The sequence below is a fragment of the Streptomyces sp. AC512_CC834 genome (assembly GCF_019049325.1).
In the GTDB taxonomy this organism is placed as follows: Bacteria; Actinomycetota; Actinomycetes; order Streptomycetales; family Streptomycetaceae; genus Streptomyces.
On the sequence record NZ_JAGMUO010000065.1, the window covers coordinates 337,583 to 787,381 of the forward strand.

Below are 449,799 nucleotides of genomic sequence, written 5' to 3' on the forward strand. Positions count from 1 at the left end.
GGTACCCGTGGGTGTCCGCGTCGGCCAGCGACTTCATCAGCTGCCAGCCGCTGAAGTTCGAGACACCGGTGTAGCGGAGCTTCCCGGCCCGTACGAGGTCGTCGAGCGTGGCGAGCACCTCGTGGACCGGGGTGCCCGCGTCGAAGGCGTGCAGTTGGAAGAGGTCGATGTAGTCCGTGCCCAGCCGGCGCAGGGCCTGGTCGACCACCTTGATCAGACGTGCCCGCGAGGTCCCCGCGTCCGCCGGGCCGTCTCCCGTCGGGAGGCCCGCCTTCGTGGAGATGAGCACCTGGTCACGGCGTCCCTCGAGGGCGGCGCCGAGCACTTCCTCCGACGCCCCGGCGGAGTAGACGTCGGCGGTGTCGAACATGGTCACCCCGGCTTCCAGGCAGATGTCGACCAGTCGGCGTGCCTGCGCCGCGTCCGTGTCGCCCCAGGCGCCGAAGAGCTCTCCGCGCCCGCCGAAGGTACCCGCGCCGAAGCTCAGTGCCGGGACCATGAGCCCGGACGTGCCCAGTCTCCTGAATTCCACAACCGCATCCCCTCGTCAAGACTTTAACGGGACTGTAGTACCGTTACGGTGTTCGCAGAGTAACAGAGACCAGCCCTCTAATGGAACCGGAGTACCGTTATGACGTCCGAGAGCGTAGGCCCCGGCACCCTCCGCCCCGGTGGCCGCACCGCCCGGGTGCGGTCCGCCGTACTCCGGGCCGCCGGGGACGCACTGTCGGAGCACGGCCTGGCCGGCCTCGACCTCGCCGACGTGGCCCGCCGCGCCGATGTGGGCAGGACGACGGTCTACCGCCGCTGGGGCACCCCGGCCAACCTGGTCGCCGACCTGCTCATGGACATGGCCGAGCAGTCGCTGCCCCGCACGGAGACCGGTTCGCTCCTCGGCGACCTGCGCGCGAACGCCCGGCTGGTGCGGCACACGCTGGCCGATCCGCGCCAGGGCGCGCTGTTCAAGGCGGTGATCGCCGCCGCGACGTCCGACGCGCAGGCCGCCGCCGCCCTCCGCCGGTTCTACGACGTCCGCGTCTCGGAGTGGGAGCCCTGCGCCCGGCAGGCCGTGGAGCGGGGCGAGCTGCCCGAGGGCACGGACACGCGCGAGGTGATCCGCGCCGTCTCCGCCCCGCTCTACTACCGCCTGCTGACCACCGACGACCCGCTCGACGAGGCGACGGCGGACCGTGCCGCCGAGGCCGCGGTGGCGGCGGCACGGGCGGGAGTCTTCACCCCGGCGGCGGGGCAGCGGTGACCCGCCGTCCGGCACCCCCTTCCTCGCGAAGTCCTGCCCGAACTCTTGCCCGAACTCTTGCCTGATTGATGCCTCACCACTTAAATCACACCTTGAACTAAGTGACCGCGCAGGCTTGTTCGTTTCCTGCGCGCATGTCCGGCACCGGCACCCGGCCAGGCAGGCCGGGTGCTCCCCTGTCCGCACCCGCAGAAAGCTCACGTATGAGACTCAGATCCTTGGGTGTCGCGCTCGTCGCCACGGCGGCGCTCGTCACCCTGCCCACGCCCATGACGGCCACCGCGGCCGACACCCCCCTCTCCCAGGGCCGGACGGCCACGTCGTCGTCGGCCGAGAACGCCTCGACGTCCTCCGCCAACGCCGTCGACGGCGACACGAACACCCGGTGGTCGTCGGCCGCGAGCGACGACCAGTGGCTCCAGGTCGACCTCGGCGCCACGGCCTCCGTCACCCGGGTCGAACTCGACTGGGAGGCCGCCTACGGCAAGGACTACAAGATCCAGCTCTCCCAGGACGGAAGCACCTGGTCCGACGCGAAGACGGTCACCGGCGGCGACGGCGGTACCGACACGCTGGACGTCTCGGGCCAGGGCCGGTACGTCCGCATGCAGGGCGTGCACCGGGCCACCCCCTGGGGCTACTCCCTGTGGGAGTTCCAGGTCTTCGGTACCACCGGCCCCACCACGCCCGGCGGCTCCTGCGACACCGCCAACGCCGCCCTGGGCAAGCCCGCCTCCGCCTCCTCCGTCGAGAATGCCGGGACGCCGGCCGCCGCGGCCTTCGACGGTGACGCCGGCACCCGCTGGTCGAGCCAGGCCTCCGACCCGCAGTGGGTGCGGGTCGACCTGGGCGCAGTACGCGACCTGTGCGAGGTGGACCTCGACTGGGAGGCCGCCTACGCCAAGGACTTCCGGATCGAGGCCTCCTCGGACGGTCAGAACTGGCAGACCCTCAAGAGCGTCACCGGCGCCACCGGGGGCAAGGCCTCCTACGACGTCAGCGGCTCGGGCCGCTACGTACGCGTCCACGGCACGGCCCGCGCGACGGGCTACGGCTACTCGCTGTGGGAGGTCGCCGTGCACACCGGTACGACCGGCACTCCCCCGGTCGAGGGCGGCGGTGACCTGGGACCGAACGTCATCGTCGTGGATCCCTCCACGCCGAACCTCCAGCAGAGGTTCGACCAGGTCTTCGCCCAGCAGGAGTCCAACCAGTTCGGCAGCGAGCGCTACCAGTTCCTGCTGAAGCCGGGCACCTACAACGGCATCAACGCCCAACTCGGCTTCTACACCTCCATCTCCGGCCTCGGTCTCAACCCGGACGACACGCAGATCAACGGCGACATCACCGTGGACGCCGGCTGGTTCAACGGCAACGCCACCCAGAACTTCTGGCGTTCGGCGGAGAACCTCGCCATCAGACCCGTCAACGGCACCAACCGCTGGGCGGTGGCCCAGGCGGCCCCGTTCCGCCGGATCCACGTCCAGGGCGGCCTCAACCTCGCCCCCAACGGCTACGGCTGGGCCTCCGGCGGCTACATCGCCGACTCGAAGATCGACGGCACGGTCGGCCCCTACTCCCAGCAGCAGTGGTACACCCGGGACAGTTCCGTCGGCGGCTGGACCAACGGCGTCTGGAACATGACGTTCACGGGTGTCGAGGGCGCGCCGGCGAGCAACTTCGAGACCGGTCCGTACACGACGCTCGACACCACGCCGATCTCGCGCGAGAAGCCCTTCCTCTACCTGGACGGCACCGAGTACAAGGTGCGGGTGCCCGCCAAGCGCACCAACGCCCGCGGCGTCTCCTGGCCCGCCAACGCCGGGGGGACGTCCCTGCCGCTCAGCCAGTTCTACGTGGTCAAGCCCGGCGCGACGGCGGCGACCATCAACGCCGCCCTCGACCAGGGCCTCAACCTGCTCTTCACGCCCGGCGTGTACCACATCGACCAGACCATCGAGGTCGACCGCGCCAACACCGTCGTGCTGGGGCTCGGTCTGGCCACGATCATCCCGGACGGCGGCGTGGACGCCATGCACGTGGCCGACGTCGACGGAGTGCGGCTCGCGGGCTTCCTCATCGACGCGGGTCCGGTGAACTCCGACACGCTGCTGCGGATCGGGACGCCGGGCGGGAACGCCGACCACTCCGCCAACCCCACCACCATGCAGGACGTGTTCATCCGCGTCGGCGGCGCGGGACCGGGCAGAGCCACCGACTCCGTCGTGGTCGAGAGCGACGACGTGATCATCGACCACACCTGGATCTGGCGGGCCGACCACGGCGAAGGCGTCGGCTGGGAGACCAACCGCGCCGACTACGGTCTGCGGGTCAACGGCGACGACGTCCTCGCGACGGGTCTGTTCGTCGAGCACTTCAACAAGTACGACGTCTACTGGAGCGGTGAGCGCGGCCGGACGATCTTCTTCCAGAACGAGAAGGCGTACGACGTCCCGAACGAGGCGGCCGTCACCCACGACGGCATCGTCGGCTACGCGGCCTACAAGGTCGCCGACTCGGTGAACGTGCACGACGCGGTGGCGCTGGGCAGTTACTGCAACTTCACCGCCGACCCGACCATCGTCCAGCACCACGGGTTCCAGGTGCCGGTCAAGCCGGGCGTCAGGATGCGCCACCTCCAGGTGATCTCACTCGGCGGCATGGGCCAGTACCGCCATGTCATCAACGACACCGGCGCGGCCACGTCGGGGACGGACACCGTGCCGTCCAAGGTCGTCCAGTTCCCCTGAGGGACGACGCGCCCCGCAGCGGTGCGGGGCGCGTCACCCACCGTGAGCCAAAGCGCTCAGGAATCAGGCGAGTTGCACGAGGAGGTCGCCGCCCTCGACCTGCTGGATGCGGTTGATGGCGAGCCTGGTCACCGTGCCGGACTTCGGGGCGGTGATCGAGGCCTCCATCTTCATCGCCTCGATGGTCGCCACGGTGGCACCGGCCGCCACCTCGTCGCCCTCGGCGACGGCGAGGGTCACCACGCCGGCGAACGGCGCCGCGACATGGCCGGGGTCGGCCCGGTCGGCCTTCTCGGTCACCGGGACGTCGGAGGCGGCCGACCGGTCGCGGACCTGGATGGGGCGGAGCTGGCCGTTCAGGGTGGACATCACCGTGCGCATGCCGCGCTCGTCGGCGTCGCCGACCGCCTGCAGCTCGATGAGCAGCCGGACGCCGGGGTCGAGGTCGACCGTGTACTCCTTGCCCGGGCGCAGCCCGTAGAAGAAGTCCTTGCTGTCGAGGACGCTGGTGTCGCCGAACGAGGCGCGGTGGGTGTCGAACTCGCGCGCCGGCCCCGGGAACAGCAGCCGGTTGAGCGTCGCCCGGCGGTCCTTGTCCAGACCGGTGCGGTCGTCCGGGGACAGCTCGGCGAGCGGCTTCGCCTCGCCGCGGCCCCGCAGCGCCTTGGTGCGGAACGGCTCGGGCCAGCCGCCGGGCGGGGTGCCCAGCTCGCCGCGCAGGAAGCCGACGACGGAGTCGGGGATGTCGAACCGGTCGGGCTCGGCCTCGAAGTCCGCCGGGGAGACGCCGGCGCCCACCAGGTGCAGGGCCAGGTCGCCGACCACCTTGGAGGACGGGGTGACCTTCACCAGGCGGCCCAGCATCCGGTCGGCGGCGGCGTACATCGCCTCGATGTCCTCGAAGCGGTCGCCGAGGCCGAGCGCGACGGCCTGGGTGCGCAGGTTGGAGAGCTGGCCGCCGGGGATCTCGTGGTGGTAGACGCGGCCGGTCGGGGCGGCCAGGCCCGCCTCGAAGGGCGCGTAGACCTTGCGGACGCTCTCCCAGTACGGCTCGAGGTCGCCGACGGCCTGGAGGTCGAGGCCGGTGGGGCGCTCGGTGTGGTCGGTGGCGGCCACGATCGCCGAGAGCGACGGCTGCGAGGTGGTGCCCGCCATGGAGGCCACCGCTCCGTCGACGGCGTCCGCGCCGGCCTGGATCGCGGCGAGGTAGGTGGCGAGCTGACCGCCGGTGGTGTCGTGGGTGTGCAGGTGCACCGGCAGGTCGAACTCCCGGCGCAGCGCGGAGACCAGCGTCGCGGCGGCCCGGGCGCGCAGCAGCCCGGCCATGTCCTTGACCGCCAGGACGTGGGCGCCGGCGTTGACGATCTGCTCGGCGAGCCGCAGGTAGTAGTCGAGCGTGTAGAGCCGCTCGGACGGGTTGGACAGGTCGGCGGTGTAACAGAGCGCGACCTCGGCGACGGAGGTGCCGGTCTGTCGTACGGCCTCGATGGCGGGCCGCATCTGCTCGACGTCGTTGAGGGCGTCGAAGATGCGGAAGATGTCGATGCCGGTGGCCGCGGCCTCCTGCACGAAGGCGTCGGTCACCTCGGTCGGGTACGGGGTGTAGCCCACGGTGTTGCGGCCGCGCAGCAGCATCTGGAGGCAGATGTTGGGCGCCGCCTCGCGCAGGGCGGCCAGCCGCTCCCACGGGTCCTCGGCGAGGAAGCGCAGGGCGACGTCGTAGGTGGCGCCGCCCCAGCACTCCAGGGACAGCAGTCGGGGCAGGGTGTGGGCGACCTGCGGGGCGACGGCGAGCATGTCCTTGGTGCGTACCCGGGTGGCCAGCAGCGACTGGTGGGCGTCGCGGAACGTGGTGTCGGTGACGCCGATGGTGGGCGAGGCTCGCAGCCACCGGGCGAAGCCCTCGGGGCCCAGCTCCGCGAGCCGCTGCCGGGAGCCGGCCGGGGGTTCGCCGGCGGGCACCGTCGGCAGCTTGGTCAGCGGGTCGACGAGTTCGGGGCGCTCGCCGTGCGGCTTGTTCACGGTGACGTCGGCGAGATAGGTCAGCAGCTTGGTGCCGCGGTCGGCGGAGTGGCGGGAGGTGAGCAGGTGCGGGCGCTGCTCGATGAACGAGGTCGTGACCCGGCCGGCCTGGAAGTCCGGGTCGTCGAGGACCGCCTGGAGGAAGGGGATGTTGGTGGCGACGCCGCGGATGCGGAACTCGGCGACCGCGCGCCGGGCCCGGTTCACGGCGGTGGTGAAGTCGCGTCCCCGGCAGGAGAGTTTGACCAGCATCGAGTCGAAGTGCGCGCTGATCTCCGTACCGGCGTGGGTGGTGCCGCCGTCCAGGCGGATGCCGGAGCCGCCGGGCGAGCGGTAGGCGCTGATCTGCCCGGTGTCGGGCCGGAAGCCGTTGGCCGGGTCCTCGGTGGTGATGCGGCACTGCAGCGCCGCGCCGCGCAGGGTGATGTTCTCCTGGGCGAGGCCGAGGTCGGCCAGGGTCTCGCCGGCGGCGATGCGCAGTTGGGACTGGACGAGGTCGACGTCGGTGACCTCCTCGGTCACCGTGTGCTCGACCTGGATGCGGGGGTTCATCTCGATGAAGACGTGGTTGCCCTCGCGGTCGACGAGGAACTCCACGGTGCCGGCGTTGCGATAGCCGATCTGCCGGGCGAAGTTCACGGCGTCGGCGCAGATCCGCGTCCGCAGGGCCGGGTCGAGGCCCGGCGCGGGCGCCAGCTCGATCACCTTCTGGTGACGGCGCTGCACCGAGCAGTCACGCTCGAAGAGGTGGATGACATTGCCTTCGCCGTCGGCGAGGATCTGCACCTCGATGTGACGGGGCTCGACGACGGCTTTCTCCAGGAAGACGGTGGAGTCGCCGAAGGCGGAGGCCGCCTCCCGGGACGCGGCCTCGATGGCCTCGCGCAACTGGGCGGGTTCCTCGACGCGGCGCATGCCGCGCCCGCCGCCGCCCGCGACGGCCTTGACGAACACGGGGAAGCCGACGTCGTCGGCGGCGCGCACGAGTTCGTCCACGTCGGTGGAGGGCGCGGAGGAACCGAGGACCGGTACGCCCGCCTCCCGCGCGGCGGCCACGGCGCGGGCCTTGTTGCCGGTCAGTTCCAGGATGTGGGCGCTGGGTCCGACGAAGGTGATCCCGGCCTCTTCGCAGGCACGGGAGAGCTCGGGGTTCTCGGACAGGAATCCGTAACCCGGGTAGACGGCGTCGGCTCCCGCTCGGCGGGCCGCGCGGACGATCTCCTCCACGGAGAGATACGCGCGCACCGGGTGCCCCGGCTCCCCGATCTCGTAGGCCTCGTCGGCCTTCAGCCGGTGCAGCGAGTTGCGGTCCTCGTGCGGGAAGACGGCGACGGTGCGCGCGCCGAGCTCGTAGCCCGCCCGAAACGCACGGATCGCGATCTCACCGCGGTTGGCGACCAGCACCTTGCGGAACATTCTTGATCCCTTCAGCCTGCCGGGTGACCTGACCATCGTGTCGGTGCCACCTCCGGTACGCCATGTGAGCCGGGCCACTCTCCGCCCGGCCCTCCCGGCCGGTTTCACACGTAGCTCTTCCCTACCCCGCGACCGGCTTCTCACCTCAGCGGACTTTGGCGGCTCTTTTAAGGCTTCCTGAAGACGACCTTCGAACGGCCGTTTAAACGCCGAAGGCGCCCTAGGCTCTCGAACACCCCCCACAGTCCCGGTGGGCGCGGTCGCGTCCACCGGGTACGGGGTTCCGTCAGCCGACCGACAAGCCGAGGTGTCCTGCGTATGGGTTCCCGCCGAGCCGCTCGCCCGTCCCGCTCCCACGCCCGCCCCCGCAGCGGGCTCCGGAGCCGCGGTGCCGCGCTGGTGCTCGGCGCCGTCACCGTGACGGCGGGCGTCGGGATCACGCTGGCCGTCGCCGACGGTGACGACGGCGGCGCCTCGGACCGGGTCGCCGCGGACTCCGCCGTCCCGACGCCGAACGCCGAGGACGCGGCCGGCGGTGCGTCCCCGCTGGCGTCCCCGTCGGCGAGCCCCAGCACGTCGGCGAGCGGCTCGCCGAGCGCGAGCGCCGAGCCGACGAAGAAGCCGAAGAAGACGGCGAGCGCGACCACCGGCGCGGCCAAGGCCCCCGCGCCGACGTCCAAGGCTCCCGTCAAGGTCACCCCGAAGAGCGGCACCGACGATCGTTCGGGGAGCGGTGGCGGCGGCGACTCGGGGTCGGGTACCGGCTCGGATTCGGGATCGGGCTCGGGCTCGGGTTCCGGTGGGTCGGACGGGGCCGAGGCACAGGTCCTCGCGCTGGTGAACAAGGAGCGGGCCGCGGCGGGCTGCTCACCGGTCACCGCGAACGACAAGCTGACCCGGGCCGCGGACGACTACAGCGATGTCATGGCGAGCAGCGGTGTGATGTCCCACACGGGCCCCGACGGCTCCACCATGGCGGGCCGGGTGGAGGCCGCCGGTTACCAGTGGTCGACGCTGGGCGAGAACATAGCCCGGGGCCAGGCGGACGCCGCCTCGGTGATGGACTCGTGGATGAACAGCGAGGGCCACCGCGCGAACATACTCAACTGCTCCTTCAAGGAGCTGGGCGTCGGCGTCCACTTCGGCGACGGCGGCCCCTGGTGGACCCAGGACTTCGGCGCGGGCCGCTGACGCCCGTCACCGCCTCTGGGCACCCTCGGGGGCGTCGGCCAGGGCGAACGACACCCGCACCCGCGCGCCTCCCAGCGGCGCGCGGCTGATCGTCAGTTCGCCGTCCGCCGTGCGGGCCGCCCGGGCCACGATGTCCAGGCCGAGCCCGGTGGAACCGCCGACGCTGACGCCCCGGGTGAGCGCCGCCCCGGGGTCCGCCACGCCCGGTCCGGCGTCGTCGACCGTGAGGTGCACGTGACGGCCTTGGCGCTCCACGCGGACGGCGAAGGCCGTGCCCTGCGGGGTGTGCCGGAAGACGTTGCCGATCAGGGCGTCGACGACGGCCGCGAGGTCGTCCTCGGAGAAGGCCACGGGCGTCGGCCGCGGCGTGAAGGAGCGCTCGCACAGCCGCTCCTGCTGGGTGGCGAGGACCGACCAGAACTCCAGGCGCATGGCGACCACCTCGGCGACGTCGCACGGTTTCCCCGTGCCCGCCCCCGCTGTCCCTGTCCCTGCCCCGCCGAGGTGTGCCGACGCCAAGGGCGTACGCGCCGCCGCGATGATCGAGTCGAGCTCGTTCTCGAGCTGTCCGGCCGCCTCCGTGACCCGCCGGGCGCTCGGCGTCGTACCCATCCGGTCGGCCTCCAGATAGAGGGCGGTCAGCGGGGTGCGCAGCCGGTGCGAGAGGTCGGCGACGAGTTCGCGTTCGACGGCCAGCAGGTCGACGACCCGGTCGGCCATGGTGTTGAACGCCACTCCGGCCTCCTGGAGCTCGGGCGGGCCGTCCGGTTCCACCCGTACGTCGAGGTCGCCGGAGCCGAGGGCGAGCGAGGCGCGCTTGAGGCCCCGGGAGGAGCGGACGACGCGGGCGCCGAGCCGGTCGGCGACCAGCACCGAGCCGCCCACGAGGCCCAGCGCCAGCAGCGCCATCACACCCCATGAGGCCGCCACGCCCCGGGTGAGGTCCGCGGCGGGCACATAGGCCTCGACGACCGCGACCCTCTCGCCCCGCAGAACGACGGGCTGGAGGTAGGCCCAGCCGTCCGACGTGTCGACGGCGAGTGTCTCGCGCCCCCGCACGGCCCGGTCGAGCGCCTCCTCGGACGCGTGCGGGGTCCCGACGAAGCCGCCGTCGGGCAGCCGTACGACCAGTTGGTCGGAGGAGCCCAGTTCCGCGACGGCCTGCTGCACGTCCGCGCGCCGGGTGGTGAGGGCGAGCACCGGCGAGAGGGCCGAGGCACGCTGCTCGGCGGCGGTGGTGACCCGGTCCCGGGCCTGTTCGCGCACGAGGAGGGCGAGCGGGATGAGGAACGACAGCGCCACCATCGAGGTGACGGCCAGGGCGATCCCGGCGAGCGCGCGTCTCATGGCGAGCTGACCAGCTTGATGCCGATACCGCGCACAGTGTGGAGATAGCGGGGCTTTCGCGCCTTCTCGCCCATTTTGCGGCGGAGTGCGGAGAGGTGGACGTCCACCGTCTGGTCCTCCACATAGGGCTGCTGCCACACCTCGGCGAGTATCCGCTGTCGCGATATGACCTGGTCGGCGTTGGCGGCAAGGTAGGCGAGCAGGTCGAACTCGCGGCGGGTGAGGGGAAGCTCCCGGCCGGCGAGGAGTGCGGTGCGCGCGGTGGGGTCGATGCGGAGGTCGGCGACCTGGAGGACGGAGCGCCGCGTGGCCCTGAGGTCGGCGGGCACGGAGCGGCGCAGCACGGCGGCGAGGCGGGCCGCGAGCTGGCCGCCGGAGAACGGCTTGACCATGTAGTCGTCGGCCCCCGCGTTGAGCAGCCGGATGACCTCGGTGTCGTCGTCGCGGGCGGTGGCGACGAGCACCGGGACGCGGGAGATGCCCCGGATCATCCGCAGCACGTCGAGGCCGTCGAGGTCGGGCAGTCCGAGGTCGAGCACGACGATGTCCGGCGGGCTCTGGGTGATGTCGCGCAGCGCCTCGAAACCCTGGTGCGCGGTCTTCACCGCGTAGCCGTGTCCGGTGAGGACCTCGATCAGCGCGGCCCGGATCACGGGGTCGTCCTCGACGACAAGTACGGAGGCCATGGGCAGGCACGTTAGCCGGTCCGTCACTATGGTGTCGTGTCCCGCCTCCTGCGCTACCTGATCATCTGGCTGTCCTGCACGGCGGCCAGTGTCACGGCTGTCATCATCACGATCCACTTCGTGGTGGGCTCGACCCGGCCGACCGCGCCGGTCGCGCAGACGGCGCCGAAGGAGCTGCCGACGTCCCCCCGCCCCACGGTCACCAAGACCGAGAAGCCCTCCCCCAGCCCGTCGCCGACCAGCCGCAAGCCCAGCCCGTCGCCGTCCCGTACGAGCGCGAAGCCGCCCGAGCCGACTCCGACACCGACGCCGAGCCGCCGCACCACGCCCCCGCCGCAGCCCACGGGCGGGGGCGGGGACGGGGGCGACCTGGGATGCGAGGAGGGCGGGGCCGGTGTGTACACGGTGCCGTCCGAGGGCGGCAAGGCGACCGTGCGGTTCGGCGGCGGCGGGGTGTGCCTGATCTCGGCGGTGCCGAACCAGGGATTCACGGTGAGTACGGAGCAGAGCGAGCCGGGGACGCTGACGGTGACGTTCGCGGCGAGCCGCCACCGCTCGGAGATCACCGCGACGACGCGGCCGCAGAGCCGGGCCGACGTCCGCGAGGTGTCGTGGTGACGTCCCTCACCGCGTTCACGTCGTCGTGCAGGATGCCCCGTTGAGGCTGAACGCGGTCGGGGCGGTGTTGGTGGCGCCCTTGCCCCCGGTGAAGCCGAGGGTGACCGTGCCGCCGGCCGGGATGGTGGAGGTGTAGGGGGCCGGGGCGACGCTCACCGCTCCCGCGTTCTGGGTGGCGGTGCCTCCCCACATGTTGGTGATGGTCTGGCCGTCCGCGAAGGCGAAGGCGAGCGCCCACGGGCCGATGGAGGCGGTCCCGGTGTTGCGCACGGTGATCTCGCCCTGGAAGCCGCCCGGCCACTCGCCCACGACGCGGTATCCGACGGAGCAGGCGCCGCCGGGGGTACCGCCGCCCTCGTCGGTGGTGACGTCGACGGTGGCGGAGCGGGCGGACCGGTTGCCCGCCGCGTCACGGGCGTAGACGGCGAAGGTGTACGGGGTGTCGGCGGTCAGGCCGGTCACGGTGGCGGTGGTGGTCGTCGTCGCGGCGACCACGGTCTCGGTGCCGTCGCCCACCCGGACGACGTCGTAGCCGGCGACCGCGGTGTCGTCGGTGGCGGCGGCCCAGCCGAGCGTGACGGAGGTGTCCGTGACGGCGGAGGCTCTCGGGGTGCCGGGAGCCGTCGGGGCCCGGGTGTCGTCCGGGGCGTCGTCGCCGTAGACGGTGGCCTCCTCGGAGGTCTGGGCGATGCCGTTGACGCCGTGGAAGATGCGTTCGCCCCAGGAGCTGAGCCTGCCGGGGTCGAAGTCGATCGCCAGGTCGAGGATCGGGTCGGTGTTGCCGCTCCAGGACCAGGCCAGGTAGCCGAGGCGGAGCTGCTCGGCGGTGGCCATCATGGTGTCCTCGTCCGGGTCGCCGTACTGGTCGGCGGGGCCACCGAACTCGCCGATGAGGATGGGCAGTTCCGCGTCGACGAAGGCGTTCAGGTAGTCGGTGATCTCCTGGGCGGTGTCGAAGACGCTGTACATGTGGATCGAGAAGATCAGGTTGCCGGTGGGGTCGGCGTCGTAGACGGACTGCGCGTTGGCCCGCATGACGCCCTGCCAGTCCTGACCCCAGTTGGGCGCGTCCACCATGATCGTGTGCTGGAGGCCGGCGTCGCGCAGCTTCTTGACGGCCGCGACGGTCGGCTCGGTCCAGCCGGCGGGGTCGGTGTTGCCCCAGGGCTCGTTGCCGATGTTGACGACGACGTAGTCCTCTTCGCCTGCCAGCACGTCCTTGAGGCCGATCCAGTAGTCCGCGGCGTGGTCGAGCGTGCCGGCCGCGGCATCCTCGCCGTAGCCGGTGGTGTCGTGCACCTCCAGTACGCAGATGAGCCGGTTGGCCTTGCACTGGTCGATGACGGCGGCCACGTCCTCGGGGCTGTTCTCGCTCCAGCGGTACCCGTCGGACAGGACGACCCGGACACTGTTCGCGCCCAGCGCCTTCACGTCCGCCAGCGACTGCGTCTCGCCGGGGTACCAGGTGTGGGCGTGGTTGACCCCGCGCATGACGAAGTCGTTGCCGTTGCCTTCCAGCAGCCGGCCGTCACTGATGTGCAGGCCGGCCGCCTGGAGACCGGGCGACTGGGCCACGGCGGCGGCCGGGCAGAGGGCACCGACGACGGCCAGCCCGAGCAGCGCGGCCAGGCCGGTCAACAGGCGGGCCAAGGGGGACTTCGGTGTATCGCGTCTTGCTGTGCGCACGGCGACTCCAGGACTGAGTAGTGCGGACAGGATGGAGAATGAGGGCGTGGGAGCGCTCCCATACGGAGGGCTCCCATACACTCATTGCGCCGCGTACACGTCAAGACATCGAACAGAAAACGCTTGCCGTACGTCCTGGACCGCACTGCCGTCGCATGACGCCCCGTGCAGGTGCCTGCCGGTGCTCTACTCGGTGTCGGTGTCGGTGTCGGTGAGCGTGGCGTACACGACGATGTTGTCGGCGTACCGGTGCTCGGCCGTGGAGTAGTCGCCGGCACAGGTGATGAGCCGGAGCCCGGCGTGGTCCAGGTCGCGGTAGACCTCGACGGTGGGGAACTCGTCCTTCGGGTACTGCTCGACCCGGTCCACGGTGAAGGTCGCCGTGCGGCCGTCCTCCCGGTCGACGGAGACGGTGTCGCCGGGGGCGAGTTCGCCCAGGCGGTAGAAGACCGAATGGTCGCCGTTCCAGGTGACGTGCCCGGCGATGACGGCGGGGCCGCGCTGCCCCGGCGCGGGGCCGGGCGTGTACCAGCCGGCCAGGTCGGGATCGCGCGGGGTCCGCATCTCACCGTCGCCGTCCAGTCCCAGGTCCTCCAGCGCGGAGGAGACGCCGATGGCGGGGACGGTCACCTTGGTCGGCGCGGACCGGGGAAGGGCGGCGGCCGTCGGACTGTGTCCGGCGTCGTGCCGGTGCCCTTGCGACGGGGAGGCGGTGGGGGCGCCGGTCCCCGGCCCGGCCGGTGCGGTGACCGACGGGGCCGGAGGTACCGCGCGGGACTCTCCGGCGCCGCGCCACAGGCCGACGGCCAGGGCGGCGGCGGAGAGCACCGCGATCACCGCGCAGAGGACCAGCAGCAGACGCCGCCGGGAAGGCCCGCGGTTCATCGGGCGACCCGGTCAGCGCTCACCGGTACGCCGCCACACGACCACCGCTCCGACGGCGGCCGCCATCACGCCGGCTCCGCCGAGGGCCATCATCTGCGCCGAGTCGCCGCCGCCGGTCGCGGCGGTACCGGTCTCGACTCCGCCCTCGGGCATCTCGCCGATGGAGGCACCGCGCACCATGCCGCAGTTGGTGGGGGCGGTCGCCTCCAGGGGGAGCTTCGGGTCGAGCTGGCTCTTGCCGGCGTCCGTGTCGTACTTGCCGTTGTCGTTGACGTCGATGCCGTGCTGCACGATGTGCAGGTCCTTGAAGTGGTCGGCGACGTCCTGCGAGACGGTGAGGGTGCGTTCGTAGGACAGCTTGCCGTCCTTGTCGGCGGTGGGCATCCGGTCGACCGCGAGGCCGCTGTCCTTGCTGGTGTCCCCGCCGGTGGTCAGCGAGATGTTGATGTCTCCGTAGGCGGGCAGCCCTTCTGCGGTGGAGACGATTCCGTCGCCGTCCTTGTCGGCGCTCGCGTCGGGACAGTGGAAGTCCATGCCCTTGGTCGAGCCGTGGATGTGCTGGGCGTGCGGCGCTCCCGGCGTCAGGCCCTCGGCCTGGATCTTCACCGTCAGCTTCGTGCCCTCCAGGCTCACCATGGCGGTGCCGCTCGCGCCGGAGTCGTTGAGCTGCTCGAGGTTGATCTGGTACGCCTGGCTGTCGGCGGCGAGTGCGGGAGCCGCGGCTCCCAGGGCCACCGCTGCGGGCAGTGCGGTGAGTGCGGCTATCCGTGCTGTGCGTCGGTTCCTCACGCGATCACGTCCTTCCTCACGGCCCACCCGGAGGTGGACGGCTTCGGGGCGGTGCCCGGAACGGGGCCCGGGCGGCCGCTTGTACGGGGAATCCGGAGCGCGCGAGTGGCCGGATTGGTCGCAGGGCGGCCCGGTTCGGACGATCCGCATCCGCCGGGACCGCGGCTACGAACAACCAGTGAGGGTCCGTCCCGCCGCTCGCTCACCCGGTCTCACGCGGACGGCTCCTGACCACGTGCGCTCCGCGCCGAGAGCGACCAGTGTCGAGCAGAGCCGAGGAGCGACGATGGATCACTCAAGCGCCGCGGACACGGAGAGCGACGCGGCACCGGGCCCGGGGCGGTCCCCCCGTGATGCCCGGGTGGACCGACTGCTCACCCGTGCCGCCGCCGGGGACGAGCAGGCGTTCGCCGGTGTCTACGACGCCCTGGCGTCGCCGGTCATGGGGCTGGCCTGCCGGGTGCTGAGGGACGAGGCGCAGGCGGAGGAGGTGACCCAGGACGTGATGGTGGAGGTGTGGCGTACCGCCGACCGCTTCCGCCCGGAGCGGGGCGGCGCCCGGAACTGGGTGCTCACCCTCGCGCACCGTCGGGCCGTGGACCGCGTGCGGTCCGTCTCCGCGGGCCGGGCCCGCGAGCTGCGCACCGGGGTCCGGGACCAGGACCGGCCCTTCGACTCGGTCGCCGAAGAGGTCGAGGAGCGGGAGGAGCAGCGCGTGGTCTTCCGCTGCCTGGCCGAACTGTCCGGGCAACTGCGGCTGCCCCTGGTGCTGGCCTACTACGAGGGACTGACGTACGCGGAGGTGGCCGATTCGCTGGCCGTTCCGGCGGGCACCGTCAAGTCGCGGATGCGTCAGGGGCTGCGGCGCCTGCGCGAGTGTCTGGAGACGGGATCATGAAGGTGGGCGACGACGCACACATCGATGTCGGTGCCTATGTGCTGCACGCTCTGCCGCCCGACGAGGAGGCCGCCTTCGAGAACCATCTGGCGAGCTGCGCGGACTGCCGGCGCGAGGCCGACGAACTGACCGGGACGGCGAGCCTGCTGGGCGCGGCCGAAGCCCGTACGCCGTCCCCGGAGCTGCGTCACCGGGTGCTCGGCCAGATCTCGGCCGTGCGGCAGGAACGCCCGGAGCATCCGGAGCCCTCGAAGCGTCACCGGCGGCGCCGGCGGGCTCTGAGGCTGGCGCTGGCCGCTTCACTGGCGGCCGCGGCGGCCCTCGGCGGCGTCGCCTGGTGGCAGCACACCGAGGCCGACAGCGCCCAGGAGGAGGCCACCGACGCCCATTCCGGCGCCGAGGCGCTCGCCGATGTGCTGGCCGCGCCGGACGCCACGATCAGCACCGCGGAGCTTACGCACGGCGCGACGGCGAGCGTGATCGCCTCACGGACCCGGGGCCGGGCCGCGTTCGTCGCGTCGGACCTGCCGCCGCTCACCGACGGCCAGGTCTACGAACTCTGGTATGCGCGGGCGGGAACGTTTCGCCCGGCCGGCCTGCTGTCCGGCACGGGCGGCCGTCAGGCGTACGTCCTCGACGGGCCGCTCGAAGGGGCCACCGCCGTGGGCATCACCGTGGAACCCGCCGGCGGGTCGCAGCAGCCCACGACCGACCCGCTCGGCCTCGTCTCCGTCCCCGTGTGAAGCGCGGGGACTCAGACGCCGACAGGAGACGCCGACGGCTACGACGCCGAAACCCCACGGCGGGGCGGCCCCTGCGGCGCGAGCGCCTCGTCGCCGTAGACGCCCTGTACCCAGTTGGTCTGGTAGACGGTGTCGAGGTAGCGCTCGCCGAGATCCGGGGCGATCGCCACGGGGGTCAGCCCACGGGTGTCGTGCCGGGCCAGCCAGCTCGTCGCGCCGCTGACCACGGTGCCGGTGGACCCGCCGAAGAGGAAGCCGCGCCTCGCCAGGCTGCGGCAGGTGCGGATGGTGTCGGTCTCCTCGACGCGCACCACCTCGTCCACGTACTCCTCGTCGAGGAGCGGCGGCCGGACGCTCATGCCCAGTCCCGGGATCATCCGGCGGCCCGGCGGGTCGCCGAAGATGGCGGAGCCGACGCTGTCCACCGCGACGATCCGCACCGGGCGGTGCCAGGAGCGGAACCAGCGGGCGCATCCCATCAGCGTGCCGGTGGTGCCGACACCGATGAACAGCACGTCCAGTCGCGGGAACCGGCGGGCGATGGCCGGAGCAGTCCTGAAGTAGTGGGCCTTCCAGTTGTCGTCATTGGTGTACTGGCTCAGCCAGACGTGGCGGTCGTCCGAGGCGCACAGGCCGCGCACGTACGCCAGCCGGGCGCCCAGCAGGCCCCCGGCGGCGCCTTCGTCGGAGACGACGTGCACCTGGCTGCCCAGGGCCTCCATCATCAGCCGGGTGGTCAGGTTGCAGCGGGAGTCGGTCACGCAGACGAACCGGTGGCCCTTGCTCGCCGCGATCATGCTCAGGGCGACGCCGAGGTTGCCGGAGGAGGACTCCACCAGGATCGAATCCCGCTTCAGGGTGCCGCTCCGCTCGGCGGACTCCACCATCTCGGTCGCGGCCTTCAGTTTGATCGAACCGGCGAAGTTGAAGCCCTCGCACTTGAGGAAGAGCCGGTGCCCGGACATGGACGCGAGGTCGACGTACAGGTCCTCCTCGTTGAAGGCCTGGGGAACGGATATGACTGGCACGATGGTCTCCTCGGGTGGGAGCGGAACGGTGGACGGCGGGCCGTCCTCAGCCGTGGCGCCGCAGTTCGTGGAAGAAGTCGTCGATGACACGCAGTTCACCGGACCGGGCCACCTCGTCGTAGACGAACTTGCCGACGGCGAGGTCGAGGACGCCCAGACCGAACGGCGAGAAGACCACCGGCCGGTCGGCCGGCACCGTCACCCGGCCCGCCGTCACGTCGTCGAGCGTGCCGAGCAGGAAGTCACGGCCGCCGGTGAGGCGTTCGGTGAGGTGCGGTGAGGTGTCGGCCCGCAGGCAGTGGTCGATGTCGTCGACGACGTTGGTGGCGGACAGCAGCACCTCGGGCGCCAGGTCGCGCAGGGACACGTGCAGCACCACCGGGTTGTGGCGGAACCAGGACGGGTCGTCGATGTGCGGCCGGTCGGCGACCGTGGCGAAGACGATCAGGTCGCTGTTGCGGACCAGTTCCTCGGCACTGTGGTGCACGGTGACGCGGCCGACGGCTCCGGACTGCTCCAGGTACATTCGGAAGCCGGCCGCGCTTTCGGCGGACACGTCGTGCACGCCGATGGCGTCGAACGACCAGCCGGTGCCTTCGAGATAGGTGTGGATGTATCGGGCGATCAGGCCCGCCCCGACGAAGCCCAGCCGGGCGGGGCGCGTTCGTCCCCGGCTGAGTCGGTCGGCCGCCGACGCGGCGGACGCGGCGGTCCTGGCGGCGCTGACGATCGAACTCTCCATGCAGACGAAGGGGTAGCCCGTGACGTGGTCGTTGAGGACGAGCACGGCCGACGCCCTCGGGATGTCCGACGCGACGTTGGTGGGGAAGCTGGAGATCCACTTCACGCCGTCCACGCCGTCCACGCCGTTCTCGCCGTTCTCGCCGTTCTCGCCGCCGAGGGACGCGGGAAGGGCGATGATCCGCGACCTCGGCCGGTCGGTGAAGCGCAGGAAGCAGGACGGCGGGTTGACCGAGCGACCGGCGCCGTGCAGACGGTAGGTCTCCTCGACCACCTCGACGACGGTCTTCTCCCGCCCCTGGAGCACGTCCTTGACCTGGCTGCCCGGGATGACGGCGAAGGGCGGCACGGTCGGAGCGCCGGCGCGGGCGGTCTCGGCCGTGGCGGGCCGTACGGTGGTCATGTCGCTGCCCTCCCGGCGAAGTGCGGGCGTACCGGATCGCCCATCGCCACCAGCACCTCGCGCGGTCCCTCGTACGCCTCCCGGCTGTGCGCGGTGCGGATGTTGTCGACGACCATCAGGTCACCGGCGGACCAGGGCCGGCGTACGGTGTGCGCTTCATAGGCCTTGTTGATCTGCTCGACGGCGTCCCGGGGCACCGGGTCGCCGTTGCCGTAACGGGTGTTGAAGGGCAGGCCGTCGGCGCCGTACTCCTCGACGAGGAACTCGCGCACCTCCGGGGCCATGGTCCACTCGTTGAGGAACGCGATCTGGTTGAACCAGCAGCGCAGGCCGGATGCGGAGTGGCGCACCACGGCGGGGCGGTGCTGCCGGGTGCGCAGCGAACCGTCCGGCTGCCAGGACCAGTCGATGGCGCCCGCGCGGCAGTACGCTTCGACGGCACCGCGGTCCTCGGTGCCGAACGACTGGATCAGCGTGGCGCCGATCTCGTCGTGGTAGCTGCGGGTGAGCAGCCAGCCCTCCCGCTCGAAACGCTCGGCGAGTTCGGCGGGCAGCGACCGCAGTACGGCGGCGGAGTCGGCCACGGCGGTGGCGCCTCCCGCGGTGGGCGGCCGGAGGCAGGCGAACAGCAGCAGGCCCGGACACCGCGTCGCGTAGCTCAACTCGTGATGCATGCACATGGGTTGGTTCGGCGGCCAGACCGACGACGAGTAGACGCCCTCCGCGTGGACGTCGCGGGCAGCGAACGCCTCCCGTTCGGTCGCGGGGCGGTCGGCCAGTCCGTGGAGGACCGCCTCGACGTCGGCCGGGGTGCGCAGACCGAGGCCGTGGACCGTGAGCGCGCCGTGCTCGGTGGCGAAGTCGAGCAGCGTGTCCCGGTGCTCGGCGACCCAGGTCGCCGGGTCGGGGGCGCCCCGGGCCTCGATGACCAAAGGGCCGTCGGTGTCCGGTGATGCGGGGTTCCCGGTGGGCGCGGCCCATGCGTCGGGTGCGGCCCACGCGGCGGGTGCGTCGGGTGCGGCGGGTGCCGCGTGCTTGCGGAACAGTGCGGACAGCATGGCTTCTCCTCAAGAGGTGTCGTCTTCGGGGCCCGGCCGGGACGCGGTGGCGCCCGTGTCGGTGCGGGTGTCGAGCAGGCGGGCCAGATCGGCGAGTGCCGAGTGGCGGGTGAGGTCGCGCGGGCAGACCACCCGGTCCAGACAGACCGCGAGCCGTACGGCCGACAGGGAGGTGCCGCCCAGGGCGAAGAAGTCGTCGCCCCGGCCGATCCGTTCGAGCGGCACGCCCAGTACCGCCGCCCATGCCGCCGCGAGCCGCCGCTCGGTCGCGGTGCGCGGGGTCCTGTGGTCGTCCTCGGCCGTGCCGAGTTCGTCGGCGAGTGCGTCGGCGAGTGCGGTCAGCGCCTTCTTGTCGGTCTTGCCGTTGGCCGTCAGCGGCAGGTGTTCCAACTGCCGGAAGGAAGCCGGAACCATGTAGTCGGGCAGCAGGTCTCCGAGGCGTTCGCGCAGGCGGTCGGGGGTCAGGGTTGCGCCGCTCGTGCAGAAGGCGGCCAGTTGCCTGCGGTGACCCTCCGCACCGGTCACCACGACCGCGCCGTCGCGGACGCCGGGCAGCCGCAGCAGCGCGTTCTCGATCTCGCCGAGCTCGATTCGGAACCCGCGGATCTTGACCTGCGCGTCCTCGCGGCCGAGGAACTCCAGCTTCCCGTCCGGCAGCCAGCGGCCGAAGTCGCCGCTCCGGTACAGCCGTTGGCCCGGCCGGTGCGGGTCTGTCCGGTAGGCGAGCTGGGTGCGTTCGGGATCGTTGACGTAGCCGCGACCGACGCAGACGCCGGAGAAGACGATGGCACCGGGGGCGCCGAGCGGCACGGGTTCGAGATGGTCGTCGACGACGTAGACGTGCACGTTCTGCACGGGGTGACCGAGCGGGACCCGATCGGCGGCCGGCATCTCGTCCATCACCTCGTGGTTGGTGTCGTCGGACGTCTCGGTCAGTCCGTAGGCGTTGACCAGCCGGACGCCGGGCCCGCCCTCGAACCACCGCTGGACGAGCTCCGCCTTCAGCGCCTCACCGGTGACCGACACGCAGCGCAGGTCCGGCAGATCACGCGGGCCGCGTTCCAGTGCGGTCAGGAGGACGTCGAGGTACGAGGGCACGAGCTGGAGGACGTTGACCCGGCCCTCGGCGATCGTGTCGAGGAACCGGTCGGCGTCGAGGACGGCGTCCTGGTCGACCAGCAGGGTCCGCCCGCCGGTCAGCAGGCCGGCGAGCAACTGCCACAGGGAGATGTCGAAGCACTGCGACGCGGTCTGCGCCACGGCCGTCCCTTCGCCGATGCCCAGGTCGGCGATCTTGGCTTGGAGGTGGTTGAGCAGGCCCGCGTGCTCGCACATGGCACCCTTGGGCTCTCCGGTGGAGCCGGACGTGAAGAACACGTACGCGAGCCGGTCCGCCGGTATGCGCAGTCCGACGCGCGTGCCGTCGCCGGCCTGTTCGGCGAGGTCGGGAACGCAGAGCTTGTGGATGCCGGGCAGGGAGGTGAGGGCCCGGTCCAGGCCGGCCGTGCTGCCGGGCTCGGTGAGTACGAGGGAGCAGCCGGCGCGGGTGAGCATCGCGGTCACGCGTCCGGGCGGGTACTGCGGGTCGACGGGCAGGTAGGCGCCGCCGGCCTTGAGAACGGCGAGCACGGCGGCCGTCCAGTTCAGGTCGCGCTCGGTCACCACGGCGACCGTGTCCTCGGGCCGCAGTCCTTCCGCGAGCAGGGCGCGGGCCAGCCGGTTGGCCCGTACGTCGAGTTCCCGGTACGTCCACTGCCTGTCGCGGTGCACGGCCGCGACGGCGTCGGGGTGCCTGCGCACGCGCTCCTCGAACAGTTCGTGGACGCGGCGGTCCGGCAGTTCTCGGGACGGTCCGGCGAGTCCGTCGAGCTGATGGCGGATCTCCTCGGGGGACAGCAGGCTGCGCCGGTCGTGCGGCGCGTCCGGGTCGGCGGCGATCTGTTCGAGCGCGGCCAGGTGGTACCCGCCGATCCGGGCGGCGCAGTCGGCGTCCAGGACATCGGTCCGGTAGCGCAGGCGCAGGACACGCCCGCCGTCCTCCTCCCCCACCGTGACTTCGAGGACGGTGCCGTCCGCGAGGGGGGTCGGCTCATGTCCGGTCGGGTGGAACACGACCTCCGGACCGCGCGCTTGTGGTGCGGTCGTCGGGCGTGCGGGCGTCGGCGCCTGCCGGGCCGCCGCGACGATCAGTCGGCGCCACGCGCCGGGGCCGACCGTCACTTCCCAGGGCAGTGGCCCGGTACCGGCGCCGGACAGGTGGCCGATGCGGACGGCGGGGTCACCGGAGAGCAGGGCGAGCACCTTCGCGTGCGCGGCCAGGAGGGTCGCGGTGAGCGGCACGCCGAGTTCGCCGGCCCGCCGGTGCAGCGCCGCGGTCAGTCCGCCGGGGAGCCTGACGAGGTGCTCCGCGGTGCCGGGCACGGGTGCGAGGGTCCAGCGCGGTACGGTCGTGCGGCCGCCCTCGGTTTCCGGTGTCCCGGCTCCCGGGGCGTGTCCGCGGGTCACAGCCGTCGCCATCACAGTCCACCTCCATCGCCGTCGTTGCCGTCGATGCCGTCGTTGCCGTCGGATACGGGGCGGGCGGGATTCCCCGTCCAGCGAGCGTGTTCGGGGACGGTCTCGCCCTTCATCAGGAAGACGTCCGCCGCCAGGACGGCCCCGTCGCCGACCGTCACGCCGTAGTGCACGAGCGCGCCGACTCCGAGGGTGCAGCCCGCGCCGATCGCGCTGCGGTCCGACTTGAACGTGCCGTCCTCCTGCGAGTGGCACTGCACGGCACTTCCCGCGTTGAGCGTGCAGCCGTCGCCGATGGTGACCATCGGACGTTCGGTCAGGCTGCACCCGTCGTCGAACACCCGGGCTCCGACACGGACACCGAGGAGCCGCCACACGCCGGTCTTGAACGGTGTGCCGTTGAGGACCTGGACGTACGTCTCCGACGGGACCTTCCAGTACCGCTCACGGAGCCAGAAGCGGCGGTCGTAGATCGAGCAGAACAGCGGTCCGGGGGCATGGCGGACCGTGACGGCCCGCTCCACCGCGACGAAGTACAGCAGGCCGAACGGCAGCAGGACCGCGTTGGCGAGCGCGATCGTCATCGTTCCCCACTGCGGGTACAGGCTCGCCGCGCACGCGAAGAGCACGGTGACGCAGAAGAAGAACAGCCAGCCCGTGCACAGGTGCCAGATCATCGTCAAGGCGTTGTGGCGGTTCTTGGCCGCCAGGCGGCGGCGCAGTCCGTCGCCCTCCCGCAGTGCGTCGAACGTGCTGTCCCGCGCCACCGACCGAGGGATCTCGAAGGAGGGGGAGCCGAGCAGTCCGACGTCGTGCCGCAACGGCCCGTCGACGGGGATCATCACCTTCGTCGCCAGAAGGCAGTTGTCACCGGTCCTGCCGCCCGGAGGGTAGGCGATCCGGTTGCCCAGGAAGTTGTGTGCGCCCAGCGAGGTCCGGGACAGGCGGAAGGAGGTGCTGGAGTACTCGGCGTTCATCAGCGACAGGCCGTCGGCGACCATGGTGCCGGTGCCGACCGTGCTGACGAAGGGACTCTCGTGCTTGACCCGGGTGCCGAAGTTCGAACCGGTCTGCTCCACCCGGCAGAGGTCGTACCCGATCCAGCGCAGGTAGTGCACGATGCACGTGCTGTCGCCGAACAGCCGCGTGAGCGAAGCCCGGTTGCTGATCAGCAGGGTCGCCCGGTGCAGGGCGTGGTGGAGCCCGAAGAGCGGGTACGTCCGGCCCGGAGTGACGCATCGGCTCAGCAGGCGCGGAACGGTGCCGACGAGTACGAGGGCGACGAGCATCGCGCCGAAGAAGGCCACGGCCGTGATGACCAGTACGTCGATGTACAGCGCCCAGGCGCCCGGCGTCGCCCGTCCCTGGTTCAGCACCGTGGAGCCGTCCAGGATCGGGGAGAGCAGCACGTCCAGGCAGCCCACCGCGAGCGGTATGTGGACCAGCAGTGTGGTGAGCAGCAGGAGGGTGCCGTTGACCGCTCTGCGTACGGTGCCGCAGCGGGCGGGCTCCACCGGCTGGAAGTCGGCGCCGGTGGGCTGGGCCGGTGAGCCGTGCCAGTGCTCGCCGTCCGGGACCGTTTGGCCGGGGTGCAGGGAGGACGCGTGGCCGAGTTGGGAGCCTTCGCCGAGGGCGGTGCCGATGTCCAGCACCGTCGCCTCGCTGACGACCGCGTTCCGGCCCAGGGCGACCGGTCCCGTCTCGATCACCCCGTCGTGGGCGTGGTAACAGTTGACCAGGGAGTCCTTGCGGACGACGGCGCCGTCGCCGATCGTCAGCAGGTCGGCGCAGACGGGCACACTGCGCGAGAGGATCGTCACTCCTCGTCCGATCCGCGCGCCGAGCGCTCTGAGGTAGAGCGGGTAGAGGGGCGAACCCGCGAACAGCACAAGGGGGCTCGACCGGATCAGCGCCTTGACCAGCCAGAAGCGGACGTAGGCGAGGCTCCAGACGCGAAACCGCCGCGGTGTCCACCGGCCGATCAACAGCCACTTCGCGATCACCGGCAGGGCGCACAGGACCACGAGCAGCACGGCGCCGAAGGTCGCGGCCCGCAGGTAGGCGTCGAGCAGGCCGGTACCGGCGGAAATCCAGTCGTAGCCGCGCGCGCCGACGAAGGCGAGGAGCAGGGCGTAGCCGAGGTAGCTCAGCAGTTGCAGGGCGCCGCAGAGCACGTAGTGGGGGCGGCCCGTAGGCGCAGGCGCCCGCTTCTCGGGGTTCTCCCGCGGGATCGTCCGGGGCGCGGGAGCGGGCGACGGTGTCTCCGCGAAGGCCGCCGCCAGCGCGCCGACGGTCGGATGCCGGTAGATGCCGCGCATGGACACCGACGGCAGGTCCGGCCGCTTCCTGATCCGCGCGCAGAAGTGCGCCATGACGAGGGAATCGGCACCCAGATCGTTGAAGAAGTGGCTGTCCAGTGGCACCTCGTCGACGTGGGCGACGTCCGCGAGGAGCTGGGCGAGAGGCTCGGCCATGCCGGGGGCGGGGGGTTCCGCGAGTACGTCGTGGTGGTGAGGGGTGGTCTCGAGGCAGGTGTTCCGCACCTCGAGTTGCTGTCCCGTCATGAGGACTCCCTGGGCTGCTGCCGGTCGAACGTCCTGCTGTCCTGACAGGGATTCGTCGCCGGAGAGCCGAGGTATGAGGAGACCGCGCGACTTCTTGCCTGGTGAACGACCGTCTCACCAGGTGGCCGCCGCGTTCGGGGCCGCCGCCTCGTTCACGGTGGTACTCCCGAAGCTGAAGATGTGACACAACACGGTCGAATCGAGCGCTGGACGGTGGCAACAATCGGTCCGTCTTCGGGCGGAGTGCGCTCACGCCTATGATGTCCACAACGGCTGAGGATGAGAGGAACACATGGTCTCGGGAACTCGTGCGGCGCACAATGTTGAGATCACCGCAGAGAGCCTTCAGGAGGACCTGGCCCGCCTTGAGGCCCAGAAGCAGGCACTGGAGCGGGAATTGGCGGCGGTCGTGGCCCACCTCGGCTCCGTCCAGCGGGCCCTGAGTGCCCTCGAGGTCCTGATGCTCGGCCCCGCTGTCACCAACGCCCCGGAACGCGCTGCCGCCGCGCCCGCCGACGCCGGGCCCGGGGCCGCGGGGTCCCCGAAGGCGCAGGGCGACGCCTCCGCCGAGTCCGCCGGTGCCGGCCCCCGGGCGAAGTCCCGCGCGGAGCAGCCCAGGCGCCGGCAGGCGACGGCGAAGCGGACCTCCCGCGCACCTCGTGCGGAGGAGCAGCAGCAGCGGAACTACGGCAGGCTCACCGAGCAGATCCTCGAGTACTTCGCCAGTGTCGGCGAGGCGGATGTGCGCGCCCGCGACGTCGCGGCGGCGCTGGGCCGCGACGGCGACAGCGGGAGCATCAACGCCGTGCGCAGCACGCTCGACCGGCTCGTCGGCAGCTCCCGCATCCGTCGGGCGGGACGGGGCCTCTACCGCGCCCAGCAGTCCTGACGACAGGCTCGGGAACTTGTTCCGCACTGCTGTCACGGCGATCGTGTCTCACAGTGTCGGAACACTGTGCACACTGTCGTCAGTCCACCGTCACCACGACGGAGTGCCAACCACTCGCGCCGTCGGGAACGGTGGGGGTGCGCTTCTCGGTCTGCACCTCGCCCGTCCGGTCGGTCGCCCGCACGGTGAGGGTGCGGCTGCCCTTGGTGGCCTGCCAGGCGTAGGACCACTGGCGCCATGTGTCGCGTGAGTCCTCGGCGGCGAGGGTGGCCTCCTGCCAGGGGCCGTCGTCCACGCGGACCTCGACCTTCTCGATGCCTCGGTGCTGGGCCCAGGCGACACCGGCGATCATCACCGTGCCCGCCTTCGGACGGGCGAAGGGCTTCGGCGTGTCGATCCGGGACTGGGTCTTGATCGGGGCCTCGCGGGCCCAGTCCCGTTTGACCCAGTAGGAGTCGTAGGCGTCGAAGGTGGTCAGCTCGAGGTCCTCGATCCACTTGCAGGCCGAGACATAGCCGTAGAGACCGGGCACGAGCATGCGGACGGGGAACCCGTGGTCGAAGGGCAGGGGTTGGCCGTTCATGCCGACGGCGAGCATCGCGTCGCGGCCGTCCATGACGTCCTCGACGGGGCTTCCGATGGTCATGCCGTCCACGGAGCGGGCCACGAGCTGATCCGCCGGGCCGCCCGCGGACGGCGGCCGGACGCCGCACTCCTCGAGCAGGTCGGCCAACCGGACGCCGATCCAGCGGGCGTTGCCGACGTAGGGGCCGCCGACCTCGTTGGACACGCAGGTGAGGGTGATGTCGCGCTCGATCAGCTTCCGCCGCAGCAGGTCGTCGAAGGTCAGGGTCTTCTCCCGGGTGACCCCGTCGCCGTGGAGGCGCAGCCGCCAGGTGGTGGCGTCCACCTTGGGGACGACCAGTGCGGTGTCGACCCGGTAGAAGTCGCTGTTGGGGGTGACGAAGGAGCTGATCCCGTCCACCCGGACCTGTGCGCGCCTGGGCACCGCCGGGGCGCGTGAGGCGGGTGGTGGCAGGCTGACGTTCTTGCGGGAGGCGACCGCTTCCCGGCCGTGCGCACCGTTCAGGGCCCGGCCCAGGGCGCCGGCCCCGGCCGAGGCGGCGGCAGCGGCGCTCGCCGCGATCACGAAGCGGCGCCGGTCCCAGCCCTCGTCCCGGCCCGCATCCCAGCCCTCGTCCCGGTCCTCGTCCCGGCCCGCATCCCAGCCCTCGTCCCGGTCCTCGCCCGGTGTTGCCGCCGCCGGTGACCGGTCCCGGCGCGGTGCCGGGAGGAGGCCGACGAGGACGTACAGGAGCGCGGCGCCGGCGACCGCCCCGAGGACCGAGGGGAGGGCGTCCGTGACGCCGGTGGAATCGGGCCTGCCGAGGGCCGCTGCCGCGCCGACGACGCCGAAGACCAGGACGCCCGCGGCGCCGGTGCGCCGGTGGCGGACGGCGAGCGTGCCGAGGGCCAGGGCCAACAACGCCAGCACGGCGAGGATGCCGAGCTGGAGCACGAGCTTGTCGTTGGTGCCGAAGTTGCGGATCGCCCAGTCCTTCACGGCGGTCGGCGTACGGTCGATGGCGGCTCCTCCGACCGCGACGACCGGGCCGGCCTGTGGGCGTACCGCCGCCGCCACCAGCTCGGCGACGGCGAGCGCGGCGCCGCCGGCCAGGAGACCGCTCAGTGCGCCCAGCGCGAGGCGGGCCCATGTCCTGGCCGACGGTTTGCGTGGGGTCTTGTCTTCGTCGCTCACGTCGGTAATCCGGGGCCGGGCGGCGCGCGGATTGGTGACCGGCGCGCCCGGCCGCACGGCGTCAGGGGGCCTCGTCCGGGCCGGTGAGTGCGAGCACCGTACGCATGGCACGGCGCACCGCGGCGCGCCACTCGTCGGTCCGGTCGATCGTCTCGAAGGCGTGGTGGCCGTGCGGCACGTCGATCACCTCCACGTCCGCCCCGCAGTCCTTGGCCGCGGTCAGGAACTCCTCGACAGTCGCGGCGATCTCGGGCATCTCCAGTCCCACCCGGGTGAGTACGACGGGCAGGGCGCCCGCGCCGGCCACCGCGCGCGCCGGGCGGAACCGGGTGCCGGACAGTCCCCAGTTCGGCAGTGGGGCGAGGATCGGGTACGTCGCCGCCAGGCAGCGCAGCCACGCCGGGGGTGTGTCCAGCCAGTCGGCGGCGAGCAGGCCGCCGCCCGAGAAGAACCACAGCGCGATCCGGTCGGCGTCCACCCGGGGGTCCGCCCGGACCAGTTCCACGGCGGCGGCCACGTCGGCGGCGGCCCGCGGATAGTCGGTCAGGTCGTGCAGGCGGTGGTCCAGGACCACGCCCACCGCCCCGCCCTCGGCCGCGAGGCGGGCGTACCCCGTCAGGGTCGGCCAGTCCCGCGGGGTCGGCCGGGCGTCGGCGGGGACCGGGCCGCCGTGCACGAACACCACCGCCGGTCGCGGCTCCTCGGCGTCCGGCAGGTGGAGATCGACGGTCCCGTGCCGCTCCCGGGGGACTTCGGGGACGTCCAGCAGGAACGGCCCGAGGTGTGCGGGCGGTGCCGTGGCGTCGACGGGCTCCAGCCGGTGTCCCTCGCCGGCCGCGGCTCGCAGCAGTACGTCCGTGAGCTCGGCGGGGCAGGACAGCATCGGCCAGTGTCCGGTGGGGAGTTCGAAGAAGGTCACCCGGGGGTCGGTCAGGGCCCGCAGCGCGGGGTCGCCGAGGCCCACCAGCATCTGGACCATCTCGATGCTCGAGCCGTTGCCCGTGCACAGCACGCCGGTGGTGGGCACCGAGTCCACGGCGCCGGTCAGGCGCAGCGGCTGGAGCAGGGTGCCCAGCGGCTGCGGGGCGGCGAGGGCGGTGAGCCGGTCGAGGGCCGTGCCGGGAACGCCCGCGGTGCTGCCCCAGCGCGGCCACTCGTCGTGGGCCGGGGGTGGCAACACCCCGTCGGACGCCTCGTCCGCGTCCCCGTTCGTGTCCCCGCCTGCGTCCCCGTCCGTCGCTTCCCACCCGGCGTACTTCTCGCGCAAGGGCTGGTCGGGCAGGGCGGCCAGGGCCGGGACGCCGTTCCGCGGCAGGCCGGAGTCCAGGTGGACGACCCTGTCGACGCGCCGCGCACGCCGGTCGGCGGCTCCGATCGCCGGGTGGATGCCGTAGTCGTGGCCGACCAGCACGATCCGCTGGTCCGCCGCCGTGTCGAGCGCGTCGATCGCCGCGAGTACGTCCGCGATGTGTGTCTCCAGGTCGATGCCGCCGGTCCCCGTCGCCGCGCGCGGTCCGTCGAGCCCGGTGAGGGCGACGCTGTGCGCCTGCGCACCGGCAGCGGTCAGGCGCGCGGCCGTCTCCTGCCACACGTGTGTGCCGGTGAACATGCCCGACACCAGGATGAACGCGGTCATGGTCTCTCCTCCGTACATGGTCCGGGCCGGTCACCGGCCCGCTCTCGCCGGTACGGTAGAAACTCCCCCTGAGGGAGGTTCAAGTGTTCACGTCGTACGACGGTCTGTGCGGCATCGGGGAACTGGCCGAGCGGGCGGGTGTCACGGTCAAGACCGTCCGCTTCTACTCCGATCGCGGTCTGCTGCCGGAGGTCTCCCGCAGCGCCGGCGGGCACCGCAGGTACGGTCCCGAGGCGCTCGACCGGCTGCGTCTGATCCGCTCCCTGCGCGCTCTCGACCTGTCCGTGCCCGAGGTACGGCGCGTTCTCGAGGACGAGGACGCAGACGCGGACGCGGACGCGACCGGCGGCGGGGGTGGCGGGAGCGGCGTGCTGGAGTCGGCGGTGGCGGGGCGGCTGCGCGAGCTCGGCTCCGAACTGCGGGCGTTGCGCTGGCGGGAGGCCGCGCTGCGGCTGGTGCAGGAGTGTCCGCCCGGGGAACGGGCGGGCCGGCTTCGGCTCATCGGTGCCGTGCCCCTGCCGCCCAGCACGGACCCACTGGTCCGGTTCTGGCGCGGCTGGCTGCCCGCGCGGATGCCGGCCCGGTCGGCCGGAGCGTTCCTGGACGTGGCGGTTCCGCTGCCGCCCGACGATCCCGCCCCTTCCCAGGTCCTCGCCTTCGCCAGGCTGAACGCCCTCACACTCGCCCCGTGCCGCCCCGGCACGGCCCAGCCCCAGCCCGAGGCGCACCGGGCCGCCGGGGCCCGGGGGGCGGCCGTGCTGTACGCCGGGCTGGCGGAGGCGTACGAGCTGGCCGGTGTGCACCTGCGCCGGGACCGGGATCCGCACCCGGGTGAGGCACTGGACGGTTTCGTGGCGGCGTACACGGGCGCGTACGGGGTCCGGGACACCCCGGACTTCCGGCGCCGGCTGGCCGGGCAGCTCGCCGCCGACCCCCGGCTGGACGGCTACTGGGAGCTGGTCGCCGAGGTGCTGACGGTGCCGGGCGGGCGGCCGGAGCCGACCCCCGGGTCCGCGCACGACTGGCTGCTCGCGGCGCTGGTCGACGAGACGGGGGCGCCCGGGTGGGATCAGGGCACGTCGCCCCGCCAGTCGAAGCGGCGCGGATCACCCGGCCTCGGACCGTACGCGCAGCGGCCGCCCGGGCCGTAGCGGCCTATCTCCGTCGCCAGTGACACCCCGCGGGCGCGCTCGTGTTCCGTGAGGTCCGTGACGTCCAGGAGCAGACCGTCCAGGGGGCCGCCCACCAGATGCGCGTAGACGCGTCCGGCACGCGGCCCGGGGTTGTCGTGGTCGGCGCCGTAGACCCTGCCCCGCATGAACTCCACCTCATCCATGACCAAAAGCCTCGCATCCGCCACTGACAACGGCCCGCGCGCCGGGACGAGGCGCCTCTAGAGCGGTGGGTCGTCCAGCAGTTCCAGCAGGCAGCGCGCGCCTGCAGCGGCCACGGCCGTGGCCGCGCCGGCGGTGCCGACGGTGCCGGTCGCGGTGAGGAAGAGCCTGCCGTAGGCGGCGGCGCGGCTCAGGGCGCTGAGCCGCCAGGCGAGGCGCACCGCGCGTCGCAGTTCCGCCGTCGTCCGGCCGTCGCCGGTCCACGGCTCCAGGTAGGCGTCGCGCAGGCGTGGCAGTACGTGGGGTCCGTACCGGTCGAGGGCCCGGCGGGCGGGGACCGGCAGGCTGCAGAAGGGGTGGGAGACGACGGCGTCACCCCAGTCGAAGAAGGTGAACCTGCCAGGACCGGGGTGGAAAAGCTGGCCGTCGTGCAGGTCCGCGTGGTCGAGGGTGTCCGGGACGCCCACGGCCGCGAGTTCGGCGCACCAGTCCAGGAGGCGGGGGCGGAGTTCCCCGAGTCTCCTTCGTTCCTCCGGCCGCAGCGGGGTGTCGTCGAGCCGGTCGAAGACGCCGGGCAGTGCGGTGGCGGGCACGGCGGGAACGCCCAGCCGTTGGATCTCGGGTGCGCGCGCGGTCAGGGCGTGCTGCATGGCCGCGTACTGGCGCAGGAGTTCTTCCCACGCACCGGGTCCGACCGTCTCCCGTGCGAGTACCTCCCGGAAGAGCGGCCCTCCGTCGGGCAGCAGCGACCAGCCGCGGCCGGTGTCCACCGCCAGCGGCTCCAGTACGTGCCGGGGGACCCAGCGGGCCAGTGCCGCGGTCAGCGCGCCCTCGAAGGCGCTGGCCGGCGGGTTGGCCTTGAACCAGACCGGGTCGCGTCCCTCGACGCACAGCCGCAGCAGGACGGACCACGGCCGCAGCCGCACCCGCCACTCCCCCGTCGGCCGCAGGCCCCGTGCGGTCAGCCCGGCCTCGACCCAGCCGAGGACGGCGGTCCGCCAGACGTCGTCGTCCCAGGGGGTCACCGCGTCCGGGTAGCGGCCACGGTCCACGACGGCGGGCACATCACTGAGCATCACGCCATCCCAGCATCGTGCGCCATGCGTGGCCACCGGATTTCGTCCCCTCCGGCCACCGGATCGTCCCCTCCGGACCGGCCGGTGCCGGCCGGTCCGGAGGTCGCCGGCTCAGGCCAGGTCGAAGCGGTCGAGGTTCATGACCTTGACCCAGGCGGCGACGAAGTCGTGCACGAACTTCTCCTTCGCGTCGTCGCTCGCGTAGACCTCGGCGAGCGCCCGCAGCTCGGAGTTGGAGCCGAAGACCAGGTCGGCGCGGCTGCCCGCCCACTTGACCTCGCCCGTGGCGGCGTCGCGGCCCTCGAACGTGGTCTGGTCCTCGGACGTCGACTTCCACGTGGTGCCCAGGTCGAGCAGGTTGACGAAGAAGTCGTTGGTCAGCACCCCGGGCGTCCTGGTGAACGCACCGAGCTGGGACTGCTGGTGGCCCGCGCCCAGCACCCGCAGGCCGCCGACCAGGACGGTCGTCTCGGGCGCGCTCAGGGTGAGCAGGTTCGCCCGGTCGAGCAGCAGGAACTCGGCCGGCAGGCGGTTGCCCTTGCCGTGGTAGTTGCGGAACCCGTCGGCGGTCGGCTCCAGCGCCTCGAACGACTCGGCGTCGGTGTGCTCCTCCGTCGCGTCCACGCGGCCCGCGGCGAAGGGGACCTCCACCTGGAAGCCCGCTTCCTTGGCAGCCTTCTCGACGGCGGCCGAGCCGCCGAGGACGATCAGGTCGGCCAGGGAGACCTTCTTGGCGCCCGCGCCGGAGTTGAACTCCTGCTGGACGCCCTCCAGGACCCGCAGGACCTGCGCCAGCTCGTCGGGCTCGTTGACCTCCCAGCCGCGCTGCGGCTGCAGGCGGACACGCGCGCCGTTGGCGCCGCCGCGCTTGTCGCTGCCGCGGAAGGTGAACGCCGAGGCCCACGCGGTGGAGACGAGCTGGGAGACGGACAGGCCGGACTCGAGGAGCTTGGTCTTGAGGGTCGCGACGTCCTCGGTGTCGATGCCCTCGCCCTCGGGCTCGGGCAGCGGGTCCTGCCAGACCAGGGTCTCCTCGGGGACCTCCGGGCCGAGGTACAGCGACTTCGGGCCCATGTCACGGTGGGTCAGCTTGTACCAGGCGCGGGCGAAGGCGTCGGCGAACTCCTCGGGGTTCTCGTAGAACCGTCGGGAGATCGGCCCGTAGACCGGGTCGAGGCGCAGCGACAGGTCGGTGGTGAGCATCCTCGGGCGGTGCTTCTTCGACGAGTCGTGCGCGTCCGGAACGATCTCCGGGGCGTCCTTCGCCACCCACTGGTTGGCGCCGGCCGGGCTCTGCTCCAGCTCGTACTCGAACTCGAAGAGGTTCTTGAAGAAGCCCTCGCTCCACCGGGTCGGGGTCGTCGTCCAGGTGACCTCCAGGCCGGAGGTGATGGCGTCCCCGCCCCTGCCCGTGCCGTGCGTGCTCTTCCAGCCCAGGCCCTGCTGCTCCATGGAGGCGGCCTCGGGGTCGTCGCCGACGGCGTCGGCGGGGCCCGCGCCGTGGGTCTTGCCGAAGGTGTGACCGCCGGCGATCAGCGCGACGGTCTCCTCGTCGTTCATCGCCATGCGGCGGAACGTCTCACGGATGTCGCGGGCGGCGGCGATCGGGTCCGGGTTGCCGCCCGGACCCTCCGGGTTGACGTAGATGAGGCCCATCTGGACCGCGCCGAGCGGGTTCTCCAGCTCGCGGTCGCCGGTGTAGCGCCGGTCGTCGAGCCAGGTGGTCTCGGGGCCCCAGTAGACGTCCTCCTCGGCCTCCCAGACGTCCGCGCGGCCACCGGCGAAGCCGAAGGTCTCGAAGCCCATCGTCTCCAGGGCGACGTTGCCGGTGAGGACCAGCAGGTCGGCCCAGGAGATGTTCTGGCCGTACTTCTTCTTGACCGGCCACAGCAGACGGCGGGCCTTGTCGAGGTTGCCGTTGTCCGGCCAACTGTTGAGAGGGGCGAAGCGCTGCTGTCCGGCGCCCGCGCCGCCGCGGCCGTCGCTGATGCGGTAGGTGCCCGCGCTGTGCCAGGCCATCCGGATCATCAGCGGGCCGTAGTTGCCGAAGTCGGCGGGCCACCAGTCCTGCGAGGTGGTCAGCACCTCGGCGATGTCCCGTTTCACGGCGGGCAGGTCGAGGGCCTCGAAGGCCGCGGCGTAGTCGAACTCCTCACCCAGCGGGTTGGCGACCGCGGGGTTCTTGGCGAGGATCTTCAGGTTGAGCCGCTCCGGCCACCACTGACGGTTTCCGCCACCCTGGGTGGGGTGCGGGGCGCGTCCGTGGGCGACCGGGCAGCCACCCGTCTCCTCGGTTTTCGCGTCGGTCACGATGGCATCGTGGTTCTCGGACATGGGAATCCTTCCGAACGGGGCGGATCAAGGTGCTGGGGAACTGCCGGGGGTGGAGCAGTCGGGGCACAGGCCCCGGTAGATGACCTCGGCCTCGTCTATCGAGAAGCCGTGGTTGTCGGACGCGGTCAGGCAGGGCGCCTCGCCGACGGCGCAGTCGACGTCGGCGAGAGCACCGCAGGACCGGCACAGGACGTGGTGGTGGTTGTCCCCCACCCGTCCCTCGAAGCGCGCCGGGCTGCCGGGCGGTTCGATACGGCGCACGAGGCGTGCCGCGGTGAGCGCGTGCAGGGCCTCGTACACGGCCTGGAGGGAGACGTGCCCGACGCGTCGGCGCACCCCGGAGGCGAGGGCGTCGGCGTCGAGGTGGTCGCCCTCCCGGACGGTCTCGAGCAGCGCGACACGGGCTGCCGTCACACGCAGCCCCGCCTGACGCAGCTCTGCGGCGGTGGCCGGGTTCCGGACGTTCCGGGATGCCGTCATGGCGGCGAACCTACTCCCTGTGGCACGAACCACTCAAGGAAACGAACGATTCCAGTCTTGACCGCCGTCCGGAACACGCCCTGCGGGGCGGGGACGGACGACCGTGGTAGACAACATGCGTGGCGGGCACCGGCGCGGGAAGCCGGATCCCGCACGGTGCGACGACAGGAATGAGTGACCGGTGCTGCTGAAGACGTTCCGCTGGGCTTTCGCCGTCACCGCCCTCGGCCTGGCCGCGGGCGTGCTGTACGACGGCTGGACCGCCCTCGGCATCGTGGCGATCCTCTCCGTCCTGGAGATCTCGCTGTCCTTCGACAACGCCGTGATCAACGCCGGGATCCTGAAGAAGATGAGCGCCTTCTGGCAGAAGATCTTCCTCACCGTCGGCATCGTGATCGCCGTTTTCGGGATGCGGCTGGTGTTCCCGGTCGTGATCGTGGCGGTCAGTGCCCGGCTGAGTCCCTGGAGCGCGGTGCACCTCGCGCTCACCGACAAGGACCGGTATCAGGAGCTGGTGACGGACGCCCATCCGTCGATCGCCGCGTTCGGTGGCATGTTCCTCATGATGATCTTCCTCGACTTCGTCTTCGAGGACCGGGAGATCAAGTGGCTGGGGTGGCTGGAGCGTCCGCTGGCCAAACTCGGCAGGGTCGACATGCTGTCGGTCTGCATCGCCCTGATCGTGCTGCTGGTCTCCTCCGTCACCTTCGCCGCCCACGCCCACCAGCACGGCGGCACACACGCCGACAAGGCGGAGACGGTCCTGCTGGCGGGCATCGGCGGCCTGATCACCTACATGGTCGTGGGCGGCCTCTCCGGCTTCTTCGAGCAGCGGCTCGAGCACGAGGAGGAGCGCGAACACGAGGCGGAGCAGGAGGCGGAACGCTCGGGGCGGGCCGGATCGCCCGTCAAACTGGCGGGCAAGGCCGCGTTCTTCATGTTCCTGTACCTGGAGGTCCTGGACGCGTCCTTCTCCTTCGACGGTGTCATCGGCGCCTTCGCCATCACCAACGACATCGTGCTGATGGCCCTCGGCCTCGGCATCGGCGCCATGTACGTCCGGTCGCTGACCGTCTATCTGGTCCGCCAGGGCACCCTCGACGACTACGTCTACCTGGAGCACGGCGCCCACTACGCCATCGGCGCCCTGTCGGTCATCCTGCTGGTCACCATCCAGTACCAGATCAGCGAGATCATCACCGGCCTCGTCGGTGTCGTCCTGATCGGCGCCTCCTTCTGGTCCTCGGTGCGCCGCAACCGCGCACTGCGGACCGCTGCTTGAGAGTCCGGCCGGGTGCGCTAGATTTTGCAGCGCCTTGACCACGATCATCCGTGATCCCTCACGCTACGGAGCCGGCAACGCCATGAGCGACATCGTCAACGGACTCGGCCGGGCCGCCGCCTACGGCGGCCTGGGTCTGGTCCTCCTGGTCCTCGGTATCGTCCTCGTGGACGTGCTGACTCCCGGAAAGCTCGGCCGGCAGATCTGGGAGCAGCGCAACCGCAACGCCGCCATGGTGCTGAGCTCCGCGCTGCTCGGCATCGGCGGCATCGTCTTCACCTCCATATGGACGACGTACGAGGACTTCGGCAAGGGCCTGGTGTCCACGGCGGTGTTCGGGCTGCTGGGGCTCGTGATGATGGCGGTGGCCTTCCTGGTGGTCGACCTGATCACCCCGGGGCGGCTGGGCGAGACGCTGGTGGAGCAGGAGCCGCACCCGGCCGTGTGGGTGACGGCGTCCTGCAATCTCGCGGTCTCCGCCGTCATCTCGGCCTCCATCGCCTGACGCCGCTCACCCGCCCCTGCATCTCACTGCACGTCACATCACGTCACCGCAGGCGCCTGATGTCCCCGCGCACCCGGTAGAAGCCGCCCGACGCGGCGTGCAGCGCGTCGACCACGTACCGCGCGCCGGGTTCCCGGATGGCCCTCGGGAACTGGACGTTCCACGACGGGTCGTACCCTTCCGACACCACGTGGATCCGGGTGCGGCCGTTGTCCTGGACGCACTCGACGACGACGGAGCCCGCGGGCGCCGCGGTCACGGTCGTCACGGCGGCGACCGCGGTGGCGGGCGCGTACGTGGGCAGGGTGGCCGCGAGTTTGACGTCGCGGGCGACGGGCACCGAGCCCTGCTGTGCGGCGGTGACCGCCGCGTCGCTCGCGTCCACGCACACCAGGGAGCCGTCGGTGGTGACCAGGAAGAGCCGCTCGTCGCGGTACTGCATCGACAACGCGGATCCGCCGCCCGTGCCCAGCTTCCACAGCCGCGTGCCGTCCCGGTCGAAGCAGTACACCGAGGACGCCGAGTCGCCGGCGAAGACGTACCTGCCGCCGGGCGAGGTGGCGCACGAGTACACCGGGCTGTCGCACTGGTACGTCGCCTCGACGGCGCCGGTCGCCTTGGACAGCCGCTGGACGGTGTGACGCGCGGTTCCCGCGTACACCGCGTCGTCCTCCTGCCAGCCGAAGAGCACGGCGCCCCGGGTGGGTGTGTGCCACAACTCGGTGCCGCCGTCCGGGGAGTGGGCCGTCACACCGTGCGTGTGCCCGTGGTAGACGGCCCGGTCGTCGGCGCGCACCATCCAGGCGTGCTCGCCGCGTCCGCCGCGCGCCCACTGGTGCTCGTCCTCGTGGTCGATGACGGTGAGCCGCCCGGCGCGGTCCGCGACGTTGAGCACGCCCTCGTGGATGTCGAGCCAGAAGATGTCGACGTCGGACGCGATGTCGTAGGCGGCGAAGGGCAGTTTGGACGACAGGTCGTACACGCGGCCGTCGTCGCAGCCCGCGTAGATCCAGAAGTCGTCGGCGACCAGGCACTTGACGCCGTCCGGCAGTTGATAGCGGGCGAGGACCTCGCCGCCGTGCGCGAGGGTGTAGACGTCGCCCGCCTGGTTGCCCACCCAGCAGCGGTCCTCGTCGATGTGGATGCCGAACGCCGCGGAGCCGGTGCGAAAGCGCCACAGGACCGGTGCGACGGCGCGTGCCGTGGACGGCGCGGAGGCCACCTGCCGGCGGGAGACCGCGCGGGGCGCGCGCTGCCCCTGCACGGCGGGCGCGTAGCCCTTGCGCACCTTCTCGCTTATCTTCTTGGCCGCCGCGGCCTCGGCCTTCTGCGCGGTGGGGAAGGTCGAGGTCTGGGTCTGTCCGGCGGCGCCGATCCTGCCGTAGCGCACGGACACGACCTGTCCCTGGACGGTGACTTCGTAGAACTTGTGCGCGCTCCCGTCGTCCTGCGAAAGCTCCAGGTACGTCCTCGACATGGCAGACCTCTCCCCGGTCGGTCCCCGCGGCGTGTCCGCGGCTCCCACTGATCACACAGTAGAAGGCCCCACTGACAACCGGCCGGGGTCAGCCGGCCCGCTCGACGCTCCACCGCGGCAGCCGCTCGAAGAAGGCGACCGCGTCCTCGCGCCACCGCGGGCGCCAGCCTGCCGCCACCAGGCGTGCCTGCTCGGCGTGGTGCCGCATGTCGGCGCGCATCCGGTCGGCCACGCCGCGACGCTCCCCGATGGCGCGGATCGCGGCGATGGTCTCCGCGGTGCAGGCGGGGTTGCCCAGTGCCTCCTCCACGACGGCACGCTCGGAGCCGCTCAGGAGGGACAGGAGCCGGACGACGGCGTAGGTGTGCCTTCCCTCGCGGATGTCGGTGCCCGTCGGCTTTCCCATCTCCTCCGCGTCACCGAACACGTCCAGGTAGTCGTCGCGCATCTGTCCGCAGATGCCGAGCAGTCGCGCGTAGCTGCGCAACTCGGTTTCGTAGGAGGCAGGTTGCTCTCCCGCAGCCAGCAGTCCGAGGTGCAGAGGGGCGAGGACCGAGTAGCGGGCCGACTTGTGGTCGGCGACGGCGTGCAGGACGTCGTCGTCCGGGGGCGAGGCGGCGAAGTCGCGCTCCAGGTCGACGATCTGGCCCACGAAGGTGTCGGCCGCGGCCCGGGTCTGGACCTCGACCATGGCCTGCCGCACCCCGACGGGCAGGGCTGCGTCCAGGAGCACGCGCAGCGAGAGGGCGAGCGCGAGGTCCCCCGCCAGTACGGTCAGGCCGAGAGCCGCCCGGGGACGGTCGGGAAACCTCTCCCGGTAGGCGTAGTACGTGGTGGGGCCGCCCCGGCGGGTGGCGCTGTCGTCGATGAGGTCGTCGTGCACCAGGCCGTGGGTCTGGAGCAGTTCGACGCTCAGGGCGGCGGCGTCCAGCCCTTCGACCGGCTCGGGGGTCACCAGCCGCGCGGCCTCGTGCAGCAGCACGACCCGCATCCGCTTGCCGCCGCGCAGCGACAGGTCGCGCAGCAGTTCGATGCAGTCCGGAGTGAAACGGCTGAAGGACGGGGCGTCCAGCGTCGCGCGCAGCGTGTCGAAGTACTCCGCGAAGAGCGTGTTGAACCGGCGCTGGTGGCGGGCGGCGCGGTCCAGCGGCTGCTCGGTCATGGCGAAGTCCTCCTGAGGGCGGGGCGGGTGGCGCGCTCAGCAGTGTGTCAGGAGGTTCCGGGGTCGAGCCGCGCGGATCGATGCAGCGACAAAACGGGATCAATGGGCATTCGAGTTGTAGGAGTTGTGGATATGCCTCCATTCTTTCTCCATGTCTCTCGCGTCCACCGCCTCCGATCTGTCCGACCTGCGCGACTACGCCTTCGAATGGGCGTTGGTCGACGTGGAGACCTCCGGTCTCGTACCGCGCCGCGACCGGGTGCTGTCCGTGGCCGTGGTGACACTGGGCCCGGACGGCGAACAGACCGGGGAGTTCTCGACCCTGCTGGACCCCGGCTGCGATCCCGGGCCGGTGCACGTGCACGGCCTGACGGCCGAGCGGCTGCGCGGGGCGCCGGACTTCGGGCAGGTGGCCGAGCGGATCGGCGCCCTGCTGGAGGGCCGGGTGCTGGTCGCCCACAACGCCCAGTTCGACTACGACTTCCTCGCCCACGAGTTCGCGCGGGCGCGGCTGCGGCTGCCCGTCGCCAGGCGGCTGTGCACCCTGGCTCTGAACCGCCGCGTCGACCCGCCCACCGACGACCTGAGGCTCGGCACCCTCGCCGCGCACTACGGCGTGCCGCAGGTGCGGGCGCACGACGCGCTGGACGACACGCGGGTCCTGGCGGGGGTGCTGCGCGCCTCGCTGCGGGAGGCCGCGCAACTCGACCTGCCGCTGCCCCTGGTGGCGTGCCCTCCCCGGCAGGACTCGCAGTTCGCGCCGAAGCCGCCGAAGACGCCGTGCGCCTTTCGCAACCCGGGACGGCTGACCGCCGGCGGCTCCCTCGTGCAGGGCATGAAGGTCGCCGTCACCGGGGAGACCCGGACCGCCCGGGCGGAGCTGGTGCTGCGGGGTGTCGCGGCGGGGCTCAACATGGTGGGCTCGGTCGGCAGGCACACCAGCGCCCTGGTCACCAACGACCCCTCCGGGGACTCGGCCAAGGCGCGCCGGGCACGTGCCGAGGGCGTCGCGGTGATCGACGAGTCGGCCTTCCTGCGGCTGCTCGGCGACGTCCGCCCCGGCACCTCGCACGAGGGCGCGGCCCCGGATCCCGCGACCGCGCCGTCCTCCTGCTCGCCGTCCCCCTCGCTGCCCGGGGTGCCGACGCCGCGCGGACCCGCGGCGTCCGAGGCCGCCGTTCCTGGCGTACGGACGGAACCGGCCCCGGCGGCCCCCGGCCCGAAGCCGGGCAGTCGCTCCGCGAAGCCGCGTGGGCCGCTCTCGGGACGGCGGGTCCTCGTGCTGGGCGGCACCCACCCCGACGCGGTGGCAGCGCGCACCCGCGTCGTCGAGCTGGGTGGGGCCGCGGCCATCAACCTCTCGGCCGGCGTCACCGACGTGGTCGTCCTCGACGGCGGCCGCGCCGACCGCCGGCTGCCCAGGATCACGGCGCTGCTCCTGCCGACGTACGACGCCGCATGGCTGGTCGCACCGGTGGTCACGGAGACACCCGGGGCGGGGCGCAGGCGCGCGGCCGCGCATGTGCTGCCGCGCGGTGGCGTCGTCGACCTGCCCCTGCCCGACGGACGGGAACCGGCGCACCGCTGGACCGTCACCGCGTCGTGGGCGCAGCAGACGGCGTGCGAGATCGACGTGGTGGCGTTCGTGCTGGACGGGGACGACCAGGTCTCCTTCGACGAGGACTTCGTCTTCTACGGTGCCCCGGAGAACCCGGGCGGGACGGTGCGGCTGCTGAGCGACGGCCCGACCGAGCAGACCGTCGGCGTGGACCTCGCCGCGCTGCCGCCCTCGGCCCGCAGGGTCGTCGTAGCCGCCGCGATCGACGGCTCCCCCACGTTCGGCGACGTCGGCGCCCTGCACATCGTCTCCGGCCCCGGCAGCAGCGCGGCGGCGCTCGCACAGGCCACGCTGGACGCCGCCACCACCGAGCGCACGATGCTCCTGGCGGAGATCTACCGACGTGGGCGGAGCTGGCGGCTGCGGGCCGTCGGCCAGGGCTACGACCACGGTCTCGGCGCCCTCGCCCGGGGCTACGGTGTCGACGTCGTCGCCGACTGACTGCCGAAGCGCGGTCCACACCGCGCCCGGTCCCGATCCCGGTCCCGAGCCGCGTCACCCCGCCGCCCCCGCCGCGCACATCGATCACTCCAGTCGCCCGCCGCGCACCATGCCGCGTTCAGCTCGCCGTCGACCCACGGTCACGGCCGCTGACCACCGTGAGCCGGGCATGGGGAACTTCCGGATTCTGGAGGGCAGATGAGCACGGCGGAACAGCACGACGGCCCGGGCAGACGCACGCTGCTGAGAGCGGCCGTGGCCGGCGGCGCGGCCACGGCCGCGGTCGGGTCCGTGACGGCGGCGGCAGCGGCAGCGGCACCCGCACAGGCCGCGGCGGCGGGCGGCGGGCGCTTCGACACCGACAGTCCGCGTTTCACGCTGGCCGTCCTGCCGGACACCCAGTACCTCTTCGACGCCGACAGCGCCGACCCCGCTCCGCTGCGGGAGACCTTCCGCCATCTCGTCGCCGACCGGTCGGCGTCGAACATCGCCTTCATGACCCACCTCGGCGACGTCACCGAACACGGCACCGAGGACGAGATCAGGCGGGCCGCCCGGACCTTCCGCACCCTGCACGGCAAGGTGCCCTACAGCGTGCTGGCCGGCAACCACGACATCGCCTCGTCGACGGACGACCAGCGGGGCGAGACGGCGTACCTGCGGGAGTTCGGACCCCGGCGCTACGCCTCGATGCCGACCTTCGGGGGTGCCTCGCCGGACGGCTACAACAGCTACCACGTCCTGCGGGCCGCCGGCCGCGACTGGCTGGTCCTCGCCCTGGACTGGCGGACCTCCGACAAGGGCCTGAGCTGGGCGCAGGGCGTGCTCGACGCCCACCCCGCCCTGCCCGCCGTGCTCACCACGCACGACCTGGCCTTCGCCCGGGAGGACGGCTCGGCGAGTCTCTCCGGCAACGGGCAGCGCCTGTGGGACGGCCTGATCCGGGCCAACGACCAGATCTTCCTGGCGCTGGGCGGGCACTACTGGCCGCCCGGCCGGACGGTGCTCACCAACGACGCCGACAACGATGTCCACATCCACATCACCAACTACCAGGACCGCTACTACGGCGGCGCCGGGATGATCCGCACATACGGGTTCGACACCGTGCGCGGGGTGATCGACGTGGAGACGTTCGCACCGTGGTTCCTGGCCCGTGACCCGGCGCGGCGCACGCCGCTGGAGGCGGAGACCGTCGAACTGACCGGCCCCGCCGACCGGTTCAGCCTGAGCGTCGACTTCGACGCGCGCTTCTCCGGCTTCTCGCCCGTCGTGCCGCCCGAGCCGCGGCCCGCCTCCGCGGTGATGCCGCGCGGCACGGTCGCCTACTGGCGGTTCGACGCCTCCGGCATGACGACGGTCCCGGACGGCGATCCGGTCGCGGACGGCTCCGTCGTACGCGACCTGTCCGGACACGGCAACGACCTCACCGTCCGCCGCCTGCACTCCAGCGGCCCCGACGCGCTCACCTGGTCGGCCGACCACCACCCCGGGCAGCCCGCACACGCCGGCCTGCGCTTCGGCGGCGGCAAGGCGCCGGATCGCGGGGCCGTCCTGCGTACCGGCCCGAGGGCGCCGCTGAACAGTGAGAAGTTCCTCCGCGGGTACACCGTCGAGACCTTCGTGCGGCTCCCCGATCCGTTCGAGGGCGACCACAACTGGATGGGCATCCTCAGTTGGGAGGGGCGCAACGGGGACGCGGGCAAGACCACCGGCTGGTCCCCGCTGGAACCGACGTGCAGCCTCAACCTGTCCCCGGAGCGGTTCCTGCAGTTCGTCGTCTACCCCCACCGCCAGGACGCGGACCCCACCTCGTGGAGCCACGCCGTGCCGGTGGGGCGCTGGATGCACATCGCGGTGGTCAACGACGGGCGCCACAGCGTCATGTACGTGGACGGCTCGAAGATCGCCCGCAATCCGACGGCACCCTCCACCGGCATCGCCACCCTCGGCAAGCCCTTCGTCCTCGGTGCCACCCAGTTCGACGAGGCCTTCGGGCAGGGCTTCTACGGATGGATCGGCGACACCCGCATCGTCGGCCGGCCGCTGCGGCCCCGGGACTTCCTCACCCCGTTCGACTGACGCCCGGCCGTCCGGCGCAGGTCAGGCGACGTGGCCGTCGGGACGCACCAGCACCCTGCGCACGGCGCTCCACCGAGGACCGGCGTCCACCGGGCGCACGGCGTGGCGGCGGGTGCCGTGCGGCAGCGGGCGGCCGGCCGGCACCGCGTCGGCGCCTTCGTGGCCGTCGAGTTCGAGCAGCAGGTGCCTGCCGTCCCGCAGCAGTGCGAAGAGACCGGTGCCGTCCGCGAAGGCCAGGTCCGGGGCCCGGCTGCCGCTCAGCGGGTGGGCGGCGCCGGGATCGGCCGGCGGGTAGTGCACGGCGAGGGCGCTGAGGCGTTCGGCGAGGGCGCGCGAGAACTCCGGGACGGTGCCGATCAGTTCGGACAGGACTTCGCGCAGCGCCTGGCCGTCGGGCGAGTAGCCGGTCATGAGGGCGGTCTGCGCCCGGGTGGAGGCGAGCAGGTCGGCGCCGACGGGATGGCGTTCGGCGTGGTAGGTGTCCAGCAGCCCTTCGGGGGCGGTGCCGAGGACCGTCGCGGCCAGCTTCCAGGCTAGGTTGGTGGCGTCCTGGAAGCCGACGTTGAGTCCCACGCCCCCGGCGGGGAAGTGCATGTGCGCCGCGTCACCGGCGAGCAGCACGCGATCCTTGCGGTAGGCGACGGCCTGGCGCGTGGCGTTGCCGAACCGGGAGAGCCAGTGGGGGTCGCGCATGCCGAAGTCGTCGCCCAGGACGCGTCGGGTCCGGTCGCGCAGCTCCTCCAGGGTCAGCTCTCCCGGGTGGTCGACGCCCCGGTCCTGCGGGGCGTGTCCCACGAAGCGGGTGACCCCGCCCGGCATGGGCACCGCCATGAGCCCGCCGTCCGGCCCCGAGGCGCTGAGCGGCAGCGCCGGGGCCCGGTCGAGGACGACGTCGCCGAGCCAGCCCCAGACGGTCGCGTCCGTGCCGGGGAAGTCGATGCCGGCGGCCCCGCGGACCCGGCTGCGGGTGCCGTCGCAGCCCACGACGTAGCGCGCCCGCAGGACGTACGCCCCGTCCGGCCCCTCCGCCGCCACCCGTACGGCATCCGGCCCCTGCTCCAGGTCCGTCACCCGGTGCCCGCGCAGGACGCGGGCGCCCAGGGCCAGCGCGTGGCCCTCGAGGAGGGCCTCGGTGCGCGCCTGCGGCAGGAACAGGGTGAAGGGGTAGGGAGTGTCCAGGACCTGGAAGTCCATACGCGAGTCCAGGGAGCCGAAGTGGCCCGTGGGCACCGGCATGCCCTCCTCGACGAAGGTGGCCGCGAGGCCTCGCATTCCCAGGATCTCCAGGGTCCGGGGGTGCAGGGTGAGTGCCTTGGAGTGCGGGTCGCGTTCCGTACGGGTCTCCAGCACGGTCACCGGGACGCCCTGCAGCCTCAGTTCCGCCGCCAGCCACAGCCCGGTGGGCCCGGCTCCGACCACGACGACCTCTTCGGTCTTCTCCATGCTCTCCCTCTCCTTCACGGCTTCTCCACGGCTTCTCCACGATGGGCCTTCTTGGTCACTGACCAATGCCACTCCTCGAACTAAACTAGGTCAGTGACCAAGAAGCAAACGGATCCCGCCCCCCGCACCCGCCTGACCCCGGCCGCCGTCGTGGACGAGGCCCTGCGGCTGCTCGACGCGTCGGGTCTTGAGGCCGTCACCACGCGCGCCGTCGCCGACCGGATCGGCGTCCGCATGAACACGGTGCTGTGGCACGTGAAGACCAAGACCCGGCTGCTGGAACTCATGGCCGACGCCGTCGCCGGCACGATCGGCTACGAGGGGCTGCCCGAGGACGCGGGCGAGCGGGCCCGCGAGCTGATGCGCCGCTACCGCCGGTCCCTGCTCGCCCACCGCGACGGCGCCGCGCTGGTGGCCGGCACCTATGCTCCGGATCCGCACACCCTGCGCTTCGCCGACACCCTCGTCGGCACCCTGGCGGACCACGAGGCCACCGGGGACACGGCGGCCTGGACCCTGTACGCCCTCGTCTACTTCACCCTGGGCCTCACCCAGGAGGAACAGGCCGCCGGCCGGGCGGACGAGCACCGCCTGCGCGAAGCCGTCGCGTCCGGCCCGTATCCCGCCCTCGCCGCGACGCTCGACACCCTGACCAGCCACACCTTCGATGCCCGCTTCGAGGACGGCATCACCCGCATCCTCGGCGGCGGCACCGGTTCCGGACGGCCATGACGCCGCGCGGTCTGTCGCGGGCGCGGCCTCGTCAATAGCCTGGTGGCGCAAGGCCGTTGTCGACCGAGGAGTCCCATGTCCACCGCGCAGCAGCTCCCCGACATCCTCTCCCCCGAGTTCGCGGCAAACCCGTATCCCGTCTACCGGATGATGCGGGACAGCGCGCCCCTCATCCGGCACGAGGCCACGCAGAGCTGGATCGTCTCGCGCTACGAGGACGTGGAACGCGTCTTCAAGGACCGGGGCGGGCAGTTCACGACCGAGAACTACGACTGGCAGATCGAGCCCGTGCACGGACGGACGATCCTTCAGCTCAGCGGCCGGGAGCACGCGGTCCGGCGCGCGCTGGTCGCTCCGGCCTTCCGCGGAGCCGATCTCCAGGACCGGTTCCTGCCGGTGATCGAACGCAACTCCCGTGAGCTGATCGACGTGTTCCGGCACACCGGCCGCGCCGACCTGGTCGCCGACTACGCGACCCGGTTCCCGGTCAACGTCATCGCGGACATGCTGGGCCTGGACAAGGCCGACCACGACCGGTTCCACGGCTGGTACACGTCGGTCATCGCGTTCCTGGGCAACCTCTCCGGTGACGCCGGGGTCGCGGAGGCCGGTGCGCGCACCCGGGTGGAGTTCGCCGAATACATGTTCCCGATCATCCAGGAGCGCCGCGAGAACCCGGGCGAGGACCTGCTGTCCACCCTGTGCGCCGCGGAGGTCGACGGGGTCCGGATGAGCGACGAGGACATCAAGGCGTTCTGCAGCCTGCTGCTCGCGGCGGGCGGCGAGACCACGGACAAGGCGATCGCGAGCATCTTCGCCAACCTGCTGGCCCACCCCGGGCAGTTGGCGGCCGTGCGTGCGGACCGGAGCCTGATTCCCCGTGCCTTCGCCGAGACGCTCCGCTACACCCCGCCCGTCCACATGATCATGCGGCAGACGGCGACCGAGGTCACGCTCAGCGGCGGCACCATACCGTCCGGTGCCACCGTCACGTGTCTGATAGGCGCGGCCAACCGGGACGAGAGCCGCTACCGCGACCCGGACCGTTTCGACATCCTCCGCGACGACCTGACCACGACGACCGCTTTCTCCGCCGCCGCCGATCATCTCGCCTTCGCGCTCGGCCGGCACTTCTGCGTCGGGGCGCTGCTGGCGAAGGCCGAGGTGGAGACCGGGGTGGGTCAGCTCCTGGACGCCCTGCCCGACCTGCGGCCGGACGACGGGTTCGACGTGGTGGAGCGGGGCGTGTTCACCCGGGGCCCGCAGTCCCTGCCGGTGCGGTTCACACCCACGGCCTGACACCCGGCGTGGCCCGTCGGGGCACGACGGGCGTGCGTCAGGGCACGACGGGCGTGAAGAGGGCGGGCAGGGTGGTCAGCCCGCGCATCCAGATGGACGGACGCCAGGTCAACTCCCCCGGCTCCACCGCGAGTACGAGGTCGGGGAGGCGTTCCAGCAGGGTCTCGACCGCGGTGCGGGCGACGACGTCGGCCAGCAGCGGGGCCGGGTACGGACACCGGTGCTCGCCGTTGCTGAAGGACAGGTGCGCGGAGTTCTCGGCGCCGGCGTGCGCCTCGGGCCACAACTGCGGGTCCGTGTTGGCGGCGGCGAGGCCGAGGACGAGGCAGTCGCCGGCCCTGATCTGCCGGCCGCCCAACTGGATGTCGTTGACGGCCCAGCGGCCGATGAAGTTCTGCGTGGGCGTGTCCAGCCACAGGACCTCGTTGAGTGCCTCCCCCACGCTGAGCCGGCCGCCCGAGACGTTCAGGGCGAAGCGTTCGTCGGTGAGCAGCAGCCTGAGCGTGTTGCCGATCCAGTTGGCGGTGGGCTGCTGGGCGGCGGCGATGACGGAGATCAGGTCCTGGACGGTCTCCTCGTCGCTCAGCCCGGCCGGGTGGGTCAGCATCCGTGAGGTGACGTCGGGTCCCGGCCGCTCGCGCTTGTGCCGGACCAGCCGGTGGATGCGCTCACCCACGCGCGTGTACGCCGCGACCGGGTCGTCCCCCTCGGCCGCGTCGAGGGAGATGCGCAGGTCCTCGACGAGCGCTTGCGTCTCGGCGCCGCTGTGCGGCATCCCGCACATGCGTACGGCGGCACGCATCGGCAGGGGGTGCGCGTAGCCGCTCATCAGCTCGGCCCGGCCGCTGCCGGCGAAGGAGGCGATGAGCCGGTCGGCGAGCTGCCGGCAGTCCCGGGCAAGCTCGAACTGGTCGATGCCCGAAAGCGCCTGGGTGATGACGCCGGCCCGTCGCCGGTGTTCTGCGCCTTCGGTGAACAGAACCGACGGCTGGTGGCCGACGTAGGGCATCAGTGGCCAGTCGGGCGGGATGCGGTCCCACTGGTTCCAGCGGCGCGAGTCGCGTGCGAACAGCTCGTCGTGGCTGGTCACATAGCTGACCTCGGGGTAGCCGAGGACCAGCCAGGCGGGGACGCCCCCGTCGAGGAGTACGGGCGCGACGGCGCCGTGCTCGCCCCGCAGCCCGCGGTACAACTCCGACGGCGTCTGCTGGTACTCCAGTCCGGCCAGCGGTACGGCGTCCGGGTGCGCGGGGCAGACCGGGCCGGCGGTGCGGTGGGGTGTGGGGTCGAGGTCGGTCACGATGCGCTCTCCTGGGCCAGGGCCAGTTGGTAGAGGTGGTCCACGAGGGTGACCAGCACGTTCTTGCCCGACGTCCGCACCCGCGCGTCGCAGTCGATCAGCGGCACGCGGTCGGGCAGTGCGAGTGCCAGTCGGATGTCGTCCAGGGAGTGCCGGGCGGAGTCGTCGTCGAAGCGGTTGACGGCGACCACGAACGGGGTCCGGTGGTGTTCCAGCCGGTCTATCGCGTACCAGGAGTCGTCCATCCGGCGGGTGTCGACGAGGACGACCGCGCCCAGGGTGCCGGCGAACAGCCGGTCCCACAGGAACCAGAAGCGTTGCTGGCCGGGGGCGCCGAACAGGTACAGCACCATGCGGTCGTTGAGGCTGATCCGGCCGAAGTCGAAGGCCACGGTCGTGGTGGTCTTCGCGGTGACCCCGCCGGTCTCGTCGACGCCGACTCCGGCCTGGGTCATCACCTCTTCGGTGTTGAGCGGCCGGATCTCGCTGACGGAGCGGACGAGGGTGGTCTTGCCGACCCCGAAGCCGCCCACGACGACGATCTTCAGCCCGGTCTCCGCGGCGTCGGTCAGGGGCTTGCGGCCGGAGGGCGTGGTGGTTTCGGAGCCTGTCGTGTCAGAGGTTGCGGAGCCCATGGAGCACCTCCTGGAGAAGGGCGGTATCGGGGTGCGACGCGGTGGACTGCCCCAGGCGCGGGTGGCGGGCGGTGATGGTTCCGGTGGCGAGCAGGTCGCCGAGCAGGATGCGGACCACCGTGATCGGCAGTGCCAGCTCGGCGGCGAGTTCGACGACGGCCGTGGGGTGCCGGCACAGGTCGAGGATGCGGACGTGTTCCGACTGCATGCCGGCCGACGGCCGGCACTCGGCGACCACCAGGGTGACGAGGTCGAACGAGTCGTCGGCGCGGCTGCGTCCGCCGGTGACCGTGTAGAGCCGGTCGGGTGCGCCGGTGTCCACGAGCCTGCGCGTCACGGCGTACTGCTCCCGGGGGCGGCGTGGCGCGGCTCGGCCCGCAGGTGCTCACCGATCTGGTCGACCATCTCGGTCATCTGGTGGCCGACCACGCCCGGGTCGGCGTCCTCCACCGCGACGACGGCGAGGTGCGCGCCCTCGCCGGCCTCCACGATGAACAGCAGCCCGCCGTGGAACTCGGTCATGGAGTGCCGGACGCCGCCGGTTCCGTTGCCGAACTCGACGGAGGCGCCCTGGGCGAGGGCCTGGATGCCCGAGCAGATCGCGGCGAGCTGGTCGGCCCGGTCCAGGGTGAGGTGTTCGGTCCAGCAGAGCTTGAGGCCGTCGCGGGAGAGGACGAGGGCGTGGCGGGTGCCGGGGGTGCGGTCCAGGAGGTTCTGCAGGAGCCAGGTGAGGCTGTTGTCGGTGGTCTGCATGATGGGTGAGGGGACGGTGGTTCCTGGTGCTGCGGTCACCGGCCCGTTCCTCCAATCTCACGAGCGACACGAACGGAAGGGGGCGAGGCGGCGCCGATACGCGCCGTGCGGTGGGGGCGCGGGCTAGCCCGAGGGGGGTGGTTCGGGCGCCGGCGCCCCGCCGGCCGCCCCGGACCGGCGCCCGCGGTGGAAGGCGCCGAAGCTGGCCCCGGCGTCACGTGGGGCGGTCGCCGTCCGGTCGGCGGGCTGCGGGTGCTGGTCCCGGCGTTCGCGCTCGGCCTCGGCCTCGGCCTCGGCCATCGTGCGGCCCGGGGAGCGCATCGGCAGCCCGCCCGGCGTGGCGGGCGCGGCGCCCGGGCGCGCCGCTTGTTCCGGGAGGCTGGTCCGCTCCACCGGCCGGGCGCCCGGGACGTGCCGCGTGCGCGCCGGGGCTTCCGCGGCGGGGGCGGGGCCGGGCACGGCGGAGGCTCCGCCGAAGGTACGGCCGGTCATGGCGGGTGAGGGGTCCCGCTGCTGGGCGAGCAGTTGGGGCGGCACCAGGACGACGACGCCGGTGCCGCCGCGCGAGGAGGGCCGGTAGCTCACGCCGACGCCGTACTTGGCGGCCAGCCGTCCGACCACGGCGAGGCCGAGGCGCGTGCCCTGCAGCGAGGCCAGGTCGGTCGTCCGCCCCGACACCGCCTGTTCGGCGTGGCGCATGGCCGCGTCGGCCATCTTCAGTCCGCTGTCCTCGATGGTGATGACGATTCCGGCGGTACGTTCCTCCACGTAGACGTGGACCTCGTCGATGGGCGGCGAGAAGTTGGCAGCGTTGTCCATGAGTTCGGCGAGCAGGTGCATGACGCCCTCCGCCGCGTAGCCGGAGATCGCGGCGCCGGTGGAGCAGTGCATCCGGACCCGCTGGTAGGCGGCGATCCGGCCGACGGCACCGCGCAGGATGCTCTCCATCACGATGGGTCTGTTCCAGGCCCGGCTGGAGCGTCCGCCCATCAGGAGGGCCAGGCGGTCGGTGATGAGGCCGAGCTGCGAGGTGCTGTGGTCGAGCCGCAGCAGATCGCCGAGGACGTCCTCGCCGTGACGATCCTGCATGTCCCTCAGGTCGGCGAGCATGCTGACCGCTTTGGCCTGGACGCGGCTGAGGGACTTGGCGGAGGCGGCCTGCGCGGCGGCGGTGCGCCGTTCGCTGTGGGCCAGTTCCCGGACGAAGAGCTCGGCGCAGGCGCGCGGTTGGGGTCCTCGTGGCCACTCCAGCTCGGCGAGGACGATGTCCGCCGAGGTCCCGTCCCGCAGCTTCTCCACGGCGGCGGGCAGGGTGCTGCCCGTCAGGTGTTCCAGTTCGGCGGCGCTCCGGCGGGTCTCCTGAAGCGCGTGGCGACGCCGGGACTCGGCGTCCGCCGCGTGCCGTACGGCGTCCTCCACCAGGAGGGCGAAGCCCTGTGCGACCTGACGCAGGTGTGGACCGGAGGCGGGCGCGGTGTTGGCGACGGCCTCGTCGGCGCCGGTGCCGTCGCGCACCTGCTGTGCGATGCCCGGCAGCGCGACGTTGACGAGGTGCGCGAGGGCGGCGTTCTCCTGCGCGAGCCGTGCCTTGAGGGCGCTGATCTCCGTCCGCCGGTCCGCCGCGGTCCGGCGCGCCCGCCCGACCAGGTGGGAGCCGAGGACGACGGACACGGCGACGCACAGCCAGGACGTCACCGCGAGGGTCGCGGTCCAGCTCCGGGCGGCCTCGGGGGCCGCCGCCCAGGCGGCGCCCGCCGCCGCGGCGGCGGTCGGCAGCACGAGCAGGGGGATGGCTGGGGTGGAGCGGCGGGGTTTCTGCGTCCGGGGCGGGGTGGGGGGTGCAGACACTGACATTCCGCGGTCCCTCGGGTCCTTGAGAGCGGGGAAAAGGCCGGTCGACATGGGTCGGCCACGGGCCGGAGCCGTCCCACCGAGTGAGTGGTGATCACTCCGGCGGGCTTGCGGCTCATGCTAGTCATCGCGTGGGGCACGCATGCCGGACCGACCACAGACCCCACCGAGGAGCGAACTTCGCCGCCATCCCGCCAATCGAACGCATCGATGTGGTACAGGCGTTCTGGGTGAGACGGGTGGTCCAGTGCCAGTGCCAGTGCCAGTGCCAGTGCCAGTGCCAGGGCCGTTGCCGGTACCGTTCAGCCGGCCAGTTGCCGCACGAGGGCCTGCGCGACCTCGCGCGCGGCCGGTGCGGTCCATCGCCGACGATGCCGGGCGAGCCGTACCGGCACGTCGGGGAAGCGGGGTCCGTCGACCGTCACCAGGCGCCCGCGCCGCAGTTCCTCGGCCACCGTGATCAGCGGCAGCAGGGTCAGTCCCAGACCGGCCGCCACGCAGTTGCGCGCCGCGTCCACGCTGCCGAACCTGGTCAGCCTCGGCCGCGCGTCCGGCACGTCGAGCAGCCGGTGTGCCAGCGCGTCGCTGTAGGAGCAGCCCTCCTCCAGCAGGAAGAAGCTCTCCACCGCGAGTTCCGGCCAGCTCGCCGCCCGCTCCCGCGCGGCCAGGGGGTGTTCGGGTGCGGAGACGAGGGCGAGCGGCTCGCGGCCGACCGGTTCGGTCGTCACGTCGCGGAAATCCGTCTCCTCCTCCAGCAGCAGTGCCAGGTCGAGGCGTCCGGACCGCAGTCCCCCCACGCACTCCTCGGTCCCGGCCGCGTAGAGGTGGACGTCCACCTCGGGGTGGCTCGTGCGCAGGGCGGCGACGACCGCGGGCAGCCGGCTCGCGCACAGGGACTCCGGGCTGCCGACCACCACCCGTCCCGACACCACGCCGGCGTCCTCGCTCCCGGCCCGCAGCCGTGCCACGGCGTCGAGTACCTCCTCGGCCCGCTCCAGGAGCCGGCTGCCGGCGTCGGTGAGCAGCGCGCCGGTGGGCAGGCGGTCGAAGAGCCGGACGCCGAGGTCCCGTTCCAGGGTGCGGATGTGCACGGTGACCGTGGACTGGGCCAGGTGCAGTTCGGCCGCGGCGGCGGTGAAGCCGCCCGTGCGGGCGAGCGCGGTGAAGGTCGTCAGCAGTCGGGTGTCCACGCGGCCAGTCTATTCGGAACCCCGATGGAGGGCATCGGAATCGATCGTTGGACACGATCGGTGCCGGGTGGCAGCGTGTCCGCCATGACCACCGACGCGACGGGAACGAGCCTCGTGGAAGACCGAGAAGAACGATCCGAGCCGACGACCGGGATCCTGCGCTACTCGGCCTTCACCCATGCCCCGGCGGGCGGGAATCCGGCGGGGGTCGTCCTGGACGCCTCCGCACTCGACGCCACGCGGATGCGGGCGATCGCCGCCGAGGTCGGCTACTCCGAGACCGCCTTCGTCACCGGCGGCGACGTGGCGAGGCGGCGGTTCGGGGTCCGGTACTTCAGCCCGCTCGCCGAGGTGGCGTTCTGCGGGCACGCGACGGTCGCGCTGGCAGTCGCCCTCGCCGAGCGGCTGGGGCCCGGCGAGATCGTCCTCGACACGCCCGCCGGCGAGATCCCCGTGTCCACGACGGCCGACGGGACCGGAGCGGTGCGGGCCACTCTCACCAGCGTGCCGACGCGTTCGCGTCCGGCTCTCGCCTCGGAACTCGAGCCCGCGCTCGGGGAGCTCGGCTGGGCTCCCACCGATCTGGATCCCGCTCTGCCCGCCCACGTGGCGTTCGGCGGCAACGACCATCTCGTACTGGCCGCGGCGTCCCGGGCCCGGCTGGCGGACCTCGACTACGACTTCGACGCTCTCGCCGAGGTCATGCGGCGGCACGGCTGGACGACGGTGGACCTGGTGTGGCGCGAGTCGGCGGACCGCTTCCACGCCCGCAACCCGTTCCCCGTCGGTGGCGTCGTGGAGGACCCGGCGACGGGAGCGGCGGCCGCCGCGTTCGGCGGGTACCTCCGCGAGCTGGGTCTCGTCCCCCGCCCCGGCACGATCGCGATCCGCCAGGGTGAGGACATGGGCCGCCCCAGCGACCTGCTGATCGACGTGAGCCCGCGGGATCCGCGCACCCGGGTCACCGGACAGGCGGTGCCCATCCCGTAGGCGTCAGGGCGTCGATCCCGTCGATCCCGTCGCTTCCGTCGCTTCCGGCAGTGGTGTGCGCAGGGTGCCGTCGAGCAGCATGCGCAGGGCCCAGGTGCGGCGCAGCTCCGGCGTGCCGGAGAGCAACTGGTCGGCCCGTGCGGCGATGTTGGGGTGGTCCCGCGGTGAGGCGTCGCGCAGTGCTCCGGTCAGCTCGCTCCACTCCTCGTCGGCGTGGGGCGACTGGGCGCGGGTGGAATGCTCCGCCGCGCCGGCCGTGGCGACGAGGAGCAGGACGTCCACGCCCCAGGCCGCCTGGCCGTCCGGGACGCCGCCCTCCTTCAGCAGGGACAGCAGCCCTTCGAGCAGGTTGAGGAAGTTCGGTCCGGACGGGCGGGCGGAGACCGCGCTGCGGGCGAGGCCGGGGTGCTGGTAGAGGACGTCCTCGTAGGAGCCGAGGACGGCCTCGACGCGCTCGCGCCAGTCGCCCGCCGCGCGCACCGGGCCCAGGTCGACCTCGCCGAGGAACTCGTCCAGCACCGCGGCGTGCAGCTCCGCGGTGCTGGCGACGTACACGTACAGCGAGGCCGGCCCGGTGTCGAGTTCCTGGGCCAGGCGCCGCATCGTCACCCGCTGCAGGCCCTCGGCACGCAGGACACGCACCGCGGTCGCGACGATGCCCGCACGGGTGAGGGCGGGTTTGGCGGGGCGTTCCCGGCGGCTGGGCCGGGGGTTCTGGGCAGCAGGCATGCGCTCACGCTAGCGAACACGTTCGGCCACGGGCAAAGGCCGCCCGGATCCGGCCCGAGCAGCGGCGAACTTGTTCGTAACGAACACGTTCGTTACGCTGAAGGTGCAGAGCGGGAGCAGAAACGACACCAGGAGGCGGATCGTCATGAAGGACCACCAGCCCGTATCGATCATCGGAGCCGGCCTCGGGGGGCTCACCCTGGCCCGGGTGCTGCACACACACGGCATCACGGCCGTCGTCCACGAGGCGGAGGCCTCGCGGCGGGTCCGCACCCAGGGCGGCATGCTCGACATCCACACCGAGAGCGGCCAGGCCGCACTGCGCGCGGCCGGGCTGTACGAGGAGTTCCGCGCACTCGTCCACCCCGGCGGCGAGGCCGTCCGGGTCCTCGACAAGCACGGCACGGTGCGCTGGGAGGCGGCCGACGAGGGCACCGGCGGCCGGCCCGAGGTCGACCGGGGCCACCTGCGCGACCTGCTGCTCGACTCACTGCCCGAGGGCACCGTCCGCTGGGACCACAAGGTCACCGGCGCCCGGCCGCTGGGCGGCGGCCGCCACGAGGTGGCCCTGGCCGACGGCTCCTCGTTCACCACCGGCCTGCTCGTGGGGGCCGACGGCGCCTGGTCGCGCATCCGCCCGCTGCTCTCCCCCGCCGGGCCCGGGTACACCGGTGTCTCGTTCGTCGAGGCGGACCTGCGGGACGCGGACGTCCGTCACCCGGGCAGCGCGGCCGTCGTCGGCGGCGGCATGCTGTTCGCGCTGGGCGACGGCCGGGGCTTCCTCGGCCACCGCGAGACGGACGGCAGCCTGCACGTCTACATCGCGGTACGGACCGGCGAGCAGTGGCTGGACTCCATCGACTTCTCCGACTCCGAGGCTGCCAAGGCGGCCGTGGTACGGCAGTTCGAGGGATGGGACGAGAGCCTGACGGCCCTTGTCGGGCAGGCGGACGGCCCGCTGGTCCCCCGGAAGCTGCACGCGCTCCCGGTGGACCACCGCTGGCAGCGCGTCCCGGGCGTGACCCTGCTCGGCGACGCCGCACACCTGATGTCGCCGTTCGCCGGTGAGGGCGCCAACCTGGCCATGTTCGACGGCGCCGAGCTGGCGCGGGCCCTCGTCGAGCACGGCGAGGACACCGAGAAGGCCCTCGCCGCGTACGAGCAGGACCTGTTCCCGCGCAGCGCGGAGATGGCCGAGGGGTCCGCGGCGAGCCTGGAGCTGTGCTTCGGTCAGGCGGACCCCATTGCCGGCCTGCTCGCGCTCTGGTCGGACGGGCCGGGCGGGGACGGCCCCGCCTGAGACCCCCGGGCAGCCCCGCACCGAGTGCCGCGCCAACCGTGGGGAGGGCACCGGCAACACCGTCTGGGCCACTGTGAGATGCGGTCGGGCCCGACACCGGATCGGATGGGTGCCATGCGCAGACCCATAGCCGTGGCATCACGCCACTCACGCCTGCTCACGTCAGGCGTCCTCCTCGCCGCCCAGTCACTCCTCCTGACCCTGTCCGCGGTCCCGGCCTCGGCCTCGGACTCGGACCCGGGCACCGCCGGCGACACCCGGACTCCGGTCCGCGGTTCCGCCCACATGGGCGAAGGTGTTCTCGCCCACGAAGGGATCCAGGGCCGGCCCGTCGGCACCCGGGTCGCCCAGACCGAAGGTGTGGACGTCTCCAGCCATCAGGGCAACGTCGCCTGGCCGACCCTCTGGAAGAGCGGAGTGAAGTGGGCCTATGTGAAGGCCACCGAGGGAACCTCCTACCGCAACCCGTACTTCGCCCAGCAGTACGGCGGTTCCTACGACGTCGGCATGATCCGCGGCGCGTACCACTTCGCGACGCCGGACACCGCCGGCGGTGCCGCCCAGGCCGACTACTTCGTCGACCACGGCGGCGCCTGGTCGAAGGACGGCAAGACGCTGCCGGGCGTCCTCGACATCGAGTACAACCCGTACGGCGACACCTGCTACGGCCGGACGTCGAGTCAGATGGTGAGCTGGATCAGGAACTTCCTGAACCGGTACAAGGAGCGCACCGGCCGCCACGCCACGATCTACACCTCCACCAACTGGTGGGCGCAGTGCACCGGGAACTACAGCGGATTCGGCGCGAGCAACCCGTTGTGGATCGCCCGGTACGCCTCGACCGTGGGCCCCCTCCCGGCCGGCTGGGACTTCCACACGATGTGGCAGTACACCTCGACCGGGCCGACCGTCGGGGACCACGACAAGTTCAACGGAGCACTGAACCGCGTCAAGGCCCTGGCCAACGGCTGACGCGGACGCGTGGAGCGCCGGCCGCCCGATCAGCGGCCGGCGAGGGGGCCCAGGATGTCGGCGACCTGCTCGCGCACCACGTCCCGGGCTCCGGGCGGCAGCGCGCCGATGTCCGTCCCCTCCAGCGTGCCGAGCGCCCCTTCGGCACCCGCGTCGCACGTGGTGGTCTCGCTGAGCACCTCGTAACCGTCGCGGACGGCGACGCGCAGCCGGCGCCGGCCCTCTCCGTCGGCGTGCACGGCGGTGGCGACGACCAGGGGCGGGGGCCCGCCCGCCGCGGCGGGCTGCTTGCGGTAACCGCTGGCCAGGGGGGTGTGCCAGCGCAGGCCGAGCAGCAGGTGACGCTTCGCCATCACCTCGGCCAGATCGGTCTCGTAGGCCCGGTCGGGGCCCAGCACCGTGGCGCGGGCTTCCAGTACGAGGGCCGCGGGCAGCAGGCAGCGCAGGCTGCTGCCGACGAGGTTGCCGCCGACCGTGGCCGTCCGGCGTACGGCGCCGGTCCCCACCGAGCCCGCCGCCTCGCGCAGTACCGTCGGCACGCGGTCGTCTATGCGGTGCAGCACGACGGCCGCGCCCATCGACTCGGGTTCGACGGCGGTCGCCTCCGGCAGGTCGCGCAGCGACATGGCCAGCTCCGGGAAGCCGTCGCGTTGCCAGGTGGCCCACACGAGGGTGGCCCCGCCGATGGGCACCGCCCCCTGCGCCATGCACTCCTGTGCTTCGGACACGGACGTGGGCAGACGCAACAGCATGGCTCGACCTGCTTCCCGGGAAGCGGCGGTCGGACGACGCCGCGTCTCCCGCCGCGTGATCACGGCCACTGGGATTGTCCGTACCGCCAAGGGGGCGCGTACAGGGCTCACGCAATTCTCGTATGCGCCCTTCGCGCGCCGGTCCGCGCGCCCGCCCTTGCGCCGGCCCTTGCGTCGACCCGTCATCCGAGCGCGGCGAGGAACTCCAGCAGCGCGGCGTTGAAGCGGTCGGGCTGCTCGGCGCCGGGGAGATGGCCGGCCTTCTCGACGACGGTCAGGGTGGAGTGCGGGACCAGGCGGTGGATGGACTCCGCCTGAGCCACGGGGGTATAGACGTCGTCCGCCCCGACGACGACCAGGACGGGCGCCTCCACGGTGGCCAGGACGTCCCGGTAGTCGGCGCGTTCGGCCCGGCCGCGCAGGGCCGCCGCCGCGCCGCGGGGGTCGGTGGCGCACATCATCTCGAGCACGCGGGCGGCCACGTCCGGCATCCCGGTGACGTTGTAGGCGGCGAGCATCTTGTCGATGACCTCGTGCGCGTAACCGTCCATGCCCTCGGCGAGGAGCCGGTCGGCCAGGCGGTTGCGGACCTCCTTGCCCTCGGCGGTCTCGGCGGGCGCGGAGGTGTCGGACAGGACGAGCGCGCGGACCCGCCGCGGGTGACGGCGCTGGAACTCCATGGCGATCTGCCCGCCCATGGAGACGCCGCCGACCACCGCGCGTTCGATGCCCAGGTGGTCGAGGAGCGCGGCGAGGTCGTCGGCGAAGTCGGCGAGCAGCACCTTGCCGGTGCTCACGCCGCTGCGGCCGTATCCGCGCAGGTCGGGGGCGACGAACCGGTGGCCGGCCGCCGTCAGTGCCGCCGCCTGTGGGGCCCACAGGGTGCGGTTGAAGGGGTGACCGTGGATCAGGAGAACCGGGAGCCCGGTGGTGGGCCCGAGGTCGTCGTAGTCGATCGTGGCGCCGCGCACGGTGATCGGGTTCATTGGGCGACCCTAGCGGGAGGGCGGCCGGCCTCGGGGGGCGGCGTACGGCCGTCTCACGGTCCGAGCAGGGCGTCGGCCAGCTCGGCGCCCAGTTGCTCGCCCTCCTTGCGGACCAGTGCGGGGACCTCCGCGTTCCACGCCACCGCGGCGCGGTCCAGGGACTCGGCGAAGGCCCGCCGGGCCCGGCGTCCCAGGACCGCCGTCGCGACGGGGACGAGCGGGCGGGCGAAGGAGCGGCCCCTGGCCCGTGCCTTCACCGTCACCCGCCAGCGTCCGTCCGGGGCGGGGCGCGGCACGACCGTCACGGTGACGCGGGCCAGCGCGTGCGTCAGGGTCCCGCTCAGTGGCGCGCGGGAAGGGCCGCGGCGGTGGCTCGTCGCCTGCGGCCACCACCGGTCGAGGTCGAGGTGGAGCTGCCCGGTGCCGCCGAGGTATTTCGCCCGCTTGCCGCCGCTCGACCGCAGGGTCGTCGACAGCGACGCCTCGCGTGGCCGTGCGGCGTTCGTGAGCCGCAGGACGCAGACGCAGACCAACTGTGCCCGGTGGGCCGGGTCGTCGTCGCGGGTGACGACCTCCAGCGCCGTCTCCCGGCGGCGGTCCCAGGCGAGAACGGTGACGCTCTGGCCGGCGTCCGGTTCCCCGTCCTTCTCGTTCACGGGCCGGTACTGCGCGCCCGGCCGCAGATGCCGCCCCCGGGCCAGCACCAGGCCGGGCAGCGGACGTCCGTCGGGCAGCCTGAGACCCGCTTCCCCGACGTCCGTGCCCTCCGCCAGGTCGTGCAGCGCGGCGACGCACGACTCCAACCAGCGACGGGGCACGGGGGCGAGGGTCACGGTGTGCTGGAAACGGGCCATGGGGCCCAGGATGGACGCCGGAAGGGCGCCGGGTCATGGGTGCGGCCGGGCAGTGAGGGGGCGGTGCTGGTTGCCGGTTTCCGGAGTTCTCCGGCGCGTGGGAGGCGTCGGGGTCGCTACGCCCGGGGACGCCGCGCGACGAAGACGAACTCGCGGCCCTCGCGGTCGGGGGCGCCGCGCACCTCCCGTACGGCGAAACCCTGTTCGACCAGATCCGCCTCCACCTCCTCCCGCTCGCGAAAGCGCAGCGTCGAGTCGGAGGTCAGCACCTCGCCGTCCGCGCCGAAGACGTAGGTCCACCGGAAGGTGACCAGCGGGCCGCTCACGTCCAGCAGCCGGCACCAGCTCTCGACGGTGCCCGTACCGGGGAACTCCGCGACCTGGTGCGTGTGCTCGCGGGTCCACTCCTCCCAGGCGCGCCGGGCCGGGTCCCGTGTCTCGAAGACCAGGTGACCGCCGGGCCGCAGGGCCTCGTACGCGCCGCGCAGCGTCCCCTGCCAGGAGGGCCGGTCGGTGATCGCCTGGGCGACGTTCGCCGTCATGGTCGCGAGGTCGACGCGCAGCCTGGGAAGCGAGGTGGCGTCGCCCTCGATCCAGCGCACCCGGTCGGCGCCCGTCCTGGCCCGGGCCACGCCGAGGCTGGCCGCGGCGGGGTCGACGCCGACGACGTCCACGCCGCGGCCGGCCAGCAGCAGGGCGAACACCCCGGTTCCGCAGCCGATGTCCAGCACGCTCCGTGCGCCGAACTCCTCGGCCATGCGCAGATACGGGTCGAGGTCGCCGCGATCGGTGTCGAACACGTCGTAGAGCGCCGCGAGCCGCGGATGTCGGAAGCACTCGTCAGCCATACGGCCGACGATAGCGGCGGGCCTGCCGGGGAAAACGGGTAGGCATGCGCGCACTCGTCGTCAACTGCACTCTCAAGCCCTCCCCCAAGCCGTCGAACACGGAGGCCCTCGCCGCCACGGTCATCGCGGCGCTCAAGGGCCACGGGGCGGAGGTGGACGTCGTACGGGCCGTGGACCTGAACCTGAGACCGGGGGTCGAGACCGACATGGGCGACGGTGACGACTGGCCGGACGTGCACGAGAAGCTGCTGGCGTCGCAGATCCTGATCATCGCGTCGCCGACCTGGCTCGGCCGCCCCTCCTCCGTCGCCCAGCGGGTCCTCGAGCGCATGGACGCCATGCTCGGTGAGACCGACGACGAGGACCGCCCCGTCGCCTACAACCGCGTCGCCGGTGTCCTGGTCACCGGGAACGAGGACGGCGCCCACCACGTCATCAGCGAGATCGGCGGCGCACTCGCGGACATCGGCTACACCATTCCGGGCCAGGCCTGGACCTACTGGCACCTCGGCCCCGGACCCGGCCCCGACTTCCTCGACGACGAGCGCGGCCACGACTGGGCGGTCTCCACCGGCCGGGCCATGGCGTCCAACCTCGTGCACGCGGCGCGTGCCCTCGGTGCGATGCCGCTGCCGGCTCCGCCGTCCTGATCCCGGCGCCGTCCCGGTGCCGCCCGCACATGTCTGCCGGAGCCGATACGGGGCATTCGTGCACGAGCAATGACGTACGAAACGCATGAGGAGCTGAGGTCCGCCATGACGCACGACCTGACCCCGAAGTACACGGTTCCCGGCATCGAGCGGGAGGCCGCCGGACGGCTGATCGGTGTGCTGCGGATGCGCCTGCACGCCCTCAACGACCTGCACCTGACCCTCAAGCACGTGCACTGGAACGTCGTGGGCCCGCACTTCATCGCCGTGCACGAGATGATCGACCCGCAGGTCGACCAGGTGCGCGAGATGGCCGACGAGGTCGCGGAGCGCATCGCCGCCCTCGGCGGGGTGGCCCAGGGCACTCCCGGCGCGCTGGTGGCCGAACGGAAGTGGGACGACTACTCCATCGGGCGGGCCGATGCCATCGCCCACCTCGGTGCGCTCGACGTCGTGTACACCGGCGTGGTCGAGGGCATGCGGGAGGCGGTCGCGGAGGCCGGCAAGATCGACACGGCCACGGAGGATCTCCTGATCGGCCGGCTCAGGGACCTGGAGCAGTTCCAGTGGTTCGTGCGGGCCCATCTGGAGAGCGCCGGCGGCACGCTGGCGACGGGCAGCGCGACGTCCGAGACGGAGGCGGCGGCACGCGGCGCGGAAGTCGCCTGAGGGGCGCGGCGGCGTTGTGACAGGGCACGAGGCCGACCGGACGCCTTGACAGTCCGGTCGGCCCAGGCCCGAGGCCCGGCCCCGCCCCGCTCCCGAGGAGGCCCGTCGGCGGGTTCGGCGAGTTCGGTAGGTTCAGCGGCGGCCGAGGCGGCGTTCGCCGCGGCTGCCCGGCTCGTAGGGCAGGTGGTAGTGGGCGAAGACCGCGCCTTCGTCCTCGGCGGCCAGTTCACCGTCCGGGTCGATCCCGGGCGCGTCCTTGACCAGCGACTTGTCGTAGGTCACCTTCAGGTGGGCCGGTGCGACGGTGGCCTTGTCCACCGGGACGAAGACGAGACGCCGGCGGGTCGGCAGACCGATCGTGACCGTGGCGAAGGCGGGCCGGTCGGTGAGGGTGTCGAAGTAGATGGACTCCAGAGTCCCGATTTTGCGGCCGTCGTAGTCCACGACGTCGAGGCCGCGCCAGTCACGAATGTTCTCGGCTTCAAACATGCCCACTCTTCCCTTCCGAGGACGTGCTCACTGTCTGGTTCCCCACTTCGCGCGCCTGTCGCCTGTTTGTCCCCTCCCCGGCGTACGGAATCCGGGCGCGATAGGCTGCCTGGCCGGAAGTGGCGCCCGAATGGGGGACGGACACCCGGCGGAGTTCCGAAGGGGATCGAGTTGTGGATGGCACAGGCGCGATGGGCGGCCCGGCCCGCGTGCGCGGTGGTGCCGTACTGGAAGTGGGGCCGCTGGCCGGCCGTCCCGGTTTCCGTGCCGGCGGAGAGATCGGCGTGACCACCCGGCTGTCCTGGGAGAACGCTCTCACCGAACTGTCCCGGCAGCACACGGACGTGTCCTACGTCGAACTGTCCGGCGTGCGGTTCGTCGACGTGGCCGGGGTGGCGGCACTCGCCGTCACGGCCATGAACCTTCCGTCCGGCCGGGTCGTGGTGGAGCGGCCGCCGCCCCAACTGCCGCGGGTGCTGGACCTGTTCTGGCCCGCCCTGCACCGGATCGAGGTGGCGCCCCGATGACCACGGTGACCACGCCGACCACCGACGGGACATTCACCCATCCGGCGCTGTTCTACCGCTCGCAGCGCGAGTACGCCGACCGGACGGTGACGTTCGTACGGGAGGGGCTGGCCGCGGGCGAACCGGTAGCGGTTGCCGTCCCCGGCCCCAACCTGGAGCTGATCAGGACGGGGCTGGGCACGGACGCGCGGGACGTCACCTTCCTGGACATGACCGAGGCCGGGCGCAATCCGGGGCGGATCATCCCCGGCGTGCTCAGGGCCTTCGCCGACGCGCACGTGCGGGAACGGGTGCGGATCATCGGCGAGCCGGTCTGGGCGGGGCGCAGCGCCGCGGAGTACCCGGCGTGCGCCCAGCACGAAGCGTTGATCAACGCGGCCTTCGCGGGCCGCCGCGCGACGATCCTGTGCCCGTACGACGAGACCCGGCTGGACGCGGACGTCCTGGCCGACGCCCTGGTCACCCACCCCACGGTCATCGCCGGGGGGTCCGAGCGGGCCAGCGAGGCGTACGACTGGCGTGCGGTCGTCGCCCGTTACAACGAGCCGCTCGGGCCGGCACCCGACGCCGACGTCCTCGCCTTCGGGGCCGGGGAGCTGCCCGAGGCGCGGCGCTTCGCGGTCGGCCGGGCGGCGGCGATCGGGCTGGCCGGGCGGCGGCTGCAGGACGCGGAACTGGCGGTGGCCGAGCTGACCACCAACAGCGTGGTCCACGGCGGCGGCAGCGGAACGCTGGCGGTCTGGGCCGAGGCGGGAAAGCTGGTGTGCGAGGTCCGCGACACGGGCCGGCTCACGGATCCGCTGGCCGGCCGCCGGCCCCCGGAGCACGGGCAGATCGGCGGCCGCGGCCTCCTGCTCGTCCATTACGTCGCCGATCTGGTGCGGATGCACACGACGGACGAGGGCACCACCATCCGCTTCTACCTGGGCATCTGATGCCCTGTCGGGGACTTCGCCGACCACGGCGTCGCTTCGGCAGGTGTGCGGGGTCTGACCCGGGGTAGGCGACCTGTCGTCGGCCGACAAGGTGACAACGACGACCGATCGACCGGGAGGGCACATCATGACGACGACGACCGCACAGACCACCGAGCACGCCACCACGGACATGCCGGAGATCGCGGACCCGTCCAAGGTGGCGCCCAAGGACGCACGGGAGTTGTCGAAGCTGTTCTTCCAGCAGCTTACGGTGCTGGAGGAGGGCACGCCCGAGCACCAGTACGCGCGCAACACCCTGATCGAGATGAACATGTCCCTGGTCCGCTTCGCGGCCGGCCGGTTCCGCAGCCGTGGGCCGGAGGAGATGGAGGACATCGTCCAGGTCGGCATGATCGGCCTGATCAAGGCCATCGACCGGTTCGAGCTGACCCGCGAGGTCGAGTTCACCTCCTTCGCGGTGCCGTACATCGTCGGTGAGATCAAGCGGTTCTTCCGGGACACCTCGTGGGCCGTGCACGTGCCCCGGCGCCTTCAGGAGGCCCGTGTCCAACTGGCCCGGGCCACCGAGGAGCTGCGCAGCCGGCTGGGCCGCAACCCCACCACCCAGGAGCTGTCGGAGCTGATGTGCCTCCCGGAGGACGAGGTCGTCGAGGCGCGGCTGGCGGCCAACGGCTACAACTCGGCCTCCCTGGACGCGGCCATCAGCGGCAGTGAGGACGGCGAGTCGGCGCTGGCGGACTTCATCGGTGCCGACGACGCCGCCCTGGGGCTGGTGGACGACTTCCAGGCCCTGGCTCCGATGATCGCCGAGCTGGACGAACGCGACCGTCGGATCATCCACTGGCGGTTCGTCGAGGAACTCACCCAGAAGGACATCGGCGAGCGGCTCGGTGTCTCCCAGATGCACGTGTCCCGGCTGATCTCGCGACTGCTGACCCGCCTGCGGGAGGGCATGCTCAGCACGGCCTGAGCCGCGAGCCGCCTGAGCCGCGCCCGGCTCAGGCGGCGGTCGTCTTCCTGGGCCGGCCCCGGGTGCCGCTGAGCGCGTCGACGAGTTGCTCGCGGCTCATCTTCGACCGGCCGGGGATGTCCTGCTCGGTGGCCCGCCGGTACAGCTCGGTCTTGCTCAGCTCCCGCAACTCGCCCCGCTCGGCGGGCGTCCGCCGGGAGGGGGCGGTGGCTTTGTTCCGCGATGCGGGAGCCCGCTCGCCGCCCTTCGCCTGCTCCAGGCTGCCGCGCAGGACCTCCATCAGGTCGACGACGTTGGTGGCCTGCGGCGCCTCCTCGGCGACGGCGGCCTCCTCGCCCTCGGCCTTGGCGCGGACCAGCTCGCGGACCTTCTCCTGGTACGTGTCGCGGTAGCGGGTGGGGTCCCCCTCGCCGCTGAGCGCGTCGACCGGGCTCAGTGCCGTGTCCGGCTCCTTGCCGCGGCCCACCCGTCCCGACCTTGTCCTCGGCGCGCAGCGCGGTCAGGTACTGCCGGTTGAGGTACTCCGTCCAGTCCTGCCACGCTGCCACCCGGCCCACGGCCCCGCGCGCCGGACGGGGCACACGGGTGGGCGGCCGGGTGACAGCGCGCGGATCGGCCGTGGTCGTTGTTCCCTGTGAGGTGCGGGACGGCACGCACGCCTTAAGGACTCGGCCGTCCGCGCGTCCGTCGAGCGAAGCCGAACAGAGGGACACACGCCCATGAGCTGTCACCTGAAGCCGATCACCCGCGAGGAGCATCTGCGCTTCGTCACGGCACGGCCTTCCGTCAGTCACCTCCAGGTCCCCGCGTGGGGTGACGTGAAGCCTCAGTGGCGGGCGGAGAGCCTGGGCTGGTTCGACGAGGGCGGTGAGCTGGTGGGGGCCGGTCTTGTGCTGCTGCGGCCGCTGCCGAGGCTGAAGCGGTACCTGGCCTATCTGCCGGAGGGGCCGGTCATCGACTGGTCCGCGGCGAACCTGGAGCGGTGGCTGGAGCCGATGCTCGCGTACCTGAGGGGCCGCGGCGCGTTCACGGTGAGGATGGGGCCGCCGGTGGTGGCAAGGCGTTGGAGCGCCGACGCGGTCAAGGCGGCGATCGCCGATCCGGGGGCCCGGCGCCTTGGGGACGTGGAGGCCACCGTGCGGGAACCCGGGGCCGACGACGTCGCCGAGCGGCTGCGCCGGATGGGCTGGCGGCGGACCGAGGCGGGCGGCGGCGAGGAGGGCTTCGCCGCGGGACAGCCGCGCCACGTGTGCCAGGTGCGGCTCGCCGGGCGGTCGCTGGAGCAGATCCGGAGCGGCTTCAACCAGCAGTGGCGCCGCAACATCAAGAAGGCGGAGAAGGCCGGCGTCAAGGTGGTCCGGGGCGACCGGGAGGACCTGTCCGTCTTCTACGAGCTGTACGTGGAGACCGCGGAACGGGACCGGTTCGTCCCGCGCCCCCTCGACTACTTCCGGCGCATGTGGACCGCGCTGACGGCCGAGGACCCGGACCGCATGCGCCTCTACCTCGCCCATCACGACGGGGAGGTGCTCGCCGCGGCCACGATGCTGACGGTCGGCGACCACGTCTGGTACTCCTACGGCGCGTCCACCGACCGCAGGCGTGAGGTGCAGCCGGGCAACGCCCTGCAGTGGCGGATGATGTGCGACGCCCACGAACTGGGCGCCGCCGTCTACGACTTCCGCGGCATCACCGACACCCTGGACGAGGACAATCACCTGCTGGGACTGCTCAGGTTCAAGGTGGGGGCGGGCGGAGAGGCCGTGGAGTACCTCGGCGAGTGGGATTATCCCTTGAACAAGGTGCTGCACAGGGCTCTGGCCCTGTACATGTCGCGCCGCTGAGGGCGCGAGGCAGGGGGTGGGTGATGTCGCGGCTGTTGGTGGTGCAGAACCATCGGGGCGGCGGGGCGGGCCGGTTCGGCGACTGGCTGGCCGCGGACGGGCTGTCGTTGGACGTGGTGCACGCGTACGCCGGAGAGCCGCTCCCTGGGCGTTCGGAGCACGACGGCGTCATGGTGCTCGGTGGTGGCTATCTGCCGGACGACGACGCGCGCGCTCCCTGGCTCGCGCCCACCCGGGCACTGGTGGCCGACGCTGTGGAGCGGGGTACCCCGGTCTTCGGGATCTGCCTCGGCGGGCAGTTGCTCGCCCGGGTCGCGGGTGGCACGGTCCGGGGTGAACACGGCGAACCCGAGTTCGGCAGCACCTCGCTGACCCTGCGGTCCGAGGCCGGGGCCGATCCGCTCTTCGGAGGGCTGCCGGCGCGGGTGACGGCGGTCGAGCACCACGTGGACGCCGTCACCGCCCTGCCGCCCGGTGCCACCTGGCTGATGGCGAGCGAGCGGTGCCCGTACCAGGCGTTCAGGGTCGGCGAGCGGGCGTGGGGCGTCCAGTTCCACCCCGAGGCGGGGGCGGACCGGGTGAAGTCGTGGGACGCCGGTCGGATGCGGGCCCGTGGGCTGGACCCGGTGGAACTCACCCGCCGGGCGGAACTCGACGAGCCCGCGGCCGAGCCGGTCTGGCGGGAGGTCGCCCGGCGCTTCGCCGCGGTGGTCTCGGTCGTCGCGACCTGAGGGTCAGCCCTTGAAGGCCCCCTGTCCGGCGAAGGCGAGCCTGGCGAAGCGTTCGCCCATGAGGCGGTGGGTCGCCGCGTCCGGGTGGATGGCGTCGGGCAGGGGCAGGTCGGCGGCGTCGGCCTCCCCGTAGAGCTCGCGGCCGTCGAGGTAGTGCAGGTTCGGGTCGTCCACGGCCCGCACGGCCACGATCCGGGCCAGCTCGTCCCTGATGATGTTCAGGGTCAGCTTCCCGCTCGCGCGCTGCGCCGGGTCACCCGTGGCGACGAACCGCACTCGCCCCTCCGCGAGGCCGGCGAAGTCCGGAGCGAGGGGGCCGGGGGTGTCCTCCTGGACGGGGCACAGGACGGGCGCGACGACCAGCAGCGGGGCGGTGGGGTGGCCCTCGCGGATGGTGTCGAGGAAGCCGTGCACGGCGGGGCCGAAGGCACGCAGGCGCATGACGTCGGCGTTGACCACGTTGATGCCGATCTTGACGCTGATCAGGTCGGCGGGGGTGTCGCGCATGGCCCGTGCGGTGAACGGGTCGAGCAGGGCGCCGCCGCCAAAGCCCAGGTTGACCAGTTCGACGCCGCCGAGTGAGGCGGCGAGCGCGGGCCAGGTGGTGGTGGGGCTCGCCGCGTCGGAGCCGTGGCTGATCGAGCTGCCGTGGTGCAGCCAGACCCTGCGGCCCGGGTCCGGGGCGGGGCCGACGGGGGCGTTGGTGCGCAGGGCGACGAGTTCGGTGGTCTCGTTGTGCGGCAGCCAGATCTCGATGTCCTTGCCGCCCTCGGGCAGGTCCGCGAAGCGGAGGGTGCCGACCGGGCCGGGCTCGACGACCGCGGTGCCGGCGGCCATGTCGATGGTGAGGGTGTTGCCGCCCGTGACACTGCCCCCGCCCGCCGGACGGCCGTCGACGAGCAGGTCGTACACGCCGTCCGGGCGCGGCGGCGCGCCGACGTAGTGACGCTTGGTGGGCAGGGTGTCCAGTTCGAGGGCGGTGGCCCGGGTGCGCAGCACCAGGCGTACGCCGGAGGGCTGGGACTCTGCCATGGCCAGTTGCCCGTCGGTGTTCTGCGCGCGGGCCCGGGCGGGCAGCCGGTGGGGCAGCAGGCCGTGCTCGGTGCGCTCCAGGTCGAGGGCGCCCCGCAGGAGGTTCGGGGTGAGGGGCGTGGTGATCCAGTCGTCCTCGGTGTTCATGTCGCCTCCGGCGGTGGTGCGTCTCGCTGCGTCGCGTCTTCCTTCACCGATTGTGCATTAGCCTAATCGCATTAGGCAAATCACTCGCGCCGACAGGAACCCGGTTCAGCTTCATGTGGCAGGAGTGACGGCTTTCAACGGGAAAACGCCACAGCCGCGGATCGGCGTCCCGCGGCGAGGTACTTTCCGGCCATGCACACCGTCGCCGTTCTCGCGCTCGACCGGGTGATCCCGTTCGACCTATCCACCCCGATCGAGGTCTTCACCCGGACCCGGCTCCCCGACGGCCGCCCCGGCTACCGGATCCGCGTGTGCGCCGAGCGGCCCGAGATCGACGCGGGCGCGTTCACGCTGCGCGCGCCCTGGGGACTGGAGGGGCTGCGGGACGCGGACACGATCATCGTGCCCGGTACGGCCACCGCCACCGACTCGCTCTCCCCCGCTGTCCACGACGCGCTGCGCACGGCCGCCGGCAACGGCACACGCATCGCGTCCATCTGCTCGGGCACCTTCCCACTGGCCGCCACCGGGCTGCTCGACGGTCTGCGCGCCACCACCCACTGGATCGCCGCCGACGCCCTGGCCGGCGCGCACCCGGAGGTCGAGGTCGACCCGGACGTCCTGTACGTCGACAACGGGCAGATCCTCACCTCGGCCGGGGCCGCCGCGGGTCTTGACCTGTGCCTGCACATGATCCGGCGCGACTACGGCTCGGCGGTCGCCGCGCACGCCGCCCGGCTGTCCGTCATGCCCCTCGAACGCGAAGGCGGTCAGGCGCAGTTCGTCGTCCACGACTACACGCCCGTGCCCCGCGGATCCGCCCTCGAACCCCTGCTCACCTGGCTGCGCGAGAACCTGGCCCGCGACCTCACCCTCGCCGACATCGCCGCCCACGCCGGGGTGAGCACGCGGACGCTGATCCGCCGCTTCCGGGAGCAGACCGGCAGCACCCCGCTGCAGTGGCTCCACCGTGCCCGGGTCCGCCAGGCACAGCACCTGCTGGAGACGACACCGCACTCCGTGGAGCGCATCGCCGCCCAGGTCGGCTTCGGCTCACCCACGGCCTTCCGCGACCGCTTCAAGCGCACCACCGGTGTCAGCCCGCACGCCTACCGGCGCACCTTCGCCTGACGGCAGAGGCATGAGCGCAGGCAACACGGGGACCCCGACCACATGTCCCAGCCTCATCTGGTCACGTTCGGGCACGGCGCCGCCGGCCGCGCGGAGCTGGCCGGACTGCTGCGCGGTGCCGGTGTCACCTCCGTGGTCGACGTCAGGACCGCCCCCGGCAGCCGCCGCGACCCCGACCTGCTGCGGGACCGGCTGCAGGAGTGGATGCCCGAGGAGGGCCTCGCCTACCGTTGGGAGAGGCGGCTGGGCGGGTTCCGCAAGCCGGCGCCGGACTCGCCCGACGTCATCTGGCGCAACACGTCGTTCCGTGCGTACGCCGGACACACCCGCTCGCCGGAGTTCGTCGCCGCCATGGACGAGTTGCTGGCGCGGGCGGCACTGGAACGCACCGCGGTCATGTGCGGGGAGGCCGTGTGGTGGCGCTGCCACCGACGCCTCATCGCCGACTTCGCCGTGCTGGCCCGTGACATGCCCGCGGACCACCTGATGCACGACGGCCGCCTGACGGCCCACTCCCCCACCCCGGGCGCCCGGCTGCGGACGGACGGCCTGCTCGTCTACGACGACGAGGAGGCGGCGGCGCGGTCGCCCGCGCCGAAGTCCGGGCGGTCGTAGCGGTCGTAGGGGGCTCAGTGAACGTGGTGATCGCAGTGATCGTGGCGAGGACGGAGGCGGAGAGTCATGCAGCGCAAGGGCGGGCGCCGTCGGGAGACCGGCGGGCACGAGGCGGGAGCGGTCGAGCAGGTCCTGGACGAGCTCTACAGCACGCCGCCGTCCGGCTTCGTCTCCCGCCGTGAGGAAGGGGCCGCGGCCGCCAGAACGGCCGGTCGCGAGGAGGACGCCCGCCGTATCCACGCCGCCCGCCGGCCCACGCTCGCGGCCTGGGCGGCGAATCTGCTGGCGCGCGCCCGGCCGGAGGAGACCCGGGGGTTCCTGGAGCTGGGGCAGGCACTGCGCGAAGCCCACCGCACCCTGGACGCCGCAGGACTCAAGGAACTCTCGGCGCAGCGCAGGCGCATCGTCTCCGCCCTGTCCCGGCAGGCCGCACAGCTCGCGGACGAGGCCGGGCACCGGCTCTCGCAGGCGGCACAGCGGGAGGTCGAGTCGACCCTGCGCGCGGCACTCGCGGACGCCGGCGCCGCGGACCAGTGGGCCGGGGGCCGCCTGGAGGTCTCCCTCACCCCGCCCTCGGCCTTTCCCCCGGGCACCGCACCGGCCGACCCCGCACCACCCGAATCGGCTCCGCCCCGGAAGTCCCCCCGCCCCGCGTCCGGCACCCGGGCCGGGGACGAACTCGCCGAGCGGCGCCGCAAGCGGCGGGAGGAACTCGCGCGGGCCGAACAGGAGGCCGAACGTGCCTCGCGGCAACTGCGCGACGCACACGCGGAGCAGGCGGACGCGCGGGAGTCGCTCCGGCGGGCCGACGACGAACTCGGCCGCTTCCGTGAGGCGGTGGCCGCCGCCGAGGAGCGGCTGCGTGCGGCACATGAGGACCTGGACCGGGCCGAACGGGAACGGCGGGAGGCCGGGGAGCGGGACCGTACGGCCGCGGACGCGGTGTCCGGGGCCGAGCGTGAGGCGCGGGCGGCCGCGCGCCGGGTGGACCGTTCGGCCGCCCGTGCCGGGCAGTAGGGCTCGTCCGATTGAGTACCCGTACTCATGAAGGGCTTCCCCCCGTCGGGGGAGGATTGCCATACCAGCCATCCACAGGGAGCCAACCGTGCGTACCAGCAAGCGAGTTCACCGATCGTCGAGCGTGCGCGCCGGCCGCACCACACCGTCCGTCCGCGGCCTCGTCCTGGCCTGCGTGGCCGCCTCGGCGGTCCTGGCCGGCTGTTCCATGCAGGAGGCGAGCTGCGGCGGTGGCGAGTACCCGGTCATGACCATCGGCGGCACCGGCAGCGCATGTGTGCCCAACGACGAGGACCCGCCGGAGGGTTACACCCGCTACCCCGAGGGCAAGGTCCCGGAGCACGTCGGTGACGAGTGGGACACCTACTGGCAGACACACACCGTCGACAAGGACGGCAAGGTCGTGGAGGTGCCCGAGGGCGGGTGACCGCCGGGTCCCCGTGCTCCGAACACACGCACTGGGTTGCGGCGGCACATACCATGGTGGCGGCCATACGTGGTATACCGGCTCGGCAGCGAACAGGACAACAACTGGGGCTGCCCGTCTGCCTTCACGGCCGCGAATCGAGGAGAGTCAACACCATGTCCGAGAGCACGATGCAGTCCGCCACCGAACTGGCGTCGCAGTACAGCGTCCAGGTGACCGACGACCTGGAGCGCAACGTCAAGGAGCAGGAACGTGTCAGCGCGGAGATCACCGCCCTCCAGCAGCAGTTGGCCGCGCTCCAGCACGACCACGGCCTGCTGGTGAACATGCAGCAGGCCCTCGGCATCACCTCCCCGCCGACCCAGTCCGTCACCGCACCGGAACGCGCTCCCGTGACCGGGACGGCCGCAGTGCCCGCGCCGCGCGACAGCGCCGCCGCGGAAACGGCGACGGGCAGGCGGACGCGGAACAAGAGGGCCGCCGCCGCGCCCAAGCGTGCCGCCGCCCCGAAGCCGGGCGCCAAGCCCGCGTCGAAGCCCGCGGCGAGGAAGGCCACGAAGACGGACGCGAAGCCGGCCGCCAAGTCCGTCGCCAAGACGGACGCGAAGCCGGAGGCGAAGAAGGCCACCAAGACGGACGCGAAGGCCGCCGGGAAGCCGGCGGCGAAGAAGGCGCCGGCACCGGCCGCCGCCCGGCCCACCCTGGTCGAGCTGGTGCGCAACCACCTCACCGAGCAGAGTGAGCCGCGCTCCGCCGCCGAGGTCACCACGGCGCTGGGCGAGGCCCACTCCGGACGCACCGTCAAGACCACGGTCGTGCGCACCACGCTCGAGGGACTCGTCGCCAAGAACCAGGCCCAGCGCACCAAGCAGGGCACCTCGGTCTACTACACCGCCACCGCCACCGACGCCACCGCGCCCAAGCCGAAGCCGGACACCGCGGCCGAGGCGGCCCCGGCCGCGCGGAGCGGTAGCTGAGCACACCCGTACCCCGGACGCGGTGCGGCGCGCGGCCGGGGGGAAACGGGGTGAGTATCGGTGGATGGGTGTCGTCCTGCCGGTCCTCTTCGCACTCCTCGCCGCGTTCAGCAACGCGCTGGCCACCGTGCTCCAACGGCGTGCCGCGCTGAGCGTGCCGCAGTCCCAGGGGTTCCGCCCGGGGCTCGTCCTCGACCTGTTGCGGCGGCCCGTGTGGCTCGGCGGCATGCTGGCCGTCGTCGTGGCCGGCGTGGGGCAGGCGGTCGCGCTGGCGACGGGGCCGCTGTCACTCGTACAGCCGCTGTTCGTGCTGGAGCTTCCGCTGGCCCTGCTGCTGGCCTCGCTGCTGACCGGCAACCGGCTGCCGGAGGTCATGTGGCTCGCCGTCGGCGCGGTGGTCGTGGGGCTCGGTGTCGCGCTGGCCTCCGCCGCGCCGGGGGGCGGCAAGGCCGACGTGCCCCTGGACCGCTGGGTGCCCGCGCTGGCGGCCTGTGGCGGGGCGGCCGTGCTGCTGGCCGCGGCGGGCCTCAGGCGCCCCGTCGGCAAGGCCCGCGCCGGGTGCATCGGCGCGGCCACCGCGGTGTGCTACGCGCTGACGGCCGCTCTGATGAAGGACTCCATGCGCGTCCTGAGCGCCGACGGCGTGCTCGGCTTCCTGACGGCCTGGCAGACCTACGGCTTCGCCGCGGTGGGTGTGTGCGCCGTGCTCCTGCTGGAGCACGCCATGCAGGGCGGCCCGCTCGTCGCCTCCCAGCCGGCCCTCACCCTGGGCGACGCGACGGTGAGCCTCCTGCTCGGTGTGGTGCTGTACCGCGAGGACGTGCGCGGCGGCTGGTGGGTCGTGCCGCAGTTGCTCGGTGTGGCACTGATCGTCGTGGGGGTCCTCAACCTGGCCCGGCGCGGCGCGGATCTGCGCACCGCGCAGTGAGCGTCCCGCGGGCCGGGTGGCGAAGTGCACGCCGCTCCCAACGAACCCGCAGGTCAGTCGTTTTCGCAGGTCAATGAGGGTGGCGTAACGTCGGCGAAACATGGTTCGGGCTACCGTGGGCGGCATGGACCACCACGTGGGACGGCCGCGCGCCGAGCGGGCCCGGCAACTGGCCGATGTGCTGCGGCAGCAGATCACCGACGGCGCCTTCGCCGACGGCGTGCTGCCGGACGAGCGGCTGCTGGGCCGCCGGTTCGGCGCTTCGCGCAACGCCGTACGGGACGCGCTGGCCCTGCTGTGCCAGGAGGGGCTGATCACCCGGCGGCGCGGGGTCGGGACGACGGTGGCGCTGTCGAAGTACGGTCACGGTCTTGACCGGCTGACCGGCCTGGGCGAGGAGCTGACCGGGCGCGGCACCGTGACCAACGAGGTGCGGGCCGCAGAGGAGGTGCCCGTCCTGCCCGCCGCGATCGCCGCCCGGCTGGACGTGCCGGCCGAGGCGGGCGGCGTGTACGTGGAGCGGCTGCGATGGCTCGACGGACTGCCGTTGTCGCTGGACACCAGCTATCTGACCGCGGACATCGGCCGTGCCGTGCTCGTCGGCGACCTGGCGGACCGGGATGTGTTCGGCCTGATCGAGGAGGCCGCGGGGGCCCGGCTCGGGCGTGCGGAAGTGGCCGTGCACGCGGTCAACGCGGACCCCGGCACGGCTGAGCTGCTGGGGATCGGGGCGGGGGCGGCGGTGTTCGCCCTGGAGCGGTTGACGCGACTGGCGGACGGCCGGCCGGTGGACGTGGAGTCGATCCGCATCCGCGCGGACCGGATGACCCTGCGCTCCACGCTCCACCGTGGAGGGCCGGTGTGAGCGTGCCCGTGCTGATCGCTCTGGGGCTGCTGGGGCTGGTCGGCGGGGTCGGCATCACGGCCGTCGGGCCGGGCGGGGTGCTGCCCACGATCGGTCTGTTCGCCCTCACCGGCCTGACACCGGCGGAGGTCGCCGGGACGGCCGTCGTCACCCATGTCGCCACCGGGGCCCTCGCCAGCGCCGCCTACACGCGCTCCGGGCAACTGCGCGAGCCCCGGACCCGGCGCACGGCGCTGGTCCTGGCCGTGAGCGCCGTCGCCGGTACCCCGCTCGGCGTCATGGTCAACTCGTACGTGTCCAAGCGGATGTTCGGGCTGGTGCTCGGTGTGTTCGTGGCGACAGTGGCGGGCCTGGTGTGGTTCCGCGAGCGCCGCGGCACGGCCACTTCGCGGGCACACCCCACTACGGCGGTGGTGGCCGGGCTGGGGTTCGCGGTGGCCGTCGCGGCCGGGATCGTCGGGATCGGCGGACCGATGCTCACGGTCCCGCTGCTGGTGGCTCTGGGCGTGCCCGTACTGGAGTCCCTCGCCTCGGCCCAGGCGCAGTCCGTCGTCATCGCCGGTGTGGGGACGCTGGGTTACGTGGCCCACGGGGCCGTCGACTGGCCGCTTGCGGTGCTGGTCGGCGTCCCCGAGCTGGCCGGGGTGCTGCTGGGCTGGCGGATCGCGCACGCGCTGCCCACGCGCCATCTCAAGTACGCCCTGATCACGACGCTGTTCGCACTCGCCCCGTACCTCGCCCTGCACGGCTGACCGCGAGGGCGTGCTCCGCTCCTTCCCTCCGGGGCCGGGGCGAGGGCCGGGTGCTGGACGCCGACGAACCGGGGCTCGGACAAGATGCCCGAAGCCACCTCGTGATGCACAGTGGTCACAATCGCTCAGCCATCCGGAGGGACGGCATGTCGCAGGCCGCTGCTTCCGACACCGACAGCACGTCACCGCACACCGCGAAGCTGCCGCTGTTCACCCTGACCGCCATGGTCGTCGGTTCGATGGTGGGCGCCGGTGTGTTCTCGCTGCCGGCGCGGTTCGCCGAGGAGACCGGCGTCGCGGGCGCGCTGATCGCCTGGGCGGTCGCCGGCACGGGCATGCTGATGCTGGCCTTCGTCTTCCAGTCCCTCGCCGTGCGCAGACCCGACCTCGACGCCGGTGTGTACGCGTACGCCAAGGCGGGCTTCGGCGAGTACCTGGGCTTCTTCGCCGCCTTCGGCTACTGGGCCAGCACCTGTGTGGGCAACGTGACCTACTGGGTCCTGATCATGTCGACCGTCGGGTCGATCTGGCCGGGCCTCGGCGACGGGGACACCGCCCTCGCGGTCGTCCTGTCGTCCGTCGGGCTGTGGGCGTTCTTCTGGCTGATCCGGCGCGGTGTGAAGGAAGCGACGGCCATCAACAAGGTCGTCACGGTGGCCAAGCTCATCCCCATCGTGTTCTTCGTCGTCCTGGCCCTGGTGTACTTCGACCCGGGTGTGTTCGCGGACAACTTCGGCGGCACCGACTACGCCGGCTCCCTGTTCTCGCAGGTGCGCGGCACCATGCTGGCCACCGTCTTCGTGTTCCTCGGCGTCGAGGGCGCCAGCGTCTACTCCCGGCACGCCAAGCGACGGTCCGACGTGGGCAGGGCGACGGTGCTCGGCTTCCTCAGCGTGTTCGCGGTCTTCGCGTCGGTCACCATCGTGTCGTACGGAATCATGCCGATGGCCGAGATCGCCGGCCTGCGCCAGCCGTCCATGGCGGGCGTGCTGGAGGCGGCCGTCGGCACCTGGGGCCGGGTGTTCATCAGCGTCGGTCTGATCGTGTCGGTGCTGGGCGCCTACCTGGCCTGGACGCTGATGGCGGCGGAGGTGCTCTTCGTCGCGGCCAAGGACGAAGACATGCCGCGCTTCCTGCGCCGCGCCAACGCCGTCGACGTGCCGGTGCCCGCGCTGCTGATGACCTCGCTGCTCACCCAGGTGGTGCTGATCGCCACCAGTTTCTCGGACGACGCCTTCAACTTCGCGCTCAATCTGACCAGTGCCCTCTCCCTGATCCCGTATCTGCTGGCGGCGGCCTTCGCGGTGCGGATCGGCGGCCGGGAGGACCCGCGCACCGAGGGCGGCCGCACCTCGCGGCGCGAGCTGGTCGTCGGTGTGGTCGCCACCCTGTACACCGCTTTCCTGCTGTACGCGGCGGGCCTGAAGTTCGTCCTGGTGTCCTTCATCCTCTACGCCCCGGCGACCGTCCTGTTCGTGATGGCCCGCCGGGAACAGGGCCGGCGGTTGTTCTCGCCCGGGGAACTCGTCGTCCTGGCCGTCTCCGTGGTGGGTGCCGTGCTCGGTCTCGTCGCCCTGGCGGCCGGGTGGATCAGTCTGTGAGTCGTCCTTCAAGGAGGCCGTGTGACCAGCAACGAGACCGTCGTCAAGCCCGCGCTCGGCGTCCATTCCGAGGTCGGCAGGCTGCGCAAGGTGCTGGTGTGTTCCCCCGGACTCGCGCACCGGCGGCTGACCCCGACCAACTCCGACGACCTGCTCTTCGACGACGTCATGTGGGTGGAGAACGCCCAGCGCGACCACGCCGCCTTCGTCGGTGAACTGCGCCGGCGCGGGGTGGAGGTGGTGGAGCTGCACGACCTGCTGGCCCGGATCATGGGCATCCCGGAGGCGAAGGACTGGCTCCTGGACCGGAAGATCGTGGCCAACCGGGTCGGCATCGGCCTCATCGACGCCACCCGCGCCTACCTGGAGACCCTCTCGCCCAGGGAACTCGCCGAGTACCTGGTCGGCGGGCTCGCCACCAGCGACCTGCCGGAGGACTTCCGCTCCCCGCACTTCGCCCTGGCCCGCGAGTCCACCGGTGCGCGCGAGTACCTGATGCCGCCGCTGCCCAACACCCTGTACACGCGGGACACCACCTGCTGGCTGTACGGCGGTCTCACCCTCAACCCGCTGTACTGGCCCGCGCGGCACGACGAGACCCTGCTGATGAAGGCGATCTACACCTTCCACCCCGACTTCAAGGGCTCGACGGTGTGGTGGGGCGACCCCGAACTCGACTGGGGCCAGGCCACCCTCGAGGGCGGCGACGTCATGCCGGTGGGCAACGGAGTCGTCCTCATGGGCATGAGCGAGCGCACCTCGCGGCAGGCCATCACCCAGGTCGCCGCCGCCCTGTTCCGCAGCGGGGCCGCCGAACACGTCGTCGTCGCCGGGATGCCGAGGCTGCGGTCCGCCATGCACCTGGACACGGTCTTCACCTTCGCCGACCGCGACGTGGTCACCCTCTACCCCCGCATCATGGACGCGGTGCACACCTTCTCGCTGCGCCCCGGCGACCGGGCTCCCGGCTTCGACATCGTCGACGAGGGCGCGACGCCCTTCGTCGATGTCGTCGCCAAGGCGCTCGGGCTTTCGTCGCTGCGGGTGGTGGAGACGGGCGGTGACGCCTACGCCTCCGAACGCCAGCAGTGGGACAGCGGCAACAACGCCGTCGCGGTGGAACCCGGCGTGGTGTTCACCTACGACCGCAACACCCTGACCAACGCGCTGCTGCGCGAGGCCCGGGTCGAGGTCGTCACCATCGTGGGCGCGGAGCTGGGCCGGGGGCGCGGCGGCGGGCACTGCATGACGTGTCCTCTGGTGCGTGACCCCGTCGAGTTCTGATCTCAGCGGCAGAACCCGTAGGCCTGCTCCAGCCAGCGGTGAAGTGCCGTGTGGACGCTGCCGGGGAGTTCGCTGAGCTGTTCGATGGCGGCGCGGTCCCCGGCGGAGGGCGCGATACCGGCGGCGGTCAGCAGGGCGAGCAGGTCGAGGCGGCGCAGGTCGACGGGGTCGACGCGGCACGGGACGCGCTCGGCGGGGTTGGGCGGCTGGAGCAGGAAGTCGCCCCGGGTGTCGCGGGAGCGCGAGCACGTCGGGGCGGCGGTGGTCGGAGCAGTCGTCGTAGGCATACCGCGGTCCTCCACTGGATGGGTCGCCTTGTTGGGGCGCCGTTCTCGACGGCATGAGACACCGGGGCGGCGACGGCGGTTGCGGACCGCCGCGAGGACCACACGGCGGATGCAATCGGCGTCTTGTCGCACGAACCGGGTGACCGGGGAACGGCCAGGTCCGGGCCCCGGTGTCCCGGTCACTGCTCCGTACGAGTGGTGCGTTCGTGGTCACGGTCGTACGGTCGGTACGGGGAAACGGGAAGCGGAGACAAGCGACCCCGAGACGGCCGGGAGCAGACATGGGCAGAAACCCGATGAGGGCGGCGGTCACACTCTGTGCCGCCGCCGCGCTCGCAGTACCCCTGGGCACGGCCTCGGCCGCACCGTCGGCGCCGGCCGCGGCACGCACCCAGCAGACGCAGGATCCGGTACTGACCGACTGCGCCGGGCAGCCGCAGGTACGCCCCGAGGCGTACATACTGGCCTGCGGGGACGGCAACAGCCGCCTGGTCTCGATGCACTGGTACCGCTGGGACGCGAACGCGGCGGTGGGCCGGGGCACCAACGCCGTCAACGACTGCGACCCCTACTGCGCCGCGGGCGCCTTCCACTCGTATCCCGTGACCGTCCGGCTCGACCGGCCGCGGGCCGGGGAGCAGGACACGGGCCAACGGCACTACACCCGGATCACCCTCACCTACACCGACGGCAGGCCGGACGGAGCCCCCCGCACGGTGACCTATCCCCTGGCGGGCTGACGGTTCCCGCACTCAGTCCGGGAGCGCCAGCCGGCAGGTGTCGCCCGGCCTGAGCCGCACCTCGCGGTCCGGCAGCCGGACGTCGATGGGCAGCGGACCGGCCGCGGGCACGGCGATCTCCAGTCGCCCGTGCTCCAGCCGGAGCCGTACCCCCCAGTGGCCCTGGTAGCGGATGGCGAATCCGTAGGAGGACAGCTCCGGCAGCGGCACCGGGTCCAGCCACAGGGCGCCGGCGCGGGTCTCAAGGCCGGTCAGTCCGCGCTGGACGAGGTCGAGGGTGCCCGCCATGGCCCCGAGGTGGATGCCCTCGCCGGTGGTGCCGCCCTGGAGGTCGGCGACGTCGCCCTTGAGTGCCTCCTGGAAGTAGGCCCAGGCCTCGGCGCGGCGGGCGCGGGCCAGGATCCAGCCGTGCACGAGTCCGCTGAGGGTGGAGCCGTGGCTGGTGCGGGCCAGGTAGTGGTCGACGGTGCGCTGCCAGGTCCGCTCCTCGAGGCGGTACCCCAGCCGCTCGAAGAGCGAGTGGAGCTCGGCCGGTGAGAACAGGTAGCCGAGCATCAGGACGTCGGCCTGTTTGGACGCCTGGTAGTTGTTGACGCTGTCGCCCTCGGCCTCCAGGATCCGGTCGAGGCGCCGGATGTCGGCGTACCGCTCGCGGTAGCCCTCCCAGTCGAGTTCGGCGAGGTCGCCGTACCCGTCGAACTGGCTGACGACGCCGTTGTGGAAGGGGATGTGGAGGGTGCGGGAGACGCTGTCCCACTGTTCGAGTTCGTCGTCGCCCAGGGCGGTGCGCTCGACGAGTTCGCGGCGGCGGGGTTCGGGCAGGTCGCCGAGCACCTCCAGGGTGCGGGTCAGCACCCAGGCGGCGGTGACGTTGGTGTACGCGTTGTCGTCGAGGCCCGGCCGCTCGGCGCCGGGGTAGCCCTCGTGGTACTCGTCGGGGCCGACGACGCCCCGGACGCGGTAGCGCCCCAGTTGCTCGTCCCAGGTGGCGGAGTCCGCCCAGAAGCGAGCGATCTGGAGCAGCATCTCGGCGCCCTTGGTGTGCAGGAACTCGGCGTCGCCGCTCGCCTCGCAGTACTGCCACACGTTGTACGCGATCGCCGAGCCCACATGGTGCTGGAGGTGCGAGTGGTCCGGGAGCCAGCGGCCGGAGCGCGGGTTGAGGTGCAGTTGCTGGGTCTCCTCGCGGCCGTCGCTGCCGCTCTGCCAGGGGTACAGCGCGCCGCGCCTGCCGATCGCGCGGGCGGCGTGCACGGCCCGTTCCAGGCGGCGGTGCCGGTAGTGGAGCAGGGCCCGCGACACCTCGGGGAAGTGCAGGTTCAGGTAGGGCAGCACGAACAGCTCGTCCCAGAAGACGTGGCCGCGGTAGGCCTCCCCGTGCAGTCCGCGCGCCGGTACGCCCACGTCGAGGTCTGCGGTGTGCGGGGAGAGGGTCTGGAGCACGTGGAAGAGGTGCAGGCGCAGGATGCTGCCCGCCTCGCCGGGTACGTCGAGTTCGGCGCGGCGCCAGAGCTGAGCCCAGGCCCTGCGGTGCGACACCATCAGCTCGTCGAAGCCGGGGGCGTCGGCCACCCGGTCGACGGCGGCCTGGAGCGGATCGCTGATCGCCGGGTCGCGTGAGGTGTGCAGGGCCACGACCTTGTCGACGGTGACGGTGCGCCCCGGTTCGGCGCGCAGGGTCGTGCGCTGGGTGACGCACAGGTGTTCCCGCGCCGCGGTGACCGGCGCGTCGGCGGTCGTGCGGGCCGCCATGCCGACCCGGATGTCGGAGGTGCGGGTGCGGCAGCGCAGCCACACGGTGTCGTCGGCCGCGCTGTCGGTGTGCACGTGGGTCAGGTGGCGGCCGTCCAGGTCCCGGTAGCGCGGCACCCCGGAGTTGGTGACGCCGCCGTCCAGGGCCGCCTCCACCTCGAGGTCGACGGCGCCGGTGTCGATCGTGAACTGCGTGCGCAGGGCGGCGAGGTGCGGGTCGGCCATGTGCACCAGGCGCAACTGGCGCACGGACAGCACGCGTCCCCCCGCGAGCCCGAAGCTGGTGCGCCGCTCCAGGACGCCCGTGTCCAGGTGCACGGTCTGGCGGTGGTCGAGCACCTCGGCGGTGTCCGGCGTGAGCCAGTCCCCTGCGACGGGCCTGAAGCGCAGCGGCAGCCAGTTGGGGAGGTTGACCATGTCCTCGTTCTCCACCTCTCGTCCGGAGACGGCGGAGGTGAGCCGGTTGTAGCAGCCGGCCACATAGGTGCCCGGGTAGTGCGTGTCGTCCGCGTCGCACTCGGGCAGGGCGCCGCGGGTGGCGAAGTAGCCGTTGCCGAGGGTGCACAGGGATTCACGCAGCCGCTCCTCCGAGGCGTTGTAGTGGTCGTAGTCCCAGGTCGACGGGGTCGCGGTCATCGCGAGCCCTCCCAGGTCCAGTCGGCGACCTCGGGCAGGTCCACGCCGTGTTCGCGGATCCGGTCGTGGTGCCGCAGCCGGACGTCCTCCCTCCGCTGCCGTACGGCCGCCGCGCGCACGGCGAGGCCGGGTGAGGTGCCCCAGTGGCCGAGCAGGCGCGGCTTGACGTCCGGGCCGGCCAGCTCCTCGTCGGCGAGCTCGCCGGCCGCCTGCTGCGTGTCGACGGACATCGGTGGTCCTTCCGTGTCGGGACAGCCGGTCGGGGCGCGCGGGCACGGGGTGCCCGTGCACATCCCAACCCCGCGCCGACCGGGCAGGTACCCGGGAGGGCCGTCCGGGTCACGTCGCGTCCCGAACGGGTCACGGAGCGGCCGGCGCCCCGGGGACGGCAGGCGGCGGTGTGTGGCGCGGGCAGCACGGCCGTCACCGGCGCCGACCCTGGTGCCGACCGTGCCGGTGCACCGTGTACCCCAACTTTGGTGTCATACGCAGGAGTTGCCCAGAACCCGCGGCACGGCGCCGGGCCGGCGGTGCGACGGGCCACGGCGTCGCGATCACCTACCGAATACCCAAGAATACCCCCAGGGGTATATCTGTTACGGTGGCCGGGAGAGATATACCCCTGGGGGTAATTACGGAAAGAGAGTGTGCCGTGTTCTTTGTCGACGTCCTGGAGACCGAGTCGCTGGGCAACCGCAGCTACCTGGCGGGAGGTACCCGCTCGGCCGTGGTCGTGGACCCGCCGCGGGACATCGACCGCGTCATCACCGCGGCCGCCCGGCGCGGGGTGCGGATCGCCGCCGTCGCCGAGACCCACGTCCACAACGACTACGTCACCGGCGGCCTGGAGCTGGCCCGCCTGACCGGCGCGCGCTATCTGGTGCCGGCCGGGGCCGAGGTGGCGTACGCGCGCGTGGCGGTGGCCGACGGCGACGTGGAGGCGCTCGACGAGGGGCTGGGGCTCCGCGCGGTGGCCACGCCGGGCCACACCCCGCACCACACCGCGTACGTCCTCCAGGAGGCGGGGCGGGCCGTGGCCGCGTTCACCGGCGGTTCGCTGCTGATCGGCACCGTGGGCCGGCCCGACCTCGTGGAGCCGCGGCTGACCGGGGAGCTGGCCCGCGCGCAGCACGCCTCGGCGCACCGGCTCGCGGATGAGCTGGACGACGGGGTGAGCGTGCTGCCCACGCACGGCTTCGGCAGCTTCTGCTCCTCCTCCGCCGCCTCCGGCGGCGAGCGCAGCACCGTCGGCGCCGAGCGGGCCGCCAACCCGGCGCTGGTCCAGGACGTGGAGACCTTCGTCCGGGAGCTGCTGGCGGGGCTGGACGACGTGCCCGCCTACTACGCCCACATGGCGCCGGTGAACACCGAAGGACCCGCTCCCCTGGACCTGACCGAGCCCCGGCGTGCCGACGCGGACGAGATCGCCCGGCGCCTGGCCGCCGGGGAGTGGGTCGTGGACCTGCGCTCCCGGGTGGCCTTCGCCGCCGGTCACGTCGCCGGGTCGGTCAACTTCGAGGTCGCGGGACAGCTCGCGACCTATCTGGCCTGGCTCATCCCGTGGGGCAGGCCGGTGACGCTGCTCGCGCACAGCGCGGACGACGTGGCCCGCGCCCAGCGTGAACTGGCCCGGGTGGGCATCGACCGGCCGGTCGCGGCGGCGGTCGGCTCCCCGGCCGACTGGATCGTGGACGGGGCCCGGCCGGCCTCGTTCCGGCGTGCCACGTTCGCCGGGCTGGCCGCGGCGCGGCGGGACGGCGAGGAGGTGGTGGTCGTCGACGTGCGCCGGGCCGCCGAGCGCGCCCACGGGTGGGTCCGGGGCAGTGTGCACCTGCCCGTCCACGAGATACACCGACGCCTCGACGAGGTGCCGCCGGGCACGGTGTGGGTGCACTGCGCGGGCGGGATGCGGGCGGCCGTCGCCGCGTCCGTGCTGGACGCCGCCGGACGCGAGGTGGTCGCGGTCGACGACGGCTTCGCCGCGGCGGCCGAGGCCGGTCTCCCGCTCGTGACGTCCCCGGACGCCACCGCCGCATGACGCCGCTGATCCTGGCCCTGCTCGCCGGTGCCGTGGCCGGCGTCGCCCTGGGCGCGCTGGGGGCGGGCGGCAGCATCCTCACCGTGCCCGCGCTCATCTACCTGCTCGGCTTCACCCCGGCGGCGGCGACCACCGCGAGTCTGGTCGTGGTGATCGTCACATCGGTCACCGCGCTGGTGGCCCACGCCCGGGCGGGGGCCGTGCGGTGGCGGGCCGGACTGCTGTTCGCCGCCGCGGGTGTACTGCCCGCCGCCGGGGCCGGCGCCCTGTCCTCGCGGGTCCCGGAGGCGGTGCTGACGGTGCTGTTCGCGGCCCTGGCCGCGCTGGCCGGCCTGCACATGCTGCGCCGGCGCACACCTCGCGGGGACGGCACCGTGTCGGGGGCCGGGGCGGTCGGTGCCGGTGCCGGTCTCGGCGCCGTGACCGGGTTCCTCGGCGTCGGCGGCGGATTCCTCGCGGTTCCCGCGCTGGTGACGGTGCTCGCGGTGCCGATGGGCGCGGCGGTGGGCACGAGCCTCCTGGTGGTCGCGGCCAACGCGCTGGTGGCGCTCGCGGCCCGGGCGTACACCGCCGTACACCTGGACCTCGCACTGCTCCTGCCGTTCCTCGCCACCGCCGTCCTCGGCGCATGGGACGGCAGGCGGCTGGCCGCGAAGGTCTCCGCCGGGACGCTGCGGCGCGTCTTCGGTGCCCTGCTGCTCGCCGTCGCCGTGGCGATGGGCGCGACGGCGGTACTGTGACCCGCCGGGCGCGCACGGCGGGCGTCAGGCCAGCGAGAGGAAGAGCTTCTCCAGCCGGGCCCGCATCTGCGCCGAGTCCCGCACCTCGGGGTCCTCACTGGTCATGCACTGCTGCAGTCCCGTGGCGATGATCGAGAAACCGGCTCGGTCCAGGGCCCGTGAGACGGCGGCGAGCTGGGTGACCACGTCCTCGCAGTCGCGGCCCTCCTCGATCATCCGGATGACTCCGGCGAGCTGCCCCTGGGCGCGCCGCAGGCGGTTCAGCGCCGACTTCAGTTCGTCGGCCGACATGTCGAGTTCCACGCTTCCGCTCCTCCTCCACCCGAATCCCTCACCGATGCCCCACCGCTCCTCACATACCCCCGCAGGTATCCTACCGTGCGGGGGACGAGCAACGAGAAAGGTCTCCCACCGTGATCACTCCCATCCGGCCGGCCACCACCCTGACCACGGGGCAGGCCGCGGCCCGCCTCGCCGAGTTCACCGTCGTCGACGTCCGCTCCCCGGGCGAGTACGCCGGCGGACATCTGCCCGGCGCGCACAACATTCCGCTGGAGCGCCTCGACGAGGCCGCCGACGCCCTGGCGGCAGCCGCCGCGCGCGGGCCGGTACTGCTCGTGTGCGCCTCGGGCAACCGGTCCGCCAAGGGCTGCACGCGACTGGCGGCGCGGGACGTCGAGGCGGTCACGCTCGACGGCGGCACGAGCGCCTGGGCGGCGGCCGGGCACTCCGTCGAGCGTCCGGCCGGGACGCGTACGGCATGGCCCATGGACCGGCAGGTGCGCCTCGCCGCCGGGTCGCTCGTCGCCGCCGGTTTCGTGGCGGGCCGCTTCTGGCGCCCCGCGCACTGGCTGTCCGGCGCGATAGGCGCGGGACTCGTCTTCTCCGGGGTCACCAACACCTGCGGCATGGCCGCAGCATTGGCCCGACTGCCCCACAATCGCCCCACCGGGGACGCGGCCTCCTTCGAGGAGACGCTGGCACGACTGGCGGCCTGAACCGCGACGGTGACGGCGGGCGCCGATCCCTTTCCGGGGTCGGCGCCCGCCAATTTTGCATGCCGTGCATCTTTGCATACCATGCAACTCATGTCGGAGAAGAGTTCCGCGGGGGGCGGTCTGCGGGAGCGGAAGAAGCGGGCCACGCGTGCCGCTCTGGCCGAGGCCGCGGTACGGCTCGCCGCCGAACACGGGGCGGAGAAGGTCACCGTCGAGGCGATCAGCGCCGCGGCCGGGGTGTCCGTACGGACCTTCTTCAACTATTTCGACACCCGCGACGACGCCTTCGTCGTGATCGACGCGGAGGCGGGCGCGCGTATGCGGCGCGCCGTCCTGGACGCACCGGCCGAACTCTCCCCGCTGGCGGCCCTGCGCGAGGCCATGGCGGCGGAACTGGCCGAGGCGGAACAGCAGCACGAACTCTGGCGGCTGCACGCCGAGGTGCTGCACGCCTCGCCGCATCTCCTGGCGCGCGGTGTCGGGGCACACATGGCGGCCGAGGCCGACCTGTCCGACGCCGTTGCCGAACGCCTGCGCGGAGCCGGCGCCACAGAAGACGACACCGGTCCCGGGCTGTACCCGCGACTGCTGGCCGCCGTGGCGGGTGCCGCGGTGCGCACCAGCGTGGACCACTGGTCCGCCCATCAGGAGGAGGCAGCCTTCCTGGACGTCTTCCACGAGGTGTTCACCCTCCTCGCCGCCGGTCTCCCGGCACCCTCCGCGTAGCCTCCGCGCCGGGCTCGCGAACCACCGGACCACCACCGAAAGAGATGTCGTGACCGCAATCCAGGCGCCCGCCGACGCGCCTCCCACCTCCATGAGCCACCGGCAGATACTCCAGGCCATGTCCGGCCTAATGGCCGGCATGTTCGTGGCGATCCTGGCGGGCACCGTCGTGTCCAACGCACTGCCCACGATCATCGCCGACCTGGGCGCCAGCCAGTCCGCCTACACCTGGGTCGTCACCTCCGAACTGCTGGCGATGACCGCGACGGTGCCCCTGTGGGGCAAGCTGTCCGACCTGTTCAACAAGAAGCTGCTGCTCCAGCTCTCACTGAGCATGTTCGTGGTCGGTTCGCTGCTGGCCGGCTTCTCGCACGGCGTCGGGCTGCTGATCTTCAGCCGGGTGGTGCAGGGCATCGGCGCGGGCGGTCTGACCGCCCTCGCGCAGGTCGTGATGGCCTCCGTCATCCCGCCGCGGCAACTGGGCAAGTACGCGGGCATCTTCGGTGCGGTCTTCGCCGTGGGCACGGTCGCCGGACCGCTGGTCGGCGGTGTCCTGGTGGACACCTCGTGGCTGGGCTGGCGCTGGTGCTTCTTCATCGGTGTGCCGTTCGCGCTGCTCGCCATCGTCCTGCTGCAGCGCACCCTGCGCCTGCCCACCGTGAAGCGCCAGGTGCGCATCGACTGGCTCGGTGCCTTCCTGATCGTCGCCGGTGTCTGCGCGCTGCTCATCTGGGTGTCCCTGGCGGGCAACGAGTTCGACTGGGCGTCCTGGCAGACCGCTGCCCTCGCGGGCGGCGGTGTGCTGGTGCTGGTCGCGGCGGTGTTCGTCGAGGCCCGTACCGCCGAGCCGGTCATCCCGCTCGGCATCTTCAAGAACCGCACGGTCACCCTGACCACCGTCGCCAGCCTCCTGGTCGGTGTCGCCATGTTCGGCGGGACCGTCTTCCTCTCGCAGTACTTCCAGGTCTCCCTCGGCAAGTCGCCGACCGTCGCGGGTCTGATGAGCCTGCCGATGATCCTCGGTCTGCTGGTGTCGTCCACCGTCGCCGGACAGGTGATCAGCCGGACCGGCGTGTGGAAGCGGTACCTGGTGGCGGGAGCACTCACCATGGCCGTCGGCCTCGGGTTGCTGTCCACGATCGACGACCGGACGAGCTTCGGCCTGCTCAGCCTCTACATGGCGGTCCTGGGTGTCGGCGTCGGCATGCTGATGCAGAACCTGGTGCTGGCCGCCCAGAACGACGTGCCCGCCTCCGAACTGGGCGCCGCGACCTCCGTGCTGTCCTTCTTCCGCAGCATGGGCGGCACCATCGGTGTCAGCGTCCTCGGCGCGATCCTCGCCAACCGGGTCACCGACGAGATCGCCGACGGACTCCGCGACGCGGGCGTCAACACCTCGGGCGGCGAGGGTTCGGGCAGCAGCGGCGTTCCCGACATGTCCACCCTGGCCGGACCGATGCGGACGATCGTCGAGCACGCCTACGGTGTCGCCACGGCCGACCTGTTCCTCATGGCCACACCGTTCGCGCTGCTCGCGCTGGCGGCCGTGGTGTTCATCAAGGAGAAGCCGCTGAAGACCACCAGCGGCATGGAGCGCCTGGCCGAGGAGTCGGGCGAGGGCCCCGCCGCGCCGACCGGCAAGGACCCGGCGCCGGTCGCCTGAGGCACCCGGCGATAAGACAGTGGGGCCGCCCGTCCGATCCGGACGGGCGGCCCCACTGTCGTGCGCGGCGGCGAACCGGGTGCCGTCAGCCGCGGGCCATCGCGATCGAACCCGCCAGGCGCTCCCCCGCCTCGTAGATCATGTAGGGGACGCCGTGGTCGGTGCCGAAGGACGGCGCGGCCGCACGGCCGTTCTCCGGCGCGGAGCCACGGGAGTTGTAGAAGACGCCCAGGTGCCTGCGGAGCGAGAAGTCGTTGCCGACCTCGGTGATCATCAGGTCGCCGCCGCTCTCCTTGTCCTTGTTGTAGACGACGTACGTGCTGTCGTTCCGGTGCAGCAGGTGCGGGCCGCCCACGTTCACCGCGCCGACGTCGCTGTGACGCACGAGGGGCTCCTGGGAGAACGTCCAGTCGCGGCCGTCCGCGGACCAGCCCCAGCCGATGTCGCGGTGGTCGCTCTTGTTGTTGAGCATGAAGACCATGACGTAGTGCGCGCCGCGCGAGGTCAGTTCGTGCGGGAAGACCCGCGCGTAGGAGGTCTCCGTGGTGCCGGACGGCAGCATCGAGGTGTTCAGGACCACCTTGTCGTACGTGAAGTGGATGCCGTCGCCGGAGCGGGCGAGCCTGGTCGTGGTGTTCTCGCCGTGGAAGTACAGCCACATCTCCTTCTCGCCGGCGTGCCACATCACGTGCGGCGAGGAGACGTGGCTGACGGAGTAGTGCGGCGACCACTTGTTCGACACGATCGGGTTGTCCGGGTACTCCGTGAAGGGGCCCTCCAGCGAGTCCCCGTAGGCCAGGCAGATGCCGCCGGGCGCGTCGTGCGGGGCGTAGTACAGGTAGTACCGGCCGAGCCGGCCGCTCGCGGGCAGCCGGTCGTAGACGCCCCGGACGGTGGGGAAGATGATCTCGCCGGTGGGGTTGTAGGCGAGCTGGGACGGGGTCAGCAGGGTACGGACGTACTTGTAGTCGGGGAATCCGCCGGGCGCGGCGGACGCGGTGGGCGCGGTGGTGGCGCCCAGGGCGAGGGCGGCGCCCGTGACGGCCGTGCCCTTCAGGAAAAGACGGCGGTCGAGGTGCGGCTCGTGCACGTCGACTCCTTGGGAAAGAGGGATGTCACACGTACAGGGCGGCGGTGACGCACATGCCGCCCAGGGCGACCAGCCACACGTAGGGCAGGGTGCGGACCATGACCTGCTGCGGACTGACGCCCGCGTACTGCGCCGCCCACACGGTCTGCGTGCTGGTCGGGTCGGCGACGCCGAAGACCTGGTTGTACGAGGTGGCCATGCCGAGTACGGCGACGGCCGGGTAGATGCCGGTGGCGATGAGGACGCCCGCGATGCCGGCGCCGAGACCGAACACGTTGAGCGGGCCGCGGTACAGGCACAGCGGCACCAGCAGCGTGAAGACGACGACGAACAGCACCGGGTTGTGCGGGCTGACGGCCTTCATCAGCGGCTCCAGCGCGTCGACGGCACCGGGGAGTTTGACGGCCGCGAGCAGGATGCCGATCGCCACGAACAGGGCGAGCGGCGGCGCGGCCACCTCGAACCCGCCGTACAGGGTGCGCAGCAGCCGCTTGTTCATCTCACCGGGCCGCGTGGTGGTGACCAGCGCGTAGAGCACGCCGGCCAGCATGGAGGGGATGATCGCCACTTCCAGGCCGAGGGCCAGGACCAGCGGGATCACGGGCGCGAGCAGCGCGTACCAGGGTGCGTCGCCGAGGCGTTCGCGGCGCGAGGCGGGGCGCGCGGCCACCGACTTGAGGGACCAGGCGTGCTCGGTGCCGCGCCGCCGGTTCTCGATCACCACGTAGGCGACGGCGGCGACCAGGGCGAACGGGAACAGCTTCACCATGAAGTCGCGGACGGTGTCGATCGGCAGGTCGAGCGCGGTGGAGAAGAACTGCCAGACGGGCAGCTCGAAGGGGACTCCGACCGCGATACCCATCAGCACGGTGCCCGCGGCCGTCACCTTCGGCACGCCGACGGCGACCATGGCGGGGATGCCGATGATGCCGGCCAGCATCGCGGCGGGCGCCGAGCCGGTGACCGTGCCGACGAGCGCGGAGACGGCCAGCACACCGAGGGCGACGACGGTGGGCCGGTCGCCGCCGAACTCGACGATCTTGCGGACGAGGGTCCCGGCGATGCCGGTCTCGTCGAGCAGCTTGCCCAGCCAGGAGCCGAGGATGATGGCGACCATGGTCGCCGCGAGCGCCGGTGCGCCCTCCTGGAGCACCGTGTCCAGAACGCTGTTCTCACCGGTCAGGGGCGCGCCGGAGACGAAGGCGATGACCACGGCCAGCAGGACCAGCGCGAAGGCGGTGGGGAGCTTGCGGGTGAGCATCGCGGCGACGCCGGCCGCCATGACGAGGAGGATGACGACACCCATGGGTCAGTTCTCTCTTCTTGCGTCACGTGCAGGTGATGGGACGGTCCCGGCTTCGGCTTCCGCTTTCGCTTTCGCTTCGGCTTCGGCTTCGGTGGCCAGGGCTGCGGTCAGCAGCAGGGGGCTGCGGCCGAGTCCGCAGACGGTACGGGCGTAGGCGTGCGCGGCCACCTCCTCGGCGCCGGCGACGTGGCCGGGTACGCGCAGCCGGCCCAGCCGGAGGGCGGTGTGGCCCAGGGCCCGCTTCAGGTCGGCCCGCGCGGTCCCGTGGTGGAGGTGGACGTGCACCGCCTCGTGGGCGAGGGCGGCGGCCCGTACGGAGCCGGGCGGGTACCAGGCCCGCCAGCCGCGCGCGTCGACGACCCGTTCCGCGAGTTCGATCGTGTCGGTGAACAACTCGACCGTGGGCGGTCTGGAGGTGTACCGGGCGAGCAGCCCCAGTTCGAGACCGCCGTCGCTCTCCACGATGCTCGCCTCGCACGCGACGGGCGCGAGGGCGGCGCCGAACGCGTCGGCCGCCCGCGCCCACCGGCGCAGCAGCTCCGGGTCGCGGTGCTCGTGGGTCGGGGTGGCGGCCAACAGCCGTACGGCCCACCCGATGTCGTCGGTGGCGGCGAGGTCCGCCTGTGCGGGAGCTTCCCGGACGGTCATTCGCGCACCTCCAGTACGGCCACGACGGGTTCGTCGGCGGCGCGGGAGCGCAGCTCGCTGCGGGCCAGGGCGAGCAGCGGCTGCGGGTCCAGGACGCCGGAGAGGTCGGCGATGCGGGAGCCGAGCAGCAGCCGCACGGCGGGGGCGCGGACGCCTCCGTCGCCGTAGGAGGTGTTCTCGGTGACCAGCTTCGCCAGGACCTCGGGGGCGCCGGAGACAGTGGTCGCCTCGACCCGGGCGTCGGGCGCGTGGTGGCGTACGACGCCGTCGGCGTCCACGACCCGCACCGGGTGCCGGACGGGCCGGAAACGGCGGTGGACCTCCGCGCCGTAGACGGTGTGCGCGGGGGTGGCCGCGAGCACGTGGACCTTCGACGGGTCGGTCTTGAGGCTGGTGGCGGCCAGCCGCAGGCGCTCCGCGTCGTCGGCCCGGTGGGCGCGGTCCTGGGTGCGCAGTTCGGTGGCGCCGGTGGCGATGGCGCGTACGACGTTGGTCTGCGGGTCGACGGTGACCTCGACCTCGACGCCGTCGGCGGCGGCGCCCTGTTCGACCACGGCGCGCTCGGCCTCGGCGCGCACGGCGAGGATCTGCTCCTGGGTGGCGCCGGGCACGATCCGCTCGACCTGCTCGCGGACGAGGGCGAGGGCGACGCCGATGGGGCTGATGACCTCGTTGTGCTGGGCGATGCGGCCGGTCATCCCGGTCCGGGCGGCCAGGTGCGGGGTGACGGAGGCCGCGCCGCCGCCTCCGCCGACCAGGACGGCGGTGTCGGTGTCGAGACGGTACTCGCCCACGAGGTCGTCCACGACGCTCTTCACCTGGTCGGTGCCCGCGTCCAGGAGCCGGGCGGCGGCGGTGGGCACGTCGGTGCCGAGGGCGGCGGCGAGCGGGGCCAGCGCGGCGCGGGCGGTGTCGGGGTCGGCGTGGGCGAAGTCGCCCTCGGGGACCCGGCCGAGCGCGTTGGCCGCGCAGGTCATGGTGAGGGCGAACCGGCCGCCCGCCGCGTCCAGGACCGCGTAGTCGGCGGGGTCGCCGGGCAGCGGGCTGATCGTGGCCAGCTTCGCGTCCCGCAGGTCGGCCGGGTCGGCGTAACAGGCGTACGGCAGGCCCGCGATGTGGGCGCTGCGCGGCCCGGTGCCGGTGACCCGGTCTCCGGAGACGCGCACCATGGAGCCGCCGCCGACGCCGACGGTGCGGACGTCGAGGGCGTTGAGGTAGGAGGTCTGGCCGAGCAGGACGGCGTGCCGTACCGCGACCTTGCCGCGCTTGACGACGCTGATGTCGGTGGAGGTGCCGCCGGTCTCCAGGAACACGCCCTCGCTGACGCGTTCCTGCATCAGCGCGCCGGCGACTCCGGCGGCCGGGCCGGACAGCACGGTCAGCAGGGGCCTGCGGCGCATCTCGTCCAGGGACATCACTCCCCCGTCGCAGCGCATCACCATCAGCGGCGAGGTGACGCCGGCCTTGGTGATGGAGGCGTCGACGAGGTCGGCGGTGGCCAGCATCCGGGGCAGGATCGCCGCGTTGACGACGGCGGTGCGGGTGCGTTTGCGCAGCCCGTACAGGGAGGTGATCTCGTGCGCGGCGGTGGTCGGCAGGCCGGTGGCGCGGCCCGCCCCGGCGACCGCCTCCTCGCCCTCGGGCCGGTCGACGCCGAAGGGTTCGCTGGCAACCAGGGCCTGGGCGCCGGCGGCCGTGAGCTGTTCGACGGCGGCCCGTACGGCGGGGGCGTCCTCGGGGTCGGGCACGTGCGCGTAGTGCAGCGGCAGCCGCTTGCCGGGGGTGAGTTCGAGCTTGGCCAGCGAGGCGAGCTTGCGGGTGAAGAACGTCCCGGCGCCGGTGCCGATGCCGAGCAGGCCGACGGTGGCGACGTCGCCCTCCAGCAGGGCGTTGGTAGCCTGGGTCGTGCCGTGCGCCAGGAAGGCCACGTCGGCGGGCGCGTGCCCGGTCTGCTTCAGCAGCCGGTCGAGTGCCTCGACGATGCCGTGCGCGACACCGTCCTCGTGATGGTGGCTCGTGGGGACCTTCACCTGGCCCACGAGCCTGAGCGTCGTGGCGTCGACCGCCACGGCGTCGGTGAAGGTTCCGCCCACGTCGATGCCGACGCGGATGCGGTGGGTGGTCATGTCCGGGCACCTCCTTGTGCTGGGTCGGTCCACGCGGGCGGTCACCGGGCGGGGCAGGTGGTGCTGCCCCGCCCGACTCCCGCCGCGCGCGGGGTCGTTCAGTAGCCCCTGATGTCGGGCCAGTGACGCTGTACGCCGTCGCGGTCGAGCACCTTGGCGAACTCCGCGAACCGCTTGTCCTCGGCCTGCACCTGGTGCGGCTCGACGTCCTCGGCGAGGCAGTGGGCGGCGAGGGCGCCGGCGACCTCGCCGACGTTCCACTCCACGGGGTGCAGGCGGTAGCAGCCGTTGGTGATGTGCGTGGTGGCGAGGTTCTTGCCGGCCGGCAGCAGGTTGCGCACCCGGCGCGGTACGAGGGCGCCGAGCGGTATCTCGAAGGGCACGGAGCCGATGTCGACGTAGTTGTCGCCGCCGGTGGAGGGGTGCAGGTCGATGCGGTAGTTGCCGACGCCGACGGAGTCGCGGTGCCGGGTGCCGCCGTAGGGTCCGACCAGGTCGATGGCGACGTCCTGCTCGGTGACGGTGGTGACGGCCTTGATACGGCGGGACTCACGGACGTACGCCGCCTTGGCGAGGCCGTCCGAGGTGCCCGTCACGTCGGGGCGGGGGCGCAGGCCGGGGAATCCGGTGCCGCCGTCCGTGCGCGGCGCCTCGGTCTGCAGCCAGTAGAGCACCGAGAGGGACAACTGCCGTGCCTCGCGCAGGGCTTCGGCCTCCTGGCCGATGTAGGGCTTGAGCCAGTAGTCGTTGAGCGGCCAGTTGGCGAGGGTGATGTCCGAGTCGAAGGCGCCGTCGGTGTGCAGCTTGCGGGCGAGGATGCGGCGAAAGCCCCACAGTTCCTTGTCGCCCGCGTCGGCGCTCTGGTCGGCGCTGACGGCGAGCGGGTCGAGTTCGGGGTTGGGTTCGAAGGTGCGCGGCACCGGTTCCAGGGTGCGCGGGTCGGGGGCCTCGAAGCCGAGCAGCGGGCCGGGCCAGAAGTCGGGCTTGTAGTCCCGCCAGAAGTCGTAGTCGGCGGGGCGCTCGATGGTGTGGTCCTCGCCCTCGTGGTGGGAGACGGCGAAGCAGACGGTGATGCCCTGCTGGTTGTCCGGCTGGGCCCGGTCGGGGGCGTGCGGTTCGTCGAACTCGGCCCGGGACTCGGCGCCGTTCGCGTGCTCGACGCCGGCGAGGTGGAGCAGTTCGCCGGTCTCGGTGGCGTCCAGGACGTAGCGGGCGGGGACGGTGCGGCGGCTGCCGTCGCGGAGGTTCTCCAGGGTGACGGCTCGTACGACATCGTTGTCGGCGTCGGCGGCCACCGGTCGGTGCTCGGTGAGGACGATGAGCCGTCCGGCCGCCCGGTGCGGGGCGAGCATGCCCTCCAGGACGGCGAGGGCGACGCGCGGCTCGTGGCAGAGCTTGCTGACCCGCCCGGCGCCCGGGTTGAGGTCGGTGAGCGCCAGGGCCTCGGCGCGCAGGGGGTACCACTGGCGGTAGTAGCCGCGGATGCCCTCGCGCAGTCGCCGGTAGGTGGCGGTGGTGCCGAACTGTTCGACCCACGGGTGTTCGTCGGGTGGCACGGCCTGGCTGGTGAGCTGGCCGCCGATCCAGTCCGTCTCCTCGGTCAGGACGACGCTGCGGCCGGCCCGGCAGGCGGCGAGGGCCGCGGCGACGCCGCCGAGGCCGCCGCCGACGACGAGGATGTCGGGTTCCGGTATCACGCTGCTTGCTCCTCTGGTGGTGCGGTGGGTTCTGGTGGGGTGGTGGCGTGTGGGGTGGTGGGGTGGTGTGGTTCAGGGGGTGGCCGGTGGGCCCGCGGTCGCGCCCGGTCTGAAGGCGCAGGCGACGAGCGTGCCCACGGCCGGCCCGCCGGCGATGCGGGCGGCGAGCAGTCGTACGGCCTCGGCGCCCAGCGCGGGGCGCGGGATGTCGAAGCCCATGGGCGCCGGCTGGTCGGCGAGGTCGGCGGGCGGGCTGCCGAGCAGCGCCAGCGACACCTGGCCGGGGCAGTCCAGGCCCGCCTCGTCGACGGCGGCCCGCAGGGCCCGCCAGGCGGCTCCGGTGTCGGTCTCCTCGGCGACGAAGGCGGTGAAGCCGTCGGCCAGCCAGGCCCGGACACGGTCGGCGGTCAGCTCGCCGCGCGGGTCGCCGGAGCGGAACACGGCACCGGAACCGGGACCGGCACCTGCACTCGCACTTGCACCGGTGGGCAGGCCGTTGCTCGCGAGCCCGTCGAGGAAGCCTCGTTCACGGTCGGTGGAGGCGGGCGCGTCGTCGTCTTCGCGGACGAGGAGGACGCGCCGGTGGCCGAGCCCGGCGAGCGCGGTCACGACCTCGCGGCTGGCACTGACGTAGTCGGCACCGACCCAGGCGAGGCCTTCCGGTTCGTCGCGGCGGCCGACGTGGACCACCGGGAAGTCGTCGGCCACCAGGCGGCGCAGCCCGTCGGCGGGGGCATGGCGGCCCAGGAAGAGACAGCCGTCCGCCAGCCGTACCCGGTTGAGCGCGCCGGTCCCGTGCGTCGCGCCCGCTCCCCCGCTGCTGGACCCGGTGAAGAGCACCAGGTCGTAGCCCTGCGCGGCGGCCTCCTGCTCCACGCCGACGAGGAACGGGTAGTACGAGTGCCGGACGTCGGTCGGGAAGGTCGCGGTGAAGCTGAAGACGCCGAGCAGGTTGTTGCGGGCGGCGGCGAGGCGACTGGCGGCCGGGTCCGGGACGTAGCCGAGGCTGTGGGCCGCGTCCAGGACCTTCCTGCGGGTCTCCGACGAGATCGGACGCCCGGTCGCGATGTCCCGTCCGGACAGCACCAGGGACACCGTCGCCTGCGAGACACCGGCGAGCCGGGCCACCTCGGCCTGCCTCGGCCGGGCCCGCCGGCCGTCCGGCGCGGGGGCCCGCCCCGGCCTCGCCCGCCCTGCGGCTTCCTTCGCCACCCCTGCTCCCCTCGATCTGTTAATGCGCATTACCTAATGCGCATTAACCAGTAATGTGAAGGACCGCGGGCCTCAGGTCAAGGGTTTCGGCCAAGGAAATCGGCCACGGAAGACGCCGTGTGCCGGCGGGAGAGGCTCCCGCCGGCACACGGCGTGTCGGTTCAGCCGCGAAGCGGATGCCGGTCGGCGCGGATCAGATGCCGAAGGGCGCCGCGTACCGGACGGTGCCGGCGGGCAGCGGGTGGGCGGCGTCCAGGGTGAGGGCCATCAGGGCCTCGTCCGGGACGTCGATGGTCAGGCCGATGCCGTGGGCGGAGGCCCGGGTGAAGCCGAAGCGGGGGTAGTACTCCGGGTGTCCGAGGACGACCACGTGGTGCTCGCCGAGGCCCTCGGCCGCGATGATCGCGGCCCGGACGGCGGCCGTGCCGGCGCCGCTGTTCTGCCGCTCGGGCCGGACGGCGACGGGTGCCAGGCACAGCGCCGGGCTGTCCCCGATGTGGCAGCGGGTCAGCAGGGCGTGACCCACGGGACGGTCGTCGTCGTCCACCGCGACGAGGGAGAGTCCGGCGATCCACGCCTCGGGGTCGGCGCGCAGCGCGTCGACGAGGGCGGCCTCCTCCGGTGTGGGGAAGGCGGTGCGGACGATGTCACGGATGGCCGGGATGTCGGCGCCGGTCTCGGCGCGGGTGTTCCAGGTGTGGGACATGACGGGATGAGGATCCGTTTCCGGGTTGCGTTCGACTGGGGCGGCGGTCAGGCCGTGGCCCGGGACGCGAGGGAGACCCGGGCGTCGCGAGCTACGGCTTCGAGCGCGGTCATCAACCTCACCTCCCTGTGGTCCTGGTCTTCGTGGTCCTGGTCTTCCCGATCTGAATCGAGCGCGAACGGCGTCACTGTACCTGATGAGCCTGGAACCGGCGTCCTACGTGATGGGGAAATCGAAGTAGGTGTCGGGATAAGGCTCGTCGGCGAGCGTGTAGTGCCACCACTCGCACTCGTACGCGCGGAAGCCGCACGTCTCCATGAGGGAACGCAGGTGCTGCCGGTTCCGCGCTTCGGCGGGTGTGATCCCTTGTGCGCCATGATGTGAGAGGGAATCCATCAGGTCATGGCCGCCGCCCATGGGAACGAGTTCACCGGTGGCCAGGTCGTAGAGCGTGAGGTCGACGGTGCTGCCCCGGCTGTGGCCCGACCTGGCGGCCACATATCCCTTCTCGAACATCTCGGCCCTGCGGATATTCGGATAGTGCCGCGACTTGGTCCGGCCGTCCTCCGGCTGCCGCGACCAGCGCAGAAAGCAGTCGACGGCGTGCTGCGGGCGATAGCCGTCCCAGAGCAGCAGGCCGAACCCCCACGTTTCGGCCTTCTCCCGCGCCCGTTCCAGGGCCGCGCACAGAGCCCTCGTACCGACGACTCGGTTGGCCAGGTATCCGTCGACCGGTTTGCCGGTGAAGTTGTCCCACGTGGCGTACTTGGCATCCCAGCGTATTCCGGATGCCAGCTCGTCCACGAAGACGAAGTCGTCCTTCATCGGGTTTTTCCCGTCAGGGCGAGGGACACCGTCCGGTCGATCACTTCGGAGAGCGGCAGGCCCGCGGCCGCCATCATCCTCGGGTAACGGCTGTACGAGGTCATGCCGGGGAAGGTGTTGACCTCGTTGAGGACGACTTCTCCGTTCTCCTTGAGGAACATGTCCACCCGCGAAAGGCCGCTGCATCCCAGGGCGCGGTACACGGCCTTGGCCGTCTCCCGCACGAGGAGCCGTGACTCCTCCGGAATGTCGGCGGGAACGATTGCCGTGGCGTTCTCGGAACCCGTCTCGGGGGCATCCTCCTGGTGGATCCTGAAGAAGCCGTGCGAGAGGTCGATCCGGTCCACCTCGCCCGCGGTCGGATCCGCCGCGTCTCCGAGGATGGCGCAGCCGATCTCGCTGCCGGTGACCGCCTCTTCGATCAGCACCTTCGAGTCGTACTGCCGTGCCAATTCGACTGCGCCCGGCAGTTCCTCTGCCCGGGACACCTTGGTGACGCCGAAGGACGATCCCGAACGGGCCGGCTTCACGAAGACCGGATAGGTGGGCTGGGCCGGATCGACGGTTTCGTCCGCCGTGACGGTCCAGAAGTCCGGCGTGGCGATTCCGGCGCCTCTGGCGACGACGTAGGCAAGGGACTTGTCCATGCACAGAGCGGAACTCTGGATGTCGCAGCCGATGTAGGGGATGCCGGAGAGTTCCAGCAGGCCCTGGATCGCGCCGTCCTCGCCGAGTGTGCCGTGCAGCACGGGGAGCACGACGTCCAGACGGATCGTCGCGTAGCGCCCCTGATCCAGAGTGAGCAGTCCGTGTACGTTGCTGTCCGGCGACAGCACGACGGGGCGGCCGTGGCCGTTCTCCCACTCCGTGTCGGGGCCGTCGCAGAGCCTCCAGGCGCCACTCTTCGTGATCCCGATGTAGAAGGGTTCGTACTTCTCGAGGTCGAGGTTCCGGGCCACCTCGCGCGCCGACTTGACGGAGACGGGGTGTTCCTCGGAACGGCCACCGAAAATGATACCGACCTTAAGCTCAGCCATGCTGGTTCCTGCTTTCGAATGTCAGACAGTTGGTGAGGGAGTTCTCCACGGTGTCGCGCAGGGCGTGGTCCGTGTAGTAGGCGGTGTGCGGACTGATGAGTGCGTTCGGCAACTCCTGCAGCCGCAACAGCGTTTTGCTTTCCATGGGTTTGTCCCGGCAGTCGGCGTAGAAGACGCCTTCCTCGCCTTCGACGACGTCCAGCGCCGCACCGCCCAGCCTGCCGCTTTCCAATTCCCGCAGCAGTGCCTCGGTGTCGATGAGCGCGCCACGTCCGGTATTGACGATCAGCGCGCCGTTCTTCAACTGCGCCAGGCGCCGCCGATTCAGCAGATGGTGCGTCTGCGCGGTGAGCGGCGCATGCAGCGTGACGAGGTCGCTCCGGCGCAGCAGTTCGTCGAGCGGAACGTGCTCGACAGCGGTCCCGGGACGATCGACGGGGCGATTGTCGTGGGCCACGATTCGGCAGCCGAAACCCCGCAGCCGGTCCATGACCGCCGCGCCGATACGGCCTGTGCCGATCACCCCGACGGTCAGATCGCGCAACTCTCTTCCACGCACATCGCTGAGCCGGTAGTCGTGCACGTCGGTGCTCCGGACGGTGGCTTTCGCGTCCCGCATCGCCATCAGCATGAGCATGAGCGTGTAGTCGGCCACGCTGTCCGGAGAGTAGGAGACGTTTTCGACAACGATGCCGATGCCGACCGCGTATTCCACGTCGATGTGGTTGTAGCCGATGCTCCGCGTGGAGATGTAGCCCACGCCGGTTCGGCCGAGCGCACGCAGAGTGGCGTGGGTGATGGGCGTCTTGTGGCCGACGCTGACGCACCGGCCGCCGGCGGCCAGTTCGGCATTGGCTTCACAGACCGGTGCGTCGGTGATGGCCGGACGCACACCGAGGCGGGGTGCCAGCTCGCGGAACAGAGCGACTTCGTCCGGGTCGCACCCGTACATGGTGATGCGGGTCGTTTCGCTGTGGGTCATGCCTCCACTCAAGGCGGCGTGCTGTTGCCGGAACGTATGTGGTTTTCGATACGCCCGCGATACGTCCCACTGCCTTGACTGGAGGCATGACTGACAAAACACTCGACATGACGTCCGGGGAGTCGACGTGATCCCGCTCGCCCTCGCCGAGATCGCCGAGATCGTCGGCGGAAGGGCCGAGGGCGACAGCTCCGTGACCGTGACCGGACCGGCCGTGCTCGACAGCCGGCAGGCCGGTCCCGGGGGCCTCTTCGTCGCCTTCTGCGGCGAGCACGCCGACGGCCACGACTACGCCGAACAGGCCGGCCGGGCCGGTGCGGTGGCCGTGCTCGGCTCCCGGCCCACGCCGCTGCCCACCGTTGTCGTCGAGGACGTCAGGGCCGCGCTGCAGTTCCTCGCCACCCATGTCGTGGCCCGGCTGCGGGACGGGCTGACCGTGGTCGGGGTGACCGGCTCGCAGGGCAAGACCGGCACCAAGGACCTGCTGGCGGCCGTTCTTTCGAGCGCCGCGCCGACGACCGCGACGATCGGCTCGCTCAACAACGAACTCGGCGTGCCGCTCACCATGCTGCGCGCCCAGCCCTCCACCCGGTTCCTCGTCCTGGAGATGGGAGCCCGCCATGTCGGCGACATCACCGCACTCACCGGCCTGGTCGCGCCCGACGTCGCCGTCGTCCTCAACGTCGGCGTGGCGCACCTCGGCGAGTTCGGGTCGCGCGCCGCCATCGCCAGGACCAAGGGCGAACTGGTGCGGGGTCTCGCGCCCGGCGGCACCGCCGTCCTCAACGCCGACGATCCCCGGGTGGTCGCCATGCGCTCGCTCACCGACTGTCCCGTGCTGACCTTCGGCCGGACGGTCCACGCCGACGTACGGGCCCACGACCTGGCCCTCGACCGGCTCGGCCGACCGTCCTTCACCCTGCGGACCGCCGAGGCCTCGGCTCCCGTCGCGCTGCCGCTCGTCGGCGCCCATCAGGCGCTCAACGCGTCGGCCGCCGCGGCGGCGGCACTCGCGGCCGGGGTTCCCCTCGACCTGGCGACGGCGGCGCTGGCCACCGCCTCGCTGTCGCCGTGGCGGCTGGAGCCGCGCGACCTCGCCTGCGGCGCGGCGCTGCTCAACGACTCCTACAACGCCAATCCCGACTCGGCCCGCGCCGCCCTGGACGCCCTGGCGGCCATCGAGGGCGGGCGCCGCATCGCCGTACTCGGCGACATGCTCGAACTCGGCGACGACAGCGAGGCCGAGCACCGCGCCGTCGGGGCGTACGCCGCCGCCCGGGCCGACGTGGTGGCCGCCGTCGGCAAGGCCGCCCGGCCGATCGCCGACGGCGCGGGCGAGCGAGCGGTGCTCCTCGCCGACAACGACGCGGCCGTCGACTGGCTGCGCGGCCACCTCACGACCGGCGATGTGGTGCTGGTCAAGGCCTCCCGCGGGGCCCGCCTCGACGAAGTCGCCACCGCACTCGCCTAGTTCAGCGCCTGCGCCGCCTCATGTAGAGGTCGAAGGCCCGGTAGACCATCGGCCGCAGCGGCAGGTCCCACTCGCCGACGTACCGCACCGCCCGGCCGCCGGTGCCGACCTTGAACCGGACCAGGCCGACGTGCGGGTCGTCGGCGTCGAGGGTGGGGGTGATGCCGCGCAGGTCGTACACGTCGCAGCCGGCCGCGAGCGCGTCGCGGATCATCGCCCACTGGCAGGCGTTGGAGCCGCGCACCTCACGCTTGTCGGTGGCGGATGCGCCATAGGCGTACACCGCGTGGGCCCCGACGCGGACCAGGACGGTGGCGGCGACCAAGTCGCCCTGGTGGCGGGCCAGGTAGAGGGTGATCCGCTGGGGGTCCTCGGCCCTCAGCGCCGCGAACATGGTCTCGAAGTAGCGCAATCCCCTGGGTGTGAAGCGGTCGCGCTCGGCGGTGTGGACGTAGAGGTCGTGAAACGCCTTGAGGTCTTCCGGACTCCCGTCTCCGGCCGTGACCTCGACGCCCTCCTTGGCCGCCTTCTTGATGTTGCGGCGCCACTGCTGGTTCATGCCCCTGAGCAGCTCGCCCTCGGTCCTGCCCGCCAGCGGGACCTCGTACTTGAACTGCGGATGCCCGACGCCGAACCCGTCCCGCGGGTTCTGCGGCAGCCAGCCCGCGTCCTTGAGCCCGCCGCTCACGCGGGCGCCGACCGGGTCGCCCCACCAGCCGGGCAGGTCGGTCAGCCGCCGGATGTCCGGATCGGCGACGCCCTCCTTGACCTGGGCGGCGCTCCAGGTGTCCGTGGCCACCGGCGGGCCGAGCCGGATCGCGAACGCGCCGTGCGCCTTGAGATACGCCGCCAGCGGATCGAGCCACGTACGGATGTCGCCGCTCCAATCGATGACCGGGCCCTCGGGCAGATACGCCAGTGTGAAGCGGTCCAGCCGCGGCACGGGGCGATGCAGGACGAGCCCCGCACCGACCAGGCGCCGGCCGTCGAACCAGCCGAGGGACTCGCTGCGCCACTCGGTCTTGACACGGCCCCACGCCGGGGTCTGCAGAAAGCTGACCGACCGCTGGGCCCGCACGAACGCCGCATGCTCGGCGGCGCTGATCGGCCTGACGACCGGGTTCCCGGCTGCTGCTCGTACTGGTTCGCTGTAGGACATGCCGCCAGTCAAGGCGGCGGAGTGTTGCCCGGGCGTATGCAGTTCTCGATACGCCGACGATATGCCACCACCGGGCGGCTCACCCGTACGGAACCCGGCTGCGCCACGTAGACCGCCGGCGGCGTGCCCTGCACGGTGTGGTGCGGCTACGAAAGAAGCTCAGTCCGGTATTCCGGCGAACGCCGGCCGTCTGCTGAGGCAGAATGAGGGCTGGGTTCGACACATACCGCCAGTGAAAACAACCGGGTGTTGCCGGCACGTAGGCGATTTTCGATACGCGGACGATATATACGGACCCTTATCCTTCGTATATGCGTGTCTTGATTGTCGAGGACGAGCCCTATCTGGCCGAAGCGATCCGTGACGGCCTGCGCCTGGAAGCGATCGCGGCCGATATCGCCGGTGACGGCGACACCGCTCTGGAACTGCTCGGCGTCAACACCTACGACATCGCAGTCCTCGACCGTGACATCCCCGGCCCCTCCGGCGACGAGATCGCCAAGCGCATCGTCGCCTCCGGCAGCGGCATGCCGATCCTCATGCTCACGGCCGCCGACCGTCTCGACGACAAGGCATCCGGGTTCCACCTCGGCGCCGACGACTACCTCACCAAGCCCTTCGCACTCCAGGAACTCGTGCTCCGTCTCCGAGCCCTCGACCGCAGACGGGCCCACAACAGGCCCCCCGTGCGAGAGATCGCCGGTCTGCGCCTGGACTCGTTCCGCCGCGAGGTCTACCGCGACGACCGCTACGTCGGGCTCACCCGCAAACAGTTCGCGGTCCTCGAAGTCCTCGTCGGCGCCGAAGGCGGTGTCGTCAGCGCCGAACAGCTCCTGGAGCGCGCGTGGGACGAGAACGCCGATCCGTTCACCAACGCCGTGCGCATCACGGTCTCCGCCCTGCGCAAACGCCTCGGCGAACCCTGGATCATCGCCACCGTGCCGGGCGTCGGCTACCGCATCGACACGACGTCCGGCGCCGGGCGTGCGGGGGGTGACCGTGGATAGGCGGCCCGGCCTGAGCATCCGCCTCAAACTCACCCTCAGCTACGCCGGATTCCTCACGCTCGCGGGGGCCCTGCTGCTCGTCGCCATGGGAGTGTTCCTCCTGCGATCGGGGTGGTTGCGAACCAACGAATCGGGGGCGGTGCGAGAAAATCCGGTCATCCAGTTCGTGCGCGCCTTCGTCCCAACGGCAGCAGCAGTCATGGTGTTCCTCCTGGTATTCGGCCTCGTGGGGGGTTGGTTCCTCGCCGGGCGCATGCTCGCCCCCCTGGACCGCATCACCCACGCCACCCGCACGGTCGCGGACGGATCGCTGTCCCACCGGATCCGGCTGCCGGGCCGCGAGGACGAGTTCCGCGAACTCGCCGACGCCTTCGACATGATGCTCGCGCAGCTCGAAGCACACGTCGCGGAACAGCGGAGATTCGCGGCCAACGCCTCGCACGAGCTGCGTACCCCGCTGGCGATCTCGAAGACGCTCATCGACGTCGCCCGCGCCGATCCGAACCACGACACCGGCGAACTCGTCGACCGTCTCCACACCGTCAACACCCGGGCCATCGACCTCACCGAGGCGCTGCTCCTGCTCAGCCGCGCCAACCAGCGGTCCTTCACCCGGGAGCACGTCGACCTGTCCCTCGTCGCGGAGGAAGCAGCCGAAACGCTCCACCCGCTCGCGGACAAGCACGGGGTCACTCTCGAGACCAGCGGCGACATCGCCCCCACGACCGGTTCGCCCGCGCTCCTGCTGCAGCTCATCACGAACCTCGTCCACAACGCGATCGTCCACAACGTGCCGCGAGAGGGCACCGTCCGGGTCCACACCGGCGTTCGCCCCAGGACCGTGGTGCTCACCGTCGAGAACACGGGTGAGCGGCTCACCCCCCAGTTGGTCGCGACCCTCACCGAACCCTTCCAGCGCGGCACCGAGCGCACCCACGCCGACCAGGCGGGCGTCGGCCTGGGCCTGGCCATCGTCAAGACCATCACCGAGGCACACGACGGAACCCTCACGCTGACCCCGCGCCGGGCCGGCGGGCTCCGCATCACCGTGGAACTGCCCGCGGCGTCAGGAGCCTGAACCCCGCGCCGCCGGGGCACCGGGTGAGGGACACGCAGGGCCGACGGCACCCCGACCAATCCGCGAGCCGCGCGGCCTCGGATTACCCGGGGACATCCCCGCCCGTCGCATTCTCCGGGAGCAAACGTTGGAGCAACCGTTGGAGCAACCGTCGTGAAGGAAGCCGTACACATCGGCAGAAATCCATCGGCCCAGCCCGATCTGCAGCAGCTCATTCGTGAGGTGGCCCTGGGCGACCAGGACTCCTTCGCCGCCGTGTACGACGCGGTGGCGGGGTCCGTGCTCGGGGTCGCCCGGGGGGTGCTGCGCGACCAGGCGCAGTCGGAGGAGGTCGCACAGGAGGTGCTGGTGGAGGTGTGGCGCACGGCACCCCGCTACCGGCCCGAACGCGGCACGGTGGTCAACTGGATCCTGACCCTGGCGCACCGGCGGGCGGTGGACCGGGTGCGGTCGGTGGAGGCCGCCGCGGCCCGCGACCACAAGGCCGCCCTGCTCGACCGCACGCCCGAGTACGACGAGGTGACCGAACAGGTCGAGACCCGCCTGGAGCGGGAGCAGGTGCGGCGCTGTCTGCGCACCCTGACCGACATACAGCGCCAGTCCGTGAACCTCGCCTACTACCGCGGCCTGACCTACCGGCAGGTGGCCGAGGCGCTCGCGCTGCCGCTCGGCACGGTCAAGACGCGGCTGCGCGACGGTCTCATCCGGCTCCGTGACTGCCTGGGGGTGAGCGCGTGACGCGCACCGAGGACCTGCACAGCTTGACGGGCGCCTACGCCCTGCACGCGCTGCCCGACGACGAGCGCAACGCCTTCGAACGCCATCTGGCGGACTGCGGCACCTGCGAGCAGGAGACCCTGGAGTTCGCCGCCGCGACGGCCCGGCTGGGGCTGGCCGCGACACTCGTGCCCGGGCCCGCCCTCAAGGACCGGGTGCTGCACCGCATCACGAGCGTGCGCCAGGTCCCGCCGGGCGGCGGCACGGTGGAGAAGGCACGCCGCGTCGTGCCCCGCGGGCGCGGCCCGGCCCGCTGGGCGCTGGCCGCCTGCCTGGCCGCCGCGGCGGGCCTGGGCGGCACGGCGGCGTGGCAGTACGAACGCGCGCAGGACGCCGGGCAGCGGGCCACGCAGGCCGAGCGGCGGGCCGAGACCCTGGCCGGAGTGCTGGCCGCGCCGGACGCCGAGTCGCGTACCGCGCGGCTGGCCGGCGGGGCGAGCGGGACGCTGGTCGTCTCCGAGGGCCAGGACCGGGCGGTCTTCCTGGCCTCGGGCATGGCCGAACCGCCGCGAGGCAAGGTGTACCAGCTCTGGTTCGACGACCACGGCACGATGCGGTCGGCGGGCCTGATGGATCCCGGCAGCACCAGTCAGGCGGTGCTGATGGAGGGCGCCGTCGACGGTGCGGCGGGCGTGGGCATCACGGTCGAGCCGGCCGGTGGGTCGAAGCAACCGACCTCCGACCCCATCGCCCTGCTGAGCATGCCGGCCTGAACGGGGTGAGGGCCCCGGCCCCGGTTCGGGCCCTTGTCTCTGTCAGCCGCCTTCCGCCCCGTGGGGGCCCGCGCGGCGGGCGCGGGTCACAGGAACCGGCTCAGCGGCCTGACGGCCAGCTCACGCGCGCGCTGGGCGAGCGGGCGTCTCTTCCATCTGCCCGGCCCGATCAGGTCACTGACCGCCGTGTCCGCCTCGAAGTGCTGGTCCAGGGTCGCGGTGAACTCCTGGTCCAGTACGGCGAGCATGACCTCCTCGTCATGGTCGAGCGAGCGGCGGTTGAAGTTGGTGGAGCCGATCAGGGCGGCGACCCTGTCGACGGTGATGACCTTGGCGTGCATCATCGTCGGCCGGTACTGGTAGATCCTCACCCCGCACGCGGTGAGGTCGTCGTAGTGGTGCTGGCCGGCCAACTGGCAGACCCGCTTGTCGGTGTGCGGGCCGGGCAGCACGATCTCCACCTCGACGCCGCGCCGGGCGGTGGCGCAGAGCAGTTCGACGAAGTACGCGTCCGGGGCGAAGTACGCGGTGGACAGGCGGAAGCGTTCCTCGGCCGACTCCAGCATCACGCGGATCAGGGTCTGCATGTCCTGCCAGCCGAAACTGGCCGAACCCCGCACCACCTGCACCACGGAACCGCCCTGCGCACGGTGTTCGACGAACCGGTCCCGGTCGTCGAAGAGTTCGTCGTGGCACTCGGCCCAGTTCTGTGCGAACGCCGCGGCGATGCCGTCCACCGCGGGCCCCCGGACCTCGACGTGGGTGTCACGCCACTCGTTCTCGTCGCGTGCGTCGCCGCACCACTCCTCGGCGATGCCCACGCCGCCGGTGAAGGCGGTCTCCTCGTCGACGACGAGCACCTTGCGGTGGCAGCGGTGGTTCTGCTTGAGGGGCGAGAGGTGGAGCGGCTTGCGGAACCACGCCACCTGCACCCCGGCCCGCTCCATCGTCCGCAACTGCTCGCCCTCGATCAGCCGGCTGCCGAACCCGTCCAGCAGCAGCCGCACCCGTACCCCGGCGCGGGCCCGCTCGGCGAGGGCCTCGGCGAAGCGGCGGGCGATGTCGCCCTTCCAGTACACGAACGTCATCATGTCCACCGTGTGCTCGGCACGGTCGATCCCGGCCAGCATGGCGGCGAAGATCTCGTCACCGTTGCGCAAAACGGTGAGTGCGTTGCCCTCGGTCGCCGCGATGCCGATCAGTCGCTCCAGCCGCCGCCGTATGCGGGTGACCCGCTGCTCGACGAGGGCGGCGGGGAGAGGGGCGGGGTCGGGGGGTGCGCCCGGTGCCTCGGGAGCCCCCGGGGTCGGCTCCGGCGGTTGCTGCGTACTGGTCATGGCGTTCCCTGGCCGGAACACGACGAGGAAACGTCGGGCCGCGGCGCCCGGTCCGGCACGGGCTGAGCGGCGTGGCGACTGTACCGGTGATACCGGTGCCCCGGCGGACCCGGCTGCTACGCTGGCGGAGACGTTGATCGTGTATCGAGGAGTCGCAGACATGGTGGGTGACGACGACATCTCCGGGTGAGGCCCGGGTGTGATCGGCCACCGGCGGGCGCAGGAGCGCCGCCGCAGTGGCCTCGTCGTCGTTCCCTTTTCCCTGTCTGCCCGGGCAGAGGTCTCTTTCCTGCCCCTCACCTCCATGAGGTCGTCTCCATGTCCGACGCCGCCATTCGCTGCTCGAACCTGTCCTTCTCCTGGCCCGACGACACCCCTGTCTTCGAGGACCTGTCGTTCACCGTGGGCGCGGGCCGTACGGGCCTGGTGGCCCCCAACGGTGCCGGCAAGTCCACCCTGCTCGGACTGATCGCCGGGGAGCTGCGCCCCACCGCCGGCTCCGTGTCGGTGTCCGGTGTCCTCGGCCATCTGCCGCAGACCCTCCCCCTGACCGGCGGCCTCACGGTGGCGGAGGTGCTCGGTGTGGCCGCCGTGATCCGGGCCATCGACGCCGTCGAGTCCGGGGACGTGGCCGAGGAGCACTTCACGGCCATCGGCGACGACTGGGACATCGAGGAGCGCACCCGTGCCCAGCTCGACCGCCTGGGCCTGGCGGGCCTCGCCCTGGACCGGCGGCTGAGCACGCTCAGCGGAGGTCAGGTCGTCTCCCTCGGGCTCGCCGCCCAACTGCTGAAGCGGCCCGAGGTACTCCCGCTCGACGAGCCCACCAACAACCTCGACGCGGACGCCCGCGGCAGGCTCCACGACGTGCTGGCGGACTACAGCGGCTGCCTGGTGCTGGTCAGTCACGATCGGGAGCTGCTCGACCGCATGGAGCGCATCGCCGAACTCGGCCGCGGTGAACTGCGCCTGTACGGCGGCAACTTCACCGCGTACGAAGAGGCCGTCCGTGCCGAGCAGGAAGTCGCCGAGAAGAACGTCCGCAACGCCGAACAGGAGCTGAAGCGGGAGAAGCGGGAGCTGCAGCAGGCCTGCGAGCGCGCCGACCGCCGGGCGAGCAACGCCGCCCGCAATCTCAAGAACGCCGGTCTTCCCCGGATCTTCGCCGGCAATATGAAGCGCGGCGCCCAGGAGTCGGCCGGCCGGGCGGGCCAGACCCACGCCAACCGGGTCGGCGAGGCCAGGGCGCGGCTGGACGCGGCGGAGCGGTCGCTGCGCGAGGAACAGCGCATCGCGCTGGACCTGCCGGAGACCCGCGTGCCCGCCGGACGCACCCTCTTCCTCGGGGAGCGACTGCGGATCCGGCTCGGTGACACGGACGTGTTCACGGGCGAGGGCGTCGACCTGACCGTCCGGGGGCCCGAGCGCATCGCGCTGACCGGCGCCAACGGCACGGGAAAGAGCACGCTGCTGCGTCTGGTCAACGGCGACCTGGACCCGCAGGAGGGCGGGATCAGGCGCGCCGACGGGCGCGTCGCGTACCTCTCCCAACGGCTGGACCTGCTGGATCCCGACCGCACCGTCGCCGAGAACTTCGCCGCCTACGCCCCGGACCGGCCGGAGGCCGAGCGGATGAACCTGCTCGCGCGCTTTCTCTTCCGGGGCGCGGGCGCCCAACTGCCCGTCGGCCTGCTCTCCGGCGGCGAGCGGCTGCGGGCCACGCTGGCCTGCGTCCTGTGCGCGGAACCCGCCCCGCACCTGCTGCTCCTGGACGAGCCGACGAACAACCTGGACCTGGTCGGCGCGGGTCAGTCGGAGAGTGCCCTGAACTCCTACCGGGGGGCCTTCGTGGTGGTCAGTCACGACCGGCGGTTCCTGCGCGAGATCGGCGTCGGCCGGTGGCTGCGGCTGGCCGACGGCGAGCTGACGGAGACGGGGGTTCCCGAGGTGTGATCCGCCGGCGTGCCGACCTGGCCCGCGTCCGAGGCGTGCCGCCCCGCGGGCCGAGCACCGACCACGCTGAACGGATTCACCATGCCCCGACCCGCCCTGCTCGCCCACGACCTCGTACGCACCCTCGGCGCCCGGCGCGTACTCGACGGTGTGTCCCTGACCGCCTCCCCCGGCCACCGCGTCGGACTGATCGGGGAGAACGGCGTCGGCAAGTCGACGCTGCTGCGGCTGCTCGCCGGCGCCGACGAGCCCGACGCGGGGAGTGTCACCCGCCCGCCCGACCTTGGTTTCCTGCATCAGGAGATGCCGTACGAGGTCGACGTCACGCTCGCCGACGTCCTCGACGACGCCCTGCGCGAGGCCCGCGAGGACCTGGCCGAGCTGGAACACCTCACCGCCCGGCTCGCCCGGACCCCGCAGGACTCCCCCGAGTACGCCGGACTGCTCGACACCTACGGCGCACGCCTCGAGCGGGCCCGGGAACGGGAGGCCTGGGACGCCGACCGGCGTGCCGCCCTCGTGCTGGACGGCCTCGGTCTCGGCGCGGTCGGGCACGACCGCACGCTCGGCTCGCTGTCGGGCGGGCAGCGCGCCCGGCTGGCGCTGGCCGCGCTGCTGGTCCGCAGGCCGTCGGCGCTGCTGCTTGACGAACCGACCAACCACCTGGACGACGACGCCGTCGCGTTCGTCGAGGAACAGGTGCGCGCGCTGCCCGGGGCCGTCGTGGTGGCCGGCCACGATCGCGCCTTCCTCGACGCCGTGTGCACGGACCTGATCGACCTGGACCCCTCGATGGACGGTCCGGTCCGCCACGGCGGCGGCTACAGCGACTACCTGGCCGCGAAGCGCGCCGAGCGGGCCCGCTGGGAGCGACGCTGGGCCGAGGAGCAGGAGGAGCTGGCGGCGCTGCGCCGGTCGGCCGGGGTCACGGCCCGCCGCGTCGCCCCGGACCGGGGCCCGCGCGACAACGAGAAGATGGGCTACGGCCGCCGCGCCGGCCGGGTGCAGAACCAGATCTCCCGGCGGGTGCGCAACGCCACCCGCAGGCTGGAGGAACTGGAGCGCGCCCGGGTGGGTGAGCCGCCGCGGCCGCTGCGGTTCGCGGGCCCGGCGCTCACCGCGCCGGCCGCGCCGGACGACGGTCCGCTGGTGGCCCTGCGCGACACCAGGGTGCCGGGACGGCTCTCGCTGGACCGCCTGACGGTGCCGGCCACCGACCGGCTCCTGGTCACCGGGGGCAACGGCACCGGGAAGTCGACCCTGCTGGCCGTGCTCGCTGGCCACCTCGCAGCCGGGGGCGAGGTGCGGCGGCGGCCCGGGCTCACGGTGGGGCTGCTCGCCCAGGACACCGTCTTCGACCGCCCGGAGCGGACCGTGCGGGACACCTACGAGGGGACGCTGGGCGTCGAACGGGCCGAGGCGGTGCCCCTGCGGTCGCTGGGCCTGCTGCACGAGGCGGACCTCGGCCTGCCGGTCGGCCGCCTCTCGGCCGGGCAGCGCCGCCGCCTCGCCCTGGCCCTGCTGGTGGCGTGCCCGCCCCAGTTGCTGCTGCTCGACGAGCCCACCAATCACCTCTCCCCCCGGCTGTGCGACGAACTGGAGGAGGCGCTGGGCAGCGGGCCCGGCGCGGTCGTCGTGGCCAGTCACGACCGGTGGCTGAGGAGAGGCTGGAAGGGCCGGGAGGTCCGCCTGCACGGCGAGAGCGGGTAGGGGGTGTCGTTTGCGGTCGGAGGGTGCCGGGCGGCAGGCTTCGGGGGTGGCCACTTTGCTGATCGTGCATCACACGCCGTCGCCGAACTGCCAGGCGATGCTGGAAGCCGTCGTGTCCGGGGCGACCGCACCCGAGATCGAGGGGGTGCGGGTGGTCCGGCGGGCGGCGCTGGCGGCCACGGCGGTCGACGTGCTGGAGGCCGACGGGTATCTGCTGGGCACCCCGGCCAACCTGGGCTACATGTCCGGGGCGCTCAAGCACTTCTTCGACCAGGTCTACTACCCATGCCTGGACGAGACCCGGGGCCGGCCCTTCGGCTACTACGTGCACGGCGGCAGCGACACCACCGGCGCGGTGCGCGGCATCGAGTCGGTCACGACCGGCCTCGGCTGGCAGCGCGCGGCGCCCGCGGTGAACGTGGCCGGTGAGCCCGCCAAGGCCGACCTGGAGGCCTGCTGGGAGCTGGGGGCCGCGCTCGCCGCCGGGCTGATGGACGACTGATGCCGGGCCGCTCGACGGTGCCCGCCCGCGTCAGCTCTTGGGCATGAGGACGGTGTCGATGATGTAGACGTTGGCGTTGGCGGTCTTCACGTTGCCGCAGACGACCTTGGCGGAGTCGTTGACCGTGTAGGACTCGTCGGAGCCCGAGGTGGTCAGCTTCGACTTCTGCAGGGTGTCGAAGGAGCCGTTCTCCAGGTCCTTGGGGGCGAGCTTCTGGCCCACGACGTGGTAGGTCAGGATGTCGGTGAGCATCGCCTTGTCGTTGAGGACCTTGTCCAGGTCGGCCTTCGGGATCTTGGCGAAGGCGTCGTTGGTGGGCGCGAACACGGTGATGTTCTCGGCGTTGTTGAGGGTGTCGACCAGGCCGGCCTTCTTCACCGCGGTCACCAGCGTGGACAGGGCCGGGTTGTTCGAGGCGGCGGTGGCGACCGGGTCCTTGGCCATGCCGTCGAAGGAACCGGCGCCCTCCTTCGGCACCGTGGAGCAGGCCGGGCCGAACGGCTCGTCCATTCCCGCCATGTCGCCGGAGGTGTCGGAGGACTGCTCGTCGCCGGCCGCGGGCGCCGAGGACTCGGCCTGGGCGGAGTCCGAGGAGCCGCTGTCGCCGTCGTCCGAACAGGCGGCCAGGGACAGGGGCAGGACGGCGGCCGCGACGACGGCGACGGCGGAGCGGCGAATGCGGGCGTTCATGGAATCTCCTGGGAAAAGGGCAGCCCGAAGACTGCGTTGGTGCGGAATACGGTGAAGTGGTGATCGGCGGGATCCGGGTCAGCCCGGCGTGTGGGCGGGCCGTTGTCGGTGTGTTCTCGCTTCTTCCCTCACACGGGGAATCCGGAGCCGGGCGGGCTCCGGATTGCCCGATCACCCGATCGAGTGAGGATGAGGTGCCGACACCCCTGTGACCTGGAGCTTTCCTCGGAGATGAAAGGCGCTCAGATAGGCGTCGCGGCTCGGAGGATGAGGAACATCGTGACGGCGGCGTTGGCGGACGACATCGCCGAGACGGCGGTTCCGGCGGCCGCGGCCCACGCCGCCAGGCCCGCCGAGGTGAACACCGGCGGCCACGCGCGGACCGCGGGAGCGGGCCCCAGCAGGGCCGCCACCCGGCGCGGTACCGGTCCGGGGGCGGCCAGGCCGGCGAGGGTGGCGACGGGCGTGGCCCGGGAGACGAGGGCCGCCTTGCCGATCGCGGTGGCCACCGAACGGCGGTCGCCGACCGCCCGCGCCGCCGCCTCGTCGGCCCAGCGCTCCGCCGTGAAGGACACGGCGGTGCGCAGGGGCCGCAGGAAGGGGTTGGCCAGCGCGGCGAGCCGGACGGCGAGCAGGAAGCGGTGGTGCCGGGCCGCGAGATGGGCGCGCTCGTGGGCGAACAGCGCGCGTCGTTCGCCCGGTTCGAGGCAGTCGAGCAGGGCCGTACTGACCACCACGCGGTCCCGGCGTCCGCCGGGCAGCGCGTACGCGTACGGCACGTCGTCCGGCAGTACGGCCACCCCGGCGCCCGGCAGTCCGGCCAGTGCGCGGTGGGCGCGGCGGCGCACCCGGCCGTGCCGCCACAGGGCTCGTGCCGAGGCCGCGACCACCAGGCACAGCGCGGGAATCGCCGCCTTGCCGACGATCTCGTCGTAGGGCACCGCCGCCCGCACCTCGGGGTCGGACCAGCCGTCGGGCAGTGGGTTGCCCGGCAGTTGTGCGGTGCCGACCACCATCACCAGGGCCAGGCACAGGGTGCTGCACAGGGCCATCACGGCGGCGACGACGGTGAGCAGCCCGGTCGCGGTCCGTGGGTGCAGGTGCTGCTCGGCCAGCCTGGCGATCGGCCATGCCGTGAGCGGCAGGACCAGGGGCAGGAAGACGAAGACTCCCATGCGGTGTCAGCCGTCCTCCGGGGCACGCGTGTGCCCCAGCAGGTCGCGCAGCAGCCGCTCGTCGTCCGGGGCGAGGCCGGTGACGAAGCTGGCCAGTACCGCTTCCCGGTCGCTCTCGGCGTCCAGGACCTTGCGCATCTTGCGCGCGGCGAGTCCCGCCTGGTCCGAGGCGGGGGTCCAGGCGAAGGAGCGGCCCGCGCGCTCCCGGCTCACCGCGCCCTTCTCCAGCAGCCGGGTCAGGATCGTGATCACCGTGGTGTAGGCGAGGTCGCCGCCGAGGTGCTCCTGCACCCAGCCGGCCGTCGCGGGTCCGCCCGCCTCGCGCAGCGCGGCCAGCACCAGTGCTTCCAGCTCGCCCTGCCCCCGCCGCCGCGGACGCCGGTCACCCGTCACCGCCCGCCTCCTTCCGCCGCCGATCACTTTCCGAAGCGACATCGTATAGAAGCGTTTCCTTTGAAGCCTTTGAAGCCTTCCTTCTACAGTGTTGTAGATTGGCGGGCGGGCACACGGACGTGACCAGCAGACGTGATCAGAAGACGCGACGAAGGAGAACGCAGTGGGAGTTTCCCTGGCCAAGGGCGGCAACGTCTCGCTCAGCAAGGAGGCACCCGGCCTGACCGCCGTGCTGGTCGGTCTGGGCTGGGACGTGCGCACCACGACCGGCACCGACTACGACCTCGACGCCTCCGCGCTGCTCCTGGACGCGGCGGGCAAGGTGCTCTCGGACGGGCACTTCGTCTTCTACAACAATCTCACCAGCCCGGACGGCTCGGTCGAGCACACCGGCGACAACCTCACCGGTGAGGGCGAGGGCGACGACGAGGCGGTCAAGGTGAACCTCGCCGGGGTCCCGGCCGAGGTGGACCGGATCGTCTTCCCGGTCTCCATCCACGACGCGGAGAACCGCGGGCAGAGCTTCGGCCAGGTCCGCAACGCCTTCATCCGGGTCGTCAACCAGGCAGGGAACGCGGAACTCGCCCGCTACGACCTCTCCGAGGACGCCTCGACCGAGACCGCGATGGTCTTCGGCGAGCTGTACCGGCACGGCGCCGAGTGGAAGTTCCGGGCGGTCGGGCAGGGGTACGCGTCGGGCCTCGCGGGCATCGCCGCGGACTTCGGCGTCAGCGTCTGACCCGCCTCCGGCTCCGGGCCGGATCGGTGTCGAGGCGGCAGTAGCAGGACGCCTCGACCGGTACGTCCGCCAGAGCGGCGGCAAGCTTCAACTGCTGTGCCAGGATCCGCGCCTCCGCCGCCCTGCCCAGCCGCACCAGGCACTCGTGGAGCCCGTGCAGGGCCCAGACGTTGTTCGGGTGCTGGAGCGGGCGGGGCAGGGTGTCGTCCAGGCCCAGGTCGGCCCGGTAGACCGCCTCGGCCTCGGTGATCCGGCCCTGTTCCAGGAGCAGGGCGCCGTAGGCGTGCCGGGTGGGCTGCATCCAGCCCCAGGGCTCGTCGTAGGGGAGGTCGCCGTCCAGCTCGATCGAGCGTTCCAGGGCGGCGAAGGCGGCGGCGTGGTCGCCCCTGCGGTACTCCAGTTCGCCGTCGAGCATGGCCGAGGCGATGGCCAGGATGTCGGCGCAGGTGTTGTTGAACAGCGTGCGGGACTCCGGCACCCGGACGACCGCCTCGCGGAACAGGTCGCGTTCGGCCTGCGCCTGCGCGACCCGGCCGGTGGCCGAGAGGGCGACGCCGCGGGCGTAGTGCAGCATCGCGGTCGTCACGCAGTACAGGCGCGGGTCGGCCGGCAGCCGCAGGGCGAGGATGTCCGTCCAGCGGCCGAACCGGATCAGCACGTGCACCCGCATGGCCAGGAAGCCCTCGAGCCAGTCGGCCATCGGCGGGCTCTCCACCCGCAGCAGTTCCTCGGGAACGGAGGCCTCAAGCCGGGCGGCGGTGTCGAGGGCGACCTCGTACTGCCCCAGGAACATCGCGCCGTAGATCCTGAAGTGGTAGTTGTGCGAGCGGTAGAGGGTGTAGAAGTTCATCGCCCCAGCACGCGCGCGGTACTTCTCGTCGGCGGCGATCGCGGCGTCGTTGTCCGACACCACGCGGCGGTAGTCGCCGCACAGCACTTCGAGGTGCGACGGCATGTGCAGGAGGTGCCCGGCGTCGGGCACCAGGCCGCGCAGCCGGTCGGCGACCCTGAGGGCCGCCTCGGGGGTGGGGGACATCTCCATCAGGTGGATGTAGAGGTGCAGGACGCCGGGGTGGTCGCGGCCGCCGTCGGCGGCCAGGGCCCGGTCGAGCACCTCCTTCGCCGCCAGGGTGCGCGCCCCCTCCGCGGGCAGTCCCGTGCGCAGGTCCCACAACTGCCAGGGCGTCAGGTTCATCAGGGCGTCGGCGTAGAGGGTGGCCACGTCCGGGTCGTCGGGGGCCCGTTCGTACACGGCGCGCATGCTGTCGGCGTACGGCGCGTTCCACACCGAGCAGTCCTCGACGGCACCCGCCTGCGGGTAGCGGGCGCGCAGGGCGCCGATCAGGGCGCGCTCGACCGGGGTGGCCCGGGTGGCCAGGTCGTGGGCGCGTTCGACGGCGGCGTGGGTGCGGTCCACGGTCCGGGTCAGCTCCTCGGCGCCGAAGGCCTCCCACGGCTTGTTGTAGTTGGGGCCGAGTGCGTATGCGATGCCCCAGTGGGCCATGGCGCAGTCCGGGTCCGCCGCGGTGGCGGCCTCGAAGCACGCGACGGCCTCCTCGTGGTGGAAGGCGTACGTCCACACCAGCCCGCGGTCGAACCACCGCTGGGCCTCGGGCGACGAGGTCGTCACCGGGCGGCCGTGGCTGCCCAGGTCGTAGTAGTCCATGTAGGGACGTATACCGCACGCGGGATGGTCGCGGAGCACTTCGGCGGACGGCCGCACCGGCCGGTGTCCCCGCCGGACGCGGCGCGCCCGGCGGGGGGTGGGGGGACGGGGGTGGCGTGGGTCAGCCGAAGTCGACGTCGCTGCACAGGAAGTACGTCTGGTCCATGTGCGACGCCTGCCAGATCGTGTAGACGACGTGCCGGCCGCTCAGGCCCGAGGTACTCACCGGGATCTCGTAGTTCTGGCTGGGCGCGTAGCTGCCGGTGCGCGCGACCTGCTGAAGGTCACCCCAGGTCAGGGGCTGCGTGGTGGGGTCGAACCCCTGCCGGGTGACGTAGACCAGGAAGTAGTCGGCTCCGTGGCTGGCCTGGTCGTAGAGCTTGACGGTGAAGTCGTCGGTGATGTCCGTGGTCTGCCACGCGCCCACGGCGTCGAGCGAGTTGTAGCGTCCGCCCTCGGTCCGGCCGCCGCTGCAGAGCTGACCGTCGGGGACGACGGCCTGGAAGTCGCCGGCGGAGCCGTTGCGGTACAGGCCGTTCCAGTTCCACATGGCGTTGGGGTTGTCCTGCCACGCCTGCCAGCACATGGGGTCCTGGTCGGCCATGGCCGGGTTCTGGAAGTCGTCTCCCCAGCGCTCCCAGCAGCCGTAGTTGCGGGACGCGGGGTCGACGACCGAGCCGTGGGCGACGGCGGTACCGCTCCAGGGGATCAGGGTGAGCAGGGCCGCGGTCAGGGTGCTGAGGGCGAGGGTCGTCGCTCGTCGGATTCGCTTGGTTTTGATGTGATCATGACAAGTCATGATGTCCTTCTTCCACGTGGGGGGACAACGGAGAGCAAGGGACCCGAGGTGCGAGTGGGGATGCCAGTGGGAGCGCTCCCAAGGTCCCGTCGGAGACCAGGCTGCGCCCGGGTGGGCGGATTGGCAACATTCGAATGAGCCAGTTCCCGCCCCGCGATGGCGTGTTCGTTGCGTTCGATTTGTTCGATTCGTTTGACACGGCGGGCGGGCGGGGTGGTTCCCCCGCCCGCCCGTCGTCATGCCGGTGTCACAGCGCGCGCCGCCTGGAACGGATCAGCAGCACACAGCCGCCGGCGAAGAGGACGCCGCCGAGCGCCGCGGGCCACAGACCGAGTCCGGATCCCGTCTCGGCGAGCCCGCCCTGCGCCTGCGGTTCGTTCGCCGACCCGGCGCCGCCGCCGTTGCCGTTGCCGTTGCCGTTGCCGTTGCCGTTGCCGTTGCCGCCATCGCCGGTGTTCCCGGTCGCCTCGGGTGCGGCCACGGCGCCGCTCACGTCGTCGTCCGGGGCGTCGGCGGGTGTCGTCGCGGCCCTGGGCTCGGCGCTCGCGGAGGCGTCGGCGTCCTGCCCGTCGTTCTGACCGTCGTCCTTCCCGTCGTCCTTTCCGCTGGCCTGCTCGTCCTGGCCGTTGTCCGCGGGTGCCGAGGCCGTGGCGGTCTGCTCGGCGGGGGGCTCCTCGCCCTTGCCGTCGTCCGGCGCCTCGGACGCGTCGGGGGCCTCGGACGGCTGCTCCTGCGGGTCCTCGCCCTGGCCCGGCTCCGACCCCGGGGGCGTGTCGGGACCGCACTCGCGGCCGGAGTTGATGCAGTCGACCATGTCCCGCATCAGGTCCTCGTCGAAGACGTTGATGAAGTCGCTGTGGTCCGTGACCGGCTTGTGCAGTTGCTCCGGGAAGGAGTCGACGGCGAACAGCGGAACGGTCTTCCCCCCGTCCTCGAGGCTGGGCGCGTCGACGTCGTACACGACCCGCTGCACGAGTCGCGGAACGGGCTCGAACCCTTCCGGGCAACTGCCGTCGGCGGCGGGGAACGCCATGTGGGTGCGATGGTTGGCGCTGTCGATGTTGCGGCCGTCCCAGCAGCTCTGGAAGGTGAAGGTGCGCACCACGTCGCTGCCCGAGGGGCAGAGCGGGTACTTGTCCTTGAGCTGCCGGTCCTCGAAGCCGGTGCAGCTCCAGGAGGAGTTCGCGTTGGTATCGCCGTTGACGAACGCCTTCGCGTCGCCGGTGATGATGCGCAGCAGCCGGGGCATCTCCGTGACCTTGCCGCGTTCGTTCCCCTCGAACGTCAGCGTCACTTCGGCCGGTGTGACGATCTCGCCGACGTTGCCCTCGATGCCGCCTCCGGGCGACTGGGCGTCCTGTGCGACGGTGCCGTTCTGCAGCCTGAGCACGGGCCAGTAGTACGAGGACTTGTCGCCCTGGTCCGCGCAGCTCGTGCCGGCGGCGGCCAGGTCCTCGTCGCTGGCGAACGCGTCGTTGTCCTGGTTGCCGACGTAGTCGTGGAAGTGGTGCGCGCCGTTGCTGACGCCGGGGGCGGCGATCAGGTTGTCCGAGTTGAACAGACCCTCGGCGTTGACACCGCAACTGGTGACGAAGGAGCCGGTCGAGGCCTTCTTCTGCCGGGGAGCCCGGACCACGTTGGGCTGGACGGACTTGATGTCGGCGTAGTCCGCCGCCACGGGTCCGTTGCCCGCCTGTCCGCCGTTGCCGGGTTCTTCGCCCTTGTCGTCCTGCTGCCCCTGTTGCTGCTGTTGCTGCCCCTGTTGCTGCTGGTCCGGGCTGCCGCTTGCCGCGTCCGCCGTCGCGATCTCGGTGCGGCGCAGCGTGCACTTCGCCAGCGTGTCCAGGCCCTCGGGGCGGTCACCGGCCTTGTCGATGGCGGCGGCGATGCGCTCGATCGTGGCCGCCCGCTGCTTCTGCAACGGGTCGAGGACGGCGCCCTCGTCGAGGGTGCCGTCGTCCGCGGTGCGGGCCGCTTCCTGGAGCTGGCGGTAGGCCGCGGCGATCTGCTCGTCGAGTTGGGCGAGTTCGGTGTCGACGTCCGGCCGCGCCTGCTCCGGAACGGCCGTGAGCCGCTCGGTCAGGTCGGGGCAGTCGACGGTGGCCGCGACTCCGGAACTGCCCAGGGGAACGGCGTTGTCGCCGGATTCGGTCGCGGAGGCGAAGACGTTCACGGCCACCAGGCCGCTGCCCCCCAGTATCAGCGCGACCGCTCCGAAGGTCGCGCGCCGCGCCCCGGTCGGGCGTCTGCGCCTGTTGTGTCCCAAGGCGTGCTCCTGTGTCGTGACGGACTCGGACATGAAATGCCCCCGGCTCCATACGGAACCGGGGGCCGGAGCGTTCAAACGCCTCAGGAATTCTCAGCGATCCCTCACCTGGCGGGCACGGCATCAGCCGGATCGAGTCGCCGCTTCCCTCCCGGGCCACTCGCCCGAAGGGCCCCTTGTCGGCCGCTCGCTCCTGGTGGAACGATGACCACGGCACCGGCTCACCGCACCGAAGGGACCGCCGTGACCAAGGACGACCAGCACCGGCCGGAGGCCGCCGCCGCGTTCGACGCGCTGGGCGCCGAGTACGAGAAGGCGTTCGCCGGGTCGAAGACGCACCGCCGCTCGCTGGAGTGGCTGCTCGCGCGGCTCGCGCCCGGCAGCCGGGTGCTGGACGTGGGCAGCGGCACGGGCAGGCCCACCGCCGAGACCCTCGCCGCGGCCGGGCACGAGGTGCTGGGCATCGACATCTCCCCCGTCATGGTGGAGCTGGCCGCACGGCAGGTGCCGGCCGCCGCCTTCCAGTGCGCCGACATCCGTGACGTACCGCTCGCGGACGCCTCGTTCGACGCCGTATGCGTGTACTTCTCGCTGCTCCAACTGGACCGGATGGAGCAGAAGGCACTCGTCCGGCGTCTGGTGCGGCTGCTGAAGCCGGAGGGGCACCTGGTCCTGGCCACGGTGCCGCTGGACGTGGAGGGCGTCGACGCCACCTTCATGGGGCAGCCCGTGCGCGTGACCAGCTTCCCCGCACAGGACCTCACCGCCCTGGCCGAGGAGGCAGGCCTGGAGGTGCTGGCGCAGGAGGCGTCGCTCTTCACCCCCGCACACCCGGACGCCCGGCCGGAGCCGCACCTCTTCCTGCACTGCCGACGCCGGTCCACCACCGCGCCGCACGCCTGACACACCTCCCCTCGGGCGGTGTACGCCCGGGGCGCCCCCCGGATGGGGTAACTGCGCACGCGAGGACCGGGACCCCACGGTCAGAGTGGGCAGCATGACAGAACCTGGCGAGCGACGGCGCCGCACGACGTCCACGACGTCCACGACCACGCGCGAGCGTGCCGTGCAGGGTGCTCAGGACGCCGCGCGACGTGCCGCCGACGCCCTGTCCGAGCTGATCCGGCACCACCTGGAGGGGGTCTCCGCGGTGTGCCGGAGCGAGGACGGCGGCTGGATCGTCAACGTGGACGTGCTGGAGGTGGCCCGCATCCCCGACACCACCAGTCTGCTGGCCACCTACGAGGTCGAGCTGGACCATGCCTGCGACCTGATCCAGTACCGCAGGATCGCGCGCTACCGACGCGGTGCCCAGGACCAGTGAGCGGACCGTGAGGCCCGCACCCGGAAGGACCACCGCATGATCCCCTACGACGACGAGATCGTCTGCGCACCCCGCGCGGGAACCCTTTACGACGTCCTCGAACTCATCCTCGACCGCGGCATGGTGATCGACGTCTTCGTGCGCGTCTCCCTCGTCGGCATCGAGATCCTCAAGGTGGACGCACGCATCGTGGTCGCGAGCGTCGACACGTATCTGCGGTTCGCCGAGGCCTGCAACCGCCTGGACCTCGAGCACGACGTGCGCTCCACGACCGTTCCCGAGCTGCTCGGCGGTCCGGTCGCCAAGAGCGTGGGCAGGGCGGGCGCCAGGCGGACCGCGCGCTCCCTGACCGACAAGGTGCGCGACGTCCTCACGCCCGAGCACGAACCCGAGCAGGAGGCGGAGGAGGAGGAACCCCTTCCCCGCGAGCGCCCGGAGCGTGGCAGGAGCGCCCAGCGGCCCCGCGGCCGACCGGCCGGCCGCCCCCGCAGGCGCACTGAGACGGAGGACGAATGACCGCGCCCGTCACCACCACCGCCACCAGCACCACCAGCACCACTGACCCCGCCCCCGCCTCCGCGCAGAAGGCCCTGTACGTCTACGGCATCACCCCCGCCGGGGTTCGCACACCCCGCTCCCCCGGTGTCGACGGCGCCCCGGTGCGACTGCTGACCGAGTCCGGTCTGTGCGCCGCGGTGTCGGCCGCACCCCCACGGCTCCGGCCCCGGCGCCGTGACCTGCTGGCCCACCAGGCCGTCCTGGACGAACTGGCGGCACAGGGCCCCCTGCTGCCCATGCGGTTCGCGGTCCTCAGCCCCCGGACCGACACCCTGACCTCCCAACTGCGCACCGACGCAGCCCACTTGGCCGGACAGCTCGACGGCGTACGCGGATGCGTGGAAATGAACGTCAAGGGCACGGTGGTGCCCGGCCACTTCGCCGATCTGGTGCGCCGGGACGATAATCTGCGGAACCTGGCCCTGCGCACCCGACGCCGGCCCGACTACGAGGCCAACGTGCGGCTGGGTGAGGCGATCGCCCTCGGTGTGCGCCGCGAGGCGCGGCGTGCGGCCCGGGAGGTCATCGACCACCTGGCCCCGCTCGCCGTGCGTACGGTCCAGGGCGCGACGGACGACGAGCAGGTGCTCAGCGCCTCGTTCCTGCTGCGCTCGGCGGACGAGACGCGGTTCCGGGAGGCGGTGGCTGCACGGGCACGTGCTTGCGGGGGCCGGCTTGCACTCGGCGTGACCGGGCCGCTGCCGTGCTACAGCTTCGTCGACCCGCGCCCCGCGCCGAACGGCCGGTGAGCGCGTGGGCATCGTGAGCGGTCTCCTCCTGCTGCCCCTCGCACCGGTGCGCGGCACGGCGTGGATCGCCGACCACCTGCTCGAGGAGGCCCGGCGCCAGGTCCACGACCCACGCGCCGTACAGGCGCGGCTGGCCGCACTCAACCGGGCCCTGGACGAGGGTGCCATCGGCGAGGCGGCCTTCGAACGGGAGGAGGAGCGTCTGCTCACCCTCCTCGAACGCCCGGCCCGGCCCGCCGGCCGGACGACAACCACGCGACGAGCACGGAGAAGACACGTATGAGCGACAGTAAGACGGCCCTGGCGGCCGCCATGGCGGGCGGATATCTCCTGGGCCGCACGAAGAAGGCCAAACTGGCCTTCGCGGTCGGCTCCTACCTCGCCGGGCGCCGCATCGGCCTCTCCCCCGGCCAGGTGCTGTCCCAGGGCCTGGGCGACCTGCAGCAGATGCCGCAGGTCCGGGAACTGACCGAGCGGGTGCGCGGCGAGCTGCTGACCGCCGGACGCGCGGCCGTCACCGCCGCCGCGAACCGCAGGCTCACCGGCCTCGCGGACACCCTCCGCGACCGGACCGAGGCGCTCACCGGGGAGAGCCTGCGGGACAACGCGGACGACACGGACGACGCGGCCGACGACGCCCGGGAGGAAGACCGCGAGCCCGCGCCCGCACCGCCGCGCCACCGGACTGCCAAGAAGGCCGCGAAGAAGGCCGCGAAGAGGCCGGCGAAGCACGCCGCGAAGAAGCCCGTGCCCGCGAAGAAGGCGGCCACGGCCCCGGCCCGGCGCGGAGGTGGGCGCGGATGACCCCCGACCGGCAGGACGAGGGTGCGCCGTCCCCCCTCGGCGAACTCAAGGACGCTCTCGGCGGATACCTCTCCGCCACCGGCCACAGCCTCGTCGGCAAGGCGGGGAAGCGGATCGGGAGCCTGACGGACAGCCTGACCACATCCGCCGGCGGCGGCTCCGAGAACGGCGGCTCCCACAACGGCGGCTCCAAGGGCGGCGGCAGTTCCAAGACCGGCGGCGGCAGCGTCAAGGCGACGCACATCATGGAGGTCGTCGACATCGGCGTCCCCCTGCGCCGTGTCTACGACCAGTGGACGCAGTTCCAGGAGTTCAGCGACTTCACCAAGGGCGTCCGCAGTGTCAACGCCGAGGACGAGGTGACGTCGAACTGGAACGTCAAGGTCGGTCCGTCCAGCCGAAGCTGGAAGGCGACCGTCGAGGAGCAGGTCCCGGACGAACGGATCGTCTGGACGTCCGAGGGCGCCAAGGGCAGCACCCGCGGGGTGGTCAGTTTCCACGAACTGGCGCCCCGGCTGACCCGGGTGGTCGTGGTCGTCGAGTACTACCCGGCGGGCTTCTTCGAGAAGACCGGCAACCTCTGGCGGGCGCAGGGCCGCCGACTGCGCCTGGACCTCAAGCACTTCGCGCGGCACGTGACCCTGATGGGCGACGAGGAGGAGATCGAGGGCTGGCGCGGCGAGATCCGCGACGGCGAGGTCGTCAGGAGCCACGAGGAGGCGCTGGAGGAAGAGGAGAACGCCGAGGACGGCGACGAGAACGACACCGAAGACGAGTACGAGGACGAAGAGGACGAAGAGGACGGTGAGTACGACGACGAGGACGAGGAGGAGGAAGAGGCGTATGAGGACGACGAACGCGCCCGCCCGTACCGCTGACGCCGCGGGGAGCACGCGGTGACGGACCTCGACCACCGGTACACGGGCCCGGAGACACAGCTCTGCGCACCTGCCACCGGCAGCCTCGCCGACCTCCTCGAACGGGTCCTCGACAAGGGCATCGTCATCGCCGGCGACATCAAGATCGACCTGCTCGACATCGAGCTGCTCACGATCCGGCTGCGGCTGTTCATCGCCTCGGTGGACACCGCGAAGAAGGCGGGCATCGACTGGTGGGAGACCGATCCCGCGTTGTCGTCCCGGGCCGCGCGGGACGCGCTCGCCGAGGAGAACGCGCGGTTGCGGGAGCGCCTCGACGCCCTGGAGGGGGCCGCCGAGGAGACGACGGGAGCCGTGCGATGAGCACGTACGCCGGCCCACCGGCGGCCCCCGGCGTCGTCTGCGCCTTCGCCGTCACCCGCACCCCGCCGGACCCCGCGGGGCTGGCCGCGGCGACGGGACACGAGGAGGGCGGTCCGCTGCGCGTACTGAGCGCGGGCCGCGGCCTGTGCCTGATCGTCCAGGACGTGCCCGCCGCGTTGTTCGACGAGGAGGCGCTGACGGAGCGGCTCAACCGGCCCGCCGACCTGGAACGCTGCGCGCGCGCCCATCACCGGGGCGTCGAGGCCGCGGCCGGGCGGGGTCCCGTGGTGCCGCTGCCGATGGCGACGCTGTACCGGGGCGACCCGACCGCCGCTCGGGCCGTCGCCGCCCGGCAGCAGGTGCTGGACACGCTGCTCGACCGCCTCCGGGACCGTACGGAATGGGCGGTGAAGGTGCATGCCGCGGAGGCCTCGCAGGACGCCCCAGCGGACGCGGGGACCGGCTCCGCCCCCGCCACCGGCTCCGTCCCCGGCGCCGGCGCCGCTGGACGGGCCTATCTCAGCCGGGCCAGCGCGCGGCGGCGCGACCGGCAGCACGCTCACGGGAAGGCCCTCGCCGAGGCGGAGGCCGTCGACGCGGAGCTGCGGCGCTACGCCGTCGCCGCGACGCGGCACCGCCCGCAGAGCGAGCGGCTGACGGGCCGCCGTGCCCCGCAGTTGCTCAACGTCGCCTACCTGGTGGAGGACGCGCGTCGCACCGAATTCACCCGCGCCCTCGCCCGGCTCACCGCCGACGGCCGGCACCCGTCGGTGCGGGTCGACGCCTCGGGCCCGTGGATCCCGTACTCCTTCGCCCGCTGGGACGAGGACCCCGACCCGCAGGCCGGCCCGGATCAGGAGGTCCGTCCATGACCGTCCCGGACGCCCGTACGCCGGGCCCGGCTCCCGTGCCCTGGGGCGGACCGGAGCCGTACGCACCGGTCGGGGTGCCCCTGGTCGACCTGCTGGACCGGGTGCTGGCGACCGGTGTCGTGGTCAGCGGCGATCTGGTCCTGGCCGTCGCGGACGTGCCGCTGGTGCGGATCTCCCTGCACGCACTGCTGTCGTCGGTGAACGAGCGAGTGCCCGCCCCCTGGCCGGACAGTGGGCCGCTGTGACCGCGCCCCGGGCCCACGCCCTCGATCTGGACCCCGAGCGGGTCACGAACGACCTGGCCGCCCTGGTCCTCACCGTCGTGGAGTTGCTGCGCCAGCTCATGGAACGCCAGGCGGTGCGCCGTTTCGACGAGGGCACGCTGAGCATCCAGCAGGAGGACCGGCTCGGCACGGCGCTCATGCTGCTCGACGAGCGCATGGACGACCTGTGCGCGCAGCACGGTCTGAGCCGCTCCGACCTCAACCTCGACCTGGGCCCGCTCGGCCCACTCCTCTCAGACCCGGACCCGGACCCGTAGCCGTAGCCGTAGCCGTAGGGAAACCCCGGACGTGGGGAAAGGCGCGGGCACCCGGCGCGAGCGATCGTTATGATGGCGCTGAATCGCTCAAACGAACATTCTCGGGTGGGGAGCCCTGATGCGGGAGCCGGTCGATCTCAGGCGCCAGCGGATACTGGCGGCGGTCCAGGCGCGCGGTTTCGCGCGGGTGCGTGACCTTGCCGACGAGTTGCAGGTCTCGGTGGTCACCGTGCGCCGGGACGTCGAGGAGCTGACGCGGGAGGGAAGGCTGCGCCGCGGCCACGGCGTCGTACGGTCCACGCTGCCCGCCCAGGAGACGAGCGTCGACGCGGCCCCCGCGGCCGGGGACCGGGTGGCCGTGGTCGTGCCCGTACGGCACTCGTACCTCAACGAGACCCTGCACGGGGCCCGCACGGTCCTGGAGCGGGCCGGGGTGCGCATGGCCCTGCATCTCTCGCCCCAGGCCTCCGGTGCCGAACGCCCGTTGGTGGAGCGGGCGCTGGCGGACGGCGCGGACGGGCTGCTGATCGCTCCGCGCTGGCGCGGCCGGGCCGACGAGGAGGCCGACCACGAGTGGCTGGCCGGGATCGGGGTGCCGACGGTGCTGATGGAGCGCCGCCCGTGGCGCGGCAGCGCGCTGCACGCCCTGGACTCGGTGTGCTCGGACCACTGGTACGGAGCGCGGCTGGCGGTGGAGCACCTGGTGGGTCTCGGCCACCGGCGCATGGTGTTCGCCACCCGCCACGACAGCCCCACGGCGCGCTCGCTGCGGGCCGCCTTCGCCGAGATCGCCGGGGCGCATCCGCTGGTGGAGCAGTGGGCGTGGACGCTGATCGCGCCGGAGGCCGGGGCCGACGGGCCGTACTCCGCGGACGAGACGGCCGAGTTGCCGGCGCTGATGCGCAAGGTGGGCGCGACCGCGATGGTGCTGCACGGTGACGTGGACGCGCTGATGGTCGTGCAGCGGCTGGCGGAGGAGGCGGTGCGGGTGCCGCAGGACTGCTCGGTCGTGGCGTACGACGACGTCGTGGCCGGTCTTGGTTCGCCTCCGCTGACGGCCGTGTCGCCGCCGAAGGCGGAGGTCGGGCAGGCGGCGGCGGAGCTGCTGCTCCAGCGGCTGGCCGAGGCGCCCGGCAGCCGGACGGGCCGGCGCGTGGAGCTGCTGCCTCGGCTGATGGTGCGGGGTTCGACGGACCGCCTGGCGGAACCGCTCGACGAATGAGCGTTTGAGCGTTTTATTTTCTTCTGATCGATCTATTGACCGTTTGAGTCAGGGCGTTCAGGATTCCGGTGTCCCGAACAGTCGGGTCCGCGCCCCGCGGACCCGCAGGAGCCGCGGAGGCGCCATGCCCGGACGACCCAGCCGTCGGTCCGTGCTCGCCGCGATGGCCGCCCTACCCCTGGCAGGAGCCGTGAGCGCCTGCAGCGGGGGGAACGGCGCATCGTCGGCGCGCACGGGCACCACCACGCGCATCACCTTCTGGTCCGCCCTGCGCGGCAGCCAGGAGGTGGTCGACGCGTTCAACCGCACGCACCGCAGCATCCAGGTGGAGTTCCAGCAGATCCCCTCCGGCGGGCAGGGCGGCTACGCCAAGCTCAGCAACGCCGCCCGGGCCGGGAACGCGCCCGACGTCGCCACCCTCGAGTATCCGCAGGTGCCGGGGTTCGCCATCGACGGCGTCGCCCGGGACGTCACCGACCTGGTGAGTGACGGTCTGCGCCGCAAGCTGCTGCCGCAGGCGCTCGGCCTGACCACCTTCGAACGCCGGGTGTTCGCCGTGCCGCTGGACGTCGAGCCGATGGTGATGCACTACCGCGCCGACCTGTTCGACCACTACGGGCTCGAAGCCGCCCGCACCTGGGACGAGTTCGCCGAGCAGGCCGCGACCGTGCACCGCGAGGCACCCGACCGCCGGCTGGTGCTCTTCCCCACCGACGGCATGACGCAGTTCGCCTGCTACGCCTGGCAGGCGGGCGCCCAGTGGTTCGACACCTCGAAGGGTGCCTGGAACGTCTCCCTCGCCGACGCGCCCTCGCGGCGGGTCGCGGAGTACTGGCAGGGGCTGATCGACCGGGACGACGTCTTCATGAACGCCGTCGAGAGCAGGCGGTCCGACGCGCAGATCGGCAACGGTCTGGTCCTCACCCGGCTCAGCGGCGCGTGGGACGCAGGCGCGCAGATGAACGCGCGGCCCGGGCAGAAGGGCCAGTGGCGGATCGCGCCGCTGCCGCAGTGGGACACCGGCGACCCCTCGGCCGGCACGCACGGCGGCTCGACCTTCGCGATCACCGAGGACAGCGAGCACCCCGAGGCCGCGATGGAGTTCATCGAGTGGCAGGTCTCGCACCCCGACTCCCTGCGCGCCCGGCTCTCCAGCGGCACCAGCAGCCAGTACCCGGCCGCACCCGGCCTGGTCTCCGTCGGCCGCGACGCCTTCGACCGGTCGTACTACGGCGGACAGGACATCTACACCCTGTTCGAGCAGGAGGCCGAGAAGATCGGCGACCAGTGGCTGTGGGGCCCGCGGATGAGCGCCACGCAGAAGGTCATGCAGGACTCCTTCGCCCGCGTCGGCGGCGGCCAGGGCAGCCTCGTCGAGTCGCTGCGCACCGCCCAGGAGGGCACCATGCCCGACCTCAGGGCCCTGGGCCTGTCCACCACCCAGCACAGCACCTGAGCCGACGAAAGGCAGGTGACACACCCATGACCACGACAACCCACTCACGGGTGCCGGCCGGCGCGTCCCGCGCCGCCTCTCCGGCGCCCTCCGCCTCGGGACTGCGCGCCCGCAGAACGGCCAAGCGACGTCAACTGACGGCCGCAGGCGTCCTCATGACGCCGTTCTTCGCCCTGCTGGTCACCGTCTTCCTGATCCCCGTCGGCACCGCCGTCTACCTCAGCTTCTTCAGTGACGACCAGCCCGGCCTCGGCTTCGGCCCCGAGCGCCAGGTCTTCGTCGGACTGCGCTCCTATTCGGCCGTGCTGACCGACCCCACCTTCCTCGGCGGGCTCGGCACGGTCGCCCTGTACTGCCTGATCTACATCCCGTTGATGGTCGTCGCCGCGCTCGCCCTCGCCCTGCTGCTCGACTCCGGAGCGGTCCGGCTGCGCGCCTTCGCCCAGCTCGGCCTCTTCCTGCCGCACGCGGTGCCCGGCATCATCGCGGCGCTGATCTGGCTGTACCTGTACACGCCCGGCATCAGCCCGGTCATCGAGCTGTTCGCGAAGGGCGACATCACGATCGACTTCCTGGGCATCCACACGGTGATCCCGTCCATCGTGAACATCGCCCTGTGGAGCAACCTCGGCTACAACATGGTGGTCTTCTACGCCGCCCTCCAAGCCGTGCCCCGCGAGGTGATCGAGGCGTCCGTCGTGGACGGCGCCGGGCCGGTGCGCACCGCGCTCCAGGTCAAGACGCCGCTGGTGCGCGCCTCGATCGTCATGGTCGCCATCTTCACCCTGATCTGGGCGCTGCAGCTCTTCACCGAGCCGATGCTGCTCAGCCAGTCCTCCCCCATGATCAGCTCGCGGTTCTCGCCCAGCATGTACATCTACGACGCGGCCTTCACCCGCAACAACTACAGCCTCGCGGCGGCCGCCTCGGTCGTCCTGCTGGTGTGCACCATCGCCCTGTCCTACGGCGTCACCCGCTTCACCAGCCGCGCCGACGCCGAGGAGGTCCGATGAGCGCCACCGAAAGCTCCCTGCTCCGCCCGAAGCTGCTGGGCCGCGCGACCGTCAACGTGGTCGTCGCCGTCTCCGTCCTGTACACGCTGCTGCCGGTGCTGTGGCTCGTGCTCGCCTCGGCCAAGAATCGCGACGCGCTGTTCAGCAGCGACCTGCTGTCCCTGAGCGACTTCTCCTTCCTGCAGAACCTCAGGGACCTGTTCGCCATGGACGGCGGCCTGTACGGCCGCTGGTACGTCAACAGCCTGCTGTACGCGGTGATCGGCGCCGCCGTCGGCGCGCTGGTGAGCGTGGCCTGCGGGTACGCCTTCGACAAGTACCGCTTCCGGCACAAGGAGAAGCTGTTCGGTCTGGTGCTGGCGGCGGTCATGGTGCCGCAGACGGTGCTCGCGCTGCCGCTGTACCTGATGGCCTCGGAGGCCGGCCTGGTCAACACCTTCTGGGCGGTGTTCATCCCGGTGCTGTTCAACCCGTTCGGTGTCTACCTCGGCCGCATCTTCAGCCGGGGCTACGTGCCCGACGAGGTGCTGGAGGCGGCCCGCGTGGACGGTGCGGGCGAGCTGACCACATACGCCCGGGTGTCGCTCAGGATGCTCGGCCCCGGACTGATCACCGTCTTCCTCTTCCAGCTCACCGCGATCTGGAACAACTTCTTCCTGCCCATGGTGATGCTGTCCGACCAGGACCTGTATCCCGTCAGTCTCGGCCTGTACCAGTGGAACAGTTCGGCGTCGGTCTCCCCCGAGTACTACCCCGTGGTGATCATGGGTTCGCTGCTCGCCGTACTGCCGCTCATCCTCGCCTTCGTGCTGCTGCAGCGTTTCTGGCGCAGCGGCCTGACCGCCGGAGCCGTCAAGTGACCGTGCACGCCCCCGGACCCGGCTACCGGCCCCGTGCCGCCGTGGCCATGTCCCCGGACGCCGCCTCGGCCGTCCTCGATCCCCAGTCCCTCCGTGCGTTCCGCCGGGTCTGCGACCTCGCGCCGTTGCCGGTGCTCGACGACCTGACCACGCCCCGGGCCGCGTCCGTACTGGCCGACGTCGACCTGCTGATCACCGGCTGGGGCTGTCCGCCGCTCGACGCGCGGGTGCTGCGGGCGGCGCCCCGGCTGCGGGCCGTGGTGCACACGGCGGGCAGTGTCCGGGGCCATGTCACCGACGCGTGCTGGGAGCGGGGCGTCGAGGTCTCCTCGGCCGCCGCGGCCAACGCGCTGCCGGTGGCCGAGTACACCCTGGGCATGATCCTGCTCACCGGCAAGCGGGTACTGGAGCGGGCCCGGGACTTCCGGGTGTCCCGGACCCGCGGCAACTGGCTGCGCACCTCGCGCGGCGTCGGCAACCACCGCCGTACGGTCGGCATCCTGTCGGCCTCGCTGATCGGCCGCCGGGTCATCGAGCTGCTGCGCCCGCACGACGTCGAGGTCCTCCTGCACGACCCGTTCGTCGGTGCGGCACAGGCCGCCGAGCTGGGGGTCGAGAGCGTGGGGCTGCCGGAACTGTTCGCGCGCTGCGACACCGTCAGCGTGCACACCCCGCTGCTGCCCACGACCCGCCATCTGGTCGGCCGTGCGCTGATCGACGCGATGCCGGCCGACGCGGTGCTGATCAACACCTCCCGGGGGGCGGTCGTCGACCAGGACGCGCTGACCGACGCCGTCCTGACGGGCCGGATCCGGGCCGTGCTGGACGTCACCGAACCCGAGGTGCTCCCGCCGGACCACCCGCTGTGGGACTGCGAGCACGCCCTGATCACCCCGCACCTCGCCGGCTCCGAGGGCAACGAGTGGCGCCGCCTGGCCGACCTCGCCCTCGCCGAGACGACCCGCTGGGCGTCCGGCGCCGGCTTCCTCCATCCCGTACGACGCGAAAGGCTGGCGTTCCTGGCATGAGCATCCCGTTCGAACTGCCCACCGAGGACCGGGTGTCGAGCCCGTACACCGGTTACACCCGGGCCCACTGGGAGGCCGTCGCGGACGGGCTGCTGACGGCCGCCTGGCAGTGGGGCACCCCGGGGGGCGCCCTGCTCGACCTGCCGGGACGGCCCTCGCGCTCGGGTGTGCGCTCCGACGGTCTCGAGGGCTTCGCGCGGACGTTCCTCGCGGCCGCCTTCCGGGTGGCGGGCGCCTCGGGAGCCGATCCGCACGGCTGGCTGGACCGCTACGCGCGCGGCCTCGCCTCGGGCACCCGCTCCCCTGGCCGCGACGACACCGAGTCCTGGCCGCTGATCCTCGACCACGACGTGCGGGGCCAGCCCATGGTCGAGTCGGCGTCGGTCGCGCTCGGACTGCGGCTGACCGCGCCGTGGCTGTGGAAGAACCTCGACGCGGGGGTCCAGGACCGGGTGGAGGAGTGGCTGCGCGGGGCGCTGCGGCACGTGCCGGCGCCCAACAACTGGTACCTGTTCCCGTACACGGTCGCCGGGTTCCTGGAGTCGGTCGGCCGCGGTGACGCCGAGACGGCCGCGGCCCGGCAGCGGGTGCTGGAGCTCATGGAGGGCTGGTACCGGGGCGGGGGCTGGTACGCCGACGGCGACGGACGCGCCTTCGACCACTACAACGGGTGGGCGCTGCACCTGTACCCGGTGCTCGACGCCCGCCTCGGCGGCGACGGCGACGCTCTCGCCCGGTACGGGGACCGGCTGCGCACGCACCTCGAGGGCTTCGCGCTGATGTTCGGCGCGGACGGGGCGCCGCTGCACTACGGCCGCTCACTCGCGTACCGTTTCGCCGCCTCGGCCGCCGTGGGCCTGGGCGCGGTCACCGGCCACACCCCGCTGACGCCGGGTGCCTCGCGGCGGCTGGTGAGCGGCAGTCTGCGGTACTTCCTGGAGCGCGGCGCGCTGACCGGCGACGGGCTGCTGAGCCTGGGCTGGCACGGCCCGCACGAGGCCACGCTCCAGTCCTACTCCGGTCCGGCCTCCCCCTACTGGGCGTCGAAGGCGTTCGTGTCCCTCCTCGCCCCGGCGGACCACCCGCTGTGGACGGCGCCGGAGGAGCCCGCACCGGTGGAGGAGGGCGACCGCGTACTGGCCCTGACCGCGCCGGGGCTGCTGGTCCAGGCGACCCGCGGCGACGGGATCGTACGGCTGCACAACCACGGCAGCGACCATGTCCGGCCGCACGAGGGCGAGTCGGCGGCCGAGGACGATCCGCACTACGGCCGGCAGGCCTACTCGACCCGGACCGGTCCCACGGCGTCCGACAACGTCGCGGACAACCACCTGTCGGTCGAGGTGAACGGCCGGTCCAGTGTGCGACGCCGCGTCCGTCCGCTGGGCGCGGGGCACGGCGACGGCTGGGGCTGGGCGGCGTCCTGGCACCGGCCCGTCTTCGCCGGCGGGCCGCCGATGGTGCCGGGGCTGCGGGTGGAGAGCGTGACGGTGGCCCGGGGGCCGTACGAGCTGCGGGTGCACCGGGTGGTAGGGGCGCCTGCCGGGGCCCGGCTCACCCACACCGGCTGGGCCACCGGCCCCGAGCAGCCCCTGGTCTCGGCGCTGCACGGCCTGCACGGCTGGCACCCCGGGACGGAGACCGTCCGCGCGCCGCGGGGCACCGCGTACGCTCCGTGGGCCGAGCTGCCCCGGCTGTCCGGCGAGGCGGGCGGCGGCACCACCGTGCACGTCTGCCTGGCCGCGCTCACCGGCCAACCCGGCCCAGGGTCGCCCGCGGAGGCCGTGACGGGGGCCGTGACGGAGGTCGCGGCGGACGAGCACGGCGTCGAGGTGGTCTGGGCGGCCGACGGCGCGCGCACCCGGGTCTCGTTCGAGCCGGTGGGGGTGACGCACACGGCGGGCTAGATCCTGTCTGACAATTCCCGTCGTCGCCCGGAGGGCGGCCTCGCGGCGTCAGGTGCGTGCTCTGGGGGTCCCCCCGGCCGGAGACTGGGGGGAGTGCCGGGCGTAGAGCCTCGTACTGGATGTACTTGGCTCTGCGCCCGGTGCGGCGAGAGTGCGTGCATGGCGTCGCGAGGCAGACGGGAATTGCTAGACAGGTCCTGGGCGCGGGCCAGGCGGCGCGGCGGTTCGAGGGCTCCGGCCGGCGCTCAGGGGCGGAGCCCTCCCCCGAGCGCGTGCCCCCGGTGGCGTCCCGCACCCGGGCCGGTGACGCTGGTCTGGCACCGGACCTGAGCCGACCGCCTCCGTTCCTCGCGCGTCCTCGCGCGCCCATGCCTTGACTCCCGAAGCCTGGGTACGCGGTCACGGCCCACCACGGCAGTCGGTACTCGAACACGACCGGGCGCGTGCAGCGGCCCGCCCAGAACGGAGAAAGGCCGATGAGCGAGGCCAACCCGATCGAGCGAGCGGTCCGCAAGGTGACCGAGGGCCTGCACGGGGAGGCGGGCGGACCGCCGGACGGGATCCCCGGCCGGCCCGGTCCCGAGTCGCCCGCTGTCGCCGAGCCCACCGAGCCCAGGGAGCCGCTGCCCCCGAAGCCGGACCAGAGCGGCCCGGACACCGTGTCGCCGACCGGTCAGCCCACGGGCGCCGACCAGGCGCGGGTGGCGCAGTCCGGAAGCCGTCTGACGAACGCTCAGGGCACGCGGCTGTACGACACCGATCACTCGCTGAAGGCCGGGCCGCGCGGGCCCGTGCTGTTGCAGGACCATCATCTGCGCGAGAAGGTCATGCACTTCGACCACGAGCGGATTCCGGAGCGTGTGGTGCACGCCCGGGGCGCGGGTGCGCACGGGGTGTTCCAGAGCTACGGCACGGCGGCGTCGGTGACCAAGGCCGGGTTCCTGGCGGCGGACGTGGAGACGCCGGTGTTCACGCGGTTCTCCACGGTGGTCGGCTCGCGGGGGTCCGCCGACACCGTGCGGGACACCCGCGGTTTCGCGACGAAGTTCTACACCAGCGAGGGCGTCTTCGACCTGGTCGGCAACAACATCCCGGTCTTCTTCATCCAGGACGCCATCAAGTTCCCGGACGTCGTGCACGCCGCGAAGCCGCACCCCGACCGGGAGATCCCGCAGGCGCAGAGCGCGCACGACACCTTCTGGGACTTCGTCTCGCTGCACACCGAGGCGACCCACCACACCCTCTTCTTCATGGGCGACCGCGGCATCCCGCGTTCCTTCCGGATGATGGAGGGCTTCGGCGTCCACACCTTCCGGCTGGTGAACGCGGAGGGCGCCACGACGCTGGTGAAGTTCCACTGGAAGCCCAGGCTGGGCGTGCACTCGCTGGTGTGGGACGAGGCACAGATGATCAACGGCATCGACCCGGACTTCCACCGCCGGGACCTCGCCGACGCCATCGAGGCGGGCGCGTACCCGCAGTGGGAGCTGGGCATCCAGACCTTCCCCGACAACCCGGAGCAGACCTTCGAGGGCATCGACCTGCTGGACCCGACCAACATGGTGCCCGAGGAGCTGGCGCCGGTGCAGCCGGTGGGGCTGCTGACCCTGGACCGCAATCCGTCCAACTTCTTCGCCGAGACCGAGCAGGTCGCCTTCCACGTCGGCCACCTCGTACCGGGCATCGACATCACCGACGACCCGCTGCTCGCGGGGCGGCTGTTCTCGTACCTGGACACGCAGCTCACGCGCCTGGGCGGCCCCAACTTCCCGCAGCTACCGATCAACCGGCCGCAGGCGCCGGTCAACGACATGCTGCGCGACGGCATGCACCAGAGCGCCGTGCACCGGGGCGTGGCGCCCTACCGGCCCAACTCCCTGGACGGCGGCTGCCCGTTCACCGCGAGCGCGGACACGGGCGCGTTCGTCGAGGCGCCGGTGCGGGTGCCCGAGGCGACGAAGGTCCGCGAGGCCCCGGAGTCGTTCGCGGACCACTTCAGCCAGCCGCGCCGCTTCTGGCTGAGCATGAGCCCGGTGGAGCGCGAGCACATCGTCGGCGCCTACACCTTCGAGCTGGCCAAGTGCTACGAACAGGCCGTCAGGGAGCGGACGCTCCAGGTGCTGGCCAACATCGACCCGGAGCTGTGCGCGGGCGTCGCCGAGGGTCTCGGCCTGCCCGCCCCGCAGCCCACCGTGCCCCTGGCCGACGTCGAGCCGAGCCCGGCGCTGTCCCAGGTGGGCGGTGTCTGGCCGCTCGACGGCCGGGTCGTCGGCATCGTGACCGGCGGGGCGGACCTGGAGGGCGTGACGGCCGTACGGGAGGCGGTGCTGAACGCCGGGATGGTGCCGCTGGTCGTGGCGCCGACCGGCGGAACCCTCGGCTCCGGCGACGCCGCGCTGACCGTGCAGCGCAGCTATGTCACCGCGCGGTCGGTCGAGTTCGACGCCGTACTGCTCGCGGGGACGCCCGACATGGGCGGCGACGCCTACACCCCGCGGGACTACAAGGCCGCTCCCGCGCCCGCCGGGCAGGGAACGACGATCGACCCGCGGGTGAGCCTGCTGCTGTCGGAGGCGTTCCGGCACGGCAAGGCGATCGGCGTCTGGGCGGGCGGTGAGCCGGCGCTCGCGGCGTCGGGGGTGCCCGCCGACGCCGCGGGGGTGGTCGTCGCCGACTCCGGCACCGCGGCCCTGGAGCGGGTCACGGAGCTGATGGGTTCGCACCGGGTGTGGGAACGCTTCACCACTCCCCGGGGCTGATCAGCACAGGACGCGCAGCGCTCCGGGCAGCACCTTCGCCGTGACCGGGACGACGGCCTCGACCTCGCCGTCGGCGCCGTAGGGCACCGGCCGGTCGGCCTCGATGCGGACCTCCCGTCCGCGCAGGACGCGTACTTGGGGCCGGTGGATGTGGGCGCCCGTGGCGAGTTCGTTCATCAGGGCGAAGAAGAGCAGTCGCGGCGCCTCATGGATCATCACCACGTCCAGCAGTCCGTCGTCCACGCGGGCGGAGGGGGCGATGAGCCGGTTGGAGCCGTAGTAGCCGGAGTTGGCGGCCACCGCGGTGTAGCCGGTGAAGGTGTGCTCCTCGCCGTCGACGGTGACCCGGTAGCGGGTGGCCCGCCAGGCGGCCACGGCGCGCAGCGCGCCCGCGTAGTAGGAGGCGGTGCCGCGCAGCAGGCGGGCGTTGTTGGCGTGGTGGTTGGCGAGCGCGTCGACTCCGGCGTAGACGCTGCCGAGGACGACGGTTCGGTCGTGGACGGCCGAGGTGACCTCGACGGTGTCGACGGGGCGTGGGTCACCGTGCAGCAGCACCCGGGCCAGCCCGGCCGGTTCGGTGGGCAGCTTCAGCGCCCGGGCGAAGTCGTTGCCGCGCCCGGCCGGGACGAGTCCGAGCACGGTCCCGGTGCCGCTGAGGGCGCCGCCGATCCCGCCCGCCATGCCGTCGCCGCCGACGGCGAGCACCACCCGTCCGCGCTCCCCGGCCGCGCGGGCGAGTTCCCGGGCGTGCGCGAGGCTGCTGCTGTACGCGGTCTCGAGACCGGCGCCCGCCTCCCGCAGCAGCCGGGCCACCCCGAGGAGCGCGGCGGCCGAGGTGGCGCCGCCCGCGGTGGGGTTGACGACGGCGGTGAACTGTCGCATCGAGGTGCCTCCGGGCTGGCGGGTGGTGCCGGACTGTTGTCTCACGGGGGTGGGGGCGCGCTGCCCGGCGGGGTCAGTCCGCGGGCAGCAGGACGCCCGGGCTGAGCAGCCCTGCGGGGTCCAGGCTCCGCTTGACGGCGCGCAGGGCCTCGACACCGAGGGGGCCCGCCTCCCGGACGTACCAGTCGCGGTGGTCGGTGCCCACCGCGTGGTGGTGGGTGATGGTGCCGCCGGCGGCGAGGATCGCCTCGTTGGCGGCGTGCTTGGCCCGGGTCCAGTGCGCCACGGCGTCCTCGCCCTGCGCGGAGACGACCGTGAAGTACAGGGAGGCGCCGTTCTCGTAGACGTGCGAGATGTGGCACATGACCAGGGGCGGGGTGCCGGACTCGGTGAGGGTGCCGGTGAGCACCTCGCGGACGGCGGCGTACAGGGCGGGGAGGCGGGACCAGTAGGCCGCCGTCTCCAGGGTCTCGGCGAGCGCCCCGGCGTCGAGCAGGGAGTCGCGCAGGTACGGCGCCGAGTAGCGGCCGTGGGCCCAGCGCTGTCCCGCGTCCTCGCCGGCGAAGGTGCCGCCGCTCTCGCGCAGGACGGCGGCGGCGCCCTCGCGGCGGTGCGCGGTGTCCTCCTCGGTGCCCTCGAAGCCGACGACCGCGAGGCACCCGGCGTCCTGCTTCTGGAGGGAGGCGCCGATGGCCTCGGGCTGGGCCAGGCCGATCAGGGTCTCGGTCTCGTCGGACAGCCGGAGCACCGTGGGACGCGGGCCGTCCTGGGCGAGCCGGCGCAGGGCCGCGGTGCCCTGTTCGAAGGAGGCGAAGCGCCAGCCCTCGTAGTGGCGGACCCGGGGCACGGGCCGCACGCGCACGGTGACCGACGTGATGACGCCGAAGGCGCCCTCCGAGCCCAGGACGAGCTGGCGCAGGTCGGGTCCGGCCGCCGAGCGCGGGGCGCGGCCCGTGTCGAGGGTGCCTTCGGGGGTGGCGAGGGTGAGGCCGAGGACCATCTCGTCGAAGCGGCCGTAGCCGGCGGAGGCCTGTCCGCTGGAGCGGGTCGCGGCGAAGCCGCCGATGGTGGCCCACTCGTAGGACTGGGGGAAGTGGCCGAGGGTGTAGCCGTGCTCGGCGAGCAGCGCCTCGGCCCGCGGGGCGCGCAGACCGGGCTGGAGGGTGGCGGTGCGGGAGACCTCGTCGAGGTCGAGCAGGCGGTTCAGGCGCCGCAGGTCGAGGGCGGCGAAGACGCCGTCGCGCTGCGGGGCGAGGCCGCCGACGACGGAGGTGCCGCCGCCGAAGGGGACGACGCTCAGCCCGTGCCCGGCGCAGGCCGCCAGTACGGCGAGCACCTCGTCGTGGCTGTCCGGGAGGACGACGACGGCCGGGGTGTCGGTGACATCGCCGGTCCGCATCCGCAGCAGGTCGGGGGTGGACTTGCCGCGGGTGTGCCGGATGCGGCTCTCGGCGTCCGTGCGTACGTCGTCCGCGCGTTCGCCTACGGCTGCCTCCAGGGCGCGGCGGGCGGCCTCGTCCAGCGGCGACTCGGGTACGTCGACGTCCTCCAGCGGGAGGGGTGCGGCGGCGCGGGGTGTGACGCCGAGCAGGTCGCGCAGCAGTCCCGTCACGGTGTCGGGCAGCGGCGTCGCCCGGGCGGGGTCGCCCCAGCCGTTCCACAGCATGTCCATCGCCTGTCGTCCTCACGGTCGCTTCGGGGAATGCCGTCCGCACGACCCCAGTGGCGTTACACTGTTACACATGACGCCCAACCGTCACAACCACTCGAGCCGGCCGAGCACCTCGGACAACGACACGGTGCTGGACGCCGTACGCGACTGCGTGCTGGCCGTCGGGGTCCGCCGCACGACGATGACCGACGTCGCCCGCCGCGCCGGCGTCTCGCGGATGACCCTGTACCGACGCTGGCCGGACGTGCGGTCCCTGGTCGGCGACCTGATGACCCGGGAGTGGATCGCCGTTGCCACCGGCGCCATCCCAGGGCCCCGGGCGGACACGGGCACCCGCCCGCGCGTCGTCGAGGGCCTGGTGGCGGGGGTGGAGGCGTTCCGCGCCCACCCGCTCTTCCGCAAGATCGTCGACGTCGATCCCGAGCTGCTGCTGCCCTACGTGCTCGACCGGCGCGGGGCGAGCCAGGAGGCCCTGCTGGGACTGCTGGCCGAAGCGCTCGAGGAGGGACACGCCGACGGGTCGGTGCGCCGGGTGCACACCGGGCGGCAGGCACGGTCGGTGCTGCTGATCGTGCAGTCCTTCGCCCTGTCGCTGCGGACCATGACCGACGAGGACGACACCGAGCTGACCCCCGAGGCCCTCCTCGCGGAGCTGCGCACCGTCCTGGAGAGGATCCTCACGCCATGAGCCCCACCCGTCACCCCGCCGCCGGGGCCTCAGCCTCCCTGTCCGCCGCACGGCGCTCGCGCGAGCTGACCGACACCGTCGGCGGACCCGTCGTGGACGTCCTGGTCGTCGGCCTCGGCGCGACCGGCGCAGGCGTCGCGCTGGACGCCGCGGCCCGGGGCCTGAGCGTCGTCGCCGTCGACGCCCACGACCTGGCCTTCGGCACCTCCCGCTGGAGCTCCAAGCTCATCCACGGCGGCCTGCGCTACCTCGCCTCCGGCCAGCTCGACGTCGCCCACGAGAGCGCGGTGGAGCGCGGGGTGCTGATGGAGCGCACGGCGCCCCACCTGGTGCGCGCCCAGCCCTTCGTGCTGCCGCTGACACCGCTGGTCTCCCGCGGCCAGGGCGCGCTGGCGTGGGCCGGGTTCCGGGCCGGCGACACCCTGCGCCTGGCGGCGCGCACCGCCCGGGCCACGCTACCCGCGCCGCGTCGGCTGTCCGCGGTGGAGACCCGCCACCTCGCCCCGGCGCTGCGCTCCGACCGGCTGCGCGGCGGCCTGCTGTCCTGGGACGGCCGGCTCACCGACGACGCCCGGCTGGTCACGGCACTCGCCCGGACCGCCGCGGCGCGCGGCGCCCGGATCCTGACCCGGGTCAGGGCGCTGGAGCTGACCTCCTCCGGTGCCCGGATACGCGACGAGCTCACCGGTGAGGAGGGCGTGATCCGGGCCCGCTCGGTGGTCAACGCCTCCGGGGTGTGGGCCGGCGGCCTCGTGGACGGCATCCGGGTCCGCCCCTCCCGCGGCACCCACCTCGTCCTGCGCTCCGAGACCCTCGGTCCACTCCCCGCGGGCCTGCACGTACCGGTCCCCGGGGAGACCAACCGCTTCGTCCTCGTCCTGCCCCAGGGCGACGGCCGTGTCTACGTCGGGCTGACCGACGAGCCCGTGGACGGTGACGTCCCCGACGTTCCCGAGGTGCCGGAGACCGACGTGGGCTTCCTGCTCGACGTGCTGGGCTCCGTGCTGGAGGTGCCCGTCCACCGCGAGGACGTGGTGGGGGCCTTCGCGGGGCTGCGTCCCCTGCTGGACACCACGTCCGCCGACCGGCACGGCAGCGGGCCCCGCACCGCGGACGTCTCGCGCCGGCACGCCGTGCTCACCTCGTCCCAGGGCGTGATCACCGTGGTCGGCGGCAAGCTCACCACGTACCGGCGCATGGCCGAGGACGCCGTGGACGCCGCCGTCGCCGCCCGCGGCCTGGCCGCCGGCCCGTCCCCCACCGCCGCGCTGCCCCTGGTCGGCGCCGCCGCCCCGCGCACCCTGGCCGAGGTGCGGGCGCCGCGCCGCCTGGTGCGGCACTACGGCACCGAGGCACAAGACGTCCAGGCCCTCGCCGCCCGCGACCCCCGGCTCGCCGAACGCGTGCTGCCGGGCCACCCCGTCACCGGGGCCGAACTGCTGTGGGCGCTGCGCCACGAGGGCGCCCTCGACGAGGCCGACCTGCTCGACCGGCGCACCCGCGTCGGCCTGGTCCCCGAGGACCGGGCGGCGGCCCTGGACGCCGTACGCGACCTCGTCGGCGAGGTCACGGCGGGACAGGGCTGAGACCGGCGGGGGCCGGGGCGGAGTCAGTGCGGTCCGGGCCCGGTCAGGTGCCGGGTCAGGTGCCCGGTCAGGTGCCCCGCCCGTCGTCCTGGACGGCCTTGCGGACCTTCGCCTCGATCTTGTGCCGGGACTGGCCTCCCTCCTTGACGTACTCCGACATCGCGGTCCGCGCGTCCCGGTCCAGGTCGCGCCACGCCCGTACGGCGGTCTCGTAGGTGTCCGACTGCCGCGGGGTCCACTGATGCTGCGTGGGAGGCCCGTACGAGTCGCGCAGTTCCTCGACCCGGTGCTGTGCCAGGTCCGCCGCGCGACGCTTGTGCACGAGCTCCTCGAATGTGTGAGCCACCACACCCTCGACCGTAGTCAGCGGAGCGCCGTCGCGCGCGTCGGGGCCGACGCCCCGGGTCCGGTCGGCCCGGTCCGCACAACGGGTCCACGTGGGCCCGGAAGAGCCTTAACATCTAGCCACCGACGACGGCCGGGCACCTGCGAGAAGTGAGGACAACGTGGTGGACATCGAGGGAGCGGCAGTACCGGAGCGGCTGCTGATCACCCGTACCACCACGGGCGACGACGTCAGCATCGTGACACTCGCCGGAGAGGTCGATCTCGACGGCAGCAGCCGGCTCCGCGACGTCCTGCTGTCCTCGGTGCAGTCCGCGCCGGGCACGGTGGTCGACTTCGGGGAGGTGGGCTTCCTGGACTCCAGCGGCATCAACGTGCTCATCTCGGCGCACCGGGCCGCCGAGTCCCGCGGCGTCTGGTTCCGGCTCGCCGCGGCGCGCGACGCGGTCGAGCGCGTGCTGCGGCTGGTGGGTGTCGACGCGCTCATCGACTGCTACCCGAGCGTGGAGCGGGCCCTGACCGCCTGAGAGGGGTCAGCGCAGCGGCAGGCGCGCGTACACCGTCTTGCCCGTCGTGTGCGGCTTGGTGATGACCTCGTCGCACAGCCGCGTCACGATCTCCAGACCGTGCCGGCCGAGCCGCAGGGGATCGCGGGGCAGGAACGTGGGAAAGCCCTCCCCCGTGTCCGACACCGCGATCTCGACGCGGTCGTCCACCAGCGTCAGCTCCAGCTTGCAGGGGCCGGGCGCGTGCCGCAGCGCGTTCGTCACCAGTTCGCTCGCGACCAGGCGGGCGGAGTCCGGGAAGGTGTCCGCCAGGTCCACGCCCCGCTCGGCGAGTCGCGTGACGAAGCCGTGCACGACGTCCCTGGAGGCCGGGATCATCGCCGATCCGCCCCTGAACTCCACCACCGCGGACACGACGGAGGCGTCCGCGGTATCGGGTCCGTGCGCCGGAGTCATACAGAGCCTCACCGTCCGGTCCGGGGCCGAGTGGGAGGAGCGAAGGTCCCCGGCCCCTCACGATACGCACCGGGGCCCTTCGCACGATCCCTTTGCCCTGACTTCCGCCGGACGCGCCCTTTTTGGACGGACCCGGACCGACCGCGTCAGGCGTACGGACGGGTCAGGAAGCGGTGCAGGTGCCGACCGAGGGCGCGGCGTCGCTGCCGTTCTTCGCCACGGTGAACCCGAAGCTGGTCGACGCGCCGGCCGCCAGCGTGCCGTTCCAACTGGGCCGCACCGTCATGACGTTGCCGCTCCAGGTGGGTGTGCCGTTCCACAGGGACGAGACGGACTGCTGCGCGGGCAGGGTGACCGTCGCGGTCCAGGAGCCGATCGGCTCGCTGCCCGCGGTGACGGTGACCTGGCCGTTGTAGCCGCTGCTCCAGTCCGCGGTCCTGGTGTACGTGGCGGTGCAGCTCACGGTGCCGTCGCCCGGGTCTCCCGGGTCCCCGGGGTCGCCCGGATCGCCCGGGTCTCCCGAGCCGCCCAGGGCGGACAGGACGGCGTCGTAGGCCGGCTTCTCGTTGTAGTCGCCGTCGAACAGCAGCGGGGTGCCGCCGCTGCGCCACGAGTACTTGTCGGTGACACCCCAGACGGTGATGCCGGTGCAGCGGTCCACCGCGAGGCAGGCCTCGACGACCTTGGTGTAGTTGGCCGCCTGGGCCGAGCCGGAGCCCTCGATGTCGAGTTCCGTGATCTGCACGTCGACGCCGAGGTCGGCGAAGCGCTGGAGGTTCTGCCGGTAGTCGGAGGGGACCGGGGAGTTGCTGTTGAAGTGGGACTGGAAGCCGACGCAGTCGATGGGCACGCCGCGGGACTTGAAGTCCTTGACCATGTCGTAGACGGCGTTGCTCTTCGCGTTGACGCCGTCGGTGTTGTAGTCGTTGTAGCAGAGCTTGGCGGCCGGGTCGGCGGCGCGGGCGGTGCGGAACGCCTCCTCGATGAAGCCGTCGCCCAGCTTGTCCTGGAAGGGCGAGCTGCGCCGGGCGCCGCTCCCGCCGTCCTGGAACGCCTCGTTGACGACGTCCCAGCTATGGATCTCTCCCTTGTAGTGGCCCATCAGGGCGTTGATGTGGCTGTTCATGGCGGTGCGCAGGTCCGAGGCGCCCAGGGAGCCGACCCAGGAGGGCAGTTGGGAGTGCCAGACGAGGGTGTGGCCGCGCACGTCCATGCCCTGGCTCTGCGCGTGGTTCACGACCTGGTCGGCGGCGCCGAAGGTGAAGGTGCCGCGGCTGGGCTCGGTGGCGTCCCACTTCATCTCGTTCTCGGGCGTCGCCGAGGTGAACTCGCGGTCCAGCGTGGAGACGTAGTCCGCCTCGCCGAGGTGGCTCGCCGCGACGGCGGTTCCGAAGTAGCGGCCCTGACCGGCCGCCGCGGAGCCGAGCGTGTCGGCGGCTTGAGCGGCTTCGGCGGCTTCGGCGGAGTGGGCGGCTTCGGCGGAGTGGGCCGCGGTGGTCAGCGCGGCCGCGGCCACCAGACCGGCGGTGGCCGCCCTCGACAGGCGTCTCAGAATCATGCTCATGTCATCCCGTTCCTTGAATCGGTGTGCGGGCCGTTCGGAAGGGCGGAAATCGCCGAACACCGGTGCCGTAGATCGGTCGAAAGTTTCGGGCTGATTTCCGAATGTCGGGAGGAGGTTACGGACTCCCGTCCGCGAGGTCAACGCCCGGCGCCGTCACCCGTGCGGCCCGACCGCGTGCGCGATCCGAGGGTGGTGGCGCATTCTTGCTGTGTCGCCCGCGCGGCGGCGCACGGACGAGGTGGGGCCGATGAGTACAGGCGCCGAGAACCCCGAGAACCCCGGGAACGCTGCCCGGATGCCGGGACGGCTGACGGCGCCGCTGATCGACGCGTCCACCCGGGCGATCGGCGCGGCCGGCGGTCGGGTGGGCGGCGTGTACCTGCGGTCCTCCGCCCCCGGCCTGCTGCGGCTGGCCGTCCTCGCCGGACTGCCCGGCCCGCTGTTCCGCCCCTGGTGGCGCCTGCACGCGGACAGTCCGTTCCCGGTCGCCGACGCCTACCGGCTGGGCGTCCGCGTGGTGCTGCCCAACGCCGCGGAGACCATGCGCCGTTACCCGCAGTTCGCGGCCGGTCTGCCCTTCCCCTTCGGGTCCCTGTACGTGCCCGTCGCCGGGTCCGGCGGGACGTACGGCGTCCTGACCGTGCTGCGTCCCCCCGCCGCCGACGCCGCCGAGCTGCTGGAGGGCGCGGACCGGATGGCCGGGCCGGCGCAGGAGCTGGGCGCTGTCCTGGAGCGGCTGGACGCCGACCGTGACGCGCCGGCGGTCGTCTGGGAGGGCGAGCCGCTGTGTGTGCGGCCGCCCGCCTCGGGGCGGCAGCCGCGGCGCGCCGGAAGTTTCGGCTGGGATCCGGCCACCGGTGCCGTCACCCTCGACGGGCCGCTGTGCGCCCTGCTCGGCATCGCGGCCGACGTCGCCGGAGCCGCCGGGGCACTCGAGACGCTCACCGGTGCCCTGACTCCCGACGACGGACACCGGGTCGCCGCCGCGCTGCGCGACACGGCCGCGGGCCGGCCGCCGCGGCTTCCCCTGTACGTGCGTGCCGCGGACGGTTCGCCGCGCCTGGTGGAGCTGTGGCGGCCGCAGGGCGCACCGCCCGCCGGGGGCCCGGTACGGGGTGTCGTCCGCGATCCCTTCGCCGACGCGGTGGCCGACGCCGCGGCCGACCTGCTGCCGGAGGGCGTCTTGTGCGTGGACCGGCTCGGCGCGGTCGTCTACGCGAACCCGCGCGCCGCCGAGCTGCTGGGAAGGCCACGGGCGGGGCTGCTCGGCCGTTCCCTGTGGGAGGCCGTGCCCTGGCTGGACCAGGCCGCCTACGAGGACCATCTCCGCGGCGCGCTGCTCTCCCCCGAGCCGGTCCGCTTCCACGTCCGGCGACCGCCCGACGACAGCCGCGGGACGGCGCCGCGGCCCTACGAGGGGGACTGGCTCGCCGTCCGGGTGTATCCCGGGCCGGACTTCCTGACGGCGACGCTCCGCCCGGCCAACCGGGTGGCCGAGGCGTCCGCCGGGCCGAGCACCGGGCACGACGAGCCCCAGGACGCGCCCGGGGCGGACGACGCGCCGCCGGCCGCCTCGACGGCGGCGAAGTACCGCCCCATCGTCCTGGCCGTCGCCCTGACCGAGGCCGTCACCGCCCGCCAGGTGTCCGCCGTGGTCGTACGGGAACTGCTGTCGGCGTTCGGCGGCCGCCGGCTCGCCATCTACCTGCTCCAGGACCGCCATCTGCATCTGGCGTGGGAGACGGGCTTCCCGCCCGGCTTCCTCGCGCCCTTCGAAGGGGTGCCGCTGGACGCCCGGCTGCCCGGGGTCGAGACGCTGACCAGCGGCCGGCCGCTCTTCTTCGACTCGATGCGGGCACTGGCCGCCGCGTACCCGGGCATCCCGCTGGACGCCACGGAGGGCGCCCGCGCCTTCCTGCCGCTGATCGCCTCCGGGCGCCCGGTCGGCTCCTGCATCCTCGGCTTCGAACGTTCCCGGGGCTTCAGCACCGAGGAGCGCTCGGTGCTCACCGCCCTGGCCGGGCTGATCGCGCACGCCATGGAGAAGGCCCGGCGCTACGAGTCCGAGACCGCGCTCGCCCGCGGGCTCCAGGAGGTGCTGCTGCCCCGGCGGCTGCCCGCGCACCCGCTGCTGGAGACCGCGGGCCGCTACCTGCCCGGGACCCAGGGCATGGACGTGGGCGGGGACTGGTACGACGTGGTGGCCTCCGGGGACGGCATGGCCCTGGTCATCGGCGATGTGCAGGGGCACGGCGTGCAGGCCGCGGCGACCATGGGGCAACTGCGCAGCGCCGTGCGCGCCTTCGCCCTCGGCGACCGTCCGCCCGACGAGGTGATGAGCGGTGTCGACCACCTGCTGGCCGATCTGGACCCGGGCCTGTTCGCGAGCTGCTGCTACATCCGGCTCGACCCGGCGACCGGACGGGCCCGCGCCGCCCGTGCGGGGCACCCGCCACCGCTCCTGCGTCACCCGGACGGACGCACCGAGACACTCGACCTGCCCGGCGGGGTGGTGCTCGGGGTGGACCCGGGCGCGCCCTACCCGCTGACCGAGTTCCGGGTCGAGCCGGGTGCCGTCCTCGCCCTCTACACGGACGGTCTCGTGGAGCGGCCCGGCACCGACATCGACGACGGCATCACCGCCCTGCGCCTCGCGCTCGCCAGGTCGGGGGCGCCCGCCGCGCGGCCGGGGAGCCGTTCGCTGGCGGGCGTCGCGGACCGGATCGTCGTGACCGCCCGCCACACCACGGACCGCCTCGACGACATCGCCCTGCTGCTCGCCACCCGCCGCGCACGCCCCGGCGGCCCCCGGTGAGGGCGCACCACGGCCCCCGCCGGGCGGGCCGCCCCGTCCCAGGGGTCGCCCCTCGCCTCCTGGAGCCCGGCAGTGTAGACATGGGCACATGGTCCGACTGATGGGTCGATCGGGAGAGCGGTCACCCCGTCGTCCCGGCGGCCCGCACGCCCGACACCGGGAGGACGCGGACCGGTCACGGCGGGGAGCGGACGCGGGGCGGCATGCCTCGGCGCTGCGCTCGGCGCTGTCCGGGCGCAGCGTGGCCGGCCAGGTCTTCGTCATGAACGTGGTCATCGTGCTGCTGCTCGTGGTGGCCGCGGCGGTCGCGCTGGTGCTCCAGGTACGGCACGACAGCGGTGTGGAGGCGCGCAACCGGTCCGTCTCCGTGGCCGCGACGCTGGCCAACTCCCCCGGCATCCGCGAGGCGCTGCGCAGCCCCGACCCCACGGCGGTGCTCCAGCCCCGGGCCGAGGCGGTGCGCAAGGCCACGGGCGTGGACTTCGTGGTCGTCACCAACGCCGACGGCATCCGCTACACCCACCCCAAGCCGGACCGGATCGGCAAGAAGTTCGTCGGGAACATCGCCCCGGCGCTGGCCGGAGAGACGGTGACCGAGCAGATCGACGGGACCATCGGCCCGCTGGTCCAGGCCATCGTGCCCGTCGAGGCTCCCGACGGCACGGTCGTGGGTCTGGTCTCGGCCGGCATCACCACGGAGAACGTGGGCGGTGTCGCCGACCGGCAGTTGCCGCTGGTGCTGAGCGCGGCGGCCGTCGGGCTGGCCCTGGCGACGGGCGGCACGGCACTCGTGAGCCGCCGGCTGCTGCGGCAGACGCACGGCCTGGGACCGCACGAGATGACCCGGATGTACGAACACCACGACGCGGTCCTGCACAGCGTCCGCGAGGGCGTGCTCATCGTCGGCGGGGAGGGCAGGCTGCTGCTCTCCAACGACGAGGCGCGGCGCCTGCTCGACCTGCCCGGCGACGCCGACGGCCGGCACGTCCTCGACCTCGGGCTGCCGGCCGACACGGCGGAGCTGCTGGCCTCCGGACAGGCCGCCACCGACGAGGTGCACCTCGTCAAGGACCGGTTGCTGGCGGTCAACCAGCGGCCGACGGACGTACGGGGCGGCCCGGCCGGCAGCGTGGCCACACTCCGCGACTCCACCGAACTGCGGGCACTGTCCGGCCGCGCCGAGACCTCCCGGGAGCGCCTGGACATCCTGTACGCCGCCGGTGTGGGCATCGGGACCAGCCTGGACGTCACCCGCACCGCCGAGGAACTGGGCGAGCTGGCCGTGCCCCGGTTCGCGGACTACGTCTGCGTGGACCTGTTCGACGCCGTGCTGGCCGGCGGCCAGCCGAACGGTGTGACGCCGCTGCGCCGCACCGCGCTCAGCGGCATCCGCGAGGACGTCCCGCTCTATCCGGTGGGCCGGCAGATCCGCTACGTGGACTCCTCCCCGCAGGGCCGCGCCCTGCACGGCGGGCGGCCCGTCCTGGAGCCCCGGCTCGGCGAGGCTCCGGGCTGGCGCGCACAGGACTACGAGCGCTCCGCGCAGGTGGTGGAGTACGGCGTCCACTCGCTGATCACCGTCCCACTGCGCGCGGGCACCCTGGTGCTCGGGGTGGTGAGCTTCTGGCGTTCCGAGAAGCCCGAGCCGTTCGACGAGGACGAGTTGGCCCTCGCCGAGGAACTGGTCGCGCGGGCCGCGGTCTCCATCGACAACGCGCGCCGCTACACCCGCGAGCACAGCATGGCGGTGACGCTCCAGCGCAGCCTGCTGCCCCGCAGGATGCCCGATCAGAACGCCCTGGACGTCGCCTACCGCTATCTGCCCGCGCAGGCCGGGGTCGGCGGGGACTGGTTCGACGTGCTGCCGCTGTCCGGGGCCAGGGTCGCGCTCGTGGTCGGTGACGTCGTCGGGCACGGGCTGCACGCCGCGGCGACCATGGGGCGGCTGCGCACGGCGGTGCACAACTTCAGCGCCCTCGACCTGACGCCCGACGAACTGCTCGGGCTGCTGGACGAGCTGGTCGGCCGTATCGACCAGGACGAGGCGGCCGACGACAGCACCGCCCCGGTCACCGGCGCGACCTGCCTCTACGCGATCTACGACCCGGTCGCCGGAAGCTGTGTGATCGCCCGGGCCGGTCATCCGCCGCCCGCCCTGATCCGGCCCGACGGCACCGTCGACTTCCCCGAGGTGCCCGCGGGTCCCCCGCTGGGCCTGGGCGGCCTCCCGTTCGAGACGACGGAACTGCGGCTGGCGGAGGGCAGCCGGCTCGTGCTGTACACCGACGGGCTGGTCGAGGACCGGGAACACGACATCGACGTCGGTCTGGAACATCTGCGCCGCGCGCTGGAGACGGCCGGCGAGACGCCCGAGGACACCTGCCGGACGGTCCTGGACGCCCGGCTCCCGGACCGGCCGGGCGACGACATCGCCCTGCTGGTCGCCCGCACCCGGACGCTCGGTCCGGACCAGGTCGCCGAGTGGGACGTCCCGAGCGATCCGGCGGCGGTCGCCGAGGTGCGTTCCCAGGTCACCCGGCGGCTGGCCGAGTGGGGTCTCGACGAGCTGGCGTTCACCACGGAGCTGATCCTGAGCGAGCTGGTCACCAACGCCATCCGGTACGGCGGCGAGACCGTCCACGTCCGGGTGCTGCGCGACCGCAGCCTGATCTGCGAGGTGTTCGACAGCAGCAGCACCTCGCCCCATCTGCGCTACGCGGCGATGACGGACGAGGGCGGGCGCGGACTGTTCCTCGTCGCGCAGCTCGCCGAGCGCTGGGGCACCCGCTACACGCCGGCCGGCAAGGTCATCTGGGCGGAGCAGCCGGTGCCCTGACGGACGCGGGGGTCGCCCTCGGTCCGTACCAATTTCGTGCCGGGCGGGTGCCCAGGACGCCGATTGTCTGGTAGGAAACTTTCCTATCAGTGCCCGGCATTCCCAACCCCCCACCACACCTGGAGATTCCGTGAGGCACCCGTTCCCCGACCCGGCGCGCCCCGCAGGCACCTCGCGCCGTACCGTGCTCGCCATGGCATGCGCGTCCCTGGTGACAGCCCCCCTCCTCGCCCCCTCGCGGGCCGCGGCGACACCCGCGCGCGCGGCGGGGCTCGACGACCCGGCGAAGAAGGAGATCGCCATGCAGCTCGTGTCGAGCGCGGAGAACTCCTCGCTCGACTGGAAGGCGCAGTACCAGTACATCGAGGACATCGGTGACGGCCGCGGCTACACCGCGGGCATCATCGGTTTCTGCTCCGGCACCGGCGACATGCTCGACCTGGTGGAGCTCTACAGCGACCGCAGCCCCGGCAACGTGCTCGCCCGCTATCTGCCGGCGCTGCGCGAGGTCGACGGCTCCGACTCGCACGAGGGCCTCGATCCCGGCTACCCGGACGACTGGCGCCGGGCCGCGGGCGACCCGGAGTTCCGCCGGGCGCAGGACGACGAGCGCGACCGCGTCTACTTCGACCCGGCCGTACGGCGGGGCAAGGAGGACGGGCTGCGGACGCTGGGGCAGTTCGCGTACTACGACGCGATCGTCATGCACGGCGACGGCGGCGACCCCGCGAGCTTCGGCAGCATCCGGGACCGGGCCCTCGGCAATGCCAGGCCGCCGGCCGAGGGCGGCGACGAGGTGGCCTACCTGCACGCGTTCCTCGACGCGCGGGTGTGGGCCATGAAGCAGGAGGAGGCGCACAGCGACACCAGCCGCGTCGACACGGCGCAGCGCGTCTTCCTGAACGAGGGCAACCTGGACCTCGACCCGCCGCTGGACTGGCACGTGTACGGGGACAGCTACCACATCGGCTGACCCCGGGCCGCCGGACCCGACGCGGGCCGCGGAACCGGCCGTATGCCGGGTTCCGCGGCCCGTGTGCGCCGGCTCCGTACCTGTCAGTACTGGGGTGTCAGTGCCGGTGTCAGTGCCGGAACGCGTCCTTGCCCTTCTCCTTGGCCTGCCGGGCGTCGCCCTTGGACTGCGCGGCGCGGCCCTCGGCCGTCATCCTCTCGTTGCCGACGACCCGGCCGACCGCTTCCTTGGCCTTCCCCTTGGCCTGTTCCATCTTCGCCTTGGACTTCTGATTGCCGGCCACGGTGGCTCACCTCTCGGCGTTCGTCTGCGATGTCCTGCCCTGCGGGTCGCCCGGCGCGGCGAGCCCAAACCCGCGGGCGGCCGGCGGGGTGTTCGGCACGCCCCGGGGTACGAGCACGGACAAGGCAGGTCCGTCGTCGACTCGGAGGAACGTCATGGCCGGAGTACTGGACCGGATCAAGCGGTTCGCGCGCAGCCCGCAGGGCCGCAGGGCGACCGAGCAGGTGCGCCGGGCGGCCTCGGACCCGCGTCGCCGCGCGCAGGCACAGAAGATGCTGCGAAAGTTCGGCAAGCGCCGCTGAGCGCTGGCGGGCAGTCAGGCAGGCAGGCAGGCGGAGGGTGCGGAGGCTGGTGAGCCACGCCGGTCAGTGCTGAGGTCAGTGCTGACCGGCGTGGGTGTGGCTGTGGGACACCTCCGGCGGGCAGCGCGGGTCGCCGTCGCGGTCCCGCCGCCAGTCGCGGACCGCGACGGTCAGCGCGCACAGCATGGCGGCGACGCCGGTGCCCACCGACAGGGCCACGGCCTCGTGGTAGTCGTCGTGGGTGGCGCTCAGTGTCAGGTAGAAGAGTCCCGGCAGCACCGCGGTGCCCACCGCGCCGCCCAGCCGCTGCCCGGTCTGCAGGGCGCCCCCGGCGGCGCCCGCCATCCGCACCGGCACGTCGCGGAGCGTCATCGTGATGTTCGGGGAGATCACACAGCCGCTGCCGAGCCCGCCGAGCAGCAGGGCCGGAGCCGCGATCCAGGCGGCCGGGCCGGGGGGCGCGAGCCAGAGCAGCAGCGCGGTCGTGCCGAGGCCGACCATCACGGCGACCAGTCCCCAGACCGTCAGCAGCCGCCCCAGCCGTTCCACCAGCCGGCCCGCCACGGCCGCGGCGACGGCCGAACCCGCGGCGAACGGCGTCACCGCCAGTCCGGACATCAGGGGGGAGAAGCCCAGCCCGTTCTGGAAGAAGAGCGCGAACACCAGCCACACCCCGCTGAACCCGACGAAGTACAGGGCGGCCAGGCCCGCGCCGGTGGCGTAGCCACGGGTCTCGGTGAGCAGTCCCGGCTCGAGGAGCGGCTGCCCGCCCCGGCGGGCGACGCGGCGCTCCCACCGCGCGAAGGCGAACAGCACGAGCAGCCCCGTCGGGAACAGCCACCACACCCTGGTCAGGCCGCCGCTCTCGGCGAGCACCAGCGGCGTCATCAGGGTCAGGATCCCGGCGCCGAGGAGCACCACCCCCACCGGATCCAGCCGCCCCCGGCCGCCGGGCGCCACCCGGGGCAGCAGGCGGAAGCCGAGCAGGAGCGCGAGCACGCCGACCGGCACGTTGACGTAGAAGATCCACCGCCAGCCCTCGGGGCCGGCCAGCGCCAGGATCACACCGCCGACGACCGGACCCACGGCGCTGGAGACACCCACGGTGGCGCCGAAGAGCCCGAAGGCGCGCCCGCGTTCCGCGCCCCGGAACAGTTGTTGGATCAGTGCCGAGTTCTGCGGTGCGAGGCTGCCCGCGGCGACTCCCTGGGCGAGCCGGGCGGCCACCAGCAGCTCGATGCCGGGCGCGGCCCCCGCGGCGGCGCTGCAGAGCACGAAGGCGGCCAGGGCGAGGAGGAAGACGCGGCGTCTGCCGAACGCGTCGCCGATCCGGCCCGCGGTCACCAGGGTCAGGGCGAACGCGAGCGCGTAGCCGGAGACGACCCACTGCACGGACGCCGGCGAGGCGTGCAGTCCCCGTTGCATGGACGGCAGGGCCACGGCGACGATCGTCACGTCCAGAAGCGTCATGAAACCGGCGACCAGCGTGACCCACAGGGCCCGCCACCGGTTCGGATCGGGGCTGTCGTCCGGGCGCTGCACGCGGACTCCCCTCGTGAGGCGGCACGGGACGCGCCACCGCGCCCCACGCCTGCGTCACCCGTGACCGGGGCTTCAAACCCGCGCCCCGCCCATGCCACACCCGTGCCACACCCATGCGCCACCCGCACCCAAACCCGAACCATGAGATCCCATAAGATATCCTTATGACCTCATAGACCGGACCCGCGTACCGACTTAGGCTTGCCTCAGTTTAGGCTTCCCCATGAGTCGATCTGTTGCCGCTCGAAGGGAACCTGAACATGCCCCGCCCTCTGCGGGTAGCCATCGTCGGATCCGGCCCGGCCGGGATCTACGCCGCCGACGCCCTGCTCAAGTCCGAGGTGGCCGCCGACCCCGGTGTGTCCATCGACATCTTCGAGCGCATGCCCGCACCGTTCGGCCTCATCCGTTACGGCGTCGCGCCCGACCACCCGCGGATCAAGGGCATCATCACGGCCCTGCACCAGGTGCTCGACAAGCCGCAGATCCGTCTCTTCGGCAACGTGAACTACCCGACCGACGTCAGCCTGGACGATCTGCGCGCCTTCTACGACGGTGTGATATTCGCCACTGGCGCCACGGCGGACCGGGACCTGTCCCTGCCCGGCATCGACCTCGACGGCTCGTACGGCGCGGCCGACTTCGTCTCCTGGTACGACGGTCACCCGGACGTGCCGCGCACCTGGCCGCTGGAGGCGGAGAAGGTCGCGGTCCTCGGTGTCGGCAACGTCGCCCTCGACGTGGCCCGAGTCCTGGCCAAGACGGCCGAGGAGCTGCTGCCGACCGAGGTTCCGCCGAACGTCCACGAGGGCCTCAAGGCGAACAAGGCGCTGGAGGTCCACGTCTTCGGCCGTCGCGGCCCGGCGCAGGCGAAGTTCAGCCCGATGGAGCTGCGGGAGCTGGACCACTCCCCCAACATCGAGGTGATCGTCGACCCCGAGGACATCGACTACGACGAGGGCTCGATCGCGACCCGGCGCGGCAACAAGCAGGCCGACATGGTCGCCAAGACCCTGGAGAAGTGGGCGATCCGCGACGTCGGCGACCGGCCGCACAAGCTGTTCCTGCACCTCTTCGAGTCGCCCTCGGAGATCCTCGGCGAGGACGGCAAGGTCGTCGGCCTGCGCACCGAGCGCACCGAGCTGGACGGCACGGGCAACGTCAAGGGCACCGGCGAGTTCAAGGACTGGGACGTGCAGGCGGTCTACCGGGCCGTCGGCTACCTGTCCGACCAGCTCCCCAAGCTGCCCTGGGACCTCGACTCGGGCACGGTCCCGGACGCGGGCGGCCGGGTCGTCCAGGAGTCCGGCGAGCACCTGCAGTCGACGTATGTCACGGGCTGGATCCGGCGTGGCCCGGTCGGTCTGATCGGCCACACCAAGGGCGACGCCAACGAGACGGTGTCCAACCTGCTGGACGACTACGCGAACGGCCGTCTCCATACGCCCGCCTCGCCGGCTCCGCAGGCCGTGGACGCCTTCCTCGCCGAGCGGAACGTCCGCTTCACCACCTGGGACGGCTGGTACCGCCTCGACGCCGCGGAGAAGGCGCTGGGCGAGCCGCAGGGGCGTGAGCGCGTGAAGCTCGTCGAGCGCGAGGACATGCTCAGGGAGAGCGGCGCCTGAACCGTGGCGCACGAAGTCGGACGCGCCGTCCCGGCCGTCCAGCGTGCCGTCGCCGAGCGGCCGGCGGGGAGGCGCCCCGCCGGGCCCGCGACGGATGGACGTGCGGTCGGGGTCAGACCTCCAGTTCGTTCTCGATCCGGCGCAGTTGGTGGCGGGCCATCGCCAGGTTGGCGCGGCTCGCGTCGAGCACCAGGTAGAGGAACAGGCCGTTGCCGCCGCGGCCCTTGAGGAGGCGGATCATGTGGTACTGGGTGTTCAGGGTGATCAGGATGTCCTCGATCTCCTCCTTCAGACCGAGGTGCTCCATCGTGCGCAGCTTGGACCGCACGACGTCGGTGTTGCCGGCGGCGGCGACCTCCAGATTGAACTCCTTGCCGCCGCCCAGGGTGCCGAGGGCCATCCCGCTGGTGTAGTCGACCAGCGCGGCGGCGGTCGCTCCGTCGATGGAGCTGAGGCATTCCTTGAGCGAGGTCTCCAGGTTGGCCATGGTGGTTCCCTTCCGGACGTGATCGGTGGGTCGGATCGGTGGGTCAGATCGGCCGGCGGTGGCCGCCGGCCCGGGGAGTGGGTTGGTGTGCGGGCCGCTGCGGGGTGCGCACCGGCAGGGTGCCGATACGGCGTTCCGTGTCCGCCGGGAGCGTCGCGAGGTGTTCGGCGGCCGCGGGACGGCCGGGGTCCTGCCCGACGTGGGTGGCGACCAGCTCTCCGATCCGCGCGCCGCTGCGCCGACCCTCCAGGTGCAGCCGGCCCACGTTGACCCGGCCGTCGGCGAGCAGGGTGAGCACGGCCGCCGGACCGGCGGCGTACGTGGCGACGTAGCCGTCGGCCCCGCGCAGCAGCAGTTCCCGGAAGCCGCCGCGCGCGGTGGCTTCGGCCATGCGGTGCGCGACGCCGAGGGCGGCCGCGGTGAGCGCGGCGAGGCCCTCGGGTTCGGTGCCCGGCGCGTCGTGGGCGAGGACCAGCCCGTCCACGGTGGCCGCGAGCGAGCCGGTCAACTGGGGCACGCGGTTGCGCAGTCGGTGCAGTTCGTCCAGGACGTCGCTCTCGACGGCCATGAGCAGTCTCCTTTCGTCACGCCGGCGGCGCGCGCGGATCACAAGGCCTCCAGGGCGTCTCGGAGCCGTCGCAGCAGGGCCGTGTCGGGGTCGTGCCACACGACCGCGCCCGGGTCCGGGCCCGGGTGCCGGGACAGGGACGGGGCCGGGGCCGGGGACGCGGGTGGTGCGGCCCGGACCAGGCCGTCGGCGGCCAGGCGGCGCAGTTCGACGAGGGTGTGGTAGGTGCGGCAGGCGAGCGCCGAGGCGATCTCCGCGGCGGTGCGGACACCGTCGACCTGCGTCAGGGTCCGGCCGCGCCGCACGGGCAGGTCGACGGTGTCGGTGCCCGGCACCCGGGTGAGGGGGGCGGTGTCGATCGCGGGGTCCGGCCAGATGCGGTCCAGCAGCGCGCGGCGGCGTCCGGATTCGCGGACGACGACGTCGACGGCGACCGACCGGACCGCGCCGAGCCAGTGCACCGCGCCCGGGCGGAAGCGCTGCGCGCGTGCGTCGTGGGCGAGGACGAAGTACGCGGCGTCGAACAGCGCGCCCAGGTGGCAGACCTCCAGCGCCCCGGCGGTGAGCCGGCCGCTGTCCACGAGCCGGTGGCCGACCCGGTGCTGTGTCCCGCCCCGGTCGACCGCGTCCCACCAGCCGTCGGGCGGGACGGCGCCGCTGCGGATGAGCAGCGCGCCGAGGTCGGGGGTGAAGGCCGACTCCACGTGCACGACGCGGCCCGCCGAGAGGTAGACGATCCCCCGCTCGCCCGACAGGGCACCGGACGCTCCCTCGGTCGCGAGGGCGCCGAGGGCGGCGGACGTCGTCTCGAGCGTGGTCCAGGTGGTCGTCACCCGGGTCATCCGAGCACCAGGCGATCTGCCATCTCGGCCAGCCGGATGCGGGCCAGGGCGAGGTTTCCGTCGTTGCGGTCCAGCCACAGGTGGAGGAAGACGGTGCTGTCGAACGGGGTACTGACGAACCTGAGCAGGTGGTAGGCGTCCGCGGTGGTGGCGATCATGTCCTCGACCGCCGGTTCCTTACCCGGCTCGGCACCCGGTCCGGCACCCGGTTCGGCGGCACCGGGAGCGGCGCCGGCCGCCAGGGAACCGCTCTCCGCGACGTACCGGCCCAGCTCCGCCGTCTCCGCCGCCGTCGCCTCCCAGTCGCCGCCCGGCGCCTCGCCGACGGCGCCCAGCGCGAGCCCGCTGATCCAGTCGACCAGCGAGGCGCCCCGAGCGCCGGGCAGTCGCATGGCTTCCAGCAGACTCTCGTCGATTCCGGGCACGCCGGATCCCCTCCCCTGCACGGCTGTACCGCGAACGTGACGACGACACTACGGAAAGTGCACGCATCCGGTGAGCGCTTTGGCATTTTCCAGAGGAACGTGCCCGCGCTGCGGCATACTGCGGTATTTCGGCCGTGCCGGGGCTGCCCGCGGACCCCCATGGCGGGGAGGTGAGGCCGCGAGGGCTACGGGAGGATCGAGTCGACGTACCCGCCGTCGACGCGGACGGCCGCACCGGTGGTGGCGGAGGCCTGGGGCGAGCTGAGGTACACCACGAGGCATGAAGGCGCGCTGTGCCTCGTCCCAGGGCAGGTCACGGTCGACGAGCTGGTACACGAAGTCCTCGACGCCCTCGGTGTGCGTGGGTCCCGCGACGACGCAGTTCACCGTGACGCCGCTGCCCGCCGCCTCCTTGGCAAAGCCGCGGCCGACGCCGAGCAGTGCCGTCTTGGAGACCCCGTAATGGATCATCTCGGCCGGGATCACGACGGCCGAGTCGCTCGCGATGTACAGCACCCGGCCCCAGCCGCGTTCCCTCATCCGGGGGAGATGGCCCGCGTCAGCCTGATACCCGCCAGGACGTTGATCTCGAAGTGGCGGCGCCACTCGTCGTCGCTGATCTCCAGCGCGGGCACGGCGCCGAAGACGCCGAGGTTGTTCACGAGGATGTCGACGTCGGGCAGCGTCCGAAGGGCCCGCTCGGCGCCCTCCTCGGTGCCGAGTTCGGCCGGGACCGGAACGAACACGCCTTCCGGTCGCGCCCGTTGACGCCCACGGTGGCGCCGGCCCGGGCCGGCCCCGCGGCGATCGCCGCCCCGATGCCCTGCGAGGAGCCCGTCACCAGTGCGGTACGTCCGCCGAGGCGAGGTTCATCAGGTCACTCCTTCTCGTGCCGTACGGTCGGTCGGGTTGCTCCTGCCCACCCTCGCCCACGACGCGTCCAGGACCCCGTCGGCCGCACTGTGCGCCGCGCCGCGGCACGCCCGGTCGGCGGACCCCGGGTACTCTCGGCTGACCTGCGGCGACGATACTTGCCTACGTCCGTGCCCCTGCTTCCCGATGGACTCATGCCGACCTCTCCCACCGCCCGCCCCACGACTCCGCCCACGCTGTGGGCCGCTCGCGGCCGCCACGTCGGCTCCGCGGCCGAGGAGACCGTCCGGCACACGCTGCAGCGGCTCAAGGACGACCACGTCCTCGACGACTTCCTGGAGCCGCCCGACGAGCGGCCCGACGTGCCGCCGACCGGGGCACCGGCCGACGCGGCCGCCGGCCCCCGGATCTTCGAGGCCCGCTGGAAGGCCCCCGGGGCGGTGACCGTGCGGGCCAGGCTGATCCTGGAACCCGGGTCTGCGGGCGGGCAGGAGTGGACCCTGCTGGCGGAGGCCGAGGAGGCCTGGGACGTCGCCTGGCCCTCCCCCGCCACCATGTTCTGGCCCGACGACCCGGACGTCACCTGGGACCGGGACGCCGCCACGGGCCTGCGGCTGCGGGGCCTCAACACCGTGCCGGAGGACGACAAGGCCGTGCGCCGGCTGTTCAGGGAGGCCGGGCGCAGCCCGTGGAACATCCACGTCGTCGTGCACGAGGCGATGACCCCCGACCACCGGGGCCGGGTGCCGCTGGCGCAGCGTCTGCCGCCCGGTCTGCGGCACCGGGTGGTCGAGCACCGCGCCGCGCCGCAGCAGTTGCGGGTGGTCAACTGGGCCCTTGGGGACCTGGGCGTCCAGGTGCCGCGCGGCGGCGCCGTGGTGCTGCCCGGCAACCCGGCCCCGGCCGACTACGACGCCGGGGACTTCTCCGTGCGCAGCGTCTTCCTGGACGGCTCCGAGCCCACCGGTCTGATCGCGGCGGTGACGTCCTTCGCCGCGCTGCCCAGGCCGCTGCCCGACGACGCGGTGGCGGCCCTCGCCTCGCTCCGGGAGGACTGGCGGCTGCTGACGCAGGCGGAGGAGCTGGAGCGCGCGCGCAGGCTGGTGGCGATGTACGCCGAGGCGCTGGAGGCCATGACCCAGTCCAGGGACCTCTACCGGGAGGCGGCCGAACGCGCCGCCGAGGCCCTCGCCGTGTACCGCGAGTCCGCCGCGGCCGCCCCGGCCGGACCACCGCCCTCCGCCGCGCCCCCGGCGTCCCCCTTGCGGAGTCTGACCCGCACGCTGGACCGATTCCGGGGCTCCTCCCGGCCACCCCGCCCGGACCCGCCCGGCCGGGACACCACCGGAGCGCCGGACCAGCCGGGCGACTGACGGCTGCACGGCCTTCGGTCACCGGCCGATGACCGGCCGGCGACCGAACACGGCGATCCGGGTCCGGACCGGTGCCGGGTCCGGACCGGTGCCGGGCCAGTGCCGGTGCCGGACCGGTGCCGGGCCAGTGCCGGTGCCGGACCGGTGCCGGGTCCGGACCGGGGCCGCGTCTCGGACCCGGACCGGGGCCGCCTCCGGACCGGGGCCGCCTCCGGACCGGGGCCGCCTCCGGACCGGGGCCGCCTCCGGGCGGCCGCCTCCGGGCCGGACGCGGACGGCGGGCGGCGGACGGCCGGGCGCGGACGGCGGGCCGCCGGGTCCCGGCCAGTGCCGGGTCCGGACCGGGGCCGCGTCTCGGACCCGGACCGGGGCCGCCTCCGGGCCGGACGCGGACGGCGGGCGGCCGGGCGCGTCCGGGCCGGGGCCGGTGCCGGGTCCGGACCGGGGCGGCGTCCGGGCCAGGGGGGGGCCGGGGCTGCGTCCGGGCCGGGCGCGGACGGCGGGGCGGCCGGGCGCGTGCCGTGTGGGCTTCGGGAGCCGCCGTCGCCCGGCCGGTTCCGCGCACCATGTGGGCGCGGGGGCCGAGGAGCCCACTGAGGGCACCCTCACGTGTCATCCGGCGCGAGGTGGATACGCGGACGGCACAGCAGCGGCCCGTCCCGGAAGGTCATCGACGCCATGGACAGCCAGCACCCCAGCCCCCCGGTTTCCCGCCCACCGGAGTCCTCCCGTTCACAGACCACGCTCCGCGTCAACGGCAAACCGCACACCCTCACCGTCGACCACCGCCGTGTCCTGCTGGACCTCCTGCGGGAGGATCTCGGGCTCGCGGGTGCCAAGAAGGGCTGCGACCACGGGCAGTGCGGCGCCTGTACGGTCCTGGTCGACGGGCGGCGGGTCAATAGCTGCCTGCTGTTCGCGGTCGCCCTGGACGGTTGTGAGATCACCACCGTCGAGGGTCTCGCCGGGGACGGCGAGGAGCTGCATCCGGTGCAGCGTGCCTTCCTGGAACGCGACGCCTTCCAGTGCGGGTACTGCACCCCGGGCCAGATCTGCTCCGCGGTCGGCGTGCTCGCCGAGGCCGCGGCCGGGCACCCGTCCCACGTCACCGACCCCACCGCGCCCTCCGGTGAGCCCGTCGCGCTGGGCCGGGAGGAGATCCGGGAGCGGCTGAGCGGCAACCTGTGCCGGTGCGGCGCGTATCCGCGTATCGCCGACGCGGTCGAGGACGTGATCCCGTGAAGCCCTTCGCCTACGTACGCGCCGACAGCGTCGAGGAGGCCACCGACGCGTTCGCGGCCCACCCCGGCGCCCGCTACCTCGGCGGCGGCACCAACCTCGTGGACCTGATGAAGCTCGGCGTGGAGACGCCCGCCGCGCTCGTCGACGTCACCCGGCTGCCGCTGGACGGGGTGGAGGAGCTGCCCGACGGCGGGCTCCGGGTCGGCGCGACGGTCCGCAACAGCGACCTCGCGGCCCACCCCGGTGTGCGCGACCGCTACCCCGCGCTGTCCCAGGCGCTGCTCGCGGGCGCCTCCGGGCAACTGCGCAACGCCGCCACCACCGGCGGCAACCTGCTCCAGCGCACCCGCTGCCCGTACTTCCAGGACGTCTCCAAGCCCTGCAACAAGCGGGAGCCCGGCACCGGTTGCGGCGCTCTGGAGGGCGTGCACCGGGACCACGCGGTGCTCGGCCACTCCGACCAGTGCATCGCGACGAACCCGTCGGACATGGCGGTGGCGCTCGCCGCCCTCGACGCGCGCGTGGAACTGCACGGCCCCGAGGGCACCCGCAGCGTGCCCGCCGCCGACTTCCACCGGCTCCCCGGGCTGCATCCGGAGCGGGACACGGAGATCCACCCCGGTGAGCTGATCACCGGCGTGACCCTGCCCGCGGCCACGGCCGGGCTGCCCTCGGCGTACCGCAAGGCCCGCGACCGGGCGTCGTACGCCTTCGCACTGGCCTCCGTCGCCGCGGTGCTGCACATGACGGACGGGGTGGTGGACCGGGCCCAGATCGCCTTCGGAGCGCTGGCGCACCGGCCCTGGCGGGCCCGGCGGGCCGAGGACGCGCTGGTGGGCGCCGCGCCCACGACGGCCGCGTTCGAGCACGCCGTCGACCTGGAGCTGGCCGCCGCCGAACCGCTGCGGGACAACGCCTACAAGGTGCCGCTGGCCCGTCGGCTCGCCCTGGACGTACTGGGCCGGCTCGCCCCGCCCGCCACGACCTGAACCCCGGCGTCCACGACGTCCACGAGGAGGACTCCCATGACCGCCACCGATGCCGTCCTGGGCGCTCCGGTCGAGCGCCGGGAGGGGCGGGAGAAGGTCACCGGCACCGCCCGGTACGCCGCCGAGTACGACTCTCCGAGCCGCGCCCAGGCGTGGCCCGTGCCGGCGACGGTCGCGCGGGGCAGGGTGACCGGCGTCGACACCGCGCCGGCGCTCGCCCTGCCCGGGGTGCTCGCGGTGCTCACGCACGAGAACGCGCCGCGGCTCGGCGATCCCGACGACCCGACCCTGGCCGTGCTGCAGAGCCCGCACGTCCCGCACCGGGGCTGGTTCGTGGGCCTGGTGGTGGGCGAGACGCTGGAGGCGGCCCGCGCCGGTGCCGCCGCTGTCCGGGTCACCTACGAGAGCGAGCGCTTCGACGTGACGCTCAGCGCCTCCCATCCCGAGGCGTACGTGCCGGAATCGGCCAACGGAGGGTTTCCGGCGGTCACCGAACACGGCGACCCCGACGGCGCCTTCGCCTCCTCGGCGACCCGGCTGGACGTCGAGTACCGGGTACCGCCGCTGCACAACCACCCGATGGAACCGCACAGCAGCACCGCGCACTGGGACGGCGAGCGGCTGACCGTGTACTCGTCCAGCCAGGGCACCACCGCCGTACGCGCGGAGCTGGCCCGGCTGTTCGGCCTGCCCGGCGACCGGATCGAGGTGCGCGCCGAGCACGTGGGCGGCGGCTTCGGATCGAAGGGCACACCGCGTCCGGACGTGGTGCTGGCCGCGCTGGCGGCACGCGAGACGGGCCGGCCGGTCACCGTCGCGCTGCCGCGCCGCCACCTGCCCGCCGTCGTCGGACACCGCGCGCCGACCTTGCACCGGCTGCGCCTGGGCTCCGACGCCGGCGGCCGGCTCACCTCCCTCGTGCACGAGGTGACCACGCAGACGTCCCGGGTGAAGGAGTTCGTGGAGCAGGCTGCCGTCCCCGCGCGCGTCATGTACGGCGCTCCCGCGCTGCGCACGCTGCACCGGGTGGCGGCCCTTGACGTGCCCACACCGTCCTGGATGCGCGCCCCGGGTGAATGCCCCGGCATGTACGCCCTCGAGTCCGCCATGGACGAACTGGCCGCCGAAGTCGGGGTCGACCCGGTGGAGCTGAGGATCCGCAACGAACCGGAGGCGGAGCCCGACAGCGGCAGGCCCTTCAGCAGCAGGCATCTGGTGGAGTGTCTGCGCGAGGGCGCCCGCCGCTTCGGGTGGGAGGGCCGCGATCCGCGTCCGGGCTCCCGCCGTGCCGGGCCCCTGCTGGTCGGCAGCGGGGTGGCCTCGGCCACCTATCCGGTCCTGGTCGCCCCGTGCGTCGCCGCGGCGCGGGCGCTGCCCGACGGCGGCTTCCTCGTACGGGTCAACGCCACCGACATCGGCACGGGCGCCCGGACGGTGCTGGCGCAGATCGCGGCCGACGCCCTCGGCGCCCCGCTGGACCGGGTCCGCGTCGAAGTCGCCGACAGCGGCATCGGGTTCGCCCCGATGGCCGGCGGCTCCTGCGGCACCGCCTCCTGGGGATGGGCCGTGCACGAGGCGTGCGAGCGGCTCACCGGTCTGCTCGCCGAGCACTCCGGGCCGCTGCCCGAGGGCGGTCTCACGGCCGACGCCGACACCTCCGGCACCGCCGACGCCGAGAGCCCCTTCGCCCGTCACGCGTTCGGCGCGCACTTCGCCGAGGTCACCGTCGACACCGTCAGTGGTGAGGTACGGGTGACACGGCTGCTGGGCGTCTTCGCCGCGGGGCGCATCCTCAACGCCCGTACGGCGCGCTCCCAGTTCATCGGGGGCATGACGATGGGCCTCGGCATGGCACTGACCGAGGACAGCACCATGGACCCGGCGTTCGGCGACTTCGTCGAGCGCGACCTGGCGTCGTACCACGTGCCCGCGCACGCCGACGTGGCGGACGTGGAGGCGTACTGGGTCGACGAGGAGGACGACCGTCTCAACCCCATGGGCAGCAAGGGCATCGGCGAGATCGGGATCGTGGGTTCGGCTGCGGCCGTCGGCAACGCCGTCCACCACGCCACCGGTATCCGTTTCCGCGAACTGCCGCTCACTCCGGACCGGGTGCTCACCGCTCTGCTCGAACACGGGCATCCCGCGGGCATGCTGGGGGTCTGAGAGCGGACGCGTGGTCCGCGCCGGACGGTGTCCTTCCGTCCGGCGCGGACCACATGGCGTACGGGAGTGGGCGGCGCTCAGTCCGCGGCGGTGCGGCCCGCCACGGCCACCGGGCGGGCCGGGCGGCGCCGCGCGGAGTCCCGCGACGCCACCGCCACCCGCACGCACAGGCCCGTCAGCGCGACGAGCGAGGCCGTCGCGGCCACGGCGGCCGCGATCCAGGTGGGGGCCAGGGTGAGGTCCGTGACCGGGGAGACCCGCGCCGAGGGGGTGGCGCTGCCGTAGAGCTTGGCCGCGGCCAGGGCCGCGGGTCCCACGACCGCGGCGGCGAGCAGCGCCGCGGCGGGCCGCACGGTCAGCAGCAGGGCCAGCACCAGGCAGAGTGCCGACAGGCCGAGGGCCACTCCGTAGGCGCTCGCGGAGGCGTCGGCGCGGCGCAGCGGGAAGTAGGCCACGCCGCACCCGGCCAGGACCGCGACGGTGAGCCAGGCCGGCCAGGCGGGTCCCCGGGCGGCCCGGCGTGCCGCCCGGTCGCGCTCGCGCGAGACGCGGGCCCGGTCGTGCTCGCGCGGGGCCCGGTCCTTGTCCCTGTCCTTGTCCTTGTCGCTCCCGCGCCGCAGGCGGGAGGGGCGGGGCGGCCTGCGGCGCTCGCGGCCACGACCGCGGCGGTCCGCTCCGGGGAATGCCCCGGGGAACGCTCCGGCGAGGCCTGCCGGTCGGCCGGCGGGCTCCCGCCCTTCGTTCTCGCCGGCCGCATCCTCGGCGGCAGGCGACGGCCGTGCGTCGGGCCGCTGCGCGCGTACCCGTCCGTCCTCGGCGAGCCGGCCGATCAGTTCGACCAGGTCCTCGACGGGCCGGCCGGTGGCGGCGGCCCGTACGGCCTCCTGCCCGCAGTGCGGTTCCAGGGGCGTGCGGTGCAGCAGTGCCATCAGCCGGGTCACGTCCTCCACGGAGCGGCACTCCGCCGCGGCCCGGATCGCCTCGTCCGCGCTGTCCGCGTGGCGCGGCGGCCGGGTCAGCAGGCCGACCAGCCGGGTGACGTCCTCGACGGACCGGTTCACGCCGACCGCGCGGAGCGCGTCGATCGTGGCCTGCGCGTACCGCGGGGACTCCTCCAGCGTCGTGATCAGGTCGACGACGTCTTCCAGCGGCCGGTCGGCGACCGCGGCGCGCACCAGGTCGCCGACGGGGTCGCCGTACGCGTGCGCCGCTCCGGCGTCGGGGTCTTCGGGGTGGTCGAGGTCGTCGAGATCGTCGAGGTCGACGTCCCAGACGTCGGCCTCCGGGTCGGGCGAGGGCCGTCCGGCGGAGGGCCGGGCAGCCGGACGCGCACCGGGCGGTCGCGCCGTGCCGATGGTCGTGGTCGTCTCCCCGGTGGGCAGGTCCAGGGCGGATATGGCGTACTCGGGCGAGCGGGGTGAGGAAGAGCCGGTGGTCATGATCTCTCCGTGTGATGGGGGTGCGGCCGCCCTGCGTCCCCGACATGCGACTCGCGCTGTGTGCTGCCATTACTAGGCACGTCCTCCGGGCCGTGCCACTGGAGTGGGCCACCGGGATGAGAGACCCCGCCCGCCGGTCTTGCCGCCGCCGCGAACGGGCATCCGGGTAACGAGGCGCGTGCCGCACGCCGCGTGCCGTGCCACAAGGAGGAGACCGTGGATACGACCACAGTGATCGTCGGGGCGGTGCTGCTCGCGGCGCTCGTCCTCGCGGCGGCGGTCGCCGTCCTGGTGCGTCTGGTCCGCACCCGACGGGACCTCAGGCGGGCCGGCCTTCCGACGGGCCCGCGCTGGGTGTTCTGGGGCGCCGTCCTCTACTTGGTGCTTCCGGCGGACCTGTTGCCCGACCCGGTCTACCTGGACGACGTGGGTGTGCTGCTCCTCGCGCTGCGCTCCGCGCGCGGTCCGCTCGGCGGTCGGCGGGGGGCCGCGGACCGGCGGCGGGCCACGAGCCCGCCCGGTGACTACGCAGCGTAAGGAAACCATTCACCCGTTCGATTCGTATAAGTCACTGGAAGCCGAAGGAAGTCGGCGGACCAGGTGACGTCGCAAACGGGATCGTCGCCTGATCGGCGCAGCACCGACTAGGGAGAGACGATGCAACCGTTCGCGCTCAACTACGCACGGCCCGCAGTGGTGTTGGAAGCCGCCACTCCGTACGTCTACGACTCCGGGCTGCAGTTGAACGTGCTCCTCGACGGACGGGTGGCCGCCGGTGACCACGCGCTGCTGAGAGAGCTGGGGACCACGACCTCCACCGCGGGGTCGAAGACTCACTTCGACGACTGAACACGGGCCGTCGAATATGACCGTGTTGATCCTGACCAGTGAAGAGGACGTCACCGCGGACATGGTGGTGGTGCACCTGAACGCGTCGGGAGTACCCGTGGTCCGCCTGGACCCCGCCGACCTGACCGACTCCGTCGCGCTCTCCGGCGAGTTCGCGCACGGCTCCTTCAGGGGCCATCTGTCCTCGGGGGGACGCCTGGTGAGCATCGGCGGGCTGCGGTCCGTCTGGGTGCGCAGGCCGGGCGGTGCGGCCACGCGGGCCACCGAACCGTCCCCGTGGCTGACCGAGGAGGCCGGACAGGCGCTCTACGGCATGCTCCGCGGCTCGGGCGCACGCTGGATGAACCAGCCGGACGCCGCACACCGGGCCAGGTACAAGCCCTGGCAGTTGCGTCTGGCCCAGCAGTGCGGGCTGCCCGTGCCGGCGACGCTGATCACGACGTTTCCACGGGCGGCGCGCGAGTTCGCCGAGCGCTACCCGGATCTGGTGGTCAAGCCCGTTTCCGGGGCGCACCCGCAGGATCCGCCGCTGGCGGTGCCGACCAGCCGGGTCCCGCCCGAGGCCGACTTCTCCGCGGTCGCCCACGGCCCGACGCTGCTGCAACGCCGGGTCACCAAGCGTGCCGACATCCGGCTGACCGTCGTCGGCGACACGTTGCTGGCCGCCCGGAAGACGGCGCTCGCGGGCCTGGACCCCGACGAGGTGGACGTGCGTTTCACGGCGTCCGGCGAACCGTGGCGGCCCGCCGGGGTGCCACCGTGCGTCGCCGAGGGGGTCCGCGCCTATCTCCGGGCGGCCCACCTGGCCTACGGCGCGCTCGACTTCGCCGAGGACGGCGACGGCACCTGGTGGTTCCTCGAGTGCAACCAGTCGGGGCAGTTCGGCTTCGTCGAGGTGGACACGGGTCAGCCGATCGCCCGCACCATCGCCGAGTGGCTGGCGCGGTCCGGCTCCGCGGACCCGGTGGACGCGGGCGGTCCGGGCACGGCGGCCGCCGGGTGAGTCCGGTGCGCCCGACCCTCGCGGTGCCGCCCGCCCGTCAGTGCGGGCGCGGGCCGGGCAGCAGGGCGGTGCGCTGCCAGCCGGCGCCCGGGGAGGCCCGGCGTTCGTCGCCGGGCAGGTGCCCGGGGGCGTGCAACGGACGCATGACGACCTCCAGCTCCCTGCTCACACGCTCGGCGTCCCGCCGCACCTGCTCGGGGACGTCACCGCGTTCGGCGACGAGTCGGTCGTAGATGGGAGAATCCTGGAACACCCGTCAACGTGCCTTTCGTGTCGTCCGCCCCCGCACGGAGGCGCGACTGAGCAGTCTAGGCGCCCGTCCACCCGGTGGTGCACATTCCGCCCAGGAGGTGACCTGCGCTCAGGAGGCGACCTGCGCTCAGGCTCCGGTCGTGGAGCCGGGCCGGACGATCATGAGGATGGTCACCGTGGCCCACAGCAGGTTGAACAGGCCGGTGAACATGGCGAGCCGGGCCGTGCGGGCCCGTTCGACGGGCTGCCCGCCGGTCAGTTGCTCGAGGAGCTCCTCCTGGCGGGGCAGGACGAGGGCGACCAGGATCCCGGCGGCGGCCGCGGTGAGGGTGATGGACGCGATGAGCCAGGCGTCCCCGAGGACACCCATCGCGGACGCGGTGGCGAAGCCGAGGACCGGGACCGCGATGCCGAGAGCGGCGTAGACCCGGCAGATGCGGTGCAGCAGCCGGACGGTGCCCACGTCCCCGGCGTCCGTCGCGTCCCCGGCCCCTCCCCCGGCCGGCAGCGCCACCGGCACCCGGCGGGCCGCCGCCGGGAACATGCTGGCCGCGACGGTGACGGGCCCGACCGCGATGATGGCGGCCAGGACGTGGAGGGACAGAAGGATCTTGGTCATCGGTCGGGCTCCGGAAGGCAGGATCGGGTGATGCGGTGCGGTGATCGAAATCCACGGTAGGAAGCCCGCGGGTGATCGCACAGGGGCTGAAATGACAGCTTCCGACGGAATCTCGCCAGTGCCTGCGACAGGGGGTGTTCCCGGTGGACCCGGGCCTGGCACGGGCTTCTGCGCCCGGCGGGAACCCGCCTATGGTGGCGCCCATGCACTCGGTCGCGATCCTGGTCCTGGACGACGTGGTGCCGTTCGACATGGCGGCCCCCATGCAGGTGTTCGACTGGACGCGGCTGCCCGACGGGCGCAGTCCCTACCGGGTGAGTCTGTGCGCGGAGTCGGCCGAGGTGCGCACCGAGGGCCTCACCCTCCGAATCGAGCGGGGTCTGGAGACGCTGGAGACCGCGGACACGATCATCGTGCCGGGGCGCTTCGAGGAGTCCGGCCCGCCCTCCGACCGCGTCCTGGACGCGCTGCGCCGGGCGGCCGGTGCCGGTACGCGGATCGCGTCGGTGTGCGTGGGAGCCTTCGTGCTCGCCCGGGCCGGGCTGCTGGACGGGCTGCGGGCCACCACCCACTGGATCGCCGCGGCGGAACTGGCCCGCCGGTACCCGCGGGTGCAGGTGCGGCCGGACGTGCTCTACGTCGACAACGGGCAGATCCTCACCTCGGCGGGCGCCGCCGCCGGTCTGGACATGTGCCTGCACATGATCCGCCGCGACCTGGGGTCGGCCGTCGCCGCGCACGCCGCCCGGATGTGTGTCGTACCGCTGGAACGGGAGGGCGGACAGGCCCAGTTCATCGTGCACGAGCATCCGCCCGTGCCCCGGGGTTCGGATCTGGAGCCGCTCCTGGAGTGGATCGAGGACAATCTGGCCGGGGAGGTCACCCTCGGCGCGATGGCGGCGCGCTCGGGGTTGAGCGAGCGCACCTTCAGCCGCCGGTTCCGCGAACAGACGGGCACCACTCCGCTGCAGTGGCTGCTGCGGGCGCGGGTGCGGCGGGCCCAGTACCTGTTGGAGAACGGCGAAGGCTCCGTCGAACGGATCGCCCGCCAGGCGGGGTTCGGCTCCCCGACGGCCTTCCGGGAGCGGTTTCGCCGGGTGGTCGGCACCACTCCGTACGCCTACCGCGCGGCGTTCCGGGGGCGGGCCTCGGCATCGAGCGGCCGCTCGTAGGGGCCCGCGTCGCGGGCCCCTGGGCACGGCGGTGTCACACGGCCAGCGACAGGCCGCTCTCCCCGTCGGCGCCCACCGGGCGGGCCTGCCGCACCGCACGCCCCTTGGCGAGCAGCAGCGCGTCCGCCTTGGCCACCGCGTCGTGGACGCCGGTCGTCGCCATCATCACGCACAGGGTGTAACTGACGTCCGCCAGCTCCCCCGCCGTCGCGGACCGCTCCCTCTCCGCCGACGCGATCCGCAGTGACGCGTACCGCGTCAGCAACTCCCTGACGATCTTCGGGTCCGGTTCCAGCACGAAGCGCTCCTCTCTGGATTCTCGCTGCGTATGCCCGGACCCGGTCGAAACAGTCGCACCACACCTGCCCCTGCTCGCAATTGACCGAATTCTGACAGTCGCCACCTGTCGTGCGTCTTTCAACTCCTGCCCCACTCCCGCGCCACCACCTCCCGGAAGCCGTGCGGCGGGCGGCCGGTGACGCGTTCGACGGTGTCGGTGGTGCGGTCCTCGGCTCCCTGGGCGATCGCGTGGTCCATGTCGGCCAGCATCGCGGCGAAGTCCGGCGGCACCAGGCTCGCGAGGCGGGCGCGCGACTGCGCCGGTGTCAGGGCGTGGTGGACGACCGGCCGGCCGCCGGCCCGGGTGAGGTTCGCGGCGACCTCGTCGTGGGTGAGGGACTCGGGGCCGGTGAGGACCAGGTCGGAGTCCGGGGCGCGGTCGTCGGTGAGGGCGTGCAGGGCGACGGCCGCGATGTCGTCGGCGTCGACGAAGGCCACCCGGCCGCTCCCGGTGGCGGTCAGGATGGTGCCGTCCTGCCGGATGCCGACGGCGTGGGCGTGGTCGCCGGTGAAGTTCTGCATGAACCAGGAGGGACGGAGCACCGCCCACTGGTCGAACAGGCCGGGCAGTTCCCGGTGCACCGCACCCACCGCCGGGCCGCCCTCGGGTATGGCGGAGGAGCTGAGCAGCACGGCGCGGCGCACGCCGGTGGCGCGGGCACGGCGCAAGAAGGGCAGCATGACCGCGGCCGGGTCCATGTCGCCCACGGGCGGCACGAGGTAGACACGGTCCACTCCCTCCAGGGCCGCGTCGTGCGTGGCGGGGTCGTGCCAGTCGAAGCGGACCGGCTCCGCGCCCGGCACGGGGGCCGCGCGTCGCCCGGCGGCCTTCACGTGGTGACCGGCGGCGACCAGCCGTGCGGTGGTGCGGCTTCCGGTCGTGCCGGTGGCCCCGACGACCAGCGTCGTGCCGATGCCGGTCATCGGGCGGTCCCGGTGAAGTCGGCACCCGGCTCCAGCAGCGCCAGCGGGTTCCAGTAGTCGCGGTAGGACGTGAACCGGCCGTCCTCGGCGGTCACGACGGCGATGTACGTCATGTCGAAGGGGGCGCCCGTCTGCACCAGCCGGCCGACGCCGCGCATCTCCACCACGACGGTCCGCGTGTCGGTCGTCTCGTGGATGTGCAGGTCGGGGAAGTCGTGCAGGTCGATGTGGTCGGGGTAGTGCCGCATGTAGGCGGCGACGGCCTCCCGTCCCTCCAGCCGCCGCGGCCGGCCGTCGGGGGCGAAGGGGAACTCCATGACCCCGTTGTCGGCCCACAGACCGACCCAGCCGTCCATGTCTTTGTCCAGCAGCAGGCGCAGGCCGTGCCTGAACAGGTCGGGCGCCGGGGTGTGTGCGGGCATGGGTGTGCTCCTCTTCGTCGCGTCTTGGGGGACTACCATTCGGACCGCGGGTCCGCTTCAAACAATACGGACCGACGGTCCGCTTTGCAACGCGCACCGCCCGCCGAGGCCCGACGACGCCCGCCGACGCCCCACGACGGAGGAGACCCCTGTGACCGAGCGCAAGCCCCGCAAGGACGCGGCCCGCAACCGGGCGGCCGTCCTCGCCGCCGCCGACGCCCTCTTCGTCCGCTGCGAGAGCCCCGACGACGTCACCATGGCCGATGTCGCGACGGCGGCCGGCGTCGGGAAGGGAACCCTCTTCCGGGCCTTCGGCGACCGCGTCGGGCTGGTCGGGGCGCTGTACGAGGCGCGGCTGGAGCCGATCGAGCGGGCCGTCGAGACGGGACCGCAGCCGCTGGGACCGGGCACCCCGCCGCAGCAACGCGTCACCGCCCTGCTCGACGCTCTCCTGCGCTTCAAGCTCGACAATCGCGGCCTGGCGCTGGCGCTGGAGGCCGCGGGGCGCGACAGTCCGTACGGAGCGGGACACTACGAGCGCTGGCACACCCTGCTCCGTACGGTCCTGGAGCAGGTCCCCGGCCTGAGCGACGGGGAGTTCGCCGCCCACGCGCTGCTCGCCGCCGTCCGCGCCGACCTCGTCGAGCATCTGGCGGGCGTACGGGGCCTGCCCCACGACCGGATGCGCGCCCAACTGGCCGACTACGCCGGGCGGGTCCTCGACACTCCCCCGCCACGGCCCTGAGACCCGGACGGCACGGACGCGGGCACGGTCAGGCGACCTGGCCGCTGTGGAGTGCCGTGTACGCCCCTCCCCTCGCCAGCAGTTCCTCGTGGGTGCCGATTTCCTGGACGCGGCCCTCGCCCATGACCACGATCCGGTCCGCGCCCCGCACGGTGGACAGCCGGTGCGCCACGACGAACGTGGTGCGCCCGCGCAGCAGCCGTGCGAGCGCCTGCTGGACCAGGGCCTCCGAGCGGGTGTCCAGCGCCGAGGTGGCCTCGTCGAGGATCAGCACCCGGGGGTCCCGGATCAGGGCGCGGGCGATGGCCAGGCGCTGGCGCTGCCCGCCGGACAGCCGGGCGCCGTGCTCTCCGACCAGGGTGTCGGCGCCCCGCGGCAGCCGGTCGACGAACTCCAGCGCGTTGGCGTCGCGCAGGGCGCCGCGCACCGTCTCCTCGTCGGCGTCGTCCATGCCGTAGGCGACGTTCTCCCGGATCGTGCCGTCGAAGAGGATGGACTCCTGCGGCACCACCGAGACGAAGCGCCGGTAGGTGCGCAGGTCGAGCGTGTTCATGTCGGTGCCGTCGAGCAGCAGCCGGCCCGAGGTCGGGCGCAGGAAGCCGATGACCAGGTTGAGCACGGTGGACTTGCCGGCGCCGGACGCGCCCACCAGCGCGACGGTCTCGCCGGGTTCCACGGCGAGGGTGAAGTCCTGCACCGCGGGCCGCCCGTCGCTGTCGTAGAGGTGCCCGACGCCCTCGAAGGCGACGGCTCCGCGCAGCGATGTGACTTCCGTCTTGCCCTCGTTGTCCTCCAGTTCGGGGGCCTGGAGCACTTCGCCGACCGAACGGACGGACTCCAGGCCCTTGGTGATGACCGGGGCCAGGTTCGCCAGCGTGGTCGTGGAGTTGGTGAGAGTGGTCAGGAAGGCGCTGAGCATGACGACGTCGCCGGCGGTGACCCCCCAGACGTCGTAGTACGAGATCAGCGCGGCACCCGCCAGCACCAGTACGCCGACCACGTTGAGCACGACCCAGGACAGCGAGCCGAAGCGGCCGTTGACCAGGTCCAGGCGCATCCCGGAGGTGAGCAGCCGGTCCAGGGTGCCGTCCATGCGGCGCAGCGCCTTGCCCTCCAGGCCGTGGGCGCGGGTGACCGGGATGAGCCGGGTCATCTCCGTGACCCGTGAGGACAGGGTCTCGACCTCGTGGCGGAAGTGCTCGTTGTGGGCGCGCAGCCGGGCCCTGAGCCGGGCCACGAGGAGGGAGGCGGCGGGGACGACGACGAGGAAGACGGGCAGGAACTCCGGGGTGCGCACCGCGATGATGACCAGGCCGCCGGTGAGCACGGTGAACGCGCCGAGCCCCGTCTCGGCGGTCTGCTGCACCATCTGTTCCACCGTCTCCACGTCCCGCACGACCTTGGCCTGGAGGACGCCCGCGCTGACGCGCGAGTGGTAGCCGATCGAGAGTTGCTGCATGCGTGTGCACAGTGCGGAGCGCAGGGCGGTGCCCATGCGGCGCACGCTGCCGTACAGGAGGCGGACGTAGAGCAGGTGCAGCGGGTAGTTGACCAGCAGGATGAACATGATGATCCCGGTGCTGGTCCACAGGTTGCCGATCGGGCCGTGCTGGACGACGGTGTCGATGATGGACGCGGTGATGAGGGGCAGCAGCCATATGGGGCTGTGCTTGACGGTGAAGACGGCGACCGCGCCCGCCAGCGGGCGGCGGTCGGCCCGGAACAGGTAGACGAGTGTGCGTATCGGGTGTTCGCCCCGGTAGCGGTGATCGAGCGGCTTTTCGGGCGACGCCATCGGCGTGGTCCTCCTGGTGACCGAGTGGGGCAAGCGCTTACTTCCCGCGCTTTCCTACCCCGTCGGCAAGGAGTACGCCACACCGTTTCACGCCTTGGAAGGAGAGACCCGCGCCTTCTCCCCCGTGGAGGGCGCGGGTCTCAGTCTCCGAGGCTGCCGGCTCCGAGTGTGCGGGCGAGTTCGGTGGTGGCCCGCGTGATCTCGCTGTCGTCCTCGGTCAGCAGCCGCTCCAGTTCGCCCCGCCGGGCGCGGACCGCCTGCCGCGCGGCACGCTCCCACGCCACCGGGTTCTCCCGGTGGTTGAGCAGCTTGGGATACGCGGTGGCGGTGGTCTCCCACTGGCGGGCGTCGGCGATGTTCTTGAGTAGCTGGATGATCTGCGCCCGGCAGCTCACCTGGGGCCGCTGCGCCAGCTCCCACAGGAAGGGGACGGTCGCGGCGGTGGCCTGTTCGACGACGAAGCCGTACTGGCAGATGCGCCTGCGCAGGTCGCCGAGGGCGGCACGGGCGGTTTCGGCGTCCCCCCTGGCGACCTTGCGCAGCAGTCGGGGAATGGCCGCCGCCGAGCCGCTGGAGTCCTGGATCTCGCTCCAGGGCACGCCGTCGAGGCCCGCGAGGAGGGCGGTGGTGCCGGGCACGCCGGGCGGCTGCGCCCGGCGGTCGGTGCGCTCGGTGCTCGGCTCGGGTGTCGGAGCGCTGCGCATGGTGTGGGGCCCTTCCGCGGCAGTCGGGTCAGGTGAGGGGGCGGGTCGACAACGTGGCCCAGAACGTGCACAGGGCGCGGCCGTGCTCCTGGAGTGCGGAGCCGTCGGACGGGTGGAACACGGGCGTGTTGTCCCCGGAGTCGGAGAGTCCGGTGATCACGAGGGTGACGAGGCTTGCGAGGGTTACGAGGCTTGCGTCGTCACCGCGGCGGCCGAGGGGCCACCCGCGCGGTGTCTCCCGCGCCGTGCGCGGCAGCCCTCCGGACCGGCTCGTCGCGCCTGCCCCCGACACGGGTTCGCCGGGTGACCGGAGCGTTGGATGCGCAGGTGACGGCACAGCATCTCCCTGATGCGACGTCAGAACGAGGCGTCGACCAAGGGGTTGACGCCACGGCTATTATCCACGCTTAGAGCGCTCGCGTGCAATTGCACGAGAAATTGCGCGAAAAAAATCGGATGGGAGCGCTCGGGGACCGACGGAACTCGGTCCGCTCCCCCGAACGGCAAGGAGACCGCGGTGCCATCAGTGCGCAACGGAGTGCAGGCCAGCTCGTTGGACGCCTGCTGGAAGAAGAGTCGGCACAGCAACGCCGAGGGCAACTGCGTGGAGGTCGCCCTCGTGGACGGAGGCATCGCGATGCGCAACTCCCGTGACCCGGACGGCCCCGCGCTCGTCTACACCTCCGCGGAGGTGGCCGCCTTCCTGGCCGGGGCGAAGGAGGGCGAGTTCGACCACCTGCTGTAGGCGGGGCGACGCGCAAGCGGAGTCCAACTACCCGATTTCTACCGGCGGATGCGGCGGACACCGATGGGATGAGATAGTCTTTCCCTCAAGTCTGCCGGTCTGCTGGGAGTCAGGATGTCCGCCGCGCCGCATCGCATCTCCCGTCTCGAACCCTATCTGGACCGGGCCGAGCCGGCGCCGACTCTGCTGAAGATGCTCGTCGGCGTACAGCTCGCGGGTTTTCGCGAGGACGCCGGCCTCTCCCAGGACCAGGCCGCACGCGACCTCGGGTTCAGTGCGGCGAAGCTCTCGCGCATCGAGTCGGGCAAGGGCCGCAGGCCCCCGACGGAGCACGACGTCCGTGCGCTGCTCGAGCGGTACGGCACCGACGCCTACGAGGCCTCGGTGCTGATCAAGCTGTTGCAGCGCGCGGGCGAACCGGGCTGGTGGCAGCGGTACGACAAGCGCCTGATGCCCGAGTGGTTCGACCGCCTGGTCGGTCTCCAGGAGGCCGCGGCCACCATCCGTACCTTCGAGATCCAGTACGTCCCCGGTCTGCTCCAGACCGGGGACTACACCGAGGCCGTGGTCGAGCGCGGCCTGCCGAACGCTCCCGCGGGCGAGGTCCGGCGCCGTGTCGAGCTGCGCAAGCGCCGGGCGCAGTTGCTGGACCGCCAGGACGCGCCGCAGCTCTGGGCGATCATCGACGAGTCCGTCCTGCTGCGCGTGCTCGGCAGCCGTGACGTCATGCGCGAGCAACTCGCGCACCTCGTCGAGATGGCGGGGCAGCCCCATGTGACGCTGCAGATCGTGCCACTGGACGTGACGAACGCGTCGGCGCCCGCGATCCCCGTCACCTATCTGCGTTTCGGCGGCACCGATCTGCCGGACGTGGTCTATCTGGAGCACATCAAGAGCGCCAACTTCCTCGAGGACCGGGACGAGACCGAGGAGTACCGGGTCGCGCTGGACCGGCTGGCCGACGAGGCGCTGACTCCGCGCGAGTCACTGGACCGGCTGCGCGAGACGATGGCGACGCGCTACGCCGACAAGTAGCGGCAAACGCGGAGGGGCCACGCGCAATCGCGCGTGGCCCCTCCGCGTTGTACGGGCTCCGCGTTGTACGGGCTCCGCGTTGTACGGGCTCCGCGTTGTACGGGCTCCGCGTTGTACGGGCTCCGCGTGGTGCGGATGATCTGCTCGTCAGCGGTCAGCGCAGCCGGCCAAGACCGCCGAACTCGATCCACTCGTCGGAGAGCTGGCGCGGCGCCACCTCGGTGTCCGGGCGCCAGGTGGAGACCTCCACCAGGCCAGGCTCCAGGATGTCCATGTCCTCGAAGAACGCCTCGACGTCCCTCGGCTCACGGACCCGGCCCCAATGCCCCTGCGTCGCCTGGTCCATGAAGTCCGTGACGAACTTCCGTACCTCGGCGTCCTCGCTGACCAACTGGCACATCACGGCGAAGCTGCCGGGCACGAGCCGCTCGGTCACGCGACGGATCACGGCCTTGGGGCCGTCGGTCTCGCTGTCCGGGATGCAGTGGAAGACCGAGTTGAACAGCACGGCGACCGGCTGTGAGAAGTCGATCAGGCGCTGGGTGTCCGGGTGGGAGAAGATCTCCTCCGTCGCACGCATGTCGGCGTGGATGACGGCGGTCTGGTCGTTCTGGTCGAGCAGCGCCCGGCCGTGGACGAGGACCATCGGGTCGTTGTCGACGTAGACGACGCGGGAGTCGGGCGCGATGCGCTGGGCGATCTGGTGCACGTTGTCCTGCGTGGGCAGGCCGGATCCGTGGTCGAGGAACTGGCGGATGCCGTAGTCCTCGACGAGGGTGCGGACGACCCGCTGAAGGAAGCGCCGGTTGTTCAGCGCCAGCCGGCGCGTGCTGGGGACGACCTTGTCGAGCTCTCCGACGGCCGTCCGGTCCGCCGCGTAGTTGTCCTTGCCGCCCAGATAGAAGTCGTACATACGTGCCGCTGTGGGCACATTGGCGTCGATCTCCGTGGACAGCCGCTTGTCGGCTTGCATCGTTCCCCCAGCTCCGTACCCGCGCCAACTGGACTGGCATGACAGACAGTACATCCTAAGGACCCGGTGGGCAGCGAAACCAGAGGGAGGATCAGTGGCCGTCAAACCGATTGCCATGCGGGCGAGTTGACGGCCACTGGCCCGGTCAGCCGCGGCCGGCCAGGTACGCGTCCACTCCGGGCGCCTTGTGGGCCTCCTCCACGCCGACCAGACCGCCGACCGCCTTGGCGTCGGGCTTGAGCACGTAGGTGGACCGGCTCGCCGGCGCGGTCACGTAGGTGAAGTTCTGCGGGGTGCCGAGGCCGGTGTCGGCGTTCTTCTGCGAGCGGTGCGCCTTGACCACGGCCTGGCGGGTGAGGCTGCCGCCCTCGCATGCCTTCTTCAGGTCGGCGCCCATCAGTTGGGCGGCGTTGTATCCGGAGAGCACGCCGGAGTCGACCGGCTCGCCGGGGTACGCCTTCTTGTAGGAGGCCACCATCTTCTTGACGCCCGGCAGGTCGGAGCTGACCGCCGGTGCCGCGCTGACCACGTGGACCATGGCTTCCAGCGCCGCCGCCGCGGGCGTCTTCAGCAGCTGCGGGGCGTAGCCGGGTGCGCTGCTGACGATCGGCACCTTCAGGCCGCGGGCGGCGGCCAGGCCGGCGAGGGAGGCGGTCTGGGCGGGGCCCGCGCTGATCAGGATCGCCTTCACCCCGGCCTTGCTCAGCGCGGAGACCTGCGCGGTCAGGTCGGTGTCCGTGGCCTTGATCTTCTGCCCGGCCACCTTCATCCCCGCCTGCTCGGCGGCCCACTCGGAGCCCTCGAGCGCGTTGGCGCCGTAGTCGCCCTCGAAGTACACGTGGCCGATCGTGTCGCCCTTGGCGATCTTCTTGGTGCGGGTCAGGAAGTCGACGGCGGCGATCATGTCGAGGTCGTAGGTGGTGCCGAGGACCTGGACGGCGTCGTGGCCGAGCAGCGAGGCGGCCCAGGCCTGCGGGAAGGTCAGCATGTGGTCGCGCTCGATGTCGTCCAGCAGGGCCGCGACCACCGGGGAGCCGATGACCTGCGGCAGGGCGACGACGTCCGGGGAGATGTCGGCGTAGGCGGTGACCGCCTTCTGCACGTCGTAGCCGTGGTCCTTGACGACGATCTCGACCTCTCTGCCGCAGATCCCCCCGGCGGCGTTGGTCTCGTCGGCCCACATCTGCTGGGCCTGCACGATGCTCTTGCCGAGGGTGGCGTAGGGGCCGGTGAGGTCGGTCAGCGCGCCCAGCGTGATGGTCTTGTCGCTGACTCCGGGGCCGGCCTTGATGCCGTCGGCGGCGGCGTCGTCGGTGCTCCCGCCGTCCGCCTTGGAGCTGCAGGCGGTGCCCGCGAGCAGCACGGCGGCCAGCGCCGCGGCCAGGGCCGCGGTCCGGGTGGTCCGGGCACTGCGGGCGGTCCGGGCGGTCCGGGCGGTCCGGGCGGTCCGGGCGGTCCGGGCGGTGCGAGGCCTGGGGTGCGTGACGTTCACGGGGTGTGCTCCTTGGCTCGTGCGGTGGTGGCGGGGGTGTCGGAGGATGCGGAGGTCGCTCCGGGCGAGGGACCGGTGCCGGGAGGGCCGGTGACGGATGCCCCGCGGCGCAGGCGCAGGCGCGCGCGGGTGCGGCGGGCCAGGCCGTGCAGGCCGTCGGGGGCGTAGAGGAGGATCACGACGATCGCCGCGCCGTAGAGGTAGCGGGAGGCCTCGGTCGGGCCGATCGAGCCGTCGCCGGACCCCGGCGTCGCCACCAGGGGCAACTGGTCGGCGTAGCGGGTCATCAGGAGGGGCATCGCGGTGACGAAGACGGCTCCGGCGGTGGCGCCGGCCACCGAGCCGAGGCCTCCGATGACGATCATGGCGAGGTAGTCGACGGAGAGGAGGAGGGAGAAGTAGTCGGGCACCACGCGGCGGAAGGCGAGCGCCAGCAGGACGCCGGCGAGGCCCGCGTACATCGACGAGACGACGAACGCGGCCGAGCGGTACCGGGCCACGTGCACGCCCATCACGGACGCCGCGGTCTCGCTGTCGCGCAGTGCCACCAGGGCGCGTCCGGGACGGCCGCGCAACAGTCCGCGCGCGGTGAACCAGGTGAGCGCGAACAGGGCGAGGCCCAGATACCAGAGCCGTTCCTCGGCGCCGAACGGCACTCCCAGGACCGTCAGTTCTGGATCGGTCTCGGCGAAGGTGAACCCGCCCAGTTCCAGCGGCGGCACCGAGCGTCCGTTGAAGCCGCCGGTGACGGAGTCCGCGGTGAGCAGGACGTGGTGGCCGAGGAAGACCAGGGCGAGGGTGGCCACGCCGAGGTAGATGCCCTTGACCCGGCCCGCGACGGGACTGAACAGGCCGCCCGCCGCTCCGGCGAGCAGTACGGCGAGGACGGCGGCGACGGCGGGCGGCAGGCCCGGTCCGGGCTCGCCCGCCAGCCAGACGTAGCCGTATGCGCCGACGGCGAGGAAGAAGGCGTGTCCGAGGGAGAGTTGTCCGGCGGTGCCGCTGAGCAGGCCGAGCCCGACGGCGCCGATGGCCGCGGCCATGGAGAACAGGCCGATGCGCAGCCAGAAGGCGTCCAGGTAGAAGGGGAGGGCGCACAGGAGGAGGGCGGGCAGCAGCAGCCGGCCGCTCCTGAGCAGCAGGGCGAGGCGGTCAGACACGGGCCGCTCCCTTCGCCGCGAAGAGTCCGGCGGGGCGCACCAGCAGGACGAGCACCATCACGGCGTAGGGCGCGACGTCGCCGAAGCCCTCGCCGAGAACGTGCAGTTCGGACTGGTAGCCGGCGACGAACGCCTCGGTGAGGCCGATCAGCATGCTGCCGACCAGGGCGCCGACCGGTGAGGTCATCCCGCCGAGGATGGCGGCGGGGAACGCCTTCAGGGCGATCTGCCCGGTGGTGCGCTCCAGTCCGGGTGCGGGGAAGGCGACCAGGAAGACCGCGGCGAGCGCGGCGAGTCCGCCGGCCAGGCACCAGGCGACGGTGCGCACGCGGGTGAGCCGTACGCCCATGAGGGCGGCGGCCTCGCCGTCGTCGGCGGCGGCGCGCAGCGACAGTCCCCACGGCGTGAACCGGAAGAGGGCGAAGGCGCCGGCGATGGCCACCGCGGACACCACGATCGCGGCGATGCGGCTGTCGGCGACGGTCACCGGGCCGAGGTCGGTCACGGCGGCGCCCCAGGGGTCGCCGAGCGGCAGCAGGTCGCCGCCGATGCGCCGGGAGAGGTCGGTGACCAGGACGATGTCGATGCCGATGGTGACGATGGTCTGCACGTGGGCGGCGTGCGGGTCGGTCCCGACCCGTTGCAGCACCAGCCGGTCCAGCGCACCGGCGACGGCGGCCGTCGCGAGGACCGCGACGGCCAGCGCCGCGGCGAAGCCGATGTCGTCGTGGAGTACGGCGACGAGGTATCCGCCGAGCAGCAGGAGCGAGCCGTGGGCGAAGCTCAGTACGCCGGATGCCTTGAAGATGGTGACGAAGCCGAGGGCGATCAGGGCGTAGACCGAGCCGAGGGCGAGGCCGTTGAGGAGGTTGTCGAGGAAGCCGCTCATACCGCGTCCTCTCCTGTGCCGGTGGTGCCGGTGGTGCCGGTGGTGCCGGTGGCGCCAGTGGTGCCGGTGGTGCCAGTGGTGTCGGTGGTGCCGAGGTAGGCGCGCAGTACCTCGGGGTCGCGCCTGACCTCGTCGGGGGTGCCGTGGGCGATGGCCCTGCCGAAGTCGAGGACGGTGACCTCGTCGGCGAGCCGCATGACCAGGCCCATGTCGTGCTCGACCAGCACGACGGACAGGCCGAGTTCGGCGCGGATCTCCCGGACGACCTCGGCCGTGCGGACGCGTTCGGCGGCGTTCATGCCGGCCACGGGTTCGTCGAGCAGCAGTACACGGGGCTCCAGACAGAGGGCGCGGGCGAGTTCGACGCGCTTACGGTCGCCGTAGGACAGCAGGGCGACGGGCGAGTCGAAGTGGGCGCCCAGGCCGGTGAGTTCGGCGATCTCTCGGGCTTTGGCGAGGTGTTCGCGCTGTTCGCGCACGGCGCGCGGCAGCCGCAGGGCGCTGGCGGCGAAACCGGCGTGGGACAGGGCGTGCCGGCCGAGCATCAGATTGTCGGCGACGGTGCCCTGGGTGGTGACGATGTTCTGGAAGGTGCGGGCCACTTTGAGCGCGGCGATCCGGTGCGGGGCGAGCCGGGTCAGCTCGGCGTCGCCGAGCCGTACGGTGCCCGCGGTGGGCCGGTACAGGCCCGACAGGACGTTGAAGCAGGTGGACTTGCCGGCGCCGTTGGGGCCGATGACGGCGTGCACGGTGCCGGGGGCGACGGTGAAGGAGACGTCGTCGAGGGCGAGGAGACCGGCGAAGCGCACGGTCACGCCCCGGACGTCGAGTGGGGGCGGTGCGGCGGTACGGGTGGTCACGCGGCCCCCTTGCCGTCGGCGCCCTCGGTGGTGTCGCCCAGATAGAGGCGGCGTACGGCGTCGGTCCGCGCGAGTTCGCCCGCCTCGCCGGACAGCCGGACCTCGCCGACCTCCAGGACGTAGGCGTGTTCGGCCAGGGACAGCGCCATGCCGGCGTTCTGTTCGACGAGGAGGACGGCGGTGCCCTGGGCGTTGATCTCGCGGACGACCCCGGCGATGCGGTCCACCATCATCGGGGCGAGGCCGAGGGAGGGTTCGTCGAGCAGGAGCAGCCGGGGCGCGGCCATCAGGGCCCGGCCGATGGCCAGCATCTGCTGCTCGCCGCCGGACAGCAGGCCGGCGGCCTGACGGGGGCGTTCGGCGAGGCGCGGGAAGAGGGCGAAGACACGGTCCCGGGCCTCGCGGACCTGGGCCGGGGCGCGCCGGCCGAGGCCGAGTCCGCCGGCCCGCAGGTTCTCGTCGACGGTGAGTCCGGCGAACACCCGCCTGCCCTCGGGCACCTGTACGACTCCGGCGCGTACGGCGGCGACCGGGTCCCGGCCGTCGAGCGCCTTGTCCCCGTAGCGGACGCGGCCCGCCGTGATCGCGCCGCGGTGCAGGCGCAGGGTGCCGGAGACGGTCCGCAGCAGCGTCGTCTTGCCGGCGCCGTTGGCGCCGAGCAGCGCGACGACCGCGCCGTGCGGGACGGTCAGGGACACGGAGCGGAGGGCGGACAGTGCGCGCCCGTACGTCACGTCGAGGCTCTCGACGTGCAGCGCGGGCGCGCCGTCCGGTGGTGCTGCGGGCATCGCGGCTCCTTGGGACCGGGCCTGGACGGCACGGTGACGGGTGAACGGGGGGAGCTCACGACAGCACGGGCACCGCCGGCCGTACAGGGGTCCGGGGCAGGGTCGCTGCGGCGTCCCAGTCCGGGGATGGTGAGTCTGTGCGGATGCCCAGGAAGGGCGGCGGCGGAGCAGGTTTCCGGCACCCGCGCCGCCGGTGGCGGGTGGGACCGGTGAGACGCGAAGCGCCCGGAGACCGTCCGGGGCGCTCCGGACGCGGGCGCCGAGGGCGGGGCGCCGGGCGGGACAACGGTTGGGGCAGCGGTTGGGGCCGTGGACAGGACGCCCGCACGAGCGCATCGCCCGGGACACCGACGACCGGCTCCGGTGACCGCCTCCGGCTACCGGCTCCGGCTACCGGCTCCGGCTACCGGCCGGGCAAGGGTCCGAGCAGCCTGGCGGGCATCTCGACGCCTACCGGAGAGGGGCCCCGAGCTGCCGGACCCACGCTTCGTCCGGAACCAGAACCTGTCCGGCCGATCATGCCGCAGACGCGGGGTCTGGCACGCACTCCCTCACGCTCGGGGGACCCCCATCGCGTCGCCGCCCTCCTCCGCCTTGCAGCCGCACGTACCAGCCCCCGCTCACCAGCGTTGAACGAGCGCCGTCGGTTTCCTGCGACTTGATCGACCGGACAGGTCCTGGCCCCGTGCGGCCGGGGCAGGCGGACCCGGCCGCCCCGCGTCTCAGTCGCGCAGGACGCGTCGGGCGGTCAGGGCCAGGCTGAACTCGACGACGTCGGCCGGGCGGGCCAGGGAGCGGCCGGTCAGTTGTTCGCAGCGGCGCAGGCGGTTGAGGACCGTGTTGCGGTGACAGTAGAGGCGTTCGCCGGCGCGCTGGGCCGAACCGTCGCAGTCGAGCCACGTGGTCAACGTGTCCAGCAGCACCTCGCGGTCGGCGGGCTCCAGACGGAGCACGGGGCCCAGCACCTTCTCGGCGAGGGCCCGGCCGAGTTCGGGGCTGGAGACGACCAGCGCGGCGGGGAGTCGGTCGGCCAGTCTCACCGTGCCGCCCGCCTCGGGGCAGATGCCCAGTGCGGTGTCCGCGAGCCTGCGGGCGTCGCCCACGGCGGCGAGTCCGTCGACCGGGCTGCCGACGCCGATCCGCAGGCCCGGGAGGGAAGGGTGCGGCCCGGACCCGGGCTCTTGCGGGTCCGGAAGCCCCTCGCCCGCGCCGACCAGGACGATGCCGTAGTCGACCTCCGGCCCGGCGTGCCAGTGGACGCGGACGCCGGGCGGTACGGCGGCGGCGCGGGTGGCGCCGGACCGGACCGGGGGCCCGCCGGTGACGGCGACGACGACGTAGCGGCCCTGCTCGGGCAGGTCGAGTGTGCGGGCGGCCTCGGGCAGGTCGGCGATGCGGCTGGTGCCGTCGAGCAGTCCGGCCGCCAGCAGCCGGGCCCGGTTCTCGCGGCGGCGGCCGAGCTGCCACTCGGTCTGCCGGTAGGCGTCCGCGACGAGGGTGCAGTGCTCGTCGACGAAGTTCCACACGTCGGCGGCCACGTGCACCAGGAGCCGCACGTCCTCGGGAGCGGCCCTGGACGTCTCCTCGACCAGCCGCTGCCACACCAGTGAGCCGCCCAGACGGAAGGCGTGCAGCAGGGCGTCCAGCGGGAGTCCCTGCTCGGCGCGGGTGGCGCCGATCCGCCAGGAGCAGCGGCGGGCCGCGTCCCGGGCGCCGCGGGGGTCGAGCAGCGAGGCCACGCTGTGCCGCAGGGAGCGGTGGACCTCCTGCCAGGTGGCGGTGGGGTCCTTCGTGACGGCCGCGCGGTATGCGGGCTCCTGCTCCTGCAGCAGTGTCATCAGCCGGTCGGTCAGGTCGGGCAGGTCGTCGAGCAGGGCGCGCGCGGCCCGGTGCAGGACACGCAGGGCGTCGGCGTCGATCAACGACGTGACGCCCGGTGTCCGCGGGCGTGGAACGGGCGTCAGCCCGGTGCGGATCGCTGCTCGTGACCGTACGGCGTGCTGCATCGCGGTCCTCCCCGGGGCAGGGCTTGCGAAGGCGCCGCCCCGCGACGGGCTTCCGCCCGCGCCGGGTCCGCCTCCTGACTCGTCCTGCCCCGAAGGATGGCATACCGTCCGGTCGGTCCCTAGGGTTGTGCACCGGTCTTTTCGACGTGTTCGGCCCGTTCCGCCTGCCCGACCATGCGGGCCAGCTCCAGCCGGGACCGTACGCCGAGCGCGGCGAAGACCTTGCGGAGGTGGTAGTCGACGGTGCGGGTGCTCACCGCGAGGGTCAGCGCGACCTCGCGGTTGGTGGCGCCCTCGGCGACGTGCCGCGCGATGCGCAGTTGCTGCGGGGTGAGGCGGGTCAGCGTTCCGGCGCCGGTCCCGTGCGGGGCGGCCCCGAGGGCGCGCAGTTCGTCGCGTGCCTGTGCGGCCCAGACGCCGGCACCGCAGCGCTCGAACCCGGCCAGCGCGGTGCCGAGGCGGCCGCGGGCCTCGCGCGGTCTGCGGCGCCGGCGCAGCCACTTGCCGTACAACAGTGCGGTGCGGGCCCGTTCGAAGTCGCCGCCCGCCTCGTCGTGCCGGGCGAGCGCGCGGCGGTAGAGGTCGTCGGCGCGGTCCGGCGGGGCGAGGAGGGCGTGGCAGCGGGCCAGTTGGGCGGCGGCCTGCGGGTCGGCGCCGAACGCCGCCCAGCCCGTGAAGTCGGTGAGGACCTCGCGGGTGTCCTCGTGGCGTCCGGCGAGGACCGCGGCCTCCACGAAGCACGGCACGGCGAGCCGCCAGACCGCGAAGTGGCCGCGCCCGGGCCCGGGGAGGACCAGGAGTCCGAGCCGGTCCGCGGCATCGAAAGGGCGCCCCCGGCCGAGGTCGGCGCGGGCCGCCGCCCACTCCGCGAGGGTGGCCGCCTGGGCCAGCCCGTGCCGCCGGGCGGTGACCAGGGCGGCCGTGACGTGCCGGGCGACGACGTCCGGTTCCTCCTCGATCGACGCCGCGAGGGCCAGTACCGCACGGTGGTGGGCCGCCGTGTTGCGCTGTCCTGCCAGCAGCGCGGTGCGCAGCCCCTCCTCCGCGTGGGTGCGCGCCTGCGGGTGCCGGCCGGCGCGCAGTTCGGCGTAGGCGAGGTACTCCAGTGCCTGCGGCACCAGCGCGTCCGAGCCGAGTTGCCGGGCGGCGGCCAGGGCCCGGGCCCCGCCCCTGCGGGCAGCGTCCACGTCCCCGAGCAGCAAGGCCGCCGCCGCCGACCGCAGCAGCGCCTCGGGCCGCTCCTCGGTCCTGCCCCGCTCCACCACCTGCCCGAGCGGCCCCCCGGCCCGGTCGAGCCGCCCCTCGAGCAGCGCCCGCATGCCGACACGGTGGTCACGTACGACGGTGGCCAGGGGCGCCACGGCGCGATGGCCCCCGGTGTGGTCGCGGACCGGGGCCCCAGCGAGGCCCCCGCAGACCGGAGACCCAGCGGGACTCTCGCAGGCCGGGCTCCCGGCGAGGCCCTCGCAGGGCGCAGCCCCAGCGACACTCTCGCGAACCGGAGCCCCAGCGAGCCCCTCGCAGACCGGGCTCCCAGCGAGGCCCCCGCAGACCGGAGACCCAGCAAGGCCCCTGCAGGGCGGAACCCCAGCGACACTCTCGCAAACCGAAGCCCCAGCAGGACGCTCACGAACCGGAGCCCCAGCGAACCCTTCGCAAACCGGGCTCCCAGCAAGGCCCCCGCAGACCGGAGACCCAGCAAGGCCCCTGCAGGGCGGAACCCCAGCGACACTCTCGCAAACCGAAGCCCCAGCAGGACGCTCGCGAACCGAAGTCCCAGCGAGCCCCTCGCAGACCGGGCTCCCGGCGGGGCTCACGCAAGCCGGGGTCGCGGCGCGGCTCACGCAGGCCGGGGTCCCGGTTCGGTGTGGTGGTCCGGGGGTGAGGGTGGCCAGGCACGCCGGTAGGTCGCCCGCCGCCCAGGCCGCGTCGGCGGCGGCCAGTGCGGCGGTCGCGGCGTCGGCGGGGGCGTCCGTGGCGAGCAGGGACGCGGCCAGCAGCAGCGACTGGTGGGCGTCGCCGACCGGGCCGTCCCTGAGTTCCACCAGGCCGCGCACCAGCTCGGCCCGCCCCCGTACGGCGGCGGGAGCGGCGCAGCCGCAGGCCGCGGCGAGCAGCGGGCGGGCCCGTTCGGGGCGTCCGGCGAGCAGGGCCTGCTCGGCCGCGGCAACGTACCGCTCCGCCCGTCGCGGGCCGTCGGCCGTCAGCTCGGCGGCACGGGCGTACGCCGTCGCGCGCAGCCGGTACGAGGCCCGCACTGTGCCGTCGGCCGCCACCGACGCGAGCCGGTCCGCCGAAGGCGCGGGTGCCGGGCCGCTCAGCGACCAGGAGCGGTGCAGCAGCGCCGGGAGCCTGTGGCCGCCGGTCTGCAGCACGTCGGCCAGCGCGCGGTGCGCGGCGCGCCGTCGGTCGGGCGCGGCGGTGGCGTGCACCGTGCGGCGGACCAGCGTGCTGTGGAAGCGGAGCCGGTCGCCGGCCAGGAGTAGCTGTTCGGGCAGCGGTTCGGCGCGGGGGCCGGACCCCGGTGCCGGCCGCAGGCGCCGCACCGCGTCGAGGACCAGGCCGGCGTCGACGTCCGGCCCGTCCGAGGCCTGTCCGGCCACCGCCACCGTCAGCAGCAGGTCCCGCGCATGGGCGGACCCGCCGGCCGGCGCGCCACCCGCCACCTCGGCGAGGGTCGCGGCGTCGGCCAGCGGGTGGGGCAGGGCCCGGTGTCCGCGCAGCTCGCCGGGTGACAGCCGGCGGACGAGGGCGACGAGGAGTGCGGGGTTGCCCTCCGCCTCGGCCAGGAGCTGCTCGCGGACGCCCGGGGCGGCGGCGCCGTCGGTCACGTCGTCGAGCAGGGCGGCGGCCCGCGGCGGTGCCAGCGGGTCAAGGCGCAGGACGGGAAGGTGGGCGAACTCCGGGTCGACGGCACGGTCCGCGGCGACGGAGAGGAGCAGTCCGACCCGGCCGCCGGTGTGCGGGCCCTCCGCCGCGCGGCCGAGGGCGGTGCGGGATGCCGCGTCCCACAGGTGCGCGTCGTCCACGCACACGAGCACGGGCGCCGCCCCGGCCGCCTCCCGCAGGCTGCCCAGCAGTTGGTCGGCGGTCCCGTGCGCGCTCGGGTCCCGGCCGGGGCCAGGGCCTGAGCCGGGGCCGGGGCCGGGGCGGAGTACGGGGCCGGCCCGGAAGGAGTGGGCGGCCCACTGGAGCAGCGTGGTCCGGCCGAGTCCGGGTTCGCCGGTCACGACGAGTTGGCCGCCGCGGGTGGGCAGCTCGTCCAACAAGGCACGCAACGCCTCCCGTTGCGCGCTCCGGCCGTGGATCCGCACGGCCGTACGTACGGTCGTCTCTCCGGTCATTTTCGGGAGGTTACGCACGCGTAGCCCGACGCGGAAGGCATCGATCCGCCCGCGTCCGCCGGGGCTTCGGCCCTGTCACCTGCGGTTGTGTGCCGTGCGAGCGCCCCCGGCACTGTGCCGGCGCCCAACCGGGCGCCGGCGGGCCCGTGCGGCGGCACAGCGGACCGGCGGCGGCCGCGACGTGCCCGCGACCGCCGCCGGACGGTGCCGTGCGCAGGGTCAGGAGCCGTGCGGGCAGTTGCCCCGGTACTCCTCGATGGTCAGGCTCGGCCCGGGCAGCGGGCACAGGAACTGCTCGTAGCGGGTGTCGTTGTCGATGAACCGCTTGAGCCAGGAAACGCTGTACTTCGCGATCGTCGTGTTGGACGTGTTCGGCGAGAAGTGGGTCGCGTTGTTCAGCTCCAGGTAGGCGCGGTCCGTGGCGGACGGCAGGCCGGTGTAGAACGGCTCGGCGTGGGACGCCACGGGGGCGATCGTGTCGCCGTCGGCCCCCACGACCAGCGTCGGGGTGCTCACCTCGGGCCAGCTCTTGTCCAGGTTCCAGGGGGTGAGGGGGATCGCGGCCTGGAGCGACGGCCGGGACTTGGCGGCCTCCAGGGTGCCGCCGCCGCCCATCGAGTGGCCCATGACGCCAAGTCGGCTGCTGTCGATCCGGCTCCGGACGGAGCTGCGCTCGGTGAGGTAGTCCAGGGCCGCCAGCAGTTGCCGGCCTCGGGAGGCGGGCTGGTCCAGCGTGGTGTTGGTGTCGATGGTGAACACGACGAAGCCCTGGGAGGCCAGCCGCGGGCCGAGCCAGGCCATGGAGGACTGGTACGCGGTGAAGCCGGGTGCGATCGCCACGGCACCGAACGTGCCGTCGCTGGTGCTGGTCGGGTAGTAGATGGTGCCGCCGCCGAAGCCGGTGACCGCGAGCGAGGAGACGCGGGTGTCGGCCACGGAGTAGGAGCCGCGCGATGCCTCGATGCTCGACTCGGTGGGCGCCGGGCCACGCTCGTAGGGGTTGTCGGCGGCCTGGGCTCCCGGGCCGGTGAGGGTGCTGAGCGCGACGGCCGCGGCCACGGCGGCCGTCACGCCGGCCAGCCGCCGCCGCGCGCCCGGGAACGTGGGGCGTGGGGCGTGTTGGGCGGCGTGGGTGTGGGGGTTCTGCTGCACGAGGGGTCGTCCTCTCTGTCGTGGCGAGCGGCCCGGCCGGTGTTCGCACACGGCCCGGGGACACGTGGGGTCGCGTCCCGGGACATCCGCCTGACGGGCGTCGCCGATGAGTCGGCGGTGCCACTGTCGACGGGCGGGGCGGTCGGGGGGATCGGCAGAATCACCGGTCTCGTGCGATGCGGGGGCCGGCATCCCGGGAGCCCTGTCCGGACACCCGCCCGGTGTGGCACGCTCGGCGTCGGCCGGGCTGTCGCACGCCGGCCGTCAGGGAGGAACGTCGGCGGATCCGGTCCGCCGTCGGACCCGGCACCGTGGAGAGGCGACGGAATGCGCATCGGACTGCTCGGCACCGGCCCCTGGGCGGACATGGCGCACGCCCCCGCCCTGGCGGCCCACGACGACCTGGACTTCGTGGGCGTGTGGGGCCGCCGCCCGGACGCCGCCAAGGAGCTGGCGCAGCGGCACGGCACGCGGGCCTACGACGACGTCGACGCCCTGCTGGCCGACGTGGAGGCCGTCGCCGTCGCGCTGCCCCCGGCGGTACAGGCCGGCCTCGCGGTGCGCGCGGCGCGGGCCGGGTGCCAACTGCTGCTCGACAAGCCGCTCGCGGCGACGGTGGCGCAGGGGCGGGCGGTGGTGGAGGCGGTGCGGTCGGCTGGTGTCGCCTCGGTGGTCTTCTTCACCACCCGGTTCCAGCCCGAGACCGAGGCGTGGATCACCGAACAGGCCGCCGCGGACGGTTGGTTCACCGCGCGGGCGCAGTGGCTCGGTGCCGTGTTCGGCGGCGGTGACAGCCCGTTCGCCGACTCGCCCTGGCGGCGGGACAAGGGCGCCCTGTGGGACGTGGGGCCGCACGCCCTGTCGGTGCTGCTGCCGGTCCTCGGTGACGCCCGGCGCGTGACGGCGGCCGTGCCGGGTCCCGGGGACACCGTCCATCTGGTGCTGGAACACACCGGCGGTGCGTCGAGCACGCTCACGCTCAGTCTGACGGCGCCGCCCGCCGCGGCGGGTGCCACGGTGGAGCTGCGCGGCCGGGCCGGGGTGACGCTCCTTCCGGAGACCACGCAGGGACCGGTGCCCGCCCTGCGGCGGGCCGCGGACGCGCTGCTCGCCGCCGCGGGCGGCGGGCGCCCGCATCCGTGCGACGCCGCGTTCGGGCTGCGGGTCACCGAGATCCTCGCCGAGGCGGAGGCCCTGCTGACCGACCGGGGGTGAGCGCGGTCAGCCGTCGGCCCGCTCCCGCCGGAAGGGTTCGTCGTTCCACCGGAACCAGGCCCTGTCGCCCTTGATGTGCAGCAGGAACTCGGCGACCGGACCGTCGGGCGACACGAGCCGCACACGCCGTTCGATCTCGGCGTAGACCGCCTCCCACTGCGCCCAGTGCCCCGCGTCGTCCCGTTCCGCGAGGGCGAGTTCGCGGGCGAACAGGTCGCGGACCGCGCCGTACGCCGGGCCTGCGCGAAACCGGCCCGACAGCCAGGGGAAGTCGGCGTCCTCGATCAGGATCTCCCCGATCTCCCCGGCCCGCCCGGTCTCTCCGGTCTCCGCGCCGGTCTCCCCCGCGCCCCGCACCCGACGCACGTGCCAGGTCTCACCTTCGAATCCCACATCGCCTCCGGATTAAGCGGCCCTTAAACGCCGGTTAAGCGTGCCTGCGCCGTCCCGAGCATCCCAAGTCCCAGCAGGTACAACGAGTTTGGGGGCCCGGGGAGACGGTTGGCCGGGACATCCGCTCTGCGTACCATCGGCGCACCGCGTGAGAGCGCTCTCAGGCTTCCACTCCCGGGTCCCGCTCTCGCGCCGTCACGCCCCGATCACTCTGGAGACCCCCACATGACTCCCCGTCACCAGCGTCCGCTCGCCCGCCGCAAGCTCCTCGTCGCCCTCGGCGGCATGGTCGTGGCCGCACCGGTCGCCGCAGCCGTCGCCCCGCACGCCCTCGCGGGCGTCGGCTCGAACGACTCCGCGGCCGGGTCCGGCACCAAGGCCGCCGGTGCCCTGCCGCTGACGATCGTCAACAGCACCGGCTCCTTCGGCAATGCCGACGTGCACGTCTACATCGTCGGCAACGTGGACGGCCGACAGGTGCGCGTCACCCCCGACGGCGCCGTCGCACCCGTGGCCCTCTCCGACAACGGCGCCGACGGCTTCACCGACTACGCGATCAGTCTGTCCGGCAGCGGCGAGACCAAGCTGAACCTGCCGTACCTCTCCGGCCGGATCTACGTGGCCCTCGGCGAGAAGCTGAAGTTCAAGGTGGTCGCCGACGGCGCCGGCAACGCCGCGCTCCAGTACCCGGCGGGCTGGGTGGAGTCCGACCCGAACTACGGGGTGCTGCACGACTGCGCGGAGTTCACCCACAACTCCTCCGGCATGTTCTGCAACACCACCATGGTCGACATGTTCAGCGTGCCGCTCGCCATCCGGCTGACCGGCGCCAAGGACCAGACCACCGGCACCGTGCGCGCGGGCGGACGTGCGGACGTGTTCGCCGCGCTGCGGCAGGTGGAGGAGTTCGCGCCGCTGGTCGTGGACGACACCCGCGTGATCGCCCCGGGCCACGGACTGGACGCCGGTCTGTTCCCCAAGGACTACCTCGCCCCGTACATCGACGAGGTCTGGAGCACCTACACCGGCAAGGACCTGAGGATCACCACCAACGCCGGGACGTTCACCGGCCGGGTGCGCGGGGACCGGCTGACCTTCGAGGGACCCGCCCAGGTGTCCTTCGGCAAGCCGTCCACCCGGGACGTGCTGTTCTGCGACGGCGCCCTCGCCGCGCCCAACGACGGCACGACCGGTCCCGTCGCCGCGGTCCTCGGCGCCGGCTTCAACCGCTCCACGCTGGTCTCCTCGGCCGACCAGCCCACGACCGACCCCGCCACGTTCTACCGGACCGGTCTGACCAACCACTACTCGAAGGCCGTGCACGCGGCCACCGAGGACGGCAGGGCGTACGGCTTCGCCTTCGACGACGTGGCCGACTTCGCCTCCTACATCCAGGACACGGCACCCACCGGCTTCCGGCTGACGCTCGGCGCCTTCTGAGCCCGTCCGTGCGGCTGCGCGTGCGGCTGCGGCGCCCGGCGGGCTCTCCGCGTGCGGGCGGCGCGCGGGCGTAGGAGCGTGGTGGTGTGCGAAAGGTGTCGGGCCTGCCACCGCGCCGGGGCGAGGACCGGCGGAGCTGGCTGAGCGGGGCTCCGCCGCCCCGCTGGGTGCGGGTGCTCCCGCCGGCCCTCGTCGTGGCGATCTGCGCGGCGACCCTCCTCAGCGACGAACCCCTGGAGATCGGGTTCCTGCTGGGCGCCATCCCGCCGCTGGCCGTCCTCTCGTACGGACCGCTGGCGACCGCCCTGCTGGGCGGGGTGGTGATCGCGCTGCTGCACATCCCGGTCCTCCAGCTCGACCGGCCGGGCGACGCCGACCTGCTGACCATCGTCTTCGTGGCCGTGCTCAGCGTCTTCGTGTCCTTCGTGCGCAGTCGCCGCGACGCCCAGTTGGGTCTGGAACGCACCGTCGCGGAGGCCGCGCAGAACGCCGTCGTACCCCCCTTGCCCGAGCGGGTCGGGGCGGTGCGCTGTGCGGGTCTGTACCGGGCGGCGCAGCGCGGGACCCTTGTCGGGGGCGACTTCTTCGACGTGCGGGACGGCCCCTTCGGCGTACGGGTGGTGACGGGGGACGTGCAGGGGCACGGCCTGTCGGCGGTGTCGACGGTCGCCTCGCTGCTTGGGGCGTTCCGGGAGGCGGTGCTGGACCGGCCGGACCTCGCGTCGGTGGCCGGGCGGCTGGACCGCAGGCTGCTGGTGGACTCGGCGGACGCGCGGCACGCCGAGCTGTTCGCGACGGCCGCGCTGCTGGAGTTCTCGGCCGACGCCCTGGAGGTACGCGTCGTCGTCTGCGGCAACCCGCCGCCCCTGCTGCTGCGGGGTGCGGACGCCACGGAGGTGGAGGTGTCGCCCTGGACGCCGCTCGGGCTGGGGCTGGCGGACGCCGGGGCGATCGAGGCGCGCACGGTGTCCCTGCGCCCCGGCGACCGGCTCTTCCTCGCCTCCGACGGCGTGGTCGAGGCCAGGGACGACAGCGGCGCGTTCTATCCGCTGGCCGAGCGGCTTGCCGCCTTCGCGGGCGAGGACTCCGCCGCGCTTCCCCGGCGGGTCTGGGCGGATCTCGTGCGCTTCTGCCCAAACGTGCAGGACGACGTCACGATGCTCGTCCTCACTCCTTCGCCTGCCGGGGACTGACGCCGCCCACGTGCTCGCCCTCCGCGTCGATGTGAGGCAGGATCCGGTCGAGCCACCGCGGCGTCCACCAGGCGTGCCGTCCCGGCAGGGTCATCACGGCGGGCACCAGGAGCAGGCGTACGACGGTGGCGTCGATGAGCACGCTCACGGCCAGGCCGAGCCCGAGCATCTTGACCACGATGTTGTCGCTGACCACGAACGCGGCGAAGACACTCACCATGATCAGGGCCGCGCAGGTGATGACCCGCGCGGTGATCTCCAGGGCGTGGGCCACCGAGCCCTCGGCGTCCCCGGTGCGCAGCCACGCCTCGTGCACCCGGGAGAGCAGGAAGATCTCGTAGTCCATGCTCAGTCCGAAGATGATCGCGAACATCATCATCGGGACGTAGCTCTCGATGGGCACCGTTCCGGAGACCCCCAGCGCGGGCCCGCCCCAACCCCATTGGAAGACGGCCACGACGACGCCGTAGGAGGCGGCGATCGACAGCACGTTGAGGACGGCGGCCTTGAGGGCGACCAGGAGGCCGCGGAAGACAGCGAGGATGATCAGGAAGGCCAGGGCGACGACGACCGCGATGATGAGGGGCAGCCGGTCGGCGACGATGTCGCGGAAGTCGACCTGGGCGGCGGTGGTGCCGGTGACGTAGCCCTTCGCGTCGGTGCCGGCGACCGCGTCCGGCAGGGTGCTGTCGACCAGGCGGTTGGTCAGGTCGGTGGCGGCGGCGCTCTGCGGGGAGCGCTTCGGGTAGACGGTGGCGAGCAGGACGTCGCCGTCCTGGGTCGGGGTCACCGGTGTCACCGCGGCCGTGCCGGAGACGTCGCCGAGGTCCTTCGTGACCCGCGAGGCGAGGTCCGAGCGCTGCGACTGGGGTACGCCGCTCTGGTCGACGACCACGGTCAGCGGGCCGTTGGCCCCGGGCCCGAATGCGTCGGACATCAGGTCGTAGGCCCGCCGGTCGGTGAAGGACGTGGGGTCGGCGCCGTCACCGATGTGGCCGAGCTGGAGGGAGAACACGGGCACGGCCAGCACGGCGAGCGCCGCCACGCCCGCGGCCAGAAAGTGCCAGGGCCGCCGCTGAACGCGCCGCGCGTAGCGGTGCCAGGTGCCGTGCGGCTCGGCGCCCGGCTCCGCGTCGGTCTCGGCGACGGGACGGCGTACCCGCAGGCGGTCTACGTGCCGGCCGACGAGGCCCAGCAGGGCGGGCACCAGGGTCAGCGCGCCCAGGACGGCCGAGACGACCGTCACCGCGGCGGCGATGCCGAGCTTGCCGATGAAGGACACTCCGGACGCGTACAGTCCCAGCAGCGCGATGATCACCGTGCAGCCGGAGACGAGGACGGCCCGGCCGCTGGTCCCGGTGGCGTGTCCGGCCGCCCGCACCGGGTCGGCGCCGTTCATGAGGTTCTGCCGGTGCCGGGTGATCAGGAACAGGGCGTAGTCGATGCCGACGCCCAGTCCGATCATCGTGGCGAGCGTCGGGGACACGGTGGCGAAGGTGAACGCCGCGGCGAGCAGGCCGAGACAGGCCAGACCGCCGACCACCCCGATCAGCGCGGTCACCAGCGGCGCTACGGCGGCCAGTACGCTGCCGAAGCCGACCAGCAGGACGACGATCGCGACGCCGAAACCGATGAGTTCGCTCACCCGGTCGTCGGCGTCGGGGCGGGCCAGCTCGCCGAGCGAGCCGCCGTACTCGACCTCGGCGCCCGCCGAGCGCAGCGGCTGGACCGCCTCGTCGACTCCGTGCAGGTAGCCGTCGCCCAGTTGGGCGGGCTGGATGTCGAAGCGGACGGTGATGTAGCCGGTACGGCCGTCCGTCGACAGCGGGCCCACGTTCTGCTGGTCCGACGAGTCCGAGGACGGGCCGCTGGAGGACGAGGTGCCGGTGAGCGGATTCTGGGCGGACAGGACGTGCGGCAGTTTCTGCAGATCGCCCACCGTGGTGGCCATCTGCGAGTCCAGGGCGGTCAGCGGCTTGTCGTCGTCGTGCACGACGATCTGGCTGCTGTAGCCGCCGGCCGCCGGATCGTGCCGTTTCAGGACGTCCAGGCCCTGCTGGGACTGGGCCGAGGGCAGTGTGAAGTCGTCCGAGTAGTCCCCGCCGAAGGTGCGGTTGGTCAGGAACAGCGCCACCAGGGCGGCCAGCCACGCGACGACCACGATCATCCCGTGCCGGGCACACCACTCGCCCCACCGCCGCAGGCCGCCCACTCCGCCCGCCCCCCGTCCCCCGACGCCGGTGCGCCTACGTGCCATGGCCGTGGTCCTTCTGCCGGGGGAAACGCTCGATGGCTCCCATTACACGTCGGGGTGTCCCGGGCGGCACGTCGGACCTCGCGGCCCTTCAGGATGCGCCGGACGTTTCCGCATTGAATGGTGTTATCGGGACATTCGGGACCGACAACAGTACGGCACCGAAGCAGCGATCCGGATCCGAGGAGCACTGATCATGTCGACCTCACAGCCCGACGCCTCCCGACCGTCCGAAACCGGCGCGGACGACGACCGCGCCACTCCGGACGCCCTGCTCCACGCCCGCACCGGCCAGGACGTGTCCCCGGAGGACCTCGTCCTGGCCGCCGGCCGGGACGTCACTGAGCAGAACCTGGAATGGGCCAGGCGCAAGCTGACCGAGGAGGGCCCGGCGGCCCTCGACAAGCTGCTGCCCTGACCCGCCCCGGGCTCCGGCAGCCGGCTCAGCCCGTCCGGCCGGGGCCCGCCCCGTCGTCCTCCGCGTCGTCCACGACGTGCATGGCGGCCTCCTCGGCGCCCGCGGCCCCGCCGTCGATGCCGACGTCCTCGGCGACCGTCTCCTTGGTCGTGTCGGTGCGTACGCCCTCGTCGGGAGCGACCAGGCGGCCCGAGCGTTCGGTGCCCGCCTCCCGGTCGACGGGTTCGCCCTCGCCACCGGGCTCGTCGCCCACGCCGTCCCCGTCCGGCGCCGACACGTCGGGCTCCTCCTCGGCGAGTCGTTCGTCGAGACTCTCGCCGTCGTGCTGCTCGGCGGCCGTGGTGCCGTGTTTGGTCACGCCGAGTGGCTTCTCGGGCGGGGAGTAGCCCTCGTCGAGCGTGTCGTCGTAGGTCCGTTCGTCGACGGCGTCCTCGAGGTCGAGGGGCGCGGCGTCCGCCTGCTCCTCGTTGGTACCGGTGGGCTGGTAGGCGTCGTCGGCCATCGGGTCCGTGCCCATCGTTGCCTCCCTCTCGCGCTGCGTCGGCTCGGTCGTCCCGTTGTCCGGTTCGCGTTTCCCGATCCGCGATCTCTAACCCGGGGGTGCGACGCGGATCTCCAGGTCGGTGATGCGGTGCGGGGTCCAGTCGCGGGCGTAGCCGGGCGTGGTGCCGCCCGGTCCTGTGATGGCGGCGACCGGGATCCGCCGGGCGGTGTCCTCGATCTCGGCGGCGGTGGTGTTCTCGTTGTTGCCGCCGGTCGCGCCGGAGGAGCAGCCGGTGTAGTAGCCGATCGGGATGGACTCGTGCCCGGTGAGCAGACACGGCGGGCGGACGCCGAGCCGGTGCAGCGCGTCGGCGACCCGGGCCCAGTCCTCGCGGCTTTCGACGTTCCGGTTCACGGTGCCCACGAGGACCGCGAACTGGACCGCCAGATGCCCGGCCAGCGCGAGCGCGACAAGCGGCGCGGCCACCGGCCGCCACCGGCCGCGGCCGGTCCTGGCCAGGTGCCACAGCGCGTCGGCGACCGGGAGGGCGAGCAGGGCGTAGGCGGGCTGAAGGAAGCGGGGCGCCGCGTATCCGATCATGAACAGGTACGGCGCGGCGGCCGTCAGGGCGCAGGCGAACGGGACCAGCGTCGTGACGGCCCGCCGGGCCCGTACCGCGACGACCACGCCGAGGACGGCGACGAACGGGAGCACCGTCCACCACAGGGTGACCACGGGGTGCGGCATCGCTCCGGTGCACGGGCGGCACAGGCCTCGTCCGCCGAGGCTGCGCATCTGGTCGTCGACGGCGAGGTTCCAGCCGAGGCCGCCCTGGATCTCGGAGGCGCGGGACAGCCGCTCCCCCACGCCGCCGTACCAGGCGTACGCCTCGATCATCCACTCCACGCCGCCGACCGCCAGGCCTCCCACGAGGGCGAGCAGCAGCGGCCAGTGGCGGCGTACGAGGACGAGGGCGAGGGCCAGGACGAGCAGGGGTACGGTCACCCAGACCGCGTCGGTGGGCCGCATCAGGGCCATCAGGGCGGCCCCGGCCGCCACCCCCCACAGCGGGCCCCGGCCGGGGTGGCCCCGCCGGGCCCGCAGGAAGCAGCCCACGGTGACCAGGGCACCGATCGCGACCCAGTAGTTGGGCATGGCCTGGGGGCCGTAGAAGAGGGTCACCCACAGGGTGGCGAAGAACCCGCCCGCGGTGGCGAGGACCCGGGCCGGGAACAGGCCCTTCCAGGCGCGCAGGGCGAGGTACAGGCCGAGGCCCGACAGCACGGCGAGGTAGACGCGCAGCAGTTCGGTGGAGGCCGACCAGGAGGCCACGGGTGCCACCAGCAGGGAGACGCCCCGGGAGCGGGGCGCGCTGAAGAAGGCGGCGGGGTGGTGGGTGGTGACCTGGCTGGTGTACACGATCTCGTCCCAGCCGAGACCCATCGCGGGGTGGACGAAGACCAGTTGGGCCAGGGTGAAGACGGCGGCGACCGCCGCGACGGGTGCGTCGGCGCGCAGCCGCCGGGGGGTGCCCGGCGTCCTCGCCGCCTCGCCCCGTCGTCTGCCGACGACAATGGCGTCGGCGCCGTCGGCCATCGTGCACCCCTCACCCCCGCTTGCCGCGGGGCCGCTCGGTCCTCACCTCCTGCCGCCGTGGCTGGAGCCCGGAAACCGGAAAACCCGGAAACGATGAAATGCTGAGATGCTGAAAATTTGACTGAAATGCTGAAAACAAGGTCAAACTAACCCGCGTGCCGCCGATGTGCAGGGCGGAACTCGGCCGGTCGCGCGGTCTCCTCCGTCTGCGTCACCCCGGGCCGGGTCGGTCGGCGGGCGCGGGGCGGCGGTGCGGGGGCTGTTCGGGTGTGGGGCGCCGCTTCGGGGCGGAAATGGCGAGGGTGACGGGGCCGTCTCCGTTCACGTGCGCCTCGGTGCCGTGGTGGTGAATCGTCAGGGGCGGTCCGGTCAGCAGCGAGTACGTCGCCTTGCTCCCGTCGATCTCCACCTGGAGGCACCGGCCGCGGAACTGGAGCCGGAAGGCGAGCCGGCTGAGCTTCTCCGGCAGGCGGGGCGTGAAGCGCAGGCCGTCGCCGTGCCGGCGGGTGCCGCCGAATCCGGCGACCAGCGCCATCCACGTACCGGCCAGCGAGGCGATGTGCAGTCCGTCGCGGGTGTTGTGCTCCAGGTCCGCCAGGTCCATGAGGGCGGCCTCGGTGGCGTAGTCGTAGGCCAGCCGCAGGTGCCCCGTCTGGGCGGCGACGACGGCCTGGCAGCACGCGGACAGGGAGGAGTCCCGCACGGTCAGCGCCTCGTAGTAGGCGAAGTTCGCGGCGATCTGGTCCTCGTCGCAGTGGGCGTCGAACCAACTGCCGCAGGTGTACATGGCCAGCACGAGGTCGGACTGCTTGACGACCTGCTTGCGGTAGATGTCGAAGTAGGGGAAGTGCAGCATCAGCGGGTACTGGTCGGCGCCGGTGCCGGCGAAGTCCCAGCGCTGGTGGCGGGTGAAGCCGGCGTGCTGCTCGTGGACGCCGATCTCGTCGTTGTAGGGGATGTGCGCGGCCTCGGCGGCGTCCCGCCAGGCGGCGCTCTCCTCCTCGTCGACGCCGAGCCGGGTCGCCTCCTCGGGGTGGCGTTCACACACGTCGGCCGCGGCGAGCAGGTTGGAGCGCGCCATCAGGTTGGTGTACGTGTTGTCGTCGACCACGGCGCTGTACTCGTCCGGTCCTGTGACGCCGTCGATGTGGAACACGCCGTGGGGGTCGTGGTGGCCGAGGGAGCGCCACAGCCGGGCCGTCTCCACGAGGAGTTCCAGGGCGGTCTCGCGTTCGAAGTCGGTGTCGCCGGTCGCCGCCGTGTAGCGCACCGCGGCGTGCGCGATGTCGGCGGCCACGTGGAAGGCCGCCGTGCCGGCCGGCCAGTACGCGGAGCCCTCCGAGCCGTCGATGGTTCGCCACGGGAACGCGGCGCCGCGCAGCCCGAGCTGGGTGGCGCGGTCCCGGGCGGCGGGCAGGGTGCCCTGCCGCCAGCGCAACGCCTCGGCGACGGCCTTGGGCGCGGTGTAGGTCAGCAGGGGCAGCACGAACATCTCGGTGTCCCAGAACGCGTGTCCGTCGTATCCGGAACCGGTCAGTCCCTTGGCCGGAATGGCTCGCTGCTCGGCGCGGGCCCCGGCCTGCAGCACGTGGAACAGGGCGAAGCGGACGGCCTGCTGGATCTCCTCGTCGCCGTGCACCTCGACGTCCGCGCGAGCCCAGAAGTCGTCGAGGTAGGCGCGCTGTTCGGCCACCAGGCCGTCCCAGCCGCCGTGGGCGGCGGCGGCCAGCGCCGCCTCGACCTGGTCGCCCATCGCGGGCCGGGAGCGGGCGCCGGACCAGCCGTGGGCGACGGTCTTCTGCACCCGCAGCCGCTGCCCCGGCTCCAGGACGGAGGTGAGGGTCAGGCGGGCCACGTCCGCGTTGCTCTCGCTGCTGGTGGTGATCTCCCCGGGGGCGTCGACGACGTGGTCGGCGGCCACGGCGACCCGCAGACCGCTGCGCCGGGTGCGGTGCACCAGACGCAGCCGCGACCCGATGGCCTGGTCCTCCTCCGGTTCCAGCGGGGACTGCAGTGCCCGGGCCGCCCTCGGGTCGCCGTCGGGGGTGGGCAGGCTCTCGTTGGTGACCAGTTCCGACTGGATGACCACCCGGGTCCGGCTGTCGACGGGCTCGACCTCGTACTGCACGGCGGCGATGGCGCGCTGGGTGAGGGAGACGAGCCGGGTGGAGCGCACCCGGACGGTCGTGCCTGCCGGTGAGGTCCACTCGCAGGTCCGCTCGAGCACGCCGCGCCTGAGGTCCAGGGTGCGTTCGTGCTTGCCGAGCCGTCCGTAGCGCAGGTCGAAGGGTTCGTCGTCGACCAGCAGCCGCAGCAGCTTGCCGTTGGTGACGTTGATGACGGTCTGGCCCGACTCCGGGTAGCCGTAGCCCGCTTCGGCGTACGGCAGCGGGTGCAGTTCGTACACGCCGTTGAGGTAGCTGCCGGGCAGTCCGTGCGGTTCGCCCTCGTCGAGGTTGCCGCGCCAGCCGACGTGCCCGTTGGAGAGGGCGAAGACGGACTCGCTCTGCGCCAGGAGGTCGAGGCTGAGGGCCGTCTCGCGCACGCGCCAGGGCTCCACGGTGTACGTCCGGTTGGTGATCACGCGCGGCCTTCCAGTTCGGTGAGGTCCTTGACGACGCGGTCGGCGCCGTGGGCGTAGAGGGCGTCTCTCTGGCCGACGCGGTCGACGCCGACGACGTACCCGAAGTGCCCGGAGCGGCCCGCGTCCATGCCGGCCAGCGCGTCCTCGAAGACGGCGGCGCGGGACGCTTCGACGCCGAGGTCGCGGGCGGCGGCGAGGAAGGTGTCCGGGTGTGGTTTGCCGGGCAGTTTCCGTTCCCGGGCCACCACTCCGTCGATCCGTACGTCGAACAGCCGCTCGGCGTCGATGGAGTGCAGCACGTCCCGGGTGTTGGCGCTGGAGGAGACGATCGCGGTGGCGAGCCCGGCGGCGCGTACCGCGTCGATGTAGCGCAGGGTGCCCTCGTACGGCTCCACTCCGTCGGTGCGGATCTTCTCGAGGAGCAGCTCGTTCTTGCGGTTGCCGACGCCGTTGACGGTGCCCGCGTCCGGAGGGTCGTCGGGGCCGCCCTCGGGCAGTTCGATGCCGCGGGAGGCGAGGAAGGAGCGGACGCCGTCGGCGCGGGGGCGGCCGTCGACGTACTGGTCGTAGTCGGAGTCGGTGAAGGGGCGGAAGTCCGCGCCGTCCCGCTCGCGCAGGAAGGCGTCGAAGGTCGCCTTCCAGGCGGCGGCGTGCACCACGGCCGTCTTCGTGACGACCCCGTCGAGGTCGAAGAGGCAGGCCTGGATGTCGTCGGGGAGTCCGAGCTGCGTCGTCATATCCCCACAGTTCCCCGCGAGCGTGCGTCCCATCGGGTGACACATCGGGTGACACATCGGGTGGCACATCGGGTGGCACATCGGGTGGCACATCGGGTGACACACTGTGCGGTGTGCCGCTGACCTTCGACGACCTGCTCACCCGTGCCCGCGCTCTCCCCCGGGGTGGGCGGCGCGCGATCCTGGGCATCGCGGGCAGCCCGGGCGCGGGGAAGTCGACGCTCGCCGACCGTCTGGTGCGGGAGCTGAACGGCACCGGCGAGCCGTGGGTGGCGCACGTGCCGATGGACGGCTTCCACCTCGCCGACGCCGAACTGGACCGGCTCGGCCGCCGGGACCGCAAGGGCGCGCCGGACACCTTCGACGCGGCCGGTTACGCCGCGCTGCTGCGGAGGCTGCGCGAGGAGAGCGACGGCGACATCGTGTATGCGCCCGGCTTCGAGCGGGTACTGGAGCAGCCCATCGCCGGGGCCGTACCGGTGCCGCCCTCCGCCCGCCTGGTCGTGACGGAGGGCAACTACCTGCTGCTGGAGACCGGGGCCTGGGCGCGGGTGCGGTCCCGGCTCGACGAGGTGTGGTTCTGCGGGCCGGCGGAGGCGGAGCGGGTCCGGCGGCTCACGGCACGGCACGAGCGTTACGGCAAGTCACCGGCGGAGGCCGCCGCGTGGGCGCTCGGCCCAGACCAGCGCAACGCCGAACTCGTCGCCGCGACCCGGCACCGGGCCGACCTGGTGGTACCGCCGGTGTGAGGCGATGCCTTGCGCGGCGGTCACTTCTCGTCGTAGTCGTCGGGGCGGACGTGTGCCTCCTCGAGGGCCTCGCGCAGGGTCCGGCCGGTGCCGCCCGGAGGGCGGGGCGCGTCCTGCCTGCGCTGGTCGAGAACGTCGTCGGGGGTGTCGTTCTTCGGCCGGTTCTCTTCCGGGACGGTCATGGCGTCGGCTCCTCGTGCGTGTCCGTGGGCTCGTGGTGTCCGTGGGCTCGTGGTGTCCGTAGGCGCTCGCGTGCCCGTGGGTTCTTCCGTCGCGGCGGGTTCCCGTACGGCGCGGTGCTATCCCCGTCCGGGCACAGGCCCTGCCGGACACGAGGGGTGAGCTATGTTGACCTCCGTGGGAGACAAGGGAGGCGCACCCGTGCCATCGCCGCAGCAGGCACGTGCGCAGGCATCGGCGATCACCTCGGGACGGGCGGCCCCGGAGTCGGAGGTCTCCCCCACCACCCGGCTCAGGACGCTGTTCGACCGGCCTCGCCTGTCCCCGGGACAGCGGCGCATCGCGCAGTACCTCATCGAGCACCTCACCGAGGCGGCGTTCCTGTCGATCACCGACCTCGCCGACCGGGTCGGGGTGAGTCAGCCGTCGGTGACGCGGTTCGCCTCGGCGGTCGGCTTCAGCGGTTACCCGGCGTTGCGGGAGCAACTCCAGGCGATCGCGCTGGGCGGCCGCGGCGGGGCCGCAGCCGCGGCCGAGGAGAACCGGGGCAACGAACTCCAGGCGGCGGTCGATGCCGAGATCGAGAACCTGGAGAACCTGCGGCGCGACTTCGCCGACGCGGACCGGGTGATCGACGTCGGCCGCAAGCTCGCCTCCTCGGCGCCGCTGACCGTCCTCGGGCTGCGCATCTCCGTCTCGCTCGCCGAGTACTTCGCCTACGCCGCCCGCCGCGTCCATCCCGACGTACGCCTGGTGACCCGGGGCGGCACCGTCGCCTACGACGCCCTGCTCCAGTCCCGGGAGGCGGGCGGCACCTGGGTGCTGGCCTTCTCCATGCCCCGGCACGCCCACGAGACCCTGGGCGCCGTCCGGGTGGCACGCGGTGCCGGCCTGAAGGTGGCGCTGATCACCGACCTGGCGCTCGGCCCGCTCGTGGACGAGGCCGACGTCACGTTCGCGACCGGCACGGGGTCCCGGCTGGTCTTCGACTCCTACGCGGCGCCGGGCGTGATGTGCGCGGCGCTGCTCCAGGCCATGACCGACGCCGATCCGGGGCGGACGCAGGCCCGGCTGGAGGAGTACGAGCAGGTCGCGGACCAGCACCAGTTCTTCCTGCGGGACTGAGCGACACCTGCGAAGAACGAGCCTCCCCGTGCCCGGCCCGGTGATTGGTCGGCGCAGAGGGGGCCATCCCGTCAAAGCAGGCATGAATGTTTCCATACGTCTTGCAAAGCGGATAGCATATATAAATACTGCTCACGGATCGCGACCCGGCCGCACCGGAGCGCGTCCACACCTGCCGCGAACACCTCGGCCGCCGACTCCTACCCGCTCCGGCGCCCGGGTGTTCCGGTCGGGCATCGCCTGCGCGAGCGCCCGCGGCGGTCCCGGTCGTCCCCTGGACCGGGACCGCCCCCACCCGTCGCCCACCCCGTCGACGCCGCACACCCGGAAGCGATGATCATGCTCCTGACGACCACGCGCATCAGCCCGGACTGGCCCTGCCAGGTCAAGACGCCCGGCAGCTACGACTGGGAACGCTCGGCCACCAGGTGGCTGCGCGAGCTGGTCCCGGCCCGCTACGCCGGCTATCCGGCCCTGATCCGGCACCCGGTCCTCCTCGCCCGTCATGCGCAGATCCAGGTCCAGCACGAGATCCGGGTGGCCCGCACCGCTCTGCAGACCGCCCGGGCGGACCTGCCGCGGCTCGGGCTGCACGAGGGGGTCATCGAGCACACCATCAAGCTGTACGCGGCGGAGGTCCTCCAGTTGCAGCACATCGCGCGCAGCGTGCGCGCGGTCACCGAGGCACTGGTCGAACGGAGCACCGCCGGGCGCTGACCTGCGGACTCTGACCGCCGGGCGCTGACCGGCGGGCGCCGTCCGCTGACCGGCGGGCGCGCGTCAGTCCACCGGGTGCCCGGGCCGGATGGTGCGGGCGTCGGCGAGCCGCAGCAGCGGTCCGGCGACCTCCTCCCGTCCGCCCCACTCGACCGGCTCGAGGACGAAACCGACGTGGTCGCCCCCCGCGGCCCGCTCCACGACCCGGCCGACGAACCACGCCTCGGCGTCCTCCAGCACGACGGCCCCGCCGTACGCCTCCCGCCAGCGGACCCGCCGGAACTTGTCGACGCTGTCACCGGTCCGCCCGCCGAAGATCTCGGCCGTCGCGTGCTGGTCGCGGGCGAGCAGATGGACCGCCAGGACATCGGCGGACCGGGCGACGCGGTAGGTGCGGTTGACGTCGGAGATCCACACGACGTACCGCACGGGCCGCAGGGAACACTGCGAGGAGAAGCCGACCAGGCAGCCGGCCCGTTCCCCGTCCGCGGCGGCCGTGACGACGCACATGTCCGGGTCGAGCCGGTCCAGGAACACGTCCATGGCGGTCATGCTAGACGGCCGGGCCGCGCAGGCGGCGAGCGCGCACCGCGGGGCCGTGGGGCATCGGATGCACTCAGTTCCCTCCCGCCACTGCACTGAGTGCCAGAACCAGCGGCGGGCTGCTACGTTCCCCTTCATGAGCACCAGCAGTGCGGCGCCCCGGCCGCCCATGCGGGAGGCGTTGGTCGCGGCGGCGTTCCGGCTGTTCCTGGAGCGGGGATACGAACAGACGACCGTGGACGACATCGTCGCCCTCGCCGGCGTCGGACGGCGGTCGTTCTTCCGGTACTTCCCGTCCAAGGACGACGTGGTCTTCCCCGACCACGAACGGTGCCTGGCCGACATGACGGCCTTCCTGGCGGCCTCCCCCGAGGACACCGACCCGGTACGGCGGGTCTGCGACGCGGCCCGGCTGGTGCTGCGCATGTACGCCGAGAACCCCGCGTTCTCGGTGCAGCGTTACCACCTCACCAAGAAGGTCCCCGGGCTGCGTGCCTACGAGTTGTCGGTGGTGTGGCGCTACGAACGCGCCCTCGCCGAGTATCTGCGCGGACGCCTGGGCGGACGCCCGGACGGCATCCTGCGCGCCGACGTGATCGCGGCAGCGGTGGTCGCCGCGCACAACAACGCCCTGCGGTCCTGGCTGCGTTCGGACGGCCGGGACGACGCGGGCGCCGCGGTGGACCACGCGCTGGGGTACGCGCAGTCCGCGTTCGGCGGGGTGCCCGTGCCGCCCCGCGGCGAGTCGCCCGAGGACGTGGTGGTCGTGGCCGCGCGCCGCGGGACACCCTTGTGGCAGGTGGTGCGCGAGATCGAGAGCGCACTGGCACGCGACTGACCGCGACCGGACCCGAATCAAGGGTACCGAGTACCTTTACGCGTGACACTCAGTGCCATACGCTGTGGCCCGTGCACGGTGGCACGGTGAGCCGCGCACACGCGTGCCCGGTGACCGCGCACGCGGGATTCCGGCTCGAGTGCAGGGAGTTGACCAGCGTGTACCACTCAGGAAACGTCGCTCAGCAGGGAGCCGGCTCCATGACGGGCCTGCTGGACTCCAAGGACCGGGCCCCCGACACCGAGGCCGTCGTCTTCCAGCGCTGCACCTGGTGCGGCACCGCCATGTACCACCGGGTGCTGTGCCCGGTCTGTCGCGGAAGCGAGCTGCGGACGGAACGCAGCGAGGGCATGGGGACGGTGCGGCACGCCACCGTGGTGCACCGCAACACCCCCGGCGCGCGCAACGTGTCCCTGATCGAGATGGCCGAGGGATTCGTGCTGCGCGGCCGGGTCATGGGCCCGCTCATCGGCATCCACAGCGGCGACCGGGTGCGGCTGTCCACGGTCAAGGACCCGGTGCGGGGCGAGCCCGTCTTCCAGTTGGTCGACGAGCCGTACCGGGCCTGGACCTGAGGGCGGGTCAGTTCCCGGCAGCGGCCGGTCCGGGCGTGAGCGTGACGCGGATCCCCACGGTGCCGGACGGTCCCCGGCGCAGCCGGCTGCCGAGGAGGGTGAGCCGGCCGACGACGCCGTACTTGCGGGCGAGCAGCCGCCGGTAGCGGGCCGTGGTGGCCGGGTCGCAGATCTCCGCCGTCCCCGGAATCTGGTCGCCCGCCGGCCTGCCGCGCACGTCGCAGGGGCCGACCAGGACGTCGGCGCGGTTGCGGACGCGCTTGACCTTCCAGGAGTCGGCGACCGTCCAGACGCCCAGCGCGTCCCCGTCCCGTACGACCCACACCGGGGTGGCGACCGGGGTGCCGTTCTTCCGGTAGGTGGTGACCAGCAGGTACTTGCCGGTGGCGAGCCGGGCCAGTGACGCTTCGTCGTCCATGCTCCGGAAGTCTAGGGCCCGGAAGTCCGGGGCCCGGAAGTCCAGGGCCCGGCCGCCGCCATCCTGCGCACCGCCTCCGTGAGCACCTCGGGCGAGGTCGCCAGGTTGAGCCGTACGTGTCCCGCTCCGCCGCTGCCGAAGGGGATGCCGGAGCTGAGGGCCACCCGGCCCCGGTCGAGGAAGACCTCCGCCGGGTCGTCGCCGAGGCCGAGGGCGCGACAGTCGAGCCAGGCAAGGTAGGTCGCGTCCCCGGGGTGGTGGACGACGCCGGGCAGGTGCTCGGCGAGCAGGTCGGTGAGCAGCCGCCGGTTCTCGTCGAGTCCGGCGAGTACGGCGTCCAGCCAGGCGGTGCCCTCTCGCAGGGCGGCGGTGTGGGCGAGGACACCGACGTGGCTCGGTCCGTGGCCGACCTCCTCGGGCATCCGCGCCAGGTCGGCGGCGGCGCCGGGTCCCGCGACGGCCAGGGCCGCCTTGAGCCCGGCGAGGTTCCAGCCCTTGGACGCCGACATCAGCGAGAGGCCGCGCTCGGCGCCGGGCACGCTCAGGTAGGGCACGAACCGCGCGTCGCCGGTGACGACCGGCGCGTGGATCTCGTCGGCGACGACCCGGACGCCGTGGCGCTCCGCGAGGGTGGCGACGGCGGCGAGCTCGGCGGTGGTGTGCACGGTGCCGGTCGGGTTGTGCGGGCTGCACAGCAGGAAGGCCGCCCGCCCGCCGCCGGCGACGGCCCGGCTGAACGTCTCCTCCAGCACGCCGAGGTCGATCCGCAGGTCGGGGCCGAGCGGTGCCTCGACGACGTTCCGGTCCAGGTGGGTCACGAACTGGTAGAACGGCGGGTACACCGGCGGGTTGACGATCACCGGGTCGCCGGGTCCGGTGACCAGTTTGAGCATCTCGACGACGCCCAGCATCACGTCGGGCACGATCGCGGTGCGTTCCACGGCCAGGTCGTCCCAGCCCCACCTCTTGTCGGCGAAAGCGGCGAGGGCCTCGGCGTAGGCGGTGCCGGCGGGGTAGCCGGTGTCGCCGAGTTCCATGGCGTCGGTGACGGCGCGCACGACGGATGCGGCGAGCGGCACATCCATCTCGGCCACCCACAGCGGCAGCACGTCCGCGGGGTGGGTGCGCCACTTCATGCTCGTACGGCGGCGCAGCTCGTCCAGGGTGAGCGCGTGCAGGGGGTTCGGTTCACCGGGCCGGTCCCGCGGGATGCCTGTCATGGGCACAAGATAGGTCGCCGTGGCGGGACGGGGGAACAAGAGCGCCGCCCGGTGAACACCGCCGGGTCGGCCGCCGTATGGGAGGAGGGCGCTCGACGTCCGGAGGTCCCCGCGGCGGCGACGCCGTGTGTTCGGGTTCGGGAGCGCACGCATGAGGCACGCACGACGACGCATGGTCCGGCGAGCGGCACGGCTGGCGGCCGTCGGCGGGCTGGTGCTCGGGGGGACGATGGTCACCCGGGCCGTGGCGAGCGAACCGCCCGACACCTCCGCGGCGCCGCACACGCTCGCGCGGACCGCATCCGACTCCGGCGCCGACCTCGTGTCCCGGCTGGGCGGCGACCGTACGGCGGGCCACTGGATCGGCGACGACGGGCGGCCGGTCGTGGCGGTCACCGACGAGAGCACGGCCGAGGCGGTGCGGCGGGCCGGCGCCGACGCGAAGATGGTGCGGCACAGCATGTCGGAGCTGCGGTCGGCGACCTCGACGCTGCGTTCGGCGCCCCGCGTGCCCGGTACGGCATGGGCGCTCGACTACCGGTCGAACGAGGTGGTGGTGCGCGGCGACCGCACGGTCTCCGGGTCCGACTGGTCCAGGCTGACCGGTGTGGCCGAGGGCATCGGCGCCTTCGTGCGCATGGAGCGCACCGAGGGCACGTTCACCACCCGCCTGAACGGGGCGGAGCCGATCCTGTCCACGGCGGGACGCTGCTCGGCGGGCTTCAACGTGACCGACGGCACGAAAGACTTCATCCTGACCGCGGGCCACTGCGGGCCGACGGGATCCGTCTGGTTCGGAGACGGCCGGGGCGACCGACAGATCGGCAAGACGGTTGCCGGGAGCTTTCCCGGGGACGACTTCTCCCTGGTGGAGTACGAGAACGGCGAGGCGGGCGACGGCGCCGACGTGGTGGCGGTCGGCGACGGCAAGGGGGTGCGGATCACGGGCGCGGGCGAACCGGCCGTCGGACAGCGGGTGTTCCGCAGCGGGAGCACCAGCGGGCTGCGCGACGGCCGGGTGACGGCCCTGGACGCCACGGTCAACTACCCGGAGGGCACGGTCACCGGCCTCATCGAGACCGACGTGTGCGCCGAACCCGGGGACAGCGGTGGGCCGATGTTCTCCGAGGGCGTCGCGCTGGGCGTGACGTCGGGTGGCAGCGGCGACTGCGCGAAGGGCGGTACGACGTTCTTCCAGCCGCTACCGGAGGCCATGAAGTCACTCGGCGTCCGGCTCATCGTCTCCGGTCAGGACGACGCAGGGCGGGAGGGGGCGGCGCAGGGGGGCGCGCCCTCGACGCCGCCCTCCGGTGGTGCCGCCCCGGGCGCCGCGGCACCGGGGGTGTCGGCACCCGTGACGGGGGCCCAGGGTTCGACCCTGCTCGCCCGGCTCACGGACCGCCGCAACGTCGGCCCGGGTCTGCTGGTCGTCGCGGGCAGTCTGGTGGCGCTGGTGGGCACCCGGTGGATCCGGGCGGAGCAGGACCGCAAGGCCTATCGGCGGCACTACTCGGCGACGTGGGGATGAGCCGGGGCTTCGAGGGGGCCCGGGCTCCGAGGGGCCGGGACCGATGCGCCGGGGAGCCTCGGGCGCCGGTCAGGCCGCCTTCATGGACTCGGGGGCCGCCTTGGCCCACTCCGTGACGAGCCGCTGGTACTCCGCGCGCTGCTCGACGCTCAGTGTCCCGCCCGACCGGAGCCACAGGGCCCGGATCTCCTCGTTGACCTCGGCAGCCGATCGCTCGGAGGAGGGTTCAACAGTGGTGGACATGCTGTGAAGCATACGGCGCCCGGCGTGAAGACGATGTGAGTAATCGCGAGCCAAACGGACATACCGGACCGTGTTACTGATCACGTCGATCTTCCCATCTGTCAAGACCTACCGGCGAGTTCGTTCGCCGTACGTGTGTCCCGCCGCACACGTCCCGCCTCTTCACGTCCCGCCTCTTCACGTCTGCCCGGCTCCCAGCACCAGCACCTGGATCGCGAGCACGGCGGCGCCGCGCGCCCAGTCGTGGAAGTCGGACACCCTGGTCTCCAGGCCGACCGGCGCGGCCCGCGGATGACGGTTGTCGCGGACGGCCTCCGCCACCACCTCGCCGGCCACGTCCATCAGCCCGACCCCCTCCCCGGCGAGCAGGATCTTCTGCGGCATCACGAAGTTGGCGATCTGCGCCACCAGGGTGCCCAGCGCGCGCCCGGCCTCCGTCACGACCCGGGCGGGCATGGGCTCCCCCGCGGCGGCGGACGCGAGGATCTCCTCGTAGCTTCGGTCGCGGCCGGTGGCGGCCCGTACCTGATAGCGGATGTTGGGGATGGTCAGCAGGGAGACGGCGCTGCCGCGCCGGCCGTCGGGGGTGAGCGGACCGTGGGGGTCGAGGATCCAGTGACGCCCGAAGCCGCGGTCCTCGTCCCCGGCGTACGGCACGCGCTTGCCGCCGAGCACGAGTCCGTACCCGATGCCGGCGCCGATGGTGAGGACGACGAAGCGGTCCAGGCCGCGCCCCGCCCCGAACCAGGTCTCGGCCTCCACGAAGGCGGCGGTGTCGTTCTCGACGACGACCGGCAGTGCGGTGCGTTCCTCGACGAGCGCAGCCAGCGGCACCCCCCGCCATCCCAGGAAGGGGGACTCGCCGACCACGGCCCGGTCCTCGACGAGTCCGCCGACGCCGATACCGATCCCGGTGACCCCTGGCCGGCCGCGGGACAGTTCGCCGGTCATTCCCGCCAGCAGCTCGGCGACCTCGGCGGGGTCATGGGTGGTGAGCGGGCGGTCGTGGCGGGCGACGATCTCGCTTCTGAGGGTGGTGACGACGCCGTACACCATGTCCTGAGTGATCTTGAAGCCGAGGAAGTACCGGGAGTCCGTGACCACGTCGAGCGGCTGGGACGGGCGGCCCTGTCGCGCTCCGGCCGGCTCACCCGTCTCCGGGACCTCGACCAGCAGCCGTGACTCGATGAGCGGCTTGGTCAGCCGGGTGACGCTGCCGGGCGAGAGGCCCAGCCGCCGGGCGATCTCGCTGCGGGACAGCGGGCCGTGCACGAGCACCTCGATCGCCACGGAGCGCTCGCCGGGGCTCAGGGGAGGCCAGCTTTCGGCACTGGTGGGCATCACCATCGCGCTCCACTTTCTTCCATACCGGAAATAACGAGTTACTTTATTATCTCCCGTCACCCCCAGCCAAGGCCGAGAACGATGTCCGCACGACCTCTTGACGCGATGATTGTTCCGTCTCAAAAGTAAGTAAGGTCCGAGCCGCCGCACGCGAGGGGAGTCCCCCGATGGCCGTCGCCTCCAGCAGCCGTGCCGGGAACCGGGGTGACGGACGTCTCGCCGCGGTGTTCGTCGCACCGGCGTTCCTGGGCTTCGTGGTCTTCCTGCTGGCCGACGCTGCGGGGCGTCTACCTGAGTTTCACCCGATTCAACCTGCTGACCCCGGCGCAGTGGGTGGGCCTGGGGCTCGACCGCGTCCCGTTCCTCGCCGACGAGACCTGGGCGGTCCCGACCATCGCGCTGATCAACGTGTGGCGCCATGGTGATCGGGTCCTTCCAGGTGTTCGACACCGTCGCGGTGACCACCGCGGGCGGACCGGCCAACGCCACCAACGTGCTCCAGTACTACATCTACGTACGAGAAGAAGGGCATCGACGTCTCGGCCTTCACCCGGCCGGTGGAGGACAGGAAGGACTTCCGGACCTTCACCTTCCCGATCACCAAGCACGGGCGGCGGCAGGCCGGTTGGCGGCCTCGACGAGACCAACGACCAGATCAATCTCATCCTCGACCAGTGACACGACCAGTGAAGGGCACGCCATTCATGACGTTCTCCCTCGGCATCGTCGGTGCCGGCCAGTTCTCCGGACAGTTCGCCAGGCTGTTCCTGGCCCACCCGGGCGTGAGCGACGTATTCGTCACCGACCTGCTGCCGGAACGGGCCGAGCGGCTCGCCGCCGCCGAAGGCCTCACCGGCACCTTCCCCGGCTACGAGGCGATGCTGGAGTCGGAGGCGGTCGACGCCGTCGCGATCTTCACGCAGCGCTGGACCCACGGCCCGCTCGTGCTCCAGGCACTGGGCGCGGGCAAGCACGTGTACTCGGCGGTCCCCATGGCGGTCAGCACGCAGGAGATCGCGGAGATCATCGACGCGGTCAAGGCGACCGGGCTGACGTACATGATGGGTGAGACCAGCCAGTACAACCCGGCGACCGTGCACGCCCGCAACAAGATCGCCGAGAACGCCTTCGGCCGGCTGTTCTACGCCGAGGGCGACTACGTGCATGACATGGACCTGGGCTTCTACGAGGCGTACCAGTACAGCGGCGGGGAGGGGTGGAAGGCCACCGCGAGCTATCCGCCGCTGCTGTACCCGACGCACTCGGTGGGCGGGGTGCTGGGCGCCTGGCGGACGCACGCGGTCAGCGTCTCCGCGCTCGGGGTGGTGGACGAGCGCGGGGACGGGGTCTTCGACCGGTCGGTCAGCCGGTTCGACAACGACGTCTCCAACGCGACCGCGCTCTTCGAGGTGGCGGGCGGCGGGTCGTTCCGTACGAACGAGTTCCGCCGGGTCGGCTACCCCTCGCACATCCGGGAGTCCCGCTTCCGGTTCTTCGGCACCGAGGCGAGCATGGAGCAGCTCGCCACGGTGGCGCTGTGGCAGGACAAGACCGGGGTGGAGGACATCAGCGAGCTGCTGGAGCCCAAGCCCACCACGTCCCCCGACGACCCCTCGCTCCAGCACGTCGCGCCCGAGCTGCGGGCGGCCTTCACCTCGGGTTCGGCGCCGGTGCACGACCGGGCGCGGCTGCCGCGGGTGTTCGACCGGATGCACAACGGCCACGAGGGCAGCCACCACTTCCTGGCGGACGACTTCGTGCGGGCGGTCAACTCCCGGACCCTGCCGTCCGTGAACGCGTGGGTCGCGGCCCGCTACACCCTGCCGGGCATCGTCGCGCACGAGTCCGCGCGGCAGGGCGGGGTGCGGCTGGAGATACCCGACTTCGGGGACGCGCCCGAGCTGTGACGCGGGTGCGTGAGCCGGGCGCCCGCGTGCGTCAGGTGCCGGTGGAAGGTACGGGCGCGGCTTGGTCGCCGTCCGAGGCCGTGCCGTCGGACTCGTTCAGCGCCCGTCGGAAGCCGGTGTTGACCGCGGTCAGGCCGCCGTCGACCGCCAGGGTGGTCCCGGTGATCCAGGCGGCGTCGCGCGAGGCGAGGAAGGCGACGGCCGCCGCGATGTCCTCGGGCTCGCCGACCCGCCCCAGCGGGTACAGCGCCCGCACCGCCGCCAGTTCCTCGTCCCGGCCCTCCCAGGCGGTGGTGCGCACCGTGCCCGGTGTCACGAGGTTGACCCGGACACCGCGCGGGGCGGCGTGTCCGGCGAGGGTGCGGGTCAGCGAGGCGAGGCCCGCCTTGGCCGCGCTGTAGGCGTGGTTGCCGAAGTCCTGGACGCCGTTGACCGAGCCGATGCTCACGATCGCGCCGCGTCCCGAGGCCGCCAGGTGGGGCAGCGCGGCCCGGCAGCAGCGGTAGGCGCCGGTGAGAGTGACGTCGAGGTCGCGGGCCCAGACGTCGTCCGGTTCGTCCTCGAAGAGCGGGGCGTCGGGCGCGCAGGCGCAGGCGTTGTTGACCAGTACGTCGAGGGCGCCGAAGGTGTCCACGGCGTGGGCGACGGCCGCCTCGACGGACGCCCGGTCGCTCACGTCGCAGGCGAACGCCTCGACGGGCGAGACCCCCTTGCGCCGGGTCCGCCGGGTCTGCCATTTCCGCCGCCGTCCGCCGCGCCGCGGCGAGGTCGATGTCGGTCAGCAGCACCCTCGCCCCCTCCGTGGCGAGCCGGCGCGCGATGGCCGCGCCGATGCCACGGGCCGCGCCCGTCACGAGTACCGCGTGATCCGTGAAACGCCTGGTGTCCGTCATGGGCCAGACGGTAGTACCGCGACGATCACAGGGGCAGATACCGTGCGGCCATGTCCGAGTTCCTGCAGCAACTCCCCGCGCTCATAGGTGTCGTCATCGGTGCGCTCGGTTCGTATCTCGCCGTGGTCCGCAGCGACCGGGCCCGGTTCCGCCGTGAGACGGCGGCCCGCTGGGAGGAGCGCAGGCTCGCCGTGTACGCCGACTACGCGCGCACGCTGAAGACCTCCGTCACGCTGACGTACCGGGTCGCCGCCCACCTCGGCAACGACCCGCACCCGCATCCGCTCACTCCCGAGGAGGCCGCCCGCCCCCAGGCCGAGGCCGCCCTCGCCCGGGACCCGGCCGGCGAGGCGCTGATCCTGCTGGGCAGCCGGGAGGTGGTGGAGAAGGCGCGGGTCTGGGTGGTGGCGGCGATGGAGATGGAGCGCTTCCTGCGCGATCGGACGCACGATCCGCAGGCCTGGCGGACCCTGCTGGAACGGCAGCGCGCCGCACGTGAGGGCTACTACACGGCCGTACGGCAGGACCTGGCCCTGCCGCCCGGGCACGGCGCCCGGTGGCCGCTGCCACCGGTCAGCGGTAACCGGTGACGTCGGCCTGCTTGTCCGGGTCCTGGACCTCGACGAGATAGCGCCAGGCGTCCGGGCGGCTGCCGTCGAGGTCGGTGAAGCCGTACTCCTGGGCGAGACCGCCGCTGGAGAGGGACTGTCCGTTGAAGCGGGCCACGCCCGGGTCGGCTGCGAGGGCCGTGACCGCGCGGCCGACGTAGCGGGGCGACTCGGAGATGGCGAAGTGCGGGACGCGGTCGAGGGCGTCGCGCCAGTTCTCCTCGCGTACGCCGAAGTGGTCGAGCATGATCTCCGAGCGCAGCCAGCCGGGGGTCAGCGCGAGGGCGGTGGCGCCGCGCGGCCCCACCTCGTGCCCGAGGGAGAAGGCCATGCGCAGGACGGACGCCTTGGCGAGGTCGTAGAAGAAGGAGTTGCGGTAGTGGGCGCGGTTGTAGTCGTCGGTGCCGTCGGTGACCTCGACGACCAGTCCGCCGGGGCGGCGCAGCAGCAGCGGCAGGGCGTGGTGGCTGGTGATGGCGTGGGTCTCGACCGCGAGCCGCAGGAGCCTGAGCCCGTTGTCGAGGTCGTGCTCCCAGACGGGGCTGTCCCACTCGAAGAGGGTCTCGCCGCCCCAGATGTCGTTGACCAGGATGTCGAGGCGGGCCTGTTCGCGGGCGACGCGGTCGACGAGCGTGGCGACCTGCGCCGGGTCGAGGTGGTCGGCGGGTACGGCGATGCCGTGGCCGCCGGCCTCGGTGACCAGGTCGGCGGTGTCCTCGATGGTCTCGGGGCGGTCGTACTCCGAGCGCCGGGCGCGGGTGCTGCGGCCGGTGACGTAGACGGTGGCGCCGGCCGCGCCCAGTTCGACGGCGATGCCCCGTCCGGCGCCTCGGGTCGCTCCGGCGACCAGTGCGACCCTGCCTGCCAGCGGACCTTTCGATGACCCTGTCATGTCCGGCTTCCGTTCCTCTCCCTCACGGTCCGCACGGGCTCACGTCCCGCACGAGCGATGTCGTGTTCGAGGGTGCCCGGGAAGCCGGACATCTTCTGTCACCTATACCGCGTGTCCCGCCGCGATCCTGAATGCGGCCGACGCGGCAGGCTCGGCCGAGGCGGTCAGTGCCCTCGCTTGATCCATTCCTCCAGGTGCGGGGCCTCGGCGCCGATGGTCGTGGAGTCGCCGTGACCGGTGCGGACCTCCGTCTCGGGCGGCAGGACCAGCAGCCGGTCGCGGATCGAGTCGATGATGGTCGGGAAGTCGGAGTAGGAGCGGCCGGTGGCGCCGGGTCCGCCCTGGAAGAGGGTGTCGCCGGTGAAGACGGTGCCGAGGCCCGGGTCGTAGAGGCAGACCGCGCCGGGTGCGTGGCCCGGGGTGTGCAGGACGGTCAGGTCGGCGCCGGCGGCCTCGATGACGAGGTCGTCGGTCAGCCAGGCGTCGGGGTCCCGGTCGGGGTGGGTCTGCCGCCACAGGGGCAGGTCGTCGCGGTGCAGCCAGATGGTGGCGCCGGTGCGCTCGGCGAGCGCGGGCGCGGCGCCCACGTGGTCGTTGTGGGCGTGGGTGCACACGATGGCGGTCAGCCGCCGGTCCCCGACGGCCTCGGCGATCGCGTCGGCGTCGTGGGCGGCGTCGATGACGACGACCTCGTGGTCGTCGCCGACGATCCAGACGTTGTTGTCGACGTCCCAGGTGCCGCCGTCGAGGCTGAACTGTCCGGAGGTGACGAGGCGTTCGACGCGGGCGGCCATCACAGCACCACCACCGAACGCAGCACGTCGCCGGCGTGCATCCGGTCGAAGGCCTGCTCCACCTGGTCCAGTTGAATGGTCTCGGTGACGAACTTGCCGAGGTCCAGGCGGCCCTGGAGGTGGAGGTCGATGAGCATCGAGAAGTCGCGGGAGGGCAGGCAGTCGCCGTACCAGGACGACTTGAGGGAGCCGCCGCGCCCGAAGACGTCAAGGAGCGGCAGCTCCAGCTTCATCTCGGGGGTGGGTACGCCGACGAGGACGACGGTGCCGGCCAGGTCGCGGGCGTAGAAGGCCTGCCGGTAGGTCTCGGGGCGGCCGACGGCCTCGATGACGACGTCGGCGCCGAAGCCGCCGGTGAGTTCGCGGATCGCCTCGACGGGGTCGTTCTCGCGGGAGTTGACGGTGTGGGTGGCGCCCATGGAGCGGGCGGTCTCCAGCTTGCGGTCGTCGATGTCGACGGCGATGACCTTCGAGGCGCCCGCCAGGTACGATCCGGCGATCGCCGCGTCGCCGACGCCGCCGCAGCCGATGACGGCGACCGTGTCGCCGCGGCCGACGTTGCCGGTGTTGATCGCGGCGCCGATGCCGGCCATCACCCCGCAGCCCAGCAGGCCGGCCACCTCGGCGGAGACGGCGGGGTCGACCTTGGTGCACTGTCCGGCGGCGACCAGGGTCTTCTCGGCGAAGGCGCCGATGCCGAGGGCCGGGGAGAGCTCCTGGCCGGTGGCGGCGACGGTCATCCTCTGCTCGGCGTTGTGGGTGTCGAAGCAGTACCAGGGCCGCCCGCGCAGACAGGCCCGGCACTTGCCGCACACGGCACGCCAGTTGAGGATCACGAAGTCGCCGGGGGCCACGTCGGTGACGCCGGCGCCGACGGACTCCACGACGCCCGCGGCCTCGTGGCCGAGCAGGAAGGGGAAGTCGTCACTGATGCCACCCTGCTTGTAGTGCAGGTCGGTGTGGCACACCCCGCAGGCCTGGATCTTGACCACGGCCTCGCCCGGGCCGGGATCGGGCACGACGATCGTCTCGATCCGCACCGGCTCGTCCTTGCCCGGTGCGATCACGCCGCGTACTTCCTGCGCCATGGTCCTGACCCCTTCCTCGGCCGTTCAGCATTCCCCCAGACCCTACGCGCAAGTGATCGGGAAGGGGCAGGTGACAGGGCGGTTCGCGGGGTGCCGGTGGCCGCCCGCACACCGGCGGGTCGTGCCGCCGGGCGCCCACGTAGCCTGAGTGCCTCGTCCGCATGCCATGCCGTGTCATCCAGTGCCGTGTCATGCAGTGCCGTGTCATGCGGTGCCGTGTCATGCCGGCCTTGCCTTGCCGTGCCGAAGGAGCAACGTGACCACCGCAGAGCCGGAGACCGTTCAGCCCGCCTGGCGGCTGCTCCTGTCGTACGTACGGCCGCACCGCACGGCCCTGTTCGCGGGCGCACTGCTCTCGCTGGTCACGGGCGCCACGGGGCTGCTGCTGCCGCTGGTGGCGCGGGAGCTGATCGACGACCTGTCCCACGACCGGACCATCACCGGTGCCCTGCTGGCCATGTCGGGGCTCGTGGTCGCCAACACGGCGCTGGGCGCGCTGGGTTCGTACGTGCTGCGGCGCACGGCGGAGTCGGTGGTCCTCGGGGCGCGGCGCACCCTGTCGTCGTATCTGCTGCGGCTGCGGATCACGGCGGTGGACCGCACCGAGCCCGGCGACCTGATGGCGCGGATCACCTCCGACACGACCCTGCTGCGCGAGGTCACCACCGACTCCCTCATCGGCTTCGGCACCGGCGGGCTCACGCTGGTGGCGACGCTGGTGATGATGGGCGTGGTCGACCCGGTGCTGCTCGGGGTCACGCTGGCGGTGGTGCTGGGGGCCGGGACCGTGCTGGGTCTGATCGTGCCGCGCATCAACCGCGCGAGCCGGCAGGCGCAGGACGCGGTGGGCGTGATGGGTGCCGCGCTGGAGCGGATCCTCGGCGCGCTGCGCACGGTGAAGGCGTCTGGTGCCGAGCCCCGGGAGGAGCGGGCGCTGCACGAGGCCGCCGAGGAGTCGTGGCGGCAGAGTGTGCGCGCCGCGAAGTGGTCGGCCGCCGCGGGCAACACGGCCGGTCTCGCGATGCAGATCGCCTTCATCACGGTGCTCGCGGTGGGCGGGGCGCGGGTGGCGACGGGGGCGATCGACGTGGGCACGCTGGTCGCGTTCCTGCTGTTCGTCTTCTATCTGATGTCGCCGATCCAGCAGGTCGTCGGCGCGATCACGCAGTACCAGACGGGCCGGGCGGCGCTGAGCCGCATCCAGGACGCGCTGCGCCTGCCCGCGGAGCCGCAGGCCCGGCCGGTGCCGCTGCCGTCGCCGGGCGCGCAGCCGGCGTCCGTCGCCTTCCACGACGTCCGCTTCCGCTACGCCGACGATCTGCCGTACATCCACCACGGGGTGAGCTTCGAGGTCCCGGCCCGGGGGATGACGGCGTTCGTCGGACCGTCCGGCGCGGGCAAGACCACCGTCTTCTCCCTCATCGAGCGGTTCTACGACCCGGGTTCCGGGGAGATCACGCTGGACGGCCGGAGCCTCGCGGACTGGGAACTGGCCTCGCTGCGGGCCGCGATCGGCTATGTGGAGCAGGACGCCCCGGTGCTGTCCGGCTCCCTGCGGGACAACCTGCTGCTGGGCAACCCGGAGGCGGACGAGGGCGCCGTCGCCGCCGTGCTGAAGACGACCCGTCTCGACGGTCTGGTGGGCCGGTTGCCGAACGGCCTGGACACGCTGGTGGGGCATCGCGGCACCAAGCTGTCCGGGGGTGAGCGCCAGCGGGTGGCCATCGCCCGAGCGCTGCTGCGCAGGCCGCGCCTGCTGCTGCTCGACGAAGCCACGTCGCAGTTGGACGCCGTGAACGAGGCGGCGCTGCGCGACACGGTGGCCGACGTGGCCCGGACGACGACCGTGCTGGTGGTCGCGCACCGGCTGTCCACGGTGACGACGGCCGACCGGATCGTGGTGATGGACGCGGGGCGGGTCCGCGCGGTCGGTACGCACCGGGAGCTGGTGACCGCCGATCCGCTGTACGCGGAGCTGGCGGCCACCCAGTTCCTGGCGACCGGCGGCTGACGCGGACGTCAGCCCAGGGCGGGGACGGCGCCGAAGAGGGGCGAGACCAGGCCGGTGACCTGCTGAAGCTGTTCGAGGTCGTTGAGCCGGTTTAGCTGCTGCGACGGGAGCGGCATCCGCGCCCGGTCCTCGGCGGGCATGTCACTGACCGCGAGCGAGTCGAGGGTGTTCGCCACGCTGAGCTTCTCCGAGCCCAGCGCGCCCCCGCCGGCCGCACTCGCCATCGGGGCGGCGAGGCCGGTGACACCGGCGGCGAGCCCGACAACGGCGACGATACGTCGTGTTGAGATCATGTGCTGAGCAACGCCGGCGGGCCGGGGGCGGACACGGGCCGGCGGTGCGGCTCACCCGTGAGGACGAGTGTCACGGCCGCCGTTGCCGTGGGCGACGGGACGGAGGAAGCTCGAAGGAGAGGGCCACGGCGGCCCGTTCCCCCTTCGGGCCGCAGCCTTTCGAGGAGGTCGTCATGAGCACCACGGCAGGCCCCGGCTTCGACACCGAAGCACTGCGCCGGGGCATCGAAGGCGAGACGGCGGCACCTCTGTTGTCGCTGTACGCGCGGGACGCGGAGGTCCGCGTCGTCGACCGGTACGACCAGCCAAGCCGCCCCAAGGTCCTGCGCGGCCGGGACGAGATCGCCGAGATGCTCGACGACGTCTACAGCCGCGACATGACGCACCGCATGGAGCGCTGCGTCGTCGAGGGCGACCAGGTCGCGTTCAGCGAGGAGTGCACCTACCCGGACGGTGTGCGGGTCCTCGCCGAGTCGATGCTGGCGCTGCGGGACGGCAGGATCGCCGAGCAGACCATCATCCAGGTCTGGGACGAGTAGGACGGTCGGCCCGGGGCGGGCCTGGGCAACGAGATCGAGCGGCACCTGCCCGTCCCCGTACCGATGTGTGAGCCGGCCCGACAGGGGTAGTCGCCCGGCAACGGACGAGGCATGCATGTCCTTGGCACTACTCCCCCGGAAGGAGGTCCGTGACAGCGCACTCCAGAAGAAGCGTCCGGGCCGCTTCCTCCGACACGGAGCGGCCCGGTCCGCACCGGGCGGCGTCCTCACGGGCGCTGCCCGTCTCTCGTCCCGCAGCCGGGCGCGCGGTCCGGGTCCACCGGCGCTCCGCAATCAGCAGGTAAAACTGTTCAGCCTCAACTGGACAGTCTTACCTGTCGAAATTACCGTGGACTCATGGACGCGAACGCTTCGGGTCCCACCCCCTGCGGAAACATCTCCGACTCCGCCGCCCGTGCCGCGCGTGAGCTGCACGTGCTGTTCGGCCGACTGCGGCGGCGGATCCGGCAGGTCGCCCGGGACGAGGACCTCACCCCGTCCCAGGTCTCGGCCCTCACCCTGGTCGGCAAGCACGGCGCCGCGACCGCCGGCGCACTGGCGTCCGCCGAGGGCGTCCGTCCGCAGTCGATGGCGGCCACCCTGGTCGCGCTCGGCCGGCGCGGACTGATCCGCCGCAGCCCCGACCCCGGGGACGGGCGCCGCCGGCTCGTCACCCTCACCGAGGCGGGCCGGGCACGGATCGAGGGTGACCGGCAGGTCCGCCAGGAGTGGCTGGCCCGTGCCCTCCAGGACCGGTGCACCGACAAGGAGCGGGACACGGTCCTCGAAGCGCTCGCCCTGCTGGACCGGCTGACCGGGCCGGACACCGGCGATTCCCCAACCCTTTGAAAGGCACCACCTCATGGCAGTCACCGCCCTCGACCCCCGCACCGCCCTCGTCGTGATCGACCTCCAGGCCGGTATCGTCGGCGCGCCCACCCAGCCGTACAGCGGCGCCGAGGTGGTCGCCCGCAGCGCCGAACTGGCCGATGCCTTCCGGGCCCGCGACCTGCCCGTGGTGCTGGTCCGGGTCTCCTTCGCCGCCGACGGGGCGGACGCCGTGCCGGGGCGTACGGAGGCCGGCGGGGCCGGCCGGTCCCTGCCCGAGGGCTGGGACGTCGTCGTCGACGAGCTGACCGGCCACCCCGGCGACATCACCGTCACCAAGCGCAACTGGGGCGCCTTCCACGGCACCGGCCTGGACGTCCAACTGCGCCGCCGCGGCGTCACCCAGATCGCGCTGTGCGGCATAGCCACCAGCATCGGCGTGGAGTCCACGGCCCGCGCCGCCCACGAGCACGGCTACCACGTCACGCTCGCCACCGACGCCATGAGCGACATGAGCGCCGAGGCGCACCACGGCAGCGTCGAGCGGATCTTCCCGCGTCTCGGCGAGACGGGCACGACGCAGGAGATCCTTGAGCTGCTGGCCAAGACGCACTGCTGACGGGCCGGATCCCTCCCACGGCGGTCACGGCGGTCACGGCGGTCACGGCTTGAGCGGCTCCCACCAGGCCCGGTTGTCCCGGTACCAGGCGACCGTCTCGGCCAGCCCTGCCGTGAAGTCACGGCGGGGTCGGTAGCCCAGCTCCTCGCGGGCCTTGCTCCAGTCGACCGAGTAGCGCAGGTCGTGGCCCTTGCGGTCCTCGACGTGCACGACCCGGTCCCAGTCGGCGCCGCAGGCGTCCAGGAGCAGGCCGGTCAGGTCGCGGTTGCTCAACTCGGTGCCGCCGCCGAGGTTGTAGACCTCACCGGCCCGGCCGCCGGTCCGCACGAGGTCGACGCCCCGGCAGTGGTCGTCGACGTGCAGCCAGTCGCGGACATGGCGCCCGTCCCCGTACAGCGGGACCCGGCGGCCGTCCAGGAGGTGGGTGACGAAAAGCGGCACGAGCTTCTCGGGGAACTGGCGCGGGCCGTAGTTGTTGGAGCACCGGGTCACCCGTACGTCCAGGCCGTGGGTGCGGTGGTACGCGAGGGCCAGCAGGTCGCCCGACGCCTTCGAGGCGGAGTACGGGGAACTGGGGCGCAGCGGATGCTCCTCGGTCGCCGAGCCGGACTCGACGGAGCCGTAGACCTCGTCGGTGGAGACGTGCACGAAGGGCTCCACGCCGTGCCGCAGGGCGGCGTCCAGCAGGTTCTGGGTACCGACGACGTTGGTGAGGACGAAGTCGGACGCGGCGTGGATCGAGCGGTCCACGTGGGACTCGGCGGCGAAGTGCACCACTTGGTCGGCCCCGGCCGTCAGCTTGTCGACGAGCGGGGCGTCGCGGATGTCGCCGTGCACGAAATCCAGCCGGGGATGGCCGAGTTCGAGGTTGGCGGTGGTTCCGGCGTAGGTGAGGGCGTCCAGCACCGTGATCCGCGGTGCCCCGGGCACGTCGGAGGCCAGGAGCGTGTTGACGTACCGGGAGCCTATGAATCCGGCGGCGCCGGTGACCAGGATGTTCATGAACGGTTCAGTGCCTTGCTGCGGTCGGGGACGGAGAAGCGGGACGCCTGTGACGCCCGTGACGCTACCGGCGTGCCCTTCGTCGTCCGTGACCGGCGCCCCCCAGGTCCCCTCAGGTCAGTCCTCGCCCCGGACGATGTTCGACTCCTGGCCCGGTTGCGATGCGCGGGCGGCGCTGCCGTCCTCGACGGCGGGTACGCAGGTGCGCATCAGGCCCCTGCTCCGCAGGCGGCGGGCCTTCGACCATCCTGTCTCCAGCCGACGGACAACGGGCTTCCCGGTGGTGTCCGTGGTCACGTGGCATCATCTTCCTTCTGCTCTTCCGCTTTTCCGCGTCCGGTGCGGTCGCCCCTCCGGGTCCCCGGTCGGGCCGCCGTGAAACGCCCTGCCCTTTCCTGTGCGGGGTCCTGGTGTGGCCACTCCCGGCGGGGTCGTCCCGCCCGTGGACCGGGCGTCGCCGCGGCCCTGGACGGCTTCACCGCGCTGCGGCACCCGCTGAGCCTCACCGACGTCCGCCTGGACGACTACGCGGCCGTCTTCCACCCCGGCGGGCGGGGACGCTCACCGGCCGCCGTCCACCGGGATCTCGCTCCAGACCTGCTTGCCTCCGCTGACCGGCAGCGTCCCCCAGGTCGCGGACATCGCCTCGACGAGGAGGATGCCGCGTCCGCCGGTGGCCTCCCAGCCGATACTGGTCGGCTTGACGGGCGTACGGGGCGAGGCGTCGGCGACCGCGACGCGCAGCTTGCCGCTGATCAGGGTGAGGTCGAGGCGTACCTTGCCGTCGGTGTGCACCAGGGCGTTGGTGACCAGTTCGGAGACGATCAGCAGGACGCCGTCGATGTCGTCGTCCGGCACGCCCCAGGAGCGCAGGGTGCGCCGGGTGAAGCGGCGGGCGTGTCGCACGGCCTCGGGCAGCCGCCACACCGACCAGCTCTCCCGCAGCGGGCGCAGGGCCATGCCGTCGTAGCGCACCAGCAGCAGGGCGACGTCGTCGTTGCGGCGGGCGTTGCCGAGCAGGGCGTCGGCGACGAGCCCGAGGTGGGCGGGGTCGGAGACGGCCAGGGCGTGTGCGAACCGGTCCATGCCCTCGTCGATGTCGGCGTCGGGCGTCTCCACCAGGCCGTCGGTGGTGAGGGCGATCAGCGTGCCGGGCCGCAGCCGCAGCGGGCTCATCGGGAAGTCCGCCTGCGTCACCACGCCGAGCGGCGGGCCGCCCTCCACCTCCGCGATCTCCGTACTGCCGTCGGGGTGGCGCAGCACGGGAGGAAGGTGTCCGGCCCGCACGCACCAGGCGGAGCCCTCCTCCATGTCGAGCTCGACGTAGACGCAGGTGGCGAAGAGGTCGGTCTCCATGCCTGTCAGCAGGCGGTTGGCGTGGGAGACCACGACGTCGGGCGGGTGGCCCTCGACGGCGTAGGCGCGCAGGGCCGTGCGCATCTGGCCCATCAGGGTGGCGGCGCCGGCGCTGTGGCCCTGGACGTCGCCGATGACGAGGGCGACGTGGTGGTCGGGCAGCGGGATCACGTCGTACCAGTCGCCGCCCAGCTCAAGGCCGGCCGTGCTGGGCAGATAGCGGGCGACGGCGACCGCGCCGGGCAGTTTCGGCAGCCGGCGCGGCAGTAGCTGGCGCTGGAGCATGCCGACGAGTTCGTGCTCGGCGTCGAAGGCGTGGGCGCGCATCAGGGCCTGCCCGGCGAGGCCCGCGGAGGCGGTGAGCAGGGCGCGTTCGTCGGGTCCGAAGTCGTGCGGGGTGTCCCAGCCGATGAGGCAGGCGCCGGCCATGCGACCGCCGGCGGGCAGCGGGAGCACGGCCAGGCCGCCGGGGCCGACGTCGGCGAGGGCCGGTTCGAGGTCGCCGGTGCCGGCGGGCCAGATCCGGGCGCGTCCCTCGCGCAGGGCGGCGGCGAGGGTGGGCATGGCCCGTACCGGTGCGTCCGGCCACTCGGTGCGCCACTCAAGGCGCCACAGCTCGGGCCAGGACTCCGGTTCGGGCGGGTCGAGGACGGTGACGACGAGCCGGTCGTTCTCCAGCTCGGCGAGCGCGATCCGGTCGGCGCGCAGCGGCCTGCGCAGGGCGGCGACCACGGCCTGGCTGACGTCCCGTACGGTGCCGGCGGTGGCCAGCGCGGCGGCGAGCCGCTGGACGCGGGCCACGTCGGTGACCTCCGGACGCAGGGTGGAGGCGTCGACGACGGTGCCGACCAGACGCGTCGGCCGGCCGTCGCCGCCGGGCAGCAGGCGCCCGCTCAGCCGCAGCCACTTCGGCGGGCCGGTGGGCTGCTCCACCCGGAACTCCAGCTCGCGGTCGCCGATCGACATGTGGTCGGACTCGGTCACCGACATCAGCGACGGCAGGTCCTCCGGTACGGCGAGGCCCAGCAGCGTCTCGACCTTGCCGTCGAACTCGTCGGGGGCGAGGCCGAACAGGCGCAGGATGTCGTCGCCCACCTCCACCCGGCCGGTGTCCATGGCCAGGGTGAAAGCGCCCGGCCGCAACTCCTCGGCCGCGGCCTCGGCCTCGGCCGGGGTGGGGCAGGTCATGGCCTCGGCGATCAGTTCCAGGCACCGGCGGTCCTCGGCGTCGAACCCCTCCGGGCGCTCGGTCAGGGCGAGGAGGCAGCCGCCGCCGTCCCCGCGCACGGGCAGCGTGGCGAGCGAGAAGCCGCTCGACGGCACGTGCCGCGACTCGGCCGATCCGGCGAACTCCTCGGGCCCGACCCACACCGCCTCGCCGGCGCGGTGGGCGTCGGCGACCGGGGAGCCGCCCGCCGCGGGGTAGCTGTCGCGTACGCCGTACAGGGTGCGCGGCGCGCCGGCCGACTCGGCCAGGCAGAGCAGCTCGCGGTCGTCGCCGGGCGAGTACAGGGCGGCGAAGGAGGCGCCCGCGAAGACCAGCGCCTGTTCGAGGATCCGGCGCGGCCGCTCCTCGGGCTCCGGGCCGGCCGCGATCGCCTTCAGGGCGCCCTCGGCACGCAGCGTCCTCGGTCCGCGTTCCGCAGCGCCCTGTCTGACCACGTCGCCATTACAGCGCTTATGGGACACCCGCGCAGCCCCTACGGACCGGGTACCGGCGATCAGGGACCCACGGGGGCTCCCGGAGGCACCCCCGCGCGGGTCTACGGAGACCCGCGCGGGGGTGCCGACCCCACCCACTCCACCCACCCGGACACCACGCACCCCAGCCACCACGCACCGGACCGCCGGTCCGGCCCCGACGGGGCCGATCGGCGGTCCAGGGGCTGGCGGTCCGGCGTCCGGCGTCGTCCGGCAGACCGGCGGTCCGGCGGCCCGGGGCCGTCCGGCAGTCCAGGGTCCGAGGCCGTCCGACAGTCCGGCGCCCGGCGTCGTCCGGCAGCCCGGCGGTCCGGGGCCGTCCAGCGTCCGGCGTCCGGCAGCCCGAGGCCGTCCGGCGGTCCAGGGTCCGGGGCCGTCCGACAGTCCGGCAGTCCGGCGCCCGGCGTCATCCGGCAGTCCGGAGTCCGGGGCCGTCCAGCGTCCGGCGTCCGGCGTCCGGCGTCCGGCGGTCCGGGGCCCGGCGGTCCGGGGCCCGGCGGTCCGGGGCCCGGCGTCGTCCGGCACTCCGGCCGTCCGGCGCCCGGCGTCATCCGGCAGCCCGACGGTCCGGCGGTCCGGGGCCGTCCAGGGTCCGGCAGCCCGGGGCCGTCCGGCGGTCCAGGGGCCGCCGGTCCCAGGGGGCCGGTGCCTGAGGTGTCGCGCGTGAGGTGCGGGGCGTTACTACCGGTCCATCACATCAGCCCGTCAGGCCCGAGCCGTCCCCGCTGCCGGCGCCCGTGCCGTCGCCCGCGTCACCGGCACCGGAGCCGTCACCCGTGTCACCGGCGTCACCCGCCTCACCGGTACCCGCGCCCGCGTCCCCGCCGCCGGCCTGCTCGCCGCCTGCCTCGTCGCCACCGCCGATGGCGTCGCCACCCCCGGCCTCGTCGCCGCCCGACTGGTCGCCCGCTCCGCCGGCCGCGTCGCCGCCGAGGGTGGCGCCGACCGCCTCCAGGGCGGTGGTGACCGGCTGGAAGAAGGTCTCGCCGCCGACGGTGCAGTCGCCGCTGCCGCCGGAGGTCAGGCCGATGGCGAGGCCGTCCTGCGTGAACAGGGAGCCGCCGCTGTCGCCCGGCTCGGCGCAGACGTCGGTCTGTATGAGGCCCGTGACCGTGCCCTCGGGGTAGTTGACCGTGGCGTCCAGGCCGAGAACCTGACCGTCGGCCAGTCCGGTCGTACTGCCCATCCGGAAGACCTGCTGCCCGACCGTCGCCTCGCCGGCCTGGCCGATCTGGAGGACCTGGTCACCGAGGTTGACCTCGCTCGGGGCCTCGGTCGCCGGATCGTCGTACTTCACGAGTGCGAAGTCACCCTCGCCGGGGAAGACCGCCTGGTCGACGGTGCCGATCGGCTGCCCGCCCTGCGCGTCGGACCACTGGTCGGCCGCGACCCCGCAGTGACCGGCCGTCAGGAAGGCGGGCGAGCCGTCGCCCGCGGTGACGTTGAAGCCGAGTGAGCAGCGCGCGCCGCCGCCGAAGATGGCGTCGCCGCCCGACACGAAGGTCTTGAAGGTGCCGGCGGACTTGTCGACGGTCGCCATGCCGGAGCCGAGGCCGTCGACGGTGGACTCCAACTGCTCCCACTTGTCACCGGTGACGGTGCTGTCGGCGGTCACCAGGATCTTGTTGGTGCGCGGGTCGATCGCCCACGAGGTGCCCGGGATGGTCGCCTCGGACTTCAGGGTCCGCGCGCCGCTCCTCAGCTCGCCCATGCTGTTGTCGACCTCGCGGACCTCCGCGCCCGCCTTCTTGGCCTGCACGACGACCTGGTTGTTGTCACCGGGGACGACGTTGACGACGAGCTGCTGCGCGCCGGAGTCGTAGTACGAGCCGGCGAAGGCGTCGCCGAGCATCCCGGCGAGCCGCGAGGCGAGGTCCGACGCGTCCGCCGCCTTGAGGGTCCTCGGCGCCGCCGCGGCGTCGTCCGGGGATCCGCCGTCCTGCGAGGCGTTGGCGTTCGGCAGCAGGATGGCGGCCGCGCCGAGCGCCACCACACCGCCTGCCGCCATCGCGGCCTTGCGCTTCGGGATTCGCTTGTGACTCAACCTACTCGACCTCCTGGGACCGGGGTGCGTGCCCGCCGGTCCGGCATCTGTTGGGGGCGCCTGGATGGCTGTTGGTACGCACCGGCCGGGCCGGGTGTTCAGACGGGTCGTCGGATCGCGCCGGATCGACACCCTCCGCGACCGACCGGCGACGTACGGTCGCGATCACAGAGCGGAATCACTGCTTCAGCAAATCTGCACATCGAATGCCCAACCCGGTCACCCCCGTTGGGGGATCTGCACAACCCCGCGGCCCCCTGTACGCCTTTGGGGCGGGAGTGCCCCAATCGCCTGCGTAGGTGCAAGGGGTCGCACAAGCCGATGTCGCGCACCGTGTGAAGAAGTCGCCGCGACGGCGTGCGCGCTCCTGCACCGTTGGGCGCCCGGGCGTCGCAAGTGCCCTGGTGAGAGGGATGTTTGATTGGAAGCCCGGACCGGCCGCGTGCTTTGATCCATCGCACCGCGGGGGCCGCGGACGGCTCCGGAAACGGGCGCCCGGCGCCCGTGGTCGCGGCCGTCATCTGTCCCCAGAGGGGGCCGCTCCCCCCTTGTGAAATGGCTATACGAAGGGAAGTTCCATCATGAACTCCACCCCCCAGGTTGAGACCGTCGAGATCTCCGACGCCGACCTCGACAACGTCTCCGGCGGCCTGAACCTGAACGCCGTCGGCACCGTCACCGGCCTGGTGGACGGCATTGCCCCGGTCTCCGGCCTGGTCAACACGGCCGTCGGCACCGTCGAGGGTGTCACCGGCCTGAACACGGCCCCCGTCACGGGCCTGGTCGCCGGTCTCTGATCGCGCCCTTGTACCGCTGAGTCCCGGAGCCGTCCAGGCTCCGGGACTTTTCGGCCGTTCTCTCAAGCCCGGGATACGTCAGCCGTGCAGTTCCGCCAACAGGCCCTCGCAAAACTCCAGTCACCGGAGGAACTAGACCTACCGGTGCGTTTCGCCCGCCCGCAGGGCTGGCTGGTGCTGTCCGTGACCGTGGTCGCGATGGCCGCCGCGTCCATGTGGGCGGTGGGCGGTTCGGTGACCTCCACGGTCGGCGCGCCCGCCATCCTCACCCACGGGCAGGGCAGTTATCTGCTGCAGAGTCCCGTTGCGGGCCAGGTGACCGCGGTCCTCGCGCGGCCGGGGCAGCGGCTGGCGGCCGACGCCCCCGTACTGAAGGTCCGCACCGCCGAGGGCGAGACCGTGGTCCGCACCGTCGACGCCGGCCGGGTCAGCGCGCTCGCGGCCACCGTCGGGCAGATCATCCAGACCGGCGCCAACGTCGCCTCGGTCGAGAAGGTCGCCCACGCCGACGACCCGCTCTACGCCACCGTCTACGTCCCCGCCGAGAACGCCGCCGCCATCCCCGCGCACGCCTCGGTCGACCTGAGTGTCCAGTCGGTGCCGACGCAGCAGTACGGCGTCCTGCACGGGCAGGTGAAGTCCGTGGACCGCTCGGCCCAGTCGGCGCAGACGATCGCCGCGTTCCTCGGGGACAGCCAGCTCGGCGAGCAGTTCACCAAGGAGGGCAGGCCGGTGGCCGTGACGGTCCGGCTGGACACCTCGAAGTCGACCGAGAGCGGCTACGCGTGGTCGTCGGCGGACGGACCGCCGTTCGAACTGACCTCCATGACCCTGGCCTCGGGCTCGATCCGGCTGGCCGACGAGCGTCCCGTCGATTGGCTGCTGCCGTGAGCACCGCACAGGAGACACGGGGCAGACGCCGCGCCGCCCCGCCGAGGCGCAGCGTGCCCAAGGGCCGCGCCAGGACCGTCCGTACGCCCACCGTCCTCCAGATGGAGGCCGTGGAGTGCGGGGCGGCCTCCCTCGCGATGGTCCTCGGCCACTACGGCCGCCATGTCCCGCTGGAGGAGCTGCGCATCGCCTGCGGCGTCTCCCGCGACGGGTCGCGCGCCAGCAATCTGCTGAAGGCGGCGCGCGGTTACGGGTTCACCGCCAAGGGCATGCAGATGGACCTGGCCGCGCTCGCCGAGGTGACGGCACCGGCCATCCTGTTCTGGGAGTTCAACCACTACGTCGTCTACGACGGCATCGGGCGCCGGTTCGGACGGCGCGGGGTGTTCATCAACGACCCCGGCAAGGGCCGGCGCTTCGTGTCCCTGGAGGACTTCGACGGGTCCTTCACCGGGGTCGTGCTGACCATGGAGCCCGGCGAGGACTTCACCCGGGGCGGCCGCAAGCCGGGCGTGCTGGGCGCGATGCCGGCCCGGCTGCGCGGCACCGCCGGGACGCTGCCCGCCGCCGTGCTGGCGAGCCTGCTGCTGGTGGCGGTCGGCGCGACGGTGCCCGCGCTCAGCCGCACCTACATCGACACGTTCCTGATCGGGGGACAGACCTCGCTGCTCGGCGTGCTGTTCGCGTCGATGGGGGCCTGTGTGCTGCTCACGGTGGTGCTGACCTGGCTCCAGCAGGCCAACCTCCTGCACGGCCGCATCATCTCCTCCACCCTCTCCAGCGCCCGTTTCCTGCGGCACCTGCTGCGGCTGCCGGTGACCTTCTTCTCCCAGCGCAGCCCCGCCGACCTGGTGCAGCGGCTGCAGTCCAACGACGCCGTCGCCGAAACGCTGGCCCGCGACCTCTCCGCCGCGGGCGTGGACGCGATCGTCGTCGTCCTGTACGCCGTGCTGCTGTACACGTACGACCCGCAGCTCACCTTCGTCGGCGTCGGCGTGGCGCTGCTCAACATCCTCGCGATGCGGGTCGTCATCCGGCTGCGCGCGACCCGTACGGCGAAGCTGCGGGCGGACACGGCGCGGCTGACCAACACCGCGTTCACCGGTCTCCAGCTCATCGAGACGATGAAGGCCACCGGCGGTGAGGACGGCTACTTCCGCAAGTGGGCGGGGCAGCACGCCACCACGCTGGAGGAGCAGCAGCGGCTGGGGGTGCCGAGCGCCTGGCTGGGCGTGGTCGCGCCGACGCTCGCGACGCTGAACAGCGGGCTGATCCTGTGGATCGGCGGTATGCGCGCGGTGGAGGGGCACATCTCGGTGGGTCTGCTGGTCGCCTTCCAGGCGCTGGTGGTCCGCTTCACGGCCCCGCTGACCCGGCTGAACGGGGTCGCGGGACGCATCCAGGACTTCGCGGCCGACGTGGCGCGACTGAAGGACGTGGAGAACTTCCGGGCGGACCCGCTCTACGACCGCCCGAGCGGCACCGACTCGACCCGTCGGCTGCACGGCCACGTCGAGCTGCAGAACATCTCCTTCGGCTACAACCCGCTGGACAAGCCGCTGCTCACCGGCTTCGACCTGACCGTCGGGCCGGGGCAGCAGGTGGCCCTGGTCGGCGGCTCGGGCAGCGGCAAGTCCACGGTGTCCCGGCTGATCTCGGGTCTGTACGCCCCCTGGGACGGTGTGATCCGCATCGACGGGCAGCGGCTGGACGACATCCCGCGCGGGGCGCTGGCGTCCTCCGTCTCCTTCGTCGACCAGGACGTGTTCCTCTTCGAGGGCTCCGTGCGCGACAACGTGGCGCTGTGGGACCCGTCGATTCCCGACGACGCCGTGGTGGACGCGCTGGGGGACGCCGCGCTGTACGACGTCGTGATGCGCAGGCCGGGCGGCATCCACAGCCCGGTCGAGCAGGACGGCCGCAACTTCTCCGGCGGACAGCGCCAGCGCCTGGAGATCGCGCGGGCCCTGGTGCGCCGGCCCAGCATCCTGGTCCTGGACGAGGTGACCAGCGCCCTGGACGCGGAGACCGAGCAGGTGGTGATGGACAACCTGCGCCGGCGCGGCTGTGCCTGCGTGGTGATCGCGCACCGGCTCAGCACCGTGCGGGACAGCGACGAGATCGTCGTCCTGGAGCACGGCACGGTCGTGGAGCGCGGGCGGCACGGGGAGCTGGTGGCACGCGGTGGCGCGTACGCGGCGCTGGTCGGGGAGCGGTGAGATGACGGCAGTGCACGAAGGACAGGGCGACCTCGTCCTCGGGGCGCTCGGCTCGCTGGGCACCCGCGTCGACTGCGCCGGGTTCGGCCGCGTCGACCTGGAGGGCCCGCAGGTGCTGTGGCTGGTGGCGTCCGGCGCGGTCGACCTGTTCGCCGTCGACGCCGGGGAACAGGGCCACTGGCATCACCTGGGCCGTCTGGAGGCGGGCTCGGTACTGCTCGGGCCGGTCGCGGGACCCCGGCACACGCTGGTCGCGCGCCCGCTCAGGGACTGCGTGGTGCACCGCATCGCCCTGCGCGAGCTGCACCAGCCGGCGAGCACCCAGACGTGGTCGTACGACGCGTACGGCAACCCGCAGTACGTGCCGCCGACGACGAGCCCGCTGGAGTACGCCCTCGCCCTCGGCGTGGGCCGCGGCCTGACCGTCCTGTTCCAGGCGCCGATGGCCTCGGAGCGGGCCGCGGCGCCCACCGACGACGACGTCTTCTGGATGCAGGTACCGCCGGGCAGCGTGCAGTACGGGGCGGTGTACGGCCAGGAGGCGGCCGCCGATCTGCTGATGGACCCGGCGCTGTGGCAGAGCATGGTCGACCAGCAGTACCGGCTGCTGACGACCCTGGACCGCTGGATCGAGCAACTGGAGCGCACCCACGAGACGCGTACCGCGGCCGGCATCAAGGCCGGTGAGGCGGTGCGCGCCCAGGCCGACCGGACGCTGCTGGCCTCCATCGGCAAGCGGTCGGCGCGGCGCACCACGGCCGCCGACGCCGACGCCACGTACGCGGCGTGCCGGCTGGTCGCCCGCGCCGCCGGGATCCCGCTCGCCGAGCCCGCCCAGAACGGCACCGAGAGCGACCGGCTCGACCCGGTGGAGCGCATCGCCGTCGCCTCGCGCGTGCGCACCCGCTCCGTGCGGCTGGACGACCGCTGGTGGCGGGACGACGTCGGACCGCTGGTCGGGCACCGGACCCTGTCGGGGGCGCCGGTGGCACTGCTGTGGCGACGCGGCGGCTATGTGGCCGTGCATCCGGCGACCGGTCGTGAGACTCCGGTGGAGAAGGCGAACGCCGGGGAGTTCGAGCCGCGCGCGGTGATGTTCTACCGGCCGCTGCCCGAGCGGCGGCTCGGTCCGCTGCGGCTGCTGCGGTTCTGCCTGGCCGGGACGCGCGGGGATCTGACCGGTCTGCTGCTCGCCGGTCTGGTGACGGTGGCGATCGGCGCGCTGGTGCCGATCGCGACGGGCAAGGTGCTCGGCGAGTTCGTGCCGAAGGCGCAGACCGGGCTGATCGCGCAGGTGTGTCTCGCGGTGATGCTGAGCAGCGTCGTCGCGGCGGCCTTCATGCTGCTGCAGAACCTCACCATCCTGCGCCTCGAGGGCCGGATCGAGGCGACCCTCCAGCCGGCCGTGTGGGACCGGCTGCTGCGGCTGCCGACGAAGTTCTTCACCGAGCGTTCCACCGGCGAGCTGGCGAGCGCGGCCATGGGCATCAGCGCGATCCGCAGACTGCTGGCGGGCGTCGGCCCTACGGTCGCGCAGTCGGTGACCGTGGGCGCGATGAACCTGGGGCTGCTGCTCTGGTACAGCGTGCCGATGGCACTCGCGGCGATCGGCATGCTGGTGGTCGTCGCCGGTGTCTTCCTGGGGCTCGGGCTGTGGCAGGTGCGCTGGCAGCGGCGGCTGGTCAAGCTCACCAACAAGCTGAACAACCAGGCCTTCCAGACCCTGCGCGGACTGCCCAAGCTGCGGGTCGCGGCGGCCGAGAACTACGCGTACGCCGCCTGGGCGGGGCAGTTCGCGCGCAGCCGTGAGCTCCAGCAGCGGGCGGGGCACGTCAAGAACCTGAACTCGGTGCTCGGCGCGGTGTACCTGCCGCTGTGCACGCTGCTGATGTTCATGCTGCTCGCCGGTCCGGCGCGCGGTTCGATGTCGGCGGCGGAGTTCCTCACCTTCAACGCCTCGGTGACGATGCTGCTGACCTCGGTCACCCAGCTCACCGGCGCGTTCGTGTCGGGAGTGGCGGCGCTGCCGCTGTTCGAGGAGATCAGGCCGGTGCTTGACGCCACGCCCGAGGTGCGCACGGCGAGCACCAGGCCGGGGCCGCTGACCGGCGCGATCGAGGCGCGGCGGCTGTCGTTCCGGTACACCGACGACGGGCCGCTGGTCCTGGACGACGTGTCCTTCGAGGTGCGGCCGGGCGAGTTCGTGGCGGTCGTCGGTCCCAGCGGCTGCGGCAAGTCGACCCTGCTGCGGCTGCTCATCGGCTTCGACCGGCCGCTGTCGGGCAGTGTCCTGTACGACGGCCAGGACCTGGCCGCGCTCGACCAGTCGGCGGTGCGCCGGCAGTGCGGGGTGGTGCTCCAGCACGCGCAGCCGTTCAACGGCTCGATCATGGACGTCATCTGCGGCACCGAGCCGTACACGCCGGAGGAGGTGATGGCGGCGGCCTGGATGGCGGGGCTCGCGGAGGACATCAAGCGGATGCCGATGGGCCTGCACACCATCGTGTCGGGCAGCGGGGCGGTCTCCGGGGGCCAGCGGCAGCGGCTGATGATCGCGCAGGCGCTGATCCGCCGTCCGCGCGTCCTCTTCTTCGACGAGGCGACCAGCGCCCTGGACAACGAGACGCAGCGCACGGTGATCGAGTCCACCAAGGCGCTCCGGGCGAGCCGGATCGTGATCGCGCACCGCCTGTCCACGGTGCTCGACGCCGACCGCGTGATCGTGATGGAGGACGGCAGGGTCGCCCAGCAGGGGCCGCCCGCCGATCTGCTGGCGGACACGGGCGGCCGGCTGCACGAGCTGGTGCGGCGGCAGCTCGCCTGACGGGTGCGGGTGCGGGTGCGGGTGCCGTACGGGTGCGGGTACCTGTGCGAGGGCGTCGGGTTTCCGGCCGTACCGCCCCGGATTCCGTTGGACCGGTGCGTAAATGGGTACCTGCGCCTTCATGCGTATCAGCGTGGTGGATGTGGGGTCGAACACGGTCCGGCTCATGGTGGCGGACGCGGAGGGCGGGGTCCCGCTGCCGGTGCACACCGCGAAGTGGCGGCTGCGGCTTTCGGAGCAGGTCAAGCCGGGGGGCCCGGTCCCCCAGGAGGCCGTGGACCGGCTCGTGACGGCGGTCGCCGACGCGAGCAGGACCGCGGACCGGTGGGGGGCGTCGGGACCGCTGGCCTTCGCCACCGCCGTGGTGCGCGCCGCGCCGAACCGCCGGGAGGTGCTGCGCACCGTCCACGCCCGCACCGGCGTGCCGCTGTGCACTCTGCCGGGCGAGGAGGAGGCGGAGCTGACGTTCCTGGGAGCCCGGCGCTGGATGGGCTGGCGGGCGGGACCGCTCGCCCTGCTCGACATAGGCGGCGGCTCGCTCGAGGTGGCGTTCGGGCGCGGCCGGCTGCCGGGCTTCGTGGCCTCGCTGCCGCTGGGGGCGGCCCGGCTGACCCACGAGTTCCTCGCGGGCGGCCAGGACCCGGCGCCGCCGGACCAGCTCAGGGCGTTGCGCCGCAAGGTCCGCCACCAGCTACGGGACGCCGCGGCGCGGATCCGCTGGGAGGGGCCGCGCACCGCGGTGGCCACCTCGCGGACCTTCCAGCAGTTGGGTCGGCTGTGCGGCGCCCCGCCCGGGCGGCACGGGCCCTTCATGGAGCGGCGGATGCTCTGCTCGGACCTGGGGGACGCGGTCGGCCGACTGGCCGCCCTGTCCGCCGCCGAGCGGGCCCGGCTGCCCGGCATCTCCGCACCGCGTTCGGCACAGAGCCTGGCCGGCGCCGTGGTCGGGCACACCGCGATGAAACTGACCGGACTCGAATCGGTCGCGCTGTGTCCGTGGGCGATCCGCGAAGGTGTCCTGCTGCGTCACATCGAGGACGGCCCGTCCTGGTGGGCCGAGGTCGTCCGCCGCAGCGACGAGGCCGTGGCCCCGGCTCCGTTGCCCCTGCGCCTGGCGTCCACGTCGAACTGACCGGGGAGCCTGAACGAGTGGAAGGAGACGTTCGTGGCCCACAAAGGCGACCGCGACCACCAGCAGCCCGAGACCGCCGCCGAGGAGGTGCTGCGCGAGATCCAGGAGGCCAGGCCCCGGGACGCGGAGTCCGAGGAGGGCGAGAAATAACGCGCCACTGCCCGCGGGTGGGGGTGCCACGGTGGTGACCGGGTACTCGCGGCGCATGCGGTACGACCGCGAAGGACCGCAGCCGCCGACGGCCCGGGGCCCGCTCTCCGCGGCCGTCGGCGCTCATCTGCTCGGGACGGGCCCGCTGCCCGGCCCCCGGGCGGTGGCCGCCGCGCCGGTGTACGGCGACGACCTGCAGCTCGCCCTGTACCAGTGCTACGAGCTGCACTACCGGGGCTTCGCGGGCGTGTCCCCCGGCCTCGAGTGGGACCCGGAACTGCTGCGCACCCGGGCGGCGCTGGAGGACCGTTTCCTGTCCGCGTTGCGGGCCGACACCCGGGTGCACGAGAGCGTGGCGGACGCGGTCGGGGCGCTGCTCGTCGAACCCGTCCACGGCGAGGGCGTCAGCCACTTCCTGCGGGACGAGGGTGAGTTGTGGCAACTGCGGGAGTACGCGGCCCAGCGCTCCCTCTACCACCTCAAGGAGGCCGACCCGCACGCCTGGGTGCTGCCGCGGCTGTGGGGGCGCCCGAAGGCGGCGATGGCCGCGGTCGAGTTCGACGAGTACGGCGGCGGCCGTGCCGAGCGGGTGCACGCCCGGCTGTACGCCGGCCTGATGGCGGATCTGGGCCTGGACACGACGTACGGGCGCCATCTCGACGCGGCCTGCGCCGAGTGCCTCGCGACGGTGAACATGATGTCCCTGTTCGGCCTGCACAGGTCCCTGCGCGGCGCCCTGGTGGGGCATTTCGCGGCGGTGGAGATCACCTCGCCGCCCGGTTCCCGGCGGCTCGCCGAGGCGATGCGCCGCACCGGCGCCGGGCCGGCCGCCGAACACTTCTACGACGAGCATGTCGAGGCCGACGCGGTGCACGAGCAGATCGTGCGGCACGAGGTGATCGACGGCCTGCTGGAGCAGGAACCGTGGCTCGCGGCAGACGTCGCCTTCGGCATCGACGCCACCGGGCACCTCGAGGACCGCTTCGGAGCCCGGCTGCTCGCCGACTGGCGGGCGGGACGGTCGTCCCTGCGCGTACCGCTGCCGGTCGCCCCGACGCCCCGCGGCGATTCCGAAATTTCTCATATTTCGTGACGGACGGGGTACGTGGGTTCCGTGAGTTGCATGGTGCTACCGGGCGTCTACGCCCCTCAGGAGGACACCGCCCTGCTGGTCGGGGCGCTGTCCGACGAGTCGCTCCGGCCTGGGGCGACCGTGCTCGACGTGGGGACCGGCACGGGCGCGCTCGCCCTGGCGGCGGCGCGGCGGGGCGGCCGGGTGACCGCGGTGGACGTGTCGTGGCGTGCCGTGTGCGCCGCGCGGCTCAACGCCGCCCGGGCCGGGCTGCGGATCCGCGTCCGGCACGGCAACCTGTTCACGCCCGTACGCGGTCAGTCGTTCGACCTGGTGCTGGCCAATCCGCCGTATGTGCCGGCGCCGGCCGGTGGCCGTCGGCCGCGTGGTGCGGCGCGGGCCTGGGACGCTGGCCACGACGGCCGCACGGTCCTGGACCGGATCTGCCGGGAGGTGCCCGATCTGCTGCGCCCCGGCGGGGTGCTGCTGCTCGTGCAGTCGGCGCTCAGCGACCCCGGGCGGACCGTAGGGCTGCTGCGCGAGGCGGGTCTGAAGGCCGCGGTGACCCGGCGGCGGCGGATCGCGTTCGGTCCCGTGGTGCGCGGCCGGGAGCACTGGCTGCGGCAGCGCGGGCTGCTGTCCCTGGCCGAATATGAGGAGGAACTGGTGGTCGTCCGTGCCGAACTCCCCGTCTGACTCCCCCGGCCCGTCCGGCTCCCCCCGCCCGTCCGACGCCTCCCGCCCGTCCGGGGCTCCGCGCCGGATCAAGGTCCAGCGTCGGGGGCCGCTGCTGGTGGAGGGGCCGGTGGAGGTGGAGCTGGAGGACGGGACGACGGTGACCTGCGACCGCTTCCGGGTCGCGCTGTGCACGTGCCGCCGCAGCCGGCGCTACCCCTGGTGCGACACCAGCCACCGCGCCCGGTCGCCCGGAGCTGGAGCCGGTGACGAACCGGCCGCGAACGACTGACCCCTGCGCCCTGCTCCTCTGCTCCCCTGCTCCCTGGTCCGGGAGGACGGCGGACGGCCCCACTCCGTCCGCCGTCCCCGGTGCGGGACCGCGGGACCCGTATGGCGGCGCTCGCACTCCCCAGTAACGAGCCGCCGGTCACACCGCACGGGCCGAACGGTCCCGGTCCCTCAGAACGTGAAGACGCTCGCGCTGCCCGCGTTCTTCACGCACTCGTTGGCGAAGGTGCGTTCGTAGGAGAGGCGCCGGCCCTGCCAGACCCCGTCGACGGTGACGACGACGGGGGCGTACTCCCGGGTGCACACCACCCCGTCCTCGGCGGTCAGGGCGTCGAAGTCGCCGCCCACCCCGCGCAGTTCGGCGCAGGCCGCGTCGGCCGCGGGGTGGGTTCCCGAGGCCGTCGGGGCGCAGGTCAGGGTGACCGCGCGCAGAGGTGTGGCGGTGGCAGCGCTCTCTCCGTGCCCCACGGTCAGCACCAGGGCCGAGGGGGCGTAGAGCGACGCGGGGGCGGTGGCCGGGGAGGCGAGGGAGGCCCCGGCGAGGGGCCCGCAGACGGCGGTGGCCGTCAGGCCCAGAGTCGCTGCCCAGCGCGCGGTGTTCCGCATTGTGTGCATCCTTCCGCTCTTTCGAGGGTGTTGATGCCGGCCCGGCTCGGTCGGTGCCGGAACGGCGAGCGCGAGTCTGCCGAGTCCGCCGTCGAAACTCATCTCGACCCCACGACTTTCGGTAACATTGCGTATTGAATCAGTGGCGCGAAGTCACGGAATTCGAACGTTCCAAGTCCGGAACGGGGCGGTTCTTGATCGGTTATTGAGACCCGAACTGGCCGGATGGCGTGATCCACCCGTTCGCCAATAGGCCTGAAACACCCCTGAAACAGGCCCGTCCACCCTGGTGGCCCACCACGGCATACCCGCGAGTATGGTGCTGGCGGCGCGAGCTCGACGACGAGAGGCGGACGTGGGATGCCGAAGCACTGGGCGGACTTCCAGTACGAGATCTACCTGAACGGCATGACGGGCGCGGTGCCGCGGCTGCCCACCGACCTGACCCGGCTGGAGGAGTTGACGGAGCATCGGCTGGGCCCCGGTCCGGTCGGGTACGTCGCGGGCAGCGCGGGTGACGGCAGCACCGCCCGCGCCAACCGGGCGGCTCTGGACCGGCGCCGGATCGTCCCGCGCATGCTGCGGGACGTGCACGAACGCGACCTCTCGGTCGAGGTGCTGGGCCGCCCGCTGCCCGCCCCGCTGGCGCTGGCGCCGGTGGGGGTGCTGTCGATCATGCATCCGGACGCGGAGCCGGCCGCCGCGCGGGCCGCCGCCGCGCAGGGCGTGCCGTACATCCTCTCCTCCGCCTCCAGTACGCCGATGGAGCAGGTCGCCGAGGCGATGGGCGACGCCGAGCGCTGGTTCCAGCTTTACTGGCCGAAGGACCGCGAGGTGGCGCGCAGCTTCCTGGACCGCGCCGGGGTCGCCGGGTACAGCGCGCTGTTCGTCACGCTGGACACGCCGCTGCTGTCCTGGCGCCCGCGCGATCTCGACCAGGCGTACCTGCCGTTCCTGCACGGGGTGGGCACCGCGAACTACTTCTCGGACCCGGCGTTCCGGGCCGGTCTGGCCAAGCCGGTGCACGAGGACCCGGACGCGGCGGTGATGCACTTCGTCGGCATGTTCTCCGATCCCGGCAAATCCTGGCCGGATCTGGCGTTCCTGCGGGAGAACTGGGACGGTCCGATCGTCCTCAAGGGCGTCCTGCACCCGGACGACGCCCGGCTCGCGGCCGACGCCGGGATGGACGGCGTGGTCGTCTCCAACCACGGCGGCCGTCAGGTGGCCGGTTCCGTCGCGGCGGCCGACGCGCTGCCGCGCGTGGTGGACGCGGTCGGCGACCGGCTCACCGTGCTGTTCGACAGCGGCGTCCGCACCGGCGACGACGTCTTCAAGGCCCTCGCGCTCGGCGCGCGTGCGGTGCTCCTGGGCCGTCCCTACGTCTATGGACTGGGCCTGGACGGACAGGCGGGCGTCGAGCACGTGATCCGCTGCCTGCTCGCCGAACTCGACCTCACCCTGGCCCTGTCCGGGCACGCCTCACCGGCCACGCCGGGGCCCGCGGACCTCGTCGAGGACCCGGCGTGAGGACCCGGCGTGAGCGGCCGGTGGTGCACCGCCCCGCGCCGATGAGGCCGCCGCCGACGGCGGACCGGCTCCCTCAGCCGCCCGACAGCTCCACCGCCCGCGCGTCCGGGGCGTCGGTGCGGGCGATCGACAGGGAGCCCTCCGCCGTCGGCACCGGGTCGGTCCGCCAGCGCTGGGCCTCGGACCCGTCGTGCACCTTGACGACGATGTCGGCGTCCGGGGCGCCGGTGGTGGCGGCGAGCACGAGCTGGCGCTGTCCGCGCGGTACCAGTACCCCCCGGCCGGTCAGGTCGTAGCGCACGTCGTCGCCCCGCTCGGTGCCCTCGTCGGCGCAGGTACCGAGAATGACGACTCCGGCGTCCGCCCGCGAGTCCAGACACAGCCCCGGGTCGGCGACGCTGCGCAGCAGCCCGTCGTCCTCGTAGGTCCACTGCTGGGTCCACGCGCCGGAGCACGCCGCCAGCCGGGTGCCCGCCCCGGCCTTCGGTTCGCCCCGGACGTCGAGGCACAGGTCCGCGGCGACGTTGCGCAGCAGCGTCCGGTCCGCCGAGGCGGGCAGTCCGGCCGCGCCGGACGGTTTCGGACGGCTCGTCGCGGACGTCTCGCCGGCGCCGTCGACGGCGCTGGTGGAGGCGGCCGGATCGGCGCCGCCGCCGTCGTAGGACCACACGCTCACCACCAGCACGATGGCCAGCACTCCGGCCGAGGCGGCGCCCAGTTGTCTGAGCACCGACCGGCCGGAGCGCGGACGGCCGGGCAGGCGCACGGGCACCGGAATCCGGGCCAGCAGTCCGGGGCGTCCGCCGCGGTGCCGGGCGGCGCCCTTGGCCAGCGCGCCCAGCGTCGCGCGCGCCGGACGGGAGTCGAGATAGCGCCGGGCGCCCCAGCCGAGCACGGCTTCGGCGATCAGCGTGCCCAACTCCCGCTCGAAGTGCCCCAGTTGATCTGCCGCGTGCCGACAGTGGCGGCAGTCGGCCAGGTGCTTGCGGACATCCGGCAGCAGGGCGCCGCCGCGGCGGATCGGGACGTCGAGCAGTCGGCCGTGGAAGCGGCAGTCCTGGCTCGGCGCGAGCTGCCTATGCGCATCGAGACAACCCTCGCGGAATTTCTCCCGCGCCTGTTCGAGAGTGGCCGACGCGGTGTCGGTATCCATGCCGAGCAGACCGGCGGGGACGCTTATGGACTCGCCCTCCACCTCCGTGTGCCATAGCAAACAACGGGCCGGTCCGGGAAGGGACGCGAATGCCCGGGCGGCCAGCGTGCGGTTTTCCGGAGTCAGGGACTTCGCCGCGCGCATACCACGCCCGCCTGCGGGTTTGAGCAACTGCGGCAGAACATCGGATATCGAGTCGTCGGCGGACCACTGCCTGACCGTGTCGCGGACGGCCACCAGCAGACGCGGACGCAGGGCGGTGGCCGCCTCGCCCTGCGCGAGGCGGGCCAGCACCCGGTGCCAGGCGGCTGCCGTGACCATGGCGGTGACCTGCGTCGATGTGGCGAGGCAGATGGTCGCGTAGTCGTGCGCGGGCCGCCAGTGGCGGGCCATCAGCAAGGCGGCGGCCTGGGCGGCCTCGCTCTCCGGGCCGTCCCGGAGCCGCGCGGCCAGCAACTCGTCGGACTCCCCGGGGTCCCCGCCGGGGGGCGGGTACGCGGGTCGAGGAGGGTGGGGGGTGGGCACTGAGATGGTTCCTTCCCACGCGCAGGTGACTCAGAAGTTCCGATGCCGAAAAGGACCCACGGATTGGTGTGTACCTTTTGGGCAGGGCGCGGAGGGCGTGAATTCGCCATGGCGAAATCGGACCCGGCCCGTCAAAGCGCGTGCGAGACCCGGCCTTTACCCCCCGCACGGGTGCTTCACTCTCGCACAAACCACTCATGGTCAACAAGGCGACCGCGCAACATCGGCCGCCGTTGAAAGAAGGTCAGATTTCATTGCCTCCCATGGGGCCGCGCCGGCTTTCGGATTTCTCCGGCGGCCGGCGCGGCACTCAGGCGCTCAGGCGCTCAGGGGCTCAGGCACTCCGGTGCTCGGACACTCCGGGTCAGCCCTGGTCCGCGACGAAGGAGGCCATCCTGGCCAGCGCGGCGTTCCAGTTGATGGTGTGCTCGTTGGTCGACCAGGACTGGATGTCGTCGATGAAGCAGAACTGACCGACGCAGCCCTGGAGTTTGCTCTGCGCGTAGGGGTCCTGGATGCTCGAGTTCGGGCCGCCGGACAACGTGCCGTCGGGCGGCGCGGGCAGCGCGGGGTCGAGCTGGTGGGCGTACCAGCGGCTGTGCTGGTTGTGCGCGTTGACCTCGCCGTAGCCGGTGACGTACGACATGTTCAGCGCGTTGCGGCCGAGGATGTAGTCCATGCTCTGGACGGCGCCGTCACGGTACTTGGAGCCTCCGGTGAGGTCGTAGGCGGTGGCGAGGACGACGGCGTTGTTGAGGACCTGGTGACTGGAGCCCCAGTCGTACTGGTTGTTGTCGGGCGCGTAGGGCATGCCGTACGGATGCGCCTTCAGCGTGGCCAGGTAGCCGTCGGCGCCCCGGACGACGGAGCGGCGGACCTTGTCCCGGCCGGGGAGCCGGTTCGGCACGGTCGCCAGGTCCAGCCGGGCGGCGGCCGCGGTACGCGCCCAGTCGAAACTGATCGGGCCGAAGATGTCGGCGGTGTGGACCGGGGAGTTCAGCACGTACTCCCTGAAGTCCCGCTCCCCCGTGGTCAGGTACAGCTCGGCCGCGGCCCAGTAGAACTCGTCGGCGACCTCGCTGTCGGCGTAGGCGCCGCCGCCGATGCCGTCGCTCTCGTCGGCGAGCAGGTCCGGGTGGGCGAGCGCCGCCGCCCAGGCGGTACGGGCCGCGTCGAGCGCCTTCCCGGCGAACTCGCGGTCGTAGGGGCGGTACAGGCGGGCGGCCTGCGCGGCAGTCGCCGCCAAATTCAGGGTCGCCGCGGTGGTCGGCGGGTGCAGTTCGCGCTTTTGGGGGTCGTCGCTCGGCAGCAGGGGCAGCCCGGTCCACTGCTCGTCGTGGATCTTGTGGTGGGCCATGCCGGCCAGCGGCTGCCCCTGGGGCACCTGCATCTTCAGCAGGAAGTCCAGTTCCCAGCGGGCCTCGTCGAGGATGTCCGGCACCCTGTTGCCGCTCTCGGGGATGTCGAGCGTGCCGTCACCGAGCCTGGCCGACTCCCCCGTGCGCGCGTGCAGCGAGCGCTCGTAGGTGCTGAGCAGCTCCCAGGTGGAGATGCCGCCGTTGACGACGTACTTGCCGTGGTCTCCGGCGTCGTACCAGCCGCCGGAGACGTCCAGGGTGTAGTCGCACACGCCCGGCTGGCAGGGCACCTCGGTGTCGCCCTGGTTGGGTGCCACGCCCACGTGTCCGGCCGGGCGGGCGTAGCCGGGGCGCAGGTCGCCGCTGATGGCGATGCCGCTGCGCTGGGTGTAGTAGTACTTCGCGGCGTCGGTGCGCAGCCGCTCGTAGGCGGCCGTGCCGATGTCGAACGGGCGGCTGGTCTCGCCGTCGGCGACCAGGGTGTAGCCCTCGCCGCGCTTCTTGAGGCGGCCGAAGTCGATCGAGTGGACGTTCTGCCCGGAGGAGGCGTCCACGCCGCGCGGCTCGCTCCAGCCGTGGGCGACGACCCGGCCGGCGTCGTTCTTCAGCCGCCAGGGCAGGCGCGAGGTCGCGTCGGTGACGAGCGTGGCGTTCTTCGGGCCGTTCGGCAGGTAGGCGACCTGGTTGACGCGGACCCGCGGCCCGGTGTCCGGCACGTACGGCTCGGGCTCCACGCCGCCCAGCAGCGACACGTCGTCCGCGCAGAACCGCCAGGCGTCGGGCGTGCCGCCGAGCTGGAAGCCGACCTGGCCCTGGGTGGTGTCGACGGGCGAGGTGAAGGTGTAGGAGTACGTGTCGCCGGAGACGCTCAACTGCGGGCTGACCTCGTAGTAGGTGTCGTACGGCGACACCGACAGGCCCACGATCGCCCGGACCACGTGGTCGGCGGGCGTACCGGTGGCGGTGAAGGAGAACTCGTACGACTGACCCGCGACCAGGCTGATGTCGTTCTGGCCGACGGCCGCGTCCCACCGGTTGGTGGTGCCGCCGGGCGCGTCGGCGCACAGCCGGCCGTCGGAGGCGTCCGCGGTGACGTTGCTGCTCGTCCACCAGGAGTCGGTGCCGTTGTCGAAGGTGCCGTTCCTGATCTGCTCGGTCTCCTCGGCGCCGGCCGGTGCGGCGGGCAGCGCGGTGACGGCCGCCGCCAGCAGGGCCGTCAGGGAGACGAGCGCGGTTCTGCGTCTTTTCACGTCCGGGCTCCTCGGGGGAGGTGGCGCTCACCCTGGAATGGGAGCGCTCCCAAATGCGGTCGCGGGCCATGCTTGTGGCAGACATGACATGCCGTCAACGGTCCGGACGGGACCGGTTTCCCGACCGGTTCCCGTCCGGATTCCCGCCGGACCGCCCCGCGGCGCCTCAGTCGGCGGCTCAGGCAGCCGCTCAGGCAGCGGCTCAGGCGGCGGGCGCCTCCAGCCGGCTGACGCGGATCGCGCCCCGCACCTCGCCGGGGTGACGGCTGGTCAGCATGAGGCGGACGCGGGAGCCGCGTACCGCGTCGAAGGTGATCACGGTGGGCGCGTCGGAGGCGGTCGCCCAGTCGGTCCGCGCCCCCTCGGTCGCGTGCCAGGCCCGGCCGTCCCAGACGGCGACTTCGACCGTCGAGGGCAGGCTGTGCGTGGCGTCCAGGGTGAAGGAGACCTCGATCCGGTCGTAGGCGCGAGTGCGGCCGTGGTCCACCGAGACCCAGTCCTCCGCGCGCGCCCCGTCGAAGGCGGGCAGCAGGGCGGTGGCCGCCTTCTGGAAGCCGTTGGACCAGCCGGTGGCGGGGTCGCCGTCCAGCATGGCGGCGGGGAGCGTGTCGGGCCGGCCGGAGTAGCTCGCGTCCGCGTGCGGGTGGTCCACGGGCGCCGGGTGCTCGGGGCGGAACTCCGGGGCCGGTGTGGTCGCCCGGTCCGAGACCCGCCGGGCGCGCACCTTCGCCGTGTCCGTGCGCAGCCCCTCCGCGCGCGCCGTCACCCGCACCGCCCCCGGCCGGGTGCCGGACCGGACGACGGCGAGCGCCTTGCCGTGGAAGGCGGTGCGGGTACTGGCCTGGTAGCGCTCGGCGCTCTCCTGGCGGCCGTTGTCGAGTCCGGCGAGGGAACCGCCCGCGACGTCGAAGGAGATCAGGTGCTCGGCCCCGGGCACCACCACCCCATGGCGGTCGGTCACCTCGGCGGTCACGAAGACCAGGGAGCGGCCGTCGGCGGCGACGCTCTCGCGGTCCGGGGTGAGACGTACGGCGTGCGGCGCTCCGGCGGTGCGCAGGACGTCGGTGGCCACCACCCTGCCGCCGCGCCGGGCGACGGCCTTCAGCTCGCCCGCCTCGAAGGGCACCTTCCAGGTGAGGTGGAGCTTGCCCGCGCTGCCGTTGGGGCTGGTGTAACTGCCGGGGTAGGGGCCGTCGGTGAAGGTCTTGTCGTCGCCGGTGGCCTCGGTGGTCTCCAGGTAGGTCCGGCCGTCGACGGTCTTCTTGGTGTCGAAGCGGCGGGTGCCGAGGGACTCGCCGTTCAGGTACAGCTCGACCGTGTCGACGTTGGTGTACGCCCAGACCTCGACGGTGTCGCCCTCGCGGTGGTTCCACGTCGTCGGCAGCAGGTGGACCATCGGCTCGTCGGTCCACTGGCTGCGGAACAGGTGGTACATGTCCTTGGGGAAGCCGGCCGTGTCGACGGCGCCGAAGAAGGACGCCTTGACCGGGAAGACGTCGTACGGCGTCGGCTCCCCGATGTAGTCGATGCCGGACCAGAGGAACTGGCCGGTGAACCACTTGCGGTCCCGGTCCTTCTTGTGGCCGTACTCGCCGCTCATCGTCCACGAGGCGAGGTTGTTGTCGTAGGACGAGGTGGCCCGCCGTCCCGGGGTGTGGTTCTCGCCGGTGTTGAGGTGTTCCGGCTCCTGGTAGGTGCCACGCGTGGACGTCTCGGACGACGACTCCGACTCGAAGAGGAACAGGTGCGGGTAGGCCGCGTGCAGGGCGTCCACCGACTTGGCGGTGTTGTAGTTGAGGCCGAGCCCGTCCAGCTTGGCCAGCATCAGGTCGGCGGCGGAGCCCTTGGCGGGCATCCGGCGGTATTTGTCGGAGCCGATGACCAGCGGGCGGGTGTCGTCGGCGGCCCGGACGGCGTCGATGATCCGGTCGGCCATGGCGAGCCCGGCGGTGGCGGTGGAGTCGGGGACCTCGTTGCCGATGGACCACATGACGACGGCGGGCGAGTTGCGGGCCGCGAGCACCATTTCGGTGGCGTCCTTCTCGCACCACTCGTCGAAGAACCGGCCGTAGTCGTAGCGGTTCTTGCCGGTGCGCCAGCAGTCGAAGGCCTCCACCAGCATGATGATGCCCATCTCCTCGCAGACCTCGGTCATCTCGGGCGAGGGCGGGTTGTGGGAGGTTCGGAAGGCGTTGACGCCCATCGACTTCATGATGGTCATCTGGCGGCGGATCGCGTCGAGGCTGACGGCGGCGCCGAGCGCGCCGAGGTCGTGGTGCAGGTCGACGCCCTTGATCTTGGCGTGCGCGCCGTTGAGGCGGAAGCCGTCTTCCGAGTCGACGTGGAAGGTGCGGATGCCGAACGGGGTGCGGTAGGTGTCGACGGCCTCTCCGCCGACGCGCAGTTCGGTGTGCAGGGTGTAGCGGTGCGGGGACGCGAAGTCCCACAGGCGGGGGCGTACGACGGTGAGTTCGTGGACCTCGACCGCCTCGCCCGCCGCTCTCGCCTCTCCCGGCTCTCCCGGCTCTCCCGGCTCTCCCGCCTCGGCGGCGACGTGGGCCGTGGAGGCGGCGCGGGCCACCGTGCGTCCGTCGTCGTCCTTGACCGTCGAGCGGATCTCGACCTCGCGCGCGGTCCCCGAGGCGTTCACGACGGACGTCTCCACCCGGACGACGGCGCTCTTCCCGCTCACCCGCGGCGTGGTGACGTACGTGCCCCAGCGCCGTACGTGCACCGGTTCGGTGACGACGAGGCGGGCTTCGCGGTAGATGCCGCTGCCGGAGTACCAACGGCTGCTCGGCAACCGGTTGCGCACCTGCACCGCGAGCACGTTCTCGGTGCGGCCGTCGGTGTGCACCAGGTCGGTGAGGTCGAGGGCGAAGCCGGTGTAGCCGTAGGGGTGGCGGCCGACCTCCCGGCCGTTGCAGTGGATGCGGGAGTCCATGTAGACGCCGTCGAACTCGACCGAGATCCGCTTCCCGGCGAGCGCGGGCGGCAGGGTGAAGGAGAGGCGGTACCAGCCGAGGCCGCCCGGCAGGAAACCTGTGCCGCTGGTGGTGCCGTGCTCGGTGGTGGGCGTCTGTTCGATGCTCCAGTCGTGCGGGACGGCGACCTCGCGCCACTCCGAGTCGTCGTACCCGGGGTCGTCGGCGTCCGTGGCGTCCTCGGCCGCTCCGTCGGGGTCGACCAGCCAGAAGCGCCAGCCGTCGCGCAGGGCGACGGAGCTGCGGCCCGCGGCGCCGCCGGTCGCGTCCGCGGCCGACGCCGAGGGGGTGGCGAGCACCATCCCGGCGGCGGGCGTGGCGGCGGAGGCGATCAGAACCGATCTGCGCGTGACCGTCATGACGGATCTCCCTCATCGGAACTCAGAAGTACTCACAAGTGATCGTGAACAAACAGATTCTGACGTCGCCCCATACGCGCCCGTCAAGGGTACGGAAAGCTCTTTCCACCTTGGGCGGCCCGGACCGCCCGGTGGCCTGCGCGGGGCCGGGATCCGTGGGCCGGGTGGGTTCGGGTCCGCACGGGGCCCGGACCCACTAGGCTGAGGACAAGGTGACGCGCTGTTCACTGAGAGTGCGCAATGGAGTGGCGACGATGAGTCCGGTCAACCCGTTCGACGATGCCGCCACGGCCCGCGTCGTCGTCGACGACTCCGGCACCTTGCGGGAGTGGAACGAGGGCGCCCGTCTGCTGCTCGGCCACCCGGCCGCCGAGGTCGTGGGGCGCCCCGCCGCCGACCTGCTCGCCGACGGCCGTCACGGCACCCCTCCCGGGCGCGACGACGAACAGTGGAGCGGCACCCTGGCACTGCGGCACCGCGACGGGGGCACCGTGTCGGTGTGGGTGCTCGCGCACCGCAGACCGGCACCGGACGGCACGCCGGGCACGTGGCTCGCCGTCACTCCGCTGGAGACCGGGCCAGAACCGGAGGAAGACCCGCTGATCAGAGCGGCCCTCACCCAGTCCCCCTGCGCCATGATGATCTTCGACGACCGGCTTCTGCTGCGCGGGATCAACGACGCCATGGCGCGGCTTGTGGGGCTCCCGTCCGACCGCGTCCGCGGTCTGCGGGCCACCGACCTCAGCGGCCGGCCGCAGAACGTGGAGCTGGAGCGGCAGATGCGGGACGTGCTGACCTCCGGCCGCCGGCACGACATGCAGACCCGGCTCAGGGCCGTCGGCGAGAGCCGCGCCCACGCGTGGAACGCCCGGATCGCGCCGCTCACCGACCCCGGCGGCCAGGTCTGCGGCGTGTGCGTGAGCGCCCACGACTTCACCGAGCAGCACCGCGCCCGGGAACGGCTGCAACTGGTGAACGAGGCCAGCGTGCGCATCGGCAGCACGCTGGACGTCACCCGTACCGCCCAGGAGCTGGCGGACGTGTGCGTTCCCGCGCTCGCCGACTTCGTCAGCGTCGACCTGCTGGACCCGCGGGAGCACGGCGGTGAGCCCGCCACCGTGGTCGAACCGCCGGTCACCCTGCGCCGGACGGCCCACCGGTCGGTCACCGCGGCGGACTGCCCGCCGGTGGCCGAGACCGGACAACTGGACGTCTACCCGGCCGGCTCCCCGCAGGCCGAGTGTCTGCTCTCGGGTCAGGCCATCGTGGCCGCCGAGGCCTTCGGCGACCTCGAGCACTGGATGGAGTGGGACCCGGTCCGCCTGCGGCGGGTGAAGGAGTACGGCGTTCACTCCACGATGTCGGTGCCGCTCCAGGCCCGCGGCACCACACTCGGCGTCGCGGTCTTCACCCGTTTCCGGCGTCCCGACCCGTTCACGCACGACGACGTGCTGCTGGCCGAGGAGGTCAGTGCCCGCGCCGCCGTCTGCATCGACAACGCCCGCCGCTACAGCCGGGAGCGGGAGGCCACGCTGACTCTCCAGCGCAGCCTGCTGCCCCGGTGGCTGCCGCCCACCGCCGCGGTGGAGGCGGCCTCGCGCTATCTTCCGGCGGCCCGCTCGGGCGTCGGCGGCGACTGGTTCGACGTCATCCCGCTGTCCGGGATGCGGGTCGCCATGGTCGTCGGGGACGTCGTCGGCCACGGCATCCAGGCCTCGGCCACCATGGGCCGGCTGCGCACCGCCGTCCGCACCCTCGCCGACATCGACCTGACGCCCGAGGAACTGCTCACCCACCTCGACGACCTGGTCGTCCGGCTGTCCGAGGAGTCCGGCGACGACCGGGCGGGCGAGGTCGGCGCGACCTGTCTGTACGTGGTGTACGACCCGGTGTCGCGACGCTGCTCCCTGGCCCGGGCGGGTCATCCGGCGCCCGTCCTGATCCCGCCGGACGAGGCGCCCCAGCAGCTCGAGCTGCCCTCCGGGCCGCCGCTGGGCGTGGGCGGGCTGCCGTTCGAGTCGGCCGAGCTGGAGCTGCGCGAGGGCAGCGTGCTGGCGCTCTACACCGACGGGCTGGTCGAGAGCCGGGAACGCGACACCGACGAGGGCCAGGCCCGGCTGCGCGAGGCCCTGGCCGCCCCCGCCGACTCCCTGGACACCGCCTGCGACCGCGTACTGCGCACCCTCCTCCCCTCGGGCAGCGCCGCCGACGACGTGGCCCTGCTGCTGGCCCGCACCCGCGGGCTGCCCGCCGGGCAGGTCGCCACCTGGGACATCCCGGCCGACCCGGCACTGGTCGCCCCGGTACGCAAGCAGGTTCTCGAACAGCTCTCCACCTGGGGCCTGCTGGAGGCGTCCTTCACCGCCGAGCTGGTCGTGAGCGAACTGGTCACCAACGCCATCCGGTACGGCTCCCCGCCCATCCGGCTCCGGCTGATCCACGACACGGCCACGCTGATCTGCGAGGTCTCCGACACCAGTCACACCGCGCCGCATCTGCGCCGGGCCAAGACCTGGGACGAGGGCGGGCGCGGCCTGCTGCTGGTCGCCCAGCTCACCCAGCGCTGGGGCAGCAGGCACACGACCGAGGGCAAGACGATCTGGGCCGAGCTGGCACTGCTCGACGACGCGGAGTGAGCCCCTCGTTCACCGGGGGCCGTTTCCCGGGCCGCCGTTTCCCGGGCCGTTGGACGGGACACTCGACAGCACAGGACGTACGGTGCCGCGCCTTGCGGGGACCGTGCGCGAGACCTGACGGGAGTGTGGAGAACCGATGGCGAACACGTCCCAGCCGGTGCGCCGGACGGCCCTGGTCGCGAGCGCGGTCGCGCTCCTCGGCCTGTTGACCGCCTGCGGCAACGAAAACGCCACGTCGAGCACACCGCGACCCACCAAGGCCGCCCGCACGGCCGGCTCCGACACCGGCAGCGGAAGCGGCACCGCCACCGCGCCGGCGGTCGGTGCCGCGCCCAGCGACACCGCCGGATCGGCCTCCGCCTCGGCCCGCACCGACGGCCGCTGCCACACCTCCGAGCTGCGGGCCTCCGTGGGCCGGATGGACCCGGGGGCCGGCCAGCGCAACTTCCCCGTCGTGCTGACCAACACCTCCGAGCGCACCTGCACGGTGTACGGCTACCCGGGCGCTGCCTTCGTGGACGCGTCCGGCGGGCAGTTGGGTCCGGACCCGGAGCGCACGCCCGCCTCCCCGAACACGGTCACGCTGGCGCCCGGCAAGAGCGCGTGGGCCGGGCTGTCGTTCTCCAGCCCGCAGATCAGCGGCGCCCGCACGGCCACTCCGGCGGCGCTGCTCGTCACCCCGCCGGACGAGCGGGAACCGCTCGAGGTGAAGTGGACGGCCGGCGCGGTCCCGGTGGGCGGCAACGCGTCCTCGGTGTCCGTCACCGCCCTGGAGCCGGGCACCGGCCCCTGAGGCCTGTAGGGGCCGAGCCCGGAAGTCCGCGAGACCGGGAGACCGGGAGACCGGAAGTCAGTGACCCGCGATCGGGTGCGGTGCGTAGGGCCGCTCCAGCTCCTCGATCTCCTTCTCGGTGAGCGTCAGTTCGACCGCCGCCACGGCGTCCTCGACGTGCCCCGGCTTCGACGCGCCGATGATCGGAGCGGTCACCCCGTCCTGGTGGAGCAGCCACGCGAGGGCCACCCGGGCGCGCGGGACGCCGCGGTCGCCCGCGATGCGGGTGACGGCCTCGACCACGGCACGGTCGCCGTCCTGGTACAGGGTGCTGCCGAAGCTGTCGGTGGCGCTGCGCTCGGTCGCGGTGTCCCAGTCACGGGTGAGGCGGCCGCGGGCGAGCGGGCTCCAGGGCAGTACGCCGACGCCCTGGTCCGCGCAGAGGGGCAGCATCTCGCGCTCCTCCTCGCGGTAGACGAGGTTGTAGTGGTTCTGCATCGACACGAACCTCGTCCAGCCGTGCCGCTCGGCGGTGTACTGCATCTTGGAGAACTGCCAGGCGTACATCGAACTGGCGCCGATGTAGCGGACCTTGCCCGCCTTGACCAGGTCGTGCAGGGCCTCCATCGTCTCCTCGACCGGCGTGTGCGGGTCGTAGCGGTGGATCTGGTAGAGGTCGACGTAGTCGGTGCCCAGGCGCCCGAGGCTGTGCTCGATCTCGGTCATGATCGCCTTGCGGGACAGTCCGCCGCCGTTGGGTCCGGACCGCATCCGGCCGTGCACCTTGGTCGCGAGCACGATGTCGTCCCGGCGCGCGAAGTCGCCGAGCGCCTTGCCGACGATCTCCTCGCTGGTGCCGTCGGAGTAGACGTTGGCCGTGTCGAAGAAGGTGATGCCGGCCTCGATCGCCTGCCGGATCAGCGGCCGCGAGGCCTCCTCGTCGAGGGTCCACTCGTGCGTGCCCCGGCCGGGAACGCCGTAGGTCATGCAGCCCAGACAGATCCGCGACACGTCCAGGCCCGTCGAACCGAGCTTCACGTACTGCATCGTTGCTGCTCCTGTCTTCGCCGGTCATCAGTACCAGGGCGAGCGTACGTCTGCGCGCGGGCGCGGGCTCCGGCCGGGTCAGCGGCGTTCGAGCAGGTCCAGGGCCCGCTCCCAGCCGAACTCCGGACGGCCGCCGCGCTCCCCCTCCCCCGCCTCCCCCGCGTACGGGTCGCCGAAGTGCACGCCCATCCCGCGCAGCCGGGCCAGGCTCTCCCGGTACGCGGGATGGGAGGCCAGCGCGTCGGAGACGCACGGCAGGACGGCGACGGGGACGCCGAGGCCGCAGGCCTCGCACAGGGTGGCCACGGCGAGGGTGTCGGCCAGGCCCGCGGCCCACTTGTTGACCGTGTTGAAGGTGGCGGGCGCGACCACGACGGCGTCCGGCGCGGGGAAGGGCCGCGGATCGCCGGGCCGGCGCCAGGCCGAACGTATGGGGCGGCCGGTCAGCGTCTCGACGGCCGCCGTGTCGAAGAAGCCGCTCATGGCCACCGGAGTGGCGAAGACGCCGACCTCCCAGCCGCGGTCCCGCGCCGCGGTGATCAGCCCGCCGACGTCGCGGGCCACGCCGGCGGCGCAGACGACGACGTAGAGGAAGGGATTCAAGGGATTCTGGGCGGTGCCGGTTCCGGCCTGTTCGCTCACCCGGGAACCCTACTGGGCGGACCTCCGGCGGGTGCCGCCGGAGGTCCCGGTGTCAGCCCACCCGCTCCGAGACGGTGATGGCGCCCACGGGGCACGCCCGGGCCGCCTCCCGTACCAGTGGGCTGCCGCCGCCGTCCTCCCGGCCGGGCCGGAGCGTGCTGTAGCCGTCGTCGTCCTGGGTGAAGACGTCGGGGGCGGTCAGGGCGCACTGTCCCGCGCCGATGCAGATGTCCTTGTCGATACCGATACGCATGCCGGGAACCCTCCTACCAGGCCACGGGGAGTTCCAGCATCCCCTGGATCGTGTCGCCGGGTTTGAAGGGGATCTCGTCCGGCGGGGCGGCCAGGCGCAGCGTGGGCAGCCTCTCGAAGAGGGTGTGCAGGGCGATCTCGAGTTCGGCGCGGGCCAGGTTCTGGCCGAGGCACTGGTGGATGCCGAATCCGAAGGAGACGTGATGGCGGGCCGGGCGGTGCCAGTCGAGGGCGTCGGGTTCGGGGTAGCGGGTCTCGTCGCGGTTGATGACGGAGGTCGAGAAGAGGACCCCGTCGCCGGCCCGGATGGTCTGCCCGTCCACCTCGATGTCCTCGGTGGCCGTCCGCAGCAGCCCGTCCACGATCGACAGGACGCGCATCAGCTCCTCGACGGCGCCGGGCAGCAGCGAGGGGTCCTCGCGCAGTTCGGCCAGCCGCGCGGGGTTGCCCAGGAGCGTGAAGGTGCCCAGCGAGATCATGTTGGCGGTGGTCTCGTGGCCCGCGACCAGCAGGATCACCGCGAACGCGATGAGCTGTTCCCGGTCGATCTCGCCCTCGGTCAACTGTTGCCTGACCAGGTCGTCCAGCAGTCCGTCGCCGGGTGCCGTCCGCTTGCGGTCGACCAGCTCCCCCAGATACGCCTCCAGTCGGTCACGGGCGTCCCGGGTGTCGGCGGGCAGGGGGCCGCGCAGCAGCCGGCGGGACTGTTCCTCGAAGAAGTCGTGGTCGGCGTAGGGCACCCCGAGCAGCGCGCAGATCACCATCGAGGGCACGGGCAGCGCGAAGGCCGTCACCAGATCGGCGGACGGGCCCTGCGCGATCATCGCGTCGAGGCGTTCGTCGACGATCCGCTGGATGCGCGGGCGCAGCGCGGCGGCGCGTTTGAGGGTGAACTCCGGGAGCACCATCTTGCGCTGGGCGCGGTGTTCGGGGTCGTCGACGCCGAGCAGGGCGGGCGTGCGTCCGCGTACGGCGGCCAGCCGCGCCGAGGTCGCGGGGAAGCCGTCGCGGGTGCGGTCGGTCGACAGGCGTTGGTCGGCCAGCAGCCGGCGGGCCTCGGTGTGTCCGGTCACCAGCCAGGCCGGGCGGCCGTCGAAGAGGGTGATCCGGGCCAGCGGCCGGGCGGCGCGCAGCGGGTCGTAGGCGGCGGGCGGCTGGTAGGGACAGGTCCGGTCCTGCGGGAAGGCGACGGAGTGCGCCGCGTCCCCGTCCGTCGCCGGGTCCCTGTCCGTTGTCGGGACCCTGTCCGTTGTCGGGTCGGTGTCCGTTGTCGGGTCGGTGTCCGTCGTGTCGGTGTCCGTCATGGAAGACCTCGCAGACGAAGAGTGCGTCGAGCCGATCTTCATTAGATGCCTCGGGCATCTATGGGACGACGCCAAGTTCGGCCAGATCGGTGGCGGGCGCAGACTGGCCGGGGACCACCGCGTCGGAGGGCGACGCAACGGTCCCCCGCGGTCCGGCGCGCTCGCGTGCCCGCCGGACGTGGCGCGATCGGGCCGCCGGGTGCCCCTCCCCGCCCGCCGTACCTGGCCGAGCGGCACCGTGTGGCGGGCGCCGGGGCGGACGTGCTCCCTCCGGATGGCCGCGCGGACCCCCGGGTCGAGAAGCCGGATGCGGTAAGGATGGTCGGGTATGGGTCGGCGGCCACACCGGCCGCGGCCTTGCAACGCGACGATGGGACGGATGCACACATGCCTCTTGACGGCGAGTACGAACCCAGCCCGACGCAGTGGGTGCGCGAACAGGTCGAGCTGTACGAGAGCTCGGGCGGCACCAAGGGCACGACCCTGAAGGACACCGGTCTGCCCGTCATCGTGCTGACCACCCGGGGCGCGCGGAGCGGCAAGCTGCGCAAGACGCCGCTGATGCGCGTCGAGCACGAGGGCCGGTACGCCGCGGTCGCCTCCCTGGGCGGGGCTCCCAAGCATCCGGTCTGGTACTTCAACGTGCGGACCGATCCCCGGGTCGAACTCCAGGACGGCCCGGTGCGGCGGGACATGACGGCCCGTGAGGTCACCGGTGTGGAGAAGGCCGAGTGGTGGGAGCGCGCGGTCGCGGCGTATCCGTCGTACGCCGACTACCAGAAGAAGACGGGCCGGGAGATCCCCGTCTTCGTCCTGGAACCGGCCGACGGAAGCTGAACCGGGCGCGCGGAGGTTTCCCGGGCCGACGCGCATGGACCGGCACCTGCCGGGAACCCGTCGTTCGGGTCCCGCCGCGTTCCCCCGTCGCGGCGGGGCCTTCCGCTGCCTCGCGCGCGGGCGATCCCACGACGAATCCGCCGACCGCCTTGCGGGTGGCCACCAGTGCCGACGGCCGAAAACGGGGAACGCCTCTACGAGAGCACCGATGCGAAGAGACACGGACGGCGGGAAGGCAGGCCCATGAGTGGTGACGACGCGACGCCCGGGAACAGCGGCTACGGAAGGAAGGCGTTCAAACGGTCCCGGAGTCACTTCGCGGACCGGATCACGGCGGACGGCCGGGACGGCTGGCCGGTGGAGTCCGGCCGCTACCGGCTGGTGGTGAGCCGTGCCTGTCCGTGGGCGAGCCGGGCGCTGGTCTCACGGCGGCTGCTCGGTCTGGAGGACGCCCTGTCCCTGGCGATCGCCGACCCGATCCAGGACGACCGGAGCTGGCGGTTCACGCTGGACCCGGACGGCCGCGACCCGGTCCTCGGCATCCGCTACCTCAGCGAGGCCTATGACCGGCGGGAGACGGGCTACCCGGGCGGGGTGAGCGTGCCCGCCGTCGTCGACGTGCCCAGCGGCGCGCTCGTGACCAACGACTACCAGCGCATCACGCTCGACCTGGCTACGGAGTGGGCCTCCCTGCACCGGCCGGGTGCGCCCGATCTGTATCCGCACGCCCTGCGCGACGAGATCGACGAGGTGATGGCGGCGGTCTACGAGGACGTCAACAACGGCGTGTACCGGGCGGGCTTCGCGACGGGCCAGGAGGAGTACGAGGCCGCGTGCGCGGGCGTGTTCCGGCGGCTGGAGCAGTTGACGCCCCGGCTGGAACGGCGGCGCTACCTGGTCGGTGACACGATCACGGAGGCCGACATCCGGCTGTTCACGACGCTGGTCCGCTTCGACGCCGCCTACCACGGCCACTTCAAGTGCAACCGCTGGAAGCTGACGGAGAACCCGGTGCTGTGGGGGTACGTCCGCGATCTGTTCCAGACCCCCGGCTTCGGGGACACCGTCGACTTCGACCACATCAAGCGCCACTACTACCAGGTGCACACCGGCATCAACCCGACCGCCGTCGTGCCCCTGGGCCCGGACCTGACCGGCTGGCTCACCCCCCATCACCGCCAGGAGCTGGGCGGCCGGCCGTTCGGCGACGGCACCCCGCCGGGGCCCGTCCGGGCCGACGAGGAGATACCGGTGCGGGGCAGGCCCTGACCCGGGACCGGCCGCCCGCAAACCCTCACCCTCATCCTCATCCTCATCCTCATCCTCACCCGCTCCCGCATTCTCGATCAGCGCACACGACGCAAGGGGATCCGCATGGCGAAGAAAAAGAAGAAGAAGCTCCCGCTCGCCTACAAGCCCGTCGGCTTCGCGCTCGGCTGGCTCGGCGGCACGCTGGCCGGGATGACGTTCCAGAAGACCTGGAAGATGATCCGGCACGAGGACGACGCGCCCGACGCCCTGGACCCGGACCGCGGCTGGGGTGAGATCCTGCTGGCCGCCGCGATCCAGGGCGCCATCTTCGCCGCGGTGCGCAGCGCCGTGGACCGCACGGGTGCCAAGGCCATCGAACGCCGGACCGGCGTGTGGCCGGTCGGCGACAAGGGCGGCCGCGACTGACCCCACCGAAGTCCGCCCTCCTCCCCGTCTCGACGGCATCCGGCAGGCTGCAGCTAGCCCTGCTTGGGTGCCGTCGGCGCGAGGGTGAGGCGCAGGGTGAAGGAGTGGCCGGCCGGGTCGGAGAAGCCGCGTTCCTCGTGCGGGCCGGCCGGGTCCTTCGCCTCCACCGGGCGCCCGCCGAGTCCCACGATCGCCCGCTCCGCCTCGTCCAGGTCCGTCACCACGAAGTCCAGGTGGGCCTGGAGGGAGTTCTCCGGGCGGGGCCAGCTCGGCGGGGTGGCGCCCACGTCCCGCCGGAAGGCCATGCGGAAGCCGCGGGGGCCCTCGATCTCGATCCGGTTGGCGCTCACGTCGGTCTCCTCCGCGCCCAGCAGCCCCTTGTAGAACTCGGCGAGCCTCTCGGGTTCGGCGCAGTCGAGTACCACGACGCCCGCGTTGACCAGTGCCATGTGTCTCCTCCGAAGGATTCCGGACGCGAGGCGTCGTGCCCCGCGCCCTGTACCTAGCGGATATCCCCGCCCGGCCGAATCAATCGGTGGGTGGATGCCGCGACGTAGTTGCGAAGATCACCACCGGACCCCGTGTAGATCATTTAGGGTCGGGGCAGCCTCGAAGCGCTTCTCGGTTCAACTTTCGCTCCGTGAAGGCCAGTTCGAGTGTGCGGACGGTCCGACGACCGTCCGCTCGCAGGGCCGGGGGACTCTGCGCTCCGTCTCCCGAAAGGAAACACATGTCCCAGGACGTCCGCTTCGACCTCCCCTTCGACACTCCCGTGAGCCCGCATCTCGCCTACGCCCGTGACCGGCATCTGCGCTGGGTGCGGGAGCGGGGACTGGTGCGCAGCCGGGCCGGTTTCGAGGAGTACCGGTCCTGGGACCTCGCCGAGGCGGCGGCCCGCACCTACCCCCACGCGTCGGCGGACGACATGGTCGTCCTGATGAACTGGTTCTCCCTGGCCTTCCTCTTCGACGACCAGTTCGACGCCGGCCGGCCCGACCGCGCGGAGCGCATAGCGGAGGTGGCGCGGGAACTCATCGCCACACCGCTGCGTCCCGCGGGCACGCCGCCGCGGGTCGAGTGCCCCATCACGCTGGCCTGGGCCGAGGTCTGGGGGCACCTCTCGGATGGCATGTCCCTGACCTGGACGTCGCGGTTCGCCGCCTCCTGGGGCCGCTTCCTGGTGGCGCACTGCGAGGAGGTCGACCTGGCGGCCCACGACCGGGCCGGCACGCTCACGCTCGACGACTACACCGTCTTCCGGCGCCGTACGGTCGGCATCCACCACAGCATCGACGCGGGCGAGCGCAGCCGCGGCTTCGAGGTGCCGGCCGCCGCGATGGCGCATCCGCTGATGGAGCGGATGCGGGACCTGGCCGCGGACACCATCGGGTTCATGAACGACATCCACTCCTTCGAGCGCGAGCGCCGCCGCGGCGACGGCCACAACCTCATCGCCGTCCTGCACCGGGAGCGGGGCTGCTCCTGGCAGGAGGCGGCCGACGAGGCGTACCGCATGACGATCGCCTGCCTCGACGAGTACGTCGCGCTGGAGGCCCGGGTGCCGGCGATGTGCGACGAGCTGGATCTGGACACCGACGAGCGGACGCGGGTGCGGATGGGGGTGGAGGCCATCCAGCACTGGATCAACGGCAACTACGAGTGGGCGCTGACCACGGGCCGGTACGCGGCGGCGAAGGAGGGCCCGGTGGCCACGGCGGAACTGGCCGGGCGGGGGTCGGTGGACGATCTGCTGAGCGTGTGAGACGGGCGCGCCGCCCGGGCCGGGGAACGCCCCGGCCCGGGCGGCGCCGCACTCCGCGTGCCGCCGTACGACCCCGCGTGGCGCTATGCCGCGAACTCCACCGGCAGGCTGTCCAGCCGTGATTCCCAGGTGGAGGCCGTGGAGGTGAGGTCGGCCGGCGGCACGGCCAGGCGCAGACCGGGCAGGCGGTGCAGCAGGACGTCGACGGCCGTCTCGATGATGGCCTGGCCGATGTTCTGCCCCGGGCACTCGTGGGGTCCCGCGCTGAAGGCGAGGTGGGAGGCGTTGCCCTGGACCGAGACTGCGGTGTCGGGGCGGATCTCCGGGTCGTGGTTGCCGGCCGCGAGGCCCAGCACGAGCAGGTCGCCCTCCTTGACCGGGCAGCCGCCCAGTTCCAGGTCGGCGGTGGCGAACCGGCCCGGCAGCACGGCGAGCGGCGGGGAGTTCCACATCACCTCCTCCACCAGCGTGGACAGGTTGAGCTGCCCGCTCACCAGGCCGGAGAGCCAGGAGGCGTCGGTGAGCAGGAGCTGGAGCGCGCGGGCCAGCAGGTTGCTGGTCGTGGTGTGGGCGGTGATCAGCACGAGGCGCAGATGGTTGACGATCTCGTCCTCGTCGAGGCCGGAGTGGTGCTCGATGAGGCCGGAGGTGAAGTCGGATCCGGGCTCCTCGCGCTTGCGCGCGGCGAGTTCGCCGAGGATGCCCATGATGCGTTCGTTGTGCGTGAGGGCGTCCGCGCCGCCCTTGATCACCTGGTTGCTCGACTCGGCGAGGGTGCGCCCCTCCCGTTCGGCGAGGCCGAAGACGCGGGTGAGGACCAGCATGGGCAGGTACTCGGCGAAGTCGGCCACCAGGTCGGCCCGGCCCGCGTCGGCGAACGCGTCGATCTGCTTGTTGGCGAAGTGCGTGATGTGACGGCGGATGCCGCGGCCCGCGACGGCGTACAGGTTGTCCGTGACGGCGCCGCGCAGCCGCCGGTGCGGTTCGCCGTCCTGGGAGACGCAGTCGGGACGCCAGCCGAGCATCGGTATCAGCGGGGAGGCCGCCTCGACGCGGCCGTCCCAGAAGTCCCGCCAGATCCGTGAGTCGCGGCTGAACTGCAGGGGGTTGTCCAGCACCCGCCGGTTCTCCCGGTAGCCGAGCACCAGCCAGGCGGGGACGTCGCCCTCCAGCAGCACCGGTGCGACGCTGCCGTGCTCCTTGCGGAGCCGCCCGTAGATGTCGTGCGGGTCGGTGGCCGCCTCGCTGCCGTAGAGCCGGGTGACGCCCTCGCCGTGGGCGACGGGGCAGCCGCCGCCCGTGGCGGCGGACGGGGTCTGGTCGTCGTTCATCGGGGCTCCAGGGCGGCGGCCGAGCGGTCCTTCAGATGTCGTATCAGCGTGACCAGCACGTCGCGGCTGGCGGTGCGGTCGCGGGCGTCGAAGGCGACGACCGGCGTGTGCGACGGGATGTCCAGGGCGTCGCGGATCTCCTCGACCGGGTAGTGCCGGGAGTCGGGGAAGACGTTGAGCGCGATGACGAAGGGGACCTTCTGCCGCTCCATCTCCTCGATCGCCCGGAAACTGGAGGCCAGCCGCCGGGTGTCCACCAGGACGACCGCCCCGAGCGCGCCCTTGAACAGGCCGTTCCACAGGAACCAGAACCGCTCCTGGCCCGGGGTGCCGAACAGGTACAGCATCAGCGTGTCGTTGAGGCTGATCTTGCCGAAGTCCAGGCTGACGGTGGTCTGCGTCTTGTCGGCCACGCCGATGAGGTGGTCGACGTCGGCGCTGGCCTGGGTGAGGGTCTCCTCGGTGGTGAGCGGTTTGATGTCGCTGACGGAGCGGACCATGGTCGTCTTGCCCGTGCCGAAGCCGCCGGCGATCATCACCTTCACCGAGCGGGTGTCCCCGGCCGTCGGTGACTCCGGTCGGTCAAAGCCTTTGAAGTCCACTGAGTACCTCCTCAAGGAGCGCGAGGTCGGGCCCGCGACCGGCGTCGTGCGCCGGGATGGGATCACGGGCTTCGACGCGTCCCGCCTGGAGCAGGTCGGACAGCAGCACCGCGAGGATGTTGAAGGGCAGGTGAAGGTGGGCGCCGAGTTCGGCCACCGACAGCGGGTCGCGGCAGCGCCGGAGAATCTCCTCGTGCTCGTGCTGCATGCCCGGTAAGGGAACGGCACGGGCGACGACGAGGGTCGCCACGTCGAGGGTCGACGCCGAACCGCCCGGCCCGCTGCGCCCTCCGGTGAGGACGTAGTAGCGCTCGAGACCGGACGGATCGGTCGGTCGGCGGGGAGCACTCATCCAGAGTGCTCCTCCTGGCGCGGAGTGGTGCCGAGGAGTTCACCCATCCGGCGGGCCAGATCGCGCATCTGATGGCCGAGCAGACCCTGGTCGAGGCCCTCGCGGGCGAGGACGCCGAGATACGTCTCCAGGCCCGCGCGGACGACGAAGAGGTGCCCGCCGTCCACTTCGATCATCGCCAGCCGCAGTTGCCCCGCGTGCTGCGGGAACTGCTCGGCGACCGGCTGGGCCAGCGCCTGCAGTCCGGCCACCACGGCGGCGAAGCGGTCCACGTCGTCCGGGTCTTCGGCGCCGTAGGAGGTGATGGCCTTGCCGTCGCTGGAGGCCACGAGGGCGAAGCGGATCTCCTGGATGGACTCCACAAGGTCGCGGAGCGCCCAGCTCACGTCGGTTCCCTGGTGCGTCATGGGGACTAGTCGCTCTCTTCAGTGCGGTGCTCGGTGGACGCGCCACCGGTGGTCGTTTCACGGGAGCCGGCGGCCTCCGGTGGCGGGGAGACACCCGTCACCGAATCGGTCCCGGCGCCGGGATCGCGTCCGGCGGTGGCGAAGGCGGCGAGCCCGGCGAAGGACGCGTCCGGCGGTACGGCGGCCACGGAGGCCCGTTCGGCCGGGCCGGGCCGGTCGGGGTGCCCGGCGGTGGCGGGGGCCGGGGGCTGTCCGGCGGACGGTTCGGCGCGCCTGCTCCGCCGGCGGGGCAGACCGCCGGGGGTGGTCTCCACGCCGTCGTCACCCGTGTGGGCCGCGAGGGCGACCGGGCCGGCGCCCGCGGCGGCGACGTCCGAGGGCGCGCCGGCGTCGAGCGGGGTCTCCATGGCGGCGAGCGAGGTTCCCGCAGCGGTGGGCGGGGTCTCCGCGGCGCTGGGCGGGGTTCCCGGTGCGGCGAGCGAGGTTCCCGCGACGGCCGACGGGGTTCCCGCAGCGGCCGACGGGGTCCCCGCGGCGGCGAGCGAGGTTCCCGCAGCGGCAAGCGGGGTTCCTGCGACGTCCGACGAGGTTTCCGGTGTGGCTGTCGTGGGGGCCGCGGGCAGCGGGCTGAAGTACTTGTGGGGCACGACGACCACGACGGAGGTGCCGAGCCACGGCGAGTCGGCGAAGGTGACGCGGATGCCGTAGCGGCGGGCGAGGGCGCCGACGACGCGCAGGCCGATGTTGGCGTCCTCCGAGATGCCGCCGAGTCCCACTCCGGGCGAGGTGCCCGCGAGGGCGTGTTCGGCCTCGCGCTTCTTCTCCTCGCTCAGTCCCTTGCCGGAGTCCTGGATCTCGATGCCGACGCCGTTGGGGACCTCCTTGCCGGACACGACGACCGGCTCGGTGGGCGGCGAGTAGCGCGCGGCGTTGTCCAGCAGGTGGGCGAAGATCAGCGTGAGGTGGTCCACCAGTCCGCCGTCGACGCCGAGTTCGGGCAGATGGCGCAGTTGGACGCGGTGGAAGTCCTTGATCCGGCCGATGCCGCCGCGCATCACGCTGAGCAGCCGCTGCGGTTCCTGCCACTGCCGGCCGGGGCGGTCGGAGCCGCCGAGTACGCCGATGCTGGCGGCGAGGCAGTCGGCGGGGCCGATGGCCTGGTCGAGCTCCATCAGACCCCGGGCGACAGCCGGCAGCCGTCCGTGCTCGCCCTGCAGCTCGTGCAGGCGGCCACGGAGTTTGCTGGTCAGCACGTGGATGCGGTTGCCGACGCTGATGACGGCCTGTTCCGCGGAGGTCGAGCGGTCGAACTGGGCCTCGACGCCGATCAGCGCAGTCCTGAGGACCTTGCGCAGCTCGGCCTGGAGGTCGGCGCCAACCTTCGAGCACTGCTCGACGGTGGGCAGGATGTCGTCGATGGCGTCGCCCGCGCGCAGTCTGCGCATCGCGTCGGGCAACTGCTCGTCGGCGAGCCGGGACACGGCGGCCAACTGGTGACCCAGCCGCTCCTGCCAGGCCTCGGTCTGCTCGGCGAGGCGGCTCTCGTAGGTCGTGACCTGCTCGGCGAGCCGGTCCTCGTAGGCCCGGGAGTGTTCCGTGAGCTGTGCCTCGTACGTCTGGGCCTGCTCGGTGAGCTGTGCGTCCAGGGCGGCGCGCTCGGCGGAGAACTTGCGTTCCAGGCCGCCCACGTGCTGCTGCCACTGCTGGGAGTGCTCGGCCCGCGCGCCGCGGTGGGCCTCCTCGGCCCGGCCCAGTTGTGCGCGGGTGCGCAGGAGGAGGCGTACGCACACGGTGCCGGCCGCGGTGGCCGCCGCACCGGCGACGGCCACGGTTATTCGCTCCGAGCTCATGAACGTGGCGGCCACCGTCCCGCCTCCCAGACCCAGTGGCATCAGCCACCAGGAGTACCAGGCGACAGGGGCCCGCGCCGCCGGTGGCGGAGTGGCGAGTTCCATCTGCATCCTTCGAAGCAAAACGATCGAACAGGGGGGATTCCGCAAGCAGGGGTGTGCAAGGCGGAGGTGTGCGAGGGCAGGGGTGTGCCAGGGGGACCGCACTCATGAGTGCACACCGTGAGTCGACCCGTCGCGATCGCGTCAACTCGCAGCGCCGCTAGGGAGCTTATCGGTTGGGAAGCCCAAAAGATCAATTTCACGGCGAGGCGGAAGTGAGGATTCCGTCACGACCCCACGCGCGTTCCGGAGTGGGCGAATCTCCTTGCCGCCCGGGGAATGGCACCATCTCGTCGGAGGTTGCAGACCGTGCCCCCACCCCCTCCCCGAGTTGCGAGGTCTCGATGAACACCATGCGCGCCATCGGCCAGGACGTCCTCGGCGGTCCCGAGGTGCTGAAGGAGGTGCGGCCCGAGCGCCCCCGGCCGCGCCCGAACGAGGTCCTGGTACGGGTGCGTGCCGCCGGGGTGAACCCGACCGACTGGAAGCACCGGGCGAACGGCGGCTTCCTCGGCGAGCCGCCCTTCGTGCTGGGCTGGGACGTGTCGGGCGTGGTGGAGGCGGTGGGGATCGGCGTCGCCGCGTTCCGGCCCGGCGACGAGGTCTTCGGCATGCTGTCCTACCCCTTCGGCCACGGTTCCCACGCGGAGTACGTCACCGCTCCGGCACGCACCTTCACCCACAAGCCAGCCGGCGTCGACCACGTGCAGGCGGGCGCGCTTCCCCTGGTCTCGCTGACGGCGTGGCAGGCGCTGGTGGAGCGGGCGGACCTGCGGCCGGGGCAGCTGCGGGCCTCGGTCGAGCGGACGTTTCCGCTGGCCGAGGCGGCGCGGGCGCACGAGCTCGGCGAGCGGGGCCGTACCACGGGCAAACTCGTCCTCGTGGTCGACTGACCGGCCGCGGCGGGCCCGGTCGCGGCGGTGAGATTTCGATGACATATGTCAATCGAACATGCTCAAACTCGCTCGATCGGGGTAACTTTTCGAGCGGACTGGGTAGTTGAGCTCTCGGAAGCAGGCCGGAACAGGCTGGAGGCAAGGTTCGTGCGGCAGGAATCCGCGTCGTCCACCCGGCATCTTCGGGTGCGCCACCTTCGGGGCCATACGGTGCTGGAGTTCCGGGGCGAGATCGACATCGCCTCGGCCGCGGAGATCGTCCCGCACCTGGACCGGGAGACGGGGCGGCCCGGCGCCCGGGTCGTGCTGGACCTCGGCGGGATCGAGTTCTTCGACTGCTCCGGGCTGCGGCTGCTGTACCGCGCCCGCAGCCGGGTGCTCGACCAGGGCGGACAGGTACACCTGGTGTGCGCCCACCCGCTGACCCTGCGCATGCTGCGGATCACCGGCCTGGCCCGGCTGCTGCCGCCGCGGCCGACCCTGGACGAGGCCCTCGGCGTCAGCCGGCCGGCCGGGCGTCGAACAGTGCGCTGACCGACTCGCCGTTGTGGATACGGCGTACGGCCTCGGCGAGTGCCGGGGCGATGGACAGGATCCGCAGCTTGTCCGTGTGGTCGTCGGCCGGCACCGGCACGGTGTTGGTGCACACGATCTCCAGCACGTCCGGCTGCTCGCTGAGCCGTCCCAGCGCACCGGCCGCGAACAGCCCGTGCGTGCAGGCGAGGCGGATGCTGCGCGGGCCCGCCTCCCGCAGCCGGTCCAGGAGTTCCAGCACCGTGCTGCCCTTGGCGATCTCGTCGTCGAGGACGATGACGTCGCGCCCGGCGACGTCCCCGATCACGGCGCTGATGCTGACCCGGTCGTCGGCGTACCGCTGTTTCGCCCCGGCCGCCACCTGGGCGCCGAGCATCCGGGCGAACGCGGCGGCCTCCTTGGCGTTGCCCAGGTCGGGTGAGACGACCGTGGTGCGTGCGAGGTCGTACTGCCTGAAGTGCGCGGCCAGTTCACGCAGCGCGTGCAGGTGGTCGACCGGGACGGAGAAGAAGCCGTGCACCTGGGGCGAGTGCAGGGTCATGGCGAGGACGCGGCTCGCGCCCGCCGCCACCAGCAGGTCGGCGACCAGGCGCCCGCCCAGCGAGATGCGCGGGGCGTCCTTCTTGTCGGAGCGGGCGTAGGAGTAGTGCGGCATGACCACGGTGATGCGTCCTGCCGACGCCCCGCGGGCCGCGTCGCACATCAGCAGCAGCTCGACGAGATGCTCCTGGACCGGCTTGACCAGGGGCTGGACGAGGAAGACGTCCCGCTCCCGGCAGTTGGCCAGGAGCTGGACCTCCAGGCAGTCGTTGGCGAACCGGCTCACCCGGGTGGGGCTGAGCGGCACGCCGAGCTGGGCGCAGACCTCCTCGGCCAGCCCGGGGTGGGCACTACCGCTGAACACGGCGATGTCTCGCACGGACCGCTCCTCGCGTGATCCTGTCCGGCCGGGATCCCCGGCCTACGGAAATCCTGTTGCGGCGCTCCCGGGGTCCCGCGCCATGATGGCGCCGTCCGCCTCACTCGGGTCTCACCCGGGTCCCCTCACGTCAGGATCCTCGCATGCGCCGACTCCTCGGAATCACCCAGTGCCCCTTTAGGCCCACGGTTCCCGAGGACTCATCCACACATGCACACCCTGAACATCGGCATCCTGGCCCACGTCGACGCCGGTAAGACCAGCCTCACCGAACGGCTCCTGTTCGACCACGGCGCCATCGACCGGCTCGGCAGCGTCGACGCCGGCGACACCCGTACCGACGACGGCGGCATCGAGCGCCGCCGCGGCATCACCATCCGCTCCGCCGTCGCCGCCTTCACCGTCGGCGGCACCCGGGTCAACCTGATCGACACCCCGGGGCACTCCGACTTCGTCGCGGAGGTCGAGCGCGCCCTGGAGGTGCTCGACGGCGCGGTGCTGCTGCTGTCCGCCGTGGAGGGCGTACAGGCGCGGACCCGCGTCCTCATGCGCACCCTGCGGCGGCTGCGGCTGCCCACGCTCGTGTTCGTCAACAAGATCGACCGGGCCGGCGCGCGCACCGACGGCCTGCTCGACGACGTCCGGCGCCTGCTGACGCCGCACGTAGCCCCGCTGACCGGGGTGACGGGCGCCGGCACCGCGCACGCCCGGGTCACCCGCCGCCCGCCGGACGGACGGACCGCCGAGGCGCTCGCCGAGGTCGACCCGGACGTCCTGGCCGCGCTGGTGGACGGCCCCGAGCCGACCGCGGCGGAGCTGGGCGCCGCCCTCGCCGCCCGTACCGCGGACGGCACCTTCCACCCGCTGTTCCACGGCTCCGCGCTCGGCGGCCAGGGCGTCGCGGAGCTGGTCGAGGGCCTGACGGGGCTGGTCCCGGCCGCGGCGCCCGCCACGGCCGGCGCCGACGCGCCGCGCGGCACGGTCTTCGCCGTCCGCCCCGGGCCCGGCGGCGAGCGCACGGCGTACCTCAGGCTGTACGACGGTGAGGTGCGCCCACGCCGACGGCTCACCTTCCTGCGGCGCGAGTCCGACGGGCGGACCACCGAGGTCTCCGGCCGGGTGACCCGCCTCGACGTCGTCGGCGGGGACGCCACGCTCACCGCCGGGAACATCGCCGCGCTCGCCGTCCCCGGCGGCCTGCGCGTCGGCGACCGGCTCGGCGGCCTGAGCGACCGCGCGCCGCAGTTCGCGCCGCCGACCCTGCAGACCCTGGTCCGGGCGGTGCGCCCCGAGCAGGCGGCGCCGCTGCGCTCCGCCCTGCTGGCGCTGGCCGACCAGGACCCGCTGCTGCACGCCCGCCCGGCCGCGTCCGGCGCCACCGCCCTGCTCCTGTACGGCGAGGTCCAGATGGAGGTTCTCGCGGCGACCCTGGCCGAGGACTTCGGTATCGAGGCGGAGTTCGAGCCGGGCCGCGTCCGGTTCCTGGAACGCCCGGACGGCACGGGCGAGGCCGTGGAGGAGATGCCGTGGCTCGACCACACCCGGTACTGGGCGACGATCGGGCTGCGCGTGGAGCCGGGCCCGCGCGGCTCGGGCGGGGTCTTCGCCTACGAGACGGAACTCGGCGCGCTCCCCCGCGCCTTCCACCAGGCGATCGAGGAGACGGTGCACGCCACGCTGCTGACCGGTCCGACCGGCTGCGCGGTCACCGACTACCGCGTCACGCTGGTCCGTTCCGGTTTCAGCTCGCCGCTCAGCACGGCCGCCGACTTCCGCGGGCTGACCCCGATCGTGCTGCGCCGTGCCCTCGCCCGGGCGGGGACCGTGCTGTACGAGCCGTACCAGGCCTTCGAGGCGGAGGTCCCGGCGGACGCGCTGGCGGCCGTGACGGCCCTGCTGGCCTCGCTGGGCGCCGACTTCACCGGTACGACGGGCGGTGACCCGGCCTGGATCGTCACCGGCGAGCTGCCGGCCCGGCGGGTGCGGGAGGCCGAACTGCGGCTGCCGGGGCTCACGCGCGGGGAGGCGGTGTGGTCGGCGCGCCCGTCCACGGACCGTCCACTGAAGCGGGGCCACTGAACCGCGGTACGCCCCCGCGCCCTCGCGCTCCGGTCCCCCGTCCGCCGTCCCCCGTCCGCCGCCTTCCATAGCCCTGCCGCCAACTGCTGCGTCTGGCACGGGAGATGGCGGGCATCCGGGTCAGTAGGAAGGAGGGCCGTCGCCATGACGACTCCCGTCAAGAAGCCCACGAGCCCCGTCGAGAAGCCCGCTAGGCGCATGCCCGGCTGGGCGAAGGCGCTGACCGCGGTGGTGCTGGTGCTCGTCGTGCTGTTCGCGGGGCTCCGGCTGAGCGTCCTGCCGGGTCTGAAGGACCTGTTCGGCTCCGAGACCCAGGACCGTTCGGGGCCCGCGCTGCTGAAGTCGATCCAGGACATCAGCCGTTACGAGGCCGCCTCCGGCAACTTCCAGGTCGTCGTGGACCTGGAGAAGGACGCGAAGCTGCTGCCCGACGCGATCCGCGGCTCCCGCACCCTGTACGTCGGGGCCGGCACGGTCGACGCCTTCGTCGACCTCGGGAAACTGGGCGAGGACGACGTGCGGGTCGACGGCGACCGGACCTCGGCCACGCTGCGGCTGCCGCACGCCGCGCTCGGCGAGCCGGCCCTCGACCCCGACCGCTCCTACGCGGTCTCCAAGCAGCGCGGGCTGCTCGACCGCCTCGGCGACCTGTTCTCGGACAACCCGAACGGCGAGCAGGCCGTGCGGAAACTCGCGTCCCGGCACATCGGTGACGCGGCGAAGGACAGCGAGCTGAAGGCGCGGGCCGAGAGCAACACCACCGCCATGCTCCGGGGCCTGCTGAGCTCTCTCGGTTTCGAGGAGGTACGGGTGACCTACGGGATCCAGGCGCATTGACCCGCAAGGACGTTGACGAATGGAGGACCGACATGGCTCGTGCCGTCCCAAGGCCGCGTTCGTGGCCGCGGCCCCGCGCCGCCAAGGCCGAGAACACCGATCGACACGAACGACATGAACGCCACGAAGGGCACGAAGGGAGCGAACGGCACGCGCTCGCCCTGCCGTTGCGGCTGCTGGCGACGGCGTGCGCGTTCGTATTCATGGTGGCGTTCGCGGTGGTGCTGGCGCGGCTGACCCTGCACCCCTCCCCCGCGTCGGAGGCGTTCACCCACACCAACATGCATCCGGGCCGCTCGCTGAAGGCCTATCTGGACCAGCCCGCGCTGCGTGACGCCGTCAAGCAGATCGGCGGGAACATTCTGCTGGGGGTGCCGTTCGGCGTGCTGGTCCCGGTCGTGGCGCCGCGCACACGCGGGCTGCTGCGGGTGCTGCTGCTGACGGCCGTCGTGATGCTGCTGGTGGAGTTCGCGCAGGGCGCCCTGGTCACCGGGCGGGCCTTCGACATCGACGACGTCATCCTCAACACCACGGGCGCGCTGCTCGGTTACCTGCTTCTGGGCCGGCGGATGAGCCGTGCGGTGCACGCGCGCAGGGCACGAGTGTGAGCGCCGGGCGACTGGTCCGTACCAAGGTATTGACCGGCCCTTATCTCACTACTTGAATAAAGAGGCGACACCCCCAACACCCCCCACCTCGGTCGGTGCTCCCCAGCGGGGCACCGTACGGAAGGGAGAGCCGTGGCCCGCCCACGCCTGCTCCGCAGATGTCTCCTCGCCGCCGCCCTGTCCGCCGGACTGGCCGCGTCCCTCGTGACCGGACCCGCCCAGGCGGAACCCGACACCACCGCCCGGGTCGCCGACGCCTCGGCCGCCGCCGTGACGTTCTCCGACACCTTCGACGGCCCGGCCGGTGCGGCCGTCGACTCCTCGAAGTGGCAGATCGAGACCGGTGACAACGTCAACAACCACGAACGGCAGTACTACACCTCCGGCAACAAGAACGCGGCCCTGGACGGCCAGGGCCACCTGGTCATCACGGCCCGCAAGGAGAACCCGGCCAACTACCAGTGCTGGTACGGCACCTGCCAGTACACGTCCGCCCGGCTCAACACCTCGGGGAAGTTCACGGCGCAGTACGGACACGTCGAGGCGCGGATGAAGGTGCCGCGCGGGCAGGGCATGTGGCCGGCGTTCTGGATGCTGGGCACCCCGGTGAACTGGCCGGACTCCGGCGAGATCGACATCATGGAGAACGTCGGCTTCGAACCCTCCACCGTGCACGGCACCATCCACGGTCCCGGGTACTCCGGCGCGGGCGGCATCGGCGCCGGCTACAGCCTGCCGGGCGGCCAGGCCTTCGCTGACGCCTTCCACACCTTCGCCGTCGACTGGGCGCCCGACTCGATCACCTGGTCGGTGGACGGCAACGTCTACCAGCGGCGCACCCCGGCCGACCTGGGCGGCAAGCAGTGGGTGTTCAACAAGCCGTACTTCCTGATCCTGAACCTGGCGGTCGGCGGCTACTGGCCCGGCGACCCGGACGGCTCCACGGTCTTCCCGCAGTCGCTGGTGGTGGACCACGTCTCGGTGACGACGGGCGACTCGTCCGGCGGTGACGCGATCCGGGGCCTGGCGGGCAAGTGCGTGGACGTCGCCGCGGCGAACACCGCCAACGGCACCCCCGTACAGCTCTACGACTGCAACGGCACCGCCGCCCAGCGGTGGACGGTGGGCTCCGACGGCACGATCCGGGCGCTCGGCAAGTGCCTGGACGTCAACGCCGGCGGCACGGCGGACGGCACGGTCGTCCAACTGTGGGACTGCAACGGCAGCGCCGCCCAGCAGTGGGTCGTCACCGCCGCGCGCGACATCGTCAACCCGCAGGCCGACAAGTGCCTCGACGTCACCGGAAACAACTCGGCCAACGGCACCCGGCTGCAGATCTGGACCTGCACGGGCGGCGCCAACCAGAAGTGGACGGTCGGCTGAGCCGACCCGACCCGAAGGGGCCCGGGCCTCTCCTCAGTGCACGGTCCAGGTGAACTTGTCCCCGCCCACCCAGCGGACCACGTCCGGGTCGTCCAGGTCGTGGACCGTGATGCCGAAGGCCGCCGCGGCCTCCAGTACGTCGGTGACGGCCCTGGCCTCACCGACGACCTGGCCGTCGATCTCCACGATCCGGAACGGAGGCGTGCCCGGCTGCACCCGGAGCACGAGGATCCGCGGAGTGCCGATGTGCGGGCTGTCGATTTCGGTCATGCCTCGAGGGTAGGCCGCAACCCGCTGGAGGGAGGATCGGACCGGCCCGGGGTGCGGGTCCCGGGGCGCTGGGGAACCCTGGACGTGCCGGAGGAGGTCGCGGGAGGAGGTGGCGATGGAGCCCGTCGAGGCACTGGAGCGGATCGCGTTCCTGCTGGAACGGTCCCAGGCGCCCACCTACCGGGTCCGTGCCTTCCGCACCGCCGCCCGGGTGCTGGGCGGGCTCGGTACCGACGAGCTGCGCGAGCGGGCCGGGTCGCTGGAGTCGATGAAGGGCATCGGCCCCAAGACCGCACAGGTGGCCCGCGAGGCGCTGGACGGGCGGACGCCCGGCTACCTGGAGAAGCTGGAGGCCGAGCCGGACGCCCCGCGTGCGGAGGGCGGCGAACGGCTGCGGGAGCGGTTGCGCGGCGACTGCCATCTGCATTCGGACTGGTCCGACGGCGGCAGCCCGATCGAGGAGATGGGCCGGACCGCGGCGGCGCTCGGGCACGAGTGGGCGGCGCTGACCGACCACTCGCCGCGGCTGACGGTGGCCCGCGGCCTCTCCCCCGAGCGGCTGCGCGAGCAGCTCGACGTGGTGGCGGAACTCAACGCGACCTGGGCGCCGTTCCGGCTGCTGACCGGCATCGAGTGCGACATCCTCGACGACGGCTCGCTCGACCAGGAGCCGGAGCTGCTGGAGCGCCTCGACGTGGTGGTCGTGTCCGTGCATTCCAAGCTGCGGATGGACGCCCGCGCGATGACCCGCCGCATGGTGGCGGCCGTCCGCGACCCGCACGCGGACATCCTGGGCCACTGCACCGGGCGGCTGCTGACCGGGCGGGGGCGGCCGGAGTCGGAGTTCGACGCGGACGAGGTGTTCGCCGCCTGCGCGGAGTCCGGCACCGCCGTGGAGATCAACAGCCGCCCGGAGCGGCTCGACCCACCGCGGCGGCTGCTGCGCCGGGCGGTGGCGGCGGGCGTGCTGTTCTCCGTCGACACCGACGCGCACGCGCCCGGCCAGCTCGACTGGCAGATCCACGGGTGCGCGCGGGCCCAGGAGTGCGGGGTGCCCCCGCGGCGCGTGGTCACCACCTGGACCCTGGACGAGCTGCTGGCCTGGACCCGGCAGGGCCGTACTCCGTCCGGAGTGGCGGGCCGCTGACGTGGTGGAGCCGCCAGGCGGGGCCCGGACGGGAACGCGATCCGGCCCACGAGCCCGCGGCGCAGTGACCCACTTCACCGCAAACCGCGACAGACGGTGGAACACCGGCGGGGACTTCTCCGTTGAACTGAACGTGGGTGCGGATGGAACAGTGTCCCCGGGCCTCATCTCCATCGCCCACAGGGAAGATCGTTCGGCTGAAGCCCTGTGGAGCCCCCGCCGCGAGGCGACCGCCATCCGTATCCACCTCAAGCCGCCCCGGCCGTGATTCCCCCGTCGCGGTCGGGGCTTCTCCTTGCAGCGGTCGTCAGCCGGGCGACTCGTCGGGCACCGGGTGCTCGGGGTTCACGTTGCCGGAGTGCGGGGCGCCCTGCCGGCCCGTCCCGGCCTCGTCCGTGTCGGGGACGTCGGCGCCGGACTCGCCCGGCGGCTCCGCCGACTCGTCGCCGGTCCCCGTGTCCTCGTCGTCCTCGTCGTCCTCGGGCCGGTCGCTCTCGTCGCCCTGCCGGTGCTCGAGCTGCTCGCGGGTGGGCGCGGCCGCCTCCCACGGGTCGTCGTCGATGCCGGCCTGCTGGTCGGGCAGGTCGCGCGGGACGGGATCGCCGTTCTCACCCGGTCCCTCGTGGCGGTGATCGGTCACGGCGCGCTCCTTCCCGTGGTCCTGCCGGTCGTCCGAGCGGCATCGGGTACCTCCGCGGTGACCGGCGAAACCTCAGCGCGGCGCCCGCTCCTCGAGCGCCGTGCGCCAGGCGGGGACCGGGTACTCGGGCGCCGGCTCGGGACGCCGGCCGCCACGCGCGAAGAAGTCGGCCAGGGGCAGGATCGCGGCGCCGACGGTGACCGCGTCGGGGCCGAGCCGCCCCAGGTCGACCGTCACCTTCTGGGCGGGGTGGCGCAGCGCGTACGACACGGCGTGGCGGCGTACGGCCGGCAGGAAGCGGGTGCCGAGCTGGAGGCCGGCCCAGCCGCCGATGAGGATGCGCTCGGGCTGGAAGAGGTTGATCAGGTCGGACAGGCCGGCGCCCAGGTACTCGGCGGTCTCCTCCAGGACGGCGAGCGCGACCGGGTCGGCCGCCTCGCCGCCGGGCGGGTGGGCGGCGGCGAGCAGGGTGGTCAGGGCGGTCTCCTCGTCGGTGCCCTCCGGCACCCGGCCGCCCGCCTCCCGCCAGCGGGCCAGCAGTGACTCGGCGCCCGCGTACGCCTCCAGGCAGCCGAGTGCTCCGCAGCGGCAGCGGCGGCCTCTGACCCGGACCGTCAGGTGCCCCCATTCGACCGCCCGGCCCTGCTCGACCTCGGGGGTGACGAGGCTGGCGCCGACGCCGGAGCCGAAGAGGACCACGACCGCGTTGTGCGCGCCGCGTCCGGCGCCGAACCACATCTCGGCCTGGCCGAGGGTCTTGGCGCCGTTGTCGATGAGGTACGGCACGCTGTCGGGCAGCGGCGACCCAGCTCGGAGCAGGGCCTCCAGCGGGACCGCGTCCCAGCCGATGGTCTGGCCGTGCACCACGGCACCGCGGTCGGCGGTGTGCTCGACGATTCCGGGCACGCCGATCCCGGCGCCGAGCAGCCGCTCGGGCGGCAGTCCGGCTGTGGCCAGCACCTCGGCGATGCCGTCGCGGATGTGGCCGACGATGACGTCGACGTCGTACCGCTGCTCGGCCAGGGGGTGTTCGGCGCGGGCTAGTTCGGTGAGCGTCAGGTCGAACAGCTCGACCCGCACCCGGGTCTCGCCGACGTCCACGCCGATCATGTGGCCGCTGGCGGGGGCCACGCGCAGCAGAGTGCGGGGCCGGCCGCCGTCGGAGTCGACGCTGCCGGCCTCCTCGACCAGTCCGTCGGCGACCAGGTCGGCGACCACGTTGCTGACGGAACCGGAGCTGAGGCCGGTCGCGGGGCCCAGCTCGAAGCGGCTGAGCGGTCCGTCGAAGTAGAGCCGTTGCAGCACGGCCGTACGGTTGGCCCGCCTGAGGTCGCGCACCGTGCGCCCGTTCCGCCCCGCCATGTGGCTCCTCCCGTACCGTGCCCGGTCTGCAACATACCTCTGCCGGACTGCCGCACGCGACTTCCCTTTGCCCTTAATTCATGCTATGAACTCACGCTCACCGAAATGCGTTGGCCTCTCCCTCCTTTGCTATCTACGCTAGGTGAAAACCTAGAGCCCCTAGGTTCAAGGCATATGTACATGTCCAAGACTTACAAAGGGAGGCTTCCATGAGAGCACTCGTCGAGCAGGACATCCGCACCTCCTTCATCAACTGCTCGAAGGGCGAGGCCAAGCGTCTGGCCGTCCCCCGCGATCTCGACGAGCGTCCGTGGGACGATCTCGACTTCCTCGGCTGGCGGGACCCCGGGGCGCCCGACCGCAGCTATCTGGTCACCGACCACGACGGGGGTCCGACCGGTGTGGCCCTGCGGTTCCAGCCTGCCCGGAGCGGCTACTTCCAGCGCAGCATGTGCGCGCTGTGCCTGACCACTCACCCCCGGGGCGGTGTGTCGCTGATGACCGCGCGCAAGGCGGGCGCGGCCGGCCGCGAGGGCAACTCGGTCGGCCTCTACATGTGCACCGACCTCGCGTGTTCCCTGTATCTGCGGGGCAAGAAGGTGTCACAGAGCGGCGCCCGCCTCGAGGAGAGCCTCACCCTGGAGGAGCAGGTCGCCCGGGCGCTGGGCAATCTGTCCGCCTTCGTCGCCAAGCTGCGCGCCTGACCCGTCCGGCGGCGCACGGCGCGTGAGAAGGGGCCCGGCCGTCCGCGTCCGGCTACCGTCCTGATCGGACACGTTCGAGGCGCCTGCGGAAGGGAACAGCCCGAGGATGCGGGATGTGCGTGCGGCCGCGGGGTCGGCTCTGCGGCGGGTGAAGTGGCTTCGGGACCCCATGGTCGTGCAGGCCCTGCGCTCGGCCAGCGCGGCCTCGATCGCCTACGTCATCGCGGTGCGGCTGACTCCCGACAAGTCGGCGGCGCCGCTCACCGCACCCCTGACCGCGCTGCTGGTGGTCCAGGTCACCCTGTACGCCACGCTCAAGATGAGCATCCGCAGGGTGAACGCCGTGGTGGCCGGCGTGCTGGTCGCCATCGCCTTCAGCCAGTTGGTCGGGCTGAGCTGGTGGAGCCTGGCCCTGCTGATCGTGGCGGCGCTGGGTGTCGGGCATCTGGTGCGGGCGCACGAGTTCGTCGCCGAGGTGGCCATCAGCGCGATGCTGGTGCTCGGCGTGACCTCGCACGGCAGCCTGGCGTGGGCCCGGGTGGTGGAGACCCTGATCGGGGCGATCGTCGGGCTGACCTTCAACCTGGTGCTCGCCCCTCCGGTGTGGGTGGAGCAGGCGGGCGAGTCGATCGTGGGGCTGGCCCGGCAGGTGCGCCGGCTCATGCTGCGCATGGGTGAGGAGGCCGCCGACAGCACTCCCTTCCACGAGGCGGCGGCCCGGCTGCACGAGGCCCGCCGGCTCGACCACGACATCGGCGAGGTGGACGAGGACCTCCGCCAGGCCGAGGACAGCCTGCGGTTCAACCCCCGGGTGCGCGAGGGGCTGCTCCACCGGGTGGTGCTGCGTACGGGTCTGGACACCCTGGAGATCTGCACGGTGGTCATGCGGGTCCTGGCACGCACGTTCACCGACCTCGCCAAGGAGCGTGAGCCGGAGCCCCTGTTCCCGCCGGAGACGGGCGCGACCATCCAGCAACTGCTGTCGGAGATCGCCGACGCCGTGGTGAGCTTCTCGGTGCTGGTCACCACCAGCGCCAGTGACGACGCCGAGTCGGCGGAGGAGCGGCTGTCCAGCGAGCTGCGGCAGGCCGCGGCCACCCGCGACAGGCTGGCCGTGCTGCTTCTGGAGGAGGTCAGGCGCGACGAACGGCAGTGGCAGTTGCGGGGCGCGGTGCTGGCCGAGGTCGACCGGATCATCGACGAGATGGACACCGAGCACCGCTCCCGCCGGCTCCTGGAGGAGCTGGACCATCACACGCGCGAGCAGCGCGAGCGCATGCCGCGGCTGACCCGGCTGTGGGACCGGATGCGGGCACTGCGGCGGAAGCGGAACCGCGGCCGCGCCGCACGGCGTTCCCATTGAGTGTTGAGTGAGGAAGAGTCCACATGGATGAGGGGGCGTTCGGATGACCGACACCAGCGTGCGGATCGACGGGAACCGGCTGTTGCTGCCGGGTGGTGCGGCGGTGCGCTTCATCCGCACCCTGCGGCTGCCCGAGACGGGCACCCATCCGCTGCCGCCCGGGCTCGGCGAGTTCCCGGTCCGCCGGGTCTCGGACTACGCCGACACCGTGCCCGAGGCGTGGCGGGCGCGCGGCGGCGTGATGCTGCCGGTGTATCTGCGTGAGGCCATGTGGCTGAGCTTCGCCGGCACGAGGGAGCCCGCCGCCCTCCAGGTCGGGGTGGGCAAGGTGTGCGCGGTGTCGGGCAGGCCCTGGAGCGACCGGCTGTCCCGCGATCCGCAGAACTACGTGGTCCTTCCCCGCCAGCCCTGGCTGGACGGCATCAACTCCGGGACGGGCACGGTCCGTCAGTTCGTGGCGGTGCCGCTCGGCATGGGGGCGACCGTCGAGGGCCAGGTCACCGGCGAGGAGGTCTGGGGCGGCGTCCAGTTGCAGGCCCGCCCTCTCAACGACGCGGAGCTGGCCCGCTGGCGGGAGGAGGCGGAGCGGCGCCGTGCCGAGGCGACGCGCAGGCGGGCCCGGTCGGGCGGAGCCTTCGGCGCCCCGATGGCGGCGTCGGCCCCCGCCGCCCCGGGTGCGGCCCCGGCCTACGGAGGCGCGGCCCGGCCCCGCTCCGCGCCGGCCATGGGGCTCGGCGTCGGAGGGTCCATGCGCCAGGAGGTGTACCGCGACCAACGGCCGCTGACGGACTGGGCCGAGGCTCCGACCGGCCGGGTCTTCGTGCACTTGGTGACGCCTCCCGAGTGGCAGCGCATCACCGGCGAGGCGCCGCCGCCGTCCCCCGTGGACCGGGCCGCGTACACCCGGGCCGGCCTGCCCTGGTACGACTACTACGACCAGGACGCCCACGATCTCGCCCCCACCGAGCCGCTCCAGGACGTCAAGCCGGTCGGCGACTGGATCGGGGACGACCACGAGCCCTGGCAGGCGCCCACGCCCCCGCAGGTCAAGCCACTCAAGGACGCGCCGGGCGAACCGGTCCAGGACGGCGACTGGTAGGGGACGGGGCTGGTGGAGGACGGGGCCGGTGGAGGACGAGCCGGTGAAAGACGGGGCCGGCGAAAGACGGGCCGGTGAAAGACGAGCCGGCGAAGTACGGGGCCGGCGAAAGACGAGCCGGCGAAGTACGGGGCCGGCGAAAGACGGGCCGGTGAAAGACGAGCCGGCGAAGTACGGGGCCGGTGAAGTACGGGCTGGCGAAAGACGAGCCGGTGAAAGACGGCAACGGCGAAAGACGGGCCGGTGGAGGACGGGGCCGGCGAAGGACGTGAACGGCAGGGGAGCGTGGACGTGAGCGGTGGCGGCTGGAGCAGGCGGCGGTTGGTCGGGCTGCTCGCGCGGACGGCCACCGCGGCGGCGGCGCTCCCCGCTGCGACGGCGTGCGGTGGTCCGTCGGACCCGGAGTCGTCGTCGTTACCGGGGATGTCCACGACACCCACCGCTCCCGGGGCGAGCGCCGGCGCGTCGGGCAGGCAGCGGGAGTCCTCCGGGCCGCGCCCGCTCCTGATCGGCACCTACACCTCCGTCGAGGGCGGCGGCCAGGGCATCGGACTCGCCGACTACGACCCCGGCACGGGCCGTGTCACCGGCCGGGGCGTCCTCGCCGAGGTGGACGACCCCTCGTACCTGGCGGTGCACCCCGACGGCCGCACCCTGTACACGGTGAACGAGCGCGAGGACGGCGCGGTGAGCGCCGTCCGGCTGTCCGACCGCAGGGTCCTGGGCAGCCGGAGCACCGGCGGCGCGGCGCCCTGCCAGCTCTCCGTGCATCCGGGCGGGCGCTGGCTGCTGAGCGCCAACTACGGCTCGGGCAGTGTCGCCGTGCACCCGATCGACGCCTCGGGCGCACTCGGGGAGCGCACCGGCCTGGTCACGCACTCCGCTCCCCCGCCCGGCCCGGGGCAGCGAGGGCCGCACGCCCACCAGATCGTCACCGGCCCGGACGGGAACCATGTCCTCGCCGTGGACCTCGGCACGGACACCGTGTACACGTACCGCCTGGACGAGAGCGCGGGCACCCTCAAGGAAGTCGCGCGGGCACGGACCCGGGCGGGTGCCGGGCCGCGCCACCTCACCTTCCACCCCGGCGGACGCCACGCCTATCTCGCCAACGAGGTCGACGACACCGTCGCGGTCTGCGCCTACGACCCGGACACGGGACGCCTGAGCATCGGGGAGGCGCAGTCCACCGGCACCGGGTCCGGCACGGGTTCCGGCACGGGTTCCGGCACCAACTACCCGGCGCAGATCCTGGTCACGTCCGACGGCTCGTACGCCTTCCTCGCGAACCGGGGGCACAACAGCCTCACGCGCTACGCGGTGGAGGCCGAGGGGGCCCGGCTCCGGCCGCTCGGCACGGTGCCGGTGGGCGGCGACTACCCGCGGCAGATCGCCTTCTCCCCCGACGGCGCGCTGCTGTTCGCGGCGAACCAGAGGTCCGGCACCGTCAGCGTGTTCCACGTGGATGCCGGCCGTGGCGAACTGCGCCCCGCGGGAGAGCCGTTCGCCTCACCCGTCGCCGTCTGTGCGCTGCCACTGTAGGGCCCGGGGGCAGGAGGCGGCGCTCGCCTGGGACAGCAGCACGTGCACCCGCTCCGTGAGCTGCCCGACGTCGTCGGCCGGCGCGTGGAAGGGCAGCCGTACGTCACCCTGGTCGCGGAGGCGCTCGATGCGCAGGGTCAGTCCGTGCCGGTCGACGGCGAGCGGCCGTACCCGGACCGCGCCGTGCAGGCTGTCGGGTTCGACGAGCCGGGTCAGCCGCTGGACGGCGTCGCCGTGGCAGTCGGCGAGGTGGGTCAGCAGCCGGGCCTCCGCCAGGGCCAGCGGGTCGGGCGCGGCGGCGGTGAAGTCGTCGACGTCGACCACCACGGCACCGGACGGCCGCCGCAGCACCACGCGGGTGGGCCGGAAGGCCAAGTGCCCGTCCTGCACGGCGAACCAGCCGGCGAGCCAGAGCCGGGCCCTGATCCGCCCCCGTACCGGGACGGGCGCCACGTCGGCGAACTCCAGCACGGCGGACGGCTCCCCGCGGGGCGCGCAGACGGCCGCCGCGAGCAGGGCGCTGTCCTCGGGCACGTGCAGGAGCACCCGCCCGTCGTCGCCCACGGTGTGCGCGCCGACGAACTCCTCGCGGCCGCCCTCCGCGGTCACCGCGCAGGACCAGGCGGCGGCGAGCACGGAACGGGCCTGCTCCGCCGCGGCGGGCGCGGCCGTCCAGGTGTGGCTGTCACCCATCCCAACCTCCGTTCAGCAGTTCATTGGGTAAGGCTCTCGGGTGAGACTCTTAGGTAAGGCTCACCTAACCTATCGGAGATCGGAGGGCACGCCAACCACGACGCGCGATCTCACAGCGCGATCCCACCGCCCGCTCCCGCGACGCGGCCTCAGGGCGCGATGGCACCCAACAGCGCCCGTGCGCACAGGTCGCGCACCTGCTCACGGGTGGGCTCCGGGTCCCGCAGCCACTCCAGGCAGACCGCCGTGGTGAACGCCAGCCAGCCGCGCACCGCCAGCCGTACGTCGGTGCGCTCCTCGAAGGCCGGACCGAACTCCGGGTCGGCGGCCAGCGCCGCGAGGATCTGCCGCTCCTGCGCGGCGAGCGCCCGCCGGTAGACCCGGCGCACGGTCTGGTCCCCGGCGGCGTCCGCGCGGTGGAAGGCGCGGTAGCCGTGCGCGTGGGCACGGACGTACTCCAGGTACGCGTCGAGGCCCGCGGTGAGCTGCACGCGGACCGGCACCCCCGGCACGGCCGCCGTCATGCGCAGCATGCGCTCGCTCTCGCGCTCGACGACCGCCGTGAAGAAGTCCCGCTTGTTCGGGAAGTAGTGGTACAGCAGCCCGCGGGAAACCCCGGCGATCTCGGCGACCCGTTCGATCCAGACGTCGTCGTAGGGACTCTCCGAGAACAGCCGCGCGCCCACCGACAGCAACTGCTCCCGACGCTCCCCGGTACTGAGCCTGCGGCGGGTGCGCTCGCCCTGGTTCGCGGCCATGCCCGCACCTTACTTGACGCCGGTTCAACAACGGGGCGAGACTGGGCCGCGTTATTGAATCCATGTACAACACGCCTGCTCCGGCTCGTGCAACACGCCGCTGCGTCAAGGGAGATCGCGTCATGGCGGAGACGACGAGGACACCGGCACCCGACGGACTGCCCAAGGGCTTTCGCAGCGCCGAACTGGGCTGGCCCGAACTCCACCGCATTCCCCGCCCGCCGTACCGGCTGCCCCTGCTGGGGGACGTGATCGGGGCGAGCAGGCGCACCCCGATGCAGGACTCGCTGCGATACGCCCGGCAGCTCGGCCCGGTCTTCCGGCGGCGGGCCTTCGGCAAGGAGTTCGTGTTCGTGTGGGGTGCCTCCCTCGCCGCCGACCTGGCGGACGAGACGCGCTTCGCCAAGCACGTGGGCCTGGGCGTGGCCAACCTGCGGCCGGTGGCCGGCGACGGGCTGTTCACCGCGTACAACCACGAGCCCAACTGGCAGCTCGGGCACGACGTGCTGGCGCCCGGTTTCAGCCGCGAGGCCATGGCCGGATACCACGTGATGATGCTGGACGTGGCCGCGCGGCTCACCGAGCACTGGGACCGGGCCCGGGACTCGGGGCGGGCGGTGGACGTGCCCGGCGACATGACCAAGCTGACGCTGGAGACCATCGCGCGCACCGGTTTCGGGCACGACTTCGGGTCCTTCGAACGCCCGCGCCCCCATCCCTTCGTCACCGCGATGGTGGGCACGCTCACCTACGCGCAGCGGCTGAACACGGTCCCCGCGCCGCTCGCCCCCTGGCTGCTGCGCGGCGCGAACCGGCGCAACGCCGCCGACATCGCGTTCCTCAACCGCACGGTCGACGACCTCGTCCGCGAACGCCGGGCGGCCGGCGGGAGAGGCGGCGAGAGCGGTGAGAGCGGTGAGGGCGACCTGCTCGACCGGATGCTGGAGACGACCCACCCCGGGACCGGGGAACGGCTGTCGCCTCAGAACGTCCGCCGCCAGGTCATCACCTTCCTGGTGGCCGGCCACGAGACCACCTCGGGCGCGCTCTCCTTCGCCCTGCACTACCTGTCCCGGCACCCCGAGGTCGCCGCCCGCGCCCGGGCCGAGGTGGACCGCGTCTGGGGCGACACCGAGGCACCCGGCTACGAGCAGGTGGCCAAACTGCGCTACCTGCGCCGGGTACTGGACGAGTCGCTGCGGCTGTGGCCGACCGCGCCCGCCTTCGCCCGGGAGGCCCGCCAAGACACGGTGCTGGGCGGTACGTATCCGATGCGGCGCGGTGCCTGGGCGCTGGTGCTCACGGGCATGCTGCACCGGGACCCCGAGGTGTGGGGGCCGGACGCCGGGCGGTTCGACCCGGACCGTTTCGACGCGAAGGCCGTACGGTCGCGCGCCCCGCACAGCTACAAGCCGTTCGGGACGGGGGCCCGGGCGTGCATCGGGCGGCAGTTCGCGCTGCACGAGGCGACGCTGGTCCTGGGACTGCTGCTGCGCCGCTACGAGCTGCGGCCCGACCCGGACTACCGGCTGCGGGTGACCGAGCGGCTGACGCTGATGCCGGAGGGACTGCGGCTGCACCTGGACCGGCGGACCGCACCCGACCGGACCGTCTACGACCCGACCGTCTCCGACCGGACCGGCACGGTGCCGGAGCAGGTCGCCCCCGTCCCCGGGGACGTCCCCTCAGGACCCGGCTGTCCAGTGCACCGGGCGGGTGACTGACTCCGGCAGCCTGGTCCCGGCGCTGCCCCGGGCCGCGGTGAGCTGCGGCTGGGTCAGGAAGAAGGCGCCGGTCAGGTCGGCGTCCGTGAGGTCGGCGTCACGCAGGTCCGCGCCGATCAGGTCGGCGCCGCGCAGGTCCGCGCCGGTGAGGTCGGCGGCGATGAGGTAGGCCCCGCGCAGATCGGCGCCGGCGAGGTCGGCGCCCTTGAGACGGGCGCCCATGAGGTCCGCGTTGCGGCGGTGCTTCTTGCGGCCGCGGGTGCCGGACCGCACGAGTTCGCTGGTGCGCAGCAGGAGCGCGTTGACCCCCTGCCGGTGCCCGGACACGTCCAGGGCGGACAGCTCGTCGGGGGTGCCGGTGGCGAGGCGCTCGGTGTCGGCGAGGGCGCGGCGCAGGTCGGCGTGGACGGGGCGGGCCGCGGGCAGGGTCAGCGCCTCGGTCAGGTACCAGAGCAGCTCGTGCAGTTGGCGGACCACCGGGAAGACGTCGAACATGCGGCGGCCCCGCTCGGGCGGGCCGGTGCGCCAGTCCACGCCGCCGAAGGTGACCTGCGAGACCCGCTGCCCGGCGCCGAAGCAGTCGTAGACGGTGCAGCCGCTGAAGCCGCTCTCCCGCAGCCTGGCGTGGATGCCGCAGCGGTGGTCGGTGCGGAGGTTCGGGCAGGGCGTTCCGGCGTCCTTGTCGATCGCGAAGTCCGCCGAGCGGGCGAAGGGCAGGGCCGCGCAGCACAGGCCGAAGCACCGCTCGCAGTCGCCGCGCAGTTCTGCGGGGGCCGCCCGATCTGCCGGGTCCGCCGGATTCACCGGGTCCGCCGGGGTTGGCGTGTGTTCTCGCATGCCGACGAGGATACGGGCCGCCGGTGTGCCCCGACGCCGACGGCCGCCGCTCCCGGTCAGGCCTCCAGGGCGGAAAGGTCCAGGTCGGACAGGCGTTCGGGGTCGGACAGGATGTACAGGCCGGTGATGAGTCCGTCGGCGACGGTGACGTAGGTGACGGACTGCGGGCCTGCCTCGGACACGGCGACGGTGCCGACCGCGCCGTTGACCAGGACGACCCGGGCGAGCCCGGCGAGGTGGCGGAAGTGGAACGCCCCGGTGGCGACCGTCCGCGCGCCCCGCACCACCTTCGACGCCGCCGCGCCGCTTGCCAGTGCACCGGCGTCGGCACGCAGCACCACGTCCGGGTGGAGGACGGACACCAGGGCCTCGAAGTCACCGGCACGGCTCGCGGCCAGGAACGCCTCGACCGCCCGGCGCTGCCGGCCGAGGTCCGGTTCGGCGGCCGGGGTCGCGTCCCGCACCCGGCGCCGGGCCCGGGCGGCAAGCTGCCGGGTGGCGGCCGGACTGCGCTCGACGACCCGTGCGATGGCGTCGAAGGGGACGGCGAACATGTCGTGCAGGACGAACGCCAGCCGCTCGGCCGGTGCCAGGGTCTCCAGCACCACCAGCAGGGCGATGCCCACCGAGTCGGTGTGCAGGGCCTCCTGCTCCGGGTCGGTCCGCGGCAGCGCCCGCACCACGGGGTCCGGCACGAAGGTGTCGAGGCCCTCGGTCATCGGCTCCTCGCGGCGCGCGGTTCGCGAGCGCAGCAGGTCCAGGCAGATCCGACCGGTCACCGTGGTCAGCCAGGCGCCCAGGTTGTCGATGCCGTCCCCGCCGGTGCGGTCGAGCCGCAGCCAGGCCTCCTGCACGGCGTCCTCCGCCTCGGCCAGGGAGCCGAGCATGCGGTACGCCACCGCCTTGAGCTGCCCGCGGTGCTCCTCGAACCGCTCCGCCAGACGCTCCCGCTCCCCCGGCATGCCGCTACCGTCCGAAGACTTCGAAGGTCACCGCCGGCCTTCCGCCGAACCGCTCCCCCGCGGCCTGGGCGAAGCCGGTGAGGAATCCGCGTACGTACGTCTCCGGGTCCTCGTCGGTCAGCACCTCGATGTACGCCCGGTGTTCGAGCAGCGAGCGCACCGCGCGCTCGAGACCCGGCGTGGCGTCCACGGCGTGGGTGGGCGAGGAGGAACCGGCGACCGCGACCCACCGCACGCCGCCCCACGGTTCGAGGCCCTGGTCGGTCAGCTCCGGAAAGATCCACCGGTTGCCCGCGTCGCCCGCCGCGTCGAGCGTGGCGCGGCCGACGGCCACGTGGTCCGGGGTGTTCCAGGCGACGCCGCCCCAGGTGTCGCGGTGGTTGAGGGTGATGACCAGCTCGGGCCGGTGCCGGCGGATCGCGGCGGCAATGTCGCGGCGCAGCGCGGTGCCGTACTCGACGACACCGTCCTTGTGGTCGAGGAACTCCACCTCGCTCACCCCGACGACGGCGGCGCTCGCCCGCTGCTCCCGCTCACGCAGCGGGGCGCACTCGGCGGGCGCCAGCGTGTCGATGCCGGCCTCGCCCCGGGTCGCGAGCACGTAGGCGACCTCACGCCCCTCGTCGGTCCAGGCGGCGATCGCCGCCGAGCAGCCGTACTCCAGGTCGTCCGGGTGGGCCACGACGGCGAGGGCGCGGCGCCAGTCCCCGGGCATGGGCTCCAGTTGCGTGATCGTCGGCTCCGTCATGCCCGCACACTAACCCGCGCCACTGACATCCCACCCGGGTTTCACGCGCCGCCGCTCACGCCTCGTCGCGGGCGAGCGCGAGCAGCCGGTCCAGGACGCGGGGGCCGCCGGCCCGGACGCCGTCGTGCTCGAACTCGTCGGTGACCCAGGTGCGCAGGCCCCGGATCGCGCGGGCGGTGGTGAGGGCGTGCGCGGTGTCGACGTACATGTCGTCGTGGTAGACGGCCGCGGCGGCGGGCACCTCGTTGGCGGCGAGGCGGGCGGGGTCGTACAGGGGCGTCCAGTCGGTGCGGGCGGCGAGCAGTTCGGCGGTCTCGCGCAGCGGGCGCAGTGCCGGGTCGCAGTCGAACATCCAGGGGTGGACCGACTCGCCGGTGAAGAGCAGCGGTTCGTCGCCGGCCAGGGCCTTGGCGGCGTCGAAGCGCGGGAACTCGGCGCGGACCCGCTCGGCGGACCAGTCGGTGGGCCGCGCGTCCTGGCCGTAGATGGCCTCGTGGACGAGGGCGTAGAGCGGGTGGCCCGCGTAGGACAGCAGGCCCTGTGCCTGCTCCTGGAAGGCGTCGGACAGCTCGTGGCCGTTCGGGGTGCGGACGAAGGCGTCCTCCAGCAGGAAGTGCAGGCGGTGGCTGCCCTCGCCGCCGCCCAGCATGATGCCGAGGGACTGGAAGGCCTCCACGGTGAGCCGGTAGCCGTTCGGCAGGACCACGTCGTGGGTGAGCAGGTGGTCGGCGATGCGGCGGGCGCGTTCGACGTCCTGCGGATAGCGGGTGTAGTGCGCGACGACCTTGCGCTCGATGCGGGGGAAGGCGGCCCGGTAGACGTCGTCGGCGTGGGCGTCGAGGGAGGGCAGACCGCCGGTGATCAGGGCGGCGCTCAGGCCCTCGGGGGCCAGCGACAGGTAGGCGACGGTGCAGAAGCCGCCGAAGCTCTGGCCGAGGACGGCCCAGGGGGCACCGCCGGTGACCTGGGGGCGGATGGCCTCGCAGTCGCGGACGATGGCGTCGGCGCGGAAGTGGGCGAGGTAGTCGGCCTGCTCGGCGGGGCCGCCGCGCAGCGGGAGCGTCTGGCGGTTGGCGGTCGTGGAGGCGCCGGTGCCGCGCTGGTCCAGGAGCAGCACGCGGTACTCCTTGAGGGCGCGGCCGAGCCAGGCGGGACGGCCGATGAAACGGTTCGCCCCGAAGCCGGGGCCGCCCTGGAGGTAGACCAGCCAGGGCAGGTCCTGGTGTGCCTTGTCGCGCGCGACGGCCTCGCGGGCGTACAGCTCGATCGTCTCCCCGGTGGGGTCGGCGTGGTCGAGGGGCACGGTGAAACGGCGGTCGGTGAGGACGACGCCTGGCTGGCGGTAGCTGACACTCAAGGGGGCTCCCGGGGCGGACGGATCTGACGGACGGGTCTGGCGGACGGAACTGGCGGCCGATTCTTTCGGCCGTGTCCCAGTTCAGCACACGGTCCTGCGGCCGCCGACCCCCGGGATCATGAAATCGTGCTGAATGACCGGTCAGCGGGCGGCGAGGCTGGAGCGCCGCACGACCAGTTCGGGCTGGAGGACGACCCGCCGGTGCGGGTGGGTCCGGTCGGTGCCCTCCAGCTCCGTCTCCTCGAGGAGCAGTTCGGCGGCCATGGCGCCCATGGTGACGGCGGGCTGGCGCACGGAGGTGAGCGGGACGGCCGCGGCGGCGGCGAACTCGATGTCGTCGTAGCCCACGATCGCGAGGTCCTCGGGGACGCCGACCCCGGCGGCGTACATGGCCTGGAGGACACCGAGGGCGAGCAGGTCGTTGGCGCAGAAGACGGCGGTCGGCCGGTCGGCGAGGCCCAGGAGGCGGGCGCCGGCGTCCCGGCCCGCGGCGACGTCGAGCCGCTCGGTGGGCAGTTCGCGCAGTGCCTCGGGGCCGAGCCCCGCCTCGGCGAGCGCGGCGAGGGCGCCGGTGCGGCGGTCGCGCACCTGGTTGAGGCCGGGCGGGCCGCTGACGTAGGCGATGGAGCGGTGCCCGGCGTCCACGAGGTGGCGCACGGCCAGCGCGCCGCCCGCGACGTCGTCGACGGAGACCGAGCACTCGGTGGTGCCCTCGGCGACCCGGTCGACCAGCACGAAGGGGATGTTGTGGCGCCGGAAGCCCTCGATGTTGCGGCCGGTGGCGTCGGCCGGGGTGAGCAGAACGCCGCGGACCCGCTGTTCGGCGAAGAGCGAGAGGTAGTCGGCCTCCTCGCCCGGGTTCTGGGCGCTGTTGCAGACCATCACGCCGAGCCCGGCGACGCGCGCGGCCCGCTCGGCGCCCCGCGCGACGTCGACGAAGAAGGGGTTGCCCATGTCCAGGACGAGCAGCCCCATGATCCGGCTGCGGCCCGCGCGCAACTGCCGCGCGGACTCGCTGCGGACGTAGCCGAGCCGGTCGATCGCGGACAGCACGCGCGCGCGGGTCTCCGTCGCGACGGTGTCGGGGCGGTTGATGACGTTGGAGACCGTGCCCACGGATACTCCGGCGACGCGGGCGACGTCCTTGATACCCACCGAATGGGCCATCGGGCAGGGACCTCCGAGGTCGAGCTGGGTATGGGGGGGCGGCCGCAGAACCTTCACATTACCCGCGCCGCCCCGGGAAGACCCCCTCAGGCGAGGTGGAACACCTCGGTGAGCGGCTTCATCGCCTCGTCGGGGCGGGTCCCGTCGAGGGACTCGAAGAGCGGGCCCATCTCCGCCTGCCAGCGGGCGTTGACCTCGGTGGCCTCCATACCGGCCCGGGCGGCGGCGAAGTCCTCGGTCTCCAGGTAGCCGACGAGCAGCCCGTCGTCACGCAGGAAGAGCGAGTAGTTGTGCCAGCCGGTGGCGGAGAGTGCCTCGCACATCTGTGGCCACACGGTGGCGTGTCGTTCGCGGTACTCCGCGATGCGGTCCTGGCGGACCTTGAGCAGGAAACAGACGCGCCGCATGAGTACCGCTCCCGTACGAGCCGTTGAGATGTCGAGGCGTTGAGGCCTTCAGGAGTTCAGGCCTTCAGGTCTTCAGGCGTTGGGACTAGAAATCGAACTGGTCGATGTTCTCGGCGGTGAAGACGGTCGGCTTGCCGAGGTTGATCACGCCGTCCTTGCCGATGGTGTACTCGCCCAGGCCGCCGGCCTTGAAGGTCTCGCCCTCCTTGCCGGTGATCTGCCCGGAGCACAGGGCGACGGCGGTGCGCGCGGCCAGTTCGCCGAGCTTGGCCGGGTCCCACAGCTCGAACGCCTCGACGGTTCCGTTCTTGACGTACTTGCGCATGTCATTGGGCGTGCCGAGGCCGGTCAGCTTGACCTCGCCCTTGTACTTGGAGCCGGACAGGTACTGGGCGGCGGCCTTGATGCCGACGGTGGTCGGGGAGATGATCCCCTTCAGGTCCGGGTACTCCTGGAGCAGGCCCTGGGTCTGCTGGAACGACTTCTGGGCGTCGTCGTCACCGTAGGCGACCTTGACCAGCTTGATGTTCTTGTACTTCGGGTCCTTCAGCTCGTCCTTCATGATCTCGATCCAGGCGTTCTGGTTCGTCGCGGTCTGCGCGGCGGACAGGATCGCGATCTCGCCCTTGTTGCCGATCTGCTCGGCCATCTGCTGCACCTGGGTGCGGCCGATGTCGTCGGCGGACGCCTGGGAGATGAAGGCGTTGCGGCACTCGGGGTTGGTGTCCGAGTCGTAGGTGACGACCTTGATGTCGTTCTTCATGGCCTGCTTGAGCGCGGTGCACAGCGCGCCCGGGTCCTGCGCGGAGACGGCGATGGCGTCGACCTGCTGCTGGGTGAGCGTGTTGACGTAGGAGACCTGTCCCGCGGTGTCGGTGCCGCTGGAGGTGCCGACCTCCTTGTAGCTGGAGCCCAGCTCCTTGAGGGCCTTCTCGCCCCCCTTGTCGGCGACGGTGAAGTAGGGGTTGTTGACCTGCTTGGGCAGGAAGCCGACGGTCAGCCCCTTCTTCGTCTCGGCGTTCGGGTCGGCCTTGCCCGCCGCGGCGGCCGAGCCGCCCTCGTTCTTGACGTCCTCCTTCGTGGTGCCGCCGCAGGCGGTGGCCGCCAGGGCGAGCGAGGTGACGGCGGCGAGGGCCGCGCAGGTACGGCGGATGGTCGACTTGCGCATGGTGGGTTCCTTATCGGGCGTGGGCAGAGCCGGTTACGGGGTTACGGGGTCGGCGCGGGCGCCTTGGACAGGGGCGCCGATGCCGCCCTGCGTCCGGCCCGTGCGACGGAGATCTGCCGTGCGACCCGGGGGCCCAGCACGGAGACGACGAGCAGGACGCCGGTGACGACGATCTGCGACTGTGCGGAGACGTTGACGAGGCTCATCACGTTCTGGAGCGCGCCGAGCAGGAACACACCCGCGACGGCGCCGCCGAGCGTGCCCTTGCCGCCGTCGAAGTCGATGCCGCCCAGCAGCACGGCGGCGACCACGGAGAGTTCGAGGCCGGTGGCGTTGTCGTAGCGGGCGCTGGCGTAGTGCAGGGCCCAGAAGACGCCGGTGAGGGCGGACATCAGGCCGGTCAGCGTGAAAAGGATCAGTTTCTGCCGCTTGACCCGGACGCCGGCGAAGCGCGCGGCCTCCTCGCTGGCGCCGATGGCGAACAGCGACCGGCCCAGCGGCATGGCGTGCAGGGCGAGAACGGCGACGGCCAGCAGCGCGAGGAACGGCAGGAAGGCGTACGGGACGAAGGTGTCGCCGATGCGTCCGGCGGCGAAGTCCAGGTACCGCGAGGGGAAGTCGGTCACCGCGTCGGAGCCGAGCACGATCTGCGCGATGCCCCGGTAGGCGGCCATGGTACCGATGGTGACGGCGAGGGAGGGCAGCCCCAGCCGGGTGACCAGAAGCCCGTTGACCAGTCCGCACACGACGCCGAGCAGCAGGCAGATCGGGATGATCACCTCGATGGTCATGCCCTGGTTCCACAGCGCGCCCATCACCGCGCCGGACAGTCCGGCGGTGGAGGCGACCGAGAGGTCGATCTCGCCGGAGACGACCAGCAGGGTCATCGGCAGCGCGATGAGCGCGATCGGCAGGGTGTTGCCGATCAGGAAGGACAGGTTGAGGGCGTTGCCGAACCCGTCGACGAAGCCGAAGGAGAGCAGCAGGACCACGACGAGGAGGGCGCCGACGACAGTGTCCCAGCGGATGGCGCGCGTCAGGGAGCTGTCAGCCATGGCGGGCGTTCCTCTTCTTCAGGGCGTTGGCCACGCGCAGCGCGACGATCCGGTCGACGGCGATGGCGAGGATGAGCAGGATGCCGTTGATCGCCAGCACCCACACGGAGCTGACGCCGAGGGCGGGCAGCACGCTGTTGATCGAGGTCAGCAGCAGCGCGCCGAGGGCCGCGCCGTAGACGCTGCCGGAGCCGCCGGTGAAGACGACGCCGCCGACCACCACCGCGCTGACGACGGTCAGTTCGTAGCCGTTGCCGGTACCGGAGTCGACGTTGCCGAACCGGGCCAGGTAGAGGGCGCCGGCGAGTCCGGCCAGGGCGCCGCAGAAGGTGTACGCGGCGAGGATCCGCTTGCGGACGGGGATGCCGGCCAGCCGGGCCGCCTCCGGGTTGGAGCCGAGCGCGTACAGCTCGCGTCCGCTGCCGAAGTGCTTGAGGTAGTACGCCGTGGCGACGAGCACCACGAGGGCGATCATGGCCAGCCAGGGCACGGCCGAGAGTCCGTCGGAGCCGAAGTCGACGAAGCCGCCGGGCAGGTCGGCCGCGGTGATCTGGCGGGAGCCGACCCAGATGGAGTCGATGCCGCGGATGATGTAGAGCGTGCCGAGGGTGACCACCAGGGCGGGCACCTGGCCGAGGCTGACCAGCAGACCGTTGAGCAGCCCGGCGCCGACGCCCGTGAGCACCGCGAGCAGCACGGCCACGACGGGGTTGCCGCCGCCCTGGAGGTAGGTGCCTGCGGCGAAGGCGCTGACGCCGAGGGTGGAACCGACCGAGAGGTCGACGTTGCGGGTGATGACGACCAGGGACTGGCCGGTGGCGACCAGGACGAGGATGGTCGCGTTCAGCAGCAGGTCCTTGATGCCCTGCTCGGACAGGAACGCGCTGTTGCCCGCCTGGGTGATGGCGATCATCACCAGGAAGACGAGCAGGATGGCCAGTTCGCGCATCTTGAAGATGCGGTCCACCAGCCGGGTTGCGCCGGCCTTCGGGACGTCGGCCACGGGGGCCTGGTCGGGTGCGGTGACCGTCATGCGGCGGCCCTCCCCGTGGCTGCGGCCATCACGGTCTCCTCGGTGGCTTCGGTACGGGGGATCTCGGCGGCGAGGCGGCCCTCGTGCATCACCAGGACGCGGTCGGCCATGCCGAGGACCTCCGGCAGGTCGGAGGAGATCATCAGGACGGCCACGCCGTCGGCGGCCAGCTCGCTCAGCAACCGGTGCACCTCGGCCTTGGTGCCGACGTCGATGCCCCGGGTCGGCTCGTCGACGATCAGCACCTTGGGGCCGGTGGCCAGCCACTTGGCGAGGACGACCTTCTGCTGGTTGCCCCCGGACAGGGTGGCGACGGTGTCGGCGATGCGGGCGTACTTCACCTGGAGCTTGACGGCCCAGTCCAGGGAGCGGCTGCGTTCGGCGCCGCGGTCCATGAGCCCGGCCCGCACGGTCGTACGCAGTCCGGTCAGGCCGATGTTGCGCTCGATGGACATGTCCATCACGAGGCCCTGGGCGCGGCGGTCCTCCGGGACGAGGGCGAGGCCCGCGGCCATCGCGGTGGAGGGGGCGCCGTTGACGAGCGGCTTCCCGTCGACCTCGACCTCGCCGGCGTCCCAGCGGTCGACGCCGAACACGGCGCGGGCGACCTCGGTGCGTCCGGCGCCGACCAGTCCGGCCAGGGCGACGATCTCGCCGCGGCGTACCTCGAAGGAGACGTCGGTGAACACACCCTCGCGGGTCAGCCGGCGCACACTGAGTGCGGTTTCGCCTGGGGGGACCTCCTGCTTGGGGTACAGCTCGTCCAGGTCGCGGCCCACCATGCGGCGCACCAGGTCGTCCTCGGTCATGCCCTCCAGCGGCTCGCCGGCGATCCTGGCGCCGTCGCGCAGGGTGGTGACCCGCTTGCAGATGCGGAAGATCTCCTCCAGGCGGTGGGAGATGAACAGCACCGCGGCGCCCTGTTCGCGCAGGGTGCGCACCACACCGAAGAGCCGGGCGACCTCGCTGCCGGTGAGGGCCGCGGTCGGCTCGTCCATGATCAGGACTCGGGCGTCGAAGGAGAGGGCCTTGGCGATCTCCACGATCTGCTGGTCCGCGATGGACAGACCGCGCGCGGGCCGGTCGGGGTCCAGCTCCACCCCGAGGCGCAGCATCAGCTCGGCGGTGGCGTGGTGGGTCGCCCGGTGGTCGATGCGGCCGAGCGCGCGCCGGGGCTGACGGCCCATGAAGATGTTCTCGGCGATCGACAGGTCGGGAAAGAGCGTGGGCTCCTGGTAGATCACGGCGATACCGGCGTCGCGGGCGTCGCCGGGACCGTGGAAGACGACGGGCGCGCCGTCGAGCAGCACCTGGCCGGCGTCCGGCCGGTGTACTCCGGCGAGCGTCTTGATGAGGGTCGACTTTCCGGCGCCGTTCTCACCGGCGAGGGCGTGCACCTCGCCGGGGAACAGCTCCAGGGAGACGTCCCGCAGCGCGCGGACGGCGCCGAAGGACTTGGAGACGTCCCTGAGCGCCAGAACCGGGGCCGTACCCGTGTCGGACGGGTGGGTCATTGGGGGCTCCTCGACGACGCCGGGCGGGACGGCCCTCACGGCGTCGTGAAAGGTTTCAACTTGGTTGCCGGGGACGTTAGGCAGCGAGCGCATGTCACGTCAATGGTTCCGGATCGAAAAACTTTCGATAGCCGAAGGTCACGACCGAGTCACGGAGAGCCGGGTTGGCCGGAAGGGTTGACACCCCTTCGGGTGGCTCATAGCTTCGCGTACTGAATCGTTTCACACATGGTCGTGCCCAACGCTGGTCACGACCCGATGTCACAGGAGCGCCGAAGTGACCGAGCTCGCCGCGGTGAAGGCCGCGCTCAAGGCCCAGGCAGTCGAGACGCCGTCGTGGGCGTACGGGAACTCCGGCACCCGGTTCAAGGTGTTCACCCAGGCCGGTGTGCCGCGCGATCCGTTCGAGAAGCTGGACGACGCGGCGAAGGTCCACGAGTTCACCGGCGTGGCCCCGACGGTCGCCCTGCACATCCCCTGGGACCGGGTCGAGGACTACGCCGCGCTGGGGCGGCACGCCGAGGAGCGGGGTGTCCGGATCGGCGCCATCAACTCCAACACCTTCCAGGACGACGACTACAAGCTGGGCAGTATCTGCCACCCGGACGCGGTGGTGCGCAGGAAGGCCGTCGACCACCTGTTGGAGTGCGTCGACATCATGGACGCAACCGGGTCGCGCGACCTGAAGCTGTGGTTCGCCGACGGCACGAACTACCCCGGGCAGGACGACATCAGGTCCCGGCAGGACCGGCTGTCCGAGGGGCTGGCCGAGGTGTACGGGCGGCTCGGTGAGGGGCAGCGGATGCTCCTCGAGTACAAGCTCTTCGAGCCGGCGTTCTACACGACGGACGTGCCGGACTGGGGCACGGCGTACGCCCACTGTCTGAAGCTGGGCGAGAAGGCGCAGGTCGTGGTGGACACGGGGCACCATGCGCCCGGCACGAACATCGAGTTCATCGTCGCGACGCTGCTGCGCGAGGGGAAGCTCGGCGGGTTCGACTTCAACTCGCGGTTCTACGCGGACGACGACCTGATGGTCGGGGCGGCCGATCCGTTCCAGTTGTTCCGGATCATGTACGAGGTGGTGCGCGGGGGCGGGTTCACCTCCGACGTGGCGTTCATGCTCGACCAGTGCCACAACATCGAGGCGAAGATTCCGGCCATTGTCCGGTCGGTGATGAACGTGCAGGAGGCCACTGCCAAGGCGCTGCTGGTCGACGGAGCGGCGCTGGCTGCCGCGCAGGGCTCGGGGGACGTGCTCGAGGCGAATGCGGTGCTGATGGATGCGTATGACACGGACGTGCGTCCGCTGCTTCGGGAGGTGCGGGGGGAGATGGGGTTGGACCCCGAGCCCATGAAGGCGTATCGCTCCTGCGGGTGGGGGGAGAAGGTTGTTGCCGAGCGGGTTGGTGGGGAGCAGGCGGGGTGGGGGGCGTAGGCGTAAGCGTCTGCCGGGTTTTTGTTGTTTGCGGGCTGCGGGCTGTATGTGGCTGGTCGCGCAGTTCCCCGCGCCCCTAAAAGACGGGGCGCTCTCCCCTACCCTCGTTCAAGAAGGACTGTAGAGACATGGCAACCCACTCGCAGGCCGCCGCCCTGCTCGCCCGTTCCCATCGGCTCGGCGCTGATGCGCGGAACACCAACTACGCCGGGGGCAACGCGTCCGCGAAAGGCACCGGGACCGATCCCGTCACCGGGGGTGATGTGGAGCTGATGTGGGTCAAGGGGTCCGGTGGGGATCTCGGGACGCTCACCGAGGGCGGGCTCGCCGTGCTGCGGCTGGACCGGATGCGGGCGCTCAAGGGCGTCTACCCGGGCGTGGAGCGCGAGGACGAGATGGTCGCCGCCTTCGACTACTGCCTGCACGGCAAGGGCGGTGCGGCGCCCTCGATCGACACGGCGATGCACGGGCTCGTGGAGGCCGCGCACGTCGACCACCTCCACCCGGACTCGGGGATCGCGCTGGCCTGCGCGGCGGACGGCGAGAAGCTGACCGCCGAGTGCTTCGGCGACACCGTGGTGTGGGTGCCGTGGCGGCGGCCCGGGTTCCAGTTGGGGCTGGACATCGCAGCCGTGAAAGAGGCCAACCCGCGGGCGATCGGATGCGTGCTCGGCGGGCACGGCATCACGGCGTGGGGCGACACCTCCGAGGAGTGCGAGCGCAACTCGCTGCACATCATCCGCACCGCGGAGGCCTTCCTCGCCGAACGTGGGAAGGCCGAGCCGTTCGGCCCGGTGATCGACGGGTACGTGGCGCTGCCCGAGGCCGAGCGGCGGGAGCGGGCGGCGGCGCTGGCGCCGTACGTCCGCGCTCTCGCCTCCCGGGACCGGCCGCAGGTCGGGCACTTCACCGACGCGGACGTGGTGCTGGACTTCCTCGCCCGCGCCGGGCACCCGCGCCTCGCCGCGCTCGGTACCTCCTGCCCGGACCACTTCCTGCGCACCAAGGTCCGGCCGCTGGTCCTTGACCTGCCGCCGAGCGCGTCGCCTGCCGAAGCCGTCGCCCGGCTGAAGGAGCTGCACGCCGCCTACCGCGAGGAGTACGCCGCCTACTACGAGCGGCACGCCGAGCCGGACTCCCCCGCCATGCGCGGCGCCGACCCGGCGATCGTGCTGGTGCCGGGCGTGGGCATGTTCAGCTTCGGCAAGGACAAGCAGACCGCCCGGGTGGCCGGCGAGTTCTACGTCAACGCGGTCAACGTGATGCGCGGGGCGGAGGCGGTGTCGTCGTACGCGCCGATCGAGGAGTCGGAGAAGTTCCGCATCGAGTACTGGGCGCTGGAGGAGGCCAAGCTCCGGCGGATGCCGAAGCCCAAGCCGCTCGCCACGCGCGTCGCGCTCGTCACCGGCGCGGGCAGCGGGATCGGGAAGGCCGTCGCGCGGCGGCTGGCCGCCGAGGGCGCGTGTGTGGTCGTGGCCGACCTGAACGCCGAGAACGCGGCGGCGGTGGCAAAGGAGCTGGGCGGGGCCGACAAGGCCGTGGCCGTGCGTGTCGACGTCACCTCCGAGGAGCAGATCGCGGGCGCCTTCAAGGCGGCCCTGCTCGCCTTCGGCGGGGTCGACCTGGTGGTCAACAACGCGGGGATCTCCATCTCCAAGCCGCTGCTGGAGACCACGGCCAAGGACTGGGACCTCCAGCACGACATCATGGCCCGCGGCTCCTTCCTCGTCTCGCGCGAGGCGGCCCGGGTGATGACGGCGCAGGAGCTGGGCGGCGACATCGTCTACATCGCGTCGAAGAACGCCGTGTTCGCGGGCCCGAACAACATCGCCTACTCCGCCACCAAGGCCGACCAGGCGCACCAGGTGCGCCTCCTCGCCGCCGAGCTGGGCGAGCTGGGCATCCGCGTCAACGGGGTCAACCCGGACGGCGTGGTGCGCGGTTCGGGGATCTTCGCGGGCGGCTGGGGTGCTCGGCGCGCGGCGGTGTACGGGGTGCCGGAGGAGAAGCTGGGCGAGTTCTACGCGCAGCGCACGCTGCTCAAGCGCGAGGTGCTGCCCGAGCATGTCGCGAACGCCGTGTTCGCGCTGACCGGCGGCGACCTGACCCACACCACCGGCCTGCACGTCCCGGTCGACGCCGGTGTCGCCGCCGCGTTCCTGCGATGAGCACTGCCGTGGGCGTCAAGGCGTACGCCGCGGTCGACCTCGGCGCGTCCAGCGGGCGCGTCATGGTCGGCCGCGTCGGCCCCGACCGGCTGGAGCTGACCGAGGCGCACCGCTTCCCCAACCGGCCGGTCCGTACGCCAGACGGGCTGCGCTGGGACATCCTCGCGCTGTACGCCGGTGTGCTGGACGGGCTGCGGGCGGCCGGCCCGGTGGACTCGGTCGGCGTCGACGGCTGGGCTGTGGACTACGGGCTGCTGGACGCGGACGGGGCGCTGCTCGGCAACCCCGTGCACTACCGCGACGCCCGCACCGAGGGCGTCGCGCAGAAGGTGTGGGCCACGCTGCCGGCCGAGGAGCTGTACGGGGCGACCGGGTTGCAGCACGCGCCCTTCAACACCCTGTACCAGCTCGTCGCCGCCCGCGGCACGGCCCAGTTCACCGCGGCCCGGCGGCTGTTGCTGGTCCCGGATCTGCTGGCCTACTGGCTGACCGGCGAGCAGGGCACGGAGCTGACCAACGCCTCCACCACCCAGTTGATCGACCCCCGCACCCGGGACTGGTCACGGGAGGTCGCGGCCCGGCTGGGGATCGACCTCGGCCTGTTCGCGCCGCTGCGCCGGCCCGGGGACGCGGCGGGGCTGCTGCGGCCGGCGGTGCTGGAGGAGACGGGACTTACGGGACCCGTGCCGGTGACGGCGGTCGGGTCGCACGACACCGCCTCCGCGGTGGCCGCCGTACCGGCCTCGGACGAGCGGTTCGCGTACATCTGCACCGGCACCTGGTCGCTGGCCGGTCTGGAGCTGGGCGCGCCGGTGCTGACGGAGGAGAGCCGCGCCGCCAACTTCACCAACGAACTCGGGCTGGACGGCACCGTCCGCTACCTGCGCAACATCATGGGGCTGTGGCTGCTCCAGGAGTCCGTGCGGGCCTGGGGCGACCCAGATCTGGGCGCGCTGCTGCTCGAGGCGGCCCGGGTGCCGGCGCTTCGGTCGGTGGTGGACGCGGGTGACGCGGCGTTCCTCGCGCCGGGCCGGATGCCGGAGCGGATCGCCGAGGCGTGCCGTGCGTCGGGGCAGCCGGTGCCCCGGGCACCCGCCGAGGTGACCCGCTGCATCCTCGACTCGCTGGCGCTGGCCCACCGTCGGGCCGTCCAGGACGCCCAGCGGCTGGCCGGGCACCCGGTGTACGTCGTGCACGTCGTCGGCGGGGGCACCCGCAACGCCCTGTTGTGCCAGCTCACCGCCGACGCCTGCGGGCTGCCGGTGGTGGCGGGCCCGGCGGAGGCCGCCGCGCTCGGCAACGTCCTGGTGCAGGCCCGCACCCACGGGCTGGTCGGCGACCTGGCCGGGATGCGCCGACTGCTGGCGCGCACCCAGTCGTTGACCCGGTACGAGCCGCGCGGCGGCACGGCCCGCTGGCGGGCGGCCGAGGCCCGACTCGCCGACCGGTGAACCGGGTCTCCCCGAAGCGCGTCCCGGCGACTACCCTGCGCTCATCATTCATCCGATGATCGAACCCACCGAACTCACCGAACTCACTCAACCCATCGAACACGAGGAGCCGCGATGCGTGTCGCTCTGTTCCTGACCTGCGTCAACGACACGCTCTATCCGGACACCGGCCGTGCCGTCGTGAAGCTCCTCACCAAACTGGGCGTCGACGTCGACTTCCCGATGGCCCAGACCTGTTGCGGGCAGGCGCACTACAACACCGGCTACCGGCACGAGGCCGAGCCGCTGGCCCGGCACTTCGCCGACGTCTTCGGGGCCTACGACGCGGTCGTGACGCCCTCGGGCTCGTGCGGGGCGATGGTGCGGGAGTTGTACCCGCGGATGGGAGAGCGGGCGCGGGCCGAGGGGCGCGGGGACACGCTCGCGGCCACCCTGGCGCCGGTGGTGCCGAAGACGTACGAGCTGACGGAGTTCCTCGTGGACGTGCTGGGCGTGACGGACGTGGGGGCGTACTACCCGCACACGGTGACGTACCACCCGACCTGCCACGGTCTGCGGAGTCTGGGCCTGGGCGAGAGGCCCAGGCGGCTCCTGGAGGCGGTGAAGGGGCTGGAGCTGGTGGAGCTGCCGGGCGCCGAGGAGTGCTGCGGCTTCGGCGGCACCTTCGCCGTGAAGAACTCCGACGTGTCGGCGGCGATGGGCGCGGACAAGGTGCGCAACGCCGAGTCCACGGGCGCGGACGTGCTGTGCGCGGCCGACAACTCCTGTCTGATGCACATCGGCGGCACCATGACACGGCTGCGCACGGGCATGCGGCCGGTGCACCTCGCGGAGATCCTGGCGGGCACGGAGGAGGCGGCGGCCGTATGAGCGGGACGTATCTGGGGATGCCCGCCTTTCCCGAGGCGGCGCGGGAGGCCGTGGGCAACGCGACGCTGCGCGGCAATCTGCGCCACGCCACGCACACCATCCGCGACAAGCGGGCCCGCGCGGTCGCGGAGCTGGACGACTGGGCGGCGCTGCGGGAGGCCGGGAAGCAGATCAAGGACCACACGCTGCGCCATCTCGACCGGTATCTGGTGCAGGTGGAGGAGGCGGTCACGGCGGCCGGCGGGACCGTGCACTGGGCCGCCGACGCGGACGAGGCCAACGAGATCGTCGCCCGCCTGGTCGAGGAGGTCGACAGCGGTGACACGGACCGGCGTGAGGTCGTCAAGGTCAAGTCGATGGCGACGCAGGAGATCGCCCTCAACGAGGCGCTCGAGGCCCGGGGCATCCACGCCTACGAGACCGATCTCGCCGAGCTGATCGTGCAGTTGGGCAAGGACCGGCCCTCGCACATCCTGGTGCCGGCCATCCACCGCAACCGCGGCGAGATCCGCGACATCTTCCGCTCCGAGATGGGCGAGTGGGGCCGTCCGGCGCCCGAGGACCTGACGGACACGCCCGCGGAGCTCGCCGAGGCGGCCCGGCTGCACCTGCGGGAGAAGTTCCTGCGGGCCAAGGTCGGCATCTCGGGCGCCAACTTCGTGGTGGCCGAGACCGGCACGCTGGTGGTCGTGGAGTCCGAGGGCAACGGCCGGATGTGCCTGACCCTGCCCGAGACGCTGATCTCGGTCGTCGGCATCGAGAAGATCGTGCCGAGGTGGCAGGACCTGGAGGTCTTCCTGCAGACCCTCCCCCGCTCCTCGACGGCCGAGCGCATGAACCCGTACACGTCCATGTGGACCGGCACCACCGACGAGGACGGCCCGCGGAACTTCCATCTGGTGCTGCTGGACAACGGGCGCACCGACACCCTCGCCGACGAGGTCGGCCGCCAGGCGCTGCGCTGCATCCGCTGCTCGGCCTGCCTGAACGTGTGCCCGGTGTACGAGCGGGCCGGCGGCCACGCCTACGGCTCGGTGTACCCGGGCCCGATCGGCGCGATCCTGAGCCCTCAACTGCGGGGCACGGGCAGCGACATCGACGCCTCCCTGCCGTACGCGTCCTCGCTGTGCGGCGCCTGCTACGAGGTGTGCCCGGTCGCCATCGACATCCCCGAGGTGCTGGTGCACCTGCGGGAGCGGGTGGTGCAGGGCGGGCCGGCCGTCCGGCACGGCAACCGGGTCGTCCTGAAACCGGCGAAGGGACACGCCGCCGAGCGGGCGGCGATGCGGGCGGCGCAGTGGGCGTTCACGCACCCGGGCGCTCTGCGGACCGGCCAGCGGCTGGCGTCGCGCACCCGCCGCCTGCACCCGCGCACCCTGCCGGGCCCTGGCCGGGCGTGGAGCGGCAGCCGGGACCTTCCGCCGGTGCCCGCGGAGCCGTTCCGGGACTGGTGGCAGCGCACCCACGGTGGGAAGGGCAGAGCGAAGTGAGCAGCAGGGAACGCATCCTGGGCCGGGTCCGGCGGGCACTGGCGGACGTGCCGGGCGACGGGACGTCGTACGAGGAAGTGCCGTACGGGGAAGTGCCGTACGGGGAGGCGGTCGCGCGGGACTATCTGCGCGAGCACGGGCGGCGGACGGCCGCCGAGACGGTGGAGCTGCTCGCCGAGAACCTGGCGGACTACCGGGCGGTCGTGCACCGGTGTACGGACGGGCAGTTGTCCGAGCTGCTCGCCCGTCTCCTGTCCGCGCGCGGTTCGGGGAGCGTGGTGGTTCCCCCGGGGCTGCCGACGGGGTGGCTGGAGGCCGTCGACGCGACGCTCGTCCAGGACCTGGCGGCGAGTACGGCACCGGAACTCGACCGGGTCGACAGCGTGGTGACCGGCTGTGCCGTCGCCGTCGCCGAGACCGGGACGATCGTCCTGGACGGCTCCCCCGATCAGGGGCGGCGGCGTATCACCCTCGTGCCCGACCACCACATCTGCGTCGTGCGGGTGCCCGGCCAGGTGGTGTCCTCCGTCCCGCAGGCGCTCGAACGCCTCGACCCGGCCCGTCCGTTGACGTGGATCTCCGGTCCGTCGGCGACCAGTGACATCGAGCTGGACCGGGTCGAGGGGGTGCACGGTCCGCGCACCCTGGAGGTGGTGCTGGTCGCGGGGTGAATGGTCACCCGGCCCTCAGGACGGCGGCGGGCAGCGTCCCCGTGACGATCAGGTCCCTGGGCAGCGAGAGCTCGAAGAGGGACTCCAGGACCTCCAGCGAGGTCCGGTGCACCGTGCGCGGGTCGAGGTCGTGGTCGGGCAGTCCGGCAGCCGTCAGTACGGCCTCGACGCGGGGTGCGATCTCCGGGTCTCCTATGACGCCGTCGGGGCCCCAGGAGCCGTCCAGATGCAGGTTGAAGGCGCACATGTCACGCCCGTCGTGGCGGTACGCGAACTGCGGCGGCACCGATTTCATGTTCTGCTCGTCGTGCTCGAGCTGGAAGATGTGGGCACCGCCGCGGGAGAGCGGGGGCTCGGCGCCGAACTTGCAGGGCCACCCTCCGCACTTGACGGCGAACGACCACTCGCCGCTCTCCCCGTGGCGCAGGGCGAGACCGTCGTGGGGAGCCTCCCCGTAGAAGCCCTCCAGCACGTCGTGGACCTGGGTGTGGGTGAGTTCCCCGATGGCGTGTGCCCTGCGCTTCGCATTGAACACGGTCCGGGTCATGCGCGACACCAGCTCGTCGGAGGCGAGTTCGCGGGACATCACCACGCTGTAGCCCTCGTAGGAGAGGCACTGGGGTTCGGCGAGCCAGGCTATTCCGTCCGTCATGGCGATCATCGTGACGCATGCCGCCCGGGGTGTCACTGAGTACACCCCCCGATACGGGTTCTGCACCCAGTGGCACGCGGCCCCGCGCTCCGTAGCGTCTTCGGCGAGGCACCGCACTGGGCGTGCCACACGGAAGGTGATGACGATGTTTCACTCCGGCGCACGCGGCGACCACGACCCGGGCCCCGCCCCCGAGGCCCTCAGGCTGGTCAAGGTGACCAGGACCTACGGCTCGGCGGAGAACGCCGTGACCGCCCTGGACGGTGTGACGCTGAGCCTGAGGCGTGGCACGTTCACCGCGGTGATGGGGCCGTCGGGCTCGGGCAAGTCCACGCTGCTGCAGTGCGCGGCGGGCCTGGACCGGCCGGACAGCGGTGTCGTGTGCGTGGACGGCAAGGAGCTGACGGGGGGCAGTGAGGCGGAGCTGACGAGGTTCCGGCGCGGCCGGGTCGGGTTCGTCTTCCAGCAGTACAACCTGCTGGAGACGCTGACGGTCGCCCAGAACACGGTGCTGCCGCTCAAGCTCGCCGGGCGGCGCGTCGACCGCCGGTGGGCCCGGGAGATCCTGACCACGGTCGGCCTCGGGGACCGGCTCGGTCACCGTCCCGACCAACTGTCCGGCGGTCAGCGGCAGCGGGTGGCGATCGCCCGGGCCCTCGTCACCGAGCCGAGGGTGATCTTCGCGGACGAGCCGACGGGCGCGCTGGACACGCGCAGCGCACGGCAGGTGTTGCTGCTGCTCCAGGAGGCGGTGCGGGTGCACGGGCGGACGGTGGTGATGGTGACGCACGACCCGGTCGCCGCCTCGTACGCCGACTCGGTCGTCTTCCTCGCCGACGGCCGGTCGGCGGGGCGGATGGACGCGCCGACGCCGGACGCGGTCGCGGAGCGGCTCGCGCACCTGGGCGACGACGTGCCGGCGGGGGTGTGAGCGATGTTCGTACTGGCTCTTCGGTCGATCCGGCGGCGCCCCGGACGGTTCCTCGCGACGCTGCTGTCCGCCTTCCTGGGGGCGGCCGTCATCATGACGTTCAACTCGATGCACGACACGGCCGGGCAGGCCGGTGTCGACCCGGTCAGCTCCGAGACGCTGGGCCTGTCGGCGGGGGTCGTCGGCGGCTACGGGACCCTGCTGGTGTTCTTCGCGGTGGCCTCGACGCTGACGGTCAACGTGCGTCAGCGCACCGCCGAGCTGGAGTTGCTGCGCTGCTCGGGGGCGACCCCGGCGCAGATCAAGCGGATGGTCGTGGGCGAGGCGGTGGCGGTGGCCCTGGTGGGCGCGGCGCTGGCGATCGGCCCGGCGATGCTCGGCGGGCGGGCGCTGCTGGCGATGTTCCAGGACAGCGGCCAGGTGGCGGAGTCCGTGGACTACTCCTTCGGTCCGATCGCGCTGCTGAGCGGCGTGGACGTCACGCTGCTGGCATCGGCGGGCGCCGCGTTCCTGGCGGTGCGGCGGGTGACGCGGGGCAGCCGTGAGCGCGCCGGGGCGAAGCGGTTTGTGGCTTACGCCGCGCTGGCCACCGGTGCCGCGGGTGCCTGCTCCACCTTCCTGTTCTCCGGGACGGACGAGGCGCTGATGGCGGCGCCCGCATACGGGGCGATCCTGCTGTCGGTCGGTTTCGCGCTGCTGTCGCCGCGGCTGCTGAAGGGCGTGCTGGACCGGCTGCCGCTGAGTGGCGCGAGCGGCTGGCTGGCGGTGCGCAACCTGCGGGAGCGGGCGAGTCATCTGGCCGGGATCCTGGTGTCGTTGATCCTGTTCACGGCGGTGTCGACGGCGACGGTCACGATGCAGGCGGTGGAGAGCGACGCGGTGAAGGCCTCGGGTCTGGTCAAGTCGGTCGACGCCAAGAACCTGGAGACCCTCAACCTCACGGTGGTCGGCATCATCGCGGTGTTCGTCTGCGTGATGCTGGTCAACTCGCTGTACGCGGCGACGACGTACCGCTCGCGTGAGTTCGGTCAGCAGCGGCTGGCGGGAGCGACGCCCGGGCAGGTGCTGGGCGTGGTCGGCGCGGAGGGCGTGATCCTCACGGTCACGGGGGTGTTCTTCGGCACGGTGGCCGCGCTGGCCGGTGTGGTGCCGTTCACCGTGGTCCGTACCGACGCGGTGCTGCCGGACCAGTTCCTCGGCGTGTGGCTCACGATGGTGTCGGTGGCGGCGGCGGTGACGCTGGGGACGAGCCTCGGGACGGCCCGGCGCGTGCTGCGTACACCGGCGGTCGGGGCGGTGGCACTGGCCGCGTGAGCGGACGCCCGAAGACGACGAAGAGGCCGAAGGGGACGAAGGGGAGGGACGGCCGTTGTGACGGCCGTTGTGACGGTCGTCCCTCCCCCTGCCGTTCGCGTGACAGCGGCGGTGAACAAGCGCTTGGATAGGGCTGGTAGGTGCTGCTGCCCGAGCTGGAGGCCCCCGGTGTTCACTTCCGTCGACGACGTCTCCGCTCGACTGGCCGAGACCGGCTACCTGGCGTCGCCGGCGGTCGCCACGACCGTCTTCCTCGCCGACCGGCTCGGCAAGCCGCTGCTGGTGGAGGGCCCGGCCGGGGTCGGCAAGACCGAACTGGCCAAGGCGGTCGCGCAGGTCTCGGACGCGCGGCTGGTGCGGCTCCAGTGCTACGAGGGTGTGGACGAGTCCCGGGCGCTGTACGAGTGGAACCACGCCAAGCAACTGCTGCGGATCAGCGCGGGCCGCGACGAGAGCTGGGACGAGACCCGGACGGACATCTTCGGCGAGGAGTTCCTGCTCACCCGTCCGCTGCTGACCGCGATCCGCGGGGACGACCCCAAGGTGCTGCTGATCGACGAGACCGACAAGGCGGACGTGGAGGTCGAGGGGCTGCTCCTGGAGGTGCTCAGCGACTTCCAGGTGACCGTCCCGGAGCTGGGCACGATCAGCGCGACCCGCCGTCCCTTCGTCGTCCTCACCTCCAACGCGAGCCGTGAGCTCTCGGAGGCGCTGCGCCGGCGCTGCCTGTTCCTGCACATCGGGTTCCCCGAGGAGGAGCTGGAGCGGCGGATCGTGCGGCTGAAGGTGCCGGGGCTCGACGAGGCCCTCGCCGCCTCGCTGGTGCGGGTGGTGGGCGCCCTGCGCGCGATGGACCTGCGCAAGGTGCCCTCGGTCGCCGAGACCGTCGACTGGGCCCGCACTCTGCTGGCGCTCGGCGCGGACACCCTGGAGGAGACCGTCGTACGGGACACCCTCGGCGTCGTCCTCAAGCACCAGGACGACGTACTGAAGGCGGCGGCCAAGCTCGACCTGGACGCGCTGTGACCACCACCGGGGCGGGCCTGGCCGAGCGGCTGACGTCGCTGGTCGCGGCGCTGCGGGCGCACGGCGTCCGGATCGGCACCGGCGAGAGCGTGGACGCGGCGCGGGCGGTGGAGGCGCTCGGTCTCGCGGACCGGGAGCCGCTGCGGGAGGGCCTGGCGGCGACGCTGCTGCACTCGGCGGGACAGCGGCAGGTGTTCGACCCGGTCTTCGACCTGTACTTCCCGCGCGGAGTCGGCGGCCCGGGGCCGGGGACGGCCGACCGGGACGAGCTGCGCGACCGGCTGGCCGCCGCGCTCGCCGACGACGACCGGACGCTGCTGGCTCGACTGGCCGGGGAGGCGGTGGACGGGTTCGGTTCCTACGGCTCCTCCCCCGGCTCGGACGGCTGGTCCGCGCACCAGACCCTGGACCGGCTCCGTCCGCAGACGCTGATGGCCCGGGTCCGCGACGGTGTGCGGGCCCGGGGCGGCGGCGGGCCGGGGTTCACCGACCGGCTGCTGGAGGACGAGATCCGGGGCCGTATCGAGGCGTTCCGGCGGATGGTGGCGGCGGAGGCGCGGCGCCGGGTCGCCGAGCGGCGGGGCCGGGACGAGATCGCGCGCAGGGCGGTGGCCCCGACGCCCGACCGCGTCGACTTCCTGCTGGCCGGCAAGGCGCAACTGGCCGAGCTGCGCCGGACGGTGCGGCCGCTGGCCCGCAAGCTCGCCACCCGGCTCGCGGCCCGCCGGCGCCGCGCCTCCCGCGGGAGCGTCGACCTGCGGCGCACGCTGCGCGGCTCGCTGTCGACGGGCGGGGTGCCGATGAAGCCGGTGCTGCGGCGGCGCCGTCCCGTGCGGCCCGAGCTGGTGCTGCTGTGCGACGTGTCGGGGTCGGTGGCGGGGTTCTCGGACTTCACCATGCTGCTGGTGCAGGCGCTGCACGACCAGTTCACCAAGGTCCGGGTGTTCGCCTTCGTCAACCGGATCGACGAGGTGACGGGCCTGCTCGTACAGGGCGCCGCCGACCCGGAGGGGCTGGGCGCCCGTATCGGTGCCGAGGCGCGGCTCACGGGCTGGCACGGCAGCAGCGACTACGGCGTCGCGCTGGGCGAGTTCGCGGAGCGCTACGGCGACGCGGTCGGCCCGCGCTCCACCGTCTTCGTGCTGGGCGACGCCCGTACGAACATGAGCGACCCGAACCTCGCCGCCCTGCGGCAGATCGCCGGGCGGTCCCGGCGCGTGTACTGGCTGAACCCGGAGCAGCGCTCCCGCTGGGGCACGGGTGACTCGGCCGCGCCGCTGTACGCCGAGCTGGTGGAGATGCACGAGTGCCGCAACGTCCGCCAACTCGGCGCGCTGGTGACCCGGCTGCTGCCGGTGTGACAGGCGCCTGGAGACTCTCAGTCGGCCTTGGCGTACTCCTTCGCCATGCCGCCGGCGAAGTCGTACACGACGCACGGTCCGTCGCCGACGACCCAGGCGTCGTGGCCGGGCGAGCAGACGAAGACGTCGCCGGGGCCCACCTCGCTCTCGGCGCCGTCGTCCATGCGGACGTGCATGCGTCCCTCGACCACGTAGCAGTTGTGGTGGATCATGCAGCTCTCGGTGCCGGCGATCGGCGCCACGGACTCCGACCAGCGCCAGCCCGGTTCGAAGGTGGCGACGGCGAAGTCGAGTCCTTCCATGTGTACGGCCTCGATGTGCCCGCGGGGGAAATCGCGCCGCTCGTCGGGCTTGTCGAGCGCCTTTGCCTCCAGCATGACGCTTCTCCTTTCCCTGGCCCCACCACTCCATCGTCCGCCTGTCAACTCGGCGGCGCCATCCGGGGGACGCGCAGGGTCAGCGGGGTGCGCCGCAGAGTTCCGCGAAGCGGGCGGCGTCCACGTTGCCGCCGGAGAGGATCACGCCGACGCGGCGGGGCGGGGCGTCGATGCGGCCGCTCAGGAGGGCGGCCAGCGGGGTGGCGCCGCTGGGTTCGAGGACGGTCTTCAGCCGCTCGAAGGCGAACCGCATCGCGTCCCGGATCTCGTCGTCGGACACCAGCACGATCCCGTCGAGCAGCCGCCGGTTGAGGGAGAACGTCAGCTCGCCGGGGGTGGGCAGGGCCTGGCCGTCGGCGATGGTGCGCGGGACCGGGACGGTGACGCGCCGGCCGGCCTCCAGGGAGCGCCGGGTGTCGTCACCGGCCTCGGGTTCGACACCGATCACCAGGGTGCCGGGGTGCAGGCCCTTGACCGCGGTGGCGCTGCCGGCGATCAGTCCGCCGCCGCCGACCGGTGCGACCAGCGCGTCCAGCCGACCCGTGTCCTCGACGAGTTCGAGGGCGGCGGTGCCCTGTCCGGCGATGACGTGCGGGTGCTCGTAGGGCGGGATCAGGGTCAGCCCGCGTTCGGCTGCCAGTGCCTCGGCGATGGCGGCGCGGTCGCCGGTGTAACGGTCGTAGGTGACGATCTCGGCGCCGTATCCGGCGGTGGCGTCCCGTTTGGAGGGCGGCGCGTCCTCGGGCATGACGATCACGGCGGTGGTGCCCAGTTCGCGTGCGGCCAGGGCGACCGCCTGGGCATGGTTGCCGGAGGAGTAGGCGGCGATGCCGCGGGCGAGCTGCCGAGGCGTGAGGCGGGAGGCCGCGTTGTAGGCGCCGCGGAACTTGAAGGCGCCGACCCGCTGATGGTTCTCGCACTTGAGGAAGACCTCGGCGCCGACGAGGGCGTCCAGGGTGCGCGAGCGGAGCACCGGGGTGCGGTGCGCGACGCCCTTGATCCGGGCGGCGGCGGAACGGACGTCGTCGAGGGTGACCGGCGGGGTGGTGGTCGTCACGGGTGTCCTCAGGGGGTGTCGGCGGCCGGGCCGGGTACGGCGCGGGCCTGGGCGAGGTAGTGGTAGGCGGAGGCGCGGGAGATGCCGAGCCTGGCCGCGACGTGCTCGACCGAGCGGCGTACGGCGAACACGCCGCGGGCGTCCAGGTCGCGGAACAGCTCCAGGCGCCGGTCCCGGTCCAGCGCCGCCCAGCTCGTGTCCCGGCGCAGCGGATGGGCGTCCACGATGGCGTCGACCACCGCGTCGATGTCGTCGCCGAAGGTGGTCGCCGGCGCGTCGACGGGGATGCCGGCGGTCCCGGCGAGGGCGCCGAGCAGGGCGTGGGCCCGGTCGACGGCGGTGACGTCCAGGTTGACGCACAGGGCACCGAACACGGCGCCCGTGGAGTCGCGCAGCACCATGGTGGAGGACTTCAGCAGCGTGCCTTCGGCCGTGCGCGTGACGTAGTTCAGCTCGTCGCGCGCCTCGTCGCCGCGGGCCAGTACGCGCATGCCGATCTCGCTCATCGCCCCGCCCACCGTCCGTCCGGTCACCGATCCGGCGACGGCCACGACCGAGTGCTCGGGGCGCCGGTAGTCGTGCAGGACCGCCTCGCAGACCGGCCCGAACGTCGCGGCAATCCCGTCGGCCACGGGGCGCAGCGCGGCGAGGACGGCGTCACGTTCGGCCTCCAGCGCCGGTTCGCTCATCAGGGGCTCCTTGCTCGGACTGGTCGGACTGGTCGGACTCCAAGAAGGTCAAGACTACATGTCCAACGCCTGGACTGACAGTCCAGACCCCACCACCCTCCCTCGCCCTCTCCCTCTTCGCGGTCCTTTTATCGGGGCGCCGGGTCTGGCACCCTTCCCGGCACCCCGCACTGCCCGAGACGCTCGTACGGAGGTCGTTCCGTCATGCCCAAAGACGCCAAGTCCCCGAAGAAGCTGCGCGACAACCGCGCCACGCTCACGCACAAGGTCGGGTACGCACTGCGCCATCCCGAGCGTGTCGGCCCCCATGTCCGCAGGGCGGGCCGGGACGCGTGGCTGCGGATCAAGCACCCCGACCACGTCGGCTACTACCGGGCGGTGATGGCCTCCGACACCCGCCGCGACCCGGAGGCCGCGGTCGGCAGCCGGACCCACGACCGCTGGCTGGCGCTCGGCCGGATGCAGTTCGACTACCTGATCGAGCACGGACTGCGCCCCGAACACCGCATGCTCGACATCGGCTGCGGCAACCTGCGCGGCGGCTGGCGTTTCATCGACCACCTCGACGCCGGTCACTACTACGGCGTCGACATCTCGCCGGACATCCTGATCGCCGCCAAGAAGACCCTGACCGAGCGCCACCTCCAGGCCAAGCTGCCCCACCTGACCATCATCGGGGACCTCCGGCTGGAGTTCCTGCCCGACGACCACTTCGACGTCGTCCACGCGCACAGCGTCTTCTCGCACTCGCCGCCCGGCGTCGTCGACGAGTGCCTTCGGCACGTCGGCCGCGTCCTGACCGGCACCGGGTTCTTCGACTTCACCTTCGACCGCACGGAGGGCACCGAGCACCACGTGCTGCGCGAGGACTTCTACTACCGCACGGACACCCTGCTCACGCTGGCCGCCCAGCACGGCCTGCACGCGCGGTTCATGGAGGACTGGGAGAAGCGGCCGCACGGCCAGTCCAAGATCCGGGTGAGCCGCTCACCGCTGCCGTAGCCGTAGCCGCCGCAGGCCGCACGCCTCCTCCTGTGTGATCACTCTCTTGTGTGATCACACCGCAAGCCCTGCCCGTTTCAGGTGTTTTGTCTGCTTAGCATGCGGGGTCCGCGCATCCGGGGACCGCGCCATCGCGCGACGGGGCCCCGGTACGGACCGCCACGCCCCGTACGAGAGGACACCTGATGGCGCCCACGGGCCGGCCCAGCGCACTGGCCGAGCACGCCTTCTCCCCGCACGACGCCGTGATGGGCGCCGCCGCCCGGCACCTCGGCCGCCGGCGCTTCCTCACCGTGACCGCGGCCGCCGCCGCGCTCGCCTTCTCCACCAACCTGCCGGCCCGCGGCGCGGTCGCCGCCCCCGAACGCGCCGCCCGGATCAGCAAGGACCCCTTCACCCTCGGCGTCGCCTCCGGCGATCCGCTGCCGGACTCTGTGCTGCTGTGGACCAGACTGGCGCCCGAACCGTTCCTGGAGGACGGCGGGATGGGCACGGAGCGGGTCACGGTCGAGTGGGAGGTGGCCCTCGACGAGCACTTCGCGGCCGTCCTGTTCCGGGGCACCGCCGACGCCCACGCCGAGTACGCGCACAGCGTGCACGTCGACGTGTTGGGCCTGACGCCCGGCACGGTCTACTACTACCGCTTCCGCGCCGGCGCCTGGCTCAGCCCCGCGGGCCGAACCCGCACCGCGCCCGCGACGGGCAGCGCCCCGTCCGCGCTGAAACTCGCCGCGGTCGCCTGCCAGGCGTACCAGGACGGCTACTACACCGTGCTGCGCCATGTCGCCCAGGACGACGTGGACGTGGTGTTCCACCTCGGCGACTACCTGTACGAGTACGCGGTGAACCCGGCGGGCGGGGAGCGCCACTACACCGACATCACGCTGCCCGACGTGTTCAACCGCGAGACGATGACCCTCGCGGACTACCGGATGCGGTACGCGCTCTACAAGAGCGACGAGGACCTGCGGGCCGCGCACGCCGCGCACCCGTTCGTCGTCGCCTGGGACGACCACGAGACCGAGAACAACTACGCGGGCGGTGTCCCCGAGAACGACATCCCGCCGGAGGAGTTCCTGCTGCGCCGGGCCGCCGCCTACCGGGCGTACTGGGAGAACCAGCCGCTACGCGCCGCCCAGCTTCCGCAGGGACCGGACGCGCGGCTGTACCGCCGGCTGCACTGGGGCACGCTCGCGCAGTTCGACATCCTCGACACCCGCCAGTACCGCTCCGACCAGGCCTACGACGACCGGCCGCACGCCCCCGGAGCCGAGTCGGACGATCCGGCGCGCACCATCACCGGCGCCGCGCAGGAGCAGTGGCTGCTGGACGGCTGGAAGGGCTCGACCGCGCTGTGGAACGTGATGCCCCAGCAGGTCTGCTTCTCCCAGCGCAAGTTCGACGTGACGGCCGACGCCCCGCTCTCGATGGACGCCTGGGACGGCTATCGCGCCTCGCGCGACCGGGTGGTCGCCGGGGCGAAGGCCGCCGGCGTCGACAACTGGCTGATCCTCACCGGCGACGTGCACGTGGGCTACGCCCTCGACGTCAAGGAGGACTTCAACGACCCGGCGTCCGCCACCGTCGCCACCGAGGTCACCTGCACGTCGGTGGCCAGCGGCCGGGACGGCGCGGCACAGCCCGCCAACTGGGAACTGTACCTGCGGGCCAACCCGCACATGAAGTTCTACAACGGCAACCGCGGCTACGTCCGGGCCGAACTCGGCCGCCCGGCGACCCACCTCGACTTCCGCACCGTCTCCGGCATCAGCACGCCCGGCGCCGCCGTCACCACGGTCGCGTCCTTCGTCACCGAGGCGGGAGAACCGGGGCTGAAGCCCGCCTGATCCCGGACCCGGCGGGGGTGCGTGCGCGTACTGCACTTGCCGCCCGATGCGTCCCCCATCGCGCGAAAGAGACCGGCCTTCCGCATCGCCGCGGATCTTTCCGGCAAGGCCTGTGACTTCGTCGCACTCGCACCGTGTCCCACGGTCACCCACTGACCCCCCTGATCTCACTGATCCCACTGATCCCCCTGATCTCCCTGATCTCCCTGATCTCCCTGATCCCCGCTGTCTCGTACAGCCCTCGAAGGAGGCACATCGCATGGTCGGCAGACATGCCACGCGCGGCCGTCGCGCAGCCCTGACCGCGCTCGGCGCCCTGGTCCTGACCGCACTCCCCTCGGCCGCTTCGGCCGCCCCGCCACCCGCCCCCGGGCCGCAGCCCGCCGCCCGGACCACCGGCACCGACACCGGCACCGGCACCGGCGTCCCGTCGGCGCGGATGCTGCGCGCGATGGAGCGCGACCTGGGGCTGACGCCGAAGCAGGCGGCGGCCCGGCTGGTCAACGAGGCGGAGGCGGGCACCCGCGCGGGCATGCTGCGCAACACGCTGGGCGACCGCTTCGCGGGGGCCTGGGTCGGCGGCCCGACCGCCGCCGAGCTGACCGTCGCCACCACCGACGCCGCGGACACCGCCGCCATCGAGGCCCAGGGCGCCAAGGCTGCCGTCGTCGGCAGGAACCTGGCCGAACTGCGCGCGGTCAAAGAGAAGCTGGACGCCGCCGCCGTCCGCACCCGGACCCGGCAGACACCGGTCTGGTACGTCGACGTGAAGACCAACCGGGTCACCGTCCAGGCCACCAGCCGGTCGGCCGCGACCGCCTTCATCGAGGCCGCCGAGGTGACGGGCCAGGGCGTGGGCGTCCGTGTCTCGCCGGACCAGCCGCGGGTGCTGGAGGACCTCGTCGGCGGTGACGCCTACTACATCAACGACCAGGCCCGCTGCTCCATCGGGTTCTCCGTCACCAAGGACGACCAGCAGGGCTTCGCCACGGCCGGGCACTGCGGCGACCCGGGTGACACCACCACCGGGTACAACGAGGCCGACCAGGGCACCTTCCAGGCCTCGACCTTCCCCGGCAAGGACGTGGCCTGGGTGGGCGTCAACTCGGACTGGACCGCCACGCCGGACGTGCGGGCCGAGGACGGCGAGAAGATCCAGATCGCCGGGTCGGTGGAGGCCCTCGTGGGTGCCTCGGTGTGCCGTTCCGGCTCGACCACGGGCTGGCACTGCGGCACGATCCAGCAGCACGACACGAGTGTCACCTACCCGGAGGGCACCGTCGACGGGCTGACCGAGACGACGGTGTGCGCCGAACCCGGCGACTCCGGCGGCCCCTTCGTCTCCGGGACCCAGGCGCAGGGCACCACGTCCGGCGGTTCCGGTGACTGCACGAACGGCGGGACGACGTTCTACCAGCCGATCAATCCGCTGCTCAGCGACTTCGGGCTCACCCTGAAGACCACCTCCGCCGCGGCGGAGACCCCCGCGCCGCAGGACAACGCGGCGGCGGACGCGTGGGCCGCGGGACGCGTCTACGAGGTCGGCGCCACCGTGTCCTACGACGGCGCGCGCTACCGGTGTCTGCAGAGCCACCAGGCGCAGGGCGTCGGATCGCCGGCGAGCACGCCGGCCCTGTGGCAGCGGGTCTGACGGGCAGACAGACGCCGCCCGGGTGCGGGCGTCCGGCGCGGGACCGCTCGACGCGGCCCCGCGCCGACGCGTTTCCCGCCGGTCCCGCCCGCTATGGGCCCGCGAGGAGCGCGTAGGCGGTGGCGATGAACGGATCCCGGGCGCGGAACCGCCGGGAGCACACCGCGGCCAGGGCCGTGTCCGTGTCGGGCCGGAAGCCGAGGAAGGCCTGCTGGCCCAGGGTGGCGCCGCTGTGGAAGTACATCGGTCCGCCGTCCGTGGGGTGCCGGAACCATCCCACCGTGTGCACGTGGCGGTGCCCGAGTCCCCGCGCGAGCACCGGTACGCGTACCGCCCGCAGGGCGCCGGCCGCCGGTGAGCGGGCCGGGTCCAGGTGGGCCTCGAGGAAGGTGAGCAGGTCCTGTGGGGTGGACCGGATCGCTCCGGCCGCCTGGAAGCCGCCCGCGTCGAAGGCGGGCACGGGGGTGCGGCCGTCCTTGCGGTGTCCCACGGCGTCGGTCTCGGGGCCCTCCGCGCGCAGGGCCGTACCGCTGAGGCCGAGCGCGCGCAGGACCTGCCCGGTGATCAGGTCCTCCCAGGCGGTGCCGACGGTCGCGGCGACCGCGTGGCCGAGCACGGAGACGCCGTAGTTGGAGTAGTGCCAGCGGGTTCCGGGGCGGTGCCGGGGGCGTTGGCTCAGGAAGGTGTCCGTCAGCCGCTCGGCCGGGTAGCGGGCGTAGGGGTTGGTGCGCCAGGCGGGCAGGCCCCGGCGCACGAAGTCGGCAGGCAGGGCGGGCAGCCCCGACGTGTGGGTGATGAGGTGGGCGAGCGTCACGGGGTGCGGGCCGGCCGGCCGCCCGGGGTCCAGGCAGGTGACGGCCGTCTCGCCGCCGGTGAGCACACCGCGCCGGATCAGGCGCGTCAGCAGCAGTGCGGCGAACGTCTTGGACGCCGACCCGATCTCGTAGCGCAGGTCCTCGCGGGGGACCGCGGGGGGTGGGGCGGTGCCCCCGCTGTACAGGGTGCGTCGGCCGCGTCGGGAGACGGCGAAGACGACGTCGGGCGCGTCGCAGGCGTCGACGGCGGCGGCCAGCCGTTCGCGCAGCACCGCCTCGTCGTCCGGCGCGGACCGCGGCGGGGCGGACTTGGACGCGGCGTACGCGTCGGTGGCGGCGGGGGCGCCCGGCCAGGCCGTGCGACGGGCCGTCACGACGCGGTGTGCGCGAGCTCGGTGAGCGTGCGGGACGTGGCCAGCAGGGAGGCGAAGGCGGCGACCAGCGTCGGGTGGTAGACCATGTCGAACACCGTGTCGGGGTCGCCCTCGGGCATCGTGCGTGCGGCGGGCATGGCGCCGTCGGGCCGCTGCGCGGCGGCGAAGCCCTGCCAGGCGGCCTCGTCGAGGGTGGGCCGGGGCAGACAGGCGTCCACGACAAGGAGTTCGCCGAGCAGGTCCCAGCGTTCGAGGTCCAGCCAGTCGTCGATCCAGACCGGGAGCCAGGTGGCGAGGTAGTCGGCGACGGAGGGCGGCAGCCCGCCGGGGTTCTCGCCCCAGTCGGTGAGGTGGAAGACGGTGTGCGTGATGTCGTACGCGGTGTGGCCCTCGACCGTCCACGGCTCGGGGGTGCCGGCCAGCCAGGTGGTGGCGACCAGGTCGGCCTCGGGCGGCCGTGCGGCCAGGCCGAAGCGGCGCTGGAACGCGGACAGGCCCAGGCGGCGGGTCGGCGTCACCGGGAAGCGCGTCCAGCTCTCCAGCCGGTGGTTGAGGAGCGCGGCCTGTTCCACCTCGGGCTGGCTGTAGCCCAGTTCCCTGAACGGCAGGTACACCTCGAAGGGGACCGGCGAGAAGGGCTCGACGCGCTGGCCGCGCACCAGCATGCGGCCGCCGTCCAGGGTCTCGCGCCAGGTGTGGTCGAGCAGTTGGCGTGCGAGCTGGGCCTGCCGGGATCCGGCGACGCCCTCGCGGAAGAGCACCGTGCAGATGAGGGCGAGTTCGCCGATCGGCTTGAAGCGTTCCAGGAAACCGGTCTCGGGGTCCACGTCCGGCTCCAGCCGGAAGCCGTCGCGGTGGGCCCACAGCCACTCCAGGGCGCCGGCTCCGACGCCGTGGATCAGGCGAGTGTCCGTCATCCTCATCCCGGCACTCCTTGTCCGGCGCGCTGTTCCGCGTGTCGTCCCGCGTGTTGCCCGGCGTGTTGCCCCGCGTGTCGTCCGGCGTTCCGCGTCTCCCGCGGGCGTGCCGTGGTGAGGGACGCGGCGAACGCGGCCATCAGGGTGGAGTGGTAGCAGTCGGTGAAGTCGTAGGGGTCCGGTCCCGGGTCCGCCCCGGCGGCGTCCTGGGCGGCGCCCTCCTCGGGGATCGCGCCGGACGTGTCCTGGGCGGCCGCAACCCGGTGCCAGGCGTCCTCCAGGACGGCCGGCCCGGGCGGGCGCGGCAGGCTGGCCGCCACCGCCAGCAGCTCACAGCTCAGGTCCCACATCCGGGCCTCCAGGCAGGTGTCGAGCCAGGGCGGCAGCCAGTGCAGCAGATAGTCCGCCAGGTCCGCCGGCACTCCCTGGGCGGCGCGCCCCCATTCGGTGAGATGGAAGACGACGTGGGTCAGCGCGTAGCCGGACTCGCGTTCGAAGGTCCACGGTTCCGGCAGGCCGCCCAGCCAGGTGCGGCCCAGCGCATGCGGGACGTGCCCGTGCGGGTGGATGCCGCTGCGCCGCTCGGCCTCGATCACGCCGAGCCGGCGGGTGGGGTACTGCTCGGTCAGCCGCCAGCCCCGGGTGCGGGCCACCACGGCGGCGGACGCCTCGTAGCCGGGGTGCCGGAATCCGGCGGATGCGAAGGCCGCGTAGACCTCCAGCGGGTAGGTGGCGAAGGGCTCGAGCGACTGCATGAGCGGGAAGAGTTCGCCCCGGTGGGTCTGTTGCCAGGCGAAGTCCAGCAGCTCGGACACGCGGGTGTGCGGCGGGTCCTCGGGCGGCGCGCACAGGGACACGGACGCGCAGACCTGGGTCAGCTCGCCCAGGGGCTTCCACGTCCGGTTGACCTGGCCGTCGGCCGCCAGGGCGTCGTCGCCCAGCGCGAAGCGGTCGCGGTGGGCCCACACCCAGTCCAGTGCGGCCTCCCCGACGTCACGGACGCTCACAGGAGGACTCCGGCCGGCATCAGCCTCGCCGCCTCCAGTTGCAGCGCCACCCGCGGGTCGGAGCCGCCCATGAGGCGTACGAAGTCGAGCCCTGCATCAAGGCCGAGGGTTTGCGGCACTCCGTCCAGGAGCGTGAGCCAGCGCCCGGCTCCGGCCGCCTGCTGCCAGTCGCGGCGGCGCACCGCCCGTACGAAGCCGCGGGCGACGTCCACGGGGCGGCGACGCGCCGCGCGGGTCACCGCGCACTCCTCGCCGGGCAGCGCGAGAGGGGCGAGGACGGCGAGCTGGTGGGTCAGGACCTGCCAGCCGGCGTCGTCGAGCCAGTCGGCGCCGGGTTCGGCACCCGGCTCGTCGGCGAGCGGTGCGGTCAGGGATTGCCGGGATTGCAGGGGTTGCAGGGGTTGATCGGTCCGGCGCAGGGCGCGGGCCATGGCCCAGTGGCTCCATACGACGGCGGGTGCCGCGTCGTCGCGCGGCGGATGGGCCGCCACGGCGTCCTTGAACACGGCGAGTTGTCCGGGGTCGGGGGGAACGCGCAACAGGACGCTGGGCAACAGCGTGTCGGCGCCCAGCACGCGCACCGCCGCTCGCGCGACGCCCTCGCCGGCGCCGCCTCCCGTCAGGGTGCTCCCCGCTCGCACGTGGTCTCCGCTCCGAAGAGCGGAGACCACGTCGGAAGCGAGGTCCAGCACCATGCCCTGTAGCAGGGCCGACGTGCTCGACTGCTCCATCTCACTGCTCCCGTCGGTCCGTCAGCCCTTCTTCGGGCGCGGGGTCGGCGGCGAGAGCAGCAGGTTGCCGCCTCCGTACTGCAGGGCGAGCGCGGCGCACTCGCGGCTGTCGCGGAAGACCCCGTCGGGCTCGGCGGGGTCGAGTGCCGCGTCGATGTCGATGTTCTCGGTGCGGGTGACTTCCTCGAGCACCTTGTCCTTGGAAGGCATTTCACCATCTCCCTCTGGTAGCCAAATGGCCTTCACACCCAAGGGTGTCCGAGAAGCCACAAAGCATGCATATCTTCTCAAAATTCCCAGAAGGTAACTTCTTCAATAAATCGGGCAGGTGTCATGCCCGTCGCAGGCGCCAGACGTTGTCCTCGCGGAAGCCTTCGAGGCCGTCCGGCGAGACGCTCGGGCGGCGGACGGTACGGCTGGTCTCGACGGTCCACCCACCGTCCGGCAGGGCGAGTTCGGCGAGGACGCCGTCCAGGGTGGGGAAGACCGCGTCGAAGGGCGGTTCGGTCTGCCAGGAGGGCCAGCCGGCGTGCATGACGACGAGCAGGGAGCCGCCGCCCGCCACGGCCCGCGCGGCGGCGTCCAGGACGGCCCGCTGGTCGAGCGCGACCGGGGACTGCAGGTAGTGGGCGCTCACCAGGTCGAAGGAACCCTCGGGGAACGACCGTCCCAGCTCATGACGTTCCCAGGCGACGCGGTTACCGACCCCGGCCTCGTCGGCGTGCCCGGCGGCGCGTTCCAGCGCGGTGCCGGAGATGTCCACGCCGGTGACCCGCCAGCCCCGCGAGGCCAGCCACACGGCGTCCGCCCCCTCGCCGCAGCCGAGGTCCAGCGCGGTACCGGGGGTCAGGTCGCTCGCCTCGCGGACCAGCAGTTCGTTGGGGCGCCCGCTCCAGACGCGGTCGGTGTCCCGGTAGCGGGCTTCCCAGAACTCCGCGGCGGGAGCGGGCGCGGGGATGTCGGTCATGGTGCCTCCTGAGGCGGGCGCGGTCGGCTGCTCGGCGGGGCGCACGCGACGGTCCACGCGCCCCGTGTGCAGGCTGCACCGGCCGGACGGGAGGCGCCAAAGTTGTTTGCCGGTCCGGCAAATCCCGGGTGGGGGCGTCGTGGCGTCAGCGTGTCAGCGCGCCCGACTCGCCCTCCGGGACATCCGCGCGCACCCATACCGCGCGCCGCGGGAAGGGGGTCTCGACGCCCGCCTTGTCGAGCGCGTCCTTGACCCGGCGGCGCAGCTCGCGGGTGACGCCCCACTGCTGGAGCGGCACGGTCTTGACCGCGAGGCGCACGAGCACCCCGTCCGCGTCCAGGGACTGCACGCCCCACACCGCGGGATCCTCCAGCAGTACGTCCGCGAAGTCCGGCTCCTCGCGCAGCGCGCGGCCGGTGTCCTCCAGTACGCGGTAGACGGTGTCGAGGTTCGCGTCGTGGGGGACGGCGACGTCCAGGACGGCCCGCGCCCATTCCTGACTGTCGTTGCGGACCCGCAGGATCTCGCCGTTGCGGATGTGCCACAGACCGCCGTTGAGGTCGCGCACGTGGGTCAGCCGCAGGCCGACGTGCTCCACCTCGCCGACGGCCTCCCCGAGGTCGACCGAGTCGCCGACGCCGTACTGGTCCTCAACCATGATGAGGAGGCCGGACAGGTAGTCGGCGACGAGGCTCTGCGCCCCGAAACCGATCGCCAGGCCGACCACTCCGGCGCTGGCCAGCAGCGGGGCGAGGGCGATGCCGACCTGGTCGAGCACCATGGCCACGCCGACCATGAACAGCACGATGGTCACGGCGCTGCTGAGCACCGAGCCGATGGTGCGGGCCCGCTGTTCGCGGCGTTGCCGCGCCCGGCTCCGGTCGCGGTGCAGGACGGCGGCGCCGCGGGTGGGCCGGCGCGGACGGCTCCGGTCGGTCTCGCCCGCCGACGGTTCCAGGACCCGCTGGACGACCCGGGTGATGGCCCGCTTGGCCACCACGCGCACCACCAGCAGGATCACGACGATGAGCGCGATGCGCAGCGGTATCCCGATCATGGTCGTGGTGTGGTCGCCGATCCAGTCCGACCACGAGGCCGCCAACTGCGGGTTCGTGGTGGGCGGGGTGGGTGGGGAGGTGTGCGACATCGGCTCTGCTGCTCCGTTTCTCGGGACGACTTGTCCGCCGTCGCAGCCGCCTACCCATACATCGCCCGGACATGACGCCCGGCTCGTCCGGACCCACCCGTCACCCCCCCTTTACCTCACTTGCACCTTATGTCCGACAGTTACGTCATCTTCACTCACGACGGGTCTTCACCTGCGCCCGCCGGGGCACTCGCGGAGGGTTGTCCCACAGCGGAGGGAGACCTGCGGCGTGGTTACCGTTGCCGTCGTACTACTGCCCGGACTGGCGCTGCTGTTGTTCACCATGACGTATCTGGAGGACCGGCTGTTCGGTGATCCGGGGCCGCCCCGGCCCGCCCGGCGCCGCCATCTGCGTCTCCTTCCGGGCGGCGGGGGCCACGGCTCACCGGCCCGGCGCCCGCATCCGGCCGAGCAGCCGATGCCCGACCGGGACGCCGCCTGAGTCCGCTCCCCGGACCCCGGCGAGCGGGCGTCCGGACCGCCGGGCGATGCTGTCCCGGACGGGTCGCAGGCAGCGCACGCGAGGAGATCGGATGGACACCGGGGAACGGCACGACGCGGACGACGAGTTCGTCCGGTTCTGGCAGGAGCGCCGGGTGTGCTTCCTGTCGACGCGGCGGGCCGACGGAACGCCGCACCTGGTCCCGGTGGGGGTGACGTACGACCACGCCACCCGCACGGCGCGGGTCATCACGAGCCGGGACACCACGAAGGCACGCAATGTGCGGCGGTCCGCGGGTGCCGTCGTGGCCGTGGGGCAGGTGGAGGGCAGACACTGGTCCACGCTGGAGGGCGTCGCGTCCGTGCGGGACGACGCCGGGGCGGTGCGCGACGCGGAGGTCCGGTACGCGGCCCGCTACCGGCAGCCCCGGGCGAACCCGGAGCGGGTGGTCATCCAGATCGACGTACGGCGCTTCCTCGGCACGGTACGCCCCCTCGCGGTACCTCCGGACGCGTGACGTCCCCGGCGGGGGCGGGTCACTCCTTCCGGGTCACTCCTTCCCGGCCGGTGTCCGGCGCCCGAGCCGCCCGAGCCACCCGGGCCACCCGGCGACGGCGCCGACGACACCGGGCAGACGCGGTACCGTCGGCGCGTCGGCGCACCCTGTTCCATCCGCGCGAGCTGGCGGGCCGGGCCTACTGGTGGAGCGTGCGGCCCTTCCACGCCGTGGTGTTCGGCGCCATGGCCCGCAACATCGCCCGGGCCGCCGCCCGGCTGCCTGCCCGCGTGCACACTCCCGCCGCGCGCGGCGCTGGACGCCGCCGGCGGGCCTTCTCCGACCACTTCGCCGTCTTCACTCCGTACTTCCGGCGCTGGAGCGAGCGTTCCGTCCGCGACCCGCTGGCCGGGCTCAGGGGGCGGGGCCGTCCGGCGCGCGGGTACCAGGGCTGTCGGGGGTGTCGGGGCGGGGCGTGTGGTCCGGGTGGTTCCGGGTCCGGCGGGCCTCCTTGAGCTGCGCCTCGTACAGGTGGTCGCGGCCCCCCGCGAGGCGTCCCACCGCCTCGCGCTCCAGGTCCCGGAACGCCTGGTAGTACGTCCGGTCGTAGGCCTCGACGATCTGGAACGTCCAGTGTCCGGGGATGACGTCGCGGCCCAGGATCTCGGTGCGTACGCGTTCCGCCCACTCCGGGTGTCCGGCGGCGCGCAGCAGCTCGACCGCGCGGTCGAGTTCGAAGTCCGCCGAACCGGTGAGCTGATGGAAGGCGAACAGGTGCCCGCGGGCGCACTCGGTGGTCTCCAGCGCCTTGGACAGGGACCCGAGAGCCTCGACCGTCTCGTCGCTGACGCCCTCGGGGCGCCGGTGCGGGTCGTCTCCCATGGCGGGTGCGTCTCCTTGTGTGCGTCTCCTCGTGCGGGTCGCCCCTCTCCGCACCAGCCTGGGCCGCCGGCGGGGGTCGCACCACTCGGGCGTGGGGCCGGTTCAACGCCGAACTATCCTGGTCGCGGCCCCGGCGGCGTCCGTCCGGGGCCCGCTCGTCACCGTCGTCGTTCCAGGAGCAGCCCGTTGAACACCAGCACAGCGACCCCGGACAGCTACTACGAGCGCATCGACGAACACCGCTACAAGCCCACCCCGCACGCGGGCGGGGCGTGGAGCGCGGACGAGCAGCACTTCAGTCCGCTGGGGGGTCTGATCGTCCACGCCGTCGACCGTCACCTGGCGGGCCGTGCCGGTGCGGACATGTCACTGAGCCGGATCAGCTTCGACATCCTCGGCCGCCCCGCGCTGGACGAGTGCGAGATACGGGTGGAGACGCTCCGTCCTGGCCGCACCATCGAGCTGGTCGAGGCGACCGTGCTCATCGCGGGCCGGTCCGTGGCGCGGGCCAGGGCCTGGCTCCTCGCCGACGTGGACACGAGCGCCGTGGCCGGTGGCGGCGCCGACCGGCTCACCGCGCCGGAGACGCTGGAGCCCTGGACCATGGCCTCCCAGTGGCCCGGCGGCTACATCGCCTCCCTGGACGTACGCCCGCTGGCCCCGCCCCGGCCCGGCCGCACCACCGCCTGGGTCTCCACCGGGCTCGACCTGGTCGCCGGGGAGACCGCGAGCCCGGTGGCGTCGTACGTCGCCCTGGTCGACACGGCCAACGGCATCGCGGTACGGCAGTCACCGGCCGAGTGGATGTTCCCGAACGTCGATCTGACCCTGCACCTGCACCGCGCGCCGCGCGGCCGCTGGACGGGCCTGGACACCACCGTCGTCTTCGGACCCACCGGGCAGGGCGTCACCAGCACCGTGCTGCACGACGTGGACGGCCCAGTGGGACACGCACAGCAGATGCTCACCGTCCGGCCGCAGCCACCGCAGCCACCGCAGCCGTGAGCGGCCGGTGGCACGGGACCCCGTGCCCTGCGCGTCAGCCCGTGCCCGCGGGCGGATCGGCGAGGATGCCGGTCAGCAGTCCGGTGGCCTGGCCGACCTCGATCAGGTAGCCGTCGGGGTCGCGCAGATAGCACCGGAGCTCGGCCTTCCGGTCGATCGGCGGGGTGAGGAACTCGGCACCCAGCGCACTCCACTCGCGGTAGCAGCGCTCGATGTCGGCCACCCGGAGGTTGAGGAAGCTCGTGGCCGTCCCCGGATCGTCGGGCGGGCGCAGCGTGACGTCGGGTTTGTCCGGCGTCGGTCCGCCGCCCGGGTTCATGATGAGCCAGCCGTTCGCGAGTCTGACGATGCACGGGTTCTCCGCGAGCACGACCTCGCCGCCGAGCACCTCGGAGTAGAAGGCACGCGAGCGCGGCACGTCGGCCACGGTGAGGAAGTGGGTCAGCAGCAGTCCCGACTCGGGTGCCGGCAGATCTTCACGGCGCATTCCTGGACCCCCACGCTGTTGTGACGGGTTTCCTCCATGATGGACCGCGTTCGCCCGGCCGGAAAGACGATCAAGAGGGCGTGAGGACGAGCCGCCCCCGCACCTCCCCCGCCTCCAGCCTGCGGTGGGCCTCGGCCGTCATCGACATCGGCAGCCGGTCGGCGATGCGCGGACGCCACGGCGTGTCCGCGAGGACGCCCACGACGCCCCGCGCCGCCTCGGCGAGGTCGGCGGTCGTCGCGTTGCTGATGGCGAAGCCCACGATGCTCGCGTCCCTGGTGTAGAGCCGGCTGACCGGCAGTGCCGCGGACCCTCCCCCCAGACCCACCATCGCGACCAGCCGACCGCCCCGCGCCAGCGAGTCCACGGCGTCGGCGAGCACCCCGTGCCCGGAGGTGTCCAGGTGCACGTCGTAGCCGTCGGGGGCGGCCCGGCGTACGCGCTCCTCGAGGTCGGGCGCGCGGTGGTCGAGGACCTCGGCGGCGCCCAGGTCCCGGACCGCCGCGGCGTCCTCGGCACGTGCCGTGGCGACCACGCGGGCGCCGGCCCGGGAGGCCAGTGCCACCGCGGCCCCGCCCACGTTCCCGGCACCGCCCCCGACGTACACGCTCTCCCCCGCGCGCAGCCGCCCGTGCCGGAACAGTGCCAGCCATGCGGAGGCGGCCGGGTGGGCGGCGGCCACGAGATGTTCCGGGTCGACGCCGGGCGGCGCCGCGTAGAGGCGTTCCGCGGCGACCGTCGCGTACTGGGCGAAGGACCCCTGCCGGCCCGCGTGGCCCAGGCTGTCGCACCACACCCGCTGCCCGGCGGTGAAGCCCGCGGCGCCGGGCCCCGCCACCGCGACCTCGCCCACCAGGTCACGGCCGACGACGAAGGGCGACGGGAGCGGTGTGGCGTACGCCCCGGACCGTACGAAGGTGTCCACGGGGTTGACGGCGACCGCGGTCACCCGCACGAGCACGTCCGTGGGCCCCACCGGCGGCACGGGCAGTTCCCCGTGGCGGATGGCGTCGGCCGGTCCGACGGCGTCGATGTACGCCGCCCGCATCACGTCGGGGACTGTGCCGTTCATGGCCTCATGCTACGAACCGTCCGGTGACGCCGCAGCCGTGGGCCGCCGCCCCGCTCGGTGACCGGCTCGGTCACCGGCGGGGCCCGCCCGCAGCCGGCGACCGCGCCGGGTGAGCCCCCAGGGCTTGAGGAGCGAGATCACCGTCATGAGGACATAGGCGGACAGCGAGACCACCGGCCCGAACAGCACGTCCCCGGCGTCGGGCAGCGACTCGCCGGCGGCCACGGCGGTGACCGCCGAGTTCACGCCGGGGCGCAGCGCGAAGACCGTGGCGGTCGTCGTGGCCAGCGTCAGCCAGAACTTGGTGAACACCCACCGGTGCCGGGCCAGCCCCCAGGGCGTGCCCAGGGCCAGCACCAGTCCGCTCGCCAGGGTGAGCAGCGCGAGAGGAAGCAGCAGCCAGTCGGCGAACAGTTTCATGCAGCGGACACTGGCCTCCACGGTCACCGGGGAGGCGGTGGTGGCCGCGGTCAGGCCGAGCGCCAGGAGCCCGAGCGTGAGCCCGAGCCAGCAGGCGGCGGCGACGACATGGACGACCAGGGAGACCCGGCGTGCGGGGCGGCTGAGTTTCACGCCACCCACGCTGCCGGTCGGCGGCCGCCGGGGCGTCCGGCGACGGGAGTAACCCCGCGTACTGAACCGGGCGTACGCGGCGGGCCGCCGCCGTGCCCCGATCGGAGCAGGCGCCGGACACCCGCGCTGCGCACGGCACCGGTGCGTCCTAGGCTCGGACGTATCTCCACGAAACGCCACTAGGAGTTCCCATGCGTCTGCCCATCGAACTCAGGCATGTCGCCCCACGACTGGCCACCGGGGCTTTCATCCTCAACTCCGGTCTGGCCAAGCGCGGGGCCGATGAGCAGACCGCCGCCATGATGCACGGAATGGCGAAGAACACCTATCCGTTCCTCGGCAAACTGCAGCCCTCGACCTTTGTCCGGCTGCTCTCCGCCGGTGAGATCACGCTCGGCGCGGCGCTGCTCCTGCCGGTCGTGCCGACGGCCCTCGCGGGAGCCGGCCTGACCGCTTTCTCGGCCGGTCTCGTGGGTCTGTATCTGCGCACCCCCGGAATGCGCGAGGAGGGCAGCCTGCGCCCGACCCAGGAGGGCACGGCTCTGGCGAAGGACACCTGGATGCTCGGCATCGGGGTCGGATTCGTCGTCGACGGAGCCATGGGCAGGTGTGGTTGACCGCACCCGGCAGGTGATCCCTCTTCGCCACCTGCGTCACAATGGAACGCCTCACGGGCCGGACGGCTTGCTCCACTCCTGGTCGGCGAGTGCCAGCAGGGCGCCGATGGTGTCCTCGTCCGGCAGGGGTCCGTGGTCTCCCACGACCTTCAGCGCGGAGGCGGCCGTGATGTGGCCGAGGCGCAGGGCCCGGCCGATGTCCGCGCCCCTGCACAGCCCGGCGAGGAATCCGGCGGCGAACGCGTCCCCCGCGCCGACCGGCTCCACGACCTCCGTGGGGAGGGCGGGCACCGTGCACGCGCCCTGCTCGGTGAACGCGGTGGCCCCCCGCCCGCCGTCCTTGACGACGAGGATGCGCGGGCGGCTCAGCAACCGGCGGACGTCCGTGCCGGTCAGGTCGGCGCCCCACAGGTCCTGTGCCTCGTCCAGGCCGACGAAGGCGATGTCGGCGCGGTCGGCCAGGTCCCGGAGCACGGTGGCGGCCGTGTCCGGCGGCCACAGCGCGGGGCGGTGGTTGACGTCGAAGCTGACGGCGTGGGGGCGTTGCGCCGACGGGGTGTGGAGTACCCGTTCCACCAGGGCCCGGCAGGACGCGGACAGTGCCGGCGTCACCCCGGTCAGGTGGACGAGGGCGGCCCTGCCGAGCCGTTCGTCGGCCAGGACGTCGGGGCCGAGGGCCGAGGCCGCCGAACCCTGCCGGTAGTAGTGCACGCGGGTCCCCGCCGGGCCCGGGTCCTTCAGCAGCAGGCCGGTCGGCCGTGCGGGGTCGGTGCGCACGCCGGAGACGTCCACGCCCGCCCGTTCGACGGCCGCCCGCACCCGTCGGCCGAGCGGGTCGTCACCGAGGGCCGAGAGCCAGGAGACGGGCAGGCCCAGGTCCGCGAGGTACATGGCCACGTTCGACTCGGCGCCCGCCACCGACAGGCGCAGGGACTCGGTGCCGTCCAGCGAGTGGGGCGGGGCCGGGGCCATGGCAGCCATGGTCTCCCCGAGGCACACCACGGGTCCCGGCGACGGCCGCCAGGGGCTCGCGCCGCTCGTTCCCTCTCCCCCGACGCCGGAACCGGACCCGTCGTCGGGACCCGGTGGGGTGAGTCCCACCGCGCGGTGGTGATGATGCGCGTCGGTCATGGCCGGGCCTCCCGCACCGCGGCGCGGAAGGCGCGGGCGCGGGCGCGGAGGTCGTCGAGGCTGCCTCCGTCCGCGGCGTCGCCGATCAGCGGGGAGCCGACCCCGACCGCGGTGGCACCGGCGGCGAGGTGGGCGCGGGCCGCCGCTTCGTCGACCCCGCCGACGGGCACGAGGGTCTCGTGCGGGAAGGGGCCGCGCAGTGCCTTCACGTAGGCGGGTCCACCGGCCTGGGCCGCCGGGAAGATCTTCAGCGCGGTGGCGCCGAGCGTGCGTGCCGTGATGATGTCGGTGGGTGTCATGACGCCGGCCAGGACGGGCATGCCCCGCTCGCGGGCCGCCGTGACGCCCTCCCCCAGGCCGGGGGTGACCGCGAAGTCGGCGCCGGCGCGGTGGGCGGCCACGGCGTCGTCGGCGGTGAGGACGGTTCCGGCGCCCAGGGGCCGGCCGGGTCCGAGGGCCGCCCTGGCCCGTTCGATGACCAGCAGGGCGTCCTTGCCGGTCAGCGACACCTCGATGAGTTCCAGGCCCTCCTCGGCCAGGGTCAGTACGGTGCGCAGCGCGGCGTCGGCGTCGTCTCCGCGCACGATGGCGACGAGGCGGTGGGCGGCCAGGGCGGCTCGCAGGTCCACAGGCGGGTCTCCTTCTTGGAGGGGGTCAGAGGTCGGTCGGCGCGCAGCCGCATTCGGGGGCCAAGGGTAAGTCGCCACCGCACCTCGCCGGAGGCCGGGACCCGGGCGGCGTCGTCGGGGCCGGGCCCGCCCTTGCGTTATCGAACACACGCCCGAGTGTCGCTGCCACAGTCACTCCCGTCCGCCGGCTCACCACTCCGCGAAGGATCCGTCGGGCTGCCGCCACACCGGGTTGCGCCAGGCGTGGCCGGTGCGGTCGGCGGCGCGTACGGCCTTCTCGTCGATGTCGATGCCCAGGCCGGGCGCGTCGACGCGGGGTGCGTGGCCGTCGACGAAGCGGAACGGCTCGGTGTCCACGAGGTAGGTCAGCAGGTCGGCGTTCTTGTTGTAGTGGATGCCGCGGCTCTGTTCCTGGATGAGGAAGTTCGGCGTCGCGAAGGCGACCTGGAGGCTGGCGGCGAGGGCGATCGGACCCAGCGGGCAGTGCGGGGCGAGCAGGGCACCGTACGTGTCGGCGAGGGAGGCGATGCGGTGCACCTCGGAGATGCCGCCTGCGTGCGAGAGGTCCGGCTGGGCGACGGCGACGCCGGCGGCGAGGACGGGCAGGAACTCGCCGCGGCCGTAGAGGCGTTCGCCGGTGGCGATCGGGATGTCGGTGGCGGCGGCGAGCCGGGCCAGCAGATGGCTCTGCTCGGGGACGACGGGCTCCTCCACGAACAGCGGGTGCAGGGGCGCGAGTTCGGCCAGGACGCGGCGGGAACTGGCGGCGGTGAAGCGGCCGTGGAAGTCGACGGCGACATCGCGGTCCGGTCCGAGGGCCTCCCGTGCGGCAGCCACCCGGGCGACGACGGCCGCGGTCTCCGCGGGGCTCGCCACCGGTGAGACGCGGCCCGCGGCGTTCATCTTCACCGCGGTGAAGCCGGCCTCCACCTGGGCGGCGATCTGCTCGGTGAGCGCGGCGGGTTCGTCGCCGCCCACCCAGGCGTAGACGCGCACCCGGTCGCGCACGGGCCCGCCCAGCAGGGCGTGCACGGGCGCGCCGTAGGTCTTGCCGGCGATGTCCCACAGGGCCTGGTCGAGGCCGGCGACGGCGCTCGACAGGACGGGGCCGCCCCGGTAGAAGCCACCCTTGGTGAGGACCTGCCAGTGGTCCTGGATGCGCAGCGGGTCCTTGCCGACGAGGTGCTCGGCGAGGACGTCGACGGCGGCACGGACGACTTCCGCGCGGCCCTCGACGACGGGTTCGCCCCAGCCGACCACACCGTCGTCGGTTTCGATCCGGCAGAACAGCCAGCGCGGCGGGACCAGGAAGGTTTCAATGCGGGCGATCTTCACTTGGCGGTACAGCCTTTCCGTCTCGGCGTGGAACTCGTCGTGGAACTCGTCGTCGAACTCGTCGTCGAACTTGTCGTCGAAATTTTGAGGGCGGTCGTACGGCGCCTGCAACGGTGTGACACGTGGCTCCATCCCGTTGAAAGGCGTCACTTTTGCCACTGGGAGACGAGGGTGGCATCCCGTTACGTTCGGGGCGTACCCGGCACGGACCGGGCTTCCCCCAGCCGAAGGGCCTCTTCATGCACGCCCAGATCGTCCTCTTCGACGGCTTCGATCCGCTCGATGTCGTCGCCCCCTACGAGGTGTTGTGCGCCGGCGGCAGTGCCGCCCCGGGTGCGGTGACCGTGGAACTGGTCTCCGCCGAGGGGCCCCGCGAGGTGGTCGGCGGGACGGGCGGGCTGGCCCTGCGCGCCACGTCCGTCCTCGACCCGGACCGCCCCGGCCTGATCGTGGTCCCCGGCGCGTCCGGCCGGATCGGAGAACCCGACGAGGTCCCCGACCACGACGCGGGTGCAGGTGCGGGTGCGGATGCGGATGCGGCGGGGCAGGTGCCTGGGCAGGAACAGCGGGACGAGACCATCCCCGTACTGCTGGGCCGGACTCTGACCACCGACCTGCCCGCGCTGCTCGAGGCGGCGATGAAGAACCCCGAGGTGACCGTCGGCGCAGTCTGCGGCGGCTCCCTCGTCCTGGCCATGGCGGGGCTCCTTGAGGGGCGCCGTGCCACCACCCACCACATGGGCCTCGACATGCTCGACGCCACCGGCGTCCACGCGGTGGGTGCCCGCGTCGTCGACGACGGCGACCTCGTCACCGGCGCGGGTGTGACCTCGGGGCTCGATCTGGGCCTGTACCTGCTGGAGCGCGAGGTGGGTCCGCGCGTCGCGCACGCCGTGGAGGGGCTGTTCGCCCATGAGCGCCGGGGCACGGTCTGGCGGAACGAGGGCCCGGAACCCGTCCCGTTCTGACGCGGCACCACGCGCCTCCCCCTCCCCTCCCCGCCCCTCCCCCGCACAGCCGACTCGTACCGCACACCGTGAGGAAGAACAGCGACATGTCAGTCGAAGGCATCTGGGACCTGTCCATCTCCACTCCCATCGGCAGGATCAAGGCCGTGGCCGAGTTCCGCCGCCGGGACGGCGTCCTGACCGGCACCGCCCGTGGGGAGGGGGAGGAAGTACCGCTCGCCGAGGTCGTCCTCGACGGCGACCGGCTCACGTGGAAGCAGGCCGTGACCAGGCCCATGCGGCTCAATCTGACCTTCGACCTGAGGGTCGACGGTGACGCGCTGAGCGGCACCTCGAAGGCGGGACGGCTCCCGGCCTCGAAGGTGACCGGCGAGCGCCGCGCCGCCTGATCATCCTCCCTACGGCCCTGGCCCGCTCCCGAAAGGCGTCCCCCAACCCCAAATCGTGCGTTTTGCCCCTTTCCATGTGGTGACCCGGATGGAGGACATCCACGTGCGACGAGGTGAGAAACATGCTGGTGCTGGGTCTCCTGCTCATGGCGGGCGCCGCCGCCTTCGCAGGCCTGTTGATCGCGTACAACCTGTCCGGCAGTCCGGACTACACCGTGACCCTGCTGGGGAGCGAACCCTTCACGATCAGCACGCTCGGGGCGTTTCTCGGCGGTATCGCCCTGACTCTGATCTTCGGCCTGGGCATGTGGATGCTCCTGGCCGGAACGGTGCTGGCACGCCACCGCGGCAAGAAGCGCCGCAGCGAGCGGGAGACCGCCAGGCAGGCCTCCGCCGAGCGTGACGCACTCGCCGGCCGCCTGGAGGGCAGCCACCCGGGCAGCAGCACGGACACCGGGAACGAGACCGCCGGGCACCGCCGCCCCGCCGGACACCGGCCCCGACTGCGGCTGCACGGCCACCACTGACGATTACTGGCCCATTCGCCAAAGCCTGAGCACGAATTACACACATCCTCTCTACATACCGGCCGTGATGGTCTAGATTGACCGTGCTTCAGCTTGTTCGGACATGAGGCGGCCGTTAATGATCTATAGGTCCGGCACCGGGGAAACCGAGGAGTCGAGTTCCCTGCGCCGGACCTGGGGATGATCAATTCAAGGAGCCCGCGAGGGGTCTTGGGTGCGGGGAGCATCCGAGGTTTCGACGGGTGGGTCGTTCGAGCAGCGCCGAAACAACGGGGACGTCGCGTGCGGGAGGTGGGGGCCTCCCGAGGGGAGGGGCAGTGCGGTGCGGGAGGCGGGGGCCTCCCAGAGGAGGGGCAGTGTTAGGCGAACACGTCGAACCACTGGGGACCTGGGGGGTTCTGTGCGGCAAGGGGGATTGGTCAGCCCGTTTCCGTCCGCGGGCGGGCGACTGGCGAACGACGGGATCAGCCGGACCGAGACCGATTGGGAGCAACGGTACCGCCGTACCGTGATCACCAGCGATGCCGTGACCACCGCGGTCGTCGTGGCGGGTATCGGCAATTTCTTCGGGGTCCGGGACGCCGCCAACTGGCACGAGAAATGGGGCATTCTCGCATTCGGCACCGAGGTGCTGGTGCTGGGAGCGCTCGCGGTGAGCCGGTCGTGGTCTCCGGCGGTTCTCGGCCAGGGTGCGGAGGAATTCCGCCGGCTCGGCCGCTCACTGTTCATGGCGACCGTCGTGCTGGCGCTCGGCGGAATCGCCCTCACCTCGCGCAACATCAAACTCTGGATCTTCGTCGCCGTTCCCGCGATCGCGATCGTCACCATGATCGCGCGGTATGCGCTGCGCATCCGGCTGCACCGGCAGCGGAAGGCGGGACGGTGCCTGAGACCGGTGCTCGCCGCCGGGAGCCCGGCCACCGTCAGCGATCTCATCGCCCGGACCCGAAGATTCCCGCACCTCGGCTGGCGGGTGGAAGCGGTGTGCACGACGGACGATCCCGGACTCGACGGTGACCAACTGGACGGAGTACCGGTCGTCGGTCCACTGGCGGACGTCGCCGACCACGTCCACCGCGACGGCTACCGGGTCGTCGCGGTCACGGCGGACCCGCACTGGTCGCCGCACCGGCTGCAACGGCTGGCCTGGAACCTGGAGGGCAGCGACGCCGAGATGGTCGTGGCCCCCGTGCTGATGGAGGTGGCCGGACCGCGGCTGCACGTCGACGCGGTGCTCGGGATCCCGCTGCTGCGGGTCAGCATGCCGACGTTCACCGGAGGCCGCCGCTCGGTCAAGGGAGTCGTCGACCGGGTGGGCGCGGCCCTCCTGCTGGTGGTGTTCGCGCCCCTGATGACGCTCGTCGCCCTGCTCGTCCTGGTGGACAGCCGCGGCGGCGTCTTCTACCGCCAGCGCAGGGTCGGCAAGGACGGCCGCGAGTTCACCATTGTCAAGTTCCGCACCATGGTCGCCGGGGCCGACGGGGCACGTGCCGCGCTGGCCGACCGCAACGAGGGCGCGGGCCTGCTGTTCAAGCTCCGCCGGGATCCGCGGGTGACCCGGCTGGGAGCGGTGCTGCGCCGGTACTCGATCGACGAGCTCCCGCAGCTCTTCAACGTGCTCACCGGATCGATGTCGCTGGTCGGTCCGCGACCCCCGTTACCGGAGGAGTCCGCCGCGTACGGCCCGGACATCCGGCGGCGGCTGCTGGTCAAGCCCGGACTCACCGGCCTGTGGCAGATCAGCGGACGCAGCGACCTGCCGTGGGAGGAGGCGGTGCGCCTCGACCTGCGGTACGTGGAGGACTGGTCGCTCGCCCTGGACACGGTGATCTTGTGGAAGACGCTGCGTGCGGTGGTCCACGGGCACGGGGCCTACTGATGAGCCGGCGTCGTCGTGGGGACGCGCGGACGGCAGGCCGCCAGGGCCTGCCCGGGGGGAGGAACGGGTCATGAGGGTCAGCGTTTTCGGGCTCGGTTACGTGGGCTGCGTGTCGGCCGCGTGCCTGGCCGGCATGGGGCACGAGGTCATCGGGGTGGACGTGAACCAGGTGAAGGTCGACCTGGTCAACGACGGCAAGGCCCCGGTCGTCGAGGAGCGGATCGGCGAGCTGATCGCCGAGGTCGTGGAAACCGGGGCGCTGCGCGCCACCGGCGACGTCCGCGAGGCGATCATGGGCAGCGAGGTGTCGCTGGTCTGCGTGGGCACGCCGTCTGAGCCCAACGGCAGCCTGTGCACCACGTATCTGGAGCGGGTCACCGAGCAGATCGGCGCCGCGCTGGCGGACCGCGGTGGGCTCGGTGGGCTCGGTGGGCTCGGTGGGCGGCACACCGTCGTGTTCCGCAGCACCATGCTTCCGGGCACCGCCCTGAACCTGCTGGTGCCCATACTGGAGAAGTACGTCGGCGGCACCGCCGGAGTGGACTTCGGGGTCGCGGTCAATCCGGAGTTCCTGCGCGAGGGCACGAGCGTGCGGGACTTCTTCGACCCGCCCAAGACCGTCGTCGGCGAGCTGGACCCGGCGAGCGGCGACGTGATGACGGCGCTGTACGACGGTCTGCCCGGCGAGGTGTTCCGGGTGCCGGTCGCCACGGCCGAGGCGATCAAGTACGCGGACAACGCGTTCCACGGCCTCAAGATCGGTTTCGCCAACGAGCTGGGCGCGGTGTGCCAGGCGCTCGGGGTGGACTCGCACCAGGTGATGGACGTGTTCCTGGCCGACCGCAAGCTGAACATCAGCCCCGCCTACCTGCGGCCCGGCTTCGCCTTCGGCGGCTCCTGCCTGCCCAAGGACCTGCGCAGCCTGGTCCACGCGGCGCAGCGGGCCGACGTCTCGGTACCCATCCTCGCCCACGTGCTGCCCTCCAACTCGGCACATCTGGAACGCGCGGTGGAGCTGGTCGAGCGCACCGGCAAGCGCCGGGTGGGCATGTTCGGGCTGTCCTTCAAACCCGGCACCGACGACCTCCGTGAGAGCCCGCTGGTCGAGCTGGCGGAGAGGCTCTTCGGCAAGGGGTACGACCTGCGGATCCACGACGCCAACGTGAGCCTGTCCCGGCTGCTCGGCGCGAACCGCGAGTACGTCGAGACCCGGCTGCCGCACCTCGCGCAACTGCTCGCGGAATCGGTCGAGGAGGTGCTGGAGCACGCCGAGGTGTGCCTGGTCGGGACCAGGGACCCGGCCGTGCTGTCGGCGCTGCCGCACGGCGACGGCCCGACGATCGTCGACCTCATCCACCTCCCCGACGCCGAGGCGCGCCGGGCCGAACCGGGGTACGTGGGCCTTGCTTGGTGACACATCGTTCGACGACGGAGCCGGCGGCGACCGGCCGGGCCGGCGCGCGCTGATCCTGGTGGAGAACCTGTCGGTGCCGTTCGACCGGCGGGTGTGGCAGGAGTGCACGACGCTGCGCGACGCGGGCTGGACCGTGGACGTCATCTGTCCCCGGGGCACTGCGCGGGACACGGAGGCGGAGGCGGAGATCGACGGGGTGCGGATCCACCGCTACCCGTTGCGCGCGGCCACCGGAGGACCGGCCGGGTATCTGCGGGAGTACGGAGCGGCGTTGTGGCACACCGTCCGGCTGGCCCGCAAGGTCGGCCCGGTCGACGTGGTCCACGCCTGCAATCCGCCCGACCTGCTGTTCCTGCCGGCACTGTGGCTGAAGCGGCGCGGCGCGCGGTTCGTCTTCGACCAGCACGACCTGATACCCGAGCTGTACCTCTCCCGGTTCGGCCGCGGCAAGGATCTGCTCTACCGCGCCGTGTGCGCGCTGGAACGGATGACATATCGGGCCGCGGACGTCGTGCTGGCCACCAACGAGAGCTACAAGGACGTCGCGGTGCACCGTGGCGGCCGGCGGCCGGCGGACGTCTTCGTGGTGCGCAGCGCGCCCGCCACCGACCGGTTCCGACCGGTGCCGCCCGAACCGGGGTTGAAGTGCGGCAAGCCCCATCTGCTGTGCTACCTGGGCGTCATGGGCCCGCAGGACGGCGTCGACTACGCCTTGCGGGCGCTGGCGAAGCTGCGCGACGACCTCGGGCGCACCGACTGGCACGCGGTGTTCGTCGGCTCCGGCGACGCCTTCGACGCGATGGTGGAGCTGTCCCGGCGGCTCGGTCTCTCCGAGCAGGTGCGGTTCACCGGGCGCATTCCGGACTCCGACCTGGTGCGCTACCTGTCCACCGCGGACGTGTGCCTCTCCCCCGACCCGCGCAATCCGCTCAACGACGTGTCGACCATGAACAAGGTCCTGGAGTACATGGCGATGGGCCGGCCGATCGTCTCGTTCGACCTCCGGGAGGCGCGGGTCTCCGCCGGTGACGCCGCCGTCTACGCCCCCGCCAACGACGAGGCCGAATTCGCCGCGCTCGTCGCGATGCTGCTGGACGATCCGGAGCTGCGGGCCCGGATGGGCAAGACCGGCCAGGAGCGGATCGGCGGGCAGTTGTCCTGGCGGAACTCCCAGCGATCGCTGCTCGCCGCCTACGCCGCCGCCTGCCGTGACCACACTCCGGTGTCGGCGGGCGCCCCGTTCCGGACAGGGAGAAGGCCGCGCAGGTGAGCGACGACACGATACGCCTGGTCACGATCGGGCGGATGCTCCGCCGCCGGGGGCGGCTGCTCGCCGTCCTCGCCCTGGTGGGCGCGCTGGCCGGCTACGGCATCTCGGTGCTGTTCCCGCCGCGGTACACGGCGTCGGCATCGGTGCTGCTGCCCGGGCAGTGGGAGGAGCGCGAGCTGCTGACCCAGGTGGAGGTCGCGACCAGTTCGACGGTGATCGACCGCGCGGCGGCCACACTCGACCGGCCCGGCGTCGGCGTCGGCGAGCTGCGGGACCGGGTGAGCGCCGAGGCCACCGACGGCAACATCATCAAGATCTCGGGTACGGACGACACCCCGGAGCGCGCCCAGCGGCTCTCCGACGAGGTGGCGCGGCAGTTCGTCGCCTTCGCCGCGCAGATCGCGGGCGGCGGCACCGACTCCGATGCCGCGTCGGGGCCTGAGGCCCTGCGGCAGCAGGTGTCGCGGACCAACCGCCGTATCAGCGACCTGGCCGACTCGGCCGATCCCGGGCGGACCGTGGAGAGCGTGCAGGCCCGCACCGAACTCGAGAAGCTGCGCAGCGCGCTGCAGGATGCCATGAACAAGCTGGACCAGGCCGACTCGGCGAGCAACAAGGCCGGCATGGTCGTCATGGGGCCGGCGACCCGGCCGACCGGCGAGGCACCGCCGACGCGGACGCAGCTCGTCGCCGGCGGGGCGCTGCTCTTCTTCCTGCTCGCGGTCGTCGGCCATCTCACCGCCGCACGGATGAACCGCCGGCTGCGCGCCGAACCGGAGATCGCCGCGGCGCTGGGCTCGGCGCTGCTCGGCACGGTCGACGTGCCCGGTGACCGGCGCGCGGACCGGCCGCGGGGTGGCGGCCCGCGGGCCCGGGTCCGGCGGCTGCTGGGCGCCGACACCCGGTGGGACCTCCCGGCCCCGCGGACGTCCGCGGACGAGGCGGGCAGGAAGCTGCGCTACCGGCGGGTGTGCGCCGGTCTCCGGGACCAACTGCCCCCGCCCCGGCGGCTGCTGGTCGTCGTGCCGGACGGCGACGAGATCGCCCGCCGGGCCGCAGGGCAGCTTGTCGCCGAGGCCGAGGGCGATCCGCTGCTGCGGGTGGTGGAGGTTTCGGTGTCCCGGCCGACGGTGCCGGACCGCGACACCGAGTCCGGTGCCCTGGTCGTGCTCAGCGCGGGCAACTGGACCGCTCAGGAGCTGGCCGGCATCTCCGAGGCGTGTGCGGACGGCGGGCACGAGGTCGTCGGCATCGTCCTGGCCGACCCGGTCCGCGATCGTACGGCGCGGTCCGCCGCCCGGACCCGGGACGACGACGCCGCAGCGGTCGCGGTGGGCGGCCACGCGACGGGAGGTTCCACGTGACGACGAGCCAGACGTCCCCTTCCCCGGCCGCAGCTCCGCTGCTCGACCTCCAGGCGCTGGTGGTGGCGGTGCGCAGGCGTCGCCGCCTGTGGGGCTCCCTGGCACTGCTGGGGCTCCTGGTCGGCGCGGCGGTGGCGGTCCTGTTGCCGGCGCCGCCGACCGCGGTGGCCCAGGTGCTGGTCGCGCACCAGGAGGACCAGCCGAACGACACCGGAACGCTGATCCGCACCGACGTCGAGCTGCTGGGGACCACACGGATCGCCGGCCAGGCCCTGCGGACCCTCAAGTCCACCGAGAACCCGGAGGACTTCATGCGGGACTACCGGGTCACCGGCCTGACCAACAACCTGCTCCAGATCGAGGTGACGGGTGACAGCGACGCGGAAGCGGTGGACCGGGCCAAGGCGCTGGCCGACGCGTTCGTCGCCGACCATGTGAGGCGGATGCGGGAGACCGCTCAGGCGGAGGCCGAGGCCCTGCTCGACCAGCGGGACCGGATGCGGGAGGAGCTCGCCGAGGTCAACGAGGCGATCGGGGACCGGTCGCCGGAAGACGATCCGAAGGCGTCGGCGAGCATCGAGTCGCTCTTCGCCCGCCGGGCCGAGCTCGACTCGCGGATCGCCGAGTTCGACCAGCGTGCCGCGGAGGCCCGCACCGGCGCGCCCAGGGTCGTCGCCGGCACGGAGATCGTGGACGCCCCGCACCTGGTGCGGAGCTCCCTGCCCATGGCCGTGGTCACCGACGCCGCGATCGGGCTGGCCCTGGGGCTCTTCCTCGGGCTCGCGCTGGCCGCGGTCTCCGCGGTGGTGGCGGACCGCCCCGTGCTGCGCCGGGAGATCGCGGCGAACCTGGGCGCCTCGGTCCTCGCGGAGCTGCGCCGCCCGCCACGCCGGTGGGCCCGGTGGCAGTGGCGGCGGACCCGGGCGGCACGTGAACGGCTCACCACGACCCTGGCCCGTACGGTGCGCGGCTCCACGGAACCGGTGTCGCTGCTGGAACTGGGCTGTGCGCGCGGCACGAGCGTGATCGCCATGGACCTCGCCGGGGCACTGGCGGCGCAGGGTCCCGTGGTCGTCGTCGACGGTCTGCCCGGACCGCAGCTCGCCCGGCGCCGCCCGAAGCCGTCGGACCCGGCCGTGGTCAGCGGCGAGCGTGCCGCGGCCTCCTCGCCGAAGGAGCGCAGGCTCGGCGTCGGCTCGGTCGCACCCGGCACGGCGTGGACGGACCTCCAGCACCTCGGCGGCCGGACCGTGCTCGTCGTGCGTGCCGGGCACGGCAGCGCCGCGTGGCTGCACACCGTGGCGCGGCAGCTCGCGGACCAGCGCATCGCGGTGATCGGGGTGGTGCTGATCGACCCCGATCCGCGTGACCGGACCGACGGCACGCTGTGGGACGGGCAGCACACCGCGCTGCGCGGCCACTTCGAGCGGCAGGCCCGGCAGAACGGGTCGGGCCGGCCGCGCACGGAGCGGGCGCCGGTGCCGGCCGCACGGGTCCCGGACGGCGACGAGGAGGTGCGGTAGACATGTGTGGCATCGCAGGCACGTACCGATGGCCGGACGGGAAGGCCGTCACCGACCGGCTCACCGATGTCCTCGCCCACCGCGGTCCGGACGGCGCGGGCCGGTACGGCCACCGGGCCGGTGACGGCGAAGTGCACCTGGGGCACCGCCGGCTGGCCATCATCGACCTGTCCGAGACCGGCGCCCAGCCGATGGTCTCGGACGGCCTCGCCCTGACCTACAACGGCGAGCTGTACAACGCGCCCGAGCTGCGCGCGGAGCTGGCATCCGCCGGGGTGCGGTTTCGCGGCACCTCCGACACCGAGGTGCTCCTCGAGGCCTGGCGGCGCTGGGGCACGGACTGCCTGCCACGGCTGCGCGGCATGTTCGCGTTCGCGGTCTTCGACGAGCGAACCGGTGAGCTGGTGCTCGCCCGCGACCAGCTCGGCATCAAGCCGCTGTTCCTGCTCCGGCGCGACGCGGGCCTGGTGTTCGCCTCCGAGCTCAAGGCGCTCGCCGCGGTGACCGGCGGGTCGCTGGAGGTGGACCACGCGGCGCTGGTGGCCTCGCTGCTGTACTACTGGGTGCCGGACTCACGGTGCGCGTTCCGCGAGGCGGAGAAGCTGCCGCCGGGGAGCTGGCTCAGGTGCCGTCCCGACGGCCGGGTGGAGCGCGGCCGGTACTGGAACCTGAAGGACGTCGCCGCCGAGGGCCAGGACCGGGCCCGGGCCGGGGAGCTGCCCGATGTCGCCGCCGTCGTCGAGGAGTCGACCCGGCGCCACCTGCTCTCCGACGTGCCCGTGGCGACCTTCCTCTCCGGCGGGCTCGACTCCAGCTACCTGACGGCGCTGGCCGCCCGCGACCGGCCCGGGATCTCCGCCTACACGATCGGGTTCCGGGCCGAGGACGCCAGGTTCGAGGCGATGCCGGACGACCTGCGCTACGCCCGGCAGGTGGCCGAGCGGTTCGGCGTCGACCTGCACGAGATCGAGATCGCTCCGGACGTGCTCGACCTGCTGCCGCGGATGACACACCACCTGGACGAGCCGATCGGTGACCCCGCCGCGATCAACACCTTCCTGATCTGCGAGGCCGCCCGGGAGGCCGGGGTCAAGGTGCTGCTCTCCGGGATGGGCGCCGACGAGCTGTTCGCCGGTTACCGCAAGCACCTGGCCAACCTGCTGGCGCTGCGCTACCAGCGCGTCCCGCGGCCCCTGCGGCGCGGTCTGTCCGCCGCCGTGGACCGGCTGCCGGTCGCCACGGCCCGCCGCGGGTACCGGTCCGTGCGCTTCGCGAAGCGGTTCCTCTCCTTCGCCGATCTGCCGGAGGAGACCGCGTTCCGGCGCAGTTACACCATGTACGACCAGGGCGAGCTGCTCGGCCTGATCGATCCGGACCTCGCGGGGACGGTCGACGACGTGCTGACCGAGCACGCCGACGTCTACGAGGACAACACTCTCGACGACTTCGTGAACCGCATGTGCCTGGGCGACGCCCGGATGTTCCTGCCGGGCCTCAACCTCGCCTACACGGACCGCTCCAGCATGGCCGCGTCGACCGAGGTGCGGGTGCCGTACGTGGACGTCGACGTGGTCGCGGCGGCGTTCGCCGTGCCAGGGGACCGCAAGATCGTCGGACGGCAGGGCAAGGCCGTCCTCAAGGAGGCGGCCACCTCGATCCTGCCCCGGGAGATCGTGTACCGGCCCAAGGGCCTGTTCAGCGCCCCGCTGCGGGCCTGGATGAGCCGGGATCTGGCACCGCTGGTGCGCGAGGTGGTGAACGACGGCGTGCTCGTCGGGTCCGGGATCCTGCGCCGGGACGCGCTGGCGCGCATGGTCGCCGCGGACGCCGCCGGGCAGCGGGACTTCTCCAAGCATCTGTGGCACGTGCTGACCCTCGAGTACTGGTATCGCGGCGCGACCTCCGGATCCGGCTCCGGATCCGGCCGGAGCCGAGCGGCTTGACGGCTTGACAGTTCGGCGGCTTGACGGCGTAGAGAACGGCGTAGAGACAAGAGGACTTCGGGTGAAACAGGTTGTGCAGAACTACAAGAGCGGCGAGCTGGCGCTGCTCGACGTGCCGGTGCCGGGCTGCAAGCCGGGCGGTGTGCTGGTGCGGACCGCCTACTCGCTGATCTCCACCGGGACCGAGCTGATGAAGGTCTCCGAGGCCGGCATGTCGATGCTGGGCAAGGCCCGTTCCCGGCCGGACCAGGTGGCCAAGGTCGTGCAGAGCGTGGCCACCAACGGGGTGCCCGCCACGTACCGCAAGGTGATGGGCAAGCTGGACTCCTACACGCCGCTGGGCTACTCGCTGTGCGGGGTGGTCGAGGAGGTCGGCGCCGGGATCGACGACGTGAAGGTCGGCGACATCGTGGCCTGCGCCGGCAACGAGCACGCGCTGCACGCCGAGCTGAACTGGGTGCCGAAGAACCTCTACGCCCCAGTGCCGGACGGCCTCGAGCCGCGGCACGCGGCCTTCGGCACCGTCGGGTCGATCGCGTTGCAGGGCGTCCGCCAGGGCGAGTCGCGGCTCGGCGAAGTGGCGCTGGTCGTCGGCCTCGGGCTGATCGGGCAGCTCGTGGTGCAGTTGCTGGCCGCCTCGGGAGTCCGCGTGGTCGGCGCCGATCCCGACCCGGAGCGCTGCGGGCTGGCCGAGCGCCTGGGCGCCGCGGCCTGCGGCGATCCCGCGTCCCCGGCCGTGGCGAGCGCCGTCGCCGAACTCACCGGCGGTCACGGCGTGGACCAGGTGTACCTGGCAGCCGGCGGCGGCAGCAATCAGCCCGTCGAGCTGGCCGCCCAGTTGTGCCGGGACCGCGGCCGGGTCGTCGACATCGGCAAGTGCCGCCTGGACCTGCCGTGGAACGCGTACTACGAGAAGGAGCTCGACGTCCGGTTCTCCCGCAGTTACGGCCCCGGGCGCTACGACCCGGAGTACGAGCTGGAGGGGCGGGACTACCCGATCGGCTACGTGCGCTGGACGGAGCGCCGCAACCTGGCCTGCTTCCTCGATCTCGCCGCCCGGGGCCGTGTCGACGTGGGGCCGCTGGTCTCCCACACCGCCGACTTCGACGACGCCGTCGAGACGTACCGGAGCCTGAAGGACGGCGGCCTCAAGGCCGTGGCGGTGCTCTTCCGGTACCCCGGACAGCAGGCCGGTCCTGCGGCACCGGCACAGGCGCCGGTGGTGACCGTGCCCGCGGTCAACGTGCCCGCGGTCAACGTGAAGCGGAGGCGGACCGCCCGCACCGCGAGGACGCCGGTGCGCCTCGCGTTCGTCGGCGCCGGGAACTACGCGAGCTCGATGCTGCTGCCGCACCTGGCGCGGCGCGACGGCGTCGAGTTGTCCACGGTCGTCACCACGACGGCACTGTCCGCCGCCAACGCGCAGCGCAAGTTCGGCTTCGCCCGGGCCACCACCGATCTCGACGCCGTGCTCGGCGACACGTCGGTCGACGCGGTGTTCGTCGTCACCCGCCACAGCTCGCACGCCGAACTGACCCGGCGGGCGCTGCTGGCCGACAAGGCGGTGTTCGTGGAGAAGCCGCTGGCGCTCACCGGGGACGAACTGGCGGGCGTGCTCGCGGCGGTGGAGGAGTCCGGCAACGACCGGCTTCAGGTGGGCTTCAACCGCCGGTTCGCGCCGCTGCTGCGGGAGGCCGGAGAGCAGTTCGGCGCCCGCAATGGGCCGGCGCACGTCCGGTACCTGGTCAACGCGGGCCGGCTGGACCACGGTAGCTGGTATCTCCAACAGGGCACCGAGGGCTCACGGTTCGCCGGTGAGGGCGGGCACTTCATCGACACGGCGAGCAGGCTGCTGGGGGCCGACCCGGTCTCGATGTACGCGACCGCCACGCCCGGCAACGAGGACCTCCAGGTCGTCCTGCGCTACCCGGACGGGTCCACCGCCACCATCGCCTACGTCACCACGGGACCCGCCGGGTTCCCCAAGGAGACCCTGGACCTGGTCGCGGACGGCCGCGCGCTGCGGCTCGACGACTTCCTCCGCGCCGCCGTCTACGACGGCCGCCGCAAGCGGTGGGTCGGTCCGCGGCTGCCCAAGGCCCGGGACAAGGGGCAGGCCGCCGAACTGGCCGCGTTCGTCAGGGCCGTACGGACCGGCGGGCCGATGCCGGTGCCGCTCGAGTCGCTGGTCGCCACCACCGCGGCCACCCTCGCCGTACCGGCCTCGCTGGCAGCCGGTGCGCCGGTGACACTGGCGGGGGCGCGATGACCATGAGCGCGGGCTGGTACCTGCGACGGCTGTCCCGGATGGGTCCGCGGGAGGTCGGCGGCCGGGCGGGCGACGCGGTGCGCAGGCGGCGCTGGCGCTCGGCGCGCCCGGAGAGCCCGTCCGTGAGCGGCGCGCGGTTCACCGCGGTACTGCCCGCCCAGGCCGTCGCCGCGGTGCCGCCGGACGCCGCGAAGCGTCTGGTCGCCGAGGCGGACCGGCTGATGGCCGGACACGTCGAGTACTTCGGCGTGCTCCGCGACGACCTGACCGACCCGGACTGGTGGTACGACCCGAAGACCGGGCGCCGTGCCCCGTGGGGCTACGCCTTCGACGTGCCGTACCGGAACGAGGACGCGGTCGGGGACGTCAAGCAGATCTGGGAGCTGTCCCGGCATCAGTACCTCACCGTGCTCGCCGCCGCCTACGCGGTCACCGGGAACGAGCGGTACGCCGAGCGGGTGGCCGAGCACCTGCGGTCGTGGTGGACGTCGAACGCGCCGCTGCGCGGGGTGCACTGGACCAGCGGCATCGAGCTGGGGATCCGGCTGCTGTCCTGGGTGTGGATCCGGCGGCTGCTCGACGGCTGGCCGGGCGCGGCCGCGCTGTTCGAGGGCAACCCGGCGGCGCTGAACCAGATCTGGCACCACCAGCACTGGCTGGCCGCTCTTCCCAGCCGCGGGTCCTCGGCGAACAACCACGTCATCGCCGAGGCCGCCGGACAGTTCGCGGCGGCCTGCGCCTTCGGGTGGTTCCCCTCCTCGGAGCGCTGGCGGGCCGACGCGCTGCGGTCGCTGGAACGGCATCTGCGCAGCAACACCTTCGGCTCCGGGCTCAACCGCGAGCTGGCCACCGAGTACCACGGCCTCGTGCTGGAACTCGGCCTGGCCGCGGTGGCGGAGGCGGATGCCGCCGGTGTGCCGGTCCCCGCGTCGGTCCGGCTGGTGCTGCTGCGGATGACCGACGCGCTCGCGGCCGTCGTGGACGACCGGCTGCGGCCGCCGCGCCAGGGCGACGCGGACGACGGGCACGGCCTGGTCGTGGACGGCGCGGGCACCGACCGCTGGGCCTCACTGCTGGCCACCGGGGACGCCGTGTTCGGCTCGCTCCCCTGGTGGCCTACGGTGACCGGCACCGACGTGCGCACCGGGCTGCTGGCCGCGCTCATCCGGCCGTACGCGGACCGCGGGAGCGCCCCGGCCGTCCGGCGCCCGGCGAACCGGCCGGCCCACTTCGCCGACGCGGGGCTCACCATCCTGCGCGGTCCGGCGGGGATCTGGTGCCGCTGCGACGGTGGTCCGCACGGCTTCCTGTCCATCGCCGCGCACGCCCACGCGGACGCGCTGTCCGTGGAGGTCAGGCACGACGGCGTCGACGTGCTCGCCGATCCGGGCACGTTCTGCTACCACGGGCAGCCGGTGTGGCGGCGGTACTTCCGCTCGACCCTCGCTCACAACACCCTCCAGTTGGACGGCGACGACCAGTCCGTCTCCGGCGGCCCGTTCCTGTGGACCCGGCACGCCCGCAGCCGCGTCCTGGCGGCGGACGCGTCCGGCACCTCGGACCGGGGGGTGTCCCGCTGGTGCGCCGAGCACGACGGCTACGGACGCTCCGTGCACCGCCGCCGGGTGGAACTGACGGCCGCGAGCCGGGAGTTGCGGGTGGTCGACGAGGTGCGCGGCCCGCGCCGGTCCGTGCGCCTCGCGTTCCATCTCGGCCCGGCGATCACCGCGGACCTGGTGGGGAGCCGGGCGGTGCTCACCTGGGCCCGGGACGGCGCGGACCGCTCCGCGGTGCTCGACCTGCCCGGGCAGTTGTCCTGGCGGGCGCACCGCGGCGAGAGCGACCCGCCGCTGGGCTGGTACTCCCCCGGCTTCGGGCGCAAGGAACCCGCCACCACGCTGGTCGGCACCGGCTTCGCCGACGGCGCGGCCGGGTTCACGACCGTACTCAGGTTCCACGGCTAGGGGGGCGAGTGGGGATCAAGGGGCGGCACTGGGCATGGCCGGTGGCACCGCTGGCACTGGCCCTGCTGGCGACGGCCGGCTGCGACGGCACGCCGGACGCGCGGCCGGAGCCGACCGCCGAGCCGTCCACTTCCGGGGCGCCCTCCGCTTCCGGGGCGCGGTCCGTGGCCCGGGTGTGCGCCAAGCCCCCGGCCGGGCCGGCGAAGGCACCGGCGGGCGCGGTGACGGTCGACCCCGGCGTGACCGGTGACCTGGCCGCGAAGACCAAGAGCAGCCCCGCGAACACCACGTTCTGGCTCCGGCCGGGCAAGCACAGGCTCGCGCCGGACCGCTACGCCCAGGTCGTGCCCAAGGAGGGGAACACCTACCTCGGCGCGCCGGGCGCGGTGCTCGACGGGCGCAAGACCAACCAGTACGCGTTCGGCGGCAACGCCCCCGACGTCACCATCGGCCACCTGACCGTGCAGGGTTTCGTCGCGCCGCACGACGAGGGCGTGGTCAACCACGACTCGGCCGACGGGTGGGTGATCGAGCACTCGAGGATCCAGAACAACTCCGGCGCCGGACTGATGGCCGGTGCCCGCCAGCAGGTCCGCGCCAACTGCCTGCGCGACAACGGCCAGTACGGCATGAACGCGTACAAGGGCGACGGCCAACTGAAGGACCTGGTGGTCGAGGGCAACGAGATCGTGGGCAACAACACCGGCGACTGGGAGCGGCGGCGCCCGGGGTGCGGCTGCACCGGAGGCATCAAGTTCTGGGCCGTCGACGGCGCCGACATTCGTGGCAACTGGGTGCACGACAACCGCGGGACCGGGCTGTGGGCGGACACCAACAACAACGACTTCCTCATCGAGAACAACGTGCTGGAGTCCAACGACGGTGCCGCGCTGATCTACGAGACCAGCTACAACGCGGTCGTCCGGAACAACACGATCCGGCACAACAACTGGGTCGAGGGCCGCGAGAACACCGACGGCGGCGACGACTTCCCGTACGCCACCCTCTACTTCTCCGAGTCCGGCGGCGAACCGCGCGTCGAAGCCCGCACGGACAAGATCGAGATCTACCGGAACGTCCTGGAGGACAACTGGTCCGGGATCACCCTGTGGGAGAACGCCGACCGGTTCTGCAACAGCCCGGCCAACACCTCGTCCGGTGACTGCACGTTGCTGGTGGAGGACACCGACCGCTGCGCGCGCCCGGCGATCGCCAAGGCACCGCTGTACGACGACTGCCGGTGGAAGACCCAGCGGGTGGACATCCACGACAACCGCTTCGTCCTGGACAAGTCCGTCGTCGAGTGCGCGGCGAACTGCGACCGCATGGCGCTGCTGGCCAACTACGGCACCTATCCGGACTGGTCCCCGTACCAGGGCGAGCGGGTGGCCAAGGCCATCACCCTCCAGCAGCACAACCGCTGGCACGACAACGTCTACGTCGGACCGTGGAAGTTCGTCGCCCACGACCCGAGCCGGGTCCTCGACTTCGAGGCATGGCAGGGCGCGCCCTACCGGCAGGACGAGGGCAGCACCTTCCGTGGACGGGACGGTGGTTGAGATGGCGGTGGAGCGCACGCCGAAGCTGGTCGGGACGGTCTGGGGGCTGCTGGTCCTCAACACGCTCGGCTCCACGGGGGCGGAGACCATCGTCCCGCTGCCCCGCTCGCTCATCCAGATGGTCACCATGGGCGCGCTGGCCGTCGCGTTCACGCTGGCGCTCGCGATCAACCTGCGCCTGCAGGTGCGCGCCAGTGCCTACTTGCTGCTGCTCACCCTGCTGCTGGTACCGAGCCTGATCTCCAGCGCGGACCTGGACTCCGGGGTCGGCGCGCTGTTCCGCTGCGCCCGGCTGGCTCTCTTCGTCGGCACACTGTGGCTGCTCAGCCGCTGGTGGGACGGCAGTGAGACGTTCGTACGGCACCACATCCGGATGTACTTCTTCGTCCTGTGCTCGGTGGCCGCCGGCGCGCTCGTGTCACCGGGCGCGGCCATGCCCGACCGCTACGGTGGACGGCTGGTCGGCGCGCTGTGGCCGCTCACCCCGCCGCAGATCGGGCAGTACGCCGCGATCATCGTCGGACTCACCGTGCTGCTCGTTCTGGGCCGCAGAACCGACCGGCGCAGCGCCGCGATGGTCGTCGTGCCCTCGCTCGTCCTGCTCGTGCTGACCCACACCCGTACGGCCACGCTCGGTCTGCTCGTCGGTCTGACGCTCGCGATCGGCTCACTCACCCTGACCAGCGCCGCCGCCCGCCGGTTCTTCTCCTGGGCGGTGCTGTGCGCCGCGGTGGCCTCGGTGGCGTTCGCCTCCGCGCTGCACGCGTGGTTCCTGCGCGGCCAGAGCGAGGAGAACTTCAGCAATCTCACCGGCCGGGCCAAGGTCTGGGACGCTCTGCTGGCGGCGCCCCGGACGATCGGCGAGAAGGTGTTCGGCATGGGCCTGGGCGACAAGTCGTTCGACGGGCTGCCGATCGACAACAGTTGGCTGGCGGTCTACCACGAGCAGGGTCTGACCGGCGTCGCACTGGTGGCGGCGTTCTTCGTCGTGCTGGGCGGCGTCGCGCTGCTGCGGCCGCCGTCTCTCGCCAGGGCCTGCGCGATCTTCCTGATCAGCTACTGCGCCCTCGCGTCGTACACCGAGGCGGGCCTCGGCGACGCCTCGCCGTACCTGCTGCACCTCGCCGTGGCCGCCTCCCTGCTGGCGGCGCCCGCCGCGCCCGCGCTCCCGGCGAAGCCCGAACCGCCTCGACGGCGCGTCCCACGCTGGGCCCGGACCTCGGAGGTGACCTGAGCATGCACGTCCTCGTGGTGCACAACCGCTACGGCTCGGCGCAGCCGAGCGGGGAGAACAAGGTAGTCGACCAGGAGGTGGCGCTGCTGCGCGCGGCCGGTCACCGGGTCGAGGTGTTCGAGCGGCGCAGTGACGACATCGCCGCCCGCTCCCTGCCGGGCAAGGTCGCGGTGCCGCTGCTCGTGCCGTGGAACCCGGCGGTCCGCAGGGAGCTGGCCGCCCGGCTGCGCTCCGATCCGCCGGACGTGGTGCACGTCCACAACGTCTTCCCGCTGCTGTCGCCCGCGGTGCTGGCCGCCTGCGCCGACGCCGGGGTGCCCGCAGTCGCCACGCTGCACAACTACACCCAGGTCTGCCCGCCCGGCACGCTGCAGCGGGACGGCCGGCCGTGCACCGAGTGCGTCGGGTCGGCGCCGCTGCCCGCCGTGCGGCACGGCTGCTACCGCGGCTCGCGCCTCGCGACGGTGCCGCTCGCGGTGAGCCTGTCGGTCAACCGGCGGCGGTGGTGGTCCGGTGTGGAGCGGTTCTTCTGCATCTCCGCGGCGCAGCGCGACGTCCTGGTGCGGGCCGGCATGCCGGCCGAACGGCTGGCGGTGAAGCACAACTTCGTGCCCGACCCGGACGCCCGCCGCTCGGGCGCCGGTGAGCAGCTCCTCTATCTCGGCCGGCTCGCCGAGGCCAAGGGCGTACGGCTGCTCATGGCCGCGTGGGACGAGATCGCCGCGGGCGGCGGTGTGGGCGTGCCGCTCGTGATCGCCGGCGCGGGGCCGCTGGAGCGGGAGGTGACCGCGTGGGCGGCGGGCCGGGACGACGTGCGCCACGTCGGCCTGTACGACCCCGAGCAGTGCCGGCGGGCCATCGCCCGGTCGGTGGCCGTGGTGGCTCCCTCGACGTGGCTGGAGGCGTTCGGTCTGGTGGTCGTGGAGGCGATGGCGGCGGGGGTCCCGGCCGTCGCCGCCGGGCACGGCGCCTTCGTCGAACTCGTCGAGGACGGGGTGAGTGGACTGCTGCACCGGCCGGGCGAGCCCGCCGCGCTCGCGTCCGCTCTGCGCCGGATCACCGCCGACGCGGACCGCAACCGGGAGATGGGACGGGCGGCCCGGCGCCGTTACGAGCAGGCGTTCAGCCCGGCCGTCGGTCTTGAACGCCTGGTGGAGGGGTACCGCTGCGCGATCGCGGAGCGGTCGGCACCGGCTCGCGGCGGGGACACCCGTGCGAGCAGGGGGGATGGGGACAACAGATGACACGATGCCGACTGTGCGGCTCGGAGGCGATGGCGAGCGTCGTCGATCTCGGGGCGACGCCACCGTGCGAGAGTTTTCTCGCCGCGGACCAACTGGACCGGCCGGAGCCGGCGTACCCGCTGCACCTGCGGGTCTGCACCGACTGCTGGCTCGCGCAGCTACCGCCGCTGATCACCCCGGAGGAGACGTTCACGCAGTACGCGTACTTCTCCTCGTACTCGTCCTCCTGGGTGGAGCACGCGCGCACGTTCGTCTCCGACGCGGTGGGGCGGCTCGCTCTGGGCGCCGACGCCTTCGTGGTCGAGGTCGCGAGCAACGACGGTTATCTGCTGCGGCACCTGGTGGACCGGCAGATCCGCTGCCTGGGCATCGAGCCGTCGGTGAACGTGGGCGCCGCGGCGCGGGAGGCGGGGGTGCCCACGCTCACGGAGTTCCTTGACCCGGCCACCGGCTCGGCGGTCCGCGCCGAGCACGGCCCGGCCGACCTGGTCGTGGCCAACAACGTGTACGCGCACATCCCCGACGTGGTCGGCTTCACCAAGGGGCTGCGCGCCCTGGTCGCCGACGACGGCTGGGTCTCCATCGAGGTGCAGCACCTGCTGACCCTGATCGAGGAGAACCAGTACGACACGATCTACCACGAGCACTTCCAGTACTACACGGTCGCGTCCGCCATGCGGGCGCTGGCGAGCGGCGGACTGGCCCTCGTGGACGTCGAGTTGCTGCCCACGCACGGCGGTTCCGTCCGGCTGTGGGCCCGCCCGGCGGAGGTGGCCGGCGAGCCGTCCCGGCGGGTGGACCGGGTGCTGGACCGGGAGAAGGCCGCCGGGCTGCGGGAGCTGTCCGGGTACGCCGAGTTCTCCGCCCGGGTGGCCAAGGTGCGCCGGGACCTGTTGCGGTTCCTGATCGAGGCGGCCGAGCGCGGTGAGACGGTGGTCGGCTACGGCGCACCGGGCAAGGGCAACACCCTGCTCAACCACTGCGGCATCCGGCCCGACCTGCTCGCCTACACGGTCGACCGCAACCCGTACAAGCACGGCAGGTTCACCCCGGGCACCCGGATCCCGATCCTGTCGCCCGACCGGATAGCCGCCGACCGGCCGGACTACGTCCTCGTCCTCCCGTGGAACCTGCGGGCCGAGCTGGTCGAGCAGTTGTCCTTCGTGCACGCCTGGGGCGGCCGGCTGGTCTTCCCCGTCCCGGAACTGAGCATTGTCGAGGCCGCGTCTCGAGAGGTCACAGCATGAAGGTCGTACTGTTCTGCGGCGGTTACGGGCTGCGCATGCGCGCCGGAGCGTCCGACGACATGCCCAAGCCGATGGCGATGGTCGGCCCGCGGCCGCTGATCTGGCACGTCATGCGCTACTACGCGCACTTCGGGCACACCGAGTTCATCCTGTGCCTCGGCTACGGGGCCCACCACATCAAGGAGTTCTTCCTCAACTACGAGGAGACGACGTCCAACGACTTCGTGCTGCGCGGCGGTCGCACCGAGCTGCTGTCCACCGACATCGCCGACTGGACGATCACGTTCGCGCAGACCGGCATCGAGTCGCCGATCGGGGAGCGGCTGCGCCGGGTGCGGCAGCATCTGGACGGCGACGAGATGTTCCTCGCCAACTACGCCGACGTGCTCACCGACGCCCCGCTGCCGGAGATGATCGACCGGTTCGCCCGGCGCGACGCGGGTGCGTCGATGATGGTGGTGCCGCCGCAGTCCTCGTTCCACTGTGTGGACCTGGGCGAGGACGGCCTGGTGGGGGGCATCACGCCGGTGAGCGAACTGCCGCTGTGGGAGAACGGCGGCTACTTCGTGCTCCGCCAGGAGGTCTTCGACCACATCCCTCAGAACGGGGACCTGGTCGCCGACGGCTGCGCCCAACTGGCCAAGCGGGGGCGGCTGGTGGCCCACCAGCACCGCGGCTTCTGGAAGCCGACCGACACCGTGAAGGAGCGGGCCGCGCTCGACGACGCCTACACCCGGGGCGAGCGCCCGTGGGCCGTGTGGGAACGAGGCGGCGCGGGTGCGGACGCCGGGGCGAGGACCGCGTGATCCGGCTCGGCGCGGGGCGCCTTGACCGGATCGTCGCGGTGGGCGCGCACTGCGACGACATCGCCATCGGCGCCGGCGGCACGCTGCTGACGCTGTGCCTGGCGCGGCCGGGTGTCCGCGTCGACGCGCTGGTGCTCTCGGGCGGTGGCGGCGAGCGGGAGCAGGAGGAGCGGGCCGCGCTCGCCGCCTTCTGCCCGGGCGCCGACCTGCGCCTGACCGTGCACAAGCTGCCGGACGGGCGCCTGCCCGCGCACTGGGAGGAGGCCAAGTCCGCGGTCGAGGAGCTGCGTAGGCTCACCGAACCGGATCTCGTCCTGGCGCCGCGTACCGATGACGCGCACCAGGACCACCGCGGCCTGGCGAAGCTGATGACCACGGCGTTCCGCGACCATCTCGTGCTCCGCTACGAGATCGTCAAGTGGGACGGGGATCTCGGGCGTCCGACGGCGTACCAGCCGCTGTCGCCAAAGATCGCCGAGCAGAAGGTACGGCTGCTGCAGGAGCACTACCCCTCGCAGCGGCACCGGCCCTGGTACGACCGGGAGGCCTTCCTCGGCCTGGCCCGGATCCGCGGCATCGAATGCCACGCGCGCTACGCCGAGGCGTTCGCCGTCACCAAACTCACTCTCGACCTGGGGGAATGAACCTTGCGCGTACTGCTGACCGGGCACCAGGGCTATCTGGGCACCGTGATGGCCCCGGTCCTCGCGGCCGCCGGGCACGAGGTCGTCGGCCTGGACGCCGGCCTGTTCGCCGACTGCGTGCTCGGCCCGCCGCCCGCGGACCCTCCCGGGCGGCGGGTGGACCTGCGGGACGTCACGGCCGAACACGTGGCCGGGGTGGACGCCGTCATCCACCTGGCCGCGCTGTCCAACGACCCGCTGGGATCGCTGGCACCGGAACTCACCTACGACATCAACCACCACGCGTCCGTGCGCCTGGCCCGGCTGGCCCGCGACGCCGGGGTGCAGCGCTTCCTGTACGCGTCGACGTGCTCGGTCTACGGCGCCGCCGGCGGCGGCGACCTGGTGGGCGAGGACGCCCCGTTGCGCCCGGTGACGCCGTACGCGGAGTCCAAGGTGCGGGTGGAGGACGACCTGCACGCGCTGTCCGACGGTGACTTCAGCCCGGTGTACATGCGCAACGCCACCGCCTTCGGTCACTCCCCCAGGCTGCGCGCCGACATCGTGCTGAACAACCTGGTGGGCCACGCTCTGCTGTCCGGCGAGGTGCTTGTGCTCTCCGACGGCACCCCGTGGCGCCCGCTGGTGCACGCCGCCGACATCGCGCGGGCCTTCACGGCGGCGCTGACCGCGCCTCGGGAGGCGGTGCACGACCGGGCGTTCAACATCGGCAGCGAGGTCAACAACGTCACGGTCGCCGAGATCGCCGGGCAGGTCGCCGAGGCGGTGTCCGGCTCGAAGGTGGTGATCACCGGCGAGACCGGCGCCGATCCGCGCTCGTACCGGGTGGACTTCTCCCGGTTCCGCGACGCGATCGACGGCTTCGACTGCGAGTGGACGGTGAAGCAGGGCGCGCTCGAACTCGCCGACGCCTACCGGAAACACGGGCTGACCCGGGAGGACTTCGAGCGGCGCTTCACCCGCCTCGCCGTACTGCGCGCGGCCGCCGAGTCGGGCGCCGTCGACGACACCCTGCGGTGGCGCCGATGACCGAGGCGGGCGAGGAGATGTACGCGCTGGTGGAGCGGTTGTACCCGCTGTGCCGGAGCATCACCGGCGACGGTGTGCGCGCCACCCTGGAGATCGTCGACGAGTACGTCCCGCTGCAGGTGCACGAGGTGCCGACCGGGACGCGGGTGCTCGACTGGACGGTGCCGCAGGAGTGGAACATCCGCGACGCGTACATCGCCGACGCCACCGGGAGGCGGGTCGTCGACTTCGCCGCGTCCAGCCTGCACGTGCTCGGCTACAGCGTGCCGGTGTCGGCGACCATGCCGCTGTCCGAACTGCGCGCGCACCTGCACACCCTGCCGGACCACCCGTCCTGGGTGCCGTACCGCACCAGCTACTACCGGCCGGACTGGGGGTTCTGCCTGGCCCAGGAGACCCTGGACGCGCTGCCGGACGGCGAGTACGAGGTGCGGATCGACTCCACCCTCGCCGACGGCCATCTCACCTACGCCGAGCACGTGGTCCCCGGGCAGGTCCCCGACGAGGTGATCGTCTCCTGCCACGTCTGCCACCCGTCGCTGGCCAACGACAACCTGGCGGGCATCGCGGTGGCGGCGTTCCTGGCCCGGGCGCTGGCGGAGCTGACGCCGTACTACACCTACCGGTTCATTTTCGCGCCCGGCACCATCGGGGCGATCACGTGGCTGGCCCGCAACCGGGAGCGGGTCGAGCGGGTCAAGCACGGTCTCGTGCTGGCCTGCGCGGGCGACCCCGGACAACTGACGTACAAGCAGAGCAGGCGCGGCGACGCGGAGATCGACCGGGTGCTGCGGCATGTCCTGTCCGCGTCCGAACGCCCGCACCGGGTCTCCGAGTTCACGCCGTACGGCTACGACGAGCGGCAGTACTGCTCGCCCGGGTTCGACCTCGGCGTGGGCTCGCTCACCCGCACCCCCTACGCCGGCTATCCCGAGTACCACACCTCGGCGGACGACCTGGACCTCGTCTCCCCCGAGGCGATGGCGGACACGCTCGCCGTCTGCCGTGAGGCGTTCGCCCTCCTCGACCGCAACCGGCGCTACGTCAACCTCAGCCCCTTCGGCGAACCGCAGTTGGGCCGGCGCGGGTTGTACGACTCCCTCGGCGGCCGCAGCGACGCGAAGCAGGCCCAGTTGGCCATGCTGTGGGTGCTCAGCCTCTCCGAAGGCGGGCACAGTCTCCTGGACGTCGCCGAGCGCTCCGGGCTGCCGTTCGACGCCGTCGCCGCCGCGGCCGACGCCCTGCACGGCGCCGGGCTGATCAAGGCATGACGCCGATGACCACCGGGGAGGAGAAGAGGACGCCCGCGGCCGAGGCCGGTCGGGCCCCGCGGACCGGCACGCGGGGCATGGTCGGCAGGCTGTCCTGGGGGCTGGCCGACCAGGCGGCGTCCAGCCTGTCCAACTTCGTGGTGGGCATCTACGTGGCCCGCGAGCTGGGGCTGACCGCGTTCGGCGTGTTCAGTCTGGCGTGGGTGACCTACGGCGTGGTGCTCAGCGTCTCGCGCGGGCTGGCCACCGACCCGCTCGTGGTGCGCTTCAGCGGCGTGCCGGAATCGGCCTGGCGCGGTGCGGTGGCCCGGTCCTCGGGCACCGCCCTCGACGTCGGCGCCGCCATCGGCGCGGCGTGTCTGGTGGCCGGCCTGATGGTCGGCGGCCGGGTGGGGCCCGCGTTCGCCTGCCTCGGCGTCATGCTGCCGGGGCTGCTGCTGCAGGACGCGTGGCGGTACGCGTTCTTCGCCGCCGGCGCCGGTCGCAAGGCGTTCGTCAACGACGTCGTGTGGGGCGTCGCGCTCGTCCCGGCCATGGTGGTGGCGGCCCACGTCGGCACCGTGTCCGCCTTCGTGCTCGCCTGGGGCGGGTCCGCCGCGGTGGCCGCGGCGTACGGCTGCCTCCAGTCCGGCATCCGCCCCCGGCCGGGGGGAGCGCGCGAGTGGCTTCGTCGGCAGCGCGACCTCGGCTACCGGTACCTGGTCGAGAACGTCGGCGTCAGCGGCGCGGGCCAACTGCGGGCGTACGGGCTCGGCGTGATCGTCGGGGTCGGCGCGGTCGGTGTGGTGCGGGGCGCCGAGCTTCTGATGGGTCCGTTCCTCGCCGTGCTGATGGGGCTGTCGCTGGTCACCGTCGCGGAGTCGGCGCGGGTGCTGCGGCAGGCCCCGCACCGGCTGGGCCGGTTCTGCCTCCTGCTCGGCGGCGGGCAGGCCGTCGCCGCGCTGCTCTGGGGCGCGACGCTGCTGCTGGTGCCCGACCAACTGGGCGAGTTGGTGCTCGGCGACGTCTGGAGCGGTGCGTCGGAGCTCATCGTGCCGGTCACGCTGAGCGTCGCGGGCGCCGGCATCGGCACCGGCGCGGCGGCAGGGCTGCGCGCTCTCGCGGCGGCCCGGCGCAGCCTGCGCTGCCAGCTCTTCGCCTCCGTCTGCTACGTCGGCGGCGGGCTCGCCGGCGCGTTCTGGGGCGGCACGGTCGGCTCGGCCTGGGGCGCCGCCGCCGCGTCCCTGTGCGGCTCGGCCGCGTGGTGGCTGCACCTGCGGTCCGCCCTGCGCGAGCGCCACCACGAATCCATCCCCGAAGTGAGGAATCCATGACCCCCCACCCCCGGCTGAGCATCGGCCTGCCCGTCTACAACGGCGAGGAGTACCTCGCCGAGGCGTTCGACGCCCTGCTCGGCCAGACCTACGAGGACTTCGAACTGGTCGTCTCCGACAACGCCTCGGCCGACGGGACCCAGGACATCTGCCGCCGCTACGCCGCGCGGGACTCGCGCGTCCGGTACATCCGGCTGCCCCGGAACATCGGCGCCGCGCCCAACCACAACTACGTCTTCACCGAGTGCCGCGGCGAGCTGTTCAAGTGGGCCTCGCACGACGACCTGTACGCCCGGGACCTGCTGCGGCGCTGCGTCGAGGCGCTGGACGAGCGTCCCGACGTGGTCCTCGCGCACTCCGGCCAGGCGGTCATCGACGGCGACGGCAAGGTGAAGGTCCCCTACGAGTACGGGCTGGCCACCGACTCGCCGCACGCGCCGAAGCGCTTCCGCAGCCTGCTGTTCGAGCCCGGGGGCGACGACTTCTACGGGGTGATGCGGGCCGACATGCTGCGCCGGGTCAAGCCGCACGACAGCTACCACCACGCGGACCGCACGTTCGTCGCCGAGATCACCCTGCACGGGCCCTTCCACCAGGTGCCGGAGCTGCTGTACTTCCGCCGCGACCACCCCACCCGCGCCGAGCGGGCCAACCCGTCCAAACGCGCCCGGTGCGTCAATCTGGACCCGCGCCGGGCGGGCCCGCTGCACCCGACGCCCCGGCTGCTCGCCGAGTACGTCTGGGGCTTCGCCGCCGCGATCGGGCGGGCGCCGTTGTCCTCGGCCGACCGGCGCGCGTGCCACCGCCATCTGGCCGCGTGGATGACCAGCCGGGTCAGGCCGGGCGCCGGCGAGCGGGTCGAGGACCGCGCCCCGGTCGACCCGGACCGGCTCACCGTCTCCGTCGACGCCCTCGTCGCCGGCCGTGAAGGGAAGAACGCATGACGTCGGCGCACAAGACCCCGTTACGCATCGGGGTGTTCGGCCTGTTCGGCGCCGGCAACACCGGCAACGACGGGTCGCTCGAGGCCGTGCTCGACCACCTGCGCGCCGCGCACCCCGAGGCGGTGGTGGACGCGATGTGCGGCGGACCCGAGACGGTCGCGACCCGGTACGGGATCCCCACGACGCCGCTGAACTGGTACCGCGGGGAGTACCGCACCGCGTTGCGCGCCGGCGCGATCGCGGGCAAGGGCCTGGGCAAACTCGTCGACGCCGTCCGCACCGCCGCCTGGGTGCGCCGGCACGACGTGGTGATCGTGCCGGGCACGGGCGTCCTGGAGACCACGCTGCCACTGCGGCCGTGGGGCTTCCCGTACTCGCTGTTCCTGCTCTGCGCGAGCGGCCGCCTCCTCGGCACGCGGGTCGCGCTCGTCAGCGTCGGCGCCGGCCCGATCGGCAACCGGGCGACCCGGGTCCTGACGCGCTGGTCGACACGGCTGGCCGCGTACCGGTCGTACCGGGACACCCAGTCGCGCGACGCGATGCGGGCGATGGGGGTGGACACCGCACGGGACGAGGTCTACGCGGACCTCGTGTTCGCCCTGCCCGCACCGTCGGCGAGCGAGCCCACGGGCACGCCGGGGCCGGTCTGCGTCGGCGTCATGGACTTCCACGGGAACAACGACGAACGCGCCCGGGCCGAGGAGATCCACCGCCGCTACCTGGACGGGACGACCCGGTTCGTGCGCGCGCTGGCCGAGGAGGGCAGGCCCGTCCGGCTGCTCACCGGCGACGAACTCGACCGGCCGGTGGCCGACGCGATCGTCGACGCGGTGGACTCGCCGCTGGTCACCGTCGCCGAGGCCGCCTCGCTGGCCGAACTGATGAAGGAGACGGCGTGCGCCGACGCCGTAGTGGCGACCCGGTACCACAACCTGGTGTGCGCGCTGAAGGTCGGGACACCGACGCTCGCGCTCAGCTATTCGGCGAAGAGCGACGCGCTCATGGCCGAGATGGGTCTTGCCGCGTACTGCCACTCGGCGCGCGAGGCCGACGCCGACCGGCTGCTGGAGCGGTTCCGGGCGCTGGAGCGGCAGTCGGCCCCTTTACGCCGGACGCTCTCCGAGCGGAACCTGGCCGTCACCCGGTGCGTCGAACGCCAGTTCGCCGCCCTGGCCACGGCCCTGTTCCCGGCGACCGACCCGGACGGCACCCACGCACCCACCCGGCGGGAGACTCCATGAAAGTGACCGAAGTCCCGGAGATCTCCGGCGCGTACCTGTTCGAGCCGACTCCGTACTCTGACGAGCGCGGCTTCTTCTGCCGCACCTTCGACGCCGACGTGGTCCGCTCGGTGGGCCTCGACCCGGCCGCCTTCGTCCAGGACAGCCTCTCCCGCTCGGCCCGGGGCGTGCTGCGCGGCCTGCACCTGCGCTCCGGCGCCGGCGAGGCCAAGCTGGTGCGCTGCTCGTACGGCAAGGTCTTCGACGCGGTCGTGGACCTGCGGCCGCACTCGCCGACGTACCTGGGCCGGGGCTTGTTCGAACTGTCCGGCGAGACGCAGGCGACCCTGTACATCCCGGCGGGGTGCGCGCACGGCTTCCAGGCGCTGACGGACACCGCCGACACCTCGTACCGGATCGACCGCCCGCACGACCCGGCCGAGGACGTCACGATCGCCTTCGACGACCCGGACCTCGCCATCCCCTGGCCGCTGCCCGTCACGTCGGTGTCCCGGCGGGACCGGGAGGCGCCGAGCCTGGCCGAGGTCCTGAAGCACAAGGAGAGTTGAGACCGCCATGAACACGGAGGAGACCGAGGACACCGAGGACACCGGAGAGTTCGCTCTGCCCCGCTCCCGGGCGGCGAACGAGCGGCTGCACGCCCTGATCCCCGGCGGCGCGCACACCTACGCCAAGGGCGACGACCAGTACCCCGAGAACCTGGCCCCGGTCATCAGCCACGGCCGCGGTGCCCACGTCTGGGACGTGGACGGCAACCGCTACGTCGAGTACGGCTCCGGGCTGCGCTCGGTCAGCCTCGGCCACGCCCACCCGCGCGTGACCGAGGCGGTGCGCCGGGAACTCGACCGCGGCAGCAACTTCGTGCGGCCGTCCGTCGTGGAGCTCGAGGCCGCGGAACGCTTCCTGGCCACGGTGCCGACCGCCGAGATGGTGAAGTTCGCGAAGAACGGCTCCGACGCCACCACCGCCGCGGTGCGGCTCGCCCGCGCCGCCACCGGGCGCCCGCGGGTGGCCCTCTGCGCCGACCACCCCTTCTTCTCCGTGGACGACTGGTTCATCGGCACCACGCCGATGTCCGCCGGTGTTCCGGCGGCGACCACCGAGCTGACCCTGTCCTTCCCGTACGGCGACCTGACCGCCACGGAGGAACTGCTCACCCGGTACGAGGGCGAGGTCGCCTGCCTGATCCTCGAACCCGCCGCCCACACCGAGCCGCCGCCCGGGTACCTCACGGGCCTGCGCGAGCTGGCCGACCGGCACGGCTGCGTCCTGGTCTTCGACGAGATGATCACCGGCTTCCGCTGGTCCGAGGCGGGCGCCCAGGGCCTGTACGGCGTCGTCCCCGACCTCTCCACGTTCGGCAAGGCGCTGGGCAACGGGTTCGCCGTCTCCGCGCTGGCCGGGCGCCGCGATCTGATGGAGCGGGGCGGGCTGCGTCACTCGGGCGAGCGGGTGTTCCTGCTGTCCACCACGCACGGTGCGGAGACGCATTCCCTGGCGGCCGCGATGGCCGTGCAGGCCCTCTACGTCGAAGAGGGCGTCACCGCGCGGCTGCACGCCCTCGGGGAGCGGTTGGCCGCCGGTGTCCGTGACGCCGCGGCCGGCATGGGCGTCGCCGACCACGTCGTCGTCCGGGGCCGGGCCAGCAACCTGGTCTTCGCCACCCTCGACGAGAACCGGCGGCCGTCGCAGCAGTACCGCACCCTCTTCCTGCGCCGGCTTCTCGCGGGCGGGGTGCTCGCCCCGTCGTTCGTGGTGAGCAGCGCGCTCAGCGACGCCGACATCGACCACACCGTCGACGTGGTGGCCCAGGCGTGTGCGGTGTACCGGAAGGCACTGGACGCCGGTGACCCCACGCCCTGGGTGGGCGGGCGGCCGGTGAAGCCGGTGTTCCGCCGCACGGCGTGACACGACGTCAGCGACGCTCCCGCTGACCGGTGCCGGCCGTCCGCCCGGTTGCCCGCTCGGCGCCCCGGTCGCGAATCCGGTCGGCGATCCGGTCGCCGATCCGGTCGACCAGCCGGGCGGTCACCGGTAGCACCGCCAGCGCGGTGCAGAATCCGCCGACGGCGTCGGTCGGATAGTGCGCGTCCATGACGACCTGCGCCCACCCCATGGCTGCGCCGGCGACCAGCGCGGTGGTGAGCACCAGCAGCGTGCCGGCCGCCGCGCCGAGGCGGAGACGGCCGGCCACGAGCAGCGCCACCGCGAGGGCGATCGCGGTGAGGAAGGCGGTGTGCCCGCTCGGGTAGGACAGGTTCCCGTCGTGGATGGTGCGTCCCACCAGGGGCTTGAGGAGAGTCGTCGTCCCCACGGTGAGGCCGGCGCCGGCGACGACGAGTACCGCCCCGCGAGGACACCGGAGCAGCACGCAGCCCGTCACGAGGGCCCCGACGAGCAGCGCCGCTCCTAGGGGCTCCCCCAGGAAGTTCGTGGCCGTGGCGACGTGCCACCACTGCGTCCCCGGCGCCTCCACCGCCTCCCGGATCCGCGTGTCCATCGCGCCGGGCCCGCCGGCGCCGGCGTACCGGATCCCCAGCACGACGACCACCAGCGCGGCGAGGGCCGCGACCGGTTCGAGCCACCCGCGCAGCCGTGCGGGCAGCACCGCGCCACCCGCTCCCATGTGCCCCAAATCGCCTGCACCCCGCATGAGTAATCCGGCACGAGGCGGGATCAGCCCCGTCGGCCGCCCCCGTCCACACCCCACCCCCGACGCTCCGGTGGACACCAGGAATTTTAGCGGGCGGTCAGCTCCGCTCCGAAGTCTCTTCGCCGAGTCTCGCCGTTGAGGCGCGTACCACGAGTTCGGTGGCGAGCTCACGGTGGTCAGTGGCGCCGGGCAACCCGGTCTCGTAAGTGGGTCGGTCCGCCCAGATGGGCGACGCGGCGGTGGCCCAGGGAGAGCAGGTGCTCGGTCGCCGACGTGGCTGTAGAGAACACCCCCGAGATCTTCGTCTGAAACGATCCGGCCCTTTCCGTCACCGCGAGAGTCGACGCCCTGATCGACGCGATGCCCCTTCAGGAGAAGACCGCCCAGTTGTACGGAGTGCGGGTCGGCGCCTGTGTGTCACGGTCCCGGCCGGTCACAGCACGCCGCGCCGAGCGAGGCTGCGCATGAGCGCTCGTACGCCGAACGTCCACGGCGCGGCCTGCTCGCTGGGGACGACGGTGTTGACCAGGGCGCCGAGTCGCGGGCTGGAGATCCGCACGACGTCGCCGTAGGCGTGGGTGAAGCCCGCACCGGGAGTCCGCCGGTCCTCGGTGGGGGCGAACAGTGTTCCGGTGAACAACACGAAGCCGTCGGGGTATTGATGGTGCCGACCGTGGATGGCGGCCACCAGGTCCAGAACGTCGCGGCTGATCTCGCGCATGGAACTGCTGCCGTGCAGTACGTAGCCGTCCGTGCCGTCGATCCGCAGCTCGATGTCGAGCCCGCGTACGGTGTCGAGGTCGAAGCCGTCGTCGAACAGGCGGATGAACGGGCCGATCGCGCATGAGGCGTTGTTGTCCTTCGCACGGGACAGCAGCAGGGCGCTGCGTCCCTCGATGTCGCGGAGGTTGACGTCGTTGCCGAGCGTCGCGCCGCGTACCCTGCCGCGCGAGTCCACGACGAGGACGATCTCGGGCTCAGGGTTGTTCCACACCGAGGCGCCGAGCACTCCGATGTCGGCCCCGGTACCGACCGCGGACAGGACCGGGGCCTTGGTGAAGACTTCCGGGTCCGGCCCGATCCCGACCTCCAGGTACTGCGACCACAGCCCTTCGGAGACGAGCAGTTCCCTGGCCCTGTCGGCTTCCGGTGATCCGGGACGGATGCCGTCGAGCGTGCCGCCCACCGCCTGCCCGACGCGGGCACGCACGCGCGCGGCCTGCGCCGGATCGCCGCCCGTGCGCTCCTCGATGACGCGTTCCAGCAGACTCCGGGCGAAGGTGACGCCCGCGGCCTTGATCACCTGCAGGTCGACTGGGGCGAGCAGATGGGGAACGTCTCGGCGGCCCGTCGGTGCCTCGAGCAGTTCGTCCAGGCGCCAGACATGACCTCCGTCGGCCTCGCGGACGACCGTCGCGGCGTCGTCGCGTTCCATGAGGTCACAGACGGTGGGTGCGACGGCCGTCAGGTCGACGACGTGCTCTCCGCGGACCGCGGCCACACACGGTCCGTCCCCTCGCGGGTTGTGGACGCGCGCGACGAGGGCGGCTCGGTCGGCGTCCGCCGGCAGGACGGAGCCGGTGGTGAGGATCGGACGAGGGCACGGTGCCTGCGATGCCACGATCGTTGCTCTCCCGGATTCGAGGGGTGCGGTCGCCCGGTGCGGGCTCAGTGGGAGTCGCGGGGGACCTCGTGTCCACGGCTTCCGCGCAGGAATCCGAAGTCGGCGCCCTGGTCGGCCTGTTCCACATTCTGCGTGTAGAGCCAGGTGTAGCCGCCGGTGTACCGCTCGGCGGGTGCCTTCCATGCCTGCCGGCGTCGCGTCAGCTCGGCGTCGTCCACGTCCATGGTCAGGGTGCGGTTCGGGACGTCGAGGACGACGGGGTCCCCGTCGCGCACCAGGGCGAGAGGTCCGCCGACCGCGGCCTCGGGCGCCGCGTGCAGGACCACCGTCCCGTACCCGGTCCCACTCATCCGGCCGTCGCAGACGCGCACCATGTCCTTGACGCCGGCCTTCAGCAGCTTGGCGGGCAGCGGGACGTTGGAGACCTCGGGCATGCCGGGGTAGCCCTTGGGGCCGGCGTTGCGGATGACGATGACGGTGTTCTCGTCGATGTCGAGTTCCGGGTCGTCGGCCACCTCGTGATACGCCTCGGGGGAGTCGAAGACGCGCGCGGGGCCGCGGTGGGTGAGCAGGTGCGGTGACGCGGCGGACTGCTTGATCACGGCGCCGTCGGGGCACAGGTTGCCGCGGAGGACGGCGATGCCGGTGCCGGCCGGCTGGAAGGGGGCGTCGAGGCGGGTGATGACGTCGGAGTCGACGCGTTCGGCGTGCGCGGTGTTCTCGGCGACGGTGCGTCCGGTGACCGTGAGCTGTTCGCCGTGCAGCAGCTCGCCGCCGAGCAGCTCGGCAAGGACGGCGGGCAGGCCACCCGCGTAGCAGAAGTCCTCCATGAGGTATGTGCCGCTGGGCATCAGGTTGACCAGGGTCGGCACCGTGCGGACCAGGTCGTCGAAGTCCTGCAGCCGCAACTCGACGCCGACGCGTCCGGCGATGGCGGTGAGGTGGATGACGGCGTTCGTGGAGCCGCCGATGGCCGCGTTGACGCGGACGGCGTTCTCGAACGCCGCCCGGGTCAGGATCTGCGAGGGCCGCAGCTCCTCCTCCACCATCCCTACGATGCGCTGCCCCGCCGCCTGCGCGGTTTCCATCCGCCGGGAGTCGACCGCGGGCCAGGCCGCCGAGCCCGGCAACTGCATACCGAGCGCCTCGGCCATGCAGGCCATCGTCGAGGCGGTCCCCATCGTCATGCAGTGCCCGTGGGAACGGGCCATACACCCTTCCGCGAAGAAGCACTCCTCCTCGGTCATCCGGCCGGTCTTCAGGTCCTCCTCGAACTTCCACACGTGGGTGCCGGATCCCACGTCCCGGCCCCGGTACTTGCCGTTGAGCATCGGCCCGCCGGTGACCATGACGGCGGGCAGGTCGACGCTGGCGGCGCCCATGAGCATGGCAGGGGTCGTCTTGTCGCAGCCGGACAGCAGCACGACACCGTCGAGCGGATTGGCCCGGATCAGCTCCTCGACCTCCATGGCCATGAGGTTGCGGTACAGCATGGCGGTGGGGCGCATCAGGGTCTCGCCGGTGGCCATGGTGGGAAACGCGAGCGGTAGGCCGCCCGCCTGCCACACGCCGCGCTTGACGGCTTCGGCGACGTGTGTCAGATGGGCGTTGCACGGGGCGAGTTCGGAGGCACTGGTCGCGATGCCGATGACGGGACGCCCGTCGAACACCTCGTGCCCGAATCCCTGGTTGCGCATCCAGGAGCGGTACACCATCCCGCTGCGGCCCTGTGCGCCGAACCATTCCTGGCTGCGGCGGCTCGCCTTCCGACCGTCGGTCATGCGCTCACTCCCGTGGCTCTGGCGTCGTCCGCTTCGCGGTGGGCGTTGTCGGGTGAGACCCCGCAGGCCGCACCCTGTGACACAATCATTAAATGATTCGATGAATGGCGTCCAGGGGGCGAGCAGAGATCGTGGTGCACTTCCCGACCACGCACCAGCGCGTGGTCGACGAGCTCGGGCGACGCATCGTGGGTGGCGCGTGGGAGCCGGGGGATCCGTTGCCGGTCGAGGACGCGCTCGCGGCGGAGATCGGCGTCAGCCGGGGGGTGTTGCGGGAGGCGGTCAAGGCACTGGTGGCCAAGGGAATGCTGCGCGTACGCCCGCGCACCGGCACGCGCGTGGTGCCTCCGGAGGACTGGAACCACCTGGACCGCGACGTACTGCGCTGGAAACAGGCCGGGGACGCCCCGGCACTGCTGCGCGACACGGGTGAACTGCGCCGGATCGTCGAGCCCGAGGCGGCCCGGCTCGCCGCCGACCGGGCCGGGCCCGACGACGTACGAGCCCTGTACGCGGCCCTGGCGGCCATGGAGGCCGCGGCGGCGGAACCCGGCCGCAGCGGCTACGTCGAGGCCGACACCGCCTTCCACCGGGCCCTGCTCGACGCAAGCGGAAACCGTCTCCTCGGCTCACTGGGCCGCGCCGTCGACATCGCGCTGGAACACAGCTTCCTCGTCAGCACCCAGACCCCGGGCGCGGTGGAAGCCTCACTGCCGGGTCACCGCGCCGTCGTGCAGGCCGTCGAGGCCCGCGACCCCGCGGCCGCGGCGGCCGCCGTACTGGCCGTCATCGAAGCCGCCGAGGAAGAGATCGCCCGGTCACCCGGAATGCCGAGCGATGCCGTACGACCTGTCCGGCCGTGACCAGGCCTGGGCAGCGGCGTCCCGAGGGCGACCGGATACAGTGCGCGCGAGGGCAGCCTGGTCCGGGAGGGGAAGCGTGACCGACATCAGCAACAACCGACCCGACGAAGGCGAAGCGCGAGCACCGCGGCCGAGTCGACTGCATCGCCTGATGCGCTTCATCCCCCTGATCGCCCCCGTCCTGCTGTGGGCCGTGCCCTGCTGGGTGCTGCTGCACGCCGGGCAGCACTGGCCGCTGCCCGTGACGTTGGCCGGCACCGCAGTGTTCGCCCTCGGCCTCGTCGGTATGCCGCTCGCGATGGTGCGCGGTCACGGCCGACGCCAGCAGGACCGGGCGGCGATCATCGGTGACACCCTGCTGGGCACCGGCTGGGTTCTGTTCACCTGGTCCGCCCTGCTCGGCGTCCTCTTGCGGCTCGCCCTGACCGTGGCCGGCGTCGGCGAGGGCCAGGACCGGGCCCGAATCGTCACCTGGGCCGTCCTCGGCACAGCCGCCGTACTGCTCGCCTGGGGGTACGCGGAGGCCCGCCGCGTGCCACGCGTACGGCGACTCGACGTGCAACTCCCACGACTGGGTGCCGGGCTGGACGGCCTCCGCGTCGTTCTCGTCACCGACACCCATTACGGCCCGCTGGATCGCGCTCGCTGGTCGGCGCGGGTGTGCGAGACGGTGAACACCTTGGAGGCCGACCTGGTCTGCCACGCCGGCGACATCGCGGACGGCACGGCCGAGCGTCGCCGCGCGCAGGCCACCCCCCTCGGGGCCGTGCGGGCGACCCGTGCCCGTGTGTACGTCACCGGCAACCACGAGTACTACAGCGAGGCCCAGGGCTGGGTCGACCTGATGGACGAGCTGGGCTGGGAGCCGCTGCGCAACCGCCATGTGCTGCTCGAGCGCGGCGGCGACACCCTCGTGGTCGCCGGCGTGGACGACGTCACCGCCGAGTCCTCCGGCCTGCCGGGCCACCGCGCCCACCTCGCCGGAGCCCTGCACGGCGCCGACCCCGACCTGCCCGTCCTGCTCCTGGCACACCAGCCCAAGTTCGTCGACCGGGCGGCAGCCGCCGGCATCGACCTCCAGCTCTCCGGCCACACCCACGGCGGCCAGATCTGGCCCTTCCACCACCTGGTCCGCCTCGACCAGCCCGCCCTCGCCGGTCTCAGCCACCACGGCATCCGCACCCTCCTCTACACCAGCCGTGGCACCGGCTTCTGGGGCCCTCCGTTCCGCGTCTTCGCGCCCAGCGAGATCACCCTGCTCGTACTCCGCTCGCCGCACCCGCCGTGTTGAGACAGGCACCTGGAGCACGTATGGAAAAGTGTGGCCCGTGGCTGCGAGATTGCGAGTGACAACCGTAAACGCAGGGCCCTTCACGATGCCGAAGGAAGGCCTCCTGTACGGGGCGAGCGGCATGATCACTGTGCCTTCGACAGTGGCCGTCATCGAGCACGCCGTGCACGGGCTGATCCTCTTCGATACGGGTATCAACCATCGTGTGGCTGACCCGGAGACCGCGGACCGTTACTGGGGCGCCGGGCTTCGGGCGGCGTACGGCGCTCAGGGATTCACCCGGGAGCATGCCATCGACGCGCAGTTGGATCGCCTCGGACACCGCCTGTCCGACGTCAAGTACGTGATCTACTCCCACCTCCATCTCGACCACGCCGGCGGGATGAGCTACTTCCCGGATGCCGTGCACGTGGTCCAGCACGACGAACTGCGTCACGCCTGGTGGCCGGACCGCTGGACGGCCCGGGGCTACGCGTTCAACGACTACCGGGACACACGGTCCTACAACTTCCTCGAACTGGCCGGAGACACCGACCTGTTCCTGGACGGCACCCTGACCGTGGTCCGCACGGCAGGCCATACGCCCGGCCACCAGGGAATCATCCTCGACCTCGACCACCAGGAACGAATCGCCTTCATGGGCGACGCCGCCCACCTGCAAGAAGGACTGGACGGAAACGTGCCGATGGTCAGCGACTGGAACGTCCAGGAGAAGCTGCTCACCTACGGTCGACTCCGCGCGCTGGGCCGGGCAGGTGTCCGGACGTTCCTTTCCCACGATCCCAGCCACTTCGCCGCCCTGCCGCACGACGGCGTCCTCTGGGACTGATCGGCCACACCCATGGTGTGACTCCGGTTCTCTCCGACCGAGAGATCACAGCCACCGGGGTGACCCCGCACGCGTCGGCCGGAACACAACGCACGACCTCGTGGTTGAGCCGTGAACCGTGCGACGCGACCCGTTCCGTTTCGGCCCGAGGGCCGGACCGCCACCCTCTCGGGGTGACGCAGCAGCCCTAGTCCGAAGCGCGGCGGCCCGCGAGCGGCGGTCCCAAGCCCGCCGCTCGCAACCGGGTCGCCGTGGCGACCGCGGTCCCGGCGGAGAACGTCCACCTCGTCGAGCGGGCGGCGCGGGAGGGCGCGGACCTGGCCGCAGTCCTCGGTGTCCTGACCTGGCATCTGACGGAGTCGGCGGCCTTCATCAGTCTGCTGCACGCAGACGGGGCGGGCAGCGGTTCCGCGCCCCCCGGGTACGCCTTGGCGCCGTCCCGGCGGGTCGAGCGGGCGTTGCGCGGACAGACGAAGACGACCAGGAGCCGGTGAAGACCACCGTCTGACCACTCACACGGCCCGGCTCCTGAGGCGGCCCGCGCTCTCGGCGTCCTGGTCGGCGACGGCGAGCAGGCTTCGACAATCAAGGTTAAGTATGACTTTTAAATAACGAGCCCTTGAATACGTCGTACATATGGGTTTGAGTGTGCAGCGGCACCGAGGCCGACGACGACAGAGAGGGGCAAGGATGTCCGCTCCCACGTGGTGGACGTCGCGGATGCCCCGCATGTCCCGCTCAACTCGCCACGCAGTCGTTCCGGGCCGCACCCGGATGCGGAACCATCTGGAGAATTCAATGGAGTGTTCTCATGGAAGCAATTGAGCCGGCGTACAGCACGACGGTGATGCTGCTGATCGCAGCGGGCGCCGTCGCCCTTCTCCTGTTCCTGATCATGAAGGTGAAGCTGCACGCCTTCGTGTCCCTGGTCGCCGTGAGCGTGCTGACGGCCATCGCCGTCGGCTTCCCGCTCGCCGATGTCCCCGACGCCCTGATGTTCGGCTTCGCCGACACGATCGGATCGGTCGCGCTGCTCGTCGCCTTCGGCGTGATGCTGGGCCGGCTGTTGGAGGTCACCGGCGGCGCCCAGGTGCTCGCCGACAGCCTGATCAGCCGGTTCGGCGAGAAGAGAGCCCCGCTCGCGCTGGGTGTCGCCGCCCTGCTGTTCGGCTTCCCGATCTTCTTCGACGCGGGTCTTGTCGTCTTCCTGCCGATCATCCTGACCGTCGCCCGCCGCTTCGGCGGCTCGCTCCTCCTGTACGCCCTGCCGGCCGCCGGCGCCTTCGCCGCGATGCACGCGATGACCCCGCCGCACCCCGGCCCGGTCGCCGCCGCCGAGGTACTCGGCGGCAACATCGGCGTCACGATGCTGGTCGGCATCCCGATCGGCGTGCTCGCCTGGTACGTCGGCGTCATGCTGGTCTCCCGCTTCATCGGCGCCCGCGTCTTCGTATCCGTACCGGACGTCATCTTCGGCGAGGTGAAGGACAGCCACGGCAAGAGCGCCGGGGACGCCGAGTCGGGAAGCAGCGAGAGCTCGCCCGCCCACCGTCCACCGTCGTTCGGCACCGTCCTCCTGCTGCTCCTCGTGCCGCTCGTCCTGATCTCGTTCGACACCGTCCTGGACACCCTCGTCACGGCCGGAGCGCTCGACGAGGGTCAGGGCTGGGCCAACTTCCTGGGCCTCCTCGGCAACACGCCGGTGGCGCTCATGATCACCGTGCTTCTCTCGATCGCCGTCCTCGGACGCTCCCTGGGCTCGATGAAGCAGGTCACCAAGACCCTCGACGAATCGCTCGGCCCGATCTGCTCGATCATCCTGATCACCGGCGCGGGCGGAATGTTCGGCGGCGTCCTGGAACTGAGCGGCATCGGCGCCGCGCTGAGCGGATCGCTCTCCGACCTCGGCATCTCGCTGATCTTCCAGGCGTTCATCATCGCCACCCTGCTGCGTGTCGCCCAGGGTTCGGCGACGGTCGCTCTGACCACCGCCTCCGGTCTGATCGCCGCCGCGGTCGCCGACGCCAACCTGGGTGACTTCCAGATCGCCCTGCTGGTCGTCGCCATCGCGGCGGGTGCCACGGTGCTGTCGCACGTCAACGACTCGGGCTTCTGGCTGGTCAGCCGCTTCTTCGGGATGGACGAGAAGACCACCCTGAAGACGTGGACCGTGGTGGAGACGACCCTCGGACTCTCGGCCTTCGCGGTCGCCGCCGCTCTGTGGGCGGTCGTTTGACCCGCCCCGCGTTACCTCGGCCGCACATACGCAGGACCACGGGACCGGCGCTCCGCACCACACGGGGAGCACCGGTCCCTTGGCGCGCGACGCGAGCCGGGCATGTCGTCACTACTCGAAGAACTTGGTGTTGCCCCACCAGCTGAACGTCCCGGGGACCTGGCGTCGCGAGAGAGCCAAGACCCGTCGTACCCCTTCACCTCGCCAAATCTCGCCCCTTCCGTCCAGTCCCTGCGTGCCTGTTCGATCCGTCGCGGCCGCAGCCGAGGTAGAGCATGGAGCCCGGCACCAGGGGCACGCCGTCGACGTGGGCCTCGCCGCTCATGGCCAGTACGGCGTACTCGAAGTCCCGTTCCAGCGGGAGGCGTACGTCCGTGCCGCCGGTCAGGGTCAGGTCGGCGCCGACGATCGGCGTGTACATCGCGCCGGGCGAGGTGGCGGTGTCGAGGGTGCCGAGGAGCACGGTGGCCGCCAGACCGGGTGCCGTGGCGTGCGGCAGCCCGGCGCCGACGGGAAGGGCCCGGCTGCTCGTCGGCCGCCGGCACCTTCCCACACGCGCGCGATCCGCCGACACCGGCCGGTCCTCAGCGGGCCGCCTGTTCCAGTTGCGCCGCCAGGGCGAGCAGCGTGCCCTCGCCGCCGAGCGGCCCGGCGAACTGGACGCCGAGCGGCAGCCCCTGACCGTCGTGGCCGAAGAAGGGGACGGACATCGCGGGCATCCCGGTGACGTTGTAGACGCTGGTGAAGGCGGAGTAGACGGAGGCGTGCCGGTAGATCGACTCCGGGTTCGCCGTGTCGAGGGTGCCGAGCGGCGGCGTCGGCTGCGCGAGCGTCGGACTGAGCAGCAGGTCGACCTCGTTGAACGCGGCACCGACCGCCCAGCCGATCTCCTGCACGCGGCGCAGCGCACGGCTGACGTCGGCGGCGGGAAGAGCGCGGTAGGTCTCGTATATGACGCGGGTGAAGGGTTCGATGTCGTCGTCGGCCAGGGGCCGGCCGAGCCGCTCCAGCCGGGCGTCGATCTGGGCGACCACGTCGGCGCCCATCAGCACGGCGGAGGTGACGGCGACGTCGGCCGGCCGGTAGCGGGCGGTGGTCTCGACGACCTCGTGCCCCAGGCGTTCGCACAGCTCGGCCGCGGAGTGCACCGCCCGCGCGCACTCGGCGTGCACCTGCGGACCGTCCGGCAGCGCGGTGACCAGGCCGATCCGCAGCCGCCCCGGATCGCGCCGCGCCAGTTCCGCGAAGGGCCCGGCCGGCTGCGGTGCTGCGTAGGCGTCGCCGAGCAGCGGGCCGGCGGCGACGTCCAGGAGCAGGGCGCTGTCCCGGACGGTCGTGGTGAGGGCGTGGTGTCCGGAGACGAGGCCCGACAGGGTGGTGGGCCGGGGCGCGGGCGAGACGCGGCCGCGGCTGGGCTTGAGGCCGAACAGCCCGCAGGCCGCCGCCGGGATGCGGATCGAGCCGCCGCCGTCGCTGGCGTGCGCGACCGGGACCATGCCGGCCGCCACCGCTGCCGCCGAGCCCCCGCTGGAGCCGCCGGGCGAGTACGCGTGGTTCCACGGGTTGCGGGTCGGCCCGTTCAGGGCCGGTTCGGTGGAGGCGTTGAGGCCCAGTTCGGGGGTGTTGGTGGTGCCGAGGACCACGGCGCCGGCCCGGCGGTAGCGGGCGACCAGTTCGCTGTCGCGGCGGGCCGTGACCTGGCTGAACAGGCGGCTGCCGCCGGTCGCGGGCAGTCCCTCGACCTCGGTGCCGAGGTCCTTGACGAGTATGGGTACGCCGTGCAGCGGACCGTCGGGCAGCCCCGCTACGACCTCGGCACGGGCGGCCTCGAACCTGGTGTGGATCACCGCGTTGAGCTCGGGGTCGAGCTTCTCGATGCGGGCGATCGCCTGCTCGGTGACGGTACGTGCGTCGGTCTCGCCGTTCCTGACGGCGGCGGCCGTGGCGACCGCGTCGGGCCGGTTCCCGGCGTCCATGCCTGCTGCTTCGCTCATGCCTCCCACTCCCCTCACGCCACGTATCCGGCCGGCTTGCCCCAGGTGTCGCGTCGGGTGGTGTCGCGGTCGACCAGGACGCAGCGGGTGCCGGTGAAGTTGGTGGGCATGCATTTGTTGCAGTGGATGCACAGCGAGGGTGTGGTGGCGTCCTCCCGCATGCGGTTGACCAGGTCGGGCTCCCGCAGCAGGGCGCGGGCCATGGCGACGAACTGGAAGCCCTCGCTCATGGCGCGGTCCATGACGGGCTTTTCGGTGATGCCGCCGAGCAGGATCATCGGCAGTTTCACGGCGGCCCGGATCTGCCGGGCGTCCTCGAGGAGGAAGGCGTCCCGGTAGGGGTAGCTGTGCAGGAAGCGGTTGCCGACCAGCTTCACGCCGAGCTTCATCGGCTGCGGCATGATCTCGGCGAACTCCCTGAGCGGGGCGTCGCCCTTGAAGAGGTACATCGGGTTGAGCAGGGAGCTGCCGGCGGTCATCTCCAGAGCGTCGACGGTGCCGTCCTGTTCGAGCCACTGCACCACGGGGATGGCCTCGTCGAGCCAGAAGCCGCCGGGCACTCCGTCGTCCATGTTCATCTTGGCGATGACCGCGATGCGCCCGCCGACCGCGTCGTACACCGCCCGCATGACCTCCCGGGCCAGCCGGGCACGGTTGGCCAGGCTGCCGCCGTAGGCGTCGGTGCGGCGGTTGATGCGCGGGCTGAGGAAGGAGCTGGCCAGGTAGTTGTGGCCCAGGTGCACCTCGACGGCGTCGAAGCCCGCCTCGACGGCGCGGCGCGCGGCCTCGGCGTGCGCCTCGGTGATGCGCCGGATGTCGTCGAGGGACGCCTCCTGGGCGAAGCTCAGGGTCGTGGCGTGGAAGTGACGGGACGGCGAGAGGGCGGGCGCGCCGTTGCCCTTGGGGTTGGCGACCGGGCCGCCGTGCCCGATCTGCGCCGAGATCGCGGCGCCCTCGGCGTGCACGGCGTCGGTGAGGACGCGCAGGCCCGGCATCGCCTCGTCGGTCCAGTAGATCTGGTGGCGGTCGGTGCGGCCCTCCTTGGCGACCGCGCAGTAGGCGACGGTGGTCATGCCGACGCCGCCGCGGGCGTAGCCGACGTGGAAGTCGACGAGGTCCTTGGTGACGAGGGACTTGTGGCTGAGCCCTTCGTAGGTCGCGGCCTTGATGACGCGGTTGCGCAGTTCGAGCGGGCCCAGCTTGGCGGGGGCCAGGACGTCGGGGGCGGCGGGCTCTTCGGAGGCGGCGGGGGTCTGGGGGGCGGTCACGGGTGGTTCCTCCTGGGTTCGGCGTGGTGGCAGGCGATCCGGTGGCCGGGGCGGATCTCGCGCTGGGCGGGTTCCTCGGCGGCGCACCGTTCGGTGGCCAGTGGGCAGCGCGTACGGAAGCGGCAGCCCGACGGGGGGTTCAGGGGTGAGGGCAGTTCGGCGGACTGCCCCCCGGCGGCGGACTCGGCGGTCCCGGGGGTGCCGGAGCCGAGCTGGGCCTCGGGGAGGGAGGCGAGCAGCAGCCGGGTGTAGGGGTGCGTGGCCTCGTGCTGCATGCCGTCGGAGGGCAGCACCTCGCAGACCTTGCCGAGGTACATGACCATGACGCGGTCGCTGATGTTCTTCACCACGGACACGTCGTGGGCGATGAAGACCATGCTCAGGGAACGCCGCCGGGTCGTCGTCTCCAGGAGGTTGAGGATCTGCGCCTGCACGGACACGTCCAGGCTGGAGACGGGTTCGTCGCAGATCAGCACCTCGGGGTCGAGCATGAGGGCGCGGGCGATGCAGACGCGCTGGCACTGGCCGCCGGACAGTTCGTGCGGCCGGCGCTCCCGTACGGTCGCGGGGTCGAGGCCGACGTCGCGCAGGGCGGCGTCGACGCGGGCGTCCTTGTCGCGGGTGTCGTCACCGGGTCCCCAGATCGCCCGGCCCTCCCACACCAGGTCCTTGACCCGGCGGCGCGGGTTCAGGGCGGAGACGGGGTCCTGCATGATGATCTGCATCCGGGCGCGGGCGCGCCGCAGTTCGCGCGGGGCGAGGCCGGTGAGGGTGGCGTCGCCGAGGCGGACGGTGCCCGAGTCGGGGGGCGGCAGTTGGATCAGGGAGCGCCCGACGGTGGACTTTCCGCAGCCCGACTCGCCGAGGATGCCGAGGGTTTCACCGGCCGCGACCTCCAGCGAGACACCGGAGACGGCGTGCACCTTCTGTCCGCGTCCGGCCGGGAACTCCACGACGAGGTCGGCGGCCGTCAGTGCGGGGATGTCCCGGGTGGTGGTCATACGGCGGCCTCCTCGGCGGCGCCCAGCGGGTGGTGGCAGGCGACCAGGCCGCCGGCGCCGCGGTCACCGGCGTCGCGGTCACCGGCGTAGGCGGTAAGGCGCGGGGACTCGGTGGTGCAGCGGTCGGTGGCCGAGGCGCAGCGCGGGGCGAAGCGGCATCCGGTGGGCGGGTGCAGCAGGTTGGGCGGTCGGCCCTCGATGGCGGGCAGCAGGGTGTGCGGGGGCAGGTCCAGGCGCGGGATGGAGGCGATCAGGGCGCTGCTGTAGGGGTGGCGGGGGCGGTCGAAGACGGCGGCGGTGTCCGCGTACTCGACCAGGCGGCCCGCGTACATGACCGCGACGCGGTCGGTGCGGCCGGCGACGGTGGCGAGGTCGTGGCTGATGAGGACGGTCGCCATGCGCAGTTCCTCGGCGAGCGAGGCCAGCAGGTCCAGGATCTGCTTCTGCACGGTGACGTCGAGCGCGGTGGTGGGTTCGTCGGCGATGAGCAGCCGGGGTCCGCAGGCCAGGGCCATGGCGATGACGACGCGCTGGCGCATGCCGCCGGACAGTTCGTGCGGGTACTGGCCGGCCCGCCTGGCGGGTTCGGGGATGCCGACCTGGCGGAGCAGGCCGACGGCCCGGTCCTTGGCGTCGGCGCGGCTCAGGCCGAGGTGCAGCCGGAGGCTCTCGGACAGGTGGACGCCGACCTTCTTGACCGGGTTGAGGGAGGTCATCGGGTCCTGGAAGACCATGGCGACCTCGGTGCCCCACAGGGCGCGCCGTCCGGCGGGGGTGAGGGCGTGGACGTCCTTGCCGCCGATCAGGACCGTGCCGGACACGGTGGTGCCGGGGCCGTCGGTGATCAGGCCCATGAGGGTGCGGCCGAGCACGGACTTGCCGGATCCCGACTCGCCGACGATACCGAGGGTCTCGCCCTCGGCGAGGGTGAGGGAGACGCCGTCGACGGCCCCCACCGAGCCGTGGGGCGTGTGGAAGGCGGTGCGTACGTCGGTGGCGTCGAGCAGCGGGGGTGCGCCGGCGCCGGTGGTGGGGGCCGGTGGGGTGGTCGCGGCTTCGGCCTGGTGCTCCGGAGTCAGGGTCTTGCGCTCCGGGGTGCCGTTCTCTCGCTGGGGGGTCACAGTTTCACGCTCCGGGAGTCCCAGCGTCCGCGGGCCTTCTCGCCGACGATGTTGAAGGCGAACACGGTGAGGAAGAGGAAGGCACCGGGCACGAGCACGATGTGCGGGTGCTCCTCGAAGACCTGGCCCTCGCCCTCGGCGATCATGTTTCCCCAGGTGGGTTCAGGGGGTTGGATGCCGAGCCCGAGGAAGCTGAGGGAGGCCTCGGCGACGATGAGCACCGAGATCATCACGACGGCCAGGGACAGCACGGGCAGCAGCACGTTGGGCAGCAGTTCGCGCAGCAGGATGCGGGAGCGGGTGGCGCCCATGGCGCGGGCGGCGACGACGAACTCCCGGTTGGCGTAGGCCATGGTGGTGGCGCGGGCGAGGCGCACCATGCCGGGGATGGTGAGCAGCGCCAGGGAGAAGGCGACGTTGCGCAGGTGCGGCTCGAGCACGGTCGCCAGCGCGATGAGCAGGATCAGCGGGGGCACGGCGAGCAGCGAGTTGGTGGCGATGCCCACCGCCCGGTCGACGCTCTTCTGGAAGTAGCCGGCGACCATGCCGATCGCGCCGCCGACCACGGTGCCGAGGGCGACCGCGGACAGCGAGATGAGCAGCGAGGAGCGGGCGCCGTACAGGGACCTGGCGAACAGGTCGAGGCCGAAGGCGTTGGTGCCGAGCGGGTGGCCGCCGGTGAACGTCGGGGTGGCGAAGACGGGTTCGGCGACGGTGCTCGCGACGTCCCGGTCCTCGGCGAGTGGCAGCCACGGCACGAACAGGATGGCGAGGCCGAGCAGCAGGAGCCAGGCCGCGCCGAACCAGAACACGACGTCGAAGCCGGGCCCCGCCCACAGCTTGCCGAGCCGGGAGGCGCCGACGAGGAGCAGGCCGAGGCCGAGCAGTGCGAGGGCGGCCTTGGCGGGCGTGACGAGTTGGGGCGTGGTCGCGCCGAACACCAGCAGGACGAGGCCGCCGACGGTGAGGCCGACGCCGACGAGCAGGGGTGGCGGGAAGGCGGTCCGCGTGCGCGGGGCGATGTCAGACATGGACACGTCGCGTCCTCGGGTCGAGGTAGCCGTAGGAGAGGTCGATGCCGGCGTTGATCACCACGTAGATCACGGCGATGGTGAGCACGGCGCCCTGGACCATCGGGTAGTCGCCCTGGTTGGCGGCGTTGACGATGAGCGTCCCCATGCCCGGCAGCGAGAAGAGGTACTCCACGACGACGGTGGAGCCGATCAGCCGGCCCAGACTCAGGCCGAGCAGGGTGACCAGGGAGAACGAGGAGGGGCGCAGGGCGTCGGTGAACAGGACGCGCAATGGGTTCATGCCCTTGGCGCGGGCGGCGAGGATGTAGTCCTCGCGCAGCGTCACGATCAGGTCGCCGCGCAACACCCGGGTGAACATAGCGAGTTCGGCGAGGGCGACGGTCAGTGCGGGCAGGAAGGCGTGGTGCAGGTTGCCCAGCGGGTCGCCGTCGCCGATCCGCACCCACTCGGAGCGCGGGAACCAGCCGCCCGAGTTGACCAGGAGCAGGATCAGCAGCAGTCCGGCCAGGAAGCTGGGCACGGACAGCACACCGAAGGTGCCCGCGCCGATGATCCGGTCGGCCGCCGAACCCTCCCGGTACGCCGACCACATGGCCAGCGGCACCGCGATCAGCAGGGCGATGAGCAGTCCGAGCAGGGCGATCTCGAGGCTGACGGGCAGGGCGGACATCACCCGGTCGGCGACGTCGCTCTGCGGGGGTACGACGGAGCGGCCGAGATCGCCGGTGAGCGCGCCGCCCAGCCAGTCGAAGTAGCGGGTGACCAGGGGCTGGTCGAGGCCGAGTTCGGTGCGCAGTGCGGCGTACTCGGAGGGTGCCCGGCCGGCCCCGAGGATGTCCACGGCGGGGTCGCCGGGCATCAGGACCACCAGGGAGAACACGCCGATGCTCGCGATGAACAGCACGCCGACGAGTTCCAGCACCCGAAGGGCCGGCCGGCGCAGTGCGGCGGGGTTCATGGTTCCTCCGGATCTGCCCGGTGCCGCCGGGCCGCGGGCCTTGGAGGTCACTTGCTGAGCCATGCCTCGCCGAAGAGGGCCATGTACTCGTCGGTCGGCACGATGCCGTGCACGTAGTCGCCCCAGGCGGTGAAGGCGGCGCTGGCGCCGAGGTTGACCAGCGGAACGTCCTCGTTGAACAGGGTCTGGATGTCGTCGAGGACCTGCTGGGTCTGTGCCTCGCCCTTCGCGGCCTGCAGTTTCACTAGCAGGGCGTCCATCTTCGGGTTGGCGTAGCCGCCGGGGTTGCCGTAGCTCTTGGAGTTCAGGACGCTCTGCAGGCGGTGGTAGGGGTCGCCCTCGGAGACGCTGGCGGCGGCGCGGCTGATGTCGAAGTCGTGCTCGACGTAGGTCTTCGAGGTCCGGTCGGCGATGGAGGAGACCAGGTCGAGTTCCACCTTGAAGCCGACCCGCTCCAGCATGGCCTTGGTGACGACGGCGTTGGCCCGGCCGACGGGGTCGGTGCCGTCCATGTAGGTGAGGGTGCCGTCGTAGCCGTCCTTCTTGGCCTCGTCGAGGAGCTTCTTCGCCTCGTCGAGATCGACGCCGAGGGGCTTGACGTCGGAGTGCCAGCGCGACTCGGGCGGGAAGAGCTCCTGGCCCGGCAGTCCCTTGCCGTCGTAGGCGCGTTCGGTGTTCAGGTCGGGGTCGAGGGCAAGGGCCATGGCCTTGCGGACCCGGAGGTCGGCGCCGGGCCGGCCCTCGCGGGTGTTGATGGTGATCATGCTGCCGACGCTGGTCAGGGTCAGTTCACCGGGGTGGCCCTCCTTCACCGCGTCGTCGACGACTTCGGGGCTGCGCATGTACACCACGTCGGCCGAGTTGTCGTTCAGCGCGTCCAGCCTGGCGCGGTCGCCCTTCGGCCAGGTGAAGCGCAGCGCGTCGAGGTACGGCTCGCCCTTCCAATAGTTCTTGTTCGCCTTGAGGATCATCTCCTCCTGGGGGGCGTACGTGCCCAGCGTGAAGGCGCCGGCTCCGATGGGCTCGAAGGTCTTTCCGGCGTAGGAGGCGGGCGCCACGATCATGCCGGGTGCCTGGGCGAGCATGGCGGGGAAGGTGGCCCAGGAGTTGCGGAGGGTGAAGACGACGGTGGAGTCGTCGGGGGCGTCCATTTTCGCGAGGTTCGGGGCGAGCAGTGCCGTGTCGGCGCCCTTGTTCTTCTGGTACCACTTGATGCTGGCGATCACGGCATCGGCGTCGAGCGGGGTGCCGTCGGAGAACTCGACTCCGTCGCGGAGTTTCAGGGTCCAGGTCTTGGAGTCGTCGGTGGAGCTCAGTGATTCGGCCAGCCACGGCTCGTACTTCTGGGCCGCGGTGTCGTAGCGCATCAGGACGTCGTAGACGGCGGCGAGCGCGGAGCCGCCGGAGGCGCCCGTGGCGTAGGTGGCGGCGGGGCTGAGGCTGCGGGCCTCGGCGTAGTCGGCGAAGTTCAGAGTGCCGCCACGGACCGGCTCGCCGGCCTCGGCCTCCTTGCCGATCTTGCCGAAGGTGTAGCGGCCGCGTTCGGCCTTCTGCTGCGCGCCGTCGCCTGCGTCCCCGTCGTCGGACGATACGCACGCGGAGGTGAGCAGGGCCGCGGCGCACAGGGCCGCGGCGAGGCGGGCTCTCGCCCGTGATGCTCGCTTCATGTGTTCCTCCAGTTGTCCGGTAGCGGTAGCGGAAGCCAGGGCGGTCCGGAGCCGGATCGGGTGGGGGGACGCCGGGTGGGGAGGGACGGTACGGCCGACGAAATCCGGCCGACGTGACGCATCCCACTCACCGGGAGCCGGGCAGGGTACGGCCCGTACGGTGGGGGCGGCCCTTCGGTGTCCGTCCGTGCCGTGGCACCGAGTCCCAGTGACCGGAACCGGCCGGGCACGGATGCCCCGTCCGAGGCCGACACTGGCCCCGACCGCGATCCCAGTGGAGTTTCCGACGCACCAGGAGTCCCGATGTCCAGCGACACGGATCACCGTTCCGCCGCCCTCGCCCGAGCGGCCGCGCTCACCGGTCCGGGCGGCCGGTTCGAGCTCGCCGACGACGATGTGCTGGGTGCCCGGCTGCCGGTGTTCACCCACCGGCAGCGGGCCCTGCACGAGGTACTGCACGCGTCCGTCGCGCACGCCGACCGCGAGTACGTCGTCACCGCGGACAGCCGGCTCACCTTCGCCGAGCACGCGGCCCAGGTCGCCTCGCTGGCGCACGTACTGCGCGAGCGGTACGGGGTCGTCAAGGGCGACCGGGTGGCGATCGCCGCCGCCAACTCCCCCGAGTGGATCCAGGTCTTCTGGGCCACGGTGTCGATCGGGGCGGTGGCGGTCGGGTTCAATGCCTGGTGGACGGCGCGCGAGATGGACCACGGCCTGCGCAACGCGGAGCCCGTGCTGGTGGTGGCCGACGCCAAGCGGTCCGCGAAACTCGCGGACCGCGCGGTGCCGGTGCTCTCCCTGGAGGACGACGTCCGCCGCTTCCTCACGGCCCACCCGGACGCGCCGCTGCCGTCCGCGGACGTCGCCGAGGACGACCCGGCCGTCATCCTCTACACGTCGGGCACCTCGGGCCGCCCCAAGGGGGCCGTGCACACCCATCGCAATCTGCTGGCCGTCGTGGAATACCACCGGCTGAACGACGCCCTGCTGCAGATGTTCGGGGACCCGCTGGCTCCGGAGGACCGCGTCTACCTGCTCACCCTGCCGCTGTTCCACATCGCGAGCCTGCACAATCTCGCCCTGCCGCGACTCGCCACCGGCAGCAAGATCGCGCTGCACATGAGCGCGTTCGACGTCGACGCGGTGCTGGGCATGGTCGAGCGGGAACGCGTCACCAACTGGGGCGCGGTGCCGACCATGGCGCACCGGCTGCTCGAACACGGCCGCGCCGACCAGTACGACACGTCGTCGCTGACGGCGTTCGCGCTGGCTTCGGCACCGTCGACGACGGCGTTCAAGGAGCGGCTGCGGCGGGAGCTGCCGTTCGCGAAGGACTCCCTCGTGGACAGCTACGGGCTGACGGAGACCTGCACCGCCGTCGCCGCCGCGAACCCGCAGGAGCTGGCGGCGGCACCCGGCACCCTCGGCCGGCCCGTGACCGGCGTCCGGCTGGAGATCCGCGATCCCTTCGGCGAAGTCCTCGGCGAGGGCGAGGAGGGCGAGGTGTGGGTGCGCAGCATGTACAACATGCTGGGCTACTGGAACGACCCCGAGGCCACCGCGGACAGCATCCGCCCGGACCGCTGGCTGCGCACCGGGGACCTGGGCTGCCTGCGCGAGGGCCGGCTGTTCCTCGTCAGCCGGCGCTCGGATCTGATCATCCGGGGCGGTGAGAACGTCTACCCGGCCGAGATCGAGACGGTGCTCGCCGAGCACCCGGACGTCTCCGAGTGCCTGGTCCTGGGCGTTCCGCATGCCGAACTCGGTCAGGAGGTGGCCGCAGTGGTGGTACTCCGTCCGGGGGCGACGGTGACCGAGGAGGCGCTGCGGGAGTACGCGGCGAACGAGCTGGCCTACTTCAAGGTGCCGAAGCGCTGGCGGCTGACCGCCGACGGGCTGCCGCGCAACGCCACCGGGAAGGTGATCCGGCACTCGGTGCAGGTCTGAGTCCGGGAGCGGTCCCGCACCACAGGGGTGTCCCGGCCGCCGTGAGCGGCCGGGACACCCCTGTGGTGCGGGGGGAGGAGGAGCGGGAGGCGACTTCTCAGAAGTCCTCGGGGCCGCGCAGCGTCGCCTCGGCACCTCCGTCGACGTAGAGCACCTGCCCGGTGATGTGGCTGTTGTCGTCCGAGGCCAGGAACAGGACGGCTCGCGCGATGTCCTCCGGCTGGGAGTAGCCGTTCAGCGGCATGGGGACGGCGGTGTCCATGACCTTCTTCATCTCCGGGTCGTCGAAGATGTCGGCGCTCATCGGGGTGAGCACGATGCCGGGCGCGACGACGTTCACGGGGATCCCGGCGTCGGCCCAGCCCGCGGCGACCGCGGTGCGCCGCGCCCACTGGGCGAGCGCCGACTTGGACGAGGGGTACAGCTTTCGGGCGCGGCCGTCCGCGATGGCCCGTTCCGCGTACGTCAGGGCCTTGTCCTCGTCCTCGGCCAGGCAGGCGGCGACGACGTCCGGGTCGGCGGGCTGGGTGCCGGAGATGGAGCCGATGAGGACGACCCGGGGGCGCGGCGCCGCGGCAAGGGCAGGGCGCAGCGCCGTCACGAACTCGGTGGTGCCGAAGTAGTTGACGGTCACCATCGCCTTGCCCGGTACGGAGACGCCGGCACAGGTGACGACCGCGTCCACCACTCCCCCGGCGGCTTCCGCGGCGGCGACTGCGGCAGCGGCGCGGCCGTCCGGTGTGGAGAGGTCGGCGTCGATCTCGCCGCCGCGCAGGTCGACCCCGATCACGCGGTCGCCCTGGGCCCGGAGCAGGGTGGTGAGGGCGGCGCCGATCCCGGAGCCGGATCCGGTGACGACGATGTTGCGTGGCATGGGGACTCCTCTTGTCGATCAACGTCCTTTCGCGCACCGTAATCAACCGGCGCCGGTGCGGCCTTTCCACTCCCGGTGGCCGGTTGGGCCGAGCAGGAGACGGCAGGCCAGCCTGATGCCGTCGTGCGCCGTCTCGGGCGGGGAGCGCTCGTACAGGACGGTGGTGAGCAGGCCGTACCAGGCCTGCTGGAGGATGCGGACCACGCGCTGGTCCCGCTCGGTGGGCTCGCTCACCCCTGCCGTGCGCAGCAGCAGGTCGGCGAGGACCTCGTCGGTGCGGCGGGCCGGGCCGCTGTCGTCGACGGGGGCGACGTTGTTGGCCTGCATCATCGCGAGGGCCAGCAGTGGTTGTTCGAAGAGCTGTCGGCTCGCCCCGGTGAGCAGATCGGTCACGGCTTCCACCGGGCCGGTGCCCGGCGCGGGCGGTGGGGTGTCCGCGGCCAGGCGGAGCACCTGGGCGTGCATGACCGCGGCGAAGAGGTGCGTCTTGGACGGGAAGTAGCGGTACAGGGTGGCGATCGCGACGCCCGCTGCCCTGGCCACGTCGTGCATCTGCACCCGTTCGAGGCCGTGCGTGGCGCCGAGGCGCGCCGCGCACCGCAGGATCCGGGCGTGTCGCTGGCGCTGCTTGGGCGAGGTGGGATGCGCGGGGGCTCTTTCGCCGCTCGTTCGGGGCACGGTCAGGGAGTCCTTCCGTCGGCCGTCGATGTTTCCGCGTGCGGTGCGGGTGCGGTGGGCGGCGTTCCGGTCAGTGGGACCCGGCCGCATCCGGCGCGGGGCGCGGACTTGGATGGCCCTTCCCCCTCCCGTCTCCCCGCGCCCCTGAGAGGTGCCCCCATGCGGATCGGCATCACCAGTCCCGTCGTCACCGCCGTGCCCGGTGTCCACTCACCGTGGGAGCGCGGCGCCGGCATCGAGGAGCTGGGGGCGGTCGCCGAGGCCGCCGACCGGCTCGGTTTCCACCATCTGACCTGTTCGGAGCATGTGGCGGTGCCCGTGGACGTCGCCGAGCAGCGGGGCGGCACCTACTGGGATCCCCTCGCCACCTTCGGGTATCTCGCCGCCCGCACCCGCCGTATCCGGCTTGCCACCCAGGTCCTGGTGCTGGGCTACCACCATCCGCTGGCCGTCGCGAAGCGCTACGGCACGCTGGACCGGGTCTCGGGCGGCCGGCTGGTGCTCGGGCTCGGTGTGGGGAGTCTGGAGGAGGAGTTCCGGCTGCTCGGCGCGGCCTTCGAGGGGCGCGGCGGGATCGCCGACGACGCGCTCGCGGCGCTGCGGGCCTCGCTGTCCCGCCGTGAGCCCGCCTACCACGGGGAGCACTTCGACTACGAGGGGTTCGTGGTGGAGCCGCACGCCGTGCAGGAGTCGGTGCCGCTGTGGATCGGCGGCCGTACGCCGCGTTCCCTGCGCCGGGCCGTGGCGTACGGGGACGGCTGGGTGCCGTTCGGACTTCCGCTGGACCGGCTGCGCGAGATGGTCGACGCGGCCGAGCTGCCGGAGGGCTTCGAGGTGGTGCTGAGCGCGGGGCGCCCGCTGGATCCGTCCGGGGACGCGGACGGAGCGGCGAGGGCGCTGCGCAGGGTGTCCGAGGCGGGGGCCACGCTGGTCAGCGTGTCGCTGGCTGCCGAGTCGCCGCGTCACTACGTCGAGCAGTTGGCGGCGCTGGCGGAGATCGCGCGGATCCCGGGTGTCGCCGCGAGCGGGGAGGCCGGGGCATGAGCGAGCGGCTGCCGGACGGCTTCGAAGCGCGACTGCGGCGTCTGGAGGACGAGCGGGACATCGCCAGGATGATGGCCTCGTACGGGCCGATGGTCGACGGCGGCGACGCGGACGGTGTCGCCGCGCTCTGGGCGCCGGACGGTGTCTACGACATCGACGAGCTGTTCCTCGCGGGCCGGGAGCAGATCGGCGCGATGGTGCGGTCCGCCGCGCACCGGGGCTGGATCCGGCAGGGCTGCGCGCACGTCGTCGGGCCGCCGCACATCACGGTCGACGGCGACGAGGCGGTCGCGGTGTGCCACTCGCTGATGGTGGTGCACGAGGAGGGCCGGTACGTGGTGCGCCGGGCCACCGCCAACCACTGGCGGCTGCGCCGTACGGACTCCGCCCCTGGATGGCAGGTGGTCACCCGGACCAACCGGATCCTGGACGGGCGTCCCGAGTCCCCGGCACTGCTGACCGACGGAGTGCGCGGGGAGCGTGCCGAGGGCTGACCGTGTGATCGGGTGATGCGGGGAAGGGGGCGGTGACGGTCCGTCTCCGCCCCCCCTCTCCGCGCCCCTCCCCGCGTCCCGCGGCGCGGTCAGCGGGCGCCGTACACCGGCTGGGGCGTCTCGGCAGTGGCCAGGAGCTTCGTCGCCGCCTCGCCCGCCTCCGCCGGGGTCCAGCGGGCGCCCTTGTCGGCGGTGGGGCCAGGGCGCCAGCCCTCCATCACGGTGATCCGTCCCGCCTCCGCCTCGAAGACCCGGCCGCTCACCCCGGCCGAGGCCGCCGAGCCGAGCCACACGACGAGCGGAGACACGTTGTCCGGGGCCATCGCGTCGAAACCGCCCTCGCCGGGCGCCGCCATGGTCTCGGCGAAGGTGTCCTCGGTCATCCGGGTGCGGGCGGCCGGGGCGATCGCGTTGACCTGGACGCCGTAGCGGCCCATCTCGGCGGCGGACACCAGGGTCAGTCCGACGATGCCCGCCTTGGCCGCGGAGTAGTTGCCCTGGCCGACGCTGCCCAGCAGGCCCGCACCGGAGCTGGTGTTGATCACGCGTGCCTCGGGGACGCGGCCCGCCTTGGCCTCGGCTCGCCAGTGTGCCGCCGCGTGCTTGAGCGGCAGGAAGTGGCCCTTGAGGTGGACCCGCATCACCGCGTCCCAGTCGTCCTCGTCCAGGTTGACCAGCATCCGGTCGCGCAGGAAGCCGGCGTTGTTGACCAGGGTGTCGAGGCGCCCGAACGTGTCGAGGGCGGTGGCGACGAGGGAGGCCGCGCCGTCGGTGGTGGCGATGTCGCCGCCGTGCGCGACCGCCTCGCCGCCGGCCGCGCGGATCTCCTCGACGACCTGCTGTGCGGGGCCACTGCCCGCGCCGGAGCCGTCGAGGCCCACGCCGAGGTCGTTGACGACGACTTTCGCGCCCTCTGCGGCGAACGCCAGGGCATGGGCACGGCCGAGTCCGCGGCCCGCGCCGGTGACGGCGACGACGCGGCCTGCGCACAGGGCGGTCGGTGAGGTCATGAGGGTGTCCTTTCGGGAGGGGCCGGGGGCTGCGCCGTACCGCTCAGTGGCACGGGGTACTCCCCCGGCGTTCGTATCGCTGCTACCTTCTGCCTAACAAACGTTTGGTGGAAAGGTAGCTGATCTGCTCATGGGTGTCTCCACCTCCGCCCCGCAAGCGGGCGTCGCCGTCGTCACCGTGGACTTCCCTCCGGTGAACGCCCTGCCCGTACGGGCCTGGTACGAGCTGGCCGCCGCGGTGCGCGCCGCCGGCGCGGACCCCGAGGTGCGCTGCGTGGTGCTCACCGCCGAGGGGCGCGGGTTCAACGCGGGCGTGGACATCAAGGAGATGCAGCGCACGGACGGGCACGGCGCGCTGATCGGCGCCAACCGCGGCTGCTTCGAGGCGTTCGCCGCGGTCTACGAGTGCGAGGTCCCGGTCGTGGCCGCCGTGCACGGCTTCTGCCTGGGCGGCGGCATCGGCCTCGTCGGCAACGCCGACGCGATCGTGGCGGCCGACGACGCCACCTTCGGGCTCCCGGAGCTGGACCGCGGCGCGCTCGGCGCGGCCACCCACCTCGCCCGGCTGGTCCCGCAGCACCTGATGCGGGCCCTGTACTACACCTCCCGCACCGCCACGGCCGAGGAGCTGCACCGGCACGGCTCGGTGTGGCGCGTGGTCCCGCGGGATGAACTGCGGGACGCCGCTCTGGAGCTGGCGGGCGAGATCGCCGCCAAGGACGGCCATCTGATCCGGCTGGCCAAGGCCGCCATCAACGGCATCGACCCCGTCGACGTACGCCGCAGCTACCGCTTCGAGCAGGGCTTCACCTTCGAGGCCAACCTCAGCGGGGTCGCCGACCGCGTACGCGACACCTTCGGCACCCACACTTCCGGCACCGGCACTTCCGCCGCCGACACTTCCGGCACCGACAAGGAGCAGCGAGCGTGACCCAGGACAAGACGATGACGGCCGACGACGTCGTCGGCCGGCTGCGCAGCGGCATGACGATCGGCATCGGCGGCTGGGGCTCGCGCCGCAAGCCGATGGCTCTGGTGCGGGCGCTGCTGCGCTCGGACGTGACGGACCTGACGGTGGTGTCGTACGGCGGACCGGACGTGGGACTGCTGGCGGCCGCCGGGAAGATCCGGAAGCTGGTCGCGGCGTTCGGCACCCTCGACTCCATACCCCTGGAGCCGCACTTCACGGCCGCCCGGCAGCGCGGGGCCTTCGAGATGGTGGAGCTGGACGAGGCGATGCTCATGTGGGGGCTGACCGCCGGTGCGCAGCGCCTGCCGTTCATCCCCGTGCGGGCGGGTATCGGCTCGGACGTGATGAAGGTCAACCCGTCGCTGCGTACGGTCCGTTCGCCCTACGACGACGGGGAGGAGCTGGTCGCGGCCCCGGCCCTGCGCCTGGACGCGGCCCTGGTCCACCTCAACCGCGCCGACGCGCAGGGCAACGGCCAGTACCTGGGCCCGGACCCGTACTTCGACGACCTGTTCTGCGAGGCCGCCGACCACGCGTACGTCTCCTGCGAGCGGATCGTGGACACGGCGGACCTGCTCAAGGAGCACGGGCCGCAGACCCTCCTGGTCAAGCGCCTGTTCGTGGACGGCGTGGTGGAGACGCCGAACGGCGCGCACTTCACCTCCTGCGTGCCCGACCACGACCGGGACGAGGAGTTCCAGCGGGCCTACGTCCGCGCCGCCCGCGACTCCGAGGCGTGGCCGGCCTTCGCCGCCCGGTTCCTGTCCGGTGACGAGGCCGCCTACCAGGCCGCCGTCACGGCGTTCCACCAGGACCAGCAGAAGGAAGGCAAGGAAGCATGAGCGTCACCGAGACCACCGTCCTGCCCGCCGCGACGCGCGCCGAGTACTGCGTCGTGGCCTGCGCCGAGGCCTGGCGCGACGCCGGTGAGATCCTGGCCAGCCCGATGGGCACCGTCCCGGCCATCGGGGCGCGCCTGGCGAAGCTCACCTTCTCCCCCGACCTGTTGCTGACCGACGGGGAGGCGCTGCTCATGGCGGACGTGCCCGCGCTCGGGCAGCGGCCGGGGGCGGTGGAGGGTTGGCTGCCGTTCCGTCAGCACCTCGCGCTGACGGCCACAGGGCGTAGGCACGTGATGATGGGCGCGAGCCAGATCGACCGGTACGGCAACCAGAACATCTCCTGCATCGGCGACTGGGCCAGGCCCACCCGGCAGTTGCTCGGGGTACGCGGAGCGCCCGTCAACACCCTGAACAACCCGACGAGTTACTGGGTGCCGAAGCACTCGGCGCGGGTGTTCGTCGAGCACGTCGACATGGTCAGCGGCGTCGGTTACGACCGGGCCGCGGCGGCCGGGCCCGCCGCGACCCGCTACCACCGCATCCCCGAGGTGGTCACCAACCTGGGCGTCTTCGACTTCGAGACCCCCGACCGCACGATGCGGCTGCGCTCCGTGCACCCCGGGGTCACCGTCGAGCAGGTCACCGAGGCCACCGGGTTCGCCCTCACGGTCCCCGACGAGGTGCCCTTCACGCGGGAGCCCACCGAGGCGGAGCTGCGGCTGATCCGCGAGGTCGTCGACCCGAAGGGGCTGCGGGAACGGGAGGTTCCGGCGTGAGCGGGGCGAGTCCCGGGACGTTCGCGACGCCGCTCACCGAGCTGACCGGGGTGCGGTACCCGATCGTGCAGACCGGCATGGGCTGGGTGGCCGGCCCCCGGCTCGTGTCGGCCTCGGCGAACGCCGGTGCCCTCGGCATCCTCGCCTCCGCCACCATGACCGTGGAGCAACTGCGTTCGGCGGTCCGCGAGGTCAAGTCCCGTACGGACGCGCCGTTCGGCGTCAATCTGCGGGCCGACGCGACGGACGCCGGGGAACGGGTACGGATCATCGTCGAGGAGGGGGTGCGGGTGGCGTCCTTCGCCCTCGCCCCGTCCAAGGACCTGATCGCGCGTCTCAAGGACGCCGGCGTCGTCGTCATCCCCTCCATCGGCGCCCGCCGGCACGCGGAGAAGGTCGCCGCGTGGGGCGCGGACGCGGTGATGGTGCAGGGCGGGGAGGGCGGCGGCCACACGGGCGAGGTGGCCACCACGGTGCTGCTCCCCCAGGTCGTGGACGCGGTCGACATCCCGGTGATCGCGGCCGGCGGCTTCCACGACGGCCGCGGCCTGGTCGCCGCGCTCGCCTACGGGGCGGCCGGCATCGGGATGGGCACGCGTTTCCTGCTCACCTCCGACAGCGCCGTGCCCGACGCGGTGAAGGCGAAGTACCTGGCCGCCGCCGTCAAGGACGTCACGGTCACGACCAGGGTGGACGGGCTGCCGCACCGCATGCTGCGTACCGCCATGGTCGACTCGCTGGAGCGGGCGGGCCGTGTGACATCGAGTCTGCGCGCGTTGCGACACGCCGCGGCCTTCCGGAAGGAGACGGGTGCGAGCTGGTCACGGTTGGTCCGGGACGGGCTGGCGATGAAGCACGGCAAGGAGCTGACCTGGGGCCAGGTGCTGCTGGCCGCCAACACCCCGATGCTGCTCAAGGCCTCGCTGGTCGAGGGGCGCACGGACATCGGCGTGATGGCCTCGGGACAGGTGGCGGGGCTGATCGAGGACCTGCCGTCCTGCACGGAACTGGTCGGACGCATCATGAACGAGGCGCAGGCCACGCTGAAGTCGCTGCCCCAGTAGCTGACTTGAGGCATACGCCAAAGGGGGCGGTCCGGATGTCCGGGCTGCCCCCCTCGCGCGCATGCCTCAGAGGCGTTCGATGATGGTGACGTTGGCCTGGCCGCCGCCCTCGCACATGGTCTGCAGTCCGTAGCGGCCGCCGGTGCGCTCCAGTTCGTGCAGCAGGGTCGTCATCAGCTTGGTGCCGGTGGCGCCCAGCGGGTGGCCGAGCGCGATGGCACCGCCGTTGACGTTGACCTTGTCCGGGTCGGCGCCGGTCTCCTTCAGCCAGGCCAGGACGACGGGGGCGAAGGCCTCGTTGATCTCGACCAGGTCGATGTCGTCGAGGGACATCCCGGCCTTCTTCAGCGCGTACGCCGTCGCCGGGATCGGCGCCGACAGCATCCGGATCGGGTCCTCGCCGCGCACCGACAGGTGGTGGACGCGGGCACGGGGGGTGAGGCCGTGTTCGGCGACGGCGCGCTCGGAGGCGATGAGCAGCGCGGAGGCGCCGTCGGAGACCTGGGAGGCGACGCCCGCGGTGATCCGGCCGCCCTCGACGACCGGCTTCAGACCGGCCATCTTCTCCAGCGAGGTCTCGCGGCGCGGGCCCTCGTCCACGGTGACGTCGCCGTAGGCGACGGTCTCGCGGTCGAAGCGGCCCTCGTCGATGGCGCGCACGGCCCGCTGGTGCGAGCGCAGGGCGAAGTGCTCCATGTCCTCGCGGGTGATGCCCCACTTCTCGGCGATGAGTTCGGCACCGTGGAACTGGTTGACCGGCGCGTCGCCGTAGCGGGCGCGCCAGCCCTCGGAGCCGGTGTAGGGGCCGTCGGTGAGGCCGAGGGGTTCGGCGGCCTGACGGCTGGCGAAGGCGATGGGGATCATCGACATGTTCTGGGTGCCGCCCGCGACGACCAGGTCCTGGGTGCCGGAGAGGACGCCCTGGGCGGCGAAGTGCACGGCCTGCTGGGAGGATCCGCACTGGCGGTCGACGGTGGTGCCGGGGACCTCCTCGGGCAGGCCGGCGGCGAGCCACGCGGTGCGGGCGATGTCCCCGGCCTGTGGGCCGACGGTGTCCAGGCAGCCGAAGACGACGTCGTCGACGGCGGACGGGTCGACGCCGGTGCGCTCGACCAGCGCCCTGATGACGTGCGCCCCGAGATCGGCGGGGTGGACGGCGGACAGGCCGCCCTTGCGCCGGCCGACCGGGGTGCGGACCGCGTCGACGATGTAGGCCTCGGCCATGGCTACTCCTTCATGTCCTTCATAAGGGATGTGATGGTGCGTCAGGTGCGCGGGGTGATGCCTTCCAGGACCATGGACAGGTACTGCCGGGCGATCTCCTCCGGGCTGTGGGTGCCGCCGGGGCGGTACCAGGACGCGGCGACCCATACGGTGTCGCGCACGAACCGGTAGACGAGCCGCACGTCGAGGTCGCCGCGGAAGACCTCGTCGGTGACGCCGCGTTCCAGGGTGCGCAGCCAGGCGTTCTCGAACCTCGTCTGGGAGTCGGAGAGGTAGGCGAAGCGCGGCTGGGCGGCGAGGTGCCGGGACTCCTTCTGGTAGATGGCGACCGCGGGACCGTGCCGGTCGATCTGCCGGAAGGACTCGGTGACCAGGGCCTCGATGGTCTCCCGCGGTCCGAGTCCGGCGGCGAGCACGGTGTCGTAGCCCGCCCACAGCTCGTCCAGGAAGGCGGTGAGGATCTCGTCCAGCATCGACTCCTTGGAGTCGAAGTGGTAGTAGAGGCTGCCCGCGAGCATGCCTGCGGCGTCGGCGATGCGGCGGACCGTGGTGGCGTTGTAGCCCTGGTCGGCGAAGACCTGGGCGGCGGTGGCCAGGATCTCCGCGCGGCGCTCCACGGCGGACGACGACGAGGCGGCGGAGGCGGAGGACGAGGACGAGGACGAGGACGAGGCGGAGGAGTTGCTCTTCATCCGCTCATGCTCTCTGACTGCTGACGGAAATCGTCTCACCGGTCATGTACGAGGAGTAGCCGCTGGCCAGGAACACGATGACGTTGGCGATCTCCCACGGCTCGGCGTACCGGCCGAAGGCCTCGCGCTCGGTGAGCTCGGCGAGGAGTCCGGGGGTGGTGACCTTCACCAGGTGCGGGTGCATGGCGAGGCTCGGGGCGACGGCGTTGACCCGTACGCCGAAGTCGGCGGCCTCCAGGGCGGCGCAGCGGGTGAGGGCCATGACGCCGGCCTTGGCGGCGGCGTAGTGGGCCTGGCCGCGCTGGGCCCGCCACCCGATGACGGAGGCGTTGTTGACGACGACGCCCCCGCCGTCCTGCTCCTTGAGCCGGCGCAGGGCCGCCCGGGTGCAGCGGAAGGTGCCGCCCAGGGTGACGTCGAGGACCTTGCCCCACTGGTCGTCGGTCATGTCGACGAGGTCGGCGGTGCCGCCCAGACCGGCGTTGTTGACGACGACGTCGAGGCCGCCGTGGCGCTCGGCGGCGAGCGCGAACAGGGCGTCGACCTGCCCTTCGTCGGTGACGTCACAGGGCAGTGCGGCGACGTTGTCGGCGCCGAACTCCCCGGCGAGGGCGGCGGCGCTCTCACGCAGACGCCGTTCGTGGGCGTCGCCGATGACGACGCGGGCGCCCTCCTCCAGGAATCTGCGGGCGGTGGCGCCGCCGATCCCGGCGCCCGCGGCGGCGGTGATCACCGCGGTGCGTCCGGCGAGGAGGGAGTGCCCCGGTACCGGCACCGGGGCAGGGGGCTTCGGGGTCACGGGCGGGCCTCCTTGGGCAGGCCGAGGACGCGCTCGGCGATGATGTTGCGCTGGATCTCGTTGGACCCGGCGTAGATGGTGTCGGAGCGGGAGAAGAGGAACAGCCGCTGCCAGTCGTCGAGGTCGTAGGGCTCACCGGCGGCGAGCATGCCGCCCGCGCCGCACACGTCCATGGCGAGTTCGCCCAGTTCGCGGTGCCAGGTGGCCCAGAAGATCTTGCCGATGGACGCCTCGGGGCCGGGGGCTCCGGACGCGACGCCGTCGAGCATGCGCAGGGCGTTGCAGCGGATGGTCTCCAGGCCGGTCCAGGCGCGGGCGAGCCGGTCGCGGATCAGCGGGTCGTCCGCCGCGCCGTTGCGTTTCGCCGTCTCGACGAGGGTCTCCAGTTCGCGCCGGAAGCCGACCTGCTGGCCGAGGGTGGAGACGCCGCGTTCGAAGCCGAGGGTGGCCATGGCCACCTTCCAGCCGTCGCCGGGGGCGCCGACGATGTGTTCGGCGCGGGTGCGGGCGCCGTCGAAGAAGACCTCGTTGAACTCGGAGGTGCCGGTGAGCTGGGTGATGGGGCGGATCTCGACGCCGGGCCGGTCCAGCGGGACCAGGAGGTAGGACAGGCCCTTGTGGCGCTGCGAGCCCGCTTCGGTGCGGGCGACGACGAAGCACCACTGCGACTCGTGGGCGAGTGACGTCCAGGTCTTCTGCCCGGTGACCACCCAGTCGTCACCTTCGCGGACGGCCCTGGTCCGGACGTTCGCCAGGTCGGAGCCCGCGTCGGGCTCGCTGTAGCCCTGGCACCACATTTCCTCGGCTGCGACGATCGGCGGCAGGAACCTGGCCCGCTGCTCGGGGGTGCCGAAGGCGATCAGGGTGGGGCCGAGCAACTGCTCGGCGATGTGGTTGACCCGGGCGGGGGCGTCGGCCAGGGCGTACTCCTCGTGGAAGGCGACCTGCTGCTCGATGGTCGCGCCCCGGCCGCCGAACTCCTCGGGCCAGCCGACGCAGGTCCAGCCCGCGGCGGCCATGTGCCTCTCCCACTCCAGCCTCTCGGCGAAGACCTCGTGCTCACGGCCGGGTCCGCCGCGGCCGCGGAGGCCCGCGAAGGCACCGGTGAGGTTGGCGGCCAGCCAGCCGCGGATCTCGGCGCGGAACTCCTCGACGCTGCTCATGCCGTTACGTTAATCTACCAAACACTTGTTAGGGAAGGAGGGCCGACGATGTCCGCTGCCCAAGACGAGACCGGCGAACCCGTGCGCTACGAGAAGCAGGGTCCGGTCGCGACCGTCACCATGAACCGCCCCGAGTACCGCAACGCGCAGAACTCGGCGATGACCTACGCCCTGGACCGGGCGTTCTACCGCGCGGCCGAGGACAACGAGGTCAAGACCGTCGTCCTGGCCGGCGCGGGCAAGCACTTCTCCGCCGGTCACGACATCGGCACCCCCGAGCGGGACGCCCACCTGCCGTTCGAGCGCCGCGCGGGACTGTGGTGGGACCACTCGGACAAGCAGGGCGCGGAGAGCCGTTTCGCCCGCGAGTCCGAGGTGTATCTCGGCATGTGCCGCCGCTGGCGGGAACTGCCCAAGCCGGTCGTCGCCTCCGTGCAGGGCGCCTGTGTGGCGGGCGGGCTGATGCTCGCCTGGGTGTGCGACCTGATCGTGGCCTCCGAGGACGCGTTCTTCGCCGACCCGGTGGTGCGGATGGGCATCCCGGGCGTCGAGTACTTCGCCCACCCGTGGGTGATGCCGCCGCGCGTCGCCAAGGAGTTCCTCTTCACCGGCGACCGCATGAGCGCCCGGCGCGCGTACGAGGTCGGCATGGTCAACCGGGTCGTGTCGCGTGAGGAACTGGCCGATGAGACACAGGCGTTGGCGCTGCGCATCGGCGAGATGCCGCGTCTGGGTCTCGCGCTGACCAAGCGCGCCGTGAACCAGGCCGAGGACCTTCAGGGTCTGCACGCCGGCATGGACTCGGTGTTCGGTCTGCACCACCTCGCACACGCGCACAACGCCGAGACCCAGCCGGACGCGCTCGGCGGCATGGACATCAAGGCGATGAAGAAGGCGGGCGGCTGATGGACCTCGACTTCAGCGAGGCGGACGACGCGTTCCGCGCCGAGGTCCGCGACTGGCTGGCGGCGCACGTGCCGACCACTCCCCTGCCGTCCCTGGAGAGTGCCGAGGGCTTCGCCGCGCACCGTCGGTGGGAGGCCGAACTGGCCGCCGATCGCTGGTCGGTGGTGTCCTGGCCCGAGGAGTTCGGCGGGCGGGGCGCCTCGATCCTGCGCTGGCTGGTCTTCGAGGAGGAGTACTTCGCGGCCGGCGCCCCCGGACGGGTCAGCCAGAACGGCATCAACCTGCTCGCCCCCACCCTCTTCGAGCACGGCACCGCCGAGCAGCGGGCGCGGATCCTGCCCGCGATGGCGAGCGGCGAGGTCATCTGGGCGCAGGCCTGGTCCGAGCCGGAGTCCGGTTCCGACCTGGCCTCGCTCAAGTCGACGGCCCGGCGCACCGAGGGCGGCTGGCTGCTGAGCGGCCAGAAGACGTGGTCGTCGCGGGCCGCGTTCGCCGACCGGGCCTTCGGCCTGTTCCGCAGCGACCCGGACGCCGGCAAGCCGCACCGCGGGCTGACGTACCTGATGTTCCCGCTGGACGCCGAGGGCGTCACGGTGCGGCCCATCGGGCGGCTCGACGGCAGGCCGGCCTTCGCGGAGCTCTTCCTGGACGACGTGTTCGTGCCGGACGAGGACGTCATCGGCGAACCCGGCCAGGGCTGGCGGGTCGCGATGAGCACCACCGGCAACGAGCGCGGGCTCACCCTGCGCAGCCCGGGGCGTTTCACGGCCGCCGCCGAGCGGCTGACCACGCTGTGGCACGAGCAAGGCGACCGGTCCGACACGGCGCTGCGCGACCGGGTCGCCGACGCGGTGATCGGCGCCCGCGCCTACCGGCTGTTCTCGTACGCGGGTGCCTCCCGCATCCTGCACGACGAGGGCGGCCCGGCCGGTGCCGCGTCCAGCCTCAACAAGATCTACTGGTCCGAGCTGGACATCGCCCTGCACGAGACGGCCCTGGACCTGCTCGGCCCGTACGGCGAACTCGCCGACCACGCGACCGAGTCGCCGGATCACGGCGCCTGGGCCGAGGGGTACACCTTCTCCCTGGCCGGGCCCATCTACGCCGGCACCAACGAGATCCAGCGCGACATCATCGCCGAGCGGCTGCTCGGCCTGCCGAAGGGACGCCGGTGATGCGGTTCCTCCTCGACGCCGAGCAGCGGGAGTTCGCCCGTTCCCTCGACGGTCTCCTCGCCTCCTCGGACACCCCGGCCGCGGTGCGGTCCTGGGCGGCCGGTGACCATGCCCCGGGGCGGGCGCTGTGGGCGCGGCTGGCCGAGGCCGGGGTGTTCGCCCTCGCGGTGCCGGAGCGGCACGAGGGGTTCGGGCCGCTGCCGCTCGACATCGCCGTCGCCTTCACCGAGTTGGGGCGGCACGCGGTACCCGGCCCGCTGGTCGAGACGGTCGCCGCGGCGGCCCTGCTGGACCGGCTCGGCGACCCGGACGCGGCCGCCGCCCGCCTGCCCGGCATCGCCTCCGGCAAGACCGTCGCCTCGCTGTGCCTGACGGCCCTCGGCCCGTACGCCCTGGACGCGGACGCGGCCGACACGGTGCTGGTCGTGGACGGCGACGTGCTGCGCGTGGGCGCCGAGCCCGGCCCCGTGCAGCCCTCGGCCGATCCGGCGCGGCGCCTGTCCCGGCCGTCCGGCGGGACGGTGCTCGCCGAGGGTCCCGCGGTGGTGTCGGCCGCCGCCCACGCGGCCGACGTGGCCACGCTGGCCACCGCGGCCCAGTCCCTCGGGCTCGGCCGCGCGCTGCTCACCCGCACCGTCGAGTACGTCAAGCAGCGCACCCAGTTCGGGGTGCCCATCGGCTCCTTCCAGGCCGTCAAGCACCGGCTGGCGGACACGCTGGTCGCCCTGGAGTTCGCCGAGCCGCTGGTGCACGGCGCCGCCCTCGCGCTCGCCGCCGGCTCCCCGGGGGCCGGCCGGGACGTCGCCGCCGCCAAGGTCACCGCGGGCGAGGCAGCCCACCGGGCCGCGCGCACCGCCCTGCAACTGCACGGCGCGGTCGGCTACACCGACGAGCTGGACCTGTCCCTGTGGATCCGCAAGGCCCGTCCGCTGCGCGACGCCTGGGGCACCCCGGCCGCGTGCCGGGCCCGCGTACTGACCGTCTGACGCGCGCGCAACCGCGCCACACACCGAGGGGAGCAGCCCGATGAGGCTGACGGAGGAGCAGGAAGAACTGCGGTCGGCCGTACGGTCGTTGCTGACCCGGTACGAGGGAGCCGCGGCCTGGGGGCCGTTGGCCGAGCAGATCGGCGTCGCCGCACTCGCCGTGCCCGAGGAGTACGGGGGTGCGGGCGGCGGTGCCCGGGACGTGCACGTGCTGATGGCGGAGCTGGGGCGGTGCCTGAGTCCGTTGCCGGTGCTCGGTTCGGCGGTGCTCACGGCGGGCGCGCTGCTCGCCTCCGGCGACAAGGAGGCCTGCGGGCGCCTGCTGCCCGCGCTGGCCGAGGGCGGCTCGGTGGGGGCGCTGGCCTGGGCCGAACAGGGCTCGTGGGACGCGGAGTCGGTGCGCGCCCGCGCGGTGCCGGGCCCCGGCGGCGGCGCCTGGTTCCTCAGCGGCGTCAAGGAGCACGTACTGGACTGGCCGGGTGGCGTCGACGTGCTGCTCGTCGCGGTCCGTACGGCAGCCGGTGTCTCGCTGTTCGAGGTGGCGGCGGACGCGCCCGGGGCGCGCCGCGAGCCCGTCGTCACGATGGACGGCACTCGGAGCCAGGCCCGGTGGGTCCTGGACGGCGCCGAGGGTCGGCCGGTCGGGGTCGCGGGCGACGGGGAACGGATCCTGTCGCACGTACGGGACCTGGCCTGCACGGCGCTCGCCGCAGAACAGGTGGGCGCGGCCGAGCGCTGTCTCGAACTCACCGTCGCCCACGCCCGCGACCGCGTCCAGTTCGGCCGGGCCATCGGCTCGTTCCAGGCGGTCAAGCACCGGCTGGCGGACGCCTACGTGCTGGTGGAGTCGGCCCGTTCGGCGGCGCTCGGGGCGGCCTTCGCCGCCGACGAGGATCCGGGCGCGCTGCCGCGGGCCGCCGCCGTCGCCAAGTCGGTCTGCTCCGAGGCGTTCTCGGCGGTGGCCGGCGAGACGATCCAGCTCCACGGCGGGATCGGCATCACCTGGGAGCACGACGCGCACCGCTACTTCAAGCGGGCGCACGGAGCGGGCGAGCTGTTCGGCCCGCCCGCCTCGCACCGGGCGCGGCTCGCCGCCGGGCTCGGACTGACCTCGCACTGAACTCACGTCGCAGCGATCCGGAAAGGCTTCACACCATGGACATCGGCAACCCGTTCGACTTCACGGGACGCGTGGTGCTCGTCACCGGCGGCACCAAGGGCATCGGTGCCGCGATCGCCGAGGCGTTCCTCGGGGCCGGGGCCGACGTCGTGGTCTGCGGTCGCAACACGCCCGACGTACTGCCCGCGGCACAGGGCAGGGAGGCGGTCTTCGTCGCCGCCGACGTGCGCGATCCGGCGGCGGCGGCGAACCTCGTCGACCGTGCGGTGGAGCGCTTCGGCCGTCTCGACGTGCTCGTCAACAACGCGGGCGGTTCCCCGGACGCCGACGCGGCCACCGTCTCGCCCCGCTTCGTGGAGAAGATCGTCGCGCTCAACCTGCTGGCCCCGTTCTACGTGGCGCAGGCGGCGCACCGCGCCATGCGGGACCGGCCGGGCGGCGGCTCGGTCGTCAACATCGGCAGTGTCTCCGCCCACGATCCGCAGCCGGGCACCGCCGCCTACACGGCCGCCAAGGCGGGGCTGCTGGCCCTGACCAGGGCGCTGGCCCTGGAGTGGGCGCCCGAGGTGCGGGTCAATCACATCACCACCGGGCTGATCCGCACCGAGAGCGCCGCGTCCGTCTACGGCGCCGACGGCGGCGCCTCGGTGGCCGGCGTCGTCCCGATGGCGCGGATGGCCGTTCCCGGGGACGTCGCCCGTGCCTGCCTGTTCCTCGCGAGCGACCTGTCGGCGTACGTCAACGGCGCGGACCTCGCGGTGCACGGCGGCGGGGAGTTCCCGGCCCGGTTCCTCGCCGCGAAGGCGACCGACGGGCAGGAGTGACGGGGAACGCCGGAAGCCCGGGAGAGAGTGGCACGCTCTCTCCCGGGCTTTTGGTGGTCACGGCAGGTCGGGGGTCCAGGCGACGCCGTTGATGTGCGAACCGCCGTCGACGTAGAGCGTGTTGCCGGTGACATAGCGAGCGCCCTCGCTCGCGAGGAACAGCGCCGCCGGGGCGATGTCCTGCTCGGGGTCGCCCATCCGTCCCATGGGGTTCATGGCGCCGGACGCCTTCTCCAGCTCGGGGTTCTCCCGCATCCGTCGCCGAAAGGCCGCGCTCTTGGCGCCGGGGCAGATGGCGTTGACCACGATCCCGGTGGGGGCCCACTCCCGGGCGGCGGTCCGGGTCAGGGTGCGCAGGGCCTCCTTGGCGGCGTTGTACTCCAAAGTGCCCATGTGGGCGTTCACGCCGTTGAGGCTGCACATGTTGACGATCCGGCCCCATCCCCGCTCCTTCATGTGGGGGAAGGCGGCCTGCATCGCCCAGAGCGGTCCGTAGAAGCCGATGCCCAGGCCGCGGGCCAGCATGTCGTCGGTCTTGTTCTCCACCCGCCCCAGTTCACCGGGCGCCCAGGCGTTGTTGACCAGGATGTCGACGCCGCCCCACTCCCGCACGGCGGTGGCGACCATCTCCAGCACCTGTGACTTGTCGCCGACGTCGGTGCGCAAGAAGCGGCCGCCGATCTCGTCGGCCACGGCCCCGCCGGTCTCCTCGTTCACGTCCGCGACCAGCACTGTGGCCCCCTCGGCGGCGAACCGCCGGGCCACTCCGGCGCCGATTCCGTCCCCGCCACCGGTGACGATCGCCACGCGTCCATCGAGCTGCATGATGCTGATGCCTCTCCCTCAGACCAGGTTGTCCTCGACCGTCAGCCCGAAGGCGCCTCGGCCGTACATGGCGAGCGCGCGTTCCACGTCGTTGGCGACGTGCACGCTGCCCGCGTGGGCGTCGCGCCAGGCACGCTCGATGGGGTTGCCGCGGCGCAGCGCGTTGCCGCCGGCGGTCTTGAAGAGCAGGTCGATCGCGGCGACGGCCCGTTCGGTGCCCCGGACCTGGTCGCGCCGGGTGCGCAGCCGCAGCTCCATGGGGATCTCCTGTTCGACGGCGGCGAGTTCGGACAGCTCGCGCAGGTTCCGGTCCATCTGCAGGACGGTCGCGTCGATGTCGGAGGCGGCACGCGCGATGGCAACCTGGGCGAAGGGGTCCTCGGTGAACCGGCCGCCGCCCAGGCTGAGCCGCACCCGCTCCTTCATCAGCGACACATACGACTCGTAGCCGCCCGACACGGCACCGATCACCGGTGCCGTGATGGCGCTGGTGAAGATCGCGCCGAACGGCAGCCGGTACAGCGGCCCCTTGTTGACCTGTTGTCCCGGCACCTTCAGCCGGGCCTGCTCGTAGTTGCGCAGCACCCGGTGGTCGGGCACGAACGCCGACTCCACGATGATGTCGTTGCTGGCGGTGCCGCGCAGTCCGACCACGTCCCACGCGTCCTCGATGGTGTAGTCGGAGTGGGGCACCAGGACGGTGAGGAAGTCGACCGGCCGTCCCTCGGCGCCGACGACCAGGGCGCCGAGCAGGGCCCACGTGGCGTGCTCGCAGCCGGAGGAGAAGCTCCAGCGGCCGGTGAGCCGGTAGCCGCCGTCGACGGGGGTGAGCCTGCCCACCGGCGCGTACGACGAGGAGACGCGGGTGTCGGGGTCCTCGCCCCAGACGTCGTCCTGTGCCCGGCGCGGGAACAGGCCGAGCTGCCAGGCGTGCACGCCCAGGATCGAGGCGACCCAGCCGGTGGAGCAGCAGACGGCGGAGATCGCCCGTACCACCTGGTAGAAGTCGACCGGGTCACTCTCCAGGCCGCCGTGGCGCACCGGTTGCAGCATGCGGAAGACGCCCGCGTCGGTCAGCTCACGGATCGTGGACTCCGGTATGCGGCGTGCCTCGTCCGCGGCGACGGCCCGCTTGCCGATGCCGGGCAGCAGGGTGCGTACCGACTCCAGAACCTGATGGCCCATGGCCCGTCCTCCAGGCCCTCGCGGGCCGTGTCCGTGCGGTGCGTCGTCGCGCCGCGGCTGTCAGTCGGTCCGCAGCGCGGCCTTGTCGACCTTGCCGGCGGCGTTGCGCGGCAGCGCCTCCAGGACGACGACCTCGCGGGGGACCTTGAAGTTGGCGAGCCGGTCGCGGCACCAGTCGAGCAGGGCGCCGGGGTCGGTTCCGGTGCCGGGCCGGGCCGTCACGTAGGCCCGTCCGACCTCTCCGAGCCGGGTGTCGGCGATCCCGATCACGGCGGCCTCGGCGACGGCGTCGTGCCCGGCGAGCACCTGCTCGATCTCCGCCGGGTAGACGTTGAACCCGCCGACCACGAACATGTCCTTCGAGCGGCCGGTGAGGACCAGGTTGCCGCGCTCGTCGAGATGGCCGACGTCGCCGGTGGTCAGCCAGCCGTCGTCGTCGACGGCCGCCGCGCTCGCCGCCGGGTCGTCCACGTAGCCGAGCATCACGTTGTAGCCGCGGACCAGGATCTCGCCGTCCGCCCCGGCGGGCAGCGGGCGCCGGCCGCCGTCGGTGATCCGTACCTCCACGCCGTCGATGGGGCGGCCCGCGGTCAGCGCCACGGTCTCCGCGTCGTCCTCCGCGCAACAGACACTGACCGTGCCGCAGGACTCGGTGAGCCCGTAGGCGGTGAGCACCTCGGGGAACAGCTCGGCCCGCATCCGCCGCACCAGGGCGACCGGCACCACGGCGGCCCCGGTCACCGCGAGACGCAGCGACGACAGGTCGAAGAGCGCCCGGTCGGGGGCGCCCAGCAGTTCGATGTAGATGGTGGGCGGGCCGGGCAGGACGGTGATCCGTTCGGCCTCGACCGCGCGCAGGGCCCGCTGTACGTCGAAGACGGGCTGCAGCACCATCGCGGCGCCCCGCACCAGGCAGGCGAGTACGCCGGCCTTGTAGCCGAAGCAGTGGAAGAGCGGGTTGACGATCAGGTAGCGGTCGTCGCCGGTGACGCCGGTCCGCGCGCTCCAGGCCCGGTAGGTGGTGAGGTTCTGGCGGTGGGTGGTCAGCGCGCCCTTGGGCCGGCCGGTGGTACCCGAGGTGAAGAGCAGGTCGGAGGGGTCGTCGGGGCGCACGGACGCGGTACGGACGTCGACCTCCTCGTCCGGGAGGTGGGCGCCGTAGGTGAGGAAGTGGTGCCAGGGCAGTGTGCCGGGGCGCTCTTCTTCGTCGTCGAGTCCGTCGTCGAGTCCGTCATCGAGTCCGTCATCGAGCGTGACCACCGCGGCCAGACCCGGCAGGGACGGTACGGGACGCGTCCCGCCCCGGGCTTCGCCCTCCCCGCCGTCGCCGTCGCCGTCGCCGTCCAGCATGGCCAGGTAGTCCTTGCCGAGGAAGCCGTTCTCGACGAACAGCACTCTGGCCGCGCCGCGTTCCAGGAGCCAGCGGGCCTCGGCGCCCTTGTAGCGGGTGTTGACGGGGACCAGCACCGCACCGGCCGAGGTGACGGCGAGCGCGGCGACCACCCAGCGGTGACTGTTGGGCGCCCAGACGGCGACCCGGTCACCGCGTCGCGTGCCGAGGGCGATCAGGGACTTGACAGCGGCCCGCACCTGGTCGCGCAACTGCGTCCAGGTCAGCCGGACGTCACCGTCCACCAGCGCCTCCCCGTGCGGAGCACGGTCGACGGCGAGATCCAGGGCGCCGGGAATCGTCAGTGGTGGCTCGGTCTCGGTCTCTCTCATCTGCTTCTCCGTCGGGGGCGGCGTGCGCGGTCGGGTCGGTGCGGTGCTGCGGTCCGACGGCGCCCGGAAGGGGCGCCGCTCCCCCTTCAGGTGGACGAGGGCAGCAGCCGCCGGGACGCCTCGTGCGCGCCGAGGACCAGTTCGGCGCGGGGGAAGCCGCTGCGCCGCTCGGCGGCCTTCGCGTTGCCGCCGGCGACCAGCACGGGTCCGTCGGCGAGGTGGTCGAGGCCCTCCCGGGCGACGTCGTCCGGTTCGGCGACCCGGAGGCCGGGCAGGTCCATGCGGAGTCCGGCGCGTTCCATCGCGGGGGTCCGGGTCACTCCCAGGACCAGTTCGAGGACGTGCACGTCGTACTCCCGCAGCTCCAGCCACAGGCCCTCGGCGAAGACGCGGCTGAAGGCCTTGGCCGCCGAGTAGACGCCGATCTGCGCCTGGCCCAGGTACCCGGAGAGCGAGCCGACCAGCATGATGCCGCCGCGGCGGCGCTCCTTCATCAGGGCGCCGAAGTGGTGGGTGAGGGCGAGCTGCGCGGTGATGTTCAGGTCCAGGACGCCCTGCACCCGGTCGAGGTCGCCGGTGACGAACTCGTGGCCGTAGGTGTTGGCCCCGGCGTTGAAGATCAGCAGCCCGACCTCGAGGCCGTCGGTGACCGTGCGGATCGCCGCAAGGGCACCGGGGTCGAGCAGGTCGAGGGCGAGGGTGCGCACCTCGACGCCCCGGGCGCGCGCCCGGTCGGCGGTCTCGTGCAGCGGTCCCTGTTTGCGGGCGATCAGGACCAGGTTGATCCCGGCGTCCGCGAGCTGCTCGGCGAACGCGGCGCCGACGCCCTCGGAGCCGCCGGCGACGACCGCCCACGGCCCGTACACGCTCTTGTCGATCATCGAGTACCTCTCTCAGTTCTCAGTCCTGGCCCGACGGTGCCGTGACCGTAGAACGCGCCCCGTCGGTGCCGCCGCCGGGGATCCCACTGGCCGGGAGCGGGAGCGCCATGTCCCGCACGGCCAGCGAGGCGAAGACCATCGCGGTGCCGATGGGGACGCCGGGGCCGGGGTAGACGCGGCCGGTGAAGGAGGCGCTGGTGTTCCCGGCGGCGTACAGGCCGGGGATCGGGTCTCCCGCGTCGTCGAGGACACGGGCATGGACGTCTGTGCGCAGGCCGCCCTTGGTGCCGAGGTCGGAGAGCACGACGCGGGCCGCGTAATAGGGCGGGCGGTCGAGCGGGACCAGGCAGGGGTTGGGGCCCGGGGCGTTGCGGGTGTCGGCGAAGAACCGGTCGTAGGGGTCCTCTCCCCGGTGGTGGTCCTGGTCGGTGCCGTCGGCGGCGTGGCCGTTGAAGCGGGCGACGGTGTCGGTGAGGGCGTCGGCCGGTACGCCGATGAGGTCGGCGAGTTCGGGCAGCGAGTCGGCCCGCGCCCAGGTACCGGCCGCCAGGTGTTCCGCCGGGTCGGCGGGCGGCACGGTGATGGCGGGGAGGGCGCCGCCCGCACGGGAGTCGAAGATCAGGTGGGCGGGCGTCCGCGCGGCGGCGAGGGCGCGGCCCATGCGGTCGTACGGCAGCGACTCGTTGGCGAAGCGCTGCCCGGCGGCGTCCACGACGATCCCGCCGCGCAGGCCGAGGGTGAACGCGGCGGTGCCGTCCGGCCGTTCGGTCCCGGGGCACCACCAGGCCTCGTCCGTGAGGTCGGTGGCGGCGCCGATCCGGACGGCGGCGCGCAGCAGGTCGCCGGTGGTGGCTCCGGGGGGTGCCATGCTCCACGCCGCGGCGCCCGGCACACCGTGCTCGGCGCGCAGCGCCTCGTCGCCCTCGAAGCCGCCCGCGGCCAGCAGCACGCCGTGCCTGGCCCGTACGGTGACCGTGCCGTGCGGGGTCTCGGCCTTGACGCCGGTCACCCGCCCGTTCTCGGTGACCAGGCCCGTGACGCGGTGCTCGGTGCGTACGGTCGCGTTGCCGGTGCGGGTGGCGGCGAGCAGGAGGCGGCCGATCAGGGCACGGCCCTGGGCCAGCGGTCCGTCGGGGTGCCCCTGGCCGGCCCGGTCCCGGTCGACCGCCGGGCGGACCAGGTGCACGAGGTCGCCCAGCTCCTCCTGCGGCAGGGCGAGCGGTATGAAGGACCGTCCGGCGTCCATCCGGCCGGGGGCGGCGACGTAGTCGGGGAAGGCCTGCCACTCGAACGCCACGGCCGGTTCGTTCTCGAGCCGGGCGACCAGTTCGGGCGCGTGCCGCAGGAAGGCCTCCCGGCGGTCCGCCCCGGCGTCGCCGACGAGGGCCCGCAGATAGGTGCAGGCGGCGTCGGTGGAGTCGCCGAGGTCCGCCCGTTCCTGGACCTGGGTGCCGGGCAGCCAGCAGGCCGCCCCGGAGTAGGCGGAGGTGCCGCCGAGCAGTGGTGTCCGTTCCAGTACGACCGTGTCCAGGCCGTCCGCGGCGGCCACCAGCGCCCCGGTCAGCGCTCCCGCGCCGGACCCGACGACGATCACGTCGTGGGTGGCGTCGGTTTCCGCTCGGTCGTTGTGCATGGATGCCCCTCCTGCGGGTCGGTGGTGTGAGACCTCAGCAGACCGTGTCCGGGGCCGTGGGGCCCGGATCGGTCTCACTGACCGGTACGGAGCCGGGTGGCCCCTGACGTGACGCCCGTGGCCCGCGTATTGTCGAGGGCCGTTGCACAGTCACGTCGCGTCGAGTCCCGGGAGGGAGAGCGTGCCCAGAATCGCCGAGGCCAGGGCGGGGGCCGAGCCCAGTTCGCCCCGGCAGCACGCACGCCGGCGGAACATCCTGCGGGCTGCGGCGGACATCGCCGCCGAGACGGGTCTCGAGCGCGTGCAGATGCACGAAGTGGCCAGGTCCGCGGGGGTGGCGATCGGCACCCTGTACCGGTACTTCCCCTCGAAGACGCACCTGTTCACGGCCGTGATGGCCGACCAGATCGAGGGGCTCGGCGCACGGCTGGCGGACCGGACCGCGCACGAGTCGCCCGAGGCGACCGTCTTCGCGACGCTGGCCGGCGCCACCCGCAGTCTGCTGCGCCGGCCCGCGCTCGCCACCGCGATGATCCAGTCGGCGAACGTCGCCCGTGCCTCGACCGTTCCCGACCTGGCGCGGGTGGACACGGGCTTCCTCGACCTGCTGCTGCGGGCCTGGGGCGTCGAGGATCCCACGGAAGACCATGTCGCCCGGCTGCGGCTGCTGACCCTGCTCTGGTACGGCGTCCTGCAGTCCCGGCTCAACGAGCGGATCACCCCGGAGGAGGCCGACGCCGACCTGCGGATGGCCTGCCGGCTGCTGCTCGCCCCCGGGGCGGACGGGGTCTGACGGACCGGGTCCATCAGGCGGGTGCGGGGCGGGTTCAGCCCGCCGGAGTCTGCTGTGTGCCCGTGGTGTCGAGCGCGGCGACGCTGTACGCGGCGTAGTTGCGGTGCTGGTCGCGGCCGCTGAAGTACGGCGTCATCTGGGCGTCGAGCTCCTCGGGGCTGAAGGTGCCGTCGGCCGCGGTGAACTTGTGCTCCACCGTGGGCGGTGCGAGCAGCGCGACCATGTCGCCGTAGACGACGAAGACCTGCCCGTTGATCTCGTCGGCGGACGGTGAGGCCAGGTGCGTGACCAGGGTGGCGACCCGCTCGGGCGCCATGATGTCGAGGCCGCCCGACGCGTTCACGCCCTCGCCGAAGGAGTCGGCGGTCATGGCGGTGCGGGCGCGCGGGCAGATGGCGTTGGCACGCACCCCGTAACGGGACATGCCCTGGGCGGTGGCCAGGGTGAGCGCGGTGATCCCGGCCTTGGCCGCGGAGTAGTTCGGCTGGCCGGGGGCGCCGAACAGGAAGGCCTCGGACGAGGTGTTCACGACCCGGCCGTAGACGGGGCCGCCGGACGCCTTGGAGGCGGCCCGCCAGTGCACGGCGGCGGCACGGGAGAGACCGGCGTGGCCCTTGAGGTGGACGCGGATGACGTCGTCCCAGTCGGACTCGGACAGGTTGAACAGCATCCGGTCGCGCAGCACGCCCGCGTTGTTGACGACGACGTCGAGGCCGCCGAAGGTCTCCACGGCGACCCCCACCAGACGCTCGCCCATGGACCAGTCACCGACGTCACCGGTCACCGCGACCGCTTCCGCGCCCATGGCCTTGATCTCGGCGACCACGTCCTCGGCCGCCTGGCCGACGTCGTTGACCACCACGTTGGCGCCGAGGCCCGCGAGGGCGAGCGCCTCGGCCCGGCCGAGTCCCGCGCCGGCACCGGTGACGACGGCGGTACGCCCCTCCAGGGTCTTCGTCGAGCTCATGCTGCTGCCTCTTTCCGTGTTCTGTGTTGTTCCGCGCCGGTCCGTGGTCCGTGGAGCCGACGGCTGTGCCGCTGGACGTGGCGCGAAACTAGTACCGATTCCAGTTTTCGGCCCGGCGCTGTCCCGTTGAGTGGGCGGCCGGCCGAGGGCTCAGACGAAGGAGACCGAGACCGGGCCGAGCCCCTCGAACTCGGCCCGGAACTCGTCCCCGGGCCGCACGTCCACCGCCCGGGTGCACGAACCCGGCAGCACGACGTGTCCGGCCTCCAGGCGCACCCCGTAGGAGGCCACCTTGCGGGCCAGCCAGGCGACCGCCTCGGTCGGGTCGCCGAGCACCGCACTGGTGTTGCCCCGGGCGATCTCCTCGTCGCCCCGGTACAGCACGGCGGCGACGTCGGCCGGGTCCAGGTCGGCCGGGCGCACCCGGGCGGCACCGAGGAGCACGCCGGCGGACGAGGCGTTGTCGGCGATGGTGTCGGCGAGGCCGATCTTCCAGTCCCTGATCCGGCTGTCGATGAGTTCGATACTCGGCACGACGTACTCGGTGGCGGCGAGGACGTCGGCCGTGGTGCACCCTTCACCGGGCAGGCTCCGGCCCAGTACGTACCCGATCTCGACCTCGATCCGGGGGTGGCAGTAGCGGCCGGTGTCGACGGGTGTCCCCTCGGTCAGCACCATGTCCGAGAGCAGGTGGCCGTAGTCGGGCTCGTCCACGCCCATCATCTGCTGCATGACCTCGGAGGAGAGGCCGACCTTGTGCCCGTGGACGGTGACCCCCTCGGCCTTCAGTTGCTCACGGATGTTGAGGAGTTGGATCTCGTACGCGTCGGTGGCGTCGATCTCCGGGTAGCCGACGGTCAGCGGGTCGACCGGAACCCGGTCGCGCTGTGCGGTGCGGAGCAGTTCGGCGGCCTCGGCGCGCCGCGCGGGGTCAAGCATCGGGGGTCTCCTCACGGTTCGGTTCGGCCTGGTCCCGGTCGGGGGCGAAGCGGGCGCGGCCGCCCGAGAGCACCGTACGGTCCTCGTCGGCGGACGCCTCGAAGCGGACACCGGTGTCGTCGCCGGTCCAGCCGCGCAGGGCGAGCAGGTCGCCGGGGAAGACGGGGGCGGCGAACCGGGCCTCCAGTTCCACCAGGTCGGCGGGGTGCGTGCCGAGGGCGTCCGCCAGCGGGAGCAGGGCGGCGGCCAGGGTGCACAGTCCGTGCAGGAACGGCCGGGGCATGCCCGCCGCCTTCGCGGCCTCGGGGTCGATGTGCATGGCGTGCCGGTCGCCGAGCAGCCGGTAGAGCGCAGCCTGCCGGGAGTGCGTGGGCACGGTCAGCCGGTGTTCGGCGGGCCGGTCCGGGCGGCGCGGGGCGGACGGTCCGCGCTCGCCGCCGAATCCCCCGGCGCCGGGGGCGAAGATCGACCAGGTCGCCGTGAAGCGGTCGCAGTCCACCTCCACCTCGAAGACGGCGGCGGAGCCCTTGTCCCACACGTGGGCGACCCGGGCGGACGTCACCAGCTCTCCAGCGCGCTCCAACGGCCGCTTCACCAGCAGGCGTTGGCTGCCGTGGACGGCCGTGGTGACGTCGAAGGCGCCGAGTGTGCCGAGCGCGTCGGGCGCCCACTGGGCGAGGGTCAGCGCGAAGGTGGGCAGTACCCGCAGGCGTTCCTCGTAGACGAGGTCCAGCCGGTCGGCTCCGGCGCCGACCGCGAGGGCGTACAGGATCGCGTCGCGCTCGGTGTAGGAGACGGTGCGCGTGCCGAGGTCGTGGCCCTGCCACGGGGAGGTGGTGGATGCGGTCTCGGTGGTGGTCATCGGTCGTCGGCTCCCAGGATCAGGCCGCTGGTGGGGACTCCGGTGCCGGCGGTCACCAGGACGTTGCCGACACCGTCCGGCTGGTTGACGGAGGTGCCGCGGACCAGCCGGACGCCCTCGGCGATGCCGTTCATGCCGTGCAGATAGGCCTCGCCGAGCTGCCCGCCGTGGGTGTTGAGGGGCAGGCGTCCGCCGACTTCCAGGTGGCCGTCGGCGATGAAGTCCTTCGCCTCGCCCGGCTTGCAGAAGCCCAGTTCCTCGAGCTGGGGCAGGACCAGCGGGGTGAAGTGGTCGTACAGGATCGCCGCGTCGACGTCGTCGGGGCCGAGTCCGCTCTGCCGGTACAACTGCCGCCCGACCAGGCCCATCTCGGGGATGCCGGTGATGGTGGGCCGGTAGTAGCTGGTCATCATGTGCTGGTCGGCGCCGAGTCCCTGGGCGGCGGCGCGGATCAGCGCGGGCGGGTGGGGCAGGTCGCGGGCGCGTTCGGCGGAGACGACGACGAATGCCTGCCCGCCGTCGGTCTCCTGGCAGCAGTCGAGCAGCCGCAGCGGCTCGGCGATCCAGCGGGAGTCGCGGTGGTCCTGAAGGGTGATGGGGCGGCCGTGGAACCAGGCGGCCGGGTTGTTCGCGGCGTGCTTGCGGTCGACGACGGCGACCCGGCCGAAGTCGTCGGTGGTGGCGCCGTACTCGTGGAGGTAGCGCTGGGCGAACATGGCCACCCACTGGGCGGGGGTGCTCAGCCCGAACGGGGTCATCCAGGCGTAGGCGGCCCGGTCGGCGGTGGTGTCCATGGGTCGGGCGGCCTGGCCGAGTCCGTAGCGCTCGCCGGAGCGCTCGTTGAACGCCCGGTAGCAGACGACGACTTCGGCGACGCCGGTGGCGACGGCCATGGCCGCCTGCTGGACCGTGCCGCCGCCGGCGCCGCCGCCGTAGCCGATGCGGGAGAAGAAGGTCAGGTCGCCCATGCCGGTGTTGCGGGCGACGTGGATCTCGGAGTTGGTCTCGGCGGTGAAGGTGACCAGGCCGTCCACGTCCGTGGGCTTCAGCCCGGCGTCGGCGAGGGCGGCGAGCACGGCCTCGCAGGCGAGCTGGAGTTCGCTGCGTCCGGAGTTCTTGGAGAACTCGGTGGCGCCGATGCCGACCACGGCGGCGGCCTGCGAGAGCGAGCCGGCGGTCATGACGTCGCCTCCCCGGGCAGTCGCACGCTCACGGTGCCGGTGACGTGGGCGCCGAGGCTGTTGGTGCCCTTGACGGCGATGTCGACGCCGTGGTCCGCGTCGGACTTCGCGGTGACCGTGCCGGTGAGCACCATGGTGTCGCCGGGGTGGTTGGGGGCGCCGAGCCGGATGCGGATGGCCTTGACGACGGCGGCGGGTCCGGCCCAGCCGGTGACGTAGCGGTCGACCAGGCCGTTGCTGGTCAGGATGTTCATGAAGACGTCCTTGGAGCCGCGCTCGCGGGCGAGTTCGGGGTCGTGGTGCACGTCCTGGTAGTCGCGGCTCGCCAGCGCCGTGGCGACGATCAGGGTGCGCGTCACCGGGATCGCCAGGTCGGGGAGCACGTCGCCGACGGCCACCTCGCCGTAGGCGCGGGTGGCGGGGACGGCGGGGCTGTCCGGCGGCCGGATCATGAGGCCACCGCCCCGCCGGTCAGCAGGGCGCCGAGGCGCTCCAGGTCGGCGCCCGCGCCGCCCAGGGTGGTGGAGATCTGCTTGCCCCACAGGAAGTGGCGGTGCACCGGGTAGTCGATGTCGACGCCGATGCCTCCGTGCACGTGCTGGATCCGGTGGACGGTGTTCAGACCGGCCTCGGTGGCCCACCACTTGGCGACCAGGGCGGCCCGGTCGGCGTCCGCCGCGTCGAACGGCTCGGCCAGCGCGTCCACCGCCTGCCACGCCGTGACCCGCATCGCGTCGATGTCGATGTAGCAGTCGGCGAGTTGGTGCTGCACGGCCTGGAAGGTGGCCAGCGGGCGGTCGAACTGCAGGCGTTCGCGCAGGTGGTCGGCGGCGTACCGCAGCGCGCCGTCGGCCACGCCCACCTGGACGGCGGCGAGGGCGACGAAGGAGTGGCGGACCACTTCGGCGACGGTGCCGTCACCGGGTGTGCCGACGGGTTCGGCCGGTGTCCCGTCGAGGGTGAGGTGACCGCTCATGTCGTGCGTGGTGGTCTCGGCGGACTCCCAGGTCGTTCCGGGCGCGTCCGCGGCGACCAGGAACAGACCGGGGCCCGCGTCCGTGGTCGCGGCGACCAGGACGTGCCGGGCACCGTCCGGCGACGGTACGACGGCCTTGGTGCCGGTCAGCCGCCAGCTCGGGGCGTCCTGCACGCCGCCCTGTGCCGTGCCGACCGCCACCGCCGTCGTCCGGGGCGTGAGCGGGTCGGCGGGGCCGAACTCCTCCAGGGCGACGGTCGGCCGTCCCTCGCCGCCCGCGAGGGACGGCAGCAGCTCCGCCCGCTGTCGCGCGGTGCCGTGCGCGGCGACGGCGAGGCCGCCGACCAGGGCCGGCCACAGCGGGACCGGCGCCACCCTGCGGCCCTGCTCCTCCAGGAGGACGCAGAGTCCCGCCATGCCGAGGCCCGCGCCGCCGTCCTGTTCCGGCAGTACGGCGCCGAGCAGTCCGGCCGAGGCCAGGTCGGCCCACAGGCGGGTGTCGGTCCGGTCGGGCGAGGTCTCCACCTCGCGCAGCCGCTCGGGCGTGGCGCGGTCGGTGAAGATCTCCCGCGCCAGGTCACGGACCGCTTCGAGCTCTTCTCCCAGGGAGAAATCCATCAGGGCGCCTCCGTCGGGGCGGGCCGGAACACCGGCAGGGTCAGATCGGGGTCGGCGTCGAGCCAGTCGAGGACGACGGGCATGTCGATCGCGACGTCCTCGGGCGCGACACCGGTCAGGTCGGTGATGAGGCGGGTGCCTTCGGCGAGTTCGACGACCGCGACGACCAGCGGGAAGTCGAAGGCCGGGTGCCGGGGGTGGTGGTTGACGACGTAGCTGTAGACGTGACCGCGGCCGGAGGCCTCGACGGTGTCCCACTCGAGCGAGTTGCACTCCGGGCAGCAAGGGCCAGGGGGATGGCGCAGGACGGAGCAGGCGGCGCAGCACTGGATGAGCAGCCGGTGCTGCTTCGCACCGTCGAAGAAGAAGGCGTTGTCCCGGTTGACCGCGGGGCGCGGACGCAGGGCCGGTTCTGGTTTCGGATCGTCGGCCGGGCGGAACCTCAGCGTGCGCCAGCGCTGGGTGGCGACGGTCTCGCCGTGCTGGTCGGTGTACGTCTTGAGGGTGGTGACGAACCTGCCCGTGCCAAGACCGGTCCGCTTCTCCGGCGAGATCGACTCCACGCTCTCGCGGACGGCGACATGGTCACCGGGCTCCAGTTCCCGCAGGAAGGTGAACTCCGAGTCGGTGGCCACCACGGAGGTGTAGCCACCCTCGTCGAGGAGGTCGACCAACTCGTCGAAGCCGTCCCGCGCGGCCTGCGGGGAGACGGTGGCGGCATAGCCGCGCATCGTCCAGGCCTGGATCATCGACGCCGGTGCCACCACTCCCCCACGTCCGGTCGCACGGGCGGCCTCGGCGTCGGTGTAGACGGGGTTGGTGTCGCCCATCGCCTCCGTCCAGTGCCGGATCATCGGCTGGTTGACCGGGTCCTGGGCCGGTGTGGAGGCGCGCAGTTCGCGCCCGGCGAAGGTCTGCAGCCGCTCCTCGTACTTGGCGTCCCCGGTCTCCGGCCGGGTGCCGTCGTCCCGCCCGGTCACGCGCCACGCCCCTTGCGCGGCAGGCCGAGACCCTGGGTGGCGACCATGTCGCGCAGGATCTCGTTGACGCCGCCGCCGAAGGTGTTCACGACGCCCTGCCGGGAGAGCTGTTCGATCTGTCCGGCGAGTGCGGCGCCCGGCGACTCGGGCCGGATGCGCCCCGCGGCGCCGAGGATCTGCGTCAGTGAGCGCTGGACGGCGATGTGGGTCTCGGTACCGTACGCCTTGGCGGCGCCCGCGTCGGCGCCGGTCAGGGTGTCGGCGGCGACGGCGGCGGTCATCTTCCAGTTCATCAGCCGCATCGCCTCCAGCCTGGCGTGGGTGCGGGCGAACTCCTGGCGCACCCAGGGGATCTCGGCCGTGCCGTTCTCCTTCGCCCAGTCGAGGACGCGTTCCCAGAGCTGGATCATGCGGCCGCCGAGGGCGGCGAGGCCGATGCGCTCGTGGTTGAGCTGGGCGGTGATCAGCCGCCAGCCGCCGTCCACCTCGCCCACCACGTCGTCGGCCGGGACCCGTACGCCGCTGTAGTAGGTGGCGGTGACGACCATGCCGCCCACCGTGCGGATGGGGCTCCAACTGAAGCCCTCGTCGGTGGTGGGCACGATGAGGATGGAGATGCCCTTGTGCTTGGGGGCGTCCGGGTCGGTGCGGGCGGCGAGCCACACGTAGTCGGCGGTGTTGGCGCCGCTGGTGAAGATCTTGCTGCCGTCCACGACGAACGAGTCGCCGTCCCGCACGGCCCGGGTGCTGAGCGCGGCCAGGTCGGTGCCGGCCCCGGGCTCGGTGTAGCCGATCGCGAACACGATGTCGCCGGAGAGGATGCCGGGCAGGAACCGCTTCCGGTGCTCCTCGGACCCCTGAGCCATCAGGGTCGGGCCGACCGTGTTGACGGTGACGAACGGGAAGGGCAGGCCGGCCCGCTGGACCTCGTCGAAGAACACGTACTGGTCCTCGACCGGCCGGCCCTGGCCGCCGTACTCGGTGGGCCAGCCGATGCCCAGCCAGCCGTCCGAGCCGAGCCGTTTGACGACCTCGCGGAAGCGGTCGCCGCCGACGCCCTCCTCGCCGACGCGGCGGCGTTCGTCCTCGGGCATCAGGCCCGCGAAGTAGGCCCGCAGTTCCCGCCGCAGCTCGCGGTGCGCGGCGCTCTCACGCAGGTGCATGTGTCGTTCTCCTTGGTGGTCGCCGTCGTCGCCGTCGTAACCGTCATGGCCGTCGTGGCCGCTCAGGGCAGGAAGCGTGCGCGTCCGTTGGCGAGGAACTCGCCGCGCAGCGCGGCCTTGTCGTCGTCGGTCATCGGCCTGTACTCGGGTCCGCCGCGACCCGTCCAGCGGTACACGGGGTCGTCGGTGCGCCAGCCGTCGAGCTGCATCTCCTTCTTGCGCAGCTTGTTGGATCCGGTGGTGGGCAGTGCGTGCGAGACGCGGACGAAGCGGGGTGCGCCCTTGGTTCCCAGGTCCTCCTGGCGGGCCAGGAACCCGGGCAGGTCCAGGTCCGCGAAGCGCGTGCCGTCGGGGATCTCGAGGGCGGCCATGACCTGGTCGCCGGAGCGGGGGTCGGGCACGCCGAAGACGCCGGCGTCGACGACGCCGGGGTGTCTGCGCAGGACGCGTTCGGTGAGCAGCGCGGAGATGTTCTCGCCGTCGACGCGGATCCAGTCCCCCGAGCGGCCCGCGAAGTAGAAGTAGCCCGCCTCGTCCACGTAGCCGAGGTCGCCGGTCCAGTACCAGCCGTGCCGGACGCGTTCGGCGCCTGCGGCCTCGTTCTTCCAGTAGCCCTCGAAGCGGGCGGCGCCCTCGGTGTCGACGATCTCGCCGATGGCCTCCTCCGGGTTGCGCACCCGGCCGTGGACGTCGAGCAGGGCGGGCGGGCAGGTCTCGCGGGTCTTGGGCTGCACGATGCGTACGCCGTCCCGGGCGGGCCTGCCGAGGGCGCCCATCGGCCCGTCGGCCACCCGTTTGAGCATCCCGGCGCCCTCGCTGGACCCGTATCCCTCGACGAGGCGGCAGCCGAACCGGCTCAGGAAGCGGTCCGCGTCCTCCGGCGAGGCCTCGGTGCCGAAGGCGTGGGTCAGCCGGTTGTCGGTGTCGTCCGGTGCCTCGGGGCGCGCCAGGATGTAGCCGATGGCCTTGCCGACGTAGGTGAAGTAGGTGGCGCCGAAGTGGCGGACGTCGGGCAGGAAACCGGACGCGGAGAACTTGCGGGTGAGGGCGATGGTGGCGCCCGCGCTGAGGGCCGGCGCCCACAGCGCCATCAGCGCGTTGCCGTGGAACAGCGGCATCGGGCAGTAGCAGGTGTCGGCGCGGGTGATGTCGTACTTGGCGCTGTTGGCGGCGCCGAGCGCGGCGAGTCTGCCTTGCGAGCAGATCGCCGCCTTGGACGTGCCGGTCGTGCCGGAGGTCAGCAGGAGCAGCATGGTCGTGACGGCGGTGACGTCCGGGGCGGCTTGGGCGGGCCCTCGCCCGGCACGGGTGGCGAGGGCGGTCGCGTACTCCGGGTCGTCGACGACGAGGAAGCGGTCCCGCTTCACGCCGACGTCCAGGCCGTCGAGGAGGTCGAGGCCGGCCCGGTCGGTGATGATCAACTGGCATTCGGTGTGCCGGACCTCGCGTTCGAGTTCGGCGCCGCGCCGGGTCGGGTTGATGCCGACCACGGCCGCGCCGGCGAGGGCGGCGGCGCCGAGCCAGAACACGTACTCGGGCACGTTGTCCAGGAGTACGCCGATGTGGAACGGCCCCTCGGCGCGCAGCTCACCGGCCCAGGCGGCGCGGGCGGCGCTCTCGTCGACCACCTCGCCCCAGGTCCAGGACCGTTCGCGGGTCAGCAGGCCGGGGTGCTCGTCGCCGGCGCGGGCGAGCAACTGGTCGGCAATCGTCTGGTGTGGCAACGTCGGTCCCTTTCACCCGAAGGACGGGCTTCCCGATGTGGGTACGGCGAACTGTGGGTAGGGCGAGATGTCGGTGGTCGTGCGGCGTGCGGGGGTGCCGCGGGTGGCGCACCGCCCTGGGCGACGGCGGTCAGTCGAAGTTGGCCTGGCCGCCGTCCAGCGGCACCGTGGCGCCCGTCAGGTAGCGGGCGTCCGGGCCGCACAGCATCACCACGGCCCGCCCGATGTCCTGCTCGCAGTCGCCGACGTAGCCCAGCGGGATGGAGGCGCAGAACTCGGCGGCCTCCTGCGGATGGGCGTCCTGCCACTTGGCGTAGGCGGGTGACACGGCGTGCGGGGCGATGGCGTTGACGCGGATCCCGTCGCGGCCCCACTCGTTGGCGGCGGCCCTGGTCAGGGTGCGCAGCGCGGTCTTGGCCGCCGCGTAGGCCCCGTAGGTGCCCAGGTCCCAGCGGACCATGGCCGAGGTGACCAGGTTGACGATCACTCCGCCGTTCCGTTTCAGGTACGGATGGGCGGCGTTCATGAAGGCGAACGCCGCGAACGGCCCGCTCTCGAAGCCCTTGCGGAACTGGGCGTCGGTCAGCGACAGGAGAGGTCCGTAGGACCCGGTGTAGGCGTTGTTGACCAGGATGTCGATGCCGCCGAAGCGTTCGGCGACGGCCTCGACCGCACCGGGGATGCGCTCCGTGTCCCGCACGTCGAGAACGAACGGCTCGGCCTCCGCTCCCCTGGCGCGCAGCAGCTCGCAGGTCGCCTCCAGCTTGGCCGCGGTGCGCCCGAGTACGGCGACTCGGGCGCCCTCGGAAGCCAGCGCGAGGGCGATGCCCTGGCCCACTCCCTGACCGGCGCCGCTGATGACGGCGACCTTGCCGTCGAGGTTGCGTACCACGTGTTCGTTCATGGCCCTCTCCCCTCTCAGGTCGGCCGTGGAAGCTGCTTGTTGATGAACAGGCCCTCCGCGGTGACGCAGGTGCGGCCGCCGGCCGAGATCTCGCCGACCGTGCGGATCCGCGGGTCGTCCACCGAGATCTGCCGTCCGGTGACGGTCAGCGGCTCGAACAGCGGGGTGGGCCGCAGGTAGCGCAGGGTCAGCTCCGCGGTCATCCCGGAGGTGCCCGCCCAGTGGTTGGCCACGCCCAGGGTGTGGTCGAGGAGCAGCGCCGAGATGCCTCCGTGCACGTGGCCGGGGGGTCCCTGGTAGGGCAGGTCGAGCGTGACGACGCCCTCGACGGAGCGGTCGTCCCTGCCGTGCAGGGTGAGCGGCGGTGCGACGGCGTTCTCCGGTCCGGTGACGGGGTCGTGGCGGGTGACGCCCTCACCGCGCCACATGTCGACGAGGCGTTCCGGGACGGTGGGTGCCTTCTCGGTGAGCCGGTCGGTGACGGCCTCGATCTCCTTGGCGACCGCGGCCATGTCGACTCCGGTCCCGTCGCCGCTGCGCAGCAGTGCGGTGACCAGGCGGCGGGCGGCGGCGACCGCGGCGTCCACGCCGTCCTGGCGGGGCTTGGCCACGAGGCGGGGGCCGGTGGCCCCGTCCGTGGGCTCTTCGGTCGTGGCGGCGCACTCGGTCATGAGCGCACCGTCGCCGTCGCGTGGGTGAGGACGGGCGCGCCGTCGCGGTCGGGGCAGGCCGCGTGCAGCAGGAGCCGCTCGGTGCCCTCGTCCGCGGGTGTTCCGTCGCGCCACACGGACGTCGTGATCGACTCGCCGGGGACGAGTGGTCCCGCGAAGCGCACGGTGAGACCGGTGAGACGGGTGACGTCGCCGTCGAGCACACCGTCCACCAGGGCCTTGGCGAGCAGGCCGTAGGAGGCGAGGCCGTGCAGGATCGGCTGTTCGAAGCCGGCCGAGCGGGCGAAGGCCGGGTCGGCGTGGAGTGGGTTGAGGTCGCCGTTGAGCCGGTACCACAGGGCCTGTTGGGGCGTGGTGGCGGTGGTGAGCACGGCGTCGGCGGCCCGGTCGGGTGCCGACCACCGCTCCTCGGGGCCGGGTTCTCCGCCGAAGCCGCCCTCGCCGCGCGCCCAGATGTTGGTGGTCGTCGTCCACAGGGGCTCGCCGTCGGGGTCGGTGGCCGCGGACTCGAGCACGACGAGCGCGGCCTTGCCCTTGTCCCACACCTCGGCGACGCGGGAGCGCAGGGTCGCGGTGCCCGAGGCGGGCAGCGGCCGGTGCACCGTGAGGCCCTGGCCGGCGTGGAGTACGGCGCGCAGGTCGACGTCGATGCCGGGCATCTCGACGCCCGACGCCGGCGCCTCACCCGCGGAGATGCCGGTGCCTGCCACCAGGGCGAAGGTGGGCAGCACCGTGAGGCCCTTCTCGTAGGTCAGGTGCAGCTCCGGGTCGGTGGCCGCGGCGGCACCGGCGCCCAGGCTCAGGTGGTACAGGAGGACGTCACGCGTGGTCCAGCCGATCTCGCGGACGCCGGGGTCCGCGTTCAGCGCCTTGTCGCGGTCGATGGGCATGATCAGCCTTTCCGGGGGGTGGGCTCGGGGTCGCGGGGCAGGCCGAGGATGCGCTCACCGATGATGTTCAGTTGCACCTCGGTGGTGCCGCCCGCGATGGACATGCAGCGGGAGTTGAGGAACATCCACATGGTGTCCTGGTGCGGGCCCTCGCCGGTGAGCGCGGCGGTGCCCTCCCAGTCGGCGCAGGCCTCCCAGACCCGCTGCTGGTGTTCGACGCCGAGGAGTTTGGCGATGGACGCCTCCGCGCCGGGCTGCTGTCCGGAGACCGTGCGCAGGGTGGTGCGCAGGCCGAGGAGGGCGCCGGACTGGGCGTCGCAGACGTGGCCGCCGAGGGTGGTGAGGCGTTCGTCGTCCGGGCCGTCCGAGGCCGCGGCCATCTCCAGCAGGGTCTCGGCGCCGGAGCCGACCGAGTCGCTGGAGAGGGCGACGCGTTCGTTGGCGAGGGTGGTGCGGGCGAGCTTCCAGCCGGCGCCGGGCGCGCCGACTAGCAGGTCGTCGGGGACGAACACGTCGTCGAGGAAGACCTCGTTGAACTCGGCGTCCCCGGTGATCTGCCGCAGCGGCCGGACGTCCAGACCGGGGCTGGTCATGTCCAGGAGGAAGTACGAGATGCCCTTGTGCTTGGGCACGTCGGTGTCGGTGCGGGCGAGCAACACACCCCAGTGGGCGTCGCGGGCCATGGACGTCCACACCTTCTGGCCGGTGATCCGCCAGCCGCCGTCCACCTTCTCGGCGCGGGTGGTGAGGGCGGCGAGGTCGGAGCCCGCGCCCGGTTCGCTGAAGAGCTGGCACCAGACGATGTCACCGCGCAGACTCGGGGTGAGGAACCGCTCGCGCTGGGCGTCGTCGCCGTGCGCGATGATCGTGGGCACCACCCAGCCGCCGATGACCATGTCGACGGGGGTGAGATCGGCGGCCTGAAGCTCCTCTGCGATGACGAGCTGGGTCACCGGGTCGGCACCCTTGCCCCAGGGGGCGGGCAGGTGCGGGGCGGTGTAGCCGTGGTCGGCGAGGTGGGTGCGGCGCTCGGCGTCGTCCAGGGCGGCGGCGGTCCGCAGTTCGGCGCGGATGTCCTCGCGTACGGCCTCGGCCTCGGGCGGCAGTTCGACGCCGAGTTTGCGACGGGTGCCGTCGAGGGCGAGGTGGGCGACACGGCGCTGCCAGGCGGCGGTGGGGCCGAGGATCAGGCGCAGGGTCTGGGCGCGGCGCAGCGCGAGGTGCGCGTCGTGTTCCCAGGTGAAGCCGATGCCGCCGAGCACCTGGATGCAGTCCTTGGCGGTGCCGAACGCTGCCTCGACGGCGACCGCACCGGCGACGGCGGCGGCCAGCGCGGCCTCGCCGGGACCGGCGCCGTCGGGTTCGCCCGCGCGGGCCGCGTCCCAGGCGCAGGCACGAGCCTGCTCGGCCTGCGCGAGCATGCGGGCGCAGCGGTGCTTGACCCCCTGGAACTGCCCGACGGGGCGCCCGAACTGCTCCCGGACCCGGGCGTAGTCGCCTGCGGTCGTCACACAGCGGTCGGCGATGCCGGAGGCCTCGGCGGCGAACAGGGTCGCGGCGAGGTCCCGGGGGCGCTCGGGATCGAGTTCGAGGAGGTCGGCGGCCGGTACGGGCACCGAGCGTGCGGTCACCCGCGACGAGCGGCGGGTCAGGTCGTGGCTGCGCACGTCGGTGGTGTCCACGGCGGCGCGGGGCAGCACGAGCCAGGTGGTGCGGCCCCCGTCGGCGGCGGGCAGCACGAACACGTCGGCCAGGTGCCCGCCGACGACGAGTTCGGAGGTGCCGCTGAGCGTGGCCGTGCCGTCGGCGGCACGGGTCAGCGTGAGCGTGCCGGGGGCGAGGCCGACCGCGCCGACGGAGGTCCCGGCCGACAGGGCGGCCAGGTACGTCCGGTGTCCGGCCGCGTGCAGTACGGCGGAGGCGAGCGTCGTCGGCAGGAAGGGGCCCGGCGCCATGACCCGCCCCAGCTCCTCGGTGACGACGGCGAGTTCGACGAGGCCGTACCCGGCGCCGCCCGCCTCCTCCGGCAGGTGCAGCCCGAGCAGGCCCTGCTCGGCGAGACCGCCGAAGCAGTCGGGCAGCGTCTCCTTGTCGGCGTCGGCGGCCGCGCGCAGGACGTCCTCGGTGATGTGCCGGTTCGCGAAGGCGCGTACGGCGTCGCGCAGGTCGCGGTGCTCCTGGGTGAGCCCGATGGTCATGACGGTGCCTCAGATGCGTTCGATGACGGTGGCGGTCGAGTGCGCCCCACCGGCGCACATGGTGATCAGCGCGGTGGACTTGCCGGTGCGCTCCAGTTCGTGCAGGGCCTGGGTGATGAGCCGGGACCCGGTGGAACCGACGGCGTGGCCGAGGGCGATGGCGCCGCCGTTGACGTTGACCTTGTCCATGTCGGCCTTGTGGACCTGGGCCCAGGACAGGACGACGGAGGCGAAGGCCTCGTTGATCTCGACGAGGTCGATGTCGTCGAGGGTCATGCCGGCCCGCCGCAGTACGCGTTCGGTGGCGACGACGGGTCCGTCCAGGTGGTAGTAGGGGTCGGAGCCGACCATGGTGGAGGCCACGATCCGGGCGCGCGGGCGCAGCCCCTCGCGGGCGGCGCGCTCCCGGCTCATCAGCAGGACGGCAGCGGCGCCGTCGCTGATCTGGGAGGAGTTGCCGGCGGTGTGGATACCGTCGGGCATGACCGGCTTGAGGGCGGCCAGTGCTTCGGGGGTGGTGTCGCGCAGTCCCTGGTCGCGGGTGACGCGGGCGCTCTCGCCGGTGGGGCCCTCGGGTCCGACGACGGGGGCGTCGATGCCGATGATCTGCGTGTCGAAGCGGCCCTCCGCCCACGCCTGGGCGGCCTTGCGCTGGGAGGCGAGGCCGAGGGCGTCGGCGTCGGCGCGGGTGATGCCGCGGTGCCGTGCGATGCGCTCGGCGGCGGTGAACTGGTCGGGCATGTCCAGGGACCAGCTCTCCGGCACCGGGACGCCGGTGTCGGGGGCGAGCGCCTTGCCGAGGAAGACCCGGCTCATCGACTCGATGCCGCAGCCGATGCCGGTCTCGATCGCGCCGGAGGCGATCAGTCCGGCGACCAGGTGCACGGCCTGCTGGGACGATCCGCAGGCGCAGTCGATGGTGGTGCAGGCGGTGGCGTGCGGGAGCCCGGTGTGCAGCCAGGCGTTGCGGGTGACGTTGTTGGACTGCTCACCGGCCTGGGTGACGCAGCCCCCAATGACCTGTTCCACGGTGTCGGGGGAGATTCCGGCCCGCTCCACGAGGCCCTTCTGGGCGAGCCCGAGCAGCTCCGCCGGGTGGAGCCCGGACAGGACACCGCGGCGCCGGCCGACCGGTGTCCGCGCGGCTTCGACGATGACGGCCTCGGTCATGGCTCTCCGTATGGGGTGAGGGGGCGTGGGGCCCGGGACTGGCTGACTGGCTGACTGGCTGACTACTGCCAAGAAACTAGAATTCGTTCTGGAAATTTGCAAGGTCCAGTCCCGTTCAGTGGCAGACCGCCGTCGGCACGGGTTCTGGTCACCGTCAGATGTGCGAACCCCCGTCCACCCGCATCTCGGCCCCGGTGAAGTACCCCGCGTCGCGTGACGCCGCGAAGGCGATCACCCCCGCGATCTGCTCGGGCTCGGCGGTGCCGAAGGGGGCGCGGATCCGCCCGTAGTACGAGACGTCCAGCTCCGGCGGCAGCACGTGCGGCCCGACCAGCGGGGTGGCGACCGAGCCGGGTGAGACGGGCACGACGCGGATGCCGCGGTGGGCGACCTCGGCGGCCAGGGACAGCGAGAAGCCGAGGACGGCGCCCTTGGAGGCGGCGTAGGCGGTCATGTACGGGTTGCCGTGCGACGCGGCCGACGAGGCGACGTTGACGACGACGCCGGTACGGTCCGGCAGCAGCGGCAGCGCCTCCCGGCAGAACAGTGCGGTGCCGACGGCGTTGACCGTGAAGAGCTGGTGCAGGTCGGCGACGGTCAGCCGGTCGATCGGCGTGGTGCGGTGGATCCCGGCCACGTTCACGAGGACGTCGATGCCGCCGAGTTCGTCCGCCGCCGCCCGCACTGCCGCCACGACCGCGTCCTCGTCGGCGACGTCGGCGACCCGGGTCGCGATCCGCCCGGGGCCGGAGGCCTCGGCGGCCGTCTTCGCCAGGCCCTCGCCGGAGAGGTCGACGGCGAAGACCGCTGCGCCCTCGGCCGCCAGGCGCAGCGCGGTGGCCCGCCCGATGCCGGAGCCCGCCCCGGTGAGCAGGACCTTCGTGTCCTCGAAGCGGTTCATCACGACTCCTCGTTGCTGCGTGTGCGACCGACGGAGCGCCGGACTGTACGCCCGCCGCACGCGACGGCGGGGGGCCGGTCCCACCGACCGGGATCCGCCCCTCCCGGGGCCCCGGACGACCGGTACCGGTCAGTGGGACTCGCCGCTGTGCCCCCGGGTGTCCGCGCCTACCGTCCGGACCGTGGAGACCACGCGTCCTGAGGGGATGAGAGCAACGTGAGTGCAGTGGAGTCAGCACACGACGACGTCAGGGCCATCGAGGCGGCCGCGGCACCGACCCGGTTCGCACGCGGCTGGCACTGCCTGGGCCTCGCCGAGAAGTACAAGGACGGCAAGCCGCACTCGGTGACGGCCTTCGGCCAGAAGCTCGTGGTGTTCCAGGCGGGCGACGGCACGCTCAACGTGCTGGACGCGTACTGCCGGCACATGGGCGGCGACCTCTCCCAGGGCACGGTCAAGGGCGACCAGGTGGCCTGCCCCTTCCACGACTGGCGGTGGGGCGGCGACGGCCGCTGCAAGCAGATCCCGTACTCCAAGCGGGTCCCGCTGCGGGCCCGTACGGCGGCCTGGCCGACCCTGGACCAGGACGGCATGCTGTTCGTCTGGAACGACCCGGAGGGCAACCCCCCGCCCCCGGACGTGACCATCCCCCGCATCGAGGGCGCCACGAGCGACGAGTGGACCGACTGGCACTGGTACGAGACGGTGGTCGACACCAACTGCCGTGAAGTCGTCGACAACGTCGTGGACATGGCCCACTTCTTCTACGTCCACTACTCCTTCCCGACGTTCTTCAAGAACGTCTTCGAGGGGCACGTCGCCACCCAGCACATGCGCGGCACCGGCCGTCCCGACGCCCGTCCCAGGACCGGCAAGTCCGAGACCATCGGCAACGACTCGGTGGCGTCGTACCACGGCCCGTCCTTCATGATCGACGACCTCACCTACCTCTACGAGAACGGCGAGGACACGAAGTCCGTCCTGATCAACTGCCACTACCCGATCGACGCGAACCGCTTCGTGCTCCAGTACGGCATCATCGTCAAGCACTCGGCCTCCCTGTCGGGCGAGGAGGCCACCCAACTCGCCACGGGTATGGGCGAGTTCATCAAGCTCGGCTTCGAGCAGGACATCGAGATCTGGAAGAACAAGACCCGCATCGACAACCCGCTGCTGTGCGAGGAGGACGGCCCGGTCTACCAGCTCCGCCGCTGGTACGAGCAGTTCTACGTCGATGTCGCCGACGTGACGCCGGAGATGACCGACCGCTTCGAGTTCGAGCTGGACACCACCCGGCCCGTCGAGGCCTGGCAGCGGGAGGTCGACGCGAACCTCGCCCGCAAGGCCGCCGCCGCCGAGAGCCGGTCGGCCTGATGCGCACCGACCACCGGATCGACAACCGGCTCGACACCCGGCGCGCCGACGGGGTCCCGATGCGGCCGCTGGCCTGCGAGCGGTGCGCGGCCGAGGTGCTGGTGCGCAAGAGCAGTTGGCAGCAGACGAGCGTGCAGTGGAACGCGCGGGCCACGGCGGCCTGCGCGGAGCGGGACGCGGCGGGCGGGACCGGCGAGGCCTTCGAGGGCTGCCGGTCGCTGCGCGACACGATTCGCGAGGCGGCGGTGCGCGGGACGATCGAGGTCGTGGACGACGCGGACGAAGGTCCCGCCGCCACCGCCACCGCCACCGTCGCCGACCGGGCACCGGAGCACCGCGCCTGACCCCGCAGCCGTCCGCCGGGAACACATCCCCCGGGCTCGGCGGACACAACGGTGAGGCCGGGTACGCGCACCCCGCGCGTACCCGGCCGCACCGCGTTCAGGAGGCGGACCCTTCAGGAGACGGGCCCCGCCGCCGCGACGCCGGCCCGGCGGCCGAAGTACGTGCCGTCGCCGAGGGACGTGCCGCTGACGTATCCCTCGCCGTGGATGCCGGAGGCCGCCCGGCCCGCGGCGAACAGGCCGGGCAGGACCGCGCCGGACACGTCGAGCACGGCGCCGTCCACGGTGGTGCGCAGCCCGCCGAGGGTGAACCCGGCGGCGCCCGTCCCCGCCCCCGCGCTCGGCCGTCCGCCCTGGTGGAAGCCGGCCCTCGGGTCGACGGCCGCGAACGGCCCCTTCAGCGGGCGCAGCCAGCGGGCGTCCTTGTGGAAGTACGGATCCTGCCCGCGCGCCGCGGGCGTGTTGTAGGTGCCGACGGTCGACTCCAGGGCGCCCGGCGGCATGCCCAGCTCGCCCTCCAGCTCACCCAGGGTCTCGGACACGAACCGGGGCACGACGCCCCAGCGTTCGCGCTCCGGCACCGACTCGTAGCCCTCCTCGTCGACGATCACCCAGTAGGGCGCGGGCTGGGTCAGCACGGCGGCCGTGCTGAACAGGCCCGGGTAGACGTCCTCGTTGACGAAGCGCTGCCCGTGGGCGTTGACCAGCATGCCGCGGACGGCCAGGGCGGGCAGCGCGGTCAGGGCCAGCTCGATCACGCCCATCCGCCGGGTCGCGGCGCCGAGCGCGGCGGCCATCCGGATGCCGCTGCCGTCGTCGAGACCGTCGCTGACCCGGCCGTGGGCGAGGAGCTGCGGGGCGTGGTCGGCGAGCATCTCCTCGTTGTCGGCGAAGCCGCCGGTGGTGAGCACCACCCCCTTGCGCGCCCGGTAGGCCAGGTCCTCGCCGTGCCTGCGGGCGGTGACGCCGACGACACGGCCCGTGTCGTCCACGATCAGGGCCGTGGCGAGGGTGTCGGCGTGCGTCACCGCGCCCGCGGCCCCGGCGGCGGCGACCAGCTTCTCCATCACCAGCCAGCCGCCGAACGCCTCGGTGGCGCAGCGGTGGCCGCGCGGCGCGGGCCGGGCGATCCCGTTGTACGGCCAGGCGTTCTCCCCCAGCCACATCAGGCCGTCCCGGGTGGTCGGCATCCACGTCGGCGCGTCCCACAGCGTCGGCTCGAAGACCAGTCCCCGGTCCACGAACCACTGGAAGTGGGCGACGCTCTCCTCGCAGTACAGGCGCAGTTTCTCGTCGTCGGCGTGCGGACCGAGCGCGGCCCGGAGGTAGCCGAACATGTCGTCCGCGCTGTCCTCGAAGCCGCACGCCTTCTGCACCTCGGTCCCGCCGCCCAGGTACAGCTCGCCGCCCGACAGGGCGGACGATCCGCCGGGGCCGCCCGCCCGTTCCAGGACCAGGACGTCGGCGCCGGCCGACGCGGCCTCGAACGCGGCGGCGGCGCCCGCGCAGCCGAAGCCGACGATCAGTACGTCGGTCCCGGCCGCCCAGCGGGTGACGGTCTCGGCGCGGACGGGTGTCACCGGCCGCGCGGTGCTCACGCGGTCGCGCCGGGCGGGGTGAACGCGGCCAGCGGCTCGGATCCGGACCAGTCGTGGCCCCAGTAGCTGTCGGCGGTGATCTCCTCGGCGGTGTAGTGCGACTCGTCCACGCGCAGGCCCTCACAGCCGTACTCGATGTCCCAGCCGCCGGGGGCGCGCACGTAGAAGGACACCATCTTGTCGTTGGTGTGCCGGCCCAGCGTGGAGGAGATCGAGAAGCCTCCCTTGTTCACGTTGTCGAGGGCGCGGCCGACGGAGTCCAGGGTGTCCACCTCGACCATCAGGTGCACCATCCCGGGATCCGAGTTGTGCGGGGCGGGGGCGACGGCGAGGCTGTGGTGGCGTTCGTTGACGCCCATGAAGCGCACCCGGCGGGGCGGGGCGTCGGAGGACTGGCCACTGAGCCGGATCGCGCCGCGCGGCAGGAAGCCGAGCACCTCGGTGTAGAAGGCGACCGTGTCGTCCATGGCGGTGGTGGGCAGCACGACGTGCCCCATCCCCTGGCCGTCGGTGACGAACCGCTGTCCGAAGCCGGTCAGTACGGGGCTGTGGTCGAGGATCGGCGCGAAGAACACCTCGACGGGCACGCCCGCCGGGTCCTCGAAGGTGACGCCCGCCTCCACCCCCCGGTCGTCGGCCTCCTCCTGGCTGAGCATCTTCACGGCCGTGCCGGACGCCTCGACGGCGCGTCCGACCGCGGCCAGCGCGAACTGGTCCCGCACCTCCCAGCCGACCGACAGCACCCGGTCGCTGTCGCCGGGCAGGACGACGAGCCGGGCGCGGCGCTCGTCCATCCGCAGGTACAGGCCGTCGGGGTCCGGTCCGGTGCTCTCGGCGAACCCGAGTGCGTCCACGGCGAGTTCGCGCCAGCGGTCGATGTCACGGGTCTGGACCCGGAGGTAGCCGAGTCCTCGGATCTGGGTCATGTCTGGTCCTCTCTGGTGGTCAGATCATCGAGCGCATCGGGCCGTTCGGCGGCTCCACGCCGATCTCGGTCAGCGCGGAGGCGTGGAACACGGACCCGGGCACGTGGATGGCGTGCGCGAGGCCCATGTGCGCGTCGCGCCAGAAGCGCTGGATCGGGTTGTCGAGCCGCATGGCGTTGCCGCCGGAGCGGGCCACGATCTCGTCAACCGCGCGGACCGCGCGCCAGGCGGCGGCGGCCTGCGTGCGCCGGCCGACGGCGCGGCGCTCGAAGGAGACCTCCTGCCCGGCGGCGACCATGTCGTACATCTGGGAGACGTTCTCAAGGAGCGCGGCGCGGGAGGCGGCGATCTCGGCCGCCGCGTCGCCGACGGCGTACAGGACGTACGGGTCGTCGCGCACGGCCTGCCCGGTGATCTGCACACGGCCGCGCTGGTAGGCGAGGTGGTGGGCGAGGGCGCCCTCGCAGATGCCGATGACGGCCGCGGTGATGCCGAGCGGGAAGGCGGCGGAGAACGGCAGCCGGTAGGCGGGGTTCGTCAGGCCCGCCTCGGCGGCCAGGGACCCGTCCACCACCTTGTTGTACTCGATGACCCGGTAGGCGGGGACGAAGGCGTCCTTGACGACGACGTCCTTGCTGCCGGTGCCGCGCAGGCCGACGACGTCCCAGGAGTCCTCGACGATCTCGTAGTCGGCGCGCGGCAGGATGACGTGCACGGACCGCGGGGGGCTCAGGCGTTTGCCGTCGGCGTCGGCGAGGAAACCACCGAGGAAGATCCACTCGCAGTGGTCGGTGCCGGAGGAGAACTGCCAGCGTCCGTTGAAGACGTAGCCGTCGTCCACCGGCCGCAGCACGCCCATCGGCGCGTACGGGGAGGCGATCCAGGTGTCCTGGTCCTCGCCCCAGATCTCCTCCTGGACCCGGGGGTCGGCCATCGCCATCTCCCAGGGGTGCACGCCGACGACGCCTGCGACCCAGCCGGTGGCGCCGTCGCAGGCGGCGATCCGCATGACGGTCTCGGCGAACTCGCGCGGGTGCAGCTCCAGGCCGCCGTGCTTCTTGGGCTGGAGCATGCGGATCGCGCCGACGTCCCGCAGGATCTTGGCGGCCTGGTCGTCGAGCCGGCCGAGCGCTTCGTTGGCGGGGCCGAGGGCGCTGAGTTCGTCGGCGCGCGCCTCGACGGCCTCGAGTACGGGATTGGTCATGGCGGTTCTCACTTCCCGGGGGAGGTCGGTGCGGTGGTGCGGTCCTTCTCGGCGAGGCCGACCGCGATCTCGATGAGCTGGTCCTCCTGGCCGCCGACGAGCTTGCGCCGCCCGGCCTCAAGGAGGATCTCGGCGCCGGACACCCCGTACTTGCCGGCCTGGCGGGCGGCGTGTTTCAGGAAGCTGGAGTAGACGCCGGCGTAGCCCATGGTCAGCGACATGCGGTCGAGCAGGCACTCGCCGTCCATGACGGGCCGCACGACGTCCTCGGCAGCGTCGACGATCTTCAGCACGTCGATGCCGGTACGGATGCCCAGGCGTTCGGCGACGGCGGCGAACCCCTCGACGGGGGTGTTTCCGGCGCCCGCGCCGAAGCGGCGGGTGGAGCCGTCGATCTGGGTGGCTCCGGCGCGCACGGCGAGGACCGAGTTGGCGACGCCGAGGCCGAGGTTCTCGTGGCCGTGGAAGCCGACCTGCGCGTCGTCGCCGAGTTCGGCGACCAGGGCGGCGACGCGGTCGCTGGTGTCCTCCATGACGAGGGCGCCGGCGGAGTCGACGACGTACACGCACTGGCAGCCGGCGTCGGCCATGACGCGGGCCTGCCGGGCCAGTTCCTCCGGCGGACTGCTGTGCGACATCATCAGGAACCCGACGGTCTCCAGACCCAGGTCGCGGGCGAGCCCGAAGTGCTGGACGGCGATGTCGGCCTCGGTGCAGTGGGTGGCGATCCGGCAGATCGAGGCGCCGTTGTCGGCGGCCTCGCGGATGTCGTCCTGGAGGCCGAGTCCTGGCAGCATCAGGAAGGCGATCTTCGCGCGCCGCGCGGTCTTCACGGCGGCCTTGATGAGTTCCTGCTCGGGGGTGTGGCTGAAGCCGTAGTTGAACGAGGACCCGCCGAGGCCGTCGCCGTGCGTGACCTCGATGACGGGCACGCCGGCGTCGTCGAGGGCGGCCACGATGGAGGTGACGTGGTCGACGGTGAACTGGTGCTGCTTGGCGTGCGAGCCGTCCCTGAGGGACGAGTCGGTGACGCGGATGTCCAGGTCGGTGCTGTAGGGCATGGCTCGTGTACTCCTCGGTGAGCGGGTCTCAGGCGCCGGCGCGGCGGGCGGTGATCCGCTGGGCGAAGCCCTCGCCGACCTTGGTGGCGGCGGCGGTCATGATGTCGAGGTTCCCGGAGTACGGGGGCAGGAAGTCGCCCGCGCCCTCCACCTCGATGAACACCGCCACGCGCGCGAGTCCCCCGCTCACCGCGGTCGGCTCGTCGAACTGCGGCTCGGTGCGCAGCCGGTAGCCGGGCACGTAGGAGGCGACCTTGGCGACGGTCTCGTGGATGGAGGCGCTGACGGCGGCGTGGTCGGCGTCGGCGGGGATCGCGCAGAAGACGGTGTCCTGCATGAGCATCGGCGGTTCGGCCGGGTTGAGGATGATGATGGCCTTGCCCCTGGCGGCGCCGCCGATGGTCTCGATGCCCCGGCTGGTGGTGAGGGTGAACTCGTCGATGTTGGCGCGGGTGCCGGGCCCGGCGGACGGCGAGGCGACGCTGGCGACGATCTCCGCGTAGGGCACGTCGGTGACGCGGGAGACGGCGTGCACGATCGGGATGGTGGCCTGTCCGCCGCAGGTGATGAGGGAGACGTTCGGCGCGTCGAGGTGGTCGCCGAGGTTGACGGCGGGCACGACGGCGGGGCCGATGGCGGCGGGGGTCAGGTCGATGGCCTGGATGCCGAGTTCGGCGTACTTGGGCGCGTTGGCCTTGTGCACGTGGGCGGAGGTGGCCTCGAAGACCAGGTCCGGGCGCTCGGCGCCGGCCAGCAGGACGTCCACGCCGTCGGCGCCGGCCAGCAGGCCGTGCTCGGCGGCCCGCTTGAGGCCGGGGCTCTGCTCGTCGATGCCGATCATCCAGCGCGGCTCGATGGTCTCGGAGCGCAGCAGCTTGTACATCAGGTCGGTGCCGATGTTGCCGGATCCGACGATCGCGGCGGTCGCCTTGGTCACTGTTTCGAACCTCATCCGAATCGAGGGAGGAGAGAAGAAGAGGGAAAGGAGAGAGGGCGGACGGTCAGCCGTCGTAGGTGACCTTCAGCCGGTCGCTGACCGGGCGCGCCTGGCAGGCGAGGACGAGTCCGTCGGCCAGGTCCTGGGCGTCGAGGACCTCGTTGCGCTCCATGACGACCTCGCCCTCCACGAGGACGCAGGCGCAGGCGCTGCACGCGCCCTCCCGGCACGAGTAGGGCGCGTCGAGCCCGGCCGCGAGGAGCACGTCGAGCAGGGGCTTGCCGCGCGGCCAGTCGACGGTGCGGCTGACGCCGTCCAGTTCCACCTCGGCCGTGCTGACGGGCCCCTCGGTGTCCGCCTCCGGGGCGTCGTCGGCCGGCTCCGCGAAGGGGTCGCCGGTCAGGGAGGTGAACCGCTCGACGGTGATCCGGCCGGACGGCACCCCCAGGTCGGCGAGGGCGCCGGTGGCGAGGTCCATGAAGGGGCCGGGCCCGCACACGAAGGCGGGGCGGTCGGCGTACGGTCCGGCGAGGGCGCGCAGACCGGCCGCGGTGGGCCGGCCCTGGAGGGACTCCAGCCAGTGCAGGACGGTGAGCCGCTCGCCGTACTCCCGTGCCAGCGCGGCCAGTTCGTCGCGGAAGATGACGGACTGCTCGTCGCGGTTGGCGTAGACGAGGGTGACCCTGCCGGTCCCGGCGTGCAGGGCCGACGTGAGGATCGACATGACCGGGGTGACACCGCTGCCGGCCGCGAGGAGCAGGAAGTCGCCGTCGAGCGAGTCGGGGGTGAAGGTGCCCGCGGGCCGCAGCACCTGGAGGGTGTCGCCCTCGGTGACGTGGTCGCAGATCCAGTGGGAGGCGTAGCCGCCCGCCGTGCGCTTGACGGTGACCCTCAGCGGCTCGTCGCGGACCGGCGAGCTGCACAGCGAGTAGCAGCGCGCGGCGCCGCCGTCCCGCTCGGAGGGCACCCGCAGGGTGAGGAACTGGCCCGGCCGGTAGGCGAACGCCGCCCGGTCCTCCTCGGCGGGCTCCAGGACCAGGGAGTGCGCGTCGGCCGTCTCCCTGATCACCTTGACGACGCGTACGGTCAGCGGCCCCGGACTCATGGCGCGCCCCCGGCGGTGACGGACCCGGTGCGGGCGGCGGCCGCGTGCCGGGCGGCGATGTGGCCGAACACCATCGCCGGGCCGATGGTGGCGCCCGGACCCGCGTACTCGTTGCCCATCACGGCCGCCGAGGTGTTGCCCGTGGCGTACAGCCCGGCGATGGCCGTGCCGTCCTCGCGCAGGACCCGGCTGTGCTCGTCGCAGACCAGGCCGCCCTTGGTGCCGAGGTCGCCGACCTCGATGCGGACGGCGTAGTAGGGGGCCTTGACGATCTCGTCGAGGTTGGGGTTCTTGAGGGTGGGGTCGCCGTAGTAGCGATCGTAGGCGCTGTCGCCGCGGCCGAAGTCGGTGTCCTTGCCGGTGCGCGCGAAGCCGTTGAACCGCGCCACGGTCTCGGCCAGCGTGTCGCCGGGGACGCCGATCTGCTCCGCGAGCTCCTCGATGCTGTCCGCGCGGTGCACGATGCCCTTCTTGTAGAACGCCTTGTGGAACGGCGCCCCGGGCAGGACCTGGGCGAAGGGGTAGCGGGCACGGGCCTTGGCGTCCATCACGAACCAGGCGGGGACGTGGCCGCCGGCGAGCTGGTCGTGGACGAAGTTGACGTACGGCGACGACTCGTTGGTGAAGCGCCGTCCGTCGCCGGAGACGATCACCGACGGCGGGATGCAGCGCTCGGAGACCAGGGGGATGGTCGCGCCGGCGGGGTGGTGCACGGACGGCATCCACCAGGCGTCGTCCATGAAGTCGAGGGCGGCGCCGAGGGCCTGTCCCGCGACGATGCCGTCGCCGACGTTCTCGACGGCTCCGGCGCTGTGGTTGTCCCGGCCGCCTTCGGGGAGGTACTTCTCGCGCATCTGAGGGCTGTGGTCGAACCCGCCGGTGGCGAGCAGGACGCCGTGCCGGGCGCCGACGCGTACGGTGCGGCCCTCGCGGGTGACGACGACGCCGGTGACCTTGCCCGCGTCGTCGACGACGAGTTCGGTCATCGGGCTGCGCAGCCACACCGGTACGCCGGCGTCCTTGAGCGCCATGCGCATGCGGGCGACCAGGGCACGCCCGCCGGTGGCCATGTGGCGGCGGCGGACCATGTTGGAGGAGACCCGCCAGGCGGCGACGACCGACGCCCAGCGTCCGCGCCAGGTCCGCTTGACCATGGCGAGGTCGTGGTAGTCCTTCGAGGTGACCCACAGGCCGAGGGGGCCCTTGAGGCTGTTGGGCCGCTGGTGCTTCTCGTCCTCGCCGAGTTTGCGGGTGTCGAAGGGCAGTGCCTCGACGGACCGGCCGAGCGGGCGTCCGCCCTCGTACTCGGGGTGGTAGTCGGCGTATCCCTTGACCCAGGAGAAGCGCATCCAGCGGCTCTTGCCGAGCAGTTCCATGGTGGTGGGACCCTGGTCGACGAAGGCGTCGAGCCGGGCTTCGGGCACGCGTCCCTCGGTGAGCCGGTCCAGGTAGGCGCGGATCGACTCACGGCTGTCGTCGTGGCCCTTGGCGCGCAGGGTGGGGTTGTTGGGGATCCAGATGCCGCCGCCGGAGATGCCGGTCGTGCCGCCGTACATCGTCCCCTTCTCGACCACGACGGTGCTCAGACCGCTGTCGGCGGCGGTGAGCGCGGCGGCCATGCCGCCTCCGCCGCTGCCGACGACGACGAAGTCGAACTCCTCGTCCCAGCCCTGCCGGGCGGGGGCGCTCACGCCGCGTCCTTGCGGGTCGTGTTCTCAGCGGTCGCGTCCTCGCGGGTCAGGAAGGCGAGGACCGTGCTCTCCCAGGCGGCCTTCTGCTCGATCATCACCCAGTGCCCGCAGTCGGGGAAGACGTGCAGTTCGGCGTCCGGGATGGTGCGCATCGGCAGGATGGACATGTCGACGGGGCTGACGCGGTCGTCGCGGCCCCAGGTGAGCAGCGTCTTCGCCTTCAGCCGGTGCAGCAGCGCCCAGTAGGGGGCCTCGTCGGAGGCGGCCGCGGCGGCGGCCCCGGCGGCGAAGGCCTCGCTGCCGTACATCAGGCGGGCACTGGCGAGGGTCGCCGGGTCGGTGGCCTGCGCCCACCGCTCCTCGATGAGCTCCTCGGTGACCAGCGCCGGGTCGTACACCATGGAGTTCAGCCAGCGCACCAGGCCCTCGCGGGAGGGGGCGTCGGTGAACTCGGTGAGCAGCTTGATGCCTTCGCCGGGTCCCGGGCTGAACACGTTGCGGCCGATGCCGCCGATCGTCACGAGGCGGCGCACCCGGTCGGGGTGGCGGAGCGCGAAGCGGGTGCCGATGATGCCGCCCATGGAGTTGCCGACGACGTCGACCTGTGAGAGGCCGAGGCCGTCCAGGAACCGGGTCACCGCCGAGGCCGCGGTCGCCATGGGGTGGCCGCCGGCGGGGTCGCTGACCCCGAACCCGGGGAACTCCAGGACGAGGCAGCGGAAGTGCTCGGCGAAGGTGCCCAGGTTGTCGCGGTAGTTGCGCCAGCCGGTGACGCCCGGACCCGAACCGTGCAACAGCAGCAGGGGCGGGCCGTCTCCGGCCTCGTGGTAGCGCAGCACACCCTTGTCTGTGGGGAGTTCGCGCAGTGTGGAGTCGTGACTCAGCTCCGTCATCATCCCTGCCCTCGGTTGACCTCGGTGGTCGATGGTCCTGGCGGCCCGTGCCCGGTGGACGCGGCGTGGCCGTGCTCGTGCTCGTGGCGCCCGTGGCCCGTGGCGGCCGGTGGCTTGCGAGTGGTCGCCGACTGCGGGCGGCCACGGTGCCGTGTGATCGGTTCCTGGACGGTAGTCAGCGCCGGCGGGCCCGCGCGGGATACGTCTCGGTCAGCGGGACGCGTACGGCCGGGGCGGGGCCGGCGCGGTCCGCGAGCCCGGGTCCGCGGGTGGTTCCACTCATCGGGAACGGGCGCCCGGCCCGGCCGGACGGTGTCCTAGCTTCGGTTTTCTGCCTGCTCCCGGGCATATCACCCCCGCCCGTCCCCCTCGAGGTGAAACCGATGACCGCAGAGTCCCTGTCCACGCCCGAGGTCGCCGAGGCGACCGAGCCGACGCCCCTGCGGATGCGGCAGGCCATGGGGACCTTCGCCTCCGGGGTGACCGTGGTGACGGGGCTCGGCCGGGACGGCGATCCCGTCGGCTTCGCCTGCCAGTCGTTCGCGTCCGTCTCCCTCGAACCGGCCCTGGTGCTGTTCTGTGCCGATCACCGGGGGCGGGCCTGGCCGAGGATCAGGGAGACCGGCCGGTTCACCGTCAACATCCTCGCCGCGGGCCAGACCGACCTGTGCGGCCGGTTCGGATCCGGCAAGGGCCGCAAGTACGAGGGCCTGCACTGGGAGCTGTCCCCGTGGGGGACACCGTCCCTGCCCGGCGTCCTGACCCGGGTGCACGCGGATGTGTACGACGTGCACGGCGCCGGCGACCACGACGTGGTCGTGGGCCGGGTGCTCGCCCTGGAGACCGTGACGGACCGCGAGCCGATGCTCTTCTTCCGCGGCGGCTTCGGCGTCCACGACCCGGCGGACGCCCTCGCGGCCCCCGACGTGTGGGGCTGGGGCGACCACTGGGGGTGAGCGGAAGGCCGCGGCAGCCGCGCGGTCGCCGTGGGGGTGCCGGGTAGGGCACCCCTGGGTGTACTGACCCGTGAGGTTGGGGACGCGGGCTACTGCCAGTCACCGTACTGGCCGGTGTTCAGCAGACGGTCCATGGCCTGCGGAGACCACGTCGCCGCCGGCACGGCCGCCTCCCGGTGCGGCGCCCTGACCGGCGTCTCCTGGCCGGGGAACAACTCGCGGGACACCTGCCGGGCCGCGTCCACCACCAGCGGGGCGATCTTCTCCAGAGGGGACGAGGCGCCCCCCACCAGGGAGATCGCTGCGATCGGACCCTCGGGGCCGCGCACCGCGGCGGCGGCGCAGGCGATGTCGGGGAAGCACTCGCCGCGCTCGAAGGCGAGCCCGTGACGGCGCCGTATACGGTCGAGTTCCTGGTGGAGCGTGCCCATGTCGCAGATCGTGCGCTGGGTCAGCCGGCCGATGGCCTCCCCCGCCCTGGCCTCGACGTCCTCCGGTTCGAGCCAGGCCAGCATGGCCTTGCCGAGCGCGGTCGAATGAGCCGGTGCCCGGCCGCCGACGCGCGAGGGGACGGCTTCGGCGAACCGTCCCCCCACCTTGTCGAGGTAGTACACCTCCGCTCCGTCCAGGACGGCCAGGTGAACGACGAGGCCGGTCTGGATCTGAAGCTGGTGCAGCCGCCCGGCGGCGGCCTCGCGAACCCTGCTGCGCGCCCCGTCGCCCCCGCCGAACCCGAGGGCTCGGCGCCCGAGCGCGTAGCCCAGGCCGGTGTGGTCGAGCCAGCACAGTCGCACAAGCTGGTCGAGGATCCGGTGCGCCGTCGACCGGGGCAGGCTTGTGGACCGGGCCACTTCTTCCAAGGTCAGACGCGCTGTGCGGCCCTCGAACAGGTCCATGATCAGCGTCACCCGCTCGACCATCGACGGCGGCAACTCTCGACCGGCCGGAGCGTGCGTGGTGGAAAGACCATCGACAGCCGTCATGGGAGCCTCCAGTCACAGACTGAAATGAATTCTGGTTTTCGGAAATGTAACAGGCCTCCCGGACGGAGAGAAGAGATGCGGACGGAGTCACTGGTTTACGGAGTCCCGGTGCGTCAGCGCGTGACGGTCCAGGTGGCGGAGTTGGACGTGAGGTCCCGGACGGCGGGGCTGCGGACGGCCGACGTGGTGTCGGTCACCGTGGCGGTCACCTTGTGGGGGCGCCTGTTGGCCGGGACGCCGAGGGCGGCCGGGCGCACGGACGTCTTGCCGCGGGCCTGCTTGGCCTCGCGTCCGTCGACGTACCAGCGGACCTCAGGGCTGGCGAGGCCCGTGCCCAGGTCGGCGAGTTCGACGGAGAGGGGGGTGAAGCGGGAGGCCGTGACGGAGGTGTCGACCAGCGGGCTGAGGACGTTGGCGGAACGGTAGAAGCCGGCGATCATCGCCTCCCGGCTCGGGAGGTTGAACTGGTCGGTGTTCAGGGCCCGCATGATGGAGTTCCCGGTGGGACGGTAGACCCCGTACTCGTAGTAGTCGGCACCCTCGAAGGTGCCGACGACGCCGCCGCTCGGGTCGGACTCGCCGAGCCATGCCGCCCACTTGGTGCGCTGCGCCGCCATGTCGTCCGCGGTCAGGGTCGAGGCGTTGGGGTAGGCGGGCTCGGGGTAGGGGTAGTCGCCGTAGCCCGCGTACTGGTACTCGTCGGCCAGGAGGCCGATGGAGTGGGCCATCTCGTGGGCGGCTATCAGGGTGGACCGGGCGTTGTCGGAGGAGAGCGTGGAGACGCCGTCGTAGCCGTAGTCCGCCGCGAGGCCGGAGTAGCCGGCACCGCCGTACTTGGTGGAGTTGGAGACCACGATCACCAGGTCGGTCGCGGGGGCCTTGTCCGCGTAGGTCTTCGTCTTGTCGAGGTCGACGCAGATCAGGCGCTCCGTGTCGCTGCACCAGAAGTACGAGCCGAGCGCGGTGTTCTTGACGACGTCCTGGCTCGGGTCGCCGGTGACGCCGGAGTCCTGGGAGACGGCCTTCACGGCCCAGACGTTGAAGAGGCCCTCGTAGCTCTTGTACGGGTCGATGTCGGTGACCGCGTCCCACTTCGTGCGGGCGTCCTCGAGGAAGTCGTCCTGCTCGTCGGCGGTGTAGCCGTCGCCGATGATCGTGACGTCGAGGCGGTCGGCGGTCGGGCCGGTCTCCGCGAGCGGGACGACCTCGCCGTCCTCGGACGCGGTGGCGCTGCGCTGCCGGGCGTCGGCCGCCGGCTGGGCGTGCGGGCTGTTCGCCGGGACGCTGGTGCGTGCGCCCTCGCCGGCCGGGTCGGGGAAGTACTCGACGTCGACGTGCGAGCCGGTGGCGGTGGCCGGCGCGTCGGCGGCACCGGCGACGCCGGTGGCGGGCAGGGCCGCGGAGAGGGCGAGGGCGGTTGCCACCGCGGTTCTGCGAATGCCTATGTGCACGGAGCTCTCCCTATATGACCGGTGATGTAAATGAAGATGTAAGCCTGTTTACGTCGTCGCTTAAATTAGAGGCCCGCGGGACCCCTGGCAAGGGCTGTTGGGGGAAGGGCTGTTGGGGGAAGGGGCAGCGCAGTGACGAACCGACGAGAGGCCGCCGCGGGTGCCGGACCGGGCGGTCTCGACTCGTCCACCCTGGGGACCCGCATCCGCCAACTCCGCCTCGAACGCGGCCTGACCCAGCGGCAGGTGGCCGAGCCCGCGTACACCGCGTCCTACGTCTCGACGGTGGAGGCCGGCCGGACACGCCCTTCCGGGGCCGCCCTCCGGCACATCGCCGAACGCCTGGGGCTGACCCACGAGGAGCTGTTGACGGGCCGTCCCGCCGGTTTCGCCACCGACCTGCGCTCCCGTCTCACCGACGCGCAACGCACCCTCGCCACCGAGGGCGCGGCACAAGCCGTGGGCATGTACCAGGAGTTGCTCCACGAGACGACTCGGTATGGTCTGGACACCGAGCGCGCCACCGCGCTCATGGGCCTCGGCCAGTGCGAGTTGGATTCCGGCGACCTCACTGAGGCACGCCTGCGCTTCGAAGCCGCCGAGCAGATCCTGGCCAACGGCCCACTGCCCCGCCGCGCCCTGGCCCGGCGTGGCCGGGCTGTCGCCCACTACCTGGCGGGCGAGCTGGGATACGCCGTCCACCTGCTGGAAAGCGCCTTGGAGGAACTCACGGTCTCGGGCCTGCACGACCCCGGTGCCCTGCTGCTCCTCTACACCGCCACCATCGCGCCCTACATGGACATGGGCGCCCACGTCCGCGCGGCACACGTCGCGGAACTGGCCCTGGCCCTCGCCCCCCAGGTCTCCGATCCCGCACTGGTGGCCGGACTGCACCGGTCGGTGGCCCGCACCCTCGTCGCGGAGGGCCGCACCGCCGAGGCCGACGCCTCGCTGGCCAAGGCCGCAGAGCTCTACACACAGCTCCAGATCCGCACCGAACTCGCCCACTGCCACTGGATGCGCGGCTACCTTCACGCCCAGAACGGCGACCTGGAAGACGCGGAACGCGAACTGCGCACCGCCCGCGAGACACTGACCGCCGACCGCGCCGCCCTCTACACCACCCAGGTCGAGGTCGAACTGGCGGACGTGCTGCGCCGCCGGGACAAGACGCGCGAGGCCGAAGAGTTGCTGACCCGGCTGCTGGGTGAAATCCACCTGGACCGAGGCACGTTGCATGCGGGCGGCGCGCATCGCCTGCTCGGCCTCATCGCCTGCGAACGGGGCGACACCGACGCGGCCGAGCAGCACTACATCACCGCGCTGTCCCTGCTGGAACCCTCCGGAGCCACCGGCGACCTGGCCGACATCTGCCGCCTTCTCGGCGACCTGCTGCGCGACACCGGCCAGGTCGAGCAGGCGCTGGACGTGTACCGGACCGGGCTGGGACACCAGGGCGGGCCCGGCACGACCACGCTCGGCCCGGCACCGGCCGAACCCGCGGCACTGAACCGGGTGGGGACCGCGTTCACGCTGTCCGGAGAGACGTGAGCGCACCGCCGGACTTGCCGCCGGGGCAGGAACTAGGACGGCGGTCGCTCCCGTTCCACTCCGCGGGGCTTCGCTTTCGCCCCGCGAGTGTCACGTGGGGAACGGCCGCAGGGCAAAAGCGGCACTCGCCATCATCAGGACCAGGGCAATCACCACGAGCAGCAGGGCTGCCGACAGGGCCCAGGCGCGCTGACGGTTGACGCGCCGCAAGGCCGTGATCGTGTCCACCCTCGTGCGGTTCCACTCCTCCGGGCCGAATCGAACCTCAGGCTCCAGCAGATGGGTGAGTTCCCCGGTACCGGCGTGCGGCAGCCGGACCGGCACGTTGATGAGCAGTCCCAGAACAGCGGCCAGGACCAACACGACGAGGGAGGCGACGAGTAGACGCTGGGCCGTTCCCGGGAACGTCACGGTCCGGCCGCTTGCGGCCAGTGCGACGGCACCGGTGGTGATGCCGACGAGCGTGCCCGAGGCCGAGATGACGGCCATGCCACGCGTTTCGAAGGACGCCTTCTTGGCCCGCTCCTCGGCCAACTGCTCGGTCAGGAAGGAGGACTTGTGCTGGATGCGCGCTTCATGGTTCATGACCGTGCCCTTCCCAGGCCCTCAGGTACTCGTGCGGGCGCACGGCGGGCGGCCGAGCCGGCCGTCATGCCCGCTCGTACCCGTGGTTCAGGGCGTGGGGTGCCTGCTCGTCCAGTACCTTCAGCGGCCAGTCCAGACCCGGCGAGGCGAGGAGGTGGGGCTCCTGAAGCAGGGTCAGCCCGATTTCCTTGGCGGCACCGACGACCGCCGCGTTGAGCCCCAGTTCCCGGCCCAGTTCGTCGAGCCGGCCCTTCACTCGACCGATCCGCCGCTCGTTGGCCTCCCCATCGGCCAGGGCCACCGCCAACCTTCGCGGCGCCGCGTCATCCTCGGGCCGGCCGCTGTTCAGCCCGGCCAGGGTCCGGCGCAGCCTTCTCGGCAGCCTGCCGTGCGACTCCGTCGCGGCCAGTGTGCGCAGCAGCGCCCGTACCGAGGTCCACTCGTTGTCCACGACCGGCTCGTCGCTTTCAAGGCGGCGAGCCATCCATGAGCACAGATCGGCCTCCTCCGGAGCGAGACGGCCGGAGAACGCCTGCAGGTCGTCGATCAGGCGACGCTTGTGCGCGCCCCAGTGCGCCCGTGCGTTGTCGGCGGACGAACGCAACCGCCCGACACGGTCACGGTTGCGGTGACGGGCTTCGAGGGCCGCGACCCGCTCCGCTTCCGCCTCGTCGACACGAGGGATGACGTGCTCGATCCGCGTCATGATCCGCTTCAACAGGTCGTACACGCTGATGCCGTCCTTCAGGGCGACGGCAAACGCGTTCCTCTGCTCCAGGTTTACGATCACAGCACACGGTACGAGGGATCCGGGAATCCCGAAGAAGCGCTGCATGGCGGAGACGGTGAGCGTGAGGGCCCGCTGGTGCTCGTCCAGACCGTGCGGTAGTTCGGCGTTCGCTGCGGCGACCAGTCGCGGGGGCTCGGACCTCTCCCCTCGCCGCATCGATCCGCCCGGCTGCCCAGTACCCATCCGGACCGCCCCCGGTGACTCGCGGGACGACAGGTACAGCCGACCACGCGGGCCACCCGCTTCCTCCACGCCGGGCACGCAGAAAGTCTCGGGGCCGTAGAACGATTGGGGGTGCTCTGCGGAGAGCCGGAGCCTCCTCGGCGAGGGGGAGAAGACGGCGACGTAGCGGCCCGTCAGGTCATCGATGTCGCTCCAGTGCTGGAAGAACCCTCTCTGGAGATCCGGGGCGTCGGCGGAACGAGCGAGCAGGAACACCATTGCGGCGAAACCGCCCCCGCTCAGGGTGCGGAAGGGCAGGCGCAGGAAAGCATCGACAGGCAGGTCGACGTCGGTTGAATACACGCCCATTCCTCAGCCAGATACCGGACACTGGCCAAAAGGGTAGAAGACGACCGCCCAACTGGGTAGCCGGGCATGAGAAGTCACGCCGTGTGCAGCCGCCGGGCTGAACTGTCGCGTGCTGGAGGAGCCGACGTGCTCGGTCGCCGGCCATCGTGCTCGTCCGGCATCACTTGCCGCTGTAGACGGGAAACGCGCTGTGTTCGCCGTAGTCCACACCGCGCAAACCCCGCAGGGCCTCCATGTCATCACCGGAGATCTCGAAGTCGACCGCGGCGTTGGAGCGCATGTGCTCGGGGTTCGCCGTCTTGGGCAGCGACACCGTGCCCAACTGAAGGGTGTAGCGGATGCACAACTGCGGGACGGACACTCCGTACTTCTCCGCCATCGCCTGGACCTCGGTGCTCTGCAGGATCGCTCCGTGTGCGATCGGCGAGTACGCCTCGACGAGGATCTGCTTGTCTTCGCAGTACTCCAGGAGCTCCGAGGGGGTGTTGCCGGCGTGGACGAGCAGTTGGTTCACGTGCGGCACGACGGTCGCGCCCTGGAGGATGTTCTCCATGTCCTGCTGCCGGAAGTTGGACACCCCGATGGCACGGATCTTGCCGGCCTGATGCGCCGATTCGAGCGCGCGCCATGCTTCGCGGTTGCCCTCGGCGTAGTCGCCGCCGCGGAAGTCGTCCCACGGCTGCGGGCTGTGGATGAGCATCAGATCGATGTACTCGATCCCGAGTTTCTCCAGTGACCCGTCGATCGCGTCGACCGCCTGACCGTGGTCCTTGATCTCAGCGGCGAGCTTGGTCGACACGAACAGCTCGTCGCGGGCCACGCCGGCGGTCCGCACGCCCTCGCCGACGCCGCGCTCATTGCCGTAGGCCTGGGCGGTGTCGATGTTGCGATAGCCGATCGCCACGGCCGCGCGTACCGCCTCAGCCACCTGGTCGTCGTCGATGAACCAGGTGCCGAGCCCCAGCTTGGGGATCTCGGAGCCGTTGGACAGCGTGTAGGTCTCGTCCAGGATGGTCATGCGCCTGCTCCGTTCTTCGGCAACTCGCCGTACGCCTCGTCGGTGACGGGCTCGAGCCATTCGTTGCTGACGTCTTCGCCAGGGGTGATGAAGGCGACGTGGGAGAACCACGAGTCGGCCTTCGCACCGTGCCAGTGCTTCGTGCCCGCCGGGACGCGGATCACCGTTCCCGGCTCCATGCCGACGGGATCCTCGCCCTCGGCCTGGTACCAGCCGCTGCCCGCCGTGCACAGCAGGACCTGGTCACCGCCGCCGCCCGTGCCGTGGTGGATGTGCCAGTTGTTGCGGCAGCCCGGCTCGAAGGAGACATTGCTGACGGGAACGCTCCCCGAAGCGAGCGGAGCCAGGTAGCTCTGGCCGATGAAGTACTGCGCGAAGGCGTCGTTCTTCTCCCCGAGCGGGAAGATCTGGTCAAATCCGTTGACAGTCATTTCCATCGATCCTTCTGTTTCAGTGCATCCTGCGGGCCGGGGTCGCGCCCGCCGCGGGGCGGTCCCGCCGTGGACGTCGCGGCGAGGCTCGCGAGCAGTTGCAGGCGCTCCTGGCTGGGCGAGCCGGGCTCGGCGGTGTAGATGAGGAAGGACAGCCCGGGCTCGGCCGTCAGCTCCATCCCCTCGTAGGTCAACGTGAGGTCGCCGACCTCGTGGTGGTGGAACTCCTTGGTGCCCGATCCGTGGCGGCGCACATTGTGTGCTCCCCACCGAGTGCGGAACGCGTCGCTGCACGTGGACAGCTCGCCAATCAGGTCGTGCAGCCGCTTGTCCCGGGGATCCCTGCCGGCCTCGGTACGCAGGATCGACACGGTGACGTCCGCGGCCACCTCCCAGTGGGGGTAGAACGCCTTGGCCCGTTCGTCGAGGAAGCAGTGCCGCGCCAGGTTCTCCTGCCCGGGACCGTCGAACACCTCGTCGTAGAAGGCGCGCCCGAGGGCGTTGGTGGCGAGGACGTCCATCCGTCCGCTGCGCACGAACGCGGGCCCGAGGGTGATGGCGTCCAACGCACGGGTCAGGCTGTCCCTGGGCACCCACTTCATCGGCCTGCGCCTGCGCACGGGCCGGGCCGCGCCATTGGCTGCCCGGGCGAGGTCGAAGAGGTGCTCACGCTCGGCGTCGTCCAGCCGCAGTGCCCTGGCGACCGACTCGAGGACGGCGTCGGAGACGCCGGCCAGGTGGCCGCGCTCGATCTTGGCGTAGTACTCCGGGCTCACGTCGGCGAGCATCGCCACCTCGCCGCGGCGCAGGCCCGCCACCCTCCGGTGCCCGGAGACGGTCAGTCCAGCCTGCTCGGGAGTGAGGTTCGCTCGACGGGACATGAGGAACTCCCGTGCTTCGTTCCTGGCATCCATGCGTTCCACGCTACGGCGCGAAGCCGCTGTGAGGGATTCCCTGCCAGTACGTCCTTCACCGGGAACTCCCTCGCTCGGCATGTCCGGCGATGTCATTGGCCTTGCACCTTCAGAGATGGATCGACGGACGTCGCCGCAGGTAGGGAGAGATCATGGCTGAGAACACAAGCACCGGCTGGACCGGCGGGAAGAACGCCTACGGCGGCTTCGCCCCGGGGATGGTCCAGCAGCATCGTCGAGAAACAGGACTGAGCGCCCCCGGCGCGGCCGCCACGTCGGCCGGATGGTCGGCGACGGCATCACCGTTCCGTTCCGGCCCGGGAGATTGGTTGGGTCCGGTCGGGCCGAGTGAAGCCGGAAGGGAAGGGTGGTCAGCCCTCCAGGCGACGCTTGCTGAGCCAGGCCACCATCTCGGGGTCGTGGTGGTCGAAGAACAGGGTGGCGCCGGTGTCGAGGCCGGCGATCCGCGCCATCTCGTCCTCGGTGAGCCGGAAGTCGAACACCTCGATGTTCTGGGCCATCCGCTCGGGGCGGACCGACTTGGGGATGGTGACGATGCCGCGCTGGATGAGCCAGCGGAGCACGACCTGGGCCGCGGACTTGTCGTACGCCTTGCCGATCCCGGTGAGCACCGGGTCGGTGAACAGGTTGTTCTTGCCTTCGGCGAAGCCGCCCCAGGACTGGTGCTGGACGCCGTGCTCGCGCATGAGGTCGTGGTCCGTGGTGCGCTGGAAGAAGGGATGAGTCTCGATCTGGTTGACCGCCGGGGTGATCTCGTTGTTGAGGACCAGGTCGAGGAGGCGGTCGGGGTAGAAGTTGGCTACACCGATCGCCTTGGCGAGCCCTTCGCGGTTGGCGGCCTCCATGGCACGCCACTGGCCGTACACGTCACCGTAGGGCTGGTGCATGAGGTAGAGGTCGAGATAGTCAAGACCCAGCTTGGTCAGTGAGGTTTCGAGGGCTCGTCGGGTGTTGTCCTCGGCGGGGGCGTCCTGGACCCACAGCTTGGTGGTGACGAACAGCTCATCACGGGGGATGCCGCCGGCCCTGATGGCGCGTCCGACGGCTTCCTCGTTGCCGTAGGCCGCCGCGGTGTCCAGGAGCCGGTAGCCGGCTGCGAGGGCGTCGGTGACGGCCTGCTCGGTCTGGTCCGGCGGGATCTGGTAGACGCCGAAGCCGAGAATCGGCATGTCGACACCATTGTTGAGCGTGACGTTCTGCATGAGCTGTCCTTCCGGGTGGTGCTGTGCGTGAGTCAGAGGGTGAGGAGGGACTTGAGGACACGGCGGTCGGCCATGGCCCGGTAGGCGTCCGGCGTCTGGTCGAGGGTGAAGCGGCGGTCGAAGACGCGGCCGGGATCGATGCTGCCGTCGAGGACGTCGGGCATCAGCCCTTCGATGTAGGCGCGGGCCGGGGATACGCCGCCGGTGAGCGTGATGTTCCGCATGATCATGGAAGGGCCTATGGGGCCCACCTCGATGCAGGGTGCGGATCGACTCGTCCTCGTCCGTTCCGGAGTCTGTGTAACCGTGTGACATCCCCGTGGCCCCCAGGCCGACGCGGGAGACCTCAAGGTCACGCAGTTTGGCCTTTTCATCGTCATGCACCTTTCCTACCTTTGGTGCGTTGTCTTCACAGTCTTGTCCCTGTGGCCGTGGACCGAGCGTGTGCCGCACCCATCCGGGGCCGTTGCGCCACACGGCGGCATCAATCACTGTGCCGCGTTTCCGCATGCGCAGGCAGGCCGAGCGCGGCCGAGGGCCGCGTAACCCTCGTCGGCGAGCCGATGCTCCGCCTCTGCGAGGTCCGCCAGTCTCGGGTCGTCGCGGGCGGCGCGTTCCAGGATGCCGAGGTGAAGCAGTAGCTGGTTCCCCAGGTGACCGCCACCGCTGTCACGGCACCGACGAGAGTGTCACCGAAGCGGTCGAAGCTGAGGGACGTCACGGTGCCGCCGGTACCGCCGACCTCGACGGACACGACGGACCACCATGCGGAGAGCTGCAGGGCGGATACCGCGAAGACGACGCCGACTCCCAGCGGCGTCCCGACCGTGCGCTGCGCGGCGCGGCGGGTGGCCCATGCCGATCAGTTCGCCGACCGTGCCGGCGACTCCGGCCGCCAACGCCATGCGCCAGGACGTGAAGAACTCGATCGAGTGGCCGCCCGGACGGACGTCGAGCCGGCCTCCCAATTCGACCAGCACCACGTCGGACCTCGCCGACGTCAGGCGTTCGCGCTCTTGGAAACGGCGAAGGAGCGCGGCCAGATCCGCACCGGCGTCGATCTCGGTGTCGTCGTCGACCTGATCTGGGGATCCTGCTACATCCGCCTGCTGTTGCCGCACATGACCGGAACGCTCACCGACCCAGCGTGAAAGCAGGGTGTAGCCGGGACAAATCCGTGGCGCGATCCCCTGCGAACGCCAATGCCGAGGAGGCCGCTCGCTGACGCGGCCGAGAGGGACGCGGCGCCGGTGACGCGGGCGGTTGTCTGGTCATCACCCGTAGCCAGCGGGATTGGCGGGGCGACAGCCGTTTCGAGGTCGGGGCGGTACGCCCTGACGCCTTCCAGGTCGCCCGGAACCACCTTGCTCACTGGCTGTGCGGTGGTCACCCAATGCCAACGCATCCGGCCGCCCAGCGCCCGCGAGGGACCGGTGAGGCGCGACGCGGGACGGCCGGTCGACCGGCCGTCACCGAGCCCTCAGCCGTTCCCGCTGGTCAGCGCATCCTTCCGCGCGGCTTCAGCGGCACCGCAGGCAGCTCGGGGGCGGGCAGCGGGGCGCCGTCGTAGCCCTTCACCTCGCCGAAGCGTGTTCCTTCCGTCCAGTCCCGGCGGGCCTGTTCGATCTCCTCCTGGGTGCGTCCGATCCAGTTCCAGAACATGATCAGCTCCTCCTCGAACGGCTCGCCGCCCAGGAGCATCAGGCCCGCGTCCGAGTCGGCCCGCAGGGGCAGTTCGTCGCGGCCGCAGCCGAGGTAGAGCATGGAGCCCGGCACCAGGGACACGCCGTCGACGTGGGCCTCGCCGCTCATGGCCAGTACGGCGTACTCGAAGTCCCGTTCCAGCGGGAGGCGTACGTCCGTGCCGCCGGTCAGGGCCAGGTCGGCGCCGACGAGGGGCGTGTACGTCGCGCCGGGCGAGGTGGCGGTGTCGAGGGTGCCGAGGAGCACGGTGGCCGCCAGGCCCGGTGCCGTGACGTGCGGCAGCTCGGCGTGGAACTCGAAGTGCGGGTCGGTGTGGCGGTGGGCGTCCGGGAGGGCCACCCACAGTTGCGCGCCGTGCAGGAAGCGGGCGTGGGCGAGGGGGCTCTCCTCGGAGTGGCTGATCGCGCGGCCGGAGGTCATCAGGCCCAGTTGGCGCGGGCGGATGGTCTGCAGGCTGCCGGTGGAGTCGCGGTGCAGTACCTCGCCCGCGTGCAGCCAGCTCACCGTCTGCAGGCCCATGTGCGGATGCGGCGGCACCTGCATGCCGGGCTCGTCGGAGATGTCGTCGGGGCCGTAGTGGTCGACGAAACACCAGGCTCCCACCATGCGCCGGCCCAGGTTGGGCAGCAGCCGGCGGACCTCGGTGGACTCGCCGAGCTTGACGTTGCGAGGGCTGAGGAGTTCCCGCACGGGCTCCGCCACCACGAAGCCGCGGCCGCCGCACAGGCTGGGAACCGCCTCGCGATCAAGATTGCTCATGCCGCCCAACCTAGCCCCGGCCGGCCCTCCGCGTCAGACGGTCCTCGAGCCGTCACCGTGGCGGGCGAAAGCATCCGCACCGCATCCCACCAGTAGTGGAATGTTCAACCATGCAGTGTGGTTGGAGAGGGCGAAGGAGGTCACGAGTGGACACGACGTACTACGACCACGGAACGCCCGCGGAGCGCTGGGAGCGCGCGCGGATGTTCTTCGACGCCAAGGACTACGCCGCCGCGGCGCGCGTCCTGGACGGACTGGTCGGGGAGGTGCCCGAGCAGACCGGACCGCGCCTGCTGCTGGCGCGCGCCTACTACCACTCGGCCCAACTGCGGCGGGCGGAGGCCGAGCTGCGGGTCCTGGTCGAGCGCGATCCCGTCGAGCGGTACGCGCGGCTGATGCTGGGCCGCACCCTCGAACGGCAGGGGCGGCAGGAGGAGGCCGACGCCCAGCTTCGGATCGCCTCCGCCCTGGCCGGCGAATTCGCCGGACTCTGAGCGACGGCCAGCGGCAGCGGCAGCGGCAAGGGCGACGACCATTGCGGCTACGGCGCGCGACGGTCGTGCGGACGGCGCGGCGGTGCGGGGCACCGCCGCGCCGTCGCGTTTCAGCGCCGCGCCGGCCCGGCGCCCGCGTACGTACGCCGTCCCCGCCGGTGGGCGACCTCGCCGAGCACGACGTCCAGCGCGACGAACGCGGCCAGCGGGATGCCCAGCAGCGGCACGAAGTAGCCGAGGACGGCGACCGCCGCCAGCAGCGGCACGAGGAGCAGCGGCGACACCTGCTGCCAGGCGCCGCGCGGGATCGGGCGGCCGAAGGCGGAGCCCCGGCCGCGCTGCCACCACATGCGGTAGCCCCAGACGACGAGCAGGATCAGGGACGCGGCGAGGAGCATCAGGGCGATCTGGTTGACCAGGCCGAACAGGCTGCCGGTGTGCAGGTCGATGCCCCAGCGGCTGAGCTTGGCGAGCACCGGGTAGTCGGCGAAGCGCAGGACGTCGGTGACCTCGCCCGTCGCCGGGTCCACGGCGACCGCGTCCTGCTTCTCGGGCCAACTGCGCTGTACCTGCTTCACGACGTAGGCGGAGGACGCGTCGGCGGGTGGCGTGATCTCCACCGGGTCGCCGAGGCCCTCGGCGCGCGCGGCGGCCAGCACCTTGTCGAGGCCGACCCCGTGCGCGGCGTCCCCGCCGGTACCCGCCGCCGCGCCGTGACCCGCGTGCTCACCGCCCCCGGACGCGGCTGCCGACACCGACGCCGACACGGACGGCGTGGTCTGGCCGAGCGCGGCGCGCAGGTCCTCGATGTTCGCTCCGGCGTACGTCGACCAGGTGAGGCCGGTCGCCGAGAGGAAGACGAACCCGGCCGCCGCCCAGGCGCCGACCGTGCCGTGCAGGCCGAGGGTGCGGCGGCGGCCGCCGGTGCCGCGCACCTTGCGCCGGGACCGGCGGCGGGAGAACCACAGCACCAGACCGCCGCCCGCGATCACCCACAGCCAGCTCGCGGCGAACTCGCTGTACAGCCGCCCCGGGTCGCCCAGGTGCAGGTCGCGGTGGAACTCGTCGATCCAGGTGCGCAGCGGCAACGCGCCGCTGGAGCCGTACTGTTCGAGGGCGCCGCGCACCTCGGCGGTGTACGGGTCGACGAAGACCGCGAGCGTGTGGTCCGGGTCGATGCCCTCGACTCCGGACAGCAGCACCCTGGTGGTGGCGTCGTCCTCGGGTGAGGGGCGTACGGCCGACACACCGCCCTCGGGGTGGGACCGCCGGGCGGCGGCGACCTGTTCGGAGATCGGGAGCTTGCGGTCGCCGGCCTCGGGGACGGTCAACTCATGGGCGTAGACGAGCTTCTCGGCCTGGTACGAGGCGGCGTAGAGGAAGCCGGTGGCCGCCGCGACCAGCAGGAAGGGGGCCACGAAGAGCCCCGCGTAGAAGTGCAGGCGCAGGACCAGGGGGCGCAGCGCGGACCAGTTGCCGGATGCGGGCGGCGGGGCGGCCGGCCCCGCTGCCTGGTCCGTGCCGGTCGGGGAGGTGGTCGTCATCGGTGGGCGCTCCGGGACGTCGTGGGGACGGGACGGTCCCCAGTGGTCGGGTCGCGGACGCGCCGGGTTCCCGTAGCCCGCAGTGGCGTGCGTCACAGCGGTGCCGGCGGAGAGTCCGACGGGCCGTGACATCCTGGCGCGATGGGAACTCCGAGTGGTCGTGCCCCTCTTGCCGAGCGGGTCGAGGAACTGCTGGCCGTCGGCGGCCCGTTGCCCGTCGTCACGGCCGGTGATCCGGTGCTGCGGCGCGCGGCCGAGCCGTTCGAGGGGCAGTTGGCGCCCGCGCTCCTGACGCGGTTCATCGAGGCGCTGCGCCTGACCATGCACGCGGCGCCGGGTGTCGGCCTGGCCGCGCCGCAGGTCGGGGTGGGGCTCAGGATCGCGGTGATCGAGGATCCGGCGCCGGTGCCGGACGAGGTGCGGGTGGCGCGGGGGCGGGTGCCGCAGCCGTTCCGGGTGCTGGTCAATCCGTCGTACGAACCTGTCGGCGCGGGGCGGGCCGCGTTCTTCGAGGGCTGTCTGAGCGTGCCGGGCTGGCAGGCGGTGGTGACGCGCCACGCCGAGGTGCGGCTGCTGGCGCGGGACGAGGACGGGCGGGCGGTGGACGAGGTGTTCGCGGGGTGGCCGGCCAGGATCGTGCAGCACGAGACGGACCATCTCGACGGCACGCTGTATCTGGACCGGGCGGAGCCGCGTTCGCTGGCGTCGAACGGGGCGATGGCGGAGCTCTGGTCGCAGCCGACGCCGGAGCGGGCGGCGTCGGCGCTGGGGTTCGAGCTGCCCGGCCCGGCGGACTGATCGCCCGCCGGGAATCAGCCCGCCGGGCTCCGGTGGGGCTGCCCGCGGCCGTCCGGGTCAGGGGTCAGTTGTCCCGGTACGTCTCCAGGAGCCTCAGCCACACCTCGCTGATCGTCGGGTAGGGCGGGACCGCGTGCCACAGCCGGCTGATCGGCACCTGTCCTGCGACCACGACGGTCGCGGAGTGGATCATCTCGCCGACGCCGGGGCCGACGAAGGTGACGCCGCGGACGATCTCGTCCTCCAGGTCGACGACCATGCGGGCGCGGCCCTTGTAGCCGTCGCCGTACAGGCTCGAACCCGCCACCGCGATGTCGACGTCGACGGCGCGGACCCGGTGTCGCGCCTGCTCGGCCTCGGCCAGGCTCAGGCCGACGGACGCGGCCTCGGGGTCGGTGAACACCACCTGGGGGACGGCGTCGTGGTCGGCGGTCGCGGCGTGCGCGCCCCAGGGGTCGGACTCCAGGATCGGGACCCCGGAGGCGCGGGCGGCGATGGCGGCTCCCGCGATGCGTGCCTGGTACTTGCCCTGGTGGGTGAGGAGTGCGCGGTGGTTGACGTCGCCGACGGCGTAGAGCCAGTCGTGGCCGTCCACCCGGAGGCTGTCGTCGACCGGCAGCCAGGAACCCGGTTCCAGTCCGACGGTGTCCAGGCCGATGTCGCCGGTGCGGGGCACCCGGCCGGTGGCGAAGAGGATCTCGTCGGCCTCGAGGCGGTCACCGGTGTCGGTGACGGCGACGACGGTGCCGCCCTCGCGGGTGACGGACTCGACGGAGACGCCGGTGCGGAGGTCCACGCCGGCCTCGGTGAGCGCCTCGGCGACCAGTTCCCCGGCGAAGGGCTCCATGCGGGCGAGCAGGCCGCCGTCGCCGCGCACCAGCATCGTCACCCGGGAGCCGAGGGCCTGCCAGGCGGTGGCCATCTCTACGGCGACGACTCCGCCGCCGACCACGATCAGCCGGCCGGGCGCGCTCTCGGCGCTGGTGGCCTCGCGGCTGGTCCAGGGGCGTACCTCGGCGAGTCCGGGCAGGTGGGGCAGGGCGGCGCCGCTGCCGGTGCAGACGGCGACCACGTGCCGGGCGGTCAGGGTGCGGCCGGTGCCGTCCGGGCCGGCGACCTCGACGGTGCGCGGCCCGGCCAGCCGCCCCTGTCCGCGGTAGAGGTCCGCTCCGATGCCCTCGACCCACTGGACCTGGCCGTCGTCCTTCCAGTGCGAGGTGAACGCGTCGCGGCGGGCGAGGACGGCGGCGGCGTCGAGGGGTTCCCGGACGGCCTGGGCGAGGCCGGGCAGGCGGCGGGCGTCCGCGCGGGCGAGGACGGGGCGCAGCAGGGCCTTGCTGGGCATGCACGCCCAGTAGGAGCACTCGCCGCCGACCAGTTCGCTCTCCACGATCGCGGTGGACAGTCCGGCCGCCCGGGTGCGGTCGGCGACGTTCTCCCCCACGGGGCCCGCGCCGATCACGACGACGTCGTACGTGATGGAATCCGATTGCGTCATGGGGTCAGTCTGGTGGGTGGTGTGCGGCGTGGCCACATGGGTACGTGCGCGGAATACCCGACCAGGTCGGCAGTGTTGTTTCGACGGCCTACGCCCCGAGACTTTAGGAAGAGGGATCAAGCCATGACCACCACCGTGGAGCTCACCAAGGAGAACTTCGACCAGAAGGTGACGGACAACGAGTTCGTCCTGATCGACTTCTGGGCGTCGTGGTGCGGTCCGTGCAAGCAGTTCGCCCCGGTCTACGAGAAGGCGGCCGAGGCCAACCCCGACCTCGTGTTCGGCAAGGTGGACACCGAGGCGCAGCCCGAGCTGGCGCAGGCGTTCGGCATCCAGTCGATTCCCACGCTGATGATCGTCCGGGACCAGGTGGCCGTGTTCTCGCAGCCGGGCGCGCTGCCCGAGGAGGCCCTGACGGACGTCATCGGTCAGGCCCGGAAGCTGGACATGGACGAGGTCCGCAAGGCGGTCGCCGAGCAGCAGGCACAGGCCGACGCCGACGGCCAGGCCGGCCAGTAGCGGACGGACCGGCCGCCGGTCAGCTCGACTCCCGGTGCACCACCGTCGCGCCCAGCACCTTGTGGCGCTCGGGCGCGGCGCCGGGGTCGTGCACCGCGCGGTCGACGAGTGCGGCCAGGTCGCGGCCGGCGGGCAGCTCCAGGTGGACGGTGCTCAGCCGGGGCCGGAGCAGGCGGCCCAGCATCAGGTCGTCGGCGCCGATCACGGCCGCTTCGGCGGGGACGGCGAGGCCCTCGTCCTGAAGGGCGCGCATCAGGAGCATCGCGTACTCGTCGTTGTACGCGAACACCGCGTCGAGGCCCAGGGAGTGCCAGCGGGCGGCGAGGCGGGCGGCGTCCTGTTCCTCGTAGGCGAGGGGCAGTTCGGTGACGGTGGCGTCGGTGCCCTCGACCGCGCGCCGGGCTCCGTCGAGGCGCGGTGCCGAGAAGACGTCGAGGCCGCCCTCCGTGGGCACGACGACGCCGATTCTGCGGCGTCCGCGGTCGTAGAGGTGGCGGGTCGCGCCGCGGCCGACGCCTTCCTGGTCGGTGAGCAGGGCGTGTGCTCCGTCCACGGCCTCGGGGCCGAGGGTGACGACCGCGCGGGCGCCGGAGCGTTTGAGGACCTCCACGCCCTGCGGGCCGAGGTCGGAGCCGGGTGCGAGGACGGCGACCGGGCGCAGTTCGGCCCAGGCGCGGGCGGCCTCGTCGCCGTGCAGGCCGACGGTGCCGTACTGCACGACGGTGTAGTCGAGGCGGCCGAGGGCCCACTGGAGTTCGCTCTGGAACCGGCTGTAGAGCGGGCCCGCGGGGAAGGACGGCGCGGGCATCAGGACCATACGGCTGTGTCCGGCGCGCAGTGATCGGGCCGCGGCGTGCGGGACGTATCCGAGTTCGCGGGCGGCCTCGTGGACGCGGCGGCGGGTGGGTTCGCTGATCCGGACGGCGCCGGTGTTGTTGAGGACGTAGGAGACGGTCGCGCGCGAGACGCCGGCCAGGCGGGCCACATCGGCGCTCGTGGGGACGGAGCGCGGTGCGGGGGGCTCGGGGGCCGACGGTTTCGGTATCTGCACCATGACGTACGGCATCTTGGCAGAAGCCGGGTACGGCGCGGCGGGCGGGGGAACGCGCCCGGGAGCGGGGGCGGTTCAGGCCCGGGAGCGGGAGCAGCCCAGGCCCCGGGAACGGGAGCGGTTCAGGCCGGGAAGGGTTCCGGCCGGGGGCAGGCCCGGGGAGGTCAGGCCCGGGAGGTCAGTCCGGGGGCCAGGGGTCACGCCCGGGGGTCAGGCCGGCGGTCACGCCCGGGGGCAGGCCCCAGGGGCAGGCCCGGCCACGCCCCAGGGGGCAGGCCCGGGGGTCCAGCCCGGCGGCCAGACCCGGAGGCCAGACCCAGGGATCCCGCCCGGCGGCCAGACCCAGAGGCCAGACCCGGAGATCCCGCCCGGCGGCCAGACCCAGAGGCCAGACCCGGAGATCCGGCCCGGCGGCCAGACCCAGAGGTCAGGCCCGCGGGTCTGGGGTGTGGACCAGCGGGGCGGTGCGGGTGACTCGGGCGACCAGGTCCATCCAGCCCTCCCGCAGCCGCTCCGCGGGCACCCCGCACTGTTCGGTGAGGTGGTGGATCAGGGCGGCGTCGAGATAGGCGAGCAGGGTGTGGGACAGGAGTTCGCTGTCGCCGTCCGGCACCGCCTGCCGCAGCAGCAGGGCGACGTGGCCGCGCAGGAAGCGGCGCGGCGCGGCGGTGTGGCGGCGTTCCGCGCTCGGCTCCGCGGCCAGTTGCAGGTCGAGTTCGTCGATGGAGCGGCGCAGCATCGCGCAGCCGAAGGCCCGCAGCCGCTCGACGGGGGGCGCGCCCGGCCCCAGGGGTGGCGGGCCGCTCAGGAGCGCGGCCTGGAACTTGCGCTCGGAGTGGTCCAGGAGCGCCGCCAGCAGCCCGGTGCGGTCGCCGAAACGGCGGAAGACCGTGCCCTTGCCCACCGAGGCCGCGACGGCGACCCCCTCCATGGTGAGGGCGGCCGCGCCGTGCTCGGCGACCAGCCGCTCGGCCGCGTCCAGCAGCCGGGCCCGGTTGCGCGCGGCGTCGGCCCGCAGGCAGGGCTCATCCTCCTCGGTCCCCGTGCCGACTTGCAGCAACTCGGACGGACCGACGGCATCCGGGGGCGTCGGGAAGGACGGCGGGGCGGCGGACATGAAGCCAGCGTAAAGCATCGGGAAGAAAACTGGACCGCGGTCCGTTTGGGATGTTAGAAATTAAACGGACCCCGGTCCGGATTGTTTCGACGGTGTTTCGCACCGGTCTTCAGCACCCTTCAGCACGTTCAACATCTGTTTCAGCACTGGGAGTACTCATGTCTGTCCGCATCCTTGCGCTCGTCGGCAGCCTTCGCGCCGGTTCGCACAATCGCCAGCTCGCCGAGGCGGCCGTCAAGTTCGCGCCGGAGGGCGCGGATGTACATCTGTTCGAGGGGCTCGCCGAGATCCCCTTCTACAACGAGGACATCGACGTGGAGGGCAAGGTACCGGCCGCCGCCGCGAAGCTGCGCGAGGCCGCCCAGGGCGCCCAGGCCTTCCTGCTCTTCTCGCCCGAGTACAACGGCACCATCCCGGCCGTCCTGAAGAACGCCATCGACTGGCTGTCCCGCCCCTACGGACAGGGCGCCCTCACCGGCAAGCCGGCGGCCGTGGTCGGCACCGCCTTCGGCCAGTACGGCGGCGTGTGGGCGCAGGACGAGGCCCGCAAGGCCGTGGGCATCGCCGGCGGCAAGGTGATCGAGGACCTCAAGCTGTCCATCCCCGGTTCGCTGACCCGCTTCGCCGAGACCCACCCGGCGGACGACGCCGAGGTCGCCGCGCAGCTCACCGAGGTCGTCGCGCGGCTGCACGGCCACGCGGACGAATCCGTCGCCGCCTGACCGGCGCACCAAGGACGTGTACGGGACCGGAGCTCGCCCGAGCTCCGGTCCCGGCCTGCGTCAGGCCACCGCCGCGGCGGCCAGCGTGCGCAGTTCCTCCAGCGCGACGGCGACCGCCGGACGCCGGTGGCCGCCACTGCGCGTGCAGGTCAGCAGCTTGCGGTGCGGCCGGTCCGCACAGGGCACCCGGACGATCGGCAGCTCGGGGGTCAACTGGGCGAGCCGGGGCACCAGCGCGACGCCGAGCCCGTGGGCGACCAGGTGGGCGGTGACGTTCCAGTCCAGCGCGTGATGGACCACGTCGGGGGTGAATCCGGCGGCACCGCACGCCGCCATCACATGCGGCCGGCAGGGGCTCTGCGGCACCGGCGCGATCCAGGCCTCGTGCGCCATGTCGGCGAGGTCTGCCCCGTCCCGCCCGGCCAGCGGATGGCCCTCGGGCACGACCAGGTCGAACGGGTCGTCCAGGAGCGGCCGCTGGTCGAAGCGCGCGTCGGCCGACGGCGGGTTGGACGGCGTCGCCTCCACCACGGCCAGATCGCTCTCCCCCTCGAAGAGCAGGTCGAAGCTCTCCGCCACCTCGACCTCCCGGATCCGCACCGACAGCCGCGGATGCCGCTCACGCAGCCGCGCGGCCATCGGGGCCAGCAGCACGGAGACGGCCACCGGGAATCCCGTCACCCGCAGCGGCCCGGCGGGGGTCCCCTCCCCCGCCCGCAGGTCCAGTTCGGCCTCGTCCCAGCGGGCCTCGATCGCGTCGGCGTGCTCGAGCAGGCTCACCGCGGCCGGAGTGAGCCGCACCCCGCGCCCCTGCGGCTCCAGCAGGTCGACCCTCAGGTCCCGGGCGAGCTGCCGGATCTGCTGGGAGGCGGCCGAGGGGGTGAAGTGCAGAGCGCGGGCCGCCGCGGTGACGGTGCCGTAGTGGGAGACGGCCCGGAGCACGTGCAGCCTGCGCAGATCAATCATGAAGTGCACGCTTCACGGTGGAGTCCGTAAAGTCAACCTGGACGTGAACAGATCCATGGCCGCACCCTGTCAGTGTCGCGACGGTCGATCGAACCACGCGCACCAGCCTTCCGACGCACCACAGACGCACGAGGAGTTGCCATGCCCAGCACGACCGGTGTCGTCTGCCCGCACTGCGGGTGGCCCGACGGTGCCGAGCCCTTCCAGGTGGTGTCCGCGCACCCCACCGGGGCGGGCGGCACCCTGTGGACCCGGTGCGCCTGCGGTTCGCTCCAGGCCCGCGTCGTCGACGCGCACGGCACCCGCGTGGTCTCGCGCGGCAGGCCCACACCGGCCGGCTGCTGACCCGATGACCCGGTGACCCGGTGACCCGGTGACCCGCTACCAGGGCAGCGGGCCCGCCGCGTCGAAGTAGCCGCCGGTGGGTCCGTCCGGGCCCAGCCGGGCCATCCGGACGATGACCTCGGCGCCCTGGGCCACGGTCTGCGTACCGGTGTTGCCGTTCAGGTCGGTCGCGGTGAAGCCCGGCTCGACGGCGTTGATCCGCATCCCGGGGAACGCCTTCGCGTACTGCACGGTCAGCGCGTTGACCGCGGTCTTCGACGCCGGGTAGGCCAGGCCGGGGTAGCCGTAGCCCGGACTTTCCGGCGAGGCGAGCCCGGTCAGCGAGGCCAGGCCGCTGCTGACGTTGACCACGACGGGCGCGGCGGAGCTGTGCAGCAGCGGCAGGAACGCGTGGGTCACGCGCACCAGGCCGAGGACGTTGGTCTCGAAGACGGTGCGCACCAGGTCGGCGGTCGTGCCGTCCGCGCCGGTCACGGTGTTGTGCTCGCCCCGCTGTTCGATGCCGGCGTTGTTGACCAGCACGTCGAGGCCGCCGTCGGCCGCCACGGTCTTCACGGCGGCGGCCACCGAGGCGTCGTCGGTGACGTCCAGGACCAGGGGACGCGCGCCCAGTTCCTCGGCGGCGCGGCGTCCGCGCTCGGCGTCGCGGGCGGCGGCGTAGACGGTGTGGCCGGCGGCGACGAGGCGGCGGGCCGTCTCGAAGCCGAGGCCCTTGTTGGCTCCGGTGATCAGTGTGTTCGTCATGGAATCCACCCTGCGGCGTGGCGGCCGGGGCAGCCAGGCGTCCCGTCTTCCTGGGACCACGGGTACCAGGTAGCCGGGACGCCCACGGTGTTCACTGGGGGTATGACGGCTACGGAGTTCGGGCGGGCGGTGCGGCTGCGCAGGGACCGGGTGTCCCCCGAGGCGGCCGGGCTGCCCGCGGGCGGTCACCGGCGGGCGGCCGGGCTGCGGCGCGAGGAGCTGGCGCTGCTGGCCGGAATCTCCGTCGACTATGTCACCCGGCTCGAACAGGGCCGGGCGGCCAACCCGTCGGCTCAGGTCGTCGAGGCTCTCGTGCGGGCGCTGCGGCTGCCGGCCGAGGAGCGCGCGCATCTGTTCCGGCTGGCCGGACTGGTGCCGCCGGGTCCCGAGGCGGTTCCGACGTACATACCGCCGAGCGTCCACCGGCTGCTCGACCGGCTGGCCGGCACCCCGGTGGCCGTGTACGACGCGACCTGGACGCTGCTGCTCGCCAACCCGCCCTACGCGGCGCTGATGGGCGATCCCTCCCAGTGGCACGGACCGGAACGCAACGGCGTGTGGCGCAACTTCGTCGGCCCGGGCAGCCGGGCCCGGTACACGCCGGAGGAACGCCGCGCCTTCGAGGCGGCGCTCGTCTCGGACCTGCGCGCGACCGCCGCCCGCTATCCCGCCGACCGCCGGCTCGGCCGGCTGGTCGCGGAGCTGCGCGCCCGCAGCGAGCTGTTCGCCGAGCTGTGGGAGACGGACGCGGTCGACCGGCACGAGGCGGCCCGCAAGACCATCGACCACCCACGGGTGGGACCCGTCACCCTGGACTGCGACGTGCTCGGCGTGGCCGGCAGCGATCTGCGGATCATGGTCTACACGGCCGAACCGGACACCGCGGACGCCGAACGGCTCGCCCTGCTGACGGTCCTGGGCACCCAGGAGCTGGTGGACTAGACCTCACGGCCCCTCACGGCCCCTCCTGTCGCCTCGCGGCCCACAGGCTTGTCGCCGTGGTGACGGCGAGGACCAGCACGATGAAGCCGAGCGAGAACGGGATGCCGATCTCCGGCACGTGCACGCCGGATTCGTGCAGGGCGTGCAGCACCAGCTTGACGCCGATGAAGCCCAGGATGACCGACAGGCCGTAGGAGAGGTGAACCAGCTTCCTCAGCAGGCCGCCGATCAGGAAGTAGAGCTGCCGCAGGCCCATCAGGGCGAACGCGTTGGCCGTGAACACGATGTACGGGTCCTGGGTCAGCCCGTAGATGGCGGGGATGGAGTCCAGGGCGAACAGGATGTCGGTGAACCCGATGGCGAGCATCACGACCAGCATCGGGGTCATGACGCGCTTGCCGTTCTGCTCGACCCACAGCTTGGTGCCGTGGTAGCGGTCGGCGACGCCGAAGCGGCGCTCGATCGACTTCAGCAGCTTGTTCTCCTCGTACTCCTTGTCGTGCTCGTCCTTGCGGGCGTCCTGGATCAGTTTCCAGGCGGTCCAGATCAGGAAGGCACCGAAGAGGTAGAACACCCAGGAGAAGGCGGAGATGATCGCCGCGCCCGCCGCGATGAACGCGGCGCGCAGCACCAGGGCGATCAGGACGCCGATCATCAGCACCCGCTGCTGGTACTGCGAGGGCACCGCGAACTTCGCCATGATCAGGACGAAGACGAACAGGTTGTCGACGCTGAGCGACTTCTCGGTGATGTAGCCGGCGAAGAACTCGCCGCCGGGCCCGCCGCCGCCGGCCACGAGCAGTCCCACGCCGAACAGACAGGCCAGGACCACCCAGACGGCCGTCCAGATCCCGGCCTCCTTGACGGACACGTCGTGCGGCTTGCGCCCGATGAAGAAGTCGGCGGCGACGAGGACGCACAGGCCCGCGACGGTCAGCAGCCAGGTGCTGAGAGAGACGTCCACCGGTGCTCCTCGGGTGCGGATGCGGGCGTGGGGAAGCAGGACCGCGTACAGGTTCTTGGTCAGGGTGTTTCCGGGGAGCGGCCACGGCAACCCGGCGGCTTCCATAAGCCGGCCGGGCTCAGCTCGCCCAGTCCAGCAGCCGTTCCCGGGTCTCGGGGGCGCGCAGTTGGGCGAGGGAGGCCTTCTCCAACTGGCGGACGCGTTCGCGGGTGAGGCCCACGTGCTGGGCGACCTGGTGCAGGGTGCGCGGGCGGCCGTCGTGCAGGCCGTAACGCAGGCTGAGGATCAGGGCCTCGCGGGGTGCGAGGGTGCCGACGGCCTCACGCAGTTCCGCCGCGAGCGCCTGGAACTCGGCGACCTCCGGAGCGCGCAGCACCTCGGTGTCGGGGATGAGGTCGCCGACGACGGTCTCGCCGGTCTCGTCCACCGGGGTGTCCAGGCTGACCGCGTCCCGTCCGACCCGCCGCAGCCAGACGACCTTGTCCCCGTCGATGCCGCTCTCGGCGGCGACCTCCTCGGTGGTCGGCTCGCGGTCGAGGCTCACGCGGAGTCCGCGTTCGACCTTGGCGAGCTTCTGGAGCTGTTCGACGACGTGGATCGGCAGCCGTACCGTGCGCGCGTGGGTGGCCAGGCCCCGTTCGATGGCCTGGCGGATCCACCAGGTGGCGTACGTGGAGAACTTGAAGCCCTTGGTGTGGTCGAACTTCTCGACGGCGCGGATCAGCCCGAGGTTGCCCTCCTGGATGACGTCGAGGAGAGGCAGCCCGCGGTGGGCGTGGCGCTTGGCCATCGACACCACGAGCCGCAGGTTGGCCCGCACCATGTGGTCCTTGGCCTCCCGGCCGTCGTGGACGGTCTCCTCCAGTGCGCGACGCCGGCCGGGCGTCGGGGCGGGTTCGCCGGTGTCGGCCGTCTCCAGTTCCTCCCTGGCCCGGACACCGGCCTCGATGCGGGTCGCCAGCCGCACCTCGTCCTCGGCGGTCAGCAGGGGCGTCGCACCGATCTGGGTCAGGTACTGGCCGAGCAGGTCGGGTTCCTCGTCGGGTTCGGGGATCCGGCTGCGCAGGCGCGCGGTACGGGTGGTGGCGCGGCGGTCCTCCCCGGAGCCCGCCGCGGGCGTTCG

The 449,799-nt window shown here is 72.7% G+C and carries 416 protein-coding genes and 6 pseudogenes (2 of these 422 only partly in view); 202 read left to right on the forward strand and 220 right to left on the reverse strand.

Going from position 1 to position 449,799, the window contains the following annotated elements; translation table 11 throughout:
* Positions 1 to 532, reverse strand: partial view of an aldo/keto reductase gene (locus tag KUM40_RS23675; RefSeq protein ID WP_217168105.1) — the beginning only. 539 nt of this gene lie to the left of the window's left edge; the window shows 532 of its 1,071 coding nt (coding positions 1–532); the start codon lies at positions 530 to 532; its stop codon lies beyond the left edge, outside the window.
* A gap of 99 nt (positions 533 to 631) precedes the next feature.
* Here KUM40_RS23675 and KUM40_RS23680 point away from each other — a divergent pair, with 99 nt between their 5' ends.
* Together KUM40_RS23680 and KUM40_RS23685 are read left to right on the forward strand one after the other, a co-directional pair.
* Positions 632 to 1,258 carry a TetR/AcrR family transcriptional regulator gene (locus tag KUM40_RS23680; protein ID WP_217168106.1) on the forward strand — a complete coding sequence of 209 codons (627 nt, stop codon included), beginning with the start codon at positions 632 to 634 and terminating at the stop codon, positions 1,256 to 1,258.
* Positions 1,259 to 1,461: 203 nt separating this feature from the next.
* On the forward strand, positions 1,462 to 4,008 hold the full coding sequence (locus KUM40_RS23685) for a discoidin domain-containing protein (protein ID WP_217168107.1): 2,547 nt from the start codon (positions 1,462 to 1,464) through the stop codon (positions 4,006 to 4,008).
* Positions 4,009 to 4,071: 63 nt separating this feature from the next.
* Here the strand turns inward: KUM40_RS23685 and KUM40_RS23690 are convergent, their stop codons facing one another.
* Positions 4,072 to 7,446 carry a pyruvate carboxylase gene (locus KUM40_RS23690; protein WP_217168108.1) on the reverse strand — a complete coding sequence of 1,125 codons (3,375 nt, stop codon included), beginning with the start codon at positions 7,444 to 7,446 and terminating at the stop codon, positions 4,072 to 4,074.
* Positions 7,447 to 7,764: 318 nt separating this feature from the next.
* On the opposite strand from KUM40_RS23690, the gene KUM40_RS23695 reads away from it, so the two are divergent.
* On the forward strand, positions 7,765 to 8,637 hold the full coding sequence (locus KUM40_RS23695; protein ID WP_217168109.1) for a CAP domain-containing protein: 873 nt from the start codon (positions 7,765 to 7,767) through the stop codon (positions 8,635 to 8,637).
* A gap of 6 nt (positions 8,638 to 8,643) precedes the next feature.
* On the opposite strand, the gene KUM40_RS23700 is transcribed toward KUM40_RS23695, so the two are convergent.
* Both KUM40_RS23700 and KUM40_RS23705 read right to left on the reverse strand, forming a co-directional pair.
* Positions 8,644 to 9,984, reverse strand: coding sequence for a HAMP domain-containing sensor histidine kinase (locus KUM40_RS23700; RefSeq protein ID WP_217168110.1), 1,341 nt, complete (start codon positions 9,982 to 9,984; stop codon positions 8,644 to 8,646).
* Positions 9,981 to 10,670, reverse strand: a complete 690-nt coding sequence (locus tag KUM40_RS23705; RefSeq protein WP_217168111.1) for a response regulator transcription factor — start codon at positions 10,668 to 10,670, stop codon at positions 9,981 to 9,983. The genes KUM40_RS23700 and KUM40_RS23705 overlap by 4 nt, the downstream gene beginning before the upstream one ends.
* A gap of 36 nt (positions 10,671 to 10,706) precedes the next feature.
* On the opposite strand from KUM40_RS23705, the gene KUM40_RS41630 reads away from it, so the two are divergent.
* Positions 10,707 to 11,288: a hypothetical protein gene (locus tag KUM40_RS41630; protein WP_254395522.1), complete on the forward strand. Its 582-nt coding sequence runs from the start codon at positions 10,707 to 10,709 to the stop codon at positions 11,286 to 11,288.
* 15 nt (positions 11,289 to 11,303) lie between these two features.
* Here KUM40_RS41630 and KUM40_RS23715 read toward each other — a convergent pair whose 3' ends face one another.
* From KUM40_RS23715 to KUM40_RS23725, 3 genes are all read right to left on the reverse strand, one after another.
* Positions 11,304 to 12,974, reverse strand: coding sequence for a cellulase family glycosylhydrolase (locus KUM40_RS23715; RefSeq protein WP_217168112.1), 1,671 nt, complete (start codon positions 12,972 to 12,974; stop codon positions 11,304 to 11,306).
* A 186-nt stretch (positions 12,975 to 13,160) separates the two neighbouring features.
* A complete protein-coding gene (locus KUM40_RS23720) occupies positions 13,161 to 13,859 on the reverse strand; it encodes a class F sortase (protein ID WP_217168113.1) in 699 nt (232 codons plus the stop codon).
* A gap of 12 nt (positions 13,860 to 13,871) precedes the next feature.
* Positions 13,872 to 14,648, reverse strand: a complete 777-nt coding sequence (locus tag KUM40_RS23725; protein WP_217168114.1) for a CHRD domain-containing protein — start codon at positions 14,646 to 14,648, stop codon at positions 13,872 to 13,874.
* Positions 14,649 to 14,934: 286 nt separating this feature from the next.
* Here KUM40_RS23725 and sigK point away from each other — a divergent pair, with 286 nt between their 5' ends.
* Both sigK and KUM40_RS23735 read left to right on the forward strand, forming a co-directional pair.
* Entirely contained in the window at positions 14,935 to 15,546 is a 612-nt protein-coding gene (gene sigK / locus KUM40_RS23730; RefSeq protein WP_217168115.1) for an ECF RNA polymerase sigma factor SigK, read from the forward strand.
* A complete protein-coding gene (locus KUM40_RS23735) occupies positions 15,543 to 16,289 on the forward strand; it encodes an anti-sigma factor domain-containing protein (RefSeq protein ID WP_217168116.1) in 747 nt (248 codons plus the stop codon). Before sigK ends, KUM40_RS23735 begins: the two co-directional genes overlap by 4 nt.
* Before the next feature lie 38 nt (positions 16,290 to 16,327).
* On the opposite strand, the gene sbnA is transcribed toward KUM40_RS23735, so the two are convergent.
* The 5 genes from sbnA to KUM40_RS23760 are packed head-to-tail and all read right to left on the reverse strand — an operon-like array spanning position 16,328 to position 24,597.
* On the reverse strand, positions 16,328 to 17,317 hold the full coding sequence (sbnA, locus tag KUM40_RS23740; protein ID WP_217168117.1) for a 2,3-diaminopropionate biosynthesis protein SbnA: 990 nt from the start codon (positions 17,315 to 17,317) through the stop codon (positions 16,328 to 16,330).
* Between the two features lie 46 nt (positions 17,318 to 17,363).
* Entirely contained in the window at positions 17,364 to 18,461 is a 1,098-nt protein-coding gene (sbnB, locus tag KUM40_RS23745) for a 2,3-diaminopropionate biosynthesis protein SbnB (RefSeq protein ID WP_217168118.1), read from the reverse strand.
* A complete protein-coding gene (locus KUM40_RS23750; protein ID WP_374227420.1) occupies positions 18,458 to 19,516 on the reverse strand; it encodes a TauD/TfdA family dioxygenase in 1,059 nt (352 codons plus the stop codon). The genes sbnB and KUM40_RS23750 overlap by 4 nt, the downstream gene beginning before the upstream one ends.
* Before the next feature lie 12 nt (positions 19,517 to 19,528).
* Positions 19,529 to 22,036 carry an amino acid adenylation domain-containing protein gene (locus KUM40_RS23755; protein WP_217168120.1) on the reverse strand — a complete coding sequence of 836 codons (2,508 nt, stop codon included), beginning with the start codon at positions 22,034 to 22,036 and terminating at the stop codon, positions 19,529 to 19,531.
* Positions 22,036 to 24,597 (reverse strand): Pls/PosA family non-ribosomal peptide synthetase, encoded by a 2,562-nt coding sequence (locus KUM40_RS23760; RefSeq protein WP_217168121.1) that lies wholly within the window; start codon positions 24,595 to 24,597, stop codon positions 22,036 to 22,038. The genes KUM40_RS23755 and KUM40_RS23760 overlap by 1 nt, the downstream gene beginning before the upstream one ends.
* 292 nt (positions 24,598 to 24,889) lie before the next feature.
* Between KUM40_RS23760 and KUM40_RS23765 the strand changes: the two genes are divergently transcribed.
* Positions 24,890 to 25,486, forward strand: coding sequence for a hypothetical protein (locus tag KUM40_RS23765; RefSeq protein ID WP_217168122.1), 597 nt, complete (start codon positions 24,890 to 24,892; stop codon positions 25,484 to 25,486).
* Positions 25,487 to 25,565: 79 nt separating this feature from the next.
* Here KUM40_RS23765 and KUM40_RS23770 read toward each other — a convergent pair whose 3' ends face one another.
* Together KUM40_RS23770 and KUM40_RS23775 are read right to left on the reverse strand one after the other, a co-directional pair.
* Positions 25,566 to 27,245, reverse strand: coding sequence for a molybdopterin-dependent oxidoreductase (locus KUM40_RS23770; protein ID WP_217168123.1), 1,680 nt, complete (start codon positions 27,243 to 27,245; stop codon positions 25,566 to 25,568).
* A gap of 61 nt (positions 27,246 to 27,306) precedes the next feature.
* Positions 27,307 to 28,881 (reverse strand): alpha/beta hydrolase, encoded by a 1,575-nt coding sequence (locus KUM40_RS23775; RefSeq protein WP_217168124.1) that lies wholly within the window; start codon positions 28,879 to 28,881, stop codon positions 27,307 to 27,309.
* Positions 28,882 to 28,964: 83 nt separating this feature from the next.
* Between KUM40_RS23775 and KUM40_RS23780 the strand changes: the two genes are divergently transcribed.
* Positions 28,965 to 30,032 carry a MerR family transcriptional regulator gene (locus KUM40_RS23780; protein ID WP_217168125.1) on the forward strand — a complete coding sequence of 356 codons (1,068 nt, stop codon included), beginning with the start codon at positions 28,965 to 28,967 and terminating at the stop codon, positions 30,030 to 30,032.
* Here the strand turns inward: KUM40_RS23780 and KUM40_RS23785 are convergent.
* The 4 genes from KUM40_RS23785 to KUM40_RS23800 form a co-directional block, all read right to left on the reverse strand.
* The gene (locus KUM40_RS23785) at positions 29,951 to 30,217 is read right to left on the reverse strand and encodes a hypothetical protein (protein ID WP_217168126.1); all 267 of its coding nucleotides are present in this window, start codon (positions 30,215 to 30,217) and stop codon (positions 29,951 to 29,953) included. The two genes, KUM40_RS23780 and KUM40_RS23785, sit on opposite strands and share 82 nt — an antisense overlap.
* 57 nt (positions 30,218 to 30,274) lie before the next feature.
* Positions 30,275 to 31,291 (reverse strand): phosphotransferase, encoded by a 1,017-nt coding sequence (locus KUM40_RS23790; RefSeq protein WP_217168127.1) that lies wholly within the window; start codon positions 31,289 to 31,291, stop codon positions 30,275 to 30,277.
* Positions 31,292 to 31,402: 111 nt separating this feature from the next.
* The gene (gene katG, locus KUM40_RS23795; protein ID WP_217168128.1) at positions 31,403 to 33,625 is read right to left on the reverse strand and encodes a catalase/peroxidase HPI; all 2,223 of its coding nucleotides are present in this window, start codon (positions 33,623 to 33,625) and stop codon (positions 31,403 to 31,405) included.
* Between the two features lie 24 nt (positions 33,626 to 33,649).
* Positions 33,650 to 34,105, reverse strand: a complete 456-nt coding sequence (locus tag KUM40_RS23800; protein ID WP_217168129.1) for a Fur family transcriptional regulator — start codon at positions 34,103 to 34,105, stop codon at positions 33,650 to 33,652.
* 181 nt (positions 34,106 to 34,286) lie between these two features.
* Here KUM40_RS23800 and KUM40_RS23805 point away from each other — a divergent pair, with 181 nt between their 5' ends.
* Complete coding sequence (locus KUM40_RS23805) at positions 34,287 to 35,387, forward strand: DUF475 domain-containing protein (protein ID WP_217168130.1); 1,101 nt, start codon at positions 34,287 to 34,289, stop codon at positions 35,385 to 35,387.
* 82 nt (positions 35,388 to 35,469) lie between these two features.
* The gene (locus tag KUM40_RS23810) at positions 35,470 to 35,892 is read left to right on the forward strand and encodes a DUF350 domain-containing protein (RefSeq protein ID WP_217168131.1); all 423 of its coding nucleotides are present in this window, start codon (positions 35,470 to 35,472) and stop codon (positions 35,890 to 35,892) included.
* A 43-nt stretch (positions 35,893 to 35,935) separates the two neighbouring features.
* Here KUM40_RS23810 and KUM40_RS23815 read toward each other — a convergent pair whose 3' ends face one another.
* Positions 35,936 to 37,369, reverse strand: a complete 1,434-nt coding sequence (locus KUM40_RS23815; RefSeq protein WP_217168132.1) for a WGR domain-containing protein — start codon at positions 37,367 to 37,369, stop codon at positions 35,936 to 35,938.
* A gap of 88 nt (positions 37,370 to 37,457) precedes the next feature.
* Entirely contained in the window at positions 37,458 to 38,531 is a 1,074-nt protein-coding gene (locus KUM40_RS23820; RefSeq protein ID WP_217168133.1) for a polyprenyl synthetase family protein, read from the reverse strand.
* Between the two features lie 151 nt (positions 38,532 to 38,682).
* Between KUM40_RS23820 and KUM40_RS23825 the strand changes: the two genes are divergently transcribed.
* Positions 38,683 to 40,590 (forward strand): TerD family protein, encoded by a 1,908-nt coding sequence (locus KUM40_RS23825; protein ID WP_217168134.1) that lies wholly within the window; start codon positions 38,683 to 38,685, stop codon positions 40,588 to 40,590.
* Positions 40,591 to 40,788: 198 nt separating this feature from the next.
* A complete protein-coding gene (locus KUM40_RS23830; RefSeq protein ID WP_217168135.1) occupies positions 40,789 to 42,672 on the forward strand; it encodes a LamG-like jellyroll fold domain-containing protein in 1,884 nt (627 codons plus the stop codon).
* A gap of 21 nt (positions 42,673 to 42,693) precedes the next feature.
* Here the strand turns inward: KUM40_RS23830 and KUM40_RS23835 are convergent, their stop codons facing one another.
* The gene (locus KUM40_RS23835; RefSeq protein ID WP_217168136.1) at positions 42,694 to 44,115 is read right to left on the reverse strand and encodes an FAD-dependent monooxygenase; all 1,422 of its coding nucleotides are present in this window, start codon (positions 44,113 to 44,115) and stop codon (positions 42,694 to 42,696) included.
* Between the two features lie 93 nt (positions 44,116 to 44,208).
* Between KUM40_RS23835 and KUM40_RS23840 the strand changes: the two genes are divergently transcribed.
* Both KUM40_RS23840 and KUM40_RS23845 read left to right on the forward strand, forming a co-directional pair.
* Positions 44,209 to 44,847 (forward strand): TetR/AcrR family transcriptional regulator C-terminal domain-containing protein, encoded by a 639-nt coding sequence (locus tag KUM40_RS23840; RefSeq protein WP_217168137.1) that lies wholly within the window; start codon positions 44,209 to 44,211, stop codon positions 44,845 to 44,847.
* Between the two features lie 75 nt (positions 44,848 to 44,922).
* Complete coding sequence (locus KUM40_RS23845) at positions 44,923 to 46,146, forward strand: cytochrome P450 (RefSeq protein WP_217168138.1); 1,224 nt, start codon at positions 44,923 to 44,925, stop codon at positions 46,144 to 46,146.
* A 37-nt stretch (positions 46,147 to 46,183) separates the two neighbouring features.
* Here KUM40_RS23845 and KUM40_RS23850 read toward each other — a convergent pair whose 3' ends face one another.
* The 6 genes from KUM40_RS23850 to KUM40_RS23875 all read right to left on the reverse strand — a co-directional run bounded on the left by KUM40_RS23850 (position 46,184) and on the right by KUM40_RS23875 (position 51,875).
* A complete protein-coding gene (locus tag KUM40_RS23850) occupies positions 46,184 to 47,446 on the reverse strand; it encodes a cytochrome P450 (RefSeq protein WP_217168139.1) in 1,263 nt (420 codons plus the stop codon).
* On the reverse strand, positions 47,443 to 48,081 hold the full coding sequence (locus tag KUM40_RS23855; protein ID WP_217168140.1) for an ATP/GTP-binding protein: 639 nt from the start codon (positions 48,079 to 48,081) through the stop codon (positions 47,443 to 47,445). The genes KUM40_RS23850 and KUM40_RS23855 overlap by 4 nt, the downstream gene beginning before the upstream one ends.
* Positions 48,062 to 48,418 (reverse strand): DUF742 domain-containing protein, encoded by a 357-nt coding sequence (locus KUM40_RS23860; protein ID WP_217168141.1) that lies wholly within the window; start codon positions 48,416 to 48,418, stop codon positions 48,062 to 48,064. Before KUM40_RS23860 ends, KUM40_RS23855 begins: the two co-directional genes overlap by 20 nt.
* Positions 48,415 to 48,834, reverse strand: a complete 420-nt coding sequence (locus KUM40_RS23865) for a roadblock/LC7 domain-containing protein (RefSeq protein ID WP_217168580.1) — start codon at positions 48,832 to 48,834, stop codon at positions 48,415 to 48,417. The genes KUM40_RS23860 and KUM40_RS23865 overlap by 4 nt, the downstream gene beginning before the upstream one ends.
* Before the next feature lie 123 nt (positions 48,835 to 48,957).
* Entirely contained in the window at positions 48,958 to 50,688 is a 1,731-nt protein-coding gene (locus KUM40_RS23870; RefSeq protein ID WP_217168142.1) for an ATP-binding protein, read from the reverse strand.
* A 299-nt stretch (positions 50,689 to 50,987) separates the two neighbouring features.
* Positions 50,988 to 51,875, reverse strand: coding sequence for a LysR family transcriptional regulator (locus KUM40_RS23875; protein WP_217168143.1), 888 nt, complete (start codon positions 51,873 to 51,875; stop codon positions 50,988 to 50,990).
* A gap of 84 nt (positions 51,876 to 51,959) precedes the next feature.
* Between KUM40_RS23875 and KUM40_RS23880 the strand changes: the two genes are divergently transcribed.
* Positions 51,960 to 52,865 carry a PhzF family phenazine biosynthesis isomerase gene (locus tag KUM40_RS23880; protein ID WP_217168144.1) on the forward strand — a complete coding sequence of 302 codons (906 nt, stop codon included), beginning with the start codon at positions 51,960 to 51,962 and terminating at the stop codon, positions 52,863 to 52,865.
* 3 nt (positions 52,866 to 52,868) lie between these two features.
* Here the strand turns inward: KUM40_RS23880 and KUM40_RS23885 are convergent, their stop codons facing one another.
* Entirely contained in the window at positions 52,869 to 53,594 is a 726-nt protein-coding gene (locus KUM40_RS23885) for a TetR/AcrR family transcriptional regulator (protein WP_217168145.1), read from the reverse strand.
* 145 nt (positions 53,595 to 53,739) lie between these two features.
* Between KUM40_RS23885 and KUM40_RS23890 the strand changes: the two genes are divergently transcribed.
* Both KUM40_RS23890 and KUM40_RS23895 read left to right on the forward strand, forming a co-directional pair.
* Complete coding sequence (locus KUM40_RS23890) at positions 53,740 to 54,894, forward strand: NAD(P)/FAD-dependent oxidoreductase (RefSeq protein ID WP_217168146.1); 1,155 nt, start codon at positions 53,740 to 53,742, stop codon at positions 54,892 to 54,894.
* Positions 54,895 to 55,008: 114 nt separating this feature from the next.
* Positions 55,009 to 55,866, forward strand: coding sequence for a lysozyme (locus tag KUM40_RS23895; protein ID WP_217168147.1), 858 nt, complete (start codon positions 55,009 to 55,011; stop codon positions 55,864 to 55,866).
* A 29-nt stretch (positions 55,867 to 55,895) separates the two neighbouring features.
* Here the strand turns inward: KUM40_RS23895 and KUM40_RS23900 are convergent, their stop codons facing one another.
* The 4 genes from KUM40_RS23900 to KUM40_RS23915 form a co-directional block, all read right to left on the reverse strand.
* Complete coding sequence (locus KUM40_RS23900; RefSeq protein WP_217168148.1) at positions 55,896 to 56,618, reverse strand: FAD binding domain-containing protein; 723 nt, start codon at positions 56,616 to 56,618, stop codon at positions 55,896 to 55,898.
* Positions 56,619 to 56,800: 182 nt separating this feature from the next.
* The gene (locus tag KUM40_RS23905; protein WP_217168149.1) at positions 56,801 to 57,604 is read right to left on the reverse strand and encodes an alpha/beta fold hydrolase; all 804 of its coding nucleotides are present in this window, start codon (positions 57,602 to 57,604) and stop codon (positions 56,801 to 56,803) included.
* A gap of 53 nt (positions 57,605 to 57,657) precedes the next feature.
* Positions 57,658 to 58,458, reverse strand: coding sequence for a hypothetical protein (locus KUM40_RS23910; RefSeq protein ID WP_217168150.1), 801 nt, complete (start codon positions 58,456 to 58,458; stop codon positions 57,658 to 57,660).
* A gap of 116 nt (positions 58,459 to 58,574) precedes the next feature.
* On the reverse strand, positions 58,575 to 59,306 hold the full coding sequence (locus KUM40_RS23915) for a bifunctional 2-polyprenyl-6-hydroxyphenol methylase/3-demethylubiquinol 3-O-methyltransferase UbiG (RefSeq protein WP_217168151.1): 732 nt from the start codon (positions 59,304 to 59,306) through the stop codon (positions 58,575 to 58,577).
* 44 nt (positions 59,307 to 59,350) lie between these two features.
* On the opposite strand from KUM40_RS23915, the gene KUM40_RS23920 reads away from it, so the two are divergent.
* Complete coding sequence (locus KUM40_RS23920; protein WP_217168152.1) at positions 59,351 to 59,956, forward strand: flavodoxin family protein; 606 nt, start codon at positions 59,351 to 59,353, stop codon at positions 59,954 to 59,956.
* A 105-nt stretch (positions 59,957 to 60,061) separates the two neighbouring features.
* A complete protein-coding gene (locus tag KUM40_RS23925; protein WP_217168153.1) occupies positions 60,062 to 60,625 on the forward strand; it encodes a Dps family protein in 564 nt (187 codons plus the stop codon).
* A 132-nt stretch (positions 60,626 to 60,757) separates the two neighbouring features.
* Here KUM40_RS23925 and KUM40_RS23930 read toward each other — a convergent pair whose 3' ends face one another.
* Complete coding sequence (locus KUM40_RS23930; RefSeq protein ID WP_217168154.1) at positions 60,758 to 61,114, reverse strand: PRC-barrel domain-containing protein; 357 nt, start codon at positions 61,112 to 61,114, stop codon at positions 60,758 to 60,760.
* Positions 61,115 to 61,287: 173 nt separating this feature from the next.
* On the opposite strand from KUM40_RS23930, the gene KUM40_RS23935 reads away from it, so the two are divergent.
* The 3 genes from KUM40_RS23935 (at position 61,288) to KUM40_RS23945 (ending at position 63,549) form a co-directional block, all read left to right on the forward strand.
* Positions 61,288 to 61,641: a hypothetical protein gene (locus tag KUM40_RS23935; protein ID WP_374227413.1), complete on the forward strand. Its 354-nt coding sequence runs from the start codon at positions 61,288 to 61,290 to the stop codon at positions 61,639 to 61,641.
* Between the two features lie 5 nt (positions 61,642 to 61,646).
* Positions 61,647 to 62,576 carry an anti-sigma factor RsbA family regulatory protein gene (locus tag KUM40_RS23940; protein WP_217168582.1) on the forward strand — a complete coding sequence of 310 codons (930 nt, stop codon included), beginning with the start codon at positions 61,647 to 61,649 and terminating at the stop codon, positions 62,574 to 62,576.
* Positions 62,577 to 62,703: 127 nt separating this feature from the next.
* The gene (locus KUM40_RS23945) at positions 62,704 to 63,549 is read left to right on the forward strand and encodes an RNA polymerase sigma factor SigF (protein WP_217168155.1); all 846 of its coding nucleotides are present in this window, start codon (positions 62,704 to 62,706) and stop codon (positions 63,547 to 63,549) included.
* A gap of 28 nt (positions 63,550 to 63,577) precedes the next feature.
* Here the strand turns inward: KUM40_RS23945 and KUM40_RS23950 are convergent, their stop codons facing one another.
* Positions 63,578 to 64,015 carry a hypothetical protein gene (locus tag KUM40_RS23950; protein ID WP_254395525.1) on the reverse strand — a complete coding sequence of 146 codons (438 nt, stop codon included), beginning with the start codon at positions 64,013 to 64,015 and terminating at the stop codon, positions 63,578 to 63,580.
* A 253-nt stretch (positions 64,016 to 64,268) separates the two neighbouring features.
* Here KUM40_RS23950 and KUM40_RS23955 point away from each other — a divergent pair, with 253 nt between their 5' ends.
* Both KUM40_RS23955 and KUM40_RS23960 read left to right on the forward strand, forming a co-directional pair.
* Positions 64,269 to 65,393 (forward strand): peptidoglycan bridge formation glycyltransferase FemA/FemB family protein, encoded by a 1,125-nt coding sequence (locus KUM40_RS23955; RefSeq protein WP_217168156.1) that lies wholly within the window; start codon positions 64,269 to 64,271, stop codon positions 65,391 to 65,393.
* A gap of 23 nt (positions 65,394 to 65,416) precedes the next feature.
* Entirely contained in the window at positions 65,417 to 66,124 is a 708-nt protein-coding gene (locus KUM40_RS23960) for a type 1 glutamine amidotransferase (RefSeq protein ID WP_217168157.1), read from the forward strand.
* 3 nt (positions 66,125 to 66,127) lie between these two features.
* Here the strand turns inward: KUM40_RS23960 and KUM40_RS23965 are convergent, their stop codons facing one another.
* Entirely contained in the window at positions 66,128 to 67,303 is a 1,176-nt protein-coding gene (locus KUM40_RS23965) for a GDSL-type esterase/lipase family protein (RefSeq protein ID WP_217168158.1), read from the reverse strand.
* 192 nt (positions 67,304 to 67,495) lie between these two features.
* Here KUM40_RS23965 and KUM40_RS23970 point away from each other — a divergent pair, with 192 nt between their 5' ends.
* From KUM40_RS23970 to KUM40_RS24015, 10 genes are all read left to right on the forward strand, one after another.
* Positions 67,496 to 68,434, forward strand: coding sequence for a GlxA family transcriptional regulator (locus KUM40_RS23970; RefSeq protein WP_217168159.1), 939 nt, complete (start codon positions 67,496 to 67,498; stop codon positions 68,432 to 68,434).
* Between the two features lie 42 nt (positions 68,435 to 68,476).
* The gene (locus KUM40_RS23975) at positions 68,477 to 69,049 is read left to right on the forward strand and encodes a DUF488 family protein (RefSeq protein WP_217168160.1); all 573 of its coding nucleotides are present in this window, start codon (positions 68,477 to 68,479) and stop codon (positions 69,047 to 69,049) included.
* Between the two features lie 66 nt (positions 69,050 to 69,115).
* Positions 69,116 to 70,066: a hypothetical protein gene (locus tag KUM40_RS23980; RefSeq protein ID WP_217168161.1), complete on the forward strand. Its 951-nt coding sequence runs from the start codon at positions 69,116 to 69,118 to the stop codon at positions 70,064 to 70,066.
* A gap of 88 nt (positions 70,067 to 70,154) precedes the next feature.
* On the forward strand, positions 70,155 to 70,493 hold the full coding sequence (locus KUM40_RS23985; RefSeq protein ID WP_308401219.1) for an SCO0607 family lipoprotein: 339 nt from the start codon (positions 70,155 to 70,157) through the stop codon (positions 70,491 to 70,493).
* A gap of 155 nt (positions 70,494 to 70,648) precedes the next feature.
* Positions 70,649 to 71,470 (forward strand): BlaI/MecI/CopY family transcriptional regulator, encoded by an 822-nt coding sequence (locus KUM40_RS23990; protein WP_217168162.1) that lies wholly within the window; start codon positions 70,649 to 70,651, stop codon positions 71,468 to 71,470.
* Between the two features lie 64 nt (positions 71,471 to 71,534).
* Positions 71,535 to 72,398 carry a DMT family transporter gene (locus tag KUM40_RS23995; protein ID WP_217168163.1) on the forward strand — a complete coding sequence of 288 codons (864 nt, stop codon included), beginning with the start codon at positions 71,535 to 71,537 and terminating at the stop codon, positions 72,396 to 72,398.
* Positions 72,399 to 72,522: 124 nt separating this feature from the next.
* The gene (locus KUM40_RS24000) at positions 72,523 to 73,263 is read left to right on the forward strand and encodes a GntR family transcriptional regulator (protein ID WP_254395526.1); all 741 of its coding nucleotides are present in this window, start codon (positions 72,523 to 72,525) and stop codon (positions 73,261 to 73,263) included.
* On the forward strand, positions 73,260 to 74,015 hold the full coding sequence (locus KUM40_RS24005; RefSeq protein ID WP_217168165.1) for a sulfite exporter TauE/SafE family protein: 756 nt from the start codon (positions 73,260 to 73,262) through the stop codon (positions 74,013 to 74,015). Before KUM40_RS24000 ends, KUM40_RS24005 begins: the two co-directional genes overlap by 4 nt.
* 146 nt (positions 74,016 to 74,161) lie before the next feature.
* Positions 74,162 to 75,616 carry a basic amino acid/polyamine antiporter gene (locus KUM40_RS24010; RefSeq protein ID WP_217168166.1) on the forward strand — a complete coding sequence of 485 codons (1,455 nt, stop codon included), beginning with the start codon at positions 74,162 to 74,164 and terminating at the stop codon, positions 75,614 to 75,616.
* A gap of 21 nt (positions 75,617 to 75,637) precedes the next feature.
* Complete coding sequence (locus tag KUM40_RS24015) at positions 75,638 to 76,900, forward strand: arginine deiminase (RefSeq protein WP_217168167.1); 1,263 nt, start codon at positions 75,638 to 75,640, stop codon at positions 76,898 to 76,900.
* Between the two features lie 2 nt (positions 76,901 to 76,902).
* Here KUM40_RS24015 and KUM40_RS24020 read toward each other — a convergent pair whose 3' ends face one another.
* Positions 76,903 to 77,187: a hypothetical protein gene (locus tag KUM40_RS24020; protein ID WP_217168168.1), complete on the reverse strand. Its 285-nt coding sequence runs from the start codon at positions 77,185 to 77,187 to the stop codon at positions 76,903 to 76,905.
* 281 nt (positions 77,188 to 77,468) lie between these two features.
* Here KUM40_RS24020 and KUM40_RS24025 point away from each other — a divergent pair, with 281 nt between their 5' ends.
* The gene (locus tag KUM40_RS24025) at positions 77,469 to 77,927 is read left to right on the forward strand and encodes a hypothetical protein (protein WP_217168169.1); all 459 of its coding nucleotides are present in this window, start codon (positions 77,469 to 77,471) and stop codon (positions 77,925 to 77,927) included.
* Between the two features lie 12 nt (positions 77,928 to 77,939).
* Here the strand turns inward: KUM40_RS24025 and KUM40_RS24030 are convergent, their stop codons facing one another.
* Together KUM40_RS24030 and KUM40_RS24035 are read right to left on the reverse strand one after the other, a co-directional pair.
* Complete coding sequence (locus tag KUM40_RS24030; RefSeq protein ID WP_217168170.1) at positions 77,940 to 80,315, reverse strand: glycoside hydrolase family 65 protein; 2,376 nt, start codon at positions 80,313 to 80,315, stop codon at positions 77,940 to 77,942.
* A complete protein-coding gene (locus KUM40_RS24035) occupies positions 80,312 to 80,545 on the reverse strand; it encodes a hypothetical protein (protein ID WP_217168610.1) in 234 nt (77 codons plus the stop codon). The genes KUM40_RS24030 and KUM40_RS24035 overlap by 4 nt, the downstream gene beginning before the upstream one ends.
* 422 nt (positions 80,546 to 80,967) lie before the next feature.
* Here KUM40_RS24035 and KUM40_RS24040 point away from each other — a divergent pair, with 422 nt between their 5' ends.
* On the forward strand, positions 80,968 to 82,353 hold the full coding sequence (locus KUM40_RS24040; protein ID WP_217168171.1) for a rhodanese-like domain-containing protein: 1,386 nt from the start codon (positions 80,968 to 80,970) through the stop codon (positions 82,351 to 82,353).
* Positions 82,350 to 83,093, forward strand: a complete 744-nt coding sequence (locus KUM40_RS24045) for a sulfite exporter TauE/SafE family protein (protein ID WP_217168172.1) — start codon at positions 82,350 to 82,352, stop codon at positions 83,091 to 83,093. The genes KUM40_RS24040 and KUM40_RS24045 overlap by 4 nt, the downstream gene beginning before the upstream one ends.
* A gap of 24 nt (positions 83,094 to 83,117) precedes the next feature.
* Here the strand turns inward: KUM40_RS24045 and KUM40_RS24050 are convergent, their stop codons facing one another.
* A complete protein-coding gene (locus KUM40_RS24050) occupies positions 83,118 to 83,396 on the reverse strand; it encodes a metal-sensitive transcriptional regulator (RefSeq protein WP_102930309.1) in 279 nt (92 codons plus the stop codon).
* Positions 83,397 to 83,518: 122 nt separating this feature from the next.
* Here KUM40_RS24050 and KUM40_RS24055 point away from each other — a divergent pair, with 122 nt between their 5' ends.
* From KUM40_RS24055 to KUM40_RS24065, 3 genes are all read left to right on the forward strand, one after another.
* On the forward strand, positions 83,519 to 84,091 hold the full coding sequence (locus KUM40_RS24055; RefSeq protein WP_217168584.1) for a rhodanese-like domain-containing protein: 573 nt from the start codon (positions 83,519 to 83,521) through the stop codon (positions 84,089 to 84,091).
* A gap of 81 nt (positions 84,092 to 84,172) precedes the next feature.
* On the forward strand, positions 84,173 to 84,817 hold the full coding sequence (locus tag KUM40_RS24060) for a TetR/AcrR family transcriptional regulator (RefSeq protein ID WP_217168173.1): 645 nt from the start codon (positions 84,173 to 84,175) through the stop codon (positions 84,815 to 84,817).
* Positions 84,818 to 84,866: 49 nt separating this feature from the next.
* Positions 84,867 to 86,480 carry an MDR family MFS transporter gene (locus tag KUM40_RS24065; RefSeq protein WP_217168174.1) on the forward strand — a complete coding sequence of 538 codons (1,614 nt, stop codon included), beginning with the start codon at positions 84,867 to 84,869 and terminating at the stop codon, positions 86,478 to 86,480.
* An 85-nt stretch (positions 86,481 to 86,565) separates the two neighbouring features.
* Here KUM40_RS24065 and KUM40_RS24070 read toward each other — a convergent pair whose 3' ends face one another.
* The 10 genes from KUM40_RS24070 to KUM40_RS24115 all read right to left on the reverse strand — a co-directional run bounded on the left by KUM40_RS24070 (position 86,566) and on the right by KUM40_RS24115 (position 98,109).
* Positions 86,566 to 87,570, reverse strand: coding sequence for a twin-arginine translocation signal domain-containing protein (locus tag KUM40_RS24070; RefSeq protein ID WP_217168175.1), 1,005 nt, complete (start codon positions 87,568 to 87,570; stop codon positions 86,566 to 86,568).
* A 25-nt stretch (positions 87,571 to 87,595) separates the two neighbouring features.
* Positions 87,596 to 88,876 carry a TRAP transporter large permease subunit gene (locus tag KUM40_RS24075; protein ID WP_217168176.1) on the reverse strand — a complete coding sequence of 427 codons (1,281 nt, stop codon included), beginning with the start codon at positions 88,874 to 88,876 and terminating at the stop codon, positions 87,596 to 87,598.
* 3 nt (positions 88,877 to 88,879) lie between these two features.
* Positions 88,880 to 89,524 (reverse strand): hypothetical protein, encoded by a 645-nt coding sequence (locus KUM40_RS24080; RefSeq protein ID WP_217168177.1) that lies wholly within the window; start codon positions 89,522 to 89,524, stop codon positions 88,880 to 88,882.
* Positions 89,521 to 91,650, reverse strand: coding sequence for a hydantoinase/oxoprolinase family protein (locus KUM40_RS24085; protein ID WP_217168178.1), 2,130 nt, complete (start codon positions 91,648 to 91,650; stop codon positions 89,521 to 89,523). Before KUM40_RS24085 ends, KUM40_RS24080 begins: the two co-directional genes overlap by 4 nt.
* 98 nt (positions 91,651 to 91,748) lie before the next feature.
* Positions 91,749 to 93,347 (reverse strand): FAD-dependent oxidoreductase, encoded by a 1,599-nt coding sequence (locus KUM40_RS24090; RefSeq protein WP_217168179.1) that lies wholly within the window; start codon positions 93,345 to 93,347, stop codon positions 91,749 to 91,751.
* A gap of 72 nt (positions 93,348 to 93,419) precedes the next feature.
* Positions 93,420 to 94,559, reverse strand: coding sequence for a LacI family DNA-binding transcriptional regulator (locus KUM40_RS24095; RefSeq protein ID WP_308401221.1), 1,140 nt, complete (start codon positions 94,557 to 94,559; stop codon positions 93,420 to 93,422).
* 193 nt (positions 94,560 to 94,752) lie between these two features.
* Positions 94,753 to 95,265, reverse strand: a complete 513-nt coding sequence (locus KUM40_RS24100; protein WP_217168180.1) for a GNAT family N-acetyltransferase — start codon at positions 95,263 to 95,265, stop codon at positions 94,753 to 94,755.
* A 216-nt stretch (positions 95,266 to 95,481) separates the two neighbouring features.
* The gene (gene vanX / locus KUM40_RS24105; RefSeq protein ID WP_217168181.1) at positions 95,482 to 96,090 is read right to left on the reverse strand and encodes a D-Ala-D-Ala dipeptidase VanX; all 609 of its coding nucleotides are present in this window, start codon (positions 96,088 to 96,090) and stop codon (positions 95,482 to 95,484) included.
* Positions 96,087 to 97,127 (reverse strand): D-alanine--(R)-lactate ligase VanA-Sc, encoded by a 1,041-nt coding sequence (gene vanA-Sc / locus KUM40_RS24110; RefSeq protein ID WP_217168182.1) that lies wholly within the window; start codon positions 97,125 to 97,127, stop codon positions 96,087 to 96,089. The genes vanX and vanA-Sc overlap by 4 nt, the downstream gene beginning before the upstream one ends.
* The gene (locus KUM40_RS24115) at positions 97,120 to 98,109 is read right to left on the reverse strand and encodes a D-isomer specific 2-hydroxyacid dehydrogenase family protein (protein WP_217168183.1); all 990 of its coding nucleotides are present in this window, start codon (positions 98,107 to 98,109) and stop codon (positions 97,120 to 97,122) included. Before KUM40_RS24115 ends, vanA-Sc begins: the two co-directional genes overlap by 8 nt.
* 127 nt (positions 98,110 to 98,236) lie before the next feature.
* Between KUM40_RS24115 and murF the strand changes: the two genes are divergently transcribed.
* Positions 98,237 to 99,580, forward strand: a complete 1,344-nt coding sequence (murF, locus tag KUM40_RS24120; RefSeq protein WP_217168184.1) for a UDP-N-acetylmuramoyl-tripeptide--D-alanyl-D-alanine ligase — start codon at positions 98,237 to 98,239, stop codon at positions 99,578 to 99,580.
* 1 nt (position 99,581) lies between these two features.
* Here the strand turns inward: murF and KUM40_RS24125 are convergent, their stop codons facing one another.
* Positions 99,582 to 100,739 carry a peptidoglycan bridge formation glycyltransferase FemA/FemB family protein gene (locus tag KUM40_RS24125; protein ID WP_217168185.1) on the reverse strand — a complete coding sequence of 386 codons (1,158 nt, stop codon included), beginning with the start codon at positions 100,737 to 100,739 and terminating at the stop codon, positions 99,582 to 99,584.
* 311 nt (positions 100,740 to 101,050) lie between these two features.
* Here KUM40_RS24125 and KUM40_RS24130 point away from each other — a divergent pair, with 311 nt between their 5' ends.
* From KUM40_RS24130 to KUM40_RS24145, 4 genes are all read left to right on the forward strand, one after another.
* The gene (locus KUM40_RS24130; protein WP_217168186.1) at positions 101,051 to 101,746 is read left to right on the forward strand and encodes a response regulator transcription factor; all 696 of its coding nucleotides are present in this window, start codon (positions 101,051 to 101,053) and stop codon (positions 101,744 to 101,746) included.
* Positions 101,739 to 102,824 carry a HAMP domain-containing sensor histidine kinase gene (locus tag KUM40_RS24135; protein ID WP_217168187.1) on the forward strand — a complete coding sequence of 362 codons (1,086 nt, stop codon included), beginning with the start codon at positions 101,739 to 101,741 and terminating at the stop codon, positions 102,822 to 102,824. The genes KUM40_RS24130 and KUM40_RS24135 overlap by 8 nt, the downstream gene beginning before the upstream one ends.
* A gap of 153 nt (positions 102,825 to 102,977) precedes the next feature.
* Positions 102,978 to 103,562 carry a sigma-70 family RNA polymerase sigma factor gene (locus KUM40_RS24140; protein WP_217168188.1) on the forward strand — a complete coding sequence of 195 codons (585 nt, stop codon included), beginning with the start codon at positions 102,978 to 102,980 and terminating at the stop codon, positions 103,560 to 103,562.
* Complete coding sequence (locus tag KUM40_RS24145) at positions 103,559 to 104,314, forward strand: anti-sigma factor domain-containing protein (protein WP_217168189.1); 756 nt, start codon at positions 103,559 to 103,561, stop codon at positions 104,312 to 104,314. The genes KUM40_RS24140 and KUM40_RS24145 overlap by 4 nt, the downstream gene beginning before the upstream one ends.
* Before the next feature lie 86 nt (positions 104,315 to 104,400).
* Here KUM40_RS24145 and KUM40_RS24150 read toward each other — a convergent pair whose 3' ends face one another.
* On the reverse strand, positions 104,401 to 105,651 hold the full coding sequence (locus KUM40_RS24150) for a phosphatidylserine/phosphatidylglycerophosphate/cardiolipin synthase family protein (protein WP_217168190.1): 1,251 nt from the start codon (positions 105,649 to 105,651) through the stop codon (positions 104,401 to 104,403).
* A gap of 318 nt (positions 105,652 to 105,969) precedes the next feature.
* Here KUM40_RS24150 and KUM40_RS24155 point away from each other — a divergent pair, with 318 nt between their 5' ends.
* From KUM40_RS24155 to KUM40_RS24165, 3 genes are all read left to right on the forward strand, one after another.
* Positions 105,970 to 107,604, forward strand: a complete 1,635-nt coding sequence (locus tag KUM40_RS24155) for an ABC-F family ATP-binding cassette domain-containing protein (RefSeq protein ID WP_217168191.1) — start codon at positions 105,970 to 105,972, stop codon at positions 107,602 to 107,604.
* An 81-nt stretch (positions 107,605 to 107,685) separates the two neighbouring features.
* Positions 107,686 to 109,314 (forward strand): ABC-F family ATP-binding cassette domain-containing protein, encoded by a 1,629-nt coding sequence (locus tag KUM40_RS24160; protein ID WP_217168192.1) that lies wholly within the window; start codon positions 107,686 to 107,688, stop codon positions 109,312 to 109,314.
* Between the two features lie 46 nt (positions 109,315 to 109,360).
* Positions 109,361 to 109,816, forward strand: coding sequence for an NAD(P)H-dependent oxidoreductase (locus KUM40_RS24165; protein WP_217168193.1), 456 nt, complete (start codon positions 109,361 to 109,363; stop codon positions 109,814 to 109,816).
* A gap of 30 nt (positions 109,817 to 109,846) precedes the next feature.
* Here the strand turns inward: KUM40_RS24165 and KUM40_RS24170 are convergent, their stop codons facing one another.
* The 3 genes from KUM40_RS24170 to KUM40_RS24180 all read right to left on the reverse strand — a co-directional run bounded on the left by KUM40_RS24170 (position 109,847) and on the right by KUM40_RS24180 (position 112,116).
* Entirely contained in the window at positions 109,847 to 110,506 is a 660-nt protein-coding gene (locus KUM40_RS24170) for a fasciclin domain-containing protein (protein WP_217168194.1), read from the reverse strand.
* A 242-nt stretch (positions 110,507 to 110,748) separates the two neighbouring features.
* On the reverse strand, positions 110,749 to 111,681 hold the full coding sequence (locus KUM40_RS24175; RefSeq protein WP_217168195.1) for a M56 family metallopeptidase: 933 nt from the start codon (positions 111,679 to 111,681) through the stop codon (positions 110,749 to 110,751).
* A gap of 6 nt (positions 111,682 to 111,687) precedes the next feature.
* Entirely contained in the window at positions 111,688 to 112,116 is a 429-nt protein-coding gene (locus KUM40_RS24180; protein WP_217168196.1) for a BlaI/MecI/CopY family transcriptional regulator, read from the reverse strand.
* Positions 112,117 to 112,237: 121 nt separating this feature from the next.
* On the opposite strand from KUM40_RS24180, the gene KUM40_RS24185 reads away from it, so the two are divergent.
* Positions 112,238 to 112,813, forward strand: coding sequence for a TerD family protein (locus KUM40_RS24185; protein ID WP_217168197.1), 576 nt, complete (start codon positions 112,238 to 112,240; stop codon positions 112,811 to 112,813).
* On the opposite strand, the gene KUM40_RS24190 is transcribed toward KUM40_RS24185, so the two are convergent.
* The 3 genes from KUM40_RS24190 to KUM40_RS24200 form a co-directional block, all read right to left on the reverse strand.
* Positions 112,803 to 114,479 carry a hypothetical protein gene (locus tag KUM40_RS24190; RefSeq protein ID WP_217168198.1) on the reverse strand — a complete coding sequence of 559 codons (1,677 nt, stop codon included), beginning with the start codon at positions 114,477 to 114,479 and terminating at the stop codon, positions 112,803 to 112,805. The two genes, KUM40_RS24185 and KUM40_RS24190, sit on opposite strands and share 11 nt — an antisense overlap.
* Before the next feature lie 121 nt (positions 114,480 to 114,600).
* On the reverse strand, positions 114,601 to 115,278 hold the full coding sequence (locus KUM40_RS24195) for a lytic polysaccharide monooxygenase (protein WP_217168199.1): 678 nt from the start codon (positions 115,276 to 115,278) through the stop codon (positions 114,601 to 114,603).
* Between the two features lie 247 nt (positions 115,279 to 115,525).
* A complete protein-coding gene (locus KUM40_RS24200; RefSeq protein ID WP_217168200.1) occupies positions 115,526 to 117,577 on the reverse strand; it encodes a DUF1996 domain-containing protein in 2,052 nt (683 codons plus the stop codon).
* Between the two features lie 171 nt (positions 117,578 to 117,748).
* Between KUM40_RS24200 and KUM40_RS24205 the strand changes: the two genes are divergently transcribed.
* From KUM40_RS24205 to catB, 18 genes are all read left to right on the forward strand, one after another.
* Positions 117,749 to 118,447: a bifunctional 2-polyprenyl-6-hydroxyphenol methylase/3-demethylubiquinol 3-O-methyltransferase UbiG gene (locus KUM40_RS24205; protein ID WP_217168201.1), complete on the forward strand. Its 699-nt coding sequence runs from the start codon at positions 117,749 to 117,751 to the stop codon at positions 118,445 to 118,447.
* Between the two features lie 94 nt (positions 118,448 to 118,541).
* Positions 118,542 to 118,868 (forward strand): gas vesicle protein, encoded by a 327-nt coding sequence (locus KUM40_RS24210; RefSeq protein WP_217168202.1) that lies wholly within the window; start codon positions 118,542 to 118,544, stop codon positions 118,866 to 118,868.
* Positions 118,869 to 118,904: 36 nt separating this feature from the next.
* Positions 118,905 to 119,384, forward strand: coding sequence for a gas vesicle protein GvpJ (gvpJ, locus tag KUM40_RS24215; protein WP_217168203.1), 480 nt, complete (start codon positions 118,905 to 118,907; stop codon positions 119,382 to 119,384).
* Positions 119,381 to 120,175 (forward strand): GvpL/GvpF family gas vesicle protein, encoded by a 795-nt coding sequence (locus KUM40_RS24220; RefSeq protein WP_217168204.1) that lies wholly within the window; start codon positions 119,381 to 119,383, stop codon positions 120,173 to 120,175. Before gvpJ ends, KUM40_RS24220 begins: the two co-directional genes overlap by 4 nt.
* 4 nt (positions 120,176 to 120,179) lie before the next feature.
* Positions 120,180 to 120,458 carry a gas vesicle protein GvpG gene (locus tag KUM40_RS24225; protein WP_217168205.1) on the forward strand — a complete coding sequence of 93 codons (279 nt, stop codon included), beginning with the start codon at positions 120,180 to 120,182 and terminating at the stop codon, positions 120,456 to 120,458.
* Positions 120,455 to 120,979 carry a hypothetical protein gene (locus KUM40_RS24230; RefSeq protein ID WP_217168206.1) on the forward strand — a complete coding sequence of 175 codons (525 nt, stop codon included), beginning with the start codon at positions 120,455 to 120,457 and terminating at the stop codon, positions 120,977 to 120,979. Before KUM40_RS24225 ends, KUM40_RS24230 begins: the two co-directional genes overlap by 4 nt.
* Positions 120,976 to 121,857: an SRPBCC family protein gene (locus tag KUM40_RS24235; protein ID WP_217168207.1), complete on the forward strand. Its 882-nt coding sequence runs from the start codon at positions 120,976 to 120,978 to the stop codon at positions 121,855 to 121,857. The genes KUM40_RS24230 and KUM40_RS24235 overlap by 4 nt, the downstream gene beginning before the upstream one ends.
* A gap of 18 nt (positions 121,858 to 121,875) precedes the next feature.
* Positions 121,876 to 122,220, forward strand: a complete 345-nt coding sequence (locus tag KUM40_RS24240; RefSeq protein WP_217168208.1) for a gas vesicle protein — start codon at positions 121,876 to 121,878, stop codon at positions 122,218 to 122,220.
* Positions 122,217 to 123,092 (forward strand): GvpL/GvpF family gas vesicle protein, encoded by an 876-nt coding sequence (locus tag KUM40_RS24245; RefSeq protein ID WP_217168209.1) that lies wholly within the window; start codon positions 122,217 to 122,219, stop codon positions 123,090 to 123,092. The genes KUM40_RS24240 and KUM40_RS24245 overlap by 4 nt, the downstream gene beginning before the upstream one ends.
* The gene (locus tag KUM40_RS24250) at positions 123,089 to 123,337 is read left to right on the forward strand and encodes a gas vesicle protein (protein WP_016325204.1); all 249 of its coding nucleotides are present in this window, start codon (positions 123,089 to 123,091) and stop codon (positions 123,335 to 123,337) included. The genes KUM40_RS24245 and KUM40_RS24250 overlap by 4 nt, the downstream gene beginning before the upstream one ends.
* The gene (locus KUM40_RS24255; protein WP_217168210.1) at positions 123,334 to 123,633 is read left to right on the forward strand and encodes a gas vesicle protein K; all 300 of its coding nucleotides are present in this window, start codon (positions 123,334 to 123,336) and stop codon (positions 123,631 to 123,633) included. Before KUM40_RS24250 ends, KUM40_RS24255 begins: the two co-directional genes overlap by 4 nt.
* Before the next feature lie 118 nt (positions 123,634 to 123,751).
* Positions 123,752 to 124,855, forward strand: coding sequence for a substrate-binding domain-containing protein (locus KUM40_RS24260; protein ID WP_217168211.1), 1,104 nt, complete (start codon positions 123,752 to 123,754; stop codon positions 124,853 to 124,855).
* A gap of 124 nt (positions 124,856 to 124,979) precedes the next feature.
* Positions 124,980 to 126,311 (forward strand): ABC transporter substrate-binding protein, encoded by a 1,332-nt coding sequence (locus tag KUM40_RS24265; RefSeq protein WP_217168212.1) that lies wholly within the window; start codon positions 124,980 to 124,982, stop codon positions 126,309 to 126,311.
* A 26-nt stretch (positions 126,312 to 126,337) separates the two neighbouring features.
* A complete protein-coding gene (locus KUM40_RS24270; RefSeq protein ID WP_217168213.1) occupies positions 126,338 to 127,324 on the forward strand; it encodes a carbohydrate ABC transporter permease in 987 nt (328 codons plus the stop codon).
* Positions 127,321 to 128,184: a carbohydrate ABC transporter permease gene (locus tag KUM40_RS24275; protein WP_217168214.1), complete on the forward strand. Its 864-nt coding sequence runs from the start codon at positions 127,321 to 127,323 to the stop codon at positions 128,182 to 128,184. The genes KUM40_RS24270 and KUM40_RS24275 overlap by 4 nt, the downstream gene beginning before the upstream one ends.
* Complete coding sequence (locus KUM40_RS24280; protein ID WP_217168215.1) at positions 128,181 to 129,212, forward strand: hydroxyacid dehydrogenase; 1,032 nt, start codon at positions 128,181 to 128,183, stop codon at positions 129,210 to 129,212. The genes KUM40_RS24275 and KUM40_RS24280 overlap by 4 nt, the downstream gene beginning before the upstream one ends.
* A complete protein-coding gene (locus KUM40_RS24285) occupies positions 129,209 to 131,119 on the forward strand; it encodes a DUF2264 domain-containing protein (protein WP_217168216.1) in 1,911 nt (636 codons plus the stop codon). The genes KUM40_RS24280 and KUM40_RS24285 overlap by 4 nt, the downstream gene beginning before the upstream one ends.
* 476 nt (positions 131,120 to 131,595) lie before the next feature.
* Complete coding sequence (catB, locus tag KUM40_RS24290) at positions 131,596 to 133,878, forward strand: catalase CatB (RefSeq protein ID WP_217168217.1); 2,283 nt, start codon at positions 131,596 to 131,598, stop codon at positions 133,876 to 133,878.
* Here catB and KUM40_RS24295 read toward each other — a convergent pair whose 3' ends face one another.
* Together KUM40_RS24295 and KUM40_RS24300 are read right to left on the reverse strand one after the other, a co-directional pair.
* Positions 133,879 to 134,760, reverse strand: a complete 882-nt coding sequence (locus KUM40_RS24295) for a YegS/Rv2252/BmrU family lipid kinase (protein WP_217168218.1) — start codon at positions 134,758 to 134,760, stop codon at positions 133,879 to 133,881.
* A 73-nt stretch (positions 134,761 to 134,833) separates the two neighbouring features.
* Positions 134,834 to 136,432, reverse strand: coding sequence for an FAD-binding oxidoreductase (locus KUM40_RS24300; protein WP_217168219.1), 1,599 nt, complete (start codon positions 136,430 to 136,432; stop codon positions 134,834 to 134,836).
* Positions 136,433 to 136,502: 70 nt separating this feature from the next.
* Between KUM40_RS24300 and KUM40_RS24305 the strand changes: the two genes are divergently transcribed.
* Positions 136,503 to 137,120 carry a TetR/AcrR family transcriptional regulator gene (locus KUM40_RS24305; RefSeq protein ID WP_217168220.1) on the forward strand — a complete coding sequence of 206 codons (618 nt, stop codon included), beginning with the start codon at positions 136,503 to 136,505 and terminating at the stop codon, positions 137,118 to 137,120.
* Positions 137,117 to 138,706, forward strand: a complete 1,590-nt coding sequence (locus tag KUM40_RS24310; RefSeq protein ID WP_217168221.1) for a glycerol-3-phosphate dehydrogenase/oxidase — start codon at positions 137,117 to 137,119, stop codon at positions 138,704 to 138,706. The genes KUM40_RS24305 and KUM40_RS24310 overlap by 4 nt, the downstream gene beginning before the upstream one ends.
* Before the next feature lie 67 nt (positions 138,707 to 138,773).
* Here KUM40_RS24310 and KUM40_RS24315 read toward each other — a convergent pair whose 3' ends face one another.
* The gene (locus KUM40_RS24315; RefSeq protein WP_308401234.1) at positions 138,774 to 139,052 is read right to left on the reverse strand and encodes a hypothetical protein; all 279 of its coding nucleotides are present in this window, start codon (positions 139,050 to 139,052) and stop codon (positions 138,774 to 138,776) included.
* A gap of 163 nt (positions 139,053 to 139,215) precedes the next feature.
* On the opposite strand from KUM40_RS24315, the gene KUM40_RS24320 reads away from it, so the two are divergent.
* The gene (locus tag KUM40_RS24320; RefSeq protein WP_308401222.1) at positions 139,216 to 139,578 is read left to right on the forward strand and encodes an STAS domain-containing protein; all 363 of its coding nucleotides are present in this window, start codon (positions 139,216 to 139,218) and stop codon (positions 139,576 to 139,578) included.
* Positions 139,579 to 139,584: 6 nt separating this feature from the next.
* Here KUM40_RS24320 and KUM40_RS24325 read toward each other — a convergent pair whose 3' ends face one another.
* Together KUM40_RS24325 and KUM40_RS24330 are read right to left on the reverse strand one after the other, a co-directional pair.
* Positions 139,585 to 140,013, reverse strand: a complete 429-nt coding sequence (locus KUM40_RS24325; RefSeq protein WP_217168223.1) for an ATP-binding protein — start codon at positions 140,011 to 140,013, stop codon at positions 139,585 to 139,587.
* Between the two features lie 163 nt (positions 140,014 to 140,176).
* A complete protein-coding gene (locus KUM40_RS24330; protein WP_217168224.1) occupies positions 140,177 to 141,577 on the reverse strand; it encodes an endo-1,4-beta-xylanase in 1,401 nt (466 codons plus the stop codon).
* Positions 141,578 to 141,824: 247 nt separating this feature from the next.
* Here KUM40_RS24330 and KUM40_RS24335 point away from each other — a divergent pair, with 247 nt between their 5' ends.
* The 3 genes from KUM40_RS24335 to KUM40_RS24345 all read left to right on the forward strand — a co-directional run bounded on the left by KUM40_RS24335 (position 141,825) and on the right by KUM40_RS24345 (position 148,201).
* Positions 141,825 to 144,392 carry a SpoIIE family protein phosphatase gene (locus KUM40_RS24335; protein ID WP_217168225.1) on the forward strand — a complete coding sequence of 856 codons (2,568 nt, stop codon included), beginning with the start codon at positions 141,825 to 141,827 and terminating at the stop codon, positions 144,390 to 144,392.
* Between the two features lie 100 nt (positions 144,393 to 144,492).
* The gene (locus KUM40_RS24340; RefSeq protein WP_254395527.1) at positions 144,493 to 147,228 is read left to right on the forward strand and encodes a SpoIIE family protein phosphatase; all 2,736 of its coding nucleotides are present in this window, start codon (positions 144,493 to 144,495) and stop codon (positions 147,226 to 147,228) included.
* 130 nt (positions 147,229 to 147,358) lie between these two features.
* Positions 147,359 to 148,201 (forward strand): chitosanase, encoded by an 843-nt coding sequence (locus tag KUM40_RS24345; protein ID WP_217168227.1) that lies wholly within the window; start codon positions 147,359 to 147,361, stop codon positions 148,199 to 148,201.
* 109 nt (positions 148,202 to 148,310) lie between these two features.
* On the opposite strand, the gene KUM40_RS24350 is transcribed toward KUM40_RS24345, so the two are convergent.
* Positions 148,311 to 148,484 carry a CsbD family protein gene (locus KUM40_RS24350; RefSeq protein WP_217168228.1) on the reverse strand — a complete coding sequence of 58 codons (174 nt, stop codon included), beginning with the start codon at positions 148,482 to 148,484 and terminating at the stop codon, positions 148,311 to 148,313.
* A gap of 154 nt (positions 148,485 to 148,638) precedes the next feature.
* Between KUM40_RS24350 and KUM40_RS24355 the strand changes: the two genes are divergently transcribed.
* On the forward strand, positions 148,639 to 148,785 hold the full coding sequence (locus KUM40_RS24355; RefSeq protein ID WP_217168229.1) for a hypothetical protein: 147 nt from the start codon (positions 148,639 to 148,641) through the stop codon (positions 148,783 to 148,785).
* Positions 148,786 to 148,860: 75 nt separating this feature from the next.
* Here KUM40_RS24355 and KUM40_RS24360 read toward each other — a convergent pair whose 3' ends face one another.
* Positions 148,861 to 150,327 (reverse strand): MFS transporter, encoded by a 1,467-nt coding sequence (locus KUM40_RS24360; RefSeq protein WP_217168230.1) that lies wholly within the window; start codon positions 150,325 to 150,327, stop codon positions 148,861 to 148,863.
* Between the two features lie 260 nt (positions 150,328 to 150,587).
* Between KUM40_RS24360 and KUM40_RS24365 the strand changes: the two genes are divergently transcribed.
* Entirely contained in the window at positions 150,588 to 151,952 is a 1,365-nt protein-coding gene (locus tag KUM40_RS24365) for an FAD-dependent oxidoreductase (RefSeq protein WP_217168231.1), read from the forward strand.
* A gap of 112 nt (positions 151,953 to 152,064) precedes the next feature.
* On the opposite strand, the gene KUM40_RS24370 is transcribed toward KUM40_RS24365, so the two are convergent.
* The 5 genes and pseudogenes from KUM40_RS24370 to KUM40_RS24390 all read right to left on the reverse strand — a co-directional run bounded on the left by KUM40_RS24370 (position 152,065) and on the right by KUM40_RS24390 (position 155,118).
* Complete coding sequence (locus tag KUM40_RS24370; protein ID WP_217168232.1) at positions 152,065 to 152,439, reverse strand: hypothetical protein; 375 nt, start codon at positions 152,437 to 152,439, stop codon at positions 152,065 to 152,067.
* 43 nt (positions 152,440 to 152,482) lie between these two features.
* On the reverse strand, positions 152,483 to 153,007 hold the full coding sequence (locus tag KUM40_RS24375) for a roadblock/LC7 domain-containing protein (protein ID WP_217168233.1): 525 nt from the start codon (positions 153,005 to 153,007) through the stop codon (positions 152,483 to 152,485).
* A 38-nt stretch (positions 153,008 to 153,045) separates the two neighbouring features.
* Positions 153,046 to 153,849 (reverse strand): hypothetical protein, encoded by an 804-nt coding sequence (locus tag KUM40_RS24380; RefSeq protein ID WP_217168234.1) that lies wholly within the window; start codon positions 153,847 to 153,849, stop codon positions 153,046 to 153,048.
* The gene (locus tag KUM40_RS24385) at positions 153,846 to 154,274 is read right to left on the reverse strand and encodes a hypothetical protein (RefSeq protein ID WP_217168235.1); all 429 of its coding nucleotides are present in this window, start codon (positions 154,272 to 154,274) and stop codon (positions 153,846 to 153,848) included. Before KUM40_RS24385 ends, KUM40_RS24380 begins: the two co-directional genes overlap by 4 nt.
* Positions 154,275 to 154,459: 185 nt before the next feature.
* Positions 154,460 to 155,118: pseudogene (locus KUM40_RS24390) on the reverse strand (SDR family NAD(P)-dependent oxidoreductase).
* Positions 155,119 to 155,341: 223 nt separating this feature from the next.
* Here KUM40_RS24390 and KUM40_RS24395 point away from each other — a divergent pair.
* From KUM40_RS24395 to KUM40_RS24410, 4 genes are all read left to right on the forward strand, one after another.
* A complete protein-coding gene (locus KUM40_RS24395) occupies positions 155,342 to 156,520 on the forward strand; it encodes a hypothetical protein (RefSeq protein WP_217168236.1) in 1,179 nt (392 codons plus the stop codon).
* 678 nt (positions 156,521 to 157,198) lie between these two features.
* A complete protein-coding gene (locus KUM40_RS24400) occupies positions 157,199 to 157,762 on the forward strand; it encodes a (2Fe-2S)-binding protein (protein WP_217168237.1) in 564 nt (187 codons plus the stop codon).
* Positions 157,759 to 158,751 (forward strand): xanthine dehydrogenase family protein subunit M, encoded by a 993-nt coding sequence (locus KUM40_RS24405; RefSeq protein WP_217168238.1) that lies wholly within the window; start codon positions 157,759 to 157,761, stop codon positions 158,749 to 158,751. The genes KUM40_RS24400 and KUM40_RS24405 overlap by 4 nt, the downstream gene beginning before the upstream one ends.
* 36 nt (positions 158,752 to 158,787) lie before the next feature.
* Entirely contained in the window at positions 158,788 to 160,917 is a 2,130-nt protein-coding gene (locus tag KUM40_RS24410) for a xanthine dehydrogenase family protein molybdopterin-binding subunit (RefSeq protein WP_217168239.1), read from the forward strand.
* A 77-nt stretch (positions 160,918 to 160,994) separates the two neighbouring features.
* Here KUM40_RS24410 and KUM40_RS24415 read toward each other — a convergent pair whose 3' ends face one another.
* A complete protein-coding gene (locus KUM40_RS24415; protein ID WP_217168240.1) occupies positions 160,995 to 162,356 on the reverse strand; it encodes a hypothetical protein in 1,362 nt (453 codons plus the stop codon).
* 216 nt (positions 162,357 to 162,572) lie between these two features.
* On the opposite strand from KUM40_RS24415, the gene KUM40_RS24420 reads away from it, so the two are divergent.
* The 3 genes from KUM40_RS24420 (at position 162,573) to tgmB (ending at position 164,208) form a co-directional block, all read left to right on the forward strand.
* On the forward strand, positions 162,573 to 162,893 hold the full coding sequence (locus tag KUM40_RS24420; RefSeq protein ID WP_217168241.1) for a DUF1232 domain-containing protein: 321 nt from the start codon (positions 162,573 to 162,575) through the stop codon (positions 162,891 to 162,893).
* A 120-nt stretch (positions 162,894 to 163,013) separates the two neighbouring features.
* Complete coding sequence (gene tgmA / locus KUM40_RS24425) at positions 163,014 to 163,205, forward strand: putative ATP-grasp-modified RiPP (RefSeq protein ID WP_217168242.1); 192 nt, start codon at positions 163,014 to 163,016, stop codon at positions 163,203 to 163,205.
* 16 nt (positions 163,206 to 163,221) lie between these two features.
* The gene (gene tgmB / locus KUM40_RS24430) at positions 163,222 to 164,208 is read left to right on the forward strand and encodes an ATP-grasp ribosomal peptide maturase (RefSeq protein WP_217168243.1); all 987 of its coding nucleotides are present in this window, start codon (positions 163,222 to 163,224) and stop codon (positions 164,206 to 164,208) included.
* A gap of 37 nt (positions 164,209 to 164,245) precedes the next feature.
* Here the strand turns inward: tgmB and KUM40_RS24435 are convergent, their stop codons facing one another.
* On the reverse strand, positions 164,246 to 164,461 hold the full coding sequence (locus tag KUM40_RS24435) for a hypothetical protein (RefSeq protein ID WP_217168244.1): 216 nt from the start codon (positions 164,459 to 164,461) through the stop codon (positions 164,246 to 164,248).
* A 126-nt stretch (positions 164,462 to 164,587) separates the two neighbouring features.
* Positions 164,588 to 165,079, reverse strand: coding sequence for a hypothetical protein (locus tag KUM40_RS24440; protein ID WP_217168245.1), 492 nt, complete (start codon positions 165,077 to 165,079; stop codon positions 164,588 to 164,590).
* A 203-nt stretch (positions 165,080 to 165,282) separates the two neighbouring features.
* Here KUM40_RS24440 and KUM40_RS24445 point away from each other — a divergent pair, with 203 nt between their 5' ends.
* On the forward strand, positions 165,283 to 166,251 hold the full coding sequence (locus KUM40_RS24445) for a GlxA family transcriptional regulator (RefSeq protein ID WP_217168246.1): 969 nt from the start codon (positions 165,283 to 165,285) through the stop codon (positions 166,249 to 166,251).
* 34 nt (positions 166,252 to 166,285) lie between these two features.
* Here KUM40_RS24445 and KUM40_RS24450 read toward each other — a convergent pair whose 3' ends face one another.
* From KUM40_RS24450 to KUM40_RS24460, 3 genes are all read right to left on the reverse strand, one after another.
* Entirely contained in the window at positions 166,286 to 166,549 is a 264-nt protein-coding gene (locus KUM40_RS24450) for a DUF5133 domain-containing protein (protein WP_217168247.1), read from the reverse strand.
* Positions 166,550 to 166,668: 119 nt separating this feature from the next.
* The gene (locus KUM40_RS24455; RefSeq protein WP_217168248.1) at positions 166,669 to 167,514 is read right to left on the reverse strand and encodes an NAD(P)H-binding protein; all 846 of its coding nucleotides are present in this window, start codon (positions 167,512 to 167,514) and stop codon (positions 166,669 to 166,671) included.
* Positions 167,511 to 167,936: a nuclear transport factor 2 family protein gene (locus tag KUM40_RS24460; RefSeq protein WP_217168249.1), complete on the reverse strand. Its 426-nt coding sequence runs from the start codon at positions 167,934 to 167,936 to the stop codon at positions 167,511 to 167,513. The genes KUM40_RS24455 and KUM40_RS24460 overlap by 4 nt, the downstream gene beginning before the upstream one ends.
* Before the next feature lie 151 nt (positions 167,937 to 168,087).
* Between KUM40_RS24460 and KUM40_RS24465 the strand changes: the two genes are divergently transcribed.
* Entirely contained in the window at positions 168,088 to 168,681 is a 594-nt protein-coding gene (locus tag KUM40_RS24465) for a TetR/AcrR family transcriptional regulator (protein WP_217168250.1), read from the forward strand.
* A gap of 28 nt (positions 168,682 to 168,709) precedes the next feature.
* Here the strand turns inward: KUM40_RS24465 and KUM40_RS24470 are convergent, their stop codons facing one another.
* The 3 genes from KUM40_RS24470 to KUM40_RS42190 all read right to left on the reverse strand — a co-directional run bounded on the left by KUM40_RS24470 (position 168,710) and on the right by KUM40_RS42190 (position 171,340).
* Positions 168,710 to 170,476, reverse strand: a complete 1,767-nt coding sequence (locus tag KUM40_RS24470; RefSeq protein ID WP_217168251.1) for an ABC transporter ATP-binding protein — start codon at positions 170,474 to 170,476, stop codon at positions 168,710 to 168,712.
* A gap of 140 nt (positions 170,477 to 170,616) precedes the next feature.
* The gene (locus KUM40_RS24475; RefSeq protein ID WP_217168252.1) at positions 170,617 to 171,180 is read right to left on the reverse strand and encodes a hypothetical protein; all 564 of its coding nucleotides are present in this window, start codon (positions 171,178 to 171,180) and stop codon (positions 170,617 to 170,619) included.
* A gap of 28 nt (positions 171,181 to 171,208) precedes the next feature.
* Positions 171,209 to 171,340 carry a hypothetical protein gene (locus tag KUM40_RS42190; RefSeq protein ID WP_302180887.1) on the reverse strand — a complete coding sequence of 44 codons (132 nt, stop codon included), beginning with the start codon at positions 171,338 to 171,340 and terminating at the stop codon, positions 171,209 to 171,211.
* 357 nt (positions 171,341 to 171,697) lie between these two features.
* Here KUM40_RS42190 and KUM40_RS24480 point away from each other — a divergent pair, with 357 nt between their 5' ends.
* Entirely contained in the window at positions 171,698 to 171,925 is a 228-nt protein-coding gene (locus KUM40_RS24480; protein ID WP_217168253.1) for a DUF397 domain-containing protein, read from the forward strand.
* Positions 171,926 to 172,039: 114 nt separating this feature from the next.
* A complete protein-coding gene (locus KUM40_RS24485) occupies positions 172,040 to 172,960 on the forward strand; it encodes a helix-turn-helix transcriptional regulator (RefSeq protein ID WP_217168254.1) in 921 nt (306 codons plus the stop codon).
* A gap of 154 nt (positions 172,961 to 173,114) precedes the next feature.
* On the opposite strand, the gene KUM40_RS24490 is transcribed toward KUM40_RS24485, so the two are convergent.
* The 9 genes from KUM40_RS24490 to KUM40_RS24530 form a co-directional block, all read right to left on the reverse strand.
* Positions 173,115 to 173,933: an SAM-dependent methyltransferase gene (locus KUM40_RS24490; RefSeq protein WP_217168255.1), complete on the reverse strand. Its 819-nt coding sequence runs from the start codon at positions 173,931 to 173,933 to the stop codon at positions 173,115 to 173,117.
* Positions 173,934 to 174,078: 145 nt separating this feature from the next.
* Entirely contained in the window at positions 174,079 to 175,425 is a 1,347-nt protein-coding gene (locus KUM40_RS24495) for an ABC transporter substrate-binding protein (protein ID WP_374227414.1), read from the reverse strand.
* Positions 175,422 to 176,585 carry a branched-chain amino acid ABC transporter permease gene (locus KUM40_RS24500; protein ID WP_217168256.1) on the reverse strand — a complete coding sequence of 388 codons (1,164 nt, stop codon included), beginning with the start codon at positions 176,583 to 176,585 and terminating at the stop codon, positions 175,422 to 175,424. The genes KUM40_RS24495 and KUM40_RS24500 overlap by 4 nt, the downstream gene beginning before the upstream one ends.
* The gene (locus tag KUM40_RS24505; protein WP_217168257.1) at positions 176,578 to 177,474 is read right to left on the reverse strand and encodes a branched-chain amino acid ABC transporter permease; all 897 of its coding nucleotides are present in this window, start codon (positions 177,472 to 177,474) and stop codon (positions 176,578 to 176,580) included. The genes KUM40_RS24500 and KUM40_RS24505 overlap by 8 nt, the downstream gene beginning before the upstream one ends.
* On the reverse strand, positions 177,471 to 178,334 hold the full coding sequence (locus KUM40_RS24510) for an ABC transporter ATP-binding protein (protein WP_308401223.1): 864 nt from the start codon (positions 178,332 to 178,334) through the stop codon (positions 177,471 to 177,473). The genes KUM40_RS24505 and KUM40_RS24510 overlap by 4 nt, the downstream gene beginning before the upstream one ends.
* Positions 178,331 to 179,122 carry an ABC transporter ATP-binding protein gene (locus KUM40_RS24515; protein WP_217168258.1) on the reverse strand — a complete coding sequence of 264 codons (792 nt, stop codon included), beginning with the start codon at positions 179,120 to 179,122 and terminating at the stop codon, positions 178,331 to 178,333. The genes KUM40_RS24510 and KUM40_RS24515 overlap by 4 nt, the downstream gene beginning before the upstream one ends.
* A 722-nt stretch (positions 179,123 to 179,844) precedes the next feature.
* Positions 179,845 to 181,128, reverse strand: a complete 1,284-nt coding sequence (locus KUM40_RS24520) for a CdaR family transcriptional regulator (protein ID WP_217168259.1) — start codon at positions 181,126 to 181,128, stop codon at positions 179,845 to 179,847.
* A 119-nt stretch (positions 181,129 to 181,247) separates the two neighbouring features.
* On the reverse strand, positions 181,248 to 184,472 hold the full coding sequence (locus tag KUM40_RS24525) for a helix-turn-helix transcriptional regulator (protein ID WP_254395528.1): 3,225 nt from the start codon (positions 184,470 to 184,472) through the stop codon (positions 181,248 to 181,250).
* 219 nt (positions 184,473 to 184,691) lie between these two features.
* Positions 184,692 to 185,624, reverse strand: a complete 933-nt coding sequence (locus tag KUM40_RS24530; protein ID WP_217168260.1) for a dienelactone hydrolase family protein — start codon at positions 185,622 to 185,624, stop codon at positions 184,692 to 184,694.
* A gap of 327 nt (positions 185,625 to 185,951) precedes the next feature.
* Between KUM40_RS24530 and KUM40_RS24535 the strand changes: the two genes are divergently transcribed.
* Positions 185,952 to 186,839: a Gfo/Idh/MocA family protein gene (locus tag KUM40_RS24535; RefSeq protein ID WP_217168261.1), complete on the forward strand. Its 888-nt coding sequence runs from the start codon at positions 185,952 to 185,954 to the stop codon at positions 186,837 to 186,839.
* Between the two features lie 6 nt (positions 186,840 to 186,845).
* Here KUM40_RS24535 and KUM40_RS24540 read toward each other — a convergent pair whose 3' ends face one another.
* Entirely contained in the window at positions 186,846 to 187,232 is a 387-nt protein-coding gene (locus KUM40_RS24540; protein ID WP_217168262.1) for a hypothetical protein, read from the reverse strand.
* A 225-nt stretch (positions 187,233 to 187,457) separates the two neighbouring features.
* Here KUM40_RS24540 and KUM40_RS24545 point away from each other — a divergent pair, with 225 nt between their 5' ends.
* A complete protein-coding gene (locus tag KUM40_RS24545) occupies positions 187,458 to 188,672 on the forward strand; it encodes a glycoside hydrolase family 64 protein (protein ID WP_217168263.1) in 1,215 nt (404 codons plus the stop codon).
* A gap of 86 nt (positions 188,673 to 188,758) precedes the next feature.
* Positions 188,759 to 189,865 carry a PP2C family protein-serine/threonine phosphatase gene (locus KUM40_RS24550; protein ID WP_217168264.1) on the forward strand — a complete coding sequence of 369 codons (1,107 nt, stop codon included), beginning with the start codon at positions 188,759 to 188,761 and terminating at the stop codon, positions 189,863 to 189,865.
* On the opposite strand, the gene KUM40_RS24555 is transcribed toward KUM40_RS24550, so the two are convergent.
* Positions 189,840 to 192,122 (reverse strand): MMPL family transporter, encoded by a 2,283-nt coding sequence (locus KUM40_RS24555; RefSeq protein ID WP_254395529.1) that lies wholly within the window; start codon positions 192,120 to 192,122, stop codon positions 189,840 to 189,842. The two genes, KUM40_RS24550 and KUM40_RS24555, sit on opposite strands and share 26 nt — an antisense overlap.
* A gap of 193 nt (positions 192,123 to 192,315) precedes the next feature.
* Here KUM40_RS24555 and KUM40_RS24560 point away from each other — a divergent pair, with 193 nt between their 5' ends.
* Complete coding sequence (locus KUM40_RS24560; RefSeq protein WP_217168265.1) at positions 192,316 to 192,537, forward strand: hypothetical protein; 222 nt, start codon at positions 192,316 to 192,318, stop codon at positions 192,535 to 192,537.
* A gap of 25 nt (positions 192,538 to 192,562) precedes the next feature.
* On the opposite strand, the gene KUM40_RS24565 is transcribed toward KUM40_RS24560, so the two are convergent.
* From KUM40_RS24565 to KUM40_RS24580, 4 genes are all read right to left on the reverse strand, one after another.
* The gene (locus tag KUM40_RS24565; protein ID WP_217168266.1) at positions 192,563 to 193,054 is read right to left on the reverse strand and encodes a DUF5709 domain-containing protein; all 492 of its coding nucleotides are present in this window, start codon (positions 193,052 to 193,054) and stop codon (positions 192,563 to 192,565) included.
* Positions 193,055 to 193,126: 72 nt separating this feature from the next.
* Positions 193,127 to 194,617 (reverse strand): hypothetical protein, encoded by a 1,491-nt coding sequence (locus KUM40_RS24570; protein ID WP_217168267.1) that lies wholly within the window; start codon positions 194,615 to 194,617, stop codon positions 193,127 to 193,129.
* Between the two features lie 211 nt (positions 194,618 to 194,828).
* Complete coding sequence (locus KUM40_RS24575) at positions 194,829 to 197,201, reverse strand: glycoside hydrolase family 65 protein (RefSeq protein WP_217168268.1); 2,373 nt, start codon at positions 197,199 to 197,201, stop codon at positions 194,829 to 194,831.
* Entirely contained in the window at positions 197,198 to 197,938 is a 741-nt protein-coding gene (locus tag KUM40_RS24580; RefSeq protein WP_217168269.1) for a beta-phosphoglucomutase family hydrolase, read from the reverse strand. The genes KUM40_RS24575 and KUM40_RS24580 overlap by 4 nt, the downstream gene beginning before the upstream one ends.
* Positions 197,939 to 198,051: 113 nt before the next feature.
* Between KUM40_RS24580 and KUM40_RS24585 the strand changes: the two genes are divergently transcribed.
* Positions 198,052 to 198,687: a nucleoside/nucleotide kinase family protein gene (locus KUM40_RS24585; protein ID WP_217168270.1), complete on the forward strand. Its 636-nt coding sequence runs from the start codon at positions 198,052 to 198,054 to the stop codon at positions 198,685 to 198,687.
* 20 nt (positions 198,688 to 198,707) lie between these two features.
* Here the strand turns inward: KUM40_RS24585 and KUM40_RS24590 are convergent, their stop codons facing one another.
* The gene (locus KUM40_RS24590) at positions 198,708 to 198,869 is read right to left on the reverse strand and encodes a hypothetical protein (RefSeq protein ID WP_217168271.1); all 162 of its coding nucleotides are present in this window, start codon (positions 198,867 to 198,869) and stop codon (positions 198,708 to 198,710) included.
* A 199-nt stretch (positions 198,870 to 199,068) separates the two neighbouring features.
* Here KUM40_RS24590 and KUM40_RS24595 point away from each other — a divergent pair, with 199 nt between their 5' ends.
* Together KUM40_RS24595 and KUM40_RS24600 are read left to right on the forward strand one after the other, a co-directional pair.
* Positions 199,069 to 199,992: a MurR/RpiR family transcriptional regulator gene (locus tag KUM40_RS24595; protein WP_217168272.1), complete on the forward strand. Its 924-nt coding sequence runs from the start codon at positions 199,069 to 199,071 to the stop codon at positions 199,990 to 199,992.
* Positions 199,993 to 200,325: 333 nt separating this feature from the next.
* Positions 200,326 to 200,709, forward strand: coding sequence for a hypothetical protein (locus KUM40_RS24600; RefSeq protein ID WP_217168273.1), 384 nt, complete (start codon positions 200,326 to 200,328; stop codon positions 200,707 to 200,709).
* 63 nt (positions 200,710 to 200,772) lie between these two features.
* Here KUM40_RS24600 and KUM40_RS24605 read toward each other — a convergent pair whose 3' ends face one another.
* Complete coding sequence (locus KUM40_RS24605) at positions 200,773 to 201,261, reverse strand: flavin reductase family protein (RefSeq protein WP_217168274.1); 489 nt, start codon at positions 201,259 to 201,261, stop codon at positions 200,773 to 200,775.
* 127 nt (positions 201,262 to 201,388) lie between these two features.
* Between KUM40_RS24605 and KUM40_RS24610 the strand changes: the two genes are divergently transcribed.
* Positions 201,389 to 202,090 carry a TetR family transcriptional regulator gene (locus tag KUM40_RS24610; RefSeq protein ID WP_217168275.1) on the forward strand — a complete coding sequence of 234 codons (702 nt, stop codon included), beginning with the start codon at positions 201,389 to 201,391 and terminating at the stop codon, positions 202,088 to 202,090.
* 200 nt (positions 202,091 to 202,290) lie between these two features.
* On the forward strand, positions 202,291 to 202,665 hold the full coding sequence (locus KUM40_RS24615; RefSeq protein ID WP_254395531.1) for a zinc ribbon domain-containing protein: 375 nt from the start codon (positions 202,291 to 202,293) through the stop codon (positions 202,663 to 202,665).
* A gap of 7 nt (positions 202,666 to 202,672) precedes the next feature.
* Here KUM40_RS24615 and KUM40_RS24620 read toward each other — a convergent pair whose 3' ends face one another.
* Both KUM40_RS24620 and KUM40_RS24625 read right to left on the reverse strand, forming a co-directional pair.
* Positions 202,673 to 203,083, reverse strand: coding sequence for a PPOX class F420-dependent oxidoreductase (locus tag KUM40_RS24620; protein ID WP_217168277.1), 411 nt, complete (start codon positions 203,081 to 203,083; stop codon positions 202,673 to 202,675).
* 11 nt (positions 203,084 to 203,094) lie between these two features.
* Positions 203,095 to 204,303 (reverse strand): MalY/PatB family protein, encoded by a 1,209-nt coding sequence (locus KUM40_RS24625; RefSeq protein WP_217168278.1) that lies wholly within the window; start codon positions 204,301 to 204,303, stop codon positions 203,095 to 203,097.
* 151 nt (positions 204,304 to 204,454) lie between these two features.
* Between KUM40_RS24625 and KUM40_RS24630 the strand changes: the two genes are divergently transcribed.
* Positions 204,455 to 205,831, forward strand: coding sequence for a S1 family peptidase (locus KUM40_RS24630; RefSeq protein ID WP_217168279.1), 1,377 nt, complete (start codon positions 204,455 to 204,457; stop codon positions 205,829 to 205,831).
* A 69-nt stretch (positions 205,832 to 205,900) separates the two neighbouring features.
* Here the strand turns inward: KUM40_RS24630 and KUM40_RS24635 are convergent, their stop codons facing one another.
* On the reverse strand, positions 205,901 to 206,086 hold the full coding sequence (locus KUM40_RS24635) for a hypothetical protein (RefSeq protein ID WP_217168280.1): 186 nt from the start codon (positions 206,084 to 206,086) through the stop codon (positions 205,901 to 205,903).
* A 165-nt stretch (positions 206,087 to 206,251) separates the two neighbouring features.
* Positions 206,252 to 207,415, reverse strand: coding sequence for an ROK family transcriptional regulator (locus KUM40_RS24640; RefSeq protein WP_217168281.1), 1,164 nt, complete (start codon positions 207,413 to 207,415; stop codon positions 206,252 to 206,254).
* A 170-nt stretch (positions 207,416 to 207,585) separates the two neighbouring features.
* Between KUM40_RS24640 and KUM40_RS41635 the strand changes: the two are divergent.
* Together KUM40_RS41635 and KUM40_RS24645 are read left to right on the forward strand one after the other, a co-directional pair.
* Positions 207,586 to 207,962: pseudogene (locus KUM40_RS41635) on the forward strand (hypothetical protein); the annotation flags it as partial.
* A 160-nt stretch (positions 207,963 to 208,122) separates the two neighbouring features.
* A complete protein-coding gene (locus KUM40_RS24645) occupies positions 208,123 to 209,325 on the forward strand; it encodes a Gfo/Idh/MocA family protein (RefSeq protein ID WP_217168282.1) in 1,203 nt (400 codons plus the stop codon).
* 31 nt (positions 209,326 to 209,356) lie between these two features.
* On the opposite strand, the pseudogene KUM40_RS24650 reads toward KUM40_RS24645, so the two are convergent.
* A pseudogene (locus KUM40_RS24650) lies at positions 209,357 to 210,218 on the reverse strand (SDR family NAD(P)-dependent oxidoreductase).
* Positions 210,219 to 210,268: 50 nt separating this feature from the next.
* Here KUM40_RS24650 and KUM40_RS24655 point away from each other — a divergent pair.
* Positions 210,269 to 210,808, forward strand: coding sequence for a hypothetical protein (locus KUM40_RS24655; protein WP_217168283.1), 540 nt, complete (start codon positions 210,269 to 210,271; stop codon positions 210,806 to 210,808).
* Here the strand turns inward: KUM40_RS24655 and KUM40_RS24660 are convergent.
* The 3 genes from KUM40_RS24660 to KUM40_RS24670 all read right to left on the reverse strand — a co-directional run bounded on the left by KUM40_RS24660 (position 210,792) and on the right by KUM40_RS24670 (position 213,600).
* Positions 210,792 to 211,718 (reverse strand): SDR family oxidoreductase, encoded by a 927-nt coding sequence (locus KUM40_RS24660; protein WP_217168284.1) that lies wholly within the window; start codon positions 211,716 to 211,718, stop codon positions 210,792 to 210,794. The two genes, KUM40_RS24655 and KUM40_RS24660, sit on opposite strands and share 17 nt — an antisense overlap.
* Positions 211,719 to 211,882: 164 nt before the next feature.
* Positions 211,883 to 212,512, reverse strand: a complete 630-nt coding sequence (locus KUM40_RS24665) for an MBL fold metallo-hydrolase (RefSeq protein WP_217168285.1) — start codon at positions 212,510 to 212,512, stop codon at positions 211,883 to 211,885.
* Positions 212,512 to 213,600 carry an S-(hydroxymethyl)mycothiol dehydrogenase gene (locus KUM40_RS24670; RefSeq protein WP_217168286.1) on the reverse strand — a complete coding sequence of 363 codons (1,089 nt, stop codon included), beginning with the start codon at positions 213,598 to 213,600 and terminating at the stop codon, positions 212,512 to 212,514. The genes KUM40_RS24665 and KUM40_RS24670 overlap by 1 nt, the downstream gene beginning before the upstream one ends.
* A gap of 256 nt (positions 213,601 to 213,856) precedes the next feature.
* Here KUM40_RS24670 and KUM40_RS24675 point away from each other — a divergent pair, with 256 nt between their 5' ends.
* Positions 213,857 to 215,611, forward strand: a complete 1,755-nt coding sequence (locus KUM40_RS24675) for an ABC transporter ATP-binding protein (RefSeq protein ID WP_217168287.1) — start codon at positions 213,857 to 213,859, stop codon at positions 215,609 to 215,611.
* Positions 215,612 to 215,619: 8 nt separating this feature from the next.
* Here KUM40_RS24675 and KUM40_RS24680 read toward each other — a convergent pair whose 3' ends face one another.
* Positions 215,620 to 215,904, reverse strand: a complete 285-nt coding sequence (locus KUM40_RS24680; protein ID WP_217168288.1) for a hypothetical protein — start codon at positions 215,902 to 215,904, stop codon at positions 215,620 to 215,622.
* 173 nt (positions 215,905 to 216,077) lie between these two features.
* Here KUM40_RS24680 and KUM40_RS24685 point away from each other — a divergent pair, with 173 nt between their 5' ends.
* The 3 genes from KUM40_RS24685 to KUM40_RS24695 all read left to right on the forward strand — a co-directional run bounded on the left by KUM40_RS24685 (position 216,078) and on the right by KUM40_RS24695 (position 217,890).
* On the forward strand, positions 216,078 to 216,443 hold the full coding sequence (locus KUM40_RS24685) for a nuclear transport factor 2 family protein (protein WP_217168289.1): 366 nt from the start codon (positions 216,078 to 216,080) through the stop codon (positions 216,441 to 216,443).
* Between the two features lie 357 nt (positions 216,444 to 216,800).
* Positions 216,801 to 217,292 (forward strand): MarR family winged helix-turn-helix transcriptional regulator, encoded by a 492-nt coding sequence (locus tag KUM40_RS24690; protein ID WP_217168290.1) that lies wholly within the window; start codon positions 216,801 to 216,803, stop codon positions 217,290 to 217,292.
* Between the two features lie 13 nt (positions 217,293 to 217,305).
* Positions 217,306 to 217,890, forward strand: a complete 585-nt coding sequence (locus KUM40_RS24695) for a hydrolase (protein ID WP_217168291.1) — start codon at positions 217,306 to 217,308, stop codon at positions 217,888 to 217,890.
* A gap of 42 nt (positions 217,891 to 217,932) precedes the next feature.
* Here the strand turns inward: KUM40_RS24695 and rfbB are convergent, their stop codons facing one another.
* The 4 genes from rfbB to KUM40_RS24715 form a co-directional block, all read right to left on the reverse strand.
* Entirely contained in the window at positions 217,933 to 218,892 is a 960-nt protein-coding gene (gene rfbB / locus KUM40_RS24700) for a dTDP-glucose 4,6-dehydratase (RefSeq protein WP_217168292.1), read from the reverse strand.
* Positions 218,893 to 219,009: 117 nt separating this feature from the next.
* Positions 219,010 to 219,189, reverse strand: a complete 180-nt coding sequence (locus KUM40_RS24705) for a hypothetical protein (RefSeq protein ID WP_217168293.1) — start codon at positions 219,187 to 219,189, stop codon at positions 219,010 to 219,012.
* 264 nt (positions 219,190 to 219,453) lie between these two features.
* On the reverse strand, positions 219,454 to 221,937 hold the full coding sequence (locus KUM40_RS24710; RefSeq protein WP_217168294.1) for a SpoIIE family protein phosphatase: 2,484 nt from the start codon (positions 221,935 to 221,937) through the stop codon (positions 219,454 to 219,456).
* Between the two features lie 709 nt (positions 221,938 to 222,646).
* Positions 222,647 to 223,993 carry a S1 family peptidase gene (locus KUM40_RS24715; RefSeq protein WP_217168295.1) on the reverse strand — a complete coding sequence of 449 codons (1,347 nt, stop codon included), beginning with the start codon at positions 223,991 to 223,993 and terminating at the stop codon, positions 222,647 to 222,649.
* A 581-nt stretch (positions 223,994 to 224,574) separates the two neighbouring features.
* On the opposite strand from KUM40_RS24715, the gene KUM40_RS24720 reads away from it, so the two are divergent.
* The 8 genes from KUM40_RS24720 (at position 224,575) to KUM40_RS41645 (ending at position 234,045) form a co-directional block, all read left to right on the forward strand.
* Entirely contained in the window at positions 224,575 to 224,790 is a 216-nt protein-coding gene (locus KUM40_RS24720) for a type A2 lantipeptide (protein ID WP_217168296.1), read from the forward strand.
* Between the two features lie 84 nt (positions 224,791 to 224,874).
* Positions 224,875 to 225,681: an HlyD family efflux transporter periplasmic adaptor subunit gene (locus KUM40_RS24725; RefSeq protein WP_217168297.1), complete on the forward strand. Its 807-nt coding sequence runs from the start codon at positions 224,875 to 224,877 to the stop codon at positions 225,679 to 225,681.
* Positions 225,678 to 227,900, forward strand: coding sequence for an NHLP family bacteriocin export ABC transporter peptidase/permease/ATPase subunit (locus KUM40_RS24730; RefSeq protein WP_217168298.1), 2,223 nt, complete (start codon positions 225,678 to 225,680; stop codon positions 227,898 to 227,900). Before KUM40_RS24725 ends, KUM40_RS24730 begins: the two co-directional genes overlap by 4 nt.
* Before the next feature lies 1 nt (position 227,901).
* Positions 227,902 to 230,724 (forward strand): NHLP bacteriocin export ABC transporter permease/ATPase subunit, encoded by a 2,823-nt coding sequence (locus tag KUM40_RS24735; RefSeq protein WP_217168299.1) that lies wholly within the window; start codon positions 227,902 to 227,904, stop codon positions 230,722 to 230,724.
* 121 nt (positions 230,725 to 230,845) lie between these two features.
* Complete coding sequence (locus tag KUM40_RS24740; RefSeq protein ID WP_217168300.1) at positions 230,846 to 231,856, forward strand: Ppx/GppA family phosphatase; 1,011 nt, start codon at positions 230,846 to 230,848, stop codon at positions 231,854 to 231,856.
* Between the two features lie 205 nt (positions 231,857 to 232,061).
* A complete protein-coding gene (locus tag KUM40_RS24745) occupies positions 232,062 to 233,099 on the forward strand; it encodes an iron-containing redox enzyme family protein (RefSeq protein WP_217168590.1) in 1,038 nt (345 codons plus the stop codon).
* 30 nt (positions 233,100 to 233,129) lie between these two features.
* A complete protein-coding gene (locus tag KUM40_RS24750) occupies positions 233,130 to 233,774 on the forward strand; it encodes a HemK2/MTQ2 family protein methyltransferase (RefSeq protein ID WP_217168301.1) in 645 nt (214 codons plus the stop codon).
* Positions 233,755 to 234,045: a CDGSH iron-sulfur domain-containing protein gene (locus KUM40_RS41645; RefSeq protein ID WP_308401225.1), complete on the forward strand. Its 291-nt coding sequence runs from the start codon at positions 233,755 to 233,757 to the stop codon at positions 234,043 to 234,045. Before KUM40_RS24750 ends, KUM40_RS41645 begins: the two co-directional genes overlap by 20 nt.
* Before the next feature lie 170 nt (positions 234,046 to 234,215).
* Here KUM40_RS41645 and KUM40_RS24760 read toward each other — a convergent pair whose 3' ends face one another.
* Positions 234,216 to 234,650 carry a protease inhibitor gene (locus KUM40_RS24760; protein WP_217168302.1) on the reverse strand — a complete coding sequence of 145 codons (435 nt, stop codon included), beginning with the start codon at positions 234,648 to 234,650 and terminating at the stop codon, positions 234,216 to 234,218.
* 360 nt (positions 234,651 to 235,010) lie between these two features.
* Here KUM40_RS24760 and KUM40_RS24765 point away from each other — a divergent pair, with 360 nt between their 5' ends.
* Positions 235,011 to 236,180, forward strand: coding sequence for a lactate 2-monooxygenase (locus tag KUM40_RS24765; protein ID WP_217168303.1), 1,170 nt, complete (start codon positions 235,011 to 235,013; stop codon positions 236,178 to 236,180).
* Positions 236,181 to 236,253: 73 nt separating this feature from the next.
* Here the strand turns inward: KUM40_RS24765 and KUM40_RS24770 are convergent, their stop codons facing one another.
* The 3 genes from KUM40_RS24770 to KUM40_RS24780 form a co-directional block, all read right to left on the reverse strand.
* On the reverse strand, positions 236,254 to 237,858 hold the full coding sequence (locus KUM40_RS24770) for an RICIN domain-containing protein (protein WP_217168304.1): 1,605 nt from the start codon (positions 237,856 to 237,858) through the stop codon (positions 236,254 to 236,256).
* Positions 237,859 to 238,222: 364 nt separating this feature from the next.
* Positions 238,223 to 240,466 carry a glycoside hydrolase family 9 protein gene (locus tag KUM40_RS24775; RefSeq protein WP_217168305.1) on the reverse strand — a complete coding sequence of 748 codons (2,244 nt, stop codon included), beginning with the start codon at positions 240,464 to 240,466 and terminating at the stop codon, positions 238,223 to 238,225.
* A 202-nt stretch (positions 240,467 to 240,668) separates the two neighbouring features.
* The gene (locus KUM40_RS24780; protein ID WP_217168306.1) at positions 240,669 to 243,809 is read right to left on the reverse strand and encodes a glycoside hydrolase family 2 TIM barrel-domain containing protein; all 3,141 of its coding nucleotides are present in this window, start codon (positions 243,807 to 243,809) and stop codon (positions 240,669 to 240,671) included.
* A 254-nt stretch (positions 243,810 to 244,063) separates the two neighbouring features.
* On the opposite strand from KUM40_RS24780, the gene KUM40_RS24785 reads away from it, so the two are divergent.
* Together KUM40_RS24785 and KUM40_RS24790 are read left to right on the forward strand one after the other, a co-directional pair.
* Positions 244,064 to 246,445: a SpoIIE family protein phosphatase gene (locus KUM40_RS24785; RefSeq protein WP_217168307.1), complete on the forward strand. Its 2,382-nt coding sequence runs from the start codon at positions 244,064 to 244,066 to the stop codon at positions 246,443 to 246,445.
* A gap of 136 nt (positions 246,446 to 246,581) precedes the next feature.
* The gene (locus tag KUM40_RS24790) at positions 246,582 to 247,238 is read left to right on the forward strand and encodes a DUF4232 domain-containing protein (RefSeq protein ID WP_217168308.1); all 657 of its coding nucleotides are present in this window, start codon (positions 246,582 to 246,584) and stop codon (positions 247,236 to 247,238) included.
* Positions 247,239 to 247,295: 57 nt separating this feature from the next.
* Here KUM40_RS24790 and KUM40_RS24795 read toward each other — a convergent pair whose 3' ends face one another.
* From KUM40_RS24795 to KUM40_RS24810, 4 genes are all read right to left on the reverse strand, one after another.
* Positions 247,296 to 248,264 carry an aldo/keto reductase gene (locus KUM40_RS24795; RefSeq protein WP_217168309.1) on the reverse strand — a complete coding sequence of 323 codons (969 nt, stop codon included), beginning with the start codon at positions 248,262 to 248,264 and terminating at the stop codon, positions 247,296 to 247,298.
* Positions 248,265 to 248,342: 78 nt separating this feature from the next.
* On the reverse strand, positions 248,343 to 248,906 hold the full coding sequence (locus tag KUM40_RS24800; protein ID WP_217168310.1) for a flavoprotein: 564 nt from the start codon (positions 248,904 to 248,906) through the stop codon (positions 248,343 to 248,345).
* Between the two features lie 52 nt (positions 248,907 to 248,958).
* Positions 248,959 to 249,159, reverse strand: a complete 201-nt coding sequence (locus KUM40_RS24805) for a ferredoxin (RefSeq protein WP_217168311.1) — start codon at positions 249,157 to 249,159, stop codon at positions 248,959 to 248,961.
* Between the two features lie 13 nt (positions 249,160 to 249,172).
* On the reverse strand, positions 249,173 to 250,462 hold the full coding sequence (locus KUM40_RS24810) for a cytochrome P450 (RefSeq protein WP_254395534.1): 1,290 nt from the start codon (positions 250,460 to 250,462) through the stop codon (positions 249,173 to 249,175).
* 387 nt (positions 250,463 to 250,849) lie between these two features.
* On the opposite strand from KUM40_RS24810, the gene KUM40_RS24815 reads away from it, so the two are divergent.
* From KUM40_RS24815 to KUM40_RS24825, 3 genes are all read left to right on the forward strand, one after another.
* On the forward strand, positions 250,850 to 251,299 hold the full coding sequence (locus KUM40_RS24815) for a nitroreductase family deazaflavin-dependent oxidoreductase (RefSeq protein WP_217168313.1): 450 nt from the start codon (positions 250,850 to 250,852) through the stop codon (positions 251,297 to 251,299).
* A 243-nt stretch (positions 251,300 to 251,542) separates the two neighbouring features.
* Entirely contained in the window at positions 251,543 to 252,568 is a 1,026-nt protein-coding gene (locus tag KUM40_RS24820; RefSeq protein ID WP_217168314.1) for a glutathione S-transferase family protein, read from the forward strand.
* A 105-nt stretch (positions 252,569 to 252,673) separates the two neighbouring features.
* Positions 252,674 to 252,976 (forward strand): DUF4235 domain-containing protein, encoded by a 303-nt coding sequence (locus KUM40_RS24825; RefSeq protein WP_217168315.1) that lies wholly within the window; start codon positions 252,674 to 252,676, stop codon positions 252,974 to 252,976.
* Between the two features lie 53 nt (positions 252,977 to 253,029).
* On the opposite strand, the gene KUM40_RS24830 is transcribed toward KUM40_RS24825, so the two are convergent.
* The gene (locus KUM40_RS24830; RefSeq protein ID WP_217168316.1) at positions 253,030 to 253,425 is read right to left on the reverse strand and encodes a VOC family protein; all 396 of its coding nucleotides are present in this window, start codon (positions 253,423 to 253,425) and stop codon (positions 253,030 to 253,032) included.
* A 281-nt stretch (positions 253,426 to 253,706) separates the two neighbouring features.
* Between KUM40_RS24830 and KUM40_RS24835 the strand changes: the two genes are divergently transcribed.
* The gene (locus tag KUM40_RS24835; RefSeq protein WP_217168317.1) at positions 253,707 to 254,738 is read left to right on the forward strand and encodes a 7-epi-alpha-eudesmol synthase; all 1,032 of its coding nucleotides are present in this window, start codon (positions 253,707 to 253,709) and stop codon (positions 254,736 to 254,738) included.
* A gap of 83 nt (positions 254,739 to 254,821) precedes the next feature.
* Here the strand turns inward: KUM40_RS24835 and KUM40_RS24840 are convergent, their stop codons facing one another.
* Genes KUM40_RS24840 through KUM40_RS24860 form a run of 5 tightly spaced genes read right to left on the reverse strand, consistent with a single transcriptional unit; the run spans position 254,822 to position 259,385 of the window.
* Entirely contained in the window at positions 254,822 to 256,069 is a 1,248-nt protein-coding gene (locus KUM40_RS24840) for a cytochrome P450 (protein WP_217168318.1), read from the reverse strand.
* Positions 256,066 to 256,671, reverse strand: a complete 606-nt coding sequence (locus KUM40_RS24845) for an ATP/GTP-binding protein (protein ID WP_217168319.1) — start codon at positions 256,669 to 256,671, stop codon at positions 256,066 to 256,068. Before KUM40_RS24845 ends, KUM40_RS24840 begins: the two co-directional genes overlap by 4 nt.
* Positions 256,652 to 257,023 carry a DUF742 domain-containing protein gene (locus KUM40_RS24850; protein WP_217168320.1) on the reverse strand — a complete coding sequence of 124 codons (372 nt, stop codon included), beginning with the start codon at positions 257,021 to 257,023 and terminating at the stop codon, positions 256,652 to 256,654. Before KUM40_RS24850 ends, KUM40_RS24845 begins: the two co-directional genes overlap by 20 nt.
* The gene (locus tag KUM40_RS24855) at positions 257,020 to 257,430 is read right to left on the reverse strand and encodes a roadblock/LC7 domain-containing protein (protein ID WP_019327713.1); all 411 of its coding nucleotides are present in this window, start codon (positions 257,428 to 257,430) and stop codon (positions 257,020 to 257,022) included. Before KUM40_RS24855 ends, KUM40_RS24850 begins: the two co-directional genes overlap by 4 nt.
* Positions 257,431 to 257,435: 5 nt before the next feature.
* On the reverse strand, positions 257,436 to 259,385 hold the full coding sequence (locus KUM40_RS24860) for an ATP-binding protein (protein ID WP_217168321.1): 1,950 nt from the start codon (positions 259,383 to 259,385) through the stop codon (positions 257,436 to 257,438).
* A gap of 341 nt (positions 259,386 to 259,726) precedes the next feature.
* Between KUM40_RS24860 and KUM40_RS24865 the strand changes: the two are divergent.
* The 3 genes and pseudogenes from KUM40_RS24865 to KUM40_RS24870 form a co-directional block, all read left to right on the forward strand.
* Positions 259,727 to 260,167: pseudogene (locus tag KUM40_RS24865) on the forward strand (alcohol dehydrogenase catalytic domain-containing protein); the annotation flags it as partial.
* On the forward strand, positions 260,168 to 260,275 hold the full coding sequence (locus KUM40_RS42720; RefSeq protein WP_374227421.1) for a zinc-binding dehydrogenase: 108 nt from the start codon (positions 260,168 to 260,170) through the stop codon (positions 260,273 to 260,275).
* Positions 260,276 to 260,425: 150 nt separating this feature from the next.
* Positions 260,426 to 260,812 (forward strand): anti-sigma factor antagonist, encoded by a 387-nt coding sequence (locus KUM40_RS24870; protein ID WP_217168323.1) that lies wholly within the window; start codon positions 260,426 to 260,428, stop codon positions 260,810 to 260,812.
* Here the strand turns inward: KUM40_RS24870 and KUM40_RS24875 are convergent.
* Positions 260,778 to 261,731, reverse strand: a complete 954-nt coding sequence (locus tag KUM40_RS24875; protein WP_217168324.1) for a ribose-phosphate pyrophosphokinase — start codon at positions 261,729 to 261,731, stop codon at positions 260,778 to 260,780. The genes KUM40_RS24870 and KUM40_RS24875 overlap by 35 nt on opposite strands.
* Positions 261,732 to 261,941: 210 nt before the next feature.
* Here KUM40_RS24875 and otr(A) point away from each other — a divergent pair, with 210 nt between their 5' ends.
* From otr(A) to KUM40_RS24895, 4 genes are all read left to right on the forward strand, one after another.
* Complete coding sequence (gene otr(A) / locus KUM40_RS24880) at positions 261,942 to 263,810, forward strand: tetracycline resistance ribosomal protection protein Otr(A) (protein ID WP_217168325.1); 1,869 nt, start codon at positions 261,942 to 261,944, stop codon at positions 263,808 to 263,810.
* 144 nt (positions 263,811 to 263,954) lie between these two features.
* Positions 263,955 to 264,647, forward strand: a complete 693-nt coding sequence (locus tag KUM40_RS24885) for a DUF4230 domain-containing protein (protein WP_217168326.1) — start codon at positions 263,955 to 263,957, stop codon at positions 264,645 to 264,647.
* A 32-nt stretch (positions 264,648 to 264,679) separates the two neighbouring features.
* Positions 264,680 to 265,255: a VanZ family protein gene (locus KUM40_RS24890; RefSeq protein ID WP_217168327.1), complete on the forward strand. Its 576-nt coding sequence runs from the start codon at positions 264,680 to 264,682 to the stop codon at positions 265,253 to 265,255.
* A gap of 132 nt (positions 265,256 to 265,387) precedes the next feature.
* Entirely contained in the window at positions 265,388 to 266,638 is a 1,251-nt protein-coding gene (locus tag KUM40_RS24895) for a glycoside hydrolase family 16 protein (protein WP_217168328.1), read from the forward strand.
* Between the two features lie 33 nt (positions 266,639 to 266,671).
* On the opposite strand, the gene KUM40_RS24900 is transcribed toward KUM40_RS24895, so the two are convergent.
* Positions 266,672 to 266,908, reverse strand: a complete 237-nt coding sequence (locus KUM40_RS24900) for a hypothetical protein (protein ID WP_114529664.1) — start codon at positions 266,906 to 266,908, stop codon at positions 266,672 to 266,674.
* 115 nt (positions 266,909 to 267,023) lie between these two features.
* Between KUM40_RS24900 and KUM40_RS24905 the strand changes: the two genes are divergently transcribed.
* Positions 267,024 to 268,055: a PHP domain-containing protein gene (locus KUM40_RS24905; RefSeq protein ID WP_217168329.1), complete on the forward strand. Its 1,032-nt coding sequence runs from the start codon at positions 267,024 to 267,026 to the stop codon at positions 268,053 to 268,055.
* Positions 268,056 to 268,362: 307 nt separating this feature from the next.
* Here the strand turns inward: KUM40_RS24905 and KUM40_RS24910 are convergent, their stop codons facing one another.
* Positions 268,363 to 268,695, reverse strand: coding sequence for a hypothetical protein (locus tag KUM40_RS24910; RefSeq protein WP_217168330.1), 333 nt, complete (start codon positions 268,693 to 268,695; stop codon positions 268,363 to 268,365).
* Positions 268,696 to 268,767: 72 nt separating this feature from the next.
* Entirely contained in the window at positions 268,768 to 270,057 is a 1,290-nt protein-coding gene (locus KUM40_RS24915) for an ROK family transcriptional regulator (RefSeq protein ID WP_217168331.1), read from the reverse strand.
* A gap of 209 nt (positions 270,058 to 270,266) precedes the next feature.
* Between KUM40_RS24915 and KUM40_RS24920 the strand changes: the two genes are divergently transcribed.
* From KUM40_RS24920 to KUM40_RS24935, 4 genes are all read left to right on the forward strand, one after another.
* The gene (locus KUM40_RS24920; RefSeq protein ID WP_217168332.1) at positions 270,267 to 270,761 is read left to right on the forward strand and encodes an FBP domain-containing protein; all 495 of its coding nucleotides are present in this window, start codon (positions 270,267 to 270,269) and stop codon (positions 270,759 to 270,761) included.
* A gap of 106 nt (positions 270,762 to 270,867) precedes the next feature.
* Positions 270,868 to 272,124, forward strand: a complete 1,257-nt coding sequence (locus KUM40_RS24925; protein ID WP_217168334.1) for an FUSC family protein — start codon at positions 270,868 to 270,870, stop codon at positions 272,122 to 272,124.
* A gap of 43 nt (positions 272,125 to 272,167) precedes the next feature.
* Complete coding sequence (locus KUM40_RS24930) at positions 272,168 to 273,223, forward strand: hypothetical protein (protein WP_217168336.1); 1,056 nt, start codon at positions 272,168 to 272,170, stop codon at positions 273,221 to 273,223.
* 291 nt (positions 273,224 to 273,514) lie between these two features.
* Positions 273,515 to 274,765, forward strand: a complete 1,251-nt coding sequence (locus KUM40_RS24935) for a lactonase family protein (RefSeq protein WP_374227415.1) — start codon at positions 273,515 to 273,517, stop codon at positions 274,763 to 274,765.
* Here the strand turns inward: KUM40_RS24935 and KUM40_RS24940 are convergent.
* Positions 274,733 to 275,458 (reverse strand): DUF2470 domain-containing protein, encoded by a 726-nt coding sequence (locus KUM40_RS24940; protein WP_217168337.1) that lies wholly within the window; start codon positions 275,456 to 275,458, stop codon positions 274,733 to 274,735. The genes KUM40_RS24935 and KUM40_RS24940 overlap by 33 nt on opposite strands.
* A gap of 149 nt (positions 275,459 to 275,607) precedes the next feature.
* A complete protein-coding gene (locus KUM40_RS24945) occupies positions 275,608 to 276,216 on the reverse strand; it encodes a TetR/AcrR family transcriptional regulator (protein ID WP_217168338.1) in 609 nt (202 codons plus the stop codon).
* A gap of 122 nt (positions 276,217 to 276,338) precedes the next feature.
* Here KUM40_RS24945 and KUM40_RS24950 point away from each other — a divergent pair, with 122 nt between their 5' ends.
* Positions 276,339 to 277,940: a cytochrome P450 gene (locus tag KUM40_RS24950; RefSeq protein ID WP_217168339.1), complete on the forward strand. Its 1,602-nt coding sequence runs from the start codon at positions 276,339 to 276,341 to the stop codon at positions 277,938 to 277,940.
* On the opposite strand, the gene KUM40_RS24955 is transcribed toward KUM40_RS24950, so the two are convergent.
* The 10 genes from KUM40_RS24955 to KUM40_RS25000 all read right to left on the reverse strand — a co-directional run bounded on the left by KUM40_RS24955 (position 277,902) and on the right by KUM40_RS25000 (position 288,188).
* Entirely contained in the window at positions 277,902 to 278,777 is an 876-nt protein-coding gene (locus tag KUM40_RS24955; RefSeq protein WP_217168341.1) for a pentapeptide repeat-containing protein, read from the reverse strand. The two genes, KUM40_RS24950 and KUM40_RS24955, sit on opposite strands and share 39 nt — an antisense overlap.
* 56 nt (positions 278,778 to 278,833) lie before the next feature.
* Entirely contained in the window at positions 278,834 to 279,739 is a 906-nt protein-coding gene (gene sigJ, locus KUM40_RS24960) for an RNA polymerase sigma factor SigJ (protein ID WP_217168342.1), read from the reverse strand.
* Between the two features lie 4 nt (positions 279,740 to 279,743).
* Positions 279,744 to 280,487 (reverse strand): PIG-L deacetylase family protein, encoded by a 744-nt coding sequence (locus KUM40_RS24965; RefSeq protein ID WP_217168343.1) that lies wholly within the window; start codon positions 280,485 to 280,487, stop codon positions 279,744 to 279,746.
* Between the two features lie 55 nt (positions 280,488 to 280,542).
* Entirely contained in the window at positions 280,543 to 281,844 is a 1,302-nt protein-coding gene (locus KUM40_RS24970; protein ID WP_217168345.1) for an alpha/beta fold hydrolase, read from the reverse strand.
* Between the two features lie 141 nt (positions 281,845 to 281,985).
* A complete protein-coding gene (locus tag KUM40_RS24975; RefSeq protein ID WP_217168347.1) occupies positions 281,986 to 283,011 on the reverse strand; it encodes a LacI family DNA-binding transcriptional regulator in 1,026 nt (341 codons plus the stop codon).
* 86 nt (positions 283,012 to 283,097) lie between these two features.
* Positions 283,098 to 283,418: an L-rhamnose mutarotase gene (locus KUM40_RS24980; RefSeq protein WP_217168349.1), complete on the reverse strand. Its 321-nt coding sequence runs from the start codon at positions 283,416 to 283,418 to the stop codon at positions 283,098 to 283,100.
* 85 nt (positions 283,419 to 283,503) lie between these two features.
* Entirely contained in the window at positions 283,504 to 284,586 is a 1,083-nt protein-coding gene (rhaS, locus tag KUM40_RS24985) for a rhamnose ABC transporter substrate-binding protein (RefSeq protein WP_217168351.1), read from the reverse strand.
* Positions 284,587 to 284,627: 41 nt separating this feature from the next.
* Positions 284,628 to 285,641 (reverse strand): ABC transporter permease, encoded by a 1,014-nt coding sequence (locus KUM40_RS24990; RefSeq protein WP_217168353.1) that lies wholly within the window; start codon positions 285,639 to 285,641, stop codon positions 284,628 to 284,630.
* Complete coding sequence (locus KUM40_RS24995; RefSeq protein ID WP_217168355.1) at positions 285,634 to 286,674, reverse strand: ABC transporter permease; 1,041 nt, start codon at positions 286,672 to 286,674, stop codon at positions 285,634 to 285,636. The genes KUM40_RS24990 and KUM40_RS24995 overlap by 8 nt, the downstream gene beginning before the upstream one ends.
* Positions 286,671 to 288,188 carry a sugar ABC transporter ATP-binding protein gene (locus KUM40_RS25000; RefSeq protein WP_217168358.1) on the reverse strand — a complete coding sequence of 506 codons (1,518 nt, stop codon included), beginning with the start codon at positions 288,186 to 288,188 and terminating at the stop codon, positions 286,671 to 286,673. Before KUM40_RS25000 ends, KUM40_RS24995 begins: the two co-directional genes overlap by 4 nt.
* 277 nt (positions 288,189 to 288,465) lie before the next feature.
* Here KUM40_RS25000 and rhaI point away from each other — a divergent pair, with 277 nt between their 5' ends.
* From rhaI to KUM40_RS25030, 6 genes are all read left to right on the forward strand, one after another.
* Positions 288,466 to 289,626, forward strand: a complete 1,161-nt coding sequence (gene rhaI, locus KUM40_RS25005; RefSeq protein ID WP_217168360.1) for an L-rhamnose isomerase — start codon at positions 288,466 to 288,468, stop codon at positions 289,624 to 289,626.
* Positions 289,627 to 289,754: 128 nt separating this feature from the next.
* Positions 289,755 to 291,794 carry a bifunctional aldolase/short-chain dehydrogenase gene (locus tag KUM40_RS25010; protein WP_217168362.1) on the forward strand — a complete coding sequence of 680 codons (2,040 nt, stop codon included), beginning with the start codon at positions 289,755 to 289,757 and terminating at the stop codon, positions 291,792 to 291,794.
* A complete protein-coding gene (locus tag KUM40_RS25015) occupies positions 291,791 to 293,245 on the forward strand; it encodes a rhamnulokinase family protein (protein ID WP_217168365.1) in 1,455 nt (484 codons plus the stop codon). Before KUM40_RS25010 ends, KUM40_RS25015 begins: the two co-directional genes overlap by 4 nt.
* Before the next feature lie 114 nt (positions 293,246 to 293,359).
* A complete protein-coding gene (locus KUM40_RS25020; protein WP_217168366.1) occupies positions 293,360 to 294,115 on the forward strand; it encodes a (Fe-S)-binding protein in 756 nt (251 codons plus the stop codon).
* The gene (locus tag KUM40_RS25025) at positions 294,112 to 295,605 is read left to right on the forward strand and encodes a lactate utilization protein B (RefSeq protein ID WP_217168368.1); all 1,494 of its coding nucleotides are present in this window, start codon (positions 294,112 to 294,114) and stop codon (positions 295,603 to 295,605) included. The genes KUM40_RS25020 and KUM40_RS25025 overlap by 4 nt, the downstream gene beginning before the upstream one ends.
* Positions 295,602 to 296,276: an LUD domain-containing protein gene (locus KUM40_RS25030; protein ID WP_217168370.1), complete on the forward strand. Its 675-nt coding sequence runs from the start codon at positions 295,602 to 295,604 to the stop codon at positions 296,274 to 296,276. Before KUM40_RS25025 ends, KUM40_RS25030 begins: the two co-directional genes overlap by 4 nt.
* A 4-nt stretch (positions 296,277 to 296,280) precedes the next feature.
* On the opposite strand, the gene KUM40_RS25035 is transcribed toward KUM40_RS25030, so the two are convergent.
* Positions 296,281 to 296,928 (reverse strand): hypothetical protein, encoded by a 648-nt coding sequence (locus KUM40_RS25035; RefSeq protein WP_217168371.1) that lies wholly within the window; start codon positions 296,926 to 296,928, stop codon positions 296,281 to 296,283.
* A 139-nt stretch (positions 296,929 to 297,067) separates the two neighbouring features.
* Here KUM40_RS25035 and KUM40_RS25040 point away from each other — a divergent pair, with 139 nt between their 5' ends.
* The 4 genes from KUM40_RS25040 to KUM40_RS25055 all read left to right on the forward strand — a co-directional run bounded on the left by KUM40_RS25040 (position 297,068) and on the right by KUM40_RS25055 (position 301,560).
* Positions 297,068 to 297,859 (forward strand): ABC transporter ATP-binding protein, encoded by a 792-nt coding sequence (locus KUM40_RS25040; protein ID WP_217168372.1) that lies wholly within the window; start codon positions 297,068 to 297,070, stop codon positions 297,857 to 297,859.
* 3 nt (positions 297,860 to 297,862) lie between these two features.
* Complete coding sequence (locus tag KUM40_RS25045; RefSeq protein WP_217168374.1) at positions 297,863 to 299,173, forward strand: ABC transporter permease; 1,311 nt, start codon at positions 297,863 to 297,865, stop codon at positions 299,171 to 299,173.
* Between the two features lie 168 nt (positions 299,174 to 299,341).
* Positions 299,342 to 300,199 (forward strand): MoxR family ATPase, encoded by an 858-nt coding sequence (locus tag KUM40_RS25050; protein WP_217168375.1) that lies wholly within the window; start codon positions 299,342 to 299,344, stop codon positions 300,197 to 300,199.
* Positions 300,196 to 301,560 (forward strand): VWA domain-containing protein, encoded by a 1,365-nt coding sequence (locus tag KUM40_RS25055; RefSeq protein WP_217168377.1) that lies wholly within the window; start codon positions 300,196 to 300,198, stop codon positions 301,558 to 301,560. The genes KUM40_RS25050 and KUM40_RS25055 overlap by 4 nt, the downstream gene beginning before the upstream one ends.
* A gap of 17 nt (positions 301,561 to 301,577) precedes the next feature.
* Here KUM40_RS25055 and KUM40_RS25060 read toward each other — a convergent pair whose 3' ends face one another.
* From KUM40_RS25060 to KUM40_RS25070, 3 genes are all read right to left on the reverse strand, one after another.
* Positions 301,578 to 301,937 (reverse strand): cupin domain-containing protein, encoded by a 360-nt coding sequence (locus KUM40_RS25060; protein ID WP_217168379.1) that lies wholly within the window; start codon positions 301,935 to 301,937, stop codon positions 301,578 to 301,580.
* Between the two features lie 79 nt (positions 301,938 to 302,016).
* A complete protein-coding gene (locus KUM40_RS25065; protein WP_217168380.1) occupies positions 302,017 to 302,994 on the reverse strand; it encodes a threonine/serine dehydratase in 978 nt (325 codons plus the stop codon).
* Between the two features lie 8 nt (positions 302,995 to 303,002).
* Complete coding sequence (locus KUM40_RS25070; RefSeq protein ID WP_217168381.1) at positions 303,003 to 303,683, reverse strand: transcriptional regulator; 681 nt, start codon at positions 303,681 to 303,683, stop codon at positions 303,003 to 303,005.
* 204 nt (positions 303,684 to 303,887) lie between these two features.
* On the opposite strand from KUM40_RS25070, the gene KUM40_RS25075 reads away from it, so the two are divergent.
* The 3 genes from KUM40_RS25075 (at position 303,888) to KUM40_RS25085 (ending at position 308,183) form a co-directional block, all read left to right on the forward strand.
* Positions 303,888 to 304,685 (forward strand): class I SAM-dependent methyltransferase, encoded by a 798-nt coding sequence (locus KUM40_RS25075; RefSeq protein WP_217168382.1) that lies wholly within the window; start codon positions 303,888 to 303,890, stop codon positions 304,683 to 304,685.
* Between the two features lie 185 nt (positions 304,686 to 304,870).
* A complete protein-coding gene (locus tag KUM40_RS25080) occupies positions 304,871 to 306,532 on the forward strand; it encodes an alkaline phosphatase (RefSeq protein WP_217168383.1) in 1,662 nt (553 codons plus the stop codon).
* A 259-nt stretch (positions 306,533 to 306,791) separates the two neighbouring features.
* Positions 306,792 to 308,183, forward strand: coding sequence for a trypsin-like serine protease (locus tag KUM40_RS25085; protein WP_217168384.1), 1,392 nt, complete (start codon positions 306,792 to 306,794; stop codon positions 308,181 to 308,183).
* 91 nt (positions 308,184 to 308,274) lie between these two features.
* Here the strand turns inward: KUM40_RS25085 and KUM40_RS25090 are convergent, their stop codons facing one another.
* From KUM40_RS25090 to KUM40_RS25120, 7 genes are all read right to left on the reverse strand, one after another.
* Positions 308,275 to 309,372, reverse strand: a complete 1,098-nt coding sequence (locus tag KUM40_RS25090; RefSeq protein WP_217168387.1) for a serine hydrolase — start codon at positions 309,370 to 309,372, stop codon at positions 308,275 to 308,277.
* Entirely contained in the window at positions 309,369 to 310,289 is a 921-nt protein-coding gene (locus tag KUM40_RS25095) for a hypothetical protein (RefSeq protein ID WP_217168389.1), read from the reverse strand. The genes KUM40_RS25090 and KUM40_RS25095 overlap by 4 nt, the downstream gene beginning before the upstream one ends.
* A gap of 2 nt (positions 310,290 to 310,291) precedes the next feature.
* Positions 310,292 to 311,296: a hypothetical protein gene (locus KUM40_RS25100; protein WP_217168390.1), complete on the reverse strand. Its 1,005-nt coding sequence runs from the start codon at positions 311,294 to 311,296 to the stop codon at positions 310,292 to 310,294.
* Positions 311,293 to 312,027: a hypothetical protein gene (locus KUM40_RS25105; RefSeq protein WP_217168392.1), complete on the reverse strand. Its 735-nt coding sequence runs from the start codon at positions 312,025 to 312,027 to the stop codon at positions 311,293 to 311,295. Before KUM40_RS25105 ends, KUM40_RS25100 begins: the two co-directional genes overlap by 4 nt.
* A 21-nt stretch (positions 312,028 to 312,048) precedes the next feature.
* Positions 312,049 to 312,237: a hypothetical protein gene (locus KUM40_RS25110; RefSeq protein WP_217168393.1), complete on the reverse strand. Its 189-nt coding sequence runs from the start codon at positions 312,235 to 312,237 to the stop codon at positions 312,049 to 312,051.
* 121 nt (positions 312,238 to 312,358) lie between these two features.
* Complete coding sequence (locus KUM40_RS25115; RefSeq protein ID WP_217168395.1) at positions 312,359 to 312,994, reverse strand: bifunctional 2-polyprenyl-6-hydroxyphenol methylase/3-demethylubiquinol 3-O-methyltransferase UbiG; 636 nt, start codon at positions 312,992 to 312,994, stop codon at positions 312,359 to 312,361.
* Positions 312,995 to 313,139: 145 nt separating this feature from the next.
* Entirely contained in the window at positions 313,140 to 314,141 is a 1,002-nt protein-coding gene (locus KUM40_RS25120) for a mechanosensitive ion channel family protein (protein WP_217168397.1), read from the reverse strand.
* Positions 314,142 to 314,370: 229 nt separating this feature from the next.
* On the opposite strand from KUM40_RS25120, the gene KUM40_RS25125 reads away from it, so the two are divergent.
* The 3 genes from KUM40_RS25125 to KUM40_RS41655 all read left to right on the forward strand — a co-directional run bounded on the left by KUM40_RS25125 (position 314,371) and on the right by KUM40_RS41655 (position 315,594).
* On the forward strand, positions 314,371 to 314,583 hold the full coding sequence (locus tag KUM40_RS25125) for a hypothetical protein (RefSeq protein ID WP_217168399.1): 213 nt from the start codon (positions 314,371 to 314,373) through the stop codon (positions 314,581 to 314,583).
* Between the two features lie 91 nt (positions 314,584 to 314,674).
* The gene (locus tag KUM40_RS25130; RefSeq protein WP_217168401.1) at positions 314,675 to 315,100 is read left to right on the forward strand and encodes a TIGR03618 family F420-dependent PPOX class oxidoreductase; all 426 of its coding nucleotides are present in this window, start codon (positions 314,675 to 314,677) and stop codon (positions 315,098 to 315,100) included.
* A gap of 50 nt (positions 315,101 to 315,150) precedes the next feature.
* The gene (locus KUM40_RS41655; protein WP_374227422.1) at positions 315,151 to 315,594 is read left to right on the forward strand and encodes a DUF2867 domain-containing protein; all 444 of its coding nucleotides are present in this window, start codon (positions 315,151 to 315,153) and stop codon (positions 315,592 to 315,594) included.
* On the opposite strand, the gene KUM40_RS25140 is transcribed toward KUM40_RS41655, so the two are convergent.
* A complete protein-coding gene (locus KUM40_RS25140; RefSeq protein WP_217168402.1) occupies positions 315,494 to 315,961 on the reverse strand; it encodes a hypothetical protein in 468 nt (155 codons plus the stop codon). The genes KUM40_RS41655 and KUM40_RS25140 overlap by 101 nt on opposite strands.
* A 186-nt stretch (positions 315,962 to 316,147) precedes the next feature.
* Between KUM40_RS25140 and KUM40_RS25145 the strand changes: the two genes are divergently transcribed.
* Positions 316,148 to 316,966 (forward strand): thioesterase family protein, encoded by an 819-nt coding sequence (locus KUM40_RS25145; protein WP_217168403.1) that lies wholly within the window; start codon positions 316,148 to 316,150, stop codon positions 316,964 to 316,966.
* A gap of 34 nt (positions 316,967 to 317,000) precedes the next feature.
* Here KUM40_RS25145 and KUM40_RS25150 read toward each other — a convergent pair whose 3' ends face one another.
* The 3 genes from KUM40_RS25150 to KUM40_RS25160 all read right to left on the reverse strand — a co-directional run bounded on the left by KUM40_RS25150 (position 317,001) and on the right by KUM40_RS25160 (position 319,098).
* Positions 317,001 to 317,453: a VOC family protein gene (locus tag KUM40_RS25150; RefSeq protein WP_217168404.1), complete on the reverse strand. Its 453-nt coding sequence runs from the start codon at positions 317,451 to 317,453 to the stop codon at positions 317,001 to 317,003.
* A gap of 70 nt (positions 317,454 to 317,523) precedes the next feature.
* Positions 317,524 to 318,525 (reverse strand): NADPH:quinone reductase, encoded by a 1,002-nt coding sequence (locus KUM40_RS25155; RefSeq protein WP_217168406.1) that lies wholly within the window; start codon positions 318,523 to 318,525, stop codon positions 317,524 to 317,526.
* Between the two features lie 9 nt (positions 318,526 to 318,534).
* Entirely contained in the window at positions 318,535 to 319,098 is a 564-nt protein-coding gene (locus tag KUM40_RS25160; protein WP_217168407.1) for a DUF2269 family protein, read from the reverse strand.
* A 191-nt stretch (positions 319,099 to 319,289) separates the two neighbouring features.
* Here KUM40_RS25160 and KUM40_RS25165 point away from each other — a divergent pair, with 191 nt between their 5' ends.
* On the forward strand, positions 319,290 to 319,715 hold the full coding sequence (locus tag KUM40_RS25165) for a hypothetical protein (protein ID WP_217168408.1): 426 nt from the start codon (positions 319,290 to 319,292) through the stop codon (positions 319,713 to 319,715).
* A 51-nt stretch (positions 319,716 to 319,766) separates the two neighbouring features.
* Here the strand turns inward: KUM40_RS25165 and KUM40_RS25170 are convergent, their stop codons facing one another.
* The 3 genes from KUM40_RS25170 to dgoD all read right to left on the reverse strand — a co-directional run bounded on the left by KUM40_RS25170 (position 319,767) and on the right by dgoD (position 322,810).
* Positions 319,767 to 320,846 carry a sugar kinase gene (locus tag KUM40_RS25170; protein ID WP_217168409.1) on the reverse strand — a complete coding sequence of 360 codons (1,080 nt, stop codon included), beginning with the start codon at positions 320,844 to 320,846 and terminating at the stop codon, positions 319,767 to 319,769.
* Positions 320,843 to 321,475, reverse strand: a complete 633-nt coding sequence (locus tag KUM40_RS25175; RefSeq protein ID WP_217168410.1) for a bifunctional 4-hydroxy-2-oxoglutarate aldolase/2-dehydro-3-deoxy-phosphogluconate aldolase — start codon at positions 321,473 to 321,475, stop codon at positions 320,843 to 320,845. Before KUM40_RS25175 ends, KUM40_RS25170 begins: the two co-directional genes overlap by 4 nt.
* A 189-nt stretch (positions 321,476 to 321,664) precedes the next feature.
* Entirely contained in the window at positions 321,665 to 322,810 is a 1,146-nt protein-coding gene (gene dgoD, locus KUM40_RS25180; protein ID WP_217168593.1) for a galactonate dehydratase, read from the reverse strand.
* Positions 322,811 to 323,049: 239 nt separating this feature from the next.
* On the opposite strand from dgoD, the gene KUM40_RS25185 reads away from it, so the two are divergent.
* From KUM40_RS25185 to KUM40_RS25300, 24 genes are all read left to right on the forward strand, one after another.
* Positions 323,050 to 323,778 carry a DJ-1/PfpI family protein gene (locus KUM40_RS25185; protein WP_217168411.1) on the forward strand — a complete coding sequence of 243 codons (729 nt, stop codon included), beginning with the start codon at positions 323,050 to 323,052 and terminating at the stop codon, positions 323,776 to 323,778.
* 86 nt (positions 323,779 to 323,864) lie between these two features.
* Positions 323,865 to 324,167, forward strand: coding sequence for a hypothetical protein (locus tag KUM40_RS25190; protein ID WP_217168412.1), 303 nt, complete (start codon positions 323,865 to 323,867; stop codon positions 324,165 to 324,167).
* A 122-nt stretch (positions 324,168 to 324,289) separates the two neighbouring features.
* A complete protein-coding gene (locus KUM40_RS25195) occupies positions 324,290 to 324,694 on the forward strand; it encodes a hypothetical protein (RefSeq protein WP_217168413.1) in 405 nt (134 codons plus the stop codon).
* Between the two features lie 400 nt (positions 324,695 to 325,094).
* Entirely contained in the window at positions 325,095 to 326,573 is a 1,479-nt protein-coding gene (locus KUM40_RS25200) for a sugar transferase (RefSeq protein WP_217168414.1), read from the forward strand.
* Between the two features lie 70 nt (positions 326,574 to 326,643).
* Positions 326,644 to 327,987: a nucleotide sugar dehydrogenase gene (locus tag KUM40_RS25205; RefSeq protein WP_217168415.1), complete on the forward strand. Its 1,344-nt coding sequence runs from the start codon at positions 326,644 to 326,646 to the stop codon at positions 327,985 to 327,987.
* The gene (locus tag KUM40_RS25210) at positions 327,977 to 329,257 is read left to right on the forward strand and encodes a glycosyltransferase family 4 protein (RefSeq protein WP_217168416.1); all 1,281 of its coding nucleotides are present in this window, start codon (positions 327,977 to 327,979) and stop codon (positions 329,255 to 329,257) included. Before KUM40_RS25205 ends, KUM40_RS25210 begins: the two co-directional genes overlap by 11 nt.
* Positions 329,254 to 330,621 carry a Wzz/FepE/Etk N-terminal domain-containing protein gene (locus KUM40_RS25215; RefSeq protein WP_217168417.1) on the forward strand — a complete coding sequence of 456 codons (1,368 nt, stop codon included), beginning with the start codon at positions 329,254 to 329,256 and terminating at the stop codon, positions 330,619 to 330,621. Before KUM40_RS25210 ends, KUM40_RS25215 begins: the two co-directional genes overlap by 4 nt.
* Positions 330,618 to 332,144 carry a Wzz/FepE/Etk N-terminal domain-containing protein gene (locus KUM40_RS25220; RefSeq protein WP_217168418.1) on the forward strand — a complete coding sequence of 509 codons (1,527 nt, stop codon included), beginning with the start codon at positions 330,618 to 330,620 and terminating at the stop codon, positions 332,142 to 332,144. The genes KUM40_RS25215 and KUM40_RS25220 overlap by 4 nt, the downstream gene beginning before the upstream one ends.
* 2 nt (positions 332,145 to 332,146) lie before the next feature.
* A complete protein-coding gene (gene asnB / locus KUM40_RS25225) occupies positions 332,147 to 334,087 on the forward strand; it encodes an asparagine synthase (glutamine-hydrolyzing) (protein ID WP_217168419.1) in 1,941 nt (646 codons plus the stop codon).
* Positions 334,088 to 334,148: 61 nt separating this feature from the next.
* The gene (locus tag KUM40_RS25230; protein WP_217168420.1) at positions 334,149 to 336,356 is read left to right on the forward strand and encodes a bi-domain-containing oxidoreductase; all 2,208 of its coding nucleotides are present in this window, start codon (positions 334,149 to 334,151) and stop codon (positions 336,354 to 336,356) included.
* Positions 336,353 to 338,320 carry an alginate lyase family protein gene (locus KUM40_RS25235; protein ID WP_217168421.1) on the forward strand — a complete coding sequence of 656 codons (1,968 nt, stop codon included), beginning with the start codon at positions 336,353 to 336,355 and terminating at the stop codon, positions 338,318 to 338,320. The genes KUM40_RS25230 and KUM40_RS25235 overlap by 4 nt, the downstream gene beginning before the upstream one ends.
* An 8-nt stretch (positions 338,321 to 338,328) precedes the next feature.
* The gene (locus KUM40_RS25240) at positions 338,329 to 339,879 is read left to right on the forward strand and encodes a right-handed parallel beta-helix repeat-containing protein (protein WP_217168422.1); all 1,551 of its coding nucleotides are present in this window, start codon (positions 338,329 to 338,331) and stop codon (positions 339,877 to 339,879) included.
* Between the two features lies 1 nt (position 339,880).
* Positions 339,881 to 341,113 (forward strand): O-antigen ligase domain-containing protein, encoded by a 1,233-nt coding sequence (locus tag KUM40_RS25245; protein ID WP_217168423.1) that lies wholly within the window; start codon positions 339,881 to 339,883, stop codon positions 341,111 to 341,113.
* A gap of 2 nt (positions 341,114 to 341,115) precedes the next feature.
* Positions 341,116 to 342,357 (forward strand): glycosyltransferase, encoded by a 1,242-nt coding sequence (locus KUM40_RS25250; protein WP_217168424.1) that lies wholly within the window; start codon positions 341,116 to 341,118, stop codon positions 342,355 to 342,357.
* Positions 342,354 to 343,604, forward strand: coding sequence for a class I SAM-dependent methyltransferase (locus tag KUM40_RS25255; RefSeq protein ID WP_217168425.1), 1,251 nt, complete (start codon positions 342,354 to 342,356; stop codon positions 343,602 to 343,604). Before KUM40_RS25250 ends, KUM40_RS25255 begins: the two co-directional genes overlap by 4 nt.
* Positions 343,601 to 344,410 (forward strand): glucose-1-phosphate cytidylyltransferase, encoded by an 810-nt coding sequence (locus tag KUM40_RS25260; RefSeq protein WP_217168426.1) that lies wholly within the window; start codon positions 343,601 to 343,603, stop codon positions 344,408 to 344,410. The genes KUM40_RS25255 and KUM40_RS25260 overlap by 4 nt, the downstream gene beginning before the upstream one ends.
* Entirely contained in the window at positions 344,407 to 345,054 is a 648-nt protein-coding gene (locus KUM40_RS25265; protein ID WP_217168427.1) for a PIG-L deacetylase family protein, read from the forward strand. Before KUM40_RS25260 ends, KUM40_RS25265 begins: the two co-directional genes overlap by 4 nt.
* Positions 345,055 to 345,057: 3 nt before the next feature.
* On the forward strand, positions 345,058 to 346,083 hold the full coding sequence (locus tag KUM40_RS25270; protein WP_217168428.1) for an NAD(P)-dependent oxidoreductase: 1,026 nt from the start codon (positions 345,058 to 345,060) through the stop codon (positions 346,081 to 346,083).
* Positions 346,080 to 347,354: a DUF4910 domain-containing protein gene (locus KUM40_RS25275; RefSeq protein WP_217168429.1), complete on the forward strand. Its 1,275-nt coding sequence runs from the start codon at positions 346,080 to 346,082 to the stop codon at positions 347,352 to 347,354. Before KUM40_RS25270 ends, KUM40_RS25275 begins: the two co-directional genes overlap by 4 nt.
* 5 nt (positions 347,355 to 347,359) lie before the next feature.
* Positions 347,360 to 348,667: a hypothetical protein gene (locus tag KUM40_RS25280; protein WP_374227416.1), complete on the forward strand. Its 1,308-nt coding sequence runs from the start codon at positions 347,360 to 347,362 to the stop codon at positions 348,665 to 348,667.
* Complete coding sequence (locus KUM40_RS25285; protein ID WP_217168431.1) at positions 348,664 to 349,611, forward strand: glycosyltransferase family 2 protein; 948 nt, start codon at positions 348,664 to 348,666, stop codon at positions 349,609 to 349,611. The genes KUM40_RS25280 and KUM40_RS25285 overlap by 4 nt, the downstream gene beginning before the upstream one ends.
* Positions 349,608 to 350,852, forward strand: coding sequence for a polysaccharide pyruvyl transferase family protein (locus tag KUM40_RS25290; RefSeq protein ID WP_217168432.1), 1,245 nt, complete (start codon positions 349,608 to 349,610; stop codon positions 350,850 to 350,852). The genes KUM40_RS25285 and KUM40_RS25290 overlap by 4 nt, the downstream gene beginning before the upstream one ends.
* Entirely contained in the window at positions 350,849 to 351,400 is a 552-nt protein-coding gene (locus KUM40_RS25295; protein WP_217168433.1) for a dTDP-4-dehydrorhamnose 3,5-epimerase family protein, read from the forward strand. Before KUM40_RS25290 ends, KUM40_RS25295 begins: the two co-directional genes overlap by 4 nt.
* 7 nt (positions 351,401 to 351,407) lie before the next feature.
* The gene (locus KUM40_RS25300) at positions 351,408 to 352,760 is read left to right on the forward strand and encodes a glutamate-1-semialdehyde 2,1-aminomutase (protein WP_217168434.1); all 1,353 of its coding nucleotides are present in this window, start codon (positions 351,408 to 351,410) and stop codon (positions 352,758 to 352,760) included.
* Between the two features lie 7 nt (positions 352,761 to 352,767).
* On the opposite strand, the gene KUM40_RS25305 is transcribed toward KUM40_RS25300, so the two are convergent.
* The 3 genes from KUM40_RS25305 to KUM40_RS25315 all read right to left on the reverse strand — a co-directional run bounded on the left by KUM40_RS25305 (position 352,768) and on the right by KUM40_RS25315 (position 356,910).
* Positions 352,768 to 353,478, reverse strand: coding sequence for a phosphatase PAP2 family protein (locus KUM40_RS25305; RefSeq protein WP_254395540.1), 711 nt, complete (start codon positions 353,476 to 353,478; stop codon positions 352,768 to 352,770).
* Between the two features lie 460 nt (positions 353,479 to 353,938).
* A complete protein-coding gene (locus tag KUM40_RS25310; RefSeq protein WP_217168436.1) occupies positions 353,939 to 355,126 on the reverse strand; it encodes a fumarylacetoacetate hydrolase family protein in 1,188 nt (395 codons plus the stop codon).
* Between the two features lie 47 nt (positions 355,127 to 355,173).
* Positions 355,174 to 356,910 carry an IlvD/Edd family dehydratase gene (locus KUM40_RS25315; RefSeq protein ID WP_217168437.1) on the reverse strand — a complete coding sequence of 579 codons (1,737 nt, stop codon included), beginning with the start codon at positions 356,908 to 356,910 and terminating at the stop codon, positions 355,174 to 355,176.
* A gap of 104 nt (positions 356,911 to 357,014) precedes the next feature.
* On the opposite strand from KUM40_RS25315, the gene KUM40_RS25320 reads away from it, so the two are divergent.
* The 5 genes from KUM40_RS25320 to KUM40_RS25340 all read left to right on the forward strand — a co-directional run bounded on the left by KUM40_RS25320 (position 357,015) and on the right by KUM40_RS25340 (position 362,129).
* Positions 357,015 to 357,773: a FadR/GntR family transcriptional regulator gene (locus KUM40_RS25320; protein WP_217168438.1), complete on the forward strand. Its 759-nt coding sequence runs from the start codon at positions 357,015 to 357,017 to the stop codon at positions 357,771 to 357,773.
* A gap of 76 nt (positions 357,774 to 357,849) precedes the next feature.
* On the forward strand, positions 357,850 to 359,064 hold the full coding sequence (locus KUM40_RS25325) for a metallophosphoesterase (protein ID WP_217168439.1): 1,215 nt from the start codon (positions 357,850 to 357,852) through the stop codon (positions 359,062 to 359,064).
* A 121-nt stretch (positions 359,065 to 359,185) separates the two neighbouring features.
* Positions 359,186 to 359,893, forward strand: coding sequence for an N-acyl homoserine lactonase family protein (locus KUM40_RS25330; RefSeq protein ID WP_217168441.1), 708 nt, complete (start codon positions 359,186 to 359,188; stop codon positions 359,891 to 359,893).
* Positions 359,894 to 360,144: 251 nt separating this feature from the next.
* Positions 360,145 to 360,387 carry a hypothetical protein gene (locus KUM40_RS25335; RefSeq protein ID WP_217168442.1) on the forward strand — a complete coding sequence of 81 codons (243 nt, stop codon included), beginning with the start codon at positions 360,145 to 360,147 and terminating at the stop codon, positions 360,385 to 360,387.
* Between the two features lie 317 nt (positions 360,388 to 360,704).
* Complete coding sequence (locus KUM40_RS25340; RefSeq protein WP_254395542.1) at positions 360,705 to 362,129, forward strand: GntP family permease; 1,425 nt, start codon at positions 360,705 to 360,707, stop codon at positions 362,127 to 362,129.
* Positions 362,130 to 362,302: 173 nt separating this feature from the next.
* Here the strand turns inward: KUM40_RS25340 and KUM40_RS25345 are convergent.
* From KUM40_RS25345 to KUM40_RS25380, 8 genes and pseudogenes are all read right to left on the reverse strand, one after another.
* Positions 362,303 to 362,634: pseudogene (locus tag KUM40_RS25345) on the reverse strand (pirin family protein); the annotation flags it as partial.
* Between the two features lie 79 nt (positions 362,635 to 362,713).
* A complete protein-coding gene (locus KUM40_RS25350) occupies positions 362,714 to 364,123 on the reverse strand; it encodes an amidase (RefSeq protein ID WP_254395543.1) in 1,410 nt (469 codons plus the stop codon).
* Between the two features lie 14 nt (positions 364,124 to 364,137).
* Positions 364,138 to 365,391, reverse strand: coding sequence for an NADH:flavin oxidoreductase (locus KUM40_RS25355; RefSeq protein WP_308401226.1), 1,254 nt, complete (start codon positions 365,389 to 365,391; stop codon positions 364,138 to 364,140).
* On the reverse strand, positions 365,388 to 366,392 hold the full coding sequence (locus KUM40_RS25360; RefSeq protein WP_217168444.1) for an ABC transporter ATP-binding protein: 1,005 nt from the start codon (positions 366,390 to 366,392) through the stop codon (positions 365,388 to 365,390). The genes KUM40_RS25355 and KUM40_RS25360 overlap by 4 nt, the downstream gene beginning before the upstream one ends.
* Positions 366,389 to 367,471 carry an ABC transporter ATP-binding protein gene (locus KUM40_RS25365; RefSeq protein ID WP_217168597.1) on the reverse strand — a complete coding sequence of 361 codons (1,083 nt, stop codon included), beginning with the start codon at positions 367,469 to 367,471 and terminating at the stop codon, positions 366,389 to 366,391. Before KUM40_RS25365 ends, KUM40_RS25360 begins: the two co-directional genes overlap by 4 nt.
* Before the next feature lie 38 nt (positions 367,472 to 367,509).
* Positions 367,510 to 368,544, reverse strand: a complete 1,035-nt coding sequence (locus KUM40_RS25370; RefSeq protein ID WP_217168445.1) for an ABC transporter permease — start codon at positions 368,542 to 368,544, stop codon at positions 367,510 to 367,512.
* A complete protein-coding gene (locus KUM40_RS25375; protein WP_217168446.1) occupies positions 368,537 to 369,505 on the reverse strand; it encodes an ABC transporter permease in 969 nt (322 codons plus the stop codon). The genes KUM40_RS25370 and KUM40_RS25375 overlap by 8 nt, the downstream gene beginning before the upstream one ends.
* A gap of 47 nt (positions 369,506 to 369,552) precedes the next feature.
* Positions 369,553 to 371,172 carry an ABC transporter substrate-binding protein gene (locus tag KUM40_RS25380; RefSeq protein ID WP_217168448.1) on the reverse strand — a complete coding sequence of 540 codons (1,620 nt, stop codon included), beginning with the start codon at positions 371,170 to 371,172 and terminating at the stop codon, positions 369,553 to 369,555.
* Positions 371,173 to 371,475: 303 nt separating this feature from the next.
* On the opposite strand from KUM40_RS25380, the gene KUM40_RS25385 reads away from it, so the two are divergent.
* Positions 371,476 to 373,119, forward strand: a complete 1,644-nt coding sequence (locus KUM40_RS25385; RefSeq protein ID WP_217168449.1) for a class I adenylate-forming enzyme family protein — start codon at positions 371,476 to 371,478, stop codon at positions 373,117 to 373,119.
* Between the two features lie 97 nt (positions 373,120 to 373,216).
* On the opposite strand, the gene KUM40_RS25390 is transcribed toward KUM40_RS25385, so the two are convergent.
* Together KUM40_RS25390 and KUM40_RS25395 are read right to left on the reverse strand one after the other, a co-directional pair.
* Positions 373,217 to 373,993, reverse strand: coding sequence for an SDR family oxidoreductase (locus KUM40_RS25390; RefSeq protein WP_217168450.1), 777 nt, complete (start codon positions 373,991 to 373,993; stop codon positions 373,217 to 373,219).
* A gap of 42 nt (positions 373,994 to 374,035) precedes the next feature.
* Positions 374,036 to 374,671 carry a TetR family transcriptional regulator gene (locus tag KUM40_RS25395; RefSeq protein WP_308401228.1) on the reverse strand — a complete coding sequence of 212 codons (636 nt, stop codon included), beginning with the start codon at positions 374,669 to 374,671 and terminating at the stop codon, positions 374,036 to 374,038.
* Positions 374,672 to 374,830: 159 nt separating this feature from the next.
* On the opposite strand from KUM40_RS25395, the gene KUM40_RS25400 reads away from it, so the two are divergent.
* Both KUM40_RS25400 and KUM40_RS25405 read left to right on the forward strand, forming a co-directional pair.
* A complete protein-coding gene (locus tag KUM40_RS25400; RefSeq protein WP_217168452.1) occupies positions 374,831 to 375,715 on the forward strand; it encodes a TIGR03619 family F420-dependent LLM class oxidoreductase in 885 nt (294 codons plus the stop codon).
* Entirely contained in the window at positions 375,712 to 376,209 is a 498-nt protein-coding gene (locus tag KUM40_RS25405; protein WP_217168453.1) for a nuclear transport factor 2 family protein, read from the forward strand. The genes KUM40_RS25400 and KUM40_RS25405 overlap by 4 nt, the downstream gene beginning before the upstream one ends.
* An 89-nt stretch (positions 376,210 to 376,298) precedes the next feature.
* Here KUM40_RS25405 and KUM40_RS25410 read toward each other — a convergent pair whose 3' ends face one another.
* Positions 376,299 to 377,219, reverse strand: coding sequence for an SDR family oxidoreductase (locus tag KUM40_RS25410; protein WP_217168454.1), 921 nt, complete (start codon positions 377,217 to 377,219; stop codon positions 376,299 to 376,301).
* A gap of 130 nt (positions 377,220 to 377,349) precedes the next feature.
* Here KUM40_RS25410 and KUM40_RS25415 point away from each other — a divergent pair, with 130 nt between their 5' ends.
* From KUM40_RS25415 to KUM40_RS25430, 4 genes are read left to right on the forward strand one after another with little or no spacing between them, the layout of a single operon-like run.
* Positions 377,350 to 378,150: an enoyl-CoA hydratase family protein gene (locus KUM40_RS25415; RefSeq protein ID WP_217168455.1), complete on the forward strand. Its 801-nt coding sequence runs from the start codon at positions 377,350 to 377,352 to the stop codon at positions 378,148 to 378,150.
* A gap of 14 nt (positions 378,151 to 378,164) precedes the next feature.
* Entirely contained in the window at positions 378,165 to 379,031 is an 867-nt protein-coding gene (locus KUM40_RS25420; protein ID WP_217168598.1) for a CoA transferase subunit A, read from the forward strand.
* Complete coding sequence (locus KUM40_RS25425) at positions 379,028 to 379,807, forward strand: CoA-transferase subunit beta (RefSeq protein WP_217168456.1); 780 nt, start codon at positions 379,028 to 379,030, stop codon at positions 379,805 to 379,807. Before KUM40_RS25420 ends, KUM40_RS25425 begins: the two co-directional genes overlap by 4 nt.
* Positions 379,804 to 380,871: a nitronate monooxygenase family protein gene (locus KUM40_RS25430; protein ID WP_217168457.1), complete on the forward strand. Its 1,068-nt coding sequence runs from the start codon at positions 379,804 to 379,806 to the stop codon at positions 380,869 to 380,871. The genes KUM40_RS25425 and KUM40_RS25430 overlap by 4 nt, the downstream gene beginning before the upstream one ends.
* Before the next feature lie 66 nt (positions 380,872 to 380,937).
* Here KUM40_RS25430 and KUM40_RS25435 read toward each other — a convergent pair whose 3' ends face one another.
* Genes KUM40_RS25435 through KUM40_RS25450 form a run of 4 tightly spaced genes read right to left on the reverse strand, consistent with a single transcriptional unit; the run spans position 380,938 to position 384,749 of the window.
* Complete coding sequence (locus KUM40_RS25435; protein WP_217168458.1) at positions 380,938 to 382,095, reverse strand: acetyl-CoA C-acetyltransferase; 1,158 nt, start codon at positions 382,093 to 382,095, stop codon at positions 380,938 to 380,940.
* Positions 382,096 to 382,136: 41 nt separating this feature from the next.
* On the reverse strand, positions 382,137 to 382,787 hold the full coding sequence (locus KUM40_RS25440; RefSeq protein WP_217168459.1) for a TetR/AcrR family transcriptional regulator: 651 nt from the start codon (positions 382,785 to 382,787) through the stop codon (positions 382,137 to 382,139).
* A 4-nt stretch (positions 382,788 to 382,791) separates the two neighbouring features.
* Positions 382,792 to 383,586: an SDR family oxidoreductase gene (locus KUM40_RS25445; protein ID WP_308401229.1), complete on the reverse strand. Its 795-nt coding sequence runs from the start codon at positions 383,584 to 383,586 to the stop codon at positions 382,792 to 382,794.
* Complete coding sequence (locus KUM40_RS25450; protein WP_217168460.1) at positions 383,583 to 384,749, reverse strand: acyl-CoA dehydrogenase family protein; 1,167 nt, start codon at positions 384,747 to 384,749, stop codon at positions 383,583 to 383,585. Before KUM40_RS25450 ends, KUM40_RS25445 begins: the two co-directional genes overlap by 4 nt.
* Positions 384,750 to 384,797: 48 nt before the next feature.
* Between KUM40_RS25450 and KUM40_RS25455 the strand changes: the two genes are divergently transcribed.
* Genes KUM40_RS25455 through KUM40_RS25475 form a run of 5 tightly spaced genes read left to right on the forward strand, consistent with a single transcriptional unit; the run spans position 384,798 to position 389,760 of the window.
* Positions 384,798 to 385,655, forward strand: coding sequence for an enoyl-CoA hydratase (locus KUM40_RS25455; protein ID WP_217168461.1), 858 nt, complete (start codon positions 384,798 to 384,800; stop codon positions 385,653 to 385,655).
* Positions 385,655 to 386,830, forward strand: a complete 1,176-nt coding sequence (locus KUM40_RS25460) for an acyl-CoA dehydrogenase family protein (protein WP_217168462.1) — start codon at positions 385,655 to 385,657, stop codon at positions 386,828 to 386,830. The genes KUM40_RS25455 and KUM40_RS25460 overlap by 1 nt, the downstream gene beginning before the upstream one ends.
* A complete protein-coding gene (locus tag KUM40_RS25465; RefSeq protein WP_217168463.1) occupies positions 386,830 to 387,816 on the forward strand; it encodes an acyl-CoA dehydrogenase family protein in 987 nt (328 codons plus the stop codon). The genes KUM40_RS25460 and KUM40_RS25465 overlap by 1 nt, the downstream gene beginning before the upstream one ends.
* Positions 387,817 to 387,856: 40 nt before the next feature.
* On the forward strand, positions 387,857 to 388,936 hold the full coding sequence (locus tag KUM40_RS25470; RefSeq protein WP_217168464.1) for an acyl-CoA dehydrogenase family protein: 1,080 nt from the start codon (positions 387,857 to 387,859) through the stop codon (positions 388,934 to 388,936).
* A 35-nt stretch (positions 388,937 to 388,971) separates the two neighbouring features.
* Positions 388,972 to 389,760 carry an SDR family oxidoreductase gene (locus tag KUM40_RS25475; protein ID WP_217168465.1) on the forward strand — a complete coding sequence of 263 codons (789 nt, stop codon included), beginning with the start codon at positions 388,972 to 388,974 and terminating at the stop codon, positions 389,758 to 389,760.
* A 57-nt stretch (positions 389,761 to 389,817) separates the two neighbouring features.
* On the opposite strand, the gene KUM40_RS25480 is transcribed toward KUM40_RS25475, so the two are convergent.
* The 5 genes from KUM40_RS25480 to KUM40_RS25500 all read right to left on the reverse strand — a co-directional run bounded on the left by KUM40_RS25480 (position 389,818) and on the right by KUM40_RS25500 (position 396,006).
* The gene (locus tag KUM40_RS25480) at positions 389,818 to 390,585 is read right to left on the reverse strand and encodes an SDR family NAD(P)-dependent oxidoreductase (RefSeq protein WP_217168466.1); all 768 of its coding nucleotides are present in this window, start codon (positions 390,583 to 390,585) and stop codon (positions 389,818 to 389,820) included.
* A gap of 18 nt (positions 390,586 to 390,603) precedes the next feature.
* Positions 390,604 to 391,770: a 3-hydroxy-9,10-secoandrosta-1,3,5(10)-triene-9,17-dione monooxygenase oxygenase subunit gene (gene hsaA / locus KUM40_RS25485; RefSeq protein ID WP_217168467.1), complete on the reverse strand. Its 1,167-nt coding sequence runs from the start codon at positions 391,768 to 391,770 to the stop codon at positions 390,604 to 390,606.
* Positions 391,771 to 391,830: 60 nt separating this feature from the next.
* Positions 391,831 to 393,492 carry an AMP-binding protein gene (locus KUM40_RS25490; protein WP_217168468.1) on the reverse strand — a complete coding sequence of 554 codons (1,662 nt, stop codon included), beginning with the start codon at positions 393,490 to 393,492 and terminating at the stop codon, positions 391,831 to 391,833.
* Positions 393,493 to 393,578: 86 nt separating this feature from the next.
* Positions 393,579 to 394,373 (reverse strand): SDR family oxidoreductase, encoded by a 795-nt coding sequence (locus KUM40_RS25495; RefSeq protein WP_217168469.1) that lies wholly within the window; start codon positions 394,371 to 394,373, stop codon positions 393,579 to 393,581.
* A 19-nt stretch (positions 394,374 to 394,392) separates the two neighbouring features.
* On the reverse strand, positions 394,393 to 396,006 hold the full coding sequence (locus KUM40_RS25500) for an FAD-dependent oxidoreductase (RefSeq protein ID WP_217168470.1): 1,614 nt from the start codon (positions 396,004 to 396,006) through the stop codon (positions 394,393 to 394,395).
* Between the two features lie 181 nt (positions 396,007 to 396,187).
* On the opposite strand from KUM40_RS25500, the gene KUM40_RS25505 reads away from it, so the two are divergent.
* On the forward strand, positions 396,188 to 396,799 hold the full coding sequence (locus KUM40_RS25505; protein ID WP_217168471.1) for a TetR family transcriptional regulator: 612 nt from the start codon (positions 396,188 to 396,190) through the stop codon (positions 396,797 to 396,799).
* 34 nt (positions 396,800 to 396,833) lie between these two features.
* On the opposite strand, the gene KUM40_RS25510 is transcribed toward KUM40_RS25505, so the two are convergent.
* The 15 genes from KUM40_RS25510 to KUM40_RS25580 all read right to left on the reverse strand — a co-directional run bounded on the left by KUM40_RS25510 (position 396,834) and on the right by KUM40_RS25580 (position 412,943).
* Entirely contained in the window at positions 396,834 to 397,766 is a 933-nt protein-coding gene (locus tag KUM40_RS25510) for a 3-oxoacyl-ACP reductase (RefSeq protein ID WP_217168472.1), read from the reverse strand.
* 150 nt (positions 397,767 to 397,916) lie between these two features.
* Positions 397,917 to 398,705 carry a 2-keto-4-pentenoate hydratase gene (locus KUM40_RS25515; protein WP_217168473.1) on the reverse strand — a complete coding sequence of 263 codons (789 nt, stop codon included), beginning with the start codon at positions 398,703 to 398,705 and terminating at the stop codon, positions 397,917 to 397,919.
* Positions 398,698 to 399,567 carry a MaoC/PaaZ C-terminal domain-containing protein gene (locus KUM40_RS25520; protein WP_217168474.1) on the reverse strand — a complete coding sequence of 290 codons (870 nt, stop codon included), beginning with the start codon at positions 399,565 to 399,567 and terminating at the stop codon, positions 398,698 to 398,700. Before KUM40_RS25520 ends, KUM40_RS25515 begins: the two co-directional genes overlap by 8 nt.
* Complete coding sequence (locus KUM40_RS25525; protein WP_217168475.1) at positions 399,564 to 400,748, reverse strand: lipid-transfer protein; 1,185 nt, start codon at positions 400,746 to 400,748, stop codon at positions 399,564 to 399,566. The genes KUM40_RS25520 and KUM40_RS25525 overlap by 4 nt, the downstream gene beginning before the upstream one ends.
* A complete protein-coding gene (locus KUM40_RS25530; protein ID WP_217168476.1) occupies positions 400,745 to 401,200 on the reverse strand; it encodes a MaoC family dehydratase in 456 nt (151 codons plus the stop codon). The genes KUM40_RS25525 and KUM40_RS25530 overlap by 4 nt, the downstream gene beginning before the upstream one ends.
* A complete protein-coding gene (locus KUM40_RS25535; RefSeq protein ID WP_217168477.1) occupies positions 401,197 to 402,342 on the reverse strand; it encodes an acyl-CoA dehydrogenase family protein in 1,146 nt (381 codons plus the stop codon). The genes KUM40_RS25530 and KUM40_RS25535 overlap by 4 nt, the downstream gene beginning before the upstream one ends.
* Complete coding sequence (locus KUM40_RS25540; RefSeq protein WP_217168478.1) at positions 402,342 to 403,322, reverse strand: bifunctional MaoC family dehydratase N-terminal/OB-fold nucleic acid binding domain-containing protein; 981 nt, start codon at positions 403,320 to 403,322, stop codon at positions 402,342 to 402,344. The genes KUM40_RS25535 and KUM40_RS25540 overlap by 1 nt, the downstream gene beginning before the upstream one ends.
* On the reverse strand, positions 403,319 to 404,485 hold the full coding sequence (locus KUM40_RS25545; RefSeq protein ID WP_217168479.1) for an acyl-CoA dehydrogenase family protein: 1,167 nt from the start codon (positions 404,483 to 404,485) through the stop codon (positions 403,319 to 403,321). The genes KUM40_RS25540 and KUM40_RS25545 overlap by 4 nt, the downstream gene beginning before the upstream one ends.
* Positions 404,486 to 404,547: 62 nt before the next feature.
* Positions 404,548 to 406,209, reverse strand: a complete 1,662-nt coding sequence (locus tag KUM40_RS25550) for an AMP-binding protein (protein ID WP_217168480.1) — start codon at positions 406,207 to 406,209, stop codon at positions 404,548 to 404,550.
* 130 nt (positions 406,210 to 406,339) lie between these two features.
* Positions 406,340 to 407,113, reverse strand: a complete 774-nt coding sequence (locus KUM40_RS25555; RefSeq protein WP_217168481.1) for an SDR family NAD(P)-dependent oxidoreductase — start codon at positions 407,111 to 407,113, stop codon at positions 406,340 to 406,342.
* Between the two features lie 14 nt (positions 407,114 to 407,127).
* Positions 407,128 to 407,784, reverse strand: a complete 657-nt coding sequence (locus KUM40_RS25560) for a PaaI family thioesterase (protein WP_217168482.1) — start codon at positions 407,782 to 407,784, stop codon at positions 407,128 to 407,130.
* Positions 407,781 to 408,674, reverse strand: coding sequence for a MaoC/PaaZ C-terminal domain-containing protein (locus KUM40_RS25565; protein ID WP_217168483.1), 894 nt, complete (start codon positions 408,672 to 408,674; stop codon positions 407,781 to 407,783). The genes KUM40_RS25560 and KUM40_RS25565 overlap by 4 nt, the downstream gene beginning before the upstream one ends.
* Positions 408,675 to 408,676: 2 nt before the next feature.
* Entirely contained in the window at positions 408,677 to 410,872 is a 2,196-nt protein-coding gene (locus KUM40_RS25570; RefSeq protein WP_217168484.1) for an acyl-CoA dehydrogenase, read from the reverse strand.
* A gap of 9 nt (positions 410,873 to 410,881) precedes the next feature.
* Positions 410,882 to 412,042, reverse strand: a complete 1,161-nt coding sequence (locus KUM40_RS25575; RefSeq protein WP_217168485.1) for a steroid 3-ketoacyl-CoA thiolase — start codon at positions 412,040 to 412,042, stop codon at positions 410,882 to 410,884.
* A gap of 154 nt (positions 412,043 to 412,196) precedes the next feature.
* The gene (locus tag KUM40_RS25580) at positions 412,197 to 412,943 is read right to left on the reverse strand and encodes an SDR family NAD(P)-dependent oxidoreductase (RefSeq protein ID WP_217168486.1); all 747 of its coding nucleotides are present in this window, start codon (positions 412,941 to 412,943) and stop codon (positions 412,197 to 412,199) included.
* Between the two features lie 216 nt (positions 412,944 to 413,159).
* Between KUM40_RS25580 and KUM40_RS25585 the strand changes: the two genes are divergently transcribed.
* Together KUM40_RS25585 and KUM40_RS25590 are read left to right on the forward strand one after the other, a co-directional pair.
* Positions 413,160 to 414,317, forward strand: a complete 1,158-nt coding sequence (locus tag KUM40_RS25585; protein ID WP_217168487.1) for a Rieske 2Fe-2S domain-containing protein — start codon at positions 413,160 to 413,162, stop codon at positions 414,315 to 414,317.
* A complete protein-coding gene (locus tag KUM40_RS25590) occupies positions 414,317 to 414,661 on the forward strand; it encodes a hypothetical protein (protein ID WP_217168488.1) in 345 nt (114 codons plus the stop codon). The genes KUM40_RS25585 and KUM40_RS25590 overlap by 1 nt, the downstream gene beginning before the upstream one ends.
* A gap of 113 nt (positions 414,662 to 414,774) precedes the next feature.
* On the opposite strand, the gene KUM40_RS25595 is transcribed toward KUM40_RS25590, so the two are convergent.
* The 8 genes from KUM40_RS25595 to KUM40_RS25630 form a co-directional block, all read right to left on the reverse strand.
* Complete coding sequence (locus KUM40_RS25595) at positions 414,775 to 416,259, reverse strand: FAD-dependent oxidoreductase (RefSeq protein ID WP_308401230.1); 1,485 nt, start codon at positions 416,257 to 416,259, stop codon at positions 414,775 to 414,777.
* The gene (locus tag KUM40_RS25600) at positions 416,256 to 417,185 is read right to left on the reverse strand and encodes a VOC family protein (protein ID WP_217168489.1); all 930 of its coding nucleotides are present in this window, start codon (positions 417,183 to 417,185) and stop codon (positions 416,256 to 416,258) included. Before KUM40_RS25600 ends, KUM40_RS25595 begins: the two co-directional genes overlap by 4 nt.
* A gap of 19 nt (positions 417,186 to 417,204) precedes the next feature.
* Positions 417,205 to 418,389 carry an acyl-CoA dehydrogenase family protein gene (locus KUM40_RS25605; protein ID WP_217168490.1) on the reverse strand — a complete coding sequence of 395 codons (1,185 nt, stop codon included), beginning with the start codon at positions 418,387 to 418,389 and terminating at the stop codon, positions 417,205 to 417,207.
* Between the two features lie 8 nt (positions 418,390 to 418,397).
* Positions 418,398 to 419,450 carry a 4-hydroxy-2-oxovalerate aldolase gene (gene dmpG / locus KUM40_RS25610; RefSeq protein ID WP_217168491.1) on the reverse strand — a complete coding sequence of 351 codons (1,053 nt, stop codon included), beginning with the start codon at positions 419,448 to 419,450 and terminating at the stop codon, positions 418,398 to 418,400.
* Between the two features lie 28 nt (positions 419,451 to 419,478).
* The gene (locus KUM40_RS25615) at positions 419,479 to 420,387 is read right to left on the reverse strand and encodes an acetaldehyde dehydrogenase (acetylating) (RefSeq protein WP_217168492.1); all 909 of its coding nucleotides are present in this window, start codon (positions 420,385 to 420,387) and stop codon (positions 419,479 to 419,481) included.
* A gap of 64 nt (positions 420,388 to 420,451) precedes the next feature.
* Complete coding sequence (locus KUM40_RS25620; protein WP_217168493.1) at positions 420,452 to 421,492, reverse strand: ferredoxin--NADP reductase; 1,041 nt, start codon at positions 421,490 to 421,492, stop codon at positions 420,452 to 420,454.
* Positions 421,489 to 423,183, reverse strand: a complete 1,695-nt coding sequence (locus tag KUM40_RS25625) for an FAD-binding protein (protein ID WP_217168494.1) — start codon at positions 423,181 to 423,183, stop codon at positions 421,489 to 421,491. Before KUM40_RS25625 ends, KUM40_RS25620 begins: the two co-directional genes overlap by 4 nt.
* Positions 423,180 to 424,076 (reverse strand): alpha/beta fold hydrolase, encoded by an 897-nt coding sequence (locus tag KUM40_RS25630; RefSeq protein ID WP_254395544.1) that lies wholly within the window; start codon positions 424,074 to 424,076, stop codon positions 423,180 to 423,182. The genes KUM40_RS25625 and KUM40_RS25630 overlap by 4 nt, the downstream gene beginning before the upstream one ends.
* 383 nt (positions 424,077 to 424,459) lie before the next feature.
* Here KUM40_RS25630 and KUM40_RS25635 point away from each other — a divergent pair, with 383 nt between their 5' ends.
* Positions 424,460 to 425,032, forward strand: a complete 573-nt coding sequence (locus tag KUM40_RS25635; protein ID WP_254395545.1) for a flavin reductase family protein — start codon at positions 424,460 to 424,462, stop codon at positions 425,030 to 425,032.
* An 89-nt stretch (positions 425,033 to 425,121) separates the two neighbouring features.
* Here KUM40_RS25635 and KUM40_RS25640 read toward each other — a convergent pair whose 3' ends face one another.
* Together KUM40_RS25640 and KUM40_RS25645 are read right to left on the reverse strand one after the other, a co-directional pair.
* Positions 425,122 to 426,015, reverse strand: a complete 894-nt coding sequence (locus KUM40_RS25640; protein WP_374227417.1) for an IclR family transcriptional regulator — start codon at positions 426,013 to 426,015, stop codon at positions 425,122 to 425,124.
* 113 nt (positions 426,016 to 426,128) lie between these two features.
* The gene (locus tag KUM40_RS25645) at positions 426,129 to 427,466 is read right to left on the reverse strand and encodes a M64 family metallopeptidase (protein WP_217168496.1); all 1,338 of its coding nucleotides are present in this window, start codon (positions 427,464 to 427,466) and stop codon (positions 426,129 to 426,131) included.
* 132 nt (positions 427,467 to 427,598) lie between these two features.
* Between KUM40_RS25645 and KUM40_RS25650 the strand changes: the two genes are divergently transcribed.
* Entirely contained in the window at positions 427,599 to 429,017 is a 1,419-nt protein-coding gene (locus KUM40_RS25650; protein ID WP_217168497.1) for a helix-turn-helix domain-containing protein, read from the forward strand.
* A 90-nt stretch (positions 429,018 to 429,107) separates the two neighbouring features.
* On the opposite strand, the gene KUM40_RS25655 is transcribed toward KUM40_RS25650, so the two are convergent.
* The 7 genes and pseudogenes from KUM40_RS25655 to KUM40_RS25685 all read right to left on the reverse strand — a co-directional run.
* Entirely contained in the window at positions 429,108 to 429,602 is a 495-nt protein-coding gene (locus KUM40_RS25655; protein WP_217168498.1) for a hypothetical protein, read from the reverse strand.
* Positions 429,603 to 429,666: 64 nt separating this feature from the next.
* Positions 429,667 to 430,917 (reverse strand): hypothetical protein, encoded by a 1,251-nt coding sequence (locus tag KUM40_RS25660; protein ID WP_217168499.1) that lies wholly within the window; start codon positions 430,915 to 430,917, stop codon positions 429,667 to 429,669.
* 166 nt (positions 430,918 to 431,083) lie between these two features.
* Positions 431,084 to 431,941 carry an aldo/keto reductase gene (locus KUM40_RS25665; protein ID WP_217168500.1) on the reverse strand — a complete coding sequence of 286 codons (858 nt, stop codon included), beginning with the start codon at positions 431,939 to 431,941 and terminating at the stop codon, positions 431,084 to 431,086.
* Positions 431,938 to 432,372 (reverse strand): cupin domain-containing protein, encoded by a 435-nt coding sequence (locus tag KUM40_RS25670; protein ID WP_217168501.1) that lies wholly within the window; start codon positions 432,370 to 432,372, stop codon positions 431,938 to 431,940. The genes KUM40_RS25665 and KUM40_RS25670 overlap by 4 nt, the downstream gene beginning before the upstream one ends.
* Positions 432,369 to 433,286: a helix-turn-helix transcriptional regulator gene (locus KUM40_RS25675; RefSeq protein WP_217168502.1), complete on the reverse strand. Its 918-nt coding sequence runs from the start codon at positions 433,284 to 433,286 to the stop codon at positions 432,369 to 432,371. Before KUM40_RS25675 ends, KUM40_RS25670 begins: the two co-directional genes overlap by 4 nt.
* A gap of 371 nt (positions 433,287 to 433,657) precedes the next feature.
* Positions 433,658 to 434,509: an aldo/keto reductase gene (locus KUM40_RS25680; protein ID WP_217168503.1), complete on the reverse strand. Its 852-nt coding sequence runs from the start codon at positions 434,507 to 434,509 to the stop codon at positions 433,658 to 433,660.
* Between the two features lie 32 nt (positions 434,510 to 434,541).
* Positions 434,542 to 434,772 (reverse strand): annotated as a pseudogene (locus KUM40_RS25685) (IMP dehydrogenase); the annotation flags it as partial.
* 390 nt (positions 434,773 to 435,162) lie between these two features.
* On the opposite strand from KUM40_RS25685, the gene KUM40_RS25690 reads away from it, so the two are divergent.
* On the forward strand, positions 435,163 to 435,660 hold the full coding sequence (locus KUM40_RS25690; protein ID WP_217168504.1) for a TetR-like C-terminal domain-containing protein: 498 nt from the start codon (positions 435,163 to 435,165) through the stop codon (positions 435,658 to 435,660).
* A 346-nt stretch (positions 435,661 to 436,006) separates the two neighbouring features.
* Here the strand turns inward: KUM40_RS25690 and KUM40_RS25695 are convergent, their stop codons facing one another.
* Positions 436,007 to 436,972 carry a pirin family protein gene (locus KUM40_RS25695; protein ID WP_217168505.1) on the reverse strand — a complete coding sequence of 322 codons (966 nt, stop codon included), beginning with the start codon at positions 436,970 to 436,972 and terminating at the stop codon, positions 436,007 to 436,009.
* A gap of 146 nt (positions 436,973 to 437,118) precedes the next feature.
* Between KUM40_RS25695 and KUM40_RS25700 the strand changes: the two genes are divergently transcribed.
* On the forward strand, positions 437,119 to 437,466 hold the full coding sequence (locus KUM40_RS25700) for a tetratricopeptide repeat protein (RefSeq protein ID WP_217168506.1): 348 nt from the start codon (positions 437,119 to 437,121) through the stop codon (positions 437,464 to 437,466).
* A gap of 110 nt (positions 437,467 to 437,576) precedes the next feature.
* Here the strand turns inward: KUM40_RS25700 and KUM40_RS25705 are convergent, their stop codons facing one another.
* Positions 437,577 to 439,010, reverse strand: a complete 1,434-nt coding sequence (locus KUM40_RS25705) for a PepSY domain-containing protein (protein ID WP_217168507.1) — start codon at positions 439,008 to 439,010, stop codon at positions 437,577 to 437,579.
* Positions 439,011 to 439,151: 141 nt separating this feature from the next.
* Between KUM40_RS25705 and KUM40_RS25710 the strand changes: the two genes are divergently transcribed.
* Positions 439,152 to 439,808, forward strand: a complete 657-nt coding sequence (locus KUM40_RS25710) for a peptide deformylase (RefSeq protein ID WP_217168508.1) — start codon at positions 439,152 to 439,154, stop codon at positions 439,806 to 439,808.
* 64 nt (positions 439,809 to 439,872) lie between these two features.
* Here KUM40_RS25710 and KUM40_RS25715 read toward each other — a convergent pair whose 3' ends face one another.
* Positions 439,873 to 441,306: an NAD(P)/FAD-dependent oxidoreductase gene (locus tag KUM40_RS25715; RefSeq protein ID WP_217168509.1), complete on the reverse strand. Its 1,434-nt coding sequence runs from the start codon at positions 441,304 to 441,306 to the stop codon at positions 439,873 to 439,875.
* A gap of 123 nt (positions 441,307 to 441,429) precedes the next feature.
* On the opposite strand from KUM40_RS25715, the gene trxA reads away from it, so the two are divergent.
* Positions 441,430 to 441,825, forward strand: a complete 396-nt coding sequence (gene trxA / locus KUM40_RS25720; protein ID WP_217168510.1) for a thioredoxin — start codon at positions 441,430 to 441,432, stop codon at positions 441,823 to 441,825.
* 19 nt (positions 441,826 to 441,844) lie between these two features.
* Here the strand turns inward: trxA and KUM40_RS25725 are convergent, their stop codons facing one another.
* Entirely contained in the window at positions 441,845 to 442,879 is a 1,035-nt protein-coding gene (locus KUM40_RS25725; RefSeq protein WP_217168511.1) for a LacI family DNA-binding transcriptional regulator, read from the reverse strand.
* A gap of 424 nt (positions 442,880 to 443,303) precedes the next feature.
* On the reverse strand, positions 443,304 to 443,993 hold the full coding sequence (locus KUM40_RS25730; protein WP_217168512.1) for a TetR/AcrR family transcriptional regulator: 690 nt from the start codon (positions 443,991 to 443,993) through the stop codon (positions 443,304 to 443,306).
* 158 nt (positions 443,994 to 444,151) lie between these two features.
* Here KUM40_RS25730 and KUM40_RS25735 point away from each other — a divergent pair, with 158 nt between their 5' ends.
* On the forward strand, positions 444,152 to 444,715 hold the full coding sequence (locus KUM40_RS25735) for an NAD(P)H-dependent oxidoreductase (protein WP_217168513.1): 564 nt from the start codon (positions 444,152 to 444,154) through the stop codon (positions 444,713 to 444,715).
* A 60-nt stretch (positions 444,716 to 444,775) separates the two neighbouring features.
* Here KUM40_RS25735 and KUM40_RS25740 read toward each other — a convergent pair whose 3' ends face one another.
* Entirely contained in the window at positions 444,776 to 445,681 is a 906-nt protein-coding gene (locus KUM40_RS25740; protein ID WP_217168514.1) for a LysR family transcriptional regulator, read from the reverse strand.
* Positions 445,682 to 445,822: 141 nt separating this feature from the next.
* Here KUM40_RS25740 and KUM40_RS25745 point away from each other — a divergent pair, with 141 nt between their 5' ends.
* On the forward strand, positions 445,823 to 446,026 hold the full coding sequence (locus KUM40_RS25745) for a hypothetical protein (RefSeq protein WP_217168515.1): 204 nt from the start codon (positions 445,823 to 445,825) through the stop codon (positions 446,024 to 446,026).
* 36 nt (positions 446,027 to 446,062) lie between these two features.
* On the opposite strand, the gene KUM40_RS25750 is transcribed toward KUM40_RS25745, so the two are convergent.
* Positions 446,063 to 446,770 (reverse strand): SDR family NAD(P)-dependent oxidoreductase, encoded by a 708-nt coding sequence (locus KUM40_RS25750; protein WP_217168516.1) that lies wholly within the window; start codon positions 446,768 to 446,770, stop codon positions 446,063 to 446,065.
* 102 nt (positions 446,771 to 446,872) lie between these two features.
* On the opposite strand from KUM40_RS25750, the gene KUM40_RS25755 reads away from it, so the two are divergent.
* Positions 446,873 to 447,712, forward strand: coding sequence for a helix-turn-helix transcriptional regulator (locus KUM40_RS25755; RefSeq protein ID WP_217168517.1), 840 nt, complete (start codon positions 446,873 to 446,875; stop codon positions 447,710 to 447,712).
* 13 nt (positions 447,713 to 447,725) lie between these two features.
* Here KUM40_RS25755 and KUM40_RS25760 read toward each other — a convergent pair whose 3' ends face one another.
* Entirely contained in the window at positions 447,726 to 448,676 is a 951-nt protein-coding gene (locus KUM40_RS25760; RefSeq protein ID WP_217168518.1) for a TerC family protein, read from the reverse strand.
* 118 nt (positions 448,677 to 448,794) lie between these two features.
* Positions 448,795 to 449,799, reverse strand: partial view of a sigma-70 family RNA polymerase sigma factor gene (locus tag KUM40_RS25765; RefSeq protein ID WP_217168519.1) — the 3' portion only. 15 nt of this gene lie beyond the right edge of the window; 1,005 of the gene's 1,020 nt are visible here — the last part of the coding sequence; the start codon falls outside the window, past its right edge; the stop codon is at positions 448,795 to 448,797.

Coding starts and splice junctions, on each gene's coding strand:
- KUM40_RS25475 (WP_217168465.1), top strand. CDS start 388,972: ATGGACATCGGCAACCCGTTCGACTTCACGGGACGCGTGGTGCTCGTC.
- KUM40_RS23790 (WP_217168127.1), bottom strand. CDS start 31,291: ATGCTCAGTGATGTGCCCGCCGTCGTGGACCGTGGCCGCTACCCGGAC.
- KUM40_RS24640 (WP_217168281.1), bottom strand. CDS start 207,415: ATGCCCACCAGTGCCGAAAGCTGGCCTCCCCTGAGCCCCGGCGAGCGC.
- KUM40_RS25380 (WP_217168448.1), bottom strand. CDS start 371,172: ATGAAGCGAGCATCACGGGCGAGAGCCCGCCTCGCCGCGGCCCTGTGC.
- KUM40_RS25665 (WP_217168500.1), bottom strand. CDS start 431,941: ATGACCATCCTGGACGAGACCTACACGCTGTCCAACGGCTCCGAGATC.
- KUM40_RS23720 (WP_217168113.1), bottom strand. CDS start 13,859: ATGAACCGCGGGCCTTCCCGGCGGCGTCTGCTGCTGGTCCTCTGCGCG.
- KUM40_RS23830 (WP_217168135.1), top strand. CDS start 40,789: ATGAGCACGGCGGAACAGCACGACGGCCCGGGCAGACGCACGCTGCTG.
- KUM40_RS24625 (WP_217168278.1), bottom strand. CDS start 204,303: ATGACAGGCATCCCGCGGGACCGGCCCGGTGAACCGAACCCCCTGCAC.
- KUM40_RS24745 (WP_217168590.1), top strand. CDS start 232,062: ATGCGGTACGACCGCGAAGGACCGCAGCCGCCGACGGCCCGGGGCCCG.
- KUM40_RS24305 (WP_217168220.1), top strand. CDS start 136,503: ATGACGCCCAACCGTCACAACCACTCGAGCCGGCCGAGCACCTCGGAC.
- KUM40_RS24455 (WP_217168248.1), bottom strand. CDS start 167,514: ATGACCGGCATCGGCACGACGCTGGTCGTCGGGGCCACCGGCACGACC.
- KUM40_RS25045 (WP_217168374.1), top strand. CDS start 297,863: ATGTTCGTACTGGCTCTTCGGTCGATCCGGCGGCGCCCCGGACGGTTC.
- KUM40_RS24955 (WP_217168341.1), bottom strand. CDS start 278,777: ATGCGAGAACACACGCCAACCCCGGCGGACCCGGTGAATCCGGCGGAC.
- KUM40_RS25640 (WP_374227417.1), bottom strand. CDS start 426,015: ATGACGGCTGTCGATGGTCTTTCCACCACGCACGCTCCGGCCGGTCGA.
- KUM40_RS24080 (WP_217168177.1), bottom strand. CDS start 89,524: ATGACCGTCCGGGAAGCTCCCGCACAGGCGGACCTCGCCGCCACCGAC.
- KUM40_RS23980 (WP_217168161.1), top strand. CDS start 69,116: ATGCAGCGCAAGGGCGGGCGCCGTCGGGAGACCGGCGGGCACGAGGCG.
- KUM40_RS25150 (WP_217168404.1), bottom strand. CDS start 317,453: ATGCGCCGTGAAGATCTGCCGGCACCCGAGTCGGGACTGCTGCTGACC.
- KUM40_RS24155 (WP_217168191.1), top strand. CDS start 105,970: ATGTCCGACGCCGCCATTCGCTGCTCGAACCTGTCCTTCTCCTGGCCC.
- KUM40_RS25110 (WP_217168393.1), bottom strand. CDS start 312,237: ATGCCTTCCAAGGACAAGGTGCTCGAGGAAGTCACCCGCACCGAGAAC.
- KUM40_RS25455 (WP_217168461.1), top strand. CDS start 384,798: ATGTCCGCTGCCCAAGACGAGACCGGCGAACCCGTGCGCTACGAGAAG.
- KUM40_RS24615 (WP_254395531.1), top strand. CDS start 202,291: ATGACGGGCCTGCTGGACTCCAAGGACCGGGCCCCCGACACCGAGGCC.
- sigK (WP_217168115.1), top strand. CDS start 14,935: ATGGATCACTCAAGCGCCGCGGACACGGAGAGCGACGCGGCACCGGGC.
- KUM40_RS24340 (WP_254395527.1), top strand. CDS start 144,493: ATGGGTCGATCGGGAGAGCGGTCACCCCGTCGTCCCGGCGGCCCGCAC.
- KUM40_RS23995 (WP_217168163.1), top strand. CDS start 71,535: ATGGGTGTCGTCCTGCCGGTCCTCTTCGCACTCCTCGCCGCGTTCAGC.
- KUM40_RS24825 (WP_217168315.1), top strand. CDS start 252,674: ATGGCGAAGAAAAAGAAGAAGAAGCTCCCGCTCGCCTACAAGCCCGTC.
- KUM40_RS25405 (WP_217168453.1), top strand. CDS start 375,712: ATGAGCGAGCGGCTGCCGGACGGCTTCGAAGCGCGACTGCGGCGTCTG.
- sbnB (WP_217168118.1), bottom strand. CDS start 18,461: ATGACCACCGTACGGCCCGCCACGGCCGAGACCGCCCGCGCCGGCGCT.
- KUM40_RS25440 (WP_217168459.1), bottom strand. CDS start 382,787: ATGAAGAGCAACTCCTCCGCCTCGTCCTCGTCCTCGTCCTCGTCCTCC.
- KUM40_RS24295 (WP_217168218.1), bottom strand. CDS start 134,760: ATGCGACAGTTCACCGCCGTCGTCAACCCCACCGCGGGCGGCGCCACC.
- KUM40_RS25705 (WP_217168507.1), bottom strand. CDS start 439,010: ATGACGACCACCTCCCCGACCGGCACGGACCAGGCAGCGGGGCCGGCC.
- KUM40_RS24115 (WP_217168183.1), bottom strand. CDS start 98,109: ATGACCCACAGCGAAACGACCCGCATCACCATGTACGGGTGCGACCCG.
- KUM40_RS23870 (WP_217168142.1), bottom strand. CDS start 50,688: ATGTCAGTGTCTGCACCCCCCACCCCGCCCCGGACGCAGAAACCCCGC.
- KUM40_RS24890 (WP_217168327.1), top strand. CDS start 264,680: ATGGCTCGTGCCGTCCCAAGGCCGCGTTCGTGGCCGCGGCCCCGCGCC.
- KUM40_RS24440 (WP_217168245.1), bottom strand. CDS start 165,079: ATGACCAAGATCCTTCTGTCCCTCCACGTCCTGGCCGCCATCATCGCG.
- KUM40_RS25300 (WP_217168434.1), top strand. CDS start 351,408: ATGAACACGGAGGAGACCGAGGACACCGAGGACACCGGAGAGTTCGCT.
- KUM40_RS23990 (WP_217168162.1), top strand. CDS start 70,649: ATGTCCGAGAGCACGATGCAGTCCGCCACCGAACTGGCGTCGCAGTAC.
- KUM40_RS25525 (WP_217168475.1), bottom strand. CDS start 400,748: ATGACCGCCGGCTCGCTCTCGCAGGCCGCCGCCGTGGTCGGCATCGGC.
- KUM40_RS25190 (WP_217168412.1), top strand. CDS start 323,865: ATGTCAGTCGAAGGCATCTGGGACCTGTCCATCTCCACTCCCATCGGC.
- KUM40_RS23820 (WP_217168133.1), bottom strand. CDS start 38,531: ATGACCGAGCAGCCGCTGGACCGCGCCGCCCGCCACCAGCGCCGGTTC.
- KUM40_RS24130 (WP_217168186.1), top strand. CDS start 101,051: ATGCGTGTCTTGATTGTCGAGGACGAGCCCTATCTGGCCGAAGCGATC.
- KUM40_RS25390 (WP_217168450.1), bottom strand. CDS start 373,993: ATGCCACGCAACATCGTCGTCACCGGATCCGGCTCCGGGATCGGCGCC.
- KUM40_RS25400 (WP_217168452.1), top strand. CDS start 374,831: ATGCGGATCGGCATCACCAGTCCCGTCGTCACCGCCGTGCCCGGTGTC.
- KUM40_RS25635 (WP_254395545.1), top strand. CDS start 424,460: ATGACCGCAGAGTCCCTGTCCACGCCCGAGGTCGCCGAGGCGACCGAG.
- KUM40_RS25560 (WP_217168482.1), bottom strand. CDS start 407,784: ATGACCGAGTGCGCCGCCACGACCGAAGAGCCCACGGACGGGGCCACC.
- dmpG (WP_217168491.1), bottom strand. CDS start 419,450: ATGCCCTACAGCACCGACCTGGACATCCGCGTCACCGACTCGTCCCTC.
- KUM40_RS25070 (WP_217168381.1), bottom strand. CDS start 303,683: ATGAGCGAACCGGCGCTGGAGGCCGAACGTGACGCCGTCCTCGCCGCG.
- asnB (WP_217168419.1), top strand. CDS start 332,147: ATGTGTGGCATCGCAGGCACGTACCGATGGCCGGACGGGAAGGCCGTC.
- KUM40_RS24265 (WP_217168212.1), top strand. CDS start 124,980: ATGCCCGGACGACCCAGCCGTCGGTCCGTGCTCGCCGCGATGGCCGCC.
- KUM40_RS23690 (WP_217168108.1), bottom strand. CDS start 7,446: ATGTTCCGCAAGGTGCTGGTCGCCAACCGCGGTGAGATCGCGATCCGT.
- KUM40_RS24250 (WP_016325204.1), top strand. CDS start 123,089: ATGACCGTCCCGGACGCCCGTACGCCGGGCCCGGCTCCCGTGCCCTGG.
- KUM40_RS25305 (WP_254395540.1), bottom strand. CDS start 353,478: ATGGGAGCGGGTGGCGCGGTGCTGCCCGCACGGCTGCGCGGGTGGCTC.
- KUM40_RS24275 (WP_217168214.1), top strand. CDS start 127,321: ATGAGCGCCACCGAAAGCTCCCTGCTCCGCCCGAAGCTGCTGGGCCGC.
- KUM40_RS23700 (WP_217168110.1), bottom strand. CDS start 9,984: ATGAGACGCGCGCTCGCCGGGATCGCCCTGGCCGTCACCTCGATGGTG.
- KUM40_RS23760 (WP_217168121.1), bottom strand. CDS start 24,597: ATGACGGGACAGCAACTCGAGGTGCGGAACACCTGCCTCGAGACCACC.
- KUM40_RS24030 (WP_217168170.1), bottom strand. CDS start 80,315: ATGACCGCGACCCCGTCGACCTGGGACTACGACCACTACAACGCCTCG.
- KUM40_RS25205 (WP_217168415.1), top strand. CDS start 326,644: ATGAGGGTCAGCGTTTTCGGGCTCGGTTACGTGGGCTGCGTGTCGGCC.
- KUM40_RS23955 (WP_217168156.1), top strand. CDS start 64,269: ATGAGCTGTCACCTGAAGCCGATCACCCGCGAGGAGCATCTGCGCTTC.
- KUM40_RS25375 (WP_217168446.1), bottom strand. CDS start 369,505: ATGAACCCCGCCGCACTGCGCCGGCCGGCCCTTCGGGTGCTGGAACTC.
- KUM40_RS24260 (WP_217168211.1), top strand. CDS start 123,752: ATGCGGGAGCCGGTCGATCTCAGGCGCCAGCGGATACTGGCGGCGGTC.
- KUM40_RS25670 (WP_217168501.1), bottom strand. CDS start 432,372: ATGACTGTCAACGGATTTGACCAGATCTTCCCGCTCGGGGAGAAGAAC.
- KUM40_RS24545 (WP_217168263.1), top strand. CDS start 187,458: ATGACTCCCCGTCACCAGCGTCCGCTCGCCCGCCGCAAGCTCCTCGTC.
- KUM40_RS23905 (WP_217168149.1), bottom strand. CDS start 57,604: ATGAACCCGATCACCGTGCGCGGCGCCACGATCGACTACGACGACCTC.
- KUM40_RS25315 (WP_217168437.1), bottom strand. CDS start 356,910: ATGACCGACGGTCGGAAGGCGAGCCGCCGCAGCCAGGAATGGTTCGGC.
- KUM40_RS24025 (WP_217168169.1), top strand. CDS start 77,469: ATGGGCAGAAACCCGATGAGGGCGGCGGTCACACTCTGTGCCGCCGCC.
- KUM40_RS24930 (WP_217168336.1), top strand. CDS start 272,168: ATGACCGACACCAGCGTGCGGATCGACGGGAACCGGCTGTTGCTGCCG.
- KUM40_RS24810 (WP_254395534.1), bottom strand. CDS start 250,462: ATGACGGACACCGACACGACGGACACCGACCCGACAACGGACACCGAC.
- KUM40_RS24785 (WP_217168307.1), top strand. CDS start 244,064: ATGAGTCCGGTCAACCCGTTCGACGATGCCGCCACGGCCCGCGTCGTC.
- KUM40_RS25260 (WP_217168426.1), top strand. CDS start 343,601: ATGAAGGTCGTACTGTTCTGCGGCGGTTACGGGCTGCGCATGCGCGCC.
- KUM40_RS24940 (WP_217168337.1), bottom strand. CDS start 275,458: ATGGGTGACAGCCACACCTGGACGGCCGCGCCCGCCGCGGCGGAGCAG.
- KUM40_RS24230 (WP_217168206.1), top strand. CDS start 120,455: ATGAGCGACAGTAAGACGGCCCTGGCGGCCGCCATGGCGGGCGGATAT.
- KUM40_RS24400 (WP_217168237.1), top strand. CDS start 157,199: ATGGACAGCCAGCACCCCAGCCCCCCGGTTTCCCGCCCACCGGAGTCC.
- KUM40_RS24150 (WP_217168190.1), bottom strand. CDS start 105,651: ATGACCAGTACGCAGCAACCGCCGGAGCCGACCCCGGGGGCTCCCGAG.
- KUM40_RS25745 (WP_217168515.1), top strand. CDS start 445,823: ATGCCCAGCACGACCGGTGTCGTCTGCCCGCACTGCGGGTGGCCCGAC.
- KUM40_RS24630 (WP_217168279.1), top strand. CDS start 204,455: ATGAGGCACGCACGACGACGCATGGTCCGGCGAGCGGCACGGCTGGCG.
- KUM40_RS25495 (WP_217168469.1), bottom strand. CDS start 394,373: ATGATCGACAAGAGCGTGTACGGGCCGTGGGCGGTCGTCGCCGGCGGC.
- vanA-Sc (WP_217168182.1), bottom strand. CDS start 97,127: ATGGCTGAGCTTAAGGTCGGTATCATTTTCGGTGGCCGTTCCGAGGAA.
- KUM40_RS24505 (WP_217168257.1), bottom strand. CDS start 177,474: ATGAGCGGCTTCCTCGACAACCTCCTCAACGGCCTCGCCCTCGGCTCG.
- KUM40_RS25420 (WP_217168598.1), top strand. CDS start 378,165: ATGACGGCCGACGACGTCGTCGGCCGGCTGCGCAGCGGCATGACGATC.
- KUM40_RS23885 (WP_217168145.1), bottom strand. CDS start 53,594: ATGCCTGCTGCCCAGAACCCCCGGCCCAGCCGCCGGGAACGCCCCGCC.
- KUM40_RS24765 (WP_217168303.1), top strand. CDS start 235,011: ATGCCGAAGCACTGGGCGGACTTCCAGTACGAGATCTACCTGAACGGC.
- KUM40_RS25060 (WP_217168379.1), bottom strand. CDS start 301,937: ATGCTGGAGGCAAAGGCGCTCGACAAGCCCGACGAGCGGCGCGATTTC.
- KUM40_RS25340 (WP_254395542.1), top strand. CDS start 360,705: ATGGAAGCAATTGAGCCGGCGTACAGCACGACGGTGATGCTGCTGATC.
- KUM40_RS24270 (WP_217168213.1), top strand. CDS start 126,338: ATGACCACGACAACCCACTCACGGGTGCCGGCCGGCGCGTCCCGCGCC.
- KUM40_RS23925 (WP_217168153.1), top strand. CDS start 60,062: ATGACGCACGACCTGACCCCGAAGTACACGGTTCCCGGCATCGAGCGG.
- KUM40_RS25630 (WP_254395544.1), bottom strand. CDS start 424,076: ATGACGGAGCTGAGTCACGACTCCACACTGCGCGAACTCCCCACAGAC.
- KUM40_RS23835 (WP_217168136.1), bottom strand. CDS start 44,115: ATGGAGAAGACCGAAGAGGTCGTCGTGGTCGGAGCCGGGCCCACCGGG.
- KUM40_RS23920 (WP_217168152.1), top strand. CDS start 59,351: ATGCGCGCACTCGTCGTCAACTGCACTCTCAAGCCCTCCCCCAAGCCG.
- KUM40_RS25255 (WP_217168425.1), top strand. CDS start 342,354: ATGACACGATGCCGACTGTGCGGCTCGGAGGCGATGGCGAGCGTCGTC.
- KUM40_RS25515 (WP_217168473.1), bottom strand. CDS start 398,705: ATGCTTGACCCCGCGCGGCGCGCCGAGGCCGCCGAACTGCTCCGCACC.
- KUM40_RS24160 (WP_217168192.1), top strand. CDS start 107,686: ATGCCCCGACCCGCCCTGCTCGCCCACGACCTCGTACGCACCCTCGGC.
- KUM40_RS24860 (WP_217168321.1), bottom strand. CDS start 259,385: ATGGAACTCGCCACTCCGCCACCGGCGGCGCGGGCCCCTGTCGCCTGG.
- KUM40_RS24415 (WP_217168240.1), bottom strand. CDS start 162,356: ATGACCACCGGCTCTTCCTCACCCCGCTCGCCCGAGTACGCCATATCC.
- KUM40_RS25285 (WP_217168431.1), top strand. CDS start 348,664: ATGACCCCCCACCCCCGGCTGAGCATCGGCCTGCCCGTCTACAACGGC.
- KUM40_RS24830 (WP_217168316.1), bottom strand. CDS start 253,425: ATGGCACTGGTCAACGCGGGCGTCGTGGTACTCGACTGCGCCGAACCC.
- KUM40_RS24850 (WP_217168320.1), bottom strand. CDS start 257,023: ATGAGTGCTCCCCGCCGACCGACCGATCCGTCCGGTCTCGAGCGCTAC.
- KUM40_RS24805 (WP_217168311.1), bottom strand. CDS start 249,159: ATGCGTATCGGTATCGACAAGGACATCTGCATCGGCGCGGGACAGTGC.
- KUM40_RS24365 (WP_217168231.1), top strand. CDS start 150,588: ATGCCCCGCCCTCTGCGGGTAGCCATCGTCGGATCCGGCCCGGCCGGG.
- KUM40_RS23810 (WP_217168131.1), top strand. CDS start 35,470: ATGAGCGACATCGTCAACGGACTCGGCCGGGCCGCCGCCTACGGCGGC.
- KUM40_RS24815 (WP_217168313.1), top strand. CDS start 250,850: ATGCCTCTTGACGGCGAGTACGAACCCAGCCCGACGCAGTGGGTGCGC.
- KUM40_RS25570 (WP_217168484.1), bottom strand. CDS start 410,872: ATGACCATCGGGCTCACCCAGGAGCACCGCGACCTGCGCGACGCCGTA.
- KUM40_RS25555 (WP_217168481.1), bottom strand. CDS start 407,113: ATGAACGAACACGTGGTACGCAACCTCGACGGCAAGGTCGCCGTCATC.
- KUM40_RS24835 (WP_217168317.1), top strand. CDS start 253,707: ATGTCCCAGGACGTCCGCTTCGACCTCCCCTTCGACACTCCCGTGAGC.
- KUM40_RS25115 (WP_217168395.1), bottom strand. CDS start 312,994: ATGACCGACATCCCCGCGCCCGCTCCCGCCGCGGAGTTCTGGGAAGCC.
- KUM40_RS24680 (WP_217168288.1), bottom strand. CDS start 215,904: ATGATCTCAACACGACGTATCGTCGCCGTTGTCGGGCTCGCCGCCGGT.
- KUM40_RS24300 (WP_217168219.1), bottom strand. CDS start 136,432: ATGGACATGCTGTGGAACGGCTGGGGCGACCCCGCCCGGGCGACGCCG.
- KUM40_RS25280 (WP_374227416.1), top strand. CDS start 347,360: ATGACCACCGGGGAGGAGAAGAGGACGCCCGCGGCCGAGGCCGGTCGG.
- KUM40_RS24355 (WP_217168229.1), top strand. CDS start 148,639: ATGGCCGGAGTACTGGACCGGATCAAGCGGTTCGCGCGCAGCCCGCAG.
- KUM40_RS24085 (WP_217168178.1), bottom strand. CDS start 91,650: ATGACCACCCACCGCATCCGCGTCGGCATCGACGTGGGCGGAACCTTC.
- catB (WP_217168217.1), top strand. CDS start 131,596: ATGAGCGAGGCCAACCCGATCGAGCGAGCGGTCCGCAAGGTGACCGAG.
- KUM40_RS25545 (WP_217168479.1), bottom strand. CDS start 404,485: ATGCACCTGCGTGAGAGCGCCGCGCACCGCGAGCTGCGGCGGGAACTG.
- KUM40_RS24205 (WP_217168201.1), top strand. CDS start 117,749: ATGACCACGGCACCGGCTCACCGCACCGAAGGGACCGCCGTGACCAAG.
- KUM40_RS24740 (WP_217168300.1), top strand. CDS start 230,846: ATGCGTATCAGCGTGGTGGATGTGGGGTCGAACACGGTCCGGCTCATG.
- sigJ (WP_217168342.1), bottom strand. CDS start 279,739: ATGCCGGGGGAGCGGGAGCGTCTGGCGGAGCGGTTCGAGGAGCACCGC.
- KUM40_RS25565 (WP_217168483.1), bottom strand. CDS start 408,674: ATGCCCATCGACCGCGACAAGGCGCTGAACGCGGACCCCGGCGTCCGC.
- KUM40_RS24905 (WP_217168329.1), top strand. CDS start 267,024: ATGGAGCCCGTCGAGGCACTGGAGCGGATCGCGTTCCTGCTGGAACGG.
- KUM40_RS23815 (WP_217168132.1), bottom strand. CDS start 37,369: ATGTCGAGGACGTACCTGGAGCTTTCGCAGGACGACGGGAGCGCGCAC.
- KUM40_RS24990 (WP_217168353.1), bottom strand. CDS start 285,641: ATGGCTGACAGCTCCCTGACGCGCGCCATCCGCTGGGACACTGTCGTC.
- KUM40_RS24100 (WP_217168180.1), bottom strand. CDS start 95,265: ATGTCCCACACCTGGAACACCCGCGCCGAGACCGGCGCCGACATCCCG.
- KUM40_RS24245 (WP_217168209.1), top strand. CDS start 122,217: ATGAGCACGTACGCCGGCCCACCGGCGGCCCCCGGCGTCGTCTGCGCC.
- KUM40_RS24220 (WP_217168204.1), top strand. CDS start 119,381: ATGACCGCGCCCGTCACCACCACCGCCACCAGCACCACCAGCACCACT.
- KUM40_RS25750 (WP_217168516.1), bottom strand. CDS start 446,770: ATGACGAACACACTGATCACCGGAGCCAACAAGGGCCTCGGCTTCGAG.
- KUM40_RS25480 (WP_217168466.1), bottom strand. CDS start 390,585: ATGCAGCTCGATGGACGCGTGGCGATCGTCACCGGTGGCGGGGACGGA.
- KUM40_RS24020 (WP_217168168.1), bottom strand. CDS start 77,187: ATGCCTACGACGACTGCTCCGACCACCGCCGCCCCGACGTGCTCGCGC.
- KUM40_RS25010 (WP_217168362.1), top strand. CDS start 289,755: ATGGCAACCCACTCGCAGGCCGCCGCCCTGCTCGCCCGTTCCCATCGG.
- KUM40_RS24180 (WP_217168196.1), bottom strand. CDS start 112,116: ATGTCGCTTCGGAAAGTGATCGGCGGCGGAAGGAGGCGGGCGGTGACG.
- KUM40_RS23755 (WP_217168120.1), bottom strand. CDS start 22,036: ATGGCGACGGCTGTGACCCGCGGACACGCCCCGGGAGCCGGGACACCG.
- KUM40_RS24975 (WP_217168347.1), bottom strand. CDS start 283,011: ATGGCCCATTCGGTGGGTATCAAGGACGTCGCCCGCGTCGCCGGAGTA.
- KUM40_RS25360 (WP_217168444.1), bottom strand. CDS start 366,392: ATGACCACCACCCGGGACATCCCCGCACTGACGGCCGCCGACCTCGTC.
- KUM40_RS24010 (WP_217168166.1), top strand. CDS start 74,162: ATGTCGCAGGCCGCTGCTTCCGACACCGACAGCACGTCACCGCACACC.
- KUM40_RS24670 (WP_217168286.1), bottom strand. CDS start 213,600: ATGGCGCAGGAAGTACGCGGCGTGATCGCACCGGGCAAGGACGAGCCG.
- KUM40_RS25425 (WP_217168456.1), top strand. CDS start 379,028: ATGAGCGTCACCGAGACCACCGTCCTGCCCGCCGCGACGCGCGCCGAG.
- KUM40_RS25015 (WP_217168365.1), top strand. CDS start 291,791: ATGAGCACTGCCGTGGGCGTCAAGGCGTACGCCGCGGTCGACCTCGGC.
- KUM40_RS25120 (WP_217168397.1), bottom strand. CDS start 314,141: ATGTCGCACACCTCCCCACCCACCCCGCCCACCACGAACCCGCAGTTG.
- KUM40_RS24460 (WP_217168249.1), bottom strand. CDS start 167,936: ATGCCCGCACACACCCCGGCGCCCGACCTGTTCAGGCACGGCCTGCGC.
- KUM40_RS25535 (WP_217168477.1), bottom strand. CDS start 402,342: ATGGATTTCTCCCTGGGAGAAGAGCTCGAAGCGGTCCGTGACCTGGCG.
- KUM40_RS25080 (WP_217168383.1), top strand. CDS start 304,871: ATGGCGCCCACGGGCCGGCCCAGCGCACTGGCCGAGCACGCCTTCTCC.
- KUM40_RS24685 (WP_217168289.1), top strand. CDS start 216,078: ATGAGCACCACGGCAGGCCCCGGCTTCGACACCGAAGCACTGCGCCGG.
- KUM40_RS24605 (WP_217168274.1), bottom strand. CDS start 201,261: ATGACCGCCATGGACGTGTTCCTGGACCGGCTCGACCCGGACATGTGC.
- KUM40_RS25330 (WP_217168441.1), top strand. CDS start 359,186: ATGATCACTGTGCCTTCGACAGTGGCCGTCATCGAGCACGCCGTGCAC.
- KUM40_RS24175 (WP_217168195.1), bottom strand. CDS start 111,681: ATGGGAGTCTTCGTCTTCCTGCCCCTGGTCCTGCCGCTCACGGCATGG.
- KUM40_RS24620 (WP_217168277.1), bottom strand. CDS start 203,083: ATGGACGACGAAGCGTCACTGGCCCGGCTCGCCACCGGCAAGTACCTG.
- KUM40_RS24195 (WP_217168199.1), bottom strand. CDS start 115,278: ATGACTTGTCATGATCACATCAAAACCAAGCGAATCCGACGAGCGACG.
- KUM40_RS24885 (WP_217168326.1), top strand. CDS start 263,955: ATGACGACTCCCGTCAAGAAGCCCACGAGCCCCGTCGAGAAGCCCGCT.
- KUM40_RS25735 (WP_217168513.1), top strand. CDS start 444,152: ATGTCTGTCCGCATCCTTGCGCTCGTCGGCAGCCTTCGCGCCGGTTCG.
- KUM40_RS23880 (WP_217168144.1), top strand. CDS start 51,960: ATGACCACCGACGCGACGGGAACGAGCCTCGTGGAAGACCGAGAAGAA.
- KUM40_RS24995 (WP_217168355.1), bottom strand. CDS start 286,674: ATGACGGTCACCGCACCCGACCAGGCCCCCGTGGCCGACGTCCCGAAG.
- KUM40_RS25170 (WP_217168409.1), bottom strand. CDS start 320,846: ATGACCGACGCGCATCATCACCACCGCGCGGTGGGACTCACCCCACCG.
- KUM40_RS25675 (WP_217168502.1), bottom strand. CDS start 433,286: ATGGATGCCAGGAACGAAGCACGGGAGTTCCTCATGTCCCGTCGAGCG.
- KUM40_RS25715 (WP_217168509.1), bottom strand. CDS start 441,306: ATGACGCAATCGGATTCCATCACGTACGACGTCGTCGTGATCGGCGCG.
- KUM40_RS24915 (WP_217168331.1), bottom strand. CDS start 270,057: ATGGCGGGGCGGAACGGGCGCACGGTGCGCGACCTCAGGCGGGCCAAC.
- KUM40_RS25295 (WP_217168433.1), top strand. CDS start 350,849: ATGAAAGTGACCGAAGTCCCGGAGATCTCCGGCGCGTACCTGTTCGAG.
- KUM40_RS24925 (WP_217168334.1), top strand. CDS start 270,868: ATGCGGGATGTGCGTGCGGCCGCGGGGTCGGCTCTGCGGCGGGTGAAG.
- KUM40_RS24555 (WP_254395529.1), bottom strand. CDS start 192,122: ATGGCACGTAGGCGCACCGGCGTCGGGGGACGGGGGGCGGGCGGAGTG.
- KUM40_RS24695 (WP_217168291.1), top strand. CDS start 217,306: ATGGCAGTCACCGCCCTCGACCCCCGCACCGCCCTCGTCGTGATCGAC.
- KUM40_RS24965 (WP_217168343.1), bottom strand. CDS start 280,487: ATGACGGAGCCGACGATCACGCAACTGGAGCCCATGCCCGGGGACTGG.
- KUM40_RS25250 (WP_217168424.1), top strand. CDS start 341,116: ATGCACGTCCTCGTGGTGCACAACCGCTACGGCTCGGCGCAGCCGAGC.
- KUM40_RS24600 (WP_217168273.1), top strand. CDS start 200,326: ATGATCATGCTCCTGACGACCACGCGCATCAGCCCGGACTGGCCCTGC.
- KUM40_RS24565 (WP_217168266.1), bottom strand. CDS start 193,054: ATGGGCACGGACCCGATGGCCGACGACGCCTACCAGCCCACCGGTACC.
- KUM40_RS23960 (WP_217168157.1), top strand. CDS start 65,417: ATGTCGCGGCTGTTGGTGGTGCAGAACCATCGGGGCGGCGGGGCGGGC.
- KUM40_RS23685 (WP_217168107.1), top strand. CDS start 1,462: ATGAGACTCAGATCCTTGGGTGTCGCGCTCGTCGCCACGGCGGCGCTC.
- KUM40_RS24170 (WP_217168194.1), bottom strand. CDS start 110,506: ATGAACGCCCGCATTCGCCGCTCCGCCGTCGCCGTCGTCGCGGCCGCC.
- KUM40_RS25600 (WP_217168489.1), bottom strand. CDS start 417,185: ATGACCCAGATCCGAGGACTCGGCTACCTCCGGGTCCAGACCCGTGAC.
- KUM40_RS24790 (WP_217168308.1), top strand. CDS start 246,582: ATGGCGAACACGTCCCAGCCGGTGCGCCGGACGGCCCTGGTCGCGAGC.
- KUM40_RS25490 (WP_217168468.1), bottom strand. CDS start 393,492: ATGAGAGAGACCGAGACCGAGCCACCACTGACGATTCCCGGCGCCCTG.
- KUM40_RS24045 (WP_217168172.1), top strand. CDS start 82,350: ATGACGCCGCTGATCCTGGCCCTGCTCGCCGGTGCCGTGGCCGGCGTC.
- KUM40_RS24950 (WP_217168339.1), top strand. CDS start 276,339: ATGGCGGAGACGACGAGGACACCGGCACCCGACGGACTGCCCAAGGGC.
- KUM40_RS23855 (WP_217168140.1), bottom strand. CDS start 48,081: ATGGGCTCCGCAACCTCTGACACGACAGGCTCCGAAACCACCACGCCC.
- KUM40_RS25245 (WP_217168423.1), top strand. CDS start 339,881: ATGGCGGTGGAGCGCACGCCGAAGCTGGTCGGGACGGTCTGGGGGCTG.
- KUM40_RS25590 (WP_217168488.1), top strand. CDS start 414,317: ATGCGCACCGACCACCGGATCGACAACCGGCTCGACACCCGGCGCGCC.
- KUM40_RS25000 (WP_217168358.1), bottom strand. CDS start 288,188: ATGACCCACCCGTCCGACACGGGTACGGCCCCGGTTCTGGCGCTCAGG.
- KUM40_RS25605 (WP_217168490.1), bottom strand. CDS start 418,389: ATGACCAATCCCGTACTCGAGGCCGTCGAGGCGCGCGCCGACGAACTC.
- KUM40_RS24490 (WP_217168255.1), bottom strand. CDS start 173,933: ATGCAAGCCGACAAGCGGCTGTCCACGGAGATCGACGCCAATGTGCCC.
- KUM40_RS25460 (WP_217168462.1), top strand. CDS start 385,655: ATGGACCTCGACTTCAGCGAGGCGGACGACGCGTTCCGCGCCGAGGTC.
- KUM40_RS24235 (WP_217168207.1), top strand. CDS start 120,976: ATGACCCCCGACCGGCAGGACGAGGGTGCGCCGTCCCCCCTCGGCGAA.
- KUM40_RS24735 (WP_217168299.1), top strand. CDS start 227,902: ATGACGGCAGTGCACGAAGGACAGGGCGACCTCGTCCTCGGGGCGCTC.
- KUM40_RS25290 (WP_217168432.1), top strand. CDS start 349,608: ATGACGTCGGCGCACAAGACCCCGTTACGCATCGGGGTGTTCGGCCTG.
- katG (WP_217168128.1), bottom strand. CDS start 33,625: ATGTCCGAGAACCACGATGCCATCGTGACCGACGCGAAAACCGAGGAG.
- KUM40_RS24760 (WP_217168302.1), bottom strand. CDS start 234,650: ATGCGGAACACCGCGCGCTGGGCAGCGACTCTGGGCCTGACGGCCACC.
- KUM40_RS25580 (WP_217168486.1), bottom strand. CDS start 412,943: ATGAACCGCTTCGAGGACACGAAGGTCCTGCTCACCGGGGCGGGCTCC.
- KUM40_RS25025 (WP_217168368.1), top strand. CDS start 294,112: ATGAGCGGGACGTATCTGGGGATGCCCGCCTTTCCCGAGGCGGCGCGG.
- KUM40_RS25435 (WP_217168458.1), bottom strand. CDS start 382,095: ATGGCCGAGGCCTACATCGTCGACGCGGTCCGCACCCCGGTCGGCCGG.
- KUM40_RS25510 (WP_217168472.1), bottom strand. CDS start 397,766: ATGAGCTCGACGAAGACCCTGGAGGGGCGTACCGCCGTCGTCACCGGT.
- KUM40_RS24795 (WP_217168309.1), bottom strand. CDS start 248,264: ATGCAGTACGTGAAGCTCGGTTCGACGGGCCTGGACGTGTCGCGGATC.
- KUM40_RS23825 (WP_217168134.1), top strand. CDS start 38,683: ATGTCTCTCGCGTCCACCGCCTCCGATCTGTCCGACCTGCGCGACTAC.
- KUM40_RS23680 (WP_217168106.1), top strand. CDS start 632: ATGACGTCCGAGAGCGTAGGCCCCGGCACCCTCCGCCCCGGTGGCCGC.
- KUM40_RS23975 (WP_217168160.1), top strand. CDS start 68,477: ATGTCCCAGCCTCATCTGGTCACGTTCGGGCACGGCGCCGCCGGCCGC.
- KUM40_RS24410 (WP_217168239.1), top strand. CDS start 158,788: ATGACCGCCACCGATGCCGTCCTGGGCGCTCCGGTCGAGCGCCGGGAG.
- KUM40_RS24335 (WP_217168225.1), top strand. CDS start 141,825: ATGAGTACAGGCGCCGAGAACCCCGAGAACCCCGGGAACGCTGCCCGG.
- KUM40_RS25725 (WP_217168511.1), bottom strand. CDS start 442,879: ATGGTGCAGATACCGAAACCGTCGGCCCCCGAGCCCCCCGCACCGCGC.
- KUM40_RS24520 (WP_217168259.1), bottom strand. CDS start 181,128: ATGCAGCACGCCGTACGGTCACGAGCAGCGATCCGCACCGGGCTGACG.
- KUM40_RS24560 (WP_217168265.1), top strand. CDS start 192,316: ATGTCGACCTCACAGCCCGACGCCTCCCGACCGTCCGAAACCGGCGCG.
- KUM40_RS24645 (WP_217168282.1), top strand. CDS start 208,123: ATGACGTTCTCCCTCGGCATCGTCGGTGCCGGCCAGTTCTCCGGACAG.
- KUM40_RS25410 (WP_217168454.1), bottom strand. CDS start 377,219: ATGACCTCACCGACCGCCCTGTGCGCAGGCCGCGTCGTCGCCGTCACC.
- vanX (WP_217168181.1), bottom strand. CDS start 96,090: ATGAAGGACGACTTCGTCTTCGTGGACGAGCTGGCATCCGGAATACGC.
- KUM40_RS25130 (WP_217168401.1), top strand. CDS start 314,675: ATGGACACCGGGGAACGGCACGACGCGGACGACGAGTTCGTCCGGTTC.
- KUM40_RS24665 (WP_217168285.1), bottom strand. CDS start 212,512: ATGGCCGCCCGCGTCGAACGCCTCGTCACCTCCGGACAGTTCAGCCTC.
- KUM40_RS24370 (WP_217168232.1), bottom strand. CDS start 152,439: ATGGCCAACCTGGAGACCTCGCTCAAGGAATGCCTCAGCTCCATCGAC.
- KUM40_RS24570 (WP_217168267.1), bottom strand. CDS start 194,617: ATGGCCGACGGCGCCGACGCCATTGTCGTCGGCAGACGACGGGGCGAG.
- KUM40_RS23800 (WP_217168129.1), bottom strand. CDS start 34,105: ATGACGGCATCCCGGAACGTCCGGAACCCGGCCACCGCCGCAGAGCTG.
- KUM40_RS23890 (WP_217168146.1), top strand. CDS start 53,740: ATGAAGGACCACCAGCCCGTATCGATCATCGGAGCCGGCCTCGGGGGG.
- KUM40_RS25450 (WP_217168460.1), bottom strand. CDS start 384,749: ATGAGCAGCGTCGAGGAGTTCCGCGCCGAGATCCGCGGCTGGCTGGCC.
- KUM40_RS25095 (WP_217168389.1), bottom strand. CDS start 310,289: ATGACGGACACTCGCCTGATCCACGGCGTCGGAGCCGGCGCCCTGGAG.
- KUM40_RS25035 (WP_217168371.1), bottom strand. CDS start 296,928: ATGACGGACGGAATAGCCTGGCTCGCCGAACCCCAGTGCCTCTCCTAC.
- KUM40_RS24375 (WP_217168233.1), bottom strand. CDS start 153,007: ATGGCCGTCGAGAGCGACGTCCTGGACGAACTGCACCGACTGCGCAAC.
- KUM40_RS25155 (WP_217168406.1), bottom strand. CDS start 318,525: ATGAACGGCACAGTCCCCGACGTGATGCGGGCGGCGTACATCGACGCC.
- KUM40_RS23930 (WP_217168154.1), bottom strand. CDS start 61,114: ATGTTTGAAGCCGAGAACATTCGTGACTGGCGCGGCCTCGACGTCGTG.
- KUM40_RS24485 (WP_217168254.1), top strand. CDS start 172,040: ATGTCCGCCGCGCCGCATCGCATCTCCCGTCTCGAACCCTATCTGGAC.
- KUM40_RS24610 (WP_217168275.1), top strand. CDS start 201,389: ATGAGCACCAGCAGTGCGGCGCCCCGGCCGCCCATGCGGGAGGCGTTG.
- KUM40_RS25165 (WP_217168408.1), top strand. CDS start 319,290: ATGCGTCTGCCCATCGAACTCAGGCATGTCGCCCCACGACTGGCCACC.
- KUM40_RS25530 (WP_217168476.1), bottom strand. CDS start 401,200: ATGATCCGGCCGCCGGACAGCCCCGCCGTCCCCGCCACCCGCGCCTAC.
- KUM40_RS23695 (WP_217168109.1), top strand. CDS start 7,765: ATGGGTTCCCGCCGAGCCGCTCGCCCGTCCCGCTCCCACGCCCGCCCC.
- KUM40_RS23965 (WP_217168158.1), bottom strand. CDS start 67,303: ATGAACACCGAGGACGACTGGATCACCACGCCCCTCACCCCGAACCTC.
- KUM40_RS25235 (WP_217168421.1), top strand. CDS start 336,353: ATGACCATGAGCGCGGGCTGGTACCTGCGACGGCTGTCCCGGATGGGT.
- KUM40_RS25575 (WP_217168485.1), bottom strand. CDS start 412,042: ATGACCGAGGCCGTCATCGTCGAAGCCGCGCGGACACCGGTCGGCCGG.
- KUM40_RS24920 (WP_217168332.1), top strand. CDS start 270,267: ATGAGAGCACTCGTCGAGCAGGACATCCGCACCTCCTTCATCAACTGC.
- KUM40_RS24820 (WP_217168314.1), top strand. CDS start 251,543: ATGAGTGGTGACGACGCGACGCCCGGGAACAGCGGCTACGGAAGGAAG.
- KUM40_RS24060 (WP_217168173.1), top strand. CDS start 84,173: ATGCAACTCATGTCGGAGAAGAGTTCCGCGGGGGGCGGTCTGCGGGAG.
- KUM40_RS23945 (WP_217168155.1), top strand. CDS start 62,704: ATGACGACGACGACCGCACAGACCACCGAGCACGCCACCACGGACATG.
- KUM40_RS25385 (WP_217168449.1), top strand. CDS start 371,476: ATGTCCAGCGACACGGATCACCGTTCCGCCGCCCTCGCCCGAGCGGCC.
- KUM40_RS25195 (WP_217168413.1), top strand. CDS start 324,290: ATGCTGGTGCTGGGTCTCCTGCTCATGGCGGGCGCCGCCGCCTTCGCA.
- KUM40_RS24900 (WP_114529664.1), bottom strand. CDS start 266,908: ATGACCGAAATCGACAGCCCGCACATCGGCACTCCGCGGATCCTCGTG.
- KUM40_RS23915 (WP_217168151.1), bottom strand. CDS start 59,306: ATGGCTGACGAGTGCTTCCGACATCCGCGGCTCGCGGCGCTCTACGAC.
- KUM40_RS25085 (WP_217168384.1), top strand. CDS start 306,792: ATGGTCGGCAGACATGCCACGCGCGGCCGTCGCGCAGCCCTGACCGCG.
- KUM40_RS23865 (WP_217168580.1), bottom strand. CDS start 48,834: ATGCAGACCACCGACAACAGCCTCACCTGGCTCCTGCAGAACCTCCTG.
- KUM40_RS24325 (WP_217168223.1), bottom strand. CDS start 140,013: ATGACTCCGGCGCACGGACCCGATACCGCGGACGCCTCCGTCGTGTCC.
- KUM40_RS24655 (WP_217168283.1), top strand. CDS start 210,269: ATGTCCGAGTTCCTGCAGCAACTCCCCGCGCTCATAGGTGTCGTCATC.
- KUM40_RS24750 (WP_217168301.1), top strand. CDS start 233,130: ATGGTGCTACCGGGCGTCTACGCCCCTCAGGAGGACACCGCCCTGCTG.
- KUM40_RS25710 (WP_217168508.1), top strand. CDS start 439,152: ATGGGAACTCCGAGTGGTCGTGCCCCTCTTGCCGAGCGGGTCGAGGAA.
- KUM40_RS23735 (WP_217168116.1), top strand. CDS start 15,543: ATGAAGGTGGGCGACGACGCACACATCGATGTCGGTGCCTATGTGCTG.
- KUM40_RS24210 (WP_217168202.1), top strand. CDS start 118,542: ATGACAGAACCTGGCGAGCGACGGCGCCGCACGACGTCCACGACGTCC.
- KUM40_RS25415 (WP_217168455.1), top strand. CDS start 377,350: ATGGGTGTCTCCACCTCCGCCCCGCAAGCGGGCGTCGCCGTCGTCACC.
- KUM40_RS24525 (WP_254395528.1), bottom strand. CDS start 184,472: ATGACCGGAGAGACGACCGTACGTACGGCCGTGCGGATCCACGGCCGG.
- KUM40_RS25465 (WP_217168463.1), top strand. CDS start 386,830: ATGCGGTTCCTCCTCGACGCCGAGCAGCGGGAGTTCGCCCGTTCCCTC.
- KUM40_RS23910 (WP_217168150.1), bottom strand. CDS start 58,458: ATGGCCCGTTTCCAGCACACCGTGACCCTCGCCCCCGTGCCCCGTCGC.
- tgmA (WP_217168242.1), top strand. CDS start 163,014: ATGCAACCGTTCGCGCTCAACTACGCACGGCCCGCAGTGGTGTTGGAA.
- KUM40_RS25500 (WP_217168470.1), bottom strand. CDS start 396,006: ATGCACAACGACCGAGCGGAAACCGACGCCACCCACGACGTGATCGTC.
- KUM40_RS25470 (WP_217168464.1), top strand. CDS start 387,857: ATGAGGCTGACGGAGGAGCAGGAAGAACTGCGGTCGGCCGTACGGTCG.
- KUM40_RS24395 (WP_217168236.1), top strand. CDS start 155,342: ATGCCGACCTCTCCCACCGCCCGCCCCACGACTCCGCCCACGCTGTGG.
- KUM40_RS25320 (WP_217168438.1), top strand. CDS start 357,015: ATGGCGTCCAGGGGGCGAGCAGAGATCGTGGTGCACTTCCCGACCACG.
- KUM40_RS25755 (WP_217168517.1), top strand. CDS start 446,873: ATGACGGCTACGGAGTTCGGGCGGGCGGTGCGGCTGCGCAGGGACCGG.
- KUM40_RS24690 (WP_217168290.1), top strand. CDS start 216,801: ATGGACGCGAACGCTTCGGGTCCCACCCCCTGCGGAAACATCTCCGAC.
- KUM40_RS24590 (WP_217168271.1), bottom strand. CDS start 198,869: ATGACCGTCCCGGAAGAGAACCGGCCGAAGAACGACACCCCCGACGAC.
- KUM40_RS24000 (WP_254395526.1), top strand. CDS start 72,523: ATGGACCACCACGTGGGACGGCCGCGCGCCGAGCGGGCCCGGCAACTG.
- KUM40_RS23895 (WP_217168147.1), top strand. CDS start 55,009: ATGCGCAGACCCATAGCCGTGGCATCACGCCACTCACGCCTGCTCACG.
- KUM40_RS23970 (WP_217168159.1), top strand. CDS start 67,496: ATGCACACCGTCGCCGTTCTCGCGCTCGACCGGGTGATCCCGTTCGAC.
- KUM40_RS24660 (WP_217168284.1), bottom strand. CDS start 211,718: ATGACAGGGTCATCGAAAGGTCCGCTGGCAGGCAGGGTCGCACTGGTC.
- KUM40_RS24035 (WP_217168610.1), bottom strand. CDS start 80,545: ATGTCCGTCGACACGCAGCAGGCGGCCGGCGAGCTCGCCGACGAGGAG.
- KUM40_RS24515 (WP_217168258.1), bottom strand. CDS start 179,122: ATGCCCGCAGCACCACCGGACGGCGCGCCCGCGCTGCACGTCGAGAGC.
- KUM40_RS24310 (WP_217168221.1), top strand. CDS start 137,117: ATGAGCCCCACCCGTCACCCCGCCGCCGGGGCCTCAGCCTCCCTGTCC.
- KUM40_RS23785 (WP_217168126.1), bottom strand. CDS start 30,217: ATGGATGAGGTGGAGTTCATGCGGGGCAGGGTCTACGGCGCCGACCAC.
- KUM40_RS25520 (WP_217168474.1), bottom strand. CDS start 399,567: ATGACCACCACCGAGACCGCATCCACCACCTCCCCGTGGCAGGGCCAC.
- KUM40_RS24125 (WP_217168185.1), bottom strand. CDS start 100,739: ATGTCCTACAGCGAACCAGTACGAGCAGCAGCCGGGAACCCGGTCGTC.
- tgmB (WP_217168243.1), top strand. CDS start 163,222: ATGACCGTGTTGATCCTGACCAGTGAAGAGGACGTCACCGCGGACATG.
- KUM40_RS23900 (WP_217168148.1), bottom strand. CDS start 56,618: ATGCTGTTGCGTCTGCCCACGTCCGTGTCCGAAGCACAGGAGTGCATG.
- gvpJ (WP_217168203.1), top strand. CDS start 118,905: ATGATCCCCTACGACGACGAGATCGTCTGCGCACCCCGCGCGGGAACC.
- KUM40_RS24580 (WP_217168269.1), bottom strand. CDS start 197,938: ATGACGACGCAGCTCGGACTCCCCGACGACATCCAGGCCTGCCTCTTC.
- KUM40_RS24535 (WP_217168261.1), top strand. CDS start 185,952: ATGCGCATCGGACTGCTCGGCACCGGCCCCTGGGCGGACATGGCGCAC.
- KUM40_RS24075 (WP_217168176.1), bottom strand. CDS start 88,876: ATGGGTGTCGTCATCCTCCTCGTCATGGCGGCCGGCGTCGCCGCGATG.
- KUM40_RS23775 (WP_217168124.1), bottom strand. CDS start 28,881: ATGACCGCGTTCATCCTGGTGTCGGGCATGTTCACCGGCACACACGTG.
- KUM40_RS24200 (WP_217168200.1), bottom strand. CDS start 117,577: ATGTCCGAGTCCGTCACGACACAGGAGCACGCCTTGGGACACAACAGG.
- KUM40_RS24475 (WP_217168252.1), bottom strand. CDS start 171,180: ATGCGCAGCGCTCCGACACCCGAGCCGAGCACCGAGCGCACCGACCGC.
- KUM40_RS24780 (WP_217168306.1), bottom strand. CDS start 243,809: ATGACGGTCACGCGCAGATCGGTTCTGATCGCCTCCGCCGCCACGCCC.
- KUM40_RS23845 (WP_217168138.1), top strand. CDS start 44,923: ATGTCCACCGCGCAGCAGCTCCCCGACATCCTCTCCCCCGAGTTCGCG.
- rhaS (WP_217168351.1), bottom strand. CDS start 284,586: ATGCGCAAGTCGACCATCCGCCGTACCTGCGCGGCCCTCGCCGCCGTC.
- KUM40_RS25620 (WP_217168493.1), bottom strand. CDS start 421,492: ATGAGTCCGGGGCCGCTGACCGTACGCGTCGTCAAGGTGATCAGGGAG.
- KUM40_RS25105 (WP_217168392.1), bottom strand. CDS start 312,027: ATGGAGCAGTCGAGCACGTCGGCCCTGCTACAGGGCATGGTGCTGGAC.
- KUM40_RS24285 (WP_217168216.1), top strand. CDS start 129,209: ATGAGCATCCCGTTCGAACTGCCCACCGAGGACCGGGTGTCGAGCCCG.
- KUM40_RS24980 (WP_217168349.1), bottom strand. CDS start 283,418: ATGCGGCGCGTCTGTTTCCTGCTCAAGGTCCGCCAGGACCGCATCGCG.
- KUM40_RS25020 (WP_217168366.1), top strand. CDS start 293,360: ATGCGTGTCGCTCTGTTCCTGACCTGCGTCAACGACACGCTCTATCCG.
- KUM40_RS24840 (WP_217168318.1), bottom strand. CDS start 256,069: ATGAACGACGACCAGACCCCGTCCGCCGCCACGGGCGGCGGCTGCCCC.
- KUM40_RS25680 (WP_217168503.1), bottom strand. CDS start 434,509: ATGCAGAACGTCACGCTCAACAATGGTGTCGACATGCCGATTCTCGGC.
- KUM40_RS24470 (WP_217168251.1), bottom strand. CDS start 170,476: ATGGCGTCGCCCGAAAAGCCGCTCGATCACCGCTACCGGGGCGAACAC.
- trxA (WP_217168510.1), top strand. CDS start 441,430: ATGACCACCACCGTGGAGCTCACCAAGGAGAACTTCGACCAGAAGGTG.
- KUM40_RS25140 (WP_217168402.1), bottom strand. CDS start 315,961: ATGGGAGACGACCCGCACCGGCGCCCCGAGGGCGTCAGCGACGAGACG.
- KUM40_RS25185 (WP_217168411.1), top strand. CDS start 323,050: ATGCACGCCCAGATCGTCCTCTTCGACGGCTTCGATCCGCTCGATGTC.
- KUM40_RS24945 (WP_217168338.1), bottom strand. CDS start 276,216: ATGGCCGCGAACCAGGGCGAGCGCACCCGCCGCAGGCTCAGTACCGGG.
- KUM40_RS25730 (WP_217168512.1), bottom strand. CDS start 443,993: ATGTCCGCCGCCCCGCCGTCCTTCCCGACGCCCCCGGATGCCGTCGGT.
- KUM40_RS24380 (WP_217168234.1), bottom strand. CDS start 153,849: ATGACCCGGGTGACGACCACCTGGACCACGCTCGAGACGACGTCCGCC.
- KUM40_RS25695 (WP_217168505.1), bottom strand. CDS start 436,972: ATGAGCAATCTTGATCGCGAGGCGGTTCCCAGCCTGTGCGGCGGCCGC.
- KUM40_RS25075 (WP_217168382.1), top strand. CDS start 303,888: ATGCCCAAAGACGCCAAGTCCCCGAAGAAGCTGCGCGACAACCGCGCC.
- KUM40_RS24720 (WP_217168296.1), top strand. CDS start 224,575: ATGAACTCCACCCCCCAGGTTGAGACCGTCGAGATCTCCGACGCCGAC.
- KUM40_RS24855 (WP_019327713.1), bottom strand. CDS start 257,430: ATGACGCACCAGGGAACCGACGTGAGCTGGGCGCTCCGCGACCTTGTG.
- KUM40_RS24190 (WP_217168198.1), bottom strand. CDS start 114,479: ATGGACTACTACGACCTGGGCAGCCACGGCCGCCCGGTGACGACCTCG.
- KUM40_RS25655 (WP_217168498.1), bottom strand. CDS start 429,602: ATGAACCATGAAGCGCGCATCCAGCACAAGTCCTCCTTCCTGACCGAG.
- KUM40_RS24445 (WP_217168246.1), top strand. CDS start 165,283: ATGCACTCGGTCGCGATCCTGGTCCTGGACGACGTGGTGCCGTTCGAC.
- KUM40_RS23705 (WP_217168111.1), bottom strand. CDS start 10,670: ATGGCCTCCGTACTTGTCGTCGAGGACGACCCCGTGATCCGGGCCGCG.
- KUM40_RS25275 (WP_217168429.1), top strand. CDS start 346,080: ATGACCGAGGCGGGCGAGGAGATGTACGCGCTGGTGGAGCGGTTGTAC.
- KUM40_RS25370 (WP_217168445.1), bottom strand. CDS start 368,544: ATGTCTGACATCGCCCCGCGCACGCGGACCGCCTTCCCGCCACCCCTG.
- rfbB (WP_217168292.1), bottom strand. CDS start 218,892: ATGAACATCCTGGTCACCGGCGCCGCCGGATTCATAGGCTCCCGGTAC.
- KUM40_RS25350 (WP_254395543.1), bottom strand. CDS start 364,123: ATGAGCGAAGCAGCAGGCATGGACGCCGGGAACCGGCCCGACGCGGTC.
- KUM40_RS25040 (WP_217168372.1), top strand. CDS start 297,068: ATGACGATGTTTCACTCCGGCGCACGCGGCGACCACGACCCGGGCCCC.
- KUM40_RS24635 (WP_217168280.1), bottom strand. CDS start 206,086: ATGCTTCACAGCATGTCCACCACTGTTGAACCCTCCTCCGAGCGATCG.
- KUM40_RS25740 (WP_217168514.1), bottom strand. CDS start 445,681: ATGATTGATCTGCGCAGGCTGCACGTGCTCCGGGCCGTCTCCCACTAC.
- KUM40_RS24330 (WP_217168224.1), bottom strand. CDS start 141,577: ATGAGCATGATTCTGAGACGCCTGTCGAGGGCGGCCACCGCCGGTCTG.
- KUM40_RS23765 (WP_217168122.1), top strand. CDS start 24,890: ATGGTCTCGGGAACTCGTGCGGCGCACAATGTTGAGATCACCGCAGAG.
- hsaA (WP_217168467.1), bottom strand. CDS start 391,770: ATGGGCCATCAGGTTCTGGAGTCGGTACGCACCCTGCTGCCCGGCATC.